411 protein-coding genes, 1 tRNA gene, 3 rRNA genes, 5 pseudogenes, 1 riboswitch and 1 other annotated feature (2 of these 422 cut by a window edge) are annotated in these 461373 nt (G+C 44.0%); of the genes and pseudogenes, 280 read left to right on the top strand and 140 right to left on the bottom strand.

The window, feature by feature from the left end; translation table 11 throughout:
- The 4 genes in view from V7R88_RS14260 to V7R88_RS14245 are tightly spaced (at most 27 nt apart) and all read left to right on the top strand, a layout consistent with a single transcriptional unit that may run on beyond the window.
- Window positions 1–444 carry the 3' portion of a transcriptional regulator GutM gene (locus tag V7R88_RS14260; RefSeq protein ID WP_054396851.1) on the top strand. Its footprint begins 63 nt before the window's first position, so 444 of the gene's 507 nt are visible here — the last part of the coding sequence; its start codon lies off the left edge, out of view; it ends in the stop codon at window positions 442–444.
- A gap of 4 nt (window positions 445–448) precedes the next feature.
- Window positions 449–1000, top strand: coding sequence for a PTS glucitol/sorbitol transporter subunit IIC (gene srlA / locus V7R88_RS14255; RefSeq protein WP_003641598.1), 552 nt, complete (start codon window positions 449–451; stop codon window positions 998–1000).
- 23 nt (window positions 1001–1023) lie between these two features.
- Window positions 1024–2043: a PTS glucitol/sorbitol transporter subunit IIB gene (srlE, locus tag V7R88_RS14250; protein ID WP_054396849.1), complete on the top strand. Its 1020-nt coding sequence runs from the start codon at window positions 1024–1026 to the stop codon at window positions 2041–2043.
- A gap of 27 nt (window positions 2044–2070) precedes the next feature.
- Window positions 2071–2448: a PTS glucitol/sorbitol transporter subunit IIA gene (locus tag V7R88_RS14245; RefSeq protein ID WP_054396847.1), complete on the top strand. Its 378-nt coding sequence runs from the start codon at window positions 2071–2073 to the stop codon at window positions 2446–2448.
- A gap of 121 nt (window positions 2449–2569) precedes the next feature.
- Here V7R88_RS14245 and V7R88_RS14240 read toward each other — a convergent pair whose 3' ends face one another.
- A complete protein-coding gene (locus tag V7R88_RS14240; RefSeq protein ID WP_054396845.1) occupies window positions 2570–4036 on the bottom strand; it encodes a catalase in 1467 nt (488 codons plus the stop codon).
- A 224-nt stretch (window positions 4037–4260) separates the two neighbouring features.
- Here V7R88_RS14240 and V7R88_RS14235 point away from each other — a divergent pair, with 224 nt between their 5' ends.
- Entirely contained in the window at window positions 4261–5463 is a 1203-nt protein-coding gene (locus tag V7R88_RS14235; protein WP_054396843.1) for an NAD(P)/FAD-dependent oxidoreductase, read from the top strand.
- 119 nt (window positions 5464–5582) lie between these two features.
- On the opposite strand, the gene V7R88_RS14230 is transcribed toward V7R88_RS14235, so the two are convergent.
- Together V7R88_RS14230 and V7R88_RS14225 are read right to left on the bottom strand one after the other, a co-directional pair.
- Window positions 5583–6269: an N-acetylmannosamine-6-phosphate 2-epimerase gene (locus tag V7R88_RS14230; protein WP_054396841.1), complete on the bottom strand. Its 687-nt coding sequence runs from the start codon at window positions 6267–6269 to the stop codon at window positions 5583–5585.
- 33 nt (window positions 6270–6302) lie between these two features.
- Window positions 6303–7181, bottom strand: coding sequence for an N-acetylneuraminate lyase (locus tag V7R88_RS14225; RefSeq protein WP_057717232.1), 879 nt, complete (start codon window positions 7179–7181; stop codon window positions 6303–6305).
- Between the two features lie 272 nt (window positions 7182–7453).
- Between V7R88_RS14225 and V7R88_RS14220 the strand changes: the two genes are divergently transcribed.
- From V7R88_RS14220 to V7R88_RS14190, 7 genes are all read left to right on the top strand, one after another.
- On the top strand, window positions 7454–8317 hold the full coding sequence (locus tag V7R88_RS14220) for an ROK family protein (protein ID WP_226319813.1): 864 nt from the start codon (window positions 7454–7456) through the stop codon (window positions 8315–8317).
- Window positions 8318–8522: 205 nt separating this feature from the next.
- Entirely contained in the window at window positions 8523–9254 is a 732-nt protein-coding gene (locus V7R88_RS14215) for a sugar phosphate isomerase/epimerase family protein (RefSeq protein WP_054396834.1), read from the top strand.
- A 14-nt stretch (window positions 9255–9268) separates the two neighbouring features.
- The gene (locus V7R88_RS14210) at window positions 9269–10465 is read left to right on the top strand and encodes a cation:proton antiporter (RefSeq protein ID WP_057717233.1); all 1197 of its coding nucleotides are present in this window, start codon (window positions 9269–9271) and stop codon (window positions 10463–10465) included.
- Window positions 10462–11970 (top strand): sodium:solute symporter, encoded by a 1509-nt coding sequence (locus V7R88_RS14205; protein WP_011102223.1) that lies wholly within the window; start codon window positions 10462–10464, stop codon window positions 11968–11970. The genes V7R88_RS14210 and V7R88_RS14205 overlap by 4 nt, the downstream gene beginning before the upstream one ends.
- Window positions 11971–12147: 177 nt before the next feature.
- On the top strand, window positions 12148–12984 hold the full coding sequence (locus tag V7R88_RS14200; protein WP_054396830.1) for an alpha/beta hydrolase: 837 nt from the start codon (window positions 12148–12150) through the stop codon (window positions 12982–12984).
- A 156-nt stretch (window positions 12985–13140) separates the two neighbouring features.
- Entirely contained in the window at window positions 13141–13833 is a 693-nt protein-coding gene (locus tag V7R88_RS14195) for an alpha/beta hydrolase (protein ID WP_228977795.1), read from the top strand.
- Between the two features lie 9 nt (window positions 13834–13842).
- Window positions 13843–14250, top strand: coding sequence for a YueI family protein (locus V7R88_RS14190; protein WP_054396828.1), 408 nt, complete (start codon window positions 13843–13845; stop codon window positions 14248–14250).
- Window positions 14251–14299: 49 nt separating this feature from the next.
- Here V7R88_RS14190 and V7R88_RS14185 read toward each other — a convergent pair whose 3' ends face one another.
- The 3 genes from V7R88_RS14185 to V7R88_RS14175 form a co-directional block, all read right to left on the bottom strand.
- Entirely contained in the window at window positions 14300–15121 is an 822-nt protein-coding gene (locus V7R88_RS14185; protein WP_054396825.1) for a MurR/RpiR family transcriptional regulator, read from the bottom strand.
- A 157-nt stretch (window positions 15122–15278) separates the two neighbouring features.
- Window positions 15279–17669, bottom strand: a complete 2391-nt coding sequence (locus V7R88_RS14180) for a phosphoketolase family protein (RefSeq protein ID WP_033609041.1) — start codon at window positions 17667–17669, stop codon at window positions 15279–15281.
- A 166-nt stretch (window positions 17670–17835) separates the two neighbouring features.
- A complete protein-coding gene (locus tag V7R88_RS14175) occupies window positions 17836–18603 on the bottom strand; it encodes a DeoR/GlpR family DNA-binding transcription regulator (protein WP_003646205.1) in 768 nt (255 codons plus the stop codon).
- A gap of 327 nt (window positions 18604–18930) precedes the next feature.
- On the opposite strand from V7R88_RS14175, the gene V7R88_RS14170 reads away from it, so the two are divergent.
- From V7R88_RS14170 to V7R88_RS14150, 5 genes are all read left to right on the top strand, one after another.
- Window positions 18931–19401, top strand: coding sequence for a PTS sugar transporter subunit IIA (locus V7R88_RS14170; protein WP_054396824.1), 471 nt, complete (start codon window positions 18931–18933; stop codon window positions 19399–19401).
- A gap of 29 nt (window positions 19402–19430) precedes the next feature.
- Window positions 19431–19727: a PTS sugar transporter subunit IIB gene (locus V7R88_RS14165; protein WP_003642909.1), complete on the top strand. Its 297-nt coding sequence runs from the start codon at window positions 19431–19433 to the stop codon at window positions 19725–19727.
- A 33-nt stretch (window positions 19728–19760) separates the two neighbouring features.
- A complete protein-coding gene (locus V7R88_RS14160) occupies window positions 19761–21032 on the top strand; it encodes a PTS galactitol transporter subunit IIC (RefSeq protein ID WP_054396822.1) in 1272 nt (423 codons plus the stop codon).
- A gap of 29 nt (window positions 21033–21061) precedes the next feature.
- Window positions 21062–22171, top strand: coding sequence for a zinc-binding dehydrogenase (locus V7R88_RS14155; protein ID WP_045353027.1), 1110 nt, complete (start codon window positions 21062–21064; stop codon window positions 22169–22171).
- A 104-nt stretch (window positions 22172–22275) separates the two neighbouring features.
- On the top strand, window positions 22276–22899 hold the full coding sequence (locus tag V7R88_RS14150; RefSeq protein ID WP_003642906.1) for an HAD family hydrolase: 624 nt from the start codon (window positions 22276–22278) through the stop codon (window positions 22897–22899).
- 139 nt (window positions 22900–23038) lie between these two features.
- Here V7R88_RS14150 and V7R88_RS14145 read toward each other — a convergent pair whose 3' ends face one another.
- Complete coding sequence (locus tag V7R88_RS14145) at window positions 23039–25090, bottom strand: BglG family transcription antiterminator (protein ID WP_054396821.1); 2052 nt, start codon at window positions 25088–25090, stop codon at window positions 23039–23041.
- 170 nt (window positions 25091–25260) lie between these two features.
- Here V7R88_RS14145 and V7R88_RS14140 point away from each other — a divergent pair, with 170 nt between their 5' ends.
- The 8 genes from V7R88_RS14140 (at window position 25261) to V7R88_RS14105 (ending at window position 32577) form a co-directional block, all read left to right on the top strand.
- Window positions 25261–25719, top strand: coding sequence for a PTS sugar transporter subunit IIA (locus tag V7R88_RS14140; RefSeq protein ID WP_054396818.1), 459 nt, complete (start codon window positions 25261–25263; stop codon window positions 25717–25719).
- A gap of 12 nt (window positions 25720–25731) precedes the next feature.
- Entirely contained in the window at window positions 25732–26028 is a 297-nt protein-coding gene (locus V7R88_RS14135) for a PTS sugar transporter subunit IIB (RefSeq protein WP_003642903.1), read from the top strand.
- A gap of 23 nt (window positions 26029–26051) precedes the next feature.
- Entirely contained in the window at window positions 26052–27422 is a 1371-nt protein-coding gene (locus tag V7R88_RS14130; protein WP_054396817.1) for a PTS ascorbate transporter subunit IIC, read from the top strand.
- 66 nt (window positions 27423–27488) lie between these two features.
- Complete coding sequence (gene fsa / locus V7R88_RS14125; protein WP_054396815.1) at window positions 27489–28142, top strand: fructose-6-phosphate aldolase; 654 nt, start codon at window positions 27489–27491, stop codon at window positions 28140–28142.
- Window positions 28143–28171: 29 nt separating this feature from the next.
- Complete coding sequence (tkt, locus tag V7R88_RS14120; RefSeq protein WP_054396813.1) at window positions 28172–30169, top strand: transketolase; 1998 nt, start codon at window positions 28172–28174, stop codon at window positions 30167–30169.
- A gap of 72 nt (window positions 30170–30241) precedes the next feature.
- A complete protein-coding gene (gene yidA / locus V7R88_RS14115; protein ID WP_072535176.1) occupies window positions 30242–31057 on the top strand; it encodes a sugar-phosphatase in 816 nt (271 codons plus the stop codon).
- 207 nt (window positions 31058–31264) lie between these two features.
- The gene (gene bsh / locus V7R88_RS14110; RefSeq protein WP_054396810.1) at window positions 31265–32239 is read left to right on the top strand and encodes a choloylglycine hydrolase; all 975 of its coding nucleotides are present in this window, start codon (window positions 31265–31267) and stop codon (window positions 32237–32239) included.
- A gap of 101 nt (window positions 32240–32340) precedes the next feature.
- Window positions 32341–32577, top strand: a complete 237-nt coding sequence (locus V7R88_RS14105; protein ID WP_054396807.1) for a hypothetical protein — start codon at window positions 32341–32343, stop codon at window positions 32575–32577.
- A 91-nt stretch (window positions 32578–32668) separates the two neighbouring features.
- On the opposite strand, the gene V7R88_RS14100 is transcribed toward V7R88_RS14105, so the two are convergent.
- Both V7R88_RS14100 and V7R88_RS14095 read right to left on the bottom strand, forming a co-directional pair.
- The gene (locus V7R88_RS14100; RefSeq protein WP_338816278.1) at window positions 32669–34969 is read right to left on the bottom strand and encodes a glycoside hydrolase family 31 protein; all 2301 of its coding nucleotides are present in this window, start codon (window positions 34967–34969) and stop codon (window positions 32669–32671) included.
- A gap of 30 nt (window positions 34970–34999) precedes the next feature.
- On the bottom strand, window positions 35000–36421 hold the full coding sequence (locus V7R88_RS14095) for an SLC45 family MFS transporter (RefSeq protein WP_054396802.1): 1422 nt from the start codon (window positions 36419–36421) through the stop codon (window positions 35000–35002).
- 169 nt (window positions 36422–36590) lie between these two features.
- Between V7R88_RS14095 and V7R88_RS14090 the strand changes: the two genes are divergently transcribed.
- From V7R88_RS14090 to V7R88_RS14030, 13 genes are all read left to right on the top strand, one after another.
- Entirely contained in the window at window positions 36591–37574 is a 984-nt protein-coding gene (locus V7R88_RS14090; RefSeq protein WP_054396800.1) for a LacI family DNA-binding transcriptional regulator, read from the top strand.
- 237 nt (window positions 37575–37811) lie between these two features.
- Window positions 37812–40028 carry a glycoside hydrolase family 65 protein gene (locus tag V7R88_RS14085; RefSeq protein ID WP_054396797.1) on the top strand — a complete coding sequence of 739 codons (2217 nt, stop codon included), beginning with the start codon at window positions 37812–37814 and terminating at the stop codon, window positions 40026–40028.
- 207 nt (window positions 40029–40235) lie between these two features.
- A complete protein-coding gene (locus V7R88_RS14080) occupies window positions 40236–41084 on the top strand; it encodes a PRD domain-containing protein (protein ID WP_003645673.1) in 849 nt (282 codons plus the stop codon).
- 170 nt (window positions 41085–41254) lie between these two features.
- Window positions 41255–43252 (top strand): beta-glucoside-specific PTS transporter subunit IIABC, encoded by a 1998-nt coding sequence (locus V7R88_RS14075; RefSeq protein WP_054396794.1) that lies wholly within the window; start codon window positions 41255–41257, stop codon window positions 43250–43252.
- A gap of 19 nt (window positions 43253–43271) precedes the next feature.
- The gene (locus V7R88_RS14070; RefSeq protein WP_054396792.1) at window positions 43272–44735 is read left to right on the top strand and encodes a glycoside hydrolase family 1 protein; all 1464 of its coding nucleotides are present in this window, start codon (window positions 43272–43274) and stop codon (window positions 44733–44735) included.
- Between the two features lie 88 nt (window positions 44736–44823).
- Complete coding sequence (locus tag V7R88_RS14065) at window positions 44824–46272, top strand: glycoside hydrolase family 1 protein (protein ID WP_054396790.1); 1449 nt, start codon at window positions 44824–44826, stop codon at window positions 46270–46272.
- Window positions 46273–46518: 246 nt separating this feature from the next.
- On the top strand, window positions 46519–47364 hold the full coding sequence (gene licT, locus V7R88_RS14060; protein WP_003643570.1) for a BglG family transcription antiterminator LicT: 846 nt from the start codon (window positions 46519–46521) through the stop codon (window positions 47362–47364).
- A 124-nt stretch (window positions 47365–47488) separates the two neighbouring features.
- Complete coding sequence (locus V7R88_RS14055; protein ID WP_003645677.1) at window positions 47489–49363, top strand: beta-glucoside-specific PTS transporter subunit IIABC; 1875 nt, start codon at window positions 47489–47491, stop codon at window positions 49361–49363.
- Complete coding sequence (locus V7R88_RS14050; RefSeq protein WP_003642875.1) at window positions 49356–50816, top strand: glycoside hydrolase family 1 protein; 1461 nt, start codon at window positions 49356–49358, stop codon at window positions 50814–50816. The genes V7R88_RS14055 and V7R88_RS14050 overlap by 8 nt, the downstream gene beginning before the upstream one ends.
- Window positions 50817–51161: 345 nt before the next feature.
- The gene (locus V7R88_RS14045; RefSeq protein ID WP_047674338.1) at window positions 51162–51896 is read left to right on the top strand and encodes a MurR/RpiR family transcriptional regulator; all 735 of its coding nucleotides are present in this window, start codon (window positions 51162–51164) and stop codon (window positions 51894–51896) included.
- Between the two features lie 112 nt (window positions 51897–52008).
- Window positions 52009–53934 carry a PTS 2-O-a-mannosyl-D-glycerate transporter subunit IIABC gene (gene mngA, locus V7R88_RS14040; protein WP_053267471.1) on the top strand — a complete coding sequence of 642 codons (1926 nt, stop codon included), beginning with the start codon at window positions 52009–52011 and terminating at the stop codon, window positions 53932–53934.
- Window positions 53935–53949: 15 nt separating this feature from the next.
- Entirely contained in the window at window positions 53950–56526 is a 2577-nt protein-coding gene (locus V7R88_RS14035; RefSeq protein WP_080392698.1) for a glycoside hydrolase family 38 C-terminal domain-containing protein, read from the top strand.
- Between the two features lie 3 nt (window positions 56527–56529).
- Window positions 56530–57660, top strand: coding sequence for a glycerate kinase (locus V7R88_RS14030; RefSeq protein WP_057717256.1), 1131 nt, complete (start codon window positions 56530–56532; stop codon window positions 57658–57660).
- A gap of 98 nt (window positions 57661–57758) precedes the next feature.
- On the opposite strand, the pseudogene V7R88_RS14025 reads toward V7R88_RS14030, so the two are convergent.
- The 3 genes and pseudogenes from V7R88_RS14025 to V7R88_RS14015 form a co-directional block, all read right to left on the bottom strand.
- A pseudogene (locus V7R88_RS14025) lies at window positions 57759–59120 on the bottom strand (FAD-dependent oxidoreductase); the annotation flags it as partial.
- Window positions 59121–59197: 77 nt separating this feature from the next.
- Complete coding sequence (locus V7R88_RS14020; RefSeq protein WP_033609918.1) at window positions 59198–60163, bottom strand: IS30 family transposase; 966 nt, start codon at window positions 60161–60163, stop codon at window positions 59198–59200.
- 56 nt (window positions 60164–60219) lie between these two features.
- The gene (locus V7R88_RS14015) at window positions 60220–60591 is read right to left on the bottom strand and encodes an FMN-binding protein (RefSeq protein ID WP_338816277.1); all 372 of its coding nucleotides are present in this window, start codon (window positions 60589–60591) and stop codon (window positions 60220–60222) included.
- Between the two features lie 168 nt (window positions 60592–60759).
- Here V7R88_RS14015 and V7R88_RS14010 point away from each other — a divergent pair, with 168 nt between their 5' ends.
- The gene (locus V7R88_RS14010; protein ID WP_054396783.1) at window positions 60760–62358 is read left to right on the top strand and encodes a sensor histidine kinase; all 1599 of its coding nucleotides are present in this window, start codon (window positions 60760–60762) and stop codon (window positions 62356–62358) included.
- The gene (locus V7R88_RS14005; protein ID WP_047674325.1) at window positions 62358–63116 is read left to right on the top strand and encodes a response regulator transcription factor; all 759 of its coding nucleotides are present in this window, start codon (window positions 62358–62360) and stop codon (window positions 63114–63116) included. Before V7R88_RS14010 ends, V7R88_RS14005 begins: the two co-directional genes overlap by 1 nt.
- 321 nt (window positions 63117–63437) lie before the next feature.
- Here the strand turns inward: V7R88_RS14005 and V7R88_RS14000 are convergent, their stop codons facing one another.
- The 4 genes from V7R88_RS14000 to V7R88_RS13985 form a co-directional block, all read right to left on the bottom strand.
- Complete coding sequence (locus V7R88_RS14000; RefSeq protein WP_057717253.1) at window positions 63438–64526, bottom strand: DUF871 domain-containing protein; 1089 nt, start codon at window positions 64524–64526, stop codon at window positions 63438–63440.
- On the bottom strand, window positions 64523–65431 hold the full coding sequence (locus tag V7R88_RS13995; protein ID WP_080392696.1) for an N-acetylglucosamine kinase: 909 nt from the start codon (window positions 65429–65431) through the stop codon (window positions 64523–64525). The genes V7R88_RS14000 and V7R88_RS13995 overlap by 4 nt, the downstream gene beginning before the upstream one ends.
- An 11-nt stretch (window positions 65432–65442) precedes the next feature.
- Window positions 65443–66345, bottom strand: coding sequence for an N-acetylmuramic acid 6-phosphate etherase (murQ, locus tag V7R88_RS13990; protein ID WP_057717258.1), 903 nt, complete (start codon window positions 66343–66345; stop codon window positions 65443–65445).
- A 204-nt stretch (window positions 66346–66549) separates the two neighbouring features.
- The gene (locus tag V7R88_RS13985; protein WP_003643568.1) at window positions 66550–67887 is read right to left on the bottom strand and encodes a PTS sugar transporter subunit IIC; all 1338 of its coding nucleotides are present in this window, start codon (window positions 67885–67887) and stop codon (window positions 66550–66552) included.
- A 220-nt stretch (window positions 67888–68107) separates the two neighbouring features.
- On the opposite strand from V7R88_RS13985, the gene V7R88_RS13980 reads away from it, so the two are divergent.
- The 3 genes from V7R88_RS13980 to V7R88_RS13970 are packed head-to-tail and all read left to right on the top strand — an operon-like array spanning window position 68108 to window position 70024.
- Entirely contained in the window at window positions 68108–68839 is a 732-nt protein-coding gene (locus V7R88_RS13980) for a GntR family transcriptional regulator (RefSeq protein ID WP_057717251.1), read from the top strand.
- Window positions 68840–68868: 29 nt separating this feature from the next.
- On the top strand, window positions 68869–69660 hold the full coding sequence (locus V7R88_RS13975) for an alpha/beta hydrolase (protein ID WP_057717250.1): 792 nt from the start codon (window positions 68869–68871) through the stop codon (window positions 69658–69660).
- Window positions 69653–70024: a hypothetical protein gene (locus V7R88_RS13970; protein ID WP_003643082.1), complete on the top strand. Its 372-nt coding sequence runs from the start codon at window positions 69653–69655 to the stop codon at window positions 70022–70024. The genes V7R88_RS13975 and V7R88_RS13970 overlap by 8 nt, the downstream gene beginning before the upstream one ends.
- A 122-nt stretch (window positions 70025–70146) precedes the next feature.
- Here the strand turns inward: V7R88_RS13970 and V7R88_RS13965 are convergent, their stop codons facing one another.
- A complete protein-coding gene (locus tag V7R88_RS13965) occupies window positions 70147–71370 on the bottom strand; it encodes an MFS transporter (RefSeq protein WP_161325477.1) in 1224 nt (407 codons plus the stop codon).
- A gap of 267 nt (window positions 71371–71637) precedes the next feature.
- Entirely contained in the window at window positions 71638–72543 is a 906-nt protein-coding gene (locus V7R88_RS13960) for a LysR family transcriptional regulator (protein WP_054396777.1), read from the bottom strand.
- A gap of 223 nt (window positions 72544–72766) precedes the next feature.
- Between V7R88_RS13960 and V7R88_RS13955 the strand changes: the two genes are divergently transcribed.
- The 5 genes from V7R88_RS13955 (at window position 72767) to V7R88_RS13935 (ending at window position 77602) form a co-directional block, all read left to right on the top strand.
- Window positions 72767–73618, top strand: a complete 852-nt coding sequence (locus tag V7R88_RS13955) for a sugar phosphate isomerase/epimerase family protein (RefSeq protein WP_054396775.1) — start codon at window positions 72767–72769, stop codon at window positions 73616–73618.
- 27 nt (window positions 73619–73645) lie between these two features.
- Window positions 73646–74485 carry an SDR family NAD(P)-dependent oxidoreductase gene (locus V7R88_RS13950; protein ID WP_226320063.1) on the top strand — a complete coding sequence of 280 codons (840 nt, stop codon included), beginning with the start codon at window positions 73646–73648 and terminating at the stop codon, window positions 74483–74485.
- An 87-nt stretch (window positions 74486–74572) separates the two neighbouring features.
- A complete protein-coding gene (locus V7R88_RS13945) occupies window positions 74573–75457 on the top strand; it encodes a shikimate dehydrogenase (protein WP_003643077.1) in 885 nt (294 codons plus the stop codon).
- A 17-nt stretch (window positions 75458–75474) separates the two neighbouring features.
- Window positions 75475–76359 (top strand): shikimate dehydrogenase, encoded by an 885-nt coding sequence (gene aroE / locus V7R88_RS13940; RefSeq protein ID WP_054396773.1) that lies wholly within the window; start codon window positions 75475–75477, stop codon window positions 76357–76359.
- 1 nt (window position 76360) lies between these two features.
- The gene (locus tag V7R88_RS13935) at window positions 76361–77602 is read left to right on the top strand and encodes an MFS transporter (RefSeq protein ID WP_003643564.1); all 1242 of its coding nucleotides are present in this window, start codon (window positions 76361–76363) and stop codon (window positions 77600–77602) included.
- 33 nt (window positions 77603–77635) lie between these two features.
- Here V7R88_RS13935 and V7R88_RS13930 read toward each other — a convergent pair whose 3' ends face one another.
- A complete protein-coding gene (locus tag V7R88_RS13930) occupies window positions 77636–78565 on the bottom strand; it encodes a LysR family transcriptional regulator (RefSeq protein ID WP_003643563.1) in 930 nt (309 codons plus the stop codon).
- A gap of 138 nt (window positions 78566–78703) precedes the next feature.
- Between V7R88_RS13930 and V7R88_RS13925 the strand changes: the two genes are divergently transcribed.
- Genes V7R88_RS13925 through V7R88_RS13910 form a run of 4 tightly spaced genes read left to right on the top strand, consistent with a single transcriptional unit; the run spans window position 78704 to window position 83644 of the window.
- Complete coding sequence (locus V7R88_RS13925; RefSeq protein ID WP_057717249.1) at window positions 78704–79588, top strand: shikimate dehydrogenase; 885 nt, start codon at window positions 78704–78706, stop codon at window positions 79586–79588.
- A 23-nt stretch (window positions 79589–79611) separates the two neighbouring features.
- Entirely contained in the window at window positions 79612–80370 is a 759-nt protein-coding gene (aroD, locus tag V7R88_RS13920; protein WP_015826115.1) for a type I 3-dehydroquinate dehydratase, read from the top strand.
- 33 nt (window positions 80371–80403) lie between these two features.
- Window positions 80404–81360 (top strand): FAD:protein FMN transferase, encoded by a 957-nt coding sequence (locus tag V7R88_RS13915; RefSeq protein WP_338816276.1) that lies wholly within the window; start codon window positions 80404–80406, stop codon window positions 81358–81360.
- Entirely contained in the window at window positions 81353–83644 is a 2292-nt protein-coding gene (locus V7R88_RS13910; RefSeq protein ID WP_057717248.1) for an FAD-dependent oxidoreductase, read from the top strand. The genes V7R88_RS13915 and V7R88_RS13910 overlap by 8 nt, the downstream gene beginning before the upstream one ends.
- Before the next feature lie 64 nt (window positions 83645–83708).
- Here V7R88_RS13910 and V7R88_RS13905 read toward each other — a convergent pair whose 3' ends face one another.
- Window positions 83709–84077, bottom strand: coding sequence for a pyridoxamine 5'-phosphate oxidase family protein (locus V7R88_RS13905; RefSeq protein ID WP_057717247.1), 369 nt, complete (start codon window positions 84075–84077; stop codon window positions 83709–83711).
- Between the two features lie 183 nt (window positions 84078–84260).
- Between V7R88_RS13905 and V7R88_RS13900 the strand changes: the two genes are divergently transcribed.
- From V7R88_RS13900 to V7R88_RS13880, 5 genes are all read left to right on the top strand, one after another.
- Window positions 84261–85283, top strand: a complete 1023-nt coding sequence (locus V7R88_RS13900; protein WP_338816275.1) for an aldo/keto reductase — start codon at window positions 84261–84263, stop codon at window positions 85281–85283.
- 326 nt (window positions 85284–85609) lie between these two features.
- On the top strand, window positions 85610–86605 hold the full coding sequence (locus tag V7R88_RS13895; RefSeq protein WP_003643067.1) for a LacI family DNA-binding transcriptional regulator: 996 nt from the start codon (window positions 85610–85612) through the stop codon (window positions 86603–86605).
- Window positions 86606–86727: 122 nt separating this feature from the next.
- On the top strand, window positions 86728–87762 hold the full coding sequence (locus V7R88_RS13890) for an aldose epimerase family protein (RefSeq protein WP_003643066.1): 1035 nt from the start codon (window positions 86728–86730) through the stop codon (window positions 87760–87762).
- A 327-nt stretch (window positions 87763–88089) separates the two neighbouring features.
- A complete protein-coding gene (locus V7R88_RS13885; RefSeq protein WP_338816274.1) occupies window positions 88090–90048 on the top strand; it encodes a glycoside-pentoside-hexuronide (GPH):cation symporter in 1959 nt (652 codons plus the stop codon).
- 96 nt (window positions 90049–90144) lie between these two features.
- The gene (locus V7R88_RS13880; RefSeq protein WP_057717245.1) at window positions 90145–92361 is read left to right on the top strand and encodes an alpha-galactosidase; all 2217 of its coding nucleotides are present in this window, start codon (window positions 90145–90147) and stop codon (window positions 92359–92361) included.
- A 99-nt stretch (window positions 92362–92460) separates the two neighbouring features.
- Here V7R88_RS13880 and V7R88_RS13875 read toward each other — a convergent pair whose 3' ends face one another.
- A complete protein-coding gene (locus tag V7R88_RS13875; RefSeq protein ID WP_338816273.1) occupies window positions 92461–93420 on the bottom strand; it encodes a beta-galactosidase small subunit in 960 nt (319 codons plus the stop codon).
- On the bottom strand, window positions 93404–95284 hold the full coding sequence (locus V7R88_RS13870; protein WP_057717243.1) for a glycoside hydrolase family 2 TIM barrel-domain containing protein: 1881 nt from the start codon (window positions 95282–95284) through the stop codon (window positions 93404–93406). Before V7R88_RS13870 ends, V7R88_RS13875 begins: the two co-directional genes overlap by 17 nt.
- Before the next feature lie 282 nt (window positions 95285–95566).
- Between V7R88_RS13870 and V7R88_RS13865 the strand changes: the two genes are divergently transcribed.
- From V7R88_RS13865 to V7R88_RS13840, 6 genes are all read left to right on the top strand, one after another.
- Complete coding sequence (locus V7R88_RS13865) at window positions 95567–96730, top strand: galactokinase (RefSeq protein ID WP_033609029.1); 1164 nt, start codon at window positions 95567–95569, stop codon at window positions 96728–96730.
- Window positions 96731–96794: 64 nt separating this feature from the next.
- On the top strand, window positions 96795–97799 hold the full coding sequence (galE, locus tag V7R88_RS13860; protein WP_013356033.1) for a UDP-glucose 4-epimerase GalE: 1005 nt from the start codon (window positions 96795–96797) through the stop codon (window positions 97797–97799).
- Window positions 97799–99262, top strand: coding sequence for a UDP-glucose--hexose-1-phosphate uridylyltransferase (locus V7R88_RS13855; RefSeq protein ID WP_054397490.1), 1464 nt, complete (start codon window positions 97799–97801; stop codon window positions 99260–99262). The genes galE and V7R88_RS13855 overlap by 1 nt, the downstream gene beginning before the upstream one ends.
- A 133-nt stretch (window positions 99263–99395) precedes the next feature.
- Complete coding sequence (locus tag V7R88_RS13850) at window positions 99396–100403, top strand: LacI family DNA-binding transcriptional regulator (protein WP_072535167.1); 1008 nt, start codon at window positions 99396–99398, stop codon at window positions 100401–100403.
- A gap of 211 nt (window positions 100404–100614) precedes the next feature.
- On the top strand, window positions 100615–101067 hold the full coding sequence (locus V7R88_RS13845) for a helix-turn-helix domain-containing protein (protein ID WP_224272157.1): 453 nt from the start codon (window positions 100615–100617) through the stop codon (window positions 101065–101067).
- The gene (locus V7R88_RS13840) at window positions 101064–101660 is read left to right on the top strand and encodes a Fic/DOC family protein (protein WP_054397487.1); all 597 of its coding nucleotides are present in this window, start codon (window positions 101064–101066) and stop codon (window positions 101658–101660) included. The genes V7R88_RS13845 and V7R88_RS13840 overlap by 4 nt, the downstream gene beginning before the upstream one ends.
- Window positions 101661–101787: 127 nt before the next feature.
- Here the strand turns inward: V7R88_RS13840 and V7R88_RS13835 are convergent, their stop codons facing one another.
- Complete coding sequence (locus V7R88_RS13835; RefSeq protein ID WP_054397484.1) at window positions 101788–102798, bottom strand: LacI family DNA-binding transcriptional regulator; 1011 nt, start codon at window positions 102796–102798, stop codon at window positions 101788–101790.
- Window positions 102799–103044: 246 nt separating this feature from the next.
- On the opposite strand from V7R88_RS13835, the gene V7R88_RS13830 reads away from it, so the two are divergent.
- Window positions 103045–105096 (top strand): beta-galactosidase, encoded by a 2052-nt coding sequence (locus tag V7R88_RS13830; protein WP_057717242.1) that lies wholly within the window; start codon window positions 103045–103047, stop codon window positions 105094–105096.
- Window positions 105097–105114: 18 nt separating this feature from the next.
- Window positions 105115–107061, top strand: a complete 1947-nt coding sequence (locus tag V7R88_RS13825; protein ID WP_057717241.1) for a PTS sugar transporter subunit IIA — start codon at window positions 105115–105117, stop codon at window positions 107059–107061.
- A 143-nt stretch (window positions 107062–107204) separates the two neighbouring features.
- Here the strand turns inward: V7R88_RS13825 and brnQ are convergent, their stop codons facing one another.
- Window positions 107205–108596, bottom strand: coding sequence for a branched-chain amino acid transport system II carrier protein (brnQ, locus tag V7R88_RS13820; RefSeq protein ID WP_226320061.1), 1392 nt, complete (start codon window positions 108594–108596; stop codon window positions 107205–107207).
- A gap of 507 nt (window positions 108597–109103) precedes the next feature.
- Here brnQ and V7R88_RS13815 point away from each other — a divergent pair.
- On the top strand, window positions 109104–110840 hold the full coding sequence (locus V7R88_RS13815) for an ABC1 kinase family protein (RefSeq protein ID WP_054398320.1): 1737 nt from the start codon (window positions 109104–109106) through the stop codon (window positions 110838–110840).
- A gap of 219 nt (window positions 110841–111059) precedes the next feature.
- Here V7R88_RS13815 and V7R88_RS13810 read toward each other — a convergent pair whose 3' ends face one another.
- Window positions 111060–111710 carry an MIP/aquaporin family protein gene (locus tag V7R88_RS13810; protein WP_054398318.1) on the bottom strand — a complete coding sequence of 217 codons (651 nt, stop codon included), beginning with the start codon at window positions 111708–111710 and terminating at the stop codon, window positions 111060–111062.
- Window positions 111711–112096: 386 nt separating this feature from the next.
- Here V7R88_RS13810 and V7R88_RS13805 point away from each other — a divergent pair, with 386 nt between their 5' ends.
- Genes V7R88_RS13805 through V7R88_RS13795 form a run of 3 tightly spaced genes read left to right on the top strand, consistent with a single transcriptional unit; the run spans window position 112097 to window position 114946 of the window.
- Window positions 112097–113290, top strand: coding sequence for an ATP-binding protein (locus tag V7R88_RS13805; protein ID WP_054398316.1), 1194 nt, complete (start codon window positions 112097–112099; stop codon window positions 113288–113290).
- 17 nt (window positions 113291–113307) lie between these two features.
- A complete protein-coding gene (locus V7R88_RS13800) occupies window positions 113308–114645 on the top strand; it encodes a DUF2201 family putative metallopeptidase (protein ID WP_054398314.1) in 1338 nt (445 codons plus the stop codon).
- 1 nt (window position 114646) lies between these two features.
- Window positions 114647–114946, top strand: coding sequence for a hypothetical protein (locus tag V7R88_RS13795; RefSeq protein ID WP_054398312.1), 300 nt, complete (start codon window positions 114647–114649; stop codon window positions 114944–114946).
- A 125-nt stretch (window positions 114947–115071) separates the two neighbouring features.
- On the opposite strand, the gene V7R88_RS13790 is transcribed toward V7R88_RS13795, so the two are convergent.
- On the bottom strand, window positions 115072–115659 hold the full coding sequence (locus tag V7R88_RS13790) for a TetR/AcrR family transcriptional regulator (protein WP_054398310.1): 588 nt from the start codon (window positions 115657–115659) through the stop codon (window positions 115072–115074).
- A gap of 661 nt (window positions 115660–116320) precedes the next feature.
- Between V7R88_RS13790 and V7R88_RS13785 the strand changes: the two genes are divergently transcribed.
- From V7R88_RS13785 to V7R88_RS13760, 6 genes are all read left to right on the top strand, one after another.
- Entirely contained in the window at window positions 116321–116599 is a 279-nt protein-coding gene (locus tag V7R88_RS13785; RefSeq protein WP_054398305.1) for a hypothetical protein, read from the top strand.
- On the top strand, window positions 116596–117168 hold the full coding sequence (locus V7R88_RS13780) for a WxL domain-containing protein (protein WP_054398303.1): 573 nt from the start codon (window positions 116596–116598) through the stop codon (window positions 117166–117168). Before V7R88_RS13785 ends, V7R88_RS13780 begins: the two co-directional genes overlap by 4 nt.
- 37 nt (window positions 117169–117205) lie before the next feature.
- Window positions 117206–117898: a WxL domain-containing protein gene (locus V7R88_RS13775; RefSeq protein WP_054398300.1), complete on the top strand. Its 693-nt coding sequence runs from the start codon at window positions 117206–117208 to the stop codon at window positions 117896–117898.
- Window positions 117899–117995: 97 nt separating this feature from the next.
- Entirely contained in the window at window positions 117996–119009 is a 1014-nt protein-coding gene (locus V7R88_RS13770) for a DUF916 and DUF3324 domain-containing protein (RefSeq protein WP_057717872.1), read from the top strand.
- A 21-nt stretch (window positions 119010–119030) separates the two neighbouring features.
- Window positions 119031–121181 carry a lectin-like domain-containing protein gene (locus V7R88_RS13765; RefSeq protein ID WP_057717873.1) on the top strand — a complete coding sequence of 717 codons (2151 nt, stop codon included), beginning with the start codon at window positions 119031–119033 and terminating at the stop codon, window positions 121179–121181.
- 316 nt (window positions 121182–121497) lie between these two features.
- Complete coding sequence (locus V7R88_RS13760) at window positions 121498–122850, top strand: FAD-dependent oxidoreductase (protein WP_003643033.1); 1353 nt, start codon at window positions 121498–121500, stop codon at window positions 122848–122850.
- A 58-nt stretch (window positions 122851–122908) separates the two neighbouring features.
- On the opposite strand, the gene V7R88_RS13755 is transcribed toward V7R88_RS13760, so the two are convergent.
- The 3 genes from V7R88_RS13755 to V7R88_RS13745 all read right to left on the bottom strand — a co-directional run bounded on the left by V7R88_RS13755 (window position 122909) and on the right by V7R88_RS13745 (window position 127429).
- Window positions 122909–123382 (bottom strand): GNAT family N-acetyltransferase, encoded by a 474-nt coding sequence (locus tag V7R88_RS13755; protein ID WP_072535164.1) that lies wholly within the window; start codon window positions 123380–123382, stop codon window positions 122909–122911.
- 1154 nt (window positions 123383–124536) lie between these two features.
- On the bottom strand, window positions 124537–126453 hold the full coding sequence (locus V7R88_RS13750; protein ID WP_338816272.1) for a M13 family metallopeptidase: 1917 nt from the start codon (window positions 126451–126453) through the stop codon (window positions 124537–124539).
- A gap of 310 nt (window positions 126454–126763) precedes the next feature.
- Window positions 126764–127429: a Crp/Fnr family transcriptional regulator gene (locus V7R88_RS13745; RefSeq protein WP_003643028.1), complete on the bottom strand. Its 666-nt coding sequence runs from the start codon at window positions 127427–127429 to the stop codon at window positions 126764–126766.
- A 200-nt stretch (window positions 127430–127629) separates the two neighbouring features.
- On the opposite strand from V7R88_RS13745, the gene V7R88_RS13740 reads away from it, so the two are divergent.
- From V7R88_RS13740 to V7R88_RS13730, 3 genes are all read left to right on the top strand, one after another.
- Window positions 127630–127851: a heavy-metal-associated domain-containing protein gene (locus tag V7R88_RS13740; protein ID WP_024272221.1), complete on the top strand. Its 222-nt coding sequence runs from the start codon at window positions 127630–127632 to the stop codon at window positions 127849–127851.
- A gap of 12 nt (window positions 127852–127863) precedes the next feature.
- Window positions 127864–128418, top strand: a complete 555-nt coding sequence (locus tag V7R88_RS13735; protein WP_054398291.1) for a Dps family protein — start codon at window positions 127864–127866, stop codon at window positions 128416–128418.
- 128 nt (window positions 128419–128546) lie between these two features.
- On the top strand, window positions 128547–128750 hold the full coding sequence (locus V7R88_RS13730) for a hypothetical protein (RefSeq protein ID WP_003645582.1): 204 nt from the start codon (window positions 128547–128549) through the stop codon (window positions 128748–128750).
- 99 nt (window positions 128751–128849) lie between these two features.
- On the opposite strand, the gene V7R88_RS13725 is transcribed toward V7R88_RS13730, so the two are convergent.
- Both V7R88_RS13725 and V7R88_RS13720 read right to left on the bottom strand, forming a co-directional pair.
- On the bottom strand, window positions 128850–129119 hold the full coding sequence (locus V7R88_RS13725) for a metal-sensitive transcriptional regulator (protein ID WP_003643024.1): 270 nt from the start codon (window positions 129117–129119) through the stop codon (window positions 128850–128852).
- 23 nt (window positions 129120–129142) lie between these two features.
- Window positions 129143–129463 (bottom strand): thioredoxin family protein, encoded by a 321-nt coding sequence (locus V7R88_RS13720; RefSeq protein WP_054398289.1) that lies wholly within the window; start codon window positions 129461–129463, stop codon window positions 129143–129145.
- 384 nt (window positions 129464–129847) lie between these two features.
- Here V7R88_RS13720 and V7R88_RS13715 point away from each other — a divergent pair, with 384 nt between their 5' ends.
- Window positions 129848–130600, top strand: coding sequence for an MIP/aquaporin family protein (locus tag V7R88_RS13715; RefSeq protein ID WP_057717876.1), 753 nt, complete (start codon window positions 129848–129850; stop codon window positions 130598–130600).
- Between the two features lie 153 nt (window positions 130601–130753).
- On the opposite strand, the gene V7R88_RS13710 is transcribed toward V7R88_RS13715, so the two are convergent.
- A complete protein-coding gene (locus V7R88_RS13710) occupies window positions 130754–132658 on the bottom strand; it encodes a heavy metal translocating P-type ATPase (RefSeq protein WP_057717877.1) in 1905 nt (634 codons plus the stop codon).
- A 961-nt stretch (window positions 132659–133619) separates the two neighbouring features.
- Here V7R88_RS13710 and V7R88_RS13705 point away from each other — a divergent pair.
- Complete coding sequence (locus V7R88_RS13705; protein ID WP_060599057.1) at window positions 133620–134591, top strand: SGNH/GDSL hydrolase family protein; 972 nt, start codon at window positions 133620–133622, stop codon at window positions 134589–134591.
- A 97-nt stretch (window positions 134592–134688) separates the two neighbouring features.
- On the opposite strand, the gene V7R88_RS13700 is transcribed toward V7R88_RS13705, so the two are convergent.
- The 3 genes from V7R88_RS13700 to V7R88_RS13690 form a co-directional block, all read right to left on the bottom strand.
- Window positions 134689–135384, bottom strand: coding sequence for a YdcF family protein (locus V7R88_RS13700; RefSeq protein ID WP_057717878.1), 696 nt, complete (start codon window positions 135382–135384; stop codon window positions 134689–134691).
- Window positions 135385–136098 (bottom strand): demethylmenaquinone methyltransferase, encoded by a 714-nt coding sequence (locus V7R88_RS13695; RefSeq protein WP_003645523.1) that lies wholly within the window; start codon window positions 136096–136098, stop codon window positions 135385–135387.
- 267 nt (window positions 136099–136365) lie between these two features.
- Window positions 136366–137319: a Dyp-type peroxidase gene (locus V7R88_RS13690; protein ID WP_057717879.1), complete on the bottom strand. Its 954-nt coding sequence runs from the start codon at window positions 137317–137319 to the stop codon at window positions 136366–136368.
- Window positions 137320–138495: 1176 nt separating this feature from the next.
- On the opposite strand from V7R88_RS13690, the gene V7R88_RS13685 reads away from it, so the two are divergent.
- Complete coding sequence (locus tag V7R88_RS13685) at window positions 138496–138591, top strand: type I toxin-antitoxin system Fst family toxin (protein ID WP_106786107.1); 96 nt, start codon at window positions 138496–138498, stop codon at window positions 138589–138591.
- Between the two features lie 1181 nt (window positions 138592–139772).
- Here the strand turns inward: V7R88_RS13685 and V7R88_RS13680 are convergent.
- Together V7R88_RS13680 and V7R88_RS13675 are read right to left on the bottom strand one after the other, a co-directional pair.
- A tRNA-Ala gene (locus tag V7R88_RS13680) sits at window positions 139773–139845 on the bottom strand.
- 53 nt (window positions 139846–139898) lie between these two features.
- Window positions 139899–140270 (bottom strand): hypothetical protein, encoded by a 372-nt coding sequence (locus V7R88_RS13675; RefSeq protein ID WP_003643010.1) that lies wholly within the window; start codon window positions 140268–140270, stop codon window positions 139899–139901.
- Window positions 140271–140385: 115 nt separating this feature from the next.
- On the opposite strand from V7R88_RS13675, the gene V7R88_RS13670 reads away from it, so the two are divergent.
- Both V7R88_RS13670 and V7R88_RS13665 read left to right on the top strand, forming a co-directional pair.
- Window positions 140386–140721 (top strand): hypothetical protein, encoded by a 336-nt coding sequence (locus tag V7R88_RS13670; protein ID WP_003643009.1) that lies wholly within the window; start codon window positions 140386–140388, stop codon window positions 140719–140721.
- Window positions 140722–141046: 325 nt separating this feature from the next.
- Window positions 141047–142072, top strand: a complete 1026-nt coding sequence (locus V7R88_RS13665; RefSeq protein ID WP_060599056.1) for a C40 family peptidase — start codon at window positions 141047–141049, stop codon at window positions 142070–142072.
- Window positions 142073–142203: 131 nt separating this feature from the next.
- On the opposite strand, the gene V7R88_RS13660 is transcribed toward V7R88_RS13665, so the two are convergent.
- The 3 genes from V7R88_RS13660 to V7R88_RS13650 all read right to left on the bottom strand — a co-directional run bounded on the left by V7R88_RS13660 (window position 142204) and on the right by V7R88_RS13650 (window position 145740).
- Window positions 142204–143607, bottom strand: a complete 1404-nt coding sequence (locus V7R88_RS13660; protein WP_060599059.1) for a glutamate decarboxylase — start codon at window positions 143605–143607, stop codon at window positions 142204–142206.
- A 172-nt stretch (window positions 143608–143779) separates the two neighbouring features.
- Window positions 143780–143977, bottom strand: a complete 198-nt coding sequence (locus V7R88_RS13655; RefSeq protein WP_003643006.1) for an LBP_cg2779 family protein — start codon at window positions 143975–143977, stop codon at window positions 143780–143782.
- A gap of 101 nt (window positions 143978–144078) precedes the next feature.
- Window positions 144079–145740 (bottom strand): phosphoenolpyruvate carboxykinase (ATP), encoded by a 1662-nt coding sequence (locus tag V7R88_RS13650; protein ID WP_057717364.1) that lies wholly within the window; start codon window positions 145738–145740, stop codon window positions 144079–144081.
- Between the two features lie 304 nt (window positions 145741–146044).
- On the opposite strand from V7R88_RS13650, the gene V7R88_RS13645 reads away from it, so the two are divergent.
- Both V7R88_RS13645 and V7R88_RS13640 read left to right on the top strand, forming a co-directional pair.
- Complete coding sequence (locus tag V7R88_RS13645; RefSeq protein WP_072535160.1) at window positions 146045–146713, top strand: TetR/AcrR family transcriptional regulator; 669 nt, start codon at window positions 146045–146047, stop codon at window positions 146711–146713.
- A gap of 161 nt (window positions 146714–146874) precedes the next feature.
- Entirely contained in the window at window positions 146875–147378 is a 504-nt protein-coding gene (locus V7R88_RS13640) for a MarR family winged helix-turn-helix transcriptional regulator (RefSeq protein WP_054396369.1), read from the top strand.
- A 582-nt stretch (window positions 147379–147960) separates the two neighbouring features.
- Here the strand turns inward: V7R88_RS13640 and V7R88_RS13635 are convergent.
- Window positions 147961–148929 (bottom strand): DUF1002 domain-containing protein, encoded by a 969-nt coding sequence (locus V7R88_RS13635; protein WP_072535159.1) that lies wholly within the window; start codon window positions 148927–148929, stop codon window positions 147961–147963.
- Between the two features lie 248 nt (window positions 148930–149177).
- Here V7R88_RS13635 and V7R88_RS13630 point away from each other — a divergent pair, with 248 nt between their 5' ends.
- The 4 genes from V7R88_RS13630 to V7R88_RS13615 all read left to right on the top strand — a co-directional run bounded on the left by V7R88_RS13630 (window position 149178) and on the right by V7R88_RS13615 (window position 151599).
- Entirely contained in the window at window positions 149178–149501 is a 324-nt protein-coding gene (locus V7R88_RS13630) for a hypothetical protein (protein ID WP_054396367.1), read from the top strand.
- 30 nt (window positions 149502–149531) lie between these two features.
- Window positions 149532–150104, top strand: coding sequence for a TetR/AcrR family transcriptional regulator (locus tag V7R88_RS13625; protein ID WP_054396366.1), 573 nt, complete (start codon window positions 149532–149534; stop codon window positions 150102–150104).
- A gap of 1 nt (window position 150105) precedes the next feature.
- On the top strand, window positions 150106–150624 hold the full coding sequence (locus V7R88_RS13620; RefSeq protein ID WP_057717366.1) for an O-acetyl-ADP-ribose deacetylase: 519 nt from the start codon (window positions 150106–150108) through the stop codon (window positions 150622–150624).
- A gap of 147 nt (window positions 150625–150771) precedes the next feature.
- Window positions 150772–151599 carry an undecaprenyl-diphosphate phosphatase gene (locus V7R88_RS13615; protein WP_003645539.1) on the top strand — a complete coding sequence of 276 codons (828 nt, stop codon included), beginning with the start codon at window positions 150772–150774 and terminating at the stop codon, window positions 151597–151599.
- A gap of 181 nt (window positions 151600–151780) precedes the next feature.
- Here the strand turns inward: V7R88_RS13615 and V7R88_RS13610 are convergent, their stop codons facing one another.
- From V7R88_RS13610 to V7R88_RS13600, 3 genes are all read right to left on the bottom strand, one after another.
- Window positions 151781–152122 (bottom strand): YxeA family protein, encoded by a 342-nt coding sequence (locus tag V7R88_RS13610; protein ID WP_054396364.1) that lies wholly within the window; start codon window positions 152120–152122, stop codon window positions 151781–151783.
- A 442-nt stretch (window positions 152123–152564) separates the two neighbouring features.
- A complete protein-coding gene (locus V7R88_RS13605) occupies window positions 152565–153026 on the bottom strand; it encodes a threonine/serine exporter family protein (RefSeq protein WP_011102150.1) in 462 nt (153 codons plus the stop codon).
- Window positions 153027–153038: 12 nt separating this feature from the next.
- Window positions 153039–153791, bottom strand: a complete 753-nt coding sequence (locus tag V7R88_RS13600; RefSeq protein WP_054396362.1) for a threonine/serine exporter family protein — start codon at window positions 153789–153791, stop codon at window positions 153039–153041.
- A gap of 140 nt (window positions 153792–153931) precedes the next feature.
- Between V7R88_RS13600 and V7R88_RS13595 the strand changes: the two genes are divergently transcribed.
- Window positions 153932–154792, top strand: a complete 861-nt coding sequence (locus tag V7R88_RS13595; RefSeq protein ID WP_011102149.1) for an aldo/keto reductase — start codon at window positions 153932–153934, stop codon at window positions 154790–154792.
- Window positions 154793–155053: 261 nt separating this feature from the next.
- Window positions 155054–155986: an AEC family transporter gene (locus V7R88_RS13590; RefSeq protein ID WP_054396360.1), complete on the top strand. Its 933-nt coding sequence runs from the start codon at window positions 155054–155056 to the stop codon at window positions 155984–155986.
- A 206-nt stretch (window positions 155987–156192) separates the two neighbouring features.
- Here the strand turns inward: V7R88_RS13590 and V7R88_RS13585 are convergent, their stop codons facing one another.
- The gene (locus tag V7R88_RS13585) at window positions 156193–157743 is read right to left on the bottom strand and encodes a bifunctional metallophosphatase/5'-nucleotidase (RefSeq protein WP_011102148.1); all 1551 of its coding nucleotides are present in this window, start codon (window positions 157741–157743) and stop codon (window positions 156193–156195) included.
- A 241-nt stretch (window positions 157744–157984) separates the two neighbouring features.
- Between V7R88_RS13585 and V7R88_RS13580 the strand changes: the two genes are divergently transcribed.
- On the top strand, window positions 157985–160597 hold the full coding sequence (locus tag V7R88_RS13580) for a cation-translocating P-type ATPase (RefSeq protein WP_057717367.1): 2613 nt from the start codon (window positions 157985–157987) through the stop codon (window positions 160595–160597).
- Between the two features lie 87 nt (window positions 160598–160684).
- Here the strand turns inward: V7R88_RS13580 and V7R88_RS13575 are convergent, their stop codons facing one another.
- Window positions 160685–161158 (bottom strand): nucleoside 2-deoxyribosyltransferase, encoded by a 474-nt coding sequence (locus V7R88_RS13575; protein ID WP_003645545.1) that lies wholly within the window; start codon window positions 161156–161158, stop codon window positions 160685–160687.
- A gap of 973 nt (window positions 161159–162131) precedes the next feature.
- Here V7R88_RS13575 and V7R88_RS13570 point away from each other — a divergent pair.
- Together V7R88_RS13570 and V7R88_RS13565 are read left to right on the top strand one after the other, a co-directional pair.
- The gene (locus V7R88_RS13570) at window positions 162132–162602 is read left to right on the top strand and encodes a DUF1836 domain-containing protein (RefSeq protein WP_057717282.1); all 471 of its coding nucleotides are present in this window, start codon (window positions 162132–162134) and stop codon (window positions 162600–162602) included.
- A 124-nt stretch (window positions 162603–162726) separates the two neighbouring features.
- Entirely contained in the window at window positions 162727–163665 is a 939-nt protein-coding gene (locus tag V7R88_RS13565; protein ID WP_057717283.1) for an alpha/beta hydrolase, read from the top strand.
- A 169-nt stretch (window positions 163666–163834) separates the two neighbouring features.
- On the opposite strand, the gene V7R88_RS13560 is transcribed toward V7R88_RS13565, so the two are convergent.
- The gene (locus V7R88_RS13560) at window positions 163835–165058 is read right to left on the bottom strand and encodes an MFS transporter (protein WP_057717284.1); all 1224 of its coding nucleotides are present in this window, start codon (window positions 165056–165058) and stop codon (window positions 163835–163837) included.
- A 144-nt stretch (window positions 165059–165202) separates the two neighbouring features.
- Here V7R88_RS13560 and V7R88_RS13555 point away from each other — a divergent pair, with 144 nt between their 5' ends.
- Window positions 165203–166576 (top strand): cytosine permease, encoded by a 1374-nt coding sequence (locus V7R88_RS13555; protein ID WP_057717285.1) that lies wholly within the window; start codon window positions 165203–165205, stop codon window positions 166574–166576.
- 48 nt (window positions 166577–166624) lie between these two features.
- Window positions 166625–167008: a DUF1398 family protein gene (locus V7R88_RS13550; RefSeq protein WP_054396347.1), complete on the top strand. Its 384-nt coding sequence runs from the start codon at window positions 166625–166627 to the stop codon at window positions 167006–167008.
- Window positions 167009–167085: 77 nt separating this feature from the next.
- Here V7R88_RS13550 and V7R88_RS13545 read toward each other — a convergent pair whose 3' ends face one another.
- The 4 genes from V7R88_RS13545 to V7R88_RS13530 form a co-directional block, all read right to left on the bottom strand.
- On the bottom strand, window positions 167086–167379 hold the full coding sequence (locus V7R88_RS13545; RefSeq protein ID WP_057717286.1) for a hypothetical protein: 294 nt from the start codon (window positions 167377–167379) through the stop codon (window positions 167086–167088).
- A 51-nt stretch (window positions 167380–167430) separates the two neighbouring features.
- Window positions 167431–167613, bottom strand: a complete 183-nt coding sequence (locus tag V7R88_RS13540; RefSeq protein WP_057717287.1) for a hypothetical protein — start codon at window positions 167611–167613, stop codon at window positions 167431–167433.
- Window positions 167614–167879: 266 nt separating this feature from the next.
- Window positions 167880–169313, bottom strand: coding sequence for a DHA2 family efflux MFS transporter permease subunit (locus V7R88_RS13535; RefSeq protein ID WP_057717288.1), 1434 nt, complete (start codon window positions 169311–169313; stop codon window positions 167880–167882).
- Between the two features lie 332 nt (window positions 169314–169645).
- On the bottom strand, window positions 169646–170062 hold the full coding sequence (locus V7R88_RS13530; RefSeq protein ID WP_033098936.1) for a Zn-Finger Containing protein: 417 nt from the start codon (window positions 170060–170062) through the stop codon (window positions 169646–169648).
- 130 nt (window positions 170063–170192) lie between these two features.
- On the opposite strand from V7R88_RS13530, the gene V7R88_RS13525 reads away from it, so the two are divergent.
- From V7R88_RS13525 to V7R88_RS13495, 7 genes are all read left to right on the top strand, one after another.
- Window positions 170193–170465, top strand: a complete 273-nt coding sequence (locus V7R88_RS13525; RefSeq protein WP_003642973.1) for a hypothetical protein — start codon at window positions 170193–170195, stop codon at window positions 170463–170465.
- A gap of 197 nt (window positions 170466–170662) precedes the next feature.
- Complete coding sequence (locus V7R88_RS13520) at window positions 170663–171091, top strand: CopY/TcrY family copper transport repressor (protein ID WP_003645550.1); 429 nt, start codon at window positions 170663–170665, stop codon at window positions 171089–171091.
- 306 nt (window positions 171092–171397) lie between these two features.
- A complete protein-coding gene (locus V7R88_RS13515; RefSeq protein WP_054396343.1) occupies window positions 171398–173437 on the top strand; it encodes a heavy metal translocating P-type ATPase in 2040 nt (679 codons plus the stop codon).
- A gap of 96 nt (window positions 173438–173533) precedes the next feature.
- Window positions 173534–174520 (top strand): choloylglycine hydrolase family protein, encoded by a 987-nt coding sequence (locus V7R88_RS13510; protein WP_003643511.1) that lies wholly within the window; start codon window positions 173534–173536, stop codon window positions 174518–174520.
- A 278-nt stretch (window positions 174521–174798) separates the two neighbouring features.
- The gene (locus V7R88_RS13505) at window positions 174799–175476 is read left to right on the top strand and encodes a VIT1/CCC1 transporter family protein (RefSeq protein WP_054396342.1); all 678 of its coding nucleotides are present in this window, start codon (window positions 174799–174801) and stop codon (window positions 175474–175476) included.
- Window positions 175477–175501: 25 nt separating this feature from the next.
- Window positions 175502–176200 carry a VIT1/CCC1 transporter family protein gene (locus tag V7R88_RS13500; RefSeq protein ID WP_003642968.1) on the top strand — a complete coding sequence of 233 codons (699 nt, stop codon included), beginning with the start codon at window positions 175502–175504 and terminating at the stop codon, window positions 176198–176200.
- A 366-nt stretch (window positions 176201–176566) separates the two neighbouring features.
- Window positions 176567–177475, top strand: coding sequence for a DMT family transporter (locus V7R88_RS13495; RefSeq protein WP_054396377.1), 909 nt, complete (start codon window positions 176567–176569; stop codon window positions 177473–177475).
- Window positions 177476–177664: 189 nt separating this feature from the next.
- Here the strand turns inward: V7R88_RS13495 and V7R88_RS13490 are convergent, their stop codons facing one another.
- Together V7R88_RS13490 and V7R88_RS13485 are read right to left on the bottom strand one after the other, a co-directional pair.
- A complete protein-coding gene (locus V7R88_RS13490) occupies window positions 177665–178123 on the bottom strand; it encodes a GNAT family N-acetyltransferase (protein WP_054396341.1) in 459 nt (152 codons plus the stop codon).
- Between the two features lie 316 nt (window positions 178124–178439).
- The gene (locus tag V7R88_RS13485; RefSeq protein ID WP_054396340.1) at window positions 178440–179078 is read right to left on the bottom strand and encodes an SDR family oxidoreductase; all 639 of its coding nucleotides are present in this window, start codon (window positions 179076–179078) and stop codon (window positions 178440–178442) included.
- Window positions 179079–179242: 164 nt separating this feature from the next.
- Between V7R88_RS13485 and V7R88_RS13480 the strand changes: the two genes are divergently transcribed.
- From V7R88_RS13480 to V7R88_RS13430, 11 genes are all read left to right on the top strand, one after another.
- On the top strand, window positions 179243–179386 hold the full coding sequence (locus V7R88_RS13480) for a hypothetical protein (protein ID WP_003642964.1): 144 nt from the start codon (window positions 179243–179245) through the stop codon (window positions 179384–179386).
- 211 nt (window positions 179387–179597) lie between these two features.
- The gene (locus tag V7R88_RS13475) at window positions 179598–179954 is read left to right on the top strand and encodes a hypothetical protein (RefSeq protein ID WP_057717290.1); all 357 of its coding nucleotides are present in this window, start codon (window positions 179598–179600) and stop codon (window positions 179952–179954) included.
- Between the two features lie 94 nt (window positions 179955–180048).
- Window positions 180049–180492, top strand: coding sequence for an Hsp20/alpha crystallin family protein (locus V7R88_RS13470; RefSeq protein WP_060599108.1), 444 nt, complete (start codon window positions 180049–180051; stop codon window positions 180490–180492).
- A 232-nt stretch (window positions 180493–180724) separates the two neighbouring features.
- Window positions 180725–181231, top strand: coding sequence for a putative immunity protein (locus tag V7R88_RS13465; protein ID WP_003642961.1), 507 nt, complete (start codon window positions 180725–180727; stop codon window positions 181229–181231).
- A gap of 34 nt (window positions 181232–181265) precedes the next feature.
- On the top strand, window positions 181266–181631 hold the full coding sequence (locus V7R88_RS13460) for a hypothetical protein (RefSeq protein ID WP_003642960.1): 366 nt from the start codon (window positions 181266–181268) through the stop codon (window positions 181629–181631).
- Between the two features lie 67 nt (window positions 181632–181698).
- Entirely contained in the window at window positions 181699–182799 is a 1101-nt protein-coding gene (gene mutY, locus V7R88_RS13455) for an A/G-specific adenine glycosylase (protein ID WP_003643506.1), read from the top strand.
- 89 nt (window positions 182800–182888) lie between these two features.
- Window positions 182889–183212, top strand: a complete 324-nt coding sequence (locus V7R88_RS13450; RefSeq protein WP_003642958.1) for a hypothetical protein — start codon at window positions 182889–182891, stop codon at window positions 183210–183212.
- Between the two features lie 269 nt (window positions 183213–183481).
- Entirely contained in the window at window positions 183482–183856 is a 375-nt protein-coding gene (locus V7R88_RS13445; RefSeq protein WP_003643505.1) for a DUF488 domain-containing protein, read from the top strand.
- 207 nt (window positions 183857–184063) lie between these two features.
- Window positions 184064–184468, top strand: coding sequence for a Spx/MgsR family RNA polymerase-binding regulatory protein (locus V7R88_RS13440; RefSeq protein ID WP_338816271.1), 405 nt, complete (start codon window positions 184064–184066; stop codon window positions 184466–184468).
- 170 nt (window positions 184469–184638) lie between these two features.
- Window positions 184639–185058, top strand: coding sequence for a MarR family winged helix-turn-helix transcriptional regulator (locus V7R88_RS13435; protein WP_033609012.1), 420 nt, complete (start codon window positions 184639–184641; stop codon window positions 185056–185058).
- Window positions 185059–185062: 4 nt separating this feature from the next.
- The gene (locus V7R88_RS13430; RefSeq protein ID WP_054396335.1) at window positions 185063–185923 is read left to right on the top strand and encodes an NmrA family NAD(P)-binding protein; all 861 of its coding nucleotides are present in this window, start codon (window positions 185063–185065) and stop codon (window positions 185921–185923) included.
- Window positions 185924–186124: 201 nt separating this feature from the next.
- Here the strand turns inward: V7R88_RS13430 and V7R88_RS13425 are convergent, their stop codons facing one another.
- On the bottom strand, window positions 186125–186625 hold the full coding sequence (locus V7R88_RS13425) for a phosphatidylglycerophosphatase A family protein (protein ID WP_003642953.1): 501 nt from the start codon (window positions 186623–186625) through the stop codon (window positions 186125–186127).
- Window positions 186626–186814: 189 nt separating this feature from the next.
- Between V7R88_RS13425 and V7R88_RS13420 the strand changes: the two genes are divergently transcribed.
- From V7R88_RS13420 to V7R88_RS13405, 4 genes are all read left to right on the top strand, one after another.
- Window positions 186815–187729 (top strand): alpha/beta hydrolase, encoded by a 915-nt coding sequence (locus V7R88_RS13420; RefSeq protein ID WP_173556614.1) that lies wholly within the window; start codon window positions 186815–186817, stop codon window positions 187727–187729.
- Window positions 187730–188016: 287 nt separating this feature from the next.
- Window positions 188017–189399: an amino acid permease gene (locus V7R88_RS13415; RefSeq protein WP_054396333.1), complete on the top strand. Its 1383-nt coding sequence runs from the start codon at window positions 188017–188019 to the stop codon at window positions 189397–189399.
- A gap of 434 nt (window positions 189400–189833) precedes the next feature.
- Window positions 189834–191258 (top strand): Na+/H+ antiporter NhaC family protein, encoded by a 1425-nt coding sequence (locus V7R88_RS13410; protein ID WP_072535156.1) that lies wholly within the window; start codon window positions 189834–189836, stop codon window positions 191256–191258.
- Between the two features lie 38 nt (window positions 191259–191296).
- Window positions 191297–191602 (top strand): hypothetical protein, encoded by a 306-nt coding sequence (locus V7R88_RS13405; RefSeq protein ID WP_054396331.1) that lies wholly within the window; start codon window positions 191297–191299, stop codon window positions 191600–191602.
- Window positions 191603–191662: 60 nt separating this feature from the next.
- Here the strand turns inward: V7R88_RS13405 and V7R88_RS13400 are convergent, their stop codons facing one another.
- Together V7R88_RS13400 and V7R88_RS13395 are read right to left on the bottom strand one after the other, a co-directional pair.
- Window positions 191663–192763 (bottom strand): SIS domain-containing protein, encoded by a 1101-nt coding sequence (locus tag V7R88_RS13400; protein WP_003642853.1) that lies wholly within the window; start codon window positions 192761–192763, stop codon window positions 191663–191665.
- Between the two features lie 289 nt (window positions 192764–193052).
- Window positions 193053–193211 carry a hypothetical protein gene (locus V7R88_RS13395; RefSeq protein ID WP_162985471.1) on the bottom strand — a complete coding sequence of 53 codons (159 nt, stop codon included), beginning with the start codon at window positions 193209–193211 and terminating at the stop codon, window positions 193053–193055.
- Between the two features lie 33 nt (window positions 193212–193244).
- A riboswitch (purine riboswitch) is annotated at window positions 193245–193343 on the top strand.
- 77 nt (window positions 193344–193420) lie between these two features.
- Here V7R88_RS13395 and ade point away from each other — a divergent pair.
- Complete coding sequence (gene ade, locus V7R88_RS13390) at window positions 193421–195139, top strand: adenine deaminase (RefSeq protein ID WP_054396329.1); 1719 nt, start codon at window positions 193421–193423, stop codon at window positions 195137–195139.
- Between the two features lie 148 nt (window positions 195140–195287).
- On the opposite strand, the gene V7R88_RS13385 is transcribed toward ade, so the two are convergent.
- Window positions 195288–196466: a DUF2325 domain-containing protein gene (locus V7R88_RS13385; RefSeq protein ID WP_054396327.1), complete on the bottom strand. Its 1179-nt coding sequence runs from the start codon at window positions 196464–196466 to the stop codon at window positions 195288–195290.
- A 486-nt stretch (window positions 196467–196952) separates the two neighbouring features.
- Between V7R88_RS13385 and V7R88_RS13380 the strand changes: the two genes are divergently transcribed.
- Entirely contained in the window at window positions 196953–197621 is a 669-nt protein-coding gene (locus tag V7R88_RS13380; protein ID WP_015826060.1) for an MmcQ/YjbR family DNA-binding protein, read from the top strand.
- Between the two features lie 142 nt (window positions 197622–197763).
- Here the strand turns inward: V7R88_RS13380 and V7R88_RS13375 are convergent, their stop codons facing one another.
- A complete protein-coding gene (locus V7R88_RS13375; protein ID WP_003642849.1) occupies window positions 197764–197943 on the bottom strand; it encodes a hypothetical protein in 180 nt (59 codons plus the stop codon).
- A 2-nt stretch (window positions 197944–197945) separates the two neighbouring features.
- Window positions 197946–199790: a heavy metal translocating P-type ATPase gene (locus V7R88_RS13370; protein ID WP_054396326.1), complete on the bottom strand. Its 1845-nt coding sequence runs from the start codon at window positions 199788–199790 to the stop codon at window positions 197946–197948.
- 769 nt (window positions 199791–200559) lie between these two features.
- On the opposite strand from V7R88_RS13370, the gene V7R88_RS13365 reads away from it, so the two are divergent.
- Window positions 200560–202227, top strand: a complete 1668-nt coding sequence (locus V7R88_RS13365) for a BCCT family transporter (RefSeq protein ID WP_054396324.1) — start codon at window positions 200560–200562, stop codon at window positions 202225–202227.
- A gap of 910 nt (window positions 202228–203137) precedes the next feature.
- Window positions 203138–203779 (top strand): SGNH/GDSL hydrolase family protein, encoded by a 642-nt coding sequence (locus V7R88_RS13360; RefSeq protein ID WP_054395945.1) that lies wholly within the window; start codon window positions 203138–203140, stop codon window positions 203777–203779.
- Window positions 203780–203874: 95 nt separating this feature from the next.
- Here the strand turns inward: V7R88_RS13360 and V7R88_RS13355 are convergent, their stop codons facing one another.
- Window positions 203875–204303: a hypothetical protein gene (locus V7R88_RS13355; RefSeq protein WP_003642842.1), complete on the bottom strand. Its 429-nt coding sequence runs from the start codon at window positions 204301–204303 to the stop codon at window positions 203875–203877.
- A gap of 172 nt (window positions 204304–204475) precedes the next feature.
- Between V7R88_RS13355 and V7R88_RS13350 the strand changes: the two genes are divergently transcribed.
- Window positions 204476–204721 (top strand): YdeI/OmpD-associated family protein, encoded by a 246-nt coding sequence (locus V7R88_RS13350; protein ID WP_054395943.1) that lies wholly within the window; start codon window positions 204476–204478, stop codon window positions 204719–204721.
- Between the two features lie 273 nt (window positions 204722–204994).
- Here the strand turns inward: V7R88_RS13350 and V7R88_RS13345 are convergent.
- A pseudogene (locus V7R88_RS13345) lies at window positions 204995–205342 on the bottom strand (HIT family protein); the annotation flags it as partial.
- A gap of 167 nt (window positions 205343–205509) precedes the next feature.
- Entirely contained in the window at window positions 205510–206430 is a 921-nt protein-coding gene (locus V7R88_RS13340; protein WP_054395940.1) for an aldo/keto reductase, read from the bottom strand.
- Between the two features lie 1051 nt (window positions 206431–207481).
- On the opposite strand from V7R88_RS13340, the gene V7R88_RS13335 reads away from it, so the two are divergent.
- The gene (locus tag V7R88_RS13335; protein WP_054395938.1) at window positions 207482–207793 is read left to right on the top strand and encodes a metal-sulfur cluster assembly factor; all 312 of its coding nucleotides are present in this window, start codon (window positions 207482–207484) and stop codon (window positions 207791–207793) included.
- Window positions 207794–207994: 201 nt separating this feature from the next.
- Here V7R88_RS13335 and pflA read toward each other — a convergent pair whose 3' ends face one another.
- Complete coding sequence (gene pflA, locus V7R88_RS13330) at window positions 207995–208816, bottom strand: pyruvate formate-lyase-activating protein (protein ID WP_003642837.1); 822 nt, start codon at window positions 208814–208816, stop codon at window positions 207995–207997.
- A gap of 36 nt (window positions 208817–208852) precedes the next feature.
- Window positions 208853–211111 carry a formate C-acetyltransferase gene (gene pflB, locus V7R88_RS13325; RefSeq protein ID WP_003642836.1) on the bottom strand — a complete coding sequence of 753 codons (2259 nt, stop codon included), beginning with the start codon at window positions 211109–211111 and terminating at the stop codon, window positions 208853–208855.
- A gap of 417 nt (window positions 211112–211528) precedes the next feature.
- On the opposite strand from pflB, the gene V7R88_RS13320 reads away from it, so the two are divergent.
- Window positions 211529–212518, top strand: a complete 990-nt coding sequence (locus V7R88_RS13320) for a serine hydrolase domain-containing protein (RefSeq protein WP_015826057.1) — start codon at window positions 211529–211531, stop codon at window positions 212516–212518.
- A 167-nt stretch (window positions 212519–212685) separates the two neighbouring features.
- Here the strand turns inward: V7R88_RS13320 and V7R88_RS13315 are convergent, their stop codons facing one another.
- Window positions 212686–213201: a VanZ family protein gene (locus tag V7R88_RS13315; RefSeq protein WP_024002413.1), complete on the bottom strand. Its 516-nt coding sequence runs from the start codon at window positions 213199–213201 to the stop codon at window positions 212686–212688.
- Window positions 213202–213672: 471 nt separating this feature from the next.
- On the opposite strand from V7R88_RS13315, the gene V7R88_RS13310 reads away from it, so the two are divergent.
- The 5 genes from V7R88_RS13310 (at window position 213673) to V7R88_RS13290 (ending at window position 221100) form a co-directional block, all read left to right on the top strand.
- Window positions 213673–215239, top strand: a 16S ribosomal RNA gene (locus V7R88_RS13310).
- Window positions 215240–215444: 205 nt separating this feature from the next.
- Window positions 215445–218365 (top strand): 23S ribosomal RNA (locus V7R88_RS13305).
- A gap of 71 nt (window positions 218366–218436) precedes the next feature.
- A 5S ribosomal RNA gene (gene rrf, locus V7R88_RS13300) occupies window positions 218437–218553 on the top strand.
- Together the 16S, 23S and 5S rRNA genes form the textbook arrangement of a ribosomal RNA operon.
- Before the next feature lie 512 nt (window positions 218554–219065).
- Complete coding sequence (locus V7R88_RS13295) at window positions 219066–219326, top strand: DUF2187 domain-containing protein (protein WP_003645462.1); 261 nt, start codon at window positions 219066–219068, stop codon at window positions 219324–219326.
- Between the two features lie 358 nt (window positions 219327–219684).
- Window positions 219685–221100 carry an MFS transporter gene (locus tag V7R88_RS13290; protein WP_054396044.1) on the top strand — a complete coding sequence of 472 codons (1416 nt, stop codon included), beginning with the start codon at window positions 219685–219687 and terminating at the stop codon, window positions 221098–221100.
- A gap of 219 nt (window positions 221101–221319) precedes the next feature.
- Here the strand turns inward: V7R88_RS13290 and V7R88_RS13285 are convergent, their stop codons facing one another.
- Entirely contained in the window at window positions 221320–222228 is a 909-nt protein-coding gene (locus V7R88_RS13285) for a metal ABC transporter solute-binding protein, Zn/Mn family (RefSeq protein WP_054396042.1), read from the bottom strand.
- A gap of 170 nt (window positions 222229–222398) precedes the next feature.
- Here V7R88_RS13285 and V7R88_RS13280 point away from each other — a divergent pair, with 170 nt between their 5' ends.
- From V7R88_RS13280 to V7R88_RS13245, 8 genes are all read left to right on the top strand, one after another.
- Window positions 222399–222932, top strand: a complete 534-nt coding sequence (locus V7R88_RS13280) for a CvpA family protein (RefSeq protein WP_054396039.1) — start codon at window positions 222399–222401, stop codon at window positions 222930–222932.
- A 224-nt stretch (window positions 222933–223156) separates the two neighbouring features.
- Entirely contained in the window at window positions 223157–223525 is a 369-nt protein-coding gene (folB, locus tag V7R88_RS13275) for a dihydroneopterin aldolase (protein WP_003643485.1), read from the top strand.
- Window positions 223515–224027 (top strand): 2-amino-4-hydroxy-6-hydroxymethyldihydropteridine diphosphokinase, encoded by a 513-nt coding sequence (gene folK / locus V7R88_RS13270; protein WP_054396037.1) that lies wholly within the window; start codon window positions 223515–223517, stop codon window positions 224025–224027. Before folB ends, folK begins: the two co-directional genes overlap by 11 nt.
- Window positions 224020–224589, top strand: a complete 570-nt coding sequence (folE, locus tag V7R88_RS13265) for a GTP cyclohydrolase I FolE (RefSeq protein WP_021730709.1) — start codon at window positions 224020–224022, stop codon at window positions 224587–224589. The genes folK and folE overlap by 8 nt, the downstream gene beginning before the upstream one ends.
- Window positions 224590–224597: 8 nt before the next feature.
- The gene (locus V7R88_RS13260) at window positions 224598–225962 is read left to right on the top strand and encodes a bifunctional folylpolyglutamate synthase/dihydrofolate synthase (RefSeq protein WP_003642514.1); all 1365 of its coding nucleotides are present in this window, start codon (window positions 224598–224600) and stop codon (window positions 225960–225962) included.
- Complete coding sequence (locus V7R88_RS13255; RefSeq protein ID WP_054396035.1) at window positions 225959–226546, top strand: non-canonical purine NTP pyrophosphatase; 588 nt, start codon at window positions 225959–225961, stop codon at window positions 226544–226546. The genes V7R88_RS13260 and V7R88_RS13255 overlap by 4 nt, the downstream gene beginning before the upstream one ends.
- Window positions 226547–226570: 24 nt before the next feature.
- Complete coding sequence (gene folP / locus V7R88_RS13250) at window positions 226571–227719, top strand: dihydropteroate synthase (protein WP_054396033.1); 1149 nt, start codon at window positions 226571–226573, stop codon at window positions 227717–227719.
- A complete protein-coding gene (locus tag V7R88_RS13245) occupies window positions 227691–228239 on the top strand; it encodes a DNA-3-methyladenine glycosylase I (protein WP_161325475.1) in 549 nt (182 codons plus the stop codon). The genes folP and V7R88_RS13245 overlap by 29 nt, the downstream gene beginning before the upstream one ends.
- Before the next feature lie 331 nt (window positions 228240–228570).
- Here V7R88_RS13245 and V7R88_RS13240 read toward each other — a convergent pair whose 3' ends face one another.
- Window positions 228571–228738 (bottom strand): hypothetical protein, encoded by a 168-nt coding sequence (locus V7R88_RS13240; RefSeq protein ID WP_072535189.1) that lies wholly within the window; start codon window positions 228736–228738, stop codon window positions 228571–228573.
- Between the two features lie 509 nt (window positions 228739–229247).
- Here V7R88_RS13240 and V7R88_RS13235 point away from each other — a divergent pair.
- Together V7R88_RS13235 and V7R88_RS13230 are read left to right on the top strand one after the other, a co-directional pair.
- Window positions 229248–229481, top strand: coding sequence for a hypothetical protein (locus V7R88_RS13235; protein ID WP_003643482.1), 234 nt, complete (start codon window positions 229248–229250; stop codon window positions 229479–229481).
- A 122-nt stretch (window positions 229482–229603) separates the two neighbouring features.
- The gene (locus V7R88_RS13230) at window positions 229604–230197 is read left to right on the top strand and encodes a helix-turn-helix domain-containing protein (protein WP_015381026.1); all 594 of its coding nucleotides are present in this window, start codon (window positions 229604–229606) and stop codon (window positions 230195–230197) included.
- A gap of 185 nt (window positions 230198–230382) precedes the next feature.
- On the opposite strand, the gene V7R88_RS13225 is transcribed toward V7R88_RS13230, so the two are convergent.
- Window positions 230383–231270, bottom strand: coding sequence for a cation diffusion facilitator family transporter (locus V7R88_RS13225; RefSeq protein ID WP_054396031.1), 888 nt, complete (start codon window positions 231268–231270; stop codon window positions 230383–230385).
- A 138-nt stretch (window positions 231271–231408) separates the two neighbouring features.
- Here V7R88_RS13225 and V7R88_RS13220 point away from each other — a divergent pair, with 138 nt between their 5' ends.
- The 4 genes from V7R88_RS13220 (at window position 231409) to V7R88_RS13205 (ending at window position 233724) form a co-directional block, all read left to right on the top strand.
- Window positions 231409–231753 (top strand): ArsR/SmtB family transcription factor, encoded by a 345-nt coding sequence (locus V7R88_RS13220; RefSeq protein WP_003643481.1) that lies wholly within the window; start codon window positions 231409–231411, stop codon window positions 231751–231753.
- A gap of 276 nt (window positions 231754–232029) precedes the next feature.
- On the top strand, window positions 232030–232668 hold the full coding sequence (trhA, locus tag V7R88_RS13215; RefSeq protein WP_003642505.1) for a PAQR family membrane homeostasis protein TrhA: 639 nt from the start codon (window positions 232030–232032) through the stop codon (window positions 232666–232668).
- A gap of 349 nt (window positions 232669–233017) precedes the next feature.
- A complete protein-coding gene (locus tag V7R88_RS13210) occupies window positions 233018–233326 on the top strand; it encodes a DMT family transporter (protein ID WP_054396030.1) in 309 nt (102 codons plus the stop codon).
- A gap of 14 nt (window positions 233327–233340) precedes the next feature.
- The gene (locus V7R88_RS13205) at window positions 233341–233724 is read left to right on the top strand and encodes a DMT family transporter (protein ID WP_003643479.1); all 384 of its coding nucleotides are present in this window, start codon (window positions 233341–233343) and stop codon (window positions 233722–233724) included.
- 87 nt (window positions 233725–233811) lie between these two features.
- Here the strand turns inward: V7R88_RS13205 and V7R88_RS13200 are convergent, their stop codons facing one another.
- Window positions 233812–234930: a vitamin B12 independent methionine synthase gene (locus tag V7R88_RS13200; protein WP_054396028.1), complete on the bottom strand. Its 1119-nt coding sequence runs from the start codon at window positions 234928–234930 to the stop codon at window positions 233812–233814.
- A gap of 461 nt (window positions 234931–235391) precedes the next feature.
- Here V7R88_RS13200 and V7R88_RS13195 point away from each other — a divergent pair, with 461 nt between their 5' ends.
- Entirely contained in the window at window positions 235392–236438 is a 1047-nt protein-coding gene (locus tag V7R88_RS13195) for an AI-2E family transporter (protein WP_054396026.1), read from the top strand.
- Between the two features lie 147 nt (window positions 236439–236585).
- Window positions 236586–237836, top strand: coding sequence for an AAA family ATPase (locus tag V7R88_RS13190; protein ID WP_054396024.1), 1251 nt, complete (start codon window positions 236586–236588; stop codon window positions 237834–237836).
- 87 nt (window positions 237837–237923) lie between these two features.
- Here the strand turns inward: V7R88_RS13190 and V7R88_RS13185 are convergent, their stop codons facing one another.
- Together V7R88_RS13185 and V7R88_RS13180 are read right to left on the bottom strand one after the other, a co-directional pair.
- The gene (locus tag V7R88_RS13185; RefSeq protein WP_226319776.1) at window positions 237924–239969 is read right to left on the bottom strand and encodes a KUP/HAK/KT family potassium transporter; all 2046 of its coding nucleotides are present in this window, start codon (window positions 239967–239969) and stop codon (window positions 237924–237926) included.
- Window positions 239970–240230: 261 nt separating this feature from the next.
- On the bottom strand, window positions 240231–241655 hold the full coding sequence (locus V7R88_RS13180) for an amino acid permease (RefSeq protein ID WP_011102103.1): 1425 nt from the start codon (window positions 241653–241655) through the stop codon (window positions 240231–240233).
- 985 nt (window positions 241656–242640) lie between these two features.
- On the opposite strand from V7R88_RS13180, the gene V7R88_RS13175 reads away from it, so the two are divergent.
- Window positions 242641–242988: a hypothetical protein gene (locus tag V7R88_RS13175; protein ID WP_227060246.1), complete on the top strand. Its 348-nt coding sequence runs from the start codon at window positions 242641–242643 to the stop codon at window positions 242986–242988.
- 312 nt (window positions 242989–243300) lie between these two features.
- On the opposite strand, the gene V7R88_RS13170 is transcribed toward V7R88_RS13175, so the two are convergent.
- Window positions 243301–243450 carry a hypothetical protein gene (locus V7R88_RS13170; protein ID WP_003642495.1) on the bottom strand — a complete coding sequence of 50 codons (150 nt, stop codon included), beginning with the start codon at window positions 243448–243450 and terminating at the stop codon, window positions 243301–243303.
- 135 nt (window positions 243451–243585) lie between these two features.
- Between V7R88_RS13170 and cls the strand changes: the two genes are divergently transcribed.
- A complete protein-coding gene (cls, locus tag V7R88_RS13165) occupies window positions 243586–245034 on the top strand; it encodes a cardiolipin synthase (protein WP_054396019.1) in 1449 nt (482 codons plus the stop codon).
- An 80-nt stretch (window positions 245035–245114) separates the two neighbouring features.
- Here cls and V7R88_RS13160 read toward each other — a convergent pair whose 3' ends face one another.
- From V7R88_RS13160 to V7R88_RS13150, 3 genes are all read right to left on the bottom strand, one after another.
- On the bottom strand, window positions 245115–245900 hold the full coding sequence (locus V7R88_RS13160) for a tyrosine-protein phosphatase (RefSeq protein WP_054396017.1): 786 nt from the start codon (window positions 245898–245900) through the stop codon (window positions 245115–245117).
- Between the two features lie 153 nt (window positions 245901–246053).
- Window positions 246054–247025, bottom strand: a complete 972-nt coding sequence (locus V7R88_RS13155) for a GMP reductase (RefSeq protein ID WP_003645478.1) — start codon at window positions 247023–247025, stop codon at window positions 246054–246056.
- 48 nt (window positions 247026–247073) lie between these two features.
- Window positions 247074–248363 carry an adenylosuccinate synthase gene (locus V7R88_RS13150; RefSeq protein WP_003643473.1) on the bottom strand — a complete coding sequence of 430 codons (1290 nt, stop codon included), beginning with the start codon at window positions 248361–248363 and terminating at the stop codon, window positions 247074–247076.
- Between the two features lie 316 nt (window positions 248364–248679).
- On the opposite strand from V7R88_RS13150, the gene purB reads away from it, so the two are divergent.
- Entirely contained in the window at window positions 248680–249978 is a 1299-nt protein-coding gene (gene purB / locus V7R88_RS13145; protein ID WP_054396015.1) for an adenylosuccinate lyase, read from the top strand.
- Window positions 249979–250095: 117 nt separating this feature from the next.
- On the opposite strand, the gene V7R88_RS13140 is transcribed toward purB, so the two are convergent.
- A complete protein-coding gene (locus tag V7R88_RS13140; RefSeq protein ID WP_033609918.1) occupies window positions 250096–251061 on the bottom strand; it encodes an IS30 family transposase in 966 nt (321 codons plus the stop codon).
- Window positions 251062–251218: 157 nt separating this feature from the next.
- On the opposite strand from V7R88_RS13140, the pseudogene V7R88_RS13135 reads away from it, so the two are divergent.
- The 5 genes and pseudogenes from V7R88_RS13135 (at window position 251219) to V7R88_RS13115 (ending at window position 253832) form a co-directional block, all read left to right on the top strand.
- Window positions 251219–252326 (top strand): annotated as a pseudogene (locus tag V7R88_RS13135) (transposase).
- A 92-nt stretch (window positions 252327–252418) separates the two neighbouring features.
- Window positions 252419–252697, top strand: a complete 279-nt coding sequence (locus V7R88_RS13130; protein WP_054399718.1) for a type II toxin-antitoxin system RelB/DinJ family antitoxin — start codon at window positions 252419–252421, stop codon at window positions 252695–252697.
- Window positions 252687–252989 (top strand): type II toxin-antitoxin system YafQ family toxin, encoded by a 303-nt coding sequence (locus V7R88_RS13125; protein WP_054399716.1) that lies wholly within the window; start codon window positions 252687–252689, stop codon window positions 252987–252989. Before V7R88_RS13130 ends, V7R88_RS13125 begins: the two co-directional genes overlap by 11 nt.
- 217 nt (window positions 252990–253206) lie before the next feature.
- A complete protein-coding gene (locus V7R88_RS13120) occupies window positions 253207–253461 on the top strand; it encodes a hypothetical protein (RefSeq protein ID WP_054399713.1) in 255 nt (84 codons plus the stop codon).
- Window positions 253462–253490: 29 nt separating this feature from the next.
- A complete protein-coding gene (locus V7R88_RS13115) occupies window positions 253491–253832 on the top strand; it encodes a type II toxin-antitoxin system PemK/MazF family toxin (RefSeq protein WP_231957301.1) in 342 nt (113 codons plus the stop codon).
- Between the two features lie 417 nt (window positions 253833–254249).
- Here V7R88_RS13115 and V7R88_RS13110 read toward each other — a convergent pair whose 3' ends face one another.
- From V7R88_RS13110 to V7R88_RS13095, 4 genes are all read right to left on the bottom strand, one after another.
- On the bottom strand, window positions 254250–254561 hold the full coding sequence (locus V7R88_RS13110) for a hypothetical protein (RefSeq protein ID WP_143142901.1): 312 nt from the start codon (window positions 254559–254561) through the stop codon (window positions 254250–254252).
- 136 nt (window positions 254562–254697) lie between these two features.
- Complete coding sequence (locus V7R88_RS13105; RefSeq protein ID WP_226319593.1) at window positions 254698–255273, bottom strand: ATP-binding cassette domain-containing protein; 576 nt, start codon at window positions 255271–255273, stop codon at window positions 254698–254700.
- Between the two features lie 72 nt (window positions 255274–255345).
- Entirely contained in the window at window positions 255346–255471 is a 126-nt protein-coding gene (locus V7R88_RS13100; RefSeq protein ID WP_260354956.1) for a hypothetical protein, read from the bottom strand.
- Window positions 255472–255656: 185 nt separating this feature from the next.
- Window positions 255657–256991: a dihydrolipoyl dehydrogenase family protein gene (locus tag V7R88_RS13095; protein WP_054399707.1), complete on the bottom strand. Its 1335-nt coding sequence runs from the start codon at window positions 256989–256991 to the stop codon at window positions 255657–255659.
- A 135-nt stretch (window positions 256992–257126) separates the two neighbouring features.
- On the opposite strand from V7R88_RS13095, the gene V7R88_RS13090 reads away from it, so the two are divergent.
- Window positions 257127–258239 (top strand): glycerate kinase, encoded by a 1113-nt coding sequence (locus V7R88_RS13090; protein WP_054399705.1) that lies wholly within the window; start codon window positions 257127–257129, stop codon window positions 258237–258239.
- Window positions 258240–258305: 66 nt separating this feature from the next.
- On the opposite strand, the gene V7R88_RS13085 is transcribed toward V7R88_RS13090, so the two are convergent.
- Entirely contained in the window at window positions 258306–259247 is a 942-nt protein-coding gene (locus tag V7R88_RS13085) for an alpha/beta hydrolase (protein ID WP_054399702.1), read from the bottom strand.
- A 1399-nt stretch (window positions 259248–260646) separates the two neighbouring features.
- Between V7R88_RS13085 and V7R88_RS13080 the strand changes: the two genes are divergently transcribed.
- The 6 genes from V7R88_RS13080 (at window position 260647) to V7R88_RS13055 (ending at window position 265909) form a co-directional block, all read left to right on the top strand.
- Window positions 260647–261405, top strand: a complete 759-nt coding sequence (locus V7R88_RS13080; RefSeq protein ID WP_054399700.1) for a ChbG/HpnK family deacetylase — start codon at window positions 260647–260649, stop codon at window positions 261403–261405.
- Window positions 261406–261547: 142 nt separating this feature from the next.
- Window positions 261548–262240, top strand: coding sequence for a GntR family transcriptional regulator (locus tag V7R88_RS13075; protein WP_225588390.1), 693 nt, complete (start codon window positions 261548–261550; stop codon window positions 262238–262240).
- Window positions 262241–262375: 135 nt separating this feature from the next.
- Window positions 262376–262681 (top strand): transcription antiterminator, encoded by a 306-nt coding sequence (locus V7R88_RS13070; protein ID WP_054399695.1) that lies wholly within the window; start codon window positions 262376–262378, stop codon window positions 262679–262681.
- Between the two features lie 2 nt (window positions 262682–262683).
- On the top strand, window positions 262684–264063 hold the full coding sequence (locus V7R88_RS13065) for a PTS sugar transporter subunit IIC (RefSeq protein WP_057717052.1): 1380 nt from the start codon (window positions 262684–262686) through the stop codon (window positions 264061–264063).
- 12 nt (window positions 264064–264075) lie between these two features.
- On the top strand, window positions 264076–264420 hold the full coding sequence (locus V7R88_RS13060; RefSeq protein WP_054399689.1) for a PTS lactose/cellobiose transporter subunit IIA: 345 nt from the start codon (window positions 264076–264078) through the stop codon (window positions 264418–264420).
- A complete protein-coding gene (locus V7R88_RS13055; RefSeq protein ID WP_160246101.1) occupies window positions 264392–265909 on the top strand; it encodes a sialate O-acetylesterase in 1518 nt (505 codons plus the stop codon). Before V7R88_RS13060 ends, V7R88_RS13055 begins: the two co-directional genes overlap by 29 nt.
- 847 nt (window positions 265910–266756) lie before the next feature.
- On the opposite strand, the gene V7R88_RS13050 is transcribed toward V7R88_RS13055, so the two are convergent.
- From V7R88_RS13050 to V7R88_RS13040, 3 genes are all read right to left on the bottom strand, one after another.
- Window positions 266757–267638, bottom strand: a complete 882-nt coding sequence (locus V7R88_RS13050; RefSeq protein ID WP_057717053.1) for a phytoene/squalene synthase family protein — start codon at window positions 267636–267638, stop codon at window positions 266757–266759.
- Window positions 267619–269115 (bottom strand): phytoene desaturase family protein, encoded by a 1497-nt coding sequence (locus V7R88_RS13045; protein ID WP_057717054.1) that lies wholly within the window; start codon window positions 269113–269115, stop codon window positions 267619–267621. The genes V7R88_RS13050 and V7R88_RS13045 overlap by 20 nt, the downstream gene beginning before the upstream one ends.
- Window positions 269116–269727: 612 nt before the next feature.
- On the bottom strand, window positions 269728–270366 hold the full coding sequence (locus V7R88_RS13040; RefSeq protein ID WP_231957285.1) for a zinc metallopeptidase: 639 nt from the start codon (window positions 270364–270366) through the stop codon (window positions 269728–269730).
- 227 nt (window positions 270367–270593) lie between these two features.
- Here V7R88_RS13040 and V7R88_RS13035 point away from each other — a divergent pair, with 227 nt between their 5' ends.
- The 4 genes from V7R88_RS13035 (at window position 270594) to V7R88_RS13020 (ending at window position 273467) form a co-directional block, all read left to right on the top strand.
- Entirely contained in the window at window positions 270594–270761 is a 168-nt protein-coding gene (locus V7R88_RS13035) for a hypothetical protein (protein ID WP_003642481.1), read from the top strand.
- A gap of 524 nt (window positions 270762–271285) precedes the next feature.
- On the top strand, window positions 271286–272125 hold the full coding sequence (locus tag V7R88_RS13030) for a DegV family protein (protein ID WP_054399680.1): 840 nt from the start codon (window positions 271286–271288) through the stop codon (window positions 272123–272125).
- Window positions 272126–272299: 174 nt separating this feature from the next.
- On the top strand, window positions 272300–273028 hold the full coding sequence (locus V7R88_RS13025) for an LrgB family protein (RefSeq protein WP_057717056.1): 729 nt from the start codon (window positions 272300–272302) through the stop codon (window positions 273026–273028).
- 19 nt (window positions 273029–273047) lie between these two features.
- On the top strand, window positions 273048–273467 hold the full coding sequence (locus V7R88_RS13020) for a CidA/LrgA family protein (protein WP_015381005.1): 420 nt from the start codon (window positions 273048–273050) through the stop codon (window positions 273465–273467).
- A 411-nt stretch (window positions 273468–273878) separates the two neighbouring features.
- Here the strand turns inward: V7R88_RS13020 and V7R88_RS13015 are convergent, their stop codons facing one another.
- Window positions 273879–274421 (bottom strand): GNAT family N-acetyltransferase, encoded by a 543-nt coding sequence (locus V7R88_RS13015; RefSeq protein WP_003642476.1) that lies wholly within the window; start codon window positions 274419–274421, stop codon window positions 273879–273881.
- 432 nt (window positions 274422–274853) lie between these two features.
- Between V7R88_RS13015 and V7R88_RS13010 the strand changes: the two genes are divergently transcribed.
- The 3 genes from V7R88_RS13010 (at window position 274854) to V7R88_RS13000 (ending at window position 276561) form a co-directional block, all read left to right on the top strand.
- The gene (locus V7R88_RS13010) at window positions 274854–275726 is read left to right on the top strand and encodes a metallophosphoesterase family protein (protein ID WP_057717444.1); all 873 of its coding nucleotides are present in this window, start codon (window positions 274854–274856) and stop codon (window positions 275724–275726) included.
- Between the two features lie 54 nt (window positions 275727–275780).
- Window positions 275781–276008, top strand: a complete 228-nt coding sequence (locus tag V7R88_RS13005) for a PLDc N-terminal domain-containing protein (protein ID WP_003643468.1) — start codon at window positions 275781–275783, stop codon at window positions 276006–276008.
- 196 nt (window positions 276009–276204) lie between these two features.
- Entirely contained in the window at window positions 276205–276561 is a 357-nt protein-coding gene (locus V7R88_RS13000) for a bacteriocin immunity protein (RefSeq protein ID WP_054399671.1), read from the top strand.
- A gap of 243 nt (window positions 276562–276804) precedes the next feature.
- On the opposite strand, the gene V7R88_RS12995 is transcribed toward V7R88_RS13000, so the two are convergent.
- A complete protein-coding gene (locus V7R88_RS12995) occupies window positions 276805–277287 on the bottom strand; it encodes a Fur family transcriptional regulator (RefSeq protein ID WP_003643467.1) in 483 nt (160 codons plus the stop codon).
- Between the two features lie 188 nt (window positions 277288–277475).
- Between V7R88_RS12995 and V7R88_RS12990 the strand changes: the two genes are divergently transcribed.
- Window positions 277476–278075: a hypothetical protein gene (locus V7R88_RS12990; RefSeq protein WP_057717443.1), complete on the top strand. Its 600-nt coding sequence runs from the start codon at window positions 277476–277478 to the stop codon at window positions 278073–278075.
- A 184-nt stretch (window positions 278076–278259) separates the two neighbouring features.
- Entirely contained in the window at window positions 278260–279939 is a 1680-nt protein-coding gene (locus tag V7R88_RS12985) for an IS1182 family transposase (RefSeq protein WP_121054802.1), read from the top strand.
- Between the two features lie 5 nt (window positions 279940–279944).
- Here the strand turns inward: V7R88_RS12985 and V7R88_RS12980 are convergent, their stop codons facing one another.
- Window positions 279945–281219 carry a hypothetical protein gene (locus V7R88_RS12980; protein ID WP_054399667.1) on the bottom strand — a complete coding sequence of 425 codons (1275 nt, stop codon included), beginning with the start codon at window positions 281217–281219 and terminating at the stop codon, window positions 279945–279947.
- Between the two features lie 388 nt (window positions 281220–281607).
- Here V7R88_RS12980 and V7R88_RS12975 point away from each other — a divergent pair, with 388 nt between their 5' ends.
- The 7 genes from V7R88_RS12975 (at window position 281608) to V7R88_RS12945 (ending at window position 288003) form a co-directional block, all read left to right on the top strand.
- On the top strand, window positions 281608–282159 hold the full coding sequence (locus V7R88_RS12975) for an NADPH-dependent FMN reductase (RefSeq protein WP_057717403.1): 552 nt from the start codon (window positions 281608–281610) through the stop codon (window positions 282157–282159).
- 34 nt (window positions 282160–282193) lie between these two features.
- Window positions 282194–282451: a hypothetical protein gene (locus V7R88_RS12970; RefSeq protein ID WP_015380998.1), complete on the top strand. Its 258-nt coding sequence runs from the start codon at window positions 282194–282196 to the stop codon at window positions 282449–282451.
- 115 nt (window positions 282452–282566) lie between these two features.
- A complete protein-coding gene (locus V7R88_RS12965; RefSeq protein ID WP_054399663.1) occupies window positions 282567–283235 on the top strand; it encodes an endonuclease III domain-containing protein in 669 nt (222 codons plus the stop codon).
- 254 nt (window positions 283236–283489) lie between these two features.
- Window positions 283490–285484, top strand: coding sequence for a glucose PTS transporter subunit IIA (locus V7R88_RS12960; protein WP_152706947.1), 1995 nt, complete (start codon window positions 283490–283492; stop codon window positions 285482–285484).
- Window positions 285485–285700: 216 nt separating this feature from the next.
- Window positions 285701–286564 (top strand): SDR family oxidoreductase, encoded by an 864-nt coding sequence (locus V7R88_RS12955; RefSeq protein WP_057717404.1) that lies wholly within the window; start codon window positions 285701–285703, stop codon window positions 286562–286564.
- Between the two features lie 93 nt (window positions 286565–286657).
- On the top strand, window positions 286658–287107 hold the full coding sequence (locus V7R88_RS12950; protein WP_054399657.1) for a MerR family transcriptional regulator: 450 nt from the start codon (window positions 286658–286660) through the stop codon (window positions 287105–287107).
- A 71-nt stretch (window positions 287108–287178) separates the two neighbouring features.
- Complete coding sequence (locus V7R88_RS12945; protein WP_057717405.1) at window positions 287179–288003, top strand: Cof-type HAD-IIB family hydrolase; 825 nt, start codon at window positions 287179–287181, stop codon at window positions 288001–288003.
- Window positions 288004–288117: 114 nt separating this feature from the next.
- Here the strand turns inward: V7R88_RS12945 and V7R88_RS12940 are convergent, their stop codons facing one another.
- The 3 genes from V7R88_RS12940 to rlmD form a co-directional block, all read right to left on the bottom strand.
- Window positions 288118–288969 (bottom strand): SDR family oxidoreductase, encoded by an 852-nt coding sequence (locus tag V7R88_RS12940; RefSeq protein WP_054399653.1) that lies wholly within the window; start codon window positions 288967–288969, stop codon window positions 288118–288120.
- Between the two features lie 312 nt (window positions 288970–289281).
- Entirely contained in the window at window positions 289282–289725 is a 444-nt protein-coding gene (locus V7R88_RS12935; RefSeq protein WP_054399651.1) for a hypothetical protein, read from the bottom strand.
- A 38-nt stretch (window positions 289726–289763) separates the two neighbouring features.
- Window positions 289764–291209: a 23S rRNA (uracil(1939)-C(5))-methyltransferase RlmD gene (gene rlmD / locus V7R88_RS12930; RefSeq protein WP_057717406.1), complete on the bottom strand. Its 1446-nt coding sequence runs from the start codon at window positions 291207–291209 to the stop codon at window positions 289764–289766.
- Between the two features lie 148 nt (window positions 291210–291357).
- On the opposite strand from rlmD, the gene V7R88_RS12925 reads away from it, so the two are divergent.
- The 4 genes from V7R88_RS12925 to V7R88_RS12910 all read left to right on the top strand — a co-directional run bounded on the left by V7R88_RS12925 (window position 291358) and on the right by V7R88_RS12910 (window position 295423).
- A complete protein-coding gene (locus V7R88_RS12925; RefSeq protein WP_057717407.1) occupies window positions 291358–292008 on the top strand; it encodes an ABC transporter ATP-binding protein in 651 nt (216 codons plus the stop codon).
- Entirely contained in the window at window positions 292005–292760 is a 756-nt protein-coding gene (locus tag V7R88_RS12920; protein WP_003642452.1) for an ABC transporter permease, read from the top strand. Before V7R88_RS12925 ends, V7R88_RS12920 begins: the two co-directional genes overlap by 4 nt.
- Window positions 292761–292835: 75 nt before the next feature.
- Window positions 292836–293921, top strand: coding sequence for a YdcF family protein (locus V7R88_RS12915; RefSeq protein ID WP_057717408.1), 1086 nt, complete (start codon window positions 292836–292838; stop codon window positions 293919–293921).
- Between the two features lie 290 nt (window positions 293922–294211).
- The gene (locus V7R88_RS12910) at window positions 294212–295423 is read left to right on the top strand and encodes an ATP-binding protein (RefSeq protein ID WP_129531800.1); all 1212 of its coding nucleotides are present in this window, start codon (window positions 294212–294214) and stop codon (window positions 295421–295423) included.
- A gap of 236 nt (window positions 295424–295659) precedes the next feature.
- Here the strand turns inward: V7R88_RS12910 and V7R88_RS12905 are convergent, their stop codons facing one another.
- Genes V7R88_RS12905 through V7R88_RS12895 form a run of 3 tightly spaced genes read right to left on the bottom strand, consistent with a single transcriptional unit; the run spans window position 295660 to window position 297531 of the window.
- Window positions 295660–296595, bottom strand: coding sequence for a DUF4097 domain-containing protein (locus tag V7R88_RS12905; RefSeq protein ID WP_057717410.1), 936 nt, complete (start codon window positions 296593–296595; stop codon window positions 295660–295662).
- Complete coding sequence (locus V7R88_RS12900) at window positions 296579–297217, bottom strand: DUF1700 domain-containing protein (RefSeq protein WP_057717411.1); 639 nt, start codon at window positions 297215–297217, stop codon at window positions 296579–296581. Before V7R88_RS12900 ends, V7R88_RS12905 begins: the two co-directional genes overlap by 17 nt.
- Window positions 297214–297531, bottom strand: a complete 318-nt coding sequence (locus V7R88_RS12895) for a PadR family transcriptional regulator (RefSeq protein ID WP_054399637.1) — start codon at window positions 297529–297531, stop codon at window positions 297214–297216. The genes V7R88_RS12900 and V7R88_RS12895 overlap by 4 nt, the downstream gene beginning before the upstream one ends.
- Before the next feature lie 544 nt (window positions 297532–298075).
- Here V7R88_RS12895 and V7R88_RS12890 point away from each other — a divergent pair.
- Window positions 298076–298258 carry a hypothetical protein gene (locus V7R88_RS12890; RefSeq protein ID WP_226319836.1) on the top strand — a complete coding sequence of 61 codons (183 nt, stop codon included), beginning with the start codon at window positions 298076–298078 and terminating at the stop codon, window positions 298256–298258.
- A 380-nt stretch (window positions 298259–298638) separates the two neighbouring features.
- Here V7R88_RS12890 and V7R88_RS12885 read toward each other — a convergent pair whose 3' ends face one another.
- The 5 genes from V7R88_RS12885 to V7R88_RS12865 form a co-directional block, all read right to left on the bottom strand.
- On the bottom strand, window positions 298639–299454 hold the full coding sequence (locus V7R88_RS12885; RefSeq protein ID WP_054399634.1) for a transporter substrate-binding domain-containing protein: 816 nt from the start codon (window positions 299452–299454) through the stop codon (window positions 298639–298641).
- Between the two features lie 55 nt (window positions 299455–299509).
- Window positions 299510–299740 (bottom strand) — a binding site (T-box leader).
- Window positions 299741–299902: 162 nt separating this feature from the next.
- A complete protein-coding gene (locus V7R88_RS12880) occupies window positions 299903–300664 on the bottom strand; it encodes an amino acid ABC transporter ATP-binding protein (protein WP_054399632.1) in 762 nt (253 codons plus the stop codon).
- An 11-nt stretch (window positions 300665–300675) separates the two neighbouring features.
- The gene (locus V7R88_RS12875) at window positions 300676–301383 is read right to left on the bottom strand and encodes an amino acid ABC transporter permease (protein ID WP_072535320.1); all 708 of its coding nucleotides are present in this window, start codon (window positions 301381–301383) and stop codon (window positions 300676–300678) included.
- A gap of 68 nt (window positions 301384–301451) precedes the next feature.
- The gene (locus tag V7R88_RS12870) at window positions 301452–302255 is read right to left on the bottom strand and encodes a transporter substrate-binding domain-containing protein (RefSeq protein WP_003643450.1); all 804 of its coding nucleotides are present in this window, start codon (window positions 302253–302255) and stop codon (window positions 301452–301454) included.
- A 367-nt stretch (window positions 302256–302622) separates the two neighbouring features.
- Entirely contained in the window at window positions 302623–303849 is a 1227-nt protein-coding gene (locus V7R88_RS12865; RefSeq protein WP_054399628.1) for a PLP-dependent aminotransferase family protein, read from the bottom strand.
- 140 nt (window positions 303850–303989) lie between these two features.
- Between V7R88_RS12865 and V7R88_RS12860 the strand changes: the two genes are divergently transcribed.
- Window positions 303990–304886 (top strand): LysR family transcriptional regulator, encoded by an 897-nt coding sequence (locus V7R88_RS12860; protein ID WP_003643448.1) that lies wholly within the window; start codon window positions 303990–303992, stop codon window positions 304884–304886.
- Between the two features lie 208 nt (window positions 304887–305094).
- On the opposite strand, the gene V7R88_RS12855 is transcribed toward V7R88_RS12860, so the two are convergent.
- Window positions 305095–305928, bottom strand: a complete 834-nt coding sequence (locus V7R88_RS12855; RefSeq protein WP_057717025.1) for an alpha/beta hydrolase — start codon at window positions 305926–305928, stop codon at window positions 305095–305097.
- A 734-nt stretch (window positions 305929–306662) separates the two neighbouring features.
- Here V7R88_RS12855 and V7R88_RS12850 point away from each other — a divergent pair.
- From V7R88_RS12850 to V7R88_RS12755, 19 genes and pseudogenes are all read left to right on the top strand, one after another.
- Window positions 306663–307946 (top strand): NupC/NupG family nucleoside CNT transporter, encoded by a 1284-nt coding sequence (locus V7R88_RS12850; protein WP_054399624.1) that lies wholly within the window; start codon window positions 306663–306665, stop codon window positions 307944–307946.
- Between the two features lie 342 nt (window positions 307947–308288).
- A complete protein-coding gene (gene rsmG / locus V7R88_RS12845; protein WP_054399622.1) occupies window positions 308289–309023 on the top strand; it encodes a 16S rRNA (guanine(527)-N(7))-methyltransferase RsmG in 735 nt (244 codons plus the stop codon).
- Between the two features lie 17 nt (window positions 309024–309040).
- Window positions 309041–309892 (top strand): nucleoid occlusion protein, encoded by an 852-nt coding sequence (gene noc, locus V7R88_RS12840; protein ID WP_338816267.1) that lies wholly within the window; start codon window positions 309041–309043, stop codon window positions 309890–309892.
- Window positions 309893–309894: 2 nt separating this feature from the next.
- Window positions 309895–310662, top strand: coding sequence for a ParA family protein (locus V7R88_RS12835; protein ID WP_003642431.1), 768 nt, complete (start codon window positions 309895–309897; stop codon window positions 310660–310662).
- Complete coding sequence (locus V7R88_RS12830; RefSeq protein WP_057717027.1) at window positions 310652–311542, top strand: ParB/RepB/Spo0J family partition protein; 891 nt, start codon at window positions 310652–310654, stop codon at window positions 311540–311542. The genes V7R88_RS12835 and V7R88_RS12830 overlap by 11 nt, the downstream gene beginning before the upstream one ends.
- Before the next feature lie 24 nt (window positions 311543–311566).
- A complete protein-coding gene (locus tag V7R88_RS12825) occupies window positions 311567–311758 on the top strand; it encodes a DUF951 domain-containing protein (RefSeq protein ID WP_003639829.1) in 192 nt (63 codons plus the stop codon).
- 30 nt (window positions 311759–311788) lie between these two features.
- Entirely contained in the window at window positions 311789–312889 is a 1101-nt protein-coding gene (gene ychF / locus V7R88_RS12820; RefSeq protein WP_003642429.1) for a redox-regulated ATPase YchF, read from the top strand.
- A 21-nt stretch (window positions 312890–312910) separates the two neighbouring features.
- Entirely contained in the window at window positions 312911–313636 is a 726-nt protein-coding gene (locus tag V7R88_RS12815; protein ID WP_054399616.1) for a DUF1129 domain-containing protein, read from the top strand.
- Window positions 313637–313921: 285 nt separating this feature from the next.
- Entirely contained in the window at window positions 313922–315073 is a 1152-nt protein-coding gene (guaB, locus tag V7R88_RS12810; RefSeq protein ID WP_054399614.1) for an IMP dehydrogenase, read from the top strand.
- 123 nt (window positions 315074–315196) lie between these two features.
- Window positions 315197–315424: a hypothetical protein gene (locus V7R88_RS12805; RefSeq protein WP_054399612.1), complete on the top strand. Its 228-nt coding sequence runs from the start codon at window positions 315197–315199 to the stop codon at window positions 315422–315424.
- A gap of 109 nt (window positions 315425–315533) precedes the next feature.
- Window positions 315534–316222 (top strand): annotated as a pseudogene (locus V7R88_RS12800) (YoaK family protein).
- Between the two features lie 90 nt (window positions 316223–316312).
- Complete coding sequence (locus V7R88_RS12790; RefSeq protein WP_054399610.1) at window positions 316313–317002, top strand: response regulator transcription factor; 690 nt, start codon at window positions 316313–316315, stop codon at window positions 317000–317002.
- A 16-nt stretch (window positions 317003–317018) separates the two neighbouring features.
- Window positions 317019–318179: a sensor histidine kinase gene (locus V7R88_RS12785; protein ID WP_054399608.1), complete on the top strand. Its 1161-nt coding sequence runs from the start codon at window positions 317019–317021 to the stop codon at window positions 318177–318179.
- A 63-nt stretch (window positions 318180–318242) separates the two neighbouring features.
- Entirely contained in the window at window positions 318243–319577 is a 1335-nt protein-coding gene (locus V7R88_RS12780) for a D-alanyl-D-alanine carboxypeptidase family protein (RefSeq protein ID WP_054399606.1), read from the top strand.
- Window positions 319578–319862: 285 nt separating this feature from the next.
- Entirely contained in the window at window positions 319863–320360 is a 498-nt protein-coding gene (locus V7R88_RS12775; RefSeq protein WP_054399604.1) for a GNAT family N-acetyltransferase, read from the top strand.
- Between the two features lie 136 nt (window positions 320361–320496).
- The gene (locus V7R88_RS12770) at window positions 320497–321282 is read left to right on the top strand and encodes an AzlC family ABC transporter permease (RefSeq protein WP_054399721.1); all 786 of its coding nucleotides are present in this window, start codon (window positions 320497–320499) and stop codon (window positions 321280–321282) included.
- A gap of 20 nt (window positions 321283–321302) precedes the next feature.
- Entirely contained in the window at window positions 321303–321653 is a 351-nt protein-coding gene (locus tag V7R88_RS12765; protein ID WP_003639819.1) for an AzlD domain-containing protein, read from the top strand.
- Between the two features lie 146 nt (window positions 321654–321799).
- Complete coding sequence (locus V7R88_RS12760; protein ID WP_338816265.1) at window positions 321800–322798, top strand: IS30 family transposase; 999 nt, start codon at window positions 321800–321802, stop codon at window positions 322796–322798.
- A gap of 30 nt (window positions 322799–322828) precedes the next feature.
- Window positions 322829–323551: a sulfite exporter TauE/SafE family protein gene (locus V7R88_RS12755; RefSeq protein ID WP_003642418.1), complete on the top strand. Its 723-nt coding sequence runs from the start codon at window positions 322829–322831 to the stop codon at window positions 323549–323551.
- A 969-nt stretch (window positions 323552–324520) separates the two neighbouring features.
- Here V7R88_RS12755 and V7R88_RS12750 read toward each other — a convergent pair.
- From V7R88_RS12750 to V7R88_RS12740, 3 genes are read right to left on the bottom strand one after another with little or no spacing between them, the layout of a single operon-like run.
- Window positions 324521–324955: a hypothetical protein gene (locus tag V7R88_RS12750; RefSeq protein WP_015826011.1), complete on the bottom strand. Its 435-nt coding sequence runs from the start codon at window positions 324953–324955 to the stop codon at window positions 324521–324523.
- A 51-nt stretch (window positions 324956–325006) separates the two neighbouring features.
- Window positions 325007–325561, bottom strand: a complete 555-nt coding sequence (locus tag V7R88_RS12745) for a DUF4352 domain-containing protein (protein WP_057717030.1) — start codon at window positions 325559–325561, stop codon at window positions 325007–325009.
- An 8-nt stretch (window positions 325562–325569) separates the two neighbouring features.
- The gene (locus V7R88_RS12740) at window positions 325570–325932 is read right to left on the bottom strand and encodes a DUF4064 domain-containing protein (protein ID WP_003643441.1); all 363 of its coding nucleotides are present in this window, start codon (window positions 325930–325932) and stop codon (window positions 325570–325572) included.
- A gap of 24 nt (window positions 325933–325956) precedes the next feature.
- Here V7R88_RS12740 and V7R88_RS12735 point away from each other — a divergent pair, with 24 nt between their 5' ends.
- Both V7R88_RS12735 and V7R88_RS12730 read left to right on the top strand, forming a co-directional pair.
- The gene (locus V7R88_RS12735; protein WP_057717031.1) at window positions 325957–327063 is read left to right on the top strand and encodes a protein kinase domain-containing protein; all 1107 of its coding nucleotides are present in this window, start codon (window positions 325957–325959) and stop codon (window positions 327061–327063) included.
- Between the two features lie 332 nt (window positions 327064–327395).
- Window positions 327396–328310, top strand: coding sequence for a hypothetical protein (locus tag V7R88_RS12730; RefSeq protein ID WP_057717032.1), 915 nt, complete (start codon window positions 327396–327398; stop codon window positions 328308–328310).
- An 81-nt stretch (window positions 328311–328391) separates the two neighbouring features.
- On the opposite strand, the gene V7R88_RS12725 is transcribed toward V7R88_RS12730, so the two are convergent.
- Entirely contained in the window at window positions 328392–329585 is a 1194-nt protein-coding gene (locus V7R88_RS12725) for an SAM-dependent methyltransferase (protein WP_003642409.1), read from the bottom strand.
- Window positions 329586–329727: 142 nt separating this feature from the next.
- Between V7R88_RS12725 and V7R88_RS12720 the strand changes: the two genes are divergently transcribed.
- From V7R88_RS12720 to V7R88_RS12675, 10 genes are all read left to right on the top strand, one after another.
- Window positions 329728–330765 (top strand): cell surface protein, encoded by a 1038-nt coding sequence (locus V7R88_RS12720; RefSeq protein ID WP_057717033.1) that lies wholly within the window; start codon window positions 329728–329730, stop codon window positions 330763–330765.
- A gap of 371 nt (window positions 330766–331136) precedes the next feature.
- A complete protein-coding gene (locus V7R88_RS12715) occupies window positions 331137–332291 on the top strand; it encodes an ROK family protein (RefSeq protein WP_129531796.1) in 1155 nt (384 codons plus the stop codon).
- 156 nt (window positions 332292–332447) lie between these two features.
- Entirely contained in the window at window positions 332448–333521 is a 1074-nt protein-coding gene (locus V7R88_RS12710) for an AI-2E family transporter (RefSeq protein ID WP_057717034.1), read from the top strand.
- A gap of 75 nt (window positions 333522–333596) precedes the next feature.
- Window positions 333597–334289, top strand: a complete 693-nt coding sequence (locus V7R88_RS12705; RefSeq protein ID WP_057137156.1) for a 2,3-diphosphoglycerate-dependent phosphoglycerate mutase — start codon at window positions 333597–333599, stop codon at window positions 334287–334289.
- Window positions 334290–334478: 189 nt separating this feature from the next.
- Window positions 334479–334682: a hypothetical protein gene (locus tag V7R88_RS12700; RefSeq protein WP_057717035.1), complete on the top strand. Its 204-nt coding sequence runs from the start codon at window positions 334479–334481 to the stop codon at window positions 334680–334682.
- Window positions 334683–334947: 265 nt separating this feature from the next.
- Complete coding sequence (locus tag V7R88_RS12695; protein ID WP_057717036.1) at window positions 334948–335685, top strand: class I SAM-dependent methyltransferase; 738 nt, start codon at window positions 334948–334950, stop codon at window positions 335683–335685.
- 33 nt (window positions 335686–335718) lie between these two features.
- The gene (locus V7R88_RS12690; RefSeq protein WP_046040567.1) at window positions 335719–335964 is read left to right on the top strand and encodes a hypothetical protein; all 246 of its coding nucleotides are present in this window, start codon (window positions 335719–335721) and stop codon (window positions 335962–335964) included.
- 181 nt (window positions 335965–336145) lie between these two features.
- A complete protein-coding gene (locus tag V7R88_RS12685; protein WP_063732442.1) occupies window positions 336146–336910 on the top strand; it encodes an HAD family hydrolase in 765 nt (254 codons plus the stop codon).
- Between the two features lie 133 nt (window positions 336911–337043).
- Window positions 337044–337175 (top strand): hypothetical protein, encoded by a 132-nt coding sequence (locus V7R88_RS12680; RefSeq protein ID WP_261764394.1) that lies wholly within the window; start codon window positions 337044–337046, stop codon window positions 337173–337175.
- 113 nt (window positions 337176–337288) lie between these two features.
- Window positions 337289–337498, top strand: a complete 210-nt coding sequence (locus tag V7R88_RS12675; protein ID WP_057717038.1) for a DUF3781 domain-containing protein — start codon at window positions 337289–337291, stop codon at window positions 337496–337498.
- Window positions 337499–337578: 80 nt separating this feature from the next.
- Here V7R88_RS12675 and V7R88_RS12670 read toward each other — a convergent pair whose 3' ends face one another.
- Both V7R88_RS12670 and V7R88_RS12665 read right to left on the bottom strand, forming a co-directional pair.
- On the bottom strand, window positions 337579–338484 hold the full coding sequence (locus tag V7R88_RS12670) for a sensor histidine kinase (protein WP_057717039.1): 906 nt from the start codon (window positions 338482–338484) through the stop codon (window positions 337579–337581).
- Window positions 338485–338497: 13 nt separating this feature from the next.
- Complete coding sequence (locus tag V7R88_RS12665; RefSeq protein WP_057717040.1) at window positions 338498–339172, bottom strand: response regulator transcription factor; 675 nt, start codon at window positions 339170–339172, stop codon at window positions 338498–338500.
- Window positions 339173–339324: 152 nt separating this feature from the next.
- On the opposite strand from V7R88_RS12665, the gene V7R88_RS12660 reads away from it, so the two are divergent.
- The 8 genes from V7R88_RS12660 to V7R88_RS12625 all read left to right on the top strand — a co-directional run bounded on the left by V7R88_RS12660 (window position 339325) and on the right by V7R88_RS12625 (window position 347053).
- Window positions 339325–340257: an ABC transporter ATP-binding protein gene (locus V7R88_RS12660; RefSeq protein WP_057717041.1), complete on the top strand. Its 933-nt coding sequence runs from the start codon at window positions 339325–339327 to the stop codon at window positions 340255–340257.
- On the top strand, window positions 340241–341011 hold the full coding sequence (locus tag V7R88_RS12655) for an ABC transporter permease (RefSeq protein WP_063732441.1): 771 nt from the start codon (window positions 340241–340243) through the stop codon (window positions 341009–341011). Before V7R88_RS12660 ends, V7R88_RS12655 begins: the two co-directional genes overlap by 17 nt.
- Before the next feature lie 614 nt (window positions 341012–341625).
- Window positions 341626–342285, top strand: a complete 660-nt coding sequence (locus V7R88_RS12650) for a hypothetical protein (protein ID WP_214334391.1) — start codon at window positions 341626–341628, stop codon at window positions 342283–342285.
- Window positions 342286–342426: 141 nt separating this feature from the next.
- Window positions 342427–342660 (top strand): hypothetical protein, encoded by a 234-nt coding sequence (locus V7R88_RS12645; RefSeq protein ID WP_057717455.1) that lies wholly within the window; start codon window positions 342427–342429, stop codon window positions 342658–342660.
- A 312-nt stretch (window positions 342661–342972) separates the two neighbouring features.
- Window positions 342973–343365, top strand: coding sequence for a Hachiman antiphage defense system protein HamA (locus V7R88_RS12640; protein WP_338816264.1), 393 nt, complete (start codon window positions 342973–342975; stop codon window positions 343363–343365).
- A 64-nt stretch (window positions 343366–343429) separates the two neighbouring features.
- Window positions 343430–344350, top strand: a complete 921-nt coding sequence (locus tag V7R88_RS12635) for an IS30-like element ISLsa1 family transposase (RefSeq protein ID WP_060599046.1) — start codon at window positions 343430–343432, stop codon at window positions 344348–344350.
- The gene (locus V7R88_RS12630) at window positions 344322–344939 is read left to right on the top strand and encodes a DUF1837 domain-containing protein (RefSeq protein WP_338816263.1); all 618 of its coding nucleotides are present in this window, start codon (window positions 344322–344324) and stop codon (window positions 344937–344939) included. Before V7R88_RS12635 ends, V7R88_RS12630 begins: the two co-directional genes overlap by 29 nt.
- Complete coding sequence (locus V7R88_RS12625) at window positions 344930–347053, top strand: DEAD/DEAH box helicase (protein WP_063732434.1); 2124 nt, start codon at window positions 344930–344932, stop codon at window positions 347051–347053. Before V7R88_RS12630 ends, V7R88_RS12625 begins: the two co-directional genes overlap by 10 nt.
- 27 nt (window positions 347054–347080) lie before the next feature.
- Here V7R88_RS12625 and V7R88_RS12620 read toward each other — a convergent pair whose 3' ends face one another.
- Both V7R88_RS12620 and V7R88_RS12615 read right to left on the bottom strand, forming a co-directional pair.
- Window positions 347081–347389: a L,D-transpeptidase family protein gene (locus V7R88_RS12620; RefSeq protein WP_231957344.1), complete on the bottom strand. Its 309-nt coding sequence runs from the start codon at window positions 347387–347389 to the stop codon at window positions 347081–347083.
- Window positions 347390–347740: 351 nt separating this feature from the next.
- Window positions 347741–348829 carry an Ldh family oxidoreductase gene (locus V7R88_RS12615; RefSeq protein WP_057717734.1) on the bottom strand — a complete coding sequence of 363 codons (1089 nt, stop codon included), beginning with the start codon at window positions 348827–348829 and terminating at the stop codon, window positions 347741–347743.
- Window positions 348830–349864: 1035 nt separating this feature from the next.
- Between V7R88_RS12615 and V7R88_RS12610 the strand changes: the two genes are divergently transcribed.
- Complete coding sequence (locus V7R88_RS12610; protein WP_054398098.1) at window positions 349865–350824, top strand: NADP-dependent oxidoreductase; 960 nt, start codon at window positions 349865–349867, stop codon at window positions 350822–350824.
- A 250-nt stretch (window positions 350825–351074) separates the two neighbouring features.
- Complete coding sequence (locus V7R88_RS12605) at window positions 351075–351410, top strand: winged helix-turn-helix transcriptional regulator (RefSeq protein WP_057717733.1); 336 nt, start codon at window positions 351075–351077, stop codon at window positions 351408–351410.
- A gap of 378 nt (window positions 351411–351788) precedes the next feature.
- Here V7R88_RS12605 and V7R88_RS12600 read toward each other — a convergent pair whose 3' ends face one another.
- Window positions 351789–352376: a type 1 glutamine amidotransferase family protein gene (locus V7R88_RS12600; protein ID WP_057717732.1), complete on the bottom strand. Its 588-nt coding sequence runs from the start codon at window positions 352374–352376 to the stop codon at window positions 351789–351791.
- 108 nt (window positions 352377–352484) lie between these two features.
- On the opposite strand from V7R88_RS12600, the gene V7R88_RS12595 reads away from it, so the two are divergent.
- Window positions 352485–352760, top strand: a complete 276-nt coding sequence (locus V7R88_RS12595) for a DUF3781 domain-containing protein (RefSeq protein WP_015825982.1) — start codon at window positions 352485–352487, stop codon at window positions 352758–352760.
- A gap of 328 nt (window positions 352761–353088) precedes the next feature.
- Here the strand turns inward: V7R88_RS12595 and V7R88_RS12590 are convergent, their stop codons facing one another.
- From V7R88_RS12590 to V7R88_RS12580, 3 genes are all read right to left on the bottom strand, one after another.
- The gene (locus V7R88_RS12590) at window positions 353089–354348 is read right to left on the bottom strand and encodes a DUF805 domain-containing protein (protein WP_057717731.1); all 1260 of its coding nucleotides are present in this window, start codon (window positions 354346–354348) and stop codon (window positions 353089–353091) included.
- A 417-nt stretch (window positions 354349–354765) separates the two neighbouring features.
- Complete coding sequence (locus V7R88_RS12585; RefSeq protein WP_057717730.1) at window positions 354766–355134, bottom strand: YxeA family protein; 369 nt, start codon at window positions 355132–355134, stop codon at window positions 354766–354768.
- A 122-nt stretch (window positions 355135–355256) separates the two neighbouring features.
- Window positions 355257–355625 carry a MerR family transcriptional regulator gene (locus V7R88_RS12580; RefSeq protein WP_057717729.1) on the bottom strand — a complete coding sequence of 123 codons (369 nt, stop codon included), beginning with the start codon at window positions 355623–355625 and terminating at the stop codon, window positions 355257–355259.
- An 89-nt stretch (window positions 355626–355714) separates the two neighbouring features.
- Here V7R88_RS12580 and V7R88_RS12575 point away from each other — a divergent pair, with 89 nt between their 5' ends.
- On the top strand, window positions 355715–356101 hold the full coding sequence (locus V7R88_RS12575; RefSeq protein WP_057717728.1) for a carboxymuconolactone decarboxylase family protein: 387 nt from the start codon (window positions 355715–355717) through the stop codon (window positions 356099–356101).
- 85 nt (window positions 356102–356186) lie between these two features.
- Here the strand turns inward: V7R88_RS12575 and V7R88_RS12570 are convergent, their stop codons facing one another.
- Window positions 356187–357077, bottom strand: coding sequence for a LysR family transcriptional regulator (locus V7R88_RS12570; RefSeq protein ID WP_129531794.1), 891 nt, complete (start codon window positions 357075–357077; stop codon window positions 356187–356189).
- A gap of 120 nt (window positions 357078–357197) precedes the next feature.
- On the opposite strand from V7R88_RS12570, the gene V7R88_RS12565 reads away from it, so the two are divergent.
- The gene (locus tag V7R88_RS12565) at window positions 357198–359012 is read left to right on the top strand and encodes an FAD-dependent oxidoreductase (RefSeq protein WP_057717726.1); all 1815 of its coding nucleotides are present in this window, start codon (window positions 357198–357200) and stop codon (window positions 359010–359012) included.
- A 498-nt stretch (window positions 359013–359510) separates the two neighbouring features.
- The gene (locus V7R88_RS12560; protein WP_057717725.1) at window positions 359511–359750 is read left to right on the top strand and encodes a hypothetical protein; all 240 of its coding nucleotides are present in this window, start codon (window positions 359511–359513) and stop codon (window positions 359748–359750) included.
- Window positions 359751–359871: 121 nt separating this feature from the next.
- Here the strand turns inward: V7R88_RS12560 and V7R88_RS12555 are convergent, their stop codons facing one another.
- The 3 genes from V7R88_RS12555 to V7R88_RS12545 all read right to left on the bottom strand — a co-directional run bounded on the left by V7R88_RS12555 (window position 359872) and on the right by V7R88_RS12545 (window position 366244).
- On the bottom strand, window positions 359872–360339 hold the full coding sequence (locus tag V7R88_RS12555) for a Dps family protein (RefSeq protein WP_003587210.1): 468 nt from the start codon (window positions 360337–360339) through the stop codon (window positions 359872–359874).
- 206 nt (window positions 360340–360545) lie between these two features.
- Window positions 360546–364298, bottom strand: coding sequence for a MucBP domain-containing protein (locus V7R88_RS12550; RefSeq protein ID WP_250546445.1), 3753 nt, complete (start codon window positions 364296–364298; stop codon window positions 360546–360548).
- 464 nt (window positions 364299–364762) lie between these two features.
- Window positions 364763–366244 carry an FAD-dependent oxidoreductase gene (locus V7R88_RS12545; protein WP_057717724.1) on the bottom strand — a complete coding sequence of 494 codons (1482 nt, stop codon included), beginning with the start codon at window positions 366242–366244 and terminating at the stop codon, window positions 364763–364765.
- 170 nt (window positions 366245–366414) lie between these two features.
- Here V7R88_RS12545 and V7R88_RS12540 point away from each other — a divergent pair, with 170 nt between their 5' ends.
- The 5 genes from V7R88_RS12540 to V7R88_RS12520 all read left to right on the top strand — a co-directional run bounded on the left by V7R88_RS12540 (window position 366415) and on the right by V7R88_RS12520 (window position 370756).
- Window positions 366415–367320: a LysR family transcriptional regulator gene (locus V7R88_RS12540; RefSeq protein WP_057717723.1), complete on the top strand. Its 906-nt coding sequence runs from the start codon at window positions 366415–366417 to the stop codon at window positions 367318–367320.
- A 144-nt stretch (window positions 367321–367464) separates the two neighbouring features.
- Window positions 367465–368289, top strand: coding sequence for an NAD(+) diphosphatase (nudC, locus tag V7R88_RS12535; protein WP_057717722.1), 825 nt, complete (start codon window positions 367465–367467; stop codon window positions 368287–368289).
- 446 nt (window positions 368290–368735) lie between these two features.
- The gene (locus tag V7R88_RS12530) at window positions 368736–369137 is read left to right on the top strand and encodes a hypothetical protein (RefSeq protein ID WP_054398782.1); all 402 of its coding nucleotides are present in this window, start codon (window positions 368736–368738) and stop codon (window positions 369135–369137) included.
- Window positions 369118–370410, top strand: coding sequence for a Y-family DNA polymerase (locus V7R88_RS12525; RefSeq protein ID WP_057717721.1), 1293 nt, complete (start codon window positions 369118–369120; stop codon window positions 370408–370410). The genes V7R88_RS12530 and V7R88_RS12525 overlap by 20 nt, the downstream gene beginning before the upstream one ends.
- Window positions 370411–370441: 31 nt before the next feature.
- Window positions 370442–370756, top strand: coding sequence for a hypothetical protein (locus tag V7R88_RS12520; protein ID WP_054398777.1), 315 nt, complete (start codon window positions 370442–370444; stop codon window positions 370754–370756).
- A gap of 230 nt (window positions 370757–370986) precedes the next feature.
- Here V7R88_RS12520 and lepA read toward each other — a convergent pair whose 3' ends face one another.
- Both lepA and V7R88_RS12510 read right to left on the bottom strand, forming a co-directional pair.
- On the bottom strand, window positions 370987–372774 hold the full coding sequence (gene lepA, locus V7R88_RS12515) for a translation elongation factor 4 (RefSeq protein ID WP_057717720.1): 1788 nt from the start codon (window positions 372772–372774) through the stop codon (window positions 370987–370989).
- Window positions 372771–373433 carry a TetR/AcrR family transcriptional regulator gene (locus V7R88_RS12510; RefSeq protein ID WP_054398772.1) on the bottom strand — a complete coding sequence of 221 codons (663 nt, stop codon included), beginning with the start codon at window positions 373431–373433 and terminating at the stop codon, window positions 372771–372773. Before V7R88_RS12510 ends, lepA begins: the two co-directional genes overlap by 4 nt.
- Window positions 373434–374551: 1118 nt before the next feature.
- On the opposite strand from V7R88_RS12510, the gene V7R88_RS12505 reads away from it, so the two are divergent.
- The 4 genes from V7R88_RS12505 (at window position 374552) to V7R88_RS12490 (ending at window position 385158) form a co-directional block, all read left to right on the top strand.
- Window positions 374552–376780, top strand: coding sequence for a BspA family leucine-rich repeat surface protein (locus V7R88_RS12505; protein ID WP_187349678.1), 2229 nt, complete (start codon window positions 374552–374554; stop codon window positions 376778–376780).
- Between the two features lie 52 nt (window positions 376781–376832).
- Window positions 376833–377405, top strand: a complete 573-nt coding sequence (locus V7R88_RS12500) for a WxL domain-containing protein (RefSeq protein WP_054398767.1) — start codon at window positions 376833–376835, stop codon at window positions 377403–377405.
- Window positions 377406–377478: 73 nt separating this feature from the next.
- On the top strand, window positions 377479–378525 hold the full coding sequence (locus tag V7R88_RS12495; RefSeq protein WP_057717718.1) for a DUF916 and DUF3324 domain-containing protein: 1047 nt from the start codon (window positions 377479–377481) through the stop codon (window positions 378523–378525).
- 474 nt (window positions 378526–378999) lie between these two features.
- Complete coding sequence (locus tag V7R88_RS12490; RefSeq protein WP_338816262.1) at window positions 379000–385158, top strand: mucin-binding protein; 6159 nt, start codon at window positions 379000–379002, stop codon at window positions 385156–385158.
- A gap of 97 nt (window positions 385159–385255) precedes the next feature.
- Here V7R88_RS12490 and V7R88_RS12485 read toward each other — a convergent pair whose 3' ends face one another.
- Window positions 385256–385636 (bottom strand): MerR family transcriptional regulator, encoded by a 381-nt coding sequence (locus tag V7R88_RS12485; protein WP_016511877.1) that lies wholly within the window; start codon window positions 385634–385636, stop codon window positions 385256–385258.
- 10 nt (window positions 385637–385646) lie between these two features.
- The gene (locus tag V7R88_RS12480) at window positions 385647–386483 is read right to left on the bottom strand and encodes an SDR family NAD(P)-dependent oxidoreductase (RefSeq protein WP_054398758.1); all 837 of its coding nucleotides are present in this window, start codon (window positions 386481–386483) and stop codon (window positions 385647–385649) included.
- A gap of 309 nt (window positions 386484–386792) precedes the next feature.
- On the opposite strand from V7R88_RS12480, the gene V7R88_RS12475 reads away from it, so the two are divergent.
- Complete coding sequence (locus V7R88_RS12475; protein ID WP_003642356.1) at window positions 386793–387248, top strand: DapH/DapD/GlmU-related protein; 456 nt, start codon at window positions 386793–386795, stop codon at window positions 387246–387248.
- Window positions 387249–387264: 16 nt separating this feature from the next.
- The gene (locus tag V7R88_RS12470; RefSeq protein ID WP_044432114.1) at window positions 387265–388011 is read left to right on the top strand and encodes an SDR family oxidoreductase; all 747 of its coding nucleotides are present in this window, start codon (window positions 387265–387267) and stop codon (window positions 388009–388011) included.
- Between the two features lie 190 nt (window positions 388012–388201).
- On the opposite strand, the gene V7R88_RS12465 is transcribed toward V7R88_RS12470, so the two are convergent.
- The 3 genes from V7R88_RS12465 to V7R88_RS12455 are packed head-to-tail and all read right to left on the bottom strand — an operon-like array spanning window position 388202 to window position 390983.
- Window positions 388202–389197: a FecCD family ABC transporter permease gene (locus V7R88_RS12465; RefSeq protein WP_057717715.1), complete on the bottom strand. Its 996-nt coding sequence runs from the start codon at window positions 389195–389197 to the stop codon at window positions 388202–388204.
- Window positions 389194–390192: a FecCD family ABC transporter permease gene (locus V7R88_RS12460; protein WP_057717714.1), complete on the bottom strand. Its 999-nt coding sequence runs from the start codon at window positions 390190–390192 to the stop codon at window positions 389194–389196. Before V7R88_RS12460 ends, V7R88_RS12465 begins: the two co-directional genes overlap by 4 nt.
- Window positions 390189–390983: an ABC transporter ATP-binding protein gene (locus V7R88_RS12455; protein WP_057717713.1), complete on the bottom strand. Its 795-nt coding sequence runs from the start codon at window positions 390981–390983 to the stop codon at window positions 390189–390191. The genes V7R88_RS12460 and V7R88_RS12455 overlap by 4 nt, the downstream gene beginning before the upstream one ends.
- 237 nt (window positions 390984–391220) lie before the next feature.
- Between V7R88_RS12455 and V7R88_RS12450 the strand changes: the two genes are divergently transcribed.
- Window positions 391221–392150, top strand: a complete 930-nt coding sequence (locus V7R88_RS12450; protein ID WP_072535361.1) for an ABC transporter substrate-binding protein — start codon at window positions 391221–391223, stop codon at window positions 392148–392150.
- 648 nt (window positions 392151–392798) lie between these two features.
- Here V7R88_RS12450 and V7R88_RS12445 read toward each other — a convergent pair.
- Complete coding sequence (locus V7R88_RS12445) at window positions 392799–393113, bottom strand: hypothetical protein (protein WP_225588343.1); 315 nt, start codon at window positions 393111–393113, stop codon at window positions 392799–392801.
- 469 nt (window positions 393114–393582) lie between these two features.
- On the opposite strand from V7R88_RS12445, the gene V7R88_RS12440 reads away from it, so the two are divergent.
- Both V7R88_RS12440 and V7R88_RS12435 read left to right on the top strand, forming a co-directional pair.
- A complete protein-coding gene (locus tag V7R88_RS12440) occupies window positions 393583–394536 on the top strand; it encodes an aldo/keto reductase (protein ID WP_057717712.1) in 954 nt (317 codons plus the stop codon).
- 219 nt (window positions 394537–394755) lie between these two features.
- The gene (locus V7R88_RS12435) at window positions 394756–395322 is read left to right on the top strand and encodes a TMEM175 family protein (RefSeq protein ID WP_015640979.1); all 567 of its coding nucleotides are present in this window, start codon (window positions 394756–394758) and stop codon (window positions 395320–395322) included.
- A gap of 148 nt (window positions 395323–395470) precedes the next feature.
- Here the strand turns inward: V7R88_RS12435 and V7R88_RS12430 are convergent, their stop codons facing one another.
- Window positions 395471–396508, bottom strand: coding sequence for an SDR family oxidoreductase (locus V7R88_RS12430; protein ID WP_057717711.1), 1038 nt, complete (start codon window positions 396506–396508; stop codon window positions 395471–395473).
- A gap of 126 nt (window positions 396509–396634) precedes the next feature.
- Here V7R88_RS12430 and V7R88_RS12425 point away from each other — a divergent pair, with 126 nt between their 5' ends.
- On the top strand, window positions 396635–397201 hold the full coding sequence (locus V7R88_RS12425) for a TetR/AcrR family transcriptional regulator (RefSeq protein ID WP_057717710.1): 567 nt from the start codon (window positions 396635–396637) through the stop codon (window positions 397199–397201).
- Between the two features lie 158 nt (window positions 397202–397359).
- Here V7R88_RS12425 and V7R88_RS12420 read toward each other — a convergent pair whose 3' ends face one another.
- Window positions 397360–398088 carry an SDR family oxidoreductase gene (locus V7R88_RS12420; RefSeq protein WP_063723955.1) on the bottom strand — a complete coding sequence of 243 codons (729 nt, stop codon included), beginning with the start codon at window positions 398086–398088 and terminating at the stop codon, window positions 397360–397362.
- Between the two features lie 132 nt (window positions 398089–398220).
- On the opposite strand from V7R88_RS12420, the gene V7R88_RS12415 reads away from it, so the two are divergent.
- On the top strand, window positions 398221–398586 hold the full coding sequence (locus V7R88_RS12415; RefSeq protein ID WP_053267558.1) for a winged helix-turn-helix transcriptional regulator: 366 nt from the start codon (window positions 398221–398223) through the stop codon (window positions 398584–398586).
- A gap of 283 nt (window positions 398587–398869) precedes the next feature.
- Here V7R88_RS12415 and V7R88_RS12410 read toward each other — a convergent pair whose 3' ends face one another.
- Complete coding sequence (locus V7R88_RS12410; protein ID WP_057717708.1) at window positions 398870–399154, bottom strand: DUF1905 domain-containing protein; 285 nt, start codon at window positions 399152–399154, stop codon at window positions 398870–398872.
- A 286-nt stretch (window positions 399155–399440) separates the two neighbouring features.
- Here V7R88_RS12410 and V7R88_RS12405 point away from each other — a divergent pair, with 286 nt between their 5' ends.
- Complete coding sequence (locus tag V7R88_RS12405) at window positions 399441–402020, top strand: SH3 domain-containing protein (protein ID WP_057717707.1); 2580 nt, start codon at window positions 399441–399443, stop codon at window positions 402018–402020.
- A gap of 233 nt (window positions 402021–402253) precedes the next feature.
- On the opposite strand, the gene V7R88_RS12400 is transcribed toward V7R88_RS12405, so the two are convergent.
- Together V7R88_RS12400 and V7R88_RS12395 are read right to left on the bottom strand one after the other, a co-directional pair.
- Window positions 402254–403666 (bottom strand): NAD-dependent succinate-semialdehyde dehydrogenase, encoded by a 1413-nt coding sequence (locus V7R88_RS12400; RefSeq protein WP_057717706.1) that lies wholly within the window; start codon window positions 403664–403666, stop codon window positions 402254–402256.
- Between the two features lie 39 nt (window positions 403667–403705).
- The gene (locus tag V7R88_RS12395) at window positions 403706–404620 is read right to left on the bottom strand and encodes an SDR family oxidoreductase (RefSeq protein ID WP_054398728.1); all 915 of its coding nucleotides are present in this window, start codon (window positions 404618–404620) and stop codon (window positions 403706–403708) included.
- A 133-nt stretch (window positions 404621–404753) separates the two neighbouring features.
- Here V7R88_RS12395 and V7R88_RS12390 point away from each other — a divergent pair, with 133 nt between their 5' ends.
- The 3 genes from V7R88_RS12390 to V7R88_RS12380 all read left to right on the top strand — a co-directional run bounded on the left by V7R88_RS12390 (window position 404754) and on the right by V7R88_RS12380 (window position 407697).
- On the top strand, window positions 404754–405335 hold the full coding sequence (locus V7R88_RS12390; RefSeq protein ID WP_054398724.1) for a TetR/AcrR family transcriptional regulator: 582 nt from the start codon (window positions 404754–404756) through the stop codon (window positions 405333–405335).
- A gap of 360 nt (window positions 405336–405695) precedes the next feature.
- Window positions 405696–406946, top strand: a complete 1251-nt coding sequence (locus V7R88_RS12385) for a GHKL domain-containing protein (RefSeq protein ID WP_054398719.1) — start codon at window positions 405696–405698, stop codon at window positions 406944–406946.
- 4 nt (window positions 406947–406950) lie between these two features.
- Entirely contained in the window at window positions 406951–407697 is a 747-nt protein-coding gene (locus V7R88_RS12380) for a LytR/AlgR family response regulator transcription factor (RefSeq protein WP_054398714.1), read from the top strand.
- A gap of 129 nt (window positions 407698–407826) precedes the next feature.
- Here the strand turns inward: V7R88_RS12380 and V7R88_RS12375 are convergent, their stop codons facing one another.
- Window positions 407827–408825, bottom strand: coding sequence for an IS30 family transposase (locus V7R88_RS12375; protein WP_016527164.1), 999 nt, complete (start codon window positions 408823–408825; stop codon window positions 407827–407829).
- Window positions 408826–409298: 473 nt separating this feature from the next.
- Between V7R88_RS12375 and asnB the strand changes: the two genes are divergently transcribed.
- Window positions 409299–411200, top strand: coding sequence for an asparagine synthase (glutamine-hydrolyzing) (asnB, locus tag V7R88_RS12370; protein WP_057717704.1), 1902 nt, complete (start codon window positions 409299–409301; stop codon window positions 411198–411200).
- A gap of 131 nt (window positions 411201–411331) precedes the next feature.
- Here asnB and V7R88_RS12365 read toward each other — a convergent pair whose 3' ends face one another.
- Both V7R88_RS12365 and V7R88_RS12360 read right to left on the bottom strand, forming a co-directional pair.
- Entirely contained in the window at window positions 411332–411961 is a 630-nt protein-coding gene (locus V7R88_RS12365) for a L,D-transpeptidase (RefSeq protein ID WP_057717703.1), read from the bottom strand.
- Between the two features lie 530 nt (window positions 411962–412491).
- Window positions 412492–413697: an MFS transporter gene (locus tag V7R88_RS12360; protein ID WP_057717702.1), complete on the bottom strand. Its 1206-nt coding sequence runs from the start codon at window positions 413695–413697 to the stop codon at window positions 412492–412494.
- 111 nt (window positions 413698–413808) lie between these two features.
- Here V7R88_RS12360 and V7R88_RS12355 point away from each other — a divergent pair, with 111 nt between their 5' ends.
- Complete coding sequence (locus tag V7R88_RS12355) at window positions 413809–414186, top strand: winged helix-turn-helix transcriptional regulator (RefSeq protein WP_003642329.1); 378 nt, start codon at window positions 413809–413811, stop codon at window positions 414184–414186.
- Window positions 414187–414259: 73 nt separating this feature from the next.
- Here V7R88_RS12355 and V7R88_RS12350 read toward each other — a convergent pair whose 3' ends face one another.
- Together V7R88_RS12350 and V7R88_RS12345 are read right to left on the bottom strand one after the other, a co-directional pair.
- Window positions 414260–414937, bottom strand: coding sequence for a hypothetical protein (locus V7R88_RS12350; protein ID WP_054398703.1), 678 nt, complete (start codon window positions 414935–414937; stop codon window positions 414260–414262).
- Window positions 414934–415263 carry a PadR family transcriptional regulator gene (locus tag V7R88_RS12345; protein ID WP_054398701.1) on the bottom strand — a complete coding sequence of 110 codons (330 nt, stop codon included), beginning with the start codon at window positions 415261–415263 and terminating at the stop codon, window positions 414934–414936. Before V7R88_RS12345 ends, V7R88_RS12350 begins: the two co-directional genes overlap by 4 nt.
- Before the next feature lie 180 nt (window positions 415264–415443).
- On the opposite strand from V7R88_RS12345, the gene V7R88_RS12340 reads away from it, so the two are divergent.
- From V7R88_RS12340 to V7R88_RS12245, 20 genes are all read left to right on the top strand, one after another.
- Complete coding sequence (locus V7R88_RS12340) at window positions 415444–416097, top strand: HAD family hydrolase (RefSeq protein WP_054398698.1); 654 nt, start codon at window positions 415444–415446, stop codon at window positions 416095–416097.
- Window positions 416098–416232: 135 nt separating this feature from the next.
- Window positions 416233–417036, top strand: coding sequence for an Ig-like domain-containing protein (locus V7R88_RS12335; RefSeq protein WP_057717701.1), 804 nt, complete (start codon window positions 416233–416235; stop codon window positions 417034–417036).
- Between the two features lie 526 nt (window positions 417037–417562).
- On the top strand, window positions 417563–420370 hold the full coding sequence (locus V7R88_RS12330; protein ID WP_161325466.1) for a BspA family leucine-rich repeat surface protein: 2808 nt from the start codon (window positions 417563–417565) through the stop codon (window positions 420368–420370).
- Between the two features lie 176 nt (window positions 420371–420546).
- Window positions 420547–420918, top strand: coding sequence for a hypothetical protein (locus V7R88_RS12325; RefSeq protein WP_054398692.1), 372 nt, complete (start codon window positions 420547–420549; stop codon window positions 420916–420918).
- Window positions 420915–421523, top strand: coding sequence for a WxL domain-containing protein (locus tag V7R88_RS12320; RefSeq protein WP_013355925.1), 609 nt, complete (start codon window positions 420915–420917; stop codon window positions 421521–421523). The genes V7R88_RS12325 and V7R88_RS12320 overlap by 4 nt, the downstream gene beginning before the upstream one ends.
- Before the next feature lie 72 nt (window positions 421524–421595).
- Window positions 421596–422639 (top strand): DUF916 and DUF3324 domain-containing protein, encoded by a 1044-nt coding sequence (locus tag V7R88_RS12315; protein WP_054398689.1) that lies wholly within the window; start codon window positions 421596–421598, stop codon window positions 422637–422639.
- Window positions 422640–422819: 180 nt separating this feature from the next.
- A complete protein-coding gene (locus V7R88_RS12310) occupies window positions 422820–423452 on the top strand; it encodes a GyrI-like domain-containing protein (RefSeq protein WP_054398686.1) in 633 nt (210 codons plus the stop codon).
- A 95-nt stretch (window positions 423453–423547) separates the two neighbouring features.
- Window positions 423548–423943: an iron-sulfur cluster biosynthesis family protein gene (locus V7R88_RS12305; RefSeq protein WP_054398683.1), complete on the top strand. Its 396-nt coding sequence runs from the start codon at window positions 423548–423550 to the stop codon at window positions 423941–423943.
- Between the two features lie 24 nt (window positions 423944–423967).
- Complete coding sequence (locus V7R88_RS12300) at window positions 423968–424936, top strand: quinone oxidoreductase family protein (protein WP_054398681.1); 969 nt, start codon at window positions 423968–423970, stop codon at window positions 424934–424936.
- Window positions 424937–425660: 724 nt separating this feature from the next.
- Window positions 425661–426365: a WxL domain-containing protein gene (locus V7R88_RS12295; RefSeq protein ID WP_003642319.1), complete on the top strand. Its 705-nt coding sequence runs from the start codon at window positions 425661–425663 to the stop codon at window positions 426363–426365.
- Between the two features lie 57 nt (window positions 426366–426422).
- Window positions 426423–427481 carry a DUF916 and DUF3324 domain-containing protein gene (locus V7R88_RS12290; protein WP_054398678.1) on the top strand — a complete coding sequence of 353 codons (1059 nt, stop codon included), beginning with the start codon at window positions 426423–426425 and terminating at the stop codon, window positions 427479–427481.
- A 90-nt stretch (window positions 427482–427571) separates the two neighbouring features.
- Window positions 427572–427934 (top strand): cell surface protein, encoded by a 363-nt coding sequence (locus V7R88_RS12285; RefSeq protein ID WP_338816261.1) that lies wholly within the window; start codon window positions 427572–427574, stop codon window positions 427932–427934.
- Window positions 427927–429414: a WxL domain-containing protein gene (locus V7R88_RS12280; RefSeq protein ID WP_054398674.1), complete on the top strand. Its 1488-nt coding sequence runs from the start codon at window positions 427927–427929 to the stop codon at window positions 429412–429414. Before V7R88_RS12285 ends, V7R88_RS12280 begins: the two co-directional genes overlap by 8 nt.
- A gap of 208 nt (window positions 429415–429622) precedes the next feature.
- A complete protein-coding gene (locus V7R88_RS12275; RefSeq protein WP_225588348.1) occupies window positions 429623–430951 on the top strand; it encodes a sensor histidine kinase in 1329 nt (442 codons plus the stop codon).
- Window positions 430952–431407: 456 nt separating this feature from the next.
- Window positions 431408–432169 carry a helix-turn-helix domain-containing protein gene (locus tag V7R88_RS12270; RefSeq protein WP_054398672.1) on the top strand — a complete coding sequence of 254 codons (762 nt, stop codon included), beginning with the start codon at window positions 431408–431410 and terminating at the stop codon, window positions 432167–432169.
- Between the two features lie 133 nt (window positions 432170–432302).
- Window positions 432303–436301: a mucin-binding protein gene (locus V7R88_RS12265; RefSeq protein ID WP_054398671.1), complete on the top strand. Its 3999-nt coding sequence runs from the start codon at window positions 432303–432305 to the stop codon at window positions 436299–436301.
- 406 nt (window positions 436302–436707) lie between these two features.
- Window positions 436708–437082 carry a cupredoxin domain-containing protein gene (locus V7R88_RS12260; protein WP_003642310.1) on the top strand — a complete coding sequence of 125 codons (375 nt, stop codon included), beginning with the start codon at window positions 436708–436710 and terminating at the stop codon, window positions 437080–437082.
- Between the two features lie 15 nt (window positions 437083–437097).
- Complete coding sequence (locus V7R88_RS12255; RefSeq protein ID WP_003642309.1) at window positions 437098–437367, top strand: cupredoxin domain-containing protein; 270 nt, start codon at window positions 437098–437100, stop codon at window positions 437365–437367.
- On the top strand, window positions 437367–439292 hold the full coding sequence (locus V7R88_RS12250; protein ID WP_054398669.1) for a copper-translocating P-type ATPase: 1926 nt from the start codon (window positions 437367–437369) through the stop codon (window positions 439290–439292). The genes V7R88_RS12255 and V7R88_RS12250 overlap by 1 nt, the downstream gene beginning before the upstream one ends.
- Before the next feature lie 362 nt (window positions 439293–439654).
- Complete coding sequence (locus V7R88_RS12245) at window positions 439655–440776, top strand: NAD(P)-dependent alcohol dehydrogenase (RefSeq protein ID WP_057717698.1); 1122 nt, start codon at window positions 439655–439657, stop codon at window positions 440774–440776.
- A gap of 940 nt (window positions 440777–441716) precedes the next feature.
- On the opposite strand, the gene V7R88_RS12240 is transcribed toward V7R88_RS12245, so the two are convergent.
- The gene (locus V7R88_RS12240) at window positions 441717–442889 is read right to left on the bottom strand and encodes an iron-containing alcohol dehydrogenase (RefSeq protein ID WP_054398019.1); all 1173 of its coding nucleotides are present in this window, start codon (window positions 442887–442889) and stop codon (window positions 441717–441719) included.
- 295 nt (window positions 442890–443184) lie between these two features.
- Window positions 443185–443580, bottom strand: a complete 396-nt coding sequence (locus V7R88_RS12235; protein WP_057717666.1) for a hypothetical protein — start codon at window positions 443578–443580, stop codon at window positions 443185–443187.
- A gap of 295 nt (window positions 443581–443875) precedes the next feature.
- On the opposite strand from V7R88_RS12235, the gene yjeM reads away from it, so the two are divergent.
- From yjeM to V7R88_RS12215, 4 genes and pseudogenes are all read left to right on the top strand, one after another.
- A complete protein-coding gene (yjeM, locus tag V7R88_RS12230; RefSeq protein ID WP_338816260.1) occupies window positions 443876–445360 on the top strand; it encodes a glutamate/gamma-aminobutyrate family transporter YjeM in 1485 nt (494 codons plus the stop codon).
- A 126-nt stretch (window positions 445361–445486) separates the two neighbouring features.
- Window positions 445487–446308 (top strand): annotated as a pseudogene (locus V7R88_RS12225) (helix-turn-helix domain-containing protein).
- Window positions 446309–446464: 156 nt separating this feature from the next.
- Window positions 446465–446890: an SRPBCC family protein gene (locus V7R88_RS12220; RefSeq protein ID WP_054398024.1), complete on the top strand. Its 426-nt coding sequence runs from the start codon at window positions 446465–446467 to the stop codon at window positions 446888–446890.
- Window positions 446891–447143: 253 nt separating this feature from the next.
- Window positions 447144–448034: an SDR family oxidoreductase gene (locus tag V7R88_RS12215; protein WP_054398026.1), complete on the top strand. Its 891-nt coding sequence runs from the start codon at window positions 447144–447146 to the stop codon at window positions 448032–448034.
- Between the two features lie 91 nt (window positions 448035–448125).
- Here the strand turns inward: V7R88_RS12215 and V7R88_RS12210 are convergent, their stop codons facing one another.
- Together V7R88_RS12210 and V7R88_RS12205 are read right to left on the bottom strand one after the other, a co-directional pair.
- Window positions 448126–449325 (bottom strand): amidohydrolase, encoded by a 1200-nt coding sequence (locus V7R88_RS12210; RefSeq protein WP_054398028.1) that lies wholly within the window; start codon window positions 449323–449325, stop codon window positions 448126–448128.
- 254 nt (window positions 449326–449579) lie between these two features.
- Complete coding sequence (locus V7R88_RS12205) at window positions 449580–450176, bottom strand: hypothetical protein (protein ID WP_226319794.1); 597 nt, start codon at window positions 450174–450176, stop codon at window positions 449580–449582.
- 430 nt (window positions 450177–450606) lie between these two features.
- Here V7R88_RS12205 and V7R88_RS12200 point away from each other — a divergent pair, with 430 nt between their 5' ends.
- The 5 genes from V7R88_RS12200 to V7R88_RS12180 all read left to right on the top strand — a co-directional run bounded on the left by V7R88_RS12200 (window position 450607) and on the right by V7R88_RS12180 (window position 457818).
- Window positions 450607–452331 (top strand): ABC transporter ATP-binding protein, encoded by a 1725-nt coding sequence (locus tag V7R88_RS12200; protein WP_054398030.1) that lies wholly within the window; start codon window positions 450607–450609, stop codon window positions 452329–452331.
- Entirely contained in the window at window positions 452324–454105 is a 1782-nt protein-coding gene (locus V7R88_RS12195; protein WP_129531777.1) for an ABC transporter ATP-binding protein, read from the top strand. Before V7R88_RS12200 ends, V7R88_RS12195 begins: the two co-directional genes overlap by 8 nt.
- A 21-nt stretch (window positions 454106–454126) precedes the next feature.
- Complete coding sequence (locus V7R88_RS12190) at window positions 454127–455317, top strand: hypothetical protein (RefSeq protein WP_057717671.1); 1191 nt, start codon at window positions 454127–454129, stop codon at window positions 455315–455317.
- Window positions 455318–455872: 555 nt separating this feature from the next.
- The gene (locus V7R88_RS12185; protein ID WP_057717672.1) at window positions 455873–457393 is read left to right on the top strand and encodes a Y-family DNA polymerase; all 1521 of its coding nucleotides are present in this window, start codon (window positions 455873–455875) and stop codon (window positions 457391–457393) included.
- Complete coding sequence (locus V7R88_RS12180; protein WP_057717673.1) at window positions 457393–457818, top strand: hypothetical protein; 426 nt, start codon at window positions 457393–457395, stop codon at window positions 457816–457818. The genes V7R88_RS12185 and V7R88_RS12180 overlap by 1 nt, the downstream gene beginning before the upstream one ends.
- Before the next feature lie 70 nt (window positions 457819–457888).
- Here V7R88_RS12180 and V7R88_RS12175 read toward each other — a convergent pair whose 3' ends face one another.
- From V7R88_RS12175 to V7R88_RS12165, 3 genes are all read right to left on the bottom strand, one after another.
- Window positions 457889–459025, bottom strand: coding sequence for a GGDEF domain-containing protein (locus tag V7R88_RS12175; protein ID WP_057717674.1), 1137 nt, complete (start codon window positions 459023–459025; stop codon window positions 457889–457891).
- Window positions 459026–459214: 189 nt separating this feature from the next.
- Complete coding sequence (locus V7R88_RS12170; RefSeq protein WP_161325465.1) at window positions 459215–459859, bottom strand: DNA-3-methyladenine glycosylase I; 645 nt, start codon at window positions 459857–459859, stop codon at window positions 459215–459217.
- 126 nt (window positions 459860–459985) lie between these two features.
- Window positions 459986–460510 carry a hypothetical protein gene (locus V7R88_RS12165; protein ID WP_057717676.1) on the bottom strand — a complete coding sequence of 175 codons (525 nt, stop codon included), beginning with the start codon at window positions 460508–460510 and terminating at the stop codon, window positions 459986–459988.
- A gap of 114 nt (window positions 460511–460624) precedes the next feature.
- Between V7R88_RS12165 and V7R88_RS12160 the strand changes: the two genes are divergently transcribed.
- Window positions 460625–461373 carry the 5' portion of a metal ABC transporter solute-binding protein gene (locus V7R88_RS12160; RefSeq protein ID WP_003643364.1) on the top strand. The gene runs 145 nt beyond the window's last position, so the window shows 749 of its 894 coding nt (coding positions 1–749); it begins with the start codon at window positions 460625–460627; the stop codon falls past the right edge of the window.

Below are 461373 nucleotides of genomic sequence, written 5' to 3'. Positions count from 1 at the left end.
AGACAAATTAAGAATTTTTCTAAAACCTTTCATCAATTACGAGTACTGGCGCCAGTTGCGATTGGCAAGAATCCCAAAAAGTTGCGGTCGGGGACACTAATTCTATTAGCGATAAAGGATGATGGCACAATCCTAGAGGCTCAAATGATGAAGGGTGTTACGATTTTTGCAAAGTTTAGGGAATTGCATCAACTGCGGCAGAAAAATATTGCGGAAATTGCTGCTTCATACCAGCAATTAAAACAATTCGATAAGCTAACGCGAGTTTGTCTATTGGATGCCTATAAGAACTATTTAAATTACAAAGCAAATCAGCTAACGCCACAAGATTTCGATGGTAGTGTCAAAATTTGGAGCCTACCAATGATTGAAAAGCTGAAATCTATTTATTATAAAGGTTTAGCAAATTTGCGAAAAAAACAAGTGAACGTAAAGGAGCATTAATACTATGAAAGTAGTTACAGATTTGGCCTCGGGCTTTATGGGGCTGTTTCAGAGCGGTGGTAAGACATTAATTGGATGGATGACATCAATTATTCCTGTTGTACTATTACTGTTAGTCTTGATGAACGCGATTATTGCCTTTGTTGGTGACAAGAAGATGGCCAAGTTGGCCAGAGCTTCGTCAAAGAATCCTGTAACCCGCTATTTAATTTTACCGTTTGTTTCGGCATTTATGCTTGGTAATCCCATGGCACACTCGATGGGACGATTCTTGCCAGAATACTATAAACCTAGCTGGTATGCCTCAATAGCGCAATTTTGCCATACTAGTAATGGGGTATTCCCACATATCAATCCTTCTGAGTACTTCATTTGGCTAGGGATTGCGCAAGGGGTTCAGAAATTAGGATTGAATACGATGGATTTGGCGATTCGATATCTATTAGTTGGTCTGGTAATGAACTTTATTGGTGGTTGGATTACCGATTTTACAACGGCCTATGTTTGCAAACAACAAGGGATTACCTTGTCCAAGAAAGTTGAATTTAACGGCTAATTGAGAGAGTGAGGAACGAGATCATGGCAAAGGAATATCATAGTATCAAAGTTGTTAAAGGCTCTGGTGGCTGGGGCGGCCCGCTAATTATTACACCAACTATCACGAAGCATAAATTTGTTTATGTCACTGGAGGTAATAAACCAGCAATTGTTGATAAGATTGCTAAGTTGACAGGAATGGAAGCTGTTGATGGCTTTAAGACGTCAATTCCTGATGAAGAAACAGCATTAGCGGTTGTAGACTGTGGTGGGACATTAAGGTGTGGAATTTATCCCAAGAAGGGTATCAAAACAATTAACGTATTACCGACTGGTAAGAGCGGTCCCTTAGCGCAATTTATGAATGAAGCTAATTATGTTTCCAATGTAGATGTTGATCAGATTATGTTGGTAACATCTGAGGGGGAGCAATTTTCTGACAGTCAAAATGAAAGCGCTAACCAATTTGAGAATGTAGATGACGATACGAAATTCGATAATACAAAGACACTAACAGCACAAACAAAAAATCCTGGGATCTTAACTAAGATTGGGATTGGTGCTGGGCGAGTCGTTTCGACGTTTAATCAGGCCGCAAAAGATGCTGTTCAAACAGTTATTAATACTATTATTCCATTTATGGCATTTGTGGCATTAATTATTGGGATTATTAATGGCTCTGGAATTGGTAAGGTTTTTGCCAGTGTCATGGAGCCGTTAGCAGGCAATGTCTGGGGCTTGATGGTTTTAGGATTTATTTGCTCATTACCATTCTTATCTCCATTGCTTGGGCCAGGCGCAGTTATCGGTCAAGTTATCGGGACCTTGATTGGCGTTGAAATCGGGAAAGGTAATATTCCACCACAGTATGCATTACCAGCATTATTCGCGATTAACACGCAAAATGGTTGTGACTTTATTCCAGTTGGCTTAGGACTAGCTGAGGCTGATTCTAAGACGGTTGAAGTTGGGGTGCCATCAGTGTTATATAGTCGGTTTATCAACGGCGTTCCGCGGGTCTTTATTGCTTGGATTGCAAGTTTTGGATTATATTCAAAATAAATTTTTAGAAGGTTTGAGGTGTATTGTATGATGACAAAAGAGAGAATTATCTTTTCAACAAAGGTCTTAGAAATAGGTGCGGAATCTGCTGATTTTAAATCGATTGGCATGGCAGTATTATTTGGTGATGAAGCTCCAGACGCATTACGGCCTTCTTGCTTTATTATTGAAGTTGTCCCAATAAGTGAGCAAATCACAGCAGGAATGAAACTTGAAGTCGACAATCAAGTCTATCAAATTACAGCAGTTGGTGGCGAAGTCCAGACTAACCTTGGAAGATTAGGCCATACGGCTATTAGTTTTACGGGTGCAAAGGAGGCTAAATTGCCTGGGACGTTATATGTTGAGCAGGGCGATTATCCTGATTTTAGAGTTGGTAGTACAATTCGAATTGTCGCTGAGTAGGCAACTAACCGTTTGCTAGGTCAGATTAGTCGAATATAGACATACAACAAGTGCGCGTCTGAAGCTTTAACTTCAGACGCGCACTTGTTGTGAAATTGATTATCATGTTTTTTTGAGATAGTTATGATTTGAGTATCGCCTCAATGTCCAGTCCTAGCGCCGTTGCCACCCGCGTTCCGAATGACGCATCGGCCGCATAGAACTGTTTGATTTCTAGCGCTTTGACTCCGGGAAGCGTTACTTGACCGAGCGATTCACTGATTGTCGTAATCAGGCGGTCCTGTTCTGCTGGCGTCATTAAGCGATAAAGATCACCAGCTTGTGAGGTGTAATCGACTTGATAGTGGTAAGGTCGGGCCCCAGTAGTTCCGTTGAATTGGTCTGGTGAAACTGTTGCGTCAGGAATTTCTTGGGGGCCACGCTGAGAGTTGGGTTCGTAGTTCACAGCTGCGCCCTGGTTGTTAGCTTTCATAAAACCGTCTCGTTCATAATTATGGACGGGGATGACGGGTTGGTTGACTGGGAGATCCTCAAAGTTGGCACCGAGGCGGTAGCGCTGGGCGTCTTTGTATGAGAATAACCGTCCTTGTAATAGTTTGTCAGGCGAGACTTCAATTCCTGGTACTAAGTTGGCCGGTGACATGGCCGCTTCTTCAATATCGGTAAAGTTGTTCGTTGGGTTTTCGTTTAGGGTCAACTTGCCGACTTTGATTAGGGGATAATCTTTGTGTGAGATGACTTTAGTGACATCAAAGATATCCCATCGATAATTGCGTCCCTCTTCATATGGCATGATTTGAACATACAATGTCCATGACGGGTAATTGTGCTTCTCAATGGCATCATATAAGTCATCTTGCAGATAATCAATGTTTTGGATCATTGCTTTCTCAGCGGCTTCCGCCGTCATATTTTTAACGCCTTGGTCTGAAATGAAGTGATATTTGACCCAGAACTGCTGGTTATCTTGGTTTACCCATTTAAAAGTATGGGAGCCGTAACCGTTCATGGTACGGTAGGAGGCTGGCAGACCACGATCTCCCATCAGGTAAGTGACTTGGTGCAACGATTCGGGTGAGTGCGCCCAGAAGTCCCATTGCATGTTTTGAGTTCGACGATTGGTTTGAGGGTCGCGTTTTTGTGAATGAATAAAATCAGGGAATTTCAAGGGATCATTAATGAAAAAGACGGGTGTGTTATTGCCGACAATATCGTAATTACCGGCTTGGGTGTAAAATTTCAAGGCAAAGCCACGAACGTCGCGAACCGTATCGGGGTAGCCCTTTTCGCCTGCAACTTGGGAGAAACGCAGAATGACGGGTGTCTGTTTACCAATGCCGTTGAAGAGGTCGGCCTTTGTATACTGATGCATGTCATTCTCAAGTTCAAAGAAGCCCTTCGCACCGGCACCTTTGGCATGGACGACTCGTTCTGGAATCCGTTCACGGTCAAAATGAGCTAATTTTTCTAAGAGATCATAGTCTTGTAAAAGGACGGGACCGCGGTCGCCTGCAGTTTGTGAATGCTGGTTGTTAGCCCATGGTTGTCCAGCGGCCGTCGTCAATTCAGGTTTCTGATTGTTTGCCATAGTAACGCACTTCCCTTTCATTAACAATATTAATTGTGTACAATTTAAACGTACCACTTTGGGCTGGGCCATTCAATAATTGTGAACGACTGTGTTCGTGGCTTGAACTAAGCGTTCTCAGAATTTAATGAAGTTATCTGGGCCCACTTAGAGCGTGCTTTTGGCGGACAGACAGTCGCTATATTATAATGATGATAAGTAAGAATACTAATGGAGGCGATACGATGAGTGCAACAAATGGTGATAATAGTTACCCATACGTCATTGTTGGTGGTGGGATGGTAGCCGGTTACGCAATTAAAGGAATTCGACAAGAAGATCCAAGTGGCGCCATTCTAGTAGTGTCACAGGAAGCAGATGTTCCGTACGAACGGCCGGCCTTAAGTAAAAAGTTATGGTTAGATGATGAATTCACTGAGGAAAACATTCGAATCGGTGCTGAAGATTACGCAAACGTCACGTTCAAGTTCAAAACAACGGTAACGAAGATTGCGCGGCAGGCAAAGACAATCACATTGGATGATGGTGAAGTGATTTATTATCAGCAATTGTTAGTTGCGACTGGTGGTGAGCCACGGAAAATTCAAGGCCCAGAAGACCCCCACGTGTTGGTGTTCAGACAGTGGTCTGATTATCGGAAGTTGCGGAAATTTAGTGGCGCTAACAAGCGCGTGGTGATTATCGGTGGTGGCTACGTGGGGACGGAATTGGCTTCCTCGTTGACACAAAATAAGACTAACGTCACGATGATCTTCCCTGAAGACTCACTTGGATCAGGGAAGTTCCCTGAAGAAATCCGGGCTGAATATGAAGAAACTTTCAAGAAGAACGGGGCGCAACTCTTAAGCGGTCAGTTAGTCGAATCTTATCAGCGCGAGGGTGACCAGTTGATGGTCTTGACGAAGGATGGTACCAAGGTGCCAGCTGACACGATTATTATCGGATTAGGTGTGACACCACGAATCAGTCTAATTGAGGAAAGCGGCTTAGACCTGGCTGATGGCGGGGTCAAAGTCAACGAATACCTTCAAACCAGTGACCCGGCGATTTGGTCTGCCGGTGATATTGCCTCTTACCCGGACCGGATTTTAGGTCGTCAACGGATCGAACACGTTGATCATGCGCGCTTATCTGGCGAATTGGTAGGTCGTAATATGGCGGGGGCACACGTAAACTATCAACATACGCCCTATTTCTATTCAATGATTTTTGATATTTCTTGGCAAGCTATTGGCAACATTGATCCGGAATTACAAACGATTTTTGATAAACGAGCTCACGGGACAATTGTCTACTTCATCGATGAGAATAAGTTGGCGGGAGTCTTGATCTGGAACGTTAAGGTGGACCTTGATGATGTCAGAGATTTATTGGCTAATCCACCAGCTACCAATGATCTAGTAGGCGCCCTGCAGGAACAATCGTAAGGTGTATACTAAAAATAAGGTTAGCACTTTGGATTGCTAACAATGATAGTGCAGCGAACAATAAAGCCAGTCGGCGGTTTAAGCAACCGTACGACTGGCTTTGTTGTTAATATATACGATTATAAGGCGCTAATGAAGCGTTGTGCGATTTCGAGTGGCCGGGTGATGGCGCCCCCGACAACGACCGCGTGACAGCCTAAGTCAAGGCAACGTTTCATCTTCTCGGGCGTATCCACCTTACCTTCAGCGATAACAGGGCGTGATGTGGCTTGGAGGACTTCCTTTAAGTAGGCGAAGTCATTATCAGCAATGTTGGCACCAGTCGTGGCTGGTGTGTAGCCGTGCATCGTGGTCCCAATAATATCAAAGCCTAACTTATCCGCTACTTTGACGTTCTCGATGGTATCAGTATCAGCCATTAAGAGGGTATCAGGGAATTCTGTTCGCATGGTGGCCACAATCTCCGCCACTTTTTCACCGTTAGGACGCGGCTGACCCGTGACATCGCAGGCAACTACGGCACAGCCCGTAGCAGCAACGGCCCGCATCTCTTTGATTGTTGGCGTGATGTAAACAGGTGAGTCGGGATAGTCGACTTTGCTTAAACCAATGAGCGGTAGATCAACTTCGTCTTGAATGGCCTGAATATCAACAACGGAATTAGCGCGAATACCCGCGGCCCCAGCTTCCTTAGCGGCAAGGGCCATTCGTGACATAATAAATGAACTATGCAGTGGTTCATTAGGTAACGCCTGACACGAGATAATTAATGAGCCCTTAACTGTATTTAAGAATGTATTTTTCATAAAAAAGACCGCTTTCTACTTGTATAAATTAGATTAGTTCTTGAAGTATTTTTCGTAAATTGCCTTAGCTCCAGCTTCCATTTCAGGGGTTGGATGGCTCATTGGTTTCTTGACGTAGCCGGCATCAACCCCCATATGTTTCATGACTAATTTAAGCGTTGGGTAGATATCGTTAGCAATTAAATCAGTAATCATATCGTTACTGATGTTTTGTAGTTGACGTGCTTTGTCAATATCGCCAGCGTCAAAGGCGTCCATTTCTTCACGAACACGTGGTGCATTTAAGTTATATGTTGAGCCAATGCAACCGTCGACATTCAGTGCAAGGGCAGGTAAGAGCATTTCGTCAAATCCAGATAAGATGAGTTTATCTGGAAAGGCATTACGTACCCGTTCAAGTAAGTAAAAGTCCGCGTTGGTGTACTTGATTCCGATGATCTTTGGATTTTCAAAGAGTTCTGCAAATTGATCGGTTGTTAAGGCAACCCCAGTTAAAGCAGGGATGGAATAGATTAATAATTTGTTATCAACATCTTTAAGGATTTCGTTGTAGTAGTCTTTGATTTGTTCAAAAGTAAAGTTGTAATAGAACGGTGTTACGGCTGATAATTTCGGATAGCCAAGATCAGTCGCAAACTTAGCGAGTTCCTTTGCTTCTTTTAGATTTAGTGAGCCAACTTGGGCAACCAAGTCAATCGCACCGTTTGCTTCGTCATAGACGGTCTTCATGACTTGTTTCTTTTCATCGGTATTCAGCATGAAGGCTTCACCAGTACTACCGCAAACATATAAGCCGTCAACTTTATTGACGTCAATGTTGTAGCGAACGAGAGCACGGATGCCATCTAAATTAATGTTACCGTCTTTGTCGAAGGCCGTCATTTGTGCTGCATATAATAGTTTTTTACTCATAAGTGTAAAACTCCTTAAAATTTATTTTTTGATGGATTTGTAATAATCATCTCAAAATTCAACCGCTTACAGGAAATACTATAGTTTCTAATAAAAATTATTACAATAGGATATTTTGGTAATTATTATCATTATGTACCGAAAACGCTTACGCGATCGTTATTTTACTGATATTAAATTTCTTTTTTAGTTGATAAAAAAATAATTATTGTGGTATTGTTAGGCCGTTCATCTTAACGATTCGACCAAATAATAAGGCAAGGATGATAATTATGACAACACAATATTTAGTATTTGATATCGGGGGAACGACCATTAAGTACGGTCTCATTGACGAAGCATTACATCTAAGTCATGAGGGTAAGTGCCTGACTGAGCATAATCATGATGGCCTGATCTTAAAGCAACTACAGCGTGTAACAAGGGACTACCAAGCAGAGTATTCGTTAGCTGGGATTGGCGTTAGTACAGCGGGAATTGTGGGTGCAGATGGTGCGATTCAATACGCAGGGCCAACGATCTCAGATTATCAGGGAACACCAATTAAAGCCGCTTTAATGGCGCAAACTAGTCTACCAGTATTTGTTGTTAACGATGTTGATGCGGCTTTGCTAGGCGAACAATTAGCAGGTGGTGCCAAGGGCGCAACTTCTGCATATTGCGTGGCACTGGGTACGGGGATTGGGGGTGCGTATGTCGAAGATGGTCGGCTTATGACGGGTGCCCATGCGACAGCCAATTCGATTGGTTATACATTGTATGACCCCCTTACCAAGACAAATTATGAACAGCGAGCATCAACATTAACGCTTGAGCATCAATTAGCAAAATATCAGATGAGTGTTAAGGATGCGTTTGAAGAAGCTAAGCGTGGTACGGTCCCGTATGTCGCCATCATTAATGATTGGGCAGCAGAAGTTGCGACGGGATTAGCATCAATCCTATTATTGTTTGATCCCGACATTCTCTTGATCGGTGGTGCAGTATCATTACAGGGGCAATATTTGGTTGATTTACTGAATAATGCGTTGAAGCTGTTATTACAGCCAGACTTAATTAAAACAAAAATTACCACGGCTGAATTAGCCGATAAAGCCCAGTTATACGGAGCGATGGCAGGGTTATTAACACGATAATTATTTTTATTTGAAAAGAAAGCGTTTACAATTATCGGATTATGTGATAAATTGATAACGTAATAATCATTCGAACAGTTCAACCGCTACTAAAAAATAGTGCAAGCAGTGCTTACTGAGTGTTAACGCCCAGTTTTCTAAGCACGTTTGCAAGATTTTAAGTAGCGGTTTTTTATTTTGAAATCAGTGAAGGGTGGACTAAATCATGAAGATCGGAATTAACACCGCAATTTATGAGTCACAAGTTCAGGCAGGAGCCACTCAACTGGAGTGCCTAAAAACATTAGTAACTCGTTCTGATGTTAGTGCAGTTGAAGTTCGCGGTGAATTCTTCAAACCCGAGACGCGATCGGCGGAACTGTTAGCAATCAGTCAGCTTTGTGAGAAACAACATTGGGATCTCTATTATTCGGTTCCAGAGGAACTGTTTAGCAGTGATGGCTATAACGCAAGTCTAGTGACAAATCTAGAACTGGCAACTAAGTATCATATCAAATCATTGAAGTATAGCTTTGGTGTGCAACCAACATTGCAAGCACATGACTTGGAAGCGCTAACTCAGCTGTTAGCAACTACCTCCATACAAGTTACGATCGAGAACCAACCTAATGCGAATGGTGATTTGGCGACATTTGAGTCAGATGTTGCTTGGGTTAAGTCACAAAAGTTGACATTAGGGTACACTTTCGATTCCGGAAACTGGTATTGGATTGATCAACAGCCTGAACCAGCCTTTGCAGCATTGAAGTCAGCAATCACCGTATTTCATTTGAAGGATATCAAGGATCAAACAACGGTGATGTTGGGACAAGGGGCAACGGATTGGCACAGTCTATTAGGTCAGTTGTCACCCGAAATCCCAGTATTTCTGGAATATAATATTGCAGCTGCAGATTTATCGGGACAGATTGATTTGGTTAAACAAGCATTAAGTTAGCGAGGTTCAATAATATGAACTATCTTTTGCAATTAGTTTTAATCTTATTACTGACAAAGTTAGGTGCGCATATTGCGGCTACCTTTAACTTGCCAAGTGTGATTGGGGAACTATTAGTCGGAATTTTAGCGGGACCCGCAGTATTTCATATCTTAACGTATAGCACTTTCATTCAGTACTTTGCCGAAATTGGAGTCATTATTTTAATGTTTATCGCTGGTCTAGAGGGCGATTTGAAATTGCTTTTTCGTTACTGGAAGCCAGCTTTAACTGTTGCGACATTGGGAGTCATTTTTCCAACGGCATCGGCCGTACTACTTTGTATGGGAATGTTCGATTTCTCGCTGACCACTTCAATTTTTCTTGGGCTTATTTTGAGTGCAACTTCTGTAAGCATTACCGTTCAAGTATTGAAAGAAATGGATTATTTAAATACACGCGAAGGTGCGATTATTCTAGGCGCGGCCGTAGCGGACGACATTATCTGTGTGGTGTTATTGGGAATCAGCACAAGCCTGTTTGGTACTGCTAGTGCGCACAACCAATCGCTTGTGGCAATGGTTGTGCCGAAAGTACTGTTCTTCGTCGTTGCAGTCGCACTTGCTAAGTGGTTTGTCCCACTCTTCCTGAGGGGATTCAATAAGGTTAATGCATCTGAGAATATTACGACAGCGGCGATGGTGCTCTGTTTTGGTTTTTCGTTCTTAGCCGTTAAGTTAGGAATGAGCGATGTCTTGGGTGCGTATATTGCAGGGTTAGCGATTTCAGAAACACGCTTTAAGGCGCAACTTGTTGCTAAGGTTGAACCAATTGGGTATGCCGTCTTTATTCCAGCATTCTTTGTCAGCATTGGTCTTGAAATTACCTTTAAGGGAATGCAAAACGATCTAGTCTTTATCGGATTGTTACTAGTGCTTGCGATTTTAGGCAAGCAAATTGGTGGTGCCATTGGTGGTAAATTGTTTGGATTGACCTGGAATGAGGCCAATATTGTGGGCGCCGGAATGGTTTCAAGAGGTGAGATGGCACTGGTTGTCGCGAATGTCGCTGTCTCGGCGGGCTTAATCGATCATAATCACTATACGGCAATGATTGTGGTGACTGTTATGGCGACACTTATTGCGCCATCAATGCTTAAAACATTTATTCAACATGGTAAACGAGCTGTATCACATATTAGTTTAAATAAAACAAGCGAGGCGAAATCATGAGTAAAGTTGGATTTGGAGTTCTGAATTGGGTTGTCTTAGGAGCATACTTATTGGCAATGCTAGGTGTCGGAGCTTATTTTACCAGAAAAGCTAGTAAAAACACGGATTCATTTTTCAAAGCAGAAGGGCATATTCCTGCTTGGGCGGCGGGGTTCAGTATTTACGCAACTACTTTAAGCGCAATTACCTTTATGTCAACTCCAGAACAAGCATTTTTGAGTGACTGGGCATACGCTATCGGAAGTTTTTCGATTCTAATTATTATTCCAATTTTAGTTAAATTCTACATTCCATTTTTCCGCAAATTGAAAGTAACGACAGCTTATGAATACTTGGAAGAACGGTTTAGCCCAGTCATGCGGGCCATTAGTAGTTTGCTGTTCGTACTTTATCATATCAGCCGGGTGGCCATTGTCATCTATTTACCGATTATTGCTATTACATCGGTTTCAAACATCAATCCAATTCTAATTGCCTGTGTTGTCGGTGGCCTTTGCATTCTCTATACATTCTTAGGGGGGATTGAAGGAGTTATTTGGAGCGATGTTATTCAAGGATTCTTGCTTCTTGGTAGTGCTCTGTTAATTTGTGTTTTAGGAATCTTTTATATCAAGGGTGGTTTCGGTACGGTGGTTAACGATGTCGTTACCAATCATAAGTTTATCTCTGGTAACGACTTTAATATTGGCGATCTATCTAAGTTTGTGCCGTTGATCTTAGCTGGTCAAATCTTTAATAGTTTGTATCAATATACTGGTAGTCAAGATGTTGTACAACGTTATCAGACGACAGCTACGATTAAAGATACTAATAAATCTATGTACACTAATGGCTGGTTAGCATTGATTACCATTCCATTATTTTTTGGAATGGGTACGATTCTTTACAGTTTCTATCAACACACAGCTGCCTTGCCAGCAGGATTCAATACGAGTGCGGTGGTACCATATTTTGTCATTACCCAAATGCCAGCTGGGGTTGCAGGATTAGTGATTGCTGGAATCTTTGCGGCCGCGCAATCAACGATTGCTTCTAGTCTCAACGCGATCTCCTCGTGTGTAATTACAGACTTTAAACAACGTTTCTTTAACGATAAGTTCAAAAATAGTAATGATGTTACCTTGGCTCGGGGAATCATTATCATTGCAGGCGTGTTAGGATTAGCCGTTGCGATTTATCTGTTGATGGGTAACGCTTCACAGATTTGGAACTTATTCTTGTCGGTCACTGGTATCTTTGGTGTGCCAATTGCCGGAATCTTCGCTGTTGGGATCTTTACGAAGCGTGCTAATACGGTTGGGGTGTTAACCGGACTAGTGTTAAGTGTCGGCTTGTCCTTCTGGGTACAATCATTAAACATCTCTTCATTATTGGTTGCTTGCGTTGCCTTCATTTCAGCTTTTGTTTTGAGCTACGTTGTTAGCCTGCTCTTCCCAGGTGGTAATCATGATGTGACTGGATTGACTGTTTCAACAATTAATGAAACATACGTGAAGAAGAATTAAAATGTCCGACGATCTTGTATTAATATCGCTTGGTTATTAGTCTAACCCATGATGTTTAGGACAAGATGTAGACGTAAATCTGAAATCTCGATTGTCTTCACATGAGGATAGTCGAGATTTTGTGCTCAATCTGTTTCAAGGCAAGTTATTGACACAGATTTTAAGGAGGTTATGGAAATGGAGATACGCACACTAGCTTTAAAAACGCCCGAAGGACAGCCATTTACGATGTGGATCTATCAACATGATCAATTCACGCTATTTCGGGATGATCGACAGTGGCCATTAGCGTTGATTTTTCCTGGCGGGGGCTTTGCGGGCTACTCTGAGCGGGAAGTTGAAGCTGTAGCACTTAAATTTATTGCAAAGGGTTACCAGGCGGCCGTAGTGAAGTATAATCTTACGTCGGATGGCCCGTTTTATCCAACAGCTGCCACGATTGGATTAGCGGCATTAAGCTACGTTAAACGGCATGCGCAGGAGTTGAATGCTGATTCTGATCATGTTGTTGTCAGTGGCTTTTCGGCGGGGGGACATTTGGTAGCCGTGATGACAGCGCTTGGCGCTCAATCAGAATTCTTAAATAATCATGGCTTTGAAGAGACAAAGCTAGTACCATTTGCGCAAATTTTAAGCTATCCGGTGATTGATCTGACAATGGGTTTTCCAACTAGTCAGCATGAGATGATGGCTGTGACTACGGATGAATCTTACTGGCATGCGCAAGAGTTAGTCACGAGTCAAACACCGCCGACTTTCATTTGGGCAACGCGGACTGATGAGCTTGTTCCAGTTGTGAATAGTCTGGTCTATTTAGCAGCGCTAGGTGAGCATAATGTTCCATTTGAGAGCCATATCTATGCAGCCGGTGTCCACGGATTGGCATTTGGTGATTTAGCTGATTCTCGCTATCATCACCCTGAAGATGTGGTCCCACGGGTTCAAAACTGGTTTCCAATGGCATTGGGCTGGTTACGTACATTATATGCTAGCAAGAATAGTACTGAAATTTAGGGGGGTGTGAAAATGAGATATGAGCAATTGAGATTAATGACGCCGCAACATTTTGAATTTAAATTAACCTGCTATTGGAAAGACCAACTTAAAATGGATTATGATCCTCGGAGATGGCCAATCCTTCTAATTTTTCCGGGCAGTGGATTTATTCAAATGACAGAGCGTGAAGCAGAACCGATTGCTTTGGCTTTTAGTGCACAGGGCTATCAGACAATGGTAGTGGAATACAATCTATTGGATCGCGGGCCAGTTTATCCCAACGCAATTGATGTCGGTTTGACTGCCTTAAAGTATGCTAAAACTCAAGGACCACCACATTATGGTGATGCGAATAAGACGATTTTGATGGGCTTCTCGGCGGGCAGTCACGTCGCAGCATTAACTAACGCGATGGGGAATAACACTGAGTACCTCAAAACTCACGGCTTTGGTGATAGCCCATTGACGTCACGCTTGCAGGTCTTAGGTTACCCGGTTATCGACTTGGCGGCAGGTTTTCCGAAAAGTCGAGAAGAGGCCTTTAAAATTAGTCCAGATGAACAATATTGGGCTAGTCAGAACCTAGTTACTGATCAGACACCGCCAACGTTTTTATGGAATACTTGTGCGGATGCGGTAGTGCCAACAATGAATAGTTTATTGTACGCAGAAGCACTAGCTAGGCATCATGTCGAGTATGATATTCATACATTTACACATGGAAAACACGGTCTGTGCTTGAGTACAGTTGAAACTAGTCGATATAATTACCCAGAAGATATTGAGCCACGTGCGGCGAACTGGGTTCCGTTAGTGCTAAGTTGGTTGAGTGAAATGTTAGATTTGACGCAAGTGGACTTTAAATAGGAGTGACGAATGCAAGATAATGAGGAAGTATTGGGTACTCGTTTGCAAAATGGAATGTTTGGTGTACCGGATCTACATCCAGATGAACAACACCGTTATTTAGGGACCTTTTACGAACGGGTTGAACTTCAGATTTCATTTAAGCAGGCTCTGAGGTATGACTTTACGTCAGTACTAGTGCCGGTATTGCGGCAACCAAGAGACTATCAGCTTTTGTTGAACGGTCAATTAGATATGGATATCATGGGGCGCTATATGCGGCTAGCGAATCAGTATAGCGTTTTGTTTACTGTCAAAAATAGTCACTTTTATCATCATAATCCAGATAGTGCAGCGATTATCCTGTGCGCTGACCATGCACTTAATCGAACTGAAGTTGACATATTGCAGCGATACCCACAAATTGCGCAGAGATAAATCGAAAAAACTACCATCAAGATTGGTTGAACTCTTGATAGTAGTTTTTTTAGCGTTTACCAAGTTTATTATCTGTGATTAAATCGATTGTATGATTCATTCGATCACGATACTTCGCATTCTCTAATAGCATGGCGGCGATAATATCAAGAGCGTAGGTAATGGCAAATTGTGAGTTCACAAAGCGCGAGTTGTTGACGAATTTACTGTTTTTTACGAGAATCGTAAGGTCACTTAGTTCCGCTAAGCGACTGCGTTCATCAGACGTAATTGCAATGACCTTGGCATCCTTTTTCTTAGCTAATGCAACTGAATCGTTGACTTCCGCTGTAGCGCCAGTAAGTGAGATAGCCAAGATGACATCACCAGGTTGCATAATGCCACCACTAATGTACATGATATGAGTGTCAGTCATTGAGAAGGCGGCGATCCCCATTCTAATCAATCGCTGCGTCATTTCCTGTGCGGTATAGCCCGAACTGCCCAACCCGTATAGATAGACCCGGCGAGCGTTAGAGATTAAACTAACAGCAGCGTGAAGATCATCAGGAGACAGACGTTCCCAAGTCCCACTCAGAATTTTTTTGTAGTAGCTATAGACTTGATCCGCAACGGTGTCTTTTTTACCAGCAGGCGTCACGGGAGTAACTGCTCCTTCAGCTAATTGAAGTTTGAAGGCGTAAAAATTTGCACAGCCCATTTTTTTAACAAAGCGGGTAATGGTCGCATTACTAACGTGAACGTTCTTAGCCAGACTAGAAATCGTCATTTTTTGGACTTCTTTCGGCTCTTGAATGACCTTTAAGGCGACTTTGCGTTCTTGTCGTGAGAGTGTCGGATACGATTCTTCGACAGTAGTTACGATACTCATAGATTTGGCTCCTATCATGATTTCCTTATGCTAACGCTACAATAGCATAGTTTTTGCCAAATAGAAATAGATCAGAAATGAAAGAAGCTATACCAACACAACTGTTGGTATAGCTTCTTTCATTTCTTATGAATACGATTTAGACATGGTTATCGTTCTACTTCAATGCAGTCCATTTCCAGTTTTCAACTTCTGGAATATCGGTACCTTCAGCACGGATATAGTCATGATGCTTGTCTAAAATGCTGTTCATCTCTTGGATGACATGAGCACCCTTTTCGGCATAAGCTGGCGTTGCTAATAAGGCAGCTTTGACTAAGTGGAAACGATCGAGTTCGTTGCGAACACGCATGTCGAATGGCGTGGTAATGTCGCCTTCTTCGCGGTAACCATGAACGTGTAAATTATGGTTATGGCGATCGAAGAAGATGGTCTTTACTAAGTCGTCGTATGCATGATAAGCAAAGATAACTGGTTTGTCCTTAGTGAAGAAAGCATCAAATTCAGCATCTGATAAACCACGAGGGTCGTCTTTCTTCAGCTTCAGAAGATCAACAACGTTAATGAAGCGAATCTTCATTTCAGGGAAGCGTGCATGCAAGATTGATACGGCAGCTAAGCTTTCAGTCGTTGGTTCAGAGCCGGCAGTTGCGAAGACAACGTCGGGTTCTTCACCATGGTCAGTACTTGCCCAATCAACAACACCAAGGCCATCACGAACTAAGCGCTTAGCTTCGTCCATTGTGAACCATTGTGGACGAGGGTGCTTGCTGGCAATGATTAAATTAATCAATTGTTTGCTTTGGATAGCCTTATCAAAGGTTGCAATCAAGGTGTTGGCATCACCTGGAAGATAGGCGCGAACATATTCGGTCTTCTTTTCAGCCAAGTGTGAAATGATACCTGGATCTTGGTGAGAGTAACCATTGTGATCTTGTTGGAAGGCCGTTGATGATGCAATCACATTCAGTGAAGGCACATCAGCCCGCCAAGGGGTTTCTTCGTGAGAATTCCGTAACCACTTGAAATGCTGGGTTAACATTGAATCCACAACACGCAGGAATGATTCATAACTTGCAAAGAAACCGTAACGTCCGGTTAAATTGTAAGCTTCCAACATTCCTTCATCCATGTGTTCTGACAACATGGAGTCAATAATCCGGCCTTGAGGTGCTAATAAAGCATCATTAGGTTCGTGGATTGGTTCCATCCACTGACGCTTGGTATCTTCAAAAGCAGCGCCTAGTTTGTTAGATAAGGTTTCGTCAGGCCCCCAGCCACGGAAGTTCTTGTTGTCTTTGTTCAACTCAATCAAATCACGGATATACTTACCAAGTTCAGTCATATCTGAACCGTCTTCTTTACCGTGATCCTTGTTGTCCAAAGCATAATCATCGATATTTGGTGTAATTAAGTCTTTAGTTAACTTACCACCGTTAGTGACGGGGTTAGCAGCCATACGAGCTTGGCCTTCAGGGATGATTGCGGCAATTTCTGGTTTTAAAGTACCATTTTCATCAAATAATTCTTCTGGTTTGTATGATTTGAGCCAGTCAACTAATTTGTCGGCGTGTTCCATGTGATTGCGATCGACAGGAATTGGAATTTGGTGAGCCCGGAATGAACCTTCAATTGGTTCGCCGTCCCAACTCTTAGGACCAGTCCAGCCCTTAGGTGCCCGGAAAACAATCATTGGCCACTTAGGACGAGATTCATCATTGTTATCCTTGGCGTTCTTACGAATTGCGTGGATTTCTTCAATGACTTTATCCAATTCTTCAGCCATGATTTTATGCATCTTGGCAGGGTCTGTACCTTCAACAAAGTGTGGATCCCAGCCTAGACCTTTAAAGTAGTCTTCAAGTTCTTCATGTGATTCACGTGAAAGAACTGTTGGGTTAGAAATCTTGAAGCCGTTTAAGTTCAAGATTGGTAAGACTGTCCCGTCTGTAATCGGGTTAAGGAACTTGTTAACTTGCCAAGAAGTTGCCAATGGGCCAGTTTCAGATTCACCATCACCAACAACGGTAGCAGCAATTAAACCTGGATTATCTAGTACCGCACCAGCACCATGCAAGATTGAGTAGCCAAGTTCGCCACCTTCATGAATCGAACCAGGCGTCTTAGGATCGGCATGGGAAGCAACCCCGCCTGGGAATGAAAATTGCTTGAATAAGCGCTTCATCCCAGCTTTGTCTTGGGTAATTTTAGGATACGTTTCCGTATAGGTGCCATCTAAGTAGGAGTTAGAAACCATTACTTGGCCACCATGACCAGGACCTTCAATGTAGAACATGTTCAAGCCATACTTATTGATTGCCCGGTTTAAATGGGCATAAATGAAGTTTTGACCAGCAATCGTGCCCCAATGGCCGATTGGATGAACTTTCACGTCGGTCGCCTTTAGTGGTTCCCGAAGTAACGGGTTGTTTAGTAGATAGAGTTGACCAACTGAGATGTAGTTAGCAGCACGCCAATATTCATCAACGCGTTTTAGATATTCATCAGAAGAGTAATCAACTGTTTTGGATTTAATTGCTTCACTCATTATTTTGCAACTCCTTTGCAAACTTTTGTTTTGTTTATCATTACGGTTATTATGATAACGGTTTCAATCGTAAAGTCAAGGTGAAATTGGCAAAATAATTTAAGAACCTGGCATTTAAAAGTAAGAAAGACGGTTAGGGGCATGGTTTTCCCCCAATCGTCTTTTTTTATTTGCCACTAATTAATGAGATGTCGGCTAAGCGAATTTGTTTGGCAATCTGAGTGTCCAATTGTTCATCGGTGATGATAACATCCACATCATTAACGTCGGCTGTCTTGTAAAGTGCATTTTTTTCGAATTTAGTGTGATCAGCTAAGATAACTTTCATTCGACAATGAGACATCATCTTTTTGGAAACTTCCACTTCTTCTATATAGTGGTTGGTGATTCCTGCTTGAAGGTTGACGCCGCCACAGCCAAAGAAACCAATGTCGGCATAGATATTATTGATATTGGCAAGTGTGATTGGCCCGGACAAAGAACCTTCACTAGTCCGCATTGTTCCGCCCAAGAGTACAATTTGAATATTTTTAACAAACTGTAGCGAGTTGAGAACGAAAGTAGAGTTGGTGATAACGGTTAGATTGGTTAGATGGCTATGTTTAATTTCTTCGGCGATTTGAAAAGCAGTTGTACCGTAATCAAGAAAAATTGACTCCCCATCATGAATTAAGCGTAGTGCATTGGTGGCAATTTCATTTTTTTCAGCAACTGCTTCGTGTCTACGCTTACCATACTTTGTCTCGTTGACACTTTGCGGGGTAGTAGCACCACCGCGAATTGCCTGCACTAGTCCTTGTTTATCAAGGTTGTAAATATCTTTACGGATAGTCTCACGAGAAACATTAATTTCCTTGCTAATTTCAGCGATTCTAATGGTACCGCGTTGGTTTAATTGATCTAAAATATACTTTTGGCGCTGCATAACTTCCATATGAGGTGGCCTCCTTGTAAAAATAAAATTTATTTTTCGGTAGTAATCATAGCACATGTTTGGCAATTGTTTGCAATCTAATTTTGTAAAGTGATTGAAATCTCTATCTAAATCCTTTACATGTAAGCGCTTAACAGAGTGTTATGTCTAACTTTGTGAGATAATTAACTTGCTTTTGCGAACGCTTATGTCGTTGCAAAGTACTCTTTGCAAACGGGTGTTAAAAACTTTTTTAAAGAAAAGTATTGCAAAAGTATTGCAAAATGATACAATTTTAATTGTTGAAAGCGATTACATTTATATAAAACATGAAAGGAGCGACTTATTTTGAGTGAGAACCTTGTCGAAGTAAGCGATTATTTAAGAGATCAGCTCATTTTTCTACACACCTCTTTTAAAACCTCGAAGGAGTTATTTACAGCAATTAATGCGAAGGCCAAGGAAGATGGGTTTGTGACTGATCAATTCTTACCAAAGATTATCAAACGAGAAGGAACTTTTCCGACTGGTTTGCAATTAGAACATCGGGGTGTGGCGATACCACATACCGATGCGGATACGATCAACCAAGAGTTCGTTGCTGTAGTTGTTAATGATGAGCCAATCAAATTTAGTCGGATGGACGATCCAGAACAAAAGGTTGATGCTAAATTAGTTTTTGTTCTTGGTCTAAATAAGCCCCATGCTCAGTTAGATATGCTTCAAGCATTAATGACTATTATTCAAGATGATTCATTAGTAAGTTCTTTGGAAAACGCTGATAACGCTAATCAAGTTCATCAGCTATTAAGCAAATAAAAATAATAGAAGAAATAGGAGAAATTATCATGAAAAAATTAAACGTATTAGTAGCTTGCGGTGCCGGAATTGCCACTTCAACGGTTGTTATGAAGAAGGTTGAAGATTTGTTTGCCGAGAACAATATTGATGCAAACTTGATTCAAATTAAGATTGCTGAAGCCGCATCTAAACAGGATGACGCAGATATGTTGATTTCAACGACTGTATTACCTACTGAATACAAGATTCCAGCAATTAAAGCAATGGGATTTTTAACGGGGCTTGGTGTGGATAAGTTGCAAGATGAAATTTTAACTAAAGCACGTGAAATTCAAGCACAATAATAAGGAGCTAGGTTTTAAGCAGGAGGATGCATCATGAAAGTATTATCTGATGTTGTACAAAGCATCATTAATGTTGGCCCCAGCGTTATGCTTCCCATTATTATCTTTATTGTTGGGTTAATCTTTAGGGTTAAACCGGGTAAGGCACTCACATCTGGGATTACTGTTGGTATCGGTATGATTGGGATTAACCTGGTCATTAATTTGTTGACAACTAGTGTTGGTCCTGCTGCGCAGGCGATGGTCAAGCGATTTGGGTTTCATTTGACGATTATTGATGCCGGATGGCCTGCCGTTTCTGCTGGGACATGGGCACAACCAATCTCAGCTATCATGATTCCAATTATTTTAGTCGTTAACGTTGGTTTAATTTTGTTAAATCTTACTAAAACACTTGATATCGATATTTGGAATTACTGGCACATGATTGCGGCCGCAGCTACGGCTTATGTGGTGACGAAAAACTGGTGGTTTGCAATTCTTTGTGGGATTATCTATGAAATCGCTGTCTTAATTATTGCTGATAAAACTGCGCCAAAAGTCGCTGAGTTTTATGGCTTGGATGGGATTAGCTTTCCAACTGGTTCTGCTGCAGCGTATGGCTTACTTGGTATTCCAATTGGATGGGTTGTCAGCAAAATCCCTGGTATCAAAAAATGGGATGTTGATCCACAAACGATTCAAAAGCGTTTTGGTGTCTTTGGCGAACCCATGGTTATGGGGATCGTGATTGGGATGTTATTAGCTGCTTTAGGTGGTTATAGTGTACCAAACATTCTAAAACTTGGTATGTCAATGGGTGGTGTTATGTTCTTAATGCCACGGATGGTCAAGATTTTAATGGAGGGCTTAATCCCAATCCAAGAAGGTGCGCAAAAATTACTTCAAGAGAAGTATGGCAATCGAAAGATTTACTTAGGGATGGATGCTGCTCTTTCAACTGGTTCACCAGCTACTTTGGCAACTGGACTACTAATGGTACCAATTACGTTATTCTTAGCCATTATTTTACCTGGTAACCGGGTATTACCATTCGGTGATTTAGCAACGATTCCATTCTTCGCTGCTTTGATTGTTCCTAGTCGTAAGGGTAATATCGTCCACTCTGTACTCTCTGCTACTATCGTGATGGTATTTGCATTGCTGATGGCAACAGACTTTGGTCCAACGTTAACTTCAATGATGCACGGGATTGTTGCCTTTCCTAAGGGTGCGTCAGAAGTTACCAACTTGGATACGGGTGGTAATGTCTTGAACTGGTTAATTTTGAAATTATCACAGTTAGTACAGCCGTTATTTAATTAAAAGATTATCCGTAGAAAGGAAAATGAATTATGGATACTGTAAAAACAACTGAAACCGATGAATTAAAGGGTGCTAAAACTATGGAGGCCGTTGTTAAGACGGAATCTGGCTATGACAATATGGAATTGAAACAAATTCCAATTCCTGAAGTAACTGGGGATAAAGTATTATTGAAGGTTGCTTATACTGGAATTTGTGGGACGGATATCCATACATTTAAAGGCCAGTATGCCAATGCAGTAACACCACTTGTTTTAGGCCATGAATTCTCAGGTAAAGTTGTTAAAGTAGGTCCTGATGTTACCACCTTAAAACCTGGTGATCGCGTTACTAGTGAAACGACATTTGCAACTGATGAGACTTGTGTCTATTGTCAAGATAAGGAATATAACTTATGTCCTAACCGTGAAGGAATTGGGACTAAAGCCAATGGTTCAATGGCCAACTATGTTTTGACTCGCGAAGAAAGCGCTCACATTTTGCCGGATAATGTTTCCTACAAAATGGCTGCAATGTCAGAACCTTTAGCATCATGTGTTCACGCTATGTATCAAAAGACGCCATTTACTTTACATGATACTTTATTAATTATGGGACCAGGACCAATGGGGTTACTCTCATTACAAATTGCCAAAGAAATTGGTGCTTTTGTCATTGTTTCTGGGATTACTAAGGATGCTGATCGTTTACAAATTGCTAAAGAATTGGGTGCCGACATCATTGTAGATACTCAAAAAGAAGACTTGGCCAAGGTCGTAATGGATGCGACAGATGGTGTTGGTGTTACCAAAGTATATGACTGTTCGGGTGCAACGCCAGCTGTTAATGCTGCCTTACCATTGATTCGTAAAGGTGGAACTTTCCAACAAGTTGGTCTTTTTGCAAAGCCAATGAATGAATTGGATGAACGCTCAATTATTCAGCATGAAATTACCTATCGGGGTTCTCGTTCACAAAATCCTTATGATTGGCCAATTGCCTTACATCTTGAAAGTAAGGGTGCTATTAATCAGGATGCGATGATTACGAAGGTCTTTGATCTTGAACATTGGCGTGACGCTTTTGATGCAATGATGGCTGGTAAAGAACTTAAAGTTATGATTGCTTCTAATCCTAATGATCCAGATTTAGCTGATTAAACCAATTGTAGTTGAATGACAGATTATTAAAATTATAACCTCCTTAACTAGAGCATCGAGATATTTATCTTGGTGCTCTTTTTTGGGAGCAGGGGGGGTTCTTTATGAAGTATCAAAATATCTTGTTCGATATTGATAATACCTTGATTAATTCAGCGGACTTAATTGCTAAGTTATTGAAGGAGGGGGCAGTTCGCGAGGGTGTTGATATGCCAATTGAAGAATATCGTAAGAGAATTGGCCAGCCCGGTGAGATGATCCTGAGAGAATTTGGTGTTCAAAATTGGCAGAATGTATTAGCCAGATATCTAATTGAATTTAACGAGAATATGAATGAACTAACGTATTTTGTGGGAGTTGAACAAATGTTAGATGATTTATTGGCAATGAATCTCACAGTGGGAGTGGTTACATCTAAGGATCGTGTTCAATTTGATAAAGAAGTCAGTCATTTTCCGATTATCGCAAAGATGCCAATTGTGACTACTGCTGATTTAACTAAAAATCCAAAGCCAAGTGGAGAGCCGATTACCTACACATTAGAGAGATTTAACTTAGCACGTGAAAGGACGTTGTATGTTGGTGATAGTATCTTTGATATGCAGGCTTCAAAGAATGCAGGCGTTGATTTTGTAGTTGCTAAATGGGGAGCATTACCGAATGTCGATTTTAATAATGCGAAATATCAAGCTAAGACCCCGAATGATATCGTTGGAATAGTTCAGTAAGTAAATGAGATTAGACTGGAAAGAGCGCATTATTTAATAATAAAAAATCCTTTTTAACTCTAAAAGCAGAGGCCAAGATAGCAACTTTCGTTTCTTGGCTTCTGCTTTTAGATACATTAATAAATGAAATGAAGACGAGCTAGTTATCTTTATACAAATATCTGAATAAGTCCCTTTTATTATTCAAATGATACAGATTAGTTAACCAATCCTTTTGTTGTAATTGTGTCATCAAGTCACTGATGAATGATAGATGCTTCTCGTAATCTATGGGGGCTAGACCAATAATTACATGGACCATTTTTTGATTTGTCATAACAGGTAGCGGCTTATCAAGTAAAAAGAAAGTAGCACCGAGATTATTAACGCCATCACGTGGAGCAGCGTGCGCCAACATAACGCCTGACCCAATAACCATGTATGGTCCGTTACTTTCAGTTAAATGAATGATCTGATCGATATAATTTTTTTCAACACTATAGTCTTCAAGTAGGGGGGATAGTGCTGTACGCACCGCCTGCTTCCAAGATTTTTGGTGATTTAGAAAACCAACATGTTCTGGCGGCAGTAGCTTGATTAATTCTGATAAATTTTCTTGGGGTGCGGCTAATAGTGGTTCCTGAGTTAGCTGGGTCAAATAGTCGTTCAGTGCGAGTTTCAGACCCATAGGATTTCTTATCATAGCGTAGTTGCCTACAATATCCAATAGTGTATCCACATTAAATAACTTGAGTGTGTCAGAAGTTGCCAACCCGGCCTTAATAATAGCATTATCGATGATCTTCCACTCCAACTCAGAAGGAAAAGCAGATACGGTAGTTATTGGTATGTTGCGCTGGGTGTTCAATTTGATTGTACTGATGACAAGCTGAACATTACTTAGATCTGAATTTTCGTATTGAAGCACATTCATTGGACTAGAAAAATGAATACCGCGGTAACGGCTTTCTAGTTGTTGAAGCAATAGACGACTGGTACCGATGCCACTAGAACAAACGACAAGTACTTCATTTTGTGTTGGGGTGCTTGTTTTTTGCTCACGAATAGCACCACCAAAGTAAATGGCAATTAATGCGATTTCATCATCAGAAAGTGTGTGATGAATATATTGTTCAAATGGTACGACGACTTTACGAGTGATTTCAAAAGTGTGGTGATAATGCTGTTGAATACTTTTTAAGTCAGGGTATTCAAATGGCATATTATATTGAGCACGATAGTAGGTTGAAAGCAAGTGAACCGTTAAACTGTCACTAATCGACTTGATTGAAACATGTGCGCCAGAGAGGTGGTTGAAACTAGAAATCATTCGAACTGAGAATGGTTTTAACTTTTGAATCAAGTCGTCATTCCAATTGACATGAGCAAATTGACTAGAATTGATCAACTTGACTAAGTAGTCAACCTCATTAGAGTTATCGATATGATAATCGTTCAAAAAACTTTTAGCCCAAATGTGATCCAGCGTTAAGTCGGTTTGTGCGGATATAACATCACTTAGTTGGTTATTACAGTCTCTAATGTTAGTTAAGTACCAATATAAAAATAGCCGAATTGTGATACTTGCATCGTCGGTTAAATATTTTCCAGTTATTCTTTCAAAGAGTTTAATCTGGTCGTTTATGGTAGTGGGCTTAATGGTAGCCTGCCTAGTTTGTTCAATGAGTGTCTTCAGTTGAGTAGCATGATCGTACACCCATTTACGAACTGCTGTCGGGGAACCCGTGATTATTTTACCGGATTCTGTATTGGTGATTTGTAAATGATATAGCGCTAGTTGTGAGTGTAGTACTTTGATATCTCTAATAACTGTGTTCTTAGAAATATTAAATTGGTAAGTTAGGTCCGCTAACGAGCAACCACTAGTGTTGAGGATACTAAATGCAATTAGTAGTTGGCGTTGCTTAGCATTGTTGGTCATGATCTTGCTAGAGGTTTCTTTTTCTGTCATTTTATGCAGAAATTTGATCGTGTCAGTTGGAAGGTAATATCCTAGTTTTTTAACATTAGTAATCGGAAATTCTGCATGCTGATCAAGCTCATCGTTTACTTTATTTATTAGATAGAATAGGCTACGACGCGAGATATGTAGATGTTGTTGTAAGAAGTTAGCTGTGGTGTAGCCCGATGACGTTAATAGAATTTCTAATAATTCATTACCATGTTTTCGTTTGCTGAAATTTACACGCAATTCAGTATCCTCCCTGTATTAAGTCTACTAAAAAATTAAAGCATTAAGGTATCAAAGTACCAAAGTTGCACTATTCTCAAAAACATTGTTGCACTTGTGGCGCTATTATTCAAGTTTATACTGGTCATTGTCAGATAGATAGCGATATCAAGAAAGGAGGATGAATAAAAATGCTGTTGGATTTATTGAATAAACAGACTGTGCAAGTATCAGAAGGAACAGGGCTAGATTGGAAGCAAGCAATTGAATTAGCTGCGGAACCATTAATTAATAATAAGACGATTGAAGATGGATACGTCCAGGAAATGCTCAATGTGGTGGAATCAGAAGGACCGTACATCAATATCGGGCCACAAATCGCGCTCGCACATTCTAGACCAGCGGGTAACGTCCATGAAATCGGATTATCTATCTTAAAAACAAATCATAGCATTAGTCTAGTCAATGATGAACACCCCATCAATTTATGGTTCGTATTGGCCGCGGTAGATAATAACAGCCATTTAGCCGTTATTAAAGAGTTAATGGAGTTGTTAACCGATGAGTCGGCGGTGACAGCTATGTTAAATGCAACTAGTGAAGTTGATATTTTAGAAGTTATTGCACATGAGCAAGAATTACAAAAATAGGAGGGTACTATTATGAAATTTTTAGCTGTTTGTCAAAGTGGTCTGGGAAGTAGTTTTATGGTTCAGATGAACATTCAGAGTATTTTAAAGGACGAGAATGTTAAAGAAGATATCCAAGTGGATCATTCTGATGTTGGGAGCGTTGGCGCTGATTCAGCAGATTACTTCTTTGTTGAATCAACGCTTCAAAGTGCATTAGGAAGTATTCCTGAGAATAAGGTTGTGTTACTAAAAAGCTTGATTGATAAGCAAGAAGTCCGGAACCATGTCAATACAATTTTGGATCAAGAAAATATTGAACATGATTAGCCGCTGAAAAGGAGGAGAATCACATGAAGACTGTTTTGAACTTATTTGTTGGTATTGTGACCCAACCGTCTATTTTAGTAGCGCTAATTGCGATGTTAGGGCTACTACTTCAAAAAAAGAAAAGTACGGAAGTTGTTCAAGGAACTATTAAGACCTTTGCCGGTTTCTTAGTCTTAACTGGTGGTGCCGGAATTCTTCAAAATGCATTGTCACCCTTTGCTTCCATGTTTAAGTTTGCGTTACATGTTCAAGGAGTTGTTCCTAGTAATGAAGCAGTTGTTGCAATTGCCCTGGTTAAATACGGCTCAACAACAGCACTAATTATGTTAGTTGGGATGATTGTTAATATTTTATTAGCTCGTTTTACTCGCTTTAAGTATATCTTCTTGACAGGGCAAGCAATGTTATATGTTTCTTGTTTAACTGCAGTTATATTGGTAAGCGCTAACATTGGCGCGGGTTGGCAAACGATTGTACTTGGTGGTCTATTTGAAGGGACATTATTAACGGTAACACCAGCATTGACACAACCATTTATGCGTAAAATCACGGGTGGCGATGATGTTGCTATGGGACACACGGGTAACATTGGCTATGCGCTCTCAGGATTGATGGGTAAATGGTTTGGTAATGCAGAAAAGTCTACAGAGGATCTAGAAATCCCTAAGAGTTTGGGCTTTCTGCGTGATTCGACAGTTTCAATTACGATTTTAATGGGTATTGTTTACATCATTTTGGCGATTGTGACAGGTCCAGCTTACATTGAATCGAAATTGAGTGGTGGGACTAATTATATTGTTTATGCATTAGTACAAGCAGGAACATTTGCTGCCGGTTTCGTGGTTGTTTTACAAGGTGTTCGGATGATTTTGGCCGAAATTGTGCCAGCTTTTCAAGGTATTGCGACCAAGTTGGTTCCTAATTCTAAGCCTGCATTAGACGTTCCGATTATTTTCCCATACGCACCAAATGCAGTTTTATTAGGATTCTTTGTCAGTTTCATTGTTGGGACGCTAAGTATGTTTATCATGATTGCGCTAGGAACTACTGTTATTATTCCAGGTGTAGTGGGGCACTTTTTCTGTGGTGCTGCTGCAGCAATTTATGGTAATTCTACTGGTGGTCGGCGTGGTGCAATCATCGGTGCTACAGTAAATAGTTTGTTGATCAGTTGGTTGCCCTTGTTTATCTTACCAGTTTTGGGAAACTTGAAATTAGCAGCTTCGACGTTTGCAGATACCGACTATTTGGTTCCAGGAATCTTGTTAGGAAAATTAGGGAGTTACGGAAGTGTAGCAGTTATTACAGGAATTATCTTGTTCACAATTATTGTGATTCTTTGCAGTGTTTTTCTTACCCGGCGTGCTAAACGGATGACTGATGGAACTAAGTAATCAGTAATTATGAGTACTACTTTCAATAATTTATGAAAACTAATAATAAAGGAGATAAATCTAATCATGAAATTTTTCTTAGATACTGCGAATACTAAAGATATTAAACATTTCGCGGAACTTGGTTTAGTAGATGGAGTAACAACAAATCCAACGTTGGTGTCACGTGAAGGTCGTGATTTTGAAACCGTTATCAAAGAAATTACGCAGATTGTATCAGGTCCAGTATCCGCTGAGGTAACGGCAACCAAGGCCGAAGAGATGATTGCCCAGGCTCGCAATGAAGTTAAGTGGGCTTCAAATATTGTGGTGAAGATTCCGATGACTGAAGAAGGACTTAAGGCGGTCAAAGTATTAAGTGGTGAGGGCATTAAAACAAATGTGACCCTTGTATTCTCAGTTTCGCAAGGCTTATTAGCGGCAAAGGCCGGTGCTACTTACATTTCACCATTTTTAGGACGTCTTGATGATATTGGTGGCAATGGAATTCAGCTAGTTAAGGATTTACGTCAAGTTTTGGATACTTATGGATTCAAGACGGAAATTATCGCTGCCAGTGTTCGGGGGCCACAACATGTTCAAGAAGCTGCGTTGGCAGGTGCTGATATTGCTACCATTCCGGCCACAGTTTTCGGTAAGTTATGGTCTCATCCATTAACGGACAAAGGTTTACAAAGCTTTGCAGCAGATTGGGTGGCATTTCAAGCAGCACAAAATTAATTGTAACAACGGCTTAGGAGGTAAGAATAATGTTTGATAAAGTTGACGAACTAGGTGTTAATACTATTCGAACGTTAAGTATCGAAGCAATTCAAAAAGCAAATTCCGGACATCCAGGGTTACCGATGGGGGCCGCACCTATGGCCTACGTGTTATGGACAAAACATCTAAAAGTCAACCCACAAACGCACATGGATTGGGTTAATCGTGATCGTTTCATTCTTTCAGCTGGACATGGTTCAGCTATGTTATACAGCCTGTTACATTTAGCTGGATATGATGTTTCGATTGATGATCTTAAGCACTTTCGGCAGTGGGACAGTCGGACCCCGGGGCATCCAGAGTATGGACATACCGATGGCGTTGAAGTAACTACTGGTCCGTTGGGACAAGGCTTCGGTATGGCCGTTGGAATGGCAATGGCGGAGGCACATCTAGCTGCCCAATATAACCGACCTAATTTTCCAATTGTTGATCATTACACTTATACAATTGTCGGTGATGGCGACTTAATGGAAGGAATTTCGCACGAGGCTGGATCATTAGCCGGACATCTTAAGCTGGGAAAGTTAATTGCACTTTACGATTCGAACGGCATTTCATTAGATGGCAAGACATCTCAGGCCTTTACGGAAAATGTTGGCGATCGCTTTAAAGCATATGGCTGGCAACATTTAGTGGTTGAAGATGGGAATGATCTTGATGCAATTGACGCGGCAATCGAACTCGCAAAGAAGACAACTGATCGTCCTTCATTGATTGAAGTGAAAACGGTGATTGGCTATGGCGCACCTAAACAAGGGACTAATGCTGTTCATGGTAACCCAATTGGTGCGGATGGCATTAAAGCAGCTGAAAAAGTATATGGCTGGAATTACTCGGATTTTGAAGTGCCATCAGCTGTCTCAGACCGGTTTAAAGCGACAATTCAGGAAAAAGGTGCACAAGCTGAGCAAAAGTGGCAACGGTTGTTTGAATCCTATGAAGCCGAATATCCAGAACGGTCACGCGAATTCAAAGCAGCTTTTAAAGGTGAAATTCCAGCCGAGCTAAATGAAGTTTTACCACACTATCAGCCAGATGATGCGCTAGCTAGTCGGGCAGCCAGCTCAAAGGCAATTAACGCATTAGCAAAGTCTATTTCCTTTATCTGGGGTGGCGCTGCGGACTTATCCGGTTCTAATAAGACCATGATTACGAGTGCCAAAGACTTTCAGCCAGAATCCTACGATGGTCGTAATATCTGGTTCGGCGTACGTGAATTTGGCATGGCGGCTGCGATGAACGGAATTGTATTACATGGCGGCACTCGGGTATTCGGGGGAACATTCTTTGTCTTCACTGATTACTTACGTGCGGCAGTCCGTTTGTCTGCACTACAACACGCACCGGTTATCTACGTCTTAACGCATGATTCAATTGCGGTCGGCGAGGATGGGCCAACCCACGAACCGATTGAACAATTGGCTAGTTTACGATGCATGCCAAACGTACAAGTGATTCGGCCAGCTGATGGTAATGAGACTTCAGCTGCGTGGGAGCAAGCACTGAAAACAACTGATAAACCGACCGTTCTGGTATTGAGTCGACAAGCCTTGAAGACTTTACCTGTATCAGTTGATACGGCCTTTGCTGGTGTTGAGAAGGGTGGTTATGTGGTCAGCGCTGCTAAAAAAGTAACACCAGATGGTTTACTAATTGCAACTGGTTCTGAAGTTAATTTAGCATTGGAGGCCAAAGCCCAGTTAGCAAGGCATAATCAAGATGTCGCGGTCGTTTCAATTCCAAGTTTTGATCGGTTTGCGCAACAATCACCGGAATATCGCGATAGTGTACTCCCAAGTGTGGTTACAAGAAGAGTGACAATCGAAGCTGGATCAACATTTGGCTGGGATCAGTATGCTGGCGATCATGGTGCTAAGATCGGTGTGGATCGCTTCGGAACTTCGGCACCTGGTGACTTGGTACTTGATAAGTATGGCTTTAATGTAACTAATGTTGTGAATACTTATCTGAAATTAAAATAATTATTGAAGAAATAGAAACGGGGCGTTGCTCGGTTTCTATTTCGTGTTCGATAAAGAATGAGGATGGCTATGATGGAAAATATTAAGATGATTGCGATTGATATCGATGGCACACTAGTTAATTCAAAAAAGCAGGTGACATTGCGAGTCAAGCAAGCGATTAAAATGGCGAAGGAAAAGAAGATTAAAGTGGTTATCTGCACGGGACGGCCATTAACAGGTGTTAAAGCATTGTTGCAGGAGTTGGAACTCGATGCTCAAGATGATCAATACGTTGTATGTTTTGGCGGTGCTGCAACCTACACAACTAGTGGCGAACTGATTGATGAACGACCGATTAGTTATGAAGATTATATTGACTTGGAAGCCCTAGCACGTAAGTTACGCTTGCATTTTCACGCGGTATCTGAGGATCGGCTGTATACGGCTGACCGTAATATTGATGATTATACACTCTATGAAGCTAATCTCGTTTCAATGGGTATCTCATATCGGACGCCAGAAGAGATGCGGAATATTAAACTGATTAAATCGATGTACGTTGATGAACCCGAAGTTTTAGACGCTGCCATTAAGCAGCAAAAACTATTTGAACCGTTGAAAAAGCAGGTTACTTTCACGAAAAGTGCACCATTTTATTACGAGGCTAACGCTAATGGTGTTAGTAAGGGCAACGCTTTGCAAGTACTCTGTGAAAAGTTAAGTTTGACTGCTGCCAACGTGATGGCAATTGGTGATGAAGCTAATGATTTGAGCATGATTAAGTTTGCAGGACATGGAGTAGCGATGGGCAACGCTATTCCTGAAGTGAAGCAAGTGGCTGATGAAATAACTGTCGATAATGAACATGATGGGGTTGCCATAGTTATTGAAGCAATCACGAGGTAAGGATAAGCAGGTATAAAAGCATTGTTATATCGGTTATAAGGGTTACAATTGATTATTGGCTCTTAAAGTGTTTGGAATAGATTAAATTATTTTAGAGATGATTTTATGAAAAAAGCTTTATTTTTTCAGCAACGATATTATACTAAAAAGATGTAAGCTTATTGACTTATCAAATCTAAATATTATTTTCGAGGAGGATTACTAGTTATGTGTACTGCCATAACTTATCAATCTTATAATAATTACTTCGGTAGAAATTTCGATTATGAAATTTCATACAATGAAATGGTTACGATTACGCCTAGAAAATATCCACTAGTATTTCGTAAGGTGGAGAACTTAGATCACCATTATGCAATAATTGGAATTACTGCTGATGTAGAAAGCTATCCACTTTACTACGATGCGATGAATGAACAAGGCTTGTGTATTGCGGGATTAAATTTTGCAGGTTATGCTGATTATAAAAAATATGATGCTGATAAAGTTAATATCACACCATTTGAATTAATTCCTTGGTTATTGGGACAATTTTCAAGTGTTAGAGAAGTGAAAAAGAACATACAAAAACTAAACTTGGTTAATATTAATTTTAGTGAACAATTACCATTATCACCGCTACATTGGTTGGTTGCTGATAAACAGGAATCGATAGTTATTGAAAGTGTTAAAGAAGGACTAAAAATTTACGACAATCCAGTAGGTGTGTTAACAAACAATCCTAATTTTGACTACCAATTATTTAATTTGAACAACTATCGTGCCTTATCAAATAGCACACCTCAAAATAGTTTTTCGGAAAAAGTGGATTTAGATAGTTATAGTAGAGGAATGGGCGGACTAGGATTACCTGGAGACTTGTCCTCAATGTCTAGATTTGTCAGAGCCGCTTTTACTAAATTAAACTCGTTGCCGATGCAGACAGAGAGTGGCAGTGTTAGTCAGTTTTTCCATATACTAGGGTCTGTAGAACAACAAAAAGGGCTATGTGAAGTTACTGACGGAGAGTACGAATATACAATCTATTCTTCTTGTTGTGATATGGACAAGGGAGTTTATTACTATAGAACTTATGACAATAGTCAAATTAACAGTGTCAATTTAAACCATGAGCACTTGGATACGACTGAATTAATTTCTTATCCATTACGATCAGAAGCACAATACTATGCAGTTAACTAAAAGCCACTACTGTAATAGTTAAAATTGGTTAAAAGAGGAAGTCAGTTTATTTATCAGTTGATTTCCTCTTTTATGTATCACTTTTTTCAGAGTAAGTTCCAATGGCTGGCATTGCTGTTAATATGACACTAGATGATATAAGTTATCATGTTAAACTCGATGGTAAGTTGGGTTTAATTGATAGAAAACATAATATTTATGAGATGCTTGAAATACCTACTAAAATACATTTTTACCAAATTTTATATGATCATGTTTTGAATAAGGGGATTAATTTGAGCGACTGGATAGACATTAAGATATTACTGACAAGTTTATTTAGGAAAAGAGCACGTTAATATATACAATAGTAATTGAAATAATAAACACCTTAGGAGTGATTGGTATCCTAAGGTGTTTATTAAAGTTAAGGATTAAAATATTAAGCTACTATTCTCGATAACAGCTACTGTCATTATCGTAAGTGAGTTTAACAATGTGATCAGACAATTCAACCGTGATCTGCTGATAAACTGGTTGATAACCGTGATGAGTGAGCTGCACATTAACCTTGTTGTGATCAACGGTAATTGTGTAATTGTTCCATTCACCCGATTGATACTTAAAGTCACGCCCATTATCTTGATAATGTTGGTAGGTCCCTTGAGTACCAAATACTCTAAACGTCATCGCTTTCAACGGCTCATCGCTAATGTGGCTAACAGCGGGTCCCCATGGCAAAATGGTGTTTTGTTTTACAAATAATGGTAGTTTGTCGAGTGGAGTATCGACTACAATATCCTGATTGCCGGCATACTCAGCACCGTTCCAAAAGTCAATCCAGTTCCCAGCTGGTAAATAAACTAACCGCTTAAATTGAGATTTTTGAACAACGGGGGCAACTAGTATGTCGTCACCAACCATGTATTCGTCATTCAAGTCGCGTACACGAGGGTCCTGATCGTAGTTTAAGACAACGGGACGCATGATTGGTAAGCCAGTTTTGGTTTCCTTAGCAAATAAATCGTATAGATAAGGAATCAGACGATAACGCAATTTGAGATACTTGCGATAAATGTTTAATGTTGGCTCGCCAAATGCCCATGGTTCTTGTTGGCGAGTCCCTAATGCTGCATGGTTCCGTAACAGTGGACTGAAAATTGCCCCTTCAATCCACCGTGTCAGTAATTCAGATGTCGTATCTGAGGCAAAGCCACCAATGTCAGTTCCAGTAAAACTAAAACCACTTAAACCTAAGTTGCAGAGTTGTGGAATCATCATTTGGATATGTGGCCACATACTGCGATTATCACCGGTCCATACAGTCGAGTATTTCTGAGTTCCGGCGTAAGCTGCCCGTGTGATAACAAATGGTCGGTTGCCAGTTTGCTCTTTTAGTCCGGTGTAGGTTGCTTTAGCCATATTATGGCCATAAACGTTATGCATCTTCTTATGTGTTGAAGGCGTGTCTTGGTCATTAAAGACCGCGTCATCTGGAATTGGACCTTCAAACGTAGCGGGTTCGTTCATATCAATCCAAATACCAGCGACACCTAAATCAGTTAAAAATTTACCGTTGTTAGCCCACCACTGACGAACTTCTGGACGACCAAAGTCTGGAAAAGCAGCGTTACCTGGCCATACTTTATTAATATAGACATCACCGTCAGCAGATTTAACGAAATAGCCTTTTTTAAGACCCTCGGCATAAATGTGATAGTCAGAATCTTGTTTAACACCGGGATCGATGATTGGAATAACCTTTAGCCCCTGTTGGTTCAACTTGGTAATAAACTTCTTGGGATTACCCTGGTATTTATCCTTGTCCCAGGTGAAGACCCGATAACCATCCATGTAATCGACGTCAAAGTGAATCGCATCGCATGGTAAGTCGTACTTTGCAAGGCTATCTGCAATTGCTTGCACTTCTTCTTGACTAGCACTGTACCCCCACCGTGATTGTTGATAACCGAGCGTCCACTTTTGAGGTAGTGGCGTTCGACCAGTTAAGTAGGTGTAATTGGTGACAATGTCTTTTAACGTGGTACCACCAATAATGTAGTAGTCGAGGTTACCTTGGACAGCTGAATAAAAGTAGTAATGGTTGCTTTCCTTACCCATATCTAAATGGCTCTGGTAGGTATTGTCGAAGAAGATACCGTAAGGATGTCCATTTTTTAGCCCCAACATCACTGGGATTGACTTGTAAATATTAGGTAGGATCTCCAGCTGGGGAGCGGGGTTATCAACGTTCCAATTATCATAGGCAAAACCACGTTTGTTTAGATATCCGGTCTTGTCACCAAGTCCATAAAGATATTCATCAGGTGCTAGCGATTTAATGATTTCGTAGTAACCTTGATCAGATTTAGTAGGTGCCTTAGTCACTGAATGGCCTTCTGCCTCAACTAATCGTTCATGGACTTTGTCGACACCTTTCAAGTGAATGCGTTCACCACGATAATCGGTAATCAAAGCATTGCCATCTTTATCAAAGGTATCAAGATGCCGTTCGGAATCGAGGTGAATCGTTAAAGCTGATGTCCGGATAATGTAATGATCACTAGCACTTTCAATAGTGAAATCAGTCGCCTGAATTTTATGACCCTCAATTGCATAGGATTCACCTTGCTCACCGCGATTAATAAAGACGCGGATGATTTCCGGCGTAACAATAGTTAATTGTAATGGTTGGGCGAAAGCAAACGTAATCGTTTGGCCGTTCTGTGTGTAACTTGGTAATGCACTCATATTAAAAAACACTCCTTAGTAAAATGACTTTTATTTAGTTGGATTCTCTGACAAATCTTCTTGAGGCTTGTCTTGCTTAATAATACTAATGGCAAGTACCGCGATGAACATTGAGATACCAGCAATAAGCATCATTCCAGGCATCGAATTACCAACGAATTTAAAGACCATGAAGCTGGCAACGGATGCGAGAATTTGTGGCAAGCAAATCGTACCGTTAAAAATTCCAATATATGAGCCTTCATTGGCACCATCTAGTGAAGAAGTAAAGATATTAAAGGGTTCGACGTGCACCGTAAAGAAGCCGATACCGATTAAACAGAATGGTGCAATTAATAGGTACTGGTTGTGAATGAAGAATACCCAAACGAGGCCAACTGCGAAGCTAGCTAAGCCAAAGCGATACCAAAACTTTCGCTTGTATGGATTAGTCCGTGAAAGAACTAAGAAACCATATAGAACGGCGGCCATTGATTGAATGAAGGTCAAGATTCCATACCAATTACCGGCAGCTTGATAGCCAGCCGAAGCAGCATTAGTTGTGTGCCAAACGTTTTCGGCGATAGCACCAGTAGTATAAGTCCACATATATTGAATACCAATCCAGGCAAATAGTTGAACGAGGGCAACTTCCCAGAAAGCTTTCGGGGCTTCTTTTACTAATTGCCAAATAGGTTTGGTGTGCTTATGTTGTTCAGGATCGATATGATGATAAAGTGCGTACGTGTCAGGATCATATTCCTTAACCGTATGAATAGTATATGCTGAGATGCCTAATAAAATAATGGCACCAATATAAAACGCAATTCTTACAGAAAGGGGAACAACGCCTTTTTGTGCCGTATTCGCAACGCCAAAGTAAGTTAGAACGAACGGTAGAATAGTAGCAAGTACGCCTCCTAAGTTACTGAAAGCTTGTTGCCAAGACCACGCTTTGTCCTTCTGATTTTCATTAACCATATCCCCAATAATCATGCGGAACGGTTGCATGCAAACATTACTTGATAAATCCATAAATAAGATAGCAATAGCACCAAATAGTAATGCAGCAGTTGAAGCGTAGCCGAAGCCGAATGAACCAGCATTTGGTAATAACACCATGACCAGCGCCGCTAATGGTGCGCTGAATAGTAAGTAGGGCATTCTACGACCGAAACGCGTCCAAGTTCGATCAGAATATTTGCCGACTAGTGGCTGGACGAATAATCCAGCCAATGGTGGCAGAATGAAGAAGAGTCCTAGTTTGGTCGGATCAGCGCCAATGGTCTGGAAAATCCGGCTCATCTGTGATGATTGTAATGAGAAGGCCATATTAACCCCACAAAAACCAAAGGTAATTGCAAAGATGGTTTTTAATGGGAGGTTGGGCAGCGAATTAGCAATAGTGGATGTCTTAGGCTTACTGGAAACATCAGCGATTGGTTTATTCGAGTGTACTGCAGGTTGGTTCATGAGAATCCATCTCCTTAAAAGTTAATCACTTTTCGACAGGGCAATACTAGCACTTAACGTAAACGTTTACAATACTGTTTTGACAATAAAGTAAACGTTTACGCTAACAACGGTGATTTTACCGGCTTTTAGCGCTATAATTAATTTAAGTCGGAGGGGAGCTGGAAAAATGAAGCCAACAATCAAAGATATTGCCGCTAAAACTGGCTTTTCAATTGCTACAGTGTCACGGGTGTTGGCGAAAAAACAAGGTACATATAGCGACAAGACTCAGGAGCGTATATTAAAAGTTGCTAAGGATCTTGGCTATCGGAAAAATACACTAGCCATGGAATTAGTTAAAAAGAAGACGGACGTAATTGCCGTTATCGTCAATGTCACGCCCACGAATTTTTCAAATGGAATTATTGATGGTATTCAACAGCGCGCGACTGAGATCGGGTTACAGGTTATTATTCTATATGCTGGTAATCGGAATACCGAGTTACAACATCAAGCAATTGTGACCGCTTTGGAACGTACTGTTTCAGGTATTTTGTTAATGGCGATTGAACCAGATAAAGCAGACTTACAATTATTAACAGAATCAAAGACATCGTTTTGCTTTGTTTCGATCAATCTTGCAGATGAACGCGTCAAATCTGTTAGCTCTGACAATTATCAGGCAGCCTATTTGGCGACAGAGTATTTAATTTCGCATGGTCATCGAACAATTGGCCTAGCCGGAATCGACCATTATCATACAGGTAGTCAACGGCTTGCTGGGTATCAAGCGGCATTAAAAGATTATTCGATTCATGGGCAAGCTGAGTGGGTGCAACCCGGAGATTATAGTTACCAGGCTGGTTACAATGTTTTTAATGCTTATCAAGAATTGGGCATTACTGGGGTTGTTGCAGCTAGTGATATGACGGCGGCCGGGTTACAGAAGGCTGCTCAGGAGAGTAATGTGAAGCTACCTGGGGCGCTTTCTGTTGTCAGCATTGATGGAACGCTCATCTGCGATATTGCGACTCCTGCGTTGACAAGTGTTACCCAGAATTTTGTCCAGATTGGTATTGAAAGTGTTAATTGTTTGGTTGGAAAATCTGCCACGCGGTTAGTCCCAGTCACATTGGTTGAACGTGAGAGTGTTGCAACTATTAAAGTGTAAGCAGTAGTTTTAGCTTCGTTAGCTTGACAATCGGGAACTTGATTGTCAGGCTAGCGAATTTTTTTAGTTACAGTGAGCTTATTCAGTTACTTTAAATTTAGCTTTATTAACGTTAGTATATTGTCGGTACTAAGCGATTGTTTCATGCGAAAAGCACCAAAGTGGTTCTTAAATCGATGAAATCGCTTTATTTCAGATGTTATACTACAGCAAATGAAGTCGAAAGTGGGGGAGACTATGCAAATTGATAAGTTAACATTAAAAGATGTGGCAACGACGAATCGGCAGTATCTGGAGACGATTTTTGCCTTGGGTGATGGTCACATGGGTGTTCGGGACTCAGTACCGTTTACAGGTAATCAACAAGCAACACTACCAGTGATGCTCATCAATGGCTATTATGCGACGAATCCAATCACATATGGAGAAAGTGCCTATGGATATGCGAAAAATCATCAAACGATTATTTCATTAACAAGCCCGCGGTACTTAGACTTTGCAACTGAGAAGACAAGTTCTGAGATTCCTGGTGACTGGGATATGACGGTCGACGATGCCGTGCTTGATTTTGATACGGGCGTATTAACGGAAAAGTTTCAGATTGTTACCTCCGACCACCATCATTTTGAACTGGTCGTTAAATCAATGATTGCGTTGGATAATTCGCATCAACTATTCTTGAACTACGAACTGACTTCGCTTGATTATACGGGGACGTTGCGGTTCACGCGGCCGATTATTCATGATGTAACTGCGACGACGGCGGACGCGGACGATCCGCGAGTGGCGCAACGACAATCTGGGTTAACCAACCAATTTATACCAGTTGATCGTCAGCAGCAAATAGAGTGGCAGACGTTGGTAGCTTCAACACACCAACAAATAACGCAACGGGATTGGTTGACCAGCTTTCCGACAGGCTTTGAAGTATATGGCGATCATGCCGGTTTTCATGGCAGTGGTACCATCGAAGTACAGACAACGCTGAGCTGGTCGTTTACGCGTCAAATCAGTGAAATTAATCAAGCGCTGCCGGATAAGATAACGGGTTGGACCAACGATATTGTGGCTCGTAATCGGCAGATTTTAACGGACTTTTGGCAACAGTCGCAAGTGCAAATTAGTGATAAAAAGTTACAAACTGGGATTCAATATAACTTGTTCCAGTTATTTCAATCAGCTGGTCGTAACGGGCTAACGAACATTGCAGCTAAAGGAATTACTGGACCGGGATATGAAGGCCATTACTTCTGGGATACTGAGATGTATATGTTACCGTTCTTCATCTATACGCAGCCACAAATCGCTAAACAACTGTTGCATTATCGGTTTAGTATCTTGCCACAAGCTCGAGAACGGGCGCGGAGCCTGGGCGTGACTCGGGGCGCGTTGTACGCATGGCGAACGATTAATGGTGAAGAAGCGAGTGCTTATTTTCCTGCTGGCACTGCGCAATATCACATCAATGCGGACATTGCGCATACGGTTAAGTTATACTTTGATGTCACTAATGATCAGGACTTCTTGCGGGAACAGGGTGCGGCGGTTGTGCTAGAAACCGCACGCTTCTGGTTGCAGTTTGGTAGCTGGCAACAGCGTGACGGTCGGTCGCAGTTCTGCTTATACAAAGTGACGGGGCCAGATGAATATACCGCCTTAGTAGATAATAATTACTACACGAATCGGATGGCTAAGGAAAATATGGCCTTTGCCGCTTGGCTACTGGAAAATCATTATATTGACGGTGATGCTGATGAGCAAGCGCAGTTCACAAAGGCAAGCACGAATATGTACTTACCGTATGATCAAGAACAGCAAGTCACCGCACAAGATGATGATTCACCGAAGATGCCGGTGTGGCCCTTTGCGACGACGGCAGCAACACAATATCCATTGTTGTTACATTATCACCCGCTCATGATCTATCGTCACCGGGTCAACAAGCAGGCAGATACGTTATTAGCGGAAATGTTGTTTCCAGAAGATCAATCACTGGAACAATTGCGGCGAGATTACGAGTACTATGAACCAATTACGACGCATGATTCCTCTTTATCACGATCGATTTTCAGTATTTTGGCGAGCCGACTAGGTGATCATGATAAGGCGTTCAGTTATTATATGGATACATCGTTAATGGATTTGGTTGATCTACAAGGTAATGCCAAAGATGGGCTTCATGAAGCAAACCTGGGCGGTAGTTGGTTGGGATTAACGTATGGATTTGCTGGGATGTATGTCGCTGATGGAACGCTACACGTTACCAATCACCTGCCAACACAAATTGCCCACCTAAGTTATCGACTACGCTTTCGTGGTCGGGTGCTAGAAGTTAAATTGGCACAAGGGTCTACTCAGGTCCAGGTCATTGATGGATCGCCATTAACAGTAACCATTGATGGAAGAACTTGTGAAGTTTCACGGGCTGACATAGCGAATGGCAAAAAAGAATAGCGAATTATATAACGGATAAGCACAAAAAAATTATTTATAAATCGTTGACACCGCTTACAAAAGTTGCTATGATAATCAACATAAATTAAAGCGTGTTACTGATTCGATCAGGCATAAACCTACTCATATCTGTATTCACAGTCTCTTCAGTGAGATGTGATACTCTTTAAGTAGGTTTTTTGTTTGAAAATCCAGGAGGCGTGAGTGGTGAAATTTCTAAAGAACTTCAATAATAATGCCGCTTTAGTGGTGGACGATCAGGATGTTGAATGGATTGTAATTGGTAATGGCGTAGGCTTTGGTAAGCATCAGGGTGATCAGATTGATGATCAGAAAATTCAGCGGCGTTTTGTGGCAACTTTGAAACAGAATGTTGATATTGACGCTTTTCAAGATTTAAAACCCCAATCGTTTGTGATTACAACAAAGGTGGTTCACCTAGTGGAGCCGCTGTTGAAGGTCAGTTTTAGTGATTATCAGTACTTTGTGCTTGCAGACCACATTGATTTTGCGTTGAAGCGAGCCAATGATGGAATCGATGTCGATAACGGCACAGTCCGTTGGGAAGTTAAAAAATTGTTTCCTAAGGAGTTTCACGCAGCCAGTCAAGCGGTCGATTTAATTAATGTGACGGCGGACGTGATCCTTCCTAAAAGTGAAGTGGTTTTTATGACTTATCATTTCATCAATGCTGGTTCAGATGGTTCCAAGTTGCAGGAAACGATTAAAATCACGAAATTGATCAGTGGCATCATTGATATCGTGCAATATCAATACCAGATGCATCTGGACCCAGAGTCCTTCAATTACAATCGTTTCATTGCGCATTTACGTGCGCTAATGGTGCAACGCGTTAGCCGCAGTAATGGAACTGGCAGTGAATTAGATCAGTCATTACTGCAGTTGATGCAAGTAAAATATGCGCATGCCTATGCAACAGTGGAACGGATCGATACATTTTTACAAAGTAAGGCTGGCTGGCGACTAGAGCCGGATGACAAAGTCTATTTGACCCTTCACATCTGGCGCGTCACCCACCGACAAAAAAGTGAATAAATAAGATTATTAACGGTGTGTTACTGGTTATGCAGGCATTAACCCAAATATCTTTTCTTGAGAGCAGCAGTCACTAGGGCCCTAGTGGCGTGGTTTGAAGAAAGGACATTTGGGTTTTTGTTTACTCAAATTGCAATTATTGATTTATAGATAAATGAGGAGGAACAATGATGGCTTATGAAGATTTAAGTAAAAAGATTATCGCCGGAGTTGGCGGTAAGGATAATGTTAAGAGCGTGGTTCACTGCACAACCCGGTTGCGGTTTAAGCTCAAAGATGAAAGCGCTACCCATACTGATGAATTAAAAGATACAGATGGTGTTATTACAGTTGTTCAGTCCGGTGGTCAGTACCAAGTAGTCATTGGAAATGAAGTTGCAGACGTTTATGAAACGCTCATTCGCGTCGGTGGTTTTGCCGATGGTGGTAGTGTACCTGATGATTATGAAGACGGGGAAAAGATGAGTATCTTTGACCGGTTCATCGATTTGATTTCTGGTATTTTTACGCCGATGTTAGGTGTTTTATGTGCGGCTGGGATGATCAAAGGGTTCGTTGCGATGTTTGTCGCGTTCAATTGGTTGTCAGAGAATTCAGGAACATACAAGATTCTCTACTCGATCGGTGATGGTTTCTTCTATTTCCTACCAATTGTTTTGGGATTGACAGCAGCCAAAAAGTTTCATGTTGATCAATTTGTCGGAATGGCGATTGGGATGGCGCTTTGCTATCCAAGTATTGTCGCTTTGAACAGCAGTAAGACAGTATTAAGCACGTTGTTCAGTGGTAGTATCTTTGAATCACAGATTCACGCGACTTTCTTAGGTATTCCGGTTGTGATGATGAGCTATACTTCTTCAGTAATTCCAATTATCTTGGCCGTTTGGTTTGCATCTAAAGTTCAGGCATTTGCAAAACGAATCGTGCCAACGGTAGTTAAGACGTTCTTAGTCCCATTTATTACGTTATTAATTGCAGTGCCGATTACCTTTTTAATTATTGGACCAGTTGCAAGTTGGTTAAGTGATGGTATTTCAACAGTGTGTGTTGCAATCTATAACTTCAGTCCGATCGTTGCTGGGCTTGTGATGGGTGCTTTCTGGCAAGTTTTCGTTATCTTTGGTGTTCACTGGGGGTTCGTAGCTGTTATGATGGCCAACCTAGCCTCACAAGGCTTTGACCCTATTTTAGGATTATCATTAGCCGCTTCGTTTGCCCAAACTGGAGTTGTATTAGGCATTCTATTACAAACGAAAAATCAAAAGACACGCGGTATTGCTTTACCAGCCTTTATCTCCGGTATTTTCGGTGTTACGGAGCCTGCCATTTATGGGTTAACATTGCCACGTAAGCGCCCATTTATTCTGAGTTGTGTGGCCGCTTCAATTGGTGGCGGTATTATTGGTTTTGCAGGTACAAAAATGTATATGATGGGCGGTATGGGATTATTCTCAATCCCAGCTGCGATTAATTCTAAAACTGGGGTAGACGGCTCTGTATATGGCTTAATTATTGCGATGGCCATTGCTGCAGTCCTTGGTTTTGCCCTACAAATGTTATTTGGTTACAAGAGTGTTGATAGTAATGACAAGCAAACTAAGGTCGTAGAAACTGCGGCAACTGCTGATCCAGTCATTGTCGGTGGTGTTTCAGTAGAAACGACACCAACTGGTGCAGCAACTAAAGTAGAACCAAACGTCACTTACAATGCGGCCACTAAGTTAAGTAGCCCCGAAACGGGCCAAATCATCCCACTAAGTGAAGTTAAGGATGAGGTCTTCTCATCAGGTGCAATGGGCAAAGGTGTTGCAATCGAACCAACTGATGGTGTCTTATACGCTCCAGCTGACGGCGAAGTAGCACTCGTGTTCCCAACTGGACATGCCGTTGGTTTAAACACAACAGATGGTGCTGAAATCTTGATGCATATTGGAATGGATACTGTCGAATTAGAGGGCAAAGGTTTTGAAACGCTAGTTCAAAAGGGCGAGACGGTCAAAGCTGGTCAGCCGCTAGTGAAGTTTGATATTGAAGCGATTAAGGCGGCAGGGTATCCCGTTACAACGCCAATGGTTGTGACTAATTCTAAGAACTATCATGACGTTAAACTGGCTTTTCCAGCTGCTACGGAAGTTAATGCAACTGAACCATTATTACAATTAAACTAATTAAAGGGAGTTTTCAATTATGTATTCAAAAACAATGCCAACTGGCTTTCCAAAGAACTTTTTGTGGGGCGGCGCGACTGCTGCCAACCAAGTTGAAGGGGGTTGGAACGTTGATGGGAAGGGCCTAACAACTGCTGAAGTTGTTCAGAAGGCTACTGACCGCAAAGTAATGTCGATGAACGAGGTTACTAAAGAGAGTGTCCAAGCTGCCATTGATGATCAAACGGATAAGCTTTATCCTAAGCGCCGTGGCGTCGACTTCTATCATCACTACAAGGAAGACATTAAGCTATTCGCGGAAATGGGCTTCAAGGTATATCGCCTATCCTTAGCATGGGCTCGGATTTTTCCTAAAGGTGATGAAACTGAACCTAATGAAGCTGGTTTGAAGTTTTATGACAATGTTTTTGCTGAATGTCACAAGTATGGTATTGAGCCCCTAGTGACCATCTCCCACTATGAAATGCCATTAAACCTAACATTAACGAATAATGGCTGGGCAAGTCGCAAGACAATTGCAGATTTCACTCGCTATACTGAAGTGCTATTCAAACGCTATAAGGGTGTTGTGAAGTACTGGCTAACTTTCAATGAAATTAACGCTTCAACTTGGGGATTTACTGGTACTGGTGCAATTGATAGTGATCTAAGCTTACATGATCAAATGCAATTACGCTACCAAGCGCTACATCATGAGTTTGTTGCAAGTGCAATTGCAGTTAAGCAGTGTCACGAGATTGATCCTGAGGCCCAAATTGGCTCAATGCTTGCGCGGATGCAAACTTATGCCAATACGCCTAATCCAGCTGATGTTCGGGCGGCCCAATTGCAAGATCAATTGAATTTGTTCTTTACTGACGTACAGGTACGTGGTGAATATCCAGAATATATGAACCGGTACTTTGCAGAAAACGGGATTGAATTAACGATGGAAGCTGGCGATGAACAATTGTTAGCTGAAGGCAAGGTCGATTACTTAAGTTTTAGTTACTATATGACGACGATTACTTCGGCGACTGATGATGTTGAACAAGCCAGTGGTAACTTATCAATGGGTGGTAAAAATCCATACTTGAAATCCAGTGCCTGGGGCTGGCAGATTGACCCAGTTGGTTTACGGATTACCTTGAACGAGTTCTGGGATCGTTATCGAGTACCATTATTCGTTGTTGAGAACGGCTTGGGTGCCGAAGATGAAATCAGCGCCGATGGTAAGATTCATGATGATTATCGGATTGACTACTTACGTCAACATATTGAACAGATGAAAGAAGCAGTCAAGGATGGTGTTGATTTGATGGGCTACACGACCTGGGGTTGCATTGATGTCATTAGTGCCGGTACCTCCGAAATGTCTAAGCGGTATGGCTTCATCTATGTCGATCAAGATGATGAAGGTAATGGTAGTTTGAAGCGGATGAAGAAAGACTCATTTGACTGGTATAAGAAAGTAATTGCTTCGAATGGGGAAGATTTGGAATAGTTATTAATAATTGATATTCAGACCAATGATTGATTATACTTGTTGTAAGGGCTATCATTATTAGCTAACTAGAAAGGGTGTTGATTAAATGTCAGAGTTCCCAGAAGGATTTCTATGGGGCGGCGCGACTGCTGCCAACCAGTTAGAGGGTGGCTACCAAGAAGGTGGTCGTGGCTTATCGATTGCGGATGCGTTACCAGGTGGCAAAGACCGATTTAAAATCGTTAGTCAACCAGATTTTGACTGGACAATCGATACAGATAAGTATACCTATCCAAACCATGAAGGTATTGATTTCTATCATCATTACAAAGAAGATATTGCACTGTTTGCCGAAATGGGTTTCAAGTGTTACCGTTTCTCAATTGCATGGTCACGAATTTTTCCAAACGGTGATGAAACGCAACCTAACGAAGCCGGATTAAAGTTTTATGATGATGTGATTGACGAATGCTTGGCTAATAATATTGAACCAGTGATTACAATCTCACATTATGAATTGCCATTGAACTTGGCCAAACGGTATGGTGGCTGGAAGAACCGGTATTTGATTGAATTCTACGAAACTTTCGCGCGGACCATCTTAACGCGTTATGCTTCAAAGGTTAAGTACTGGATGACCTTCAACGAAATCAATAGTGCAGCACATTTTCCAGTGATGGGCCAAGGATTAGTGCCATCGACGGGTGCTAATGACAAAAAGAACGTTTTTCAGGCATGGCACAATCAGTTTGTGGCCAGTGCTAAGGCAGTCAAAATCGCCCACGAATTGCGCGACGATATTCAGGTTGGCTGTATGATTCTCTATGCCACTAGTTATGCTTATAATTCGAACCCAGTTAACCAGCTGGCTAATTTGCACCATAATCAAGATTTCAACTTCTTCTGTGCGGATGTTCAAGTACGTGGAGCTTATCCGACCTATACCAAGCGACTGCTGGCTGAATATGATCTGACCTTTGATGATCTGGAGACCACGGATGGCGACTTGGCATTACTACAACAATATCCAGTTGATTATATTGGGTTTAGTTATTATATGTCGAGCGCGGTGGAAACCACTGGTAGTGTAACCGACACTGTTGCTGGTAACCTGATGGGCGGCGTCAAGAATCCATTTTTGAAGGCGAGTGACTGGGGTTGGCAGATTGACCCAACCGGGTTACGGATTGCGTTAAATGAGCTATATGATCGCTATCAGAAACCGTTGTTTGTGGTTGAAAATGGCCTAGGTGCGATTGATAAACCTGATAAGAATTTCTATGTTGAAGATGATTATCGCATTGATTATTTGAAGCAACATATTGAAGCGATGGCTGGTGCCATTGATGATGGCGTCGATTTGATGGGCTACACACCATGGGGTTGCATCGACCTTGTTAGTGCATCAACTGGCGAGATGAGTAAGCGGTATGGCTTTATTTACGTGGACCTAGATGATCAGGGCCACGGGACGTTAGCTCGCTATCCCAAGAAGTCGTTCTACTGGTATCAAGATGTGATTAAGCATAATGGGTTAGCGGAGAAATCTGAATAGTTGAAATGCAATTAGTGATATCTGACAGCAATATATCATTGCTGAGATGATAGAAATTGACATTTAACGCTTGCAATCGTTTTCCGAAACCGCTATACTAGCTAATTGTAAATAAGGATTGTTACCGCTAACATTAGCTAGTGGGCAAAACCTAATTAATCGATTGTATTCGTGATTGATAGCACGGATGCAGTGGGTTATTAGGTTTTTTTCTTTATTTAGGTATGAGAGTCGAGGAGCGTGCGCATGCGAATCAAAAAGGTTTTTAATAATAACGTCCTATTGGCTGAAAAAAATGGACGGGAAGTTGTCTTAATTGGTAAAGGAATCGGGTTCAAAAAGCATACTGGTGACGATGTTGAGCAACAACAGATTACTAAGATTTATACGCCAGAAGGAGATAATTGGATTAGTAATTTCCAAAGCTTGATGGCAGATATTGAACCGGAATATTTTGAAGTTGCTTCGCAAATTATTGAGTTGGCAGAACAACAATTGCAAACGACTTTTAATGTTTATTTGTTGATTTCATTGACTGACCATATTCACTTTGCTGTCTATCGGCACCACCATCAGATGGATATTCATAATGAAATCTTGTGGGAAACTAAGCGAATTTATCACCGTGAGTTTCAAGTCGGTATGCAAGCATTGGCACTGATTAAAAAGCATTTTGATGTGACGTTGTTGGAAGATGAAGCTGGATTTATTGCAATGAAGTTTGTTGAGAATAGTATGGCTGACTCTAACACTGATCAAACACTTGCAATGACTAAGCTGATTAATGATATTTTGAATATTGTTAAGTATCAGCTGTCATTAACGATGCCAGATGAGAGTGTTAGTTTGCAACGATTTTTAGTTCATCTACGCTTTTTTGCGGAGCGTTTAACGCTGAAACGACCTGATCAATCCCAAGGGGCAGATGATGATTTCTTATTTGAACATTTATCTAAGCAATACCCCCGAGCCTTTGCCTGTGTCCAAAAAATCGCTGTTTTTGTGAAGAAGTCGACGGAACAGACTGTTTCGGTGAATGAGCGTATTTACTTAATCATGCACATTCAGCGGATGTTGAACGAGAATCAATAATATTTTTGGGATTGTAACTATTCGATTAGGCAAAACCCAAGTAGCAACCAGTCAACCTGTGTTTTTAGTGTTGATAACGGGCCTACTTGGGTTTTTGTCGTTTTATAAAGGGAGGAAAAAGTGTATGGATTATTCAGAATTAGCACAATCAATTCTTACCAATATTGGTGGAAAAGATAATATTAGCAAAGCATGGCACTGTGCGACCAGACTACGTTTCAACTTAAAGTCAACGGACAAAGCGAATACTGAGGCGATTGAAAACTTAGATGGTGTCATTACGGTTGTTCAAAGCGCGGGCCAGTATCAAGTTGTTATTGGTAATGCTGTGGCGCAGGTCTTTGCCGTTTTAGCAGATTTAGCAGGATTAGCAAATCCTGATACGGCGGCTGATGCAGCTACTACAACGGAAGATACGGGTGAAAAGCAAAACATCATTAATCGGTTTATTGCTTTTATCTCCGGAATCTTTACGCCGTTTTTAGGTGCTTTGGCTGGTGCTGGTATTTTGAAAGGGTTGCTAGCTTTAGCGGTTGCTTTTAATTGGATGTCAACGACTAGTGGGGCTTATAAGATTTGGTATTCTGCTGGTGATGCTATTTTTTACTTTTTACCTGTTTTTCTAGCATTTACTGCTGCTAAGCAGTTGAAGGTTAACCAATTTGTAGCGGTGTCACTTGGTGCAGCTCTGCTATACCCAACTTTAGTAACTGTTATGACGAATTCAACAACACTACATTTCTTTGGTATTCCGGTGGTTCCAACAACATACACGTCAACGGTTATCCCAATTCTGCTGGCAGTTTGGGTATTGTCGTATTTAGAGCCAGTACTGGACAAGCTATTTCCAGCGGCAATTCGGAATATTTTCACGCCCCTCTTTTCATTAATTATCATGGTGCCATTGACGCTGTTAGTTGTCGGCCCAATTGGGGGACTCATTGGTAATGGATTAGCAAGTGGTGTTATGGCAATTTATAACTTCATGCCAATTGGTGCTGGTGTTATCATGGGTGCCTTCTGGCAAGTCTTTGTTATCTTTGGTGTACATTGGACGTTCGTACCGTTGATGATGAATAATATTGCTAAGATGGGTTATGACCCGTTGTTACCAATTCTTAGTGCGGCCGTATTATCACAGGCTGGTGCTGCGTTAGCTGTTTTTTTGAAGTCACGAGATCAAAAAATGAAAGCATTAGCAGGGTCTTCTTTTGTCACAGCATTGTTTGGAATTACCGAACCGACGATTTACGGGGTAACGCTTAAGTTAAAACGACCATTCTATTGTGCCGTTGTGGGTGGTGCCCTTGGTGGTGCAATTATTGGCGCCGCTGGTACGCACGCTAGCTCATTTACACTCCCTAGCTTATTAGCGGTACCAACTTTTCTAGGACATGGGTTTATGGGTGAAGTCATTGGATTGATTGTAGCATTCTTAGGTGGTGCGATCTTAACGTACTTCTTTGGATTCGCTCGTCAACAGCAGGCTGATCACTCAGTAGTAAGTGATCAAAGTGATAACACAGTAATGGCTCCGGTTGAAGGGACAATTATTCCATTGACTAGTGTTCATGACGAAGTATTTGCGTCTGAAGCAATGGGCAAAGGCTTAGCCATTGTTCCAAATAAAGGGACGGTCACAGCGCCCGTTGATGGGACAATTACGGCAGTATATCCCACTGGTCATGCGATTGGAATTACGGCCAATAGTGGTGCTGAAATTCTGATTCACATTGGTATTAATACGGTTCAATTAAATGGTCAATACTTCGAAACAATGGTTAAGCAAAACCAAGTAGTCAAACGTGGTGATTTATTAACTAAATTTGATGTGGATAAGATCAAAACGGCTGGTTACGATACAACTGTCATGGTCATTATTACGAATACGGCTGACTATCAAATGGTCAAGCCAACTGATGCGACGGAGGCTAGTGATAATTGGATTTTAGAATTACAACCTAAGGAGATCATGGAAGGAGCACCAGCTAATGTATAAACCAACTTATCCTAAAACGTTCCCTAAAGACTTTTTGTGGGGCGGAGCGACAGCAGCTAATCAAGTTGAAGGTGCCTGGAATGAAGCAGGTAAAGGCCTGACAACGGCAGAAGTAGTGAAAAAAACGACGGATCGCAAGCATATGTCAATGGATGATGTAACGATATCTTCAATTCAAACGGCGCTAGATGATCAAACTGATACAATGTATCCTAAGCGTCGAGGTGTTGATTTTTATCATCATTACAAAGAAGATATCAAACTATTTGCTGAGATGGGATTTAAAGTTTATCGTTTCTCTATTGCTTGGTCGCGATTATTTCCAAAAGGTGATGAACTCAAGCCAAATTCAGACGGACTTGCTTTCTATGATCGAGTCATTGATGAATTACGACGCTATCACATTCAACCATTAGTTACACTGTCACATTATGAAATGCCCATTGGATTAACGCTTAAGCAAAATGGGTGGGCCAGCCGGGCAACCATTGCCGATTTTAATCGGTTTACTGAAGTTGTTTTTAAACATTTTAAAGGTCGCGTTCCGTACTATTTAACTTTTAATGAAATTAATACCGGAACTTGGGGGTTTCATGCCACTGGAGCTGTTGATACTGAGAATTCGGCGCATGATCAGATGCAGTTACGTTACCAAGCGCTGCACCATCAATTTATCGCTAGTGCACTGGCTACCAAACAATTACATGCTATTGACCCGGATGCTAAGATTGGGTCAATGCTGGCAAGAATGCAAACTTACCCAGCGACACCTAATCCTGCAGATGTTCAGGCTGCTCAAGTGGAAGACGATAAGAACTTATTCTTCACGGATGTTCAAGCTCGGGGGGAATATCCAGAATTCATGAATCGTTTTTTTGCAGAGAATGATATTCAACTTCAAATGGCACCAGATGATCAGAAGATTTTAGCGAAGTATCCGGTTGACTTTATTAGTTTTAGTTACTATATGACAACGGTAACTCAAGCTGATGCGCCTGAACAAGTGAACGGTAATATGGCTACTGGTGGTCGTAATCCTTACCTTGAGGAATCCGATTGGGGTTGGCAAATTGATCCGGTGGGGTTGCGAGTGACACTGAATGAGATGTGGGATCGCTATCGTAAGCCATTATTTGTTGTTGAAAATGGGCTAGGCGCTCTAGATCAATTAACAACTGATCAACAAGTGCATGATACGTATCGAATTGACTATTTACGTAAACATATTGCGCAAATGAAAGCTGCAGTTCAGGATGGCGTACAACTAATGGGCTATACGATGTGGGGGCCAATCGATTTGATTAGTTTTTCTACCTCAGAGATGTCCAAGCGATATGGTTTTATTTATGTTGACCAGGATGATGCCGGCAAAGGAAGTCTGAAACGCTATAAGAAAGATTCATTCTACTGGTATCAGAAGGTCATTAAATCTAATGGTGAAGATCTAGCTTAATTGGTTAATGACGGTGGATTTACGTGGTATAAGAACTGACTTGCCGCTGGTGTGATCAACTGATGGGAAATGATACTGTTAGCATCCACCCAGTTTAAAATAGCATGTGAATTTCAGAGATTTGCTTTGATAAGTTGGATTAAACTAAAAGTGCTAAGACTATTTCAATTTTAAATAGTCTTAGCACTTTTTTCTAACTAACATGTTTCAAAATAGATGGGCTGAAGATCGCTTCATATTTTGAGAATAACTATCTGTATGGTAGGCTATCACTATATTTAAACTATATGATTATTATTGATATAAGTGTTTTATCTCAATAACGATCTGATTGGGGGACTAGCTATGATTACTTTTGATCAGCGGGTACTAAATGCTGAATATAAACTTAATGAAACTGAGGAAGCAATTATTAGTTACATTAAGGCCAATCAAGAGACGGTTAGTCACATGTCAATTAGTAAACTGGCGTCAAAGACATATGTTGCACCTAATGCGATTACCCGATTATGTAAGAAATTAAGTTACGACGGTTTTGTCGCGTTAAAGCTATCACTACGAGATGGTCATGCAAATGATCAGCGAGAATCTGAACAATCATTGCAGCAAGCGATAATCAACCGCAACTTTGATTTGATTGATGAACATCGTGAGGACACGGCTATTGAAGCACTAATGACGGCTAAAAAGAATCTTTTCTTTGCAGTTGGAGAAACGGCTTATGTTGCACAAAATTTTGCTGATATTTTTAATGCGGTAGACCAAAAGACCCAGTTCGTCACTTATGAAAATCAAATTATTTATGAGATTGAGAACGACTCCAATCTGGTTGTTTTCTGTATCAGTCAAAGCGGGGAAACATTACAGACTTTACGGGTTGCCCAAGCAGCACGTCGGAATCGGCAAAAAATTATTTCATTGACAGGATTGCAAGTTAATTCATTAGCCAGTTTAGCAAGTATTGCGTTATACAGTTATTCGGAACCGAAAACTTGGCGTGGATATAATTTAACTGATAAAACGCCGTTATTTATTATTATGAAGGCACTATTTGACCGATATTTTAGAAATTATGTGTAAAAATACACAAAACACCGTCTTGCGTTGCAGATGGTGTTTATTTATTTCAATAATTGAATGCGGTTACAACGCTGGTGGTACGATAACTCTGAAATAAAAGGAGGAAACTAAAATGGACTTAACCAAAGCGACATCGCTGGACTTGATCACGGTTGGTAAGGACATTACCACTAAGCAGGAAGCATTTAGCTTTTTGACTGAGAAACTCTATCAAGCAGGGAAAATCACATCCAAAGAAGCCTTTTTAAAAGCAATTTATGAACGTGAATCTGAGTCAGTCACTGGGCTTGAAAATGGTATTGCCATTCCACATGGCAAGTCAGATACAGTTAAACAAGCGGCGTTTACCGTACTTAAGACCGCTGCACCGGTTAGTGACTATGAAAGCCTGCAACCGAACAATCAGGTTCAGTTGATTTTTCTGCTGGCTATTCCAACAGCTGAGGCGGGGACTACGCATTTGGATATTCTATCGGAATTAGCCACTCGTTTAGCTGATGTTGATTATCGAAATCAATTAATGACGGCAAGCACAGCCGGTGAGCTCTTTCAATTATTAGGAGCACGAGTAGGGTTAGAAAATAATGGTGATTCAAAGGTAGTTGCAACAACGGAACAATCCTTAGTGGCAATTACAGCCTGTGCAGCTGGTATTGCACATACGTATATGGCCGCAGAATCTTTAAACAAGGCTGCAGCTGCACGTAACATTGAAATTCATGTTGAGAAGCAGGGGGCTAAAGGGGTTGAAGATCGAATCACTATGAATCAGATCAAGCGCGCGAGTGGGGTGATTCTGGCCCACGATGTACGGCTTAAGGATCTTGAACGCTTTAAAGGTTTACCGATGGTTGACGTCCCGGTTGCCGAACCGATTAAAAATGCTGATGCTGTTTTAGATAAAATTCTTAATAAGGCCCATGATTATCATCCAGAAAATCAGTCGAAAATTGACGATGAACCAATTGATGATCGGACCAGTGTTTGGACTGAGATCAAGGATTCAGTGTTAACTGGTATTTCATATATTATTCCGATTATTATTGCTGGTGGGATGATTTCTGCAATTGCTGTTATGATTGCCCAAGGTTTTGGGCTTCAAAGCATGATCAATGATCCGAAGAGTTGGCTAGCTATTCTAAAGACTCTAGGAAGTAATATGTTAGGGACACTGATGGTTCCTGTACTGTCGGCCTATATGGCATATTCAATCGCTGACAAGCCAGCACTTGGGCCAGGATTTGCAGGTGGTTTGGCGGCAAACACTATTGCGAGTGGCTTCTTAGGTGGTATGTTGGCTGGATTGCTTGCCGGCTATCTAATGAAGTGGATGAAAAAGCATATTCATAGTGACGGTGCGTTTGCTGGCGTGATTACTTTTTGGGTTTATCCGGTTATTGGAACACTGATTGTAGCAGTACTAATGCTCTTTGTTGTTGGGCAGCCGGTTGCCTGGTTAAATCAAGCCCTGATTAATTGGCTTAACGGTCTGGCCGGTGCTAATGCCTTACTACTAGGAGCTGTAATCGGTGGTATGGTCTCATTTGACTTGGGTGGTCCGGTCAATAAAGCGGCCTACGCATTTTGTCTTGGCGCAATGGCCAATGGTAATTTTGTACCTTACTGTGTATTTGCCTCAGTCAAGATGGTGAGTGCGTTCTCCATCTCAGCTGCTTGTTTATTACGAAAAGACTTGTTTACAGATGAAGAACGACAAGTGGGAAATCAAACCTGGATTTTGGGCTTAGCTGGTATTACTGAAGGGGCAATTCCGTTTGCTATGGCAGATCCAATTCGAGCAATCGGGTCGTTTATTGTCGGATCAGTGGTCACGGGAGGAATCGTTGCTTACTATGCAATCGGGCTGAATGTTCCGGGGGCTGGAATTTTCTCAATGTTCTTATTAAAAGGCGGTATTGGCGGGTTAATGAACCCCCTGATCTGGTTAGGAGCCGCATTATTGGGGGCGTTGATTTCAACAATCTTATTAATTTTGTTACGTAAGCAGAAATTAAATAAAAAAATGGCACGGGATTAAAAGGGAGTTTTTATATTGAAACCAAATAAGATTCACATTGTCCCTCACATGCACTGGGACCGGGAATGGTATTTTTCTACAGAAGAGTCACAAGTATTGCTAGTTAACAATATGGATGAGATTATGGATATGCTAGAGCAACATCCTGATTACCCTGCATATGTTTTGGACGGTCAGACTGCAATTTTAGAAGATTACTTTGCGGCTAAACCAGATAATATTGATCGCGTTAAGCGACTTGTGCAGGCTGGCCGCTTGAAGGTTGGTCCTTGGTATACCCAAACGGATGAAGCGATTATCGGTGCAGAGTCCATGACGAGAAACTTACTATATGGAATGAAAGATAGTCGTCAGTTGGGCAAGCCGATGATGATTGGATATGTTCCAGATTCATTTGGACAGAGTGCACAAACGCCGATGCTTCTTAATCAATTTGGTATTCGGCGCTCATTATTCTGGCGAGGTCTTTCGAATCGTAAAGGAACGGAAAGTTCTGAATTCAAATGGCAATCTGACGATGGTTCAGAAGTCTTAACTGCCAACTTTCCGCTGGGATATGCAGCTGGTAAGTATTTAGAAAATGATGCTGAAGCACTGAAAAAGCGGATGGATAAAATTTTAAATGTACTAGATGAGCGTGCAAATGGTCAAGATGAATTAATTCCCAATGGGCATGACCAAATGCCGATTCAGGAAAATATTAAAGAAGTTATTGAGTTATTGAATCGACTGTATCCGGACCGTCGCTTCTCATTGAGTACGTATGAAAAGTTCTTCGATGCCATTCAGAAACAGCCTGATTTACCAACTGTCAGCGGTGAAATGCTAGATGGCAAAAATGGTCGAATTCATCGTAGTATTTATTCGGTAAGAATGGATTTGAAAGCCTACAATGCCCGAATTGAAAGTAAAATCACAAATATTTTGGAACCGTTGGCAACATTGGCCTACCGATGTGGTATTCCATACCAACATGGTTTAATTGAACTTATTTGGAAAGAGTTAATGAAAAATCATGCGCATGATAGTATCGGGGGTTGTGTCTCCGATAAGGTAAACCGGGAGATCTTAGGTCGTTATTTGGTTGCTGAAGAGCGTGTTGATATGTTAATTGATTTTTATAAGCGTAAAATTACGATGGCAGTTAAGGTTAACTCAGACAAGGACAAACTGACACTCTTTAATTTGTTGCCAAACCGTGAAAGTCATTATGTTCAAGCGAAGATAGTAACTAAAGCTAGTGGTTTTCAGATTCATGATGCACAAAATCACGTAATTCCTTTTCACGTGATTAAACGTGAAAAGATTGACGCCGGGCTGATTGATCGGCAAATTGTTGCACATGGAGACTATGAGCCCTTTAACCAATTTACTATTGAATTGAATTGGTCGCAAAAACAGTGGGGATATGAAACTTTTACCATTGTACCAATGGAACAACCACTATTGGCAGATACGAAGTCAGCTAAAACGGTTGAGACTGATGCTTACCATATTATTTTTAATAATAATGGGGCAATGACAATCTTTGATAAAGCATCACAACAAACGTATGAACGAGTGTTAAACGTTGAAAATCAAGCAGATGATGGTGATGAATACGATTTTTCGCCATTGCGTGGCGATAAACCAATTTATTCAGCAGATGTAGTTGAGAACGCTAATATTCAAATTGATGAACGTCCCTTAAGTTATCAGGCAACGATTAGTTATACACTGATGTTGCCGAAGGATTTGAATAACCGTGTCGCATCGAATTCGGCAAAGAAAGCAATGACGGTGAAATTCATTGTTACCATTGCTAAAGCTAGTCGAACATTGCAGGTAGTTGCTAAAATTAATAATGGCGTTAAGGATCAGCGTACTAGAGTCTTAGTTCCCACGAATATTGTTGCCACTGAGTCAGTAGCAGACAACCAATTTGGTATGATCAAGCGTCCGGTACATGACCCGATGCTGAACGTATGGCAACAAGATCACTGGGATGAACGACCAGATGAAATCTATCCCTTCTTAACTAACGTTAGTTTGAGTGATCACCAAACAGTATCAGTATTTACAAATAGTTCGCGAGAATATGAGATCGTACAGGAATCAATTATTGCGATGACGATGTTTCGAAGTGTTAACTGGCTGGGTAAGTCCGACTTAGTTCGACGCCCTGGACGGCCATCAGGGATTCATGCTGCAACGCCTGATGGTGAGATGCTAGGGCAGATTACGTTGGATTTTGGTATCCGAATCAATCCACAACCGTTAGCTGATGCCAACGTTGCTAATATGGCAAAAGAATACTTGACTCCAACGGTGTCCTATAACCAAATTCCATTTGAGGCCATGCATTTAAATCCAGCAAAAGTATCATTAGCACAAGAATATGAACTTTCGTTACCTGTGCCAGCAGCGGCAACTGTATCCGTTATTAAGGTTAGTGAAGATAATTCTAAGGCCTTGTTAAGATGTTTTAACGCGACTGAGCAAGATATTCCATTGCCTAAGTCAATCAACCAGCTAAATTTAGCGGAACAATCTGTTAATAATCAGGCAATATTAAAACCTAACCAGGTGGTGACATTAGTGGTTGAGGTATAGTCAATGAAAGTACTTGTTGCGATTGATTCGTTTAAAGGGTCGTTTAGTAGTGCTGAAGCCGCAACGGTTGCAATACGAGTGTTTAACCACTACGGCGTTCAAAGCACTGGTGTGACATTGGCTGACGGTGGTGAAGGTACTAGTGCGGCCTTTTTAGCCAATCAAGAAGATGGTCATTGGGAAACGGTGATGGTACATGATCCTTGTGGCAAAGTAATTGACGCAAAGTATGCCTATGTCCCGACAAAACACATCGCCGTAATTGATGCTGCAATGGCTTCAGGAATACAATCGGTGAAAACTGATTTGGGCTTTGTTGACCCCGTGACTACTAGTTCTGCTGGTACTGGTGAGCTAATTATGGCTGCAATAAAACATGGTGCAACAAAAGTTATTGTGGGCCTTGGTGGTACGGGAACAACGGATGCAGGCATTGGGTTAATGGGTGTTCTAGGGGCCAAATTTTATGATAGTTATCATCAATTATTACCAGCAGTGATTGGCAGCTTAGCGTTAATTGACCATGTTGATTTATCTAACATTGCGACTGAAAATGTACAATTGATTGCTTGTACGGATGTTGATAGTTATTTGACGGGGGCTAGTGGCGCGGTGCAGATGTTCGGTCCACAAAAAGGCCTGACTGAATTAGATTTGAAGCATTTTGAACTCTGGTTTCAGTATTTTTCGCAACAAGTAGATCCAACGTATCAGGGACGGTTGGTCGGTGATGGTGCCGCTGGTGGTATTGGATTCGCTTTACGATTATTAGGTGCAACTACAATGCCAGGTTTTCAGCTGATGAGTCATGTGGCACAACTTGATGATAAAATCGCTGCCGCCGATATTGTAATTACTGGTGAAGGACAATTGGACCAACAATCATTACATGGTAAATTACCTGTTCAGGTTGCCCAAAGAGCGCAACGCTTTCATAAGCCATGTCTTTGTGTTGCTGGTAACATTAAATTAACAGTGCCAGAGCTACAGACAGCCGGTTTTACAACGGCTTTCTCTTTAGTTCAGCAAGTCACTGATTTAGAAAGTGCGATTCGCGAGGGCAAACAGAATTTAGCTTTGTTGATTGAAAGGTTGGCGCCGTTGTTACAAATAATAGGGCCAGATAGATTATGATTTTCGTGGCCTTTTGAAGCCTTTAAACAAATGGGATGGGAAACTGAATTCAGCTTTCCATCCCATTTGTTTAAAATAATACAGATTGTGGTAACAAACTAAAGCTTACCAACCGTTTTACCTGCAATGCGTCCAAAGGTGATAATATCAGCGATCGCGTTACCACCAAGGCGATTTGAACCTTGAATAACGCCAGTTAGTTCGCCAGCAGCGTATAATCCAGGGATGGTTTGACCATCAGTGTTGAGGACTTGAGTCTGTTTATTGATCACTAAGCCACCCATTGTATGATGAACAGATGGCACGGCCTTTTCAATATAGTAGGGCCCTTTAGCTAAGGATACTAGGCCAGCGCGGTGATGAAAGTCTTTATCGTTGCCTGTTTTGGCATATCTGTTGACTTTGGTAATTGTTGCTTTTAAAGCAGCAGGATCCATATTAACATCTTTTGCTAATTCATCGATTGTGTCTGCTTTATAGAGTAGGTGTTCTTTGATTAACTCATTGTATTCCGCCTTATGAGCGGCTTTTGTTTTTGAAATACCATCGATTTTGTCGTTCCAAATCTGATACGTATAGCCACCAGGTTGTTTTAGGATGGCTTTTGAGATAACGTCGCGACGTTCAAGTTCTTCGACAAAGCGTTGCCCTTTTTGATTAACTAAGATTGCACCATCGAACCGAGTATCAGCTAGTAATGAAATCATACCGGTTTTCGGACTAGCAATCGGGTAGGTCTGAATGTATTTCATATTAGTAAGCTTGGCTCCGGCTTGTTGGGCCATGATGATACCGTCTCCGGTTGTTCCGGCTGTATCGGTGGACTTATAGCGTTTATCAAACTCTTTATTGTATTTAGTACGCATCTTAACGTTTGAACCGAAACCGCCAGTTGTTAAGATAACGGCATTTTTAGCTTTAAAAGTAATGTTTCGTTTACCCTGGTACTGTGCTTTAACGCCGGTAATTCGTCCATCTTTTTTAATTAAAGATTTGGCTCTCATATTGACGTAAATTGGGATATTTAAGGATTTGGCTTTAGCGTTTAACTTGGTGACTAATTCCTGACCAGTATGTCCAACTGGAATCAGTGCTCTTTTGTAACTGTGGCCACCAAATTGAAATAGTTGATCGTTTAAAAACTTGACGTGAATATCATCACGGAGCCACTTGGCTGATCCCAAAGCGTTATTGGCGAGAATGTGAACCATTGCTGGGTCACCAAGGTTGTCTCCACCCTTCATTGTATCTTTATAGTAGCTTGCTACAGAATCACCCTTAATACCGAGCCTTTTTTGAACCCAGTTACCAGGTGCGTTCATTTCACCGCCAGATATTAAGGTATTACCACCAACTGTCGGCATCTTTTCAATAATTGCAACCTTCTTACCGGCTTGTTTTGCTTCGATTGCGGCTGCAAACCCTCCACCGCCGGAACCTACAACGACAACATCATAATTATTGGTTTTAGCAATCTTAGGTTCCGTAGTGCTCGTTTTTGCTTTTACTTTTTTGAGTCCCGAATTGTCAAATTAAGTTAGAAATTTTTTAACTGTTCATCTGTAATCTGACTGATGAATGCTTCCAGAGGTGTCTGGTAACCCAAACTTTTTCGTGGGATGTGGTTTCGTCGACTGGCAACTGCTTGAACAAATCTATCTGATAGCTGGTCCATAATAAGATTGTGACGTAAACCATCTTTACGCAGCAGACCATTGGTGTTCTCATTTAAACCACGTTGATTGGGTGCTCCGACAGCGGCAAAGTAAATATTTAAATCAAATTGGTTAGCAATGGTTCGCCAACCGGCGAACTCCTTACCATTGTCAAACGTAATTGACTTAAATAGGTGTCGTGGCAGCTTCGAAAGCCATCCTGCTAAACTACGATTGACATCGTGTGCCGACTTGGTATGCGAATTCAGCACAATTGCGACCTTAGTTTGTCGTTCAACCAGCGTGGTTACCGCACCCTGATGGTTTTTACCTTGAACCGTGTCACCTTCTAAATGGCCGAATTCTTGATTAAAATTAGGATAGTCCTGATAACGATTCTTTAAATCCCTGCCCAATTGACCCGCTTTCCCACGGCGTTCAATGTAACCATTAGGGTGCCGTTTGCCGTGCATCGGTAAATCTTTGGTCGACAACCCCAAAACACCGCGTTTGAAAAGGCGGTAAAGGGTTCGAACCCCACAGCTGAAAGCCCGTTCTTGGCGATTAATAATGGTATCTGGTTGCCAACCAGCTTGAGTTTTGGCTTGAATATAGGCCAGTTCATCAGGGCGTAGTTGAATTGGTTTACGCCCACAATGTTGTTTATGCTTTCGATAGTGGCATTGGTAATCAATAATCGTACCGCCAGCGTCAAGAAACCGATAAATACGATACACAGTTTCAGCACTCCGATGGAGCGCTGGGGCCACTAGATAAGCCTTTTTACCGAGTTTCCAAAAAGAATAAATTGTGGCAAGTTCGTCTATGGTAAGATGAGTATAGGTCATTTGTGATCAGCCTTTCTTTTGATTTTGACACTCAAAAGTCTATCACAAATGGCTTTTTAAATTTCTAACTTAATTTTACAAACCGGGAGTGAAATTCCTGCTTTTTTAACTGCATCATTGACCGCAGCAATATACCCTTTACTAGTTGCTGTGGAACCACTTACAACATCCACACCAGTTGAATTTTTTGCGACAATCGTATCTTTCAACTGGCTATATACCGGCTTAGATAACACTTTGTTTTCGTTCTGCTTGAGAACTTTGATATCTTTAATAGAGTCCCCCTTAAAGGTAACTGCTACCTTGATATTGCCGTGTTTTCCAGTGCCGGTCCCATTAACAGTTTGCGACTTATCACTTGCTGAACAAGCTGTTAAGAAGAAAATTGAGACAATTGTGAAAATGATACCCCACCATCTCTTTTTCATACTAAGACCTCCGAAATAGATATTTAATAGTGTTAGTATACGTGTTAATTGTATTTTAGACGTTGGACTTTTAGGAGATAAGGTGGACTTTTATAACTAAATAGTGAAATAATGTACAAGTGAAAGATGATAGAACCACGGAGCTTGGATAGTGATGGGGGAATTAGGATGTATTCAATTAAGAAACAAATTGTTTGGTTATTTATATTAATATCGGTAACACTTATCGGTACGATTTATGGTGCCATGCGTATGGAATTGGCTCGAAATATCATGCCGATTAATACAAAAATGACACAACAAATGGTTGACGAGCGTGGAAACCAAATTGATAGCTGGTTTGGAGAACGATTATCGGAACTGAGGTTGCTTGCTAATTTGCCGGCACAACACGATTATAATCGGCAACAATTATTCAAAGAAACTAAAGCGCTTACGAAATTTGATAAGCACAATTATGTTTCGATTCGACTCGTATCACGTGACGGAATTTCTTATTCCAATTCTCATCCAAGCTTTTCTGTCCAACAACGGTCGTACTATCGAGAAATGCAACGTTATCCTCAACGAGGATATACGGTTAGTAACTTGCTAACTTCCAAGGAAGATCATCAGTCGATTGTTATTATTTTATATCGGTTGGCACGACCACTAGCGGATCATACGGCTTATGTTGCGGCTGCAATTCCGTTAGCAAAGGTGGAGGCCCTTGCACATGAGCTATCAATCTATGACGGTACTGGGATGTTATTAGGTGGTGATACTGATTCTCCACGAATTAATCCGCAACGTGAACTACTGCTCACGACCAAGCTGGAACAGTTGCCACGGTGGAAGGTGAATTATGTTGTACAGAAGAAAGAGCTACGAGAAAATACACAACAACTCATTCGATTATTATTGATTATCGTTTTAGTCGTAATCGCCTTATTAGGATTGTTATTAGTTTTATTATTACGACAAATTGTACGACCGATTGAAAACTTAACTCGAACAATGAATCAAATTCAAATCGGCGGCCATGATATTCGAGCAGTGGTTGAAGGTCCCCAAGAGATTCAAACCTTGGCGACGACCTTTAATCAGACCTTAGATCGCGTTTATGAAAATGAGACTAAATATCGCGAGGCGACTATTCAAGTATTGCAAGCGCAGATTCAGCCACATTTTTTATATAACACATTGGATACAATTCAATGGCAGATTTTAGGTGGTGATACGGATACTGCAATTACGATGATTGAAAACTTAAGTATTTTTTTCCGGAAGGGACTTAACCATGGATGTGAGTATACAACGCTAAGAAATGAAATCACCCATGTCCAGAGTTATTTTAAGATTCAGGCGATTCGTTTTCCAAAGTTACATCAACTATCAATTGATATTGATGACGGCCTGATGGATCAACCCGTCATGCATTTTATTTTACAGCCGCTGGTTGAGAATGCCATTAATCACGGTTTACGATGTAGTCCAAATGGTAATAATGAATTGCGAATCGGCGGTGCATTAATATCGCCAACACGATTACAATTAACGGTCAGCAATAATGGGCAGCCCATGTCGGCGAAGCTGGTCCAAAAACTCAATGACGGGAGCTATCAAGCGGGAAAAAATAGTTACGGTATTTATAATATTCGACACCGATTACAGTTGATCTACAATGGTCAAGCACGACTCGATTTTAGTAGTACGAGGCGCCAGACTACTGTCAGGGTAATATTACCGTTGGTTGAAGAATCCATTGAACATGGGGGTGAACTGTGATGAAGAGATTGCTGATTATTGATGATGAAAAAGCATTACGTTGTGGCTTGGCGGGATATTTAAAGTCAATTCAATCGCCATTTGATGAGATAATAACTGCCAGTGGGGGGCATCAAGCGTTAAGTTATATAGATCAACATGCGGTTTCAGCTGCGTTAGTTGATATCAACCTTGGAGATATGAATGGATTAGATTTAATTGAACTGATTAATCGACGTTACCCTGATATGCTAATTGTCATTATAAGTGGTTTTGATGATTTTGATTTTGCACGTCGCGCTATTAAGTTGAAGGTTCTAGATTATTTATTAAAACCAATCCCACGATCTGATTTGAAAAAATTGATGATTGCGTTCCAGCAATGCTTAATAACCGATAAACGTACGGTTGTGGATGAAGGTACTTCCCGTAGTCTAGCGATGAATGTTAAAGATTATATCGAGACGCATTATTCTGAAAAGGGTCTTTCACTAAGTCAGGTTGCAAGTGCGTTATTTGTAAATGAGGGGTATTTGAGCAGGCAACTTAAACAGACATATGGCCGAACATTTTCTGAATATTTAATAGAGTATCGGATTCAAAAAGCACAAGAGTTGCTTCGTAATTTAACATTACAATACACGGTAACAGCGATTGCTAATAAAGTCGGGTATGAAGATCCACATTACTTTAGTCGGTTATTTCGTAAGAAGACAGGCTTCTCACCAGTCCAGTTTCGTGAGCATGCAGAACCATTACCGAATAGTAATCGTGAGTGATTAGGCATCAATCAGTGTTGTGATTCACTTTTGTAAATCTGTCAATTCTTTTGATTTATATTTGAGATTCAAAAGATCTTCTTGCCGATGCATATTTTATACGCATCCTTGAATTTGATTTAAATTTGAAAAATTAGTTTACAAGGGACGAGCCACATATTATCTAATTAATCAAAGCGAAGAAGCCGGTAAGTTTAGTATTTTAAAAATGATCAAATCAGTAGAGTATCAATGGCTTGATCGCACATAGACCAAAAATCTGCCCGAAGTCTTCTCCAAACTTCGAGCGGATTTTATGATTCTTTAACAGGAAACTTAATTTCAATCCACAAACCGGAATTTACTCCAAGGTTTAATAAAGTCGAGCAGTAACAGTTCCTCAGGTGCAATCTGACCAATCCGATTCTTTCGGGGTTCACAGTGGGGTTGTAAGACGATTTGCAATTCATTTTTATAAATGCCGAAGTTGTCGTTGCCTACTAATACGTCGCCACGCTGAAATTCCACATCATTATCGTGTGGACTGTTGGGCGTTTCCTTGTAGGTCACACGGGGCATGGTTGAACGGATGACATTTGGGTTAATATCGCCACGGCGAAAATGTTGTGGGGTCAAGGCAATGGTTCTTTCGATCGCATTCGTCTGAGCTTCAAATTCAATGTGAAATTGTACTTGGTACCGATTGATTGCTGATAATGCGGCCAGTTCGGCTTCACTCGCATAAGCGTTACCGATAATTACATCGTCGATTAGTCCGGAAGCGAAGAGATGCTTGGCTTGGACGGCGATTGGTAAGCGCCGATCAGCTTCTAATGTTGGCAGACCATCGTTGACGTTCCATGGCCCCATCGTACCAACCTGACTGGCTACGAAAGCAGCGGTGTGAATACCGAACTTGCGAAAACGTTCGCTACACTTAACGAAAAAGTCATAAGGTAGCGCGGTGCCAACTTGGGGATAGAAATTATGGCAGCCATAAATAAATGGGACGTTTGCTTGGTAGCTGAGAATATTATTCAGATAATCGACGTCATTACTCATATTAAGCTCGATAATCAGACCGTACGGATTATATGAGAGCAGCGCCTCGGTCGCGCCATCGAAACCCTCATCTAGTCGAATACCGGCGACGTGTAAATCAGCGAAGAACTTTAGATCTTTATAGGAAATTCCTAGTTGTTTAAAAATCCGTGGTGAAACGTCCAAAATCGTTTGGTAACCCAACTGATTTCCAACGTCAATGATTTTCTGGTACTTAGCTTTGGTTTCGGCGACCGTACCAGATACTTCCAGCATGCTCATAAAAATTCGAGTGAAGCCGTAGTGTTGGCCTAATTTGAGATAAGCGGCGTTTTCTTCAAAGTCGCTATGATCGGGATAAATGGATAAACCTAGTTGACGCATTGTCATGAATTAATTTCCTCCTGAGTCCACCGGTGCCAATAGATGACGGCGTGGGCGTTGTTAGTTGTAATATCGTTAAATGCAATTGTTGGTATTGACTGATGCACTGTCGTCGTTAACGTGTCGCGGACCAGGCGATTGTGTTGTAAAACGGAACCAGAGAGGGCGACCCGTTGTGGCCGGGACTCTGCAAACCGCTGATATAAGGTAACGACTTGTTGTGCCAGTGCTTGGGCTGACGTGACTAATACCGTGATGGCTTCAGAATTTTGTTGCTCGGCCAGTTTGGCGATTAACTGTGCTAATTGAGCGTTAGTTTGTCGATCTTGAGCGTAAAATTTCTGGACGGCGGCAGCAACATCGGTAACTTTAAGTTGTGCCAATAGGGGAGCTGTTAGTTGACTAGTTTGACCGTTATCAGTCTGGGTCAGAACCTGTTTAAGTGCCCGCTTGCTAATGTCGTAGGCACTGCCTTCGTCACCTAAAACGTAACCCCAGCCGCCAACGCGCAGAAATTTCCCGGCTTGGCGGCCGTAAACGACCGAGCCCGTACCGGCAATCACTAAGGCGCCGTCTGCTCCTGCAAGACCGTTCAGTAGGGCTAGTTTTGCATCGCTTATGACCTGGGTATTAGCGTGGTAACGTTGGGTGATGGTTTGTTGGACCTGATCAGCTCGGCCAGCAGTTTCAATGCCAGCAATTCCGATTAAAATCAACCCAAGCTGATCAGCTGGAATTGTAGCAGTGAGCTGGTCTAAGACGGTGGTTAAGTTAGTAACGGCAGCAGAGTAGTCTAGGACAACGTTACCAGGGCCACCCGTAACGCTTTGGACCAGATGCTCGGGGGCTGTCGTCCAAGTTTGACCAACGATGTGCGTGCCACCACAGTCAACGCCGATTAAATATGTCATTTTAGGCCTCCTCATTGCAGTGCGAGTGCGTCACGAACGACACCGTGTGCGCGCTGTAAACGCTGCTCGGCGTCGCTGACAGAGACGCCAACCAAGTTCATGACAATCGCTGTCTTAACGTTCTGATGAGCGGCAGTGAATAGTTCACTGGCTTCATCGGCAGAAACGCCGGTGGCCAGTTCGATCATGTGTTTCGCGCGAATCACGAGTTTTTCGTTAGTTGGTTTAACGTCCACCATCAAGTTATGGTAAACTTTGCCGATCTTGGCCATCGAAATTGTCGATAGCATGTTAAGAACCATCTTTTCTGCTGTGCCGGCTTTCAAACGGGTTGAACCAGCGAGAACTTCAGGGCCGGGGGTTACTTCGATGGCAACCTGAGCGTGTTGACTGATTAGTGCCTGATTATTGCAGGCTAGACTGATTGTTGCCGCACCGATTTTTTGTGCGTAGTCCAGTGCACCGATAACGTAAGGTGTGCGACCACTTGCTGCCAGGCCGACCACGGCATCATTAGCAGTTAAGGCCAGATCTTTCAAGTCTTGTGCGCCTAAATTAGGATTATCCTCAGCACCTTCAACGGCGACCGTCATAGCTTGATCCCCGCCAGCAATGAGTCCTTGAACCATCTCTGGTTCAGTACCAAATGTTGGGACACATTCAGCAGCGTCTAAAACGCCTAGGCGACCGCTAGTACCAGCGCCCATGTAAATTAAGCGGCCGTTAGCTTTAAAGGCAGTGACGATAAGGGCAATAGCAGCGGCAATTTGTGGTAGTTCGGGTGTGATGCTTTGACTGACTTTAGCATCTTCTTGATTCATTAACTGGGCAATTGCTAGGATCGACATTTCGTCTAAGTCGTTACTGGCAGGGTTACGACCCTCAGTAGTAAGTTGGTTAATATTAGATTTCAATCGTTTTCCCTCGTTTCTTAGAATATGTACAAAGAGGACTGCGGCCAATGCAGCAGTCCTCCCAGAATCATGATCATAATGGCTAATTACGGTTGGCGCTAAAGTCAGACCGATTGTCAGCAAATAAGCAATCATGTTCATTGAAAGTGGTCCTTAGTTCAAGCATACCGTAATGACAAATTCGTGTGATTTTTGTGCAAGCTATTATTCGGCAACGGCTGCTTGAGCTGCTTTTTCAGCATCGGCTTTAGCAGCGTCCTGTTCAGCCTTCAATTGGTTACGATCCCAAATCTTGAAGAATGGGTAATAGATAAAGGTGGCCACAATAATATTAATAATACATAGAACGGCTGCTCGCCAGTCCCAAGCAGTGGTCATCAACGCCCCAATTGGTCCTGGTAATGTCCATGGAACTAAAGCTACTGTCCGACTAACGAGATGTAGAACAGTTGCAGCCCAAGTGATAATCCCCATGGTTAACGGTGCGAGGACAAATGGGATTGCAAAGTATGGGTTCATGACAATTGGAACCCCAAAGATAACGGGTTCGTTGATGTTGAAGATCCCTGGGATAATGGTAACCCGTCCAATTGTTTTACCGTAAGCGGACTTAGAGAAAAATGCTAATAAGATACAGAGAGACAGTGTTGCCCCAGCACCACCAATGTAGACGAACCATTGGAAAAATTGTTCAGTCATGAAGTGAGGAACCGTTGCAGCAGTTGCACCTTTGGAAATGGCAGCTAAGTTATCGTTCAGGTTTGGATACCATAATGGCCAGAAGATTGGGGTGGCTAAAGCAGCACCGTGAATCCCGAATAGCCAAACAATATCAGTTAAGAGGATTGGTACGATAACTGAAAGTAAATTGTCACGACCAAAGTAGGCTAATGGGCTGAAGACCCATTGTAGGAAAGCATTAACGTCAAAGTTCAAACCAACGTGAATGACCCAAGCACCAACGATTAAGAAAGTCGCGGGAATCAAAGCTGAGAATGAGGCTGCAACAGCCGGTGGGACTCCATCTGGTAATGTAATGACGAGGTGATGGTCGCGGCAGATCCGAGTCACTTCGGCCGTTAAAATCCCAGCGAGCATTGCTGTAAATAACCCCGCAGCCCCGAAGTGTGTTAGCGGCACCACGGTGGCAGCGGCCTTTAGTCCTAACGCTTTGAAAGCTGCTGGGGTGGTCGTAATTGGTTTAACTGCCAGCAATAGAAAGACCATCACTGAGACGACCCCGGTTGAAATATGGTCGAAGTGATAATCTTCAGCTAACCGACCTGCAATGGCAAACGCGGCGTAAATAGCCATAAACCCCATTGAAAAATTAATTGGAATTGCTAAACCAGCGGCATAAGGTTTAATAAAGTTTGTCCAAGCAGTAATAGGTAGTTGCGTGACGATCGTAAAGAATGAGCCAACGATGGTAACTGGAATAATGACGGCCATTCCGTCTCGAATAGCACGTAAATAACGGTTGGCTGCGATCTTACTCATGACATCAATCGTCTTATCTTTCCACGTACGTGAATTATCCATAATTCATTCATCTCCTTAACAAATTAGTAATGACAAGTTAGTGTTGAATTAAGTCCTCCCTTTTTGATTTGAGTTAACACATTAACTTGATTTCATGAGTGAGTATAGCATAATATAACAGTATAGTTAACGCTTTCATTGTTGTTAGTTAATTGACATGGGTAAATTTTGATTAAGTATAGACATTTAATGTATTAAGTTAATAATAAGGGGGGCAGCCATGAGTCGTAAAGAACCAATTTATCAAACCATTTTAAGTGCCTTGATTCTGGAATTGAACACGAACCATTTTCGAAAGAATGATCCGTTTTATAGCGAGAGTGAGCTACGGAAGAAGTATCAAGTCAGTTCCACGACAGTCGTGCGGGTACTGAATATGTTAGCCGATCAGGGTTATATTTATCGTATTCAGGGTAAGGGCAGCTTTGTTTCCAAATTTAATCGGGGGACTGCGGTACGAATTACGGATACCCATACATACGATGTTGATGAGGAACAGGTTGCAATCTTAGTGGCCAATCAGACGACGCCACTACCAACACGGTCTAAGTTTACGGCTGAATCGACAACCTGGTATTTAGAGCGATTACGCGAAATTAGATACGCACCATTTGAATTTTCGCAGTCGTGGTATTTGGCGACGCTGATTCCTGCCACAGCAATGAAGAAGTTACGGGCCGTACATTCGATTTATGCACTAATTAGGAAACATGCGCAGCTTGATTTATCACGCCAGCCCTTTGAGCAAGAATATGCGGCGACCTGCGTTCCTAATCAACGAATTGCGGATTATTTGCACGTGAGTCTGGATACGATGGTGATTAAGATCGAACGGTGGGTATTTCAAGGGGAAGAAACGCTGGAATATACCGTTAGTTACATGTTGCCTAACTATTTTGGGCTGGCGCTAACTAGTGATTCCAAGTCGGTAGATCCTAACCGAATTCGATGATCGATGCATAAAGAGAGGAGTGGCACACAATGTCAATTCATAGCAATAACTTTTATTCCAACGTGTTACGACAGTCAGTGCAAGTCCAAGTTATCTTGCCGGAACCAGTGAACGCGGTCGGACAAATTTTACCAGACTACAGTAGTGGTGAACAGCAACTTCCAACTGTGTGGCTGTTGCATGGCTTAGGTGGGGACGCAACGTCGTGGTTACGGCGAACGGAAATCGAACTACTGGCAACGCAATACCGAGTAGCGGTCGTCATGCCGGAAACGGGGCGGGGATTTTATACGAATATGGTCCATGGTCCACGCTATTGGGATTACTTGACCCACGAGTTACCAACACGAATGCGTTATATCTTCCCGTTGTCGGCACGACCGGAAGACAATTATTTGTTGGGGAACTCCATGGGTGGCTATGGGGCATTACGTTATGCCTTTACCTATCCGAAGCGGTTTGCGGCTGTCGCGGCACTATCACCGGTGACGGCTCTCAAAAGGTTTCACGTGGAACAATCGGCAATTATGCCAGACCTTGAGCTGGCTTTCTCACCAGCACAGATGCAAGGGACGCCAGCGGATTTGTCTTATTTGGTACAACAACCGACAAACTGGGGAACGTTACGTGTGCTAATGGCGACGGGTGATCAAGATATGTTACGGTCAATGGATGAAGCCTTCAAGCCACAGTTGGCGGCTGTGTTTAAAGACCAGTTTGAATGGCAGTTACAACCGGGTCACCATGATTGGCGGCTCTGGAATCATCAATTACCATTTGCGATGCACTGGTTAATTAAGGGAGGTTGGCGCAATGTTTAATGTTAAAGATGAGCACGGCCACTATAATTTGTGGCGGCAGACGGGATTAGCGTTATTACCGCTATTATTGGCAATTATCGCATATCCACTACTACCTAATCGTGTCTACGTGCCAACCGCTGTCACCAGTCTGACGCCGTGGGGAATCAAGAGCAATATCTTCATTTATCCCGTCTTTTGCCTGATTCTGTGGTTCTTTATCTGGCTATTTATCTTCTTCAACCGGTTATATGAAAAAAATCTCAAGGTAACCCGCCAAAAATATCGGCCAATGGAGAACTACTATGTGTGGAGTAGCTGGGTGTTGGATATTCTGGCGACTTTGATGGTGGTGGTGCAGATCTTGGTGAGTGTTAGTCGGTGAGTGGTTTGTCAGGTGTGAAGTTGGCACTATGAGATTAACGATATTATTGAATAGTAAAATGGCTACAGATTGAGCAATCAAGTTCCTCAATCTATAGCCATTTTACTAATTTTTATGCTGTTTTACATAGAAAACTTGCGATTCCGAATCATTAAAATGATAACGATTACAAGACTGAGTAGCGTCACGCCCGTATCGATTTCGAAAACGTGTAGAACGCTGACAGCTGTGTCGTCGATGATGAAGCTGGAGACTAATGGACCGACAAAGAATGTCAGTGCGGTAGCAAAACTATAGTAGCCAGTCACCTTGCCTTTCTCAGCTGGAAAGTATTGGCTTAGTAGAGTTAATCCTAATTGCCAAATACCTCCGGCTGCGAAGAAGCCAATTGCAATGGCAGTTAACCGAGCACCGTCAGCACTAGGGATAACTACCATTTGGAGTAATGCTAGGAACGAAATCAGTGTGTAAACAAAGATCAACTTGATTGGCTTAATGCGGGTCACTAATGAAGAGGTAATAAAAACAGATACTAGTGAGGCCATGGCATACCATGAAATTAGTGATTTAGAGCTGTTTAGTCCCAACTTTAAGACGCTACTACCGAAGTTTGGTGCGTATTGAGAGAAAATGTAGAATGTAAATGAAAGCGTAAAACCAACAATTATTAGCAAACTACCATCAATTAACATCGAAGGTTGATTACCACTGGGCTTGATGGTTGTTTTTGGTTCGTCGCTAATTTTAGTGTGTTTTTGAGTTAATGTTTGTGGTGCGAAGCTAGCAAGTCCAATTAAGATGATATCCAAAACCATCACAACTACCATGACGACTAGTGTGATTTGGGCATTTGGCTGAGCGGCAACAATGAATGGTAGAACGAATTGTGCAAGAGACATGGCTGCTTTTACTAACGAGTTCATGCTAGCAGCTTGCTCTTGGAAAGCATCTGTGAGTGCTGGATAACTCGCTGTATCACCAAAGGAATTGGTCGCGCCCATAAAGAGTGCGGCGATACAAGCACTGATGAGGTTGGTACTAAAGAACAGGCCCATAAGGAATAGGATTTGCGCAATCATACCGATTAACATAGTTCCTTTACGCCCCAAGCGATCAGAAAGATAACCCGCAATGAGAATTGTCAATAAGCGGCCAATTCCAATCATTGCAATGACAGTTGAGAGCCCTTTAACATCAGTGTGCCATAGTGCTTGGAATTGAGTCCCGTATTGAGACACAATAATAGTAGCCATTCCTAAAATAGCATAATTTAAATAAATTCCGGCAGCTAATGGTAAATATGTCTTATGTTTCATGGTTATATCCTGCTTTTCTTTAAGTTCCATAGTATCACCCACCAATTCTTATTTTCACAAAGTGTGCATTTTTAAACGTTATAAGCAACAAAAATGGCATTTTTAATATCCAATATAAATGTTGAAAAATCAATCAAGTAAACGGTTTATAATTATTAATATTTTTAATTGATACTAAATTCACAATCGTTGATTCACTTCAAATTTTAACACGGTCTCGAGAAGTGTCTAATAACAAAATCGCATTCAATCGATAGCTAGAAGCTATTAATCGAATGCGATTTTATTGGTTCAGAGTTAAATATTGTTAACAGAGAGTGTTTTGCTTTGATCACGAACGAAGGTGATGAACTCTTCAACAGCGGGTTGAGGTGTACGGTGCTTAAGGGTACCCATGTACAAAATTCGTTGCCATGTTGGAAATGACAATGGAATAATCTTGACTGGCATGGTTTGAAGAATAGACATATTAGGTACAACGGCAATTCCAAAACCGCTGGCCACTAAACCGGCGATGGCCTGATCTTCTTCTACGGCATATGCACTAATGGGTTGACCGCCACAGTCGTTAAATAGTTTTTGCATAATTGGATGAAGTCCACTGCGTTGCGAAAAAGTGATTTGGGGATAGGCTAATGTTTCTGCCAAATTGATACTGGAGCGGTTTGCCAGTGGGTGTGTAGTTGGTGTGATGCAAACCATAGTTTGTTCAGCGACGGGAAAAAACTCGATATCGCTAAAGTGATCCATCTTTGAGCAAAAAGCAACATCATATTTGTTGTTACGTAAACCGTTCAGAATATCTGGGGACAGGCCAGTATCAGTGTTGAATTGAAATTGGACAGCGGCATGGGGGCTTAGTTGAAGAAAACGCTGGGCAATATCTGGCAACCACTTAATACTTAGTGTTCGGAGTGCGGCAATACGAATGGGGGCTTTTTGTTTATCAAAACGTTTAATATTAGTCACACTTTTGTCGAGTAGTAGGAGTGCGGATTCGACATCACTAGCGAAAACCTTACCAGCAGGAGTTAAAGTAACACTACGTCCGGCTTTTTGAAAGAGATCAATGTTCAATTCTGCTTCTAAGGAGTGTATGGCTTTAGTTAAACTTGGTTGTGTAATATGTAACAGCTTGGCAGTTTGTGTATAGTTTTCAGTTCTTGATAATGCGACGAAGTATCGTAAATGATCCAAATTCATGATAGAAATAACCTCCCGAAGTTCATTCTGACGGGTAACGATTGATACTCAAAAGTTAACAACTACGGTTAATATAACAGAATTAATAACTTTTGGCTATGGATAGCCCCAACTAAAAGCAATTGGACGAGTCGAGTGATAGCGATTACATTTAACTTGTAAAATAAATTATGTGAATCACAAAACATGCATGTGTCGAATCCACTATTTGGAGGAAATTATTATGACAAAATCACATCCAATTACAATTAGTTCCTGGACACTTGGTGATCAATGTACATTTGAAGATCGTTGCAAAGCGGCTAGTGCTGCTGGTTACGATGGCATTGGGTTACGCGCTGAAACTTACGTGGATGCCTTGAACGAAGGTTTAACGGACGATGATATTCTCGCTATTTTGGATAAGTATAATATTCGTTGCACCGAAGTCGAATATATTGTTCAGTGGTGTGAAGCAACGCGCACATACGAACAAAAATATAAGGAACAGGCTTGCTTCCATATGTGTGAATTATTTGGTGTAAAGCATATTAATACCGGATTGATGGAAGATTATGATATTGACTATACAGCAAAGAAGTTACAAGAATTAGCAGCCCGGGCGGGTGATTTAATTATTGCATTGGAACCAATGCCTTACAGTGGCTTATCTAACTTGGACAAGACTTGGAAGATTATGCAAAAAGCCAACTGTGACAATGTATATATGTTACTAGATATGTGGCATTGGGTACGAGCCAACCAACCATATGACTTGTTGACCGAGGAACAAGCAAAGCGGGTTATTTCAATTCAAATTGATGATGCATATACTCGGCCATATGCTGATTCTATCTTACGGGATGAATCAATGCATGATCGGTTGGCTCCAGGTGCTGGTGATTTGGATACCGCTGGGTTTGTCAAGATGATAAAAGATGCAGGTGTTGATCCTAAGGTGATTGGTGTCGAAGTAATCTCTGATCAATACATGGCTAAGGGTATTGATTACGTTGCGGATTACACCTATAAGCAGACTGTGTCTGTTTTAAAGGAAGCGTGGCCTGAAATTTTAAAAGACCCAGTTCAAGCTTAGATATTTGATTATAAGGAGTGATTATTAATGAATAATAATTGGTTAGGATTAACGGATAAAGTTGTTGCAATTACGGGTGCTGTTGGTGGTATGGGTACCAAGTTCTGTGAAGAGTTTGCTAAGCAGGGTGCCAAAATTGTCTTGATTGATATGATTGCGGATAAAACCGAAGCGTACGCAAAGAAATTGACAGAAAAGTATGGCGTTGAAACGTTGGCCGTTAAGTGCAATACGACTAACGAAGAGGAAGTTGATGCTGCTGTTAAGGCCGTGACTGATAAGTTTGGTGAAGTCGATGTGCTAGTTAATACGGCTGCTATTTTACGCTTCTCACCACTTGAAGACTTGCGTTTGGATGAATGGCAAGCTGCCTTGAATGTTAACTTAACGGGTTACTTCTTAATGTCACAACGGTTTAGTCGCGTCATGATTCAACAGAAACATGGTGCGATGGTACACATCTCAACCGTAGCGTCACGTTATCCTGAAACATATAGTGGGGCCTATAGTACAACTAAAGCAGCGGTTAATATGATGTCTAAGCAAATGGCTGCTGAATGGGGACAGTATGGTGTTCGGAGTAACTGTGTCTTACCTTGTCTGGTTAAGACGCCGTTATCTGAGAACTTTTACAGTGATCCTAAAGTTGAAGAGGGCCGTGAGCGGTTAGTGGCTAGTCGCCGCATTGGGACTTTGGATGATATTGCTAATACGGTCTTATTCATGGCTAGTGACCGTTCTGACTACACTAATGGTGGTGAAGTGACCGTTGATGGTGGTTTGAATATGATGATTTCTGACATGATTCCAAAGCCAGGTGGTCGTCGTCAATACGCGATTGATCATCATCAACCAGCGAAAAAATAGAAATTAATTCAGTTACATGAACTCGTGGATGAGACTGGGACGACTGTCTCGGTCTCTTTCTTTATTAATTAAGAGGAGATAACAATTATGGAAAAACGAATTTCAGGTACCACTGGTTTATTTACCTTACTCGGCTCTCCAGTAGGTCATTCAGGTTCACCGGCAATGTATAACTTTAGCTTTCAAGAGCAAGGATTAGACTATGCATATTTAGCTTTTGATGTTAAAAAAGCACAAATGCCAGAAGCGATTGATGCATTACGATTATTTAAGGTTCGCGGTAGCAACGTAACGATGCCATGTAAGGGCGTTGCAGCAACACTTGTTGATGAGTTGTCACCGGCCGCAAAGATTGTGGGGGCTATTAATGTCATTGTTAACGATAATGGTAAGTTGACAGGTCATATTACGGATGGCATTGGTTTTGTACGCAATCTGAAAGAGAACGGTGTAGATATTGCTGGTAAAAAGCTAGTCGTGATTGGTGCTGGTGGTGCTGCTACGGCGCTACAAGTTCAATGTGCATTAGATGGTGCTAAATCATTGGCTATTTTTAACCGTGAGGACGACTTTTATGCGAATGCCGAAAATACTCAAAAGAAGATTAAGGAAGCAAAGCCAGAAGTCGACGTTAACGTCTATCATCTAGAAGACCAAGACAAGTTAAAAGCTGAGATTGAGAAGGCTGATATTCTGGTTAACGCTACTATTGTTGGTATGAAGCCGCTGGACGGTCAATCATTAGTCGATCCAAGCTATTTACGTTCAGACTTGGTTGTTGCGGATACTGTTTACAACCCCCTAAAGACCAAGTTAATTGAAGACGCCGAGGCATTAGGATGCACGGTAGCGCCGGGGAAAGGCATGTTATTGTGGCAAGGTGATGCAGCATACACACTCTTTACAGGTAAGGCTATGCCAACGGCCGAATATCAAGCCTACGAGGCACGTCAAGCAGCTAAGCAGCATTAGAAAGGGGCAATAAAAAGATGGAAGCACGAATTGATGGACACACAACTATGCTAGGCCTTTTCGGCTCGCCGGTTGGCCATTCAGGCTCACCAGCAATGTATAACTACAGTTTTGAAAAGGCAGGTATTAATGATGCATACCTGGCTTTTGACATTCAGGCTGATGAAATGGCCAGTGCGTTAACTAAAATGCGCGTTTTAAATATGCGTGGTGCTAACGTAACGATGCCTTGTAAAAAGGTTGCTGCAGAATTAGTTGATGAATTGTCACCAGCTGCAGAATTAATCGGTGCTGTGAATACGATTGTCAATAATGATGGCGTGTTAGTTGGTCATAATACGGACGGTGCGGGCTATGTTGAAAATCTACGCCAGCATGGTGTTGACCCACAGGGAAAGCGCCTTACGGTGTTAGGTGCTGGTGGTGCTGCTACAGCAATTGCCGTTCAAATGGCACTAGATGGCACTCAGGCGATTCATATCTTTAATCCTAAGGACTCGTTTTATCAAAATGCTGAGTTAACGGCTCAAAAGATCATGGATAAAGTTCCCGCATGCCAAGTTACTGTAGGCGATATTAATGACCAGGAAGTCTTGACACAAGCAATTGCACAAAGTGATATTTTGGCTAACGCAACCAAGGCCGGTATGGCACCGAATGTTGAACAAACTAATATTAAGGATATGACCGTTTTTCGTTCTGATTTAGTTGTGACAGATACTGTTTATAATCCTGTTACCACAAAAATGTTAGCAGATGCAGCTGAACATGGAAGCAAAACAATTGGCGGTAAGGGGATGCTGGTTTGGCAAGGTGCCGCAGCGTTCAAATTGTACACAGGCCAAGAAATGCCCGTTGAAGAAGTAACGCAACGGTTCTTCTCAGATGATGGGGGACGTTAAGATGACAAGTAACACAAATTCAAACCGTAAATATTATGTAACAGCATTGGCATTGTACTTTGCTTACTTTATTTTAGGAATTGCCTCTTCAATAATGGGACAGTATAAAACTGAGTTTGCAAAGGCGTGGGGCGCATCCACGCTGGCTAACGGAACCATTGATGTTAGTATGGTAGTTTCTGTCATTGCTGCCTATGGTCTGGGACGGCTGATTGCTTACCCATTTGCTGGTCCAGTCTCTGATAGGATTGGGCGTCGTATCAGTGGTTTCATTGGAATTGCGTTGTACGCCGTATTCTTTTTTGGGATGATCACAGTTCACAGCATGTGGTGGGCGTATGCTATTGGTATTATTAACGGGATTGCTAATTCGTTCTTGGATACCTGTGTGTCACCAAGTGTGATGGAAATCTTTCCTAAATCGGCCTCAATTGCAAATCTATTTACAAAGTTTGCCATAACGGTTGCTCAGTTTGTATTGCCGTTCGTTATTGGTTTGGTTGCTAGTGCTCAAATGTCATATCGAGTCATTTTTATCGGGTGTGGAATTTTAATGATTGCTGATGCAATCTTAGTTCTGGTTTTACCATTTCCTAAGCAAGATAAAGCAACTGCTGAGGCTAAAACGACTACTGACAAACCGAAGCATCGTTTCACACCAGCTGCGATTGCATCAATTTTAATTGGTTTTACTAGTTCAGCGACGTTTATGATTTGGTTGAATTGCAATCAAGAGCTAGGAGCTAGTTACGGAATCAAAGACCCCAGTATCCTGCAATCATTTTATGCGGTTGGTGCAACGGTAGCGGTCTTATTAACTGCTCAGTTTATCCATATGGGGCTGAAAGAGACGACCGTATTAGTACTATATCCAAGTATTTCAATCGTCATGTTAATGTTATGTTATTTCATTAATAATCCAGTCATTCTCTATATTGGTAGTTTTGTTATTGGTTACGCTGCTGCTGGTGGGGTACTACAATTGGCGACCTCTACGACCATTGGTTTCTTTCCAGATAGTAAAGGTCTAGCGACATCCCTTGTAATGATTGCCTCAAGCGTGGCTAATTATGCTGTATTATCAGCTGCGGCATACTTGACAAAAGTTACCGGTGCTGATGCGCCACGGATGATAATTCTAATGAACATTGTGATTACGTTAATTGGGGTTGGTTTAGCATTGATTGTGAAACATGGTGGTCGGTCAACACGTACGTCGGCTGCTTCCGGTGTTGAAAGTTAATTAAAAATTGCGCCTTCAATAAAGGCGCAATTTTTAGATTGATCGTTCTTGATTAGTGTAATGTTGCCAACAATAACTGCGAATAAACTCTTGGAAACGGTGGACGGCAGGTGTAATAAAACCACTGCGACGAACGACTAAGTAAATTTGATGTTGTAATGGCTGATCAGCTAAGTGTTTGATTTGAACACGCTCGGGATTTAAAAGTGGTAAGTAGGGCATTAACGCAACACCCATATTGTAACGAACAAACCCAGCCATAGTATGATCTTCTTCTACTTCATAAGCTACCTTGGGCTGAACGTGGGCTGCTGATAGGATTTGGTCGATTAATGGTCGCAAGCCGCTATTCTGTGAAAATAAGATCATTGGATAAGGTGCTAGGTCTTCAACGTGTAGCGGATTTTTTTGTACCGCGGGATGATCATTTGGAACAACTGCAACAATTTCTTGTTGAACTAGTGGGATAAAGTCAAAGAGATGGGCAGTTAGCTGCTCACCCAGTCTATCGACGTTAGAGGCTAGAACGATGTCGTATTTTTCATCGGCTAGTGCTTGCAGGAGCACACCGGAGTTTCCTTGACCAAGCTCAAAAGTAATTGCTTGATTTTCGCTTTGATTTTTGAAATGGGACAGTAACTCAGGAACTAGTTGCTGTCCAAGGGTGTAGGTAAATCCTAATTTAACATGACCGGTATCTGGATCCATAAGTTGTTTGACGAGTTCGTTGCCTTGTGATAAATCATTTAAAGTAGCAGTGACGTATTTCAAATAAACACCGCCAATTGATGTTAACTTGATATTACGGCCATCTGCTTCAAAAAGTGGAACACCCAATTCGTGTTCGAGTTTTTTGATGGCATAACTCAACGAAGGCTGTGAGATACCTAAGTTTTCGGCAGCCTTTGCCATATGTTGTGTTCGAGCTAGCTCTTTGAAAAAAACTAAATGTCTTAAATTCATGAGGAATGCTCCTTTACTCATAGATAACTTTGATGATTTAAACAACTCATCCATATTTATTATATTAAACTAATTTGCTAACATAACAAGTGAATTGAGTAACAAACAGATAAAAATAATATTTAGGAGTGGTTTTTCATGGCAGAACGAATTGATGGGCATACTTTACTGATTGGTTTAATGGCGTATCCAATTCGTCATTCAATGTCCCCAACTATGCATAACAATGCTTTTGCTAAATTAGGACTAAATTACGCTTACTTAGCATTTGAAGTGACGAATGAAACGCTGCCAAGTGCAATTGAGTCAATCAGAACACTTGATATGCGTGGCTCCAATATTTCAATGCCAAACAAGCAAAAAGTGATTCCATTGCTTGATAAGCTTGATCCAGCAGCTAAAATGGTGGGTGCGGTTAATACAATTGTTAATGATGATGGTGTTTTAACAGGTTATACGACTGATGGCATCGGATTTATGAAAGCGCTCGCGGATGAAGGCTTGGATATTCGCGAACATAAAATGACGCTAGCTGGTGCTGGTGGTGCCGGGACTGCGATCGCAGTGCAGGCTGCATTGGATGGTGTCAAAGAAATATCTATTTTTAATATGCACGATGAAACATGGGCAAATGCCGAACGGAACGTTAAACTAATTAATGAGCAGACCGACTGTCACGCCACTTTACACTCATTAGAAGATCGTGATGATTTCAAACGGGAAATCCAAAGCTCTTATATCTATACTGATTCGACAGGTGTTGGAATGAAACCACTTGAAGATAAGACGCTTGTGGACGATCCTAGTTGGTTCAGCTCAGACCAAATTGTGTTTGATACAGTATATGCACCACGAACGACTAAATTAATGAAGGTAGCTCGTCAAGCAGGATTAAAGCATGTTTACAATGGTTTAGGTATGATGCTTGAACAAGGTGCAGCAGCCTTTAAGCTGTGGACTGGCGAAGACATGCCAGTTGATTACATTCATCAGATTCTGTTTAGTGATGATCAGGATAAATAATTGATGACAGGAGGCAAGTTAAGATGCAACCAGCGATAAAGCTACGAAATATTGAACTTGGTAGTGGTCGACCTAAGTTGGCAGTGCCTATCACAGGAACGACGATTAATGATATTTTAGCAGCGACGACACCGATTTTAGCTGCACAGCCAGATGTCGTTGAATGGCGAATTGATTTTTTCAAGGATGTAACTAATCCAGAACAGTTGAAATCGGCCGGTCAGCAACTTCGTCAGGCTTTAGGTGATATTGCCTTATTAACTACTTTCCGAACTAAAGGTGAAGGCGGCGAATTAGCACTATCAGATACTGAGTATTTTAAACTGTGTGAGACGGTCTTAGATGGTGGGTTCACGGATGCATTAGATGTTGAACGTTACCATGACGAACAAGCTGTTAAGCAAATTGTTGCAGCAGCTCATGAGCATCAAGTAGTTGTGATCATGAGTAATCATGATTTTGATAAAACGCCGGCGGTTGCTGAGATCGTTAAGCGACTGACTAGTATGGTCGATTATGGTGCTGACGTTGCTAAGATGGCTGTGATGCCACAATCGGTGGAGGATGTCTTAACATTACTGACAGCGACTAATATTGCACGCCAAACACTACCACAGCCAGTAATCACAATGTCGATGGGTGACTTAGGAAAAGTGTCACGGCTTGCTGGTGAAGTGTTCGGCTCTTGTTTATCATTTGCAACGGTCGGGGCGGCTTCGGCACCTGGGCAAATTGCACTTGAAAATTTACGGCCGGAATTGGAAGATCTGAAGTTAAATTAAGGCATAACTGAAAGAAATCGTGAGGTCAGAGTGATGATTGGGACACAAAAAAAGTATGTTTCACAATTTACGATGATGGGAACCGTCATCTCGCTGACATTATTTGAGCCGAATCAGTTAGCAGTCGAAGCGGTCTATGATTACTTGCAGCGGATGGATGGTGTCTTTTCTGTCAATCGTGCCGATTCAGAATTAGCTGCGATCAATCAATATGCCGGTATTCATCCAGTTTTGGTTAGCACTGAATGCTTTCAACTAGTGTCGGATGCCATTAAGTATACAAAGCAATATGCGGATAGTTTTAATGTGCTAATTGGACCGTTAGTTAAACTGTGGAAGATTGGGTTTGGTGGGCATCAAGTACCCGCAGCCAAGGAAATCAAGCAGCGATTGGCCTTGTTAGATACGCACGAAGTTATCCTAGATGAAGCCCAATCGAGTATCTACTTGCGTCAATCTGGCATGCAATTAGATCTTGGTGCGATTGCCAAGGGGTATTTTGCCGATCAGGTCGTTAAGCAGTTGCAGCAGTCTGGCATTACCAGCGCCATTGTTAATCTCGGTGGTAACGTTAAGCTATTAGGTGCCAATCCGCTCACCGATAATCAGCGGTGGCAAGTTGGCATTCAAGCGCCTGAAACGCCACGTGGTTATCCAGCGCTACAGGTCGAAATGCCAGCCAGAACGGTAGTGACGTCAGGTATCTTCGAACGATATTTTAAGATTGGCAATCACCGTTATCACCATATCCTTGATCCGCGAACCGGTTATCCGGTTGAAAATCAAGTTGATCAGGTGTCGATTATAACTGAACGGTCAGAATTAGCTGAAGTATTATCAACGGTGGCCTACTTTGAAGGGCCAAGCCGTGGTCGTCAACTAATCGAACAGTTACCACATACGGAAGCAATTTTTATTGATCATGAACAACAGGTAACAGTTACCAGTGGCTTAACGCCGCGACGCAAAGGAGTGTTTACTATTGAGTAAAAAACAAATTACCGGCCAAGCAATGGGCCACAACGGTATTATCAATTATGAAGTTGATGTGCAAGATAATAAGATTGAGGATTTGAAAATATTAAAGCATTCCGAAACGTCGGGGATCTTTAACCAAGTCATTGATAAATTGAAACAAAATATCATTACGGAACAATCATTCAATGTTGACACAATTAGTGGTGCAACGGTGATGACCCAAGCGTTGCTTAAGTCGGCAGATAAGGCTGTAACCGATGCTGGTGTTGATGTGCAGCCAGTTCCTAAGAAAAAAGCCCCCAAGACGCAAAACTTGCGGACCGACGTGCTCATTATTGGTGGCGGAGAAGCGGGCTTAGTCGCTGGCTGTCGGGCGTTAACAATGGGGCAGAAGGTTATCTTAGTTGAAAAGAACGGCTATCTTGGTGGTGCGACGATCCTGAATGGATCTAACGTTGTTGGCACTGGTTCAGATGTTGCTGCGCAAATTTTTGATAATAATCATGATACGCCAGAAATGTTGGCACAAGATGTTGCACGTGAAAGCTTGGAGACGAACTATCCAGCCTTGACCGACTTAATGGTGCATAACATTGGCCCAGCTATTGATTTTATTAGTAAGTTTGCAGATTTGCATTATCAAAAAGCACAGACGCAAACGCCAGAACATTCGATAAACCGGCAGATTGAATTACTTTCAGCAAGTAGCTATGAATTCATTCAAAAAGTTTCGAAGGCGTTTGCCGCTGCGGGTGGTCAAATTATGTTGGATACCCGAGTCGAGAAGCTTATGTTGGACAACGATAAGCAGTTACGCGGTGTAATCGCTGCTCAAAAGGACCAAACAGTCAACATCAAGGCGCGTTCAGTTGTGCTTGCTGCGGGTGGTCATGGTGCTAACCAAAAGATGCGTGGTGCTGAGAGTGAAGGCATTGATTATTATGGCCCAATGACTTCCACTGGGGATGCCTATCAATTTAATGGTGATTTAGATCTACAGACGCATGATTTAGGTTGGTACAAGCTGTATCCACATGGTGTTGAGGTGGAACCGGGCGTTGCAAAATTGACCACGTACGCGTCGAAACAGGCGACTGATATGGGTGCAATTTACGTTAACTCTAAGGGTGATCGAATCGTTAACGAATCAAATGTTTATACGACTTTCCGGAATGCCATCCTTAAGCAAGCAGATAAAGTTGCTTACTTAGTCATGGATGAACGGACTTGGAAGAAAGTTTACGACTTGCTGATCTTGCATGATTTCACACCAGAAGAAATTAAGAGCTTCTTCGAGAACAAGGGCAAGCGGCCAGTATTTGTTAAGGGTTCTTTGGAAAGTGCTGCTAAGCAGGCCGGAATTGCGGTTGATGAATTAGTCCAGACGGTCAAAAATTATCAAGGCTATGTTCAAGATGGTCATGATCATGATTTCGGCCGTGATCCGAAGTACTTGCACCAATTTGAAGGTGAGACATTCTACATCATTGAACAACGTGATCGCTTTGCGACGACTTTAGGTGGCTATAGTGTCGATGCTGATAACTTGCAATTGGTAACGACTAAAAATGCACCGGTAGCTAATTACTTTGGTGCTGGGGAAATTATCGGCGGCGCTAACGGACATGATTCAATGCCAAGTATGATGAATACTTGGGGGATTTCATCAGGTTACGTTGCCGGCGCCGCAGCTAGCGAAAACGCTCAGCGGCAAGCAACCGCGGGCGATGACGAAGCCAATATCGTGGCCATTGTGGGGACTAACGCTTCAAAATCATATAACCGTAAGTTGTTGTATGCCATGAAAGAATTATTTGAAACGCAAGTTAATTTTGAGATTTGTGAAATCAAAGATTTACCACTGTTCAATGAAGATGATATGGATCGGGAACCAGCAAGTGTCAAAGCGTTAGCTGCGAAGATCGAAGCCGCTGATGGTGTCGTCTTTGGCGTGCCAGAATACGATCATTCGATTCCAGCTGCTTTGAAGAGTGCCATTGAATGGTTGTCCTGTGCAGAACATCCATTCAAAGACAAACCAGTAATGATTGTTGGGACTTCGTTAGGGATTCAGGGCACGGTGCGTGCGCAGATGAACTTACGGCAGATCTTGGACTCACCAGGTGTGGATGCCAAAGTTATGCCTGGTAACGAGTTCATGTTACCGCAAGCCGGCAATAAGTTTGATGAGAACGATCATCTGAATGATGACGGTAGTGAACACTTCTTGAAGCAGTGCTTTGGGCACTTTTTAGAGGGGCTTGAATTAGCATCTAAGAAGACAGTGACGAATTAACTACTGTCTAGACTAAAAGAACGTACACAACTCGTGTACGTTCTTTTAGTCTAGATTTTAGTTGTTAAATCTTTTGTTCCACATCGTTGATTGTGACAACCAGGGTCGCGCGAATCCAATCAAACTTAGTATGCATTTGATCGAAATAAGCGCCACTAATTTCAAACTTGCCGGTACCATGAATGTGGAAACCACAGCCAGTACCAGTTGTGCCGGGAACCTTGTAACTACCGACAGCAATTGTAATGTGGTTGTCGGTAGCAAAATCGGCCTCAATTGAGTGCATGCCAGCCGATGGGATCAATAGGGTATGATCATCGATAAGTTGCATATAATGACTCCAGGTGTTGACGACGTGTGCTGGTGTGGCGTTGACTGTAACGATGGTTGCGGGGGTCGTGTCTTTGATAACTTCAATAAATTTAGGGTCCATAATAAGTACTCCTTTACGTTTATATTCTAATAATATATTGTAATTGATATATATAAATTATCAAGCGAGAGTGTTCGATATCTCAATAATCTTAGCGGAGGTAGCATGGTAAAACCAGGCGTTGCTTTTTACTAATGAAAGCGGTAACTTTAGCTAGGAACGAATAACGAGAGGGTGTTTAATATGTATCAAGCAAGCCAGAAGCGCTATGACCATATGATTTATAATCGAGTAGGCAATAGTGGTTTGAAGCTGTCAGCAATCGGACTAGGTCTTTGGAATAATTTTGGAAGCGTTGATCCGATCGCTAATCAAAAGGCAATCATTCATCAAGCTTTTGATTTGGGAATTACCTACTACGACTTAGCCAATAACTATGGCCCGGAGCCCGGCAGTGCAGAAACTAATTTTGGTCGTATTATGGCTACCGATATGCGGCCATACCGTGACGAAATGGTCATTGCTAGTAAAGCCGGCTATGTGATGTGGCCGGGACCATATGGCAATTGGGGGTCACGAAAAAGTATTATTGCCAGTGCTGATCAGTGTCTGCAGCGAACTGGTTTAGACTACTTTGATATTTTTTATAGTCACCGTCCTGATCCTGAAACACCAATGGAGGAGACGGCCACTGCGCTTGATCAGCTAGTACGGCAGGGTAAGACATTGTATGTAGGCATTTCAAATTATAATGGCAAGCAGACGGCTGCTATGACCAAGATATTTGAATCATTAGGAACCCCATACATTATTCACCAACCACGCTATAATATGTTTAATCGACAGGTGGAACAGGACTTGTTCCCCGTTCTACAAGCAACTCATAAGGCGGCGGTTGGCTTTAGCTCACTATCACAGGGGTTATTGACGGACAAGTATCTGCATGGAATCACGACAGATTCACGGGCCAATAAACAAACGATCCCATTCTTGAGTCCAGTTCAGGTGGAACAAACACTAGCGACGGTGAAACGCTTAAATGAAGTCGCACAACAACGGAAGCAAAGCTTAGCTCAAATGGCTCTGGCGTGGAACCTACGTCAACCAGCCTTAGCATGTGTTCTGATTGGCGCTAGTCGGCCAGAACAGGTGGTCAATAACGTTGCGGCGTTGGAAAAGCTGGAATTTAGCGAATCAGAATTAGCAACGATTGAACAGATTCTTACCGAACAACCGGCAATTGATTGGAATGCTGGTCGTTCATAGCGTTTGCACAATTCGCTATAGTCAATGTTATAGAGCCGCAAAAGAAAGGGCCATATCCGAGGATATGGCCCTTTCTGTACCTAATAGTTAAGTTAATAATAACATAATTTTACAGATTTGCACGCACAGTAGGGCCTTTACTAAATAAATTAGTGTTTAAATTCGCCAATTTTCACAATTAATGATAAAGTTTTACATGATAGTTATCACGATTATGCGTTGAAGTTCGGCGCAATACTTGAAAATTAAAATAATTTGCAAATAAATCATGCGATAGCGACTTTAGATGGTAGTAAGAATTAGTTTGAACTTAAGGGGGCCAATTCATGGCGGCGACGCTAAAAGATATTGCAAATAAAGTTGGCGTATCATTGGCAACGGTATCGCGCGTGTTAAACAAAGATCAGTCATTGTCTGTTAGTGATACAACGCGCCAACGAATCCTAGATGCAGCAGAAGCATTACAGTATTCAAAAAATAAACGGCATACTGTCACGACGGCGCGCAAGCGACTTGCGATTGTTCAATGGTATTCGGAATCTAAGGAACAAGATGATTTATATTATATGTCAGTCCGGATGGGGATTGAACGTCGTGGACAGGATAATCAGTTTGAAGTGACTCGGATCTTCCAAAATAATTTACAAGAATTGGGACCAGACGTAGATGCAGTGATTGCAGTTGGAAAGTTCAGCGAGCCACAAGTCAAGGACTTGGCATCAGTAACTGACAACTTAGTATTCGTAGATGATGATCAGTTTGATGCTGGTTTTGATAGTGTCATTACTGATTTTCGGTTGGCCACAGAAAAAGTTGTCGATTATTTTTGGCAACGCAACTTTCATCATATTGGCTTTATTCACGGTCAAGAAATGACAACCGACCATCAGTTAGCGGTAGTTGATCGACGCATGCTAGGTTTTCGGGCCGCGATGGAACGACGGCATGCGTTTGATCCTAAGTTCGTTTTTAAGGGCGATTATACTAGTGAATCTGGGTTTAAAATGATGCAAAAAGCCATTCGTAAGTTGGGAGATCAACTACCAGGAGCCTTTTTTGTGGCAAATGATCCGATGGCGGCAGGTGCGCTTAAAGCGTTGCAAGCTAGTGGCATCCAGGTGCCAGAACGAGTGAAGCTATTTAGCTTTAACAATACTTCGCTGGCGACATTCGTTTATCCCGAATTAAGCGCAGTTAACGTAGATACTGAGTTAATGGGGGCGACCGCAGTTAATTTGGTCATCAGTCGACTAGCAGGGCGAACAACGACACAACGGGTTGAGCTGGGTACTAATCTGGTTGAGCGAGCAAGTTCCAAGTAGTGAAGGGCGATCTGGGATAGAAACCAGATCGTTCTTTTAGTATTTTAACTAAAAGTTTTACTCAACTTCAAGAAATTCTGGTATACTTCTAAATGAAAGCGGTTTAAATAACACGGAGGTGCATGATTTTGGAAACTAAAAAAACGGTGTTTGACCAACTAGATGGTCAAGATGTAATGCGTTATACGCTGGTCAATGACCATCAAACTCGTATCTCGGTCCTTAGTTATGGTGGGACGTGGCAAGAATTCGTCGTCAATGAAGACGGCGTTGAACATCCCTTGATTTGGGGCCTTGATAACATGACTGACTATCAACGAGTGGGATACTGCCTATGTCAATCAATTGGTCGGGTTGCTGGCCGGATTGGCGGCGCTAAGTTCAAAATCGATGATCAATCCTATCAAGTTGATATGAACGAACAAACCCATTCGCTACACGGCGGGAATCATGGTTTTAACACGCTGAACTTTGAAGGTGCTTTTAGCCAAACCAATGATAGTGTCAGTGTGACTTTGAAGAAGCATATCAACGCCAGTGATGATAATTACCCGGGAAATATGGATGTCGCTATCAAGTTTACATTAGATAATCAGGATCAAGTATCCATTGCATTTACCGGTGATACTGATGCAGCAACCCTCTTTAATCCAACTAATCACGTTTATTGGAACACAACTGATGATCGGACCAGTTTGGCCCAACAAAAATTACAGATTACGAGTGCAGCTCACTTGGAATTTGATGATGAAAAAGTCCCAACTGGTAAGAAATTAGCAGTTAAAGGCACAGCGTATGACTTTAACCAGGCACAACCAGTTGAAAAGGCATTAGACCAGCTGAAGACTGAGAATGGTGGCATTGAATTTGACGATGCGTATGAAGTTGCCCCAAGTGCGGCAGAACCAATTGCTATCGTTGGGGATACTGATGATAAGCGCCAAGTAAAAATTTATTCAGATCGCAATAGTCTTATTATCTTCACGGCTAATCCGTTTGATGCTGATAAGGAAGACGCGCATCAATATAATGCGTTAGCGACGGAAGCCCAGACACTTCCTGATGCAATCAATCATCCTGATTTTGGTGATATTGTGTTACGTCCAGGAGCACCAGTGACGCATACGATTCGGTACCAATATGAACGGTTAAATTAATACTAGTTGAGGTGTCAGGCGAGTTCTGCCTGGCGCCTTTTTTGTAAACGTATGAGTAAACAATGTTTAATTTAGTTAACAAAGTCCCGAGCATCTGATTAATACCGTGATTAGTAAAACGATGATCATTGGTAAGATAATGAGTACTATACTGCTTAAGCCCTTGGAAAGCGGGCAATCAGTGTCGATAGGCGCATTAGCAGGTCCTAATCAAAAGCGGTATAGATAAAACTTTTGAACAAATTTTACTAAAAATCATTGACATTACTTCTGAAAACGATTACATTTAAACTTGTAAATTATTCAAGGAAGATGTGAGGCGAGATTATGGATGCAGAGACAAAGCAGAGTAAAGGTCGTAAAATAACATCGCGACTTGCTTATTCGTTTGGGGCGTTTGGGCACGATGCCTTCTATGCCACTTTATCAACTTATTTTATTATGTTTGTGACCTCCCACTTGTTCGATAAGAGTAGTGGGGCTCAAGGAACACAAATGATTGCTTGGATCACCATGATTATTGCAGGTTTGCGGTTCGTGGAACTAGCAATTGATCCTTTGATCGGGAATGCCATTGATAATACTAATTCTCGGTGGGGCCACTTTAAACCATGGATTGTCATTGGTGGGATTATAGGTTCCGTCGTTTTAGCACTTTTATTCACGAGTTTAGGCGGATTAAATACCTCAAACCCGATTCTATATTTAATTATTTTTGCAATTTTATACATTACAATGGATATTTTCTATTCGTTTAAAGATGTTGGTTTTTGGTCAATGATTCCAGCAATCTCATTTGACTCAGCAGAACGTGAAAAGACGGCGACATACGCCCGGGTTGGCTCTAACATTGGTGCCAACATCGTTGGGGTTATCGTTATGCCAATCGTCTTAATGTTTTCTGTTAAGTCTAACAGTGGTCAAGGTGACAACCGTGGTTGGATGGCATTTGGGATCATTATTGCCGCAATCGCTTTGATTTCTGCCTTAGTTGTTGCACTTGGAACCAAAGAAAATGATTCTGAATTGCGTAAGAACACTGAAAAGACTAGCTTCAAGGAAGTCTTCAAAGTGTTAGCCCGTAACGATCAATTGATGTGGTTATCATTGATGTATGGGATCTACACGGCAGGGATTGCCATTACGAACTCACTAGAACTTTACTACTTCACCTATATTTTGGGTGACGCCTCGAAGTTTACACTATTAGGTTCGCTAAATGCGATTATTGGGATTTTTGCCGTATTGGCCTTCCCACCATTAGCAAAGAAGGTTAGTCGTCGTAAAGTGTTCTTCTTAGCAGTTGTTATTATGATGATTTCACTGATCATGTTTGCCTTTGCTGGTCAGTCATTACCAATGATCTTAACAGCGGCCGTATTATTTTACATTCCACAACCATTAATTTTCTTAGTTGTTTTGATGGTTTTGAGTGATTCTGTTGAATATGGGCAGTTGAAGTTTGGTCATCGTGACGAATCTTTAACCTTATCCGTTCGGCCTTTACTTGATAAATTAGGCGGTGCGATTTCTAACGGTGTCGTTGGTTTAACTGCTGTTTGGGCTGGGATGACAGCTGGTGCCACTGCTGGTGATGTGACTAGCCATGGCGCTGCCATCTTCAAGTTAATGATGTTCGGTGTACCTGCTGCTATGATTTTGATTGGGACATTCATCTTCTTCAAGAAGGTTAAGTTGGATGAAAAGATGCATGCACAAATCGTTGATGAACTTGAAAAAACATGGTCAACTCACTTGGAAACCGATGAAACTCCTGCTGAAGTTGAAGCGGAAGCCGATGCCAAGACGACGGTTTATCAAGATCCTGTTGCCGGGGAACTGATCAGTTTGAAAGATGTTGCTGACGAAGCCTTCGCAAACGGTAGTATGGGTAAAGGTTTCGCCATTAAACCAACGGATGGTCGCGTTGTCGCACCATTTGATGGTGAAGTTGTTGCAACCTTCCCGACTCGCCATGCGATTGGATTACGCTCTGACACCGGTATTTTAACGCTAATTCATATTGGGATTGGTACCGTTAAGATGCGTGGGACTGGATTTGTTCAGTACGTTGAGAAGGGCGACCATGTCACACAAGGGCAAGAATTAATTGAATTCTGGCAACCAGCAATTGAAAAGGCTGGCTTGGATGATACCGTTATGGTCGTTATTACAAACTATAAAGATATGCCCGAATTTACGTATCTTAAAGATTCAGGAACCACCGTACAAGATGATGAAGATGTCTTACAATTATCGAATGTCGGCTTACCGGATCAAGCATAGTTTCTTTACGAGGAGAGCTATTAATGACGCGAGCCATTAATAGCTCTTTTTGTGAACTGAAATAGAAAAAGCTAATAGCGAAGGGAAGATTTTACTATGGCAGTAACGTTGCAGCAGACTTTAATTGACATTGATGAAGAACAACTTGTCTTTCACCTGCATAACGATCAAATCTCGTATATTCTAGGCGTGGAGACGGGAAACGTACTAGCCCACTTGTACTTTGGCCCACGGGTTCGGGGTTATCATGGCGAGCGTCAGTATCCCCGGATTGATCGGGGGTTCTCAGGAAATTTACCGAATACGACTGATCGAAGCTATTCCAAGGATGATTTGCCACAGGAATACGGTGGCAATAACACCGGTGATTATCGGCAACCCGCCGCGATTATTCGCGCGGCCAATGGTGCTCGAACAGTTGATTTTCGTTATCAAGACTGCCGGATGGAAGCCGGTAAGCCGGAACTTAAGGGCTTGCCACAAACTTATGTCGAAGATGAGGATGAAGCCCAAACTTTGATTGTGACGTTGCGAGATGCCACATTAGGCGTGACACTCGAATTAGCCTACACGATTTATCGGGATCGGCCAGTTATCACGCGTAGCGTTCGGTTGATTAATCACAGTGAGCAAGCTGTCGACTTAGAAAAAGTGGCTTCGATGCAGATGGACCTGCCAACCCAACCATTAGATGCCATTTCGTTACCTGGAAGCTATGCGCGTGAGCGCCAGCTTAGTCGTGAACGGCTCCATCGAGGTGTAACTCAGTTTGAAAGTCGCCGGGGTGCTAGTTCTCATCATATGAATCCTTTTGTGGCGCTAGCTGATCCGAATACTAATGAATTTCAAGGCAATGTCCTTGGTGCATTGCTAATTTATTCAGGTAACCACCAGATTAGTTTAGAACGGGACCCAATTGGTCAGACGCGCTTGACTATGGGAATCAATGAATATAATTTCGACTGGCGATTGGCGGCCGGTGCTAGTTTCCAAACGCCTGAGGTTGCAATGGTATACTCGACGACGGGGCTTAATGGTATGTCGCAAACCTACCATGATTTATTGCGTGATCGCGTGGCGCGCAGTCGTTACAAGCACGATCTCCGGCCGATCTTGATCAACAATTGGGAAGCTACTTACTTTGAGTTTGATGCGGACAAGATTCAATCAATCTTGGATGCTGCAGCACCACTGGGTATCGAAATGTTTGTGCTGGATGACGGTTGGTTCGGTCATCGAAATGATGATAATAGTTCGCTAGGTGACTGGTTTGTTAATCGGAACAAGTTACCAGGAGGCTTAGCGGATATTAGCAAACGGACCCATGATAAAGGGATGCGGTTCGGACTTTGGTTCGAGCCAGAAAATATTTCGGCTGATTCCGAACTCTATCGGGCCCATCCTGACTGGGTGCTAGGCGTACCGGATCGTGGTCGAACGTTATCGCGGAACGAATACGTGCTTGATTTCAGCCAACCGGATGTTGTCGACAATATTTTTGAACAAATGACCGCAGTTCTTGATAAGGTGCCCATTGATTATATCAAGTGGGATATGAACCGCAATTTAACGGAAGTCTATTCGCCACATAGCGATTCAGCTCATGAAGGTGAGACTAGCCACCGCTTTATCTTAGGTGTATATGACTTGATGGAGCGTTTAACAAAACGCTATCCACAGATCTTATTTGAAGGCTGCTCTGGCGGTGGTGGCCGCTTTGATGCTGGTTTAATGTATTATATGCCACAGAGTTGGCCATCAGATAATAATGACCCGATTGAACGGCTCAAAATTCAATATGGGACTTCACTCGTTTATCCAATTTCTGCAATTACCGCCCATGTTGGGACGAGCCCGGATGAATTGTTAGGACGGTCGACGTCGATGAAGATGCGTGGTGCTGTGGCAATGAGTGGTACCTTGGGCTATGAACTGGACGCGGCCCAACTAAGTGATGCGGACAAGCAGGCCGTTAAAGCGCAGGTCGCCTTCTATAAGCAGCACCGTGAGTTAGTTCAATACGGGACCTTCTATCGATTAGAGAGCCCGTTTGAATCTAATACGGTCGCGTGGATGTTTGTTAGTCCGGATCAGAAAGAAGCCTTGCTGTTCACCTTCGTTATTTTAGGTGCAGTTCAACCAGAACCGCATATTACGAAGTTAGCGGGATTAGACCCTCAGCAGACCTACGTTGAGACCGACACAAATAAAATGTACGGTGGCGATGAATTGATGCAACTAGGACTCTACACGACTCCCGTTCAAACTAGTGACTTTACGGCGCAGGTACATTACTTCAAGGCTAAGGACTAAGCTCAGCCGTTAAGCATATTAAAACTTGATTATCGTTAATCCAAAAGAACGCTCTGGCATATAACTTGCCGGAGCGTTCTTTTGAAATCAAATTAATTTTTAGAAATGAATGTTAAAGCTGAAGTCAATGTCTTGATCAGCGGGGATATGATATGGGGCTTCTACGTCCGTTCCCCAACTATCAATGCCACCGACCCCACGAACGGCACCGTAGATTGATAAGACCGTTCGCCGTGCTAATGGTAATTCTTCCATGTGTGTTGCGTTTTCTAGTTCAGCGGCGGTATAGGGAAGGCAGCTGAAGGCGAATGGGGCATCGGCTTGGCTAAATGTCAAACTGAATGGTGTGTTGTCGTGGTCAGCGTTATTTTGTGTTGTTGATCGCGTTACTGTCACTTGTTCAGTTTGCATGTGCATGCCGCATTCTTGTGGGACCAAGTATGGTGTGACTGGCAGACTGTCAACGTGGAATTGCCCGTGTGTTGCGCCAGCCAGCCGGTCAGGATAAGTCTCACCGGACAAACCGGTATAGTCGAAGCCGGTCGCGGTAGTTGGCATGATAAACCGCAGACCAAATGCGGGTAGCTCTGGCAAATCAGACTGACCGCTATAATGGGTGGCGATATTGATCTGACCGTCTGCTGTCACCGTATAAGTCACTGTGACGATGGTACTAGGAACGGTCGTAGTAACGAAGTGGTAAGCCAGTGAAACTTTCGTGGCAACTTCGTGATCCGTGTACTTGTTATTGAGTGGTGCAATTGGTAACGGTGTGACTGGTTGGTCGTCAACCGTCAATTCGATATCTTGACAAGTTGAGAATTTATCGGCATCGTACCACTGTGCGGATTTGACTGAAAAGCCGCTACCGTGATCATTATCGGTTGTTGCCCGCCAAAAGATGGGCGTAGGCGTGCGGTAGAGCCACTCTTTGTCGTTGACGACGAGTGATTCAAGTCCGCCACGTTCATAGCTAAAGAGGTAGTGGAAATTAGCCCCCTGTAGTCCTAAACTCCCGTCGCCGTAAATAACGTGTAATTGATTATTTGTGTAAGCCATAATAATATTTCACCTCTTGCATTGCTGGTTTTGGCGTCCGGTCGGCAAACATTAAGCCGTCACCGGAGAATTCATAATCGGAGTGGCGTTCGTCGAAATCACCGCCATACCGGAGCACGTCTTGGTCGGTAATTGGGTCATGAACAAAGAGCGCTTGATCAATAAAGTCCCAAATAAAACCACCTTGATACATCGGGTACTTGTCGATCAAATCATTATATGATTGCATACCGCCAAGAGAATTCCCCATGTCATGCATATATTCACAATCTAGGAAAGGTTTGGTTGGGTTATCTTCCAAGTAAGCTACAATATTTTGGGGCTTTTCGTACATCCGACTTTCAACATCAGAAATGCGATCTTTTAATTCTGGTGTGTGGACAACACCTTCGTAGTGGACGAGTCGTGAATCATCGTGTTCTTTATAGAAAGTCTGCATCGCCGCGATATCTTCGCCGGCATACGATTCATTGCCAAGTGACCAGAAGATGATCGATGGGTGGTTTTTAAACCATTCGTAGTTTGAACGGGCCCGGTCGATCACCGCTGCTAACCAGTGTGGATTATCGCCAGGAACATTGTAAGAAGGTTCGATAGCACCCATCTTTTGCCATGATCCATGCGATTCGAGGTTATTTTCGGCCATTAGGTAGATACCGGCCTCGTCACATAATTGATACCAAGGTAATTGATCAGGATAATGGCAGGTCCGATCGGCATTGATATTGTTAGCTAACATGGTTTGGATATCAGCGCGCATATCGGCCATACTGATAACGCGACCAGTGTGGGCGTTCCATTCGTGCCGGTTAACCCCGTTGATCACCAACCGTTTATTGTTGACGTAAATGACTTTATCATCACGCAATTCGACCGTCCGGAACCCGAATTGATACGGGACGACTTCCAAGAGTTGATGATCAGCATCGTAAACTTCAATTGTCAATTGATAGAGATACGGTGTTTCTGGTGACCACAAGTGCAGTTGGTCAAATAACATGGTATCAAAGGTTACGCTGCCGCTACCGGTTTGCGTTTGGCTCGTCAGTACTTGCCCATCATGGTCTTTAACGGTCAGCGCAAGAGTGGCTGATTCACCGGTTACTTTAGTAGTGACGTTGAGCTCGCCACTTTTAAGATTGGCATTCGGAACTGGGCGGATGTCTAAATCAGTAATGTGACTAGCAGGTTCTGCCAGTAAATTGACATCGCGGAAAATACCAGAGAAGCGGAACATATCTTGGTCTTCAATAAAGGCAGCAGTACTGCGTTTGTAGACCCGAACCGCTAAAACGTTACCTTGGTCCTGAATATACGGTGTCAAATCGAATTCTGAAGGGGTGAAACTATCTTCAGCGTAGCCAACAAAGTGGCCATTTAACCAGACGTACAGGGCTTCTTCTACCCCTTGGAACTGAATGATAATCCGTTGCCCTTTAAAAGCATCGTCGAGATCGAAGGTTTTGAGGTACGAGCCGACGGTGTTGTCCGCAGCGTCACTGAATAGGCCTGGTGTTAATTGATCTTGATTGAGGGTATACGGTGGGCGACGGTAAATTTTACCTTCCCATGGGTATAGCGTGTTAATGTATTGAATTTGACCATAGCCGGCTAGTTCAATATGACCGGGAACCTGAATCGTATCAAAGTCGGTTGCATCGAAATCGGGTTGATAAAAATCAACTGGGCGTTCAGCCGGTGTCTTGGCGAAGTTAAAACGCCAAGCGCCATTGAGACTCTTGATGAAGCGACTACCCGTTTTGAATTCTGCTGTGTCGTGATAATAATGGTGATCACTATGTGCAGGTAATTGGTTGACCCGGAAGACTTCTGGGTCATCTAACCATTGAAGATTAGCTTGCATGAGGAAGCTCCTTTCAAAGTTACATAATAAAAACGCTTACATTCATAATAAAACAAATTATTAAATTTGTATATGTCGTTTTAGTTAAAATTTAACTAAATGGCGGTGGCTATCAGAAAGGATAAAGGGCTATGCTGGAAAGCAAAGTTGAAAATATCAAAACTCTATAAAGCGTTACCAAAATTGCTATTAAAGGATTGATAGGGTGTTGACAACAACCCAAAAAAGCATTATAGTCAAACTAATAAAATTTTAGTAAAACAATTTACGGAGGGATTTTTCATGAATACTAGCGACTTAAAACAGGAGTTTACAGAAGCCTTTGACACCAAGCCAGAACGGGTCTTTTTCTCACCTGGTCGAATCAACTTGATTGGTGAACATACTGATTATAACGGGGGCCATGTTTTCCCATGTGCGATTACAATCGGGACATATGGTGTTTATGCACCCCGGACAGATACGACGGTACGGATGTACTCAGCTAACATTCCAGATGCTGGGATCGTCACGTTTGACATCAACGACCTGTCGTACGACAAAGCCGCTGGTTGGACAAATTATCCTAAGGGAATGATGGACGAAATCGCGAAGACCGGCGTTAAGTTCGATCATGGTTTTGATTTCTACGTCCATGGCAACATGCCTGATGGTGCTGGATTATCATCATCTGCATCAATCGAATTATTAACGGGTATCATGTTAAATACCGGCTTTAATCTCGGTATTAGTCAATTAGATCTTGTTAAGATCGGTCAAAAGTGTGAAAACAACTATGTTGGTGTTAACTCCGGGATCATGGATCAATTTGCTGTTGGAATGGGTAAAAAGGACCAAGCAATTTTACTTGATACCAACACCATGGACTATTCTTATGCACCCGTAAAGTTAGGCAACAACGTAATCGTTATCATGAATACGAACAAACGGCGCGAATTGGCGGATTCAAAATATAATGAACGCCGCTCTGAATGTGAAGAAGCATTACGCCGCTTACAAACTAAGTTGGACATCAAATCACTTGGCGATTTAACTAACGACCAGTTTGACGAAGCGGCCTACTTAATCAATGATGAAACCTTGATCAAACGCGCCCGCCATGCTGTTTTCGAAAATCAACGGGCCATTCGCGCAACTAAGGCCTTGGCTGACGATGATTTAACGACCTTTGGCGAATTAGTGACGGCTTCCCACGTTTCACTACACTTTGACTATGAAGTGACTGGGAAAGAACTGGATACATTAGCCGAAACAGCTTGGAAACAACCAGGCGTGCTTGGTGCGCGGATGACTGGCGCTGGCTTTGGTGGCTGTGGTATTGCCATCGTTGATAAGGACCAAGTTGATGCCTTTAAGGAAAACGTCGGTAAAGTTTATCGCGACACGATTGGTTACGACGCTGATTTCTACATTGCTGAAATCGCAGACGGCCCTAAGGAACTTTAATAAAAGAATTGATTTAAAATACAAATTAGCAGTAAGCATTGAGAAATATTGAGGAGGAATTAGAATGGCAGTTTTAGTTTTAGGTGGTGCCGGCTACATCGGTTCACACGCAGTTGATCGGTTGGTTGCAAAGGGGTATGACGTGGCGGTTGTTGATAACTTGGTCACGGGGCACCGGGCAGCGGTCAATGAACACGCGCGTTTTTATGAAGGTGATGTCCGGGATACGGCGTTCATGAATACCGTGTTTGACCAAGAAAACGTTGAAGGTGTCATTCATTTTGCAGCTTTCTCAGTTGTTCCTGAATCGATGAAGGATCCGCTCAAGTACTTTGATAACAACACGGCAGGGATGGTTAAGTTGCTTGAAGTGATGGCTAAGCACGATGTGAAGAAGATCGTCTTCTCATCGACCGCAGCAACTTACGGTGAACCTAAGCAGGTGCCAATCAAGGAATCGGATCCACAAGTGCCAACTAACCCATACGGTGAAAGCAAATTAGCGATGGAAAAGATCATGCACTGGTCAGATGTGGCTTACGGGATTAAGTTCGTGGCCTTACGTTACTTCAACGTGGCGGGGGCTAAGCCTGATGGTAGCATCGGCGAAGATCACGCACCAGAAACACATCTCGTCCCAATCATTTTACAAGTCGCTGCTGGTGAACGGGATCAATTACAGATCTTCGGTGACGACTATCCAACTCCGGATGGGACCAATGTTCGGGACTATGTTCACGTGGTCGACTTAGCCGACGCGCACATCTTAGCTTTGGAATATCTGAAGCAGGGCCACGATAGCGATGCGTTTAACTTGGGCTCTTCCACGGGCTTCTCCAACAAACAAATGCTAGACGCTGCTCGCGAAGTCACTGGTAAGCCAATCCCAGCAGTTATGGCACCACGCCGCGCTGGTGACCCAAGTACATTGGTTGCCGCTAGTGACAAGGCGCGCACCGTTTTAGGCTGGACGCCGCAGTATGATGATGTGAAAGAAATTATCAAGACGGCTTGGACTTGGAAAGAAAGTCATCCGGCTGGCTATGATGATCGGGGAGGCCAAGCATAATGACGAGTTTAGATCAATTTGTCACGGCGGTGATTGCGTCGCCTTCGCAATATACTGAATTAGACCGAATCTATGTGCATAACCGGGTTCTTGGTTTGGTCGGCGAGGGTGATCCGATCGCGGCAAGCGATGACCAATTAACGAGTTTAACCGATGCCTTGGTTAAAACGGCGATTCAAAATGGCAAGATCGAAGCGACCCAATCGGATGAAGATATCTTAGCGGATCAATTGATGGATCTTGTGACCCCGTTACCATCTGTATTAAACCAACGTTTTTGGGATAAGTATCAGGTTAGTCCGCAAACGGCAACCGACTATTTCTTTAACTTAAGCAAAGCTAATGATTATATCAAGACGCGGGCCATTGCGAAAAACGTGGTATTTCCAGCAAAAACGCCATTTGGTGACTTAGAGATTACCATCAACTTATCGAAGCCTGAAAAGGATCCTAAGGCGATTGCGGCAGCGCGCAACCAACCGCAAGATGGCTATCCACTCTGTCAACTATGTATGCAGAATGAAGGCTATCTAGGCCGGCTCGGTTACCCAGCACGGAGCAATCACCGAATTATTCGCTTAACCCTTGGCGGCAATACTTGGGGTTTCCAATATTCTCCATATGCTTACTTTAATGAACACTCGATTTTCTTGGATCAAGAGCACCGGCCAATGGTCATTAACCGGCAAACTTTTACCAACTTACTTGAAATTGTTCAGCAATTTCCACATTACTTTGTGGGCAGTAATGCGGACTTGCCAATTGTTGGTGGTTCAATGCTGTCACACGAGCATTACCAAGGTGGTCGGCACGAATTTCCAATGATGAAAGCGCCAATTGCACGCACGATTGACTTAGGTATCGCGGGTGTTAAGGCTGGGATCGTTAAATGGCCAATGTCGACGATTCGGCTGACGAGTCAGGACTTGGTTGCATTAACGGATGCCGCTGTGAAGATTCATGAGACGTGGAAGAATTATTCGGACGAGAGTGTGGATGTTCGGGCTTATACGGATGGCACACGTCATCACACAACGACACCGATTGCACGCAAAGTTGGCGATGACTACGTATTAGATATCGTTTTGCGTGATAATCAGACGTCTGCTGAATTTCCAGATGGCATCTTCCATCCACATCAGGATGTTCAACATATCAAGAAAGAAAATATTGGCTTGATTGAAGTGATGGGACGGGCCATTTTACCAGCCCGGTTGAAGACTGAATTAGCTGAAGTCGGCAAATACTTGTTGGATCAGCCTAATCAAATGGTCGCGATGCATCAAGCATGGGCTGATCAATTGAAGGCCACTAATACCATCACCGCTGACAACGTGACGACTGTTATTGATACGGCGGTCGGCAACGTCTTTGCCCGGGTTCTGGCTGACGCTGGGGTCTTTAAGTGGGATGACGCTGGTGAGACAGCCTTTGATCGTTTTGTCGCAGCAATGTACGATTAAGTTGTTAATCAAATAAAGACGTGGGGCAACGGGGTGTTGCAGACGCGATTTACCGACGATTCATGATTGGTAAATGGTGTTGCGCCCAGTTGGCCCACGTTTGTTATTCAGTGCTAATTAAGAGAAAAGAGGAATGACGATGGCCGTAACGTTAAAAGATATTGCGCAACGAGCAGATGTCTCATTAGCGACGGTATCGCGGGTCTTAAATTATGACAAGACACTATCAGTGAGCGAGCAGACACGCAAGCGCGTGTTTACGATTGCTGGCGAGCTGCGGTACAGTAAGCGTAAACGTCAGCACGTCAAGGCGCTAATGCGGAAAAATATCGCTGTGATTCAGTGGTATTCTAAGACTCAAGAACATGATGATTTATATTATTTAGCGATTCGTAAAGGAATTGAGCATCAAGCTCAAGTGTGTGGTTTTACGACGACGAGTATCTTCCAGAATAATTTAAATCAGGTCGGTGATGATATTGATGCAATCGTGGCGGTGGGGAAATTTAGCCCTGATCAAGTACAACAGTTGAGTCGTTTGTCAAACCAGCTTGTTTTTGTTGATGACGATCAGTTTGCTCAGGGATTCAGCAGTGTGGTGACTGATTTTACGTTTGCTACTAACCGCGTCGTTGATTATTTTTGGCGGCGTGGTATCCAAGATATCGGCATGATTTATGGCAAAGAGTGGTCCACTGATCAGCAGGTGGAGATTCCCAATCAACGTCAGCAAAGCTTTGAACAGGCGTTGCAGCGGCATCATGCCTATCATGCTGAGTATGTATTAGCTGGTGATTACACTAGTCAATCTGGTTATCTGATGATGAAACGGGCCATTGAAATGTTAGGTGACCGCTTACCACACGCCTTCTTTATCGCTAATGATCCGATGGCAGCCGGTGCGCTCAAAGCGTTACAACAAGCTGATATTGCTGTGCCACAGCGGGTCAAGTTGTTTAGCTTCAATAACACGACGCTGGCCGAATATGTGTATCCAGAGATTAGTTCGGTCAATGTTGAGACTGAACTGATGGGAAAGACGGCCATCGATTTGTTGGTGAGCCGATTCCAAGATGATCGTCAAGCAGCCCAGCGCATTGAACTGGGGACGACGTTGGTAGAACGTGAAAGCACTAAATGAAATCAGCGAGTGTTCGTGAAATTTGGCAGAAATATTGTAATTAATTAATGTGCCACCCGATTGTTAACAAGCGGGGCATAACTTTGATGGGGCACTAGTTGGGATTGATCGGTCATGCCACTGCTTTCTGATTAGTTGATCTGTTTTGCTAAGGTGTGAGGCCATAATAACGACAATTGTACCCTTCAAGGGTATAATTATGAGTGAGGTGATGAAGATGAAAACAACTGCCACAATCCTTAAGGAGATTCGGCAACATTACCAAATTAGTCAGGCAAAGCTGGCAAAGTTACTCAACACCTCGGTTAGAACGGTGCAGCACTGGGAACAAGCGGACTACCAACCAAGTGGCACCGCGGTACGTTTGATTCAGATTTTGGCTACGGACGATGCGGTGTATACCGCACTGACAAACCTCGAGGAGGAGAATACGATTATGTATTTAGAACACGATGATCAGAAGTTCACCATCATGGGTGTGCAGTTTCGGAATCAAGAGGAATACCGGGCGACCATGAATGCAATTATCAGCAATATGTATGAGGGTTTTGAGCCGACTAAGGAAGATGTTCAAGACGCTCGTCGTTTCTATGACGAAGGGCCGATTAGCGCACAAGAGATGCTAGCAAGAATACGTACTTCGACCAATCGTAAAGCCGAATGAGAAAGGTATGGGCGGACTACCTACAACCAAACGGTATTTTGAAAAATCGCTTAGGCATTACTGAAGCGGCTACTTTGCAGAAAATTGAGTACAAAGTGAGTACGCAACGGCAACAGCAATTATCCCGCCATCACTATCTTCTGCCAGACTCTCATCAATTGACAGGACGTCAAATTGGAGAGCTAAAATTGATCAATGGGTTTTTGCTCGGTGAAATTTACGACTGGGCCGGTCACTATCGCGAAGTTGATTTCAACAAGACTGCGAATGGCGTGGTGACGTTTTTTCACCCGGTGGCTTTATTTGGTAATGCTGAGATAGATATTCAACGCCAACTCGACAATTTTGCGCTGTTACCGGATGACCGGGAACAAGTTGCACAGGCTTTAGGGCAAGTTGTCACCGAAATCAACATGTTTCATCCGTTTCGGGAAGGTAACGGCCGCACGACACGGCTGTTTACTGAGGTCTTGGCTTGGCAACATGGTTTTGACATTCATTACACCCAGGAACAGCAGGACGCTTACATGCAAGCGTCAATTCAAGATGATGCTGAGATGATGGCACAGGTGTTCCTGGAAGTTTTGAAATAAAAGTATGAGTAATGATAATATACGATATGACAAGTTGAAATTGGTAAAAAATCAGGCAAATGACTTAGTCGTTTGCCCGATTTTTTAGTATTAAATTCACTTAAACTGTGTTTTTTAATTGGTATGATTATGATTTATTCGTCGGTTTCACAAAACTTTTCCGATAAATTAATTTAGCATCAACTAATACCATGCGCTTCTGTGGACGGTCAAAAATAATCGTATCTTTCAATGTTGTGATAGCCTGTGCGGCTAAGTCGTCTGTGTCAATGTGGAAAGTCGTCAATGGTGGTGAAACGTAGCGCGCAATGTCGATATCGTTAATACTAATAATTGCGGTATCAGTGGGGACTGTGATTTTGTTTTCATTGAAAGCCTGTAAGACACCCACGGCCAACGGATCTGAACCGACTAAGAACCCTTTGGGCAATGCTTGTTTACTCAACGATTGCACGACTTGTTGTCCCAAGCGATAGCCACTTGCAACGGAGAATTCACCACCGATGAATAGAAACCGCGAATCAAATAGTTGTAACTCGCGTAGTCGACTTTCAAAGTATTTTTGACGCGGATCTTGTTGATGGGTGACTTGTTGATCTTTATTCCAGTAGCCGCCGTTAATGAGACCAATGGGCGTGTCACCTGCGGCTATCAATTGATCGATGGCTTGTTCGGTAATTGCTTGGAGGTTAGGCTGTACCGAATTGAAGTGATGCGGGTCTGGATTGGAATCAACGAAGATTCTGTGGGGTGTTAGCTGGCGCAATTTATGGAGCGCATCAGAATCGAATTCGCCAACTGCCATCACACCGTCGATGTCGTGGGGAATGTGGTCGATATCCGGATAAAAGGTGAGCTTTAAATTAGCCTGTTTTCCGTGTTCAACGAGACTCTGACGCAAATTACTGAAATAAATATCTTCAAGTTCTTGTTTTGGTTGGACAGCGAAGATTGTAGCTATCTGATAGGCAAGGCCGTGAGTGGTGTTTGGTTGTTCGTAATTCAAGTTTTGAGCAGTTTGTAGTATTTTTTTGCGAGCATGATCCGAGATTGAAAATGACGGATCATTATTCAACAGCCGTGAGACGGTTGCCGGTGAATAGCCCGCTTTAGCGGCAATTTCACGAATAGTCGGCACAGTGGAAGACTCCTTTCAACAAACAAGTTACTAAACAGATGATTACCAGAGTTAAAAAGCTTCACTTATAATAATACGCTTTCATTATCGCTAATAAAAGCAGTAATGAATATAAACAAAACGTAAATAGTGTTTACCGATATTTAGTAATTATTTTAGTAAAACGGGTTACATTCACAAATGAAAGCGCTTATCATAAGAGCTGTTAAAGCGTAATTAAGTTGATAGAAGTGAGGGTGCGTTTGAATGTCCAATCCATTAAAGACAACAGAATTTTTGCACGGTGGTGATTATAATCCGGACCAGTGGCTCGATCAACCCGACGTGATTAAGCAGGATTTTAAAGCGTTTAAGACCGCTAAGTTAAATACGGTAACGTTGGGAATCTTTGCCTGGGACAAGTTGGAGCCTGCTGAGGGGCAGTATGATTTTAGCTGGTTAGATCAAATTTTCGATCGTGCCGAGGCTCAAGGGACTAAGATCATTTTGTCGACGCCAAGCGGGGCTCGGCCACGGTGGTTAGCTGAGAAATATCCAGAAGTATTACGTGTCAATGAACACGGACAGCGAAATCAATTTGGCGAGCGCCATAATCACTGTTACACATCGCCAGTTTACCGAGAAAAGGTTCAAATGATTAATCAGAAGTTGGCGGAACGTTACGGTCAACGCCCAAGCCTGCTGCTATGGCATATCTCTAATGAATATGGCGGTGCTTGTTACTGTGACTTGTGCCAGCAGGCCTTTCGTCAGTGGGTTCAAAAGAAGTATCAAACGTTAGCCAATTTGAACCATGCTTACTGTGGTGCTTTTTGGAGTCACGATTATACAAGTTGGGATCAGGTTCAGGCACCGTCGCCGCTGGGTGATACGAATGTAATGGGACTTAACCTGGATTGGCATCGTTTTGTAACAGACCGGACGATCGACTTTTTTGACAATGAGATCAAACCGTTACGAGCGCTGACACCTAATATCCCTGTGACAGCTAATTTTATGGGTGGCAACCCATCAGAATCACACGTCTTTTATGATTTGGATTATCAGAAGTTTGCGAAGCATGTCGATATTGTGAGTTGGGATTCATATCCTAATTGGAGTAATGGTTACGAAAGTACGGACCACTTGGCCATGAAAACAGCTTTGATGAATGACGTGATGCGGAGCCTCAAGCATGATAACTACTTGATTATGGAAAGCACACCGTCACAGGTTAATTGGCACCCATATAATCGTGCCAAACGACCAGGTATGCACGAAATGGGGAGCTTGCAACAGGTTGCCCATGGCGCCGACTCAGTTTTGTATTTCCAACTACATCAATCATTAGGAGCTTCTGAAATGTTTCATGGCGCCGTCATTGCCAACCATCGTGGCTCAAATACGCGGGCATTTAAGGACGTTCAAAAAGTTGGTCAGGACTTACAAAGCTTACAAGCCGCGCATGGAACAACCAGAACTGCAGCTAAAGTCGCGATTGTCTTTGATTATGACAACATGTGGGGGTTAGATGATGCCCGCAACTACGCTAACGAAACTAAAAAGTACTGGCGCACGATTCAAGAACATTACCAGTATTTCTGGAAACATGATATTCCAGTTGAAATTATTGCGACTACTGATGATTTGACGGCCTATGACTTGGTGATTGATCCGATGCACTTCATGATGAGCGCCCAGTTTGCAACTAAGCTTAAAGCATATGTGCAACAGGGCGGGCATCTGATTGGCACCTATATTACGGGTGTTGTCGATCGTAATTTCTTAGCCTATCAAGGTGATGGTTTGGCTGACTTAGAAGCAACTTACGGGATTAAAGTTCAGGAAACTGACACATTATATCCGCAACAACATAATGCGTTGACTGCTTATCACCAAGCGTATCAAGTGAATGATTATTGTGATGTAGTTGAGACGACAACGGCACAAGTCCTCGGCACGTATCAAAAAGACTTTTATGCTGGAACGCCGGCCGTAACGGTCAATCAATTGGGCCAGGGAGCGGCGTATTATTTGGCTGCGCGGACCGATACTGACTTCTTGGATGCTTTCTATGAACGGCTTGCCACAAGCTTGGAACTTAAACCGGCCTTGCCAGTGATCAAAGCGAATGCCAAGGTAAGTATTCAAGTTAGAGAGAATGCGACGACGCGCTATTACTTCGTGATCAATTTTAGTCATCGACCAACGACGGTGACACTTGAAGTGCCGTTACGGCAGATTTTTGAGAATCAAGTGGTCAGTGGCAAGCAAGACTTGGCCAGCTATGGTGTTCAAGTCTATATGATGAATAAATAATTAAGTGGGGTGAAATTAATGGCACAAAATGTTGAACAACAACCAGTAACCAAGAAAAAGTTATCATGGCATCAAATTAATGAAGGCGTTGCCTTTGGATTAGGTAACTTAGGACACTCGGCATTCTATGGTGCGTTGAGTACTTATTTTATCGTCTTTGTCACTAGCGGGATGTTTAGTGGCGTTGCACCGGCTATCGCCAATCGGTTGATTGGTTTAATCACAGGACTGGTGGTGGTGATTCGCTTAGCGGAAGTCGTTGTCGATCCAATCTTAGGTAATATTGTTGATAATACGGAAACACGTTGGGGTAAGTTTAAGCCTTGGCAAGTAATTGGGAGTATTATCAGTTCGGTCTTATTAGTCGTTATTTTCTCAGGAATCTTTGGATTAGCAAAGGTAAACTGGATTTTATTTGCAATTGTTTTTGTGATTTTATTTATTATCCTGGATGTCTTCTATTCGTTAACAGATGTCTCGTATTGGGGCATGGTTCCAGCGATTAGTGAAGATAGTCATGCCCGGGGGATTTTCACGGCGCTTGGCAGTTTTACTGGGACGATCGGTTGGAACGGCCTGACGATGGTCGTTGTACCGATTACCACGTACTTTACCTTTATCGCAACTGGTAAGCATACCCAAGGTCCACAAGGCTGGCTAGCGTTTGCCGTTATTGTCGGTATTGTGGCAGTCATTTCCGCACTATTTGTCGCCTTTGGAACCAGTGAGAAGCACAATGCGATTCGGGAAGCAGCCAAACAAAAGACGACGATCAAAGGTGTCTTTATGGGCATTATCAAGAATGACCAAATTATGTGGGTCAGTCTGGGTTACTTATTCTATTCATTAGCATACGTGACAACCAACGGGGTCCTATTCTATCTTTTTAAATTCGTGATTGGTAAACCTGGTGAATTTTGGATTGCTGGGGCGGTCGCAACTGTGATCGGTTTTGTGACGTCACCACTATATCCAATCTTGAACCGGTTTATTCCACGGAAAGTGCTCTTTGCACTCGGTCAATGCTCAATGATTTTAGCCTATATTATCTTTATTGTTGCGCAGACGAATTTGACCCTATTGATTATCGGATTAGTGCTTTTCAATATTAACTTTGCCCAATTAGTCACGGTCCTATCGATGACCGATGCTATTGAATACGGTCAATTGAAGAATGGCAATCGTAATGAAGCGGTGGTGCTTGCCGTTCGGCCGATGCTCGACAAAATTACGGGTGCCTTTTCTAACGGTATCGTCGGTGCCATTGCTTTGGTTGCTGGTATGACTGGTAGTGCAACGGCCGCCGATATGACTGCAAGTAATATTCATACGTTTGAACTCTTAGCGTTTTACTTGCCGTTAGCATGTGCGATCTTGTCATTGTTAGTCTTTACATTTAAAGTAACCATTACCGAAAAGAAACATGCCGAAATTGTTGAAGAGTTACAGGCCAAATTAGCAACCGGGGAAGCAGCGGATGTTGCGGTAACGCCTGCATCTGACACGCTGACCACTGAAATCTTAGCACCAGTAAGCGGTCAACCGCTCGCATTAGCGGATGTCAAAAGTGCCGCACAACCACAAGGCTTACCAGGAGTTGGTTTCGCCATTCGGCCAAGTGATGGTCGCCTCTACGCGCCATTCGATGGGACGATTCGGTTTACGTTCTCAACTAAACATACATTAGGAATCGTGTCAGCTGACGGTCTTGAAACAATTATTCACGTGGGGATCGGGACGGTTAACCTCCGTGGTGCTGGCTTTACGACTTATTATCAAGATGGGCAAGTCGTACACGCTGGTGATTTACTGATGACCTTTGATCGTGATCTGATCAAACAGAGTGGTTATGACGATGTGGTTGTGACTTTCTTTACACAACCCGGTCGCGTTACAGCACACACTGAAGCTTGGTCAACAGAAGTACAGCATGGTCAATCAGCAATGAAAGTCACATTCAAATAGCTTGTCGTTGTCGGTCATGACAACACTGACTCATTGCGATAATCGTTCGTGTTAGACTTGAGGTATCAAATAAGCACTGCTCACATAATAGTGGGCAGTGCTTATTTAGCATTCATTAAACTGTTCAAAAAGTACGGTACCGGTTAGCGTTTCATCGGTACTTCCATGCCAGCGCTGGCTTTTGCCCGCTGTAATAGCAAGTAGTGGGCCGCGCCAAAGACGGCACCAAACAGTGCAGGGACTAACCAATCCATCCCGCTGCTGGCAAGTGGTAAGAAGCTTTGGACATGCGCCATTGCTTGACCGAAAGCACTTTGGCTAACGACGGCGGGGAAAGCGGCGACCATGTCAAAGACGGCGGGGACGACGGTGAAGACGACGACCCAAACGTAGACGACACTTGACTTGTGGAAGAGTGGCGAAAGGATCGATAAGAAGATCAGTGCCATGGCTAACGGGTAGAGGAACATCAGAACGGGGGTGGACCAGGCAATGATCTGGTTTAAGCCCACATTAGCAGTTAAAAATGAGGCGAGACACGTGATTCTCAACCAGGCTTTGTAACTCAAGAAACCGAAGTGCTTATGGAAGTCCTGAGCGAAGGCGGCGACGAGCCCGATAGCAGTGGTCAAACAAGTGGTAATGATCAACACGGCTAAAATGGCTTGTCCGACACTACCCATGTAGTGGTTAACGATTTGGTCAAAGGCGACCCCGCCGTTATCGGATAATTTGAATTGACCTAACGATTGCGCGCCTAACAAGATTAAGAGTACGTAGATCAAGCCTTCAAAGGCCATTGAGAAGAAGCCAGCTCGGGCGGTCACCCACGCGGCTTTGTTCGGGTCGGTTTGGCCCATGAAGTTAACGGCAGTGACGATGGTGACGCCTAACGCCAACCCAGCTAAGGCGTCCATCGTGTTGTAGCCTTGCAAGAAACCATTGGTAAAACCCGCGGTCCGATAGGCAGCAGTTGCACTGGTGCTACCGGCATGAGCTAGCGGACTGCTGAAAGCGACGGCAAAGATGGCGACTAATAATAGCAAAAATAATGGATTTAATAATTTGCCGACCCGAGCCATGATTTTGCTCTGCTCAACGGACAGGTAGTAGGCGAGTCCGAAGAATGCGGCGGAAAAGAGCAGTAATGCGAGTGATTGATACTTTGCTGGGAAAAACGGTGCCAGACCAACGGTGAACGATACGGTGGCCGTCCGTGGTGTTCCAAAGAAGGGGCCAATCGTAAAGTGGATGAGAACCATGAAGACCACGGCAAAGGTTGCGCCTAGTGGTTTACCAATGTCATAGACCCCCTTGGACTTCGTGACGCAGACGGCTAAGACGGATAGTAAGGGTAATAGGACGGCCGTGACGAGAAAGCCGACCGCGGCAGTGCCCCAGTGACCGCCCGCTAGTTGACCCAAGTGAAGTGGGAAGATAAGGTTGCCGGCCCCAAAGAATAAGGCGAAAATCATGGAACTTAAGGTGACGTAATCACGTTTGGTCAAATTTCTCTTTTGAACTCGATTTAGCATAGAATCAGCACTCCTTTATTTAATCAAGCCGATGAAGCGTAGATCATCGGGCATGTCAAAGTTGCGATTAACTAAAAAACGTCCTGATATCTGAGTTAGACTCAGAAACCAGGACGCTTGAACACGTGTTACCACCTTAGCTTTGTGACCGCCTTACGACGAGTCACCTCAAAAAGTACGGCAAGTGGCCGGCCACCTGCGATACTTCGGCTCAATAATGGGAGCAACCAACAGCAACTAACCTTAAGCTCGTCACTGCCACTCAGAACTGATTTTCAACGATCTGGTCATGATGTCATTGCACCAAACTGACACTCTCTAGGCATTCACAGAAGGTTTACTTTGTTCATCGGCGTGTTTGTTAATCGATTTCTAATGTGGTTCTAATTTACAACCGCCATCAACATTTGTCAATCTTTTTTCAAAAAAAGTTAGTTAGCTAGTGCGGATTCGTAAATAAAGATGGATAATAGCTGTAACAAGGAAATTTGTGAGGAGGAACCGCTGATGACCAACAGCAATGAGGAAAAGCCCCAATGGCAAGTCAATCAAAATCGCCATACCCGTTTTCGGACGATTGTCAGTGTCTTGCGGCGCTATAACGTTTTGAGTAACCTTGCCCGGCAGAAAAATCCCGACCAGGTGCGCGCGGCGTTTGAAGAACTCGGGCCAACGTTTATTAAAATCGGTCAGATTCTTTCTTCACGAACGGATATCGTTAAGCCGGAATTTGCGAACGAGTTTAAAAAGTTGCAGAACAACGTCCGGGCTGATGACTTTAGCGTGGTCAAGCAGACGATCGAACAGCAGACGGGCAAACCAATCGACGAGATGTTCGCCCAGTTTGATGAGCAGCCGTTTGCGTCAGCATCGATGGGTCAGACGCACCATGCGACGCTACTCAACGGGCAGAAGGTCGTCGTGAAGGTACAACATCCGGGTATTGACGCGGAAGTCGCCCTAGATATCTCGTTATTTGAGCGGGCGTTACCGTTGTTGCGGTATATTCCAGAGTCCTCAGTCGTTGATTTGCGCGAAATGGTCGGCGAAATCAAACGGTCACTATTCAACGAATTGGATACCAGTATTGAGGTGAAAAACGGGTCGCGGTTTTACCGATTGAATAATACGGACGATATCATTCGGGTGCCCCGGGTTTATGCAAAGTACAGTACGCAAAAGGTACTGGTTAATCAATACATGCCGGGAACGACGATTCAGCATTTTATGGCGCAAATGCTTGCGGCCGATGAAGATGGAAATCACCAGTATGATGACGAGCGCCGTTATTTAGCTCACGTCTTGGTCCAAAACTTCTTGAAGCAAGTCTTTGAGGACGGTTTCTTTCACGCCGATCCCCATCCCGGGAATATCCTGTTGCGAGAATTGCAGCCGGATGATATCGGGTATCATGATACGGTTCCTAAGCATGCTGGAAAAATCGGCAAACGGCAGTTACCACCATACCGGTTAGTTTATCTGGATTTTGGCATGATGGGTGAGATCAGTCCAGCTTTGATGGCAGGAATTGCTAATGTTGTCGTGGCAGTGACAACCGAAGATACCCATCAAGTCGGCAAAGCAATCTTAGCGATTTCAAACCGAACTGGCGTGGTTGATGAAGAAGCGTTCTTTAGTGAGTTAGCACCATTTTTAAGTCAGTATTATAATTCGGGACTGGGCGACATTGATTTTCAAGGCTTGTTGTTTGAAATGGTCAAGGTTTGTCGCAGTAATAATATTCAAATGAATCCAGCGGTTACCATGTTAGGTAAGGCGTTTGGAACGATCGAAGGTATTGTGGAGACGCTCGACCCAACCTTATCAATGATGGACGTGGCGCGGCCGTTTGCGCGCAAGTACATCCGCGAGAATTTTAATTGGCGCAATGAACTGGAAGATGGCATGTTGGCTAGCCTTCAAAGCCTGCGTGATGCCCCGAAGATTCCGTCACGCTTATTATCAGCTCTAGATACGTTTGAGAATGGTCAGACGCGGGTCAACTTGGTCTTTGCACACCGCAAGATGTTTATTGATCGGATTGATTCGATGGTCAATAAGATTGTACTGTCCGTTATTCTGGCAGCGCTGATTGTTGGATCATCACTACTAGTTCAAAGCCATCCTGATAATAGCTGGATCACAAACATTGGTATTTTTGGTTATGTGTCCGCAGTTGTCGTCATTATTGGCCTCTTGATCGGAACGCTTCATTCCTGGTACACGCATTGGCGGCGCAAGTGAAAGTGACGGTGGGGCGCCAATTACTGCGCACAGGACCGTGTGTTACGAAAAGTTGCGCAATGTGGATCTGTTCAACTGATATTTCTTAAAATTTAAGCAGACGAAAAACAGCGATACGGTGATGATTCCAAGCCATAAAATCATCACAATATCGCTGTTTTAATAATTATATTCTATTATCAATTAATCGGGGTTAATAACGCAACGACTAATTGCGGACTAGTCTTCTGACCCCATGATCCGGGCACAGAATGCGGCCAAGATGGCGCCGACTTCTGGTGCTAAAATGTAGACCCAGAGATGTGATAACGCACTACCACCGGCAAAGATCGCGGGGCCGATTGAACGGGCAGGGTTCAAAGAACCACCCGTTAAGTTGAGGGCGACAATGATCAAGAACGCTAAGGTCACCCCAATGGTCAAGCCAGCAAAGTCTGCGTTACCATGGTCCTTGCTAGTAACGTTCAGGATAACCATTAAGAATAAGAACGTGACTAGTGCTTCTACAAAGAAGGCCATACCACTGCCGATTTTTGGAAAATCAGTTTGACCAAGTGACGTTGCAGATAAGCCTAGTGCACTGACAAATGACTTAACGGCTGCGGAAGCAACGATGGCCCCAATGATTTGGGCGATGATGTAGCCGATCGCATCGGCGGCATCGATTCGACGGTTGATCAACATCGCAGTCGTAACGGCGGGGTTAAAGTGACCACCAGAAATACCACCAAAGGCATAGGCAGAAACGGTGATTGCTAACCCGAAGGCTAACCCAATAGCGAGGACGTCACCTTTAGCAATCACAACGGTTGCAGTCCCTAAGAAAACTAACATAAATGTGCCGAGAAATTCGGCGAGATACTTGCGCATAGTTGCACACTCCCTTTTTGAATAATTGCTAACCTAACCTATTTTACAATACCTGCTCGTGAAAACGACGGAATTTGTTCAATTAGTGAATATTTCTGATAAGATTTTTATAATTATGTTAATGGTCATGATATCGTTTAATGGCTGGTACAACAGTGATTGATGGCATTTCTGAGCCGTTTGAATTAGGCTAAATAAAAGTTTTGTTTTTAACCGGTCATTATTAATGGCAGTCAGTATGATTGGCGAGTGACCTAACATTGCCGTGAACGCTAATTGCCGATAATGGTGGCTTCTGTTTTATAATGGTTAAGACGAGTAAGATGATATTATTTGAAAATAACTCAATTTTGTTTCACGTGGAACAGTAAAGGAAGGTTTAATTAATGGCGTTATCATATCAAGCCCTATTAACAGCGGTTCCGGTCGTTTTAAAAGCCGGGAACGTGCCGAACATTGTTGGTGAAGCCGGGATTGGAAAGTCGGCGTTGGTAGCCGAAGTTGCTAAGCGGATGGGCGCACAACTGTACACGACCGTTGTGAGTCTGTCCGAGAAGGGGGATTTAGCGATTCCCGTCCCGCCCCTAACGAGCGACTCATTTATACAAACGAAGCGCTATGGCCAGTTAGCTGATGTACAATTTGGCTATGCACACACGTTGATTGAAATTATTCAGTATGCTGAACAGCATCCGCAGCAACCGATTCTATGGTTCTTAGACGAATTCAACCGGGGCACCCAGGCCGTTCAAAGTGAATTAATGAATCTAGTCTTACAACGGACGATCAACACGTTGAAATTACCAGAACAGGTGCAATTGGTCATTGCCGAAAATCCAGATGCAAGTATGACTGGATTCGAAAGTAGTACTTATGGCGTTACTGCCGGCGATGCAGCTATCAAAGATCGAACCGTACGCCTGGTGATGCGAGCGGACGCAGCGGACTGGCTTGCTTGGGCCAACCAAATGGATGAGCGCCTGCAGCGACCAAACATTCATCCGCTCGTCCAGCAGTTTATTAGCGAAGACGTCACGCGGCTCAATCAGGCTGATGTCCAGGCTGATTTAACGGCGACTCCGCGGGCATGGGCGCGTGTTTCAGCGAACTTATATGAAATTGAAAAACTGCCTGCGGATCAACAAACGGCCGTGGCATTGGACATCTTTCAAGGAGACGTTGGCACTGAGTTGGGGCTCGTCTTCGAGCAATTCTTGGAGCAACAAGCCATTCACCTGACACCGGCGATGATTTATGACAGTCAACCGGTGGGGGCCGTGGTGCCGGCACCGATTCTTAAGCAGTTTACGGCGATGAATGAAGTTCAAAAGCGGACGGTTTTGGCAAGCTGCTTAGCTTTAACCACCACGTACCCCTTGACGGATGATCAGCATGCCGGTCGGTTCATGCAACTCCTGCAAACTCTCAGTCAAGATGGTCAGTTTGCATTGGTTCAACAAATCGGCCATGAACGCGACTTATTGAAGCAATTATATACAGTAAATGTTGCCAAGCAGAGTCCGTATGTGACCGCTTTGTATCAGTATTTGCAGCAGGTCGCTAGCTGGTCAAATCAGTAAGAAGGTAGTGAGCTATCATGATTAACAATGCCAATGAGTACACGCGCTGGCAACAAGCGATGTTAGTAACGCCAACGGTCAATACGGTCCAGGCGGGCGCAACCATGATTGATCGCGCTATCATTGAGTTACTCGCGACTGATCAATTTTATGGCGAGTTGCTGACTCGGCTCCCCAGACAGCTGAATCCCGCGTTAACGACGCCGTTTACCTTAGCTTGGCAGAATAATCAGCTGGTCTTACAATACGCGCCGGCCGCGATTGCGCAGGCTTTTCCCCAGTTTTCTTACTTACAGGCGGGTTTAAAACACGTGGCCTTGCACGTCGTCTGGCAACATCCCGTTCGGTATCGTGAGCAAGTCAAGCAGCGACCAGAGCTGGTGACGTTAGCAACTGACCTGGCCGTTAATCAGTACGTCGACGGCTTGCCTAACGACGCCGTCAGCTTGATGACTGTCCAACCATTAGTCGATGAGCAGTTACCACAACGAGCAGATTCTGGCCGTTATTTAAAATTATTGCAGCGGCAGTCACGGTCGCAATCTCAGCCCAGTGGCGCGCCAACAGCCACTTCGCAGAATAAGGATCAGCACCAGCGCGCAACAGGGTCTGGCGACCACCAGTCGCAACAGTTGATCGATGATCCCGGTGGCTGGTCAGCTCCTGGACAGTTAACGAATCCTAATCTGGCAACTGCCCGGTTACGACAGTTGGCGAAGGATGCCTGGCAACAGACGAATGAAGCAGGCCGAGGGTTAGTGGCGGGCAACGTGCGCGCTCAGCTCACTGTAATGACGCAGCCAGCCCAGCTTGATTGGCACCAATTATTGGTTCGGGGACTTGGTCAGATTCCGAGTGGTAAGAAAGCCTCGCACGCGCGCTTTAATCGACGGCAACCCGCGCGGATGGAATTACCCGGTCAAATTGGTGATACGCGCTTAGACTTGCAAGTGTATGTCGATAATTCGGGTTCAATCAGTGACCTGACGTTGCAACGATTATTGGCGCAGGTCGCCGCGTTGACCCGGTTGCTCGCAACGACGATCGCCGTTAAGTCGTTTGATGCAATCGTTCAACCTGGTCAAACGTATCAAGTAAGCCTACCACAACAGATTCGCTTTACGCGCCGTGGTGGCGGTGGGACCGTATATCAAAGCATCTTTGATGATTTACTGGCCCACCACAAGACGAATGCGACGACCTTAGCGCTGATTTTAACGGACGGCCGGGGTGAACGGCATGTTGAATCGCACCGCTTTACGAATGTGATCTGGTTGTTAGCGCGGGCTGAAGACCGGTTGTCGATTGAACCAGCAATCGGTCACGTGGTTAACTTGAACTTGGAGGATGAATAGTATGGGCACACCACTTAATCCAGATGATATGCAATCGTTGTTGACCCATGACCGGCGTTATCAGCGGGCCAGTGCCATCTTAACGGATCAATGGCAACGAATCATGGCTGATGAAGACTTGGCTTACCGACAACAGATTACGATTGACGATTTACAGTTTGCTAAGGCGTTGCTAGCTAGTGAGACGCTGACAAGTCAATTTGAATTTGACCATTACGCGGGTGTACAACGGTTGCGACAACATTATGGTAGTCAATTGACGAGTTCAGCACAGCACTGGTTAGTGCAAAAATATTTATAAGTCAATCGCTAGTTATGACCCAAAAGTATGACTGTGACTTATATAGATGAAAAAATAAAGCAAGCTTTTCCCAAAGTGTTCGGGAGAAGCTTGCTTATTTTATGCGCTGATTAACTGCTTTAGGTTCAACGACGTGCTAGAAAAGCCATCCAGGCTTGTTGCTGCGCTTGAATATCTGGCTGACTGCCTTGACGGAGTCGCGTTTGAAGGCCAATACGGGCTTCTAGCAGTGCCTGAGCTAGTGTCATACTGGACTGATTATTGATAATTTGCTCATTAGCTTGGCCTTTGAGGATGACCGCAGCCATGAGGGTCAGGTAGTCGTCGTAAAACCAACTGACGGCTTGCTGAACATCAGTATCAGTAGTACCAAATTCAGCGACGGCGTTAGCCATTAGGTCACCGGCTGGTTGTTCGGATGTCGTTAAATCGTGGCTAAAGAGCATACTCAGGATAGCTAAGGGGGCGGCGCCATCCTGCTCTAAGCGCTGCATTGCTTGGGTACAGCGCATTAAAGTTTGTTGGTGATAGCGCTGGAGTGCACGCAGGTAAAGGGTGTGCTTGTCCCCGATAGCGTTATATAAGCTTTGCTTCTTGACGCCGCTAGTTGTTACGATTTCGTCCATAGAAGTATGATAATAGCCTTGTTGCCAAAATAAGTGCATGATTTTTTCGATAACTTGGTCGTCTTGGAATGTCTTTTTAGCGGGCATGATTCGAACCGCCTTTCTGGTTAAAAATAAGTGTTTTAAGTATACCACAGCGCACTTCATTGTTTGGTTAATACATATTAACGTTGAAAATTGTTTGATTAGGGGCCTTTTACTGTTTTTAAAGCCGATTTTAATTAGTTGATTCTGTATCACTTTAAAACTGATAAAAGATTTCCACATTAAATCGATTACATAATTTTATAAATTGAAGATAATTTATGTAATAGCCCGTTGTTACAACGATATTCTAAATATATATAGGAATTTAATATTTATAATTATCAAAATTTTTAACTTATGAGCAGCCTCATTAAACTCTAACGATAATATAATGTTGACGACTTGTTTAGTTGAGGGTACCAACTAGTTGTCTCTGATTCAACAAATGAAAGCAGCGGGAAAGCTTGCGATTAAACTGATTTCAGTAGTTTATATTAAAATATTTGTAATCACCATAATATTAAAAATGGCACAGAAGTCCGTTAAAAAGGGGATTTTATTCAATAGTTAAGGGGCGTCATCAATTGACAGCGATTCCAAAACCATGATATATTTTCGTTGCTGATAGGGTTACTCACAACGATTCACTATTAGTAACAAGCATTAATAATGATGATAAATTCAAGTCGATATCTGGAAAGGATGTGATCGTATTAATTGGATGAGTAGCTTTCAAGACTTCGGTATCAGTCAGCTAATCAAGTTACCACTAGTGGCTGATACGCAATCAGGCACTTACCACGTAACGGTCACTGCTAATTCAGGTGACAATGGAGCGGCTGATAAAATTGCGGGTCCGTTACAAGGTGTATTACCGCAAATGAATGGGACCCAGCAATGGATTCTGTTCGGTATCGGCGTATGTGGACTTAGTTTGTTAATATTATTAATTCTAATCTGGTGGCGCAACCGTCAAACAATAAAGGAGCAACCAAAATGAAAAAATATCTCGGAACTCTCGTTGCAGGCATGACACTAATGGCAGGATTACCACTTGTTGGTCAAGCTGCAGATACGGAGACATCGACCAAAGCTGAAGTTGAATTAATCCAGGATGACACTAATAAAGATATTACCTTGGATCAAGCACCCGGTGTTAGCTTTGGGACCGAAAAAATCACTAATGACAGTAAAACCTATGAAGCTAGAAGTGTTACTGGCGACTTAAAGGTGACTAACCCCGGGAATACTGGCGGGTGGATAGTACATGTTAAAGGCTCGAAGTTCATGAATGCAGATGATACTCGTGAATTACGGGGCGCCGCGTTAACTTTTGCACAAGTTAATGCAACGGCGGATGATGCTAATAACATCTCTAAAGCAAAAGCTTATAAAGTGGCTATCACTGACCAAGATCAAATTATCATGGACGCAGAAGCTAATGAAGGAATCGGTAAGTTTACGAGTAAGTATGCGACCAATGAAGTTAGCCTATTGATCCCTGCTGGTAACGCGGCTGGCGCTTACACTTCAACCTTGACATGGACATTAGGTAACGCCCCTAGCTAACCAGTTAATGTGCCAGAGGAGAACTGAGGTGTGACCGATGAAAAAGGGATTGTTGGTAACAGGTCGGTTATTAATGACTGTGATAGGTTGTCTCATCATTAGTAACTGGGGCTGGTTTATCGCAACGCAAGCTGCAACGACACAGTCACAGGTGCAGGTAGAAATGACCCCTTCGGATGATGACAATGCAGTTTCTCCGGTCGACCCTGATGATCCTAGTAAACCATACCCGGGTGATCCGGTCGATGAAGGCAATGTCGCTGGTACGGGCTCACGGGGAAAGTTAACCATTGATTTCGTCAGTAATTTGAAATTCAATGCGATTACGACCGCGGGTGGGCCGATTAAGACGACTGCCAAGAATGAGCGGGCGATGATTCAAATAACTGATCGCCGCGCCACGGCTGCTGGGTGGACGTTACAGGTCACGCCAAGCTTATTGCAAAGTGGTCAGCAGACCTTAACGACGTCTTTAAAATTAGGTGCAGTTCAATTACGGCCCGGTGCCGGCAATGTTAGTACTACACCTAACGTTATTAATACTGGTGAATTAGTTGCTGGTTTAGCGAATAATGTCGTGATTGCCCCGCCTAATACTGGTCTAGGTACTTGGCTGGTCGTTCTGAATCGCGGGCAGGTACCCACGGAACTCGAAGTCCATGATCGCCAATTGCGTGCCGGCGACTACACGGGTACGCTGGCTTGGTCATTAACGAACGCACCTAGTTAATTAAATGATTTGATGTGAAGCTGCTACTTGTAACGAATGGCAGCTTCAGTCATACATAGCTCGTCACTTACCGTTGAATAAAGGAAGGGTAAAGCCTATGAAAAAAATATTTTGGCAGTTAATCGCTGTTGTGGGTCTCGTTATGGCAGGTTTGACAATGACTGCTCGAGCGGATGACCTCAATTACACGGTTCAGGCGGATTTGCCTGATAACCAAATTAATCAAAAAGTGTCCTATTTTGACTTAAAGGTCACACCAGGGCAAACACAGGATCTCAACTTAACCATTAAAAATAGTGATAGTAAAGAACATCGATACACGGTATCGCCTAATCTGGCGGTCACGAATAACAACGGTATCATCGATTATAGCCAGGCAAAAGCCAAGGCCGATGATTCCTTGAAGTTTAATATCAAGACAGCACTTTCAAAGTCACAGGTCGTGACCGTTCCCGCTAAGTCAAGCAAAAAAGTCACTATTAAATTGACGGTACCCGAGAAAAAGTTTGCGGGCGTGGCGCTGGGTGGTATCAATATCATCCAGGAACTCAGTACCAAGGCGAAGCAATCTAGTAGTGGTATGGCCATCAATAATCAATATGCGTACGTGATTGGCTTGCAGTTACGTGAAACTGATCCAAGTGCGATCAAACCCGTCATGAAGTTGCACGCGGTCAAAGCCAAGCAACGTAACTATCGTAATTACGTCACGGCTAATCTGCAAAACAACCAGCCCGTTATTATGCATGGCTTAAAGATCAAGAGCTATGTGACTAAGGCAGGTTCATCTAAGAAATTATTGACGACGACTAAGGAAAATATGTCAATGGCGCCAAATAGTAATTTTGACTTTGCAGTTGGTGACGGGACGCAACAATTGAAGGCGGGCAAGTACACTTTACATTTAACGGCAACGGCTGATAAGGGTAAGTGGCAATTTACAAAGAACTTTACCATTACTGATAAAGAAGCTCAGACTTTAAATGATACAGCTGTTACAGAAAAACAATCGAACTATTTCTGGTGGTTTGTTGCGTTGGGCGCACTGATTATTGTCCTATTAGGCGCAATTATCTGGCTACTATTGAAAAACCGCCGTCGTCAGGACTAACTAGCGAGAGGAGTTTTCAACATGTGGAAGGGACCGAAACAAATACTAGTTGCATTAACTGCATTAATGGGATTATGGGCCGGGACCGCCCAAATTCAGGCTGCTGACGAAGCGACGTTGGCAACGGCACCGTCTGGCCTGAATCAGTTGGATAAACTCTTTACGCTACCAGCAGCATTCAGTAGTGGCATTAGTAATAGTGCGAATATTGGGAATGTGACCAATGCAAGCTCGCCAAATACGCAGGCCGTTCAGGTTATTAACGGCAAGAAGCAAATGGGTGGCTTTTGGTCGAACGACGCCAATCGCCTAGATTTAAATAAAGATGCTACGTTTAAAATGTGGGTGTATTTGGGAACATCCACGAGTACTAGTAAGGCCGGCGATGGGATGGCTTTTGTCTTACAAAATGATCCAAATGGTACTGCTGCATCCGCACAAGTCAGTTCGTCCAGCATTATTGGTGAGACACTCGGTGTTTGGGGTGTTGATACGGATAATAAATTGAAGGACGGCGAAGAATTTGCGAAAACGGCCATCCAAAATAGTTGGGCCTTAGAGTTTGATACCTATACCAATACTTCAACTAGCTATAGTAATGCTGGTAAGGGTGATTCGTTTGATGATGGTATTAAGAAACAACACATTGCGACCGGGTATCCTGGGCTGGCTAGTCAGTATGAAAATCAGTCTGTCAGGAGTTTAGACGTTACCGGGATAATTTGGTCAACCCGGTACTACTTTACGCAAAAACATACCAACCTAGTGACGAATATGTCATTAGGAGATAGCAAGTGGCACCACCTGGTGATGGACTGGCATGCGGCGACTAAAACGATGACGTACACTTATAATGACATCAATCCAGATGGGTCGGCGACGGGTAGCGGCTTTACTCAGAGTGAAGTGTTAGATACTAGCCAATTCAACAGTAGTGATGGCCTGGTTCGCTGGGGATTCATGGGCGCCACTGGTAGTAATTCTGGTAACAACATGGTCGTGATCGAAAGTGCGCCGAACTTAGTTGATGTGCAGGCGGCGGTTAAGGTTACGGATAAGACCAAGAATCGCGAAATCAAGATGGGTGGCCAGCTCAAAGCCAAACATAAAGTTCAGTATGACTATCAATTGACGTACCAAGGCGGTCAAATTGACTGGGATAACATTACGGCTGAACTCAATCTACCGCAACATATTGCGTTTGACAGTGCCAAGGTAACGTATGCGGATGGTAGTGATCAGGCTTTGACGGCGCCAACGAGTAGTGATACTAAGGTTGACTATACACTAGATAAAGCAGTATCGGTGAGCCAACCGACCGCGACGATTACGCTTAATGGGACGGCCGATAACGTTGTCGTCAATGAACAGACCACGGCAACCACCGCGACATTTAAAAATAAGGTGTTTGAAACTACGGCGGAAGCACCGGATTACATGATTACGGTCGATCAGCCACTAGATCTGAGGATCCGCAATAGTCCGTATACCGTTTCTAATGGTGAAGACGTGTCGATCAGAGGGATTGTTGCGGCCGAGGATTCGGAACAATTAACTAACGGTCAAGTGACACTACACCCAACGCTTAATGGCAAGGAAATGCCAACGGTTCAAATGTCGGATGATGACGAACAAGGTTACTTCTACTACAAGGTCAAAGCAGAGGATTTACACGTCGGTGATGATAATGAGATTGAACTATGGGCATCTGACCGTTACGAGAACGTCTCACCAGTTGATAAAGCGCAGATTATTGTTACTGCAGGTGAACTTGGTTTTAAGACGGTTGCCAAAAGCAGCACGTTTAAAACCATTACTTTAGATGGTTCGGCTCAAACGACAGACCGGGAAGACGATTGGCAACTAGTTGTACGGGATAGTCGTGGTAAGGGCTCTAGTTGGCAACTACAAGCTAGTGCGACTAATTTTAAAACAACCGGTGGTCAGAATTTGGCGGGCGACGTGATTTTCCGCGACGGCGAGCAGACGACCACGCTGAATTCTGCGGGTACGGTGATTGACAGTCACACGGCTACTAGTGATAACGATGATTATGATGTCTTGGCAGACTGGACGAATAAGTCAGGCATTTTATATCAAAGCAATGCGGGAGCTACTCCGGGTTCTTACACGGGGGATATTACGTGGACGTTAACAGATGCACCTAAGTAATGATCGGGTTGGTATAAGAGAAGCAAAAGCACTCACACGCAAGATTGTGAGTGCTTTTGCTTTCTAGTTATTAGCCATAATGGTTAAAGATAATAATAATTTTAATTACCACAGTTAAGTGAATGAATAATCAGCCTGAATGACTGAGAACGTTGTAATCAAGGCATTTATTTATCGTGTGATTAGTGAAGTATTTACACTTTTTACGTGTTTTTGGTTGCGTTTTCTTTTTACTTTAGTACAATGTAATTGTTACCAAATACATGTTGCACAAGCATGATTGTGAATATAAACACATTTAAGGAGCGATTTAAAAATGAAAGTTATTGTAATTGGTTGTACCCATGCCGGCACTGCTGCCGTTAATCAGATTTTAGCATCAAATCCAGATACTGAAGTGACGATTTATGAAAGAAATGACAATGTCTCGTTCCTATCCTGTGGGATCGCACTTTACCTTGGCGGCCAAGTTGCTGATCCTCAAGGCCTATTTTATTCCAGTCCTGAACAGTTAGCTAAGTTAGGCGCAACTGTTCATATGCAACATGATGTGACGGATGTGAATACTGACAAACATGAAATCACGGTTACTGACTTAAAGACTGGTGAATCTAAGACTGATCACTATGACAAGTTAGTTGTTACTACTGGTTCATGGCCTGTTATTCCACCAATTGATGGCATCGATAGCCCTAACGTTTACTTATGCAAGAACTGGACGCATGCTCAGAACTTATGGGAAGCGGCCAAGCCAGCTAAGCGGGTCATTGTGATTGGTGGCGGCTATATCGGTACCGAATTAGTTGAAGCTTACCAGAAGCAAGGTAAGGAAGTCACACTAATTGATGGTTTACCACGGATTTTAAATAAATACTTAGACAAAGAATTCACTGACCGGGTTGAACAAGACTTTGTTGATCACGGTATCAAGATGGCTTTGAATCAAATGGTGCAAGGCTTCAGTGATGATGGTAAAGAAGTTACGGTCAAGACTGACAAGGGCAGCTACACAGCCGACATGGCGATTCTTTGTGTTGGCTTCCGGCCAAACACCGGCTTACTCAAGGGTAAGGTCGATATGAACGCCAACGGCTCAATCAAGACTAATGACTACATGCAAACTTCTGATCCAGATATTTACGGTGCTGGTGACTCAGTTGCGGTTCATTACAACCCAACCAAGAAAGATGCCTATATCCCATTAGCAACGAATGCGGTTCGCCAAGGAACCTTAGTTGGTTTGAACATCTTCAAGCCAACGCGGAAGTACATGGGGACACAATCAACTTCTGGGTTAATGTTGTTCGGCCAAACCATCGTTTCATCTGGGATGACCCTAGAACATGCACAGGCCGAAAATGTTCCGGCAGCCGCTGTCACTTTTGAAGACAACTACCGGCCAGAATTTATGCCAACCACTAAGCCTGTTTTAATGCAATTGGTTTACAATCCTGAAACTCGCGAAATTCTGGGTGCACAATTCATGAGTGAACATGACGTTTCGCAATCAGCCAATGTGATTTCAGTGATGATTCAAAATCACAATACCATTGACGACTTAGGGTTCGTAGATATGTTCTTCCAACCAATTTACGACCGGCCATTTAACTATTTGAACTTACTTGGTCAAGCAGCGATTGCCCATGCGGCCGAAGCTGTCACTGAATAATAAGTTAAAATAACGCGATGCTTACCTTGCTTCATGAAGGTAGCATCGCGTTATTTGTTTATTGGTGATAATTGAATGTTAAGTGGTCGGTGGTACTAAAGTTAAGGCCAGCCAGTATTTGTGCCATTAGGTCATCGCGCTTTGGTAAAATCAATGTGAGGCGGTTCAGCTTTAACTCAACGGTACCAAATGCCACCAACCGTTCTAAGATTTCCCTGAGCGTAGTTACTTGCTGATAAGTAGCAGTCAGGTCAACACTGAGAGTTGCTTCATGCTTAGCCGTATCGATTGGGGCAAAGCCGACCTGACCGACGAACGCGTTCGTGTCTCGATCCGTTACGCCCCAAACAAGCTGGTGGTCATGAAAAATCTCACGCATAGTGTGGTTAATTTGTGCAGCGGTTGTTTCCATAGTGGCCGTCGCATTGCTGGTCTGATACAAGTTGAAAACGTCGATAACGCGCACCTTTGTTAGCCAATCAAACGTATAGTGCGGCGTCAGAATGGGATGATACTTTTCAAATTGTGACATAGTGCCTCCTTTAAAATGTGTCATGAATATTTAGTAATTCCTATTGTACTAGTTAAACCGTTATGAATCATGATTAAAACGTGCCATTTTTTGAGTTCAAAATCAGCCGGCTTAGGTTCGCTGGAAACAGTTCGAGTTAGCGTAAACTTGCTTAGTTAGTTCGTCCTACGCCGACTTCCAGGCATTTCTGCCAATTGCTGGAACGCGGTGGACACAGATTTAAGCCGAAGACCACGTCTTAAATACTGGTCTTCCACTAACCAAGCCAAAGACGCTTGCTAAGTGGAATTTCACCGCTGAGCATTGGCAGAAACGCCTTCCAGTCGAGATAGTATTCGAATGGCGGACGGCGATGTACCCAACTTTTGATGAATTGGTTGTTGTTCTTCATAAACAGCAATTTTGTCAATCAACTGTCAGACTGAAAAAGATCTTGTGATAGCTCACTATTTTGTAATCACCATAGTAATAATCGAACGTTTCGACAAAGTGATTAATGTAACCCTAACGTCTTGTTTAAAGTTCCATTATCAAAATAGCCAACGACAAATTGTACCAAGTTAAGTGGTCGTTCATCAGCCATTCGAGCGGCTTCCCGACTGGAGGGGCTGGGTGACAATGCTCAGTAGTCAAATTATTCTTAGCTGGAAGTGATTTTCTTCCGGCTAAGAATAAGACTCGTATTTGAGACCGGGCGGTTTGTGCACGGGCTCAAATCGACGTCGGCTTACGTTCCAGCAATTGTCACCCAGCCCCGGAGGTCGGAATAGGACGCACATCGGCTGACGAACAGCAATCCACCTAACCGGCACGTTTTAATCATAGTTAATGCTAGTTGTTTTCGATGGTTACCAGTGCCCAAATATGCCGATTTAAGCGTCAAGTGGACTGGGGTTGCTTGTTGATGGGCCCCGCTGAAAATGGCGTTAGGTCGGCTAATAACACGTCTGCTGGTGTGATTTGCGGTACAGTCGTGATTGAGACTGGGTCACAGTCCAATAACGATGTAACGGTATCAGACGACAGTTCTATTGTAATATACTAACGTGTAATTTGAATGAATAAGACCCATAATGATGAAACAGATAAAAGGCCGACTAACAAGCGGTGCAATAGCTTGTTAGTCGGTCTTAGTGTTCATTGATTAAAGTTTTTTACCAGATTTTGACCCGCTTATCTGGTGCCCAATACATGGCATCGTCGGGTTGAATGTCGAAGGTTGTGTAGAAATCATCTAAGTTCTTAGGTTGTACGTTTGCTCGGAGCTTAGCTGGAGCGTGGACGTCGATTGAAAGTAAGAGTTGCATGTATTCAGTCGTGGCCTTCATACGCCAAACCATGGCCCAGTTAGTGAAGAATGCACTCAAATCAACGTCATCTTCGCCCTTAGCGGCTTCTTCCGCGCAACTTAAGCCCCCAGCGTCGGCGATGTTTTCGGATACGGTCAACGTTCCGTTAACTTTCGCGCCAGCAAAGTCTAAGCCGTCGAATTCACTGATCATGGACTTGGCAAGTTCCTTGAAGTGAGCGGAATCTTCCTCGGTCCACCAATTATGCAAGTTACCGAATTCATCGAATAGGGCACCATTGTTGTCAAAAGCGTGCGAGATTTCATGAGCGATAACCGCACCGATACCACCATAGTTAGCACTAGAAGATTGTTCTAGGCTGTAGAAAGGTGCTTGTAGGATAGCAGCTGGAAAGACAATAATGTTCATAAATGGGTGGTAGTAAGCATTGACGGTGTCCGCACTCATTTCCCAGCGGGTCCGATCAGTGGCTTTGCCCCACTTTGAGAACATGTCTTGGCGTGCCAAACGGTTAAAGTGGAGGACGTTGCTCAATACGTTGCCACCTTGTTCGGGCGTGTGCGTCTTGAATTTCGTGTAAATCGTTTCTAATTTATCAGGGTAACCGACTTGAATGCCGAGTTTATCAAGCTTGGTCACGGCTTTAGCACGCGTATCTGCGCTGAGCCAAGTGTTCGCTTGCAACCGGCGTTTGTAGACGGCAATCATCTTTTCGACCATCTGATGAACGTCCGCTTTGGCCGCTTCACCAAAATACTTGTGGCCGTAATAGAGTCCAACGACTTGATCAAAAGTTCCGGTAGCTAGATAGTAGGCACTCTTAGCCTGGTTCCGCGGTTCTTTTTGACCAGACAATGCCCGTGAATAAGTCGTGGCTAAGACCCGCATATCGTCGCTGAGGTAACCGCTGTACCGTTGAACGAGCTTGGCTTTCATCCAGTTCTTCATCAAACTGAAGTTATCGGGATTGACCACTTCGTTAAAGTGATCGAAGAAGGCGGGTTCTGGCAAGATGACGAGGTCGGGATTACCATCGATGACGGAGTAGGTGATGGCGGCTAAGTCTAAATAACGACTAGTGTTGACGAAATCGTTGAATTTGCGAGGGTTATACATCTTACTGTAATCAGCCGATTCTTCAGCAGATTTGACCCACGGAACGATCAAACGATCGAATTGCAGCGTGTCATCAACGATTTTTTGTGCTTCGTCCTTTTCGTAACCAGTTTTTTGCAACAGTTCGGTCATCATTTTAGCGTAAATTGCTAGTAACTTAGGGCCGGCCTGGTTGCCTTCGTCGTAGTATGTCTTGTCGGGCAAGATAGTCCCAGGTGCTTGGGCAAATAAGGCGTTGACCTTGGTATTTTTCATATCAGCGTCGACATCCAAGCTGAATGGTAATGGGAGGCCGTCGTAGATCCAATCGGGCATCCGTTGTTGTAAGTCAGCAAAGTCGCTTAAACTATCAATTTGCTTGAGACACGGCAGAATTGGTTCCGCACCATTGGCATTGCGTTGGTCGAAATCTTTAGCTAAGCGGTAAAACTTAATGAATTCGGTTAGCTGAGGATCGTCGGGGGTAACTGTTCCCGCCGCCATTGCATCAAAGTCATGTATTAACGTTTTTTCAATGGCATCAACTAAGTCCATAAAGCCCCCGGTTGAAGAATGGTCATCCGGAATGACGGCGGTTTTGAGCCACTCGCCGTTGACGGCATCGTAGAGATCTTGTTTTACTGCTGCTTGATTAATGGTTGCCATTAAATCCACTCCCTAATAAATTTTCTAATACTAAGTTAATTATACCTTAGATTATTCTCAGTGGTATCATCTGGTACCGACTCAGTAAAAAATGATACTAATCATCTTAATAGTCCCGAATCAGTAGCGGATGGGTTGTGAATGTTAATGTAAAGGGCGAGATTACTTCTGAATTATCGGCATGCAGGAGCTGTTAGTGCCTGTAAATCAACTTATGAGGCAGTGTGATGGTTGACGTAAAAGCCCCCGGATGACTAACGGTGATTTCGCTAGTCATCCGGGGGATTAGGGATGATTTAATTAGTAGTCATTATTCAGTTAATAATAGCTGGTCGGCATCGTTAATTTCGATGATCTTGCCAGGCTTTTGCGTAATTAGGCCTTGACGCTCGAATAAGGCGAGCTTACGGCTAATGCTTTCAGGGGTGGTGCCGAGGAACGTCGCCAGGTCCTTTTTCTTTAATGGTAGTTTAAACGTGTCGGTTTTGAGCGCTGCCGCTGTTTCAGTGATATAGTTCGCTAAACGGGCTTCGACGGATTCAGTGGCCGTGCTGGTTGTTTGACGCTCCAGTTGACTGAGACGTTTGCCAAAGACGTTTAAGACGTTGATGCTGATACTGGGATATTTTTGCATCAAGTCTTGAAAGTCTGAACGGCGAATACTGCAAACATCCGTCGGTACTAAGGCTTCACCGAATGAGGTTCGCCGTTGATTTTCAAATAAGGCAGCTTCGCCATCGATATCACCAGTTTGTAATAGATATAGTAACTGCTCGCGACCATTGGCAGCTAGCTGATAGACTTTAACCTGCCCATTGGCAACAATCATCAGTGAATCCAGTGGATCGTCAGCACCAAATAAAGTGCTGCCGGCTGGATAGTGGTGGTGACGAACGATCGATTCGATGGTATCTAATTGTTCACTACCGAGTTCGCTAAAAATTGGGACTAACTGCACACATTCATGTTCTGCCATAAGGCCCACCTCCTGAATAAATTCACCCTAACTATAACAGATTTTGCTTGGTAGATAGGGTTTGGCGTTTTAAATTTCCTACTGTTTTAATAACTATATTGTAGCGTAAAACTTTTTTGAATTTCTTGACGGCCGTCAAGTTCTGGTCAATCAAATCCGGTTATGATAGAACCATCAAATGAACGACACGGAGGTAATTGATTATGAAAATTATTATGCAATTAGGAACGTTGACTTGCCCATCATGCATGACCAAGATCGAAAAGGCCGTTGCTAACCATGACGGCGTTGAAAATGTTAAGGTGCTATTCAATGCCAGCAAGGTCAAGGCTAACTTTGATCCTGAAGTGACGAATGCCGATGATTTGGCACAAGTTGTTACCGGACTTGGTTACGAAGTTGAAAACGTCAAGGTTAAGTAGGAGGAATAAACGATGAGTGAACTAACGATCGACGAACAATACGCAGCGGAATTAAAACAGAGTGACATTGATCACCATGTCCCAACAGCGGGCGCAATGACGAATCACATTTTATCTAACTTAATGGTTGCTTACGTTAAGTTGACCCAAGTGAAGTGGTACGTTAAAGGACCACAATCATTGGCATTGCGGACAGCATATCAACGTTTGTTAGATCAGAATGTCCGTCAGTTTGCTGAATTAGGCGAATTACTCCTAGATGAAAACCAGAAGCCATCTTCCACAACGGCTGAATTAACCAAGTATTCCATGTTGGAAGAAAATGGGGCTTTCAAGTATCAATCTGCTGATGAACTCGTGGCCGCAACAATCAAGGATTTTGATACGGAAAACCTATTCGTTGACCGGGCTATCAAGCTTGCTGAAAAAGAAACCCGGCCGGCGCTGGCGGCTTGGTTAGTTGCTTATCGTGGCAGTAACAATCGCAATATTCGGGAATTACAAGCTTATCTTGGTAACGATGCTCGAACTGGTTTGGATGAAGAAGATGAGGATGACGACGATTAGGTCGTTGTCGCTGAAGAATTAAACGCTCTGGATAGCGATTGTGTGGGCAAACTATCCAGGGCGTTTTTGCTATTACAACGGGCCTGCGCTATACTAACGACAATTAAATTATATGGGAGGGCCCCGAGATGGCGATTAGCGACATTGTGATGTGGACATTTGTCTTTATTATTGCGACTGGGTTCGTAACGGTGATTTCAACGGCGGTACTGTTGAAGCGAGCAAAACGAGCGCCCAAGGATGCCGAGCAGTCCCACAGTGATGACGACGATGACTGGAAAAAAGATGATTGGAATCATGATGACTGGAAAAAGGGCGATTGGAAAGATTGACTCGATAAGTTGCCTGACAGATACGGTGCTTAACTGAGTCAACTGGCACTAAAAAGACGGTATAACCAACTGAGATTGGCGACACCGTCTTTTTTGGCGTTATTTGGTTTTTAGCAGTAGATCCAAGGAGTGTTCAAGATTCTGAACATCAGCCGTGGTCATCGCATCTACACAATTATTAATATTACGGGCGATGACGAGTTTCATGGCCTTGTCGATACTTGATTTCACTGCTGAAAGTTGAACTAAGACATCTTCGCAAGGACGATTTTCGTCCATCATACGTAAAACGCCGTCCAGTTGACCAGCCGAGCGTTTCAGCCGGGTCTTGATCTGCTTGCTAGTGACATATTCTTCAGTAGTTGCCATGATTCATGATGCCCCCTTCGTAATTAGGCAAGTACTTTTTTGAGTTCGGTTTCAAAATCAGACTTAGGACGTGCTCCGACCATGTGACTGACGACTTGGCCATCTTTCTTAATCAGGAAGGTTGGAATTCCTTGAACTTGGAATTGACTGGCCGTAGCTTGGTCATGGTCAATGTTCAATGAAACGAAGTTGACCTGGTCCTTGTAAGCGGGGTCTTCAGAAAGGGACTTAAGAATTGGGTCCATCATGCGACATGGTGGGCACCAGTCCGCGCGAAAATCAATAACGGCGATACCAGTATCTGTTTCTTTGGCAAAATCTTGATCATGTATTTCTTTAATCATTTTAGCTGACTCCTTTAGTAAGTATTTGTCACTAAATAATATACCCTCATGGGTATATACGAGCAAGTGTTCTGCTTCTGGCCGTGGAGGGATTTAAAAAGGACTGATGTATTGGGTGATTAGATAATAACGATTCGTTGTGGAAGCTAGCGTCTCCTGAGAATCCACTAGTTGTGATCGCGAGCATTAACGTTGAAGATCTCATGTTGACGCGAGCGCGTTATACTAGCGCTTCATAATTATACAACCCAGGGTATCTGGTAGAATTATGTTGAATTATTAGAAACCGCTTATTTAAGCAAAATAAAGCGTTTACATAAACAGTTTTATCTGGTATCTTCAAATTATCATAGATGCTCGGTACCTTACGAGGAGGATTTACAGATGACAGGTTCATGGGAAGCACGCTACGCCGCTGAATTTTTTGGCACGCTGATACTAGTACTACTAGGTAATGGTGCTGTCGCTAACGCGTTCCTGAAGAACACGACTGGTAACGATGATCCAGGACTCGCCAATGGAGGATGGCTCCTGGTTGCATCGGGATATGGACTGGGGGTCATGCTCCCAGCCATGATGTTTGGCTCGATTTCTGGTAACCATTTAAACCCCGCGATTACGATTGGGCAAGCCGTGATTGGAATCTTTCCCTGGGCGCACGTTGCGCCTTACTTAATCTGGCAATTTCTAGGAGCAATCGCAGGCCAATGCTTGATTTTGGCACTGTACTGGCCCTATTATCGGCAAACGACTGATAATGAGGCGGTCTTAGGGACGTTTGCAACTAGTGATCATGCGAACAGTCAGTTAAACGGTTTTGTTACGGAAATGGTAGGAACCGCAGTCCTGATTTTTGGTGCCATGGGATTATATCGCGGGATGTTTTTTCATCAAAATATCGATATCGCCAATATTGGCGTTGGACTTTTGATTGCTGCCATGGTTATTTCGTTAGGCGGTCCAACCGGTCCGGCCCTAAATCCGGCCCGTGACTTGGGACCACGGTTAGTACACGCACTATTACCAGTACCGAACAAGGGTGGTTCTCACTGGGAATATAGTTGGGTTCCCGTGGTTGCCCCAATTGTTGGTGCCGTTATTGGAATTTGGATTTATAAGATCTTTTTTGGTTTATAATCGCAATTAATTAACCGAGCGTATTTATGAAATTATTATTGGTCTATCATTTTTGATTGCAATATGATAAAACGGTCCGCCGACTAGCTGGGGAAGACTAGTCGGCGGACCGTTATTGGTTGCTAGGCCTGTAACCAAGTTGGGGAGACTTGATTAAGCTGTGGCTGCTTGAATGTTTTTAGTTGGTTGGTGTTTGTCGAACTTGGTTTGGAAATTGATTAACCGCATAGCATTGAAGATAACGACTAAGATACTAGCCTCATGGACAAACATCCCACTGGCCATGTAGATATAACCGAAGATTAGCCCAATCAGTAGGAAGGCCACGGTGGCAATGGCGATGAAGATGTTTTCACGAGTGTTCAAGACAGTTTTCTTGGCGAGACCGTGGGCGTGTACTAATGCGGGGAAGTTTGATTGCATCAAGACGACATCGGATGTGTCGATGGCAACGTCAGTCCCACTACCCATTGCGATTCCGATATCGGCGTTAGCGATTGAAGGACTGTCGTTGATGCCATCTCCAATAAAGGCGACCGTGTTACCGGCTGCTTTTAGTTTCTTAACGTATTCGACTTTTTCTTCTGGCAAGAGGTTGGCGTGAACTTCATCTAGGTTCAATTCGTTGGCAACGGCTTGAGCGGTGAGTTCATTGTCTCCAGTTAACATAACGAGTTTCTTGATTCCTTGGGCTTTTAATGCGGCGAGGGAATCCTTCACGCCTGGACGAATCGTATCGGCAATCCCGAAGATGAGTTGAACTTGTCCGTCGACTGCCATGATAACGGTTGATTGACCACCAGCTTGTAAATCATTGAGATCTTTGAGTTGAGTAGGATTTAGTTTGATATTATGAGCCGTCAACATTTTTTGATTACCAATGACAACTTCTTGTTGACCGACTTGTGCACAAATCCCTTGACCCTTAACGGTTTCAGTGTCATCTAGGACGGGAGCGACCCCCGCTGACTGCTGGTCGGCATAACTGACGATTGCTTGGCCTAACGGATGGTCGGAAACGCCCTCAATAGCGGCAGCGAGAGCTAGTTGATTATCCGCATTGTTTGTGTAAGTGTGCATGGTTGTAACGGCAGTGTTACCTTCCGTTAAAGTACCGGTCTTATCGAAGACCAGGGTATCGACTTTGGCAAAAGTATCGACGACTTCACCACCCTTGATCAGGATACCACGCTTGGCACCATTCCCGATTCCGGCAACGTTTGACACTGGGGCGCCGATAACTAAGGCACCTGGGCAACCGAGAACCAGTACCGTGATTGCTAAGCGGAAGTCACGGGAGAAGGCGAAGACTAAGACTGCTAAAACGAGGACGGCAGGCGTATAATATTGAGCAAAGCGGTCGATGAACTTTTCAGCTTTGGACTTGGTATCTTGAGCTTCTTCAACCAATTCAATAATTTTGGCAAAAGTCGTGTCGTCGCCAACCTGAGTCGCTTTGATCTTCAGATAGCCATTTTCAACCATTGTTCCGGAGTAAACCGAGTCCTTGAGTTGCTTGTTGATTTGGCGTGCTTCACCCGTAATTGAGGCTTCGTTAAGGTAGCCGTTACCTTCAACAACAATCCCGTCAACGGGAACCTGACTCCCAGTTTTAACTAGGACAACGTCACCTTCGTCCACATCATCAACGTCGACTTCTTCGGTGCCATCATCAGTAACTAAAGTTGCGGTAGTTGGTGACATGTCAGTCAAGCCTTTGATTGCGGTCCGCGTCTTCTGCAAGGTCTTGCTTTCGAGATAGGAGCCAAACAAGAAGAGGAAAGTAACGATTGCGGATTCGTTGAATTCACCAATAATGAATGCCCCAATCACTGCGATACTAACTAACAGTTCAATACTGAAAACTTTGTTCCGAAGTGCGCTCCAAGCACGAACCGCAATCGGAATGACGGCAATAATTGAAGCAACTGCTAAAATGACTTGGTAACCGAGCGTAAATTGTAAGAGATATTTACTGAGCATCCCAAGGACAATCAGAATCCCCGTAACTAATGTAATTTGATTCGTATGTTTAGTGAGAAATAATTGGAATTTCATAATTTGCAACTCCTTATTTGATTTGATGACCCTAGTATAGTGAGTTCAGCTTGATGGCAACTTGATAGGCGTCAAGTTTTGTAAAATAACAGTATTAATTCCAGATTGACTGCTGATTGCTGGCAGTGATTATGATTAAAACATGCCATTTAGTTGGCTTACTGTTCGTCAGCCGGTGAGCGTCCTATTCCGACCTCCGGGGCTGGGTGACAATTGCTGGAACGTAAGCCGACGTCGATTTGAGCTAACGCACAACCCGCGTCATCTCAAATACGAGTCTTATTCTAAGCCGGAAGAAAGGCACTTCCGACTAAGAATAATTTGGCTACTGAGCATTGTCACCCAGCCCCTACAGTCGGGAACCCGCTCGAATGGCTGATGAACGGCCACCTAACTTGGTACAATTTGTCGTTGGCTATTTTGATAATGGAATTTTAAACGAGACTTTAAGGTTACATTAACCACTTTGTCGAGACGTTCTATTATTACTATAGTGATTTCGAAATAGTGAGCTATCAAAATGTTACTTTCTACCTGACAGTTGCTCGACAAAATTACTGTTTATGAAGAACAATGATAAGTCCATCAAAAGTTGGGTACCTCACCGTCTGCCATTCGAATACTGTCCCGACTGGAAGGCGTTTCTGACAATGCCCAGTGGTGAAATTTCATTTAGCAAGCGTCTTGTGCTTGGTTAGTGAAAGGCCAGTATTTAAGACGTGGGCTTCGGCTTAAATCTGTGCCCACCACGTTCCGGCAATTGGCAGAAATGCCTGGAAGTCGGCGTAGGACGAACGAACTAAGCAGGTTTACGCTAACCCGAACTGTTTCCAGTGGGTCTAAGCTAGCTGCTTTTGAATTTAAAAAATGGCATGTTTTAATCATGTTTCATGACAAGTTAACGGAAGAATAGGTAGGATGATCAAGTTTGAGTATACAAGAGGTATAGGAGGGGAAAAACGTGGATTATCAAATAACGCAGGCCAATCAACCCTTGATGCCGGCATATTTTCAGGGGCGTTGGGCGGTCAAGCAAATTGCGGATCGAGACGTGATGTATAGCACTAATTTGGGTGCTGAAATCGATTTTCAAGTCACTGATGCTAGTTTTGTGCGGTTGACATTCTTGCCGTTGGCGTATGAGCTACCGAGTTGGGTGGCGATTCAGATTGATGGCTTGCCTTTTCAACGGCAGGCGGTGACGAATGACCCCCTATGGTTGACACTGGATGGTCGGCCTCACGTGGTACGGGTAGTTTTGAGTGGTAATACTGATGAGGACCGTGTGTGGGATGGCAATCAAGGTTTTGCAGTGAAAGCCCTGACGACAGATGGTGAGTTACAGCCAGTTCGGTTAGGCCGACACAGTGTGACGTGGATTGGGGATTCACTGACGGCCGGCTGCTGGGTCATGGGTAAGAACCCTGCCGAAGATTATCGCGCGGAAGCCAACTATGCGGCGGTTGCGAGTGACTTGTTGAATGCACGGAATGTCCGCATTGCTTATAGTGCCGTTGGTCTCAGTAAACCAGGAACTGGTGGCGTACCGGTACTGCCGGAGGTTTTAACAGCCGTGGATAGTAAAACGACGTGGCAACCAGTACCCACGGATTTAGTTGTGATTAATGTTGGTACTAATGATCGGCATACGGATGATACGACGTTCACGGTAGTTTTGCGCCGCTTTCTTAATCAGGTGCAGACGCTTTACCCGAATAGCCGGCTTGCTGTAATGATCCCGTTTAATCAGAATTTTGCAGCGATTATTCGCGCGGTCGTGGCCGAATTTATGCAATTGCAACTCATTGAAACGGCGACTTGGCAACTCAGTACCACAGACGGGGTGCATTTAGATTTAGCCGGTTCCCGGATGGCGGGCGAATTAACAGCACAAGCGTTGCGAACACAGTATCCAGATGTTTTTAAATCGTAACCAATTAATCTTATAAAAATCCCGTTTTACTGTCGCGATGTTCTGCTACAGTGAAACGGGATTTTTTGGTGGCACTACTAGATTTTAAAAATAAACGTTACCGCTGGCGGTGTAGTGATTGCGACTGTAAATACCGGGCCGCAGCGAGCACCTTTTCGGGAATATCCACGTGGGCGATGAAGCCCTGACCACGGGGGCCATAACCGGTGGGGGTATCCACTAGGCGTTGAAATTCACCGAGTAAGAGTTCAGTGAAATAAGCGGGTTGCCAGCCAGCTAATGCTGTGGTTGGCGTAAATTGCATTGGTTGTAGCTGGTTTAATTGCAAGGTCGCCGGCGCATAGCGAATAAAGTTGGCATTGGGCCAATTGGCTGAGAACGTTAGGGTAGTCCGCCGCGCGAGTAACGGGTCTTGTACGAGTAGGACGTGGCGCCAATCGGTGGGGGCTAACGCGCGGGCATGCGTGGCATTGCTACCAGTATTGGTAGAAGTCTTATCGAGGCGGATACTACCTTGATAGCCAGTCGTTCGAACAAGCGTCGCCATCAACTCAGCCTCACTAGCTTGAGATTTTGGCAGGTTTAAGTTTTGCCGCAAATACTTAGTGGCGTGGCCGATGCCGCCCGCAATAATGAGTAGTGGTAATTGATAGTCTTGGGCTAACTGGCCCGCTGCAGTGGCTGTTGCTGGGAGGCTGTTGCCACAAAGGACCAGGCCATCGAGGTGCTCAGGCAAGGCGGTGGTGTGTGTCAACCAAGCCAGACATTGATTGAAAGCGGTCAGTTCGTCCAATTACTTGGCCTCCTTAGTCCCAAAGTGAGCCGCTGCGGCCCCAAAGTTGAACCGTTGGAAGTGAACATTTTGAAAGCCTGCTTGCTGAAACATCGTTGCTAACTGTTGGTAGCTTGCAAAGTGACGAGTGGTTTCCTGTAAATAGGAATATTCCTGATATTGATGGGCGAATAAGCGCCCGAATAGTGGGACTACTTTTGTGAAATACCACTGCCAGACCGGTTTAATCAATGGCTGATCGGGTTGAGACGTCTCTAAGCAGACTAAGCGAGCCCCCGGTTTTAGTACGCGATAAATTTCAGTTAAAGCTTGGGCTTTATCAGGCAAGTTGCGGAGTCCGAAGCCAATCGTGACGAGGTCAAAGGTGTTGTCCTTAAACGGAAGATGCATCGCATTGCCGCGGCGCAACCAGACCCGATCGGCAACCTGTTGCTGGGTCACTTTTTGTTGTGCCAGTTTTAACATTGGGGCTGAAAAGTCTAATCCGATGACTTCACCGGGTGCCTGTAATTCTTTAGCCAGCGCGATCGTCCAATCACCCGTACCACAACAGAGGTCGAGAACATGGGCGTTAGGCGCTAAATGGATTTGGGCCATCGTTTGCTTGCGCCAATGACGATGCGTTCCGAGACTGATGATGTTATTCATCCGATCATAGTTCGGCGCGATGGTGTCGAACAAACCTTGGACATTATGTAAATAGCGATTTGCCATAAATGATACCTCCTGATAGTTGCTTTACTTACTACTATAGCAGATGTTGGTTGCCAGTTACCGTGAAAAGGAATGATAATCAATATAAAGCCACGAGATTGAGTTCGCTGTTGTCAATATTGTTCGTGAATAAACCGTTAAACTAAAGTTAAAACAACATAAAGGCAGTCTCAATCGGTATGTATTAAGTACCAATCAAGACTGCCTTTTTTGACAGCGTGTTCCTAGTCGAAGCCTTAACGTCAAAACGAGTACGCTAGTAATAGCTTAAAAATCATCATCTGCAATTTGAGCGAACAGGTCACGTGATGGGATGAAGAACGCTTGTCCGGATAGTAAAGTTGAGAAAGTTAGTAAAAAGTCACTTTGGTCGACCATGTTTTGCAGCATGCCTTTGGTAACCGTCCAGTGACGGGCATAACCAATGAAGTAGGTCCCTGTGTTACCAGCTGCTGGATTGGAGTACGGGACATTCATCCGAACGATTTTTTGTTCGACACCATCAATTTCCAATTTTGAAGCAACGTTGTGAGCATTCTTAAACTTGTCTTCGTCTTCTAACTCGAAGTCGCTGAATTTTTCACGGCCCACGGCTTTTTCCTGATCTTCGGTGTGCATATGTTCCCACACGGGCATATCATGTTGCCATTTCTGTGCAAAGGCGTAAGAGCCGTTGATGAACTGGGGATCTTCGTCACCAACTAAGGCATAATCAGCGGCATCTTCTACGGCCGGCGCTTCCGTACCGTCGATAAAGCCAATGATGGCCCGGCCCTCGAAGTAACGAAAGCCCTTCGTCTCATCGAGGACGGTCGTGATTGGCGCTAAGACCCGCTGGAACTGCGTTTGACATTCGTAGACGACTGCTTCGTTGCTGGCGCGAATGTGGAAAAAGAGGTCGCCAGGTGTTGCTGGCATGGTGTATTTGGGTCCACTTAAGGTGGTGTAGGTTTCTAATTCTTTAGGTTTGGGTGCGCCAGGAAACAGGTAATCCCAAGCGGCGCTACTGATGCCGATGCTAACTTTTAATTGGGTACCAGTTTCAGGTTTGGCGTCCCGGATGCGTAATGAGCGAATGATGGCTTGTGACCGATCTGCAAATTCCTGAAAGACTTCCCGGTCGTGTTGCTGATTCTGCCGATTTAATTGAAGAACGGTAAATTGAACGTGTTCACCGACATCTTTCCAGACATCTTGGGCGCGATTGGGATTGATTGGCATGGTATATTTCCTCCATAAATTGTTTGATATTGTTAGCGTACATGGTGATACGGGTAGCGTCAAATAAAGGCAAGCGGCGGGTATGAATAATGACGACATTCGCAGCATCAGGGGTAGGCGGCCAAACTAACGTGGTATTAGAACATGAGTAATAATGATTAGCAAATAAGCGCAAAGCTAGTTTTAAATTTGAAACTGTATTAGTGGGTCCTGTGAGCTATAGCTCACAGGACCCACTAATACTTTAACAAAAATGAAACTTTATCTGTCCTAATTGCAGATAATTGTAATTAAATATCTGTGTAATTACTAAGTAACTTGTAAATCATCGTTTTTAGCAAGGGATAGTTTGAGACATTTAGACGGCTATTACAAGTATATTAATACTTGAACGGATTAGTCAGTTGGAATTATCGGTGTTTGTAATGGATGGCTCACAGCCATTTGTTTAATCGTGAGGGCTTGTACTCATAACGAAAATAGGTCTTTTCAAAGGACGCGATCCGAAGTCGTTTTAAACGACCTTGGATTCAATCAAAAAAAGACGTTTTAAATGCATGAGATACAGTTAGAAAAAGACGGGGTTGGGCCGTGTATTAGGTAATAGCATGTGAATATTGTAATGCCCCGAATTTTCGGGTGATTGAAACTTATTGTGACTTTTCCACCAGTTTGAATCAGTATGCCCCTCATGGTAAGAGAAGCTACACTTTTGATTAATTTGTTAAGGCCAAGTTTGCACTAAGTGTTCGGACTATATGGTTTATAAACTATATAGCGCTGGCAGTGTATGTCAAAATGGCCTTGTAGATACCTGATAAAAAAAACGAAAGTGGATGAAAAAAGGTAGGCTATCGTTGATTGTAGCGGAGATAATTGAACTTGAGGAGTTTCATCATTCAATCTGAACAGTAAAGATGTGTTCAGTTTTGGACAGATTTTACAAAGCCATATATTTAAAGATGTGCGCAATTTTGCGCAGATGTTTTCTAGCAATATAAAATGGAATTAATCATTTTCAAAGACACCTGAAACTCTTGCCCCCATTGATGTACAGCGTGATTTAATGAATTTAGAAAGTGCGTTTTAGTCAATTTGACCAGAGAAATTTGCAATTACCCTAGCAACACTGGATAATATAGAAGTTGCCTACCTATACCGTGTAACGGATGGGAGGTGTCTCTATTGTTCAATTCGCTAATCGCCCCGCTTATTGTAGCTGTTTTAACCGCTTTGTTTTCAAAGTGGTTAGATCGTAAAGACAAGAAGTAGGCTGGCTAGGCAACATCTAATACACCCATTTAGTACATAAGCGTAAAAAATACCCTCAACTACGGCAATAGTTGGGGGTATCGGTGTCTCCAATGTTCAATTCTAATCGCAAGTACATTATAACAGCTATATAAGGCAAAATCTAATTTATCTAGCTATCATAAGGAAAAAATGTTTTTAGTCATATATAACAACGCTTTTTAAGCATGATCCATATAAAATAAAAAACCATCCGTTTAAGATAGCTCTTACATCAGCCCACCAGCATTAAAAGTGTTCTGGATCCTACTATGATAAGTGATTAAAATTCAATGCTGAGAGATTAATTAATGATTTGTATACATGTTCATATTTTATTAACGACAAACCATCCAATAATCGTTAATATGATGGTTCGAATAATTTTTAATCTGCTGTCTATGATTCGGTTTTCATCGTCTAACATCCACTTCCAAATATGTTTTACGCATAGAACGATAACTGATACCAGTACATATGATTGTAGGATTAAAACGATGTAGGTTAAGCCAAAATTATTACCGCTACTTAATAGTTTTGGCGTGACCAATATTTCTATAATTGAAAGTGTCATGATCCAAAATAGTATGTATTGAAATAGTCTCTTAAGGTCAATTTTAAATTTTTCTTCAGGAGCAAAATTGATTGCTAAGGATAATAATGATATTCCTAGAACTAATAATACTAATATAGAATGCCAAACAGAGAGCATAGGATCGGTTAGAAATATGAGGGGGTGCTCCTTTCTGTATCCCCTCCCATCGGTCCTAAAATATATCAACGCAAAGAAGAGTATGTTACTCAGGAAGAAGCTAAATGAAAATTTAACCATTAAATTGAAATGAATATTGTTATGAAATCTTTGTATTTCTTTTTTAAATAATGACGACTGTGTAAGTTTATTTATCATACAGGTACCTCTCCTAAGTTGTTTATACAAAGTTGCTGAATTATTGGTTATAATTGTTAGGCTAAGTAGTCAAGGCAAAAAATAACCGCCACCCAATCACCGGGTAACGGTAAACGCCTGTCAGTCAACGGATTATATTCTGATGTTATCTCCGATGCTTTCCATGTTATCTAATTATGGATAAATAGAGTCAATCAGGATTTATAGAAAATACTGGTTTGACAGCATTTATTAGTTCCGGAAAACACTAATATGGACCCTACCGGATTTGAACCGACGACCTCCTGCATGCGAAGCAGGCGCTCTCCCAACTGAGCTAAGGGCCCAATACACTTTTAGTATACCGCAAAATGCTAGTCGTGCAAGTCTAGTTTGGTCATCAATGGCGACTAGCACGATGATTTTGATTGCCACGAATTTTATGCACTCGTCGTTTGTACTGTGCTTTTTGGTTGCTGACAAACTTGAAGTGTTGCATTTTGCCGCCGAAGACTTGACCATTCAGCCTTAATTTTAGCCAATCTTGCATAACGGCCATCATTGAATTAATTTGGGTGATCCGTAATTTGTCATGTTGTTGTTGTGCTAGTGGTAATAAATTAGTAGCTAACTGATTAACTAATTTTTGATGGTAAGTCATTAATTCGGGTGTTAATGGGGCATCGGTATAAGTATTAAATAATTTTTGAATTGTTTGAAGTGCATCTTTGATGTCGGTTGGTTGATAATAACGATTGTCTGTATTCGTCAAGTTAATTTCCCCTTTGTCATTTTAGTATAGCAAATTTTATTTAAAAAGCATGGTTTAGCGTGGTCAAAGTCAGCGGTGGCGGTTACAATAGGGATAAATTTAGGAGGTGCGCATCATGACCACAGTAACCGCATTGGAAACTCAAGCAGGCCAAGTCTTGGATCAGTCCTACGCCCAGTTTAAACAAGCCCAGTTGGCGCTGAGCAAAGAGCAGATATTTGCTAACGCTGCTCAGATTTTTACTGTTGGTGAAATTGCTGCTGCGACACGGCAATATTTATTTGACGAAGAGATCGCACAACAAGTGATCAAGTTGCAAGACCAGGTATTACCGACCATGTATCAACAGGGACAAAGTGGCGAATTCTTGAAGTTGAACTTTACGGGTAATGATATTCGATGGCTATTAGGATTACCGCGAACGCATCATCGCCAACGAATATCTAAATAGTCCAAATTAACCGAACGTTTGGTCGTAATTAAATTGAAATTTAACCGAATTTCCAGGAATTGTCACTGGAAATTCGGCTTTTTAAAATAAAAATAACTTTTTTTCGTCAAAGTTGCTAAATGGTCTCAAATTTTAGTAATAAAACGATGCCGGTATGATAGGGTTTCAGCGCGGAAATGTTACGATGGCTAATTATTGTTACGGTTTTGTAACTTTCGTAACATATTGTTATTTTGCTGGTATTGGTATGTAACACAAATTGAGTAGTATAGACGTTGGCTTGAAGTACATACGTGACATTCTTTTTGGAGTGATCATTATTAAAGTGAAAGTAAATATTAAACAAGTGATGTTAGGAACTGCTGCTTTAGCTGGTATGTTAGTTACTAGTCAAGCAGTTGCCAATGCCGATTCAATGACAATCAAAGCAGGGGACACTGTTTGGGCATACGCACAAAAGTACAATGTTTCTGTTGACAAGATTGCTGAAGCTAATGGTTTAAGCAATCCTAATATGATTATTGCTGGTAAGACCATCAATATTCCTGGTGTTAAGACCGGTGAAAAGGTTACGGCTAAGAAGACCGCTGCTAGTGCAAGCAGTGCCAAGTCGACTAGTGCTGCAACTTCAACGAGTTCACAAGCTGCTAGTTCAACTACTAGTGCAAGTAGTACGAGCCAAGCAGTATCAAGTAGCTCAGTAGCTGCGCAATCGAGTAGTACTTCAACTGCTAGTGCAAGCAGTGTAACTTCAAGTGCTTCAACGAGTTCAGTAGTTTCACAAGCTAGTTCAAGTGCTGTAACTAGTTCAGCAACTTCACAAAGCTCTGCTAGCCAAAGTTCAGCTTCACAAGCATCACAAAGCTCAACTTCAGTAGCATCGTCTACTAGCACGCAATCAGCTGCTACTTCAACGAGTTCACAAGCTAGCTCAACTGCAAGTAACACAACAACGAACAGTTCATCAACAACGACTGCTACTGCAACAGCCTACCGTGCTTCAGCAACAACTAGTTCAACTGCATCATACAGTTCAGTAATTGCTGCTGGCAAGACTTTCATTGGCACACCTTACGAACAAATGGATTGCTCTGCATTCACGCAAGCTGCCTTTGCTAAGGTTGGTCGTTCAATTGGTCGGACTACTTATGCCCAAGCAACGATTGGTACTCACGTATCATTCAGCCAAGCACAAGCTGGCGACTTGATTTTCTGGGGTTCTGATTCAGCACCTTACCACGTTGGGATTTACTTAGGCGGTGGCCAATACATCGCTTCACCAACTTATGGTGAAACTGTTTCAATTAAGAGCACAGCTTACTACACACCAAGCTTTGCTATCCACATGTAATTAATATCCTTTAAATGGATAAATAGCATCATCCCGGTTCGTCAGAATCTGGATGATGCTATTTTTTGTATACACGAGTGATAATAATTATTTTCTGAAGTTTAACTATTTTATCAAAATCACGCGATGATTCAGTGCGTGAATCCGTATTTCTTAGGTGCCGCGTCGTGATGATAGACGATATGAGCTTGGTTTAAGTCATGGACAGCCTTGGTCAGGTCATCCATGAAATCGTGGGCCATATTCATGCCAAAGTCAGCCCGAACGACGATTCGTTGGATGACTTGTTGTTCCAGATTAGCAGGTAAAGGATACGTTGGTACTTGCCAACCGTTCATTAATAGGCGATCCGATAAATCATAAAGGGTCCATTCACGATTTTCGCGCGGGGCTAGTTGGTAACAAATCAGGGGGAGTTGGTGTCCGTTATTGATCATCTTAAACTCACCAACTTTATCCAGAGCGGCTGCCAGGTAGCGGGCAACATCATGAGTCTTTGTTTGAATCTCGCGGTAACCGTCCATACCAAAGCGAATGAAATTATAGTATTGTCCAATGAGCTGGGCTGCACTATGTGAGAAGTTGATTGCCATTGTCGGCAACTCCCCACCTAAATAACTAACTTTGAAGACTAATTCTGGCGGTAAAAACTGACGATCACGCCAAACGACCCAGCCGACCCCGGGATAAACTAAACCGTACTTGTGCCCGGAGGCGTTGATCGAAACGACGTTAGCCAACCGGAAGTCCCAGATGAGTTGCGGCTCAATAAATGGGGTATAGAAGCCACCTGACGCTGCGTCAACGTGAATGTAGACTGGTAATTTGGGATGCTGATGATTGTAGTGAGTAACGACCTTATCGAGTGCGGCTAGGTCGTCATATTGACCGGTATAAGTGATGCCCATGATACCGACGATACCAATTGTGTATTCGTCCACGTAGTCTAAGACGTGGTCAATATCCAGCGCCATATGTTGCTCATCCATTGGGACCACGTGCATGTCAACGTCCCAGTAGACACAAAACTTTTCCCAGCAAACTTGATAGCCCGCCGAAATAACAAGGTTAGGTCGATGGGCATTCAGATCTAAACCTGCCGCTTGAGCGCGTTTACGCCAGGCGAATTTCATTGCTAAACTGCCTAACATACAAGCTTCAGAGGAGCCAATCGTAGAGGTACCCGTAAAGTGTTCGTCACTAGGTGCGTGCCACAGATTGGCAATGATGTTCACACACCGATTTTCGATCTCAGCCGTGCGGGGGTACTCAGATTTGTCGATGGCATTTTTAGCCAACGTATCTTTCATTAATTCAACGGCTTCGGGTTCCATATAGGTCTGACAAAAGGTTGCTAGGTTCAGTCGTGAATTGCCTTCATCTAATAATTCATCACGAACTAAGCGATCGGCTTCTCGAGGGGATAATGAATGCTTTGGTAACCGATACTTAGGAAGATCATGTTGTTCAGAAGGCGCACCAAAGACTGGTTCCAAGTATTCTTCAGCTTCATGATTGTGTTTACCGTATAACATTGCCATGTTGGTCACCCTTATCTTTATAAGTTGTGCCGAGTATAGCACGAGGTGATAACAGGGTAAATTAAAACGCAATCCGGATGGTAGACCACAAAAAAACTGGTCGAATGGACGACCAGTTTTTAGTGAGGATCTTTGCCCCAATTAGGCTTTATCGCTGAACTAGCAGTTAAGCTTTGGCTTTGCTATTCATGAATTTCTTCAACAGTTGCAGTTCTTCTTGAGTTGGCGTTGCTTCACCAGATTTAATGTTGTGAATCCGTTCAACTGATAATTGACTGCCAAACGCAAGATCGTTATCTGTAAGATGGTGCTCGCGTTCAAAACTGATGAGCTTTTCTGATAATTGACTTAATGGTAGTTCCATGCTCCTCACCCCGATTTTTAGAATTCGTAAAAGTTCAGTGCCATATACCTGCTAGTTTTATTATAACCTTAATTGGTCTGGAGCGGGGAACGAATGCCATGCTATTTTGTAATTGGTTGTTTTAATTGATCTTGTAGGTGGACCAGAATGTCAGTAATCTCATGGGGAAGCCGATCATTGTTATTGTGTTGATATTGATCAACGAAGTTTGCCCGAATCCCCAACCGAGTCGCAACCAAGTTACGATAGTCGGCATTGGTATAATCAACTGGGAAATCAGCTAACTTTAGGTTTTGCATGTGGTCCAAACCCGCGAATGACTCCCACTCGGTCGTATCGTTGACAATGGCTTCCAGCGCGCCCAAGGTAATTTCCTTAGGAATCTTCTTGTCGCCGAAGAAGCCGGTGTTCAATAGGTAGCAATCTAAATGGCGTTCTTCAAAGAGGGCCTTGAAATCATGGTAATCTTCCGAGAGGGGATAGACCCTAAATGGATTGGCAAATGGTTCGATCACTAAGGCATTGCGGTCGACGTCACCAATAATGTTTTCGGCCGAGCTCCGTTTGGTCGCTAAAGTGGCGCCGAATGTTGCTGCTAATACGGGATCATCTACTTTGATCACGGGTGGCAAGCTATCGTCTTTCATAATCCAGAAGATTGCATTGAGGGGAGCTGCTTCCTTATCAACCCGGTTAGTTGAAGCGTACCGTGACTTGATCGTCCGGCCGTTACCGTTGCGCAGATCTTCAGTGACGAGGACCTTGCGACCCTGATCGTCTAAGGTGACGCCGACGTTTTGGATCGTCATAAAATACTTGGTCTCATCGGAGGTCATTGGATAGTCATTGGTTTTGTCAAAGTAAGAAGGCTCGAGCGCCACGGAACTACCATCCTTGCGATTGATGACAAAGGCGTCGTCGTGGAGGACGGTGATATCGTATTTATAGCCGTGTTTAGCGTGGGTCAGTGTCGATTTACCGGAACCTGATAACCCGAACATGGCGAAGACTTGATCCTGCTTGTCCTTAAAGTGGAAAGCTTTCAAGCCGCCGTGACAAGCAACGAAACCGTGGCGATGAGCAATCGACCAAGCTAAGGTCAAAGTCGATTTCTTTAGCTCACCAAAGTAAGGCATCCCCAGAATGGCGGCCGTATTATGTTGCGGATCAAAAATAGCCAGGCCGTCTGGATAATCGGGATCATGATAAGTAGGGTCGGCGTAAATGTAAATGTCGCCTTCTGGATAAGCAACGGACTGATCGAACATTTTTTGATAAGCCGCGGTGATGGGCTGGAAGTTAAGCATGTAAGAGAGCAGATTATTGGCAAACCCATCTGGAATCGCGAGGTGGGCCCGCACGATGAAGTCTTCATCTAGTCCAACCAGCACGTCCGTCTTGATGAAGTCCTTGTGCGCGCTAGCGAATAGTGCCTGGCGTAAGCGACCAGCCATGTCCGCCTCGCTAACGCCGGGGTTGCCTAGAATCCGGCGTGCTTGTGCGGTCCGGCCAACGACCTTACCCGTATTGGCAATCAACATTTTGGCATTAGCTGGTAAGCCTAAGTCTGTTGCGCGATAGATTGGGAGGTCCGTAATAACGGTTCCGGGGTCCTTGGTAGCGCGGTGGTATGCGTCAGCGACATTATCAACGTGGTGCATATTGTTACCGTAAAAGGCCGTTTCGACGGTGGAACGGATCTGTGAAAAGATTGGATTATGACGACCAATATCAGCTAATTGATAAGAATTTTTAGTGCTCATGTTGTAGCCTCCCTGCAAGTTAATAAGTTAATTTTAGCACAAACTTTTGTATAAGAAAGCGTTTTCTTTTTCGCTAATGAACGGTCAGTCCTGTTTTTAGCCACTAAAGACTGTAATTGTCCTAATTTTGGGGCAACTTGTCGCTCATGGCGCTTGGGGATTTTATTGATAAATAGTGATCATTAATATAGTTAAGGGTGTTATTGATTAACTTTCCGATTAAATTATCACTTGCGTTCAAAGCTATATTAGTATAGTTTATTAAAAGAGAATGATTTAAAATCAGTGATAGGGGGCATCTTTCTTGCCACGAAGAAGGAACACGCAACGGCGAATGGAGATTGTTAATACGGCGTTTCGCTTATTTTCCGAACAGGGTTATGCGAATGTTCAGATGAAGGACATCGCCATTGCCTGTGATATCAGCAAGTCGTTGTTACAACACTACTTCCCGAAGAAGATCGTTTTATTAAGTACGATGCTGAATGAATTGACGCTGAGTGCCTTTATCTATAGCAATGAACAGCTGACCATGCTGTCCTCATACCAGCGGACGATGATTCAGATGAGCTTTGTCTTGCGAATGTTAGATGAGAATCCAACCATGGAACACTTCATTAAAGACATTTTTGAGAGTCCGGAATTGACGACCGAAATGGTGCTTGTGACACTAGACTGGCTAGAAGCGATTGGTGTAGAAGGCGAGGCTGCCATGATTAGATACGCGCTGAACTTCGCGTTATCTGGTGGCATGGCCGTATTCTTCAAGCGTAAAATTTTAAGAGCTAGTGTGGGTATGATTGCAGAGAATATCGACCAAGCGTTTTACTTGTTATTAGGCGAGAATACTGAGAAAATTGACCAAATTTATCTGAGTACGGCTAAATATAATACGGATTATTATTATCAGGAATTCATCACCTATCTGCATAAGCACGCAACCCTCGACTTGAGTACTGAAATAAAAATTTAATATTAAAGTAATCTAAATTACTTGTATTTCGTAAAATATACTAGTACACTTTAAAGCGGGGAAATGATAAACGACGCTTACTAATTTATTTATAAAAGTATGGGGCGAATTATGATTGGGAATTTAATGATAATTCGACTAGTGAAAGGGAGACTGGAACAATGAATGAAGATATGGAATTTTTTAATCGCTTTAGCCACATGTATTTGCATGGTTTCAAGAACTTATCAGATATGTTTGCTGAACCTGCAACGGAACATGGAATTACTTTAGATGAGTTTTATATTCTATATGATATCGCTGAAGCAAAGGGCAAAATCCGTTTGATGGATATCGCTGAAAGCCACGGTGTGACGCGCTCTGCAATCTCACGCTTGATTGGTCGCTTATTACGGAAAGATTACTTATATCAGGAAGCTGAAGATCATGATCGTCGTAACAAAGTGTTGAAGTTAACACCAGAAGGCGCTCGGATCGAACATGAAGTCTTTACTGAATTGGTTCAACGCAACCGGGAATGGCGTCAAAGTTTTAGTTTAGCAAAACAGTATCAGACGCTGAACTTAGTAGAAGAATTCATGGATAAGTTTGTTAACGAAAATGCTAGCAAGCAAACCAAGAAGACGACCTATGCTGATACGGATTTGAAACGGGCCGAAGCTTAAGTAGTTTGAAGCCAATCACCCGGTGCACATAGTTGGTGCATCTTACTCGGCGCTGAGAGTCGGGTTGATATTTGATGATTGATGCTAAAAAAGTTGCTTCAAGAATGTGAATAACATTCTTGAAGCAACTTTTTTGCTAGTGTTTATGGGGTCTGAGCGGATAAAGATGAAGCGTGTGAAGGAGAAGGACTGTAACCGATTAATTGATTTTTAATAATTCGCAACCCGACTTAATCCGAGTTTGTACTGGTAAACTTGCCCGCTCAGTATATAAGCACAAAAATAATATCGCTTACATCGTTGTATAATCACCACGAACGATGGGTTAACTGGATAACTGCTATTTTGGTCATATTATCAGCGGGGTGTGCTCAGGGTGGCTTAAGTCACTGGACTGTTTGTTGGTTGTTATTGGCTGAACTAAAGATGGGTCACAGCCAGTTGAGCAGGATACTAGTGACTGCTTATCGTTGTTGCAATAGAAAAATTTGCCATCAAAAAGCCGTTGCAGGAGCTAAAGATTCCTACAACGGCTATCATGCTGTGCCTTCATGTTAGCGGCATTCATTAAGTCATTAATACTTAGCCAAAGATTGATTTAAAGATAGAACTGAAGAAGTTCACGATGGCGCTCCACATCTTTTGAAGTAAGTTCTGGTTTTCCTTGGTGTTGAGCTTACTGAAGACGCCCTTCGCATTGGACTGAATGTTCTTCATCAGTGAGTTAGCCTGGGTCTTGAAGCTTGAAGAGTCTAACGCACCAGAGTCACGGATCTTAACAAGTAAATTAATAATTTCAGTTTTTTGATTATTGGTAATGACGTTCGTTAAATTGTTATTGGTAATCTGTTGGTTCACGATGGTCGTGATTTCGTTCTTGGTAATACTGCTCCCCTTTTGAGCCATTTCCTTTTTAGCACCGGCCACGGCATTATTTAACTGGGAATCGGTATAGCCGTCCTTGCTCTTATTCGCTTGGGTGATGCCGCTGAGTGTACTCAATTCGTCCTGGGCAGCGGTCACTTGCTTCGTATTCAAGCTATTACCAGATTTAGCGTACGCCGCGTACACACCAGCTAGCGCGCCTGAACCGTCGATTGGGGTAGCCGACGTCACGTAAATATTGGCATCGGTAATTCCGGCTGTCAGTGCCGCATTTTTATATTGGTTAGCCGTAATGGTGGTGATATTATTACTGCCGTTATAATCTAGAATTTTAACATTAATTCCGGAACCAGAACTTGTCTTTTGAATCATCGCGCTGGACCACACACCCGAGGTACTTGTAAAACTTTCACCAGCCGGATTGAGGTATTTGACTAGGGTATCGCCGTTAACGGTCAGTGTTTGATAATCGGCACCGTTCAAACTGGCCGTCAATGTGTTGATTGTCCCGGTCTTTTGACTACTAGTCAGGCTACTGCCTAATGTGACAATTGGTTCGTCGCTACTACTGTCAGCGTGCGCAAGGGCTTGCCAGCCGCCAAGCCCAACGATCAGGGTGGCAACGAGGGCGACCCATTTAAATTTGAAACTCATTCGTTTCGTCATTTTCTTTTCCTCCGCATCTTAACTAATGCATCTAAATCCCAACGTGAACCGTTCGCTCCCGGGTTGTACAGTGGCAACTAACGATTGCAAGGTTAGGTTATGTCATTATTATAGCAGACCGTGATTGTAAGTTAACATTCGGGGCGTAACCTTGGGAGAGTCCTAAGTATTTTAACAATTTGTTTATTATTTGCCGAAGTACCAGACTTTCGCTATACTCGGAATAAATACCGGGGGAGGTTAGGACGATGACACAAAATCGAGTGATTAACGCATTGAGTTATTTAAGCATTTTATTCTTACCAGTTTTATTCCCACTAATTGTTTGGCTATTAACGAGTACTAATCCAGAGGCTCATCGAGTAGCGGGACGGGCCTTTTGGCTCCATTTACTGCCGACAATCTTAGGAATTACGTTGCTCGTCATTTTAGGTGTGAGCGGCATCTATATGAATAATTTAGCGAATAGTGGCTGGTTGGCGGTGGTATTACTAGCCGTATTTGGTCTGGTTGCGGTAGCAAGCTATCTATGGTCGATTATTCGCGGTATTCAATATTTAGTAGCTGATTAAGATGGCACGTCAGTTTCAGGAGGTTTTAGCATGGCTGTTAAGGATGTATCTGCAGTTGAAACGGCAATGATGATTCAGTTTTGGCAAGGTGGTTATTATCAAACGACGGTTGACGATTTGCTTACTGTTAGCCGGTTATCACGCACCCAATTCTATCGTCAGTATCATAACAAGCGCGTCGCATTACGACGATGCCTTGAGCGCTACCAAAGTACGTTGGACGAACAATTGGATCAGTTGATTCAACGCGAGCGGGCGCGGCAAACGCCATTGCCCGCTTTAATTGCGGCTTGTTTGCGACTACCGTTTCAGAGTGAACGGTGGCCCGCAGGATGTTTGATGGTGAACCTGATGGCCGAGATTGGGTCGCAGGATGCGTCCTTGATGGCCCAATTGCAAACGATCTATGCTGATTTACAGACCCGACTCGTCGGTTTACTTTCACCGCAGGCTAAAACCTTACCGACCACGGTCGCTGAGGCTGCAGCAAGTTTAATGCAGGTTCGCAGCGGCATTCAGCTATTGGCAAAACAGGATCCTAGTGGGGCACAGCTAAAACAACAGGCTCAAACGAGCGTTAATCTGATTATGGGGGCAGTTTAAGATGGTTGAGATTAAAGTCATTCACGGTGATATTACCAAAATGACCGTTGATGCAATTGTTAATGCGGCCAATACGAGTTTGCTTGGTGGTGGCGGCGTCGATGGTGCCATTCATCGGGCAGCGGGACCGGAGTTACTGGCGGCCTGTCGCCCATTACACGGTTGTGCAACTGGCGAAGGCAAGATTACGCCGGGCTTTCGACTACCGGCGAAGTATGTCATTCACACGCCAGGCCCCGTTTGGCAAGGTGGGCAACATAACGAATTACAATTGTTAGCGAATAGTTATCGCAACAGTCTGAATTTGGCCGCTGAGAATCATTGTCAAACGGTTGCTTTTCCGTCAATCAGTACCGGCGTCTATCACTTTCCGCTATCGATTGCAGCGCCGTTAGCGTTAAAAACGTTACAAGCAACCGCGCAGACAACGGCCCACACGGTTCAGACAATCACGATTGTTTGTTTTGATGACCAAACACAAAATGCATTTAGTACGGCGTTGGTAGCGCTGACAAATTAATCTTTACCAAAAAAATACACATGGACGCTACTATCTTGGATAACTGCTTGCTATAATGTTGATATGGCGGCCATCGGGGATGGTCGTAAATCTTTATGTATTGGGATTATCAAGCGATAATCGTTGCCAACAAGAAAGGAATCCATTGTGTTAGATATTTTTAAAGCGGTAATCTTGGGGATCGTTGAAGGGATTACTGAATTCTTACCAATTAGTTCAACGGGGCATTTAGTCCTAGTTGACGAATTTATCAAGATGCAACAGTCCACGCAGTTTACGGATATGTTCAACGTCGTGATTCAATTAGGGGCGATCATGGCGGTCGTTGTCCTGTATTTCCATAAACTAAACCCGTTGTCACCACGCAAGGATACCACGGAAAAGCGAAATACTTGGGTTCTCTGGAGTAAGGTGTTATTAGCGGTCATTCCATCAGTGATTGTGGGACTACCGTTAAATGATTGGATGGACGAACATTTAATGAATTGGGCGGTCGTTTCTGCCACGTTGATTATTTATGGGGTCCTATTCATTGTGATTGAAAATCATAATAAGCGCTTAACACCCCGCTTCGCTAATCTACAAACGTTACCTTATACGACGGCATTGTTCATTGGGTGTTTCCAGTTGCTTTCATTGATTCCAGGGACTTCACGTTCCGGTGCAACCATTTTGGGGGCTATCTTGATTGGAACTTCACGCTACGTCGCAACTGAGTTTTCATTCTTCATGGCAATTCCAACAATGTTTGGGGCGTCATTATTGAAGCTTGTGAAATTCTTTGCTCACGGTGGTTCTTTAGCTGGTTTGCAAGGAGCAGTCTTAGCCGTTGGGGTGATCGTGTCCTTCGTAGTCGCTTACTTGTCGATTCGTTTCTTGTTGGATTACATCAAGAAAAACGACTTCAAGGCGTTCGGTTGGTACCGAATTGTCCTGGGGGTACTTGTGATTGGCTACTTTACGTTGATTCATTAAATACTAGAAGCGTCACTTTTGGCTAAGCTTGTTGCCGCAAATATCATGAATAAATAAAGTCAGCGACTATAAATTAGTTGCTGACTTTTTAGATTATATCATTCTAGTAATGGATGGACCGTCATAACGATTGGATAAGTGATAGACCAATCGTTATGACGGCTTTTTTGAAGTAATCGTGTTACCGATGAACTAATTTATAGTTGGTTACGCCGTACCTTTGATTGAATGTGATTCTGACAATTTGTCCGCGTTTGAATGGGGCTGGATCAGCAGCAACTGTATTAAAATGAAGATACTTTTTTTCGCCCTTAGAATTAGTTGCTAGTCCTTGGTATTGATACCCAGTAGCTGGGACATTGACCGGTAGTGTAATTGGGGAAGTTCCGGTACTACTCGATATTTTCATGTAGTAGTAATGACCGCCATATCGAAAAATAAACCAACCAACATTTATCAGAATTGAGACTATTAATAATAAGGTGAGCAGCCATTCGATGAGATGATTAGACTTAGTATTCATTGTAATATTCTCCTCGTATACTACCTTTTAAGGCTTCGCAATCACATTGAAATCGCAGCTGTAGAATCGTAATTAGGCAGTATTTTAATTGAATTTACAGTTTTGAAAAATATTAATGAAGGTCATAATTTTATACCAATCGTACCAAGGGTATTTTCTTTTCCTCTAAGCTTATTTTGTCAGTATCTAAATAATAAATGGAGCTTTTCTCCCTCCAAATTAGAAAATCGCAGGTTAAATACAATTATTATTGTAAATGTTGCAGGCTTATAAGCCCACAATTTGAACTATATTAGACCTATTAACTTACTTTTATTGTAAGTACTTAGTAAAAGGCGTTATCTATTTTTTTGCTAATCATTAAGAAGTCTAGCAGCTGCAAATCAAGATAACGTGGTGTCATTTTGCTAACCGACAAAGATGCACTAGCTGATCTTCCTGATTAAACAAAGTGTAAAGTAATGCGATTGATAAATTCAGCGACGAGAAAGCCAATTGCAATCACGCCAGCAATAATGACAACTTGTACAAAGTACTGGTAGGCCAAGTCTGGTTGACCAGTGACCAAGTTACGAACGACTCGATAAGACTGGCCACCAGGAACCAGTGGGACCAGACTAGGAATATTAAAGATGATCATCGGCATTCGTTTGTAGCGTGCGGCCATACCACTAGCGACGCCAATCACGATAGCTGCGACGAGGTTACCAATCGCAAGTTTGGCGTCGATTCCTAATGGCAGGATGTGATAGAGGACCTCATACGTAAACCAGCCAGCAGCACCCACCCAACCACTGAGGTTAACGGCGCGACGCGGAATATTGAGAAGTACCCCAAAACCAGCCGTAGCTAAGTAAGCTAAGATAATTTGAAATAAACCGGTTGTTAAGAGCCAATGTAGCATGTCACGCCTCCTTTAGTAGAAAAATGAAGTCAGTGCGATACCAACACCAATCGCACACGCGGATAAAACGGCCTCTACAGCGCGGGCAGGACCACTCAGTAAGTTACCCGTCATTGTGTCACGGACAGCATTAGTAATGGCGACACCTGGCACTAATGGCATCACAGCGCCAATAATGATGGCGTCGGGATGATAATGACCGTTAGTGAGATAAAAGCCGAGTAGGGTAATTAGACCAATAATAAAAGCGCCCATAAATTCGCTGAGAAACCGAATTGATCCCAGCCGATTGATCCAATAAAAGGCAGCAAAACCAGCCAACCCAGCTAGCCCACAAGTAATCAAGTCGGCAGGGGTTGTCCGCCCGGTAAAGGCGACCATCAACGGCACACTAACGACAACGGCCGCTAGACATAACCAGCTGAATGGGAAGGTCGGTACGGCTTGGTTGACCCGTTCGAGGGCTGCGGCAAATTCAATTAAATCGATATCGTGATTAGCAAACTGCCGTGACAGGCTGTTGACCTGATCCACTTTTTCGAGGTCCATACCCCGATTATGGATTGCTCGCACTTCGCTAGTGGCATTTTCCGGCAAGGAGACGGTAATCCCTGTTAACAGTACGAAGACCTGCGCGTCAGGGTAGCCCGCGTTGGTTGCAATTCGTTGCATCGTGTCTTCAACTCGTTTGATTTCAGCCCCATTTTCTAGCAAAATGGCGCCGGCCAATAACGTGGTTTTTAACATAACTGCCGTATCGCTCATCAAAACCCCTCCCACATCAGAATGTTTATATTTTCTCACGAATTTTGCGTATCGTCATTAGTTTGGAACAGAATGTTTGCCGGAAGTGGTCGGTTATGGGTAGAATTATCTTAACAAATAAATTTTTGGAGGCATTTTCGATGACTGCATTGACTAAACTCACCGATACGTACACGTTAAATAACGGCACTAAGATTCCGATTGTTGGTTTTGGAACGTGGCAAACACCTGATGGTCAGGTTGCTTACGATTCCGTATTAGCCGCATTAAAGGCCGGTTACCGTCACATTGACACGGCGGCGGCCTATGGTAACGAGGAAAGTGTTGGTAAAGCTATTGCCGATAGTGGTGTGGCCCGTGAAGACCTATTCGTCACGACCAAATTATGGAATGCCGACCATGGCTATGACGCTGCCAAGAAGGCGCTGGATACTTCGTTGGCTAAGTTAGGTTTGGATTATGTGGACCTCTACTTGATCCACTGGCCAAACCCAGCCGCAATGCGCGACAATTGGGAACAATTGAACGCCGATACTTGGCGGGCAATGGAAGAAGCTTACACGGCACGTAAAGCACGGGCTATCGGGGTTTCTAACTTCCGTCCAAAGCATTTAGACGCGCTGCTTAAGACGGCCAAGGTTGTGCCAGCCGTTAACCAAATCTTCCTCAATCCTAGTGATATGGAAGATGAAGTCGTGGCCTACAACCGCAAACATGACATTTTATCAGAAGCGTACAGTCCATTAGGTACTGGTAAGATCTTCAGTATCCCAGAATTGAAGACGTTGGCTGATAAGTATGATAAGAGCGTTGCCCAAGTTGTGCTACGTTGGTCATTACAACACGGTTTCTTGCCATTACCAAAGTCAGTTCATGCGGATCGGATTGAACAAAACACGGAATTATTTGATTTCGAACTCAGCGATGATGATATGAAGGTCATTGATGGTTTCCACGGTGTTGCCGGGTTAGCTAATGATCCTGATCAAGTTAATTTCTAAATTTCATCGTTATTAAGGATGCAGCCACTGGCAGCATCCTTTTTATTTGGCCAATCACCTAATTGTCAAAGTCAGCTAGTTAAATTAGAAAATTCGTTGTTATCGTAAAAAGCGTGGCGCGGCCGCTTAATAATATGAGGTCGGCCCTTAATCAGACTAATGAAACGTCATAAAATGCCCGGTTATTGGCTAGTAACCTGACTATCACGGCGATGGGACTATGGTACACTCAGTTTTATTATTAAATCTGGGGGCCTGTGAATGTTACTGATATTAGCAATTTTACCAATTGTTGTGACGGTGGGATTAGGCGTATTTGCGGGGCGACGGCATCAATTTGCGCCAACGACCAGTGATATTTTGATTCAGTTAGTCATGCATTACGCTTTGCCGTTAAGTCTTTTCGGAGGAATCTTGTCATTGAAACGTGCCACCATTATTCAAAACTCCGCGGTCGCACTGTGGCTGGCGCTAGGCATGCTGGGCGGCATGGTTATTGTCATTGTGAGCCAGTGCTGTTTCCATCAGCAACTAGAAACGGGGACGTTACGAGCGCTAGTGATTGCCAGTCCTTCAATTCCGTTCATGGGTGTTTCCGTCTTACTCGTAGTTTTTGGTAAAATCAGTGTTTTATTGGTCGCGTTGGGCGGCCTGTATATGAACTTGGTACAAGTGCCGCTGAGCGTGTTACTGTTAACGCTGGCGGGTGGGGCGGCTCCTGAGCAACGTTGGCGAGCTGGTTGGCAGAAAGTGTGCAGTGCAAGTCGGCAACCAGTCGTGTGGGCGCCAATCAGTGCCTTTCTCTTAAATCTAGCCGGATTGCGCTTGCCCAGTGCTTGGCTAACGAATTTTACGGAGTTGGGACAAGCAGCTGGGGGCGTGGCGTTATTTGCGCTGGGGCTGCTGTTAACGGCCAGACCGTGGCGACTGACGCGCATGGTTGTCTTAAACGTGCTACTGAAAAATTTAGGCTTGCCGGTGCTCGTTTGGGGAATCATGGCCAGTCTGGGTGTGTCATTAGGTAACCAACAGTTAGTTGTCTTGACACTCGCAATCCCCACTGCCACCATCGCGACCATGTTGGCCGTCCAAAATCACTTGGCACCAGATGAGTATGTGGCGACGCAAATGTTAAGTACGGTCATTGCGCCGCTGACCATGGGATTCTTAATGTGGGGGTTGCAGCTGGTGTGACGGGGATAGTCTGATTGCCATACGGGGTTTGTGAGATGCTTGTAAGGAGGATACAGCTTCTGGTCAGTGCTGTTATGAGCCTAATTGACAGGGTTAACAGGCATGGTTCAACGAGGCTGGTTACGATATGATCATGTAAATAAACGCAAGTATGCAAAAATCCGCTCAAATGGTTAATGTTTGGGCGGATTTTGTCGTGTAATTCTTTAATAGTGAACTTGAAAATTAGTCGGCTGGGTAGCGTTGACGACGGGATGTTGCGCAAAGTAGTCGGCAATTAATACGGTCATATCAGTAGGTAAGCGCCGGATAATCTTAGCTGTTTGATACATTGGGTAATTCCCACCGCCACCAGCGCGGTAATGATTCAGAGTGACCGTTAATTTTTGGTCAGCGGTGACTGGGGCCCCATGATAATCGAGTTGAACGACACGTTGACCAAAAGGTTTGGTAAGGTCGAAAGTATAGTCGATGCCACTGTAAATATCATAGACATAGTGGCGCAACTTAGGATGCATGAACTCGGGATTGACCCGAACGTGACCGTCTTGGAGGAGAAAGTAACTCGCACAACGTTCAAGAGCGGCGCGTAAATCAGCACCAGTAATGGCTTCAACGGCAAGTTTGTTTGGGTAGACGTAACTGTTCATGACTTCCCGCATCGTCACGTGTTGCTTGAGGCCTGGTACGTCGTCATTAAATAATGCTGTTGCGGCAATATCGGTACCGGTTGCGGCCATTTCAACGCGATTAATAAAATCGATGTAAGGATGATTATGCAGCCGTGCTTGAAGATGATCGTGTACGAGCATATTGCCGTTAATTTGGCCAAGTGGTGTGTCTAACCAGTCTTCCATCTGGTCATTGATTGGTCCAACTAGTTGCATTACCTGGGTATTGGGGGTGGCATCTGCGACCGGATAGATTTCCGGATGACTGGTCGTCACTTGATGATTGCGGTCGAGCTCAAGGGTAATCATAGCAACATTAGTACCCTTCATACCAGGTTGTGTCACGGGAACACCGTGAACCGTAACGGCTAATTGTCGATGCTGGTGGCCAGTAATCATGGCATCAATGCCGGGTACTTCAGCTAATAGTGCGGAACCTCGGTTTTCACCATTCATGCGTTCGGTTGGACGGTCAGTTTGGGGATCGCGTTCAAGACCACCGTGGTAGGCGATGACAACGACGTCAGCCAGTTGGCGCAATTTGGGCACCCAATGTTTAGCAGTTGCAACCACGTCCTCAAAGTGCAGGCCAGCAATGTGATGTGGTTGTTCCCAGTGGGCAACGAATTGCGTCGTTAGTCCCAAAATTGCTACTTTAACTCCGGCGCGTTCCAGAATCGTATATGGTTTGGAGAATAAGGTGCGGTGCAGGTCATCATGAATATTAGCGGCCAGCATCGGATATTGGCGGCTTGATTCACACAGGTCGAGGTAGTCGAGCCCGTAGTTGAATTCATGGTTACCGAAAATACCGGCTTGAACGTGGTTGCAATTTGCAAGGCGCGAGTATAACGGTGCAGCTTCTTGGTGGTGGCGAGCAATGAAATAGGTCAACGGTGATCCCTGTACGTAGTCGCCATTATCAATCACGATTGGCCAGACATCAGCCGTATCTTCACGTGACAGTTGATGAATAACAGTAGCGGCACGACTAAGACTAAATGGTGCGATGTTATCACGACGACTGTAGTCAGTTGGCGCGAGGTAACCGTGCACATCACTAGTTGAGATTAATTTGATTTTCATAACGTGCCTCCAAGGAATATTTGTGTTCTATTATAACAATATTCATGGCTGGTAACTTGATTTTAGTCATAAATTGAACAGTTTTTTGATGATGACCTGTGGTTAATGTTTAATGGATGCTTCAATTGTACGTTCTAATCTTCACGACTTTTTCACAATTTGCACGTAAAACGACAAAATGTTTCCGCTATCATTAATAGTGACGAATGACAACGATAATCGAATTACGGAGGAATAAACGATGCAGAATTATCAGAATGCACCATTCAAACCTACCCCCGAGTCCGGTTTAACGACCGCAGCGGTGACGACCCAGCTAACTAAATTCGGCAAAAATGAATTAGTGGCTGCGCGCCCCGTACCGTTATGGCGTAAAATTTGGCAACATATGAGCGACGTTTCATCGCTAGTGTTATTATTTGCAGTTGGTTTAGCCACGTACTTGGCGCTTGCCCAGAATGGGGGCTGGACAAAGACCATTGTGATTGGCGCCATTTTAGTTATTAATGTCTGTATTGGTTTGTACCAAGAAGCGTCCGCAGAAAAGTCGTTGGCGGCACTGAAGTCAATGAGTTTACCCACAGCTAATGTTCGACGGGATGGGAAGGTACAAACGATTGCGGCACCAGAAATCGTTCCCGGTGATTTAGTGCTACTAAAAGCGGGTGATCAGGTTCCAGCCGACGCAGTCGTGTTAGAGGCCACGAACTTAGCCGTTGATGAGGCAGTCTTGACAGGTGAAAGTGAAGCCGTTGAAAAAAGTGTTTATCAAGATACCGGTGAGCTGGACGATGACTGTCAAGTGTATGCAGGAACGGCCGTTACAGCTGGTACCGCATTGATTCAGGTCTTAACGACCGGAATGGCCACAGAGTTAGGTCAAATTGCAGGTTTGTTGAACAAGACGAAGCAACGGGCCACACCATTACAGGGGCGGCTTAATCGGCTATCAAGCTGGTTAACGACATTTGCCGTCTTAGGTGGTATTACGATTTTTGCGCTGAGTGTTTGGGTGCAAAACCAAGGTTTGGCCGATAGCTTGATGATTGGGGTTTCATTAGCGGTCGCGGCCGTGCCAGAGACTCTGCCGATCATCGTGACCATCAGTCTTTCACACGGTGTTCGACGGATGGCAGACAGAAATGCTATCATGCGCCGAGTTAGCGCCGTTGAAACGATTGGGAGTGTCGATGTAATCGCGTCTGACAAGACCGGAACCTTGACGCAAAATCGAATGACAATTACAAAATATTGGACGCCGACCACGGGCATTATGACGACCGAACAGCCCTTGCCATCAGCGGGACAAACATTGATGCGTTACTTGGGCCTGGCGACGAATGCCGAGATCAACCACGTTGATGGTGAAGAACAAGCCATTGGGGACGCCACCGAACTAGCCGTTATACGATGGCTGGCTCAGCATGATTTAGACCGGCCCAGCTTGGAAGAAGCGGCCCCGCGAATTGCGGAAGACCCGTTTGATTCGACTAAGAAGATGATGACGACGGTGCATGAATTAGCGCATGGTCAACGGTTAGTTATCGTCAAAGGGGCATGGGATCGGTTACCACTGAAGCCTGACCAAGCGAGCCTAGCCGCTGGACAAGTGGCCCACGATGAATTTGGACAAGCGGCGCTGCGCGTGTTAGCTGTTGGCTATCGCATCATTCCCGCGGATGTCCAAACTACTGACTGGGACGACCTGACAGCTGACCTCCAATTGGCAGGATTGATTGGTTTGATTGATCCACCACGACCAGAAGTGATTCCGGCCATTCGAGCAGCCAAACAGGCGGGTATTTTTCCAGTTATGATCACGGGAGATCATTTGGTTACTGCGAAGGCTATCGCTGAGGAAATTGGCATTTTGACCCCTGAGCTGCAAGCAATTAGCGGTGATGAGTTACGCCAATTGAGCGATGAAGAATTGACGGCTCAGATTGAACAGATTGCAGTATACGCCCGGGTTTCGCCGAGTGACAAGATCAGAATCGTTCAGGCTTGGCAAAGTCTTGGTAAGACGGTTGCGATGACCGGTGATGGTGTCAATGATGCGCCGGCATTGAAGGCGGCGGATGTTGGGATTGCAATGGGAATTACGGGTACCGAAGTATCTAAGGAAGCCGCTGACATGGTGTTAACGGATGATAATTTTGCGACGATCATGGCAGCAGTTAAGGAAGGCCGGACAGTTTATCAGAATATCATTAAAGCCGTTGAATTCTTGGTAGGTGTCAACTTTGCACAAATCTTCTTGATGGTAGGTGCCGTCCTCTTCGGTTGGGGGGCGCCACTGTTAGCAGAACAATTGCTGATTATTAACGTACTTGCTGATGGGATCCCAGGATTCTTTATTAGCCAAGAGCCAGGTGAACCCCAAGCCATGCAACAACCACCAGTAGCCAATGACGAAAGTATTTTAGCTCGGGGCCTTGGTCAACGGTTGTTTATCCGGGCAGCGACCTTTACCGTACTAACCCTCGGAATTTACGCATTTGGCCGCTTTGGCTTAACAAATGGTCAAGCCCCAGTCGGGATGACGATGGTCTTTCTAGTATTAGCATTAGGATCAATGATCGACATCTATGCAATCAAGGATCGCCGACCACTCAGCTGGTCAAGCATGACGCGTAATCCGATGCTGAACCGAGGATTGCTGTTAGGAATTCTAGTGGTCTTGGCAATTGCAGTGATCCCACCGTTCCGTAGTTTCTTCAGCTTAGTGACACTACCCGCGTTAGGCTGGTTAACGGTGCTAGTAGCCACGCTGATTCCAACAGTCGTACTGGAACTCAACAAGCGCTGGCAGGCACGGCGACAGTCACGCTTAGTCGTGAATACCGCTGAATAAGAATAATCAATTCAAGTTAGTTAAAATGCTGCTTACAAACGTTATTCGTTTGCAAGCAGCATTTTTTCGTGTCATTAAGTTGTGTGCTTAAAATACTGGCCGGTGAGCGGGCTTAGAACGTAAGTCATCACAATTGTAGGCAGATAATTCTTTTAGACCATCTTTACTAGCATCGAAATAGGCCGTCAATCCTTGGGCAATCATTAAGTTGAGTTCTTTATTTGCATCAAACTGAACGACGATGACGGGTGTCTTTTCAGCCACGGCCGCACCGATTTCAAACATCGTGCCAGAATCTGGTTCATTGGTTGCACTAGTCATGTCGAAGTCAAGAATGGCGACAACGACATCAGCCCGATGAACTTGACGCATATCAGATGCGTAGACGTATTGTTGCCAAGCCCGACTACCAAAAGGTTCTTCTTCAAATTGATGTTCTTCTGGAATGAAGATTCCATCCGGATTGATCGTCGGGTTAGCCAATAGCGCCGACTTCACTTGTTGGATGCGTTCCTTCTGAGCCTCGTCAAAAAACGGTGCAGCTAGGTAAACGTTATTCATAATGATTTCCTTTCTGGATAACAAAATTTTGATAAGCCTATTTTAGCGGAAACATGGGGTGGCTTTCAAGCCTTGATTTGGCGTAAATCATTATTAAACGGTGCTTATTTTGGGATTGCTGTTCGTCCGCCGATGCGCGTTCTATTCCGACCTCCGGGGCTGGGTGACAATTGCTGGAACGTAAGCCGACGTCGATTTGAGCTAACGCACAACCCGCGTCATCTCAAATACGAGTCTTATTCTAAGCCGGAAGAAAATCACTTCCGACTAAGAATAATTTGGCTACTGAGCATTGTCACCCAGCCCCTCCGGTCGGTAAGCCGCTCGAATGGCAGATGAACGGCCACTTAACTTGGTGCAATTGGTCGTTGGCTATTTTGATACGGGAACTTTGAGCGAGACATTAGGGTTACCCTAACCACTTTGTTGAGGCGTTCTATTATTACTATAGTAATTCCGAATTAGCGAGCTACCCCAATATCTTTGCGACCTAACAGTTGATTAATAAAATTACTGTTTATGAAGAACAATGACAAACTCATCAAAAGTTGGGTACATCTTCGTCAGCCATTCGAATACCATCCCGACTGGAAGGCATTTCTGACAATGCCCAGTGGTGAAATTTCACTTAGCAAGCGTCTTGTGCTTGGTTAGTGAAAGGCCAGTATTTAAGACGTGGGCTTCGGCTTAAATCTGTGCCCACCACGTTCCGGCAATTGGCAGAAATGCCTGGAGGTCGGTGTAGGACGAACAAACTAAGCAGATTTACGCTAACCCGAACTGTTTCCAGCGGGCCTAAGCTGGCTGCTTTTGAGATTACAAAACAAGCACCGTTTAATAATTTTTGATGCGACTAATAATTAGCAGAACAGATATATAGATTATAATTCTATTTATAATAGGGTGATGATTAGATATTGTTGAATTAAAATCTAAATTGGGCTAAATTAAATAGGGTAGTGAGGAGGATTGGATGATGGCGGAATTTGGATTAACTAGCAATTATTTACTTTCGTGGGAAGAATTGCCTGCGGTGCCCGTTTATATGGAACAGTTGTTGCAACTTGTTAATGAAACGATTCAGCCGCTGGGGTTGCCTGCCGTAACGAAGACGATGATTAATAGTTACGTGAAACAACATTTTTTCAGTCGGCCGGTTGGACATCGGTATACCCGAAATCAGATTGTGGCGGTGTTGGTCGTTTCAATTTTGAAGACTGATTTTTCATTGCCAGTAATTAGTAAAGCGATTTTGCAGATTCGTGATTCGCGTCAGATTGAGCCACGATACCAACAGTTTCGGCAAGCATTTGAGTCTGGGCTTGCTGGACAACCGGTTGTCTTATCGACGGTTGACCCGTTGGCACGGGCAATTCAATTAGCGGCGCAAACGGTGGCGGCGCACTTATTAACGATTCGGACGCTTAATGAATTGACGGATTGAGTTGCGATAATCGCATGTTTGAGAATAGCGTTTGCTAGTATCGCTATGGCTATTTGTAGCGTATTTGAACTGAAGCGAATTAGGTTTAGGAGAAGAGCTTAGGTATGAAAGAGAGAAAGAGAATATGACAACACGCAAAAAATGGACGATTGCGCTCATTGCATTTTTGACCGTAATCGTCATCGGGGTCGCGGGCGGTAGTTTTTATTTATATCACTTTGCATTTGAACCCACCCCGAAAGTTTTGAACCACAGTTCTAGTAAGAGTAAAAGTAAGTTGAAGCAGAACCAAGCGTGGCTGAAACGGGTCAACAAGCAGACCTGGCATGAGACGTCCGCAACGGATCATTTGAAGTTAGTTGCGGACTACGTACCAGCTGCGCACCGGACCAACAAAACGATTATTGTGGCGCACGGTTACATGGGCAACAAGGAGCAGATGGCGAGCTATATTCGATTGTGGCATCGCCAAGGATATAACGTGCTGGCGCCAGATGATCGGGGCAATGGTCAGAGTCAGGGGGACTACTACGGTTTTGGTTGGCCTGACCGGTTGGACTATCTAAAGTGGACGCGACAGGTGATTCGTCGCGTCGGTCAAAATAGTCAGATTGGACTCTTTGGGGTTTCAATGGGCGGTGCGACCGTCATGATGATGAGTGGCGAGAAACTCCCGTCACAAGTTAAAGCGATTATTGAAGATTGTGGCTATACCAGTGTTGGTGATGAATTGGGATATGAGTTGAATCAACTGTATCACTTACCGAAGTTTCCGTTGCTGTATACGGCGAGCTGGGTGGCCCAGGCGAAGGCCCACTTCAACTTCATGACGGCTAGTTCAGTAAACCAGCTCAAGAAGAATAAATTGCCGATCTTCTTTATTCATGGTGCTAAGGATACTTTTGTCCCTACGAAGATGGTATATCAGAACTATCACGCTACGACGGTGAAATCCAAGCAACTATGGGTGGTTCCAGGAGCTGGGCACGCGGAATCATATACACGTTATCCGCAACTATATCAACAAAAAGTAAGTCAGTTCATGGCGAAATATTTGAAGTAAACGATAACGCAATTGCATAACTAATCAAGGCCACCAATCAACAATAGCTGATTGGTGGCCTTGATTATGGTTAAGATACGCTAGTCGGATTAGTGTTTGTCAGCCGGTCGCGGTCTAGTTCGACCGTCGGGACTAAGCTGATAGCTTTTGAACGTGATAAATAGCGCGGTTAATCAACCGAGTGTTTGGCAAATGGGTGCCGCATACTTGGAATAAAAATCAGTACGCCGATGAAGTTGAGCAGTAATGACAAGGCGGTGAAGATAAAGACACCGTTGTAATCGAACCAGCCGGAGACGGCGCCCCCAAGTAGGGAACCGAGCATGCTGCCAGCCGCTTGGAAAGATTGGTTCCAACTGAAAATAGTGCCGGTTAACTCGCGGGGGGTATTTTTGGATAATAATGTTTGCACCGTTGGAAAGAGGGCCCCGTCAGAGATCCCAATCATGAAGCGCAATAGCCCTAATGCCCACACACTGGAGACGAAGCCTTGTGGGAAGTACATCAAAATGGCGAAGACGAAGCCAAAGACGAGGATACGGTCAGCTCCCCGGTGATCACCGAGCCGGCCGAGTCGCGGTGCCGATAGTAGTGTCGAGATGCCGGGTAATGCGGCAATGATTCCCGCAACGACGGTGATTGGGCCAACGTTATGCATCAGTTCTTTGACATACAGACTAATAATGGGCGTGATGGAATTGTTCCCCATTTGAATAATCATCGTGGAGACGAGCAGGGTGATAATCAAGGTTGGATTTTTGAATTGGCTGAGTAGACTGCCATCACGTTTAGCAATCGGCGTGTCGCTGGGTTTGAAGCTTTCGTGGACGAGTGTCAGACTCAATACGAAGACGATCAGTAGCAAAATTCCGGTGATGATGAAAGTCAAACGAATCGAGAAGACCTGGGCGAGCACACCACCGAGAATCGGGCCAATCAAGTTACCAGACACGTAACCGGTCGTTAGGATACCGATTGCGGTCCCACTATTTTCCTTCGGCGTCTCGGTAGCAATCAGGGCACTGGCATTGGGAATATAGCCGGCACACAGGCCTTGTAAGAACCGAAGTAGAATAAGCATCCAGATGTTGTGGACAAACCCCATTGCACCGATAACAAAGGCCATCCCAAGCGAAGAGCGCAGCAGCATGATTTTGCGACCACGCCGGTCAGCGAGTTTACCCCATAATGGTGAGACAACAGCGACGACAAAAAAAGTCACTGCGTATGTAATACCACTATACATCGTGAGTTCGTTTTTGGAGAAATCCCCCATTTGACCAACGTATAATGATAAGAATGGCATGACTTCAGAAAATCCCATTCCGGCGATAAATGTTCCTAGCCAGAGAACAGCGAGATTCCGGCGCCAGCCTGTCAATGCGCCCTTCACAATCTGTCACTTCCTTAATTAACTTATTAAGATTATTTTAATGCGAATTTAAGTTTTGTGCAATTAACTAACTTAGTTAAATAGACTTGACCAAGCGTCACTAAAAAAACTACAATGGAAAACATTGTAGAAAGGGTGAACGATGTGCAGCAAGAGTCAAAGTATCAAATAGAAGTGGTGGCGCCTAAGCACCGACACATGTCTAATTGGGACATGTTTGCAACTTGGATTGGCGCCAATGCCAATAATGGCACGTGGTACGTTGGTGGTGTATTGGCTGCGTGTGGTTTATTGACGGCGCTTAAAGTGATTGTAGCATCGTCCACGCTATCGTATTTATGTTTATCGTTAGTCGGCTTCATGGGGTATAAGACTGGCGCGGCGACGATGAGTTTGATTCGTGGTTCCTTTGGTGTGCGGGGTAGTTACGTTCCGTCCTTTGTGAACTTGACCCAGTATATCGGCTGGACAGCGGTGAACACGTTCATTGCAGCGACTTCTGTCAGTTACTTGTTGCATGACCTAGTTAGTTGGCCAGTCTATGGTAAACCCGGTGGGGCTAAAGGCCTGATCCTCGGGATTATCGTCATGAGTGTGCTACATTTGTTGAGTGTTTCGGTCGGTCAACGGTCAGTTCAGATGATTGAACGCTTAGGTATTATTCTCGTCATCTTATTTGTTTTATGGGAGACGGTCGTCGTATTTCAGACGGTCTCAGTGCATGATTTGTTAACGTGGCGCGCCCCGACACATTTACATATGACGGCGGGGGCTGGGATGGATACGCTAGCGGCGTTCAACTTGTCATGGGTGACAGCGGGTGCTGATTTTACACGATTCACGCGTAAAAAGAGTGGCGCGACTGGCATGCCATTTTTAGGGGCCTTTACCGGCTTGTTCTGGTTCGCCTTTATCGGGCTTGCCGCGACGATCAGTATCGCGATTACTTCTGGAACTTATGATCCTAATAACTCTGACCCGAGTACCATTGCGAGTCGACTAGGCTTGGGGGTATTAGCACTACTGGTGATTGTCTTAACGAGTATGACGGCGAACGCGGTAAACTTATTGGCGGCTGGTTCGGCGCTGTCGAATATCTTCCCACGGATTCGGTTACGACCAGCACTGTGGGCCGTGACGATCATTGCCACGTTAGTCACACTGATTCCTTTAGTTATGGGGAGCTTTTTGGCTGCATTTACGGCGTTCCTAGATTATATTGGGATGGTGCTTGGACCGATGATCAGCGTGATGTTAGTCGATTACTATTGGCGGCATCGTCAGCACTATGATGTCAACGAACTGGCGAGCTCTAAGGGGCAGTATTGGTATCATCATGGGGTGAATTGGATTGCGCTATTATGTTGGGTACTCGGTGTGGTCATCTTCTTGTTATTAAAGCACGTTGCCTGGATTGCAACGGTGACCGGTGCAACCTTTATTGATATGGCGCTTATCGGCATTATTTACGTGGCTTTAATGCGAATTTTCTACCCGTTACCTGCCAAACGTGTCTAATTGGATTACAATGGATAAGTAAACGAAATTAGAACGAGGGGTGTCATGATGTTTAAATTAAATGATATTGATGACGTATTAAATAATTTAGGTGACCACGCGGACTTTGCGACGATTGCCAAAAAAGAAGCCGATTTGGGCGTTCAACATTTTCAATATGATGTTGCAACGGGTGCCACAACGTACTTTGGCGAGAACGGTTATATTGTGGAACGGCGGACGAATGGCTTAGCGGCCCGAGTCGCTCGGGAAGAGGATGCCGCGGCAGTTGAACAAACCGCAAAGCAATATATCGCCGGCCAGTTGGCTCTAGCAGACGCTGTCAAGCAGTTGGCCAAGGCCGGGTGTCAATCCTGGACCGCGAACTTAAAACGCCACATCGTTGATTTTAGCGGTGATGAGGGTAAGATCATGGCGGCTGTGACTTTCTAAATTATTAATTGAGATACTAAAAAATGCAGGCTATCCGCTTTTAACTGGGTCGCCTGCATTTTTGTGTTAGCTTAAGTTTAATAGCCAGCCTGATGATACTGTTTGCTTAATTGGCGTTCTAAGCTGAGTAAGGTCAGCGGACTTAGCCGCCGTAACTGATCAGAATGATAGCGCATGACTAATTGTTCAGGACTATTGATCGTAATACTAGTGACACCGTTTAAGCCCTGAAGCGCGCTCTGAATGGCCTGCTGGAGCTCCGGATGCTGGGGCCAGACAGGGGAGGTCAGCATAACGAGACCGTGTTCAGGATGTTGATACGTGACCTGATATTTGTTGAGATAACGCTGAAACATGTCTTCTGGGTTCATGAACGATTCCTCCTCGGATTGGTTACTAGTAACGACGAGCCACGGTTTAGTTTATAACCCAAACCAGACGACCCAAACAAAGAAGCCAGCTAGGCACAAAAAGGCAATACCAATGAGCACCCAAATCGTACCGTTCAGCTTCTTGGTGTGGCGATAGTAGTAAATACTGAGTATGCCACATAGTATGGCTAGGATGATGCTGGTGCCAATGATTAAACCAATTGTCAATTCCATAAATTACTTTCGACTCCTCGTATTATCAGTTTAATTGTGCATTAAAAAGCCGCAAAGTGCAATGATTTGTCAAGATTCCTAGTGTGGAAGTTCGCCAAGCGTTGCACCGGTGATTGACGGACTGTCGACTTGGCTGACTGGACCGGCATCAATTCGGGAACAAGTGCTGGTAAGGAATCGGCACAAATCAGTTGAATGATAATCGATCGTAAAATAAAAAAACTAGGCTGCTTATAATTAGCAGCACTAGTTTTGATTAATGACAGTTAGTTAGTCGTTTTTTTAGACAAACGGGTTGCAAGCAACAAACCGGCGAGCGCTAAAATAAACGTAAAGTAGAACCCGTAATGGGCACCGTTAACGAACGCGCTAGCAGCTTGATGACCCCCATTGGCGTAGTAAGAAGCTTGGCCAATGCCTAATAAACTCGTGGCAATTGCGGTTGAAATGGCACCAACAACTTGTTGTAGTGTGTTCATGATCGTACTACCATCGGCGGCAATCGGACCCGTCAAGGAGTTTAAACCATGCGTTTGTGAAGGGGACATCGCTAATGGTGCCCCAATCATTAAGATAACGTGAGCCAAAATAACGTACCAAGTTGCACTCTGCGTGGTTGTCAGCGCCAACATGAGGGCGCCAACCATTGAGATCAAGAAACCCAGCATTGCGGGAGTGCGGGCACCAATCGAGTCATATAAGCGACCTGAGACGGCCGACACAATTGCGTTCATCAAGCCACCGGGTAACATGATGACCCCAGTCAAGGCAACGGGAATCAACAGTCCCTTTTGAATGTACATTGGGAGTAAGTACATGGCCGATAAGATAATCCCAAAGTTGATCATAACGAGGCAAGCGCCAACCCGAAAACCAGGAATGGCGAATGTCTTAAGGTTCAGAATTGGCGAGTCCATGGTGAGTTGTCGATGGGCATACCAAGCCAGAATAACCAGTCCCAAAATTAAGGCACCTAGAACGGCGGGCGATCCCCAACCTTGATCACTAGCAAGGCTAACACCAACAACCAGGCTACCAAAGCCGACCATTGAAAGTAGGATGGATAAGAAGTCCACTTTTGGCCGGGTCACTTTTGCAATGTTTTTAAGTGAAGTGACGGCAAAGAGAAAGGCAATAATCAAGAATGGGATAAAGAGCCAAAAAATCCACCGCCATGAGGCCAATCCTAAGATGGCCCCAGCAATCGTTGGACCAACGGCCGGTGCGAACATAATGACTAAACCGACCATCCCCATAGCTGCCCCTAATTTGTAGGGTGGAAAAATCTGCATGGCCACGGTAAACATGAGTGGTAAGATTAGGCCAGTTGCGATACCTTGAACCATTCGACCGAATAATAACACGCCAAAGCCAGGCGCTGAAGCTGAAATGATTGCACCAACGGCGAAGTCAATCAAGGCAAATAAAATCACTTGGCGGGTCGTAAACCACTTAGTGATCAAGCTCGATAGCGGAAGGACGATCCCAATCATAAGCATGTAACCGGTTACCAACCACTGAACGGTTGCCGTTGACACGTGTAGCTGAGCCATCAATTGGGGGAGGGCGATGTTCAGTGATGTTTCACTAAACATCCCAACAAAACCACCAATTAACATCCCCATCATGGCTAGCATGGGATGGGCAACGGGAACGCGGGCCCGTTGTTTAGCTTGCGGGCTACTTTGTACTGAATCCATTATATTGTTCACACTCACTTTCCTGAATACAATGGGTTAGCATACCAGAAAATTATTTTTTTCGTAAGTGTTTTTTCTGAAAAAAGAGGATTGATTTACGGTAGTTTGAAAACCATCACTCAACTAGTGCGTCTGTGACTGCAATTGTCGGTAGTTTCATTGAACGAGAAAGGTAGCACGTAATGGTTGTTAAAATAGTGTTTTTGTATGTAAATAGGCCACCTCAGTGTCAAACTAAGGTGGCCTATTATAGGTGGTTGCTAAGCAAAATCAGGTCCGCAGGCGGATCAGTTATGTTCAACAATCGTTATGTTTTCATCCAAGCACGATGGTTACACTTTAGCTTCGAATTGGTGTCCACATTGGGGGCAAGTTATCCGAACGCGACCATGATGACGCGGAATCCGAATCCGTTGGTGACACTGTGAACAGCGGAAAAAGCGGTATTGCCAATGCTGCTTGACCTGGTATTTTAAACGGCTGAATGGGCGAACAATCGGTGACCAAAAGCGCTGAAAGCCGCGATTGATCGCAACTTGCTGATAAATCTTTTTAGAGAACAAACGCCAGTAACTAATACCGATGAGTATCACGGCAATTAAGAGTAGCCACCCGGTGCGAATGAAAAAACTGATGACGATCAATAGTAAAGCGAGATTGTTTAAAAAGCGGTTTAACGTATCGTTTTGACCGTACCGTCCACGCATCCATGATCGTAGTCGCTGTAATAGTTTTGAGTTTGGTTTCAAATGCTGAACCCCCGTCACTAAAATAATTAATATTTAGTAGCATAACATAGTTTTTCAACAGATAAATAATACCTGTTTGTGCCACTAACGGTGTATACTTAAGCATATTATAGTAAATAGAGGGAAAAACATGTCAACACAATCACAAATCACGCAAACGCAGGTGCTCGATGCTATCAGCCGTGCGGCACTGATGTTGGAGCGCCAAGACGCAGCGCAAAGCGGGTTACAACTGTTGCTCAATGAATTTCGGCGGAGTTTATTACAGACGAGCGGACAAGCCGCCACGACGGTATTGTATCACGGCAAAATTAAGAGCTACCTATTACAACATCCGAGCAATTATCCAGATAGCGTCGCGGCGTTATCATCATTATTAGATCATTTTGTTGCGGCTCAGTAATTAGGGCCGTTTTTTTGCGCCAATCAAGTTATTAACCTAACTAGTGATGATTTGGGTAGTGGTTAATAGCAGTCAATGTTGATATTAGAAAGAAAATTGCGCTATGCTAGATGGTGAACCATGCGAGGGTGATAGTTGCTTTTTTACGTTTACGGTTGTAAACTACAGTTAATTTAATTCGAAGGGTGGTCAAACCATTGGAAGCACAAACTAAAATTGAAATCAGTGATGCCGAATGGGAAGTCATGCGGGTTGCTTGGACGTTGGGCAATGTCACGAGTAGTCAGGTCGCTGAGATCATGGCGGATAAGATGGGATGGAAGACAGCAACGGTCAAGACACTGCTTGGACGGCTCGTCAAAAAAGGTGCGTTACGTGCTGAAAAGAATGGTCGCGCGTTCAATTATTATCCAATGGTTGAGGAACAGCCATCGATGGATGAAGCCGTGGGCACCCTCTTCGGTCATTTATGTCAGATGCGCGTTGGTCAAACGTTGGTGGACCTTGTTAACCAAACGGAATTGAGTCAAACGGATATCGCCGCTTTACAGGCAGTATTGGCTGAAAAAGCCAAGGATGCGCCAGAAATGGTGGACTGCGATTGTGTGCCGGGGACGCGGTGCTAACGTGGTTATAACTGAATATTGAAGTAACACTGAATGTCATGCTTGGATTTTTAAATCTGAACATGACTTTTTTGATGCTAATGATTTTAAAGATACTTGGCTAACTGATTATGGGAGTAATCTTGCAAGCCGTAATGTCACAGCACGTTTAACGGAAGAACTTGTTTTCAAAATAAGGTACTCAGCAAACCCATGAATGATGGCGAAACTTCAAGAAAGTGTTTTTCTTGACTTTTACCGTCTACAATTGTAAACTTTAGCCATAAATTACAGATGTAGACAGTCTGACTAGGGGAGGTCGCTATTATGAAAGACATGGATATGCAACACATGGCGCACCATGATTCAGATGACATGGGTGACATGGATATGGGTAACGGTGAGATGATGCACATGGGTAATCTGAAACTGAAATTTTGGGTTTCGTTAGTTCTGACAATTCCAATCGTCATCATGAGTCCAATGATGGGCGTCAATTTGCCGTTTCAAATCGTTTTTCGGCCGTGGTCCGATTACATCGTGGCGATTTTGGGTACGATCCTGTTTCTATACGGTGGGCAACCGTTCTTCAGCGGTGCCAAGGCCGAGGTCAAAAATCATAAGCCTGCCATGATGACGTTGATTACGATGGGGATCAGCGTGGCATACGTCTACAGTATCTATGCGGTGATTGCCAACGACTTATTAAATGCAAAACCAATGGTGACCGATTTCTTCTGGGAACTAGCGACTTTGATTGTCATCATGTTGTTAGGCCACTGGATCGAGATGAATACGGTCATGAACGCGGGCTCAGCGGTAGACAAACTCGCAAAATTGTTACCAAGTACGGCGCATAAGTTAGTTGATGGGCAGGTTCATGACGTCGCGATTGCTGACCTAGCTAATGGTGATCAAGTTCAAGTCCGGGCTGGTGAACAAATTCCAGCTGACGGCACAGTGTTAAATGGTGCGACTAGTGTGAATGAAGCGATGGTTACTGGTGAAGCTAAGTTAGTTGAAAAACGCGCTAAGGATCAAGTTGTGGGTGGTTCAGTCAATGGTGATGGGACGTTTGAGATGAAAGTCACCGGGACTGGTGAATCCGGATACTTAGCCCAAGTCATGAAGTTAGTCAGTGACGCACAGGCGGCCAAATCGTCGCAAGAAAATATGGCGGATAAAGTGGCTGGACTCTTGTTCTACGCTGCCTTGACCGTTGCAATCGTTGCCTTTATCGTCTGGTTACTCGTGGGCAATCTGGCGTTAGCACTATCAATTGCGGTGACAGTGCTCGTGATTGCTTGTCCTCACGCTTTAGGATTGGCAATTCCATTGGTAGTGGCACGGAGTACGGCGATTGCGGCCAGCCACGGGTTACTGATTCGTAATCGGGACGCGATGGAACAAGTCAAAAAGTTGAACTACGCGTTGATGGATAAGACCGGGACATTGACAGCTGGTAACTTTAAGGTCGCTGATTATCAAAGTAGCGCCGACCGGCTAACTGCGGACGCAGTCTTGGCGATGATGGCCGGTTTGGAAAATGGCTCTAGTCATCCCTTAGCTGTCGGAATTCTTGCTGCCGCTAAGGAACATCAGTTAACCCCTAAGGTTAGTCAGGATGTTCATCAGATTACTGGTGTCGGGTTAAGCGGCACGATTGATGGGCAGACGTATCAGATCGTTTCGGCTGCTTACTTGGATAAACAAAATTTAGCCTATGACCAGCAAACGTTCAATCGACTGGCAAGTGCCGGTAACTCAGTCAGTTTTTTGATTCAGGAGCAGACAGTCTTAGGTTTTGTCGCTCAGGGTGACCAGATCAAGCCGGAAGCCAAGAACTTGATCGATAGTTTGAAGGCCCAAAACATTACCCCAGTAATGCTAACCGGTGATAATCCGCAGAGCGCCCAAGTCGTTGCTAAGCAGCTCGGAATTACAGAAGTGCATGCGGGTTTATTGCCTGAAGATAAGGCTAAGCTCGTTCAACAGTATCAGGCTGATGGTAGCCACGTTATGATGATTGGCGATGGTGTTAACGATGCCCCTAGTCTGGCCCGGGCAGATATTGGCGTTGCCATTGGGTCTGGGACTGACGTTGCTATTGATTCTGCTGATATCGTTCTCGTTAAGAGTAATCCAAATGATGTGGTCGATTTCTTGGATCTGGCCCGGCGAACGACCCGGAAGATGGCGCAAAATTTATGGTGGGGTGCTGGATACAATGTCATCACAATCCCCTTGGCTGCTGGTATTCTCGCACCACTCGGCTTTATTTTGAACCCGATGTTTGGTGCGGTAGTGATGTCATTAAGCACGGTAATCGTGGCAATTAATGCGATGACGTTACGATTAAAAGACTAAGGTAAACTGATTGACGTAAATTAATTTGTGCAAATGTGTGTTTATAATGGGTTTAGATGCTAGAATAATAGTATTTAAATCAAGGATGTGAAACCCATGTGTACTAGTTTAACGATTCAAACCACGGCGGGTGATCAGTTTTTAGCACGCACCATGGACTTTGCTTTTGAACTTGGTGGTCGACCAGTGGCAATCCCACGGAATCACCACTTTGACAGTGTTACCAATGCGGACGGTTTTGATAGCCCGTATAGCTTTGTTGGAACGGGCCGTGACTTAAATGGCTATATCTTTGTCGATGGTGTCAATGAGCACGGGGTCAGTGCTGCTGCACTCTATTTCTCGGGACAAGCTCACTTTACTCAGCAGACTAAGGCTGGCAAGGTTAACTTGGCACCCCACGAAGTTTTAATGTGGATTTTAGGAAACGTGAAGAGCACCGCTGAATTAGGCGAACGGATTGCTGACTTGAACGTGATGGAAGCCGCCGCACCACTATTGAATATTGTGGTACCACTACACTGGATCATTAGTGACAAGAGTGGTTCTACTTACGTCTTAGAATTGGAAAATGACGGTGTTCACTACATGAAGAATCCGGTGGGCGTCATGACGAACACACCAGATTTTGAATGGCATCTCAAGAATTTGAGTAATTACGTCAACTTACAACCCGGCCCTCATCCTAGTCGTCAATACGGTGACATGACGGTGAATCCTTTCGGTCCTGGAACTGGGGCGTTGGGAATGCCTGGTGACTATACGTCAGTTGCACGCTTCGTTCGGACGGTCTTCATGCGTGAACATACGGATGCAGTAACGACTGATGCAGAAGCTGTCAACGCATTATCACACATGCTGAACTCAGTGGAGATTCCTAAGGGCGTTAAGATGCAAGATAACGGGACGCCAGATTATACCCAGTACCGCGCCTATATGAGCATGAATGAACCAGCATTTTACATGCAACCATACGCGGATCAGACGATTACGCGGGTCGAATTGACACCAGCTTTAATGACGGCCGCGCAACCGACTGAATTTGAATTAAAGACAACCCAACAGTTCCGGTTAGCAAACTAAGTTGGAATATATTAGGGTCAAAATATGAAAGCAGCACCGTTAGCATAAAATGCTAACGGTGCTGCTTTTTTTGATTCTAGGCAGAATAGCACTTTCAATGACCTATAATAATTATTCAAATTAACTTTAATAATTAAATGGTGGTACACTATATTATAGTTTAGGGATACGTAACTTATACTCGATAATGATTACAAATAAGCCTTGCATTTTCTTTCTGAAAGATATAATATTTACTAGGTAATAATGATTATAAAGTATCTACGGAGGCGGCAAACATGAAAAAAAGGATGTCTTTGGCACAGCGGGTTAATATTTTGCGAGCAAGTGTCATGGGAGCGAATGATGGTATTCTATCAGTTGCCGGCATTGTTGTTGGCGTTGCGGGGGCAACCACCAATAGTTTTTCGATTTTAATATCTGGACTAGCCGGGATGTTGGCTGGGACGATTTCAATGGCCATGGGTGAATACGTCTCCGTGAATACGCAAAAAGATTCACAAAAAATGGCGATTACTAAGCAGAAGGCAGCACTTGCCGATGATTATGAAGCAGAAGCGTCGCTAGTCGTACAAAAATATGTCGATCAAGGAATCAGTAAACCGTTGGCGCAACAAGCAACCCGGGAAATGATGGCGGAAGATGCGCTGACTACGACGGTGCGTGAGCGCTATGGTTTCAATCCGAACCAGTTCATCAGTCCGTATGCGGCTGGTATTGCGTCGATGATTGCCTTTCCCACTGGCTCAATTTTGCCATTAGTTTCGATCACCTTTTTCCCACCACGGGTGAAGGTGGTAGCAACGGTGTTGGCTGTCGGAATTGCATTAATGATTACGGGATACGTTGCGGCGATGCTGGGTAATGCTAATCGTCGGCGCGGAATGGTTCGTAACGTCGTTGCCGGGTTATTGACGATGATCGTAACGTACTTTATTGGTCACTTATTTGCTTAATTAAAGGGTCAAGGGGAGCGAGCTTATGCAACTGACAAGGACAAAGTCTGAGAAGACCAAACAAACGATGGATGAGAAGTTAAACTCATTACGAGCAGGTGTCTTAGGTTCTAATGATGGTATTTTAACCGTTGTGGGGGTGCTGTTTAGTGTGGCGGCCGCCACGACTAATCAGTTCACGATTTTTATTGCTGGATTATCTGATTTATTAGCCTGTGCTTTTTCGATGGCGTCAGGAGAATATGCTTCGGTCAGCACGCAGAAGGACACTGAAAAAGCCGTGGTTGAAAAGGAGCGGCAATTGCTGAAGACGGATTTTGAGGGTGAATTGCATGCTGTTCAACGCCACTATATGACTCTTGGCGTGACGGAAGAGACGGCGATGGCGATTGCACGCGATTTGTTAACTAAAAAACCATTGGCAACCGTTGTCAGCATCAAATATGATATGCAACTAGGACACTATATGAATCCTTGGGATGCAGCGTTTGCATCGCTATTCTCAGCGTCAGCAGGAGGCGTCTTCCCGTTGCTCGCGATGACGTTTGCACCGGCTCATTGGCAGTGGCCGGCAACAATTATCGCGGTGTCCGTTGCCGTGGCCTTAACAGGATATTTATCGGCCGTATTAGGTAAGGGCAATGTGAAGACGGCGGTGATTCGCAACGTGCTCGTTGGGATCGTGACGATGTTCATTCACTACTACGTTGGGACGCTCTTTTAAGTCGCTTGCTCTAAGCACGACTTGTCGGCGATTAAACACCGGTCTTATGGGGATACGGTGTGGTAAAAACGGCATCAGGATGGGCACAAATTGTTAGGAACTTAGGGACGGATTTAAATAAAACTGGGTCGGTCAACCGCTGTGGTTACCGACCCAGTTTTATTTAGTGGCGTGTGAATTCCGTGTGATTACATATAATGAGTGATGAAAGTTCGGGTTTAGCGGTGCTTTTAGCTGATAGAACGTAATTATGATAAAGATTGCTGAATCTTCCTAAAAAACAACGCACGATTTTCAGTGAGTTTTAATTAAGTCCCGGTATAATATTGCCATTAATTAAATTGAGGTAGAGCGAAATTGGAAAATATGACAACTAACCGGTATATGAAGGGCATCATGTGGGCGATGTTGGCTTCGACCCTGTGGGGTATCTCAGGGACGGTGATGCAGTTCGTATCACAAAATCAAGCTATCCCAGCTGATTGGTTCCTATCTGTAAGAACGTTATCCGCTGGAATCATTCTGCTAGCGATTGGATTTGTGCAACAGGGCACCAAAATCTTCAAGGTTTTTAAGTCGTGGGCGTCGGTTGGCCAATTAGTCGCATACGCGACAATGGGATTGATGGCGAATATGTATACTTTCTACATCAGTATTGAGCGCGGAACCGCCGCTGCCGCTACCATCTTACAATACCTAAGTCCCTTATTTATTGTGTTAGGGACACTGCTGTTCAAACGGGAACTACCCTTACGAACTGATCTGATTGCATTCGCGGTCTCTCTGCTCGGGGTGTTTCTAGCAATCACGAAGGGCAATATTCACGAACTGGCGATTCCGATGGATGCACTTGTTTGGGGCGTCCTTTCAGGGGTAACGGCGGCCCTATACGTGGTCTTACCACGAAAAATCGTTGCTGAAAATTCGCCGGTCGTGATTCTCGGCTGGGGGACATTGATCGCGGGAATCCTCTTTAATCTATATCACCCGATTTGGGTCGGGGCACCGAAAATCACGCCAACGCTCGTGACTTCAATCGGCGCCATCGTGTTGATTGGGACGATCTTTGCCTTCTTATCACTATTGCATAGTCTTCAGTACGCGCCGTCCGCGGTCGTTAGTATTGTCGATGCCGTTCAACCAGTGGTGACCTTTGTGCTAAGTATCATCTTCTTAGGTTTACAGGTGACGTGGGTCGAAATCCTTGGCTCATTGTTGGTGATCGTTGCCATCTATATCTTGCAGCAGTATCGAAGTGATCCGGCTAGTGATTAGTCACTAGCGTTTAGTAATGAGAGCAATTGGCTCGCGTTTAGTTAGCGCGGTCGTTGAAAAAATATCAGTAATTTGTAAAGTGACCAAAAATAAAAGCTGCGCGTCAGAATTGAGTATTCTGATGCGCAGCTTTAATCATAATGTGTGTGGATTAAAGTTATCTTGCATATTGATGGTTGGCAAGCCGTGCTACGCTAACACCAGTTTTCGGGCGGGGGCGTGCATCTTAATGACTTCGGCGCCTAGATCAGTATAGGGTTGACCTTCAGCAATCAACCCGAACTTCTCGTAGAACTTCTGGGCGTGTGTCTGGGCATCGATTTCGATGGTGGCGGCACTGTAATGGACCTTGAGAATCGCCATGACGTGATTCATGAGTTGTTTACCAAGGCCGGTCCCACGATAGTAACTGTCAGTCGTTATCCGGCCGAATGAAACGACGCCGGCATGCTCGTAAATCCGGGCGTAAGCGACGAGTTGTCCTTGATCGTAAGCGAATACGTGTCGCGCATCCAAGTCGGTATCATCGGGATCCTGATAAGATCGCGCTTGTTCTTTAACAAAGGTCTTGGCGCGAAGTTGATAAATATCATGCAGTTGGGTGGTGGTTAGACCATTAAATTGCTTAACATACCATTTTAAATTCAAGTGAAAGCCTCCTTGAAAACTGAAGAATATCGCCAGTTATTTTCAAATTGAGTCTATAATTTAACACTTGGATTTTTGACCGTCAACTGCAAAGACCCGCGATTTATCAGCAGTTACGAGCGCTGCTTTGGATGAAGAAAACATGAGAACGAGTTGTTAGTTATATCAGTAAATTGATCAATTGATCGGCAGCTATCGTTAGTTAACTATCTAGATATTATCATTTTTCTCATAAATTAAGGCACAACAAAAGCAGCACTGGCATTAGCTGTCGCGGTGCTGCTTGCCGGTTTACAGTTTTTTACAGGTGCAATGCTTAATACCAAGCGGGTTTGTCACCGTCAGTGTTAGGCTTGTTAACCCCTAAAGATGCGCGAACACTGTCCGTTGGATCTTGTGCTAATTTAACGACGAGTGCTGCGATGCTCTTACGAGAAACCTCAGTTCCTTTGAACGGTTCATGGCGCTGGGTCGTTTCGTAGTCGATTTCGTCTTTATTGGTCAACCACGCGGGCCGAATGATTGTGTAGTCGAGATTGGAATCTTCTAGAACTTTGGCTGCGGCATAGTAGCGCGTCAGGTAGCTCCCCAGCGTCGCGTTGTTCCATTGACCGAACTTGCCGGGAACTTCATCATAGATTCCCAAAGTCGAGATCCAAATAAGCCGCTTGAGCCCACTAGCATGCATTGCCTTTAACACTGTTTCGGCCTGCTGCTTGATATTTTGACCAGCCAGATTAGCGTAAACGATGTCTTGCCCCGTCATCGCCTGCGTTAGTTTAGCTTCATCGGTCGTGTCACCATCGATAATCGTCACCCGGTCAGATTGTTGGTCCGCGACCCGGCTACTATTACGTAAGTAAAGTGTCAGATTATCAGTCGTGTTGGCTAAAAATTGTTGTTCGGCTAAGCGAGCAATCTGGCCCGCAGCCCCTAAGATCAATACTTTTGTCATATAATCCCCTCCTGAACAACTTAACTGTAAACTTAATAATTACAGAATGCAAGTAAGCAGTTTCAAAAAAGTTAAGCAAATTTGTGCCACTTTTTGAATTTAGACTTATAATGAAGTTGTAGCGAGGTTGTACTTCGCTGTCCAAGATAAAAGAGGCGATAATCATGGCACAAAAGCTTAGCAAGGAACAAAAAAAGGCTATGATTCAAAAAGCCGAAGAAGAACGTGCAAAGCATCCAAAGAAGAAGAGTGGCGTTTCCGGTTTCGAAACGATCGATGAAGATGCTAAAAAGTTATCTAATAACTAATAATTAGCGTGATTCTTCAGTTAGGGCGAGACATTGGTCGCGCCCTTTTATTTTGTCCAAAATGAGTGTACGGGATCGCCTGGTGATGATTGACTGGTTCGAGCAAAATTGCAGTTGGCACGGAGACTGATGGTCGGTTGTTAGCAATGCTATGACAGCCATCCATTTGAATAGCTGTCACATCAGTCTTGCAGTATAATAGCGGTAATTAATGATGGGGGTGACGCAAATGGATCAATTTACAGCGTTTATGGCGCAGCTTGATAAGACGTTGGCACAAGAGCAATTATCGTCTACTGATCTGGTGTACGTGCCAGTAACCTTTAGCTTCCATAATCAGCGCTTACAGGTTGCCATTAATATGCTCCAAACTTCATTTAATCAGGGTAATAATGTATTTGGGGTGCCTGATATTCTGGATCGAATCAGAATGTTGGTCGGTTTGGAATTAGCTGATCGCCCGCAGTCTCGCTGGCCTACAAAGCGGACGACCCAAGCGTTAACGATTACACCACATAAAATGGTCCGGGTGATTCCAGTTGATATGCGGGCGTACCAAGTCGAATAATTAGCACTCGAGTGTCTAGAGTGCTAAATTGTTGCAATCTTGATGAAAGGGCCTATTATTAATGATGTAAACAAGTTGAAAGGGTGATTGCATAATGGCTAACGATATGATGAATTGGCACAATGATTTATTTGATCGGTTGAATGATTGGACTAAGATGGACGATTTGGTTAATGGACTCGGTCGGACATTCTTAAACACGGGAAGTCATGGGTCGGTCTTAAAGACTGATATTAAAGAAAATGACGATCAGTACACGATGAAAGTCGATGTTCCCGGAATCGATAAACAAGATATTGCTTTGAAGTATCGGGATGGCACATTATCGATTGCTGTAAAACGCGATAGTATTAGTGATGAAAGCGATAAAGATGGTAATATTATCGCGAGTGAACGTCAAACCGGTCGCTTTGGTCGGCAATATTCTTTACCAGACGTTGATGTCGACAAAGTAGAAGCACGGTATGAAAATGGTGTGCTGCAGTTAACTTTGCCAAAGAAGGCGGCTGCGGATACGCACCATATTGAAATTCAATAATGACTCATGCGGCGACTTACCACGATTGGTGGTGGGTCGCCGTTTCATTGTGTTTGCAACAAATGAAACGGTTACAAAAGTTTGTAAAGTTTTGATGAAATCTGGAGGCAGATACTCACATCTTTGCTGAATTTCTGGTACAATTTAATCCTATCGATATATCAATCGAACTGAATATTGGTAACGATAGGGTAAGTTTGTTGTCGGATTTGTAAGAAAGTAGGAATGCGTGATGACGGAAGGTTTTAGACCGAGTCACCCTAAGATTGAGATTGACGATGACCCTGGAATACGGGCTCAAATCGAAGCTTTGACTGGTGAACTCTCACAACAACAATTGGCTAAATGGGCGTTAATTATCGCCAAGAAAGCCTTGCAGTATGTTGATAACCAACAGAAATATGATCGACAATTGCGACTCGCAATTGATGCTAATGAATTGTGGCAAGTTAATCTTGTTAGTGGCTACCAGGTACGGCAGGCACTGACAAGATTGACTAAGTTAAGTGCAACGACGACGAGTTCCATTGGCGCGGCGGCACTGGACTGCGTTCGCTGGGCCGTAGCTTCCGCAGATGCGGATGAAAATGCGCTGCGGGCCTCGGACCAAGCAATTAAATTGGTTAATTTAACGCAACCCAATGACATGGTTGCGGTCACTGCCGAGCGTCAGTGGCAGTACGATCAGTTAGCTGGATTAGCAGCTAACATTCAGCAGGGGTTACGCCGTATGCTATAATCTTCACAGAGATTAAATTAGGTGGGGATATTTTATGGCAACGGTACATGCAGAAGCAAAGGCGGAGTTGTTACGTCAGTATCAAGAAATTGTAACGAAGTATTTAACGAATATTTCGGAAACAGTGGACGTGAAGGCGCATTTTGAATTAAAAAACGAACCAGGATTTAATTATTTTGTGGATTATTTGTTTTTAGCCAATGTTTGTTACCAAGCGAGTCTGGATATTTTGAATAATGAAGATCAAAAATATCCAGATATTAATAAGCGGCTAGCAGCGGTCATCTTAAAATACCCCGAGTATTTGACATTGGCCGTTTTCAATGCCGATTTCCAGGATGAAAGTGTGACGGATCACTACGAAAAAACACTCGTAGATTTGGCTAACACTTTGGATTAATTTGTAAATAAGGTGGTCACGAACTTCGGATAGACGAAGCCTCGTGGCCTTTTTTGGAGGGTTAGTAATGATTGAATGGGATGCGGCAACAATTAAAGATTTTCAGACGACGCTATTAGATTGGTTTGATCACGAAGGCCGCGATTTACCATGGCGACATGACCATGAGCCTTACCACGTCTGGGTCTCTGAAATTATGTTACAGCAGACGCAGGTTCAAACTGTGATTCCTTATTATCAGCGCTTTATGGCACTTTTTCCAACGGTAGCGGACCTAGCTGCCGCACCTGAGTCACAGTTGTTAAAGGCGTGGGAGGGCCTGGGTTATTATTCACGTGTCCGCAATATGCAACGGTGTGCCAAACAATTGTTAACCGATTACGATGGACAGTGGCCTCAAACTGCCGCTGAGCTGACGGAGTTGATTGGGATTGGCCCGTACACTGCAGGAGCGATTGCCAGCATTGCGTTCAATGAACCAGTTCCAGCTGTGGATGGTAATGCCTATCGCGTCTTTAGCCGGTTGCTCAAGATTGATGCGGATATTGCGAAGCCCCAGACCCGCGCTGTTTTTGAACGGGTAATCAGTCAGATTATTTCACAAGAGCGACCTGGAGATTTTAACCAGGCGATTATGGACCTCGGTTCAAGCTACATGACAGCGCGGCAACCAGATACGGCTCATTCGCCGGTCAAACGCTTTAATCAAGCTTATTTGGATGGGGATGAGTTAGCCTATCCGGTCAAGACGAAGAAACCGCGGCCCAAGCCGGTTGCTTACGTGGCGGTATTAGCTAAGATGCAGGATCAGTGGTTGATGACGAAGCGACCGAGTAACGGGATGTTGGCTAATTTATGGACGGTTCCCTTGATTCCGATTGCAGATTTAGACTTAGATGATGATTACCAACCTGAAGAACTAGTTACGGCGGTAGAAAATTATTTTAAACGTGAATATCAGCTCCAGCTAACGGCCCATTATCTGACCGGGCGGCCTGTGACCCATACGTTTACGCATCAGAAGTGGACCATTCAAGGTTTGAGTGGTCAAGTTGGGTTAAGTGACTTAGCCTACTTTGCTGGTCAGACCTTTACGTTGATTGAGCGGCAGAAACTTCCAATGCCTAAGGTTCAAGAAAAAATTTTTGCACGCTATTCAATTGATTAATTCAGTCAACATTAAATACTTTTCACCCTTCAGATGTGCTATGGTTGTGGTAGAATATAGCAAATCAATATTGTGACGGAGGGTCGCGCATGTTAAATGTATTTGATATCGTTAAGTTAACAAAGATAGACCATAAAGAAGTCGACAGTAATCAAGTGGTTGTTACAGATGGTAACGGTAAGCCCAATGCGATTTTGACAGAATTATTGAATGATGTTGTGGGAAATATGCGGATCTTTATTAACATGGAAGATGTTTATTCGGTCGATGACTTAATGCGCGCATTGGCCGCCCATACGCCATTGCCACAAGATGTCTTAGAAGAATATGAAAAGGTATTGCGGGAACCGATTTATAACATTAATTTTGTGCCGAAAAGGGGCCAAGTTGAAGTTGTGATCGGTGAAGGCTAACGTGATTGTCATAATCATGATAAGATGTTAGTCAACTCATTGTGATGAAAATCAGGGCCATTCGTGGGACCTGATTTTTTTGTGCTGAATTGATGATAGTGGCTGTCACGAGGACTGATCAATATGTGGTTGCGGGAAAGTGTTGGTTCGATTTAACGATACCGGCACCTGCGTTATAATGGAGTCAACTTATGGTCATGAAATGTGATAGGTTATTGTAAATGGTCATAGATTGTTTACCGCATCGTACGATAGGAGGAGTGCTCATTATGCAATTAAAATTAGAACGGATTTACACGAAACCAGTTGATACGGATGGTTATCGGGTGTTGGTAGATCGCTTGTGGCCCCGGGGTATTTCGAAGGTTAACGCTCAGTTGGACAATTGGGTAAAGGAAATTGGCCCGTCGACCACGTTACGTAAGTGGTTCAATCATGAACCGGCGAAATATCCCGAATTTGTCGATCGTTACCGGGCTGAATTGGATGAGAATCCCCTGACGGCCAGCTTTATTAGTCAAGTTGCTGAACAACTGACGAAGACGAATGTGATCTTATTGTTCGGTGCCAAGGACGAACAACATAATCAGGCAGTGGTACTGCGTGATTACCTGAAGGATAGTGGTCAATTACCAACCGCTTAATATAAATTGCGTAATATTGGTATAGATGAAATTGGGATTAGGCCTGCAATAAACTGCGCCCATCAAATTATTTTAATTATTTTTTGAAAACGCTAGCAATTAGCTGCGAATTTTGCTATGATTATGTTGTTAATTAATGACGTCAACTATTACAGTGCACAATAATGGGGGCTGCATTGTTAGGCAAGCAAGATTGGGGATAATTTTATGATAAACTTATGTGTGTTACCAAGTACCGCAAGTTGTCGCAAGGCCCACCGGTGGTTACTCGAACACCGGATCCCGTTTCATGAACGTAATATGAATGCACAGCCGTTAACGGAGACTGAAATCAAGCACATGCTACAGTACACGTACAATGGCATTGATGATTTAATCAGTACTAAGTCCAATGCTTATCACCAACTGAGTAAAACGACACCGATTGAAGATATGCCATTAAGCGAAGCTGTTCGGGTATTAAGCCAAACACCGCAATTATTGCGGCGGCCAATTATTTTTGACGATCACCGACTTCTGTGCGGCTTTAACCAAGATGAGATTCGGATGTTTATTCCACGTGAACAGCGCGTACTCAAGATGCAAGCAATGTCAGAACATCAGATGGCTTAAAATGATCGGCTTATGAGTTGATGCCGTGTTTTTGGGGCGAAACATTATAAAACAGTACTACTTACTTGCCAGTATAAACTGATTGGCACAGTTAAGCGGTGCTGTTTTGTGTGTAAATTGACAAATTACAGCCATTTAGTTAGTATACTAACTAAATAGTGGAGGGTAAAATGGATAATATTGGTTATTTACTAATGCAGTTTTCCAAACAGTTACGTTATCAGCTAAATCAACGGCTAATTGCTAACGGATTGACGATTCAACAATGGGCTGTGATGCAACAAATCAGTCTTTGGGTCGAAAGAACGGCGCAACAGCCGACTGCCAACCAGCTGTGCCACGTTCTCGATATGGACCGGCCGACGATGTCAGGAATTCTTCGACGCTTAGCTGCCAAGCAATTGGTTGAACAGGAAGTTAATCCAGCGGACCAGCGGGCAAAGCTACTACGCTTGACCCAAGTTGGCATACAAGAATTGCAGGCCGGCCAGCATATTAGCGATCAGGTCGTTGCGACGGGGCTTCAGAAATTGACGGCTGCTGAAAAACAGTCTTTAAGACAACTGTTAAAAAAACTAGGGAGCGATTAATAAAATGAAAATACTGGTGATTGGTGGGACGGGAAATATTGGCTTACCGTTAATTCAATATCTAGATCAACAGGTGGGAGTGCAAGTCGTTGCTGGTGCCCACAACTTACATAAAGACGAGCAACTATTGGCTGCGTATCCGGACGTCGAAATTCGACGTTTTGATTTTTTGGATGAAACGACCTTTGATGCGGCGTTACACGGTGTTCAAAAGGTCTTTTTCGTGCGGCCACCACAGCTCGCTAAACCCAAGCAAGATATGTGGCCTTTTCTCAAATGCCTGCAAGCACACCACATTGAGCAGGTCGTATTTGTTTCGTTGATGGGCGTTGAGCATAATCCAATGACGCCGCATCATCAAATCGAGCAGATGATCGAACAGCTACAGTTACCGTACACATTCATTCAACCGAGCTTCTTTATGCAGAACTTGAATACCACGCACCGCGTCGACATTCAGCAAAATCACGATTTGTTTATCCCAGCTGGGCGGGCGAAGACGAGTTTTATTGATACCCGCGATATCGGCGAGATTGCGGGTGTGGCATTATTGGACGCGCAATATTTACAACAAAAATTGACTGTGACTGGTCCAGAAGCGCTGACTTATCAGCAAATTGCGGCGCTAATGACTGAATCCTTTGGTCACCCGGTAACATATCATCGGCCGAGTCTATGGCGGTTTCGCCGCGTGATGTTGAAGCGGGGCATCAAAAAGGACTACGTTAATGTCATGGTGATGCTGTATTTGATTACCCAATTGGGCAACGCAAAACGTGTGACCGATACGGCTGAAAAGGTGCTGGGACATGCACCACGAACGATGACAACGTACTTACGGGATTATGCGGATCAATTACAGTAGTCAGGTCGAGGAGTAGGCAGAATATTTGGCAGGCGTTGGTTAATCTAGTGGTGAAGATAGCCCAAAAAACAGTTACCTCATTTTGAGGTAACTGTTTTTTAGCGGACATATCCAGTACAGACTAGCTAATTCAAGCAAACAGGCATTGAAGTAGGATGCCTGCTGATTTTTATAAGCGATAACGACTAGCAAATACAATGCTTAGGCATACTTATGTGCAATTTTAGCCGCAACGGCCGCAGCAATCGCACCAACTAGGTCATCAATAAACGTGTTAACAACACCTGACTTATCAGTATCTAACTTCTTAATGACGCCTTCTTTAACTTTATCCACGTAACCATAATTAGTGACGCCGATGGTGCCGTAAATATTCGCCATATTAAGTGCTAAGCCTTCATCAACACCGAAGACGCCGGCGTCACTGGCAATAATAGATTGGAGCGGTTCGTTCAGCTGGCCTTCTGTGGCAAGTCGGTCGAGTTCTAACGCAACCATCGCATTGTTCAATAGTTCGCGCTTGTGTAGTACTTCTTGCGTCTCCATTTCGCACTCTTCAATCGTTAAGTTAGGGACGTATTTTGTTTGTAAGTTGTAGGTGATATGCGCAATTTCATGATAAGTAATCCCTTTTGCGGCTAAGGCTTGAATGACGAACTCATACGCAGCCTTATCAGGATATTTAAACGTTGGTTTTTCCATAGTTACCCTCCAGAAATAAACAATTTGAGTAGGTTAGTTATTTAACCTAGTAAGTCCATTATAACGAGATGGGTGGCTAAAGAATATGATTTGGGTTCAATATTCGTTGGTGCGGGTTAAAAAGGCGATTGTTGAAAACGATGACTGGTTATTTTAATTGAAACGCGTAAAATAAGACTGTTAAACATAATGAAGGGTAAGATAATTTTGATGAAACGTTGGCGAACGGTGATTCAATTGTTATTGATTGTTTTTGTTATCGGTGCGGCTGTGATTTTAGTTGGGGCCCGGAATCATGATACCAAGATTACGAAAGTAACGAGTCAATTGACACCGCGTTCTGCACGAATATTAAAGAATCAATATGACCAGTCAAAGACAGCGACGGTCTTTTTACATGGCTACAATGGTGGGGCGTATTCGACGAACTATCTGATTCGTAAAGCTGAAAAAGCGGGGGCTGCGCAAAAAGCATTAGTGGTGCACGTGTATAAGGATGGCGTGATGGCTTTTAAGGGGTACTGGAAAAACTCCATCAAGAATCCGATGGTCCAGGTTGTCTTTCAAGATAATCACGCCTCACAAAAAGCCCAGATTTACTGGCTACACCAAGTCCTAGTCCAGCTAAAAACAAAGTATGGCGTCAAGGCTTATAATGCGGTCGGTCACTCCCTCGGGGCCAATGATATTGTTAATCAGGCGCTGAAGTATGGGCATGACAAGCACTTACCAACGTTGAATAAGATCGTGACGATTGGCGGACCATTCGATGGCCTGACTGGTTTCCTAAGCACCCAGACGGAAAGTACAGTTCGACAATTGGACGTTAAACCGGGTCGCTTCACGAAGCACTTTTCAGAAATGCTCAAGTATCGCCACAATTTTCCGGGCAACGTGAAACTACTCAATGTCTATGGAGATACAAACACGGGGTATAACAATGATGGTTTTGTGGGTGTCGCTTCAGCGCGCTCAATTCGGTACTTGTTGCGCGGAAAATTAGCACAGTATCAAGAAGCTTTCTATAGTGGGGAACAGGCGGCGCATTGCGCGTTGAATCAGAATCCAAGTGTCGCTCACAAGATGATTGCCTTTTTGTGGTAAGTGTTATTGTGTCAGGATGAGTGCATTAAATAAATGAGGTCGTTCGGGTAAATGCTCGGGCGGCTTTTTTCGTAGCGCCAAATTAGGCGGTCAAACGCAGCAACTACAGCTTTGGTGACGTTTTCAATAAAAAGAACAGCTTTAGAAAACAAAGTATTGCGACCTATTCGTCGTTAAAAACAGGGGTTAACAGTTAAAAATCGCAATTAAGTGAAAGCTAGAGCGTGCTATAATGACACAACATTAAGATTTAACAACAAAGTCATTAAAATTTGTGGAGGGATCTTATGAAAATAACTAATGCTGATGGCACGATCCGGGCGCTTAGTAACCGGCATGTCCAAATGATTGCAATTGGTGGCACGATTGGGACAGGATTATTTCTTGGTTCAGGGAGTACGATTTCAAAGACGGGACCGTCAGTCATGTGGGTGTACTTGGTGTTGGGCTTCTTCTTCTTTTTAATGATGCGGGCAATTGGTGAGATGTTCTATTCTGATCCTACCCAACACACATTCGTGGCGTTTATTTCCCGCTATTTGGGACCGAGTGTTGGTCATTTTACAGGGTGGACCTATTGGATCGGTTTGATTTTTGTCTGTATGGCTGAGCTGACGGCTACGGCAACGTATGTCAAATTTTGGTTACCAAATGTCCCCGCCTGGCTAATTGAGATTAGCTTCCTGTTAATTTTGGCGGGCGTTAATTTAACGGCTGCACGGTTATTTGGCGAAGCAGAGTTCTGGTTTGCGATGATTAAGATCGTCGCAATCGTTGCACTGATTATCACTGGTATTTTCATGATGGTGGGACATCACCCAACCCCATTAGGCCAGGCTTCAATCGGCAATTTGTTCCATAATTATCAGGTCTTTCCCAATGGGATAGCTAACTTTATCTCGGCATTTCCAATGGTCTTCTTTGCTTTTCAGGGCATTGAATTTGTCAGTATAACGATTGGTGAGGCCAAGAACCCTCACCGCGTTATCAAAAAGGCGGTCAATGAAACTTTGTTGCGGATCTTGTTGTTTTATATTGGTGCGTTAATTGTCATTATGGGCATTATTCCGTGGACATCACTGTCACCCGATAGCAGTCCGTTTGTGCAAGTCTTCAAGTTGGCAGGATACCCAGCAGCGGCCGCCATCATTAACTTTGTCGTCTTAACGTCGGCAGCCTCATCGCTAAATAGTTGTTTGTTCTCAGCTGGACGTCACTTCTATCAGCTAGCCACTGAAATGCCAGTTACGAGTCGCATGCACCAAATCTTTGGTCAGATTTCGAAAAGTGGTGTGCCGGCAGCAGCAATCGTGTTGTCCGCGGTACTAGTGCTAGTGACCCCCATCATGAGTTTAAGTGCTGCAACGACGGCAGTTTTTACCGTCGTGACCGGGATCTCTAGTGATATGTATCTGATTGTTTACACGCTGGCGATGCTGGCCCACCGGAAGTACCGGCTATCTAATGACTATCTGGCGGATGGGTTTAAGATGCCGGCGTACCGAATCACGAGCCCACTGACGATTGCCTTTTTTGTTCTCATTTTTGCCAGTCTATTCTTCATTCAAGCTGATATTGTCGGTGCAATCGGTGCGATTATTTGGACGTTACTATTTGGTGGCATCACTTTTGCCCACCAAGCGCGCTTGCGAGCTGTAACACGGTCGTAATCTTAAAATGAGAATTATATTATAAAATGGCTTGACGATGATAAAAGATGGTGGTATTGTTAATCACAAGTTAATAACTGTACGATAACGTTACATCAAGTAGACATAGTGGTAGGTGTCAGGAAGCCGGTGGTTGCTGCGAACCGGTCAGCTACTATGATTGAAATACGGTAACCGAGTTTCGACTGAACGGATAATAACTAGAACCGTTATCTTCTAGTGAGTGGTGGATTAAGTGTCAATAATCCGCAACCTGGGTGGTACCGCGACTAGTCTAATCGTCCCTGTTGTTCATATGAACAATGGGGACGATTTTTTTGATGAAGAGGATGAGAATAATGACAAATCAACGCTGTGGTGGGATTGCACGATATTAAAATTTTGATGATGAATATGCGTCACTGGAATTTTATCAATCGAAGGGGTAATAAATTATGAACAAAACAAAAGCACCACAAATTAGTACCTTAGAAGCAGTCATTGTCTTACTGGTCGTCCTCGGAATTATGAGTGCGGGTGTGATTGGTTGGGGATTATCGCCCCAAGTTCCCGTATTACTCGCAATGGGCGTTGTCACTGCTTGGGCGATGTTGCGCGGTTTTCCATGGTCAGCAGTTAATGCCGGGATTAAAGAGGGCATTGATAAAGGAATCGTGCCAATCTTCATCTTTATTCTCATTGGTGCGATGATTTCAACTTGGATTGCGGCGGGAACGATTCCCACACTCATGGTGATTGGATTCAAAATCATTAATATTCAGTGGTTTTTGCCATCAGTCTTTATTGTTTGTACCCTAGTCGGTGCGGCGGTCGGCAGTGCCTTTACGGTAACATCGACGGTCGGAATTGCCTTTTTCGGCATGGGCGTGACCATGAATCTGAATCCAGCCTTAGTTGCCGGTGCAATTATCAGTGGTGGAATCTTCGGCGATAAATTATCACCATTATCAGAAACCAATAATTTAGCTTCAGCCGTAGTGGATACTGATCTTTTTACGCACATTAAACATATCTTATGGAGCACGCTACCGGCCGGGCTCATTTCATTAGGCTTGTTTGCTATGCTGGGGCACAGTAATACGGAGACAAGCTTAGCCAAGATCAATCAAACAGTTGCGGTTTTAAATGGTCATTTCAGTATCTCAGCCTTGGCATTATTACCAATCGTCTTAGTCTTCATTTGTGCCGGGTTTAAAATGCCAGCCATTCCAACGATGCTTTTAAATATTTTTATTTCGGCGGGCTTGATTCTATTTGAACAGCCTGGGCTATCAATGACGAAGTTAACCGCCATTATTAACACGGGATTTGTTTCGAAGACGGGGAATACGAGTGTTGATACGTTGCTTTCACGGGGCGGAATTGTCAGCATGATGAGCATGGTTGCGTTAATTGTGGTTACGCTATCCTTAGGAGGATTGTTGGTCAAGTTTGGACTGATCAATCAAATTATGACGCCGGTTGCTAAGCACTTGAATAGCGATGGCAAGTTAGTATTGGCGGGTGTATTAACTTGTATTGGTGTCAACGTGTTTGTTGGTGAACAATTTCTTTCGATTATCTTACCAGGGCGCGCTTTTCGCCAGGCATTCAATGATGGTGGCTTATCCGGAAATGCACTGGGGCGGGTCCTTGAAGATGGCGGTACGGTAATCAATTACCTAGTCCCGTGGGGCGTTGGCGGCGTCTTCCTGACGACGACGCTGGGAGTACCGACCGTCCAATACTTACCGTTTGTTTTCTTCAGTTTACTTTGTCCAGTTATCTCGGTAATCAGTGGTTTCACTGGTGTTGGTATGGCGCACTTGAATCAGCAAACTGCAGTGAAAACTAAGCATGTGACTGCGACGGAGGTTTAATCGTTGGTCGATCAGTTCACTTTAGGGAAGGTTGACGAATGACTGTTAAAATAGTTACTTTATGTGGGTCTAGAAAATATGTGGCAGTATTTGAAACGGTTGAACTGGCTCTGGGTAAACAAGGTGTTATTGTTTTAAAGCCAGTTTTCAGTGATGAAGTATTAACACCAATTGAACTTCAGAATTTACGCCAGACACATTTGAAAAAAATCGACTTGGCAGATGAAGTAGTGGTCATTAATGTCGCTGGCTACATTGGTGAGCGGACTAGGCAAGAAATTGGCTATGCGCAGCGTCAACATAAGAGAATTCGGTACTACGCAGTTACGGAAAACGAGCATTAATTAAAATGACCAGTATCGAAGAATATCGATACTGGTCATTTTGCGTTGATTTAGTAATCTTTACTTGAGTTTAGTAGCCGCTTGAAAATCTGCGTACATGGGATGGTTCAAATTGATCCCGCGTGATTTGGCAATGAACCAAGCTAAGACTTGGAACGGAATAATCGCAAGTAGTGGGGCTTTATACGGATCTGCAACGGCTTCGAGCTGGAGGGTTTGATCATCATTGACGGTCGGCTGGTCACCAGTGAGACTGATGGTATAAATGTGGGGCGTTAATCGCGATTCGTACGTCTTGACGGCCTGTAATTGGGTCATGACAGCCGGGTCTGTATTGATTTCAAGATAGAACTGACAGTGATCTTCATGCGTCCCCATAAAGCCACCGTGGGTAAATGAGGCTAATGAGTAACCATGCGTTGGTACCCGGAGGATTTCGGTGAATTTGGCTTGCATTTCAGTTAGTGTTCCAGCTAGGACGTTAGCACCGATAGCTGTAAATTGAGGGGCGTTAGTGAAATCAATAGTGAACTTACGGTAGAAGTCGTTCGCCCGTTGAACAGTTGGATTCATGCTTTCAATCAGAAAACTGAACTCGTCTAATTCTTGATTGACTGCTAATTCGGTTAACCGTGCTTGAAGGGCAGCACTGCGGACGGCAAGCAACATTAAAGTGAGCACGATGGCTTGAAAGCTTAGTGTAATATAGGGCACTGATTCTTTGCCAGTTAGTAAGTCACAAGTTGCATCGGCCATTGCGGTCAGAGCAGTCGATTTTTGATTAGTCACGATAATGACATGAGCTTGACTGGCCGTGTGAGCTTTTTCGATTGCCGCTTGCATGGTTGGATCATCATCTTTTAGAGAAATCCCGATAACAACATCGACACTGGGATCAGCTTCCTCATAAGTGACGTAGAGGTCGGCCGCGGCAATGGTCACTTGGAGGGCGGCCGTCTTTTGCATGTATAAGCGGGCGGTGTTGGCGGCGTTGAGTCTTGAACCAGTTGCGAGGATCAACCAGTGTTGTGGATGATCAGGGGTGGCAGTCAAGGCCGCCGTAATCTGTTTGGGATAATTGGTTAACAACCGCTCTAGTACTGGCTGTTCCCGACGAATGTATGAGAGCATGGTCGGATTATTCATCATCATCAAAATTATCAGCTCCTAAAAATAGTTATGTATATTTATACTGATTTAGTTTTATTGTAAACGTAAATGAACTTATAGTCAGCAAAAGAATGTGTAAAAGTAAGTCGGTTGATAAAGCCAATGGATGCTAAGTTTAAGGTCGATCGTTTAAAAAATGTGGCCGAATACGACTGGGTGGACACTGGTTTGGTAAACGTCCCTCCGCTTGTTCCCCATTGGTACCACGGACTACTAGCACATGGTAAGCCTTGGTAGCCGCTGAAGATGACCGGTGTAATGCTTGGACTAGTCACCACTGTTAGCCAGCGTCCTCGTGCAGGTAGACTGACATGAATGGTAACCCGTATCGCCGTCGATGTTGGGGCCCAGATGATGAGCTGAGTTCACAGGCACTATGAATCCGAAAATCCCAGCCTAGGTTCATTTTACCAATCATGATCATAATTAGGGCTTGCATGTAACTGAAAAGGCTGGTAAAGTAAGGAACAATTTATCAATACAACTAATTGCCTATATAATGCCATGATATGGATGGCGAGTTTCTACCCAGTGCCGTAAACACTGGACTATAAGCGAATTGAGTCGACGGGTCTACACTGCTTAATTTGCCGTGTGGACCCGTTTGCTTTCTCCGTAGGCAGACTGACTAGTGAGGAGAAAATAACGATGACGAAGACAGTTGAAATGGTGATTACTGGTGCACAAGTGTTAAACGTTTATACCCGTGAATTTGAAGCCACCAGTTTGTGGATCGATCACGGCCGGATTATTAGTAACTTGCGTGACGAGCCGTACATAGCGGCCCAGCATGTCGATGCGACCGGTCAGTGGATCGTTCCCGGCATGATCGATGCACATGTGCATATGGAGAGTTCGATGGTGGCACCTAGCGAGTTGGGAAAAGTCTTACTACAGCACGGCGTCACGACAATTGCGACTGATCCACATGAACTTGCCAATGTTGCGGGTATTGCTGGCATTCAGTACCTAATTGATGATGCGCGCCAAACCCCACTAGATGTCTGTTTCATGCTACCGTCATCGGTTCCCTGCGTGCCTTTTGATGATAACGGCGCGACTTTACACGCTGCTGATTTACGGCCACTTTACCAACAACCAGAAGTGCGGGGGTTAGCGGAAGTAATGGATTACGGGGCCGTGGCGCGTGGTGACGCTGATATCCTGGCTAAGATTAGTGATGCCTATGCGCATGGCTATCATGCGGATGGTCACGCCGCTGGTTTGAATGCACACCAACTCAATGTGATGCGTGATGCGGGACTAGATACTGACCATGAATGTATGACAGTGACGGAAGCGCTGGATCGAATTAAAGCTGGCATGTACGTTTTCTTACGTGAAGGTACGGTTGAACGGGACATCTTACCAACGATTGGGGCGGTGACCGAAGCTAATGCGGGCCGGTTTGCCTTTTGTACGGATGACAAGACGATTAGTGACCTGATTACGGAAGGGTCGATTGACTATAACGTGCGTTTGGCGATTCAGAGTGGGATGCTCCCAGAGTTGGCCTACACATTGGCTAGCTTCAATGGGGCGACTGCCCATCGGTTAAGTGATCGCGGGAGTTTATCAGCGGGTCAGTTGGCTGATCTGGTGGTCTTAGACAATCTCGAACAAGTTAGCGTTGCACGAACGATGAAACGAGGGCAGTGGGTATTACCAAGTGCGACGAAGCCGTTGCCGTTTACTGCCACACGTGTCCAGCACCATACGCAACTGAGTGACCTTCAGTTGCCAGTTGCGACCGGATTGGCGAATGTGATTGGGGTGCAACCGAATCATATTGAGACGGATCACTTAACACAACCGATTGCTGCAACGCAGAATTTTGAAGCGGATTGTCAACGTGACGTGCTCAAAATGGTCGTTATTGAACGTCACCATAACACGGGGAAAGTGGGCGTCGGTTTAGTTCATGGATTTGCACTGAAGCACGGCGCCATTGCCGGCACAGTGGCTCACGACGCTCATAATATCGTGGCGGTCGGGACGTCAGATGCCGCTATTTTACGGGCGGTTAACCAGATTACCAAGGATAACGGGGGGATTGCGGTCGTTGACGATGAACAAGTGCTAGCGACTATGCCCCTGGCCATTGGTGGCTTATTATCGGCGGCGACCTATACGACGGCGGCGAAACAGCTGGCTGACCTTAAACGGGCGTATGCGGTCATTAGCGAGCAACCGCTGAGCTTTGATCCGTTCATTACGTTATCATTTCTGACATTACCTGTGATTCCAACGTTGAAGTTAACGGCACGAGGCTTATTTGATTACGCGACCTTTGACTTTATTCCAGTTGCGATTCAGGATAACCAACGCCAAACAGTTGAGGTACAATCGTTTGGCGGCTTAGATTAAGCGATGACGGATTTTTAACTGACCAACGATGCAGTTTAAAACGCACGTCAAAATAGGCTTAAATCAGAAAAGCCCCGCAACAGCTAACTAAAATGGTTAGCTGTTGCGGGGCTTGCTGTGATTTTAGTGGGTAAAATGGTCACTGTGACTAAGCATTGTTAACGCGGGGGTAGCTGATGGGATTGCCGCTCTCATAAGCGGGAAGATCAGCGATTCCGCGGTAAACGGCTCGTTCAATCTGTTGCAGGCCGCCGCCATCCGCAATCGTCATTTTAATCCCGTAATGTTTGACGGCTTTATTCAGCGTTTTGGAAGTGGCGTGCTTGTTCTGATTTTGAATCATGACGACGAGATCGGCCTGGCCAATCTGCCGGTAATAGAAGTTGGTGCTATTACTGTGCTTAAAAGCGTCAATCAATAACGTATGCCCGTTGTGCTCGTCAATGAGTTGCGTAATCTGTGGTCGGCGCGTACCAACGTCGCCCATGACGATGGCAACTGTTTTTTCGTGCAGATCAAAGTCTAAGGTGCGTAGCGTCACTGGTACGGTAGTTGTGTGGACAGTGGCCTTTTTAGCTGGTTTGGATGCTTTATTCGAGGTCGGTTGACTCGAGCTATGATGAACGTAACGAATAACCACCTTCTCAGGCCGCTCCTTATACCAAGCCAGGTCGACTAATTGACCATTACTGATGCGCTGATACTGCGCTTCTTGACTAGTGAACGTAACATCGTTCATTGCCGGATTGAGCGACGATAAGGTTGTGCCGTTATAATCTTGTTCGATGTGATAAGTATCATCGGTGTCTTGATAATGAACAACGAAAAATGCTGCGACAGTAATCGGATCCGCTGTAGTAGCGTGACTAACGATTTTATCAATATAAGGTTGTCGATGTTGCCGTAAATTTTGTTCTAACAGGACCTGATCATCGTGGTGAATCACCAGTTGTCGGGCCAAAATTTCATCGTAGTGGTAGCGTGGTGTGCCGGTCGGATCATTGGGGTCGACTAAATCAAACCCCTTTAAATCGCGCTTTACTTGCATGATTGTTTGCCCATTGGATTGTGCAGAAGTTGTTTTGACGGATGATGATGAATCTTCCGCGTTTGCTTGCGTAGCGTGGCCGCTGGTCTCATTGTGTGAGTTACTAGTGGCTAGTCTAGCTATGCGTGCATTATCCGAATCTACGATGGTATCAGGATCAAGCGCCAGGTTTAAGATTTCCTGAATCGCTTTGGCACCCTTGGCGAGGCCTTCATCGGTAGGTCGAATCATGGTCAATGTTCGGGCAATGGCGGTACGATAATCGCGATATTTTTTCAAATTAGGACCTCCGTTATTATTTAGTAAATTGGTCAGCGCAGACATGGTTCTGTGCTGGCTAAAAAGATATTTGGTACAGGGTCAGGTCATAACCAACGATATGTATGTGTTAATACCACGAGCCAAAATGATTGTGTTATGCTGGTTTAAAGAACCAAGTAGGTCATCAATTGCCAGTACTTATCAACTATTGTGCCATAGATTGTGGCTGGACGGGTATAAAAAAACAATAAAAACGAGTTAGTGAAGTCTTTTCAAGATTAGCTGAGCTTTAGCGCAAGTATTGGCTGATTGGAACAATGGCAATTGTTGTGAAAGGTCGGCTTACTAACACAGCAATGGTCAATTGAATTGGCCTTACGGGTGATTACTTATAAAATGATATAGCGGCTATCAGACGACAACGAGTGCGTTGACTTGTTTGTGGATTGCAATAGTCGAGCATCACATTCAGGATAAGTGGGAATGAAGTTGGAGGCGCAGCAGATGGCAAGAGTTAGATTTGAGAATAAACGGGTCAATATGAGCAAACTCAGTCAGTTTGGATTTGAACCCAATCAGAATGGTCAGTATCAGTTCCGAACTTTAATTATGCAAGGCCAATTTGAAATGATAATCGAGTTGAACACTGATGGCAGTCTGAACACGACATTAACGGATACGACGACTAGTGAAGTATATGTTTTACACCTGACATCCCAAGCCCATGGTCAGTTTGTAGGTCAAGTAGCGCAGGCTTATCAAGATGTTTTATACAACATCGAACAGCATTGTTACGATAATGACGTCTTCCAATCGACCCCGGAGCGTAAGCTGATTGCGCAAGTCAAAGCTGTTTATGGTGACGATCTTGAGTTCTTGTGGCCTAAATTTCCACAAAACGCGGTTTGGCGACGCTCAGACACGCACAAATGGTATGGCGCATTATTGACGGTAACTTCCGATAAACTGGCGTTGCCGGGCGCAACACATGTTGTGACGGTATTAGATTTGCGAGCGCGCCCAGAAGACTTATCTATGCTGATTGATGGACAACATTATTTACCGGGCTATCACATGAATAAGAAACATTGGTATTCAATTTTGCTTGATGATGTGGTACCACTTGCCACGATTATGGACGACGTAAAAGTTAGTTATATGTTGGCCAAGTAGGCTTTGAATGCGAGTGGTCGGTCTCACCCTAAACCGAAGCATTGAGCATTAACTAAAAAATCGTTCCCAAGAAGACATCTGGGAACGATTTTTTTGATTAATGATTGGTAAAACCATCGTTAGTGACTATTAGATTGAATAATTAGCGCGAGGCATGGTGCCGACTGCGGTACCAATCGAAGGCGAGCGTTAATAGCATGTAAGCAAAATCAACGAGAATTGCTTCTTTTAGTGGTACGTTGAGTAAAACGACTGAAACGAACGTTAAAACAACGACAAAAGTCAGTGCCGATTGTGCCCATCGTAAGAGCCATTCTGGCATGGTTAGCTCACATCCTTTGTTATGGGAGTTGTGGTTGTTGATGAGACTGATGATTGTGGCCGATCCCGTAATGCACGTAGCGCCCAAAGAATTGAGACCGTATCAACAACTTCTTGAAGCATAGCGCCAAAGAGTGCCGGAATGATACCAGTGCTGGCAATCAACATCAAGATCGTACAGATAGCAATCCCAATCCAAACGGCTTGTTTAGCCACTTGCATGGTATCTTTAGCAATGCGCACCGCCGTGACCACGCGACTGAGATCGTCTTTTAAGATGACGACGTCGGCCGATTCACTAGCGGCAGTTGAGCCATGGGCGCCCATGGCAATGCCGACGTCAGCAACAGCCAAGGAAGGCGCGTCATTAACACCATCACCAACCATGATAACGGGGCGTTCGGCCGCTGGTACAGCCTTTAAGTGGGCAATCTTATCTGCGGGTAGGAGGTCGGCAGCAACGGTATCGATACCGACATCGGCGGCAATATGATCAGCAATTGCCTGTTGGTCACCAGTAAGCATCATGACGTTTTGAACGCCCTCAGCGTGGAGTGCTTGAAGCGTGGCGGCTGCTTCGGGGCGGACATTGTCGATAAACGTGATGTAACCTGCGTACTGGTCATCAATGCCGACGTAGATAGCAGTGGTAGCAAGTGGCTTGGCGGTTGTAGTCGGTGCGACGAATTTAAGTTTGCCCACTTTGACCTGTTGCTGCTCAATCATTGCCGTGACCCCATTACCCGTTACTTCTGCTAATTGTGTTGCCGGGCTGAGGCTAGTGGCACTCGCATACTTGACGAGTGAGCGGGCCAGGATATGACTTGAGTTTTGTTCAGCGCTCGCTGCGAGGTGCAAGATTTGTTCGGCAGTAAAACCAGGCTGAGGAACAATTTGGTTGACTGTTAATTGACCACTGGTAATGGTCCCCGTCTTATCAAACGCGGCGGACTTAGCCGTAGATAACTTCTCCAACATGTCCCCAGTTTTGACCACGATTCCGTTCCGACTAGTTCGGCTCATCCCTGAGACGAGTGCAACGGGTGCGGCGAGAATCAGCGGGCAAGGTGAAGCCACTACGAGGACTTCTGCAAATCGGTGGGGATCACCGCTGAATGCCCAAGCTACTCCGGCAATGACGTATGCTACCAAGGTGAATGGGACTGCATAGCGATCGGCCAGCCGTACGAATTTGGCTGGTCGTGATTCGGATTCTTTAACCAATTTGACTAACTGTTGGTATTGACTATCAATGGCTAATTTATCAACAACCATTGTAACGGCACTATCGCCGTTGACCGCACCAGACATAATGTCATCGCCAACGTGCTTGTCGACTGGTTTAGATTCACCCGTCAATGAAGATTCATCAAAGAGTGCCGTTCCTTGAATAAGGTGACCGTCTACTGGAACTAGCTCACCAGGTTTGACAACTAGCTGATCACCAATTTGGACATCTTCAACGGCAATATCTGTTAATTGGCCGGCGACTGAGCGGTGGGCAATACGTGGTGAATTATCGAGCAAGGCTTTCAATTCGGTATTCGCTCGTTTGGCCGCATAATCTTCTAACGAGTCACCCCCAGTGAGCATAATTAGAACGACAAGGCTAGCCCAATATTCGCCGACAGCTAGTGTTGCCACAATCGCCGTAATTGCTAATAAATCAACCCCGTACTTACCTGAACGTAAGGTTTTGATCATCTCAACTAACATTGATAAGGCCATAAGTGACCCCATTAATGTAATGATGATTTGTGTTGCCAATTGGTAGTGCAAACCAAACTGTAAAATAACCGCAATGATACCGACGCTGACCGTTAAAATTAATTTATAGTAGTGCCGCATGCAGTTCCCCTCCTTTTAGATGATAACGTTTTTTTACTTGTTACAAGAATAACATGAAATCGGTTTAATTGAAACAAATAAGAATGATTCTAAACTGAAAACTAATTATTACGAAAACTTTTAAAAAGTTTCAGAAAAAATATGGGTGTAAAACTCGTCTAATCCTTGATGGGTTAGGCCTCGACGGCTCAAAATGGTTGATTTTACTTCTGATTTAATACTAGTATACTTATAAACGAACATCAGATATCAGAAAATACTGAAATCAGCATTTGTATAAGCCAACGTGCGCTGTGCAGGTGGTAACTCGTTACCCGGTACTAAGCGCTTTTTTGGTGCACCAAGCAATTAATCTAACAGTTGTGCGGTGAGCTTATCTGGTGATTCAAGGGGGTTATCTATTAGCAAGAGCAGTGTAACCATTAATCGTTACGTGGTGTGACGACGGTCGTGTGCTAAAGGCACGATGGTAATAGAAACACTAGCTAAACAAGATGAACACCAACGTCGATTAAGCAATTAAAAATCATTTGTCAGTATGGCGTTGTCCGGATTCAACCAACGGAAAGAAGGAAATTCTGCTACTGATTTTGAGTTAGCACAAACAGAATGCGGATGACAATGCCGGTCAAACCTGATTCAGTCAGGGTGCTGAGTGCTCCGAGGATTAACTCGGAGGGGTGTACCGATTGCTAGTCGGAAATTTACGCGTGGGGACTACCGTTGCTGGTAGGAAGAACCACGAATTTGATCTAAATATAGAGAGTATATGCTCAGTAGCAGGTTTATTATTTTAAAAAGTAAGAATATTGATTGGTGGGTCTATTTACCAACAATTGGGCTCTTTGCGGCGGCTTCCGTTGTTTTATTAATGGGGGGCCATTCGCTGGAGACGAGTTTAAGTGGCATCTTGAACTGGCTCACAAATAACATGAGCTGGCTTTATATGTCGGTATATGTGATCACTTTTATCTTTTTCATTTACTTAGGGTTTAGTAAGTTAGGGAAAACCAAACTTGGTGATCCCGATGACAAACCAGAATTTTCAACGTATCACTGGGGCAGTATGGTTTACGCGACCGGGATCGATGCCAGCATCTTAATGTTGAGCATGGTTGACCCGTTACGGTACCTCCAAAGCCCTTCATTCGGCGTCAAGCCGTTTTCAACTTCTGCATATAATTATGCGCACATGCTGGGACAATTTAATTGGGGACCAATGGCGTGGATGATGTTTGCGCCAGCCACGATTGCAATTGCCTATGCAATGTATGTTAAACACGTCAAGGTTCAGCGGCTCAGTGCCGCAATTTCAGTACTCCAAGGTCCTGGTAAGGGTAAGCAGATTGCCCGCAACACGATTGATTTTCTCGTTATTATCGGGATTATGGGTGGTGTTGGGACCTCGGTCGGGATGGAAATCCCCGTTATTTCAAAAGTTTTGAGTACCGTCACTGGTATCGCCGATACAATGACCTTAAAGTTAGGGTTGTTCGCCCTATTATTCGTAATCTTCGCCATGGCCGTTTTCAATGGCTTGAAGAAGGGGATTGGCCGCTTAAGTGCCGCCCACGTTTGGTTAGCGATTGGCTTCTTGATTGTTGTCTTAATTGTTGGCCCAACGTTGTATATCTTAAACTCAGAAACGAATAGTATTGGGTTGTTTATCAATAAATTCATTACTTTGAGTACGAATACCGCACCAAATGGTCACGCAACGGCCATGCAACGGCAGACGATCTTCTACTGGGGCTGGTGGTTATCCTTTATGCCAGTCATGGGCTTATTCATTGCCCGGATTTCCCGGGGCCGGACGATTCGTCAGGTGCTCGGTGGTATGTTGCTATGGGGCTCATTAGGTTGTGTCAGTTTCTACGCCATCTTGGGTGGTTATGCCTTATACTTGCAACGGATGGGCATCGTTAACTTAGTTCACATCTTGAACACGCAAGGGCAAGCCGCTGTGATTGCTGCCGTATTATCGACGTTACCACTGAAGATGATTATGTTGGCTTTGTACTGCCTCTCTTGCTTTATCTTCTTGGCAACGACGGTTTCTTCATTCGCCTTTATCACCTCGTCATTTACCAGCAAAAAGCTGGCCGCAGGGGAACAACCAAGTCGCTTCAATCGGATGAGCTGGGTCGTTATCTTCCTAGTCTTCTCATTGGGGCTCGTCACGGTTGGTGGCTTTGAATCGATTCAGTCCATCTGTGCGATGTCTGGCTTCCCATTAACGATTGTCGCGCTCGTCTTACTGTACTCGATCCATCACGACTTAACGACTGATCCAGTCAAGGAAGCCGCGAAAGCCAATGCCAAAGCAGCTGAATTAGCACGCCGGAAACGGTTAGCACGTGACGTTGAAATCACGACTAAAACTGACTACGCACGCGAACGGCGCACCGCACGGAAACGTGAAACAGAAGCCGATTAGCGCTACTCAGTCGAACTAAATATATCAATAAACTAGGCTCGTATTATGAATTTCCATAATGCGAGCCTTTTAAGATTGGCCCACCTGTTTGAAATAATGGTAGAAAGATGCCTTTTTAAGGTTGGTTTTCTGTTCGTCAGCCGGTGCGCGTCCTATTCCGACCTCCGGGGCTGGGTGCCAATTGCTGGAACGCAGCCGACGTCGATTTGAGCTAACGCATAACCCGCGTCATCTCAAATACGAGTCTTATTCTAAGCCGGAAGAAAATCACTTCCGACTAAGAATAATTTGGCTACTGAGCATTGTCACCCAGCCCCTACAGTCGGGAACCCGCTCGAATGGCTAATGAACGGCCACTTAACCTGGGTATAATTGGTCGTTCGCTATTTTGATACGGGAACTTTAAACGAAACGTTAGAGTTGTATTAACCACTTTGTCGAGATGGTCAATTATTACGATGTTGATTGAGGAATAGTGAGACATCCCAATATCATTTTCATCCTGACAGTTGACTGACAAAATTACTGTTTATGAAAAACAATGACAAATTCATCAAAAATTGGGTACATCTTCGTCCGCCATTCGAATACCATCCCGACTGGAAGGCGTTTCTGACAATGCCCAGTGGTGAAATTTCACTTAGCAAGCGTCCTTTGCTTGGTTAGTGAAAGGCCAGTATTTGAGACGTGCTTTTCGGCTCAAATCTGTGCCCACCACGTTCCGGCAATTGGCAGAAATGCCTGGAGGTCGGTGTAGGACGAACCAACCAAAAAAGTTTACGCTAACCCGAACTGTTTCCAGCGGTCCTAAGCTGGTGGCTGTTGACTTTAAATAAAGGCATCTTTCTACCATAATTCAGGTGGGATGGATTAGAATGATAGCGATGAGATAGTAAGGGGAGGATTGGCTATGGCGATTAGCAATAGGCATGTTAGTTTTAAGCGGCCGGCGTGGTTGGGAGATTCGATTACGGCAGATAATGAGTTGGCGACGGTGCATTATCATGATATTTTGGCGGCTGATTGGGATGTTGAGCGGAGCGATAATTTGGGGATATCCGGTTCGACGATTGGGAGTCGTTATGATGCGATGGCGGCACGCTATCAGGATATTCCGGAGGATGCTGATTTTATTGCTGTGTTTGGGGGCGTTAATGACTATGGTCGGGATCAGCCGTTAGGGCAATACGGTGATTGCGATATAACGACATTTTATGGGGCGTTGGCGGTGTTATTGACGGGACTGCAGACGAATTGGCCGACCGTGCCGAAGTTGTTTATTTCGGCGATTCATATTGGTTCGGATTTTGGGGGTAGCTTTAGTGCGGTGACGAATGGTCTCGGATATCGGCAGGCAGATTATGAGGCAGCGATTGCCCAGGTGACTGCGGATTATGGTGTTCCGCATTTGAGCTTGTATCATGATGCGGGGATGACGTTTGCCGTTCCTGCTCAGGCAGCCATTTATTCGGTGGATACTTTGCATCCGAATGATGCTGGTCATCGCGTGATTGCGCGCAAGGTGCAGGTGTTTTTGGATAGCCACTTTTAGGCTGGCCTAGTTAGTAATAGTATAGTTGATCATAACTAAAAGCAGCAGTCCGCTCTGACTAGCGCGGACTGCTGCTTTTCTAAATGTCAAAACGGCTACTTGGCTTTTTTCTTAGTCTTGGGCCCCTGTTTATGCTTTTGTTCACGAAGCAAGTCTTTGAAAGTCTCGATTTCAGTAGTGTGCTTAGCCATCCATTCTTTGTAGTTAGAATGGGAGTCGGTATCACTGATTTTAAGGCCGGTTTCTAACCAAAATAACGCTTCGGTTAAGGAACCGAAATTGTGAAACCAGAGTGTGTGGCCATTGTCAGAGTCCATGGCAACGTAGGACTTGTAGTGGGGCGTTAAAAAGGTATGTTTAACAATTTTGAATGCGGCCCGGCGCCGGGTTAGTTTGTAATCCGGTAAGATGTAGCGGCCGGGATGGGCCAGGTGCGGGACGGAATTCTTTCGTTGTTCTTTGTACTCAGTCAACATCGCTTTAGCGCGCTCAGGACTGATAAGAGTGATATCAAATTTTGGCATAGCAGGGCTCCCCTTGGTGAATTGCAGTATGGTTGATTATATTAGTCAAATAATAAAACTTATACTATAATGATAGCGCAATTTCGTGAAAATTCGAAATATAAAAGCCTGAAAATTAGGGATTTTCCCTTTCTTACAGTAAATTTAAGTAAAATAAATCGGAGGCTTGATTATGAGTACAGCACCCCTCAGTTCATTTGAAAAAGATATCCCAGCAGTAACCGAATTATTAGCGGCTGATGCTGAGTTGCAGGCGTTTTTTGTGGCCTTGACACCCGGTTATCAGCGTGAATGGGCTCGATTTATTTTCGGGGCCAAGGCTCAAGCGACTAAGGAGCGGCACGTTGAGGTCATGAAGACGGTCTTTCAGGCTGGCTACAAGTCCAAGCGGGCTTATGATAGTCGGCCGGATAAATAGGCAGTTTTCCGGCGTATACTGCGAGTTCAGACTGACTACGATTAATAATCAGGGTGCGACCACGAGAAACTAGGCGGGTTGCGTCCTGATTTGCTCTAATTACCGTCAGTTTCGCGAGTAGCGGGCCTTGTGAGTGCCTGTAACGCTTCCAATTTTGGTTTCCGAGTGTTGAGCGTGGCTTTAATTGCGATGCTGAGCGCGCGTTTTAGGCGCTCCAAACGGGGGGGTGTCCTGGCTGACGTCATCACCATAAATCGTTTCTAGTGGTGTCTACCAGACGGGGCCGGGGTTGGTCGTATCCCCGTTATGACGAGGAAACAGGTGCCAATGAACGTGAGCATCACCATTGCCAAGTAATTCAATGTTCATTTTGTCCGCGTGAAAGGCCTGTGCGCAAGCTTCCTGGACGATGCTCATCTCTTCAAGGAATCGTAACCGCTCGTGTGCCGGCAAATGATGTAATTCGGTGACGTGATGTTTGGCTAAAAAGAGCGTGTAGCCTTCAAAATACTGGCTGTCTGCAAGGACCACGTAACCAGTTGTGAGTTCGCAAACGAAATAGGGGTTCTGGTGCGCTTGGATCAACTTGATTCGTTCACAGATTGTGCAAGGAGCTGTCATTTGCTCACCTCCTGAGTCTTGATAGGATTAGTATACGCGTAAATGTGGCGAGCACGTCTAAAATGTTAAAGCTGCGCCTAAAAAAACGACGACCTGAGAACCGATACTGGTTAGGGTCGTCGTTTGGGTAGTCAAACTAATTGTCAATTCTGTTAGGTCAATCGTGATTAAGGTAAATCGTTACCGGCTGCAAAGTAGATATCGTACCATTCCTGTCGGCTAAGTGTAACGTCCGCCCCGGCAGCGTTTTGAGCGAGATGTTCCGGATTCATCGTACCAAGGATGACTTGGAAGTGAGCCGGGTGTCGAAGGATCCATGCGGTCGCAATGGCTGATTTCGTGACCTTTTTCTCATCAGCGAGTGCTTGCATGGCATTATTAAGTTCTGGAAACTTCGGATTATCTAAGAAGATCCCCGCGAAGTTGCCGTATTGATAAGGTGACCAGGCTTGAATCGTCATCTTATGGAGCCGTGAGTATTCGATTATCTCGCCGTCGTGGTTAAGACTACGTTCGTCCTGCATGTTCGTGTGTAAGCCAAAGTCGATCGCACCGGTATGCATGATACCAAATTGGAGTTGGTTGATGATGAGCCGTTGGTTTAGTGCCGCTTGGAGCATGTCAACTTGCATGGGATTGAAGTTAGAGACGCCAAAGTGGCGCACTTTGCCACTAGCCTGTAACTCGTCAAACGCGGCGGCAACTTCTTCTGGTTCCATCAAAGCGTCCGGTCGGTGGAGGAGGAAGGTGTCGAGATAATCAACCCCTAAGCGTTGAAGTTCGCCGTCAACGGCTGCCAGGATGTGTTGTTTGGAGAAGTCATAACGCTTGCCAGGAACGATGCCGCCCTTCGACTGGATATAGAGCTGATCACGCGTCACGTGAGCCTGTTTGAGCGCCTGACCGAAGATGGTCGATGATTGGCCACCACCGTAGATATCAGCTGAATCAACGTAATTGATGCCTAAATCAGCAGCAGTATCGATAACCTTGGTGGCTTGGGCGACATTCAGGGCATCCATGCGCATGATGCCGAGCGCCACGCTGGAAGCTTGAATATTACTGTGACCTAAATTAATCGTTTTCAAAACTAAAGTCCTCCTCAATGTGCAACTTGAATTAAATTCAGTATACGGTTTTCGCAAGAATATGTAAACGGTTACGAGAACGGACTAGTTCGATTTTAAGGCAAAAAAATAGAACCCAAGGCTTCTCTACTTGAGTTCTACTTATGAGGAATAATCCTGATTAGCGATGAAAAATTGTTCAGTGTTAATATGATACACCTTCATGCTATTCAATTTTACGCGTGTCCAACTTCTAACGGACTAACCCGTATTTATTGTAACTATCTGCTATAGTCGATCTAAAGTAAGTTTGTTACTTGATTGCGACTCGTTAGACGGGTTTTAACGAAAGTCAAACTCGCGTTTAAAACTTGGGAATGTCTTCGTAACAGACATGCACCTCCGTTTAAACTTTGTAATACCTGAGTCTACAAATGGAACTGGTAATGTGGAACTAACAACTGGTCATCGGAGACACCTGTTTCCAACTAAAACTTAGTTAAAACCTGTTCGTCATTCTAATGCCAATTAATTCTTTGCGGTTATCGTTTATCTAAGGGTCAACGTTCAGTCATCCAACGTAATCTCACGACACTCGCTAGACCGATAACGCTTCACGGCGCTTAAAACGGTTTCGATAACGACCCAAACTGTGATACAAGCTGCCTAACATTACAGCGACAGCCAAACTCTTTTGAGAAGCTTTGCTAATCGAGGATTAATTCCTTTCCTCACTTAGTATAATAGCATAAACGGTAAGCGCTTACAACAAAAACAACCGCAAATTTGCAATGAAAATTAACATCAGCCTTAAACGTTGATATACCGGGGATTCTTACCGATGTTTTTTTAAGGATAGTCGTATGATTTGTGGATTCTCCGACTGTTTGAAAAGTCGACTAATTAGGACTAATAATTGATTGAATATGGGCGGACATACGGTACAATAGAAGTAGGAAAGAAAGCGCTTTATGCACTAAGCGGCGCGCATTCAAACGTAGTTGCGACTGTGTGACGAGATGATTGCGCGATTAATCAGTGAATTCAAGCTGGTATGGAAGGACGAGATACGATGACAACAACGTTTAAAGACCGGGCCTTCGAGGCGCTAGGACATGTCATTGACCCTGAATTAGGAATTGATCTAGTTAACTTGGGGTTGATCTATGATGCACAATTGACGGCGGAGGGGACCGCTGAAATTACCATGACGTTGACCATTGCGGGCTGTCCTTTGACCGAATGGTTGGCTAAGGATATTCACGATGAGCTAATCAAATTACCAGAAGTTAAGAATATCGAGATTGAAATCGTGTGGGAACCTGCTTGGAATGAGAGCATGATGTCCCGTGAAGCGCGGATGGAACTAGGGATTCATAGTTAGTGGCCGACCTGTTAGCAGCCAGTTCAAGGGTTGGCTGCCATTGGATAGGGCATGATTAAGGAAAGACGTTGCTGGTTTAGACTTACGACGTCTTTTTTGCGTACCACCGTACTAACTTCCGGCCAGCAAAAAAACACCAGTGACACAACCATCCGTAGATGATCGTATCGCTGGTGTTTTCGTCATGCTAGAAATGCCGATTTAAAGTTTTGGCAATGGCATCCATGTCTTGTACCCGTTGTAATCAGCAGTGTGCAGTAGCTTTTCAGCATTTGCCACCCGATCTTGGGTTGGAGACTCGATTCCTTCAAGCCGGTACTTAATCTTCATTTCATGATATTTCTTAACGCCTAGAGTATGGTACGGCAATACTTCGACCTTTTGAACGACGTCGTTTGGAATCTTAGCAATGTAATCGCCGAGTTTCTTCAAGTCTTCATCGTAATCAGTCCGTTGGGGAACCAGGACGTGACGAATCCACATATCATCGTGGTGTTGGGCCATGTACTGAATCATATCCAAGATATTTTCGTTCCCATACTGGGTCAACTGCTTGTGTTTGGCAGAATCGATGTGCTTAATGTCGACCAACGAAATGTCCGTGACCTTCATTAGACGTTCGAACTTGTCAAAGAAAGGTTGTTCTCGGGTAAAAGGCTGTCCAGAGGTATCCAGACAAGTACTGATATTCATCGCCTTGGCTTTTTCGAACAAGTCTAAGATGAAGTCGATTTGTACCAGTGATTCACCACCACTGACTGTGATGCCACCCGTCTTGCCCCAGAAAGCCCGGTATTTAGCCGCGTCTTCTAGAATCTCGTCGGCCGTCATTTGATCGCCAACGTTGAGTTTCCAAGTATCAGGGTTGTGACAGTATTGGCAACGCATGTGGCATCCTTGGAGGAACGCCACGTAACGGATACCTGGTCCGTCAACGGAGCCAAACGTTTCGATGGAGTGAACGTAGCCTATCAAAGGCTCCTTTGCCGCCGCTTGCGTTGTTGAAACTTGTTTGTTTTCCATGAGCCTTTCGCCTTCTTAACTATTAAAGATTAAATGTTACATTGATTCGAAGAATGTCCGTGAAATAACGTCATCTTGTTGTTCCTTGGTCAAATCTGCGAAGTAGACACAGTAGCCAGAAACCCGAACCGTTAATGTTGGGTATTCTTCAGGGTGCTTCTGAGCGTCAATCAGAGTGTCTTTATTGAAGACGTTGATGTTCAAGTGCATCCCATCATTCTTCATGTAACCGTCTAACATGTTTACTAACGTGTCTTTCCGTGATTCGAGGTCATGGCCTAACGTGTTAGGGGTAACGCCGAACGTGTTGGAAATCCCGTCAGTTGCGTAACGGTATGGTAATTTGGCAGTTGAAAGAAGTGAAGCTAACGCACCGCTCTTTTCAGCGCCGTATGCTGGGTTAGCACCTGGTGAGAATGGTTCGCCTTTTTGACGGCCATTTGGTGTGGTACCAGTGTTCTTACCGTAAACAACGTTGGAGGTGATCGTCAAAACAGAAGTTGAAAGTTTGGCATTCCGATAGAGGTGATGCGTGTTCATCTTGCTGTATAATTCTTTGACTAACCATTTAGCAATGTCATCAGCTCGATCGTCATTGTTCCCATAACGTGGGTAGTCATTGTCGGCTTTGAAGTCAACGGCGATACCACGTTCGTCACGAATTACTTTAACGTGACCATACTTGATAGCTGAGATTGAATCCGCGGCATGTGATAAGCCAGAAATCCCAGTTGCAAAGGTCCGATCAAGATCAGTATTCTTCAAAGCTAATTGGGCAGCTTCATAGTAGTACTTATCATGCATATAATGAATTGCATTCAGTGAGTTAACGTAAGTGTCAGCTAACCAATCCATTTGCTTGTCTAATTTCTTCATGAATTCGTCGTAATCGATGTATTCTGAAGTAATTGGTTCGTAAGCAGGGCCAACTTGATCGCCAGCAATTTCGTCGCGGCCACCATTGATGGCATAAAGAATCGCTTTGGCTAAGTTTGCCCGGGCACCGAAGTACTGGATCCCATCAGCAATTGGTTGTGCGGAAACACAGCAAGCAATACCATAATAATCGGTACCCCATTGTACCCGCATCAAGTCATCATTTTCATACTGAATGGTTGAACTGTCGATTGAAACTTCAGTTGCGTAACGTTTGAAGTCTTCTGGTAAGCGGTCTGACCATAAAATCGTGATGTTTGGTTCTGGTGCGGCGCCCATGTTGTCCAAAGTCTTTAAGATCCGGAAAGCGGTCTTAGTCACATGGTGTTGACCGTCGACGCCTAAACCACACATTGATAAGGTTGCCCAGATTGGGTCACCAGAGAAGAGGGAATTGTATTCTTCAGTACGAATGAACCGAACCATCCGTAGTTTCATGACGAATTGATCAATTAATTCTTGAGCTTGGCTTTCGTCCAGAACACCATTGTCCAAGTCACGTTGGATGAAGATGTCCATCGTTGTATCAATCCGGCCAACGGACATTGCAGCGCCGTTTTGGGTCTTGATAGCAGCTAAGTAAGCGAAGTACATCCATTGAATAGCTTCTTGAGCATTAGTTGCAGGCTTGCTAATATCGTAGCCATAACTGGCAGCCATCTTCTTCATATCTGCTAAAGCACGGTATTGATCTTGAACTTCTTCACGGAGGCGAATAACATCATCAGTCAATTCACCATCACCAATGTGGGCAAAGTCATTAGCTTTGTCTTCCATTAAACGATCAATCCCATAAACAGCGACCCGTGGAAGATCAGGAATGAGACGGCCACGTGCGTATGCATCTGGTAGTCCGGTGATGATCTTGTAGTGACGTGCTTTCCGCATGTCAGGAGTATAAACATCGAAGACGCCTTGGTTATGAGTCTTGCGATATTCAGTGAAAATCTTGTCGTTTTCTTCATCAGGGGTATAACCGTATGATTTCAAAGCGTCATCAGCCATTCGAATACCACCAAATGGCATGAAGGCCCGCTTCAAAGGCTTGTCAGTCTGGAGACCAACAATCTTTTCGAGATCTTTTTGAATATAACCAGGGCCGTGTGAAGTAATCGTTGCAACGACTTTAGTATCAGCGTCCAACACACCACCAGCGGCACGTTCTTGTTTCTTTAATTCTAAGACTTTGTCATTCAAGGTCTTAGTAGCGGCAGTTGGTCCGGCCAGGAAGCTTTCGTCGCCATTGTATTGTGTGAAGTTATTTTGAATAAAATCACGAATGTTGATTTCTTCCTGCCAGTGCCCGCCTTTGAAACCTTTCCAAGCTGCTGGTTTTGTTGTCTTTTCTGATGTAATCATTTTCTCGCCTCCATAATTTGAATCCAATCAAATGATTGATAAAATTCTATATTTGAATCATAACATTTTTTAGCGAATTTGTAACCGCTTTCAGGTGATTTATTTCACGTTTGGGTTATTTTTTTGCAATCTATTATTGAAAAGTTGACTATTAACGTTGATATAACAGTACTTACATAGCTAGATAGGCATTGGTAATTCACTTAATTATATTTAGAAAACGGCTAAAAACAAGACTCGTTTTGATATATAAGTGGAATATTGTCCATAATGTAACAAGTGTTTAACTAGTTAATTAATAAAAAGTGCAACGAGGTGTGGAGGGTGTTAAAAGCGTTTGCCGTTGATTTTATGAGGAAGTTCGTTATCATAAAGAAGATAAGCAGAAACTAGTGAATGTAGTGAAAGGTGGGCGTAATGCGGATGCTCGAAAAAATTGAACAATATATTGACAGTTGTATTGAAGCTGGCGACATTTATGGGGCGTCGTTTAGCTTGATCACCCCTAAAGGTATCAATCAATACTATCATGGTAAGCAGGGCCGCGATGAGTTTGCCGTGGGCTTAGATCCTGCGATGATTTATGACCTAGCATCGGTAACTAAGGTTGTAGGGACCACGACGAGGATTTTTCAGTTGTTATCGGACCACACGATTCATTTAACGGACTCGGTTGCCCGGTTTTTACCTGGGTTCACTCATCCTGAAATAACGATTAAAAACTTGTTACTTCATAATAGTGGGCTACCGGCAGATATTGATAACCTGGATAAGATGCAACGTGAAGATCTGATCAAAGCGGTTTATGATGCGCCACTCGTCACGGCACCAGGGACAACGTATGTCTATTCAGACCTGGGATTTATTTTATTGGGATGGATTATTCGTGCGGTTGACGGCTCGTTGGCTCGGAGTATTCAAGACCACGTTTGCTATCCACTAGCGATGACCAATACGGGTTATAACTTAAATCGTCCGAAGATTCGGTTTGTGCCGACGGAGTTTGATCCGCGGCGGGGTCAGATTCAAGGACAGGTGCATGATTATAAAGCCTTTTTGTTGAATGGTGAGAGTGGTCACGCAGGCTTGTTCTCAACGCTGACGGATTTATCCGTATTTATTGAAATGATGTTAAACTTTGGTGAATATCAAGGCAAACGGGTGCTGGATGAAAATGTCTTTGACTGGTTAGGCGAGTATGACGAAAATGGCCGGACGTTAGGTTGGGAACGACGTGCGGGACGACATCGATATTTCCATACTGGTTTTACTGGCCCGGCAGTTGCTTTTGATTTGGATCGTCAAATTGGGCTGGTTGTGTTAACAAATCGAGTTTATCCAACTAGTGACAATCAGGTCTGGAACCAAGATCGTAAGCGAGTATTCGATCTGTTTTTTGAATCCTGATGATGGCAGCTTCATTAATAGTTAGTAGTTAAATTAAATAAGCGTCGCAGCCACTTAAGGCTGCGACGCTTATTTAATTACGATTTCATGACAGCTAGACCGCTGAAGTGTTTGGCACTTGTGGGTGCTAAGCAAACGCTATTTTGCTTTTTGCTTCTATATATACGTTATTTTTGCAACCAGCGAAGTCCGGGAACATGACGTGCAATTTTATAACCAGCGGCACCGATAATGACACCAGCCCAATTTGTGATGACATCATCGATATCAACCCAACGTTTGAGGTTAACCAACCAGTCAAGGATGAATTGTCCCAGCTCGAGTGTTAGCCCCGTAAGAAATCCCAACCAAATAAAACGACGCCAAGGCAAGTCGGGAAAATTCCATGCCAGTAAACCGCCCAATGGAACAGTGAGGAGAACGTTGAGCCAAAATTCAATGTCAAGTTGTTGGAAAGGAATCACGTTCAGCTTAACGGGTCCCCATTGAATATATTGAATAACGAGTTGGGTACCAAAATTGTAACTGGTAGGTGTATAGCAAAAAGCAGTTAAGACCCAGAGAAAGGCAATTAAACTGAGTTGCTTAAAACGCTGGATATTTGTGCGCGCTGATCGCGTACAAGCGTATAGTAGAACAATAAACATTAATGAAATCAAAAAGAATGGTAGCCAAGCTAGCATAATTTAGTCGCTCCTTTAATTAAATAGTATAGAGAAAGAAAGCTGGTTTGACTATTAATAAAAAGAAATTCAGAAAAAGTGTTGACACTTTTTACTTCAATTGGTATATTAGTAAACGTTGCTGCTACGGCAGATGCATCTCACCACCAAATAATTATTGAAATTAGTTGTTGACAATTTCTTCAGTAATTGGTAAGATAGTTTCTGTTGTCGCAACGGCAACTACGACAAATTAATCAAGTTACTTCTTAAAAAAAGTTGTTGACAAGATATTGATTAAGATGTTATAATGATTAAGTTGTGTTAAGCGATTAGCACACGGAATTAGATCTTTGAAAACTGAACAAAGTTTCGACGAATCAAATGTGTAGGGTCTCTTGATTTTGAATCAAGAGCAAAACATTTGCGAAGTCAATTCGCTAGCAAATAAATTTTAGTACAACATTAAATGAGCTTTTTAGAACTCATCATTAATTTGAGAGTTTGATCCTGGCTCAGGACGAACGCTGGCGGCGTGCCTAATACATGCAAGTCGAACGAACTCTGGTATTGATTGGTGCTTGCATCATGATTTACATTTGAGTGAGTGGCGAACTGGTGAGTAACACGTGGGAAACCTGCCCAGAAGCGGGGGATAACACCTGGAAACAGATGCTAATACCGCATAACAACTTGGACCGCATGGTCCGAGCTTGAAAGATGGCTTCGGCTATCACTTTTGGATGGTCCCGCGGCGTATTAGCTAGATGGTGGGGTAACGGCTCACCATGGCAATGATACGTAGCCGACCTGAGAGGGTAATCGGCCACATTGGGACTGAGACACGGCCCAAACTCCTACGGGAGGCAGCAGTAGGGAATCTTCCACAATGGACGAAAGTCTGATGGAGCAACGCCGCGTGAGTGAAGAAGGGTTTCGGCTCGTAAAACTCTGTTGTTAAAGAAGAACATATCTGAGAGTAACTGTTCAGGTATTGACGGTATTTAACCAGAAAGCCACGGCTAACTACGTGCCAGCAGCCGCGGTAATACGTAGGTGGCAAGCGTTGTCCGGATTTATTGGGCGTAAAGCGAGCGCAGGCGGTTTTTTAAGTCTGATGTGAAAGCCTTCGGCTCAACCGAAGAAGTGCATCGGAAACTGGGAAACTTGAGTGCAGAAGAGGACAGTGGAACTCCATGTGTAGCGGTGAAATGCGTAGATATATGGAAGAACACCAGTGGCGAAGGCGGCTGTCTGGTCTGTAACTGACGCTGAGGCTCGAAAGTATGGGTAGCAAACAGGATTAGATACCCTGGTAGTCCATACCGTAAACGATGAATGCTAAGTGTTGGAGGGTTTCCGCCCTTCAGTGCTGCAGCTAACGCATTAAGCATTCCGCCTGGGGAGTACGGCCGCAAGGCTGAAACTCAAAGGAATTGACGGGGGCCCGCACAAGCGGTGGAGCATGTGGTTTAATTCGAAGCTACGCGAAGAACCTTACCAGGTCTTGACATACTATGCAAATCTAAGAGATTAGACGTTCCCTTCGGGGACATGGATACAGGTGGTGCATGGTTGTCGTCAGCTCGTGTCGTGAGATGTTGGGTTAAGTCCCGCAACGAGCGCAACCCTTATTATCAGTTGCCAGCATTAAGTTGGGCACTCTGGTGAGACTGCCGGTGACAAACCGGAGGAAGGTGGGGATGACGTCAAATCATCATGCCCCTTATGACCTGGGCTACACACGTGCTACAATGGATGGTACAACGAGTTGCGAACTCGCGAGAGTAAGCTAATCTCTTAAAGCCATTCTCAGTTCGGATTGTAGGCTGCAACTCGCCTACATGAAGTCGGAATCGCTAGTAATCGCGGATCAGCATGCCGCGGTGAATACGTTCCCGGGCCTTGTACACACCGCCCGTCACACCATGAGAGTTTGTAACACCCAAAGTCGGTGGGGTAACCTTTTAGGAACCAGCCGCCTAAGGTGGGACAGATGATTAGGGTGAAGTCGTAACAAGGTAGCCGTAGGAGAACCTGCGGCTGGATCACCTCCTTTCTAAGGAATATTACGGAAACCTACACACGCGTCGAAACTTTGTTTAGTTTTGAGAGATTTAACTCTCAAAACTTGTTCTTTGAAAACTAGATAATATCAAATATATTTTTTCATAATGAAACCGAGAACACCGCGTTTTTTGAGTTTTTTATTGAAGTTTAATTATCGCTAAACTCATTAATCGCATTTACCGTTAGGTAAATGAGGTTAAGTTAACAAGGGCGCATGGTGAATGCCTTGGCACTAGGAGCCGATGAAGGACGGGACTAACACCGATATGCTTCGGGGAGCTGTACGTAAGCTATGATCCGGAGATTTCCGAATGGGGCAACCCAGCAGTTTTAATCAACTGTTACCACTAGATGAATTCATAGTCTAGTTGGAGGTAAACGCTGTGAACTGAAACATCTCATTAGCAGCAGGAATATAAAGAAATTTCGATTCCCTAAGTAGCGGCGAGCGAACGGGGAACAGCCCAAACCAAAGTGCTTGCACTTTGGGGTTGTAGGACTGAACATTTGAGTTACCAAAGAACTTGATAGTCGAAGGATTTGGGAAAATCCGCCATAGATGGTGATAGCCCAGTAGATTAAATCAAATTCTCTCAGTTCAGGATCCTGAGTACGGCGGAACACGTGAAATTCCGTCGGAATCCGGGAGGACCATCTCCCAAGGCTAAATACTACCTAGTGACCGATAGTGAACCAGTACCGTGAGGGAAAGGTGAAAAGCACCCCGGGAGGGGAGTGAAATAGTTCCTGAAACCATGTGCCTACAATAAGTCAGAGCGCGTTAATGCGTGATGGCGTGCCTTTTGTAGAATGAACCGGCGAGTTATGATCCCGTGCAAGGTTAAGACTAAAAAGTCGGAGCCGTAGCGAAAGCGAGTCTGAAATGGGCGATTTTAGTACGAGGTTATAGACCCGAAACCAGGTGACCTATCCATGTCCAGGTTGAAGGTGCGGTAAAACGCACTGGAGGACCGAACCCGTGTAAGTTGAAAATTGCTGGGATGAGGTGTGGATAGCGGTGAAATTCCAAACGAACTTGGAGATAGCTGGTTCTCTCCGAAATAGCTTTAGGGCTAGCCTCGGAATTAGGATCATGGAGGTAGAGCACTATTTGGACTAGGGGCCCGTCTTGGGTTACTGAATTCAGATAAACTCCGAATGCCATTGATTCATATCCGGGAGTCAGACGATGAGTGATAAGATCCACCGTCGAAAGGGGAACAGCCCAGACCATCAGTTAAGGTCCCTAAATGTATGCTAAGTGGAAAAGGATGTGGAGTTGCATAGACAACTAGGATGTTGGCTCAGAAGCAGCCACCATTTAAAGAGTGCGTAATAGCTCACTAGTCGAGTGATCCTGCGCCGAAAATGTACCGGGGCTAAGCATACTACCGAAACCATGGATGCGACCATTAGGTCGCGTGATAGGAGAGCGTTCTAAGGGCGGTGAAGCAAGATCGTGAGGACTTGTGGAGCGCTTAGAAGTGAGAATGCCGGTATGAGTAGCGAAAGATAGGTGAGAATCCTATCCACCGAATGACTAAGGTTTCCTGGGGAAGGCTCGTCCTCCCAGGGTTAGTCGGGACCTAAGTCGAGGCCGAGAGGCGTAGACGATGGATAACAGGTTGAGATTCCTGTACTAGTTAAGTGCGTTTGAGCAATGGAGGGACGCAGGAGGCTAAGATGTGCATTCTGTTGGATTAGAATGTCCAAGCAGTAAGTCTTGTGAAGAGTCAAATGCTTTTCACTTTAAGGACAAGCTGTGATGGGGAGCGAAATTTAGTAGCGAAGCGTCTGATGTCACACTGCCGAGAAAAGCTTCTAGTGAGTACTTAACTACCCGTACCGCAAACCGACACAGGTAGTCGAGGAGAGAATCCTAAGGTGAGCGAGTGAACTCTCGTTAAGGAACTCGGCAAAATGACCCCGTAACTTCGGGAGAAGGGGTGCTGATCGCAAGATCAGCCGCAGTGAATAGGCCCAGGCGACTGTTTATCAAAAACACAGGTCTCTGCAAAATCGTAAGATGACGTATAGGGGCTGACGCCTGCCCGGTGCTGGAAGGTTAAAAGGATGGGTTAGCTTCGGCGAAGCTCAGAATTGAAGCCCCAGTAAACGGCGGCCGTAACTATAACGGTCCTAAGGTAGCGAAATTCCTTGTCGGGTAAGTTCCGACCCGCACGAAAGGCGTAACGATCTGGGCACTGTCTCAACGAGAGACTCGGTGAAATTATATTGTCCGTGAAGATGCGGACTACCCGCGACAGGACGGAAAGACCCCATGGAGCTTTACTGTAGCTTGATATTGAGTGTTTGTACAGCTTGTACAGGATAGGTAGGAGCCATAGAAACCGGAACGCTAGTTTCGGTGGAGGCGTTGGTGGGATACTACCCTCGCTGTATGACCACTCTAACCCGCACCACTAATCGTGGTGGGAGACAGTGTCAGGTGGGCAGTTTGACTGGGGCGGTCGCCTCCTAAAAAGTAACGGAGGCGCCCAAAGGTTCCCTCAGAATGGTTGGAAATCATTCGCAGAGTGTAAAGGCACAAGGGAGCTTGACTGCGAGACAGACAGGTCGAGCAGGGACGAAAGTCGGGCTTAGTGATCCGGTGGTACCGTATGGAAGGGCCATCGCTCAACGGATAAAAGCTACCCTGGGGATAACAGGCTTATCTCCCCCAAGAGTCCACATCGACGGGGAGGTTTGGCACCTCGATGTCGGCTCATCGCATCCTGGGGCTGTAGTCGGTCCCAAGGGTTGGGCTGTTCGCCCATTAAAGCGGTACGCGAGCTGGGTTCAGAACGTCGTGAGACAGTTCGGTCCCTATCCGTCGCGGGCGTAGGAAATTTGAGAGGACCTGTCCTTAGTACGAGAGGACCGGGATGGACATACCTCTGGTGTACCAGTTGTGCCGCCAGGCGCATCGCTGGGTAGCTACGTATGGATGTGATAAACGCTGAAAGCATCTAAGTGTGAAACACACCTCGAGATGAGATTTCCCATTCCTTTATGGAAGTAAGACCCCTGAAAGATGATCAGGTAGATAGGTTAGAAGTGGCAGTGCGGTGACGCATGAAGCGGACTAATACTAATCGGTCGAGGACTTAACCAAGTAATTGGTGTTCCGGTTCATATGAAGATAGTTGATATTGTCTAGTTTTGAGAGCACAAGTTTCTCAATAGTGTGGTGACGATGGCGAGAAGGATACACCTGTTCCCATGTCGAACACAGAAGTTAAGCTTCTTAGCGCCGAGAGTAGTTGGGGGATCGCTCCCTGCGAGGGTAGGACGTTGCCATGCAACCTAAGGAATCGTTAATTCGATTCCTTTTTTTGTTGCCAAAAATTAGCCTACTGGGCGAACTAAGACTAAATTTTGAAATTCAAACGGCGGGTCGGATTATTAGGAATCCCGGTACTCATCAGCGCATTTGGAATTCAACCCATACTATTAATCACCGGCACGATCTACTTATTGGGGGTAGCTGGCAGTGATGGGGGAGCTGTCAAAACGAGAGACAGTAGCGTTCGGATTTTGAGAGTCAGGCGTAAATGGCGTACGTTTGGTTGGTTAGAAAAATCGATGCTAGTTTCAAGCGATAAAGTGATTCAGCTCAGTCTAAGGTACTAGGTATTGGTTTACGAACTTGGCCATTACTAACCGCTAATACGGGCTCGTGGGCCTAATGTCATTTAATTTGGACAGTATCCGTCATAACCATGTAAAAATCATGTAAATTCGGGAGCAATAATTGTTATTCTAGCAGTTACGTGCTATGTTATTATCATATTTTATGAAGTGGAGTGATAGTTATGGCTCAGATTTCTGTGGGGGATCGGGTTAAATGTCAAAAGAACGGCAATACCGATTATGATTTTTATGCTAAAGTTGAAAAAATTTACGAGAACTCCGCCTTCGTCACAATTACTCATTATGATTTGCGTGATGATATTAATGTGGCAGAACTTCAATATCGGGCAGTGATCGCCTTAAAGAAGATGAAACCCGCTAAACCGACTGCTGGTGAAGCGAAGCAGCTACAGGCAGTTAGTGCGGCCATGTTAGCTGAATAAATTAAGAATATCGATGCAACATGTAGGTAATGGGTTGTTCAAGAATTTGATTCTTGAACAACCCATTTTTAGTTTGGCTGCAAAGCTTTTCGGTGTGATGGAGTGCCCTGGTTGGGACTGATTTTATGATGATTAGAGGCCAACTGACTTAATGAATCTGTCCGTTAGAGCTTTAACAGATTGGATATTTAACAATCATTCACGCGGGTGTTGTTACAAGCTAATTGTGCACGTCTCTTTATTCGGTGTAGCAAACTTTTTTGTTGGCAATCTGACTTTTAGCCTGTACATCATTGGTTTCAATGGTACAATGGATATTAGTAGTTGATAACTGTTCTAAAGTAAGGAGGAGTTTTGAATGCAGACAGCTAATCAAAATGTAACGTTGACGGGGCGTCGACGCTTCTGGTTCATTTTTACGCTGTTGCTTGGGACTTGGACCATGTCGATCAGTCAGTCTTCCTTGTCGACGGTCTACCCAACATTTATGCGCGACTTTGGCATCTCGGCCTCAACCGTGCAATGGTTAACGACCGGCTTTATGTTGACAATGGTCGTCATGATGCCAATCAGTCCGTGGTTGTTGAATAATATTGGGTTTAAGAAATTATTCTTAGCCGTTTTGGTGCTTTTCGATATTGGTTCAATCATTATTTATTTCGCACCCAGTTTTGGTGTGATGATGGTCGGTCGCCTAATTAAAGCGGCGGCAGTTGGCGTGCTGTTTCCCTCGTATCAATCCATTTTACTGACGATTACGCCCGAGGAAAAACGGGGTAGTACGATGGGTGTCGCCGGGTTGGTCATGGGATCAGCATTAGCATCTGGCCCGATTATTTCCGGTGTGGTTTTGAAGTTTACCGATTGGCACGGATTGTTTGCCGTCTTCATCACGGTGGCAACTTTGTTGATCCTAATTAGTTTCACAACGATCAAGGACGTGATGGTCAATAAGCCTTCAAAGCTGGATTTGCTCTCAATCGTGACGTTACTGGGCTTTGCTGGGATTTTATACGTCGTGAATGAGATTGGTAAACCCAATGTGAACTGGACGTTCGGTTGGCTGTTATTAGCGGTTTCAGTACTAGCGGTGGCTTACTTTACTTATCGCCAATTTCACTTGGAGACGCCGTTATTGGAACTACGGGTCTTAAAAACATTTAATTATGACTTAGCCATTTTCCTAACAGCAATCTCGTACGTGGCGCTGATTGTCGTAACAATCATCTTCCCACTCTATTACCAGGGTGTCTTGAAGGTGTCGCCATTCGTTTCAGGCATGTCACTGGTGCCTGGTGCGGTGCTTCTAAGTATTTTGAACCCACTTACTGGGAAACTAGCAGAGAAGATTGGATACAAACAAATCATGTTACTTGGTATGAGTATGATCGTTGTTGGTTGGCTGATCTTAGCACTGATCAATTCAGAGTTGAACCTGCTCACCATGATTTTGCTGGCTGCCTTAATTGAAGGCGGGAATGCCTTTGTCATGATGCCCGCCGTCACATTGGGGGCTAATTCATTACCCGATGAACTGATCTCACACGGGACCGCTGTGATTACGACGGTTCGTCAAATTCTCGGTTCAGCAGGTGTGGCCGTGGCGACCTTGGTCTTATCCAACGTGACGCTTGCTCAGAAACAAGCGGGAGCCTCAACGTTGCGTGCGAACTTGCAAGGGTACCATACGGTCTTCTGGATGATGCTCGGGATTGAATTGGTTGGCCTCGTGCTGGCCTTACTTTTGCGTGATGGGCGCAAGCAGCCGCATTAATAATCACGGTGACTGACTACCAGGCGAGAATGACTGAAGTTAAGTGGGATATGCTTTGAACACCACTAATTAGACATTAGTGCCTGCACAATCGGTCGGTTAGTCGTAATTAGGCCAAAAGGGCCGCCATTCTTGTAATCAAGAATGGCGGCCATTTTTTCGTGGCACGACTGTGATCGTACTGAATCACAGGACTTGGCCCAACTAACCGGGGCGCTTCTACTTGGCTGTTGCTTTTTGAATCTTTGCCAATTGACGATATTGACTGAGCATCCAGCTTTGATACGTCTGGTTGGCCGGTAACGTTTCGGTGACCTTCAGTACCGGCACACCGTATTTCCTGGCGAGTTTGACCATGTTCGTGACCAAGTTACTATCGGTCTGAGTGTTTTCAACGAAAAAGGCAATCCGGTGGTGCTTGATGTCTTGTTGCATTTGCTGGATATCCTTAGGTGATGGGTCGGAACCTTCTTCAATTGCATGTGCGAAATGCGTATTGCTGATTCGGTAGCCGATTGCCTTCAATGAGTAGTCAAAGACCGGCTCACTGACAGCGACACGCTGATTATTTGCATGCTGTTTCAATTGTTTGATCATAGTGGTTATAGTCTTAGCGTTGGTCTGATACTTTTGGGCCTGCTGTTCAAAATAATGCTTGTGCTGCGGCTGAATTTTGCTGAGTTCTGTTGCGATTTTAGTTGCCAATTTGGGCATCGTTGTGGGATCGTACCAGACGTGTTCGTTGGCCCCGTCAGTTTTATGAGCCACGTCGGTTCCCACTGTGATTACCCGGGCGCCTTTGGCCTTGTTGACAGTAAGCTTTTCCATCCAGTCATCGTAGCCGAGGCCGTTGTAAATGATTAATTGGGCGCTACTAGCCTGTTTAGCCGTGTTGACGGTCGGCTCGTAGTCGTGGGGGTCAACGCTCGGTCGATCAATAATCGAGGTCACTTGACCATACTTTCCTGCCACCGCCTTAGCTGTTTGACCATAAAAGTCGAGACTAGCCATGATATTAATTTTGTCGTTAGTCGTTTTACTGGGGGTGCTCGAACTTTGACAGCCTGCTAATAGGCCGCTGAGTCCCAGTATTATTGCCAAATAAAGCCATATCCGTCGGTTGACCATGTATTGTAACCCCATTCTTTTTAAATCGTAACCATTACTGTTAACTTTACCGAAAGAAACGGTCGTCGTCAAGTCTTTAAGATAAGGTTTAGACTAGGTGAAAACACTGCACTGACTGACGAAAGCTGGTAAAATAGGCGTACCTGAAAAGCGGAAGGCGGGGCACGCAGATGATATTTACGATTGTGATTTTAATTTTACTAGCAAGCGCAATTTTTCGCGGGTTTCACCGCGGATTTGTGATTGAAATGTTGCATCTGATTGGGACGGTCGTCGTCCTATTGTTTGCACGACTACTCTATCAGCCGTTAGGGACAATGATTAGTAATCTATTGACGAATTTACATTTAATTGAAGCTTCAGTGGCGGCAACGTTGATCATTAACCTGGTCGCTTTCTTCGTGTTAATTTCGTTAGGGTGGTCCGTGATTCGGTTGTTAGGCCGTGTTTCACGTAGCATTACGTGGCTACCAGTTATTAAGCAAGTGAACAGTGTTGCGGGTGGAATCGTGTCATTTGTCGTGATGTATCTGGTTATTTTTGTCGCGTTGTCGTTGGCGAACATCGTCAATACGAGCTTTATTCAGACGCAAATGACGCAGTCACCGCTCGCCACCTATATTGTGAAGCAGACACCTGGTCTAACTAGCCATTACCTCAGTAATTTGATTAATTTTAATGATGGGACGACTACGGATTCCTAGAGTTCATGGTGGGGGTACGACTGCTTTAAACTAAGACAAAGGCGTTACTGGTTTTTTGACCAGCAACGTCTTTTTTGATGAACCGGTTTGTTAGCAACGCACTTTTTTCGGTTCCCGAACGATTGCTAGTTTTTATGGGGTTATTTGGCTGATTACTATCATATTGAGCGTCCTTCATGCTATGATTATAAGTAAAAATGAGCAAGAAAGAGGCTGGGATACTTATGGGCATGATTCGAATTAATAATTTACGCTTTCACACGTTTAACGGGGTACTTCCAGAAGAACGGCGTAATGGTCAACAACTAGGGCTAGATATTGCCATTAAATATCCTATCGAAACCAAGGTTCAACACGATGACGTTCACGAGACCATCAATTACGCGGCGGTCCGTAACGTGGTCGATGAATTTGTAACGACCCATTCATACAAGTTGATTGAATCGCTAGCTAACCACTTATTGCAGACGTTATTGACAAGTTTTCCCGCGGCGGATGCAATCAATATTAAAATTCGTAAATATAGCGTACCAATGCCTGGAATCTTTGATGATGTGGAAATTGAGGTGGAGGGGACGCCGAATGGCAAGTAGGGAAGAACGGGTTTATTTGAGTGTTGGTTCCAATATTCATCCGCGCGTCCAAAATATTCAGCAAGCCCTTAGCCGATTACGAGCCGTCAATGGGGTAACCGTGATTGACGAATCTCATTGGTATGAGACTCAACCGTGGGGAAAGCGTGATCAGGCCAATTTTTACAATGTTTCGGTATCCTTAACGACTAATTTGACACCAGAAGAACTATTGGATGAATTACATACAATTGAGCAGGCGGGCCACCGCCAACGCTTGGTTCACTGGGGACCACGTACGATTGATTTGGATATTATTTTTTGGGGCGACCGGCAAATCAACACAGCGACGCTGACGATTCCGCATGCGCAGGCAGCTAAGCGCAACTTTGTGTTGCTGCCAACCGCTGAAATCGCCAAAACTGATGTGCTAGTTGGACCACAAGTGGCCCAATTGATTGCGGCCAATCAGGATCAGAGTTGGATTAAAAAAGTAAGAAATGTGAGTGAGTTAGATGATTGATGAGAAGAACCAAGCAAAGATTGAGCATGCGGTACGAGAGATTTTAAGTGCAGTTGGTGAAGATCCTGACCGACCGGGATTAGTAGAAACCCCAGCACGGGTTGCACGAATGTATGCGGAGGTTTTCGCTACTAAGACCGCCGCACCATTTGATAATTATAAACTGTTCAAGGTTGAGAATCCGACTGAAATGGTATTACTTAAGGATATTCCATTCTATTCGATGTGTGAGCATCACCTTTTGCCGTTTTTCGGCACGGTTCAAGTTGCTTATGTGCCGCAGCATGAACAAGTGATTGGCTTGAGTAAGATTCCTCGCTTGATTGACTATTGCAGTCAACAGCCGAACGTTCAGGAGCGGTTGACAGTTTCCATTGCAACAGAATTACAACGAATTCTTGACCCGGCTGGGATTGCTGTTTCAATCACGGCGCGGCACATGTGCATGGAGATGCGGGGTGTTAGCAAACCGGGTGTGCATACGGAAAGTAGCTATTACAGTGGTCAATTCAAGACGGATTTAGACTTGAAACGAGAATTTTTACAGCGAATCGCAAAGTAGGTGATTGAGTGGATACAGGGACGATTGAACAACGTTATCAGGACTTATTAGCCCAACTAAATCAAGCCATGTTAGCCAATAATCATCAGCGTGTTCCGTTATTACGGCGAATCATGGCACATCTTGGACACCCTGACCATTATTACCATGTGATCCATATTGCTGGGACTAATGGCAAAGGCTCTACGGGAGCCATGTTAGCCAGTATCCTGCGGGCGCAAGGGTATCAAGTTGGCCGCTTCAGCAGCCCCGCGATTAATGATGCGCGTGAACAACTGCAATGCAATGGGACGTGGATCAGTCCAGCGGAATTTATCGATACGTATCGTGAAATTCTACCGGTTCTGCAAAATATGGGACTGACGGCTAGCGATGTCTCCATCTTTGAATGGTTCTTTCTCATCAGTGTCGTTTGGTTTCGGAATCAAAACGTGCAATGGGCGGTCATTGAAGCCGGTTTAGGCGGCTTGTATGATGCGACTAACGCCTTAGCCAGTCCCCAACTCACGGTATTTACTAAGATTGCCCTCGATCATACCGCCATTCTTGGGCCCACGATTACCGCGATTGCGCAAAATAAGTCAAAGATCATCAAGCCCCATACAACAGCAGTGACATTGGCTGACCAACACCCAGAAGCCCTGGCTGTTTTGCAGACCGAAGCGCTCAATCAAGGTGTTCGGCTAGTGACCGCTAAGCACGCGCAACTGACGGTGACTGGGCAAACACTCACGCAAACCGTCGTTGATGCGCACAGTCAGCTTTTTGATTGGACGCAATTAACGGTCGGACTGAGTGGCACCTATCAGCTACAAAATCTGCGGTTGGTTTTAACTGTGGTTGCAGTACTACAACAGCAACAAGTTAACTTGACGAACAGTGCGGTTCGCCGAGGCTTGCAACAAGTTTCCTTGCCAGGCCGGTTGACCGTGTTACAGGAGCAACCTGTCATTATTGCCGATGGGGCGCATAATCCGGATGGCATGGCAGCACTAGTGGCAAGTGTGAAGCAATTACTCGCTGGTCGTAAATTGATTTGGATCGTCGGGGTCTTACAAGATAAGGCCTACCCTAAAATGCTGGCTGAACTATTACCGGTAGCTGACGTCCTGATTACGAATACGCCCGCAAATCCAGAACGAGCGTTATCCGCGACTAAGCTGGCCGACACGGCGACCGCATTATTAACGCCCACCTTTATGACCACGGCTGCGATGCAACGACAGCCAGACTTATTGACTGCAACGACAATCACGGATGCGTTAACGCAAGCTCAGCAGCAAGCAACCAGTAATAGTGCGATTATTGTAACGGGGTCATTTTATGTCATTCGTGAGCTCCAACAGGCTGGTTGGCCGGGGTTAAGCCAATGACGACGACTTGGTTGATTGCATCCAACAACGCTGGTAAAAGCCGCGACTTGATCACGTGTTTGGCTTACTATGGCTTGACTGCTCGTCAGTACTTGACAGTGGCGCCGCGGCTCGAATTTCCCGTGGAAACGACGACGAGCTATGTCGATAACGCGGTTGCTAAAGCTCGTTTTGGGGCGCAACAGCTAGGGGTTCCGGTTATCGCAGATGATAGTGGCTTAGAGATTTCCGCGTTACCAGACTTGTTAGGTGTGACCACGGCGCGCGACTTAGGGGTAGCGGTCAGTGGCTTTGATCGCAATCAGGAAATTTTAACGGCCCTACGCGATATTCCTGACAACGAGCGGCAAGCGGTGATGCGCGCTACGTTAGCGGCTGCCTGGCCAGATGGGCGGACCTTGGCCGTACAAGCTTCGATCACCGGCTACATAGCGTCCTATCAATTTGGACGCTATTCTGGGGGATTTGACCGAATTTTCTGGCTACCGCGCTATGGTCGGACTTTGGCCGAATTACCAGCAACGTGGCGCATCCCGCTGACACACCGGGGACGGGCCGCCTTAAAATTAATCACAAAACTTTAAAAATTGGAAGGATCGGTGGAGTAGATGTTAGTACAAGATATCACCAGTTCATTAGCACAAGCAACGGATTTTGCGAGTCAGGCGTTGAATGCCCAAGTTCAACGACAACAACAATTAGTTTTGCGTTTTAGTGATTATAATCGAGAGCAGCAACTCCGATTAACCCAACTATGTCAGCAATTAGATGGGGTCGTGCAGGCGAGTCCTGAACAGTTGACCGTCTTGCTGAACCAGACAGCTGGTCGCCAGTTAACCCACCAATGGTCGCGAGTCTTTACGGATCAAGCAACGACTCAAATTCAATTGACTCAAATTATGAAACAATATGATGTTTTTTGGCAAGCGGGTGAGCACCGGTTTAATCTCACCAAGAAGCCGATGATTTATGGCATCATGAATATTACGCCGGATTCCTTTTTCGACGGTGGCCAGTACAAGACTAAAGATGACGTACTGAATCACGTGGATGCCATGTTACAAGCAGGAGCTGACGTAATCGAAGTTAATGGTCAAACGACACGGCCGGGCTTCACGGAAGTCACGCCGCAAGTTGAATTGGACCGGACGTTGCCGTACATTCGCGCCATCAAGGCTCGTTTCCCGGAAGCAGTCTTAGCGGTCGATACTTATAAGTATGATGTCATGCAAGCCGTCCTGGAAGAAGGTGTCAGCATTATTAACGATGTGAACGCCTTTACGGACGATCCTCGCAAGCTCAAATTGATGGCTGACAGTCGCGTCGGCTTACTGACGATGCACAGTAGTCGTGACCAAGAATATACCGATCTGACGAGCAGTATGCGTGGGTTCTTTGAACAAAATCTGTCAGCATTGACGAGTCATGGCATCGATATTGAACGAATTGCTTTAGATCAGGGGATCGGCTATTCACAAGTCGCACATGGGGAACAGGATTACGTGATGATGCGTAGCATTGATGAATTTAATTACTTGCGACGCCCAATGATGGTGGCTATTTCACGGAAAGGTTATTTAGGTCTATTGCTTGGCCTGAAGAAGGAAGACCGGTTACCAATGACGTTGGTCACTGAAGCAGCGATGATGCTTAAGGGTGGCCGGATCATCCGGGTCCACGATGTGGCTGAAACCAAGCAATTGATTACGCTGTTAGGCCGAATTGAGAATGGCTATTGGTTATCGAATAATGATTAGTCCGGATGATTTTGACGATATTACAGCGAATGGGGTTAAGGTCTACGATGCTTATTTCGGTACTCCCACGTACGATGATCACGTTTTATTTGAATTGTTAGTGGTTGGAATCTTACAAGTGGGTTTAGGCTGGCGGGTCGCGGCTAGTCAGTTACCAGTATTGCGGCAACATATGGCGGGGCTGCGGGTAGACGCCGTAGCTGCCCTGGACGAACCGGATTTTGAACGGCTGATGTTGACTCCCAAAGTGATGCACAATGGTCGTAAGTTACGTGCAATCATTCAGGATGCGCGTGCTATTCAACAATTACAGGCCGAGTATGGTAGCTTTAGCAACTACCTGTGGGCGTTTGTCGATGCGACACCAATCATTATGCCGGCGCCCGATGATGAATTACCGACGCGCTCACCCCTGGGCGCCCGCGTTGCGAAGGATTTACACCGGCATGGTTTGACCTTCGTTGGACCAGTCGTCACCCACATGTTTTTGTTGGCGGCGGGATTGATTAAATTGAATTAGGTAGAATTGGGCTGGCGGATGCTAGCCTTTTTTATTTGCTTATGCCTGCGTATTTTTGTGAGTATCAATGTGTGAATGTAAGCAAGGTGGGTGCTTTAATCCGGAGTGGTTATGGGAAGTGTGATTATTAGTTCCAACGCAATATGAAGCGCAAGTTCACAATGAGGGTAAGCGGCAAAAACATATTTGAATGGTCGGTGATGCTGGCGTGTAGAACCAGTCTAACCGTTTTCTAGGTAATAGTGAAGTTAGCAAAAACACGTCGCAAGAGCAAGTTGTAATGGCCTTGTGACGTGTTTTAGAATGAGTTGATTTTGTATCCCTCTCACGACTAGCGGTTAGCGGTCGTCGTGTCTGGCAACAGCCACATCGTTACCAAGCCAATCAGCCAGGCCACTAAGAAGAACGCCATGGCAGCTGGTAATTGATAGCCAAGCAACCATTGGCATAACAAGATAAGCGTGATAATGATACCGATAACGCGATTGATGATGCTCATGTAAGTGCCTCCTAGGTGGTTAGCTAAGAATGAAGTGAACCAGATTATCTGAATTAATAAATATTACTTAAATTATATAATGAATGACGTTATGTGTGCTGCAATGTGCGTTAATGTCTTAATTTAACGTACGAACGTCAAAAAATGCTGAATATTTGAAAAAACGATATCGCTGAGGTTGCGGTATCGTTGAACCTGTGACTGGTAATTAGCATCGTAGTGTGACTAACTCGGATACTGGTTAGTGATAACTACTTCTAGTACCATAACGTTTCAGCAAACGGTATAGCGTTTGGCGCATAGATTTTGAATGAATAAGCGTTATCCACAAAAATCATGCTCACTGCATCAGACTGATGGTTATACTGTGCTAAATGCCCAGCATGAGCGGGTTAATTGCATGTCTGGAAAATACAGACTAGTTTTTTTACTTAAGAAGGTTGTATTTATCTGATAAGACACCTATTATAAATTGCAAATATAAGTAAGACATTTAGGAGTGATTGGTTATGATTAATTTTGTTTTCTACAAATACTACAGATTCTGGGCTGCAATCGTTTTACTATTGCTAAGCGCTAACGTTTATCCAGCAATTGTTAACGGTAATGTCTTAGGTCGCGAATTTTGGCGAAATGGCACAAATCTGATTAATCTTGTTTTTGTAATTGTTGCTATTGGCTTTTTAATTCAAGTGTTGTTTTTTAAGAAAGGTGAGCCGCGTGCGAATGAACGTGCATTTTGATCAGGTCATGGTAAAAAAGCATGATTTTTAATCGCGTTATGGCAACCAAAGTATGAGGGAGTAGTCGAAAGTCTGATATGAAATTCTCTGAAAAACTAAAAGTGTGTAGGAAGCACGCACAATTGACACAATCGCAAGTGGCCGAACAATTACATGTATCGCGCAAAACAATCTCAGGCTGGGAAAATGACCACAGTTTTCCCGATGTTGGCAGTTTAGTTCAATTGAGTGATATTTATGACGTTCGGCTAGACGATTTAATGCGGGATGATCACTTACTGGCTTATTATAAGGAAGCAGAACGACTTCATCAGAAGAGCCGAAAATGGGTGGTCGTCTCGTATCGATGCAATTTCTTGTTACTGGTACTTGGCTACATTGACTATTTGCGGCCGTTTGGAATACGAACGTTTTTGGTACCGTTTTTAGTACTGGTGAACGCCATGGTATTATTGTCGTATTTTTCAGATTGGCAGCGGTTCAAGTCAGGTAAATTGCGTGTCGGTATCGTCATCACGGTGTTTATTGCATTTATTGCTGAGATTCTGATCAATACAATAGTACCGAGTTATCTGAACGAGTTAGCACATGCCGTTGATGATGGCCCCGCTGCGATAATTGGTGAAGTGGCCGGTCGCTTGCTGGTCACATCAATACTGATATTAAGTTTGGTATTAGCTATCTTTTTGAAGCCAAAACAACGAGAACGGTCGTAGTTTACCGAGCTAGTCAATATTGATGAGTTTGGAAGTGAGCCGTGGCGTCTCAAACTAACGAAAATGTGTAAGACAAAAAACGACCGCATGCTTAATAGCATGCGGTCGTTTAAGGCGGAAGAGATAGTTTATACAGAAACAGATTCGATTTGGATGCTGTGTATCATAACTTAACTCACGATGAACTAAATCGAACTATCCGTTGTTTCATAATCCACCTTGCCAAGTTCAATCTGAATCGTGATATGAGTTAGTGGAAACTGGGCGCTTAGGTCCTTGTTCAGTTGTTCCAAAAAGGCATTATTGTCAGCTAATGTTGAACGACAGAGATGGACGGTCATGGCTGTTTCAGTAGTACTCATGCCCCAAATGTGTAAATCGTGAATCTGGTTGACGGTGGGCTGGCTGGTTAAATAATCAGCGATTGCTTGGCGGTCAACATTGTTTGGTACAGCTTCTAGTGAATAATTCATCGCATCTCGTAAGAGTCCCCAAGTACCAATCAAAATCACGACGGCAATTAGCAGGGAAACAACGGGGTCTAGCCAGAACCAGCCAGTCTTCAAGATGATGAAGCCAGCAATGACCACGCCGATGGAGACGCCGGCGTCGGCGGCCATGTGGAGAAAAGCGCCCTTAATATTGAGATCGTGCTTTTGGCCCTTCATAAAGAGTAATGCGGTAAAGCCATTAATGACGACCCCAACAGCAGCAACGATAATGACATCCCATTCGGTGACGGGACCCGGATTACTAAGGCGCTGGATGGCCTCGACTGAAATGGCCCCGATAGCGACTAGTAAAAAGACGGCGTTGAAGAGGGCGGCCAAGATTGATGAGCTTTTGTACCCATATGTGTACTTATCGTTGGCGCTTTTTTGTCCAAGCCAGATTGCCAGCCAGGAGATCAGTAAGCCCAGGACGTCGCTGAGATTGTGTCCTGCATCGGCAACTAGGGCCAGTGAGCCGCTCGCAAAACCGTAGCCAGCTTCCAAGACAATGAAGGCAGTATTTAGGGCGACCCCAATCTTGAAGGCGCTGGTCTGTTGTTGTATTTGATGGCTGTGTGCCATATGAATCACCTACTTCTTAGTTGAATTTATCCTTGTTATGGCTATAATTTAAATATGAATGAGCAAACATATGAATGACTGTTCATGTGTATTGTAACACGCTTACATGACAATCTCAATTAGAAATTGGAGTTTATGATGGAAAATGAAATGGACCATGAAATGATCGTCAAACGGTTGGCTGAACTGATGCCGCCGACTGATGAGTTGAGTCGGATCACCGCAATCTTTAAGGCACTTGGTGATCCGACGCGTGCCCGGATTATCTACGCGTTGGCCGTATCTAAGCTGAGTGTGGGTGAACTGGCGACGGGATTAGCCCTGACACAGTCGAATGTGTCTCATCAGTTAACGGTCCTCAAACAATTAAAATTAGTTGTGGGAACGCGCAATGGGCGTAACGTGCACTACCAGCTGGCCGATAAACATATCATTAGTATTTTTCAGCAGGTCGCAGCTCACGCTGAAGAAGCCGATAATTAGGTTGAATAGGTGTTACCGCTGATCAGTTATGATGAGTGGTAAGCGCTGTGGGTTCGTAGTGGGCACTGGTATAGATATACATGGCCTAGAGGACCGCACGATTAGCTTGAATATAAGATTGTGCTTAGCATGACACCGCGAAATGGTTAATTTCGCAGTGTCATTTTTTGAACTAGTTATGTTTTTGTTAATTACCTAGTTTTATAAACTAGATGTATTGATATTTACACTATGTGATGGTATGCTGGTGTCAATAATAAATATGAGGTGATTAACATGGCACAGTCGGCGCGACAGTATCAAATAACAAATGAAGTCCTCAACTCAGTGACTCATGGGATTGGGATTATTTTAAGTATCGTTGCATTTGTTTTTTTGATGCTCAAGGCATATGCGGATGGTCAGCCCCTCGAATGGGCGGCGTTTATTATATATGGTTGTTCGTTGTTTGTACTATATACGTGTTCGACGTTATTTCACGGATTATACTTTACGCGCGCCCGCGAAGTTTTTCGTATCTTCGATCACAGTGGCGTGTACGTGCTGATTGCTGGGACATACACGCCGTACAGTCTACTGGCGATTAAGGGTTGGTTGGGCTGGACGATCTTATTAACGATTTGGATTTTAGCGATTGCTGGGATTACGGTTAATGCTGTTTGGCCCGGACGTTTGAAAAAGGTCGAGACGGTCATTTATGTGTTGATGGGGTGGATGTGCCTCGCCGGTGGTCGGCAGTTATGGGACCATTTAGGTGTCACTGGCTTCTGGTTATTAGTTGCCGGGGGCGTTGCGTTTACCTTAGGTGCATTACTATATAGTTTCCCACGGATTAAATATTTACACGTTATTTGGCACCTATTCGTGATGGTGGGAACCACGTTGATGTTTTTCTCAATTTATTTCTATATTTAAGGATGACTGTGGGGACCAGCTGCTGAGCTGATCCTTTTTTTTAGATGCGGGAGATTTGAATCGCGGACGACGTCTTAAATGCTGATTATTGACATTTTATTGCGAAAAGTTTTTCAACTGGACGGTATTCGAATCGTAACCATTGCGTACGCTCGTTAAGCTGAATGAGTTATCGCCACTCAGCTAACAATAATTTTGAAATTAAATGGCTAGATCGCTGTAGCATAGTCTAGAATACGATTTATTTTTGTCATCAAACTGTAATCAGCCAGGCGTATCTTTTGATTGCCTTTTTAAATAAACTTCCGTAGAATAGTAGGACAACGAAATTTTTAGTGAGGTGATTAAGATGGCATACGGGTTATTATTTGGTGGCATTTTCATGGAAGTTTTAGGGAGCTTTTTCTTAAAGCGCGCAAACGGTTTTCGGAACTTAATACCAACGATAATGGTGTTGGTTGGATATTTTAGTTCGTTAGTCCTTGTAACGCTTGCAATGCAACGCCTGCCGTTAGGGGTGACGTATGCCATGTGGGCTGGACTGGGCACGTTTGCAACCGTTATTTTAGCGGTCGTCGTTTACCGCGAACGGCTCAGTCGTTCACGGTTGAGTGGCTTAATTGCAATCGTGGTCGGGGCGATTTTACTGAACATTTAAATCAAGGGGGAATGATGATGCGTGCATGGATTCAATTAGTTATTGCGATTGGCGTTGAAATTGCGGGGACCAGCTTGTTGAAGTTATCGGCTGGATTTAAGTACCCCTTGGTTGGAATTGTGGGCATGTTACTATACGGCCTAGCGATTTTTAGTTTCTCACGGGCATTGAGCAAAATCCCACTGAGTGTTGGTTATGCAATCTGGGCCGGAGTCGGCACAGCTGCGACCGGCCTGATTGGAATTTGGGCGTTTGGCGAAATCTTGACGGGATTGAAAACGTTGGGATTCATGGCGATTATTACGGGTGTGATTCTATTGAACATGCCTGCTAAGGCGACTAAACCGGCTACTGCGACGCCGCGCTTGGCACGGTGGCGGACCCGGTTTAACCGGTAACTAAAAAGATCGAGAATCTGGCTGATGTTTTAAGCGATTACGCTTGAAATACGCCGGTTGATTCTCGATCTTTTTTAGTTGTTGTAATTAGGCTTCTGGCCAGATTTCCTTAGCCGTACCAATGACTAACGCCAACTTGGCCCACTGTTGAGCCTCAGTTAACTGGTTACCTTCTTCAGTTGAAGCAAAGCCACATTGGGTCGATAGTGCTAGATTACGCAATGGCACCTTAGTGGTCGCAGCTTGAAGGCGTTCTTTGATCACAGTGGTCTTTTCCAATTCTGGAAACTTAGAGGTAACCAGACCTAATACGATGCGTTTGTGGTCATCATGGTTCCAAATCTGGTCTAACGCTTCGAAGCCTCCCGCCCGTTCGTTATCATATTCCAAGAACAGCCCATCATAGTTAAGCTGGCCAAGGTAGGGTGCAACCACGTCGTAACTGCCCGAGAAGAGGTACGTGGATTTAAAGTTACCCCGGCAGATGTGGGTCGTGACGGTCAAGTCGCTCGGTAGGTCAGCTAATGCTGCGTTGATCACTTTAACGGCATCGGTCGCCCACTTAGTGTAGGCCGCGTGGTCAGCTTCGGGATCATTGAGTTTGCTAATTAAGAAAGCCCACGTCGTATCGTCTAACTGAATATAGCGACACCCAAGGTCATAAAAATGTTGAATGGTATCGTGATAAGCTTGAGCGAGATCATTTAAATAGGCATCCCAGCTGTCATAGAATTTGGTCCAATTGTCACTCCGATTATCACGGAATAACATAGTTGGTGATGGGATCGTTTGTTTCGCGAGTACGCCAGCGGGAACGATTGATTGTAAGTATTCAAAGGCAGCAAAGAACGGATGGTCGGGATTATACGCGACTTTGCCAATCAGTTCAGCGTTATCCGTTCGGGTATGGTCCCCCTTGAACTTATAGCTTTGATGGTAGTCGTACTTGCCAACACCAGTTAAGCCCCAAAGGAAATCTAAGTGCCACCAGCTGCGTGAAAATTCGCCATCGGTCACGGCTTTGAGCCCGAGCTTAACTTGTTCAGCGACAACTCGTTTGATTTCAGTGTGTTGGATTTCAAGTTCTTGATCACGCGTAATGGTACCGGCGGCTAATTGTTCATGGGCCTTTTTCAAACTAGCGGGGCGCAATAGGCTGCCGACGACGTCAAAACGGAATGGGGCGGTTAAAGTTGTAGTTGTCATTAAATATCAAACTCCTTAAATTTTATTGGGAACGAAAAAACGTCGTCCTGAATAATATTAATCATTATTCAGGACGACGTTGGGCCGTGGTACCACCTGAGTTCTAGGCTAGTGAACTAGTCTACTCGATACAGCTGCCAATTGATTGGCAATTGCTAACGCGGGTAACGGTTGTTAAACCGGCTTTAGTTAATGCTGGTTACTTTGTTGCTCACCAGACACTCACCAAAACGAACTAGGGAGAAGACCATCTTCATTGGTTGTGCCGATACCGTTTCACCAACCCGATACTCGCTGAACAGCGACACCAATTACTCATCTTTTAATCGTTCTTTAATTATTGACACCTATCATACTGGTAATTATTTTAAATGTCAAATTTAATTTAAGGCCGGAATCGGTGGGCGGGATTAATCCATAGTCATGCTATAATGCAAGTAACATGCGATTGGGGGCAAATTATGGATAGAATCATTCGATTTTTTAAGCGGGATGACGTTGACTTGTACTTAACGTTGGCGTTATTAATCATCATTATTTATTTAATGCGCGGGTTTGCGACAGTTGTTCTATTAACGACGATTTTTGCGTATTTGGGCATTAAGCTTAGTCGGTGGTTAAACCTCCGAACGCACTTACCTTATTGGATTGCCGTCATTGTGGTCTACGTCGGCGTGATTGCGTTGTTTATCGGTGCGCTATCGTACGCGGCGCCTACCCTGGTCGATCAGTTGAAGGTCATTCCAGATATGCTGGCTAAAGCAATCACCAATCACCCGGTATTGAATAAGAATATTGATAAATGGGTCAACCAAGCCATTCATAGTAGTGAATTGATTCAAAACGGGAAGGCGTTACTCGTCACCGGTATTAAGGGACTGAGTGAGGTTGGAACTGGCTTTACGCACGTCTTAATGGCAATCTTTTTGAGTTTTATCTTTGCAGTTTCGCGGGGACGAATGATGGTCTTTGGCCGCCAGTTCTTGCAGTCGAAGTTTAAAAAGTTCTTCACGAACGTTTACTATTTAACGCATAAATTCGTTATGATTCTGGGGCGGATTATTGAAACGCAACTGGTGATTTGTACGATCAATACGATTTTGATGACGATTGGATTCATGATTATTGGGATGCCAAGTATCATGGTGTTGTCGATCATTGTCTTTATCTTAGGCTTAGTGCCGGTGGCTGGCGTGTTGATTTCAATGATTCCGCTAACCTTACTGGGGTTTGCGTCGGGTGGCTTGATTCGGGTTGTCTGGATCATCGTGTTGGTTATTTTGATTCACGCCTTCGAGTCTTATTTCCTTCATCCACGGCTAATGGCGGACCGGACTGATTTACCAGTCTTTGTCACTTTTATTACGTTGATTATTATGGAAAGTCTATTAGGGGCCTGGGGCTTGATCATTGGGATTCCAATTGTTTCATTCTTCCTAGACATTTTGGGTGTGCAGAATTCTGAGCCGCGACGCGTGATATCGAGTAAAAAGGCAACATCAAGATAGTTTTAAAAGTGGGAACCTAATCGCTGGACTTAGGTTCTTTTTTATTGGTATTAAAGTAAATCGTCGCACACTATTAGCTCGACGACAGCTCGACTGCTAGTACGCCCTCTGTGATATAATAGGATAAAAATAAATGGAGAATCAGCTATGAAATGGAATAGTGAACAGGCTGAAGCTGAGTTGACAAAATGGTTTACGCCCAGTAAGCCGGCAACTCGTAATTATGTTGGTCGTGGTACATTGGACAGAACAATTTTTAGAGAGTTTGCACAGCAAGGACGGCAAGTGCTAGTTTTTGGCCCGACCGGTGCTGGTAAGACCAGTATGGTTTTAGATAATTTAAGCAAATTGAAGAAAACGTACGCGACTGATTATATTAGAGTTTCAATGACTAACTCAACAACGATTGAAAGCTTTATTGCAAATGTTGCCTATAAGTTAAATTTGGTTCGCTCGGTGCAGACAATCAAAACAGCGGAAGCGCATCAGAATCTAGAGGCTGGAATTAAGCAATGGATCTCGTTAGCGGCTTCAAAGCAAAGGACAACGACGCAACAAGAAGTTACCGAGCAATATATTGGGACTGATGATTTTGTCATTTTGGAAGAAATTTTATTCAAACGGAATACAGTCTTAGTAGTTGATGACATGGAAAATTTATCAGAGCAAGCGCAAAGTCTGCAAATTAGATTAGCAGAGATTGCTAAAAACATGTCTGATGATGCTGTTAATTATGAAGATTCTTATGCAAAAATTGTTTTTGTGGGAATTGCAAGAACAGCTGAGGAACTGTGGCGCGACGTTCAATCATTGAAAAGCCGGCTAGCAACTATTTCAGTACCGTATTTAAGCGATAATGAAAGTGAAAAAATTATTGAGAATGGCTGGGATAAAGCGCATTTAGTTAGTTCTGAAGGACAGGTCAAGCGGGCGGCATACATTTCCAGTGGTATTGGAAAGGTCGTCCATGAGCTGGGACAAAAAACGGGTTACGCAACTCTTGATGATAATAGCTGGACTGTTGAAGATCAATATATTGATGGCGCGATTCAGGAAACTTTTGCGGTTAATGAACTGACATTTAAATCGCTTTTCGACAAAGCTAAAAATAAAACCAGTACTAAAACGACGGTTCGAAACTATGTCTTATATGTGATGGCTAATGATGATCGAACTTCTATGACGACTCAGGGTATTTTAAAGTCAGTCAATGAACTGCGTAACAATGGTACGATGGGACTTAATTCACTTAGCCCGGCAATCACGGATCTTAAAAGACTAGGCATCTTGACTAGTGAGAATCGAAATTCATGGCATTTTACGGATCCAATGTTTAAAGCTTATGTTCGTGATCATCAAGATGACCTATTGCTTAAGGGTAATCGGGATAGTCAATAGCGGTACCGATCATTAGCTCAATTGATCCATAGTACTTATAAGTACTCAAAAAAAGCTAGGACGTTTTGTCCTAGTTTTTTTGAACGGTTACTTTTGACCTGAAGAATTCCGTTGTGGCGTGCGGGCATGATGGACCGTCAAATTCGTTAGTGTGGCGTCCGTTGCTGGTTTCGTGAACAACGGAATCGTCTCTTCCAAGACATCGCTAAACGCTAAGCCGTACCAGATAGCAGGAGATGGGGTGATGTTTTGTAGTAGGACGCGGCCACCAATTAGTAGTCGATCGAACTGGCCCATAGTTGGGTTGCTAGCAAGGTCCATGATCTGCTGATTCTGAACGACAAATTTAAAATCGCCAACTTGACGAGGTTGTGTGATTCCGTAACGGGAATATTGTGGATCGATGCTGTGATCTGCAATTAAGTTCGTGACAATTTGGCGCAAATATAAATTAATGTGCTGTGATTTACGGAAACCTAAGTTGAGTTGAACTTCCACGATATTTCGAGTGCCTAGCATGTCAATGCTGTAACTACAATCATAAGGTCGGTTGGTTTCATTAATGGTAATAAACCAGTAAACCTTAGCGCGTTTAGGCCGCTTATCTAAAATCGAGTACAGAATTGACCGTTTAACCCGGTGTTGATGGTCGACCTTAGCCAAGTAGACTAAATTCGTTGCAAATACTGGCAGGTGATCATCGTGGCTTAGCTGGATCAATTGATTACGATAATCTAGCAGACTAATCTGTTCATTTGCCTGGTTGTAACGCAAACGCCGGCGATTACCAAAGAACCAAACGACCATAATCAAGAAAATGACGAGGGTCAGCCCCAAGGTCAAATAGCCACCGTGAATAAACTTGGTCAGACTAGCCGTTAGAAAGACGGTCTCCAGTGCGCCAAAGCCGAATAATAAAGCTAGCGCCAGCGCCCGGTGGCCCTTCATGTGAATCCACTGGCTAAGCAGGATGGTCGTCATCAACATTGTTAAGGTGATGGCTAAACCATACGCCGCTTCCATGTGAGCTGAAGTTTGAAATAGCCAAACGATTCCTAAGGTGACCAGACATAACAGCCAGTTGATCGCACCAATATAAATCTGGCTCCGAACGTTACTGGGGTGCTTGATAATCATACGTGGTAAGAACTTTAAACCGACTGCTTCGTCAACTAAGGTATAAGAGCCCGTGATCAAGGCCTGTGACGCAAGGATGGCTGCGGCCGTGGCTAAGATAATCATTGCAATTTGACCGCCCGCAGGAACCATGGCATAGAAGGGATTGACATTGGTGGCATTGCGCCATGCCGCATCCTGATAATGGGTTAACATCCACGCGCCCTGACCAAGATAATTGAGAATCAAAGTCGTGTATACGAACGGCCAAGTGGCGTCGATGTTGGCTTTACCAACGTGACCCATATCAGAATACAGCGCTTCAGCCCCGGTCGTTGCAAGGAAGACACTACCAAGAATGAAAATTCCCATTTTATTAGCCGGATTGAATAAGACTTGTACGGCGTAAACGGGTGAGAAAGCTTTGAGAATGACGGGTGCCTGACTGATGTTGATCAGACCGAAGATGCCGATGACGGTGAACCAGAGCAACATCATGGGACCGAATGACCGGCCAACGACGGCAGTACCAAACCCTTGAATCATAAAGAGAACCAGTAAAATAACCGTAACGGTTAGAGGCACGAGCCACGGGTACTGGGAAAAAGCCCCCAGTTTGGGTAATCCCTTTAAGCCTTCAACTGCTGATGTGACTGTCACAGCAGGTGTTAGGGTGCCATCTGCTAACAAAGCGGCGCCACCAATCAACGCGACGAAAATTAACCATTTGGCCCGGTGACGAACCAGTGCATACAGGGCGAAAATGCCACCTTCATGATGATTATCAGCGCGTAAAGCAATCAGGACGTACTTTACCGTTGTAATGAGCATCAAAGTCCAAAAGATTAATGAAACACTGCCGATAACATAATCAGGTGTTGCATTCTTAAGTTGCCCCGCGTCATTGATCAGGGCGTTCATAACGTATAGCGGTGACGTTCCGATGTCCCCGTACACGACGCCTAATGTGATTAACATGCCAATCAATGAACGTTCCTGAATCCGTTGCTTACGCATGAATTATTGACCCCCACTTCAATTAGAACTGTGACTCATACTATACTAGCTTTTTTCAAAAGGGGTTAACCAGACAAACTAAAAATTTACTCATGTTAACAAGTTTCAACTTACGTTTTGTTAGGTGAACTTTACTTCAAGTTGAGTACAATAAGTAATCCGGTTGTTCGTATTTAGAGGATAAAAAATGGGCCGTTTCATTCCAGTTGATAACGCTGAAATGAAACGGCCCATTAGTTTTGAATTTATTAGTCTAGTCAATTATTTCTCATCAGTGGCTGTATCTGTCTTCAACTGGGAGTGTTTAACGGAATAGCCAAAGTAAACGACCATACCGATGGCTAACCATACCACGAAGCGAATCCAAGTGACAGGCTTCAGGTTGATTAGTAGGAAGACACAACAGATGATTGACATGATTGGTACAAACGGGACCCATGGCGTTTTGAAGGGACGCCGAAGATCTGGTTGTGTTTTACGTAACCGTAAGATGGAGAAGGAAACTAGGGTAAAGGCAGTCAAAGTACCGATATTCACCAGTTCAGCTAAGTCAGCTAATGGAATAAAGCCACCCATAATTGCGGCAATCGACCCAAACAAGACGGTTGATTTAAGTGGTGCACCGGTCTTGGCGCTAATATCGCTAAAGACATGGGGGAGTAATCCATCCCGCGACATGGAGAAGGAAATCCGAGTTTGACCGTAGAGACAGACTAACATTACAGTGGTCATACCAAGAATCGCGCCAAGGTCAATGATTCCGGCCATCCAATTTTGACCGGAGTAAATCAGAACGGCCGAGATCGGATGATCAATGTACTTGGCAAACGTTTCAAATGGGACCACGCCAGTCATGATGGCTGATACAGCCACGTAGAGAATGGTACAGATACCAAGAGACAGTAACATGGAACGTGGGAGTGTTTTGGATGGTTCCAATGTTTCTTCAACGCTGGATGAAATGGCGTCAAAACCGATGAAGGCGAAGAAAACGCTAGAGGCTGCGCCGAAGACCCCTTTGAAGCCAAATGGTAATAACGGACTCCAGTTTGCCGGTTTGATGAAGCGCACCGCGGTAAAGATGAATAAAAGAACAACGGCTAATTTAATCACTACCATGACGTTATTGACGCGTTTAGTTTCTTTGACCCCGAGAGACAATAAAGTGGTAATTAGGATAATAATGGTGAAGGCCGGCAGATTAAAATAGCTGGTCACACCAGGGACGGAACCTGCAGCTGCCGACAAAGCAGCGGGCAGTTTGAGGCCAAAGCCCGCCAAGAATGATTGAAAGTAGCCTGACCAGCCCGCTGAAACGGTTGAGACAGCGAAAAGGTATTCCAACATCAAGTCCCAGCCGATAATGAATGCAACAATTTCGCCGAGGGTTGTGTAGGCATAGGTGTACGCTGACCCACTTTCAGGCACCATCGCAGCGAATTCAGCATAGCAGAGTGAAGCAAACAGGCAAGCAATTGCAGCTAAGACGAATGAGATCATTAGGCCGGGACCAGCCGTCAAGGCCCCCGTACCAGTTAAAACGAAGATCCCGGTCCCGATGATGGCCCCAATTCCCAGCATCGTTAGGTCAAATGTTTTAAGTTCCTTTTTGAGCGGACTGTGATAAGTGGCTAACATGGCATTGATATCTTTTTTGCGGAGTAACCGCGTGTGTGATAAATCCATAATCATCGCCCCATTTCGATGTGATAGCTTTAGTTTAATCGGTTTTGACAAAGTTACGATGGTCAATCCGACCAAAATAAATATTCTGATGGGCTATAGTGACTAAAAGCCAAATAATTGGACGCAATCGCGCGACATCCTGCGACTTCTTATTGATTGTCTGACTAATCGTGATTAATTAGCTACGGTATTCAACGCCTACTAATAGGGTGATATAGCGAACATGGCGGGGATTGCTTTTCTGAAGGTTAACTTACCTTGTGATTGCTGAAGGACCTTAGGAAATATGGTTTGGGCTCACTAAATCGCCACTTGATTGATGCAACCTGAAGAACTGGAGAGAGTGAGCGGCTTATTGGAACCCTTTTTTATTGATATCGATTATATGAATCAAATTGGATAATTAATTTTCTTGCAGGTAAAACAGCCTACGAGAGACTGATGTAATTCGTTCCGGCCTTCCAATATCAACATTTATTGACCACATTTGCATAAATTTTATTATTCCAAATACAAACTTGATTGCAATTCTAAAATTAACAAATACGAATGATATTCATTAGTTGGTGACAATGGGTTTGACGTTTGCTATATTCAAAAGGAGAACGCAAATCAAGGCCTGACCAATATTAAAGGCCACTTGAAATTAGTAGACTACTGGGTCTGCTGATTGTTGCTGGTATCGAAGCTAGTGATTGCAATGACTGGCAGATCTTGAATCAAAAAAGGGGATAGCAAGCTGATTGGTTTGGTGTTGGTAATAAAAGTATTGATACTAGTACGTCTGCATTCATAATGTATAAAGCATTGCCAGACTATTTCCAGATAATAAAGTTGGGAGGCATTAGTCATGTCGTCATTTCTTAAAGCAAAGACCGTTACACATTACGTGCTTTTTGCAATTATCCTTATTAGTAGCTTCTGTTTATACGGGTACGTTAAAAATCGTATTGAGTTAAATCAAGCGAGGACTGTACTAACAACAATGTTAAAAAGCAGTCCTTATGACGTGCGTGTCTCGAGAAACACAATAATCAAGGAAGAATCCGGCCCTTTTAGCGGCATTATTTGGTATGAATACACATTTGCAACCAGCCAAACATTAGCGGAAAGTAAGAAATACAAAAAGTTTTTGCATCAGTCATCAAAAAATATGACCCTGAAAAATTGTCCCATCGTCTATCGCGTAATCGTCAGACCGCCGACTAAAAAAATCAAGCATTGGACGGGTGAAATCTATCTCGATACCAATCAAAAACTCAGCGCAACGGGACGTTCGAATTACGTCCAAGCCTTAAGCGCCAAGTCTTTGCGTGAACTAACGATTTCATAAAAAGCCCTTAACCAGGTGGCGCCAATGATTTAGCTTACTATCGGCCTATATTGAAAAACGGGGCAGGTAATGCGTTAGCTCAATCAGGCCATACAACAGATGTTCAGAAGAGGTTGTCGAATCGAGTTGTGTTGATTGTCTAATCAACGCAACTTTTTATTTGATGATTTAACTTGGTCAAAAATATTTGTTATGAGTTTCTCCGGTGGTAGCAAAGGTATACTGCAATGATTGAATAAGCCGATTCGTAAGATAAAGACCCACGAAAAAGCAGCTGGAAGACTTTACCAGCTGCTTCAAAGATTTGATTTATTAACGATGTCGTCGATAGTAACGGTAGACGACCGCTAATAAAATAATAATTAGTAAAATACCAACGGCCGCTCGCGGACCCGCAATGTGTTCGGTTAAGTGAAACATGCGAATGGGGCCGAGACCGTGAATTCCAAGCATTGCAAGCATTGAACGCGCCCTCCTTAAGCATAATTATTAGCTATTTAATGATTAAATGCAAAAATTATATTCGCAAAAGATTATTATCTCACTACTATCTGCGGTAAAATAAAACCATCATTAAAAATTAGGTGGGTGCCTCCATTGCAATATATTCAGCCAATTTTCTATACAATTATCGTTTTAAACGCGGCCGCGGCGTTCATTACCGTGTTCCGGGATCGCAATCGGGACATCGCGGCTACTTGGGCTTGGTTACTCGTGTTGATTTGGTTGCCGATTATTGGGTTTATCGCGTACGCCTTTGTCGGTCGTAAGTTACCGAAAAACCGGTTATTCCGGTTACGTAAAGAGACGCAAATTCGACTCGAACAGATGATTCAGCGGCAACGTGAAGCGCTGGGAACGGAATTGATGCCCGCAGATGCGGTCACTAGCTCGGTTCGTGGGATGGTCAGTTTATTCTTGAATTCCGATGGCGCGTTACTAAGCCGTAAAAACCGGGTCAAAATTTATACGGATGGACATGAGAAGTTCCATGCGATGTTTCAAGATATTGAAGCAGCTAAGAATCATATTCATATTGAATATTACACATTTTATAATGACCAGATTGGAAATGAATTATTACACCTATTAGAGCGGAAAGCGGCTCAGGGCGTCGACGTTCGTGTCTTGTATGATCCGTGGGGGTCGATGGGCACGTTCCGCAGCTTCTTTAAGCATTTAGAAGAACTTGGTGGGCATGCCCGACCGTTCTTGGGTGCTCATTCAGCGATTTTGGACTTCCGTCTCAACTTCCGTGATCACCGTAAGATCGTGGTAACGGATGGCCGGGTCGGCTACGTCGGTGGTTTTAACGTTGGTGACCAGTACCTTGGTCGTAGTAAGAAGTTTGGTTACTGGCGTGATACCCATTTGCGGATCGTCGGTTCAGGAGTTTTTGAATTGCAGGAACGTTTCATTCGTGATTGGAACGCCACCGATGCGGAACATCGAATCGTGCCAGACGTTAATATGTTCCCAGTCATTCGCGTTAAAGGGAATACTTCGTTACAGATCGTCTCCAGTGGTCCGGACAGTGATGCACAACAGATTAAATTGGGTTATATTAAAATGATTATGACAGCTCAACACCGTTTATGGATTCAGTCGCCATACCTAATTCCGGACGATTCCGTATTAGATGCGATTAAAATCGCTGCGATGTCAGGGGTTGACGTCCGCATTATGGTGCCGGACAAACCTGATCATGCCTTTGTTTACCGGGCAACTCAGTACTATGCCCGGGAGCTGGCAGATGCTGGTGTAAAAATCTATTATTATAATAATGGTTTTATTCATGCCAAGACCATCGTGATTGATGGTCAGGTGGCGTCAGTGGGCTCAGCTAATATGGACTTCCGGAGCTTTAAGCTCAACTTTGAAGTGAACGCCTTTTTATATGATGCTGATTTAGCACAAGAATTGGAACGGATTTTCTTAGAAGATCAAAAAATCAGTAGTTTGATTACCGTTCAAGACTTTAAAAATCAATCATTCTGGTTGAAGTTCAAGCAGACATTTTCACGGTTGTTATCACCAATTTTATAATTAAACAATTGAATAGATGATGCAAAAAAGACTGATTTTGGAAAGTTATTGACTTTCAAAACCAGTTTTTTTAGTGTTCCTTAGTCGTTCAAGTACAATTGGCGCAAATTATTAATATCCGCTACGGATAACCCAAGCACTTCTCGTAAATAACCAATACCATTGCCGTAGAGGTCGTCAAAGACCCGAAAGACCATCTTCACATTGTCGGCTTCAACAGCCATGGCAACGTTGAATTGGCTAGCTAGGTCACCAGCATTGGCCTTGGTAATGATCGTAGCGGTATCCATACTGTCTGCGGCCATGAAGACGGCGTTAGTGAGCAGGTAGTCCTGCATAATCGTTTCACGGGGGACGTCTAGGGCCGTCATAATGAGCGCACCCGCGACCCCCGTTCGGTCTTTACCAGCAGCACAGTGAAAGAGTACCGATTGGTCGGGCTGGTCGTTGGCGAGGAGGGTCGCAAATAAATTTTGCCAGACTTTCACGGCATGACTATCCGTAATCATTTGCGCATATGTTTGTGCGTTGAAGGAATCATCGACGACCATTCGCTTGATGAGCCGTTTTAAACGGCGATCAAAGCGACGATTATCAGTGAACGGATAGACGGACGTGTTGATATACTTAGTATTCTTGGGATAACGGTCTGGAGACATCTCAGCTTCATTGGCTTGGCGCAGATCGATATCATAACGGAGTCCATAGTTATCCAAGTAGGTGAGATCGCGGTTAGTGAGTAGTGACATGCCACCGCAACGCAGTAGCTTTTGCCACTTGATTGTCTGACCAGCGGTGTTCTCATAACCACCTAGTTCTCGGAAGTTAATACCGTGTTCTAGTCGTAAGACCCGATTGTGTTCCATAGTCTGATTACCTCGATTAGTGATTTAACTTTATTATAACCGCTTTCATTGCCGGTGTCAGGGTAAAGTGGGTGCAAAAATTAGAATTGGATACTAAAAAACTGTCAGACCAGAATTGGCTGACAAGTTTTTTTAGGTATTAGTGAGACTTAATTAGTCCCCGTTGTAAATCGAATTTTTAACTACCACATAGTCGCACTTAGTAATGGCCTTTAAATCCCGGCCACCGGCATATGAGATGGATGATTGTAAGTCTTCTTGCATCTCGTTTAAGGTGTCGACTAAGCGGCCCCGGTAAGGAACCAGCATTTGTTTACCCTCAACGTTTTTATGTTCGCCTTTTTGAGTTTCACTGGCGGAACCGTAGTATTGCTTATAAGTCTTACCATCGATTTTTAAAATGTTGCCGGGTGATTCTTGGTGTCCGGCCAACATTGAGCCAATCATGACCATCGTAGCGCCGAACCGAATCGACTTGGCGATGTCACCATTGGTCCGGACACCACCGTCTGCGATGATTGGTTTGCGAGCGGCCTTAGCACACCACCGGACAGCAGCTAATTGCCAGCCGCCAGTACCAAAGCCCGTTTTGACTTTAGTAATGCAGGCCTTACCCGGGCCAACGCCAACCTTAGTTGCATCGGCACCAGCATTTTCAAGGTCGCGAACAGCGGCTGGTGTGGCCACGTTTCCGGCAATTACAAAACTATCCGGAAGGACGTCTTTGATGTGCTTGATCATTGCAATGACACTGTCAGCATGACCATGTGCGATATCAATCGTGATATATTCTGGCACGATTTGATTAGCAGCCAGGTCGTCGATAAAGTCATACTCGCTGGACTTAACACCGACCGAAATAGATGCGTACAGTTGCGCGGCATGCATCGTTTCAATAAAAGCACGGCGGGTCTCGGGGGCGAAGCGATGCATAATGTAGAAGTAGTCGTTAGTGGCGAGCCACTTGGCAATCTCGTCGTTGATGACGGTTGCCATATTGGCAGGCACCACTGGAATCTTAAAACGACGGCCACCCAATTCTACGGTCGTATCGGCTTCCGAACGACTATTAATGACACACTTGTTCGGAATTAGTTGAATATCTTCGTAATCAAAAATCTCCATGCCCATGATGCAAAACTCCTTTAAGTTAATTCACGGTGTCGCGTTCAATTAGCCCCAAATATTGTGATCGATAACGTTAGTTTGTTCGCGATCGGGACCAACAGAGAAGGTGGCAATTTTAACGCCGACGAGTTCTTCTAATTTACGCAAGTAGTTCTGTGCATTAGTTGGCAGTTCCTCAAAGGTTTTAACGCCAGTAATGTCTTCGTCCCAGCCAGGAAGTTCTTCATAGATAGGTTTGCAAGCTTCTAATTCCTTCAGACTAGCAGGGTAGTGATAGATGGTTTCGCCGTTTAAGTCATAAGCGGTACATACCTTGATGGTCTTTAAGCCCGTCAAGACGTCTAAGCAGTTCAAACTAAGATGAGTAAACCCAGAAACTCGTTTAGCATGCCGTAATACAACGCTATCGAACCAACCAATCCGCCGAGGACGTTTAGTAACGGTCCCATATTCATGGGCCGTTTCACGAATGAAATCACCGACTTCGTCAAAGAGTTCAGTTGGGAATGGGCCGTCACCGACGCGGGAAGTGTAGGCTTTTAAGACCCCAACACAGTTATCGATTTTAGATGGGCCAACACCGCTCCCAATAGTAACACCACCGGCAACTGGGTTAGATGAAGTAACGTAAGGGTAAGTCCCTTGGTCAATATCCAGCATGACTCCCTGAGCACCTTCAAATAGGACGCGTTGACCGTTATCTAACGCATCATTAATGACAACGGAAGTATCGGTGACGAATGGTTTCAAAGTTTGACCATAAGCGTAATAGTCATCAAAAATATCTTCAAATTTCAGTGGTTCTAAGTCATAAAGCTTGGTAATAATTTGGTTCTTTTCAGCTAAGTTGCGCTTGAGTAACGCCGCAAAGGTGTCCTTATCAAGCAGGTCGGCTACGCGAATCCCGATTCGTTCAGCCTTATCCATGTAGGCTGGGCCGATTCCCTTATTAGTCGTCCCAATCTTGCCACCAGCTTTAGCTTTTTCTTGAGCGCCATCTAATGTGATGTGGTAAGGCAAGATGACGTGTGCCCGGTTAGAGATTCTAAGGTTGTCAGGATTAACGCCCTTGTCCCGCAAGTATTGTAATTCTTCAACTAATGACTTGGGATTTAAGACCACGCCGTTCCCAATGACAGCTAACTTATCATGGAAGAAAATCCCTGATGGAATCAGCCGTAATTTGAAAGTTTGCCCATTAAATACGATGGTGTGGCCGGCGTTATCGCCGCCTTGGTAACGTGATACCACATCTGCTTCCTGACTCAAAAAGTCCGTGATCTTTCCTTTACCTTCATCGCCCCACTGGCTACCTACTACTACGACTGATGCCATATTCTTCCACCTCATTAAATAGTTTAATTATGAATAATTAATCCTAAAGAGTAGTTAAACGTTCACCACTCCAACAAAAAAGAGTATAGCAACTTTAACGTCAAAACGCAACCTAAAAACCGAATGTTCTTGTTTTAGGCACAAATAATTGTTCATAATTAAGGCTAATTAGTTCGAAAAAAAGTCCTTAATATGGAAACGAGATGAAAAATAGCGTTATTTTTTCATTGTTCGTCTCTATTAATTACTCGAGGGGTATGCTATAATAATGTTCGTGTTTTGTTAGTGAATACCTATAAAGAAATGAGGATTAGCAATGATTGATCGTTATACGCGTCCCGCGATGGGCAAAGTATGGTCGTTAGAAAATCAGTACCAAGCATGGCTGGAGGTAGAGATTGCTGCCGACGAGGCCTGGGCTGAATTAGGGAAGATTCCAGCAAGTGATGTTGCTAAAATTCGAGAGAATGCCAAGTTTGATGTTGACCGGATCGCGGAGATTGAAGCCGTAACGCATCATGATGTGGTTGCTTTTACGCGCGATGTTTCCGAGTCGTTGGGTGCAGAACGTAAGTGGGTTCACTATGGGCTGACCAGTACTGACGTTGTTGACACGGCGCAAGGTTACCGGTTGAAGCAGGCTAACGCGATTATTCGCCAAGACTTACAAGATTTACGGGCGACACTAGCACAACAAGCGAAAAAATATAAATATACGGTTGAAATGGGGCGGACACACGGCGTCCACGCTGAACCAACCACGTTTGGATTGAAGATTGCCCGGTGGTATTCTGAAATTAATCGGGATATCGAGCGTTTTGAACACGCGGCCACAGGCGTTGAAGCGGGTAAAATCAGTGGGGCCGTTGGGACTTTTGCGAACATTCCACCATTTGTTGAAGAATTTGTCTGCAAACAACTTGGATTGCGCGCACAAGAAATTTCAACGCAAGTTTTACCACGGGACTTACATGCCGAATACATTGCTAGTTTGGCTTTGATTGCAACAAGCGTTGAAGTGTTTGCAACCGAAATTCGTGGTTTGCAAAAATCTGAAACTCATGAAGTTGAAGAATTCTTTAATAAAGGTCAGAAAGGCTCATCAGCAATGCCTCACAAGCGTAATCCCATCGGTTCTGAGAATGTGACGGGGTTGGCACGGGTTATTCGCGGCCACATGATGACCGCCTATGAAGATGTGCCGTTGTGGCATGAACGGGATATTTCCCACTCTTCTGCGGAGCGGATCATCTTACCAGATACCACGATTTTAGTGGATTATATCTTAACTCGAATCAATAAGATTATTAAGACGCTGACGGTGTTCCCAGAACGGATGAAGCAAAACATGGATGCGACTTACGGGTTGATCTACAGTCAACGGGTCTTGCTCAAGTTGATTGATACGGGGATGTCTCGTGAAAGTGCTTATGACCTCGTTCAACCACTGACGGCTAAGTCATGGGATGAACAGTTACAATTCAAGCCACTTGTTGAAGGTAACGCCGAGATTCGTGAACATTTGGATCAGGCTGCGATTGATGATGCGTTTGACTATCATTACCATCTTCGCCACGTTGATGATATTTTCAAACGATTGGGATTAGACGATTAAATTAAAAATGATGAAGAGGCTGTGACATAAGTCTCTAGAAACAAAGCAGGTCTGGAAAAATCTTCGAATTTTTCCAGACCTGCTTTTGATATAATAGACCCGAATTGTCAAATTAAGTTAGAAATTTTTTAACTGTTCATCTGTAATCTGACTGATGAATGCTTCCAGAGGTGTCTGGTAACCCAAACTTTTTCGTGGGATGTGGTTTCGTCGACTGGCAACTGCTTGAACAAATCTATCTGATAGCTGGTCCATAATAAGATTGTGACGTAAACCATCTTTACGCAGCAGACCATTGGTGTTCTCATTTAAACCACGTTGATTGGGTGCTCCGACAGCGGCAAAGTAAATATTTAAATCAAATTGGTTAGCAATGGTTCGCCAACCGGCGAACTCCTTACCATTGTCAAACGTAATTGACTTAAATAGGTGTCGTGGCAGCTTCGAAAGCCATCCTGCTAAACTACGATTGACATCGTGTGCCGACTTGGTATGCGAATTCAGCACAATTGCGACCTTAGTTTGTCGTTCAACCAGCGTGGTTACCGCACCCTGATGGTTTTTACCTTGAACCGTGTCACCTTCTAAATGGCCGAATTCTTGATTAAAATTAGGATAGTCCTGATAACGATTCTTTAAATCCCTGCCCAATTGACCCGCTTTCCCACGGCGTTCAATGTAACCATTAGGGTGCCGTTTGCCGTGCATCGGTAAATCTTTGGTCGACAACCCCAAAACACCGCGTTTGAAAAGGCGGTAAAGGGTTCGAACCCCACAGCTGAAAGCCCGTTCTTGGCGATTAATAATGGTATCTGGTTGCCAACCAGCTTGAGTTTTGGCTTGAATATAGGCCAGTTCATCAGGGCGTAGTTGAATTGGTTTACGCCCACAATGTTGTTTATGCTTTCGATAGTGGCATTGGTAATCAATAATCGTACCGCCAGCGTCAAGAAACCGATAAATACGATACACAGTTTCAGCACTCCGATGGAGCGCTGGGGCCACTAGATAAGCCTTTTTACCGAGTTTCCAAAAAGAATAAATTGTGGCAAGTTCGTCTATGGTAAGATGAGTATAGGTCATTTGTGATCAGCCTTTCTTTTGATTTTGACACTCAAAAGTCTATCACAAATGGCTTTTTAAATTTCTAACTTAATTTTACAAACCGGGAGAAAATAAAAAAAGAGCATCGGTCGCACCCGATACTCTACGAAATTATCCTCGAAAGGACATTCCTAATATGCAAGATTATTATAACATGAATCAAACCACTTTGAGTATCGCCTTGGATTACCAACCAGAAGAGCATCATTCTGCTCGTTACATCAACCAGCTTGTTGAGAGTTTAAAACTAAAATATGATTACCAGTTTGGCCGTCCGCGGGAATATAACCTCGGTGCCATGTTAAAACTGGTCCTTTTAGCGTACAGCTATGGCATTTTCAGCAGTCGTAAAATTGAACAGTTTGCCCATGGAAGCAACTAAGCAGGTTTCCCCGAACCCAGCCAAACAGCAACGCCGGACTGTTAAATCACAAAAACGTAAGTTGGATAAACGACGTGATAAAATGCGTGAACACCAAGCACAGCAAGCTATTTATGATCAACGTAACAGCTACTCTAAGACGGATCACGATGCCACCTTTATGCGGGTCAAGGAAGATCCGATGCAAAACGGTCAATTAAAACCTGCCTACAACGTTCAAATCGCCACGAGTAATCAGTTCATTACGGGATATCGGCTTTTCCAAAATCCAACCGACACACGAACCTTACAACCGTTTATTGAACATTTAAAGGCCAGCAATGTGTTAGGTCACACCATCGTTGCCGATGCCGGATACGGTTCCGAAAGTAATTATCGGTACTCGGAAGATGAATTCGGTCAGCATACCGTTTTGATTCCCTACGGCACAATGCTTAAAGAATACATTGCCGAAAAGTATGATGAAAATCATCAACTAATTTCCGCGGCACTAACACCAAAAGGATATCTTAAAAGGATTTCCGTGAACGAAAATTGGGAATATTTCAAATCGAAACAACGAGAATTACTTTCAGCTCCAGAAACTGGTCAGATCTACGCTCAACGTAAGATCGATGTTGAGCCAGTTTTTGGCAAGATGAAGGCTTCTTTACATTTCAATCGATTCTCGGTGCGAGGTTTCGACAAGGTCACCAAGGAAGCCGGAATCGTAATACTGGCGTTAAACATTATGAAACAGGTCACGGTAGGGACCGGCTTTAAAAATCAAAGGCGTAAACAAATGGGACGAGAAACCAAAATTCGGTTTCTCGTCCCATTTACTTATACAGAGGCTAGTTATGTCACAGCCTCTTTTTATTAGGGGAAGTTTATTTCGGCACGATGATTCATACTAGCTAATTTTGAGTCAACAGTATATAATGTAATACGATGGTAAACGAACGGAGGGATATAATGAGCACGAAATTAATTAAGGATAAAACTGTGTCAACGCGAGTAACTGCGGATATTAGTGAACGGGCCAAAAATAACTTGGCTAAACAAGGATTGACTATTTCCGAGTATATTCGTTTGTCCTTGGTCAAGGCTGCGAACAATGAAGTTCGGTTAGTTAGCTTCTTAGATTCTACAGAAGCATTAGCAGCCAAGAGGGAGGCTGAAACAGGGCAAGTGAAAACAATTGGTACATTAAGTGATTTTGACGATTGGATAGATAAGTTAGATGAAAATTAAACAAACCGCATCATTCGAACGTCAGTTGAAAAAGTTAGCTAAGAAACATTTTCCGGTTGCGGTTTTAAAATCTTGTTTAAAGGCAATCACTGAGCATGATGACGCTGTCCTAAAGCGGATTAAAGACCACGCATTAAAAGGCAAGTGGCAGGGGTATCGTGAATTTCATCCTGCAAGGTACGGTCATTACAGCAAAACATATGATGGCTGGATTGTTATTTATCGTTTAGAACAAAATGAATTAATCTTATTATTAGTCGCGACAGGTTCCCATGGAGTGCTGAATCAATAATCAAATATTTTTGATCGTAGTGAATTGACATGCAATGGAGAGCGTTCACTTGTAGTTGATGGCTTTGGTAGCGACAACTTAATCAATAGCGAAGTGCTTGGTGCTGGCGTGCCAGGCACATTTTTTATGCACGCCCTCATTGTATATACATATGTATGCACATTGGTTCTATTTTAGTATATACTATAGTCATGAATATGAGAAAGGGTGGTAACTTATGAGCAAGCTGGTGACATTGAGAAAGTCAGGCAACAGCCTTATTTTAACGGCTCCTGCTGATTTGAAAAATGAAGTTGGCCGTCAATACTCTGTTGATAAGCGATCGGATGGCTCTATTATTTATCAGCCAACAACCAAAAAGAATATTTTTGATAACCCGGATTGGCTACAGTATGACTACCAAAAGGACTTAACAGAAGACCCTGAATTACAACCATTGAATCCTGTCGGAAAGGAACGACTAGAAGAATGAGATTTCCAGAGCAGAAAGATGTTGTTGTAGTGGATGCCGAACTACATTCTGGTAAAGAATACGGCGGACATGCACCGAGTGCTGGTAATGTTAGACGCCATATGGTGGTTATGAGTTCTGACAGTTACACACGGGCTACGGGCATGATACTAGCCATGCCGATTACGACAGCACAGCGGTACATGAATAACCCCCGGTATTTTCCAATTCTACTAGCCGGAGGCCCCAAAGATGGTGTTAGGGGATTTATCGCATTATGGCAGTTACAAAACTTTGATTTTGTATCTCGTAACGGCAGGGTGGTTAATCGTATTAACGACAAGACTTACAAGGAAATCCTTCCTTATGTTAAAGACATGTTGGGGTTGTAAATTACTATAATTGAATCATCAAAGTGCTTGGTGCTGATGCACCCGGCACTTTTTTCCATGTGTTCAATTGGCGAAAGAAGGTTAACAACTCGGGATAGAATGTCTTGTAGTCAATTTTGTTGTCCCAATTGTCAACCGTCCATTCTCCGAGTTATTGCTGGAATTGTTGCGCTTGCAATTCAGCTGGTAAGGGGGAGCTGATCGGCAGTTTTCGCTGTTCGCATAAACTTTTGATAAGCTGAAAAGGTCGCCATACCTTGCTTGGTCACCATATCATGACCAAGCTTATTAGCCAGCTCTTGTTCGGCCTATGCTAAACGTTGTTTTACGGTGGGAGTGTCTAAATTCTTTGACATAATAATTGCTCCCTTGAATCACGCGTATTAACCTAAATCTTTTATAAATGGCGATTAACGGCTAGTAAAATAAACGATACTTTCCGTGAGTATAGTTAGAAACTACTACTAGATTGTGTTTTGTTTGCTCTACTTGATAATTGGTATTAGCTTTAATAATATTTGTTCCTTTGCTTAGGACATGCGTCGATGTGCCATTAATTATAGGTGTGCCAAACTGATTTGGTGTGACTGATGGCCCTTCATATAAATGCCAATTAGCTATTGATAATGAGTTGTCAGTTTTAGCTTGTATAATAACATTTGCATGGTATTCATTTTTCTTCAAATGTTGTCCCGTTACTTGCAGAGATAATTTTTTAGAGATTGGCACGAATTTGTTTTTTTAACATGTATAGTGGTGATCCGAAATCCTTGATAATCAGATTCAATATTGCTTTTGTGCCAAAAAAGAAAACATGTAACCCCGATTAGTATAACTAAACCAAACAATATTGCTTTTTTTCTATTCATTGTTGATCTTCCTCGCGAGTGACTTTACCATCATTAAAATAAAGCAATTTATTACTAACTGATTTTAGAAACATAGCATCATGACTAGACACTAAAATAGTTTTTCCTTTTGCTTTCAAATCTGTAATCAGGTTAATCATAAATTGTTGTCCGTCTTCGTCCAATGCATTAGTTGGTTCATCAAACATTAAGATAGGTTTATCGCCAATTAGAGCGGACGCAATTAGTAATCTCTGACGCATACCTAACGAATAGTCTTTTATTTTTCGGTCATCTGTTGGATTTAGACCAACATAAGCTAATAATTCAATTTCATTGTCTTCTTTAGTCTGAGGTAGTAAGGATAATAATTTAAGATTAGTCAGGCCGCTTTTATTTGGAAGTAAATTGTATTCGGAAAGTGCAAAGCCAATATCTTTAGCGAATAGACTATCTGTACGTATAACGCTAGCATTAACAAATACTTGCCCACTAGATGGTTTCACAAAGCCTAAAATCGTTTTAAAAGTAAGTGTTTTCCCAGATCCATTAGGCCCACTAAAACCATAGACTTTATTTTCATCACTACTGATATTTATGTTTTCGAAAATTGCAAGAACAAGTTAGCCACGGAAAACAGACTAGTACTTTCCAGTATCAAGATGTTATCTAAAGCTGGTGCTGAGCTTCGCCAGTAGCGCTTGGCGGTAGGAATCGGATGGTTGATTGGTAATCGGCTGATTATAAGCGGCATCTACTAAGGTAAATAATTTTTGATCATCCACATCCATTGTTAGGACCAACCTTTCAATCGTTGAGATAGGCGCAATTATAGCATGGTCAGTATGCTTGATACGCAGGCCCAACTTGGTTTCTAAAGTAATGGAACGAACATAACTAGAGCCGCCAATGAGTCCTACTCATTGGCGGCTCTAGTTACTAATAAGGGGTTAATCAAGCGGTGGTATTTGTTGCTTTAGGCCCGGTGCCAAGCTGCGTAGCCGATGGTTGGGAAAATACCGATTAAACGGTCGATTTGTTCACGGTCTAATTGATATTCGATAGCCGGCAGTAGTGCGTTGACGGCATCTTCAGCTTGATCACTGATTTCAGTCACGCCAACGAGATGGCCGTCTTGGTCATGGACCTGTTTACTAGCGGCAATCGGTTCCTTGGAGACTTGATAATACCAGTAATCTGCTAAATCGTTATCACTAACGGTTAATCCGGCCTTTTCAGCGGCCGGTATTTTCATGCCAGCTTGCGCAATTCGTGGTGAAGTAAAGACGACCGATGGAATTACCGGATAGTCAATGGGCGCACTGGTTTGACCAGAGAACAAACGCATCAAGTATTTGGATTCAAAGTAGGCTGCAGGTGTAACCTTTGGCAAGTCATTGGCAAGGACATCACCGGCTGCATAGATGTTAGGAACGCTGGTTTGCAAGTGGTCGTTGACATAAACGCCGTGGCGGTCATATTTGATGCCAATCCGGTCTAAGCCTAAGCCATCTAAGTTTGGAATTCGACCAGTCGCATCTAGGATCCAGTCGGTCGTTAATTGCTGTTGGTCGCCATAACTAACTTGGAACTGGTCATCCTGTTTGGTAAATGCTTGCACGTTGGCATTTTTGATGAAGGTTACCCCACGTTCGGTTAAGTCGTCAACCACTTGTGCAACGAATGGTTGGTAAAAATCACGGAGGGCCTGGTCGCCATGTAACATGACTGTCACTTGGGCACCGGCCGCGTTAGCGATGGTGGCAAATTCCATACCAATATAGCCTGCGCCAATGATGACGATACTTTGTGGTAACCGTTTAAGGTTCATAAAATCACTACTATCGTGGGCGAGCTTGGTCCCCGGAATATCTAAACGATGGGGCTTTAAACCAGTCGCAATAACGATTTTTTCAGCAGTAATGGTTTGCTGATCATCAACGACAACGGTGTGAGCGTCCTTGAACGTGGCATGACCATGAATGATCGTGGCGCCACCATCTTCCAAACGAGCTGTCAGGCCTGCTGGTAAGGGATCAATAATCTCTTGCTTGTGGGCCACGTTGGCCGTCCAATTAATGGTTGGTGCACTGCTCAAAATATCATTGAGGCGCGTTGCTTCCCGCGTTAATTTGACAGGTTCATCAAGGGTGATCTTGGCGTTGCAACCACGATTGGGGCAGGTGCCCCCAATCAGACCACTCTCAATCACACCGACGCGAACACCAGTCTTGGCGAGTGGTGCGGCGCCATCAAACGTGGCGTGACCCGCACCAATGTATAACACATCGTAATCGTATTTGTCTGTCATGATTTATCAGCCTCCATTAAAATTTTGGTAACTTAAGCTTAACGAGTTTTAAGAAACCTGACAACTGATATGAATTGCTCGCGCCGACTGTAATGATTATACTGAAAGTAATTATGTCAATAGGGAGACGTTAATATGCACGCTTTGATCGCAATTGATTCATTTAAAAATTCCATCACGAGCGTTCAGGCCAACCGAATAGTGGCTGAACGATTTGCGGCTCACGGAATCACCGCTACTCAAGTTGCAATTGCCGATGGTGGCGAAGGAACCGTAGCGGCGTGGTTGGCTAATCATGCTGGTGGCCAAGCTATCACGGCATCGACGGTGGATCTGGCACAACGGCCAGTGACTGCAACGTATGGCTACTTTGCCACTGAAAAAATGGCAGTAATTGAGGTTGCGGCTGCATCCGGAATCCAGTTTGTCACGACGACCTTGACGCCGTTAGCAACGAATACCTATGGGACCGGGCTACTGATTAAAGATGCGATTGAGCGTGGCGCCCGGCAGATCATTCTAGGCTTAGGCGGTAGCGGCACGGTCGACGGTGGTGCCGGAATCCTACGTGCGCTCGGTTATCGGTTTTGGGCTGCCGATGGTCAGGAGCTAGCCATGACTGGCGCTGATTTAAGTCGGGTCGCTAAGATAGACGATCGACATGTGTTGTCACAATTAGCGAAAGTCTCGTTCATCAGTGCGGCGGACGTAACGAATCCGCTAACGGGACAAAACGGCGCAGCTAAGATTTTTGGCCCACAAAAAGGATTACCGGTTGCTCAAATTCAGGCTCACGATGCCGCTTTAGCTCACTATATGACGGTCGCAGCTGGTGCGGTGAGTGCCCACGAAGGCGATGGGGCTGCCGGTGGTATTGGGTTTGCATTACGTTACTTTTTACACGCCCGCGTTCGCTCTGGTTTTCAATTGTTAGCTGAAATGAGCAATCTTAAAATGAAAGTGGCCCAAGCGGATCTAGTTATCTCTGGCGAAGGCCAAGTCGACGATCAGAGTTTTATGGGCAAGGTGCCAATTCAGCTCAGTCAGTTAGCCCAAGCGGCCGGCAAGCCTTGCTATTTATTAGTTGGTCGGCAGAAAGGTGCAAATGAAACATTTGCCAAACAGGGGGTCACGGCCGTTTTACCGATTGTCGATCAAGTCATGACCTTAGATCAAGCAATGGCGCAGGGACCAGCCAATCTGGAACGGATGGCGGACCGCTTAGCCCGGATCATTAGCCAGTCATAAAAACAGTTTAAGCAGTCAAAAAAACCGTATGCGCAGTGAATAGCGCATACGGTTTTTCGCTGAATCTTAGTTGTCAGGAACATAGTGATTCAAAAAGGCTGTAACATGTCGTTGATACTCGGCAGGATCGATCCAAAAACTCTCGGCGTGAGTGGCGTTGGGAACCTGCCACATCTGCTTGGGGCCCTTAGCGGCCTGATAATTTTCTTTGAGCATCCAACTTGGGACGTAGACATCCTTATCACCGTGAATGAAGAAAATCGGTAGATGGTTATGTTTGAGCTGTTCGACAGAACTGACGTCGCTTAAGTAATAGCCCATGCGGTGGCGGTTAATAAAACTAACGATGGGCACAAACGGATACTTTGGTAAGTGAAACTGCCGCTTTAATAAGTAAGCGAGTTCTTCTTCGATACTCGAATAACCACAATCGGCAATGATGGCCTTAACTTGTGGTGGGAGGTCTTCGCCGCTCATCATTTCAACGGTCGCACCACCCATGCTGACACCAAAAAGGATGATATCCGTGTGACGACCATTGATACGGACGACTTTATCGATCCAGCCTAAATAGTCGCGGCGATCCTGCCAGCCGAAGCTAATGTACTTGCCGGCACTTTGCCCATGGCCGCGATCGTCGGGCAAGAGGACGTTGTAGCCCATTTGATGGAACATATAAGCGTAATTTGCCATCGTTTCACCATCGCCCTTGTAGCCATGGGAAATAATAACGGTTCGGTTGCTGGTTGTTTTAGCGGGAACGTACTGTGCGACAAGGTGATTGGCCTCGTCATTAGCGTTCAGTTGCCACTGTTGTATGGGCTGGCGGTGTAGCCAATCGACGTAAGCGTAGTAGGCATCGGCGTATTTTTGCTTATCTGCCGAAGTTTCGGGCACGTAATCAACGCGCTTGAATGCAAAGTTGTAGAGCTTCTCACTCGCAAGTAGGGCGGCCGAAAAGATCGCCACGGGGGCACTAATCCCGGCCACGGCGCGTGCTTTTTTCATTAAATATCACTCCTCTAATCTCTCAACAATATGATACGCCGATTAGAAGTGAGATGTAACTATATTATTCCAGTAATATAAAAGGCCATCGCGGCGGGCGATGACCTATAGATTGCATTGGTCGCTAGGTGGCATCCCCAGCGAGCCTGTTTTTCATTAACTTTGGAGGAGTAAATGAAAAAGGTTCAAGTGGCTGAAGGAGATGTCCAGTCACTATATGTTTAGTATAGTAGTTTGATTGTTAAAAGGTAACTAAATCGCTTACTTGACTGGTGAAAAGACTAAAAATTGTTTGTGGGTGGTCAATATTTCGTCGTGGACGGATTTGCTAATAATTTAACTTACGGTATTTACTTAAGATTATGAGTCTCAGTGGATCACAGATTGACTAGACAAATATGACTGTTAAAATTAAAATTTCCAAAACCCGTCTTCCCCGGTCATAAACAATGCCTAGAAAGTATTACATAAAAATCAGTGTCATTGATAATAAAAATATGTTGATGGGTTCATATAGTTGATTACATGGCAGAATTGCTTGCAATGTATGAATCAGATTGCGTTCAAAAATCAGCAATTACTTTATTTGAAATTGTCGACAGTTCTGAAAGAGCTGTCAGTAGAATATTTAATACTAGAATTGGTTTGAAAATCTAATTAGGAGACTGCAGACTACATTACAACATGTCGTGTAGTAACTTGAGGAGACAGTCATGTATGGAACTAGTCGGTTAGCTGACGGAAATACAGGTTTGATTGTTTGTACAAATCAGCGGTCCTATTGCTAGATAAATAACTCGTTATGGAATCAAGTTCACTGAATCTCCGTAACCGTTCATACAATTGTTTATTCTACAGTAATGATGTTTGTGACAATCTCATTTATAAACAGTACTGATTATGATTGAGGTGATTATAAAGTCACGTGAACAAATAATTTTTTTGCTTATAAGAATGAGAAAGGTACCTCTTATAAATCGCAATTAGTAGGACGAGAAGAGTTACTTGATGATGGCTTCATTACACAGCCGGAGCATGAAGTAAAGGAACGGCAAGTATCGAATATATCAGTAAGATTCAGTGTTTGCTGTCAGATCTAGTAAGTGACCTCTTTAAGCTAGAAAGTTAAAATGCTGAGTTTATAGTCATGGAACAGGCGACTGAGGTGCCCTGTGTCTCTATCTACTTTGGAGGGTTTGAATACTCAAGACAGGAAATAAGAAAGGTATCTAGCAGCTTGTTAATTCTCAGGTCTAATATAGTGTGAATAATGAATCAAGGAACATCTGGTGGAAGCTAGGATTTTCTTCTTTAACTTTAAAAAAACAAGAACCTCCACTTAAGTATATAACAAATAATTAATTTGTTATATACTTAAGTGGAGAAGGTGATATGAGCCATGATAAAAGTAATTGTACGTGGTGACGACCTCGGATACTCGGAGGGAGTTAATTACGGTATTTTAAAAGCAACAAGTGAAGGAATTGTTAATAATGTTGGAATGATGGTCAATATGTTCTATGCCAGAATGGGATATCAGTTAATAAAAGATGAAGAAAAAATCTGTGTCGGACTACATGCTAACATTTCAGCAGGCAAACCCATATTACCAGTCGAGAGCATTCACACACTGGTGAGTGATAGTCATTTTAGAAGTTCTGCTAGTTATCGTGAGAGCAAAAAAGACGATGTAGATCGCGATGAGGTACGCAAAGAAATTGGGGCTCAAATTGAAGAATTTCGTAGTATTACAGGATTTCTGCCGAAATATTTAGATTTACATGCAGTTACGAGCGACAATTTTTCATTAGGTAGTCAAGATGCTGCAGCAGATTATAATATTACTTTTGTTCCGGCAGATTTTTCTGGAAAATTAGTAAAATGGAACAAGACTAATCTAAAAACAATAGTTGAGTCATCACAATCAGATTATAATCCTATGAAAACTATTAAGAAAGCTATTTTGAACCGTAAGAAAGGTGAGCTACTGCTTTTTATCTTTCATCCTGGGTATATCGATAACTATCTATATACCCATTCATCATTGTGTATTCCGCGTATTCAAGAAGCTGATTTACTATGTAGTGAAGAGATACGAAGACTTTTTAAGAACGTAAATATAGAATGTGTTCGAATTGACTGCTTACTTAATAATTAAATATAAATAAAATTGACATTAATATATCTTAATTAAGATAAGAATAATCGGACTAACGATTAAATATTTGAATATTAATTCGCTTGTGGTAGCATTGCTTAATGTTATTATCAATGAATAGGGTGGTGAGTAATTGAAAGAAATGCCAAAGTATATGGTGATTGCTAATCAGTTAAAACAGCGAATCTTGTCAGGAGAATTTTCAGACGATCAGCAGCTACCACAAGAGGTGCGGCTTACTAAAGCATATAATGTTAGTCGGATAACGATAAGAAAAGCATTGGATGTGTTAGTCTCTGATGAGCTGATATATCGAGTACAAGGTGCTGGGACATTCATCAAAGAGTCAAATACAACAAAGTCGGTTGATCAAAATCAGGCTGAGTTGTTTGATGTTGATAACTTGATAATACAAATTGTCAATTTTTCCGTGGATAAACCTACTAAAAAAATTGCTAATAAGCTTGAAATAAATCGATTTGACTTAGTTTATGTGGTCGAACGAGTTCTATCGCGTAAGGATATCCCAATTGCGTATCAACAATTGTACTTTCCGATTAAGTACATTCAAGGAATGCGCATGGATGCATTAAAAACATCTATTTCTAGGTTTTTAACTGATGAATTGGGTGTGGAATTAACAAATATTAATCGTGATTTTTCAATTGACCATTTAGATAAGAAACGTGCTGACAGACTAAACGTTACTGAAAAAGATCCTTTAATAATGGCTCAGGAGAAAATCTATTTGAGTGATGGCGCAATTGGTGTTTATGATTGCAGTTGGATCAATACAAGTAAATATAAATATAGTGTGCGTATTGCACTTGATTAAAAAGGTTAACTTCTAGAGTTAACCTTTTTTTGTGGGAAATGTCATAACAAATTATAAAATGTATTTACATATTTAAAAATATATGTTTTAATAACAAATGTAAGCGCAAACAATATTTTGTGGGAGGTATGTATTATGACAGTAAAAATTGCATTTTTTTGTAGTGGTGGTATGTCAAGTAGCTTAGCAGGAAAACGGTTACAGGAAGTGTATTCAAAAGCGGAAAAGGATATTAATGTTGAAGCGTACGATTTTGGAATGATGGATGATGTTGCAGATGACGCAGATGTTATCATCCTAGCACCGCAAATTTCATGGTCATACGATGATGTTGTAAAAAAATATCCCCAAAAAAAGATCATTAAGCTTTCAATCTCTGAATTTGGTAGTATGAATGGTCAAATTATTGCAGATCGTCTTGAGAAGGAAGGTATTAATTAATTATGAGCAAGAAAAATCCCTGGTCAAACTTTCAGCAAAATTTTACACGAATAGCTGGAAAAATTGCTGCAAATAAATTACTACTAACACTGCGTGATTCATTCGTTTTAGTTGCATCAACAACGATGATTGCAGGGTTTGCTCTACTGATTCAAAATGTTATTTTGGATCCTACGAACGGGTTGATTTTTGGTCAACAGGGACTCCATATTGGTCAATTGATTGCAGGATCAGAGAAGGCATGGGAAGCGTCTGGTTTAGCGCAGGGCCTAACGAATGTTTCAAATTTGATTGGTTTGGTATCTGAAGGTTCGTTAAGCATTTTTGCTTTGTTATTGGTTATTATTTTCTCATATGAATTTTCACGTAAGTACTTTCCGAAAAGTAAGGAGCATTTAACTTCAGTTTTATATGCCGTTGGTGCTTTCTTCATCTGTTTGCCTTGGCATTTCAGCTACACGCCAACAGGTGCAAAAAAACCAATTGATATTTTAAATTATGTTGATACTACTTATTTCGGTACCCAGGGTGTCTTCGCAGCGCTACTTATTAGTGCAGTTGCCGTCTTTATCTACAATTACTTTATGCAACGTAATATTACGATTAAGATGCCTGAATCAGTTCCACCTGCAGTTGCCCGTTCATTCGAATCATTAGTACCTGGTTTGATTACGATGGCTTTCTTTATCATTGTTACAGGTATCAGTACTAGCTTAACGACTGAAACGTTACCAGAATTATTACTTACTGTTTTGCAACAGCCGGCAATGGCCGTTGCAAAGACCGGATTATTTGCGTTTGTTGCCATGTTTACTTGGCCATTACTTCAATGGTTTGGCATTCATCCGACGTCAATTTGGGGACCAATCTTTGGCTTAACTTGGAACATTAATGATACGCAAAACATGTTAGGACAAGCGCATCACATCTTTTCAACATTATTCATGAACTTTACAGTTACGGCATCAGGTTCATTTTCACTAGCCCCGGTTTTGGCTATTCTATTCTTCTCTAACCGAATCGCTGCCAAAAAAATCGGGAAAATTGCGATTATGCCAGCATTATTTAACATCTCGGAACCAATCACTTTTGGATTACCAATAATTATGAATCCGCTCTACATTGTTCCATTTGTATGTGCAACGCCGGTCGCATTCTATATTGGGTATTTCTTTACTAAGATTGGATTTATTGCACCAATTGCAAATAATGTTCCATGGACGGTACCTACGTTGCTCTCAGGACTTCTGTATACCGGAAATATCAACGGTGTAATTGTACAAGCCGTTATTTTGATTGTGACGACGGCAATCTACATTCCATTTGTAAAGATGGATAATAAAATTAACGCTGACAATGGCGCGATGCTTGATGCGGAATAGGAGTGAACTATTTTGGACGAAGAACAGTTACAAAAAGCAATGCAATTGATTGCTTTTGCTGGTGATTCTCGATCACAGTCGATTGCCGCAATGAGTCAAGCGGAAAAAGGACAAATCGGAGATGCACATGAACAATTAAAAGCTGCTAAAAGGTCATTGCATGAAGCACATAATTTACAAACTTCGTGGATGACTGCAGAAATGAACGGAGAACAAGTTGAAAAATCAATTTTATTAATTCATTCCCAAGATCACTTTATGGCAGCTGACATTATGCTAACGGTTGCCGAAAAATTTGTAGATCTGAATGAACGAGTGGAGAAGATGGATGATGATAGGCAGACTAAAACTGAGTAGTATTTTTACAAATGATATGGTTGTGCCGTTTGATAAATCTTTCCGAATTAGTGGCTCTACTGAGGCAAATGTTAAAGTTATCGGTATTTTGAAAGACCAATGTGTTGCGACCTACTCTAATTCACAAGGATCATTCACACTTGAATTCCATGCAGTTAATGTACAGGGAGATGATTTATTAAGAGTATTAAGTAACGATACGGAATGCACCCGGACTGTGCATTTTGGACAAACCTATTTGTTCTCTGGACAGTCCAATATTGAGTTTCGTTTGAAAGATACTTTGAACTATCAGCAGATACTTAATAATTTTCCTAGATTAAAGGCCTATTATTTTGAGACTCCACAAGTTGAATATGTTTCAGCAGATGGTCACGTTAAACCGGAAAATGCTGGTCGAGGTAAATGGGAAAAAATCTCTGCAGATAACTGTGGAGATATGTCAGCTATTGCATTTTATGCGGCTGTGGAAATGCAACAAAATAATCCAAATATGATTATCGGGATTGTGGACTGTTATAAGGGCGGAACATCAGCTTCAGTTTGGATTCCACGCGAATCCCTCAGGAAGAGTTCTCAACTATCTAAAGCATATCTAAAGCCATTTAATGACGCAATTGGCGGTAAAACAAATGCTGATTTTAATCAGGAACAGATTCAATATCAAAAGAAAGTTGAAATACACAATCGTACATTAGCCAAATTTATAGCTGAAAATCCAGAGGTGTCGTTGTCTGACGCAAAGGATCACGTTGGTCATACACCATGGCCACCGCCAATGGAACCAACAAGTTATTTGAGACCGGGGGGATTATTTCATACGATGATGCCAGTTGTTTCACCGTTTACTTTTGATCAAATGATTTGGTATCAAGGAGAAAATGATTCTGACCATGCGGAATTATATGCAGAATTATTACAGCTTTTGTTAAATACATGGCGTATTCAATTAGGTGACGATACGTTGTTAGTCAATCTAATTCAATTACCGGGTTATGCAGACGAGCCCCGAGATGCGTGGGCAATGATTCGGCAGGCGCAATTACAAGTTGCGAATACGTTACAAAATGTTCGTTTAATCTCGATAATTGATACAGGTGAGAAACATAATATTCATCCGACGGACAAGGCCCCAATTGGCAAACGTATTGGTAGATTCTTAATGGATGAAAAAGCTCAATCACCCTTGCCGTCTGTATCTCAGTGGACACGAGATCGGTTGGAAATTGATATCAAGGGATCACGCCAATTGAAGTTCAAAGGTACTCCGGTATTTCAAGGGAAGACTAACGATGGAGAATGGGTAAGCATTGTACCATCATTTGAAAAAACGAAGCTTGTAATTAATGGTGATTATTGTGTAGTTAAATATCAGTATGAAAATTTTCCTAGACCAACTATATTTAATGAACTGTGCTTACCACTTGCTGCTTTCAAAATAGAACGGGAGATACAAAATTATGGCCTTAGAATTAATTTTCGGAATTGAGCATTGTAATGAAGTAACGTCTCTATTGCAAGTATGCGGCCAGAGTTAAAGAACTGTCAGTTTAAATCATAAGCAGATTTAATTAGTGCAGCGGTCAATTATTGTTTAGAGGAATGATGGATATATGATTAATTTTGAAAAAGATTTTGTTGAGGCGCAGCAAGCTCAGGACCACAAAGTAAAGGAAACTTCAGAAAAAGACATGAAAATATATTTGACACTGGTATAGGACTCAGCCAGATATGTTCCATAATGATGTAGGTCAGATGTAGTATCCAATTTCTATTTTGGCTAGCATACTGATTTAAAATTACTGAAGCAAGCCGTTATTCATGCACTCCGATTGCCAATTCAATAGTCCAGATTGATCGATGACTTTGAAAGCGCCTTAGCGAATAAAGATACCGTTGAGTTATATCGAAATATTTTAACAGATACGGGAATCAATCCTAATTAAATATATGATTAGTCTAACGAAGACTACACATCAGAGCATATGGAGTGTAGTCTTGTTAGGCTTTTTGATTTCTGAATTAAGCCCGGATTTAAATATTGTCGATGGTTAAAAGTGCTAGATTTTAAGAAAATCTGCCAAACCTTCGACAATGTTGATGAAGTACTCTTTAATTACTACTTTAATTATTCAGCACGGTTATCCAATCCTGTTAGCATGTGAAGTCGTAGGTAGAGGTTCCCATTGCAGATTGTGCCAGAGTATTAAGTATGCCGAAACATTTGGTATTCGTAGTGTAAGTGAGAATTCAGGAAAATATTAGGTTTTCAGGTGGTCAATATTCCGGTATGGACAGATTTCGTCGTGCCAAGTAGGATACCGATTCAAGTCGCATTAAGCCTCCTTAAGGGCTAGCTCATGCATTTTGGCGCTAACTTGATTAAGGACCTGTGTTTTACGTTCAGCTGTCAAAAAGACGCGCTGACTTAGAATTGGATAGTGTTGTTCACGGGCGATTGGCAATAATTCACGATAAAACAAGGTGGCGGCTAATAGCGACGGCCGGGCGACGGGATCAATTTGTGGCATCATGGTTAATGCAGCCTCGTACTTGTTCATGGCAATCTGTGCTTCATGTTCCCACAGCCGAATAAAGTTGGCGGATGGGAGGGGGCCATGCAAGTCAGTCGGCTTGAGTTGATAGTGTGCCAATAGTTTTGATGGCAGGTAGATGCGGCCACGTTGGTAGTCTTCACCAACATCTCTTAAAATATTGGTGAGTTGCATGGCGATGCCTAGTTCCACGGCTGGTTTGACAATTGATTGCGGGTTAGCTGTTAGCATTGGCAAAATCATCAGACCAACCGATCCGGCGACGTAATAGCAATAGTCTTCAAGTGCTTGCTGAGTTTGCGGTTGTTTAAAAGTCGCGTCTTGTTCTTGACCAGTAAGCATATCGAAAAAGACGTCCAGATTCATCTCATAAGTCTCAAAGACGACGGCCAGTGCGCGCCACATGGGGTGGTCTGGGACATGACCATTGGCAAAGGCGGTCAATGATTGGTGCAATGCCATTAGACCATCAATATCGTGGTCAACATCAACGAGGTCGTCGGCTGTTCGACAAAAAGCATAAACGGCGTAAATACTCCAAGCGCGTTCTAGTGGTAATTGCGAGAAGGCGGTGTAGAATGCGCTAGAGGACCTTTTAGTAATTGTTTGACAGTAATCAAAGTCAGTGCGATGTTGTTCGAATTTAGGCATTAGTTTGGTCATCTTTAATCAACTCCTTAACGGCTAACTTAGCACTTTGCATAACAATGGGAACACCGGCCCCAGGGTGGGTACTACTACCACAAAAATAAAGATGGTCGGCATAGTCGAACTTGTTATGGGGACGATAATAATTACTTTGCTTTAACGTCGGTCGTAAGCCGAAAGTAGCTCCGTTATAGGCGCCAAACTGTTCTTTGAAGTCAACCGGTGTAAACTGCTTTTCGACGACGATATGCTGTTCAATATCGCTGAAGGTAGCCGTTTGTCTTAGTTTGTTAATGATTAGTTGACGATAGTTCTTCAGTGTTGTTGGTGACCAGTCATTAAACTTTGAGAGCTCAGGAACGGGCACTAAGACATAGAGTGCCTCGCTGTTTTCGGGAGCTAAATCTGGATCCATCTTTGATGGAACATAGACATAATACGAGGGATCTTCTGGTAACTTGCCGTTGTCAAATAGATCGGCGACGTTTTGGCTGAAATCTTGTGCAAAGTGGATCGTGTGTAATGCTTCGGTTGGGTATTTTTTGTCTAGTCCTAAATACAAGACGAGACATGAGCATGAATAAGCCATTTTGGCAATTTTTTGATCTGTGTACTGACCACGATTTTGCTCATTTGGAATCAGTGTCGTCATGGCGGTTGGAAAATCAGCATTACATAGGACATAGTCACTGTGGATCGGATGATTATTGACACGAATGCCGACAGCAACTTTATCTTTGATGATAATTTCTTGAACTGGTGTGGCAAGCTTTAACGTCCCACCTTGTTCTTTGAATAACTTAACGAGACTATTGACAACCGTGTACATACCACCCTTTAAAAAATAGACCCCATAGAAGAGCTCAATCATTGGAATAATGTTGTATAGCGACGGGCCCTGGTAGGGAGAAATGCCAATATACAGTGTCTGAAAGGCTAATGAATTACGTAGATTTTCATTCTTGATAAATTTTGCAATATTCTTATAGGCATTGTTGAAGGTGCGTAGCTGTAGTCCGGCATACAGAGCGGGTAGGTTATAAAAGTCACGCCAGTCACGGAATGATCGTTCTAAAAAATTAGGTTTCGCGATGGTATACCGGTGATAAATATCCGCTAAAAAATTTAACATACCATTGACGTCATCAGGCGCAATGCGGTCAATCTCGGCAATTAATGTTGGGAGATCGCGTGACAAGTCTAGACTGGTTTTGTCACCAAAGACAAGGTGCATCAAAGGTTGAACTTCTTCGAATGGCAAATAGTTACGCGGATCGACTCCGCAAAAGCGAAAGACTTCTTCGTAGACGTCTTTCATCATGACAATCGTCGGCCCCACGTCGAATGTGAACCCTTGGCTAATGATCTGGTTCATTTTGCCACCCGGTTGCGCGTTTTGCTCATAAATCGTGACATTATAACCTAATTTTTGAAGGCGCACCGCGGCGGTTAAACCGCCAATACCAGCTCCAACAATCGATACTTGCTTCATCCGTGACGCCCCCTTTTTAACAGATAGATAACTAATAATTATGGATAATCATTAGTTATATTCTGGGGGACGGGTGCTAAAAGCACAACAAATATGATTACTACGATGCGTCGAAGTGGCCAGCGGGTGCGTCTTGTACAGGTAAAAAATGACAAAAAAACCACCGTATCGGGGAATACGGTGGAAAAAGGAGTAGGGTAAACATGTGACGGGGAATCACATGTTACTATGAATTTCATTACTTTGGAGGAGTAAATGAAAAATTTTAGGTTGTGTTATAGCTGATTGAGTTAACCTCAATTGCTATGATGTAATCATACCGAGGTTGTGTGAAGAATTTGTGACTGAACATGGCGAATGTCGTGAAAAAAAGGGAAAGGCTTTATTAAGAAGTGTGAAGAATCGTCAATGTTCTTAAGAAAGCCGTGGCGATACGCATCGGCGCAGGCATAGTTAAGTGCCCGGGCAAAAGAAAATAGTCATTTCAAAAGTGTGTATCTTTTGAAATGACTATTTTTGCCTGCAATTCGGGCTCGTCAAATAAGGTTGCGGTGATATTAAGTTGATCGTGATCTGTAGTAGTTGACCACTGACTACCGGTACGCTATGTGATTAGTTATCGTCACGATTACCACCGAATAGAATAATTAGCCGTAGTAATTGTAAGAATGTGGACAAGGCTGCCGCAACATAGGTCAACGCCGCTGCGACCAGCACTTTGCGTACCATGGGAACTTCGTCGCGCGTCAAGACTTGGCCATCAGATAAGATCTGGAGGGCGCGTCTTGAGGCGTTGAATTCAACTGGAAGCGTGACAAGTTGGAACAATAACGCCACTGAGAAGAGCAAAATCCCAATGTGAATCAGTGTTTGGTTGTAACTTAATAAAACGCCGATAATGATTAGTGGTAATGACAAGCTTGAGCCGATGTTCGTGATGGGCACGAGGGCGGTCCGCAAGCGCATTGGCCAATAGTTAACGTGATCTTGAACGGCGTGTCCACATTCGTGAGCCGCAACTCCGATGGCGGCCACGGAGGTTGAATCTGCTGTGGCTTCTGACAGGCTGAGAATCTTAGTTTGACCGTTGTAATTGTCGGTCAGATCCCCGCTGATCTTTTGGACACCAACATCATTGATGCCAGATTGGCTTAAAATAAAGCGAGCGGCATCGGTGCCGGTTGTACCAGATTGACTACGATAGGCATCATAATGCCGAAATGTCCGATTAACGTAACCCGATGCGGCCATTGAGATGATCAGTCCAATGATGACTAATAGGTAAGTCGGATCAAAAAACGAATAGAACAAGGTCGAACCCTCCTAAGTGGTTTAATGTTAATCCGATTCTATCAGATTTGGCGTGACATTCCTACTGAAGAAAGCCATTGGAAAGTGTCTTTACTATCGAGAAACGACGTCAGATTATATAATTAGCCCAGTTAATCGTAATTGGCAAAGAGCGAAGGAGTTTTCTGATGGAAAAGACGTATCGAACCAAAACGTATGGGGAAATGCCGTTAAAGTTAGATACTGGGAAAGGCTGGATTTTTCCTAAAGGTGTTGAAGTGAAGGCGCACGTTGATTTAGAAACGGGACAGGTCAGTTTTTTTATTGCACCAGAAGATCTCGATAAGATGAAATAAGTATTAGGACCACGATACGCGGTAAGGTTGAGAAGTTTGTTTCTCGCCTTGGCGCGTTTTTTTAGTGGAAATTGGATTGGCAATGATTATGGTTAATACGGTGTTCACGCGGGGGCTACAGCTGCTTGAAGGCAATAAAAAACCTCCGTATCGGGGAAATACGGAGGAAAAGGGAAGTAAATCGGTAAAATGTAATTAAGTACACACACATCATTACTTGGGGAAGTAATCATTAAAGTTAGGGGGTCGTTAAGGATTGGGATTTCCTTAATGACTATAAACATAGTATAGCGGCGACGCGTGAAGAAAGTGTGACGCGAAAAGTTTAAAAGCATGATTTTCAGACGAAAAAGTTAAGTCATGGCACGACGAAATATGACGATTTTTACAAAGTTTATAACGAAATGACGACCGTCAGAAATTGATATAGGTGAAAAAACGCTGTTATACCGGCGATTGTGGCGATTCTCGGTTTGGGAGATGCTATAATAAAGCACAAATTAAGTGAAAGGTGTTTTCCAAATATGACAATTAAAATCGTCACTGATTCCTCGGTCCAATTAACGGCAGCCGAGATTGCACAGTATAATATTAAAGTGGTTCCGTTACTCGTGGGGTTCGGTGGCGACTTGATTGCAGATACGGCAGTTAGTACCGCGGAATTTGACCAACAGATGGCAGTCAGCCCAGTCTTGCCAACGACTAGCCAGCCACCAATTGGTGATTTCGTCAGTTGCTACGATGAATTGACAGCGGATGGTAGCCAAGTATTATCACTGCATTTGACGGAGACATTGAGTGGGACGGTCAATGCTGCTCGCCAAGCAGCCAAGCTTGCTAGTGGCGATGTGACAGTTATTGATACCCAGGCGGCTGACCGTGGGATGGCCTTTCAAGTGCTGACAGCAGCACGGATGGCTCACGCGGGTGCGGATATGGCCACAATTTTGGCGAAGATAACCGTCATTCGGCAGCATACTAAGACCTACTTGTTCGTGGATACGCTCGACAATTTGGTCAAAGGTGGGCGCGTCCCTAAGTTGGCTGGCGTGGTCACGAATTTGATTAAATTAAAATTTGTCTTTGAATTAGAAGCCGGAAAATTAAAACTTTATACGCGGGGGCGCGGGAAAAAGGCACTAATCAAAGCGCAGGCTCAAATCCTAGACCAATTAGCGGATGCAACTCGAGTCGAAGCGGCTGGAATTTCTTACGTCGGCGAACCGAGCGTTGCGGAAGCGCCAGAAAAGCTTCTCCAACAAGTCGTTCCACAAGTCACGCCACTGGTTGCGCGTACTAGTCCAATTATTGCGACGCACACCGGTGTTGGCGCTTACGCGTTGATGTTTTATACAGTTGATTAAATTTGACGAACTAACCTACTATTAAAAATTACTTTGATGTGTTATAATTAATTAATGATAAATGAGAACCGTGTTGGTGCACTGTTCTGAGCCTAACCACCATTTAATGATGACTAGACCCGGATGGGGCACCTTTTTTGTCACTCTTTTCACTAAAAGAAAGTAGGAACTTATGTGAGCTATCTTCTCAATAATCCGTTTTTCGGGATCGGACTGTCGATCTTGGTGTATGGGATTGGCGAGTATTTATATCACAAAACAAATCGCTTTGTGTTATTCCAACCGTTATTTTTTGGAATGCTGCTCGGGATTGGTTTATTGGTATTGATTGCGTCGATTCTAAAGGCACCCGTGCAAAAAGTTTATGAAGCGTACCAGGTCGGCGGCGACTGGTTATTCTGGTTTGTGGCGCCCGCCACCGTCTCGTTTGCGGTGCCACTATATAAGCGTAATGATATCTTTAAGAAACATTGGGATGTCATTGTGATTGCGTTAGCGATTGGGTTAGGTCTGTCATTATTTGGTATCTATGGGATTTCACGGTTGCTTGGTCTGACGGATGCAGCGTTAGGTGCCATGTTAGTACAAGCAGCAACGACAGCAATTGCTTTACCGGTGGCTGAGTCGGTGGGTGGCGATCAAGCCATTGCGGCGTTCGCAGTCATTCTGAATTCAGTTTTGATTTACGCGTTAGGCGACCATTTTATTCGCTGGTTCAAATTGCACAAGAATCCGCTCGGTGCCGGGTTAGGATTCGGAATTGCCGGTAATGCGGTTGGTGCCACTAAAGCGATTGAAGTGAGCGAGGCTGCGGGCGCAACTGGTGCGATTGCCTTTGTGATTGCCGGTATTCTTGTTAATTTTATGGTTCCAGGATTTGCGCGGTTGATTGGTTTAGGTTAGATGGTCCGGGAGGGATTCGATGAAAAAAGGCGCGTTTATTACACAAATTGTGATTTATGGTTTGATTTTATTGGCTAGTAGTTTAATTGCTAATTTAGTTAATAAGATTTGGCCCGCATTCCCAATGCCGACACCGTTGATTGGGATGATTCTACTATACTTGCTGTTAACGTTTAAAGTGGTCAAACTTGAACAGGTAGCGGGTGTTAGCAACTTTTTCGTCCAGTTTATCAGCTTGATTTTTATTCCATCAGGGATCGCGTTAGTAACTAAGTTAGACGTGTTAAAGGCAGAAGGCGTTCAGATTGTGATCGTCATTATTGTTTCAACACTAATGTTGTTGCTTTTTACAGCGGGAATCGCGTGGGTTTTAATTCAAGTCAAGGAATGGCTCATTGCTCGTCGAACGAACAGCAATGTTGAGTTGGAAGAAGATTAAATCTTGGTGGCACATAATTTACTCGTGAGTAGATTGGGTACCAGTTGGATCTAATCGAAACAGGCAGTTGTTGAACCGCTTGTTTTGGCTATTACAAAATAATAGCAGGCCGTTGTGGGGATTGCAGACCCATGACGGCTTTTTTAGACGGCAATAAAAAAGCCACCACATCAGCGGATGTAGTGGTCAAGGAGTAGGAAACATCAAAGTGGGGGCTTTGATGAACCCCATTCATCAGACTTGGGGGAGTCTATGAATGAAAGTGATTATTAGCTGCATTATGGCAGCAACGCGCTAATAATCGAAAAAACTAAAGAATATTAAGGATTGACAGTCAGTTGGTCACTTTCTATCAATCTGCGACTATTATAATTGCAAAAGTTATTGGCTGCAACTAATTGAGCTGATTAATTAGTTTAAAGTAACCCGTGGTTGGAAATCAGCCGCAAATAAACCCATGTGATAGAGGTCGATTCGTTGTCCGTCACGCTTGATAGCACGCTTATTGGTACCTTCAAATTCAAAGCCACTATTCTGGTAAACGGCGATAGCGGCGGGGTTTGTTGCGATGACGTCCAAACAGACTTTGTAAAGATTCAATTCGTTAAAAGCGTAGTTCAAAATCAAGCTGAGTGTCTCGGTACCATAACCATGGCCCCGTTCGTCTGGATCACCGATTGCGATGGCTAATTGGGCAACCTGGTTATGCCATTCGATATTGAATAGGGTGACAAATCCTAATAAGTGGTCGTCTTCTAAACTATGAACGTGAAAGTAGTATTCGGTATTCCGATCAAGGTTACGGTAAGTTCGTTCGAGTTCTTCACCGGTTAGTGGTCGGGCAGCCGCCGTATCCATTTTACGAACAAAATCAGCGTCAGTGTACCAGTCACTGATCTCATCAAAATCTTCTGGCTGGGGAACAGCAAGGGCCACATGGGGCCCGACAAACATATTTTTCAAAATAATCCCTCATTCGTGTGATGTTATTAAAGCTTATCTTCATGGTGGCGGCAAAAGGTGGGCTTGTCAACCAGAAATTATGAGATTACGCGTTAGACTAGCTAACCCAGTATGAAACACGGGTGGCATGTGCCAAGCGCTGAGGTCAAGAACAACTAGCTCTGGGGGACGGCGGAATAGGATGCGGATATACTGAAGACTCACAGTAAAATCATTGGGCACGCGCTGCCGATAATGTGGTCTCAGTATAATGAGGGCGATACGGATAATGGTTGAACTATCGGGGGAAGATGTTGCTGCGGGGGCACTTTTTAACGGTGCGTAAAGAGAGGTTAGCACAAACTTTACAGTTACTTTATATGAAGATTGGTAAAACTTTACGTTAGCTCGCTATATTAGAGGTAACCATCTGGTGATTAAAGTATGAGAGGGAGAATCGAATTGCGTCCTTTACAAGTTATTCAGATTTCTGATCTACATTTAACCCCCCGCGGCCAAGTACCGGCACATGGTCAGCAGTACGATCCCTGGGGCAAACTTGCCAATATTATTGATGATATTCGGCGATTACCAACCATGCCAGATTTGATTGTTTTTACCGGGGACTTGATTCATGACGGTAGCGCTGACGATTATCAGCGGCTGCACGCAATCGTCCATACGATGGAAGCTGAATTTGATTGTCATGTTCGAGTTATCCTTGGAAACCATGATCGGCGAGCGGCGTTTTACGAAGGGTATTTGCCGGCTGACCCGGGACCATACTACGCGAGTCGCATGCGGATTGGCAACAACGACTTTTATTTTTTGGATTCAAAGGTTAGCGGTTATGAAGCAGGCTGGTTGGCACCACAACAGCTACAATGGTTGGGAAAACATCTACGACAGGCACCGACAAAGCGGGCTTTTCTATTTTTGCATCACCCCCTCGATGGGCCGACGATGACGAATATGCACTATGCGATTTTACAAAATACGCCAGCGCTGTTGTCGGTACTCCGGGGCCATAATCTCGGTGGCGTATTCTCTGGTCACGTTCACTTTGTTTCAAGTTATTTGATTGGAGATAATATTCTGAATGTGGTGGCCGGTTCTGCGGCCTATGCGATCGATTGCCATGATCCACATCATCATTATGTTCATGAGGGCAGTAGTTACCAAATCATTACAATCGATCGAGGACAGGTCGGTGTGACAACGCGCCAGTTACTGCATGGGAAAGCGGTTATTGATGAATTGACGATCCCAGACACTAAGTTTGTCGGCCGAGCCCCACAAGGGTATGAATCAAGATAGCGCTTTCTTGATTAACAAGGTATAATGTTGGTAATAATTAAGGGAGGCGTCAATATGGGACTATTTCGTCATCACAATCAAATGCCACCACGGATCAAACGTAAATTAAAGCAACGGTTGTTACCCGTTGCCGCCATGGAGATTACCGCAACCACAATTGTGGTTGCGGATGTCTTGACGGCGAAGTCATTTCGCCGAGGACATCGACTTGGCTGGTTGTTATTGGCCTTTGTACAACCATTTGGACCATGGCTCTATTTTGCGTTTGGACAGGAACGTTAGGGTAATTAGTAAATTAAAGTGGGGTTAAGTTCGGGTGAAAGCTCGGACTTTTTTACGTTGATGGGCGTTTTTTGAACGTTTATGAATGTTTTTTTAAATGCAATCATAAAGCGTGTATAATAAAAAGTGTATATAAAGATACCTATAATTTGAAATTATTATGGTAATCCGAATCATATAGAGGGGGACTTTATTAATGCGGCGAGAATCAGAATTACGGCAACAAGCTCAAGCGGCTATTAAGGGACTAATCGTCCGATTAAGTGGGTGGTCTGATCAGTCGGGGGACTTATTGGATATTATTGATGTATTAATGCAGGTCGATAAAAAAATCACTACGGTTAAGAACCCAGAAGCCTTAGTCAATCGCCTAGTAAACTATATTCGGAGCGTAGCCATTAAGGGACGGTTACACTTTCCAGATGAAGAAGAAAAGCTAATGATCGATTTAGGAACAATCGGGCAAAAGGCTGGATTGAACGGGGCCTATATGGCAGATTTCTCTGACAAGTCACAGTTCTATGGCATGCTGGAAGAAGTCCCACAACATTAATACCGGCCAGGGGGGTGAGGGCTACCGGTCGTGTAATTGCTGATTGGCATTCCGTAAGCGTCCTCCGATTGTGATGCTGATTAAAGCGTCAGTAAAATCAGCATATCGTATAAATTAAAAGGAACACTTCAGGCTGTGATCGTCCACTTAAGGTTGACAGGGACTAATACAGGAAAACTGAAAGTGTTCCTTTTGTTTTAGGATAACCAGCGCGCTAAATAGCCGGTTGCCATTGAACTGGTGCTATTCACTGTGCGTCAATTTCAAGCGCTTTAAATCAGCTGTTTTAGTTACATTGAGTAGTTTCTGACAGTCTGGGCATAATCCATAGACTTCCATATTGTGACCCGTAACCAAGTACCCAGAGAGTTCCGCCGCCTTGGCTTCGACGCTGCGAAGGTCGGGTTCGAAAACGTCAGTGATCTTACCACAATTCTCACAAACGACGTGATAATGCGGACGACCGAAAAAGTCATAGTGAGTGCCAGCATCGCCGTTTTGTAATTCAATCACGATGCCGAGGTCGACAAAAAGCTTCAACGTGTTGTAGACCGTTGCCAAGCTCAGGTTAGGTAATTGAGTTGCCAGTTCCTGATAAATGGTTTCAACGGATGGATGGTTATGGTGAGTAATCAAATAATTAAGGATAATTTGCCGTTGCGGCGTTACACGGATCTTATGGTCCTTTAATTGCTGCAAGGCTTGGGTCAACATATCTTCTGCCACGACGCGGTACCTCCTTTTATCATATTCACCCTTATTAAACCACACTTTTTAGAAGGATTCCAATTTAGAAACATTACCAGATAAAACTTTTGACAAAATTAATTAACGAAATGGCTGAAAAGGCTTTACTGGGGCTGAGGACGTGAGTAAACTAACGATAATTAAGTGAAGTGGATAGAGGTGGTAAAATGACGCAATTAATTGTACCAGCATTACCAGTTGAACGAGTCCAATATGAACGTGCGTACGTGCTTGGACTTGAAGCCATGGTAGCGATTATCCAGCAACTCGTGACTAGGTCGGATGGGCGGCAGGCGCCCACCGATCAGTTTCCCGTATTTGCGGCGAGTTACGATGTTCCCCAAGCAATGGCCCAAGTGACGGCTTTAAAAGCAGCGAGCGCTCAATTAAAAGTTCGACCGAGTCAAGTGACCGTGACTCGACAGTGCGTCACGCTACGATTCAAGCTACAAGCCGGTACTGAACAACCAGTCTGGGTGCCTTCAGCCGGGGCGCTATGGCGCCTGTATGATGGCTTTTTAAGTAATTTAGCGGGGAGCCCTTTCCAGCACCTAACTAGTATTCAGATCAGCTTACAGCGCGTTACTGGGCCGCTAGCGGTGACTGTGCCCATCCGACCGAGCTTTCAGAATTATGATTTTCAATCATCCATAAGTGGGCCAGCAGGGTGTACAGTGGAAGTTCGTCAGGTACCGCCAGTGTTGGCGCGTCGAGCACCGATATATCAGTTAAGTCATTACTTGAAAGTGTTGCGGTTGACTGACTAGGCATTATTATCGTAATGATGTGAAGCCATCAAGGGCCACAATAATCAGACTAATGGCGCTAGCCACAAAAAAAGGGGCTGTGACATAAGTCTCCAGACCTACTTTTGATATAATAGAAAATAAAAAAAGAGCATCGGTCGCACCCGATACTCTACGAAATTATCCTCGAAAGGACATTCCTAATATGCAAGATTATTATAACATGAATCAAACCACTTTGAGTATCGCCTTGGATTACCAACCAGAAGAGCATCATCCTGCTCGTTACATCAACCAGCTTGTTGAGAGTTTAAAACTAAAATATGATTACCAGTTTGGCCGTCCGCGGGAATATAACCTCGGTGCCATGTTAAAACTGGTCCTTTTAGCATACAGCTATGGCATTTTCAGCAGTCGTAAAATTGAACGGTTTGCCCGTGAAAACAAGCCAGCTGGGTGGTTAATTGCCGACCAAATTCCGTCCTACCGGACGATTTGTCGCTTTAGAATTTCTGATGAACTGGCCACTTTGACAACCGATAGCTTATCACAACTAACTCAATATCTTCGTCAAAATGGCATGATTGATGATGTTTCATTTATTGATGGAACTAAGATCCTAGCCGACGCCAACAAGTATAGCTTTGTTTGGAAGAAGAATACGATACGATTTGACAAGATGAATCGCGAAAAACTCGTTGACCTGTTAGGCGAGCTTCATGAAGCTAAAATTGTCGGTGAAATTCCGGCAGGATCAGAGCTGACTCCCGAACTATTGGATATCATGATTAGCAAGGTTGAGGATCACTTAGTGGTCCTTAATGAAACCGTGGAAGCAACTAAGCAGGTTTCCCCGAACCCAGCCAAACAGCAACGCCGGACTGTTAAATCACAAAAACGTAAGTTGGATAAACGACGTGATAAAATGCGTGAACACCAAGCACAGCAAGCTATTTATGATCAACGTAACAGCTACTCTAAGACGGATCACGATGCCACCTTTATGCGGGTCAAGGAAGATCCGATGCAAAACGGTCAATTAAAACCTGCCTACAACGTTCAAATCGCCACGAGTAATCAGTTCATTACGGGATATCGGCTTTTCCAAAATCCAACCGACACACGAACCTTACAACCGTTTATTGAACATTTAAAGGCCAACAATGTGTTAGGTCACACCATCGTTGCCGATGCCGGATACGGTTCCGAAAGTAATTATCGGTACTTGGAAGATGAATTCGGTCAGCATACCGTTTTAATTCCATACGGCACAATGCTTAAAGAGAATAGTCGAAAATGGCAAAGTGATGACCGTAAGGTTATGAACTGGGACTATCATGAAAAAGATGATTATTTTATCAATCCACAAAACGTCCGGTTTAATTTTAATGCTTATCGTCAACGGACTGATAAGTATGGTTTTACCCGTGACTTTAAAGAATACATTGCCGAAAAGTATGATGAAAATCATCAACTAATTTCCGCGGCACTAACACCAAAAGGATATCTTAAAAGGATTTCCGTGAACGAAAATTGGGAATATTTCAAATCGAAACAACGAGAATTACTTTCAGCTCCAGAAACTGGTCAGATCTACGCTCAACGTAAGATCGATGTTGAGCCAGTTTTTGGCAAGATGAAGGCTTCTTTACATTTCAATCGATTCTCGGTGCGAGGTTTCGACAAGGTCACCAAGGAAGCCGGAATCGTAATACTGGCGTTAAACATTATGAAACTGGTCACGGTAGGGACCAGCTTTAAAAATCAAAGGCGTAAACAAATGGGACGAGAAACCAAAATTCGGTTTCTCGTCCCATTTACTTATACAGAGGCTAGTTATGTCACAGCCTCTTTTTTGGGCCGGTATTTGAGACCGATAAATTAACTTAATTATGCTTGGTGGCGCAACGTCACACTATCAGTTGTGGCAACTTGAGTATCGGCTTGTGCCCACACTAACAGTTGGGCCTGAATGTTCTCCAGTATCTTCATGGATAATTGATAGTCACGTTCGGACCCGGTACTATTGAAGCTCAATGTACAGGTGCCGGCAAACGTACTGGCAGCAATTTCCATAATCGGTGAGCACTGAAAGGCACCGGAAAAGACACAGTTGACGACCGTCAAGTCGTGGAATTTAAGGCGTTCCTGGTCGACAACACCAAAGTTGGTATATCGTAATGCAGGTTGTGGTAACCAGCGCTTGGTCATTTTGCGCATGACCGCGATCGGCATCGTATGGTTCATCTTCTGTAAGTTGCTGAGCCGATAGAGGAATGCGACCCGGGTGCGTTCAACCGTTAACAAGTCGTGGACTTGACTGACGAGTTCGCTAAAGGGTGCATCGATATCTACCTTGATTGTCAGAAAAACATTGACGGTCAAATTGGCGACTTGGGTGACGTTGGAATCCTCAGTCGTGAAGCGGCGTAGGTCGATTGGGCACGGTAATGTCACGGTTGTATGACCAGTTAAAACTTGGAGTGCCTTAGCGTAGGCCGCCAAAATGGCCTCGCTAATACCGACGTCTTGGGCCTTGGCCACTCGTCGGACGCGCATGAATTGCGTGCTACTGAGCATCACGTGGCCACCGTGCCGCAAATTGATTCCCGGATAGTGGGGAAGCTTGACCATCCCAGTGACAATGGGTGCGTGCGCGTGTGGCCGGGCGAATTGGTGTTGCAGTTTCGTGATAACTGGGCGTAAGCGACGTTCATTATGCAAATTTGTTAGATCACCATAATTGTATGCTTGCGCCAGTAAGTATAGATATTCTTTAAACCCACGATTGTCCGTTAGTAGGTGGCTCATAAAGGCTTGTAAGACATCGTAGTCGCCGTGATGAATGACAAATAACCGTAGTTGCGGACTATTCGTAAAATCAAAATCAGTGTTTTCAGGACTATACGGGCTTTGAACTTCCTGAATAACTTGGTTGACTGGTTGATCAGTAACAACGAAACGATTACGGTCAGCTTGATAATGACCGAAAATCTCGGGTACGATTTGTGCGGAAGCGAGTACGGCAGCCTTTAAGCGCTCCACGTCGATCTGACTGGAAAAAACGATCCGTGAACGCATTAATGGCGCGGTGCCGGCAGTATGTAGCATATTCAAAAAGTCAAGTGCTTCACCACGATAATACACGATTAACCCCCCAATCATTTCTCTAATCATTAGTATAGCAGACTCTATTCAACACGCTAACAATGGACGTTTGGTTTTGAAAAAAGTTAATAAACATTTGTGAATGTTTATTAATCTTATGATGGAAATAGTAGCCTATCCTAATTATTATGCCTGGCAGTTGTTACTGTCGGCAAGAGAAAATTAGCAATCTTGTTAATTTAATGGTCTAGCAAGCAGAATTAGAATTTCGGCGATAGTGGTTGCACGGGCTTGTGCCTGGCAAACCGACTGAGTGTGACTGGACATTCAACTGTGAATTGTAAAATTTTGAGAAAAGCGGCTGGTTTCTTGTAACCGGTTCCGACTATTTACCAAAAAAGGGGTATACTAAAAGTAATTACAACTTAAAGGAGTTTTTCACACGATGAAGATTATCGCACTCGTCGGTAGCATTCGACGTTCCTCATATAATCGTAAGTTAGCAACGTTTGTTCAGAAACGGTATGCCGATCAACTGGATGTCACGATTCCTAACTTGGGCGCGTTGCCTTTTTATGATCAGGATATCGAACTAGAAGCCCCTGATGATGTGCAAGCCTTCAAACAAGCGGTTATGGACGCGGATGGCGTCATTTTTGTAACGCCAGAATACAATCACAGTGTTCCCGGTGTTTTGGAGAATGCAATCGATTGGTTGTCCCGTGTTGAGCGGCCCTTGATTGGAAAGCCCGGCATGATTTTAGGCGCGACGATGGGCCCTCTAGGAACCGTCCGGGCACAAAGTCATTTACGACAAGTACTAAACTCACCGGGTGTTAGCATGCGCGTGTTGCCCGGGGATGAGTTCTTGTTGGGGACCGTTCAGGACAAGATGAATGCCGATGGGGACCTTACGGACAATAAGGTCGTTGAGTGGTTAGACCATTGTGTGGCCGACTACCTTAAGTTTGCTCACCAGTTAGCCGCAAGCGACTAATTCGGATAAAATAATTGATAAGGGGAAGTTTCAGATGAACAAAGAACGTAAGTTGATTTATGTTATTTTGAATGACGAAGATGTGGAATATGATCTTGAAGAATTACCGGATCAATATGTGGTCTATATTCGCCAACAAGCCGGGGATTCACGCGACTTGTCGTTAGTTAATACTGAGATTCAGAACCTGTTTAAGGATGCCGAATTGGACTTTGAAGAAAAGATCAAGCCTGAAAATCGGAAGGCTGACATTGTGCTAGCTGTTAAGCGCAGTACGGTGGCAGATGACTAATAAACAAGCGTAAACAATAGTTGTAGCGGATTGGTGTTTTGCCGTTACGACTATTTTTTTGTAAGATCAAATTATTGGTCTCAACATTAACCAATTCATGTGAGGAGGGCTAACAATGACCATTGAGACACTGTATCAGCAGATGTTAGCTGCCATGGGGCCCCGGCACTGGCTCCAAGCCGGAATACCACCTGCCGAGACGCCTTGGGAGATTCTCTGGGGCGGTATTCTCGTTCAGAATACCAACTGGCGCAACGTGGATTACGCACTGGCTAATTTAAAAGCAGCCACTGACTTTGAGCCTCGGCGGTTACTAGCATTGACTGATACTGAACTGACGACTTTAGTCAAACCCGCGGGCTTCTATACGCGCAAAGTTCCAACTTTAAAAGCTTTAGCAGCGTGGTGTGGACAGTATGATTTTGACTTGACCGTGATGCGAGCCTTGCCAGCAGAACAATTGCGGCGTGAACTAATCGCTCTGCGCGGTATTGGCGATGAAACGGCTGACTACTTTAGCATGTACGTTTTTCATCAGCCAACGATCATTATTGACACGTATTTGCGGCGCCTATTCGGCTGGCTTAACCAACCGTTACCGAGCAACTACTTAAAGGCCCAACAACTGATTATGCAGGCGTGGCATTATGATTTAACGACGGCTTGGGAGTTGCACGCACTGATTGTTGATTTCGGTAAACAGGTCAAAACGACGGCTGATTTCGAACGGTCCTTTCTTGCAACGCAACGATTAACACTTGCTTCACAAAGTTTGGCAAACTAATTAAATAAGTTCTTAAATTCAAGTGAACCGCCTTAATTTAATCGGGTTTTATTGACCGACTTAATAGGGGCGGCTATTATTATGTTTATAAAGGAAAGCGCTTTTATTGTTAAGGGCGTTACTTGATTAGTTAGGAGGGCCTGACAGTTGGTCACTGGATGGATTGGCAATTATTAGTGATTTTATAACAACCAGTGTCCGAAATTAGTTTGTTAACAACGCGATTATTGATTAGTCAAAGGGGGAGAATCGCTATGAAGCAAGTGCATTTATTAACGCCAGTTGCAGGACAGTTAGTATCACTCGAGTCGGTTCACGATCCGGTGTTTTCACAAGGGATGATGGGGCAAGGATTCGGCATTGAACCGACAGACGGCCAGGTCGTTGCACCAATCAGTGGTAAAGTAACGATGGTTGCAGCGAGTCTGCACGCGATTGGCTTTACGGGGAACAATGGTCTGGAAGTGTTAGTTCATCTTGGTATCGATACGGTCGAACTAGCGGACCGGCCACCGTTTAAAGTTAACGTGCAGGTTGGTGATACGGTCGAGGCCGGCGATAAAGTGGCCATGATGGATTTAGCGGCGATCACTAGTGCGAACAAGGATACCACGGTAATCATGGCCGTAACGAATACGGCGGATATAGTTACTAAACTAACGCCCGAACTGGGTGAAGTCCGTGCCGGGGTCGTCGGTGCTGTTGTTGAACTTAAAGAACACGTTGCCGAAGCACCGGTGGTTAAGGGTAAGGGCGGCAAGTACGATGAATTGGCGACTCAAATCATTGCGCAAGTTGGTGGGCCAGTCAACGTGAAAAGTGTGATTCACTGCATTACCCGGGTTCGTTTTTACTTAAAGGACGAAGCGCAAGCTAACGACGAAGCAATCCGTAACCTTAAAGGTGTCATCGACGTTGCGAAAGCGGGCGGTCAGTACCAGGTGGTGATTGGGCCAGCGGTGACCGACGTGTATGATGCAATCGTGGGTCAACTAGGCGCAGGCTTTGGGGATGCTGACGCTTCGGCTGTTGCGATGGAGAAGGAAGCGAACCGGTTAGCGTGGCAGAAAATGACACCGTGGCAGAAGGTCAAACACGGTTTTAGCAGCTTGATTGGTGTTATTACGGGATCCATGATTCCAGTGATTGGGTTGTTGGCAGCTTCTGGGATCTTAAAGGGGATTTTGTCGTTACTAAAGAACTTCAACCTCGTCTCTGCGACAACGCCGACTTACGTGATTATTAATGCGATGGGTGATTCCGTCTTCTACTTCTTACCGATATTTGTGGGTTTCACCGCAGCCAAGAAGCTAGGGGCTGATCCGGTTATTATGGGAATTATTGGTGGGGTCTTAACATACCCAGCAATTGTTAGTATGGCAACAACCGGAAAGGTTACGGGTCACTTATTGGGCATGGCAATCAACGCGAACTTCTTTGGTATTCCGGTTCACGTTGCTTCCTATACCTACTCGATTTTCCCAATGATTGCGGGGGCGTGGTTAGCAAGTAAGTTGGAACCATGGCTCAAGCGGGTCATCCCGACAGTCTTACGGATGATCTTCGTACCGTTGTTTGAAGTTGTGATTATTTCTGGAGCCATCATTATCATCCTCGGGCCAATCATTACCGCTTTGTCTGGCGCATTGGCTGCAGGAATCGTGGCGATTTACAAACTCAGTCCAGCCATCTCTGGCTTAATTATCGGTGGCTTCTACCAAGTGCTCGTTATCTTCGGGTTACACTGGGCGATTATTCCAATTGTTGTCAACGATATTACGACAACTGGACACAGTTACTTGAATGCCATTGTTTCCGCAACGATGGTTGCCCAAGGTGGCGCGGTCTTAGCAATTGCGCTGAAGTCTAAGTTTGCTAATATTAAAGAACTCGCTTGGCCAGCAACAATCTCAGCCTTTTGTGGGGTTACTGAACCTGCAATGTACGGGATCAATCTGAAATACGGCCGGGCATTCATTACCGCAAGTATCGGTGGTGCTGTCGGTGGTTTCTTGACCGGACTGTTTAACGTTAACATGTGGGGCTTCGCCGGGTCACTGATCGGTGTGACCTCCTTCATCAATCCTAAGGGGCTTGATTTTAGTTTCTACGGTTTCTTGATTGCCTCTGCTATCGACTTGATTGTCGCCTTTACGTTAACGTGGATGTTTGGCTTTTCCGATAATGATGTCAAAAACGTTAAGAAGGCGCCTGAAAAGAAGCACCTTGGTCAACAGGTTGCAAATTAGGGCTTAACTATTTTTAGAAAAGCATTTCTTAGGGCTACGCTTGTAATGAGGGCAGCCCTTTCTGTGTATTTAATTTTAACGATGTAGCGACGAAATGTTTCCGAATTAATGGCGGCAATGGGTGACGTTAATATCATAAGCGGCCGCTTTATTTGACAAATATATCGATATTTAGTTAAATGTAACTAATAAAGTTACATGAAAGGGCGAGTTAAATTGAAATATGCGATTACAGGTGCCACTGGTCATTTAGGACAACAGATTGTTGCCGCGATGAGACCGTTAGTCGCCACCATTGAATTATATTTAGGGGTCCATACACTCAGTAAGGCCCAGGTATACCAACAACAAGGTTTGCATGTTGCGGCTATTGATTACCAGCAACCAGAGCAGTTACGCGCATTTTTCCAAGACAGTGATGTCCTGATCTATATTCCTAGTAAAAGTCATGATAGTTATTCGCGGGTCCAAGAATTTGAGAACGTCTTAGCAGCAGTCCAACAGGCGAATGTGCATCATTTCCTAGTCATGGGTTTCATTGCCGATCAGGTGAATAATCCATTTGCATTATCAGCATTTTATGGTTACGTGCCCCGGCGATTAGCTGGAAGTGATATTAACTATACGATTGTCCGGAATGCGCTTTACGCGGATCCGTTAGTGCCATATTTGCCAGAATTAATTGAACGGCACAACGTCGTTTATCCAATGGCTGATCAGGCTCTCAGCTTCATCAGTCAGGCAGATAGTGCGGCCGCTTTTGCTAAAGTCGCCACAACGCCTGATTTATTACAACGTGGTCGAATCTATACGTTAACACAGTCCCGAGCTTACACGATGCCGGAACTCGCTACTGTGCTTAGTCAGGTGAGCGGGCAACCAATCGGGTATCGACCAGTGTCCTTGCAAGCCTTCAGCGATATGTACAATCAGAATGGTGAGGGGCCAATGTTGGCCTCGATGTATGCCGGTGGCGCCCGCGGACTATTAGCCACAGTCAGTGATGATTATCAGCTGATTATGGATCGTCCCGCCCAGTCATTGCTGGATTACTTACAAACAAATTATCAGAAAAGTTAATTAATCACGGAAAATTCCAAGCGAGTTAATGGTTGCGACGAAATTCCATGCTATAATTTATATCAATAGCAACTTTGGAAAGGAGTCGCCAGTATGACTAACGGGACGCGTGCAGATTTACGTGAGCTTTTTCATAAAGGACAATTAACTATTGGCATTAGTGAACTAAGCAGAATGACTGGTGTCTCGCCACGACAACTACGGTATTGGCAAAAAAAGGGGTACATTATTCCTAAGAACGAGGATGAGCCGGGCCAGGCTCGCGTGTATACAATGAAAATGGTTATCAAGGCAGCCGCGATGAGTAATTTATTGCAGACTGGTTATACCTTGAAGGCGGCGGCCGCTCAGGTGGATGAGCGGATGCGACCAGCCCAAACAATCTATCATCTGCTTGCCGATCGTTACCAAGGATATGAAGTGGCGGATAATGGTCAGATCCTTGTCGACTTGGGACCATTTGATCCTCAGCCTGACCAGGAATTATTTGTTACACTTGTGGGGGACAAAGTTAAGTTTGAATTGAAGGATAAACAAGAGTAATTGATATGCAGGTCTGGGGATCCCCAGACCTTTTTGTGATAAACAGTCATTTTGTGAAAGCAGGAAAATCAATGATCAAATTAATCGTAAGTGACATCGACGGGACCCTAGTCGACAGTCAGGGACAGTTATTACCAGCCACGATTACGGGAGTCCAAGCGGCGGTGGCCCGGGGTGCCCAAATGGTGTTAGCGTCAGCACGTTCGCCTAAAGGGATGTTTGGAATTGCGCAACAACTAGGAATCAATTCGACCATGATTGCCTATAATGGCGCGCTAACGGCCACGACTGATGTGAATGATCGACTGACCGTGTTTGAGGAGCAAGCCGTTGATCCCAAACTAGCACAAGCTGTGCAAACGGTAGTAGCTCATGATTGGCCAGCTGCCTCAATTAGTATTTATTCGAATAATAACTGGTTGGTGGCTGCTAATGGGCCGTGGGAACAGCAGGAAGCAGCGGGAATTGGTTATGCACCCCATGTCACGGACTTGGGCGCATGGTTACAACGGATGCCGACGCCAGTGCACAAAATGATGATTATGGCCGATCCAGATATTATTCAGGCGATTGAACAACGCTTAAGCCGTGATGAATTTAGTGGTTTAGCAGTTTATCGTTCGAAAGCAACATACTTAGAAATCGTTGCGGCAGGCGTAACTAAAGCAGCCGCATTAATGAAATTATTACAGGATGATCAAGTTACCCCTGCTGAAACGATTGCGTTTGGCGATAACTTTAATGATGTTGCGATGCTTCAGACAGCGGGGATTGGTGTGGCGATGGCTAATGCGCCACAGCCCGTTAAAGAGGCAGCAAACATAGTAACAACTGATAATAATCATAATGGTATTCAGCTAACCTTAGCTCAGTATTTTGCTGATGTTACGCGCTAATTAAAAGGCCATTTACGAATCATTAAAAAATAGGAAGCCCAACGCCATGTTCGTTGAACTTCCTATTTTCGTATTGTAGAAGATATTTAAGAGAAACTTACAGCTAGCTCGTTATTAGCGCGCTAAGACTTCTTTAATGGCCGCACTTGCTGCCAATGGTTGACGTCCCAAGACATGAGCTAAGTCGGCCGACTTTTCAGCCAGTGCACCATCATTGATTGGGCCTTGAAATGAAGCAAACAAAGCAGCTGTATCATGATCTAGACCAGTCGTTTCAAGGGATTGCACGTACGCATCCTGACTGACTTGGGTAATCTTAAATTGGTTGCCAGTTGCTTCTTGGAGTGCTTGACCGAGTGCGGCATAAGTGAGGGGTGTCCCAGCAAATTCGTACACTTCTTGAGGGGCATCTGCCATCAAAACGGTTGCGGCCGCTTCGGCATATTCACGTTCCAAGGCCCAGCCAGCTGTATTATTAGCCCAGTACAAGGTTTCTTGGTTATGGGCACCACTTTGTAAGAAGCCCATTTCGTTTTCTAAATACCAGTTGTTACGAAGAAAACTGTGCGCAATATTAGTCGCTTTTATGGCATTTTCGGTGGCCCGATGATCATTGGCTAAGGCGCTGACTGCTGCCTGTGCGTTGGGAAAACTAGTGTAGGCGACAAATTTAACATGAGCGGCGTTAAGGGCAGTCACGACGTTTTTATGAGCGGTGGCCCGGTCAACGGGACCACCAGGTTGTGATGAAACGAAGAGCACGCGTTCAACGTTCTCGAAGGCTTTCGTCATTGAGTCGACATCATCGTAATTCCCGATACGAATCGGATTATCAGGAAACAGCTGAGCAGCTTTGTCCTGATTACGAGCAATTACTAAAACATTTTCTGCACCAACTTTGGCATTCAGCGTACTAACAGCGCTTTGACCAAATTTACCAGTAGCGGCAGTGACGGCATATTTCATAATTAAAACATCCTTTCAAATTGCTGTAGCAATAAAAATTACAGTTATCAGCTTATCACATGTAACTTCAAAGTCAACAAGTTTGCTTCCGATAACCAAAAGACCATCTTCTTATGCTGGAATAGAATGAATGGCTAAGAAAAAGAAAAACGAGTATTAGTGCAAGCTTCTGTGACTAATGAAGTTTCACCGATGTGCTGAAGAATGCTCTTAGCTAGTTACCGCTATTGATTTATGTCCGAAAAAATAGGATTAGACAACTTGATGTTATCTAATCCTAATTTATAAAAGTCAGCGATAAATGGTGGCGTGTTACTTATTGTTCAACGACGTCAAAATTCGCTGTGCTGCCTGTCCGTTGAAGTCATTGGTTTGTAGCCGCTCAAAGACATCCTTCATGATGTGCATTAATTGTTGATCGGACAGACCTTGGGCAGATAACGTATTGAGCATGACTTGGAGCAAATCGAGTGGTAGGACCGGTCGCTGCTCAGGATGCGCATTGAAGAACTCCTGAACGGCCTGATCGTGTAGGCGCCAGTAAACAGGGTTTTGGACGTCATCAAAAATCGTTTTTAGTTGCTCCAGGGCCGGTGATAGTGGAATGTTTTTGGCAATAATCGTCGTTAGCATCCCATCACGAGCCGGGATACGAACATCCGCCACGTAATCTTTTAATAGTAAGAAATGAGTCTTGAATGGTGGCCGTAACGTAAAGGTCATCGTTAATGCAATTTGACTATCAGTAGCTGCCATGATGATTCCCCCTCATATGATTGGCAGTGAGTGGCAAATTAATGACGCTTCGTGAAGCGGACGACGGCTTCGCAACGAGCTGTTTGTGGGAACATGTCGATCGATTGAATATAGTCGACTTGATATCCGCGGGTAAGTGCTTGTAAATCCTGAGCAAGCGTCGATGGGTTACATGAAATATAGACGAGTTTTTCCGGTGCGCTTTGCAAGATGGCATCAATTAAGACGTTATCTAAACCAGTACGGGGTGGATCAACGACCATTGCATCGGGCGCAAAACCGCTCGCTAACCATTGCGGTAACAAGACTTCCGCCTCACCAACTTCATAATGAGCATTAGTGATTTGATTGCGTTGGGCGTTGGCATTGGCATCTGCAACGGCTGCTGGAATGGTATCCATTCCCCGAACTTCCTTAGCCACGTCGGCTAGTGATAAACCAATCGTTCCGACACCCGAATAAGCGTCGACCAACGTCTCGTTAGGCGCTAAGTTCAAAGCTTCGCGTGCTAAGCGATAGAGTTTCTTGGTTTGCTGTGGGTTCAATTGAAAGAAGGCTCGAGCGGATAAATCAAAGACTAGGCCGTCTAGCTCCTCCGTAATAGTTGGTTTGCCGGCCAGTAATGTTGTTTGGTCACCCCAGATCAATGAAGTTTTACCAGCATTGATATTTTGCATGACCGACACGACCATTGGCAGTTTTTCAGCGATTTTCATCAATAATTGATGCTTTTTCGGTAACTTGGGTGTATTTGTGATGAAGACCAGCTGAATTTCACCAGTGGCGGCCGCTTCACGCACAACGATTGTCTTGACGATGCCAGAATTATGTTCTTCATCGTAAATCGGTACTTGGAGTTCCTCCAGCCAAGCCACGACTTGACGCATGACTGTCATTGTCGCCGGCATTTGCACCGAACAGGTCGGTAAGTCGACTAGGTCATGACTATTTTCTTTATATAAGCCAGCAGCGACGTGGTCATCGATTAAACGAACTTGAAATTGAGCTTTATTGCGGTATTCATAAGGATTAGTCATCCCAATAGTGGGCCGAACATCATAGTGTCGATAACCAGCTGGGCGGTATTTTTCGAGTGCTTGGCGAATTAAATCTTGCTTAAAGGCTAATTGGGCCGGGTAGTCGAGGTGTTCTAATTCAAAACCACCGACTTCGCCCGCATAGGCATCGCGGGGATCGACCCGGTCAGGACTAGGCTTGCGAATACTACGAATCTTAGCTTCTAGGTAACGTGGGTGCACGGCGGTTACTTCAGCGACAACGACTTCTTCAGGAAGGGCGCCCTTGACGAAGGTGATGACGTGTTTGTAATAGCCAATACCTTCACCGTTAATGCCTAAACGCCGAATGGTCAGTGGAAAACGCTGGCCGATGTTAACGGTCGCTTGCACTTTTTCATCCGGCTGTTGTCGGCGCCGATCATTGTGCGATCGGGATTGGTGCGAATAATGATTAGATTGTGGCATAAGTTTGATTTTGACCTCGTTTTTCTGTGAACTGTGTTAACCTCCATTATAGCATGTGGAAAGACACAGGATAACTGAGGAGGATTGTTTGAAAGTCGCCTAACAGTCAGGTTATAATGATTCTAAATTAGTAATCGGGGGTGGGCATATGAATTCATTGATTAGTTTAGAAAAAGTTAATTATCAAATCGCTGATCAACATATTTTACATGATGTTGATTGGCAGATTCCAGCTGGGGCTCATATTACATTGACGGGACCATCCGGTGGTGGGAAAAGTACGTTATTACGGATCATTGCGGCCATGATTTCTAAAACAAGTGGGACCTTGATTTTTGATGGGCAGCCGATTGAAAGCTATGACCCAATCATGTATCGGCGGCAAGTCTCATATTGTTTCCAACAACCGACGTTATTTGGTGAGACGGTGGCAGATAACTTAGCTTTCCCGTACCAAATTCGTAAGCAAGTCATGGATACGCAACGAGTGGTAACGGCGTTAAATAATGTTGGGCTGTCCGAACGAACCCTGCATCAGCCGATTACCGAGCTTTCCGGTGGTGAACGGCAGCGGGTCGCGCTGATTCGCAACATCTTATTCTTACCAAAAGTGTTGTTATTAGATGAGGTGACAGCTGGTTTGGATGAAAATAATAAGCAAATCGTGCACGCCTGGTTACGACAGTTAAATGAGCAGGATCACGTGACAACGATCATGATTACTCATGACGCGACAGAGATTGCTGCGGCAGATCAATTAGCGAAAGTGGTTGGTGGCAGATTGGAGGTACACGCATGAATTTAGCAGTTAATAATACGTCGCTATTTTTGGCGGCAATGTTAGTGCTCGTCGCGTTAGGAATTAGTTTGTGGCAGAAACTTGGCTTGGATAAGGACATCGTCATTGGTGTCGTGCGGGCTGTTGTACAACTATTTATCGTGGGTTACTTGCTAAAGTATATTTTCCGAGTCAATAATTTGTGGCTAACGCTGGCGATGATAGGCTTCATTATCTTCAATGCGGCTTGGAATGCGAAAAAACGGGGGCCGGGGATTGACCATGCATTAGCTATTTCGTTATTAGCCATTTTTGTTAGTACGGGGGTAACACTCGGCGTTCTCGTCCTATCTGGTGCGATTAAGTTTGTGCCATCGCAAATGATTCCCATCTCTGGGATGATTGCGTCGAATTCAATGGTCGCAATTGGGCTGGCTTATCGCAGCCTCAATAGTCAGTTTCATGACCAGCGGCAAGGGGTGCTTGAACGGTTGGCGTTAGGGGCTGGTCTACTCGATGCTTCGATTGCCATCGTGCGTGAGGCGATTCGTACAGGGATGTCACCAACCATTGATTCGGCAAAGACTGTGGGTCTAGTCAGTCTGCCAGGGATGATGTCCGGTTTGATCTTTGCAGGGGTCGATCCAGTACGGGCCATTAAGTATCAAATTATGGTCACGTTCATGCTCTTATCAGCGACTAGTTTGGGGTCAATCATTGCGTGCTATTTAGCTTACCGTAATTTCTATAATGAGCAAAAACAGTTGAAGTAATGACTCCTGATTGCAGTCCCGCGGGGAGTCCTTTATGATGGAAGCTGAAATAAAACTTAATGCGGGGGTGTTGATGTGAATGACGCAGCGGTTTGGGTTCCAATTCCAGTGATGTTTTACTGGGGCTGGCTAGTACCACTCACGTTTGGGGCCATTTTCGGTTGGCGTTATCATCGCGATAAGGTTCGCCTAGGTAACGGTATTTGGTTTTCGCTATTTTTCTACTCGTTTTTGCTTATGCTGGCAATCACAATTTTAGGTAGCAATATCCACTGGTTGATCATTATCAGTGGGACGTTGTTTGTGTTGCTGATCCTGTTGATTGGGCTGATTTTTACCTTACAAGCCTTCTTGCTCTTATGGAATGCGTGGATCATGTGGCGTCATGAGAGTCATACGTTGGCGAATATGCTGACTTTGTACTTGGGACTGGCCATTCTGATTTTGCCATTTTTAGGCAATCTGTTGAGTAGTCATGTGCCGCAGCCCGTGAGTTATTTTTTGACGGTATTTCCGAATCTGGTCATTTTGTACCTTGCTTTTTGGTTTTATAACTATCTGACGATGCTGACGATTTATCAATTCAACTGGCCCCGGCTGCGACAAGATTATATTATTGTGCTCGGAGCCGGCTTGTTAGACGGTGACCGAGTCTCGCCACTGCTAGGGCAACGAATCATGCGTGGACTGCGCTTTTATCAGAAGCAACAACGCAAGACGCATCATCGGGCCGTGATGATCTTCTCAGGTGGTCAGGGTGGTGACGAAACGGTTCCGGAAGGCCAAGCCATGTTGGACTATGCCATCGCACATGGCCTTCCTGAAACGGATGGCTGGGCAGAGACGCAATCGAAGACGACCTTGCAAAATATGCAGTTTAGTAAGCAATTGATTGCGCAGGGGCCTGTTAAAAAGCCACGTACGATTTTTGTCACAAATAATTACCATACCTTTAGAGCCGGGATGTTTGCCAAGCAAGCAGGTCTAAAAGCGGATGGTATTGGTGCGCGGACGGCTCGATTCTTCTTACCGGATGCGATCATTCGTGAGTATATTGCGATATTTGTCCGAAATAAATGGTGGCACGCGGTGGCGATGCTTGGTATCTTGATTGTGTCGCTATTATTGACGTGGTTTGATGTCTATCAAGCATCGTTATAGCGATTACTAAGGCTGAATCAGTAATTAGAATATTCCAAGTCAGAGGGATGCTGACTTGGAATATTTTTTGGCTAGAATGTTAAAAAGTAACTGTAAAAACCATCGTTTAAACCGGATGTTCGTGCATGGGGCGTTGCCCGTTACTAGAAAAATGGAAACATACTGCAATTTTTGATCTTTTATGACAAAAATGGAAGTATATTTCCGTTTTTAAAACAAACCAGATATAATGGAAGTATATTTCCATTAAATGCTGATTACGAGTTGTGATAATTTTGCGAGGTGCTGTAATGATTCAACGTGATGCATACCTAAATAAGCTCATTCAATTCCGTGATACTGATTTAATTAAGGTTATTACCGGTGTCCGTCGTTCTGGTAAGTCAGTATTATTAAGGTTATATCGTGATTATTTGAAATCACAAGATATTGCGGATGAACAAATCATTTACTTGAATTTTGAAGAACTAGAATTATTATCGGTTCGAACTGCTGAAGCACTAATTGCGGTATTGACGCCGAAGTTAGACAAGACACTTCATCAATATTTGATGTTTGATGAAATTCAGATGGTCGATGGGTGGCAGACGGTGATTAATGGTTTAAGGGTCAGCTATGACTGTGACATAATTGTGACTGGTTCTAATGCTAAGATGTTATCCGGTGAATTGGCGACGCTTTTGAGTGGGCGCTACGTCGAAATTCCGATTTATCCGTTTTCGTTTAAAGAGTTTCTTGCGGCTAAGAAGATCACGTCTGATTCGCGTGAAATTGATCAGGCATTCATAGAATATGAAAAATATGGTGGTTTTCCATTAGTCACGTTAAGTCAAGTGGAACTGAAAGATGCAATCCTGTCCAGTTTGTACGATACGATAACCCTTAAAGATGTTGCTGAACGCGCAAAAGTCCGTGATATCGAGTCGCTAAGAGCATTGGTCGCTTTTTTGGCGGATAATATCGGGCAATTAGTCAAACCGGCTAAGGTCGCGGGCGTTTTGAAGAGCGAGGGGATTTCAATTAGCAACCATACTGTTGAAAATTATCTGCAATTATTGGAAGATGCCTTTTTATTTTATCGTTCCCGGCAGTACGATCTTCGTGGCAAAACGTATCTCCGAACGGCTGGCAAGTATTTTGTCGTCGATCCTGGATTGCGGCGAACGGCAACTGGGAGACGTCCAGGAAATTATGCGGGTCAGTTAGAGAATATCGTTTACATGGAATTGTTGCGGCGAGGGTACACCGTTGATGTTGGTAAGATGAATACTAAGGAAATTGATTTTGTTGCACGTAAAGTGGATCGTATCTTGTATGTGCAGGTTACTTATGAAGTTCCATATAATACACACGAAACTGATAATTTATTACAATTACGCGATAATTATGATAAATTGTTGATTACGCAACGTCACTATCCCGAAATCCAAAGTATTGATGGAATCCCAGTGATTAATATCGTGGATTGGTTGTTAGAAAACGAGCCGGACACAATGGGATAAAAAGTGATGAGGGGGGCAGCATTTTTAAAATGCTAGTTGCAATTGATATCATTACTTTTTAAGCAGACGATTGTCAGATGAAATGCCCAGGTGTGACTGGATAAACAGGAAGTACTAATTTTAAATCCCAAATAATGAAAACAAGCGTTTAAAGCTGTGTGAAAATGACAGTTTTGAACGCTTGTTTTAGATTTGAAATGGTGTAGTTAATGCTGGTGCAATTAGCGTGAGTAGGGCTACTTCGCACTGACCGTAATATCACCATCAGATGTCGTCAGGCGGTATTGCACGGCTGCTGACTGGTTGACCTGGTACTCACCGCCATCGGACAGGGTGTGGTTGAAGATGCGCAAGTCACCATCGTTAGTGCTAGCTTTAATGCCGGTTGTTCGGGACGCGGTTGCTCGAATATCACCGTCACTGGCTGTAGCGGATAAACTTTCAGTGATGCGATTATTATTGAGCATAATATCACCCTCGCTACTTGTTAGTTTAAGGGCTTGGAACCGATTATTGGTTAGATGGATGTCGCTATCAGCGGTTATAATTTTTGAAGCAGTCTTGGTAAAATGACTGTCGGTGATGCTGATATCTGGATCGTTATTGATTTGTAGACTAGGCGCCGAGACACGAGTTAACCGTAAATTATCGCCGGTCAACGTCAGCGACTGATTGACTTTGACATCCGTTAAATTAATATCGCTATCCGTACTAAGACCTTTCAATTGGTCGACGGTGACGTTTTGCAGCGAAACGTTACCACTTTGACTAGCTTTGGCGGTTATTTGATGAATAGTAGTTCCTTTAGGCACCGTAATTATTGTCGTGTCAGCAAATTGTCCGACGTTATCGAACATGAAGCCCACGGTTTTGGCGTTGTGTGTCGTTGAAGTAACAGTGACGTGACCGTTGTTGGTCGTAACAGTTGGTAAGGCGCGCGTGGCGGTAACCGTGATATTAGCAGCTGTGCCTTGCTTAATAGTAATATTGTTGGCCGTTGCAATCGTGATATCTTTTAGCTGACTGACGTGGTAGCGCCGCGTCTTATGGCGAACAATGTGAAAACCCTGGTCCCAATAGACGCTTTGAATACCGTTATTGGCAATTCCAAACATGATTAGAAGCAGTCCAACAACTAATAAAATAATGCCAACTCTAATTGTCCTTCGCATGCTGCCGACCCCCTCGTTCCGCCCGGTTTTTCTTAACAAATCGGTGGTATAAGTTTTGTACGATTTTGGCAATTCCTTGCAAAATGAGACTAATCAACCAGATAAATAGTGGTAGAACTAATAATTCGGCGCCAATAATGGCAAGACCGCTACCTAGGTAGAATAGTGCGACCCATAGCGACTGGCCGAAGATACCGATGCCGGCTGTTAGCATGGCAAATGCGAGGATGGTCACGCCAACTAAGATGGCACCCGCTGCAATCACGAATGCAAAGACGGTAACGGCCAAGGCAAAGAAGACCGCTAAAATAGCTATTAATGCGGGAATTGTGATCGGTGTTGATAATAAAGCAAGCACAATTAGCCAAATCGTGCGTACGGTTGCTTGAGATTTTTGCCGTTTAGAAGTATTAGCGTTGAGATTTTCGTTAAAGCGAATCGAATAATCGGCTAACACTTTCCGAGCCAATTGTTTAGGCGTTCCCAGTTCGGCAACGCAGTCATCATAATTGGCGATTGCCGCGTCTAGTAAGTATTCGCGATAAAATTCAACGACCTCGTCGCGTTCATCATCGGTAAGTTGAACGAGTAACGCGTTAAACTTGGATAAGTAGTCGTTCATGGTTCATCCTCCCCCTGAAGTAAGTGGTTAATGGCCAAGTAATAGGTTTGCCACTCTTGTTGAATCGCACTCAGTTGTGTCAAGCCGGCGCTCGTAATTTGATAATAGCGGCGATTGCGGCCCTGAAAGGCCTGATCGTAAGTCGTGACCCAGTCATTTTTCTTGAGTCGGCGAAGCACTGGGTAGAGCGTCGATTCGGACACCGAGATGGCGGCTTGCAAGCGCTGCGTTAGTGCGTAACCATAGTAATCTTGGCCTTTAAGGCAGGCTAAAACACACCCGTCCAATAACTCGGAACTAATTTGAATGGCCATTGCTATCCCTCCTGCTATATTATACGTCGTATAGTATTGCTCAATGAGTAGTATACAGTGAAGTGAAACTAACTGTCAAACTTAAATATTAAAATAATGATAAAAGGTAAACTGCTTTTAGCCACTAGTAAACGCAAAACGTGCTTGCTAACGGTGACTGAAATAGGCCCGTACTAAAGCTTAAAATCATGATGCTCAGCGAATACCAGCTGTCCGGTACGCAAGGGTGATACTATACTGATCTGATAAGGCCTAGAAAAATGACTGATTTCGATATATAATCATTATATTGAAATATTAATACAGTTAATTGTCATGGCTGAGTTAATTATTATCGATAATATTATGACGGAGGGCAATTATGGAAACGGACATGAAGAATTGTGTGGTTTGTGGTGAACGAATTCCCTAAAGTGCCCAGTATTGTGAAAAATGCGGCAGTGGACAACCGACAGTTGCTGCCGATAAGCGGAAAGACGCGGAAACGACGACTTTAAAGCAGCCGCATCATCAAAAAAAGAGCATACGGACGTGGTGGTTTTGGTTGCCACCACTTGTCTGTGCGCTAGTCATCGTCTTTGAAATCGGGTTTAATTTGTATCAGGCTAAAGAAGCAAACGCGGTTGCGGCCAATATCCAATCAGAAATCCGTGCGAATAAAGCCGAATATGGCAAGGTTAAAGTGAGTTGGAATGGTAGTGCCATGCGCGTGCGGATATCAAAGTAAGCGCCAGTTATTGAAAGTGTCGATCAGGGCAAGACCGCTTCGTGGCAGTCACTAGCGACGACACTTCAAAGTCGTTCTGAAAAGATCGCGAAGAACCACAATCAAAAATATTCACACATTGAGGTTTTGTCGTCTAAGAATACCAAATATATGTGGTTGGAAGTCAATCATGGCAGGATGAAATTCAATATTGCAAATCAGTTGAATTAGCTGGCCGGCTCGCGACATAGGCAAGGGGTTAAATGGTCCCGGATGGTGTTTAGCAACATGATGAGTGATAAAAAGATGGTCGCTGAAAGACGCCAACATACACAAAAAGCCCGGCTTTCCGGGCTTTTTGTGTGACTATCAACGGTATGCTATCAAATCGATTGCGATGGCTATTTGTTCGTGACGTTACCACCAAAGTATTTATTAGACAGTTTCTTTAAGGTGCCATCCTGACGGAGTTCTTGAATCGCTTTGGACAGTTGCTTTTGAAGCTTGGCGTGCTTTTTAGTGACGATTGCGCCAATCTTTTGCGTTTTGATTTCTGAACCACCACTGATGAATTTCAAGCTGGCCTTTGGATTCTGCTTGAGGTAAGCATAGAACGCTTCTCGTGAGTTAATCGTTCCGGCGACGCGACCTTGGTTCACGAGGTCGATCGATTGTTGAAAGCCATCGGTCGGTGTGACGGTCGCACCTAAGCGTTTGGCATCGGTCGCATTATTACTAGTCGTTGTTTGGGCAACCTTCTTGCCTTTGATATCCGTGATCTTGTTAATCGAGGAACTCTTTTTGACCGCTAATTCAGACTTGGAGTAGATATAAGGCGTAGAGAAGAGGTATTTTTGTTTACGTTGCGCAGTTTCGGCGATATCGTTGATGACCACGTCGTATTTGTCGACATCCAGGCCAGCAATCAAGGAGTCGAATTTCGTTGGGACGAACTTTGCCTTGAGACCGAGCTTCTTAGCGACGGCCTTACCAAGGTCGACTTCAAAACCAGTCAGCTTGCCGTCTTTACGATAGCTATAAGGCTGAAAGGTGCCTTCTAGCCCGATCGTCAGCGTGCCGCTCTTTTGCAATTTGAGCTGACTACTCGTGCTAGAAGTGCTGTTTTTGGATGAGCTAGAATTACCGCAGGCCGTCAAGGTTACTGTTAATGCGAGTCCTAAAATTGTTAAACTTACTGCTTTGAGCCATTTTTTCATATCGATTACCCCCGTAGAGCTATATTTTTTTGACAAAAAAAGTCGTCCTTTATCGAAAAAGGACGACTGCTGATCGTGGTACCACCTTAGTTTCCAAGCGCGTGCACAACGCTTGGCTCAATGAGTTATTCACTCAGTACGCTAACGGGTACGACGCGTTACTGGCTTGCTAATGCTCACCAATACCATTTAGAGACCATCTTCGTGTCACTGTCCGACCGTTTTACACCAACCAACGGCTCGCTTTGCGTGGCAATCACACTACTCATCTCATCACAACGTTTAGATATTGAGGTCAGTTTACAAGACTATATAATAATTGTCAAATCAAAATCACATTTTTTGTTAATTAAAATGTCATTTTCAGAAAGCGTGGGAGGTACGCTCATCAAAAAAACGTGCGCCTGACTGGATTTTCCAGTTAGATGCACGTTAACTCAAATGAATGCTATTGGTTTGCTTTGTCCGAAATCGTGGTGAACGTCATCGCGGCTAAGAAGTCGGCGATGCGTTGCGTTGGCTGCTTAAAGAATTCAGCAGGTGTTCCGTCGAACAGAATTTTGCCATCTTCAACAAATAAGATCTTATCCGCAACTGCGCGGGCAAATTCCATGTTGTGAGTGACGATAATCATGGAGTCTTCTTCCTGAGCGAGGGCCAGTAGCACGCGGAGCACACCAGCTTCGAGTTCGGGGTCTAGCGCACTAGTTGGCTCATCTAACAAGATGAATTCGGGATCCATCGCTAACGAGCGCGCAATCGCGACCCGTTGTTGTTGCCCACCGGATAATTGTTCGGGGTAAGCGTCGGCCTTATCTTGCAAACCGACCCGGGCCAACAATTCTAACGCGGACTTTTTAGCCGTCGCGGGATCCTTCTTTAAGACTTGCACGGGGCCTTCCATGACATTTTTAACAACGCTGAGATGGGGAAACAAATTGTAACCTTGAAAGACCATCCCGGTTTTACGCCGAATGTTGAGAATCGTTTTATTAGTCAACGGTTTAGCAAAGTCGATGGTTTCGTCATTGAAGTGGTATAAACCTTGTTCGGGCCGTTCAAGCAAATTTAGTGACCGCAGTAAGGTTGATTTACCAGAACCCGATGGGCCAACGATGACGGTCGTCTGGTGTTCTTTAAATTCAGTATTGATATCGGTTAACGCCTGGTGATTGCCAAACGTCTTATTTAAGTGTTCTAATTTGATCATTCGACAACCTCCTAATTAAGTGGCCGTAAGTAACGTGACGTCCGCTTTTCCAAGTAGCCTTGTAGCCAGCTGAGAATCGTACATAGAATTGCGTATAGGGCCGCAACTAGGGAGTACATCACGAGCGGTTGATAATTTTGAGCGGCAATTTGTTGGCTGACTTCGAACATTTCAATAATCGTAATTGAAGCGGCCAAGGAGGTGTCCTTGACTAAGCTAATAAAACTATTGGATAGTGGCGGTAACGAGACTCGCGCAGCCTGCGGCAAAATAATCCGTTTGAGGACTTGTGACTTGGTCATGCCGATCGAGTAGGCTGCTTCCCACTGACCTTGAGGAATGGAGAGAATTGCGGCGCGAATCGTTTCCGCACAGTAAGCCCCGGTGTTCAGTGAAAAAGTGGCAATCCCAGCGGTCCAGGGATCGAGCTGGACCCCATTTGGGAAAATTCCTTTAATCTTAAGGTAGGGAAGCCCGAAATAGACGATAAAGAGTTGTACCAGTAGTGGGGTACTCCGAAAGAGCCAGACGTAGAAGTTAGCGATGGCTTTCAGAATTAAAAACCAACCACGACGAGTCGAAATCTTGACGAGGGCCGTAAAAATCGCCAGTATCAAACCGAGAATAAATGAAATGATGGCAATCGGAATGGTATATTTTAAGCCCGCTGCAGCAATTTGCGGCGTTGATGTGACAATGATGTGCCAGATTGAATCCATAGGGAGCCTCCTGTAACAAATTAGAATTTGGTGCTATGTATCCCGCCATAACAGCGGGCAATGGTGCTTTACTTATCAGTAACGTTACCACCAAAATACTTATTGGACAATTTCTTTAACGTACCGTCCTTACGTAATTCTTGGATTGCTTTCGAGATTTGTTTTTGCATCTTAGGGTGTTGCTTAGTGACGATGGCCCCGATTTTCTGTGAGGCAATGTGATCGCCGGAATCAATCAACTTAATGTTAGCCTTCGGATTCTGCTTGAAGTAAGCGTAGAAGGATTCACGAGAGTTAATGGTCCCAGCGACGCGGCCTTGTGAGACAAGGTCGATCGATTGTTGGAAACTATCAGTTGGGGTGATGGTTGCACCTAAACGTTTAGCATCCGTTGCGTTATTACTAGTCGTTGTCTCGGCGACTTTCTTACCCTTAATATCAGTAATCTTACTAATTGATGAGTTCTTCTTGACGGCTAATTGTGATTTAGAATAAATGTAAGGGGTCGAGAAGAGATACTTCTTCTTTCGGGCCGCCGTTTCGGACATGTTATTCATGACAACGTCGAATTTATTTGTGTCTAAACCAGCTACTAACGAATCGAACTTCGTTGGCACGAATTTAGCTTTTAATCCCATCTTCTTGGCAACAGCTTTCCCGAGGTCGACTTCAAAACCAGTTAACTTACCATCTTTACGGTAGCTATATGGTTGAAAAGTGCCTTCTAAGCCAATCGTCAACGTCCCCGATTTTTGCAATCCGAGGTCGTTAGACTTTGAACTGCTACTAGTATTGCTACCACAGGCGGTCAATGTTACTGCTAAACCTAGCCCAAGCACTGCAACGCCTAATTTTTTAACCCATGACTTCATGATTCACACTCCTAGAAATTTTTCACAACACTCCTAGTTTATCCGAAAATGAAGCTGTTAACAAAAAATAAGCATTGAGTGTCGCAAACGGACCAATGCTTATTTCATAATCGGCTAGTATAGCGTTAGTGTAGCGAATCAGAGAAGGACTGTCAAACCCTTTTTTATCAGTAAAAGTAACGCAAACGCGGACCTTGAAACTAATATAGTATAAATGGTTACAAAGCGTGCTGCTTATTCGGTATGGCTGATGAGCAACAAAACGCTAATGTTCAGTCACACGAACACTCACTACCGCGGGCGGCGGCCATCAAAAAATGCGACTAATCGTAATTACTCCGATTAGTCGCATGCTGAGTGGGTCAAGTTAGAATTGGGTTGCAAATGAGGTGGCCGGAACGATTACTGGCGCTGGTTGTAAGATGTGGCCGAGGCGTTCGATCCCTAGCGTAATGGTCTCGACATCCAGGCTGGTGAAGTTCAACCGGAACCCATTCTTGACCTTGCGACTTGCGAATTGGCAAGCGGACGGCACGTAAGCAACGTGTGCTTGTGGTAAAACCACGTCATTGAGCAAAGCTTTTGCATCAATCCCTTCTGGCAGGGTCACCCAGATGAAGAACCCCCCGTTGGGACGGGTGTAGTGGACATCCTGTGGGAAGTATTGATCGAGTGCGGCTAGCATGGCGTCACGTTTAACCCGGTATGAAGCGCTGATGGTAGCAACGTGGTCGTCGATGTCGTGCTGATCCAGGTAGCTGTTGATTGCAGCAAGTGTGACGTTAGGTGATTGAACATCGATTGCGGATTTAAGTCCGACCAATTCGTGCATGATCATGTCGTCAGCGACAATCCAGCCCGTTCGTAATGCTGGGGAAAGAATCTTCGAGAAACTTGAGATGAAGATGACGCGGCCCTCAGTATCATAGTGCTTGATGGCTGGAATGCTTTGGCCACTGTAACGGAGGTCCCGGTATGGGCTGTCTTCCAAAATGATGACGTCGTACTGATTGGCAAGGGCAACGAGCGCTTGACGACGCTTGGCGCTCATCGTCGTACCCGTTGGATTGTGGAAGTCAGGAATCGTATAAATTAATTTGATTTCAGGATGCGCCTTCAAGGTTTTGCGAAGTTGACGAATGTTCATCCCATTATCATCAACCGGAATTTCGTAGTAAGTCGGTTCGTAAGTGTCGAAGGCGGCTAAAGCCCCCATGTAAGTCGGACCTTCGACGACCATAGCATCTCCATGGTTCAACATGAGCTTTGCCACGAGGTCGATGGCTTGCTGGCCACCTTGGGTCATCATGACATTGTCGGCACTAACCTGAACGTCAGCGTGAGTTGCCATTCGATCCGAAATTTTTTGGCGTAATGCTGGTAGTCCTTGAGTTGATGAGTACTGGAAGATGCCTTGACCATCGTGTTCGATAGCATCACGATAAGCTTGCTTTAAGTCGTTGTCAGGGAATAAGTGCTGATCTGGAAAACCGCCAGCGAAGGAAATGTTTTCCGGGTTTGCACTATTCTTGAAGACTTCATCGAGGTCGGAAGTGTCATTGTTTAACACGCGATTTGCAAATAATTTTTTCATAATAAATTTCCCCCACTCAGTTTTTTGCACTTAAACTGTTTTCTTTGATTATCAATATGATAAAATAAAGCTTGTAATTAGTAAAACTCAACTTTTTCAATAATAAGTGAAATAAATTCACTTAAGGGAGGTAACTCATTATGGCAAACTTCGCATATGAGGTCTTTTCAACGGTCGTTGCGCAACACACATTCTACCAAGCGGCTGCTACGCTTAACGTTACGCCAAGTGCCGTGAGCCATTCGATCAATCAGTTAGAAAAGGAACTGGGGTTTCCGCTATTCATTCGTAACCGTTCAGGCGTTGAACTTACTAGTGATGGGCGGCAGGTTTTACCCTATGTTCAAGAAATCCTGAACACGGAAAGTAACTTGCGACAAGTCGCCGATAACATTCAAGGATTACACTCTGGATCGGTACGAATCGGCGGTTTCAGTAGTGTTTGTATCAACTGGTTGCCCCGAATTATTCGCGAATTTAATCATAAATATCCTGATATTAAGATTTCAGTCATGCAAGGTAATTTTAATGAAATAACCAACTGGGCTAAGATTGGGACCATCGATATTGGGTTTACGTCGATGCCAGTCAATGAGAACTTGCTGGTGCACTCGCTGATCAATGATCCAATCTATTGCGTGACGCCCGCTGATTTTATCCCAGAAAACGGGGAATTCATCACGACTGATGATGTTGCGGATAAGAACTTTATTCTACAACAAAGCGATTATGACCGGGACACCAAGCTAGCGCTGGATCACTACCACGTTACGAATAACTTTTTGCGTTTCTCGATTGATGACCAATCCATTATTTCAATGGTAGAATCCGGCTTAGGCATGGGCATTTTGCCCCAACTAGCACTACGGAAGCTAACTGGTGATGTCAACACGTTCTCCTTTGCCGAACCCTACAATCGTGAAATTGCCTTGGTTGCCAACAAAACGCAGGCGACTGCACCTTCGACGGCTATCATGATCCGGGCTATTAAGCAGTTTTTGACCAAGGAGTATCCGGATCAGATGTTGTGGCAGTAGCAAGTTTAGACCGCGCATTGGTGTCGCAAGCCTGGACTTCAGCTGGCTGCTATTAACGAAAGGTGTCCGACGACTAGATTGTGCCATGAGAGCTAAAAATAGCCGCTTTTCCAGTAGACCAGGTTGGTGGTCAGGAAAGGTGGCTATCGATGTTTTTAGATAAGCACGCCGAGCAAAAATGACGGCGAGGTCGATTGAGCTAGTGAAATCAGTTTATAAATGTTTGAATCGTATTGCCAATTTGGTGGTTGTTGAGTAAGCCAGATTGGGTTGGCCATGAGCGCAACACCTTTTGTCGATAGACTTTCACTACTGGCTTGAAGATAGATTGACCGGCCAGGGCACTTTGAAGTGGTAAGGGTTGGTCAGCCTTGATGGCTTTGCCGGCAATAATCAACACTTGTATCTTGGTATCGATGGTATGGCGTTGCGCAATCATTTTCGCTAGTGTAGTCGTTTGTGACTTGGTGGCAACTGGTGTCGTTTTGCGCCGACTATTATTTTTGCGGCTGGTGCCGTTAAATGGGGTGGCCATCAGCACAAGGTGTTGTGGGGATAAACTGGTTGTCGTGTGTGCGACATAGTTAGTGGCAATGATGCCGCCACGACCATAACTGACAAGGTTAAACTGGCGAAATTTGAATTGCTGCTGAGCAGCGGTCAAGAGTTGCTTTAATAATTGCGTTTGCAGGGTGGAACTAACATTTTGGGGTAGTTGTACTTGTATGTAGGGTCGGTTGTCACTGTTGAGCAATTGTCCCTTGAATGTCACGGCTCCCGTCGCAGTTATTTTGGCGGTGACCAGTGTTTGGGTGGCACTACTGTTTTGAATGTTGGTCGTTAACTGTTGGACCTGGTTGTGAGTTAAGCGGTTATCTAATAAGAGTACCATCGGAATGCGTTCCGTCGAAGTTACGGTTACGTTGGTGACCGGTTTCGCTTTATGAACTTGATGTTGCCATAGCATGATACCGCCAATCATTGCCAGCAAAATTGCGAGCCAGGCGGCACCTGTCAATACTTGTTTTGTCGTTGCTTTCATATTTCCCGTTACTCCATATCTCCAAATAAACTGCACTTTTAATGTAAGCTAGTCACGGTCAACTTGCAACTGTTTATACACTTTTAAACAGCAAAAGTCCCGACCAAGTATATTTGGTCGGGACTCCTTAAAGGTATCAGTCATGTGCTCCGAATAGGGCGGAGACTGATGCTTTAAGATTACATATGGTACTCAAAAAGCATCACCCCCTTTCATTAATTGTCCGTAGTTTAGCCCCATTTAGTGGTCAGGTCAACTAATTAGTTCGCAAACGGACTAAACGCGGTATAATAGAACTCCTTGGCAGGGGCACCCCGCAGTTGCGGGGTACTTAATAACTGAATTTTCAGTTGAATGAGGTGCATCGACGGATTAGTCGGGCGCCTTTTTTTGCATTATCGCAGTTAGGCGCCGATTCTGGGAGTGAAATTAGTCTGGAAAGTTAATAAATTAATTCTAGTCACAATAAGTTAATGGTTAATCACGATGGGCCTAAATCTTTAACTCTTGATTGGCAGAATCACTAAAATTTAGAATGAAATCGGGCAAGTATAATTAAATTTCCCACGGTTACCAGCACTATCTGGACGGGGCCTTTCAATAAATTGGTACGGCCTAATTAAGAACTTAAGCTTTTCTTTAAAAAGTGCTACCGCAAGCGCGTATTAAATGGTAAATTAATAGAAGTAGTTTTGTCATATTTCTTACATTCATAGGGAAGAGGGATTATTCACATGGTCTTTAACTTGGTAGTTAATATTATTGGGATTGTGGTTTTTATTGCCATTGCCTACTTATTCTCCAAGCAAAAGCACGCCATTAACTGGCGTTCAGTTGGTGTCATGTTAGTACTAGAAGTCTTATTGGCATGGTTCTTAACGGGTTCACAAGTCGGTGTCGACGCGGTCAAAGCGGCGGCGGATGGCTTCACTTGGCTCGTCAATGTGTCATACGATGGGATCGCCTTTGCGTTAGCTAGTTGGGTCAACGTTAAGTCGATGGACTTCGTCACTAGTTCATTATTACCAATCTTGTTGATTGTGCCATTATTCGATATTTTAACCTATATTGGCGTATTACCATGGATTATCAAATGGGTTGGCCGGGGCTTAGCTTACATTACTGGTCAACCAAAGTTCGAATCATTCTTCGTTGTTGAAATGATGTTCTTAGGTAACACGGAAGCCCTCGCTGTTTCGCAGTTACAATTGAAGCAGATGAAGGCGCAACGAAACTTGACGATTGCGATGATGTCAATGAGTTGTGTGACCGCATCAATTTTAGGGGCTTACATTAAGATGATGCCTGGTCAATTCATTTTGACGGCGGTGCCAATGAACGTCTTGAACGCGGCCATTGTGGCGGCAATCTTGAATCCGGTCGATGTTAAGCCGGAAGAAGATACCATTGCGAAAATCTCTGGTAGTGCGGCTGTTGAAGAAACTACTGCCACCACTGAAACGAGCGGTTCTGAAGAATTAGCTAACGAACAAGTTAAGGAAGCTAAACCAGCCCGCGAACCATTCTTCTCTTTCTTAGGCGATTCAATCTTAGGCGCTGGTCGCTTGATCTTGATTATTGCCGCTAACGTTATTGCTTTCGTGGCGTTAGCCAAATTAATTGATAAGTTATTAGGCTTGATCAATAGTAACTTATCCCTTGAAAACATCTTTGGGGTTATCATGTTCCCATTTGCATGGTTACTTGGCTTTAACCCGAGTGATGCTTTCCAGATGGCTTCATATATGGGGACGAAATTAGTCACAAACGAATTCGTTGTCATGGGTGAAGTTTCCAGCAAAGTAAACGATTTTGCGCCGCATTTCCGGGCAGTCTTAACGGTCTTCTTAACGTCCTTCGCGAACTTCTCAACGATTGGGATGATTATCGGGGCCTTCAAGGGAATCGTTGACCGTGAAAAGAACGATTTGATCTCACGGAACGTTGGTTACATGCTATTATCTGGGATCCTCGTCTCCTTATTATCAGCCGGTGTCGTTGGGCTGTTCGTTTGGTAGTCGACGATATAATTGAATCTTGAATTAAACCTAAGAGTGTCAGCCTTTTTAGCTGGCCTCTTTTTTTATTAACGCATAATTGAGGCGTCGGTGAGTCTGAGGATATTTTTAATGGCAAAATATTCAAGGCCGTTCATGAATTCGACTAGAAAAATTGCAAACTAGAATAGCAATCAATGATAGCTGCAAAAGCAGACTTTTCAAGGGTTATTGCGATTTTGACGGCGGGGTTGTGCATTGATTTTAAGTGCTATTTACGTTAAAGTTATGAGGTGACGTGAAACATTGAGTTGTTTCACAAAAAGAGGACGAATGTGACCCCTTTAAGGAGAGCTATTACTAATGAATCCAGAAGAATTTAAGCAAGCGTTAGCCCAACATGAGATTGCGCTGACCGATCAACAATTGGCACAATTTGCGCTGTATTTTCAGCTATTGGTCACGACTAATAAGCAGTTTAACCTGACCACGATTACGGCGGAACCGGAAGTTTATCTCAAACATTTTTACGATTCACTCACGCCAGCATTCTACGTGCCTGCGTTGCGTGATCAACCACTCACGATTTGTGATGTTGGTGCTGGAGCCGGCTTCCCGTCGATTCCACTCAAAATTGTCTTTCCGCAATTACAGGTGACAATCGTTGATTCATTGAATAAGCGGATCAATTTCTTGAATGACCTGGTACAACAATTAGGTTTAACGGGCGTGCAAACGTTCCATGATCGCGCCGAAACGTTTGCCGGGAAGAAATCTGCTCACCGGGAAAGCTATGACGTCGTAACGGCCCGCGCAGTGGCGCGCTTATCAGTATTGAGCGAACTCTGCCTGCCACTCGTTAAAGTCGGTGGCCAGATGATTGCGTTGAAAGCAGCCAATGCCCGTACGGAGACGGCCGAGGGAACATACGCCGTTCAACAATTAGGTGGCCAGATCGTTCAGGATGAGGCTTTCAGTTTGCCAGTGACCGCTGATCCACGCCATATCATTGTTATTGATAAGGAGAAGCCGTCACCGAAGCGGTATCCACGCAAGCCGGGGACACCAGCAAAACAGCCGTTAACGGCGCCAATGTAAGGTGGGAGGTAATTTCAATGGCATTTTCATTATTTGGTTCTAATCGTGATAAACATAAAGCCGAGGCGGCCACGACCCCCACGGACCAACAGATCGTCCGTATTCCGGTCACTGCCATTATCCCCAACCGGTTCCAACCCCGGCAAGTCTTCGATGAAGCTGGTATTGCTGAATTAGCGACGACGATTGCGGATCACGGCTTATTGCAACCAATTGTCTTGCGGGAGTATGAACCGCAAAAATACGAAATCATCGCTGGTGAACGGCGGTTTCGCGCCATATCTTCACTGCACTGGGCGGACGTGCCAGCCATCATTCAAAAGATGGATGATGGTGAAACCGCGTCAATGGCGCTGATTGAGAATTTACAACGGCAAGACTTGACGGCCATCGAAGAGGCTCGGGCTTATCAGGAACTGATGGAACTCAACCAGTTGACGCAATCGGCGTTGGCGAAAGAATTAGGCAAGAGTCAGTCGTTAGTTGCGAATAAGTTGCGACTGTTAAAGTTAGCACCGCCCGTTCAGACGGCGTTACTACAACGCCAGATCAGCGAACGGCACGGTCGCGCATTACTCAACCTTGCTGTTGATCAACAGGCGGCGGTTTTGAAATGGGTGCTTGCTGATCAATTGACGGTCAAAGAAACGGAACAACTCGTGGCGAAGATTCAGACGCCGCCGAAGCCCAAACGCAAACGTGCACGGGGCTTGACCGGTGATACGCGAATTGCTGTGAATACGATCAAAAAATCAATTAAGATGGTAACTGATGCTGGGTTACCCGTAAAGACCCATGAAGAGAACACGGATGACGGGTATCGGATTACGATTGAAATTCCAAAAAATCAACCAAGGGGTGATCAATAATTATGGGAACCGTAATTGCACTCGCTAACCAAAAAGGTGGCGTTGGCAAGACAACCACGAGTATTAATCTCGGGGCTAGCCTGGTCGAATTAGGCCAAAAAGTTTTATTAATTGACACGGATGCGCAAGGGAACGCGACCAGTGGTTTAGGTGTTCAAAAGTCGACCATCGAGCGTGAAATCTATGACGTTTTAATCAATGACGTTCCCATTAAAGAAACGATTATCCCAACGAGTCATAAGGGGCTAGATATCGTTCCGGCCACGATTCAACTTTCCGGGGCCGAGATCGAATTGACACCAATGATGGCGCGGGAGACTCGGCTGCGTGATGCCATCGATGACGTGAAGGATGATTATGATTATATTTTGATTGATTGTCCACCATCGTTGGGCTTGCTGACCATTAATGCGTTTACGGCATGTGATTCGATTTTGATTCCGGTTCAAAGCGAATACTATGCCTTGGAAGGACTAAGTCAGCTATTGAATACGATCAAGCTCGTACAAAAACATTTTAATAAACAGTTGCGAATTGAAGGCGTGCTTTTGACTATGTACGATGCCCGTACCAATCTCGGGGCCCAGGTCAACGAAGAGGTCCGGAAATACTTTAAGGATGCCGTCTATAAGACGATCATTCCCCGTAACGTGCGGTTATCTGAAGCACCTAGTCACGGCCTATCGATTGTCGATTACGACGCTCGCTCGAAAGGTGCACAAGTCTACTTAGCTCTAGCAAAGGAAGTGTTGGCCGCTCATGGCAAGTAAAGATAAAGATAATAAGGCGCTGGGGCGTGGTATTGGAGCCCTGTTTGCTGATGTTAACGAATCAGCTAGTGAAGAGGCCGTGGTTGATCTAGATCTTAAGGACATTCATGCCAATCCGTACCAACCACGACGGACTTTTGATCAGACGGCGCTTAAGGAACTTGCTAGCTCGATTGAAAAGTCTGGTGTTTTCCAGCCAATCATTGTCCGTCAACCGGATGCCGAGCTGAATAAATATGAAATCATTGCTGGTGAACGCCGTTTTCGGGCGTCGAAGCTCGCTCATCAAACGACCATTCCTGCCATTGTCCGTGATGTTACCGAAGAACAAATGATGGAAGTAGCGGTGCTTGAAAATCTACAACGGGAAGATTTAACTCCGCTTGAAGAAGCAGCGGCCTACGACTCATTGATGAAGAAGCTGAAGTTGACGCAGGCGGAAGTTTCTAAGCGCCTCGGTAAGAGTCGACCATATATTGCTAATTATTTGCGGTTATTGGGCTTACCAGACGGGGTCAAGCAGTATATTCAAAAGGGCCAACTGTCCATGGGTCAAGCTCGAACGCTCTTGTCTTTGAAGGATAAGTCTAAGCTAGCACCGTTAGCGAAGCGTGTGGTGAAGGACAGCATGACGGTTCGGCAGTTGGAACAAATCGTGGCGCGTTATAACGGCGAGACGAAGGAACCGGCTAAAAAAGTCGCACCCAAGAAGTCACCGTATATCCGAGCGAGTGAGGAACAGTTACAAGAGAAGTTCGGGACGGCCGTTTCGATTCAAACTAAGGCGAACAAAGCTAATCAAGGAAAGATTGAAATCCCGTACTTGTCGAATGAAGATTTGACCCGGATTTTAGAAATCCTCAGTATTGATTTAAATTAATTAATTTATAAAGGGGCGTTGCGCATGTATGATTTAGGTGATATTGTCGAGATGAAAAAGGCGCATCCGTGTGGTGTCAATCGCTGGGAAATTACCCGGATGGGCGCTGACATTAAGATTAAATGTACGGGATGTGGTCACGTGGTCATGATGCCGCGTCGTGAGTTCAATAAAAAACTCAAAAAAGTATTAGAAAGCAAAGCCGATCAAGCTTAATTATTTAAAAAGGAAGAGTGAATAACCGATATGGCACTTACAGCAGGTATCGTTGGGTTACCAAACGTTGGTAAATCCACATTGTTTAACGCAATTACGAAGGCGGGCGCCGAAATGGCCAACTATCCATTTGCGACGATTGACCCCAACGTTGGGATGGTTGAAGTTCCCGACAAACGACTAGACCGAATTCAAGAAATTATCCCCGCAAAGAAGGTCGTACCGACGACTTTTGAATTTACGGATATCGCCGGGATCGTCAAGGGTGCTAGTAAGGGTGAAGGACTTGGTAACAAGTTCCTTGAAAACATCCGCCAAGTTGATGCCATCGTGCACGTGGTCCGGGCCTTTGACGATGATAATATCACCCATGTGACGGGTAAAGTCGACCCACAAGATGATATTGAAACCATCAACCTAGAATTGAGTTTGGCAGACTTGGAAGCCGTTGATAAGCGCTTGGCTAAAGTGCAACGAGCTGCTAAGGGGAGTGACAAGGAAGCTAAGGCTGAACTTGCCGTTTTACAAAAGATCAAGCCTGCCTTGGAAGCTGGCAAACCCGTGCGTTCACTAGAATTTAACGAAGATGACCAACAAATCGTCAAGGGCTTATTCTTATTAACGTCTAAGCCAGTGCTGTACGTGGCCAATATTGCCGAAGATGACATGGCTGATCCAGAAAACTCCAAGTATTTCCAAGTAGTTGCGGACTATGCGAAGCAAGAAGGGGCCCAAGCCATCGGTGTTGCTGCTGAAACTGAAGAAGAAATCGCCGAATTGGATGATGATGACAAGGCTGACTTCTTAGCAGCTGAAGGCGTTGAGGAACCTGGTTTGAATAAGCTGATTCGGGCTTCTTACAAGCTATTAGGACTGGAAACCTTCTTCACGGCTGGTGGTAAGGAAACCCGGGCTTGGACGTTTAAACGCGGTACTAAGGCCCCTCAAGCAGCGGGAATTATTCACTCTGATTTTGAACGTGGATTTATTCGGGCTGAAGTGATGTCCTACGATGCTTTGGATGAAGCCGGTTCAGAAGCAAAGGTCAAGGAAAATGGTAAGTTGCGTTTGGAAGGTAAGGACTATGTCATGCAAGATGGTGACATCGTCGAATTCCGCTTCAACGTTTAAGCTGAAAGGAGCAATTGTATAGTGAGTGAGAGCGAAACTTCAAAGACACCTAGGAACGCCGCGGCCGGGGCCAAGCAGGCCCAAGCCGCAGAACGGCCAGTTCACGAAGCGACTGAGTTGACGAAGCGCAATGCTGAATATATGCGTCAGATGCGCAAGTCCCTTGACGCCACAGCGTTGAGTGGTGAGAAAAAGACGGCAGTTCTGAATGAAATGACGTCTACATTGTTAGCGGAACAAGGTCGGGGAACCACGGCTCGTCAATTATACGGGACCGTTCAAGAACGGACCGAAGAGATTGTGAATCCAAAAAAGACACCGGTAGAACGTCAAAAGGCGAACTATTGGGTCACGGCGCTGGATAATGGCTTGATGCTATTCATGATCTTCTGCTTAATGTACGGGATCATGGGCTTCATCGGCACGAACGCTACTAAGAATTCAGCTGGTGCCAACGGGATCACCGCTATTCTGATTACGTCCGCCATTGGTGGTTTGGGCGTTGCTAAGTTATTCGAATACTTAATGCCTGCTAAGGATGGCAAGAAAGTTTCGTTATGGAAGAAAATCGCGTGGTCAGTACTGGCTATCATCATTTGGATGCTAGTCTTTACAACCATGTCAATGATTCAAGGCCCATTGAACCCGGTCTTACCAGGAATCGCGTACTTGATCATTGCCGTCGTCGTCTTCTTCGCCCGGATGTGGTTGAAGCGGCGCTTTAATATTACGACGAGCATGTTTTAGGCTCGGATTGAAAGACAAGCTGATGGCGTGCATTGGCTTGTCTTTTTGTCGATTGCGAGTGGTCATTGCTTGTGCTTCATCTGGTTAGCTTTTAAACTGATGATACGGATGTAATGACTGAATGAAAGTTGTGTGTGAAGTACGCTCGGCCCAACCTGGAACATTCGGTTGGGCGTTACAGGCTTAAAATAAGAACTTTCTGAAAATCTGCGCAACCCCTTGCATTTATCGCGATGTTTTGTTACCTTTACAGATAAAAATAAAAACATAAGGAGCTAACGTTCAATGTCTAATTGGGATACAAAGTTTGGAAAAAAGGGTTATACGTTCGATGATGTACTATTAATTCCGGCCGAAAGTCATGTTTTACCGAATGAAGTCAATTTAGGTGTTAAACTTGCCGATAATTTACAGCTGAATATTCCAATTATTAGTGCGGGAATGGATACTGTTTCAGAATCCGCAATGGGAATCGCGATGGCCAACCAAGGTGGCTTAGCTGTTATCCATAAGAACTTAAGCATTGAAGCGCAGGCTGAAGAAGTTAAGAAGATCAAAGCGGTCGTTAAGGATGATGATCACCCACACGCTGCCGTTGATGCCAACAATCACTTGTTGGCCGTTGCGGCTGTTGGGGTCACTAGTGATACCTTTGACCGGGCTGAAGCCCTATTTGCCGCTGGTGCGGACGCCATCGTTATTGATACGGCTCATGGTCATTCCGCTGGTGTGCTTCGGAAGATCAAGGAAATTCGGGCCCACTTCCCTAAGCAGACATTGATTGCTGGTAACGTTGCGACGGCAGAAGGCACGCGTGCTTTATTTGAAGCTGGTGTTGATGTTGTTAAAGTGGGGATTGGCCCTGGTTCAATCTGTACGACCCGGATTGTCGCTGGTGTCGGGGTGCCACAATTAACAGCGGTTTATGATTCTGCCAGCGTTGCTCGCGAATACGGCAAAGCTATCATTGCTGATGGCGGGATCAAGTATTCCGGTGATATCGTTAAGGCCCTCGCTGCTGGTGGTAACGCCGTAATGCTTGGTAGTATGTTAGCCGGGACGACTGAAGCTCCTGGTGAGGTTGTCTTTGATGATGGCCGTCAGTACAAGTTCTATCGCGGTATGGGCTCCGTTGGGGCAATGTCACAAGCCCACGGTTCTTCTGACCGGTACTTCCAAGGTGGCGTCAACGAAGCCAACAAGTTAGTGCCAGAAGGTGTTGAAGGACGCGTGCCATTCAAGGGTAGCGTTAATGATATTATCTTCCAGATGTTAGGTGGCTTACGTTCCGGGATGGGTTACGTTGGTGCTAAGGACATTGATGCCTTGATTGAAAACGCCCAGTTCGTCGAAATCTCTGGTGCGGGCCTGCGGGAATCACATCCACATGAAATCCAAATTACTAAGAATGCGCCTAACTACTCAGTTAACGGCTAAATAAATACACATAAGGTATGCTGACAGCAGGTTAGCATACCTTATTTTATAAGTCCGATTACTAGGCAGCCCGGTGGCCGTATGGTAGGCTATGGGCATCTTGGACGAAGGGAAGTTTGATGAATGGATGCTGGTCAGAAACAGTTTCATGATTTCTTGATGGCCCGGGTGTTACCGGCTAAGCAAAGTGAGGCTGAAGCTCTATTGAATCGTTGTTTTGAGCAACAGGCGGCCGGAACATTTTCAACCGCTGAACTGCAACAAGTGATCCCACAATTCTTAGCCATGGTCCAGCCCGATAAGTTGGCTGAGTTACAAGCTGCCATGAAACAATTTAATCCGAACGCTTAACTAGAACGCGTATCCGAGCCGATTCAGAGCCGGATACGCGTTTTTATTAGGCCAACAGCGGTGGATGCGCTATGATGGACTTATTAATGATGCAAAAGTGGGTGAGTAGATGCGCCGTTTTCAGTCACGCCATTTGTTTCAATTGCGCGAAATTGGGCTAGGACTGACGTTCATTGGGGGCTTTATTGACGCATACACGTTCATGCAGCGAGGCGGAGTGTTAGCGGCTGGCCAGACGGGCAATCTGATCTTTCTAAGTGTTGATGTGGCCCGTCGCGATTTGCCAGGCGTCGTGACTAAGTTGGTAACGGTCATTTTCTTTATTATTGGTGTCACGCTAGTTGGGCTACTCGAACATCGATTGGGAGCCCGCTCGCATTATTGGCGGTTGCCAATTTTGATAGCGGAACTCGTCGTTTGCTTGATGGTCGGTATGTTACCAGCGACTGTCAGTAATGCGATGGTGGTCCCGCCGCTCGCGTTCGTGATGGCGATGCAGACGACTGCTTTTAGGCAATCGCTGGTCACGGCTATAATAACGTGTTCTCTACCGGCAATCTCAAAAAGGCAACGATTGCGCTGACAAACTATTGGTTGACCGGCGCGCGTACGGAATTGGCCACTGGCCTCGTATATTGGGAATTAGTGTTGAGCTTTGCTGCGGGGGCCATTGTTTCCGCCATCCTGCAACGGTGGTGGACGTTACGGACGATTTGGGTCGCAGCGGGGTTGGTGATTTTAGTAGGTGGCTATTATACCTGGCTATTAGTGCAGCGCGCCACCAATGACGGGGAATAGTTGCGTTTTCTCTAAAATCAACCGTTAACCGCCAAGCCCGGTCGTTTTTTTGGTAAAATAAAAATAGAATTATTTAAGGAGAAAAATAAAATGAAAATTTTAGTAGTCGATGACGACAAAGAAATTGCACAACTATTAGAAATTTATATTAAAAACGAAGGCTATGAACCAATTAGTGCCTATAATGGCCGCGAAGCCTTGACTAAATTAAATACGAATCCAGATATTGCGTTAATGATTTTGGATATCATGATGCCTGAAATGGATGGGATTGAAGTTATCAAAGAAGTACGGAAGGATTCCCAACTCCCAATTCTAGTCTTATCCGCCAAGACGGGTGATATGGACAAGATTCAGGGCCTAATCACGGGGGCTGATGATTATGTGACCAAGCCGTTCAACCCACTTGAAATCATGGCGCGGGTCAAATCATTACTGCGCCGTTCTGAAAATAACGTGACGACCACCGAGCCTGACATTCTGGACATCGGTCCGTTAACGATCAACAAGGATTCACACGAAGTTAAGACGTTGACTGGTAAGGCTATTCAATTAACCGCGTTAGAATTCGGAATTTTATATTTGCTGGCGAGTCATCCGAACCGGGTCTTTTCTGCCGATGATATTTTTGAACGCGTCTGGCAGCAAGAAAGTATCGTTTCAGCTAAGACCGTCATGGTACACGTGAGTCATTTGCGGGATAAGATCGAAGAAGCCACGGATGGTGAGAAAGTCATTCAGACCGTTTGGGGCGTTGGTTATAAGATCGAATCGCGTTAAGAGTGAGGGTTAGCTTTTGAAATTAACGGGACGCGAAAAAAGTGAATTGTTTTTTGAAGGGGTAGTAACGGTAATTTTGCTACTCCTTTTAAACTTGTCGATCGTGGTGCTGATTAATAGTACGATCGCGCATAATCCGGGGCTGCAGAGTGGGATTTTTCAAATCAAGCGGTCAATCACCATTGGCCCCAACAATTATCAGCTCTGGAGCTATGAAAATCTGTTTATCGGGTTGATGCTGATTGCGGACGGGTTCGTGTTGTATTGGCGACTGATTCGGCGTTACAAACAGATGCAATTACGGCATATTATCAGCGAGTTGCATTATATTGCGGCCGGCCACTTTGATCATCGAATCGACTTTAATTTGACTGGTGACACACAGCGGGTCGTCGAGAGTGTCAACGCGCTGGTGGATTCGGCGATTCATTCGATGGATGAAGAACGGGAAATCGAACGGTCTAAGGATGCCTTGATTACCAATGTGAGTCATGATATTCGGACGCCGTTGACGTCGATCATCGGGTATCTGGGCCTGATTGAGAATAAACAGTACCAATCGGAAGAAGACCTAGTCAAGTACGCACACATTGCTTATTTGAAGGCGACACAGATGAAGTCGTTGGTTGAAGACCTCTTCGAGTATACTAAGTCACGCCAAACTGAGACGCCCCTGGCTATCAATCGATTGAACCTGACGGCGATGTTGGAACAGTTAGCAGCCAGCTTTGAATTGGAAGCGAATAAAAAGCACCTGAAGATTGAAGTTGAGAGCGGCACGCAACCGATTTACATCGAGGCTGATGCGGAAAAGTTGGGCCGGGTCTTCAGCAACTTGATTACCAATGCATTCAAGTACGGGACGGGCGCGAAGAATGTTGTCTTACAAGCTGAGCAGCGGGGTGAGGAGGTCGTCATCCACGTGACTAATGACGGTCAGCGGATTCCGGCTGAATCTTTAGGTCGATTATTTGAACGTTTTTACCGGGTCGAAGAATCACGTTCCAAAGCGACCGGGGGCTCTGGCCTGGGATTAGCTATCGCGCAAAGTATTGTCGAACACCACGGTGGCTACATTTATGCGCAGAGTGACGACGAGCAAACGAGCTTCGTTATTCATTTGCCAGTAAAACATGACCACCCATTAACAAAAAAACAATCGAATATGATAAATTAACTTGTTTCCACAGTCATAATTATTTAAACTAAAACTAGCATTCAGGAAAGGGATAATTGAGAAATGAGATTTGCGGGAAAGTTAAAGAAAGTTATGATCGCCCTTGTTGCGGCGGTCACATTTACTACGGCTGGTTTAGGCATTGCGGGGGCTGACCTCCAGGCCCAAGCAGCCAGCACACCATCGATTTCTGCGAAGGCCGCCATTGCGGTTGACGCGTCGACGGGCCAGATCCTGTATGATAAGAACAGCAGTAAGCCAATGGCAATCGCATCAATGACGAAGATGTTAAGTACATATTTAGTGCTTAAGGCGATTCATGAAGGCAAGTTATCTTGGAATCAAAAGATCAGCGTCAGCAAGGCAGTCGCTAAGATGAGTCAGAACACGGAATACGCGAACGTGCCATTACTATCCACGAAGACGTACTCAGTGCGACAATTATATAATGCGACTGAAATCTATTCTGCTAACGCCGCTATCACAGCCTTAGGTGACGCGGTTGCCGGGAGCCCACATAAATTTGTTAGTTTGATGCGGAAAACGGCTAAATCATGGGGAATCACGGATGCCACCATTATTAACGCCAGTGGGTTAACCAACAAAGAAGTTGGGAGTACGATCGGTTATAGTAACGTTGCGTCCAGTGCTGAAAATGAAATGTCAGCGCAAGACGTCGCTACCGTGGCACAAAAGTTATTATCAGATTATCCCGAAGTACTAAAGACTTCTAGCATTGCGCATGCTTGGTTTGAAAAAGGCACTAGTTCAGCAACTAAGATGGATAACCGGAACTATATGCTCAAAGGGTTGGTTAAACATTACTCTGCCCTGCCAGTGGATGGCTTAAAGACCGGGACTTCCACTAAGGCTGGGAATGCCTTCACTGGGACCGTTAAGTTTAGCAATGGTAACCGGATCATTACGGTCGTCATGCATGCTGGCGCCGCTAACGATAGTGGGACGGAACGTTTCACTCAAACGGCTGAAATCATGTCATATGTTTACCACAACTACACGACTACCACAATCAACAAGAATGGCAAGATCAATGGCGTGAAAGCCGTTGACGTCCAAGATGGGAAGTCCTTAACGTCGCAACTCGTTTCCAATAGTGGTGCAACCAAGATTTACTTGCCAACCGGGACGGATGCTAGTGCCGTAACTGGTAAGGTCAGCTTGAAGAAGTCGGCAACAACCGATGGCAAATTACAAGCACCCGTTAAGAACGGTAAGACAGTCGGTACTGTTAACTTGAACCTAAGCAAGAAAGCAATCAAGGTAGTTGACGGTACGACCAGCAAGAACATGACCGTCAATGTAACGCCTAAGAAGTCCATCGACAAAGCGAATATCTTTGTACGGATGTGGCGTGGGGTTAAGAGCTGGTTCAACTAAATATAGCGGTTAGTGTATTGGATTCTGTGAGTGCATTAGCTTAGTAAACGCTACGAGATACTTTTTAAAGATATTGTCCTCTTTGAGTAGATGAGCCCTGATTACTGGCTTACCCACTCAAAGAGGATTTTTTGTTGGAAAGACAGGCTTTTCTTTGGTACTTGAATGCGTACGCTAAGCATAAATGGCGGTGCGATTTATGTCGAATTTGTTAGCATGATCCACGATTAAATGTATAATAAAGACTGATAGCAGTAGTTAAGTTGAATGGAGTGAAAGTCACCTATGAGTGTATTATTACGAACGGCAACCATGTCAGACCTGCCAATTATTGTGGATATTTATAACCAAACGATTCCGAGCCATCAAGTGACGGCTGATCTCAAGCCGGTGACTGTTGATCAGCGGCGAAACTGGTTTTTGAGCCATACGTCTGAGCATTACCCGATGTGGGTGGTGGTCAAGGACGATTTGGTGATTGGCTGGGTCAGTTTATCGCCATTCTACGGTCGGGCGGCCTATGCGAAGACGGCGGAGATTTCAATGTACTTGGATCGAAGTATTCAAGGACAAGGCGTTGGGAGTCAGGTAATGACGATGATTCCAAAAAAGTTACCTGTGCTGGGATTGACTGCGATCGTGGCGTATGTGTTTTCGAGCAATCTGCCAAGTATTAAACTGTTCAAAAAGTTTGGGTACGAACAGTGGGGGTTTCTGCCAGAAGTCGCTGAATTAGGCGGCCGGCCGAATGACTTAGTGATTCTGGGGCAACATTTCAAATAAAAAATAGCTATGATGCCGCTTACATACAGTTAAAAACTTAACAAGGTGTAGGATTGCAATAAAAAACATGTTAAAATTAAGTCCGAGTGTCTAAGTAATTTGACGTTCGCTGTTGTTGCTAGAATTCTTTACTGGTATGGTACTGGAGGCATTCTTGGTGAAAAAGAACGAGCCAAATTGGTTAGTGGTCTTACGAACAGTAATGCCACTTGGGCTTAGCTATATTCCCATTGGGTTAGCTTGTGGGGTTTTATTGCATGCGGCCGGGTTCAACCATCTACTGACGGCGTTAATTTCGGTAATGGTCTTTTCCGGTGGCGCCCAATTTTTAATTGCATCGATGCTGACAATTAATGCACCGATGACAACCATTATTTTGATGATGTTTTTCTTGGAGTTACGGTACGCCTTATTAGGTTCCAGCTTATCGCGCTATCTAAAGGGACAATCGTTACCGTTCATTTTTACGTTTGCATTTTCGATGAATGATGAAAATTACGCGGTCAACTACTTAAAGTTCGCAACGGATAAGCATTGGAAACCATCGCAAGCCTTGATGGTCGAACACTATTCGTTGTTGTTTTGGACGGTAAGTAATATTATTGGTAGCTTGATTGGTAGTGCACTGACGATTAATCTCCAAGTGGTGGATTTTGCGCTGACGGCACTATTCATTTATATGGCAATTATGCAAACTAAGAGCCGTTTGATTATCTTAGTGGCAATTTTGTCTGGCGTTCTAACGATTGGTTTCTTGGTCTTAATGAAGAGTACGCTGGGATTAGTGGTATCAACACTACTCGCGTCGTTGACCGGTTACTTTATTGAACGTTACTTGTTGGCACATAAGCCAGAAAGTCATTTACTCTATAAGGTTCACGATCCTACTGGCCAAACAGCCATGGAAGAATCTGACAAGTAGGGCACAGAGGGGTTTTTCTTATGCAATCAGTCAGCTCAATGAGTAGTATGGACCATTTTTGGTTGGTCATTTTTTGTGCGTGTGTGGCTTTCATACCACGTTTTTTCCCGCTACTGTTCTTTACGAAGCGGAAGATCCCAGAATGGTTTAATGAATGGATGCGATTCGTACCCGTCTCACTATTCACGGCGTTAGTTGTAAAAAGCGTCTTTATCGATAGTAAGTACGCAGTGATCACTTCTGGCAATCTGGGGATGATTATTTCTGCTATTCTCGTTGGATTTGTGGCTTATCGCACGCGTTCAATGACTTTATCAGTGGTGATTGGTCTAGTCTCTGTCATGGTTTTTGTGTTACTAATTCATATTTAGATTTTGTTGGAACTGGGTGACCCGGTTCTTTTTTATTACGGACGAATTTACAATTGAAGTGCAACAAATGATCAAAAAGAAGACTCACAGCCTGAGTCCTTGTAAAATATAGTCACCACAACTTACTTACAAGGAGGACTCAGACTATGAGCCTATATCATCATCTTACCTTAAATGACCGTGAATGCCTACTAGTTGGGCTAACTTTAAAACAGTCTTACCAGGCCATTGCCCAACGCATCGGTTGTTCTAAAGCGACTATTTCACGGGAAGTTAGCCGGAATGGTGGTCGTTCTAAATATTCCGCAGTTAATGCGCAACTAAATTATGAGCGTCAACGTTTGAAAAGTCGACGGCCACGGATCTTATCGCAAACTGATATCCGGGCATTTGTCATTAATTGTATCGTCCATCGTAAATGGTCCCCAGAACAAATCGCAGGACGGCTAAATTTTGAGCATAGTAACTGGAAAATCAGTTACAACACAATTTATCGTGGAATTGCTTTGAATAATCTTGGTGAAAAGCGTAAAAGTCATGGTGCCCGTGGATTCGCCCGCCAATTAAGACATCGAGGTAAAACGCGCAAAGTTAAGGGAACTATCAAGGAACGGCGTGGTCGTTTTAACGATGTACTTTCAATCCACGACCGCCCACTTTCGGCTGAAAATAGAACTCGGTTTGGTCACTGGGAAGGTGACACAGTGCGTGGTAAAACCGGACGTTCAGCGCTGGTGACGCTGGTAGACCGTAAATCACGGTATTTATTAGCGGAACGGGTAAGTAAAGTCGCAGCTAAACCCGTGGCACAAGCTATGATGGACTTATTAAATAGCGTCACACCGGAACGGGTAAAGACACTTACACCTGATCGTGGAACTGAGTTTGCCAATTATCAAGACGTCATTGACACTTTAGAAATACCGGTATTTTTTCCAGATCCACACGCACCACAACAACGTGGAACCAATGAAAATACTAACGGTTTAATTCGTGAATATTTCCCCAAAGGAACTGATTTGAACGATTTAAATGACCAAGAGATTATCGCATTCGTCACAGATTTAAATAACCGTCCACGCAAGGTCTTGGGATGGAAAAGTCCAAGTGAAGTTTTCTTCGGCAAAAAGTTGCGCTTGATTTGACAATTCGTCCGATGAAAAGAGGGTACGTTGATGGTATGGTTATTGGTTTTCTTACCCGGATTATTGGCTGGCCTGGTCCAAGGTTTAACGGGCTTTGGTGCGGCCATCGTCATGATGATCTTTTTACCACAGTTGTTTCCGATTGCTCAAAGTGCGGCCGTGGCGGGCGTTATCATGGCGGCTAGTGTCATAACATTAGTTTGGCGTTATCATCAGCATATCCACTTTCGTCAGATTATTGTGCCGTTTATCGTTTATGCCAGTGTGGCGGCCTATTCGGTACATCTTGGTCAAGTTTTAGATGTGCAATTATTGCGACGGTTATTAGGTGCGCTGTTAGTTTCGTTGGCCGGGTACTTTAGTCTGAGTAAACGTGCGGCGAATCAGACTTATCCGTGGTGGTTAGCCGGACTCTTCATGATTATTTCGGGGTTCTTCAATGGGTTATTCGGTATTGGCGGCCCGCTGATGGCCCTTTATTTTCTATCACTTGCCGATACGACTGCGGATTACCTGGGTAATTTGCAGACCTTCTTTTTGATCGACGTGGTCTATATTTCGACAGTTCGCGTATTGAACGGTATTTTGACGCCGGTCTTGCTTCCCCATATTATGATTGGTATGGTCGGTGCGGTCATTGGGACGGCGCTGGCGGCGCGAATCCTGCCGCGGCTACCCATGACGACAGTCCGGCATTTGATCTACTTGTTCATTGGACTTAGTGGCGGGTATTATTTGATTGCGCCAGTTTAGGACAAACCATTATCACCTTAATTACGAGTTGTCTTTAGCAGCCAGGTGCCATGCGTCTGGCCTTTTTTGGATGGTGTAAAGCGTCCAATTGTTAAAAAAATTTTTGAAGGTAGCGGCCTCACTTCGACGATCTACATTCGGTTATAAACGAGTTAACCCGAATGTATAAATTGAATATTATTAATTTAATAATCAAGAATTTGCCAGCTACAGCTGGAACAGTGCTTATCTGTTTTGGGAGCGGACGTGGATGCGTAAGATAGTACCGTTGAGCGTGCCTGACTGTAGCTTCTTAATTGGCCTTGCGCACGGTTCTAAAGTTGAACAACCAGGATTGAAATATTTATAGTTGAAGATTTTTTATTTTAACGATGCTTAATTACAGGTGCTACATAGCTGAAAAAAGCGTTGGCTTATTGGTTTTCTTTTAGTATAGTTTTATTTTAAGAACTGTTAAATTGGGGAGATATATGACTATCTACAGACGGATTCAACTTATTGCAGGGATTTACTTGCTGATATACATTGCGGCACTTTATTTTTCGACGGGTGTTCATATTGGATTTAAACTGGATAGTAATCAGCTCACTGGGTATGTGAGCTGTGGGCTGTTGCTGGCTGTAATTATGGGGTCAGGGTTTGGCAAACGATTAAGGGTAAAAAAGCTATTTTCAATTTTGATACTAGTTAGTTGTTTGATTATTCTAGGGATAACTAGATTCAATGTTGTGAGTTTTAACGAGGCCTTCTGGTACTTTATCTTATTTGTTCGATACATCCCGTTCATTGTATTGATTGAAACCATCATCTTTATCTTTGACCTAGATTGAGCAAACCAGGCCCTAATGAGCATTCAACTCATTAGGGCCTGTTCTTTTAGTATTCTAAAACCTGGTTATGCCGAACTTTTAGCTGGCGTGGATTGACTGAAAGGTGCATCGAACATTAGTGTGGACGCTAGCAGCTATGCTAATCTTCGTCGGTAATCGTACCTAGACCATATTGATAAAGTAGTTCATCAGTACGATTAAGATCAAAGCGCTGACTAAGTGCGAAGATGACCAGAGCATCCCATTCATCCTTGGCATACAGGACGGCGTAACCGGTTCGTTTGAGCATCGTGTTAAGCTCGGTCAGGGTCAGTTGAAAACCGAATCCGAGGGCGATGATGCGAGCCCGGTTAGGTCGGCGCTTGCCATCGAAGTACTGGTAACCAATCGAGGGCGTTAGATTAGCGCGCCGAATGACTTGGCTTTTAGTGACGTGTTTGATTTGAATAAGCTCGGCGAGGTATTCCGCCGGATTGGTACGAATAAAACTATTGGCCATATTTGTCATAAATTGGTCGGCCTCACTTGCATGTTTGATTTCGTTAAATAGTTCCTTAGTTGCGCGTTCTACCACGGTTAGTGCCCCCCTAATACTCCTTCTTAATTAGTATTAGTGTACCAGAAACTACTGTAATTTAAAGGTCAAATGCCGATCACTGAAGTAGCTGGGATTGTAGATGAGTTCAACGGACCCATCTGCTTTGGCTTGACCAGTCATGGTACCACTGACAGAGCCACCAGCGGTCAGGTCACCACTATCTAATTGGTTATTTTCATCAATGTTGATCTCATCTAGGCTAGTTTGGTTACCGGCGGCCTTGATTTTAAAGTCAAACGGGTTATAGCTGACTTTATCTCTACCGCTATTTTTCAATGTTACGGTGACCGTATAATATTGATTGCCAGTTTTAGGCTGAACATCATTGAGCGTCGTTGCGGTTTTAACATTATTAACTGTTACTTGCACGTGATCGATGGTGGCTGTCTGCCCGACTTTATAAATCGTATTTGCCGGGGTTTCCTTAGCGGTGGACTTGCTAGCACTGGCTTTTTTGGCCGTCGCTGCTTGTGAGTTTTTGCCGTCTTGCGAAGAATTGACGAGGCCGATGACAAAGAAGATGCCAAGGAGAATCAGGACCCACGCCCACCATTTTTGATACCAAGCTTTCGTTTTTTGCATGAGCTTACCTACTTTCTTAGTGCTAAGCCGCCCGCAATAACAATGAGCAGACCGCTTAGAATCCCGAAGAAGCTGACAAAGACGAAGTTAAGAATCCCACAAAGGATGATCAACCAGCCCATTAAAACGTGATTGCGATTAATCATGACACTTAAAATAATCGCGAGGACAGAGACAATAATGCAGCCAACGCCAAGATTGCTGACCCCAGCCGATCCGCTGGTTTCTAAAGCACTACCGATGCCGCCGATGGTCATCGCCAGTAAGCCGGCAATGATACCGAAGATACCGCCAATAATTCCTAAAACTAATTCGGCTGTTCGCGACTGGTGTGCGACTGGTGTGACTTCGTTATTCTGATATTTTGACATTGTAATTCCTCCAAAAGTATGGTTATGATAAAAGTTAGTAATTTTGATAAAAAGGGGGGTGTCACGGTGTTACCGATTGTTCAAGCAATGCAATTGTTAAGTGCGGCTGGTTATGAACCACTAGGACCATTAGTTGCGCAACGTGAGTTTCCCTTACTGGTCAAGAAGGAACAGGTTGTTTCGGTAGCTAAACTAGTAAATCCTGATAATGTTCCTGTTCTACAGCGCTTGAAGCAGCAGCCGATTCCCCGAATGCCCCGGATCGAAGCATTATTAACGGCGGCTGATTGCATTGTCAGTGTTGAGACCTTAATTAATGGTCAAACACTAGCGGATCGATTGGCGACACAAGGACCGTTTTCCCCTGAAATGACGGTGCGCGTCGCACAAGAATTGTTGCTAACGCTACAGGCGCTGGGGCAACAACAAATTGTGCATCGGGACCTTAAACTAAGTAACGTGATGTGTTATCGGGATCACTACTATTTGATTGACGTCAACGCAGCGCGACAATATCATGCTGAACAAGACAGTGATACTCGTTTATTAGGCACGAGTGGCTTTGCCGCACCTGAAAACTATGGCTTCGCCCAAACGGATCAACGGAGCGATCTATATTCGTTAGGGGTCGTTCTAAACTGTTTGTTGACTGGTCAAGAGCCGAGTGGGCCCTTAGATACAACGACATTGACACAGGATTCAACATGGGCCCCGATTATTATGAAGGCCACGGCCCTCGACCCACAGCAACGATATCAAAGTGCGACTGCAATGTTAGCAGCGTTACCTGGTCATGAGCATTATCGGCCGCACCATCAATCAATGATTAGGCGAATACAGGCCCGGCAATGGTGGCCGAAAGTCAAACGACCTTTACAAATCAGTTTGTGGGGCCTCTACATCTTGCTCGTAGTTGCGACCATTGGTGCTGGCTTTGATAACACGACTTGGCCCGCCCGCGTCGATTTTTGGACCGAGGGTTTTATGATTATCGGGGCACCACTGATTGCGCACTATGCCAATCAGTGGCTAAAACGGCGTTGGCCAGTATCCCGCTGGTACCGATATCGGTGGTGGTTACGAGCGGCAGAAGCTATCTTTATATTCTGGATGTTAGCCCGTAATGGCTAGCGTACGTAGGCTGGTTAACCAATTACTAGTACGATAAATAGCATAACCGTTTAGTTATCAAAAGGCTTATGCAAAATGCATAATTTTCTGACTGCGGTGTTGATAACGTCGCGACTGCGTTGGCGCGACGACTGAATTCGACTGGGTAAGACTTTACTCAGTCGAATTTTGATTTAGAGGTCAGAAAAGTGATTGAAAATAATCCTGAAAACTGTTGATGTGTTTTTAGGATTATTTGAGGAGACGATTGTATTTATGGTACAATGCTAGTCGTTGACGTTTGATAATATAAATATATCTAATTAAATATAAGAAAGGAATATTTTATCGAAATGGATTTAAAGCAAAGCGATGGTTGGCGATACTTAGCTGGGTGGAGCTTCATTCTATTAATGGTGGCGAGTGCCACATTGCAACATGATGCGGAAATCATTTTACCCGAAATCGGTGCTCTGACAGCCGGGACGTGGGTTTATCGTAAGACGGCGTGGACTCGGCAACCCTTAAAGTTATTCTTAGTACCATCTGGAACTGCAATTATTGGCTTCTTAGTCAATCGACTACCTTGGTCGTACGCCCTCAAAGTGCTTGTCGGTCTATTACTGATGCTATTATTATTGAAGGGGTTAAAATCGAATTTGGCGCCAGCCTTTGCTACTGGCTTACTGCCAATTATCATTAATGCAACGCACTGGACCTTTATCGTAGCTATCTTTTTTTGGACTATTTGCCTGATGATTGGGGCTTGGATTCAACGACCACGATCAATTTCACGGGTAACCGAAGCTTCGGCTAATCACTGGCAGATGCTCGGCTTTATCAGCCTAGTTTTTGTCTGGGTGGGTATTGTTTGGCTAGCGGGACAGCCCCAGATGGCCGCAATCCCACCCGTGATCGTCGTTTTCTTTGAAGCGGCTCAACAGTCTGAATATACGGTAACGACCGCGCTTAAGCAGTGGCTTGCATTGTCGGCCGCTGCTAGTATTGGGGTCGGCATTCACCTATTGATTGCTTCGTGGCTATTAACGACGGTCATTGCCTTACCACTTGTGTATTTGTGGTTACGGGCGCTTAACTTACAATTGCCAGCAGCGTATGCCTTTCCACTATTAGCCTTAGTGTTACCAGCCAATATGTTTAACAAGCTGCCAACATCCGCCGGTTTAGCGGCCGCTTTCTTCCTAGGATCGTTACTCATCTACCATCAGATCTTGGGTTGGGTACGCATGGCGGCGACTGAAAGCTAGTTGTCGGCCATTCTAAAAAAATAGTCAAAAAAATACCAGCTATTTCGAAATAATCGAGATAGTTGGTATTTTTGAATTTAATTAAGCTTTATTGATTCGGTTATCCGCATACATGTATTTCCGGGTCATTGGTAAGGTCCGTGATGAAGCACCTTTAGTTACGAGGTACTGCATGACGTCAATGTTACCAGACTGGAAGGAAGCGGCACAGGCTTGTAGGTAGAGATCCCACATGCGAGTGAAGCGCACGCCCATCTTTTCTTCGATGGCAGCGCGCTTAGCGTTAAAGTTTTTATCCCAGATTTCAGTCGTCCGTTGGTAATGGCGACGGAGGGTTTCAACGTCAGCGACTTGTAAGCCGGCGTCAACAATGTGTTGTAAGTTTTCGGTCATCCCAGGAACGTAGCCACCTGGGAAAATGTACTTATCTAACCAACCGTTAGTGGCGCCACCTTGTTGCCGGGTGATGCCGTGCAATAAGGCAACACCGTCAGCTTTAAGATAGTGGTTAACGCGTTCAAAGTACATTGCTAAGTTGTCCTTACCGACGTGTTCGAACATCCCAACACTGGTAATGTAGTCGAAAGTTTCGTCGCCAAGTTCACGGTAATCTTGTAACCGGACTTCGGCAACATCACTGAGGCCTTCATCCTTGATGCGTTGCGCAACGAGGTTATATTGTTCTTGTGATAACGTGACCCCGACAACTTTTAAACCGTATTCCTTAGCGGCAGTCAACATCAGCGTACCCCAACCGCAACCAATGTCTAGTAAGGTCTTGCCAGGTTGTGGGTTGAGCTTTTGAATGATGTGATGAACCTTATGAATCTGGGCTTCTTCTAATGTATCAGTGTCATGTTTGAAGTAAGCACAAGAATAGGTCATGGTTGGATCAAGCCACATCTTGTAGAAGTCGTTACCCACATCGTAATGGCTTTGGATGTCTTGTTGACTCTTCTTTTCAGAGTGAGATTGTTTAGGCATGAACTTCTTAAACTTAGAATTGTTGAAGAAACTTTCTGCCGATTCGTAGGCCGATTCAATTAATTTTTGAATACTGCCATCAATTTCAATCTTGCCATCCATATAAGCTTCACCAAGGGCAATTGAAGCGTTCTTAGTGATTTCACGCATTGGAATGGCTTCTTTAAAAGTCACCGTGACTTCTGGTGTGCCTTCACCATAAGTTTCACTACTTCCATCCCAGTAGTTGACTGTGACGGGCATATTGAATGAGTGGCTTAAAAGGGTGTGGTAAAAGGTTTTTTCTAGCATTGCAATAAGGATCCTTTCTTCGTAAAATACACTAATTATTATACGCTTATGAAAACAGTTTTGTAAGCACAACGAATCGCGACCTGATTCGTAAACATGTTATAATAAATTAATTACAAAATCAGTTGATGGGGGTGTCGTGATGAAGAGATGGATGTGGATCGTGTTTGCAGTAATTATCGCTGTGGGGGTTGGTAGTTATTCATATACGCGGTACCGTCTGCAGGAAGACTCATACACGGCTGAAATGCGAACTGGTGAGCGGGCACTGCAAGAGCGGAATTATACGTTAGCGGAGACGAGTTTTACACATGCGACCAGAACGAAAGCTAGTAGTACTGAGTCGCAACGGTATTTAACCCAGACCCAGACTTATGTGGCTGGTCAAGAAGCACTGGCTGCGCGGAAATTTGACGTGGCTAAACGTGACTTTATGACGGTTAAGACGACCAAGCACGGTGCAGTTACGTTAATTAATCAGGCCCAAGAACAACTTACCTTAATAAAAAAGGTGCAACAAAAACGCAAGACTTATCAACAACAGTATCAGAAAGCTGCTGAGCTGAATAAAGCGAATGAGTTTACGGATTCTAACGTTGTAATTGCTAAGTTATTGCAGGATAAGGCGTTTAAGCAACGTTACTATCAGGATATTCGGAAAAATGTGTTGGATTTACAGAAACAAAATAATGCGTCACTCAAGACATTGACCGGTTCAGCACCGGTGATCCCGAGTGCGGCACAAGCGGTTACGGGGATGACCGGAAGTCAGCAACAAACGCAACGCACGCCAGCCACTAAACAGCAGGCGGCTGCTTCATCATCAACTTCCTCAGCTAACCATTCGATGGGCTCGTCAGCTGCAGCTAACAACAGTTATGGTGACAGTCAAGTGCAGACGACTCGTGCTGAGTTGACTGCGCAAGGGCTCGACGGCAGTAGTTATAGTGATGCCCAAATTCGTGCTATTCTGCAACGAGCAGCGGCACAACACCTCTCACTGGCGCAAGCTGCCCAAACGATGAATTATAGCTCTGATCAGATTCAGGCAACGCGTGCGGAGCTAGCGCAAGCTGGATTTAATGCTAGTCAGTATACGGATGCCCAAATCGAGGCCATTTTACAACAAGCCAGTTTACAACATATGTCTCTGGCGCAAGCAGCGAGGTCGTTGCAGTAATATAAACAATTTAATAACAGTATGGAAGTCCACTTAACAATCATCGATAAAATACCTACTTTTAGGTGTCAATCGGTGATTTTTTTATAAAAACTGTTATAGAATGTAGGAGTAAGGACGGAAAGTTTTCGTTCTTGATATTTTGGTTCTACGGGGGCGGTCATTTTATATCGGTATTGGCCTTTTTTTAACGTTCATATGTCAAAATGGGTATAAAATTGACTATTTTGTGTACTATTTTTGTTTGATGCTATAGAATATTAACAGATTAGGGGGTTAAGGTGCTCGTTGAGGATTGAATTAATGGCAGCCCAAATTAACATGATTTGGTAAAGTAGTTCGATTGTCAATGGTGGGCATCGAAATTCAGTATGATTATTAATAAACATGTAATGCGCAGTACGAATGAAAAGCAAGTTCTGCAGCAGGTTATTAACGAAGGGCCGATTAGCCGGAGCCAGATTTCACGGAATTTGAGTTTGAATAAAGTGACGGTTTCAGATATTTATAATCAGCTACTGCGGACCCAGTTCATCAAGGAAATTGGCTGTGGTGTCAGCACGAAAAACGGCGGTCGTAAACCAGTGATGGCTGAGCTGAACGTGAACTATGGTTTTGTGGCCAGCATCGACATGTCGGCTGACGCAGTCAAACTCATGTATTCACGGTTGAACGGTAAAATTTTGCACTTTCAAAGCTTTAAGACGAGCGATATGACGTTGACGGATGTCATTGATTTGATTGAAGATCAATTACGGAACGTTGATGACTATGGTACGATTCATGGTCTGATGGGGGTCGCCATTGCGCTGGATGGGATTATTTATGAGAATAAAATCCTCAAGACACCGATCAAAGGACTAACACACTTTGATCTAGCAAAGTATTTACGTGATAAGCTACGGATTCCGGTAGTTCTGGAAAAGAAAGCTAACTTAACGGCCGTTTTTGAACGTGATTTCCATGACAATGAGATTTTCGATAACGTGGTTTCAGTAGTCGTTCGCGATCAGATTCATGCGGGAATCGTGGCTGATTCGCGACTATATTCTGGTCATGAAGGCGAAGCAGGTGAAGTGGGGACTGCTTTGTTAGAAGATCGGCACGTTGAGGACCACTTGGCATCAGTTAATGATTATGCTTCTGAAAAAGCCTTGTGGGCTCGGTTGAAAGCCATCAAGCATGTTGATCGATTAGATTTAACGACGGTCAAGCATGACTACATCAATCATGATCCGGAAGTGACAAAGGTCTTCGATGACTTTGTTTACTATCTATCTAAAGTGATTGCGAATGTTTCCACGGCGTTTGCGCCGGACGTCGTTGTCTTGAACACGACTGTTCTAGAAATCTTGCCACAACTATTGACTAATGTTCGGGAGAGTACGGCCAAATTAACTTCGCCAAGCCGGCAAGCTCCAATCATTGCGACCAAGAACGTGCAATCGGCGGCCTTGTTAGGTGGCGCCTCAATGATTATTCACCAGGCACTCGGATTAGAGAGCTTAAAGATGCAGTTCTCCTAGAAAAATAAAGTGTCAATTCAAACGAACGCGTGAAGTTTATCGAGTGATTAGTGATAAACTTTACGCATTTTTTGTTGAATCATAACAAGCTTTTGATTTTGATTAGCTCGCTTTTTCGTTAGAATAGGAGTAAGGGATAATAGAGGGGTGGATTTTGTGGAATTTTGGTCACAGTTAATACGAAATGTGCGCTGGCGGCGCGCCTGCGTATTGGCGTTGATTGTGTTAACGCTATACTTGGCATCAAGTATGATGAGTATTATTTTATTAACGTTTATTTTTACGTTCTTAGTGACGCGGTTAGTTCGGGCAGTTCGGCGGTGGGTGAAGATCCCACCGGCAATCATTGTCCTAGTGGTCTACGCACTAGTCATTCTTGGAATTTACTTTGCTGTATCGATTTATTTACCGCAGTTGATCAAACAAACTTTTTTGACGTTTGAATCAGTCTATCGGTTTTATCAGAACCCATCACATGATACTAACCAAGTGTTGACGTGGGTGACATCGTATTTTCAAGAATCGGATATACTCAAACAATTGAAGGGTGGCATTTCAGTTGTGTTCCAGTATATTACTAATATTGGTAATATGGGGCTAACCTTCTTTTTGTCATTTATTTTGAGCTTCTTCTTTACAATTGAAGATCATCAGATGCGGGTCTTCACGAAGCGCTTTTTGACCAGTACGTTTGGCTGGTTCTTTCAAGATGTCCATTTCTTTGCCAAAAAGTTTGTGAATAGCTTTGGCGTTGTTTTGGAAGCACAGTTCTTGATTGCGATTGTCAATACGGTGATTACGGTAGCCTTCATGGCAATCTTGAAGATGCCTCAACTGATTAGCTTGGGATTAATGATCTTTATTTTAAGCCTGATTCCAGTCGCTGGGGTGATTATTTCAGTCGTACCGCTGAGCTTGATTGCCTATTCGGTTGGTGGTTTGCGCTACGTGGTCTATATGCTCTTAATGATTTTGGTTGTGCACGCCCTAGAAGCCTATGTCTTGAATCCCAAGTTTATGTCGAGTCGCACGGAGCTGCCCATTTTTTATACGTTTGTCGTATTACTAGTGAGTGAGCGTCTGTTTGGTGTCTGGGGACTGATCGTCGGTGTACCGATTTTTAACTTTATTTTGGACATCATCGGCGTGAAACCGGTTCACCGGCCGCGACCTAACATTAATCTGAAAAAAACGATTACTTTCCACCCGGATTCTGAAAATAAGCGCTGATATTGTTTTGATTTTTCGCTTTTTCAGTGTAAAATAGGGTGAGTAAATAACTTAAGAAAGAGGTCATTAACTGCTATGGCAAAATTAGTATTGATTCGTCACGGTCAAAGTGAATGGAACTTATCTAACCAATTTACTGGTTGGGTTGACGTTGATTTAAGCGAAAAGGGTGTTGAAGAAGCTAAGGCTGCTGGTCAAAAAGTTAAAGAAGCAGGCTTAGAATTCGATTACGCCTTTACTTCAGTTTTGACTCGTGCCATCAAGACTTTGCACTATGTGCTTGAAGAATCCGACCAACTCTGGATTCCAGAAACCAAGACTTGGCGTTTAAACGAACGTCATTATGGTGCATTACAAGGATTGAACAAGAAGGAAACTGCTGAAAAATACGGTGACGACCAAGTTCATATCTGGCGTCGTTCTTATGATGTTTTACCTCCATTATTGAGTGCCGATGATGAAGGTTCAGCCGTTAACGATCGTCGTTACGCTGACTTAGACCCTAACATCGTCCCTGGTGGCGAAAACTTGAAGGTTACCTTGGAACGCGTTATGCCTTTCTGGGAAGACGAAATTGCGCCTAAATTATTAGACGGCAAGAACGTTATTATCGCTGCCCACGGTAACTCACTCCGGGCCCTTTCGAAGTACATCGAACGCATCTCTGATGATGACATCATGGACTTAGAAATGGCTACTGGTGAACCAGTTGTTTATGACTTCGACGAAAAATTGAACGTTTTAGGCAAAGAAAAGTTAGGCAAATAATTAATAGTTATTTACTGATTTTTAGAGCACTCCGCTGCTTTCAGGGGAGTGCTTTTTTGGGCGCCAAGTGCCGATAACGTCTGATTAGGTTGGTAATTAGTGACAAAATGGACGCTAAACGGACGCTACTTGTGATCATGAAAACTAAGCTTTAGGTTTCATGAATGGTTTCAACGGAGGACTTTTACGATGTATGATGAAGCTGAATTATTGGAAGCTAAACGCCAAATTGATTCCACCGTGCATAAGATTCAGGGAGTTATCAAGACCTTTGAAGCTAAGGAACGGCTGGAGCGCTATAAGTCCCAGCTAACTTTGGCAAAGCGACGCTTGAAGGCGTTCGGAATTGCCACGCAGTTAATTGAGGATGAATTGGGCCGACTAAAGCAGTAGACCAATCAGAATATTTTGATGAATTAAATTATAATCAAACTTGGTGAAAGATTGCTTGAAGGCTTTGGGATTCTTCGCTAATGACTGATGATAAGTTAAATTAATGAATTAGGGGTAGTGGACGCTAAATGGACACTACCGGTTAAAACAGTGATTAAGAAGTAGGAGCTAAGCGGGTAAGTTTAAAGCATGCCCCCTTAGCCCCCATTCCCCACGATTGATCGGGGGAAACGAAAATCGGGGATTTAAAAGGGGATAAAGCTGAATGAATATCAAAAGGTACGGGGTCGATGCGCCGTTTGCGCTATTGATCTACACCGCTTTTGGTGTGGGGCTAGTGTTACATGCCTACGTAAATCGGTTGAACTATCCGATTGGCATCGAAATGACGCTGGGAATTATATTATTGTTGGGTGCGTTGTTATTTTTGCACACCACGGCACAGGGGAAGTACCGACTGTTTGATGAGGCGATTCGCCACTTGAACCTGACACCTGACAGTCAGGTCTTAGACTTAGGCTGCGGTCGGGGAGCACTGTTGACCAAAATCGCCCAACAATTGGGACCAGCTGGCAAAGTAATCGGATTAGATCTGTGGTTGTCGCGGGACCAATCACATAACAAAATAACCGTAACACAAAAGAACGTGGATGATTTAGGACTAACGAATCGAGTTAATTTAGTAACGGGGGATATGACCAAGTTAGACTTTCCTGACGCAAGTTTTGACGTGGTGACGTCCAGCTTTGCCATCCATAATATCAAAAATGAACAAGCCCGAATCAATGCTGTCAAGGAAGCCATTCGGGTGCTCAAACCCGGTGGACACATCATGATCATTGATACGGGTCGCAATATCAACGAGTACGGTCAGGTTTTTCAAGACGCTGGCTTGCAAATCACCCAGTCAATGAGTTTAGGATTTAACGGTTGGTGGGCGACCCCGCTAACTGATAGTTACGTGGTCGCTGGCAATAAGCCAACAAATAAAACGGCAAAATAAGATTAAAGAAGAGAATTGGAGTTATAGTTAAATATGAGTGAAAAAGCAACAGAAGTAACACAACGTGAAATGATTCGAATTATTGGCTTGTTCCGGAAGCAAGGATTTAAAGGTAATTACCTGAGTTTCCAGCACGTCGTCGATGAAGGGGCCACATATTTCGTTGTCATGGGTGACGAGAACAATGGGAATCAAGGCTTATTTAAAGCCAACTTGTTAACGGGTGAGGTTGCTTTCCAGTATATGCTGGATGAAGATCACGTCGTAAGTTCAAAATAATAAGTTTCTGGAGACACAATGACCGAGTCTGGTTGTTGTGTCTTTTCTGTTATTAAATTGGTCTTTATTCCATCACCCAAATTAGAGCTAGCCTTTTAACAACATTATTCGTATAATTATCTTTGTCTATTCCCGCAAAAGATGAGATTATTGAGCGTTCACTTAATTTAAGGAGTTAATCATGAATTTTGTTTTTGATATCGATGGTACGTTAAGTTTTGATGGTCGGACTATCGCCCTACCCATTACACAGGCACTAACCTATTTAATTCGAGCGCACCATAAAGTTGTCTTTGCGTCTGCTCGGCCAATTCGCGACTTACTTCCCATTATTCCAGAATTTGAGCATCAGCCCTTAATTGGTGGTAATGGTGTTATGACCCGGGTTTCAGAAAAGTTATCCGTTCTCCAACCATTACCACCCGCTGCTGTTCAACAATTGAAGCAGCTCATAGAAATTCACCACTTAGATTATGTTATGGATGGCACGTGGAATTATGCCAGTCAAGTTTCTACTGACAATCCAATTTTACGTCAACTTGATCCTCAACGATTAGCCCAACGCCAATCATTAGCTTCTTTAAATGATCCGGTTAAAGTTATTTTATTAAATCTAGCTCCAGTACTACGCGCAAGAATCAAGCGATTATTAATAACACTAGATCTAGTCGTCATTGAACATAGTGGTGAAGGAAGCTTGGATATCACTGCCCAAGGAATTAATAAGGCCCACGCTTTGGCTAATATTGGTTTTGAACACTATATTGCTTTTGGCAATGATGAAAATGATCGAATCATGTTAGGTTGTGCCCGGCAAGCAGTTTGGATTACTAGTAAACCCGAATTAGCACCCGCCCCCCAAGCCATAATATGCCCCCCAGATGCTGAATCCATAGCAGCACTAATTTCAAACTTAAGTGATAGAAACGACTGCCGTGTTGAATAGATCAGTCATCCATTAAACACATATTCATGGTTTTGACTGAAAAAGCAACAGAAGTAACACAAGTGAAATGATTCGAATTACTGGCTTGTTCCGGAAATAGGGGTTTAAGAGCAACTACCTGAGCTTCCAATACGTGGTCGATGAAGGTGCCGCGTACTTCGTTGTTATGGGTGACGAGGACAGCGACAACCAGAGCTTGTTCAAGGCTAACTTGTTGACTGGTGAAGTGGCTTTCAGTACAAGTTGGATGAAGACCACGCTCTAAGGCTGAAAATACTTTAAAATTAATAACGGTAGTTTATCAATCGGATTATCAATACGCCTTTAGTTTGGTATAACGATTGAGAATGTATGTTCGAAACAGGGAGGAATATCCAAATGAACAACCAGGTATTAGAAACAATCAAAGCCAAAGTTTGCTATACGCTGTTAGTTTTTGAACGTGTGAATAAGAAATTAGGTCTAAATCAAGATGCAGCGCCTACGAAGACGATGGTTAATAATGTTTTGGCAAACCTGGACGATATTGATTGGCGGGGCAAGAACTATTACGTGCGAAGTCGTCAGCATCAGGTGGAACTAACCTAACCATCAATGTATCAAATTGCCGGCTAATTACAGTGTCTAAGTATGACTAAAGGCGGTAGTAGTAAATATTTGAAGTCTTATCAAGGTGTCGGTGTTGTAGTTCTCAAAACTAGATTAACTGTAAAGATATTGTTTGCTGATTGAATACTCATTTTGCCACCAATCGAAGTAATTAGGGATTGTACGATACTTAACCCCAAACCGACGCTTTGAGTGGTCCGGGCAGTATCAGTTGTGTAGAAACGGTTCGTTAATTGGTTAACGTCAATTTTGGGTAGCCGGGTTGTGTTTTTGAATTCTAATAAAATGTGATCATTATCCCTAGGTTTTAAGGTGATTGAAACGGAATCAGTAGCATATTTCAACCAATTACCTACTAGGTTTTGAATGATTCGGCGCATTAAAACTTCATCGGTGTTAATGGAAATATTTGGTGTAATCATTGGTGTTAACGTTAAATGCTTCTCGTTTAAATCGTCAAAAAAGTTAAAGAGTTCAATCTCTAAAAAATGCGAGAGGTTAATTGGTTTGAAAGCGACGTTGGCTGATTTTTCCTGAAGTAAGTTAAAGTCCATTAAATAATGGAGATAATAATTTACCGATGACAAGTTATGTGCAATTCGCGTTAGAGTTTGTGGAGTTGCAATCGACGGTTGATGTTGAATAAGTTGAACGTAACCAATCGCAACCGTAAGCGGTGTCTTAATATCGTGCGTCAGGTTCAACAACATTTGCTGGATCTGATGCTCTTTTTGATACTGATTTTTTTGAAGCAAACGAGTTTTATTCAAGACGGCATTCAACGCAGTGGTTAGTTGTTGGATGGCTGAAAATCTTGTATTACTAGTTACGCTAGCATTAGTTTCGTGTTGATTGATATACTGTAAATCAGCACTTATTCGGCGTAAATCTATTAATAATAAGATTAGAACTGTTGAAAGAATTGCAATAATAACGATTAAGCTGGTGATAATAAAGTTAATCATGATAGACTCCTAATTAAATTAACCGAATACCGATTCCCCAAACTGAAATCATGTATTGTGGATTGGTAGCGAGTTCGTTGATTTTAATGCGTAAATTGCTGAGATGAACGTTGAGGGTGTTTTCCGCATCAATATATGGCTCTCCCCAAACCATCTCATAAATTTGTGCTTTTTCAAAAACTTGATGTGGATGCTGAAGTAATATCTTTAAAATGTTAAATTCCTTTTTAGGCAAAATTAATGGGTGATCGTTAATGGAGATTTCATGAGTAGTTACGTTTAAATAAATTTCATTGAACGACAAAATTTTGTTGTTGAGATTATTAATCGAATTAGGTGTTCTTAATTGTACTTGTACACGAGCCAATAACTCATCAATGTCGAATGGCTTGGTTAAATAATCGTTAGCTCCAGCTTGCAGTAAGGCCACGGTTTTTGTCTTATCTTGGATAGCGGTTAACACAAGGATGGGAACGTTTGAAGTTTTACGAATCGTTTTTAAGACACTTTCGCCCGTAATGTTTGGAAGCATTAGATCTAGGATGATTAGGTCCGGCTGATGGTCAGCAAAGGATTGCAGAGCACTGATACCATCTAAAGCTGCAAATACTTGATGTTTTGGACTCAAAATGTCATGAAGTAGTGCTTGGATATCTGTATGATCTTCAATTACCAGAATTTTAGCCATTGTCCGTACTCCTTTATTGAAACCTGATAACTAAATTATAGGTGACGTTTCGATTTACGACAATTTAGGTTTTATTAAGGTTTATTTATAGCTGTAGTTTAGAAAACTTGACTAAGCTAAAGGTGGTAATTAAGAAGGAGGATCGAATCATGATGAATGATGTGATTTTAGATATTAGAGCAGTTAGTAAACGTTTTGGTAATTATCAAGCACTTGAGAACGTAAACCTAACTGTGAAACGTGGGGACGTCTACGGGTTGATTGGTGAAAACGGTGCTGGTAAGACAACGTTGATGAAATTAATTACAGGATTATCCCCCTTGACTCAAGGGCAGATCACATTGTTAGGAGAGTCTGCGCAGCATTATCATTATGCGTTACGACGCACTGGAGCAATTATCGAGACACCAGTAGCTTTTCCGAATTTAACAGTCCGCCAAAATTTAAAGGTTTGTGCCATTCAACATGGTTTACAAGATGCGCAAATTATTGATGAAACGCTAGAATTTGTGCATCTTGTAAAAAAACAGCGGACTAGAGCTAAACATCTATCTTTAGGGCAAAGACAAAGGTTAGGTTTAGCGTTGGCGATATTACCGCGACCAGATTTCTTAGTCTTGGATGAACCAATTAATGGGCTTGATCCAACCGGAATCATTGATTTTCGGCAATTAATTAAACGGCTCAGTGAAGAACGCGATACCACTATTTTAATTTCAAGTCATATTTTATCTGAACTTTATCAAGTTTCTAATCGATTTGGTATTATTCATCATGGTCAGCTGATTAAGCAAGTGACAAAGGAAGAACTCGATGAGGCTAATCAAGCCGGACTCATTTTTACGGTGGATAAAGTTCAATTGGCGAGTCAAACCTTAGATCAGAGCGGCTATGCTCCCTTCGATGTATTGGATGATCAACGCATTTTAATTAAAGACAATAATGTCACTGCTGCAAATGTTAATCAAGTTTTAGTGGAAAATGGGGTTGCAGTGAAGGCGCTTACCCACCAAGAGGGATCGTTGGAACAGTATTACACGGACTTGCTTGCTAAGGAGGATCAACGACATGCTAAATCAAATTAGAGCGGATGGCTATCGACAATTACATACACTCGGTATCTACATCGTATTACTGGTTACCGTGATTTTCAGTGCATTGATTACGTCGGGACAAAGTGTTGGTGGAATTATGATTAATGCGGACGATATCAGGATGAATGAACTTAGTAAGAGTGATTGGTCAATTCTGACTGGCTTAAAAAGCGCAACGCTGTCATCGACAGTATTATTGTATCTGTACATTGCAATCTTCATTATTGTGATTGGACATGAATTTTCACAAAAGACGTATAAAAATACATTGGTTTCAGGAATTTCAAGGTTACAATTTATTTTGTCGAAATACGTCATGATCTTGTTAGACGTGTTTGTTATGACGTTTTGCTATTATTTAACTGCCTTAATTACGGGGAAAGTTATGAATCGTTTATGGGGTGGTGAAATCGGGGAAATCAGTCGTAATCTTGGTGAAATGACGCTAGTGATTGGCTTTTTTATTAGTGTTATTTTTAGTGTTGGCGTAATCCTCTTGGTTTTATCAAATTCGATTGTAGTTTCAGCGGTATTTATTGTATTATGGCCGATACTGATTGCCTTAGTTGCAATGATGACTACTTGGAAATGGCTAAAATATTTTGATTTTATGGGTGTTGCCCAACGCATTGCGCTCGGGAGTCTCAAGATAGACCAAGTAGGACCGTACATCGTCACTAGTTTGGTTGTTTTAATAGTTGCGATAGTTGGATCCGCGTTGATAGTTAGGCGAAAGGAACTGTAAAAAACGTTAATTAATAGTATGTGCTATTTACAATCATGAAAACTAAGGATTAAGTTTTATGATTGCTTTCAAAGGAGTATTCTTACGACAGCAAGCGAAGTTATGCAACGTGCAATGATTCGGATTGATTAGTCTGTTTCGGAAGAATGGTTTTAAGGGAAGGTACACCAGTCTCTAACATATCATAGATGAAGGTGTTAGTACTTCGTTGTGATGGAAGATGATAATATAATAGGATACAGTGCTAAAGCTGATCTTCTGACTGAGACAATTGAAATTTAGTATATGGTGAATGAAAATTATACGGTAGCTAACTAAATAGATTGATCTTTAAGGAGGTAGTCTTAAGCTATCTCTTTTTTATTGAAATATTTAGCAAGTGTATACTTTATAGTAGAACAAGAAATTTGGTCTATACCTCTAGTTAGTTTAAAAATGCTTATTTTGTAGGAATGGTGATTGCAAAATAGTCTCTCGTTTTAGATTATTGGCAGAGTATTGAAATACCTGTTAAAGCTTGATATGGTAGCCTTAAGAAGGCGGTAAAGTATGATAACTGACAAATATGTCATTACAAATCATCTACAAGAAATTTTAGATAAAAAAAGATACCATTGGAAGATTTTGTTAAGTACGCTACTGCGTTTGGATTATCACGTGCTGTAGTTTATAAGATTGCAGCGGATGTCCATTACAGCATGAAGGAGACTATTTCGCATAAGTTGGGATTACTATTGGACGTTCCGCATGATGAATTAATTACATGGAGTCCAAATATGAAGATATATTTGGATGATGATTTGCGTGGATTTAGCCCAAGCCGCTTGAAAGTATTAAGTGATGAGATGTCTAGTGCTGGAGTAGATTTGCAATATCAAGTATATTCTCGAAATGGCGCAATGAATGTTACAACAAGATATGCACAAAATCGTCGTATGTATTTAGACGGTAATTTTAGAATAGATACAAATGGTTTGCCAGAATTGTGGTTGATAAGCTTTGATGTTATCAACAATCGAATTGATACAACACCAACAGAGCTTAGGAGTTTTCAATATCAGCTATTAAGAAGAGTTGTTAATTTTGCCGAAAAAGTTGGAATTTACAGGATTAACTACTTTGTAACTCGTACTGATAGTGGTCAACATAAAAATATGTGTGTGTCAGCGGAGGAAACTATGCAAATTTGTAAAGAACTTGGATTTAAGGAATCCACCAGATGTGGTTCAGATAGCTCCCAACTACACTTTGTAAAAACACTTTTAAGTTATTGAAGAAACAGCAGTACTCAGTGAATTATGTAAGTATGAATAATTAATAACGTCAGCAGATTTTAATCGAATTAAGTCAGATGATAAGCAGCTTATGTCGATAATGAACTACAAGTAAGTTAGGGAGTTTTTGTTAGGCTAGCAATGCATTATTTAGTCGGTGTAAATCGTTTAGCATTATTGATTATCTCGCAATCCGGATTACAGACTGATGAATATATCGTACTTAAATATGAAAATTTGAATTTCTTGCACAAAACGATTCGAGTTGATGGGGCTTGGGATAGTTATCATTCAATGACAAAAGAGGCCAAGACTCAAAATGCCAAACAGACACTATCAATTACAGAAAAAGCTAGAGATTGGGTCCAAATTTAGCATGCCTACTTTAACGATTGCTGATAAGAATGTCTTGTTGACTTGTATTTCATGTTATCTTGCCATACTAGCATGGCAAGATAACGTGTGGACTTGCTAACGGATCAAATGATGGTTGAAAATTAACTGAGTGAAAGAATGATCATCTGGCCAAAACCCATTCTTTTTTTGCTATAAAAGCATACGCTTGTGATGATAGTGAACGCTTTTGTCAATAATAGGAAAGCTTTATTTTCTTATGTGTTATATACTTATGAAAAAGGCTTACTACGATATATCTTATGTAGTATTGCTACCATAAGTGGAGGATATATGACCCAAGAATATATATATCATTTAAAAGAAGACGATTCAAATTTACATATATTTTATATTGACTATGATTTGAATGATGATAATCAGATTATTCCCATGGTTAGAGATTTTGAAGACGAATTATTTAACGATATTCCAGTGTTTGCTTTTGGTGAAACGCAAATAAAAAAAAGAATCAAAAATACTGGAGATATTTTGCCTATTGTTCGAGAAGCCATGAAGAAAATGTATGCAATACCAGAAATTCAAGAAGCGAGAGATTTTTATTCAAAAGCCTCAAATGAAGATAAGTATTTTAAAAGGGGCGAGTTTGGCGAGTTGCTTTTGTATCATATGCTGCATGAATATTTTGGAGCGGCAAATTCTATAATTAATCCGAACAGAAATTAAAAAGCCCAAAGCAATCACTTACAATGGTAGTAGCTAATTCCAACCAATATAGGGAGTGATTACTTTGGGTACATCTACTTTATCACGTTTTCAACGTGGCGCACTAGCACAACTGGTCAATGAGGGGAATAAATCTTACCAAGTAATGGCTGACGCCTTAGGCGTCGCCAAAGCTACGATTAGCTATGAGTTGGACCGGGTTAAACCTTATGATCCAGAATTAGCTCAGCAAGATGCAGATCGCAAAAGGCGGAATTGCGGTCGTCGTTCGATGCTGACGGCAGCATTAGCGACTTTAATTACCAATCACTTACGATTAACCTGGTCACCAGAAACCATTGCGGCTGCTTATAACTTGAGCACTGCGTCAATTTATAATTGGCTTAATCGTGGCTGGCTCCCCTTCAAATTGACTGATCTACCCAATCGGAATGTCCGCCAGCACCGAGTGAGCGAAAATCGTGGGAAATTTACAAGTGGGACTTCCATCGAACAACGGCCAACAACTGTTAATCAACGGTTAGCTTTTGGTCATTGGGAAGTAGATACGGTGCTTTCTAGTCGAAGTGAGTCACGATCATGTCTGGTTACATTCGTAGAACGTAAGACCCGACTTCTATGGGCCATCAAAGCCCCTAATAGAACGGCTAAGGCTCTAAACACCGCCTTTGGCAAGTTTATGGGGGCCTTCGGTCCCCAAGTAAAATCCATTACTGTTGATCATGGTAAAGAGTTTGCCAATTATCAGGCCTTAGAACAGGATTATCAGATCAAAGTTTATTTTTGCCATCCATATTCACCATGGGAGCGAGGTTCCAATGAGTATTTTAATAGACGGTTACGCTGGTTCTTCCCGAAAAAGACCAATTTTAGCCAAGTAACGACTGATGAGATCCTAGCAGCACTTGAACTAATTAATCAACGACCATTAAAAATACATCATCAACAGACTGCCATTGAAAGATTCCGGACTTGTTCGGATTAAACTTGTAATTTGCCGAGCTCAATCTTTAATTTCAAAAATATATTTCCGAGATAGCGGTGGACTTCCAGCACATGGATTCGATGCTGTTCATTTGAATATGGATACTAGAAAACTTTGGCTGGGTGAAGCCAAGCTATATAAAGATGGTTCAAGAGCCATCAGTGCATTGGCAAAAGACCTAACAGAACATTTCAATACTAACTTTTTTGACTCTGAATTTACTATTATTACAAATAGATATCAAGATGAGCATGAAGAAACACCGGATTTTTTAAAAAAGTTAATATCACCAAATACTAAAACACTGGATAAGTTAGTCGATATTAATATTGCATTATTAGCTGGGTTTTCTAGTGATGTAATTGCAAATGTACCAGACGATGTATCGGAAGAATATATTAAAAATAGATTGAATAATGAATTAATATTAGAAGCAGAAAAGTTAAAGAAAAAATTGGATTCTGATAAGAGTAGTCATCCATGGGAAAAGCGGTTGAATGTTTATTTATTGCTATTTCCAGTGAAGGATAAGCAAGAATTTGTACGGAAATTACATGAAAAGTTAAAGGGGGCTCAAATGTGGATATAAATAAATTTTTGAAAAAAGATAGTTTACTGGATATTTCTGATAGTTTTAGTCTTGCAAAATACACATCGTCAGTTATAGACAATGCAGAAGGAAGACAGATACTAATCCACGTGCTTGATATATGGGATAAGGTAAATAATGATACTAAAGAAATATGGGAAAATCTGATTGAAAGGGCTGGATTCTATCCATATCTTAATTCAAAAGGCTTAAAAAATATCAGCTTTCAAGCTGTAATTAGACGAGAATGGTATAAGTCAGAAAATCTGCCGGGAATATATTTTCATGCAAAGCAAAAAATTATTGAACGAAATATCAGTAGAGGGCGCAATATAGCTGTTAGTGCGCCAACAAGTTTTGGAAAAAGTTTGTTGATTGAGGAGATTGTAGCACGAAATGTATATAACAACATTTTAATAATTCAACCAACATTAGCCTTAATAGATGAGACTCGAAGAAAATTGCAAAAATATGTTGAATATAATATGGTTATGAACACAATGCAGCAGCCTTCAGAAAAGAATGTTTTTATATTGACGGCAGAAAGAGTTCTTGAATATAAAAATTTACCCAAAATAGATTTTTTGATTGTAGACGAATTTTATAAAGTAAGCCCTAGGGCTCATGATAATCGGCAAGGAACTTTAAATATTGCATTGAGTCATGTGCTAGCAGGCGATAAAGTACAGTCACTATATTTAACACCTACAATTGATGCGATATCGGAAGAGTTCTTGAAAAAGTATGATGTTTATTTTTTTAAAACTGACTATTCGTTGGTTAATACAGAGATCAATGAAATAAGATGTAACAATAGTCGTGAGAAAAAGAATATATTGTTTGACATGCTGGCTAGCAAAAAAGAACCTTCACTGGTATATGTGTCATCACCAGCACGTGCGTATAAAATGGCAGTTGAATATTTGGAGTATTTAAAAAATGATGCAACACGAGACATCTCAAAGCAATCTTTATTATTAACAGATTGGATCAGTGATAATATTTCTGAGGAGTGGAAGCTTAATAGTGTGCTCGAGTATGGTATAGGAGTCCATAACGGTGAGCTACCAAGGCATGTTGTTTCAAGTCAACTTGAATATTTTAATCAAGGAAAGTTGAAAGTAATGTTTGTGACGACCTCTTTGATTGAAGGCGTTAATACGTCTGCAAAAAATATGTTTATTTTTGATGAAACAAAAGGAAAAATTAAATTAGATTATTTTGACTTTTCCAATATCGTTGGCAGAGCGGGACGAATGAAAAAGTATTTCACTGGTAAAATTTATTTGTTCGGTGAGAAGCCTCAAAAAGATAATTTTCAAATAGATGTCCCTTTTGTAGATCAAACAAATGCTTCAGATGAAGTACTAATTAATTTACCTAATTCTGATATGAAAGTCAGTAGTCAAGAGAAAATTGAGATTCTAAAAAAGGATATTCCTTTTGAGATGATTGAGATTATCAAAAATAACTATATTTCAGTAGAAAATCAAAAAAAACTGTATCAGGAAATTGAGGATGACTATTTAAACTTGCGGGATGCACTAGTTTGGAAAAAAACAGTCCCCACATATTTAGAATTGTCTAATACATTGTGGTTAGTTTACAAGTGTTTAGAAGGTATTAAGTCCCAAGGCTATACGAATAGGTTAGCAGCTCAATCGTTGATTTGGGTGGAAAGTGATTCAATCAAAGGCATGATTTCTCGACAATATAGGTATTATGCAAGCAAAGAAATATTTAAAGATGATACTACCCGGAAAGAAAAGGCAATTAGTTTTGTTCTTTCATTTCTTAGAAAAGATGCAGGATATAAAATACCCAAGTATTTAGGAGTTATTCAATCAATACAAGAATATGTATATAAAAGTCATGGAATTACCCCAGGAGACTATAGTTTCTTTGCGGCTTTATTAGAAAATGGTCAAGCAAATGAAAATTTAAATGTGCTAGTTGATTTGGGTATACCAACATCAGCTATAAAAAAGATTTCAAAGAAAATACCGGAAAGTCTGGAGACTGATCAGCAAGTTATTCAGTATATTAAGAAAAACATGGATGATTTGAGTAGTAAACTTGATCAGTATGAGATCGATTTAATAAATAGAATATGATTCTAAAAATACGAGGTAAGTGTATTGTCACGCTTCTGGTGTGCTTCGTATTATTACTGGATATGAACGGCGTATTTTTTTGATATTCTCGTATGTCCATTTAGCATCCGAAATAGACAAGCGGATGCAACTATGTGAATTGGCTCTTTTGCTTACAATGTAATGATTTGCTGCGTCCGTTGAGACTGAGTGAAAAGGATAAACGCCGTGACCCTTAGATGAGACCCAATAGTCAGCACCTTTGTTCAAGCTGTCATTGTGAGAATGCAGGCCGCGTGTGGATTGGATTAAATGATGAAATTGTCTTCTTGGGGGACGGTTGCCCAGAGCTTTCATTAGTGGTAAGCATTTGTGTATAGGGGCTTAGCGCCAGCTTTCAGATAGACCCATTGCTTTGCAACTGAGACATCAATTATTAAGTTCGAGTAATCTTGCATATTCGGATAAGGATAGGGTTGGGTTCAGAGGGGCCATGCCAATCAACAGGGATTGCTGTTGCAACGGAAAAACGCTCAAAAACTAACCGGTAATAATTTTGGAGCACACTGTCTGTTAATGGCAAACCGTCTTCAGGGAGTCCTTACGCTATAAAGCCAGTCAAAAAATAAACCAGCAAATACCAATGTCCCTGATTATTCAGGACATCGGTATTTGCTGGTTTTTAAATTAGATGAATAACAAAACTAGTTAATCAACATATTGCGCGTAGTCGATCCCTAGTCGCTTGGCGATTCCGGTAACTTCTGCGAGTGTCTTGTCATCAATCTCGATGCCGTTAGCTGACCGGTCTTGATACGCGGCAGCTTCCTTATCGCCGGCAACGATGACTGGTTTGCCGGGAACGGATGGTAGGTCGCGAATGACTTGCAAGTAAGCTGAAAACTTAGCAATAATGGCATCCTTATCACCAAAGATTGAAGGGTCGATGGCGACAAAGCTCTGACAAGGGCCCACGGAAAGGTCGTCCGGAGTAATTTCGTTGGAGGTGTTGCCCATTGAAAGGATTGCTGTGAAAACCTCGACGATGACGCCGAGACCGAACCCTTTGTGGCTACCGGTGTCTTCGGTAACGCCACCCAATGGAGCTAAACCAACATTGGAATCTAAATCACGGAGGGCATCCAAGTCTTTGGTATCGTTATGGCTATTAACGGGCGTTTCGCCATCCTTGGCGACCCATAATGCGGGCATATCTTTACCTAATTTACGATAAACCTCAATTTTACCTTGTGGCACCGTCGTTGTGGCCGCGTCGAAGATAAATGTGTTCGGGTTGGCTGGCATGGCAAAGGCAATTGGGTTGGTGCCGACCAATGCTTTGGTAGCATGAGTGGGTAACATCGCTGAACGTGAATTGCACGACGACAGGCCAATCAGACCTTCTTCGGCAGCCATGTTGGCATAGTAACCTGCAATACCATAGTGACCGGAGTTACGAGTCGTAACGATACCGATACCGTGTTGTTTTGCTTTTTCAATGGCTAGGCGCATGCTATAGATACCGTTCAATTGGCCTAAGCCAAAGTGCGCGTCAACGACCGCATTAACATCGGTTTCTTTAACAACTTCTGGCCGATTATGTACGCGAATCTTACCGTTACGAATGAAGTCGTCATACATGATCATTCGCTGGACGCCATGGGATTCAATGCCAATCAAATCGGTGTAGATCAACATGTGGGCGACTTCTTGGCTTTCTTCTTCGGTAAAGCCGTAACCTTTGTAAATATTGTAAATCAGTTGTTCAATTTTTTTGCTATTGTATCGTTTTACCATTACATTCACCACGTTATTTGAAATAGACTTAAGTGACAGCCCTGTATATTATAATATGATAATAATAAGGACTGTGAATGTCAATTAAATTTTAATGATCCATTAATCATACACTAATTAAAAGCATCATCATATAACAGGTCAACATGAGTATTTAAAGCGCATGGAATTGAGCTCAGGCTAACTCAAAGCTAATGCCGGGTCATATGGCACGGACCAATCATAAATTAGGTATAACTAAAGGGGCCATCAATAAAGTGTGCCGTTAACTGATGGCCTGTTTAGGGTGGCCTTTATTGATAGCTGGTGATATTTCATAATGAATTGGACGAAAGAAATTGTGGCTGCGACGTTGGCTGATGCTAGCGCTGAGACTGTGAAATTGCGGTTTAGGTAGTGCTGGTCAATGTGCAGGCTAGAATGGCAAATTGAATTATTTGCGAATGGTTGCAGTTGTTGTACGCGTGCTTGTGGATAAGTTAAAGGAATTAGATGACAAATCGGTAATTAGTTGGGTCTAATGACTGTAAATGTTAATAACATGACTTATTTGTGGGTAAGTTCATGAGTATCTGGGGATAAGTAGGGGAAATGAGGATAATTGTGGTGAATTCAGTCATCCACAGTGCATAACTTTTATGATGTAGAAGTTATCAACAGATTTATTAGATATGATGCGAAATCAATTACTGGGTTAAGTGGAAAAATGAGGGTCGTAACATGCTGTGAAATGGTTTGGCATGTTAAGTTGTCCCGAGAGCAATGCTTTAAGGAAAATTACTTGAATTTTCAACAGGTCGCTGACAAAGCGTATCGTCCTTTGCTATTATATTTGCTTATTGCTCGATCGGCAACCTTGGCGTAGTAGCCGTATAAAACTGAAAACCTCTGACAAAAGAACGACTCATAAACGCTAATTTATCCCATATCTATCCCAAAAGATAGTACCTATTAATAAAAATGGTACTTACATTATGCCTTAGTATCAGCTATAGTAGCAGATACTTTAAAGCTAATGAATGGAGCGATAGTAATATGAAAAAAATTATTGTTAATGAATATGGTTCAGTTGATGTTCTGCAAGAAGTTGTCGCACCGAAGCCGGTTCCAGGAGAAAAAGATGTGTTAATTAAAGTTGCCGCGATAGGGGTCAATGATCCAGATATCGTGATGCGCAAGTACGGCCCGTTTCCAACGATGCCAGCGGAGTTTCGGCCGACGTTGCCACACATGCTAGGTGGCGATTTTTCTGGAATTGTTGAGCAAGTTGGTGCTGAAGTCACCAAGTTTCAGGTCGGTGATCATGTGATGGGCTATGCTAAACAGGGGACGTATGCGCAATACCTCGTGCTTGATCAAGATGATTCGCTATCGAAAGTCCCTGACCAGCTAGACTTGATGTCACTCGGGGGACTTTACCTAACTGCATTAACAGCTTGGAGTGCCATGATAAAGAATGGTCACTTGCAAGCCGGGCAAAAAGTGTTAATTCATGGTGGCGCTGGTGGTGTTGGTAGTATGGCAATCCAGATTGCTAAGGCCATGGGCGCAACTGTAATTACGACGGCTCGTTCGCAGCATAACGCTTATCTAAAAGACCTAGGTGCGGATCAAATCATTGATTATCAAACTGAAGATTTTACAGAATTAGTTCACGACGTTGATCTTGTGGTGAATTTGACGGGCGCACAAACCTTAGCCGCTAGTTATCAAGTGGTGAAACGGGGTGGCCGCTTGGTTTCGGTTAACGGGGTGCCAGATAAGAAACAAGCAGCCGCACTTGGAATTACGGCAGTCTATGCACTTGGCGATATTTCAGAGGAGGCTCGCAAGGCTATTCTTGACTTGTACCAGCAAGGTCAGTTGAGGGTCACTGTTTCGCAGACCTACCCATTTACGCTCGCCGCGGTCAAGCAGGCCCATCTTGATTTTGAACAGGGTGGTAATCAAGGTAAACGGGTAATTGTCTTTGACCAGGAAACGACCAATGTTTAGCTGGTTTTATCGTGAGCGGACGCGCTTACCCGAGCAGTTACCCAGATAAGACACTAGAAGTGGGCAATGACACGAATCGGCGTGCAGCCGCGCACTAATCTGTTCTAAACTAGTATTAGTAAAGAAATAAAATAGCTATCTAGACAAATACGGTATCATGAACGACGGTGGCCGGACAATCTTTAGTATAATAGTGGTTATCAGTTAACGTCGTACGATTGATTAATTATGAACAGGGATAGTAAATATTATGAATGAATCGGTATCGGATGAAAACTTTTTGGATTGTCCATTTGCCAGTGTTCAAAAAGTCGTTCGCGGAAAATGGAGCATGGTTATTCTGTATTTTCTTAGTCAGCGGGTCTTGCGCTTTGGTGAACTCAATCGTAAGATGCCCATGGTGACCCAAGCCTATTTAACTAAGGAATTGCGGTTATCTGAAGAATACGGTTTAGTAAATCGCAAGGTTTATCCACCGGCGCCGCCAAAGGTTGAATATTCACTCACCCCATTAGGAGAGAAGTTCTTGCCTGCTTTGAAGGCTTTGGAGAACTTTGCGGTAGACTATCAGGATTACCAAGCTTAATTAAGTGAAATCGGTTAAGAACGAGCATGTTCCGGTTTATTCACGGCACTAATTGTCGTCACAAAAATTAAAAAACGAGATCCAGCGACGTCTTCATACGTGCTTGGATCTCGTTTTTAGGTAGAACTAAGTGACTATCGAGCCCAGAGTTGGCTCGAATGTCGATGTCATTTGGCCTTGAACCGCATAACTAAAATGATAATTGTGCTTTTAAATTCTGAAAGCTAATGAACAACTCTTCTTTGAAACTTTTATTGGGAATATTGTTTTATTTAATACGCATGATTTATCTATCCAAGAAGGTGTCTGCATTATGCGGCAGAATTTGGCGCGAGTGTTGACGTTGTTTTAACTGACAAGATTAGTTTTTGGAAAAACTTAGCCGAACGGATTACCATATTTTTGACAGTATTGGTAAAATCCTAAGCGGTATAGATCGATAGTTCGGGTTAGTTCTTCACTAGATTGAAAATGAATTAGCTGTAAAACGGCGGCAGTAAATGCCAGTGCCGCTGTGCCATTAGCTGTGACTAGATTCTTGTCGCTAATGACTTGCTGTTCATGAAAGTCGGCTGAGTTTTGATAGTTAGGATAATTGTGCCACATCGCCAGTGAATTGCCGGTATGCTGATAACCAGTTAAAAAACCGTTTTGGGCTAAGTAATCTACTGCACCACAGATTGCGCCAACTGGTTTCGAGGCATTGAGGTGTTGCTGAACTAGTGAATATAATAATGAATTATTGATATTCCAAGAGTTACCACCAATTAGGATTAATAAGTCAATAGTTGGTAAACGATCCAGTTGATAGTCAACTTTAGTGGTGAAACCACCAATTGACGTAACCAATGGTGTTGTTGAAGCCGCTTTAACTTGCCAGTCAGTGCTTTTATTTAATTGACTAGCTAGATAAGAACCTTCCCAATCTGCGTATTGATCTAGCATTAGAAATAATGCAGTTTTCATGTTGACCTCCAGAGGAAAATATATTTTCAGAACCGAATATGTTATCCTTAATTATAAGAACGTACGTTCTAAAAAGCAAGTGCATGATTAAATGTCGGAGGGCAGTAAATGAGCAAACAATCCGTAATTCTTGAGTTAATTAGAACCCGTATTTGTTATACACCACGGGTCTTTCAACGTATTAATAAAAAATTAGCCGTTAATTTAAGTGAAGTTGAAATTAAAGATTTAGTCAATCGTATTCTGATACAACCAGATGAAATCAAAAGGTGTGGGAAAAATTATTATATCCGAAGTCGTAAAGCGCGGGTAGAACTAACAGTCAATGCTGGTAATTATCGCTTAATTACAGCCAGTAAATACACAGAAGTCGACGGCTTTTAATCAATAAAACAGCTAAAAGTAATAAAAATATTAGTGAATCCGTGTGGTGGTTGAGTATTTTGGCAATGGAAAATGGGTTTTACTTGGATGATGCAGTGAAGTGCTTCTTACGAAATAAAGCGAAATACTTAAAAAGTTAATTAATGTTAGTTGAGAATAATTACAGGAGTGTAGCACACTTTAAAAGCAATAAATCCCCCCATCAGGCTAGTATGAAAATCTAGCTGATGGGGGAATTTATTGTGTGTATATATTTGGACGTGATTTAATTACGAGCCGTCACCGATTTGACGGATTAAACAGCTTATAAACCAGTATTAATTGATAACTAGTTTAAATTAAGCGTTGTGTCAAATGTCTTATAAGCGTTATCGTCGTCATAATCGTCAGTATCATAACTAGCATCCCATTTTAGGCGAATACTAGTGATGTCTTTAACGCTGGATAATTTTGATAAAATAAAGTATACGTTACCGTCAGAATCGGTACCACTGTTTAAATCACCGTCAAAATCATCGCTATCCATGTCGGCTTCGACTTGTTGACCGTCGTTCGTGCTGAGTTTGGCCTGGGTCGGATAGGCTGAAATATCTTGCCCAGCATGGATACTCATGTGAACTTTTACGACGCCGTTAAAATCTTTCTTGTCATTACCGCTACCGCTAGTATAAGTGCCGTCCGTTTTGTAGACCGTGACTTTATCGATTTTAAATGTGGATTTCGCCCAGCTACTGTCGGTAAATGAGGTACTGTAAGCTTTTTGATCGGCGATATCGATGTCGTCGTCGCCAATAGTGATACTGTCAGAGTCTGAATCTGAGTCAGAGTCCGTGCTATCACTAGATTCTTCACTGTCGCTATCGCTGTAACTGTCGTCAGAGTTAGTTGTAGCTGACTTGGAAGTTGTCGTCAGAGCGGCGTCCATGGCAGTATCACGGGCCGTTATGTTAATGAGAGCGGCGTATCCCAATGTCAATAAGACTAGCAGGCACCAAGTCCACCATTTGTGTGTCCAAGGTTTTGGTTGGCTAGCTAAACGGTCGAAACGTTTTCCAGCTGGTTCAGAGCGTTGGCATAGGAAAACAATGATTAAAATGGGGCCGACAAGTGGAAGCAGATAGAACCATAAATAATGCGCTGACCGATTAGAGTCGTGGAGTCGCCGCGCACTGGCTGTGAATTGCATCACTGAAGTCCAAACCATGAGCGCTGAAAAAATCAATAACAGCACGGTTTGTAAAACATTAACGTGTAATGGGCTGAGGATAAAAGCTGGATAACTGTATGCTCTGATACCAAGTACGATAGTTAAAACTAGGGAAATTAGGACCAAATCTAAGTAAAGCCACCAATATTGAGGACGTGTAATCCGTTGTGACCAAGTAAAGGTTTGACGCATTCCTAGCTTTAGTGCGGTCCACATATTGACATGTTCTGGTTGATTAGGTGTGTTGTGCTGCTCGGAAGTAATGGTGTTCTGATCTTCAGTGGAAGCGACTTTGTCCTGAGTTGCGCCACAAAAAGGGCAAAAGGTCGCGTTAGTAGGAATTGCTTTTCCACAGTTAATACAATACTTTGTTTCTGACATCGATGTTCCTCCTGGAGTACTTATACTAGGCGAAACGTTATGAATATAAGTATAATTTTATTATATGGCCGAGTGAATGATTATGGCAGCCGAAAACAAGCATATCATAACTAGTTAAAAATATTAACAAAATATTAATACTAAATTCATATTTTGTTCAATAATAGACTTAAATAGTTATTTGTTTGCTTTGTTGAAAGTGGCAATTATAAGCTTAAGTAAAAAGCCGTGAGCTAGAATTGATCCTCGGATTTTGAAATACTAGATATTGGTCATGGAAGGAAGAAACCATTTACGGCAATTGTCATTATACAAATTAATTAGGTGCAGTAGTTTGTCGACATAGTAATCGATGATTAGTTATAGACTGAACACGATAAAACCCCAGCGAGCTTTTAACTTGCTGGGGTTTAACAATTAATTGATTCTATTCAGTGCTGCTTGGGGAATGTCTTTTTGATCAACTTTTTCCCAGTTAATCACTTGTTGGCGTTTGTCATTATAACCGACTTTGAGGTAAGCGTGCATCTTGAGTGAGCGTGGTAGGACGCTATCAAAAGTGAGCTCTTTCTTAACGCCATTTTCGCTGTATCCAGGTTGTGAGTAATGGTAGTAGACATAGGGCTTGCCGGAATCATCTTTCCCGGTTTTACGTTCACCTTTAGTCGTGATTTGAGTATAGTATGTTTTTGTTCCGTAATTTGAGTGGTACCAGTTGAAACCGAGACCAACTGGTACTAATACGATAATAGTGATGATTAGTCCCAAAATCCCCGCTTTTTTCATTAATAATCCCTCCAAATGATTAATTGAAATCTGATATTAATCATAAGAGATATAAGAAACGGTGGATAGCAGTTTATGCAATGCTAAACGAAAAACAAGTAGTTAAATATAATATTAATAATTTAATGGGATTCAAAGTCTGATTCTTGCATTTCATGATAAGTTGTCATCTTCTGATGAAGAAAATCCAAGTTAGCTTGTGTTGCTACCATTAGGTCATTAAGTTGTGCTTCTTGTTTTTGCAGTAATATCAAACGTTCAGGGATTGTTTGATTACCGATATAGCGCAATTGCGCGTAGCGTTGCATATTCCGAATTGACATGCCCGTTTGTTTTAAACGCTTCAAAAAATTAACCCAGTCGATATCTTTAGCCTGGTATTGACGATGATTACCGGCAGTTCGCGTGGGACGAAGCAGGCCGACTTCTTCATAATAGCGTAACGTATCGATTGTTAGGTCAGTTTGTCGTGAAAATTCACCAATTTGCATTAATTTGAAAACCTCCTGAAATAAAGCTTGATGTCGGGTACACCCGAGGTTGTAACCTAGAAATCAATCAAATGAAGGAGCTGATTGAAATGGAAAATAAGCAAAGGTTAATTAATGGAAAAGTCATGTTACAACGGGTGGATGCTGAAGCAGCTGATCATGTAATGGCTAGTTTGGATAGGGTGGCACCGGATGTGGCTAAGCTAATTCTTGAATTTGCATTTAATGATATTTATACACGTCCTGGTTTATCGTTGCAACAACGTGAACTTGTTACTATTACTAGTTTATTAACGCAAGGTGATACAGCAGACCAGTTACGTGTTCATCTCAACGGATGCCTTAACGTTGGGCTTAGTCGTACTGAAATTGTGGAAACTTGCATTCATTGTATTCCTTACGTTGGTTTTCCGAAGGTATTGAATGCGTTGACGGTGGTTAAAGAGGTTTTTGCGAAAAGGGGAAATAACAACTAAGAATGATATTAACCAAATGCCAGCAATGTCGGATTTTAGGGACATTGTTGGTGCTTTTCTATTGAGACTTCTTATATTAAGTGTCTTATATGAAATTCTTTTTAGCACAAGTGATGAATTCTTTAAGGGCTGGGTTATGGTTTGTTTTTAAAAATGCCATTCCATAAATATAAGGAGTATGGTCGGGATAAATTAAAGGAACGACTTTGAAGTTGTTAGCGTCGTTAACGCTGGCTAGGTCGACCATAATGGCAATGCCGAGTCCGCCTTTAACTAAAGTATGACTTAATAGCACCGAATCAGAATACAAATAATTTGCATCAGGACAGGCTTGTTTAATGAATTGTTGTAGTTTAAATTGTCGTGGCGGACAAATGTTTGAATTAAACAAGATTATTGTTTCATGTTTGAGATCGCTAATTGAAACAGCATGGTGACTTGCTAATTTATTATTAGTGGGAATGATACAAGCAAATTGTCCAGTAATTAATGGGATAAATTGAATATCGGCTGAGTTGATAATACTATCCTGCATTGGGAAAATAACATCACATTGTTGGCTCAAAAGATGTTGCTTGAGAACATTGTGATCAAAGTTCTCTAAATATAGACGGGAGCTAGGATACAGCTTATTAAATTCTTTAATTAGTTGAGGAAAGTGTTTGATTTCATAATAAGTACTAGTATAACCAATCAATAGTGAGGAGAAGTTTTTTTCTTCGAAAGTACGGGCGCCTTCGATAGTCAAGTCTAACTTTAGTAATAATGATTGGATATTATCATGAAGAAATTGACCACTTTTGGTCAGGAATACGTTACGTTTAGTACGATTGAAAAGTTTAAAGCCTAACTCTACCTCAAGTTTATTGATAGTGTGAGTCACTGCTGGCTGTGTTACATGTAAGTTCTTGGCAGTTTGTGAAAAACTTAATGTTTCTGATAAATTTATAAATAATTTTAAATCCTCAATATTCATTATAAAACACCTACTTATAAGTATCCTTTATTAATGATAATACTATTTCATTTCAACTTGTACAAATAACGTGATAGTCTGAACATGTTGATGAAAGCGCTTTACTTAAGGAGGATAATTATGAGTAATAAACTGACTGATGGTGTATATGATGTAGTTGCCAAGGGATATGAAGGTAATGATACTAAGCTTAAGGTTACTGTGGCTAATCATAAAATTGAACAGATTGTTCCTAAAAAAGAGATTGTACCTAATAGTCTTGAAGATGCAGTCTTTACTCAGATCCCTCGACAAATCATAAATAATCAGACTTTGGACGTTGATGCATTAACTGGTGCGTCACATTCTAGCAAAGGCTTATTGGATGCTGTCAGTGAAGTAATTAAGCAGGCTGGTGGTATTCCGGATGAATTTAAGAGCGGCAAACGTTTGTCCAAGAATATCTCGACTGCTACGGCTGAGAAAGATGAAAAGTATTCGGATTGGCTCCGAAAACCAGCACATATTGACAAAAGGATGGATACGGATTTCTTAATTATTGGGGCTGGAATTTCTGGACTGGCAGCCGCTGTGCAAGCTGGTGAGGAAGGTATAAAAACAACTGTCATTGAAAAGAATGGGTTTGTTGCAGGCAATGGTGGCGGTGTTGAAGGAATCTTCGGTATTAATACCGCTATGCAAAAGGACGCTGGAATTCACGCTGAAAAGGAAGAGATTATAGCGCGCGAGCAAGAACTAGGCCAATATCGCGCGGATGGGTCATTCTGGGTTGATTTAGTTAATAATTCTGCTGAAAATATAGATTGGCTATTAAAGCAGGGTGTACAGTTAACAAAAGTTGATGATTACCATGGAACATGTGCCTTCCCGACATTCCATTGGTTCAAAGGGGGATTTGCTTCTGAAGGATACGTACCATATATGAAGCAACGAGCTGATGAACTAGGCGTTAACTTCATTTTAAATGCTAGTGCAAAGGGAATTATTTATGATGGCAAGCGTGTAGCGGGTGCGTACGTGGAAACGCCCGATGGTAATCTGGCAATTAATGCTAAAGCAACTTTATTAGCAACTGGTGGCGTGGGACATAATCCCAAGCTAATTGCTAAGCAAGGATGGCAAACTGAGAATTTGCATTATTGTTCGATGCCAAGTAACACTGGTGATGGCTATATGATGGCAATGGCTGTGGGAGCTAAAGATATGCTGACAGAATCGGCGGAGTTTATGATGAATTATATTCAAGCTTTACCACATAAGGGCGTTCACTTATATATTGATCCAATTAACGGATTTATGGCATTACCTTCTGGAGGACCGGTTGTCTTTGTTAATCAGGATGGTGTGCGGCTAGTTAATGAGAATGTCAAGAAAGACAATTTGTTATATCAAAGGATGGCGATTAAGTCTACTAAGGTCACCTATGAAGTCTTTAATCAGAAGGTGTACGATTCAATTACTAAAGGTGTCGATGGGGCAGATCAGATTCTGGCCGATGCAGTTCAACATAATGAAGGCAATTCGTTATATAAAGCAAGTACTTTTGCCGAGCTTGCTAAATCGGTGGGATTACCAGTGAAGACTTTTGTTAAGACAATCAAACGTTATAATCTGTATGCACTTAATGGTAAGGATGAAGAATTCAATAAAGACCCGGAGATGTTAGTGGCGCTGGATGAAGGACCATACTATATTGCTCGCTTGGATCCGTCGAATCTGATTGGTATTGGTGGAGTTGCGTCTAATCGTAAATTTGAAGTCATCAATGATAATTTCGATGCTGTTCCTGGTCTATATGCTTCTGGGATGGATAGCACAATGCAATATCGAAGTGTATATACCATTACTTTAGGCGGATCGGCATGTGCTCATAATGTTAATTCTGGTCGGCATGCTGCCATAAATGCAAAAAAGTATATGGACTCATTTAATTGATAGATTATTTGTTGATTTAAGATGACTATTATCGTAAGGCTTTAATATAGACAAGCTGAAACACTATCCAGTTATTTACTAATATGAATGAATATTAGTAAATAACTGGATAGTGTTTTTGGATTGAAATCGCTGTTGAAAATGAATTGTTTGACTTGGAAAAATGTGGATTATAGTCAATTTTGTCAGTTGAATTTGATCTTGACTATAGGCAAGTACCGTGTTGTTTTGCTATGATTAAACACGCTTTTATCAATGATGTTAACTGATAAATTAGGATAAGGTGTTGGCTCATAATATTGTAGTTAGTTAGTAATACTTTCAATGTTTCAAACTAAGTATTTAAGCTAAGTTAGCTTGTTTTAAAGTGCCGTTAGTTCCAGAACTAAATTGGTTTCCAGTATAATACGCTAGTAGATATTATTTAACGGTTATTTAATATTGGTACTTCAATCTTAATAGAGCAGTTTATGCTAAATCGATATAGGAAAAATCATTATGGTAATGCAAGGGGGAATAATGATGAGGACAGATATCATTTTACGGGTTGTGTTTGGCTTTCTGTTTACTGGCTTAGGCTGTTTTCAAATTTTTGCTGTGAGACGGTATTTTCGCCAGTTAAAACTGCACGGAAACGCTGAAACGTCCGCTTTTGCACCGCTGGCTTTGTGGAGCGCCTTTGTAATTGGCTTGATTTTTATTTTCGTTGGCATAGCTGCGGGCTTTGGGTTGATTTAACTAATATTTGTTGGGACTAGTAAAAACACCATAAACAAAGTGCACTGCGGATAATCGTAGTGCACTTTGTTTATGGTGTTTTGAATTAAAAATATGATTTGATGGTTACGATAATATTATTTTATTCATCAATTTCCGGCGCCGACCCAAGCTCTGCCTGAATCATCCAGATTTTCTTTTCAATTGCGGTTTTGAGACCAATGAAAATATCTTGGGTACTGAAGTCTTTTTCAACATCGGATACTTCAATGCCGTGTTGGTAAAGGTCTTCCAAGTAACGATAGCCATCAACTAAGTGTGCGAGGCGTTCTGGGGTTGTTTTGTCCCATTCACCAGGCCAGTCTTGAATCTTAGTGTTTTCGGCCATTTCTTTTAAGGTCGAGTAAGGACTGCCGTCGAGCGCAATCAGCCGTTCAGAAATGACATCGAGTTGGCTGTCAATTTCTTCCATGAACTCATCCATCAAGGGGTGCAACTTCAAAAAGTTGGGTCCACGCATGTACCAATGCGTCTGATGGATAATCATTGACATCTGGCTCAAATCGGCAACGAGTTGATTTAATACTGCTTTGGTTTTCGTATATTTCATTAGATTGATCTCCTTTCGATATGGTTATTATAACTTAGTGGTAGCTTAATCTGAAACGTTATACACTGGCAAATTAAGTTATTTATAGCCCGTAGAATTAAGTCGTTTTGAAAAGATGGAGACGTTATATGGTGGTAATTAGTGCTAACAAAAACGGCCACCGTATGGGTAGCCGTTTTAGTATCTTAATTAGTGTCGAATTAGATTTATTCCCGTTTCTTGAACTTAGCTGCCAGTCCTAGCCAACCTAATCCAGTAAATAAAGCGGCCAGGATACCACCAAGTGTTGCGGCGTGTTCAGATTGCTCACTGGTTTGCGGTAATTGACCCGAATTGTGCGTAGCAGCTGTTGCTGGTGCTTGCTGTTTTCCTGGTTGAGCTAGAGCACTGACTGGTGCGATCGGTGTTGGCTGTGGACTAGTCGTTGGCGCCGATTGTGAAGTCGTAGTGCTTTGTGGCACGGGTGCTTTTGCCGGCGCCGAACTACTTGGCTGCGGCGCTGGGTTTGGTTGTGGTGCCGGACTCGGTTGCGGCGCCGGGTTTGGTTGTGGCGCTGGGTTTGGCTGTGGTGCCGGGCTCGGTTGCGGCGTTGGTTCAGGCTGAGGTGCTGGTGTCGGCTGTGGTTCGGGCACAGGTGCTGGCCCCGGACCCGGCGTCGGTTGTTCAGGCTCACTCGATTCCGGCGTGTAAGTGTAAACGACGTGCTGAGCGGTGGTGCCAAATGTCCCGCTGGTTGGACCGACAACTTTGTCGAAGACGTAGCCTGGAATTGACAATTGTTCGGTTTGATAGTTTTGACCAAAGTCGCCACTTAAAACAATATCCGCGCGAAGTGGTTTTCCATCCGCATCTTGATAACTAACGGTAACGGGCAGTACTGCTTGTTTTTCATAGACGTAAAGGACATGCTGCGGTTCCTTGGTAAAGCTGCCGGTCGCGTTAGTTGGTGTCTTGATGAGTTGATATCCTGGAATCTTCAGCGCTTTAGTCTCATACGCTGCGCCGATTTCACCAGTGTGGGTGATATCAGGCTGTAAGGATTTGCCAGCTTCGTCCTGATAGCTGGCAGTGACAGGCTGTGGAATCTGCTTGGTATAGATGTAGGTGACTTGCTGTGGTTCCTTAGTGAAGGTACCAGTCGCGTTGCCGATAGTCTTAACTAAGTCGTAGCCTGGAATCTCTAGCGCTTTAGTCTCATACGCTGCGCCGATTTCACCAGTGTGGGTGATGTCAGGTTGTAAGGCTTTACCATCTTCGTCTTGATAACTGGCAGTCACCGGCTGTGGAATCTGCTTGGTATAGATGTAGGTGACTTGCTGTGGTTCCTTAGTGAAGGTACCAGTTGTGTTGCCGGTAGTCTTAACTAAGTCGTAGCCCGGAATCTCCAGTGCTTTAGTCTCATACGCTGCGCCGATTTCACCAGTGTGGGTGATATCAGGTTGTAAGGATTTGCCAGCTTCGTCTTGATAGCTGGCGGTGACGGGCTGTGGCACTTGTTTTGTATAGATGTAAATGACATGCTGCGGTTCAGCCGTGAACGTGCCGGCCGCGTTATCAGGTGTCTTTGTGAGATCGTAGCCCGCGATTTCGAGCGGCTTGGTCGTGTATGGATCACCGCCCAAACCGTTGCAGGTCGTATCTGGCTGCAGGGTCTTTCCCTGTTCATCCTGATAGCTGACCGTCACAGGGGCCCCAGCTGTTTTATCATAAACGTAAGTGACCGCTTGCGGTTCCGCACTGAAAGTACCTTGTGGGGCGCCTTGGGTCTCGACGTGGGTGTAGTTCGTAATATCAGCCGGGGTGCTTTGATAATCTTCACCAACGAGGCCAGTCAATTCTTCCGAGTCGCGCAGAGCGGCACCGTTACGATCGACATGGTGAATGGTTACTGGGGCCGCTTTGGCTGCTAATACATAAGGCTGAAAGACATGGAACACCGGTGAACTGCCATCTGAGCCTTGAGCAACCAAATAAAAGTTTTTATCATTTGGGACAACGTTGATGCTGACGCCGTTAGTGACGAACTGACCGTTGGCATCACCAGTGAAGCCTGGAATCTGTGGTACTAGCTGATTGAACGTCAACCCACCTTGACCGTCGGGTACCACGTTACTCAGGTCACCATTCACGGCTTTTCCCGCGCCGTTGAAGTAGAACCGGTAGTAGAATTGGCCGTTAGGAGTTAGTTGAACTGGTTTCAAAATGGCGGCTTGCGATTTAAGGACAGCTTGCTGCCCGTTTGGTAAATAAAAGCGGTTCTTTAAGGTTGCACTGGTCGTGTCTTGATCGACATAAACGAGCGGTTCTAGAATTGTCTGCCCAAGATAAGTAGTTGTCTTGAGGTTCGGTAAGTCTTTAAAGACTGACAAATCAGCAATATGGTTGTAAGCGACGTCCAGTTCTTGTAGGTTTGTCAAATGCGCAATCGGCGATAAATCACTGACACGGTTATGCTGAATATTCAGCACAGTTAATTTGGTCAGACCAGCCAATGGTGAAATATCAGTCACGTCGCCGTTATAATAACCGCCAAGTGCGTTGAGACCGTTATTGAGCCAAATAGTTTTCAGGTTCGTCGCATATTGCAGCCCTTCCAAGGAGTATGGTGTGTGACCATCAATATAAGTGTTTTCTCCATAGAATTGGGTTAATAATTGCATATCATCTTTAGTAATATCGTTAACAGATTTAAACTGATGGTCGGGGAGTTTCAAAGCTTGTAACTCGCGTAAAACGGCTTCTTGAAGGTGCTTGTTCGGCATCCAAGTATCAATAGATTCAGTTGGCGTCGTCGCTGCGGTCGGCACAACTGTACCAACACTAGTCGCGGGCTTTTCAGCTGTCGTTGCCGCTGAAGCAGCTTCGGCGCTAGCTTGCTCGGCATATTCGGAATAGGTACTGGAAGCTAAGCTATTAATCGCACTGGTAATTTGAAAAGTAGTCGCTGCCGAAGTCGCGGTGCTAGCGGGACTAGTCGCATGCGAAGCGCTGGGTACCGCCGCACTTTCAGCACTAGCAGCACTGGCGTCGGCGGAATACGTGCTGGCGGCAATACTATTGACGGCACTGGTTATCACGCTAGCTGAGGCGGCGCTTGCCGCACTAGCTGCCATCTTAGCACCACTAGTGGAAGCAGACGAACTGCTCGAAATGGCACTCGTCATTGGATGAATAACCTCTGAACCGTTAGATGTCTGGCTTGTACTTGTAGTGCTTGCTGCGGCTGATTTTTCTGAGCTAGTCTCACTGGAAGGCGAAAGCGACGCTGACTCGGCGGTACTATCAGTTGTCGCCACACTAGTAGGCGCCGTGCTGTTAGTGACATCTGACGCAGCGGCACTAGCCGTCTTGGCGGCCGTCATACTGGCAGCTGAAGTTGGTACGGGTATACTTGCAGAGCTAGCAGGGGTCGTTAAATGAGTTACACCGTAACTGTTAATTTGCTGGCTTGTACTAAGAGCTTTATTGGGTGTACTACTTTCAGCACTAGTTGGACTGGAACTAGTATTAGGCGTTGCAGTTGTGTCTGTTGGATACTTAGTGGTCGCCGAGCTGGCGACGGCTGCCGAAGTTGGGGCTGAGTTATTGGTGCTTGATACTTCGGTCACGCTTGAACTAGGGTCGACAGCGTGACCACTTGCCGCTGGAGTGCTAGCCATTGCCGACATTGGTGCGCCACTAGCAGCCATTGATTTCGCGGGCATCGCTGCGGTACTGGTTGCTGCAGGGCTACTGGTCGTAGTACTGCCAGCTGCGCTACTACCAGTTGTCGATGTTAAAGTAACTTGACTGCCAGATAGCGGGTTAGTCGGCGCAGTGGTAGTGGGTGTTGTTGTTGAATCAGTGGCCGCAAAGGCGTCTTGATTGGTCAAAATAACGCCAGCCAAAATCGTGGCCGCAATCCCAGTAATCAAGTGCCACTTTGGTGGGTTATTAGTGATAATTTTTCGCTTGTTCAAAATAATCATACTCCTTTTGATGATTGATTTAGTCATAAGCACACTAAATTAGTTAAAGTGTAGCACCATTATTTTGGTGGGTCTAGCTAGTTTGGTGAGCGTCTTGGCACTTAGTTGTGAATGGCTGAATGACGGCACTTTCCAAAATTATGGAACAAACCGTTGTTTGACGGTACTTAACGCTGATATGGAGCTGAGTTAGAACGGATGGACATTAAGAAGTGCACGCTGGTAGCGCTGAAATGCTTGTTTTTTAAAGTTTGGTGGCTCGCAAAGGCAAGTTGGTAAACTTGCCTAAGAATGGCGCTCAAGCCAGAGCTACCGATTAACTCGTGAGGTTGCGGTGAGTAGCGTACTTATTAGTAGTCACGAAACTGTCATCAGCGTATTCACCGTGAAGACAGCGTAAAACGACCTTCCCGGATAGTTTCTGGGAAGGTCGTTATAGGTTTATAAATAAGGGGCTAATGACTACCGATTGATTGCTGGTGTGTGTATTGCGCCGCGTGCCGACCGGAATTGCGTCCAGAGTAGAAGGCGTAGCCAACACAGGTTCCAGGCATGTTGGGACCATACGTGTCGCCGGTCAATCCAGAGGCGTCGTTGCCAGCAGCGTATAGACCGGTGATCGGTTGACCAGCAGTGTCCAAAACTTCATTATTAGTGGTTACTTTGAGACCACCCATGGTACAAAAGGCACCAACATTGAGTTCAAAGCCGTAAAATGGACCTTGCGAAACTTTAACGAGATATTCAGGATTCTTGCCGAAATCATCGTCTTGACCATTATCACAATATTGGTTGTAAGTTTGAATGGAGTAGGTGACTTGATCAACAGGTAGGTGCATTTTGGTCGCCAGCGCTTCAATCGTATCGGCTTTAAAAATAAATGGTTTATTGGCGGCCACGGCTGCATCGATTTCAGCCTGGAGTTTCGTCATTTTTTCGCCCCGCCGAACGTAAACACCTAAGCCCATGAAGTTCCCGTCCTGAGCCATTTTGTTGATCACACCTTGGTCGAGAATGCTGAATACTTGGTTTTGGGTGTAGAGCGCGTTGCCGGCGTATGAGAAGTTATAAACGACAGCTTCATCGACAAATCGTTCCCCATGTTCGTTTAGCCAGAGCAACGGTTGCTGACCGGCCGCTGTTTCCATCTGGGAGGCCATGTACTTAAAGGAAGGTTCGCTCGGATCTTTGAGATAACCGCCAAAGAGCATCGCCATTCCCGTGCCATATTGTTGTGCACCGGCTTGCCACGCTAGCCGAAGACCGTCACCAGTTCCTTTACCTGAACTAACTGGAATTAAGCGGCGCGTGTCATAGTGGGTCAGTTTCTGCATCATGTCGGGGTTATTGAGGTAACCACCGGTAGCAAGAATGACTGCGGCCGTATTGATGACTTGGGTCTCATTAGTGGCGGCACTTTGAATCGTTACACCGGTAATTGCACCGTCAGTGGCTTGATGTAGCGTGGTGGCGGTCGTGGAAGTCAGTAGCTCGACCCCCAGCTTCTGTGCTTGTGGTTGTAAAGCGTCATGTAAGACGGCTTGGCCCATTCCTTTATAAATATGCCACGTGGCTTCGCCGGCACCCATTGCTTGTACGCCTTCGTATTCGACACCTTGATCTTTAAGCCATTGCACCGTGTTGGCGCTATCGTCCAAGTAACGACGCCAGATTCGAGAATCAGCGCGATATTTAGAATAGTCGACTTCTTCTTTTAAAACGTCAGTGGCGGAAACGCTGATGTTTTGGGCCTTTTGTAAGTATGAGTCGACGGCAAAGAGGCCTTCAGTGTAATTACTGCTACCGCCAGTATGGCGTCCTTTTTCGAGTAATAACACGGACGCGCCGTATTGTGCGGCTTCTAAGGCTGCTGCTGTTCCAGCTGCTCCGGTACCAACGACGACAATATCGTATGAATCATGTTTTGCTAACGTCATGTCAATTCCTCCAAACTGATTTGTTATCTAATGAGCATTTGACGGCTAAATTCACCATTACTATAATGAAGTAACCGCTATCACACCCTCATCATAACGGGGGGATGGTGGTTAGCAAACAGACAATTTGGTTCGGCAGGCGAATCAATCGTGCGGATGGAGTTGAAAAAATGGATCTTGACCGGTTACAGACGTTCTTAAAAGTTGTTCAGTATGGTAGTTTTCAGCAAGTGGCTGCCCGTGAATATCGTTCACAGCGGGCGGTATCAAAGCAAATGACCCAGTTAGAAAATGAATTGAAAGTGACGTTATTTGACCGTGGACAGAACAGGATTCGCTTGACTCCTCAGGGCCGGCTATTTTGGGCATCTGCGCAGGATATTGTGAATAACTATACGACGGCCTTGACGGAGCTACGTCAATTTAATGTTCCTACTGATCAAATCTTACGAGTCGGTTATTTCTCAGCCTTTGAGCAGCAGCTCCTATTACCAGCCTTATACGACTTAAAGCAGCATTCGGAGCTACAACTCGTTGTTCGGCAAGGGAGTAACGAGCATCTGGCGCAGCAAGTCACTGATGGTTCACTTGATTTAGCACTATCGATTAATTATGGCCGTCCCGCCGTTACACCAGAATCACAGTTAACAGCTGTCCCGATTTATCATAATCAAATGGTGATTGGGGTGAGCCGGTTAAATTCACTGAGTCGGTTGTCACAATTGCCACCGAGTGCGTTGGCGACTTTGCCCATTTTATATTACAGCCCAGAAAGCTCGACATTTTTATTAGAAAGTTTTTTGGCTAGTGCCCCATTTATCCAAAACTATGAGCAGATTCGGCGAGTGCCGAGTGCAGAACAGATGCACTTGTTGGTTGCGTTGAATCAAGCTTTGGCGTTCTATCCTGCGGGGCTAGTGCCAACTGAGCATGATGAACAAGTCGCGTATTTGCCGATTGCGGATGATGCGCAACAAGGCTATGACATCGTGGCGTTATTAAAATTAAACCGGTCTCGGCCGTTGATAGCCAAATTGGTACAGCAGTTAAAGGCGAACGCGAAGTCTGACGAGTAGAGGATTAACCTCACCGCGAGATAGTTCCGATGCGGTGAGTAAACGGACCGGCTGAGATTGCAAGCCTGTAAAAATTCGGTGACTCCGTTATAATAAAACCATTGTTCTCAAATCAATGAATTTATACAGGAAAGTGGGCCCAACATGTTTCAAGATATTCAACCACACGTTTTAAAAAATCAGAATGATCAGCAGCGGGCACCCCGGGCGGGCGATTACGTCTTAATTGGTCGTCAACAACAGGTGCTTTTAATGGATGGAACCTTGCCCAAGTACGAAGATGTCGATGCGGATTACGCGTTTAGTGCTGACCAGTATCAGTACTTGCTGGCTGTCGATCAGGCGGCCTTTTTCTGGGTCGACGTTGATGCGGTTGCGAATGATAGCTATACCGTTGGCACGACGCGGGGGTTCCGCGACCTAACACCGGCCTGGTTGGCTTTCAGTAGTGCGACGGCTGCCCACTTGGCTTGGTGGTATGACACGAAACGGTTCTGCGGGCATTGCGGCCAACCACTACATCCGGGCGCTACGGAACGGTCACTGGTGTGCGCGGCGTGTGGTCAGACCATTTATCCGACGATTATGCCTGCGATTATTGTTGGCGTGACGAATGGTGATCAAATTTTGATGACCAAGTTCTTGTCCGGCTACAATCATTTTTCACTGATTTCAGGTTATACCGAAATCGGTGAGACCTTTGAAGATACCGTTCGCCGGGAAGTCTTTGAAGAAGTCGGCCTTGAAGTTCATAATATTCGCTACTTTGGTAGCCAACCGTGGGCGCCATCGCACTCCTTACTGGCCGGCTATTTTGCGGACCTTAATAAGAACGTGGCAATTGAGCTCGAGACGGACGAACTATCGAAAGCCCAATGGTTCCAGCGTGACCAAATTCCTCATAATGATACGAACACGAGCCTGACATGGACGATGATTGAAGCATTTCGGCATCATCAGGAAAAGTAAATTAGCGTAATCAAAGTAGATTTTTTTCAATTGGTATCCGATTAGTGCTTATTCGCCAAGGTTGTTAAAATGAGGGATAGGCTTAAATGAGGGTGAGATGTGAAATAGCGTCACCCCCTTTTTGAGAGACTGGGGCTTCCTTGGGGTCAATTGTTGTACTTAACTGTTAAGTCGCCAGCAATAAGCGATTTCAACGCTGGTATTGCTGATGCTGTATTGACATGATGCGCGTTGAACCATGTCGTTTAGATTGCGAGTAATGACTAATTTAACAGGTGCGGTGGATTAGTAATCAGATTGGGTATGACTTTTAAATTGAATCGTTATTTCAAAGTAGCTGCCGTTCTAGTAACGGCAGTTTTTTTTAAATACTTAGTTAATGCCGACCAAGTTTTACTTGCCAAAAAGAACGTATGTTCGTATAATGGCATATAAAAGGACTGGTGATGAGTATGGAACGAGTCGTCCCCCGTGAGAAGTGGTTATATGATGATCGCGGCATGATGAAGTGGATGGGCTGGATTCTGGCGGGCCATAGCGCCTACATTGAAAGTGAACAGCAACAGCACCGTCAAGCCCCGGTGCAACCAGAAATGCCGGCGGATAAGATTGATCAGGTTTTGCAAATGAGCTGGCAAACGCATGCGACAGTGCTCGTTCAGCTGGATGTTTTGGACCATCATCAATACGTGGCAGAATTTAGTGGCCAAGTGCTGGGATTTAATGCTAATCAGATTTATTTGCAACTACCGTCCGCGCAATTAAAGTCGGTGTACCGTGAAGATATTCGCGCAGTTCGACTGGCCACGACTGAAAAGTGGTGGGATCATGACGACACCCTTGGATGATCCTAGTCGATTACCGGTTCGAGATATCATGTGTATTGACTGTAAGAGCTTTTTTGCGAGCACCGAAGCCATTCGGCGGGGCGAGTATCCGTTAGCAGCCAAAATCGCGGTACTGTCGCGAGAGGAATCGCAAGGCGGTTTAGTCTTGGCGGCGTCGCCGGATACTAAGCGCGATTACGATGTCAAGCTCGGCACTCGCAAGTATGAGATCAAGCCACAAATGGATATTGAATTGGCGGCACCTCATATGGCGGATTATGTGCGTTTGAATTATCGGATCAGTCAGATTATTCAACAGTTTACGGATGAAGCGCATACGTTCATTTATAGTATCGACGAGTTGTTTGCAGACGTCACGCATAGCCATAAGTTATTTGGAACGAACCGTGATATCGCGTATCAAATTCAAGAAAAAATTTTTCAAACCACTGGAATCGTAACTACGGTTGGGATGGGACCCAACCCATTGATGGCTAAGCTAGCACTGGATAATGCCGCCAAGGTCTCAGCACCCTGGTTCGCTTACTGGCGTTACGAGGATATTCCCGAAACAATCTGGCAGATTCCAAAATTGACAGATTTCTGGTCGATTGGGCATAAAACGGCGGCCAAACTTGAACGGATGGGAATTCACTCAGTATATGAGTTAGCGCATGCCAATCGTCAGCAGTTAAAACGCCAGTTTGGGGTGCTAGGTGATGCCTTGTACTTTCACAGTTGGGGCATCGATTACTCGGATTTGACGAAACGATACGTCCCGCGCGCAGACAATCGTGGTTATGGTAATAGCCAGGTTCTGATGCGTGATTACGTCACGCGAGAGGATATCGAAACGGTCTTGTTCGAAATCGCTGATCAAGTCGCGACACGATTGCGAAAGCACGCTGTTCTGGGGGAAGTAATTGGAATTTCTGTCGGCTTTGCCACCCCGGATGAACGTGGGCGGCATGGCTGGAGTGCGCAGACAAAGGTGGACCCCACCAACGCGACGAATGATTTGATTCGCGCGGTCCAATATTTATTTGAAACGCGGTGGCAGGGCAACGCCTTGCGTAACTTAGGCGTTCGTGTTAATCGAATCAGTAAGCCCAACACCTTTCAACTATCGTTATTTGAAGATGATGTCCGGCATACGGCTAATCTCCGGCTAGAGCACGCCATTGATCAAATTCGGACTCGCTATGGTTACCGGTCGATTATTCGGGGGTATAGTAAAAAGTCTGCTGGGACGGCCGTAGAACGGTCTACACTATTGGGCGGACATCAAGCGTGAGCACCGCCCAATCATTAGTGAGGTGAGTAGTATGTTGGCAGAATCAAAGCAATTATTGGCCAACTTTGACCGTTATTTTTTGCGACGGTATCAGTGGCGGTACCACTTGTTGATCGTAGATAATCATTTTTTTGATTGTTTTACGTTTTTTCTACAAGCCCAGCGCCTTCACGAGCAATTAATTCACAGTTATGACTTGCTTGAAATACCGCATCAACAAGAACTTTACCAGCAAGTGTTAACGGACCTGAAACAGCACACGGCCTTGCGAATCGAATTTCGCGACACTCACCACTTGGTTCATCCAGGGACTGATATTGTGCATGATGTCAACCATGGTCATTAAGATGGTGGATAAAATACTGATTCGCCAGCGAGTGTCATAATAAAAACCAGCCACACCGTAAGTTAATTGGCTGGTCGCATTAGATTTATCGAGAATTAGTGGGAGAATTGTTCAATTGTGGTAGCTAAGGAACTGACTTGACCCGTGTTAGGGGCGTAAATACCACGCGACTTATTGAAAGCCAGCGGTCAACGGTGGCTGCCAGGTTTTGGCGGCTGATTTTAACTTGATTAAAGGCTTAAAATCGCATTGAAAACACTTTGTGGTAGCTTAATCGTATTTTTGGACGCGCGACGTTTATTAGCGCTTTGCCGCCGTAGTAGGGCCGCTTTTTTGGAAGTGCTGTGTTGTTCGCCGTTCACCGCAGCGTTTTTACGCAATGGTGGGACATCGACGCGGGCGATAACCTTACCTTCCACACGTGCTTGGACGGGTGTGGGATATAATTGCCGTGGAACCGTCGTCTTCAGATTGGCGACCAATTGCTGCGTCATGTTGGGGGCGTCTTCACGATGGACGATGAAGGTCAACGCATCTACGGGCGCATAGTTGATATCAACTTCAACTTTGACTAGATCACTGACCTCATTAGCCATAAAGGCGGTGCTTAAACTCGCAAAGCCATGTGAGACTGATTTTAGTTCTGAGAAAAAGTGGTAGGCGATTTCTGACAAGGGTATCTTGAGACTCGCAACAATCAAGTCCCCGCTGTTTGCCAAGTCGATCAAGGTTCCTTTATGCTGTTCCGCAAGCTTTAAGACGGCATTTAGATTGTCAGCAGGCATTGTGATCTCGGCTTTCATAAAGGGTTCAGTCACTTCTTTAATGAGACTGAATGCCGGAAACTGAACGGGATTATTGACGATCACTTGCTGACCATTGGTGAGTGTAACGTGGTAAGTCACATTAGGAGCCGTTGTTAGCACGTCGACCCCGTACTCATCGTGGAGTCGTTCACGAATGATTTGGAGGTGAAAGGTCCCTAGAAATCCGCAACGGAAGCCAACGCCAAGCGCCTCAGATCGTTCTTCAACATAGGTAAATGACGGGTCATTCAAGTTCAATTTTTGAACGGCTTCCTTCAGTGCCGGATAGTCATTATTCTTGGGATATAAGCCCGCGAAGACCATTGATTTGGCTGGTTGGTAGCCGGCTAGCGGCCGCTGCGTGGAGGTGGCGACGGCCGTTAGCGTATCACCAACACGGACTTTTCGTGGATCTTTAATACCAGTGACCACGTAACCGACGTCACCAGCGCTTAGCGATTCTTGGGGGTGCATTTGAGGCGCGAAGACACCAATGGTCTTACCGTTAAAATCCTGTTGTCCTTGCATTAAGCGCAGTGCTTGTTGTGATTTGAGCTGACCATCAATCAGTCGGACATAGGCAATGACACCTTGGTATGGGTCATACAACGAATCAAAGACTAAAGCTTTCAGTGGCTGGTGTAAGTCACCTTGGGGAGCGGGTAACCGCTGCTTGATGGCTTCCAAGACAGCCGGCACGCCTTGCCGGGTTTTAGCGGAGATTTGCAAGACTTGCTCGGGTGTGAAAGCGGAGTCGAGGTCGTTCAATTGGGCCAACGCAGCGTCAATATCCGCAGAGGGCAGATCAACTTTATTGAGAACTGGTATCAAGGTTAATTGACGTTGTTTGGCAATTCGGTAATTGGCAATGGTCTGCGCTTGAACGCCCTGAGTGGCGTCTACTAATAGGATGGCACCCTCGGTAGCAGCCAAGCTTTTAGCCACTTCGTAATTGAAATCAACGTGACCAGGGGTGTCGATTAAGTTATATTCATATTCTTGACCATCATCGGCCTGATAGTAATTCCGAACTGTACGTGCTTTGACAGTCACACCATGAGCCTGTTCGACGGTCATATCGTCTAATAATTGGGCGTGTTGTTCACGCGCACTGACGGTCTGGGTCAGCGCCATGATTTGATCCGCCAACGTTGATTTACCATGATCAATGTGGGCGATGATGGCGAAGTTACGGATATGGGATTGTTTCATTTGTGCGAAAACTCCTTCAAATATTGGGTCAAGTAGTAACGAATTTGTTGTTGGGCCTCCGGTATGAGTCGAATTTCGAAGTCGGGATAATCAACGGATAATTTATGATGATTAAAGCTGGTCAAAGCCGCCATATTCATGAGCCCACTGATAATGCCACTTTGAATAATGAACAGGTGGCTAAATTGGGACTGGTCTAATAAGTGGTCTGTTTGGATAACGAGTTGTTGTCCCAAGCGTTGGCTGGCGCGATACAGGGCCTCACGTTGTGTGATGGTTTCCTGCATGTTAGCTTTGCCTTCTAGGATTGGCCCACGAATGGCATTCAATCGAATCAGAACGCGATGTTCTTCAATTAATTGGCGAGTTTGGGTGGCCATCCACGCGATAAAATCGTCAGCTGATAGTGGTGGTTGCTGGGCTAAGTCGGTCGTGAGTTGGGTAAAGTATTGCTGATAGTCTTCCAATAAGATCGTCATGAACAAGTCTTCTTTGGTCTTGAAATAGCGAAAAGTCGCCCCCTTAGAGCTACCGACGGCTTCCGCAATTTGCTGCATAGTGATTTCGGGATAGCTCCTATGGGCAAATAAATTAATGGCAGCCGTCATGATGGCTTGACGCTTGGCTGCTTTTTGACTGGGCGTATAGATATTAGCCATGTCGGATCCTCCTAATTTAAAAATGACCGGTGGTTATCTTTGAACCAGAATACGCCAAAAATAACCACGGGTCAAGATTGAAGTGGTGAATGCTGATACACAAATCAGTACAGGTGATGTTTTTTCTCAATAAAACCGTATATGCATGAATTGGGTGTCAGTAACTGTTAATGGCTCATTTATAGTAAGTAAAGGCCTAAATTGACTGGACGTGATAAAGTCGTCAGCTGATAGTGGTGAGTGCTGGGCTAAGTCGGTCTTGAGTTGTGTAAAGTACCGCTGATAGTCTTCCAATAAGAGAGTCATGAACGAGTCTTCTTTGGTCGTAAACTAACAAAAGGTCGTTCCTTTTAATATTTAATTATTAAATATATGGTATTAATTATAGTTTCTATTGGAATAAGTTCGGAGTTAAAGGGAGAGCAGAACTGCATTATTTAGTGGGATTTATTATTACAACTGGCAATGATTAGATAACTAGGCAGGTTGGGTGATTAAAAGCGCTATGTGTAGTTTGCGGATATTTTTGAAAGTGATAATCAGGCCGAATATTAACGGTGTTCATCCGGTTTATTCGGTCTAACTGTCACGTAAGCCTTCTGGATTAACAGGGGTGGCTAAATGCAATAAATACGTTAAAATTTTTAACCATTATAAAATAATAATGTTATAATTATACGGTAAACAGGGGAAACAATACTGTCTGTTATCTATTGTTGATAATAAGGGTATCAGCGCGATATTAAATTTATTTTTATAATCAAACTGTGGATGAAAGGTTAACGGCTGAGCCGTTAGTCTCTGATAAAGGGCGATAATGACTAAGAAACGGTGCAAAAAGACGCCAGTACGTATCAGAAGCCCAAAATAGCCTGCGTTATATTGTAACTACCGTGCAGGCTAATCGTTGGTAAGGCCGGTTACCAACGACTAGTGAGCAAGTGTGCCAATGGTTACTAGTTGCATTAGGTGTTCTACTACTGGGACTGTTATTGATTGCTAGTTAGGGCAACTATAAATGTGAGCGCTATCAATGACTGAAGTTAAAAGATTACGCTGTCACATAGAATTGCTGATTAAAAGGGGATGGTCGGGTGCGGCGAATATGTAAAGTATTAATGGTAATTATCAGTATTATTTTAGGAAGTAGTGCGCCATTGAATATGGCAATACCACCGTTATTGGCGCTGGCCGCGCCGGACACTAGTAGTTCTTCGACGATGAGTAGCAGCGCAATTAGCAAAGTTACTGATACCAATGTGATGGCCGTGAGTGCGGATGTGACGAGTACAACAGACACGTCTGATACGAGTAGTTCTGACAGTACGTCGGCGACTAGTACCACGACGGGTAATGATACCACTGAGACGGCAGACACGGCAGTGGAATCTGGAACTGTTGGGACGGTAGCATGGACCATTGACGACGCAGGGGTGTTAACGCTTAGTGGTGGTAGCTTTGCTGATTTAACTGGTAAACGTTCGCCTTGGTATGATTATGCTTCATCGATTACGAATATAAAGATTACGGATGAAATTACGGTCACAACGGCTTCGAATTATGGATACTTGTTTGCTAGCCTCGCTAACGTAGCAACAGTCACAGGTTTAAATAAGCTTTCGATGAGTGGTGTAACTAGTACCCAGTCTATGTTTTATCGTGATAGCAAGTTAACTTCAGTCGATTTTGGACAGACCGATTTTTCAACAGTGACTACTATGGAATCAATGTTTGAAGGGTGTAGCGTGTTAACTAAAGTAAATACTACGAACTGGAATGTCAGTCATGTAAAGAGTTTTAAGAGAACATTTTACATGTGTGGAAAACTCACTATGCTTGATGTGAGTAACTGGGATGTAACACAAGTAACTAATTTAGACAGTACATTTTTGGGCTGTTCTTCACTGCCTGAGTTAGATGTTAGTCGCTGGAATACTGCTAATGTGACAACACTAGCGTCTACATTTTATAGTTGTTCTTCAGTAAAGATAATAAACGCAAGTGGTTGGGATACGGCACGAGTAACCGATATGACTGCTACTTTTATGTACTGTACTTTGGCAACTGAACTTAATGTTAGTGGTTGGGATACAGCGAAGGTAACTAGCATGTCTCGAATGTTTTTTTATTGTGAAAATGTCATCCAACTAGACGTTTCTGGATGGATCACTTCCCAAGTAACTTCACTGGGGAGTATGTTTCAAAACTGTTCTAAAGTAGTAACGCTGGATGTTGGTACTTGGGATACTAGTAAGGTTACGGATATGTCATTTTTATTTGGAGGCTGCAGTTCTTTAACGACTTTAAATCTTGAAAAATGGGATACTGGTTCTGTAACAACTCTTTATTCCACCTTTTATAACTGTTCTGGGTTGACTAGTTTGCTGGTTGATACTTGGGATACTAGTAAAGTTACAAATTGTTTTTGGACGTTTGGCGGTTGCTCATCATTAACAACTCTCAATCTTCGTAGCTGGGATCTTCAATCTGCTACCGCCAGTTACGGGAATTTTTTTAATGGTTCAAAAAAATTGCAGCATTTGACACTAGGCCCTAATTTTACTTTTCATAATGATAAGACGATGTACTTGCCGGAGCCAAGCAAACAACTACCATACAATGGGACGTGGCAAAGGAACAATGATGATCCAACCTATACGTCGGCGGAACTAATGACTAATTATGATGGCGCAACCATGGCGGGGACCTATAACTGGGTTAAGACAAGTGGAACGGTGCTTGTCAAATACGTAGACGGCGATGGTGTTGAAATTGCGGATGAAGAGACGTCATCCGGGACATCGGGTGATGCTTACCAAACAACGGCCAAAACGATTGATGGTTATACGCTTCATGCAACGCCAACTAATGCAACTGGAACGTATGACGCTTCGACGATTACAGTAACCTATGTGTACGATGGTAACTTATTCTTCAATTCGTCACCAACAATGCTCGATTTTGGCAGTCATACAATATCGGGAACAACTGAAACTTATGCGCCTACTCTGGATAAGACACTTGCGGTTCAGAACAATGGGCAAATAAGTTCAACCTGGAATTTGACTGCAGAACTCGATAGTTCAGGCTTTGTGGGAGCGAACACTGGAAAAATGTTGTTGGCTACATTATATTACCAGACCGATGATGGAAAAATGACCTTGTCACCTGGGGTAGCCGTACAAGTCTACTCACAGACAACGACTGATCATAAAAGTGTTGATATTTCGGAACATTGGTCCAGCAACTTAGGATTGCTACTAGAAGTCCCAAATGGGGCTGCCATGGCTGACGCATACCAAGGAACGATTTCATGGCGTTTGAATAATACCGTGGCCAATAATTAATTAGTGATTCATAGTTAAAAACACAGCTTAGTTTGAAAGGAAGCGTATTGTAATGAAGAAATTCGTTTTGGGATTAATGATTTCTGCAGGACTTTTGGGAGCCACAACGGTTGTGGCTAATGCTGATACGACTGGTTCTTCGACCGGTGATGTGACATTTACTGGGGGAACGTTGTCAATGAGTGTTGACGATACTAATTTAGCTTTCGGTAGCAACACGATTAGCTCCAGTGATGCCACCTTAGCCACTTCATCGACACCAACCGTTACGGTAAGTGACTTACGTGGGACCAGTGCAGGCTGGACCTTAACGGTTGCTCAGGGGCAACAATTCAATACAGCTCTTAATGGGACTGGTTCAGCGCTGACGAATGCTGCTTTGACAGTTGCGGGTACTGAGAGTGATTCGGCAGTGACAAATGGCAGTACTACGTTAACGCCGGGGACAACTTCGACCCCAGGTGCAGCTGGGACCGTCGCTTCTGCTAAGAATGGGACTGGTAACGGGGCATCAACGGTGACATTTAGTGATTCTAAGCTGGCTGTTCCTGGGAAAACGACTAAATTAGCTAAGGGGTACACCACCACGTTAACTTGGAACTTAAGTGCCACACCAGAAAACTAATCTGGGTGAATAGTTAGCCGATGTTGGCTACGGCCAATGTCGATACATAATCTGAGAAAAGGGCGGGGTTAAAGTGCAGAAACGATTGCGATTATCTTTGGGAATGTTATTGGCGGTTGTCGCTAGTTTATTAATGATGGGACAAGTAGCCTCTGCTGATCAGGGCGTTGGTTTTGAAATCACGCCAGTCCAGTCTAGCAGTCAGGTTGATAAGCGTCTCTCTTACTTTGATCTGAAGCTAAAACCGCGACAAACACAAACAATTGCGGTCAAAATTCATAATACGGCTAGTGCGCCCATTACAATCAATATAGGTATTGCTAAGGCCACGACAAATATTAATGGGGTTGTGGAATACAAACATACGAATAATCGCAGTGCGAATTTGTCGTATGATATTAGCAAATTAGTGACAACTGATGAACCACAAGTCAAGCTGGCTAAGGGGCAAGTCAAGACGGTCAAGTTTCAAATTAAGATGCCGGCCAAAAGTTATCAAGGTATTTTAGCAGGTGGGATAACTTTCTTGAAAAAGGCCACGGCAACTGATACTAAAAAGGCCGTGGCAGTCAATAATCAATACGCTTATACTGAAGCTGTAATTTTGCATGGTAGTAAAGACCTAACGACCAATCAGCTGACGATGAATAAGATTACGGTCAAACAGCTCAATGGGCGCAATGCTATTAATTTTCCGTTAGTCAACCATACGGCGGCTTACTTGAATAAAGTACAAACTAACATCAAAATTTATCATCGGGGTGGCAGTCAAGTTGTCTACCATCAAAAGTTAGCGAACGGCCAGATGGCACCTAATTCAATCTATAAATTGCCATTGCAGACAGGAGAAAAAGCGTTAGCAGCTGGTAAATACACGGCCGTCGTGAAAGTCATTTCCAAGAAGCAACACTGGCAATTTAAGCAGAATTTTGTGATTACAAAGGGCCAGGCGGATACCTTGAATAAGACGGCGGTCTTGAAGCAAGGGCCTAACTGGTGGTTGTATATTGGGATTGGGTTATTACTGTTATTATTGATTATCCTGGTGATCTGGTATATCTGGCGCAAACAGAAGAAGATTAAAGCGTTAGAGAAACAGTTAGCAGAGAAAGATAAATAATTCTGATCAAATAAAGCAACTTCTAAAAGCTTGTACTGTTTTTAGAAGTTGTTTTATTATGCCCTAGTAACACATAATAATGACTGCTCTCGAGAATTATTACAAACTAGTATCACGCGCACAGTTAAATGTTTTCTCAATAAAGCTGTTTATAAAAATCAAATGATTGATTTTATATAAACGGCTTTTTCGTATATGTATGAATTGGGTGTCAGTAACTGTTAATGGCTCATTTATAGTGAGCAAATTCCTAACGAATAATAAATTAAGAGGATTCGTGTCAAATATGTGTAATGGCTGATGCTTTGGTTAGGCTAACAGTAAATGGATGGTGCGATTACTCACTATCAGCGCAATGATAAAAATAATATTTATGTCATGAAAAATTAATAAAAGTAGTATACTTATTGTTAATATGAAGTATATCGATGGTTAATATAAGGGTGGTAGTCGATACTTTTGGAGGGGAACAAAATGCAAAAACGTCAGTTGCAACGAGCTAAACTAACTGAAAAACGGACTTATAAAATGTATAAAAAGGGAAGGCTGTGGTTGGTGGCCGGTCTAAGTACTTTCACCATGGGAACGGGATTGGTACAACTTCAGGCAATGGCGGATACGACCAGTACGCCTGTGAGTCAGGTGGAAAAAACGACGGATCATGCTAGTAGCAGTGCGACGTTAACCACTAGAGTAGCTACCAACACAAATGACACGGCTAATGCGGACACTGAATCGAGCGATAGCAGTAGTGTGCACGCTACAACTAATAATAGTAGTGGTGCGGCTACGGCTAGCGACGATCGGACAAAATCTTCAGTAGCAGAGCATACGCTTAGTTCAGCGACTGATGGGACAAAAGCCACCAACTCGTCAACGACTGATCTGACAAATTCGACGACTAGTCATTCAAGTAGTGTGGCCACGGCAAACGTTTCGGCTACGAGTGCAGCTCAAACTGCGCGAACAGCCAACGGTGCGACTGATAGTGCCGTGAGTCCTAATAAGGTAACAGCGAGTGCTGCGGCTACTGAAATCGAATCAGATTCGGTTAAAACAAAAGAGATAACTAAGACAACTGGTACGGCTAAGGCGGTCAGTCTTGCAGCCACAGATACAAGTACGTCGCAGATCAAGTTGAGATCGGCGCGGGCGGCCGTTGCCACTGTCGCAACGATCAGTTCAACGACTAAGATGTATGATGGGGTCGCGGGGACACCAGATCGTTACACGGTTACACTAGCTGATGGGATTAAAGCGCCTACGGATTGGGCAGTTACGAAGGATCCTAACGTTTATACGGATATTGACCTAAGTGACTTTGATAAGAATCAATTTGGTCGTGGAATCGGCACGTACCCGATTGCATTTTCGGAGTTTGGGTTGTCTAAACTGGCAGAAGCCAATGATAGCTTAGATATTACAGCCGCGAATGTGGTGACGGGGACGTTAACCATTGAGCAAGCTCCGGTCCATAGTGCAGCGATTACCATTGGTTCAACAAGTATTGATTATGGTGATTCTAAGCCTAGTTCATATCAGATAACGGTCACAAACGGTTACTTTGATAAGTACAATGCGCCCAGCACATGGACACTAGTCGACTCAACTAGTAGTGGTGCGGTCAAGACGACTTACACGATTGCAAGTGATAGTGGTGACATTGCTGTCCCCACAGCAACTGAAGCTGGAACCTATGTTTTGGCTTTGTCGGCACAAGGTTTGGCTGCATTACAGCAAGCTAATCCTAATTATGAATTTACAGCAGATAGTATTGTTAATGGCCAATTGGTCATTGCTGCTCACGACATTATTACGATGGGGGCAACTACTGTTTTAGTAAATAAAACGACCAGTACTGTTCAGGTTGCTGTCAACAGTCGGGCCGTTAGCGTGCCGGGTGACTGGGAAGTTCACTATGACGACAAGCTGACTGATTCGATTGTGTATAAAGTACCAGTTTCTTATACAACGTATTCTACGGCCGTTGATACGAGTACTGTCGGTAAATATACAATCACATTAACAGACGCGGCCATGGCAACCTTAGGTCAACTGAATAGTGGCACTGTATTTAATAATACCAATGTCGGTGATGGTGTGGTACTTGTCAAAGAAAGCAATGCGGTCACTATTTCACCTAGTAATTATGGGGCTAAAGCAAGTGTTTATGTGATTGAAGCAGGTGTTGATGAGCCTGTAACAGTAGCGTCAATTCAAAGTGCGCGGGATAAAGGAATTAATTTATTGTATGGTCAGGGCCTTTATTTGGTTCTGCCACTCCTTAATGTCGCACAATCCGAAATGACGGTGGATAACCTTACAGAATATGTCATTATTCCAGCTGGTTTCAAAGTGGCGACGATCGGTAATGGGGGCACTATTCAGGTTGCAACTGATCCGGTCGGGGCGTTAACGGCTGCCATTGAGACGATGATGACAAAGAATAATGTGACTTATCAGGGATTAGCGGTGACACAGTTAACTGATTATAATGGGCGCCAAACGTTCAAGGTTCACCTCGACCAGACGGCTGCTTACAGTAATGGTCTTTTCGAGACAATGGTGTACACGCTCTTACCGACCATCGCGGTTCAAAGTAGTGGCGTGACTAGTGGCTTAATTGGCAACCAAGTCTCAAGTCCTGATTCAGCGGTTATATATGTTACCGATGATCCTAATGAAAATAATGGTAGTTATTCGTTAAAAGATCAAAACTATCCTAATATTGATAAGGTAGCTAAAGCGCTAGGAGTCGCGGATGCGGTGACTATAAGTAGCAGTTTTACTGATTACTTGTATACCTATACACTGAAGGCAGCTGAAGCCGATGATATATATATGTTGCAAGCCCCAGATGGCAAATCGTTAGGTATTATCGTAGTATCCGGCAACGTGGGGACGACTTATGTTCCTAGTCGCGAATTGCAAACGATAGCTTTTTTAGGTGACGATTATTATTACTTGAATCCGGACTCAATACCGCGTACACGAACTTACGATAGTCCTGATCAAAGGACCTATACGCTCACTTACCAGCGCTACGTCACAACGACGACTGATACTACGGCCAAGATAACGCTTGCACCAGCTTCAAAAGTCTATGATAACAACGCCACGACTGATCCAAGTCGCTATACGGTGTACTTGCCAACTGAATATACGGCCCCAAGCGATTGGACTGCTGATAGCGCGGCGACGGCTATGGATGGGACGAAGGCGTACCAAGTCAGTACCGACTACCTTAATACCACTGCAATTAATCAAAACGTGGGCACTTACGCCGTCACGCTGAACAGCGCCGGGATGGCAGCCTTAGCCGCTGCTAATCCGGACTTCTTGATTGCAGGCGATGTGAATGTTGGTGGGGCCCTGACGATTACTCAACGTCCCGTGACGATCACCTTGCCGGATACGATTCTGTGGGCCAATGGTCAGGAACAAAATATTACGCCGGTCATTACTGGTGTTGTTGCGGGGCAAAGTTTGGATTACACGTTAACGTCAGGGTTAACTGATCCGGGCACGACAACCATTACGGCCAAGCTAGCTGCCAATAGTAATTATCAATTGACGAATTCGACTAGTGGTCAGTTGACGGTGGGAGCCGTAACGGTTGTCTATCAGTATGGGTACCGCGACAAAGCGGGGACACTGTACGTGGTAACAACGGCCAACGGAACGGCGACGCACGGGACTGACGTTACCGCTAAGGACTATTTGAGCTACACCACGAGTGATACGACTGCTGGGCATGCCAAAACTGGTTATACGTTACAACCAGAAAGTACCGGTTACCAAGCCGATGGCACTCTAGCGGACGTTGGTGGGCAGGTCGTGTACACCTATTTAGCGAACACCGAAAAGATTGAGGTCGTTTACGTCGATCAAGATAAGAACAACGTGATTTTAAATCAAATTCCCCTCAGTGGGAGCTTTGGCACACCCACGAATTATACGACAGCGCAGGACATTGCGGCGTATGAAAAATTAGGCTACGTGCTAGCTTCGAATAAGGTCCCAGCGCCGCTTGATTTTGATCAGGATACTGAACAGACCTACTACGTATACCTGAAACATGGCACCATCACGGCGACGGTTGACCAGCCAGGTAACGTGGCCGTTAGTGATTTGATGAAGACCAGTCAGCGGACGATTCATTACGTTTATGCTGATAACACACCCACGGACTTAGCGGATGTGCTTCAAACGGTCTCGTATACGCGCACGGCAACGGTGGATGCGGTGGATGGAACGGTCCTTTCGTATGGCAATTGGACGACCACTGTGAATAGCTATCCGGCCATTGAGTCGCCGACCATTACTGGTTACACGGCGGATCAAACGACTATCGCGGCGGCTGTACCCGCTAGCATGGGCGAGACTACGGAAACAACGGTCCGATACAGCGTTAATTCTGAAACGATCCGGGTTCAATTTGTCGATGGGACTACGGATAACCAGGTCTTAGGTTATATTGATTTGAATGGGAAATACGGTGATGCTGCCGACTATACGGTCACTGCTGACATTGCGAAGTATGCAAAATTAGGCTATGAACCAGTTAACTCGGACTTGCCCGATCAACTGATTTATAAGCAGAATACCCAAGTTTATACGGTTACACTAGCGCATCGGCACGTGACGGTCACCGTTGATCATCCGGGCCAACCTGGTCAGGCCATCGATGCTGATTATCCAGCCGGTCCTAAATATCCGGCAGGCACTGGTCGTGATTCGTTGCAACAAACAGTGGTTCGGACGATTACGTATCAATATGCGTCAGGTGAATCAGCGGCTGAAACGGTTAACCAGTCGGTCACGTTCAATCGCACGGCAACTTTCGACATGGCAACGGGTAAGCAGCTGACTTACGGTGACTGGACAGTGGCACCTGCTCAGTCAGCACTATTGGCCGCGGTCACGTCACCAACGATTACAGGTTATCAAGCCAGTGTTACAGAAGTCGGAGCAGCGTCGGTCACTAGTCACGATAAGCCGCACTCGATTGCAATCACGTACACGGCCAAATCACAGACCGTAACCGTTGCGTTTGTGGATGTAACCAGTGGTAAAGCACTACCGACGACGGTAGTAACTGGTGCTTATGGCACTACGAATGGTTATTCGCCCGTTTCACAGATTGCTGCGTATGAAAAACTGGGCTATCGACTAGTTTCGAATAATGTTCCGACGACTGGTATCACCTTTGATCAAAATGACGTCATTAAGTCATACACGGTCAAGCTAGCACATCAAACGATGACGGTCACGCCAACTAAGCCTGGTCAACCAGGTCAACCAGTTGATCCCGCTCATCCAGAAGGGCCCAAGTACCCAGTTGGTACTGGAATTAAAGATTTAACAACTAGTGTTCAGCGAGTCATTACCTATCTTTACAATGATGGTCAAACTGCGGCGCCAACCGTCACGCAAACGGTCAGTTTTGAGCGCAAGGCGACCTTTGACCAAGTGACAAAGGTGGTGACGTATACGGATTGGCGTACACCCGAATCAGCATTGACGGGGGCATACGCAGTCGTTGAATCGCCAATGATTGCTGGCTACACCCCGGACGCAACCCGTGTGGCTGGTGTAACTGTCAGTGCCAAAGATACTGAGTCGCAACAAACGGTTACTTACCAAGCAAATCTGGAAACGGCGACGGTGACTTATGTCGATGCCACGACGGGTTACCAACTGGGCACGAGCGTGACGTTAACCGGACGATTCGGTACGCAAGCGGATTATCAACCAACGACGATGATTGCGCAGTATACCCAAGCAGGCTATGTCTTGATGGGGAGTGATTATCCGGCAACGGGTGTTACTTTTAATCAGGCGGGCGTCGTTCAGAAGTATACGGTGTACTTGGCCCATAACAAGATTGCGGTTACGGCACCAGATCAGCTCACCAAAACGATCACGCAAACGGTTCACTATCAGGATCAGGCTGGGCACACGCTTCAAGCTGATACGATCCGGACGCTGACGTTCACGCGTTCTGGGATGAAAGATGCAGTGACCGGTGTGGCAACGTATCGTGACTGGGCACCGACCAAGTTGAACTTTACAGCCGTGTCTGCGCCAACGATTGCGAAATACCATGCGTTGACGGCGACCACTCAGGCCGTGGCAATCACGGCTGCTAGTGCTGATGATGTCCAAACGCTAACATATGCGCTGGACGTCCCAACACCGACGAAACCGGCCAAACCGACTAAGCCAGCCAAACCGACTAAGCCGGCCAAACCGACGAAGCCGACAACATCAGACGATTTAATCAAGCCAACGACGAAACCAATCACGGCTGCTAAACCAACGCCGATAAAGCCGGCAACGGTTGTGAAGGCTGTTCAAGCCACAACTGGCAACCAGACGCCAGCTAAATCGACAAGGACGTTGGTATCGAGTCACATTAAGGCTGTCAAAACAGCTCCGGCATCAGCAGTCATCAAGCCGGGAAGTAAGGTAACGGAGCCGGCTCACAAGGCGCAAGCAGATACAACGAGTCGATTGCCACAGACCGGTGAAACGCGGCGGTCTGAAGCGGCTGCTGAAACACTAGGGCTAACACTAGCAACATTATTGCTAGGTTTTGGTGGTTTGAAGCGTAAGCGGCATGAAAAGTAATGAATTTATTTAACTGTGCATAATAAAAAACGCTTAACATCCTAGCATTGGCAAAAAGTCAATGGGAATAGGGTTTGTTAAGTGTTTTTTGTTGTGTTTAGGTATCAATGGATTGATGTTCAAAGTAGTCGATTTTAGTTGCCAATAACTGATCGATTGCTTCCAGATGCCGGATGCGATCCCGAATGACTTGTTGGTACTGCTTGAAAGCGACTACTTTTGCTTGACCATCTAGTGCTAGATGGGCTGGTGTCAATAGACTTAAATCGAGATCTAAGTCCCGAAATATTTTAATGAGTTGGAGTGTTTCCAAGTTTTTGTGGGAATATTGACGGTAATTGTATTGGTTTCGCTGAACATCAGGCAGAATGCCAAGGTGCTCGTAATATCGTAACGCATCTTTAGTCATTCCAGTAATCGTGGTGACTTCCTTCGTAGTGAAGTAATGCTGTTGCTCAGGAATTTTAAACGTTAACACGAGCGTCTCCTTAATATTGAGAACTGAGTCGCCATAAGTCGTTGGCCTTAGAGCGAGTGTACTGCTTAGATAACCGAACTTGACGTAGGCGGTCATCGTAGAAGTGTCCACTTGTGTGAGTGAGTTCGGGAGCAGTAGCTAACCATGCACCAATCGGGGAATTTTTGCGAGAGAAACTTTCACCCAGTATCCGACCAGCCAAACGACTCACCCAACTACCGCCAGCACCAAAGTTAGAATCTGGGACATAGCCGGGGTGGAAAATGTTGATTGTCACGTTGGTTGCTGATAAGCGTTCACCGAGAGCTAACGTGAGTAGTACGCGCGCAGCAGTGGCCTGGGCTGTGACGGTCATGGCATTGTACTTGGATGTGGCCGGGGCGTCAAAGTCTGGAAGACTCACTTTAGCATGGTTAATCACGAATGGCAGGGCACCAACCAATAGAATGCGCGCCTGATCACTGTGCTTTAGCAACGGTAACAAGGCTTGAATGGTCCAAAAATGGGTGAGGTAATTTAAAACTAGGTTCAAATCATAACCATCTGCCGATAAATGTCGCTCAGGTAGCATCACACCAATACTATTGAGTAGAATATCGATGTGATCCGTCATGGCTGCAAGCTGATGAGCAAATTGTTGAACACCAGTTTTGGTACTCAGATCGGCCAAAGCCAATTGGACAGCCTGATTGCCAGTTGCTTGACTAATATCGGCTTGAGCCTGTCGTCCTTTGTCAGCCCGACTGCCGACGATAATCACATGATAGTTTTGGTTGGCAAGGTCAATTGCGGTGTGTTTACCAACGCCAGAAGTCCCACCAATAATAACAGCTAGTTTCGATTGCATGTTAGTCGCTCCTTCAATTCGATGATTATGCGCAAGTATAAACTATGGGGTCGACCCGACAGCAAGCATTAAATTAATTATGACGTGCAGTAGCTATTGGCGATTTAGAACGTAATCAGCAGAGCTCTTCTATGCTTTAAATCTATAAATGTGTATTTAACATAAGCATTTCACATATATAGTGAACGCTCGTATACTGAATTTAACTTAACAAGGGAGGAACGCATCATCAAAGCAAAGTATTTAGATCAAGATTATCTGCAAACAATTCAGCCAATTGTCGATGCTAATCAGCGCCGCATTCAAGCGTTGAATGTAACCCGGGAACCAAGTGAAATTCGTGAACGTCTTGCGGAGATAACGGGTCAAACTATCGATATTTCAGTCGAGATTCGCGTGCCACTGTGGACAGACTATGGGCGGAACTTAAAAATCGGCAAACGTGTTTTTATTAATGATAATGTTCAGATCACTGATTTAGGCGGGATTGAATTAGCGGATGACGTGCTGATTGGTCCGGGTGCGATGTTACTATCCGTTAATCACCCGTTAGATCCTGCTAAGCGGCATGCGGTTGAAGTTCAGCCAATTCACATTGAACGAAATGCCTGGATTGGTGCTGGTGCCAAGGTATTAGCTGGCGTCACGGTTGGTGAAAATGCTGTTGTGGGTGCCGGCGCAGTTGTGACAAAATCAGTGCCAGCAAATACGGTGGTGGCCGGCGTCCCTGCTAAAGTGATTAAAACAATTGAGCAAGTAGATTAATGGAGGTTTTATAAAGATGAGTATTAAAGGTAAAGTGGTTGTTATTACGGGTGCGTCCAGCGGTATTGGTGCCGCCACGGCCAAGTTGTTAGCGGCTAAAGGCGCTAAAGTTGTACTGGGAGCGCGTCGAGAAGAGCGGTTACAGGCCTTGAGTCAAGCGATTGGTGACAACGCGGTCTATCAAGTAACTGATGTAACAGATCGGCAACAAGTTCGCGCTTTGATCGACTTGGCCGTTTCCAAGTTTGGGCGTGTCGATGTGCTATATAATAATGCCGGTACGATGCCCCAGGGGAATCTGAGTGACCGTGAATACGATAAGTGGCAGATGATGTTGAACGTGAATATTATGGGGGTTTTGAATGGAATTGGTGAAGTATTGCCAATCATGCAAAAGCAACATGATGGTTTGATTATCGCAACGGATTCAGTTGCCGGACACGTCGTTTATCCCGCATCAGCGGTGTATAACGGGACTAAGTATGCGGTCCGGGCTATTATGGAAGGCTTGCGGCAGGAAGAAAAGGGGCACGGGATTCGTTCAACCATCGTGTCGCCAGGTGCAGTTCGGACGGAGTTGGTCAATACGATCGGCAATACACAAATTCAGGCCGGTATCAGTGAGCTGATGAATGCGGACGATCGCCAAGGGTTGGCTTTAAATCCGGAAGATATTGCTAACGCGGTATTATTTGCGATTGATCAGCCTAAACACGTCGCCATTAGTGAAGTGTTAGTACGGCCAGCACAACAGGAAGTTTAATCATCAGAATGTCTTAGAAAACGATTGAATTAAAAAATCACCATTACCGTTTTATCATATTATTGATAAGGCGGTAATGGTGATTTTTGATTATACTCGCGATTAATTCAGTTATGATGGCATTGAAAATGAAATCACAACTGAATTTTTATAGATAAGTTATGGTTAACCGTACAGCCGGGGCGGCTTATTACCCCCGCACTAACAGGTAAATAAAATATGGCGCTCCAATCAATGCGACGAGCACGCCGGCTGGCAGTTCAGTGGTCGTGGTGATTAGTTTTCCTAAGGTATCGGCAGCTAGTAATAACGTACTCCCTAACAGACCAGCTAACGGAAGCTGATAGCGTTGTCGGGATCCCACGATTCGTCGTGCCAGGTTAGGGGTAATCAGGCCAATGAAACTGATACCGCCACTAATGGCGACACTGACGCCGGCTAACATGGCGGCCACGCTAATCAATCCCAATTGTTGGCGTTTCAAGTTGATTCCCAATGTTTGGGCAGTGGTCGTACCGAGTGTAAAGGCGTCGAGAACGGGTAATTGAATGAATAGAATACCACTACCGACTGCCAACCATGGAAGCGCCCAGCCGATATAAGACCAATCAGTGCCCCACAAACTACCGGCCAACCAATTCATGACAAATTGATAATTATCAGGTGATAATTTTAGTGTCATCAACACCATTAAGGCTGAAAAACAGCCGGACAAGGCGACGCCGACCAGTAACAGGCGTTTAGACGAGATTCCTCGTTGACGCTGATTCGCTAATAAAAAAATCAGGGCCGTACTTAACCACGCCCCAGCTAACGCAACGATAGGTAAACTCAGCGTTAACGAAGCGTTGGTGCCTGCACCAATAATGAGTAACATAACGGCTAGTCCAGCGCCGTTATTAATTCCGAGTAGACTAGGGTCGACCATTGGATTGTTCGTGACCGTTTGTAAGATGTTACCGGATAATGCCAGGGCCCAGCCAACCATGATGGCGAGCACGATCTGTGGTAAGCGAAAGTTGACTAAGACTAACATGTCGGTCGCATTACCGTGACCAGTTAAAATTCCCAGCAGAGCGGGCCAGCTGATGGTCATTGTACCCGTACTAAGGTTGAGAATCGCTAGTCCGAGCATGCTAGCAGTTAAGAGCAGTGACCAAATAATTAAGCGACGATTAGGGCTCATGCTTTCATCGGCTCCTTTCGTGCAAGGTAGATGAAGCACGGTACCCCGATTAAGGAGATAATGATGCCAAAGGGCGTTTCATGTGGCGGATTAACTAGCCGTGCAATCAAATCCGCACCGACCGTCAGTGTTGCACCAAGGATCAACGTTAATGGCATGCTATTGCGGTAATTAGCGCCCACTAACCAACGCGCCATGTGGGGAATCATCAGGCCAACAAAAGTAATCGTACCAACTAATGCCACCGAGATCCCGGATAAAATGACGGCACAGATGAGAGCTAGGCCTCGCAGTAATGGGAGACTTTTCCCTAAACTCTGTGCATTGTCGTCAGTAAGATAGGCTAAGTTTAGTTGCGGTGCGAGTAGTAGGGTCAGTAGCAATCCCAAGACTAGTCCTGGACCGAGAAACTTTAATTGTGTCCAGCTGACGGCACCCAGGCCACCGAAATACCAGAACGCGAGGTCCTGTTTGAGCTGCAACACAAGGGCCAGCCCTTCGCTCAGAGCTGTTAATAGGCTACTGATTGCAATCCCAGCGAGTACCAGAATCGTAGGATCGAGTTGAACGTGGCGGGCGGTGCTGATACTAAAAATCAGTCCGGCACTGGCTGCCGCGCCAATAATGGCCCAACCAGTTGTTTGTAAAGTTGATAACTTTGGAAAAAAGGCTAAACACAGCGTTAGTATTAAGCCCGCTCCCGCGTTAATCCCCAGTAAGCCTGAATCCGCTAACGGGTTACGCGTCACTGCTTGCATTAGGGCGCCGCTACCAGCAAGAGCGGCCCCAATCAACGCCGCTCCAAGGACGCGGGGCACACGAATGTGCCGGATAATTTGTTGATCAAGATTGCCGGTGTGTGTGGTCGTCAGGGCGTGCCAGACGGTGGCCGTACGCATCTGGTCAGCGCCAAATCGCAAACTGAGCCCCATGACGAGAATGAGTACGCCGGTACTAAGTGCCAGCCACCCCCAATATCCGGACGTTGACTTCATGCGGGGGCCACTTCCTGACAGCCGTTATAGGTCAAAATCAGCGGGGTACCGTGGTAGTCAACGAGGGTGGCGTCAATGTTGAAAATTGTTTTTAAATTAGCGGCCGTCATAACGGTGGACACGGGACCGTGGGCCAAAACGTGACCGTCCTTGAGCGCGATTAGTTGGTCAGAGATGCGAGCCGCGTGGTTCAAGTCGTGTAATGCCATAATGATAGTTCGGTGGGCCTGTTCGTTGAGCTTTTTGACGAGTTGCATCACTTCTAACTGGTGGGTCAAATCTAAGTAGGTGGTGGGTTCATCCAAAATAATCGTGTCAGTATCTTGAGCAACGGCCATGGCGATCCATGCTCGTTGACGTTGTCCGCCAGAAAGGGTACTTAGGGGCCGTTGGCGTAAATCTTGGAGGCTGGCCTGAGTGAGCGCCCATTCGATTTTTTGATGGTCAGTTGTGGTGAGCCCACTTAACGGCCGCCGATAAGGTAAGCGGCCAAAACTCACCAGTTCTTCTACGGTGAGATCGTTAGCCGTTTGGTTCGTCTGTGGTAAGACTGCAATCTTTTTCGCAAAAGTTTTGCTTTTGATTTGTTGAATGTTTTGATAATCCAGTAGAATAACACCGGTTGTTGGTGGCAATAGGTGGGCGATGGCCCGAATGAGGGTCGATTTACCGCTACCATTCGGGCCAATCAGCGTAGTAATCTGACCATGCGGAATCGTAATTGATAGCTGATCGACGATAACCTTGTCGCCATAGCCAATACTAATATTTTGGGCTTCAATGGTATTCACAAATAGGATTCCTTTCTTAAAGTTAAGCGTTCAAGGGAGATTCACTTGATAAGTTAACTGATTTTGTTTAGTTGTGCACAATCTTGTTTTGCTTGTTCGTTTATCGGTAAATGTTATTAAACCAACTGCTAACTAATAATTAGTGTTCAATTAATAATCTTATCTTAAATGTTTTCATTGACAATTGATAGTGTTTTCACTAATAATTTTGGTAGCGCTTGAAAGGTGGAGACAGTTGTGACAAAACGGTGGCAAATTGTAAAATTGGGATTAGTATTGGGGTTAACGGGAAGCCTACTATTAGGGGCGTGCGGTGCGAAGCAGCCGACAAGCACGACAGTTACACGAACCGATTATTTGAAGCATAAGGTCAAGGTGCCGAAGCATCCGAAACGGGTCGTGGCGAGTTATCTGGAAGATGATTTAGTGGCTTTAGGCATTAAACCGGTCGTGCAGTGGTCGGTCAAAAATGGTAGTGGGACGCAGGCTTACTTGAAAAAGCAGTTGAAAGGGGTGCCGCTAATTGATTATTCGTTACCATATGAAGCGGTGACCAAGGCCAAACCGGACTTGATTTTGATGGGGACGAGTAGTGCGGTCGCCAATGGCAAGTATGCGCAATATAATAAAATCGCCCCGACCTATGTGGTCAAAAATGGGACTACGGTAACGTGGCGCCAAACTTTCCTTGATGTGGCTAAGGTGGTTAATCGCCAGGCTAAGGCCAAAAAAGTCCTTGCTAAGTATGACAAGCAGGTCCAAACGACGCGACAAGCGTTGAAAAAGTCTGGTCAGCATAAAGTGGCGGTGTTGTGGGTCACCAATAATACCGCCTACATGGTCAATGACAATTCAGCCAGTGGAGCCTTACTGTATCAAGATTTACAATTGGGTGAACCAAGTTTAGTTAAACAAGTGTCTAAGTCGGCCACGGCGGATTGGTCGGCGGTCTCGTTAGAAAAGCTCGCTAAGTTAGATGCGGATGATATTTTCTTAGTGAATAGTCAAAAGAGTGCGTCGCTATTTAAGGACCCACTATGGAAAAATATCAAGGCCGTGAAAAACAACCATCTGTACCAGTATGGTGACAGTAGCAGTTGGCAGTATTCGGGACCAATTGCTTATTCACAAATGATTGATATGGTGAAGACGGACTTGTTGAAATAATATTGAATGTAGTGATGTGAATTAAAAGTACTGTGTTGAGTTTGATGAATGGCAGTGTTGAATTGAAACTGCGAAGGACGGTTTTGTTAATGCTTGGCAACGCGCTGACAAAAAGTTTAGGATGGAAAATGGCAATCTTAGGACAAAAAATCTGGGACTGGTGGTCAGTTGATATAATTATGAAGGGTGGTTAATTAATAAGTGATGGAGGTGCTAGCGTGAGAAAATTTTATTTTCAATATCATAAACAAATTAGTAGTTTTATTAATATCAATCGGTTTATGTTAATTTTCGAATTTATCCTACTTTTCGTGATAAAAGGTGGTATTGATTTATATAATCAGATGCCATATAACTGGCATTATTATTTATCCTTGTTAATTCATTATTTCCTGGGGACTTTGGCTTTCTTTGCATTATTGCTAATTATTGAATGTATTTGGCATAAGTTCCATTTACAATAGGTGATAATATTGATCCTACGAGTAGAATAGTGGATAGTCTTAGATATAATCGCACTTTATTTTTAACCCATTAGTCTGTTAAAAATCGGATGATAAGAATCTTTAGAGATTCTTACCATCCGATTTTGGTTTTGAAGCTTATGCTGAAATTCCTTTTAAATGTTATTTAGCATAAAACCTTAATTTATGAATCACGTGCTTTATCATCAAACACAGCTAAAGAGCGCTCTTCAGAAATAAAGCAATCAATCAGTAATTGGCAAATCGAGTGAACTGCTTTTAAGTCGGGCTTGATAGAAGAGACTATTTTTTCGAATTCTGTGCGACTTATATTAATTCGCTTGATTTGTTTCTCAGAAAGAACGTTCATTAAGTCAGCAATTTTCTCGTTTGAAAAGTCATAATTCAAAAAGACTAAGTCACTACTTTTGAAGTTGAGTTTTTCAGTTAATCCGTTTAGAACATTTAAGAAGAGTGTTTCTTTAGAGAAGATTTCCATAAATTTCCTCCTTCTCGTCTTATACTAGCCATTTTAAGGCAGTCACTACCCAGTATGCAACAGAGCGCGCCGTGGTACTTTTAACACCACTACTAATTAACGTTGATAATATAATTTCTTATCATATAAAAACAAGAATAATTTCATTTGACGGTGGATTGACTTGCAAATGCTCACTCACGAAAGTTAAGGAGTTAAGGAGCAGGTTAGAAGGTTCGAAAAGTACTAATACCATTTAAATATATATCGTAATTGGATGAAAATGATTGTGCTGTGTATGGCTATGATTCTTGAAAATTATCATTCAAGTATGATTAATTAACCAACAGAAATGAGCGCTATCCGCTTATTCTGACCACTAGCAAAAAAATAATTAAATCCGCTTGACTTATAGTCGGCTCTAACAACTATTATTAGTCTCGTTGGCAGATGTTTTTAACTATAATTCATCGAAAAGGGGATAACAATTATGAAGACAATTCAAATCGGCGCTAGTCAGCTCAAAGCGTCTGCGGTTGCGCTGGGTATTATGCGGATGGTTCGTTTAGATACCGATGCGGCAACGAACGTCTTAGAGACCGTCCATGACCGGGGTATTAACTTTATTGATTCAGCGGATATTTATGGTAACGGTGATTCGGAACGGATTTTCGGGCAGGCATTAAAACAGTCGAGTTTAAAGCGAGAAGACTTTTTTATTCAATCCAAAGGTGGCATTGTGCTTGATCCTGAGAAGAGTTCTGGTGAACTAGTCTTCGGGCAACGCTATGACTTTTCTAAGCAGCATTTGAGTGCAACGGTCGATAAAATCTTGCAACGGATGCAGCTGGACTACCTAGATTCGTTTCTATTACACCGGCCCGATCCGCTGATGGATCCCGCCGAAGTCGCCGCGGCGTTTGATGAATTGCAAGCTGCTGGTAAGGTGCGCCACTTCGGTGTTTCCAACTTTAACCCGATGCAAGTCGAGATGTTACAAGCGGCAGTCAGCCAGAAATTGATGATCAACCAATTACAATTTGGTGTCATGCACACCGGTCCAATTCAGTTTGGGTTGCACACGAATATGCAGGATACGGCTAGCCTTAATCATGATGGCGAAATTATCGAATATTCGCGGCTACACCACATGACGATCCAAGCTTGGTCACCCTATCAATACGGCATGTTTGCTGGGACCTTTATTGATAATCCGAAGTTTCCAGAATTGAATGCGAAATTACAGGAATTAGCTGATCAATATCATGTGACTAAAAATGCGATTGCGACGGCTTGGATTTTACGTCACCCGGCCAATATGCAGGTTATTTTAGGTTCAATGAATCCGCAACACCTTGATGAGAGCATTGCGGGGACCGATGTGACGTTGACACGCCAGGAATGGTATGACGTTTACTTTGCAGCGGGCAATGATTTACCTTAATTTGAATAGTCCTTGTGATGATTAATTGATCATAATAGGTTTAGGTTCTTTCGAAACGGTTACTAGTCTCGAAAGAACTTTTTTGTGTGATGCAATTGTGGTTGTTATAACTTGGTGTATTGATCAATTGCTGAATAAGGTCAGAATTGACTTTATTGGTAGTTAAGCGGTATTAATCATAAAATTGAGTAATGATAGATTATAAGGAGGAACGATTATTTGAACAAGGCAAGATTAGAGGCATTTACAGATGCGATTATCGCGATTGTTTTAACGTTATTAGTATTAGACTTACCGCGGCCTCAAACTCCTTCAGTGCGGGCACTCTTTGCGGAATGGCAAAGTATTTATGTTTATATCATTACATTTACACTATTGATTTCAATTTGGCTTAATCATCACGATTTATTCGTGCAGGTCAAAAAAATCGATCGGGTTGTTTTTTGGGCGAATAGTTTCTGGTTACTATGTCAGTCTTTTATTCCATTCATGGCCTCATGGATTACTAAATTTCCGCATTCAAAATGGCCCGCAGTATTTTATATTCTTACGGGTTTTGTTTGGATGTTGGCTTACCAGTTACTAGTAGCCGCCGTTAGAAGATTAAATCCACACATTCATCGTATGAGTAGTCCGGCATTAAGTGTCGTTTTTGGTGGCTTTTTAGTGGTTCTGACAGTCGCGTTAATTAATCCCGATGTGGGCTTGTTCCTAATCCCCGTTCACGCATTTGTTAGTGTTATTTTGGCGACTAAACGTAAGTGGCATTTACGCAAGTATTTTTAATATAAAGATGAAATTAAAAAGTAGGCTCATATCTGGTTTAGGCTAGTATCGCAATGATAACGAACGACAACGCCCGCAAGGTTGAATATTGAGTCCAATCTTGCGGGCGTTGCCGGTTAGTATTTAGTTGGTGTTAGTAGGAGTGAGCTTATGGTTTGGTGACGATTCCTAGGTCAATCATGGATTGGGCGGTTGCAATAATCGATTCCACAGCGGGACGGGGATGCCAATCCAACAATGTTTGGGCTTTATGATTGCTCGTTTCCGCGTAGGTGCCAACTAGTGAGGCGACCATTCGCAATTCTGGTCGGGCCTTAGCGGCTAGCTTAACCGCTGCATTGGGGATGGTTTTGGTTGGTAGCTGACTGGCAAAAGCTGGAAAGGCCTGTCTTAAGACATTCGCAACGTCAAGCATGGATAGTGTTTCACCCGTTGTGGCTAGAAAACGCTCGCCGTTAGCTTGCGGTGCGGTCATGGCAAGCAAGTGCAGACTAGCCACGTCACGAACATCAACATAACCGGAATCAACGTTTGGAACGGCTTTAACTTGGCCTTCTAAGAATTGTTGGATTTGAATATTGGAATGTGAATATTTGGCGGACAACACCGGACCCATGACGGCAACGGGATTGACCGTTGTTAATTCTAACCCGCGGCCCTCATGGTTAATAAAGTCCCAAGCTGCTAATTCCGCACGTGTCTTGGATTCTTGATAAGGATGGATTGCTTTCCAGTTGAGATCAGACCAGTCAGCTTCAGTGTAGGGGGTCGTACGATTTTTGTGACCAGCAAAGATGGCCCCGTACGCAGACGTTAACACGACTCGTTTAACGCCCGCATCACGACTAGCAGTTAGAACCCGCCGAACACCGTCAACGGCTGGTCGGATCATTTCAGCTTTGTTTTTGAAGTTGAGCTTTGGGGTTGGGGAAGCGACGTCGATCGCATAAGTGGCTCCGGCCATCGCTTCCGACCAGTGTTCATCATGCGCCAGGTCGGCCACAACAATTTCGAGAGCTGATAAGTCGGTGATACCACCATTGGTCAGCATTTCTTTAATAACGGGTGCTTTGGCTAATGAGCGGACCGTTGTGCGGACGGCGTAGCCTTGTTGTAATAATTGACGAATGATATGAATGGCGATAAAACCGCTACCACCAGTGACGACGACTAATTGTTTTTGCATGGGACTACCTCCAAATGAATTTATGAATTACTGTTACACTTGTAACGTCTGTGCCAGTATCTTACAATGGGGTCACGACGAATACAAGGTAATCACGAGCATCTGTGACAGAATGGAGGAATTGTTATGGCAGCGACCAATCACGCGCAAGCAATCAAAAAGGATTCACAAACTTATTTAACCACGGCCTTATTACAATTATTAAGGACTCATGATTTAGATACGATTACGGTGACGCAAGTTGTCAAACGAGCTGGGGTCAGCCGGATGGCCTTTTACCGTAACTTTACGACACTCGAAGATCTTTTAGACGCGTACTTCGCCCCAGCGATTGCAGCGCGGTTTCAGGACGTTTTGCAGCATGTACCGGCCAATCAGAAGTTATTAGCGATGGGGCAATTTTTCAGTGATTTTGCGCCGACGTTACGACTGGCTGAGCAACGTGGTTTTGAAAATATTATTCAACAACTTTTTAACACTAATATGACTAATTATTACCAAGCAACGATGGCAAATGGGACGCTCACGGCGGTGCAGCTTAAGTATTGGACAAGATTCATGAGTGCCGGGGTATACGCAATTTGGCGCGAATGGCTACTGGGCGGACAGTTGGAGTCCTTAACAACGATTCATAAATTACTAGCAACTTTGCAGACGGCAACGATGCAGGCGCTGACTCAGGCTCAAAAATGAGCAGTGGAGGAATGCTCCTAAATTAGCGATGTTAGGAGATCGGAACGCCGATTTTAGCGTGTTGATTGGGTACTTATGAGCAATTGTAAAAGCCACCTAGCCATGCACCGGCAGAGCTCGGTGCGGTTAGGTGGCTTTTTTAATCAAATGAGCTGAGGTTAAGCATCTTGGGCCGTGGCAGCAATGTCAACTTCACGGATATTGACATTTTGCGGCATGTCATACATGAACTTGACCGTGGCAGCTACGTGCTTGGGGTCCAAAGTCAGGCCACCCATGGAAGCTTTCCATGCTTCGTAATCGGACAGTGCCGACTTGCTAGTAACGTGGGTTAACAGCTCAGTTTCGGCTGCACCGGGAGCTACCAACATGACGCGCACGTTCTTCGGCGCATTTTCCTCACGGAGTGTCTCGGATAGCCCGTGGACGCCAAACTTGGATGCAACGTAAGCCGCGTGATTGACGAACGTTTTCTTGCCAGCTAATGATGACATATTGAGAATCGTCCCATGTTCCCGGTCACGCATGTCATTTAGGACGATTTGAGTGCCGTTTAAAACACCCATCACGTTCGTATTAAGCATGGTTTGCCACTCTTGTGGGTCCTGATTTTGAACATTTCCTAGTAACATTAATCCCGCATTATTAACTAGTAAGTCGGTCTTGCCATACTTGGCTTCGGCCTTACGAATGGCAGTTTCGAATTGGTGATAGTTGGTCACATCGACTGTGTCGATCATGGCGTTTTCGAAGTTTGCAGCTAAGGCGGCTAACTTTGCTTGGCGACGCCCTAATAGTAACAGTGGGTAGTTGTCAGCGGCGAATAACTTGGCGATCTCGGCACCAAAGCCAGAACTGGCTCCAGTAATGACGACTAATGGTTTCATCTTATAATTCCTCCGTAATTTTGGATAATGGTTTTCGTTTGAATTTTCAACGATTTACAGTATACTTGGCTAGATTAAACGCGACAAGTACGCACTTTTAGGTAACCACCAATTGAGAGCAGGGAGTTAATAATGTTAAAAGAACGGGTAAATGCGCAGCCACGCTACCGAAATGAATTTGATGCCACGATGCAGTTGATTCGTGGTAAGTGGAAAATCATGATTTTGTTTGAACTGGCTGAGGTTAAAGTCAGTCGTTTTGCTGACTTGCAACACCATATTCAGGCGGTATCGCATAAAACACTGGCGAGTCAATTGAAGGAATTGGAACAAGATGAGTTAATCGAACGGCATGATTTTAAGACCGCTCAGCCGCATGTCGAATACCGGTTGACCGCTAAGGGGCAGAGCTTGATTCCCATCTTAGATGCGATTTGTACCTGGGGTGATCAACATGTTGACCCAGCTTTGATTGAACGGTCATTGTGTGATGAATAGGCTAGTCTAAACGGAAGCGTGGGCTTTGGACGGCGCCATGGGAAAAGTACGTTGCCGGTCAAAAGTAACTAGCAGCGCTGTTTTGATGACTGATACTAAATAATCGCTTCAAGAATTTCTAATGACATTCTTGAAGCGATTATTTGTTATTCAATTAACTCGTGCTGTTTGAAAGCTGACAGCCAGCTATACGGGCTGCTTTATAAGATGAACCAACTATTGCCGCCGGGATGGGGGTGGGTCGCTATCATGGACAAGTACAACGCGGAATCAATGATTTGAATTAATCGATTGCCGTTACGGTGACAGCGACGACATCGCCAATGTTTTTGTGGAGCTTTGCACGAATATCCTTACGAATGCCTAAGATATAACAAATACTACCATCAGGGTTTTTAACACCCATATTAACGATAGAACCGCCGTAAGGGACCTCATCGAAAGTGGCATGGACTTTGACGCGCCCCTTACCGAAAAGGTCGCGAATATCGAAGGGACAGGCCACGTAAGCCCCACCTTTGCCAATTGTTGCGGCTTGAATCGGTGCGTCAAATTGATAAGTCTTCATTATTATTTGGCCTCCGCCTAAGCGTAATTATGGAACGGCTTCATTTTTTATAATCAGATTTCCATATTATCATAGAAAATTAGCAATTGTTGGTGAACTAAGTGGTCACGCACAACTAATTATAATTAAGGTGAACCGCTATTTTCGTGAAATATTAACCGGGTATATCGTTGGTATCAAAAATATTTATCGAAAAGTACAATTATTATACTAAATCCCCTTGCGAGGGGGGCAACCAACCGCTTATAATTAAACTGCTTAAAGTAAATTAAAAAAGGGTGTTCACATGAATTTTAAATCACAGGATCCAATTGATGCAAGTCAGTCGGAAAGATTCAAGCTTTATAAGTCGGGGAAACTTTGGCTGGTTGCTGGGTTAACCTTCTTCTCATTTTTAGGTGGCTCAGTTCTTAACAATACAAATGTACACGCTGATGTTACGGCTGCGACGACAACATCGTCTTCAGCTGCAAGCACGGCTTCTAGTGCAAGTGTTGCAACGAGTTCTGCTGCTAGCGATGCAACGACTAAAGCGACTTCAGTTTCGTCGAGTGCGGCAACTCAAGTAACGAGTGCGGCAACAACTAAGACGACCAGTCAAGCAGCGACGGCATCGTCGAGTGCGGTTACTAGCCAGTCGACCAGCACAGCATCTAGCTCGACTAGTCAAGCAACTAAGACGGCGTCGAGTGCGGCCACTAGTACTTCTACAACGGCTACTAGCCAAGCAACCAGTGTCGCTTCTAGTACGACAACCACTACTCAAGTAAGTCGTACCGCAAGCAGTACTGCTGCCAGTGCTGCTTCAAGTACTGCAACGGTCAAAGCTGTTACGCCCGCTTCAAGTACGGTAAGTAGCACGGCGACGATCGCTACTAAAGCCACAGCCAAAGTTGCTGCCGTTGCTTATACCGCAGCAACGACGTCTTCAACGGATGTTTGGACGATTGGGGATACGACTCGGCCACGCGTTGATGTTGTTGACGTGGCGTCATATCAAAGTACCATGACGCAATCTGATTTCAATAAGTTAAAGGCTGCGGGTGTTAAGACGGTCATCGTTAAGTCGACTGAAGGCACTGATTACACGAACCCAGCTGCACTGAACCAAGCAAAGATGGCTAACAAAGCTGGCTTAAACGTTGATTTCTACCACTATGCAACGTTTAGCACGGCTGATGCGGCTAAATCTGAAGCGACTAACATGGCTGGTTTCTTAGTTAAGAACAATGTTTCAACCAAAGTTCTCTTGTTCGCTGACATGGAAGATTCATCTTCATACTCAGTTAACGCAACGGCGAACTTGAACGCGTTCTGGTCAACGTTAGATTCCTTTGGTTACAAGAATCACGGCGTTTATACGTCCAACTCATACTTATATCGGGATGCTGTTGTTAAGACAGTTGGTCAATCACGCGTATGGCGGGCTCAATACCCATACACGCCTTCTGCCAATAATCTTTGGAACACCAAGGATGGTGCATGGCAATTCTCCGATACGGCACTCTTACCATCTGGCTCAGATTATACCGGTTACATTGATGTCAGCATCGATTACAATGGTTTAACTGAAGATAGTGCCGGGACCAATACATTCGTAACGACAACTAGTAGCAATGATACGACGACTAGTGAAGTAACGACTGACACGAGTGCCACGACCAATACGTCAACTAGTTCAACGACTAAGAAGGCTTCTGGTTGGTATACCTTTACCAAGAACACAGCCATCAAGAGTGCTGCCAGTGACAGTGCTAAAACCGTTGGAACTTACAGCAAGGGTAACCGCGTTTACTATAATGCTGAAGTTACAACTAATGGTGAAACTTGGTTACGTTACTTAAGTTACAGTGGTAGCGAACATTTTGTTAAGATTGCCGCAGCTAAAACGACCACGACTAAGCCTGCCGCAAGCACTAGCAAGACGGTTACCAAGAATGAAACTGGCACTTACAAGTTTACTAAAACGACCGCTATCAAGGGCTCAGTTAGTGACTCAGCTAAGACTTTAGGGACTTACTACAAGGGTGACACGGTTTATTACAACGCCAAGGTTACTAAGAATGGTGAAACTTGGCTCCGTTACCTGAGTTACAGTGGTGCGCAACACTACGTTAAGATCAGTAGTGCAGCTAAGTCAACGACTACCACTAAGCCAGCCACTAGCGCTAGCAAGACGGTCACCAAGGCTGAAACTGGGACTTACAAGTTCACTGGCACCACGGCCATCAAGGGTTCAGCTAATGGTTCAGCTAAGACTTTAGGGACTTACTACAAGGGTGACACGGTTTATTACAACGCCAAAGTTACTAAGAACGGCCAAACTTGGCTCCGTTACTTGAGTTACAGTGGTGCGCAACACTACGTTAAGATCAGTGGTGCAGCCACAACAACGACGTCAAGCAAGTCAACGGCTACGGCTAGTGCTAAGACGGTTGCGCAAACCGGGACTTACAAGTTTGCTAAGACGACTGCCATCAAGTCTTCAGCAAGTGATGCCGCTTCAACTGTTGGGACTTACTACAAAGACAATACGGTCAACTACAACGCCAAAGTAACGACTAACGGTCAAACTTGGTTACGTTACACGAGTTACAGTGGTGCGCAACACTACGTTAAGGTCAGTGGCGGTGCCGCAACGACCACGTCATCTTCAGCAAGTAAGACGACGGCGGCTGCTGGTACGTACACGTTTAAGACCACAACGAATATTCGGACCGCTGCTAGTCTAAATGCCTCAGTTGTTGGCCAATACTACGCGGGCGAATCCGTTTATTATATCGGAACGGTTTCTGCGGACGGCTATCAATGGCTGAAGTACTTATCTAACTCTGGTGCTTACCATTACGTTGCTAAGATTGGCTAACAATTAGTTACCAATTACTAGTGCAATAACAAAACAGGCTTTGAGATCACGTCAAGCGACGCGATTTCAAAGCCTGTTTTGTGTTGCGATAAAGTTGTTGGTTCAATCTGTGAAAACTGGCTACAAGTGCTAGAACGTCCCCGACGTCGTTTTGAGCTCACGTAGCAAGTCAACGAGTTATCACAAATATATCCTTATTCTAGCCGGGAGTAGGAACTTCTGACTAATAATCACTATAAAACAACTAGTCCACCAGCACCGTTGTCGTAGTCAGGTTTTTGAGCAGTAACGACTAACTTTTCGTTAACAAAGGCCATTAAGCCCAGGCTACTTAACTCGCGACCATAGCCGGAGCCCTTGACGCCACCAAATGGTAGTTCTGGTAAGGAGCTGAGGAAGGTGTTAACGAAGACCATCCCAGTTTCAATCTGTTGGGCAACCGCTTTACCATGCGCCGCAGTTCCGGCGAAAACGATGCCACCTAAGCCCAGTTCAGAGTTGTTGGCTAAATCGATAGCTGCTTGTTCAGAATCAACTTTGAAGACTTGGGCAACTGGACCAAACATTTCTTCGTAAAAGAGGGGGTTGTCTTGATCGATGTCCGTTAAGATGGTTGGCTGGAAGAATTGGCCAGGTAAGTCGATTGGTTCGTTGCCATAAGCAACGGTTGCACCACCGGCAACGGCCCGGTCAACTTGGTCTTGTAGCTTTTCCTTAGCGCGTTTGGAATTCATTGGTGCCAAGGTAGTTTGTGGGGCCATAGGATCGCCAGGGACTAATTTGGCAAAACGTTCCTTCAACTTTGCTAAGAAATCATCGTACACATCCGCAGCGACAATAAAGCGTTTTGATGAGGTGCAGACTTGCCCAGCATTGTATAACCGGACCCGCCATGCTAAGTTGACTGCTTCGTCAATATCAGCATCCGCTAAGACGACGAACGCGTCCGAACCACCTAATTCCATAGAACTCTTCTTCAAGTTCGCACCGGCCGCTTTGGCCACCGCTTGGCCACCACGCTTAGAGCCAGTGAGTGCGACGCCTTGGATGCGGGGGTCGGCAATAATATCGCTAACTTGATCATAGTTTAAGAAGAGGTTCGTTAGACTACCAGCGGGAGCACCAGCTTCTTCGACAATTTTGGCGAAGGCTGCCGCTGAGCCCGGTGTATTAGAGGCGTGCTTTAAAATCATTGGATTGCCGACCATGTAGTTCGGTGCGAAGACCCGCATGATTTGGTAGTATGGGAAGTTCCAAGGTTCGACCAGCATCAAGACACCGGTTGCTTGTTTTTCAATTTCGGCATCGCCCGTTGCTTGAGTGCTGATTGGGGTCGGTGCCAATAATTCAGCACCGTGATCAGCATAGTAATCAGCAATCATGGCGCATAGTTCGACTTCACCTTGAGATTCACTCAGTAATTTACCCATGTCGATTGTTGCAATTTTAGCTAATTCATCTTTATGTTCACGCAACAGTGCGGCAATCTTATGGAGGCTGGCTGCACGGGAACTAACGGGTTCATGACGCCATTGGTGATAAAGGGCGTCGCCGGTAGTTAAGGCCTGTTCGATTTGGTCAGCGGTCGCGTTGTCGTAAGTTTTAACAACTTCATTGGTATATGGATTAATTGTTTGATAAGCCATAGTAAACTCCTCCTATAAATGTTCAGATATTGTAAGCGGTTAATCTGCGATTGTATGGGACTGGTAACCGCCTTCACTATTGTACGCTACCACAAAAGTACGGACAAAGTCAGCTAATTTGACTTGACCAGCGCTCGTGTCAGAAGCATTTAGGTCTGCATAAAGTCCTTCAGGTTCGCGCTGATAGCGACTAGTTTGGACTAATGAAGCGGCAATTTTAACGGGAACACCGTGGTTCGTCAAGTTAGCCTGGTATTGTTCGTCTGAGATTTGTACCCATTGTAGATCGGGCATGTTTAGGGCGTAGCGCAGATCAGCGACGAATTGGTCACCGGTGAACGTATCACTGAAGGCATATTTCACGGTGATACCGGCCGGCGTGTGATCAATTAGGGGATAAACGACACTGGCAATGTCCTCGGGCGCAACGTATTTTTGTGCTGAAGCAGCAGGCGTACTGGAATAAATTTTATGTTCAGCCTTGATTGTTGCTAAGTTACCGAACAAGTTAGCATAAAATCCGGTTGGACGGACAAAAGCCAGGTTAACCCCGTCAAGTTGTCGTAATTCATGCTCAATTAAGTTGTAAGCATGTAGCGAGCCAGCCACTTCATCGGCATCTGCGCCGATGCTGCTGAGGTTGACGACGTTGGTGACGCCGGCATCTTCAATTGCCTGTTTCCAAATCTTAGCCTGAGCCACGGCCCCTTCGAAGGGATCGTCACCGATACCACCAGAAAGCATGAGGTAAACCACATCTTTGCCAGTAAAAGTGGTGGATAAGAAATCAACATCAGTCATTGTACCAATGGCGGCATGGGCGCCGACAGCTTCAATTGAAGCTTGGCGCTTAGGACTAGTTGAGATAACGGTGACGTCATGACCGGCTTGGACGAGCTTAGGAACAACGATCCGATTAATGTTTCCTAATGAACCTAACATTGCAATTTTCATAATTATATAACCTCTTTAAAATTTGATTTTTATTTTTAAAAGATAAATCTATCTTTCAACGATTACTAGCTTAAAAGATAATTCTATCTTTGTCAAGCTTGAAAAAGATATTTTTATCTTTTATACTGAAGGCATGAAGAAAAAAGATATGAACAAACAAGTTAAGATTCAAGATGCGGTTGCGGCAATCATTCTCGCTGAGGGTCCCGCTGGGGTTTCAACGACTAAGGTGGCTAAGCGCGTCGGCATTGCACAATCCAATGTTTATCTCTACTTTAAGAATAAACAGGCTCTGATCGATAGTGTCTATGCGCGTGAGACGAACCGAATTCTTAGTACTACCGACTTAGACCGATTAAGTGATTCAACAATCGATGTGACGACTCGGATTCGATTATACGTGCAGCAGGTGTACGACTATTCGTTAGCCAACCCAGATAGCTTGACGATCATTCAACAGATCAAGGCATTGAATGGACAGGGGATGACGATTTCGGCGGCGGATGCCGATCCGAATAATATTGTCGCTAACTTATTAACGGCGGCTATCGATGCTAAGGTGATTAAGCAGTTACCGGTTAGTTTGCATATGGGGGTCGTGTTTTCAACTATTCATACGCATACGACGAATATCAGTAAGGGACGGTATGCTCAGGATCAATATACATTTGATGATATTTTCCAAATGATTTGGGACGCAATGAAACAAGATTAGGAGGTTTAAAGACGCGACCTAATTGATAGACATGAGTGGTCATCAATTAGGTCGCGTCTTTTTTTGCGCTTATGTATGCGTGCATGTAGCGACTAGTCGTCTTGAAGTGACGGTTTAGTATCTTAAAGGCTGGTTGAATAATTCGGTTCATTGTGTATTCTTTTCAAGTGTTGGTGAGTGTTTTAAACTGTAGGTACTCGTTGGGACAACCAATATGTAAGGGGGACTTTGGATGGTACAGTGGGCAAAACGATTCAGTGAAACGAAGGTACCGGTTGTATTGATTAGTCATAATCAAAATAGGTGTGCCGGCAAAATGGTGGTGTTAATGATGAGTAGACTGGAGCTGTGGGGCAGCTGATGAAGATTATTTTTGTGCAAACGCTGTTCCTATTCTTGTTCGTTAAGGTGCTTTTGCGTGATTGGCGGGTACTTAGTATTTGGGACATCAGTTATGCGGTGGTCAGTAGCCTAGTCAGCGGCTGGATTTTTTCAGTGATCGGGCAATATGCAGCATTGCCATTATTGGGACTGGTGGTGCTGTTTACTTGGTGGCATACACATAGCTTCAGTGAGTCATTATTTGTTAGCCTACAGGTGATTATCTGGTCAATTGTCGTCGATCATATCAGTTCACTTTTAACGTATATGTTGAAATTAGATGACGGGTATCTTTTGATTTTTATGGGATTACAGCTGGTTGGTTTAATCACATTGAATCTGATTTTAATGAATACGCATATCCAGACGACATTCAATCGTCCCAGACTGAACCGGGTTACGGCCTTGCTGCTACTCGCCATCTATTTATACATCATTGTCAGCGAGGGACTCGACAGTGAATTGAGAATGGTCGTCAGTAACTTAGTTGTGTTGTTGGTCGTTATGGGGCTCGCGATTGCCATCTATGATGAGTATCGGGTCACGATTCGGGCCAAGTACCAGGTTCAACAACAACGCCTGCAAATCAAAAATGATACACGGTACATGCATGAAATCGAAACGCATTATAATGAATTGCGCCGGTTTCGTCATGATTATCAGAATATAATGTTGTCGATTAATGAGTATTTGAAAACGGATGATTTGGCAGGTTTACAGCAATATTATCAACAAAATATTGCCCCAGTGACCAAGCGCGTTTCGGATGAGCAGTATAATCTCGAAGATTTAAGTCGTGTTCAGGTCAAATCGGTCAAGAGTATTCTATTTAGCAAACTCAGCTATGCGCAATCACAGGGGGTTAAAGTTCAATTTGACTTGAAGCAAGTACTTAATGGGGTAACGACGAATGAATTAGATTTGGCAATTGCGCTAGGTATTATTTTAGATAACGCGATTGAAGCCACGGCCGGTCACTATCATGGTGAGCTGATGAGCGCCATTTTTGTGACGGCCCACAGTACGGTGTTCTTAGTTCAAAATAACGTTTTTGATTCCTTGCCACCTTTATGGCAGCTAAAGGAAGCGGGGTATTCGACTAAGGGACAAGAACGGGGCTTAGGTTTGAGTCAGCTCAGCGCAATTGTTAATCGAAACGAAAATATGATATTGGAAACGCGGTTATTGGCCTCAACCTTTGTCCAGCGTTTAACGGTAAAGCGGGAATGATAAAATGATCAAAGTATATATTTGTGAAGATGATACTAAACAGTTACAAACCTTGCAGCAACTGGTCAGTAAAGTGATTATTGATCGTCAATTGGATATGGGATTTGGCCTAACGAGTGCCGATCCGCATGAAGTATTAGCGCATGTCAAAAGTCAGCAACCAACTCAAGCCGTCTTTCTTTTAGATATTGCGTTGAATTCGGATATTAATGGCATTCAGCTTGCCAGTCAAATTCGTGATTTAGGCATCCGAAGTAAGATTATCTTTGTGACGACGCATACGGAGCTATCATTGACGGTGTTTCAGTATCAAGTGGAAGCCCTGGATTTTATCTTGAAGGATTTTCCGGATCGCTTATACGAGCGATTAAATACCGTCTTACGCGTGGCACAGGAGCGTTTCAAAGCTGAAGACAATGATCAAAATAGTTATATCCAGATCAAAATTGGTGAGACGATTCGATCGTTGGACGTGCAACACGTGTTATTTTTTGAAAGTTCAATGAGCCCACATAAGATTATCGTTCATTTAGATGATGGTGAACTTGAATATTACGGTTTATTAAAGGATGTGCCGGATTTGAATTCTGATTTTTATCGTTGTCATAAGTCATATGTCGTTAATCTGACCCGCATTCGGTCATTGGATAAACGGTATCGGCGACTAACGATGGCTAACGGTGAAACCGTCCTGTGTTCCGCAGCGGCCAGTCGCTACTTAGTACGGCAGATTGGCAAAAACAATCGCTGATTGAGATCTTAGTCGATTTATATTGACGGCAGTAAAATTCAGATTGGCAAGATTCGGTTTGCTAACTAGTAAAATAATCGTTTCAGCAATTTGATTTTCCTGAAACGGTTATTTTTTTACGACGAATTGTCAAATCAAGCGCAACTTTTTGCCGAAGAAAACTTCACTTGGACTTTTCCATCCCAAGACCTTGCGTGGACGGTTATTTAAATCTGTGACAAATGCGATAATCTCTTGGTCATTTAAATCGTTCAAATCAGTTCCTTTGGGGAAATATTCACGAATTAAACCGTTAGTATTTTCATTGGTTCCACGTTGTTGTGGTGCGTGTGGATCTGGAAAAAATACCGGTATTTCTAAAGTGTCAATGACGTCTTGATAATTGGCAAACTCAGTTCCACGATCAGGTGTAAGTGTCTTTACCCGTTCCGGTGTGACGCTATTTAATAAGTCCATCATAGCTTGTGCCACGGGTTTAGCTGCGACTTTACTTACCCGTTCCGCTAATAAATACCGTGATTTACGGTCTACCAGCGTCACCAGCGCTGAACGTCCGGTTTTACCACGCACTGTGTCACCTTCCCAGTGACCAAACCGAGTTCTATTTTCAGCCGAAAGTGGGCGGTCGTGGATTGAAGGTACATCGTTAAAACGACCACGCCGTTCCTTGATAGTTCCCTTAACTTTGCGCGTTTTACCTCGATGTCTTAATTGGCGGGCGAATCCACGGGCACCATGACTTTTACGCTTTTCACCAAGATTATTCAAAGCAATTCCACGATAAATTGTGTTGTAACTGATTTTCCAGTTACTATGCTCAAAATTTAGCCGTCCTGCGATTTGTTCTGGGGACCATTTACGATGGACGATACAATTAATGACAAATGCCCGGATATCAGTTTGCGATAAGATCCGTGGCCGTCGACTTTTCAAACGTTGACGCTCATAATTTAGTTGCGCATTAACTGCGGAATATTTAGAACGACCACCATTCCGGCTAACTTCCCGTGAAATAGTCGCTTTAGAACAACCGATGCGTTGGGCAATGGCCTGGTAAGACTGTTTTAAAGTTAGCCCAACTAGTAGGCATTCACGGTCATTTAAGGTAAGATGATGATATAGGCTCATAGTCTGAGTCCTCCTTGTAAGTAAGTTGTGGTGACTATATTTTACAAGGACTCAGGCTGTGAGTCTTCTTTTTGATCATTTGTTGCACTTCAATTGTAAATTCGTCACACTTTATTCAGGTGTATTGAATTATAGACCTAAGCCATTCCAATCAGTTCGCGCACATTTATTTTGAAATAATCTTCAACGGGCCAAATAAGGTCTTAATGTAGTTTAATGGTTAGTCCGCCTGTCTTAAAACGGCCGTTGCGACGGGCCACACTAAATTATAATTAGAAGCAACCAGTTTGAATCAAGTGGGTTATGTTCGCTACAAGTGCGGCTGTTAATTATGGTCAAGGTTGGCTTGCCGTTATTCCGCAAGTCAAATCGCCGTACTGGGCATTGCCTATGATTTGAGCGTGACTTGTGATTGGTCACTAACGACAATATTGGTGATTAGTCGCAATAACTTAAGTGTGGGAGTGAATAGAATGTGTGGATTGGTTGGGTGCTTAACGGATCGGCGAAAAGTTGATAATGCCGCGTATGATCAGGTTGTGCGGGAAATGACTAAAATGATTGTGCATCGGGGTCCGGATGATGAGGGGTACTTTGCGGATGATAATATCACGATGGGGTTTCGCCGATTAAGTATTATTGATTTGGCAGGTGGTCATCAACCGCTGTCATATGATAATGAACGTTATTGGCTAACGTTTAATGGTGAGATTTATAACTATGTTGAGCTACGTGAACAGTTAATTCAAGAAGGCTACACGTTTAAGACGGATTCCGATTCGGAAGTGATCTTAGGGATGTACGCCAAATACCAGGCCAAGTTGACGACCTATCTGCGGGGAATGTTTGCCTTTGTGATCTGGGATAAGCAGGAAAAAACGTTATTCGCGGCGCGTGACCAATTTGGAATCAAACCGTTTTATTATGCGATTGCCGGGAATGATTTTTACTATGCGTCTGAGAGTAAGGCGATTTATAAGATTTTAAAAGATAAGCATTTTGATCAAAAGGCGTTACAAGATTATTTGACGTTCCAATATGTGCCGGAAACTGAGACCCTGACAAAGGAAATCAAGATGCTGGCGCCGGGCTGTTCATTAACAAAACAGTTGGGACACGCGCCGCAAATCAAGCGTTATTATCATCGGGAGTTTCATCCAGTCGTCCGTTCTGAACAGGACTACGCGACACGGCTTAAGGAGACGTTGATTGATTCGGTTAAAATCCATATGCGTTCCGATGTCCCAGTTGGGGCGTTCTTATCGGGCGGGATTGATTCGTCAATTGTGGTGGCGATTGCCAAGCAGTTCAATCCAAATCTCAAGACAATCTCAGTGGGCTTTGAACGACCTGGCTATAGTGAATTAGACGTCGCGCAGGAAACGGCTGCTAAGTTGAATGTCGATAACGTTCAAATGACCATCACGCCGGAAGCATTCATGGCAGCCTTTCCACATTTTGTCTGGAGCATGGATGATCCGTTAGCTGATCCGGCTGCTGTCCCGCAGTATTTCTTGACTAAGGAAGCCGTCAAACACGTTAAAGTTTGTCTCACCGGTGAAGGGGCTGATGAACTTTTTGGCGGGTATACGATTTATCATGAGCCCGAATCCTTGAAAGCCTTTCGGTATACGAAGCCAATCAACGGGGCCCTTCAACGGATAGCCGCGATGATGCCAGCAGGAATGCGGGGTCGTTCGTTGCTTATGCGGGGGACGACCCCGTTAGAGAAGCGGTACGTTGGCAATGCGTTTATCTTCAATGAAACTGAGAAGCAACAGTTCATGAAGCACTACAATCGTGACCATTCGTTTCAACAGACAACCCGGGTCTTTTACGATGAAGCCAAGCACTATGATTTAATCTCTAAGATGCAGTTTATCGATATGCACACGTGGTTAAATGGGGATTTGTTGCATAATGCGGACCGGACGGCGTTAGCCCACAGCCTTGAATTGCGGACACCCTTTGTTGATCGGGAGGTGTTCAATCTGGCAGCGGAAATTCCAGCCAACTTGCGAATTAGCCACGGTACGACGAAGTACATTTTACGAAAAGCGGTTGAAGATATTGTACCCGCGCACGTGTTATATCGCAAAAAGCTTGGTTTTCCAGTACCGATTCGGTTGTGGCTCAAAGATGAGATGTATGATTGGGCTAAAAATATTATTGTGACGTCGCAAACCAATCAGTATTTTGATAAGACATATTTCTTGAAACTATTGGATGACCATCGAGCGGGTGTTCGTGATCATTCGCGTCAATTGTGGACCGTGCTGACCTTCATGATGTGGCATAAGCTATACGTGGAAGCTGATATGTTAATGGATAGTGTAACGGCCAATCATCTTGCTGAACAAGTCGAGATCGGCTAAGCTGTTCATATTAAAGCTAAATAAGAACTCGTTCGACGTGCCAATGATAATAAAAATCATCCAGCGACCTGATTGTCTTAATACAAATAGGTTGCTGGATGATTTATTTTGGTGGTTTTGTAGTTGTTTTGTTAGTCGATGACGACTTTAGTGCCATACTTGATGTTGTTATAGACCCACTTGGAATCTGCAACGCTCAGATGAATGCAACCGTGTGAAGACGGTCGCTTGCCAAGATCAGCAGCGTCTGATTTGATAAAGTGACCTTGGGCATCTACGGGTGTGGAGTGGAACAAGTATTCACCATGGTTGAGCCATGAGACCCAGTAATAGGCACCTTCATCAACACTAGCACTATAAAAATATTTCCCCCGTTCGGCTTGCACATGATAGGTGCCACGGGGTGTTTTGCGGTCAGCAGTTGGCACGCCACTGGATGCATACATCGTATAGAGAACGTGGTGATGGTTCATCAAGTATAGCCGTTGTTTAGCCAACGATACGTGCATCCATAAGTCCGGATAGCGGTTGACATTGGGGTACGTGACTGTTTCGGATGATTGACGCCAGTTGATTGGTGTGCGCATGACCGTTGATTTAGCCGTGGTTTTGGCTTTCGTCTTTGACACGACTTTTTTGGTGGCTACCGCTGATTGGCTAGGTCTGTGGGCATCACCAACAACTTTGACAGTGCCGACCACCAGTAAGCCGATAACTAAAGTGATGCTAGTTAATAAAATTAATGTTGATTTGCGTTGCATGTTGCGCCCCCATAGTTGGTTGGTCCTGCCTGGCTCTGGCTTGATAGTTAGTGGTAATAGTCGATACTGACCATTCAATCAGGACCTTCTCAGTAAAAGTGAAAACCAATCGTATATTACCGTTATAGCTTTCTGAAAGTGAAAATGCAACCCAGTCGAATGCTGGATAAGTCGGTTTTACGAACAAATCGGGGTCGCAATGGCGTAAAGCGGGCATATTCGGGCTTTAAGTCAATTAAGACAGCCTAAAATGGCAATAATTAGTCTTCAAATAACACTGAAAATAAACAATAAATCCCAACTAAAAGTAGGAAGGCTGCCGGTGAAAATCGGGACGATTCATTGCTAACATTCCGAGTCGCCTCCTAATGAGGTTCCTGAACTAGTGACGGTTAAGTGGATTTAAAAGATAGTGACATAAAGAAAAACACTCAGCCTAGCGATAGGACAACCGAATTGGCGGTCATTGTTAAGCCGCTAAGCTTAGTGTTTTCGATGACCGTTTAAGACGACTACGGGTCATTTAGTTATTAATTTTGAACGCAATGCCGGTCGGTGCTTTTTGCGGGCCGCGCTAACCAAATTAGACCTAACAATAGGGCTAAGCTAACAGCAACCATGATGGCACCAAAGATCGGTGTCCAGCCTAAGCCAAGGTTGGTCGTGACTTGACCACCAATACCGGAGCCGAGTGCGATACCGACGTTAAAAGCGGAAATATTTAACGCTGAGGCCATCGTAATATCGTGTGGTGTATTCTGTTCAGCTAACTGAACAATATAGAGTTGGAGCCCAGGGACGTTCATGAAGGCAAAGATTCCCATCAGTAGGACGGTCAATAGTCCTAACCAGTGACTGTACCCGGTGACACTTAGAATGAGTAAGGTGATGAGTAACCCACTGAACATCTTGAATAGTGCAATTAAGGGCCGTGCATTGGCCCAACGACCACCCAGTGTATTACCAAGGGCGACCATTAAGCCGTAAACGACTAGAATCAAAACGACAGCGCTCGCTGACCAATGCATCTGCTGTTCTAGTAGTGGTGATAGGTAGGTGTAAACTACGAAGGTACCACCGTATCCCAGCGCCGTGACGAGTAAGGCGAACAGTAGTTGTGGATTAGTGAGTACGCGGATAATCCCCCGGACCTTGGCTTTGCTGGGTAACGGCAGATTACGTGGAATCAACCAGTAATCAGCTAACAAACCAATGACACCAATCACGCTAATAAAGATAAAGGACCAGCGCCAACCGCCTAATTGACCAATCATTGTCCCCAACGGAACACCGGTAACCGTTGCGACAGTCAGTCCTGTAAACATGATGGCAATCGCCGAGGCCCGTTTGGCAGGTGCGACTACGTCAGCGGCAATTACTGAGGCGACGGTCATAAAAATACCGTGAGCCAAAGCGGCCACGACCCGGCCTGCAAGTAAGACACCAAAGGTTGGGGCACTTGCTGCGAGTAAGTTACCAATAATAAATAAAATCATAATTAACATCATCAAGCGGTGACGGTTAAGCCGACCGGTGAGTAATGTCATGACGGGCGCACCAATCATGATACCAATGGCGTAGATCGAGACGGTCAGCCCGGCTTGCGCCAAGTTGATGTGAAAGCTACTAACGAGTAGTGGCATTAAACCAACACTAATAAATTCCGTTGACCCAATGGCGAAGGCACTGATTGCGAGTGCCAAAAGTGTCCAACTGGGATTAAACTGTTTTGTCATAAGATAAGCCTCCTGCTATTGCTAAGTTGATAAATAATGATTATACTAGCGAGTGACTTTTAGACAAGTACCGACTTTAAAGTGGGATACCCACCAAAAAGTAAGTGTGAAATGGAGGGACAATTATTGGAAACCAAAACTTATCATATTGGGGTCGAGGCCACAATGGAAATTATCGGGGGTAAGTGGAAATCAATTATTTTGTGCCATCTGCGTACTCAGACGATGCGGACGAGCGAATTGGAACGGGCGATTCCACAAATCTCGCAGAAAATGTTAGTACAACAACTTAGAGAGTTGGAAGCAGCTAATATTGTGACGCGCAAAGTGTACCAACAAGTGCCACCGCGCGTGGAATATGGATTAAGTGATTATGGCCGGAGTTTGTCCGTTGTCTTACATGAGCTGTGCGTGTGGGGAGAGGATAATATTGATCGCCGCCGAGCCGCGGGTGAGGAGATTGCCTTGTTGCATCGAGACGATTTATAGACAATGAGTTTAAATTAAAAATGGTGCGTCAAGAATGAAAACATTCTGGCGTACCATTTTTGATTAGGGGGAGTTAATGTTGGGTCGGTTGACGATGATTAGACAGTAAACTGTAACCAAACCAGCTGACTGTGATGATAGCCTGGATGATTTGTAGCCCAATGCCCCAAGGATTCGGCAAAAAGATAAATACCCAAGAACCAAAACGTGGCGTAATTAAGAAGAGTCCAATCAGCATAACTAGGGTCAAAGTGGTTATTAAAACAACCGGAACGGTTTCCTGTTTAAATGGCGTACTATCAGCATAAACCGCATGATTCATAATTTTGAAAATCAGCGCTATGGCGATAATCTCGACTAGTGGGGCGGCGAAAAGAAGTAACCAGTTCAGACGAAATCCTGTTGCCGTATTAGCATTTAATATAACGAAGAACCAGCTAATCAGGACTAACACGCCAACGAAGTGAATTTGTTGCCAGCGACCATTGCGCGGTAATTCGGCTAGGAGTGTATCTGCGAGCCCGGCTGGATCGTTACCAAAAAATTGTGAGGCTGTTTCGCCATGCTGGCTGGCGTCTAGGAAGTCTTGTAGCATCGTCAAGAGTTGGCGTGTAATGGCCTTTTCGTTGCTTCTGAACAGCTCTTTGGTCAGCAAATAAAGGCGTAAGTCGTGGAAGTATTGTGCATCACTAAGGGTGAGTTGGTGTTCAAGTTGATTGAGCTGTGCCTGGTCATTATCAATTTTGGTCATGATGGGGTCCTCCTCGTTAAAATGTGATCGACATGCGCTTTTAACTGAAACCACTGGTGATTAAAAGTTGTTAGTGTTTGTAAACCTTGAGGGGTGATGGCATAGTATTTTCGCTGGGGACCATCAGGAGAAGCTTTGAATTGCCCAATAAGATCGCCACGATTTTCCAGTTTTGCAAGTAGGGGATAAAGTGTGCCACCAACGATTGAATCAAAGCCGTCTGCACGTAATGCCTGAATCAATTCATAACCGTAAATTTCATGGTCCGCAATAATGGCCAACACACAGCCGTCGAGCACACCTTTGAGCAATTGTGTTTGTTTCAACTAGTAATCTCCTTTAACTAGATAGTAATACTATCTAGTAGTATAAGTGTTAATTACCAAACCGTCAATAACCAGATTTAGTTTTGAAACTTAATATTAGTAGCAATGACTCCGCTTACATTTTTAAACAGTTATGATAAGCTTAGATTATTAACGATAAATAGACTGGAGTTGGTGAGTATGACGAAGGCAGTTATTTTTGATTTAGATGGATTATTGATTGATAGTGAGGTTATTTCATTAAAGATGTATCAACAAATCGTACAGGATTATGGGCAGACGCTTTCCATGGCGACTTATGCACAGGAATACAGTGGTAAGTCGGCGGTGACGAATATGCAACACTTGATTGAACGTTTTGACTTGCCGTTTGATGTTGATACTGGATTAAAGCGGGCGTTAGCGTTGGAAAAGACGTTTATGCAGGATGGCGTTGAGCTCAAACCGGGAGCACGGGTGTTGTTGCAGTTTTTACACCGGAATCATTATTCAGTGGCCTTAGCTTCATCTAGTATCAAGTCGCGGGCATTAGGTATTTTGACGTCCCATGATGTGGCGCAATATTTCGACCAGTTTACCTTCGGACCGGATGTCGATCGTGGTAAGCCATATCCAGATATATTTTTGATGGCATGCGCCAAACTCCAACAACAACCTGCAGATTGTTTGGTTCTGGAAGACAGTGAAGCTGGCATTCAAGCGGCGACGTCCGCGAAGATTCCGGTAATTTGTGTGCCGGATATGAAACGGCCTAACCAGCCCTATGCTGATCAGGCGACTGCGATTGTACCGTCGTTAACGGATGTGATAACGTATTTAAAATCAGTTCGATAAGATTCATTTGTAATTAAAGCATAAAGATTATTAAATTATTAATAAGGAGCGGTTGTCCGATAGAAAAACTGCTATACTACGAGGCGTAAATAAATCGCTGACAAGTAAGCCAGTGGAACGAAGGAGTCTTGATCAATGAAGAAATTGATGATTGCTGTAACTGGTTTAGCCATGGTGGCAACGCTGGGAGCAGCGGTACCCGTTACAGGGATTACAGCGAATGCGGCGACTAAGAAGACAACGGCTACGAAGAATGTCGCACCAAGTTTGAAGGTCAATGCAATTTACAATAATACGACGCAAATTACGGGTACGGCAACCAAGGGCGCTAAGATCACTGTAAAAAGTACGGCCAACGCCAAGAAAAATCTTGGAACTGCAACGGCCTCTAAAACGACGGGAAAGTACACGGTTAAATTAGCCAAGACATTGAAGGCGCAAAGCAATGTTTATGTGTACGCCACGAATCCAACGACTAAGGCTTATTTCTACCGCGTCATCCGTGTTCAGACTGCCAAAACTACTGCCTCTTCAACTAAGAAGACGACTAACAAAGTGGCAACTAAATCGACGGCGGCCACTTCGTCATCCAAGAAGACAACTAAATCGTTTAAAGTCAACGCGCCAGCGGGTACTTGGAAGTCGAATACGACTAACAAGTACTCCCAAATTTTAACGTTTAGCGCTAAGAATGGCTTTAATCAGACGCTTTATAAGAATGGCAAACAAGTTAAAAAGCTGGTCTCGTATGCGAATTATAGCATGACTGCCAAGACGCCAACGTTCTGGAAAGTCAGCTATAAGTCAGGTTCGACTACTAAGACCCTATATTTACGCTATACAGCAACCAATAAGTTTACGGTCGTTAATGCTAAAAATCAGATCGTTAAAGTTAAGGTTGGCAATGCCCCAGCAGCTGTTTGGACGTTTACCAAGTAGTGACGGGTCGTTAAATATCTTAAGCACGAACAATTCCTCGGCATTTCGGGGAATTGTTTTTTTGTTGCTTGCTGATCAATTAGATTGAACGTGGCCTACTGAATATTAAAATAATTGAAGAAAACGCAGACGGCTTATCGTCATTAGCAGGTTAGGTGAGAACATATAAATTGGCTAATTGGGGCTGTTCATAGTTGCCATGATGGAAAAGACATTACAGCGTTGGTAAGTCATCTAGTTCGTTCGAAGAATGGCTTGGGCGTGAGTCACTTTAAAAATAGCCATCGTGCAGTCGTACCCGTGAAGAGTACTGAGTAAGCAAGCAAAGAAAAATGGGTGTTCGTTAGCTGATACTTATCATTTGATTACGGCTATTAACAAAAATAATATCACAGTGATAAAAATTTAATATTCGGATATTTGTAAAATTGTAAGTCTTTTTCCGAAGGTCATGAACTGAAAATAATGTAAGATAATTAACGTCAAGAGATGTTAAAATACTATCTATGTGAAGGGAGCGATGGGCATGCAACACCGGCAATTATGGTATCGGGGCGGCCTGGGACTGGCACTAGCGCTAGTTGTGGTTGGATATCGTGGATCACGGACAGTTATTCGGGCGGTCCCCCGCGCACAATTGAGTGTTGATCAGAAAATGCCATCGACTAGCAGTGTTTTTTCTGCTTCGAAATTGACGTTGCAAGATGCGGCAAACGATTCGGCACCACAAGTGTCACCTGAGGCCCAGGAAAGTTCGGGACCTGACAAGGAGTCGAATTCAACATCAGGCAGTAGTACCAATAGCAGTGGCAATAGCAGTGGCAATAGCAGTGGCAATAGCAGTGGCAATAGCAGTGGCAATAGCAGTGGCAATAGCAGTGGCAATAGCAGTGGCAGTACAACGCTGGAAAGTGCTGAAGATAATCAAACATCAGAAACGGCAACGACCAAAGCGGCAGAAATGGTCAATGGGACGGTTAAGATGACCTTAGATACTAATGGCACATTGCATTTGAGTGGTGGGTCATTTGGTGCATTGCTAGGGTCAGCCACTGAGAGTTGGATTGTAAAAACCTTGACGGCCAATGGCTATCAACCGACCCAAGTTTCAAAGATTGTCATCGACGGTAAGATAACGGCAACTACTATTACTAATTATTCGTATCTGTTTGCTAACTTACCTAATGTTACGGCGATTGATGGGCTCGCCAACCTTAATTTAACTGGCGTAACGGATATTTCGTGGCTATTTTTGAACTGTTCACAGTTAGGTGCGTTGGACTTGAATAGTTGGGATGTCAGCAGCGTCATCAGAATGGAGGGAACGTTTCAAAATTGTGCCAAGTTAGTTACGTTGAACGTTGCCGATTGGAACACGGGTTCATTACAGTATCTAATTGACACTTTCAATGGTGCCAGTTCATTAACGTCGTTACCAGTTGGCAAGTGGAATACCAGTAAAGTGGCGACGATGATGCGGACGTTTACGGATTGTTCTTCGCTGACGTCATTAGATGTCGCTAATTGGGACACCCGTGTCGTGACGAACATGTCCGCGATTTTTCGAGGAATGTCGAAGGTTAAGAATTTACCCATTGATAAGTGGCAAACGGGCCGTGTGGTTAATATGCAGTTAGTCTTTTCAGGTGATACTAGCTTGGAAAGTATTAACGTCGCTAATTGGGACACGAGTCGGGCCGCCGCGTTGGATGGAACCTTTGCCAAGCTCCCCAATATCAAGTCCCTGCCACTCGACAATTGGAATACAAGTAACGTCCAAACGTTACGGAACACGTTTTATGGCGACACTAACCTGACCCAGCTGCCGATTGACAACTGGAATGTCGGCAAAGTCTTTGATTTTAATTCGACCTTCAGTGGCTGTGCTAGTTTAACGACTGCACCGGTTGCGAATTGGAACACCCAGAGTGCCACTAATCTTGGTTATACTTTTGAGGGTATGACTAGTCTCACCTCGTTACCAGTAGATAATTGGCAGACTGGTACTGTCACGAATATGGCCGGAACTTTTTCTAGAGTTAGTCAGTTAAAGAGTCTCCCGATTAGTAAGTGGAACACGAAAAATGTACAAAATATGGCGGGGACTTTTTCTGAAATGAGTAGTGTCACGGCATTGCCAGTAGATAATTGGCAGACTGGTAATGTGACGACAATGAGGGGTATCTTTACCAAAGTTAGCCAAGTTAAGAATCTGCCAGTTGGTAAGTGGGATACAACGAAGGTCGTTGACATGGGACAAGTGTTTTATGGCAACCCCCAGTTAACTAGTCTGCCCATTGAAAACTGGAATACAAGCTCAGCCACGGATTTTTCACAGCTATTTGCGGAGGATTCGGGTTTACAAACCTTGAGTCTAGGTGCTTGGAATACGACCAAGGTGACTAACTTTGAATCAGTTTTCCAAAATACCAGTCTAGACAAATTAGATCTGACTGGCTGGAATACCAACAGTGCGCAAACTTATACCAACGCTTTCAGTTCGAAGTTGCCGCCTAAACGTCTATTGTTGGGCCCCAGTTTTAACTTTTTTAAGAGTGAAAGTTGGCACTTGCCAAATCCTAGTAGTGAGGCACCTTATATTGGGAAATGGCGTAGTTTAAATAATAAAAAAGTTTATACGTCAGCTGATTTGATGACTAAATACGATGGTAAAACCATTGTTGGAGAATTCGAATGGGCCACTGGCAACACGATTACAGTGAAGTATGTGGACGCTGCTGGCAAGTCCTTGGCACCCGACACGAAAATCAGTGGTGCAACTGGTGATGCCTATCATATTAAACCAATTGAGATTCAAGGGTACGTGCCAGATCAACCAGATGGGGTTCAAGGGAACTTTACCGACAAAGATGAAACGATTACGTTAATGTACAATCCTGGAGGGCTAATATTTGTCTCAGCACCGCAGACCATTAATTTTGGTCAGAATCCGATTACTGGTAAATCAGAAAATTACGGTGCCTCCTATGATACTGGGCTAGTTATTCAAGATGGTCGGTCAATAGGGGCAACGTGGTCGCTCAATGCAACGCTCTCAGCATCAGGTTTCACTAGTAAGCAGTCGGCACGACCATTAGCGGCTGTGCTCAGTTATAAGGATCAACAAACGGGTAACGAGTCAATTCTTACGCCAGGTGTGGCACGGTTGATCGTCAATAACCATCAAACTGTTTCAAACCAAGGTGTCAATGTCCTCGGTCAGAAAATGGCACTTGGGGCACTATCGTTACAAGTGCCAACCGATCGTGCCTTGACGGATACGTATCAGGCGACGGTCACTTGGACGCTTAATCAAGGGGTTCCTAATCGATGATGAAAAAAATAATGATTAGGTAACATAAAATTTGTAAGACTGCTTGATTGTTGTTAGCGAGTTAGTTATGTATATTTACAACGTACCATAATAACTATTCCAGCTTAATGATTGGTTTCGGCCAGGGTTGGCTTTAGTTATGCCGCAAATAATGATATAGAGGAGGAGTGGTGTTGATGAAGCGTTTGGGGTTCATCACAATTGCCATCAGTACCCTACTTTGTTGGGGGTGGTTGTCAGCACCGATTATTGGTGTGGCTAGTACGGCTGAGAGCCCAGCAACGATTCGCTTCGACGGCCAGGCTGAGTCATCGAACCCAGACACTGGCACTAATCAGTTACATGTGACTGAAGCGTCAAAGTCGAGTCATTCGATTGTGCGTCAGCCGAATGCTAGTCAAGCTGTTCATCATCAGAGCCCGGGGTGGTTACCACAAACGAGTGAACAATGGTGGCTGAGTGCTTTCATTGGTGGTATTGGGTTACTGGTCGTTTTAATTGGTTGGCAATTGGTTAACTATCTAAAAAAAAGGAGTTCATTATCATGAAAAAAACATTATTAGGACTTTTATTCTCAGCAGCATTGATTGCAACATCAGGTTTGACCGCGAGTGCGGCCGATACGCCACAAACGTCTAATGGGACAGTTGGTTTCACTGGGGGCGACATCACTATTGATAATGGTGATACGGACTTAGCTGGTGCTAGTCTTGACTTTGGTACCAACCAAATCACCGCAGCTAACAAAGACGATAACTATGACAACACGAATAAGTCAGCGGCGGTATCCGTTGTGGACTTACGGGGAACGGCTGCTGGTTGGGATTTACGTGTGAAGCAAAATGACGTTTTTAAAAACGACAAAGCGGTTGCTAATAAAGAATTGACGGGTGCGATTCTAACATTGAATGGTGTTTTGGATTCAAATGCATCGACGACTGGTGCGGACGCAACGGCCAATACCGGTGTTGCGCTAGATACACTCAATAGTGACAAGGTTTTGATGACCGCCGCTGTGGGTAAGGGGAATGGTAAGAACGTGGCTGATATTGCTAAGTCACAACTAATGGTTCCCAAGACTACGGCACGAGCTACGGGAAGTTATAGTACAACGTTAACTTGGAGCTTGAATACTGCACCAGCGAACAGCTAATAAGTATTGATCGGAAAAATAATGGCTAGTAGGGGTTAATGTCATTTTTCCGAATCATGATTAGGGGGAGAAATGATGTTAACAAAGAGATGGTGGCAGTTAGGAATTGGTTTGCTAGTCGGATTAGTTAGTCTAAGCTGGGGACGAACGGGTTCGGCTAACACAGTCGGTTTTGAGGTCGCACCAGTGGCTTCCAAATATCAAATCGATAAGGCTGTTTCATACTATGATCTGAAACTAAAGCCTAGCCAAACAACCACTTTGGCAGTGAAAGTGACGAACACAAGTACCCAGGAAATCACCGTGCATACGGCAATTGTACCGGCGACAACTAATCCCAATGGGGTGGTTGAGTATCAGGCAACGGCTGATGGCAAGAACATTGATTTGCCAGCTGATGCTAGTCAACTGATTACGACGGCGGCGGATAAGATTATCCTTGCTAAGGGAACCAGTAAGATCGTGACTTTTAAGGTGAAAATGCCGGCTCAGAAGTATGATGGTGTTGTCGTTGGTGGACTGAGTTTCTTAAAAAAGGCCGCCAAACAACAGAGTAAGAGCGCGATGGCGATTAAGAATCAATACGCTTACTCAGTGGCGGTCGTATTGCATGGTGATCACGCGCTCACCAAGAATAAGTTGACATTGGGTAAGATTGATGCGACGCAAAATAACGGGTATAACCAAATTAGTTTACCCCTACAAAATCGAACAGCCGCTTTCTTGAATCAAGTCAAAACTGATGTCCAAGTCTATCGTCGTGGTAGTAACAAAGTGCGCTACAAGCAGGTCAATGAACACGGTCAGATGGCGCCTAATTCAGTTTATGCCTTACCGTTACGGGTTGGCCGGGATGCGTTGAAACCCGGCCAATATACCGCTAAGTTGGCCGTGACGTCCAAAAAGCAACATTGGACGTTCACCAAAGATTTTGAAATCACGCGTGATCGTGCGAACCAACTCAACAAAACCGCCGTGATTGAACATCATACTAACTGGGGGTTGTGGATCAGCCTCGGTCTGCTAGTCATCTTGTTGTTACTGATTGCTTGGTACATTCATCGCAAGCAGCTAAAGATCAAGCGATTAGAAGAACGGCTTAAAGATAAATCATAAGTTCATAGCCATTAGTACTGTTATAAACGGACTCGGTCAGGTTGGCCGAGTCTTTTTTGTGGGTTCGGTGGCAATGAATACAAATTTACCTTTGCTAACTTACTCATTATCTTTTTGCAGGCAATGCGCAGCGGCTTGTTTCTAAGTATAATGAAAGTGTAGTTAACTTAAGGGATGTGAATGAAGATGAAGTATGAATGGCGTAAACAAGAAAAAACAACCTATGCTACTAAGAAGCAACCCCAACTGTTGACGATTCCAGCCCAAACTTTTATGAGTATCCATGGAACGGGGAATCCCAATGGCCCAGAGTTTCAGACGCACCTGCAAACGTTATATCCAGCTGCTTATGGGCTCAAGCATGCGTATAAGCAGTATGCGCAAACACAGGCGTGTGAATTTGATGATTACGTTGTTTTTCCGCTTGAAGGGGTCTGGTCATTGACGACTAAGGGACAGCAACTTGACCATCTTGACAAAGATGAGTTCAGTTATGACATTATGATTCGGGTCCCAGACTTTGTTCCCACTGAACTGATTGCACCGGCTTTGGCAGCGGTTAAAGCTAAGAAACAACTGCCAACTGAACAAATTAACGTGCAGCAGTTCGACGCAATGCAAGTGGCACAGATTCTACACGTGGGTGCTTATGACAATGAACCCGCGAGTTTTGCCAAGATAGATGAACTGGTCGCCAATCAGGGTATGCATCGTACTAGCAAGATTCATCGAGAAATTTATTTATCCGATGCAAGGCGGGTGGCACCTGATAAACTGAAAACTATTCTCCGGTATCGAGTGGCATCGAATTAATGCGAAAACTTTTGATTGGCATTGGGCGTGAAACACGAATATAATTTAAATATATTTTAATTCATATAAAATTATAATTAAGGAGTGCTGATAGTATGATGCAAATAGAGATTAGTGATCGGCTGAAAGCTTTATTGGTTGCGAAGGGCTTTGATAAGAAGCAATTGGTTTTGGTGACGGATGATGGTGGTGGCAAGTACTCTTTGCACGGGGGTGCTTGCAGTATTGGAACTAAATTTACGATAATCGTACTTGACCAGCCGGACCCCGAATACAACGTAACGGTGGTGAATGATCAAGGCCTCGCGCTTTGGACCTCCACATACGATCTCATTTTCTTTAACGATGGTATTAAGATGGATTACGATCAGGGGCGGATCGCTATTAAGGACAATGCTCATATGCTGGACAATGCCGTTCAAATCGCTAAAGGAGCGGAAGTTTTAGCTGCTTTTGAACAGGGCGTCCCAGCCGATAACCTAACTTGTTAATTGCGATATGAAGAAGGCATAATAATGAAGGCAGTTATTTTTGACGATTTTGGTAGTCCCGATGTATTGCGCATTGCTGACGTGCAACGGCCGGTGGCGACAACTGCGACCGTCTTAGTGAAGGTCATGGCGGTGGCCGTTAATCATGTTGATACGTTTGTTCGGAGTGGGGCGTTTAAGACGGCCCTGGCAGCACCACACGTGGCGGGACGTGATTTAGTCGGCGAGGTCGTAGCCAGTTCGCAACCGGACTTTCAAATTGGTGACCAAGTCTGGACGAACTCAATGGGCTATGAAGGCCGAATGGGCGCAACGGCCGAGTATGTGGCGGTGCCAACTAATCGTTTGTATCACGTTCCTGATGGCGTGGCGCCCATGCCGCTCGTCGCGGCGGTCCATTCAGCTGCAACAGCCGCCATCGTACTTAACGACGTCATGGAAATTTGTAGCGGCCAGACACTCCTAATTGAAGGTGCCGCGGGCAACGTTGGCCGTAAGCTGATTCAACTTGCGCATCAAATGGGCGTGACGGTTGTGACAACCGCATCACCACGAGATTTTGCACGGTGTCAGCAGTTAGGCAGTACCGCCTGTTATGATTATCACGCGGGGTTTGCGGACCAGTTAACGACAGATCAGTGGACTTTTGACCATGTGATCGATACCTCGGGACGCGTACCACTGGCGATTAATTTAGCGTTATTACGATTAGGTGGTCAGGTGACATTGATTACGGCATCGCAGGATAACCAATTTGAGTTCCCTGTTCGCCAGTTTTACATGTCTCAACAGCGAATCACTGGTTTTGTGATTAGCCATGCAACGGTTGACCAGTTAGCACAAGCGGCCAGTCGTTTAAACCGAGCTTTTAGCGCCGGACTGCTATTGGATGATCAGGTCAGCCAGCGATATTTTAAGGATGCCGCTCAGTGTCACGCTCAATTGGAAGCAGGCACGGATCATCACCAGCGCTTTGTGTTATTACCGAGTTGATTCAGCATAACGATTGAAAGCCTGATTAATTAATCAGTAATACTATGTCAACAATAGTATTGTAATTTTGGTGATTTAAAGTGATTACTTGGCAGGAGGACTGGACAGTCGGCTCCCGCGCGTCTAAAGTTGCGACCAATATTATCTGTGAAAGGACCGGCGTGCTAACAATCCGAAAGGTGATCGATACGGCGATCTTTACTAATGTTAATGGCATTCCTCCGTGGTAATACGCAGACTTGAAAAGAATATCGATGACGAAAGTCCAACACTTGTCAGCAAGGGTTGGACTTTTTGTGGTGCAGCACCAGAAGCAATGGCAGAAAAATAATTAATTTACTACCTATACTAGATTGTTGATATGAATTTATTTATTCGGATAGCCATCGATTGTTGGTGAACGGCTTTAAAGGAAGTTCGCCTAATTATCTCAAGCAACTCACGCTTGATAACGGTTACACGAACAATCTGGGTTTGTAAATATAGTTAACGTTATACATTATTAGCGCTGTTACTGACCAACCAATATAATGAAAATGTGGTCAAAGGAGTCGGCATTTAAATTAATTAATCAATCGTACAAGGTTATTGGGGGAGGTCACAAGTGATTTAGTGCCAGTAATTTATGAATTGTTATGAGAGCAATCATTGTTGATAATGACCACCGTTCTTAGTTGATGAAAGCTAAACAAGCGCTGGTAAATGAAAAAGGGGGATTTATACCATGAAGCCAATGTTAGGACACTTATTAATGGCAGGAACTTTATTATTAGCGGGTAGTACACCGATTGTTGCCAATGCTGCAGAAAATCGTAGTGGGAATACGGATATCAAAGCGGAATTTACGAAGAGTACGTCCACGGTGACGCCAGTTGATCCATCAAATCCTGATGTGCCAAGTACTGATGGCGATGGTGACAACGGGGCGGCAGCAGGTGGCGACCTGTCGCTGATTTTTGTGTCTAAATCGTTAGGATACGGGACGCATGAGCTGGACGTTTTAAATGATCAACAATATAAGGTTGACCCAACTAGTTCATACACTTTGCTATGGCAGGATAAGATGGTCGTGGAAGTTTCTGATGTTCGGGGAACCAATGCCGGCTGGAAATTAACTGTTACCGGCTCCAATTTAACAGGAACGGATGGTACGGCTGCAAAGGGCGCAACGCTCAGTTTACCAAAAGGTGACGTGGTCAACAGCGGCTCGGAGGCCAATGGTGCGGTTGCCACGGCTTCCGAAGTTGCTTTAAATGGTACGGTGGGATCAAGTGCCGTCTTAAATGCCGATAAGGGCGGTGGTTCCGGGGTAACTGTTAGTCGCTTAGATCCAAAGGCGTTGACACTGAATATTAAGGCTAATACGGTTAAGGCGCAGGCCTATAGCGCTAACCTGAATTGGACATTGAGTGATTTACCAACAAATTAAGCGTCATCGGGGCGAACGGGCGCCCCAAGTACATATGTGAGTAATGGGGGCGAGAAGATGCAATTATTGAAGCGAATCATGGTCATTGTGGGGACGTTAATTTTAGGCCTGCAAGTTAGCAGCGTTAGTGGATTGGCAGCCAGTAACGCAAGTAGCAGTAAAACCACGCAAAGCAATGACATCGGGTTTAGCGTGGCCGCGAAGATTCCGAATAATCAGATTGATCAACATAATTCCTATTTTGATTTAAAAATGACGCGTGGCCGACAGCAACAGATTCAGACGACGATTTATAACGTCACCAACGCTGACATCAAGGTTCAAACGGCGATTCATACGGCTTATACGAACGGCAATGGCATTATCGAGTACGTGACACCAACTAAAAGTTACGATCCTTCTTTGAAGTATCGAATGGACCAAATCACCAAAATACAGGGACCAACGACCATCACGATACCCGCAAACGGGTCGAAAGTGGTAACGGCGACGGTCACAATGCCTAAGCAAGCGGTGAACGGTGTGATTTTAGGCGGCTGGTATTTTAAACGGGTCGCCAATAAAGTCACCGGAAGTGTTAAGGGTTCCATGAATATTGCCAATCAGTATTCGTATGTGATTGGACTGAAATATACTGCTGGTATAGTGCCACAACCACAATTGAAGCTCGATACGATTACGGCGGGCATGCAGAATTATCGGCGAGGGGTGTTTCCGCAATTACGCAACGTTACCGCGGTGATCGTCCCCAAACTAACGATTACGGCTAGGTTAACGAGTAAGAATAGTGGCAAGGTCATCAAGAACTTTACACAGAAGAATGTGCAATTAGCACCTAACTCAGTTTATAAAGTACCTATTTTGACAGGGACCAATCGTTTGCAGGCTGGTTCGTATCATGTCCGGCTAGTTGCTAAAAATGCCGATCATCGATGGGTGTTTGATAAAGATTTTGTCATCAGTACGGCCGCGGCAGATAAGTATAATCAGGCTTCCGTTGATAATTCGGGAATGAGCGTTGGCTGGTTTATTCTATTCGGAGCGTTAGGCATGTTAATTATTGGATTAATCGGTCTATTAATCTTTTTCTGGATCAAAAAGCGGCGGCGTGCTTAGTTCGGTCAGTGAAATGGGGGAAGGACCATGCCGAATAAATGGTGGCGATTAATATTAGGGGTAATGCTTGTGCTGAGCTGGGCAATACCAGTGCGGGCAGCAACACACGGTCGCACTGAGATCAGTGTGGGGTTTTATGAGACTAAGTATAGTGCTGACCGGATTATTCCCGCCCGTGTGATTCCTGATGGTGGTCACCCGTACGTTATTAGACCAGCTGACCCGGGTACCCAGGGTCGGAGAAATCAGTCAGAGCGCAAGCCAATCCGCCGACAACTAGTTATCGATGGCTGGTTGCGTGGGCAATCACGCAATAGTCAACAATTGCCCCAAACGAGTGAGCGGCTTGTCATTGGCAGTATCCTTGGTGGGATGGGATTGTTAGCTAGTGTTTTAGCAGGCGCGTTGTACCGAATATTAAAACGGCAAGATGGGGGTGAACGGGATGCGTAACAGACGAGTAAAATGGTTACTAATTCTTGTATTCGGTATACTCGGCTTGCTGAATTTGCTGCTCTTAGAGGGTAACGCCGCGACTTTGACGAGCAAGATGACGGACGTGAAAACTAATGCTGCTTTTCAGGCCGTACCGGCTGGTAGTTCGGTTGGTAGTAATATTGATAACGGTTTGCAAATGTATCCAGCATTAGGCAACGTGTCTGCTAACTATGCGGATAATGGTCGAATTACGAGGCAGACGACTCAAATTACAATGACGATGACGGGTTCGATTACCTTAAAATCTAGTAACTCGATGTCAAAAGCTTATTTTGATATAATGACTGGTCCGGCGAGTGGAAGCTACACCGGGGCAACACTAGTTACGGCTACGCCTACTAGTCTTGGCAGTGGCAATTCGATTATGATTAGTTCTTCAAAACAGACGCAGACGTTATCGGTCAATTTTCAAAATATTAAAAGTGAGTTGCCAATCTATATTGGCTTCCGAATCACAGTGAATGGTGAGGAAGGTACCTATCAACTGGGTCGTTTCAACGCGCAGACATTATCTCCTAAAATTACGGGGACACTTTATTCGACTGATACGACGATCAAAGGAACCGGGACACCCGGCAATACGATCAGTAGTAATGTTAATGGTGTGACGACGACGGTCGGAAGCGATGGAACGTACACGCTGAATCTTGGGACTGCACTCGGTACTTTGAGTAACGTCACCGTTACTGAGGTCGATGAGATTACCGGTGATAAGGGGACGGCGACCGCAGCGGTGACCCTCAAAAAACTAAATATTACTAGTTCAAAGACGGCAGTCGAGCTATATCCTGGTGACTTAGATTCACTGGCAAGTGATAGCGCGGTCGTCGCCTGGTTAGTTAAGCAAGCTGGCATCGTTGCGACAAATCCGGATAGTGCGACTGACACAATTACTTACGCGGCCAACGAGACTAGTTTAGCGAGCAAGTTGAGTAGTTTAGCCGTTGGTAGCAGCACCACGATCAATATTTATGGAAAAGGCAGTTCTGGACTAAAGTCGGATGCTAAGGCAATTACTGTGACGATGCGGGATGGAACGTTGAGTCTGGGCACATTACCAGCAAGTTTGACGTTTGGCACCCTGACGATTCCGTTTAAAGAAACACTATATCAGCCGACAAATGCTTGGAACATCACTGTTAATGACACACGGAAGACCGGTTCACAGTGGTACTTACGGGCGACAGCAACTGCCATGAAATCCAGTACGCGGACCATGAGTGGCAACCTGATTTATCTGAACGCGGGGAACAAACAGGTGCTGACGAATACTTCGGTAACAGTCAGTTCTGGCAAGAAAACTGCGGGTACGACGAGCACTAATGCTGCAAGTGGTTGGTCGAGCAGTCAGGGTATTTTATTGGATGTCCAACCTAGTGTGCAAATTGACAGTTACAGTGGGACGATTAATTGGACCTTACAGGATACACCTTAAAAATTAATATAAGTGGTCAAAAGATATTGCAAAAGTATGTCGATTTGCAATGTCTTTTTTATGAATAATTAATAATAAGATTGTAAGGGCTTTATTATAGTTTAATGCAAATTTATGTTTACAATATAGAGTAAAGGGTTTAATGAAGCCGTATTTCTGATATAGTAAAGTGAACTAACAAATGTATTAATATGATGAGGTGGTTGGCGTGTCAGCAGTACTTTTAGCGCTGTCGTTGATTTCTGGCGGTTATGAAATGTTGTTTTTAATGATTGGTTTTAGAGAATATGTCACTTGGCGGATTGCCATCATTTGGCTAAGTCTGGTTATCATTACGATGAGCCTGGGGGAAGTGGCTTCAAACTTATGGCCCCAAGTCCCCCTGGCTTATTTTTGGATCATCCCGATTGTTTGTGTGACCACCTTTATGAGTTCTCGGTTGTTGTACACCCAGTGGATTTTAATGTTACCGGTGGCAATCTTTTTGAATGCGCTTAAGCGATTAGTAGGGGCAATCATGGGTGTCATTGCCAAGGCCGTAGCCCAATCTGCATCGCCAATGTTATTACGGCAAGCGATAGGTCTACATTCGACAGCAGATATTAATCTCTTTTTAGCGTCGATTATGATGCTGCCGGTCATTATTATTTTAGGGATGTTAGCGCATCGCTGGTTAGTACAAGTGTCGGCCGCCGATTTCTTGCAACGGGCGCGTGTTAATATTAGCGATTACTTATTAGTTATTTTGTTTTTTGCTATTTACATTATTGCGTATGTTTTTGCGATGGAATGGTCGGTCAATGCGCAAACGTATATGGCAATTGCGGCCATCGTGACGTTTGGCATTATCGGGTCGTATTTAATTAGTAATAAAAACAGTCACTTGAATGATGCGCAGCTATTGCTACAAGTCTCAAATTACAACGAATTATTAAGCCACCATAACCGTGATTTACATTTGTTTAAACATGATTATGAGAATATTCTTTTGAGCATGTCGGCATTTATTCAGAACAATGATATGGCCGGCTTAAAGCGTTATTTTACAACGGAAGTAATGCCTGCCAGGGTAACCCTTAATCGTCAGTCGGGACTGAGTGATTTGAGTCGCTTGGATATGCCGACGGTCAGTGGTCTGATTTATGCAAAATATGAGGCAGCCAACGGTCAGAACGTTCATTTAGTGGTGACAATCTTAGAGAAAGTCACGTTAGCGGATATTCCACAGATAAAAGTAGTGCGGATTTTGGGTAATTTGCTGGATAATGCGACGGATGCTGCTGCCCGAGCGAATCATCAAGTGGCGCTAACTGTTAAAAATCGAGATGCTCACACAACGGTATTTTCGATTACAAATCAAATCCCAACGCATGAAGCGGTAGATTTATCAGTTATCAAGAAAAGTCGATTTACAACTAAACCAGGACATTTGGGTTATGGATTGAGTAGTATTGAACAATTAACTACAGATCAATTAGTTGTTAATTATTGTATTGAAGAGGGCAACTTTATTGCAGAACTCGTTATCAAACATTAAACGTTGGCTTACAAATTGAAAGAATTTGATTTTGATCGCAGTGCTAACAGCATTACCCAATATTAGTCAAGTAATGACAAGCTGTTACAATTACGAGACCTGAGCAGCCAAACTCAACCGAAGCTGTTACTGCCACCAAAGATGAGCGCTGGTCGGAGCATTTAACGATAAGCTTTTAGATAATTAAGACCATACTTTTTTCACTTTATGTGAATTGGTTAACATAAAAATGATTGCTTTAAAGCGGTTATCCCAGATTACGAGGGATAACCGCTTTTGTGTATTGATTGTTAAATAAAAAATATTTGTTAGAATCATTAGTGTACAGCAGGATTAGTTAGCATTGTAAATTGTCAGATGGAAAATGTAAATAGTATTACTGCTAGACATCTGTTAAAATAAGCATTATTTTTGGGTTAACAAATTTTGACCAATAACGTAAAGGAGTTACAGATTATGGGGACAGAACTACAATTTGTACAATATTTACATCAAATGCGTGATTATAATGATCAGCACCCAACCACCAAGGGGCTGATCTTATTAGGTTACTTAGAACGAGATTTTATTCGATTTTACCGGGCCGGTAAGATTGAAGAAGGCATTCAATTTGCTAAGAAGAATCTGACCCGTTCGCGCGATTTATTAAATAAATTATCGAGTGAGGAAAAACAGCTGCAACTCAGTGCGCTGGTTGATGTCTTAGCTTTTGAGGGAATCCAAAATCATGCTGAGATTTATGAATTTGTTAAGCTACGTAATGATTATCACCGTTGGTTAGTTAAATTACCCGTGACGACGGAACGTTACCAGCCACTAGTTGTGCAGATTATTCGTGATTTTGCGGCAATTGCCAAACCGAACGCATTAGCTTATAACGCACATTTAGAGTCAACGCTCGATGTGATGTACTATACCAATGCTCACCTGCATGATCAACTATCGGTGAAAAAGGTATTGGCCCACGTCAATGCGCGTTGCAATCCTGAGGCGGTGCGGCGGTCGTTCAGTCAAGAGATGCATATGTCGATTCGCGATTACATCAATGCTAAGAAAATTCAGGAAGCTGAGCATATGTTGTTGGCAACGGATTTAACTATTCGAGCCATTGCTGCTGAACTCTGTTTCTACGATGCCGCCGATTTTTCAAAACGATTCAAGAAGGAGATCGGTCAAACGCCCTTAGAATTTCGGCAACTTAATACACGAACTGATTAGTACTTGTATTTTTAAAGATAACCTTTTTCGCGTAAATACAAACCCCCGTTTTACTCGCATAAAAGCAGGTATACTATGTCTCAAAATTCAAAATATGTCGATATTTGACTAAAATTAACAGAGGCAAATTACTATGCGATATACACGGGGCAAATGGCGCGTAACCAATCCCAAGGTTTGGTTGTTTTCTAGTGTTTTAATTTTAGGTTGGAGAATTGTGCCGACAGTGGCTCAAGCAAGTGAAGCTGAGACGGTTACCATGTCGAGTCATTCGGTGCAGTTAGAAACGGATAGTCAAGACCAATTAACAGAAGTAGCACGGATTTCAAAAACTGCGGTAACTCGTGACCGCCACAGTGTGACCGCCCAGTCCAGCAAGTCAGCTGACAGGACTAGTTCGGAGCAATCTGCTACGACTGGCACTGTTGAGGCGGTCAGTCCAACGACTAGTGAAGCCCAACAGCGGTCAACACAGCAAGATAAAACAGCTGTTGAACAACAGGCAAGTGACTCAACAGCAGCTTCTGCGGGTGCCAGTACTAATCAGGCGTCAGCCGCAACAAGTTCTGATCAGGCGCCAGTAGCCAACTCAACTGGCACTCATCATGCGATTGATATGGCCAGTTCAGCTAGCGCACTAGGTGCTGACAGTGGGGCCCATTCTGAAAGTTTATCTGAGGCGCAACGCTCAGGTGGTCAAGGTAAGACGATCGATTCAGATTTATCGGGAACTGTTCATTCACAGTCATCAGTGAATACCGTGACGACAGCTACCCCTGTGAACTCAAATTCAAGCCTAGAAAGCGACAAGTTTGCTTCCACACGGAGCCGAGCTGTAGCGGCAACTGATCAAATGAGCAGCAGGGTTGAGAAAAGGGCATTGAATAAAACAAATGTCACTAAGTCAATAAACATACCAGTTGCAACAAAGCAGCCGAGCAAGCAACGGACAGTCACCGCTTCGTCGTTTTTGACAACAGCAAAGAACTTAGCCGATAAGAACTATCTTGATCAGTATGCCAAACAGCATGGGCAAGCGGCTTTGATTGCTTTGATCCAAGATTGGTTGTCCACGTATCGAATTATTGCACTTACAGGAATTACGATTGTGAATAGTTCATTTGATGGTAGTGTGGCTACGATTAGTGGTGGTCTGCACGTTATCAATACGGGGGCGACAATTCGTTCTGGTCAGGATGATGAATGGGAGACCATCATAAACGGTGGTTTGTCAGTGACAAACAATACAATCACGTTTACAACTACCAATGGATTGGTGGACCGTCCCATAGCTAATCAGGATATGGATTTTACAAAGCCTCGGCCAACAGGAAATGGTGCAATCAAAGGTTTACCAAGCGTTACGGTTGATTCTTCGTTAGTCAATGCGCAAGAATTTAGTCAAGCCCAGATCAATATTAGTGACTTTTATGATCAACTAGTTACTGCAGGGACTATTTTATCGGCAACTAATGGTGGCACGTTGAGTAAGATGCTGATTGGTGAGTCTGGAACTGCTGATTTGGGCTCTTATCAAGGACACCATTATTATGCCGTGAATATTGATTTGAATGACTGGCACAGTGGTATTCGGACCACTGGTTTTAATAATGATGATGTGGTTATTTATAACGTCGTCACGGCAGCACCAGCGTTAACCATTGGTGGCGGTTTTTCTAGTAGTACACCGAATCTAGTCTGGAACTTCAATCATGCCATGCGTATTCAGAATACCACGATGATAACTGGTAAAATCGTGGCACCACATGCTGTCTTTACAACTAATCAAAATGTTGATTCAGCGGCCGTTTTACAATATGGATATGGCGATGGTGACAGTGCTATTCGAGAGACGATTACGAGCCAAAACGAGCATAATTATGGTTTTGGTCAAGTGGTTACTGATGATCCGTTGGATTACTTAATTGCAGTGATTCAGTCGGATGGTACGAGCATTGATACTTTAGCTGGTTTTCGCCATCTACTAGCAACCGGGCAACTGAAGATCACGATTACAGATGCGGCTGGGACACGTTTATCAAGGTTGAATGCGGTTGATACACATATTGCGGGCCAGCATCGCTATCTAATCACTTACCAATTTGGCGATCAAACTGCGACGACTTGGTTGAACGTCCAACCATCGCATGAGCCCATAATACCTATCAGCCGGATACCGGAATATTCAGCGATAACGCGGACGATCAATTACCAAGATGAGCGAACTGGGGCGGTGCTTGCTGGCCCAGTTATACAAAATGTACGGGTCGTGCGATTTGCCATTTTTAATGCTAAAACTCATGAATTGCTCGGCTATGATACAAACGGCGACGGAATTGTTGATACTAGTGATGGGACAATTGCATGGCTGTTAGTACTGCCAACGGATCAAGATTGGGTACAGGTTGTCTCACCAGACTTATCTGCGCAGGGTTATCAAGCTCCTGATATTCCGGTAGTTGCGGGGCAAACAGTGATCATTAATGGTGGTGATAGAACGATGAATACAAATGTAATTGTCAAGTATCAGCAACAAACGCATATTGCAACGACGCAGCGAACGGTTACCCGGACGATTAACTATATCGATGGTGGAACACTGCAACCCATCGCGTCACTACATGCTGTTGTTCAAACGGTTAAGTATCAATTATTAGCTGTGGTTGCTCATGACGGAACGATACTTGGCTACGATACCAACGGGGACGGACAGATTGAGACACAATTGGCAGATGAAGCATGGTTGATTGTTGGTTCAGGGCCGTGGTTTGGCGCGGTTAAGTCGCCAGATCTGAGCCATGAGGGCTACGCAGCGCCGGACCTAAAAGTAGTGCCGGAGCAGATGGTTGCTGGGGTCGATGATAAAGATGTTACGATCAATGTTTATTACCGACTAGCAACTCAGGCCGTTACGGTGTATCAAAATAAACGGCGCGTTATCAGCTATATTGATCGACAGACCCATCAATCGATTGCCACGACCGTCCAGCAATTGGTTATTTACCAACGAACAGCAATTATTGAAAAAAAGACTGGCAAATGTTTAGGCTATGATTTAAACGGTGATGGATTAGTTGATACGAGTCAAGCTGATTATGCGTGGATTTTAGTTGGCAGTGGTCAATTTGCCGCGGTAACGTCACCAACGCTAGTCGTCCAAGGCTATACTGATCCGGACATAAGGACTGTAGCGGCTCAAACGGTCGCGATTACTGATCCGGACCTGATGACGACAATCGTGACTTATGACCATCGTATTATTACGGTAACACCAGGCAATCCTGCTCGACCAGGACAGCCAGTTGATCCTGACAATCCGAATATCTTGTTTCCAGATGAGGGTGGCGACACCGATTTAACGCACACCGTTACTAGAATCATTCACTATGTTTATGAGGATGGCACGACAGCCGCAGCCTCGGTCCTACAAACCGTCCAATTTCAACGCAATGCGATGATTGATTTAGTGACGGGCGAAGTGACATACCAAGAATGGGTACCAGTCTCGGTAACGGAAATGGCGGGCGTTATTTCACCAATTGTAGCGGGTGCCACGACCACATTAACAGAAGTGGCAGCCCAGCAGGTGAGTGTCACAACTGCCGATCAGGTTATAGTGGTTACTTACAAGAAATCGGCAATCAAACCGGAAGAACCGGGGCAACCTGAACAACCAAGTCAACCGGAAGAACCGGGGCAACCTGAACAACCAAGTCAACCGGAAGAATCGGGGCACCCTGAGCAACCAAGTCAACCAGAAGAACCGGGTCAATCCGAAAAACCAGGGGAACTGCAAAAACCGAGTCAGCCAGCTGATTCTGAGCAACCAGATGGATTAAGTGATCAAGCCAATTTGAGTCGTAATCAGGCTGAACAATCACGGACGTCACAGCCATCACAAGCAGAGTCAGATCAAAGCGTTGTGCAGACGAATCAGCAGAAAACAGCTGCGTCCGTTTCAGGTATTGGTTGGGTTAGTGCACAGGCGGTATCAAAACGTACCACTAAGCACCATCGGATGACGACCCTTCCCCAGACAGACGAGCAGAATACGCAATTATCACTCTTGGGGATGATTGGATTAGCATTGAGTTCAATTTTAGGTTGGCTGAAGATTAAGTCCCGCGATTAACAGTTGTGAGATGATACCCGTTGTGAGTTGCGGATCTTTAGGAACCGGGATTGACGGGGTTAATGTTCCTTTGAGGGACAGCTAGTTTTGAATGATTAATATAGGCAATCACTGACGTTTCTTATTAAACGGTAGTGATTGCCTTTTATGGTATCGTCGTTGGTACTTTTGATGCGGTCAGTTGACCGGTCAAAATGGCGACTAATAACTGAGCAAAGGAACACACGCGGCACTTTTCGTAGTGACACTAAATGTCAGACATATGATAGTAGCAACTGGGTGGGGCGTTTAAAAAATTAAGGGTTATGCCTAAAAATAACATTTATCGTTGACAATTGTAAACGAAGGGATTAATATACACATATAGATTACAAGTGTAAACGATAATGAGAAAGGGACGAATAAAATGATGATTAAAGTATTAGTCTTATTAATTGGTGGGTTAGCAATTGGGTTTATTCTGTGGTGGTTCTTCGGGAAGCATGCTACGACAACGGTCACCGCGAGTGCGGTTGATGATTTACAGCAGGTTGATGTGGAGGTTAAGGGTGGCTATTCGCCAGAGCAAATCGTGTTGAAAAAAGGGGTTCCGGCGGTACTTAATTTTACGCGCAAAGATGCATCTGGTTGTCTGGATCACGTGGTGTTCAGTGATTTCGGTATCAATCAGGAATTGCCACAAAATCAAGTTGAAGCAATTACGATTGATACGAGTAAGTCTGGCGAATATCAATGGGCCTGTGGGATGGACATGTTTCATGGAAAATTAATCATTAAATAGTGGGAGGAAAATCAAATGAGCGCACGACAACAAATCAATATTACAGTAGACGGCCATTATGACCCAGCAGAAGTAACGTTACAACAAGGTGTACCGGCCCAATTAACGTTTACGCGCACGAGTACGCAGGGGTGCTTAGAGCAAGTACATTCAACCGACTTGCACTTTACGACTGAGTTACCCCTTGACCAACCGCAAACGGTGACGGTACCAACTGATCGAGCCGGTGAATTTTACTTTAGTTGTGGGATGGACATGGTGAGTGGCAAGGTGGTGATTGCGTAATGAACACGACGAAACGGTTTTGGATTTCATTAATATTTTCCCTGCCACTACTGGCTAATATGATTTTGATGCCCTTTGGCTGGATGCTCCCGGGTGGTGATTGGACGCAGTTGATTCTGACGACCATTATTATGGTTGTTTCGGCTCGGCCGTTCTTGCAAAGTGCGTGGGCGTCTTTTACTAAGCACCATGCCAATATGGATACTTTGGTGGCGATTGGCACCGCGACGGCTTATTTTTACAGCTTATACGCAATGGCAACGGGGCAAGCAGTCTTCTTTGAAAGTGCCGCACTTGTGACCACTTTCGTTTTGCTCGGCCAAGTCTTTGAAGAACGAATGCGGCGCAACGCGTCCAGCGCGGTCGCAAAGCTAGTGGGCTTACAAGCCAAGGAAGCGGAAGTGTTACGCGATCAAGAATTTGTAAAAGTGCCGTTGGATCAAGTAGTGGTCGGCGACATTATTCGGGTCAAGCCAGGGGAAAAAATTCCCGTTGATGGTGTAATTACAACTGGCCGCTCAACGGTTGATGAGTCAATGGTGACGGGAGAAAGTATGCCTGTTCAAAAAACGGTGGCGGACGCTGTCATTGGTTCAACGATTAATAGTAATGGGACCTTTCAGTTCAAAGCTAGCAAGGTCGGTGACCGGACAATGCTGGCTCAAATCGTTGAGCTCGTTAAAAAAGCACAAAACAGTCACGCACCGATTCAAAAGCTGACCGATAAAGTTTCTGATATTTTTGTGCCGATTGTGCTAATTATTGCTATCGTTACCTTCTTGACCTGGTATGTTTTCTTGAATGCTAGTCTCGCGAATGCCTTGATTTTTGCGGTCGCTGTGGTCGTGATTGCCTGCCCGTGTGCGCTAGGTTTAGCTACGCCGACCGCACTAATGGTCGGTACCGGCCGTGGTGCCAAGATGGGGATCCTGATTAAAAATGGTGAGGTCTTGGAAGCTGTCAATGACGTTAAAACGGTGATCTTTGATAAGACGGGAACGATTACGGTTGGTCACCCACAAGTGACCGATGTTATCGGCGACGAAGTCCAAGTACTGCGCGTTGCCACTAGCTTAGAGGCGGCTTCGGAACATCCTTTAGCTGCGGCAATATTAAAACGCGGCACGGCCCGTGGTATTCAAGCACCAACCGCCACGAACTTCCAAGCCATCGAGGGTAAAGGTGTGACTGCTCAAGTTGAGGGCCAATTAGCGGTAGTCGGTAATCATAAATTATTAACTGATGAGCCGATTAGTGCTGAATTACAACGCCAAGCCACCGAGCTTCAGGACGCGGCGAAAACGGTCGTGTACGTGGGCTTAAATCACGAAATCATTGGATTGATTGCCATTCAAGACGTCGCCAAATCGACGTCTGAGGCAGCCATTGCGAGTTTGAAAGCACGTGGCTTGAAGACGGTCATGTTAACCGGCGATAACGAACGGGTCGCACAAGCTGTGGCGGATCAAGTCGGTATTGATGAAGTGATTGCTGATGTGCTGCCAGGTGATAAGGCTGAGCACGTTCACGCGTTCCAGAAGGCTGGCAAGGTGGCCTTTGTCGGCGATGGTATTAATGACGCCCCCGCGTTGACGACGGCGGATGTTGGGATTGCCATGGGTTCCGGAACTGATATTGCAATCGATGCTGGTGGCATCGTGCTCGTTAAGAACGATCTGCGTGATGTTGACCGGGCGTTGGCATTGAGTAAGAAGACGTTTAACCGTATCAAACTTAATCTGTTCTGGGCTTTCGTGTACAACGTGCTCGGGATCCCAGTCGCAGCGGGCCTCTTCTTTGCCATTGGGCTGACGCTTAGCCCCGAATTGGCCGGATTAGCAATGGCCTTTAGTTCATTGTCCGTAGTCACGAGTTCGGTATTGCTAAATAAAGCTAAAATCAGTTCGAACGCCCAACCTGCGTAGACGATGACAGGTAGCGTCGGATGAAATCGGGCCTGTTAAACAAGCAGAAATGTGTGTTAATGGTACAAAATATGCGGGTGTCTAACGCCAGTTCACGTTATTGAGCTGGCGGCGACACCCGCTTTTTGAGTCGACAACTTAAGGAAGAAGACTGGCTATAAGTTCCTCACAATCAGTAAAAAAAGAGTATTAGATTTACACTAATTAAGTATCATATCGTTAGTGTGAAATTAGAAGAATGCCCATTTAACGGAGATAAGTGTGGTGTTAGATGCTTTTGTAAGCGCTTGAATCAAATTGTGTATTGTGTAACAATGTTAATTGTAAGCGGTTTACATACTATTTGAAACGAGGGTTTGAACATGAAAATTAAAGCAGCAGTGGTTGATAAAGTAAACGATCCATTTGTCATTAAAGATGATATTGAATTAGCTGAAATGAAAGCAACTGATTTACAAATCAAAATGGTTGCGACTGGAATTTGTCATTCTGATGAAGCAATTCGGCGGGGTGATGCGTCGTTAGGTTATCCAGTAATTTTAGGACACGAAGGTTCTGGAATCGTCGAAAATGTCGGTTCAGAAGTAACTAATTTTGAAGTGGGCGACCATGTTATTCTATCATTTTACGCTGACGGAACATGTGATAACTGTCTGAAAGGCATGCCAACTAAATGTCGGAATTATGCCGACTATAACTTGAGTGGGACTCGTCCCGATGGTTCCGACCATTTCCAAGAAAACGGGCACCATATCAGTGATATGTTCGACCAATCTTCCTTCACGACTCATACGGTAGTTGACCAACGTAATGCGGTTAAAGTACCAAAAGAACTAGATTTACGTCGCTTGGGACCTTTAGGCTGTGGCTACGTCACCGGGAGTGGCACTGTTTTGAACAGTTTACAGCCGCGCCCAGGACAAACAATTGCAGTCTTTGGGACTGGTGCGGTTGGTTTAGCGGCAATGATGGCTGGTAAGATTTCCGGCTGTACCGAAGTGATTGCGGTCGACATTGTTGATTCACGGCTAGAACTCGCCAAAGAATTAGGTGCTACTCATGCCATTAACAGTAAGGAAGAAGATCCAGTTGAAGCAATCAAGAAGTTGACGCATGGTTACGGGGTCGACTTTGCCGTTGATACGACTGGGGTAGAACCAGTTATGGTTTCTGCAATCCACGCACTTGCTCAAGGTGGGACGGCTGCTTTGATTGCCGTTACGGCCAAAAATATCACCATTAGCTCATGGAACGATTTGTGTGTTGATGATAAGAAAGTCATTGGTGTTAACATGGGTGATGCCATCCCTGGCGTTGATATTCCACGGTTAATCGATTTCTATCAACATGGCATGTTCCCATTTGAAAAGACCGAAAAATTCTATAAATTTGAAGATATTAATCAAGCCAACGCTGATTCTGGTAGCGGTAAGACCATCAAACCAGTCTTGATCATTGATGAAGACTATCAACCTGGTAAATAGCTACCGGCTTGGTGCCACCAGTCATGCGGACTGGTTTCTAAAACGGCAATGTCAAAAGTTGATTTTGACATTGCCGTTTTTTACGTTATACACCAGCCACTTGCATGATTTGTGATTAAAACATGCTGGTTCTTAAGTTCAAGAGCAGCCAGCTTAGGCCCGCTGGAAACTGGTGCGAGTTAGCGTAAACTTGCTTAGGGTGCGCGTCCTACACCGACCTCCAGGCATTTCTGCCAATTGCCGGAACGTGGTGGGCACAGATTTAAGCCGAAGCCCACGTCTTAAATACTGGCCTTTCACTAACCAAGCAAAGAACGCTTGCTAAGTGAAATTTCACCACTGGGCATTGTCAGAAACGCCTTCCAGTCGGGACAGTGTTCGAATGGCAGACGGCGATGTACCCAACTTTTGATGAATTAGTCGTTGTTCTTCATAAAACGGTAATTTTATCAATCAACTGTCAGACTGAAAGTGATATTGAGATAGCTCACCAACTCTGAATTATAATAATAAGATTGAAACTCCTGACAAAGTGCTTTACGCATCCTAACCCTTTGTTTAAAGTTCCATTATCAAAATAATCAGCGACCAATTGTACCAAGTTAAGTGGCCGTTCATCAGCCATTCGAGCGGCTTCCCGACTGGAGGGGCTGGGTGACAATGCTCAGTAGCCAAATTATTCTTAGCTGGAAGTGGGTTGCTTCCGGCTTAGAATAAGACTCGTATTTGAGATGACGCGGGTTGTGCGTTAGCTCAAATCGACGTCGGCTTACGTTCCAGCAATTGTCACCCAGCCCCGGAGGTCGGAATAGGACGATCATTGCTGACGAACAGGAATCCACCTAACCAGCACGTTTTAATCACAAATCAGGACAAATTAATTTGCACAATGTGTGTTCTTATCTGTGCTTGTCGGTTTATTGTTGCTGTGAATGGGGGATTACTTGGCATCATATGCGGCTTGGAAAATCTTGATGATGTCTTCTTTAGTACCTTTGCGTGGGTTAGAGAAGGCGTTACCGTCTTTAAGCGCATTAGTTGCCATGTGTTCGAAGTCTTCGATTTTGGCGCCAATTTCCTTGATGGAATGCGGAATACCAACGTCTTCGCTGAGCTGTTTCATCGCTTTGATAGCTAATTCGGCAGCATCACGAGTCGATAAGCCATCAGTGTTTTCGCCCATAATTTTGGCGAGTTCGGCGAAGCGTTCGGGGCACGCGATTAGATTATATTCTTCAACGTAGGGTAAGAGCAGCGCGCAGCAGACACCGTGGGGTGCGTCATATTGGCCGCCGAGCTGGTGGGCCATGGCGTGCACGTAACCTAGATTGGCGTTGTTAAAGGCCATGCCGGCTAACATTTCAGCTTCGACCATGTGTGTCCGGGCTTCTAGGTTATGCCCATTGGCGACGGCTTCACGTAATGATGTTTCGATTAATTTGATGGCCTGGATGCACTGTGAATCGGTAATCGGATTGTGATCGACAGAAACAAAGGGTTCGATAGCCTGGACAAAGGCATCCATGCCAGTTGCGGCCGTGAGTCCCTTAGGAACATCTAGCATGAGAGTGGGATCGTTAAAGGACACGAGTGGCATGTTACGCCATGAAGCAACGACGAACTTATAATGCGTTTCTTCATTCGTAATGACACAGTGACGGGTCAATTCAGAACCAGTCCCAGCGGTAGTGTTGACCGCAATCAGTGGTGGTAGGGCGTTCTTGAGCGTTTCAATCCCCGCTAACTTAGTGATGTCGTCGCCGTTAGTCATGATGATGCCGGCACCTTTTCCGGTATCGTGGGCAGAACCGCCGCCAATGGTAATCAGGGAGTCCGCTTGATTGGCTTGATATAAGGCTTTAACAGCTTGAATGTTATGAATTTTAGGGTTGGGTTCTACTTGATTATAAATCACGTAGACAATCCCGGCAGCATCCAGTGACCGCCGCACCTGAGCAACGGCGCCGTCTGGCAGACTTTCAAGAAATTTGTCGGTGACGATGACTGGTTTGTGCATACCAAGAGTTTTGGCACGCTCGCCGATTTTACTAATGACACCAGGACCGAAAAAGTTAACGCTAGGCATTAAGAAATCAAAATTACGTTCAGTCATATTAATAACCTCTTTTTATATTGTAATCGCTATCATTACTAATTTACGAATCAAATTATAGTCGTAATAATTACAATTTGCAATACTTTTTGGCTAATTAATTATGTTTTTCACAATATCGTTTAGAAAAGGTGCGGCGATCACGGTACACCTGTTGTAACCAAGTGTTAAATGACGGTGAACTATAGTCCTCATGCTATTTGATATTACTGCCTACAAAAAGACGACTAATTACAAAGATTCACAATCTTAGTAATTAGTCGTCTTTTTAGTGTGATCCAATAGAAAAATTGGATTAGTACCAGTGATGATGTTGCCAGAATCGTTTGGCCTTGACCCAGGAGCCGTAGCGCGAGGCGACGTAGGTATTAGCACGTTTTTCCTGATTGACGGGTGACAAGTTGCCGTGTAAGTATGAGCGCAACAATTGATAGCGACCGTAGCAGCGGCCATTATGAGCCGTATAACTGTATCCAGATTCACGATAGGCGATCCAATTTTTGGCAACGCGGTTGGCTTTCGAAAGCTTGGCGTTGATCTTGGCAATTTGCTGGGCTTGGCTAAGCTTCTTGGAGGCCTGGGCGGTGATTGTGGTTTGTGGTCCAAGACTAGTAGTCACGTTAACGACGACCCCGAAGACACAACTAGCCAAAACTAATAGCAACATGGTTTTAAAGTTAAATTTTTTCATGATATGTATAACCCCGTTTTATATTTTCCTAAGCTGATAAGTGTAGAATACGCCAATTATGTGTCAGCTATGTTAAAGAAAAGTTACTATGTTATTAAATGAACGTTTCCGTTATGAAATAGTTTTTGCCAATAACTGTTGTGGCAATTGTTTAGATGAATAATTGCGCTGACTATCACATGAAAAAATCATAATATTGTTAGGAAAACTAAAGCGCTTTATTGCCTTCGTTCGGTAATCTTAAATTGGAATAGCTTTACAAAAGTATTAAAGGAGTAAGTGAGGGAGTGCAATAATGGCAACAAAAGATAATGAAAAGATTACATTGATGGCGCTAGTCATGATGATCTTTACGACCGTTTTCGGATTTGCCACTAGTACGGTGGCCTATTATTTAATGGGTTACAGCTCGATTCTATTTTACCTAGTCGCAGCCGTACTGTTCTTCATCCCGTTCGCGCTAATGATGGCGGAGTTCGGGGCAGCGGTTAAGTCTGATAGTAGCGGGATGTACAAGTGGCTGGAAGTGAGTGTGAATGCGAAATTTGCGTTCGTGGGCACGTTCATGTGGTTTGCGTCGTACATTATTTGGTTAGTCTCAACGTCAGCTAAAGTCTGGATTCCGTTTACGACCATCTTCTTTGGGAGCGATCAAACGCAGCGCTTTGCGATGCTTGGTCTGAATGCGACGCAGATGATTGGGATTTTGTCCTGTCTATGGATGGTGCTAGTGACGTTCGTTTCCATCAAAGGGATGAAAGGCATTGTGCGGGTCACGAGTTTAGGCGGCCTGGCGGTGACCAGTTTGACTGCAATCCTGTTAGTGGTTTCGGGGGTCGTTTTAGCCTTGAATCACGGACAATTCGCACAACCGTTACAACATGTGATGACGTCACCAAATCCAAGTTATCAGCATCCAGTCGGGTTACTCGGGTTTGCCGTTTTCGCCATTTTTGCTTACGGTGGGCTAGAAGTTCTCGGTGGGATGGTTGATAAGACCAAGAACCCCGAAAAGACCTTCCCACGCGGAATTATTATTTCTGCCATCGTTATTACCTTAGGCTATGGCCTGGGAATCTTCTGCTGGGGGATTAGTACGAACTGGCAAGCCGTTTTGTCGAATCCAACGACTAACCTCGGTAATATTAGTTACGTCATGATGCAAAACTTGGGCTATGTTTTAGGGCAAGCGCTTGGTTTGAGTACAGCGGCCGCTAAGACAATGGGACTGTGGTTTGCACGGTACACCGGCTTAGGGATGTTCCTCGCTTACAGTGGGGCCTTCTTCACCTTAACTTATTCACCATTGAAGACGCTTATCTTGGGAACACCTAAGGAACTGTGGCCGAAGAAATTTACGAAGCTCAACAAAGCTGGTATGCCAAGTTATGCCATGATGGTTCAATGTGCCATCGTGATTGTGATCATTTTGGTGGCGTCCTTTGCAACGGCAGACGCGTCAGCCTTTTACAATGTGTTGACCTTGATGGCGAACGTTTCGATGACGTTACCATACCTCTTCTTGCTATACGCGTTTCCGAAGTTTAAGGAAAACCAGAACATTGTTAAGCCTTTTGAAGTGTACAAGTCATTGACTTGGACGAAAATTATTAGTTGGGTCGTGTTCATTGTCGTCTTAGGCGCGAATGTCTTCACGTTGATCCAGCCAATCTTGGAAACTGGGCAGATTCAAAATACGATTTGGATGCTAGTTGGACCAATTGTCTTCGGTGTGGCCGGGATTATTTGGTATCAAGTTCGAGAACGGCATGTCAATTAAATAACCAATTTCAAAATACCATTCGATTGCTGACTGATAAAACAGCATTGAATGGTATTTTTTAAGTGCCTTAATATGGGAAATTTAGTACACTCATTAGCAAAAGCTATCTAGGGGGGAATGGTCATGACATTGGGAACTGCGTTAAAGCAGGCACGCAAAGCCAAGCAACTCAATCAAAAGCAAGCTGCCCGGGGAATTTGTGCACAATCGATGCTGTCAGCAATTGAAAATGATCGCTACGTGCCGAATGCCCGGCTATTACTGGCGCTGTGTCAGCGATTAGGGGTCGCGGTTAGTACGTTGAGCCTAGCCGACGATTTTGAGATCAGTGCCGAGTAAGCGTTTAATGACCGCGTTCGGCAGATGTGCAATGCCCATCAGTATCAGCAATTGAAGGATTGGCTATTACAGCCAACCACTTTGGAACATGTTCAAACGGATGAGCAGACTCAGGCTTACTATTATTATCTGGGTGTCGCCTGTTGGCAGGTTGATCGCACATCGGATGCTGCACAACAAAATTTACGGCTGGCAATTGGTATGGCTGCTCCCAGCTCGCCGCCGACAACGTTGACACGCTTGGCCTTGATTTCGTTAGCCGTCGTTAAGGCGCACCACCATCCTCAAGCCCCAGTCGCGGCCTTAGTCACCCGGGCACTCGCTGACATTGATGCGAGTGCATATGAAGAAAATGCCAACATTGTTTTTTACCTTGCTGGGTTGGTGGCTTATGAACAACATGATTCCCAGTTGGCGGTGGCCCATTTGACGCAGGGGTTGGCCTTTGCGACTACACACGATTCACACTACATGCTGGCTAATATTTATCAGTTGATGGCGCAACTCGCAATGGCGGCGGGGGAGACTGCCACGGCGCAGGTTGCCAGTCAACGGTCACAAGTTTTCAAAGACCTGTTTAAAGAACAAATTAACGACCGCCTGTAAATTATCAGTATTCTGATTTTATGTTGGCGTCCCCACCGTGTATTTTATAATCACCAACTAAATACATGTGCACTTGATCTAACGGTCCGTTATTGATTTGGAGTGGTTGGCCGTAATAACGATGACCGGGTCAGGATGAACATTGGGGGTTATAAAATGACAACAGCATTATTTACGAATCAAGTATTAACACAGGCAACTCCAGCAACGGTGCGAGCATTGCTAGCAGATCCGCTGAACTTACCAGCATGGGCGACTGCCATTACCACGGTCAAGCCAACCGCGACGGGGTACGTGTTACAGCGGTCCGGTTCGGCTTTTGATCAGCCGGAACAGTTGCAGGTTACAGTCGGCGCTGACCAGGTCGTTTATCACAGTGAGGGGGGCCAATTGGGGTATGAAATTGTGTTCACCATGACGCCATTGGCCGAGCAAACTGCGGTCCAGGAAGAGGTCTCCCTTACGACCACACCGCCGAGCTGGCTGCCGTTGCCACTAGTGAAGCCCGTCATGCAACGGGACTTTCAGCGGAAGTTGGGTCAATTGGCAACATTAGCGGAGGAACAGCCGAATGACGATTAATGATGGGATGACGTTAATAAAAGTGTTAGTGACGTGGTGATCTGTCAGTTGGTTATTACGGGCCACTTTGATCGGCGTTGTTGGAATAATTGCCTATCGTTTTTTGAAGCAACGTCAATTTAAGTGAGTTAAGACGATGACAGCTTTTATGCCTAATATCTAATCGTAACTATTATTATTTAGTGTGCGTTTAACTATCATCCGAAAACTAATTCCGGTATTCTATGGGTATTCTTTTGAAGGAGGAAATCTCATGAATCAACCAGAATTACGTGACCCACGCTATTTATATAAGACAGATGGCTTTGATAAGCAGGATCAGGAGACGCCCGCACTACAAGCTAAGATGCGTCCTGAACCCGATTGTGGTGAGAAGAGTTACCAAGGACATGATAAGTTGTTGAATCGACGCGTTTTGATCACGGGTGGTGATTCGGGAATTGGCCGGGCCACCGCGATTGCTTTCGCGCGGGAAGGCGCTGATGTTGCTATTCAGTATTTGCCGGGAGAGGAGAAGGATGCTGAGGCGGTTGCCGAACTAGTGCGCGCTGCGGGCCGTCAAGCGTTATTATTACCTTGTGATTTCAAGGATGTTGACGTTGTGACCGACCTCGTGGAACGGACAATCGCTGAATTTGGTGGTATCGACACCCTTATCCTCAATGCGGGGCAACAGATTTCACAACCTTCACTGGCTAAGCTGCCGATCGAACAGGTGCGTGCGACCTTCGAAGTGAATATCGTCGCGATGTTTGCGTTAGCTCAGGCGGCCTTGCCAAAGATGCCCGCTGGCGGTAGCATCGTCACCACGACTTCGATTCAAGCCTATGCGCCGAGTGGTCATCTATTAGATTATGCTGCGACTAAGGCGGCCATCAAGAACTTTACGATTAATTTAGCAGCCGAAGCGGCCGAAAAGGGGATTCGGGTCAATGGCGTTGCTCCCGGGCCAATCTGGACGCCCTTACAACTAGATCAAGGCCAGCCAATCGAGGCGCTGCCGAAATTTGGCCAAGACACCTTGCTCAAACGAGCGGGACAACCCGCAGAACTGGCACCAGTGTACGTCTTTTTAGCTTCTAACGACGCGAGCTATGTGACCGCGCAAATTTATGGCGTGACTGGTGGTGGCGTGATTAATTAGGTGCTCACTGCAAGTTAATTCCTGATTGGCTTGAATAAATCATAAGTGGCTACCTTGGATGTATGTATTCAAGGTAGCCACTTTAGTGTGTTTAATGATCTGATGAGGCGTTCATTAAGTAGTCCAGCGTTGCCGTTCCCACCGCTTTGGCTGCAATTAGTAAACAGTCTTCATTCATCATAAAATCAGGGCTGTGGTGCGGGTGGGTCTCACCCGGAGCTGGTTGACAGCCGGCATAGATAAAGGTGCTGGGTTTGGCTTGTGCAAAATAGGCGAAGTCCTCCGAGGGGTCTTGGGGGCCGCAGTCGAATATTTTAGTGATTTCTGGAATCTGAGCAGCTTGAATACTGGCGATGACGCGCTGTGTCAGGGTTGCATCATTCATGAGTACCGGATAATTATCATCGTAATCAAGCGCAACTTGGACACCGAAAGTCGCCCCGATACCGTTCGCAATTTTAGTAATCTGGTCACGGATTGTCTGGCGCGTGTTTTCGTCCATAATCCGAACATCGCCCTTGAGGGTGACTTGCGCTTTGATCGCATTGAAGGAACCGACGCCGTCGAATGAGCCGATGGTGACACTGCCGGTATCAAATGGGTCAATCCGACGGGAAATAACGGTTTGTAAGGCGGTTACAAAGTAACTTCCAGCAACGATTGCATCGTTTGAGAGGTGGGGCATCGAGGCGTGCCCACCCTTACCCGTGAAGGTGACCGTAAAATTAGCCCGCCCGGTCTGCGTCGCATTTAAGTGATAGGCAATCGAGCCCGTCGGCATGGTACTCATCACATGCACCCCAATGACGTTATCGATGCTGTCTAGGACACCAGCAGCCAACATACCCTTAGCACCACCCGGTGACACTTCTTCAGCGGGTTGGTGGATAATGCGGACGCGACCACGTAGCTGATTTTTCAGCCCGAGTAAGGTCTTCGCCAGTACCATGAGATAAGCAGTATGACCATCGTGACCACAGGCGTGCATGACATTGGCGTTTTGCGATTTAAATGATAAGTGGTTGTCTTCTTGAATCGCGAGGGCGTCAAAATCAGCGCGTAATGCTAATTGAGGTCCAGGTTGACCGCTATCGATGTCGACGACGAAGCCGTACCCATCACCATAAGCGGTGGTTGAGACGCCCAGTTCACGATAGAACGCTTTGATGTAAGCTGCAGTTTGTTCTTCATGAAATGAAATCTCGGGGTGGGCGTGTAAGTGGCGACGAATCTTGATCATTTCCGGTTCCGCCGCCGTGAGTTGTTGCATGAGTTGTGCTTGAAGGGTCATTAGAATCTTCCTTTCTGATCGTTAGTCAGGCGCTATCATTAGTGTAGCATCAAACGAGAAGCTTGGTGTTGATCATGCTATGGCAGACAGTCATTAGACATACTGTGGCATAGTGGGCAGCGTGACCATGTGTGAGATGATAGTATTAGCACGAGATGGTAAATGCGCCAACTGACGATGATGTGGATGTCAAAATGGACCGGTAGTTGATTGTATCGCTACCGGTCCATTTTTGAATTTAGTCGTCATCTGGATTAAAAATTAGTGACTTGTTTAATGTTGGCTTTTAATACGGGTAATTTAACAGCTGGGCTAGTTTTCTTATTCGGGACGCGTTGCGTAATCCGTAGCCCATGACTGCCGTGCTTTAGTTGGGCGTTCGAAAGGAAAAGGTTAGTTCTTGGGCGGGTGGTTTTAATGGTCTTGAGGTAACGACCATTTTGCGTAATCGTGAGTGTCGTGTGACTGGCATTGGCAACCGTATAATGGATGCCCCTAGCCGTTTTTTCAGCACTGATGACTATTACTCGCGGCGCCGCGTAGCGCTTGGCTGGAATGGTTGCTAGTACTTGTGAGCCGTCGACGAGCTTAAAGGTTCCGTAACCTTGAAACGGCTGAGTAATCGTGAATTTACCGGGTTTAACGGTCGAAGTTGCGACCGGTTTACCCTGATAGTTTAAGACGAGTTTGGCGTGACGACTTGTTTGACCCCGAATGATCAAAGCATGGGATTGGGAACTGTAAGTAGTCGTGACCTTCTTAGTCGCGGCCGTGGCTGTTGTCGTGAGTCCTCCTAAGCTAGCAACTGTGGTAACTGCAATAACTGAAAGCAAACCTTTGTTAACACGCATGGCGAGTACTCCTTTCTAACAAGGCGTTCGGTGTCTTGGCTGATTGGATTAGTGCTGTCGATGTGGTGGTTAAATACAATGACATGAATACGGTTAGCCCCCTATAGCTTAGTTGGATTATAGCAGGGAAGCAGTTTGCCAGTAAAAGATTGTCGATAATTAGTTGATTATCCAAATAATTAATTTAGTGATGTGGAAAAATATCACATGATGTAAATGTGGTCCTTATTCTATGGTAACGGCCGTTGTAACTGTGTGTGAGTGTTAAAGGGCCTGTTATATCTGCACATCGTATTCGTTATTTCTCCCACACATACTGAATTATTATCATCGTAATCTGTTTTTGCAAAAGATATGATATATTGATTGTCCTGACTGTTAATTTCAGGTACCCTAAACAGGAGACCACAATTATGAGGAGGAACGATTGATGAAGATTTTGATGCCATATTTTAAGCGGTATCGACTAGACGTCTGGATTGCGATGTTGTCGGTCATCGTCTTAGTGTTTGCGACGTTATGGCAACCGCGATTATTGCAAGTCATTATGGAAGCCATTATCAAGAATGATCAGGCTACGGTATTCCGTGAAGGGCTGATGTTGCTTGGTTTGGCCGTACTGGGAATCATTGGTGGGATCGTGAATACGATATACGCAGCCCGAGTGGCCCTTGGTGTGGCGACCGACTTGCGAGCTGACCTATACGCTAAGGTCCAGTCATTAGCCTACGCTGACGTGGAAAAATTTTCACCGTCCAACTTAGTGGTACGAATGACGAACGATATTAATCAAGTCCAACAGATTGTGATGGCTGGCTTTCAGCAGATTACCCGGATCCCATTACTATTCATCGGGGCACTGATTCTCGCTGTGATGACGATGCCTGAGCAGTGGTGGGTCATTGTTGTCATGATGGCGGTAATCTTAGGGGTCGCACTGATTGCAGTGCGGCGAATGACTAAATACTTTGCACAAACGCAACAAAATATTGAAAACGTCAATACGGTTGCTCGCGAAAACCTAATGGGGATTCGGGTTGTTAAATCGTTTGTTCAAGAACCAAACGAGATCAAAAAGTTTTCGGCCGCATCCGATGAATTAACCGCTGTGACCGCTAAAATCGGGTACTGGTTCGCTATTCTAATGCCGGCATTCTTTTTGACGGCCAACGTAGCGGTCGGGGTTGCCGTTTACTTGGTCGGTCAAACGATTACGACGCACCCGGCCTATTTAGCAGCTATTACGAGTTTTATTTCTTATTTAATGCAGATTTTATTTGCCGTGATCAACGGGGGCTTTCTCATGACTTTTGCGTCACGGGCCGTCATCTCACTTGGTCGAATCGGCGAAGTGATGACTACCGAACCAAGTATGACCTACGTTGATGGCGACGCGGCGCCCGTAGTTGGTGATATTCACTTTGATCACGTAACCTTCACTTATCCGGGAGATGCGCAGCCAACGCTAAAAGATGTGACCTTTACGGTAAAAGCAGGGTCCATGCTGGGAATCGTTGGGGCCACTGGATCGGGTAAGACGACGTTGGCCCAGTTGATTGCGCGCTTGTATGATCCGGATAGTGGAACGGTCTCCATCGGTGGAATTGATGTGCGGGCCTTACCAGAAAAAGCCCTTCGATCCACGGTGGCCTATGTCTTACAACGGTCCACGCTATTTTCTGGCACGATTGCGGGTAACTTACGGCAAGTTAAGCCGGACGCCCAGCCTAGTCACATGCAATGGGCGGCTAATATTGCGCAGTCTGCGGAATTCATTGAACGGTTGCCACAGACGTACGATGCCCCCGTGGAAGAACGGTCACAGAACTTTTCAGGTGGTCAGAAACAGCGACTAGCGATTACGCGTGGCGTGATTGCCAATCCAGAAATCTTGATTTTAGATGATGCGACTTCGGCACTCGATGCGCGTTCAGAAAAACTTGTTCAAGAAGCTTTGGATCGTGAGTTGAAGTCAACGACGACCGTGGTCATTGCCGAAAAAATTGCTTCAATTATTCGTGCGGATCAAATCTTAGTGTTAGATAATGGTCGCATTTCGGGCCAGGGGACTCACCACGAATTGCTTCAAGATAGTGCGATTTATCGCGCTATTTATCAAACGCAAAAAGCACGGGAGGAGGGCTTACATGAGTGATTTACGCAATGCTGGTAAATATTACTGGCACTATTTAAAACGCTACTGGTTAGGCTTCTTACTAAGTGTGATTCTGATTGCCTTTTCGACTTGGTGCATTGTGGTCGCACCGACTTATCTGGGACGAGCCGTGGAGGAGCTGACGCAGTACTTGCAGCAGTGGACGGATCAAGCGACTCGGGCACAAGCAAGCTTGCAACCGTTCAACCGGACCCTGATCATCTACGTCTTGTTGTATGTCGGTGATGCTAGCACGATTTTTATTGCGAGCTTGATCTTAGCACGCGTGACGGCCTTTTCGACCGGGACAATGCGGGTAGGCCTATTTCGGAAGATGCAACGGATGAAGGTTCAATACTTTGATACGCATAGTGACGGGGATATTCTGGCTCGGTTCACCTCTGACCTAGATAATATTTTTAATGCCATGAATCAAGCCTTGCTAGAAATTTTATTAGCCGTGGCTCAGTTTGTTGGCCTGCTAATTGTGATGTTTAATCAAAACACTACGATGGCGTGGGTGACGATGGCTTCTACGCCGGTTGCATTAATTATCGCGGCGTTTGTCATGCACAAGGCTGGCGTCGCGGTGAACCAACAACAGGATGATATCGGTCAACTGAATGGTTATATCAATGAACAAATTACTGGTCAAAAAGTCTTGATTACCAACGGCTTACAGCAGGACTCCTTGAAAGGCTTTCATCAGTATAATGGTAAGGTTCGCCAGTCAGCGTTGACGGGTCAAATCTGGTCAGGTATTTTGAATCCACTGATGCAAGGGATGTCACTGCTTAACACGGCAATTGTCATCTTCTTTGGCTCATGGTTAGCGCTGAATGGGAGTATGTCGACTGGAGCAGCTTTGGCGCTGGTCGTGGTGTTCGTTAACTACGCCCAACAGTACTACCAGCCAATTATGTCATTGACTAGTTTATATAGTATGATTCAGTTAGCGATTACTGGTGCACGGCGGGTCGATGAAGTCCGTAATCAACCGGATGAAGTGAGCCCCGCTAACGGTCAAGCGCTCGACGGGATTCATGATGAATTACTGATTGATAATGTGCGCTTTAGTTACTTACCAGGTAAAGAAATCTTGCATGGCGTGTCGATCCATGTGCGCCGCGGTGAGATGGTGGCACTCGTTGGCCCAACTGGTTCGGGGAAAACGACGGTCATGAATTTGTTGAATCGCTTCTATGATGTTGATAGTGGTGCGATTACGTTTGATGGGGTGAATATTCAAGACTTTGATCTCCAGGTGTTACGGCAAAATGTCGGGATTGTCTTACAGGAACCCCAGTTGTTTACGGGCACGATTGCGGATAATATTCGTTACGGGGACCCAACGGCTAGTATGGATCGGGTCATCGATGCGGCGAAGCAGGCTAATATTCATGACTTTGTGATGAGCCTGCCAGATGGCTATCAGACGCGCGTTTCCGACGAACAGAGTATTTTTTCTGCTGGTCAAAAGCAGTTGATGTCAATTGCCCGGACGATTTTAACAAATCCCAAGTTGCTGATTTTGGATGAAGCGACTTCGAACGTTGATACGGTGACGGAAGCCAATATTCAAGCCGCAATGGACAACGTCATCCAAGGGCGAACCAGCTTTGTCATTGCTCACCGCTTGAAAACAATCCTGAATGCCGATAAAATCGTTGTATTGAAGGATGGTCAAATTATTGAACAGGGGAACCACCATGATTTATTAGCGGCAAACGGCTTCTATGCGGAACTGTATCGTAATCAGATGGTCTTTGAGTAATGAAAGTATAAGGAGTCGGACATGGCAGGGCAAGAGCAACAAGTGCGGGTTTCAATCCCAGTCTCAGCATTAAAACGAGCCGGGATTGATCGCGATGATCAGTTACAGTTAAAGGTGCGCAATGAAGCACTAGTCTTAGAGAAGATTAAGCCACGTCAACCACAGTGGCAGCAATACTTGATAATCTGGCCGCTGTTGGTTGCAATCCTATCGGGGTTAGCCAGTTACGGGTACTGGTGGTTTCAAAAAGTGCGACCAGTTCCACTGACAGGTGTGCAATCAATCGGGAGTTTGACGATTGTGGCCGGTGTGGTTACCGGCGCAGTGCTATTTGTCGGCTTTTTCTTAAAAACGCGTAATGATCCAGAAAATCGATTTTCGCGCCATATTTATTGGCGGAACTTTCCAGTTATTACGATTGCGTTTATTATGATCTTAGCCTTTGCGCTGGTCGGGGCTTTCTGGGTATTAGAATTATTATTTCCAGATGTCATCTTCGATCGCTTTACATCTATGTTGCTACTGGTCTTGTTTACGTATTTTGCGGATGCGTTCATGATTAGCGCTGCGTTGACGATAAATGCGCGGTCGTTATCAACGATTTTAACGGTGGTGATTGTCAGTGGCTGTGTTATCTCAATGGCCGCCAATGGTCAACGGCGATGGTGGCAGCATAATTTAAGCTTTTTAGGGACGCATGCCGCTGAAAATGCCTGGCAATTCAACTTGACACTGATTTTTTCGGCGTTATTGATGGTCGTTCTGATTGACTATCTATTTGTTTCACTTAGTCGAATTTATCCGCGTACTTGGCGAACGTCAACCTTGCGGATATTGTTGACGTTGACCGCTGTCGATTTCGGGGCGGTCGGGCTATTTCCTAACAACCTGACGTTTCACTGGTTACATGACTTAGTTGCTGGTGGCTTGGTCACGTTGTTAGTCTTGTTGATTGTGGGGGTGCGGTGGCTATTACCAGCCGTGACGAAAGATTTTCTGTGGCTCTCATACGGCGTTGGCGTGGTGCTATTACTACTCAACTTTGGTTTTCGCTGGTTCGGGTACCCATCGCTGACGGCATTTGAGATTCAAGCCTTTGCGATTTCGTTTGGCTGGTTGTTGATGCTATTTTCACGTCTACAAGCGTTAGTCAATGAAGACCCGGAATTGTTGACGATTAAGTTGGAGCAGGAAAGTACGGCGGGGCAATAGGTTTTATTTCGGTAGATATTGTTTTAAATATTGATTGCTGATATGCAAAAAGAGGTTATGCCACATGCGTCAGTGTGTGGCATGACCTCTTTTGTGCAAGTTAAGAAGCGCTATTATGGCTGGTATTAAGCACCAAGTTTCCGGGTAAGAAGACGGTAGATTTTCTACATGAATTTACGAAGTTGGTCCCGACTGAAACGCAGAGCCACTCAGAAAATGACATTAAAAAGGCAACTGTTCGTGGTCACGGTACGTGCTGGTGAACGGGTGCCTTTTCGGGGCTTAAGTCTAATTTGAAGTCTGCAATTATTTGTTAACGGATACTGGCATTCAACCTGATTTTAATTTATAATTAGTTAAAAGAACATATGTTCTTTTAACGACGAATTATTGAGTCAGGTTTCATCCAAAAGTGAGTGTCATGGGGGCGAGCGACATGCGGCTATCGTTAAAATTCGAGCAGCAGCATGAGGTTTATTTTGGATTACCAGCAAAATGTTAAGGTGAACAACGACTGCGATTGTGCCGATTAATTGGAAGGGAGTCATTATATTGATGGAACAGCGAACATACATGGCAATTGATTTAAAATCATTCTATGCCTCAGTCGAATGTGTTGCTCATCAACTCGACCCATTGAATGCCAATTTGGTTGTCGCTGATACGAGTCGCACTGATAAGACGATTTGTTTGGCGGTTTCGCCAGCACTAAAGCAATTTGGTGTTCCAGGGCGGCCCCGGTTATTTCAAGTTGAACAACGGGTCGCAACTTTAAATCGCGCCCGTGGTCGTCAGACTTCCTATCAGGCGGTTCGGCGGCATCGCTCAATTTATCGTGATCAGCTCCTCAAGCATGCTAATTTGGGTATCGATTATCGGGTCGTTCCCCCACGAATGAGTTATTACATGCAGAAGAGTGCTGCGATTTATGATATCTATTTGCGCTTCATTAAGCCGGAACATATTCACGTGTACTCGATTGATGAAGTCTTCATGGACGTCACAGACTACTTAAGTACTTTTCAGGTTTCACCGCACGCACTGGCAAAGACGATGATTCACGAGATTCAGGCCGAGACCGGGATCACGGCGACGGCTGGGATTGGTGCTAATCTCTACTTAGCTAAGGTGGCGATGGATATTGTTGCCAAGAAGATTCCCGCTGACGCTGACGGTGTTCGGATTGCACAGATGGATGAGCAGCAATATCGGCAATACTTATGGGCGCACGAGCCGTTGACTGATTTTTGGCGAGTCGGTCATGGCTATGCTAAGCGGTTGGCAGCCCTGGGGCTCAATACGATGGGTGACATTGCGCGCTGTTCACTAGGAACCTTGTCGGATTCTCATAATGAAGAACAATTATATCGTGAGTTTGGTAAAAACGCGGAACTGTTAATTGATCATGCGTGGGGCTGTGAGTCGACAACAATTGCTGACATCAAAAATTACCATGCTAGCGAACATGGTATATATGCCAGTCAAGTGTTGATGCGACCGTATACTTATACTGAAGGGCAAGCCGTGTTACGCGGCATGGTGAATAATTTGACACTCGAACTGGTTGCTCGCCACGTGGTGACAGATCAGTTGGGAATTCGTATTGATTACGATGCTAATGCTTTGTCAGTTGGCACGCATCATCAGGGTGCGGTCACCGAAGACTACTATGGGCGACAAGTACCAAAGCCCGCCCATACCACGGTGACATTAGCGCAGGCGAGTGCTTCACAACACGAGCTAGGGGCTGCGTATCAACAGCTTTATCAACAAGTCGTTAATCGTCAATTGATGGTTCGACGTGTGACCGTTATGGCGAACCATTTGGTCGACGAACAGCAGGTTAGGCGCCAACCTCGGTATCAACAAACTAGCTTATTTGAAAATCCAGAAGTGGCCCAAGCGCAAGAACGAGACGCACAACGCCAACGTGAACGCGATGGGCAATTGCAACGCGCCATTTTGAAATTACAACGTCGTTCCGGGAATAAGAATGTCGTCATTCGCTTGGCAGATCTAAAACCGAGTTCAACTACGATTGAACGTAATGAGCAGATTGGGGGACATCGTGCCTAATGACAAAGGAAGCCAGTACTACTGCGTTATTTAATGATACGAGTCGCTATGCGGATATTTTAGAGTGCTCGCGACCTACTTCAAGGCATTTACCAATGCCCCAAGCAGACCGCGCTGCCCAATTTGCGCCGTTCGCGGCGTTGACTGGTTATCATGACTTGATTGAAAAACGCGCTGCAATCTATGCCCATAAACACTATCCAAATGCTCAGGATAAACGAGCTGTGGTGACCCAGTTGAAACAGATTGCAGCGTTACCAAAACTACCATTGCTCAACGTCGATTATTTTAACGATACCGTTGGCTATTATCAGACGGCAACTAGCCAGTTGGTTAAGCTCGATTGGCATCAAGCCCGGATTTATCTAACGGCACCAGCAAGTATTGCGATGGCCAATATCCGTAGCGTTTCTATAGCGAATTAATCTTAATTAAGGACGGTTCCAATGACTAAAATTAGTCGTTAGAACCGTCCTTTTAAGATTAATGATTATTTTATTTCGCGGTGATTTGCATTCGTCCGTGCTTTTTAGAATGATATAGATTGGCGTCGACGTGCTGATAAAAGGCCGTTGGTGATTGGTCATCAGCTGCTAATTCTGATAGGCCAATCGAGATCGACAGTTGGATTTGATGATCATTAACTGGTACAGCGATATGATTGATGGCCGCAAATAGTTGTTCAGCGACCGCAAGTGCTTCGGTTAAATCATAGTTGGGGAAGATAACGTTAAATTCCTCGCCACCGGTTCGATATAGTGAGATTTGCGGATTATTAGCATGAAAGACAATCGTAGCTACTTGGGCGACGTGCTGAAGAATTTTGTCGCCAGCCAAGTGACCATAGGTGTCGTTGACTTGTTTGAAGTGGTCGATGTCAAACATCAGCATGGTCAATTGTGAGCCGTTTTTCCGACTGCTTGTAACCTGATAATTAATGGCTGTTTTGTAAGCTGCAAAATTTTCGATTTTGGTCAGAGCGTCGTGATTAGCGAATGCGACCAGATTCTGTTTGAGGTGTGCATTGGCTGACAACATGCTGGCGTAGATATAGAGTAAGGAAGCAAAGACGAGTAGGTAGGTCCATTCTTGCCAATAAGTTGCCCATGATAAGTTGAACTTAAGCTTCATGAACCACCAGAGAACGGCCCCAAAACCAGCACAAGTGACTAAATAAAGTGCGACTTGTCCCTGTTTCGTTTGGAGTGGGACGTGTTTACGTAACCGGCCGAGCACCGTAAAGAAGAGAATTAATGTGACGGCGTGTCCCCACGATTCCCAGTAGTACAGAGAGTGATTAAAACCCATAAAGATAAAGACAAGCGGATACAAGTAGTAATAGCGGACACGTACATTGAGAAAGTAGCCACAAAAAGTTAGCGCGATGAGCTGGAAATTCATGAAAATCCAGGCGTCGTTCTGGCCCACAACGGCAACTTGCATCCCAAAGACAAATAACATCATGTAGATTAAGCCGTACCAGTCGGTAATAAGCGATTGGTCAACCCGCCAATGATGAGTATTGAAGAAGTTGATAATCCAATTTTGTGAGACCCAAAAAAGGGTCAGTACTCCGAGGATGAAAAAAACGCTCGTAATAAATGGGGTTATCTCCCAATGTGACCAAGTCATACGCAAACACCTTTCAAATTGCAAAATCTGCGTTGGTTCAAATTGAATGACGCAGGTATAAGTATATCCCTTTAACCGCTAAATAGCGACTATGATTATGGCTTTGGGAGCGTTGTTATAAGCAAACATCAGCGGGCCTCCCAGTTGTACGACGCCGAATGGAATTAAAGCAACGCAACCAGCCTGGGGTTAAGGTTTAAAATGCCCGAGTTGGTGCGGTGAGCGTGGGGGTAGCATCGTTGACGAAGGCCGGGGAGTCGTCGTAATAATACCCAGTTGGTCGGGACGTGCTGTAATAAAACCGGTGTTTACCAGCCAAGCATTAATCGTTACCGGACCGACAAATTTAAAACCAACTTGTTGTAAGTGCTGTGCGATGCGATCGCCAGTAATTGTTGTGCGTGGGAGTTCATCATAATACTGGGGCTGGATAATTAATTGTTGATGGCCCAATTGTTGCCAGAGATAGTCTTTAAAAGACTGTGTGGTCCGAATTTGTTGAATCAGGCGAGCGTTGTGAATCACGGCTTCGATTTTACGACGGTTTCGTATGATGGCCGAATTGCTGAGGAGACCGGTGATTTGTTCTGGGCGGTACGCTGCCACCACCTCAATTTGCCAGGCGTCAAATGCTGCGCTGAATGCTGAGCGCTTATTGAACACGACGGCCCAGTTGAGACCAGCGGCAAAACCGCCAAGACTCAGAAATTCAAATAATTGTTCATCGCGCTGAACCGGGATACCCCATTCGTGTTCAAAGTAATACCGGTAGCCGGCATCGTACGGATAGTAACGATTGAATAGTGGATCATCATTAAACCAGTTGGTAATCATTAAACAAGCCTCATTTCCAAATCAATTAGTAGACACTAACTAAATACGGTAAATGGGTCGGAAAACATGTGGATAAAAAAACTTTTCCAATCCTCCTGAGAATGGAAAAGTTAACTTAAAGCGTGTTCAACGATGATCTTTGATTACAAGGTTAGTTGGCATGTGGCGAACGGTTTTCGTCGCGTGGTCACGCTTGATCTGAGCTAGAATGGTCCTCATACTGACTGTGGCAGTCAGATCTTTTTTAAAAGTATGCACACCAAAGCTGTCATAAGTGACCTGGTCATTTTTGAGTGTGAACCAGTTCGGCTGGAGTTGCTTGGCATCGGCCTTAATGTGTTTATCAGACCAAACCAGATACTTAGTTTGCCCCTGGTCAGTGTAAATTTCGACCTGCCAACCCAAGCTGAAATCACTAACTTCTTGCCAACGCTGAATCTTTAAGTGCTTGATCGCGTAATAAATAATGCAGCTGTATTTTAAAGCAGGCTGTTTAGCAATGGTCGTTTCGGTAATCGGTTGTGGTTGTTGGATAACGCGTGATTTGTGAACCGTAGTTGTGGTGGCTCGCGGGGTGCGGTGTAGGGTGCTGAGACCAACAATGGTACCGATAATAAAAACAGTGATAATCGGAATCAGAATTTTTTTCATAAGAAACTCCTAACGAATAAAATTGTAAAACGTAAATATTACTATTTACAAAAATGACATTTATTGCTATTCTTTAAAACGTAATGATTACTATTTAAAAAGGGAGTGGCAATTGTGAAACGTTTGTGGCTATTACTAGGTGGACTTGTTATTGGTGGGGGCTTGTTAACGGGCTGTCAGTCTAAGTCAACGACTGCTGAATCGCATAAGGTCAACATTGTTGCGACGACGAATTTTTATGGTAGTGTGGCAAAAGCTGTCGGTGGCAAGCACGTCAGCGTGACGTCAATTATCAACAAACCGTCCGTTGATCCCCATGATTTTGAGCCAACACCAACCGTGGCTAAGACGGTTGGTCAGGCTGATCTCGTCATCGCTAATGGCATCGGCTATGATGGCTGGATGAACAAGGTCGTGCACTCGACGCAACGAGCCAAATTGATTCGGGTCGGCGAGGACGTGATGCATCGCAAGGAAGGGGCTAACGAGCATCTCTGGTATGACAGTGCAACGATGCCCGCCACCGCGAACTATCTCGCTAATCAGTTAGCTAAAAAGCAACCCCAGTATCGCACGTATTTTAAGGCCAACGCCCGCAAGTACATCGCCACGCTTAAACCGATTCAACAGGAACAGGCCAAGTTACGAGCGAAGGCTAACAAGTTAAAGAATCGGCAAGTGTTAGTCAGTGAGCCCGTCTTTGATTACGCATTGACCAGTTTAGGGTTTAAGGTTGCTAATCAAGACTTTGAAAATGCGATTGAGAAGGGCACTGACCCAGCACCGCAAGTTATCCACAAGATGCAGCAGGCATTAAAGAGTCGGCAAGTCGCCTTCTTTGTGAATAACAGCCAAGTTAGTGA

It is taken from the genome of Lactiplantibacillus argentoratensis, from assembly GCF_037290055.1.
GTDB classification, from domain to species: Bacteria; Bacillota; Bacilli; order Lactobacillales; family Lactobacillaceae; genus Lactiplantibacillus; species Lactiplantibacillus plantarum.
Note: the sequence above shows the minus strand (reverse complement) of the source record. Positions and strands in the feature narration are given on the sequence as shown.

What these genes read in the sequence shown, in the direction of transcription:
- srlA (WP_003641598.1), top strand. Translation starts at nt 449, where the DNA reads ATGAAAGTAGTTACAGATTTGGCCTCGGGCTTTATGGGGCTGTTTCAG.
- srlE (WP_054396849.1), top strand. Translation starts at nt 1,024, where the DNA reads ATGGCAAAGGAATATCATAGTATCAAAGTTGTTAAAGGCTCTGGTGGC.
- V7R88_RS14245 (WP_054396847.1), top strand. Translation starts at nt 2,071, where the DNA reads ATGATGACAAAAGAGAGAATTATCTTTTCAACAAAGGTCTTAGAAATA.
- V7R88_RS14240 (WP_054396845.1), bottom strand. Translation starts at nt 4,036, where the DNA reads ATGGCAAACAATCAGAAACCTGAATTGACGACGGCCGCTGGACAACCA.
- V7R88_RS14235 (WP_054396843.1), top strand. Translation starts at nt 4,261, where the DNA reads ATGAGTGCAACAAATGGTGATAATAGTTACCCATACGTCATTGTTGGT.
- V7R88_RS14230 (WP_054396841.1), bottom strand. Translation starts at nt 6,269, where the DNA reads ATGAAAAATACATTCTTAAATACAGTTAAGGGCTCATTAATTATCTCG.
- V7R88_RS14225 (WP_057717232.1), bottom strand. Translation starts at nt 7,181, where the DNA reads ATGAGTAAAAAACTATTATATGCAGCACAAATGACGGCCTTCGACAAA.
- V7R88_RS14220 (WP_226319813.1), top strand. Translation starts at nt 7,454, where the DNA reads ATGACAACACAATATTTAGTATTTGATATCGGGGGAACGACCATTAAG.
- V7R88_RS14215 (WP_054396834.1), top strand. Translation starts at nt 8,523, where the DNA reads ATGAAGATCGGAATTAACACCGCAATTTATGAGTCACAAGTTCAGGCA.
- V7R88_RS14210 (WP_057717233.1), top strand. Translation starts at nt 9,269, where the DNA reads ATGAACTATCTTTTGCAATTAGTTTTAATCTTATTACTGACAAAGTTA.
- V7R88_RS14205 (WP_011102223.1), top strand. Translation starts at nt 10,462, where the DNA reads ATGAGTAAAGTTGGATTTGGAGTTCTGAATTGGGTTGTCTTAGGAGCA.
- V7R88_RS14200 (WP_054396830.1), top strand. Translation starts at nt 12,148, where the DNA reads ATGGAGATACGCACACTAGCTTTAAAAACGCCCGAAGGACAGCCATTT.
- V7R88_RS14195 (WP_228977795.1), top strand. Translation starts at nt 13,141, where the DNA reads ATGACAGAGCGTGAAGCAGAACCGATTGCTTTGGCTTTTAGTGCACAG.
- V7R88_RS14190 (WP_054396828.1), top strand. Translation starts at nt 13,843, where the DNA reads ATGCAAGATAATGAGGAAGTATTGGGTACTCGTTTGCAAAATGGAATG.
- V7R88_RS14185 (WP_054396825.1), bottom strand. Translation starts at nt 15,121, where the DNA reads ATGAGTATCGTAACTACTGTCGAAGAATCGTATCCGACACTCTCACGA.
- V7R88_RS14180 (WP_033609041.1), bottom strand. Translation starts at nt 17,669, where the DNA reads ATGAGTGAAGCAATTAAATCCAAAACAGTTGATTACTCTTCTGATGAA.
- V7R88_RS14175 (WP_003646205.1), bottom strand. Translation starts at nt 18,603, where the DNA reads ATGGAAGTTATGCAGCGCCAAAAGTATATTTTAGATCAATTAAACCAA.
- V7R88_RS14165 (WP_003642909.1), top strand. Translation starts at nt 19,431, where the DNA reads ATGAAAAAATTAAACGTATTAGTAGCTTGCGGTGCCGGAATTGCCACT.
- V7R88_RS14160 (WP_054396822.1), top strand. Translation starts at nt 19,761, where the DNA reads ATGAAAGTATTATCTGATGTTGTACAAAGCATCATTAATGTTGGCCCC.
- V7R88_RS14155 (WP_045353027.1), top strand. Translation starts at nt 21,062, where the DNA reads ATGGATACTGTAAAAACAACTGAAACCGATGAATTAAAGGGTGCTAAA.
- V7R88_RS14150 (WP_003642906.1), top strand. Translation starts at nt 22,276, where the DNA reads ATGAAGTATCAAAATATCTTGTTCGATATTGATAATACCTTGATTAAT.
- V7R88_RS14140 (WP_054396818.1), top strand. Translation starts at nt 25,261, where the DNA reads ATGCTGTTGGATTTATTGAATAAACAGACTGTGCAAGTATCAGAAGGA.
- V7R88_RS14135 (WP_003642903.1), top strand. Translation starts at nt 25,732, where the DNA reads ATGAAATTTTTAGCTGTTTGTCAAAGTGGTCTGGGAAGTAGTTTTATG.
- V7R88_RS14130 (WP_054396817.1), top strand. Translation starts at nt 26,052, where the DNA reads ATGAAGACTGTTTTGAACTTATTTGTTGGTATTGTGACCCAACCGTCT.
- fsa (WP_054396815.1), top strand. Translation starts at nt 27,489, where the DNA reads ATGAAATTTTTCTTAGATACTGCGAATACTAAAGATATTAAACATTTC.
- tkt (WP_054396813.1), top strand. Translation starts at nt 28,172, where the DNA reads ATGTTTGATAAAGTTGACGAACTAGGTGTTAATACTATTCGAACGTTA.
- yidA (WP_072535176.1), top strand. Translation starts at nt 30,242, where the DNA reads ATGGAAAATATTAAGATGATTGCGATTGATATCGATGGCACACTAGTT.
- bsh (WP_054396810.1), top strand. Translation starts at nt 31,265, where the DNA reads ATGTGTACTGCCATAACTTATCAATCTTATAATAATTACTTCGGTAGA.
- V7R88_RS14105 (WP_054396807.1), top strand. Translation starts at nt 32,341, where the DNA reads ATGGCTGGCATTGCTGTTAATATGACACTAGATGATATAAGTTATCAT.
- V7R88_RS14100 (WP_338816278.1), bottom strand. Translation starts at nt 34,969, where the DNA reads ATGAGTGCATTACCAAGTTACACACAGAACGGCCAAACGATTACGTTT.
- V7R88_RS14095 (WP_054396802.1), bottom strand. Translation starts at nt 36,421, where the DNA reads ATGAACCAACCTGCAGTACACTCGAATAAACCAATCGCTGATGTTTCC.
- V7R88_RS14090 (WP_054396800.1), top strand. Translation starts at nt 36,591, where the DNA reads ATGAAGCCAACAATCAAAGATATTGCCGCTAAAACTGGCTTTTCAATT.
- V7R88_RS14085 (WP_054396797.1), top strand. Translation starts at nt 37,812, where the DNA reads ATGCAAATTGATAAGTTAACATTAAAAGATGTGGCAACGACGAATCGG.
- V7R88_RS14075 (WP_054396794.1), top strand. Translation starts at nt 41,255, where the DNA reads ATGGCTTATGAAGATTTAAGTAAAAAGATTATCGCCGGAGTTGGCGGT.
- V7R88_RS14070 (WP_054396792.1), top strand. Translation starts at nt 43,272, where the DNA reads ATGTATTCAAAAACAATGCCAACTGGCTTTCCAAAGAACTTTTTGTGG.
- V7R88_RS14065 (WP_054396790.1), top strand. Translation starts at nt 44,824, where the DNA reads ATGTCAGAGTTCCCAGAAGGATTTCTATGGGGCGGCGCGACTGCTGCC.
- licT (WP_003643570.1), top strand. Translation starts at nt 46,519, where the DNA reads ATGCGAATCAAAAAGGTTTTTAATAATAACGTCCTATTGGCTGAAAAA.
- V7R88_RS14055 (WP_003645677.1), top strand. Translation starts at nt 47,489, where the DNA reads ATGGATTATTCAGAATTAGCACAATCAATTCTTACCAATATTGGTGGA.
- V7R88_RS14050 (WP_003642875.1), top strand. Translation starts at nt 49,356, where the DNA reads ATGTATAAACCAACTTATCCTAAAACGTTCCCTAAAGACTTTTTGTGG.
- V7R88_RS14045 (WP_047674338.1), top strand. Translation starts at nt 51,162, where the DNA reads ATGATTACTTTTGATCAGCGGGTACTAAATGCTGAATATAAACTTAAT.
- mngA (WP_053267471.1), top strand. Translation starts at nt 52,009, where the DNA reads ATGGACTTAACCAAAGCGACATCGCTGGACTTGATCACGGTTGGTAAG.
- V7R88_RS14030 (WP_057717256.1), top strand. Translation starts at nt 56,530, where the DNA reads ATGAAAGTACTTGTTGCGATTGATTCGTTTAAAGGGTCGTTTAGTAGT.
- V7R88_RS14020 (WP_033609918.1), bottom strand. Translation starts at nt 60,163, where the DNA reads ATGACCTATACTCATCTTACCATAGACGAACTTGCCACAATTTATTCT.
- V7R88_RS14015 (WP_338816277.1), bottom strand. Translation starts at nt 60,591, where the DNA reads ATGAAAAAGAGATGGTGGGGTATCATTTTCACAATTGTCTCAATTTTC.
- V7R88_RS14010 (WP_054396783.1), top strand. Translation starts at nt 60,760, where the DNA reads ATGTATTCAATTAAGAAACAAATTGTTTGGTTATTTATATTAATATCG.
- V7R88_RS14005 (WP_047674325.1), top strand. Translation starts at nt 62,358, where the DNA reads ATGAAGAGATTGCTGATTATTGATGATGAAAAAGCATTACGTTGTGGC.
- V7R88_RS14000 (WP_057717253.1), bottom strand. Translation starts at nt 64,526, where the DNA reads ATGACAATGCGTCAACTAGGTTTATCCATTTATCCCGATCATAGCGAC.
- V7R88_RS13995 (WP_080392696.1), bottom strand. Translation starts at nt 65,431, where the DNA reads ATGACATATTTAATCGGCGTTGACTGTGGTGGCACGCACATCGTTGGT.
- V7R88_RS13985 (WP_003643568.1), bottom strand. Translation starts at nt 67,887, where the DNA reads ATGGATAATTCACGTACGTGGAAAGATAAGACGATTGATGTCATGAGT.
- V7R88_RS13980 (WP_057717251.1), top strand. Translation starts at nt 68,108, where the DNA reads ATGAGTCGTAAAGAACCAATTTATCAAACCATTTTAAGTGCCTTGATT.
- V7R88_RS13975 (WP_057717250.1), top strand. Translation starts at nt 68,869, where the DNA reads ATGTCAATTCATAGCAATAACTTTTATTCCAACGTGTTACGACAGTCA.
- V7R88_RS13970 (WP_003643082.1), top strand. Translation starts at nt 69,653, where the DNA reads ATGTTTAATGTTAAAGATGAGCACGGCCACTATAATTTGTGGCGGCAG.
- V7R88_RS13965 (WP_161325477.1), bottom strand. Translation starts at nt 71,370, where the DNA reads ATGGAACTTAAAGAAAAGCAGGATATAACCATGAAACATAAGACATAT.
- V7R88_RS13960 (WP_054396777.1), bottom strand. Translation starts at nt 72,543, where the DNA reads ATGAATTTGGATCATTTACGATACTTCGTCGCATTATCAAGAACTGAA.
- V7R88_RS13955 (WP_054396775.1), top strand. Translation starts at nt 72,767, where the DNA reads ATGACAAAATCACATCCAATTACAATTAGTTCCTGGACACTTGGTGAT.
- V7R88_RS13950 (WP_226320063.1), top strand. Translation starts at nt 73,646, where the DNA reads ATGAATAATAATTGGTTAGGATTAACGGATAAAGTTGTTGCAATTACG.
- V7R88_RS13945 (WP_003643077.1), top strand. Translation starts at nt 74,573, where the DNA reads ATGGAAAAACGAATTTCAGGTACCACTGGTTTATTTACCTTACTCGGC.
- aroE (WP_054396773.1), top strand. Translation starts at nt 75,475, where the DNA reads ATGGAAGCACGAATTGATGGACACACAACTATGCTAGGCCTTTTCGGC.
- V7R88_RS13935 (WP_003643564.1), top strand. Translation starts at nt 76,361, where the DNA reads ATGACAAGTAACACAAATTCAAACCGTAAATATTATGTAACAGCATTG.
- V7R88_RS13930 (WP_003643563.1), bottom strand. Translation starts at nt 78,565, where the DNA reads ATGAATTTAAGACATTTAGTTTTTTTCAAAGAGCTAGCTCGAACACAA.
- V7R88_RS13925 (WP_057717249.1), top strand. Translation starts at nt 78,704, where the DNA reads ATGGCAGAACGAATTGATGGGCATACTTTACTGATTGGTTTAATGGCG.
- aroD (WP_015826115.1), top strand. Translation starts at nt 79,612, where the DNA reads ATGCAACCAGCGATAAAGCTACGAAATATTGAACTTGGTAGTGGTCGA.
- V7R88_RS13915 (WP_338816276.1), top strand. Translation starts at nt 80,404, where the DNA reads ATGATTGGGACACAAAAAAAGTATGTTTCACAATTTACGATGATGGGA.
- V7R88_RS13905 (WP_057717247.1), bottom strand. Translation starts at nt 84,077, where the DNA reads ATGGACCCTAAATTTATTGAAGTTATCAAAGACACGACCCCCGCAACC.
- V7R88_RS13900 (WP_338816275.1), top strand. Translation starts at nt 84,261, where the DNA reads ATGTATCAAGCAAGCCAGAAGCGCTATGACCATATGATTTATAATCGA.
- V7R88_RS13895 (WP_003643067.1), top strand. Translation starts at nt 85,610, where the DNA reads ATGGCGGCGACGCTAAAAGATATTGCAAATAAAGTTGGCGTATCATTG.
- V7R88_RS13890 (WP_003643066.1), top strand. Translation starts at nt 86,728, where the DNA reads ATGATTTTGGAAACTAAAAAAACGGTGTTTGACCAACTAGATGGTCAA.
- V7R88_RS13885 (WP_338816274.1), top strand. Translation starts at nt 88,090, where the DNA reads ATGGATGCAGAGACAAAGCAGAGTAAAGGTCGTAAAATAACATCGCGA.
- V7R88_RS13880 (WP_057717245.1), top strand. Translation starts at nt 90,145, where the DNA reads ATGGCAGTAACGTTGCAGCAGACTTTAATTGACATTGATGAAGAACAA.
- V7R88_RS13875 (WP_338816273.1), bottom strand. Translation starts at nt 93,420, where the DNA reads ATGGCTTACACAAATAATCAATTACACGTTATTTACGGCGACGGGAGT.
- V7R88_RS13870 (WP_057717243.1), bottom strand. Translation starts at nt 95,284, where the DNA reads ATGCAAGCTAATCTTCAATGGTTAGATGACCCAGAAGTCTTCCGGGTC.
- V7R88_RS13865 (WP_033609029.1), top strand. Translation starts at nt 95,567, where the DNA reads ATGAATACTAGCGACTTAAAACAGGAGTTTACAGAAGCCTTTGACACC.
- galE (WP_013356033.1), top strand. Translation starts at nt 96,795, where the DNA reads ATGGCAGTTTTAGTTTTAGGTGGTGCCGGCTACATCGGTTCACACGCA.
- V7R88_RS13855 (WP_054397490.1), top strand. Translation starts at nt 97,799, where the DNA reads ATGACGAGTTTAGATCAATTTGTCACGGCGGTGATTGCGTCGCCTTCG.
- V7R88_RS13850 (WP_072535167.1), top strand. Translation starts at nt 99,396, where the DNA reads ATGACGATGGCCGTAACGTTAAAAGATATTGCGCAACGAGCAGATGTC.
- V7R88_RS13845 (WP_224272157.1), top strand. Translation starts at nt 100,615, where the DNA reads ATGAAGATGAAAACAACTGCCACAATCCTTAAGGAGATTCGGCAACAT.
- V7R88_RS13840 (WP_054397487.1), top strand. Translation starts at nt 101,064, where the DNA reads ATGAGAAAGGTATGGGCGGACTACCTACAACCAAACGGTATTTTGAAA.
- V7R88_RS13830 (WP_057717242.1), top strand. Translation starts at nt 103,045, where the DNA reads ATGTCCAATCCATTAAAGACAACAGAATTTTTGCACGGTGGTGATTAT.
- V7R88_RS13825 (WP_057717241.1), top strand. Translation starts at nt 105,115, where the DNA reads ATGGCACAAAATGTTGAACAACAACCAGTAACCAAGAAAAAGTTATCA.
- brnQ (WP_226320061.1), bottom strand. Translation starts at nt 108,596, where the DNA reads ATGCTAAATCGAGTTCAAAAGAGAAATTTGACCAAACGTGATTACGTC.
- V7R88_RS13815 (WP_054398320.1), top strand. Translation starts at nt 109,104, where the DNA reads ATGACCAACAGCAATGAGGAAAAGCCCCAATGGCAAGTCAATCAAAAT.
- V7R88_RS13810 (WP_054398318.1), bottom strand. Translation starts at nt 111,710, where the DNA reads ATGCGCAAGTATCTCGCCGAATTTCTCGGCACATTTATGTTAGTTTTC.
- V7R88_RS13805 (WP_054398316.1), top strand. Translation starts at nt 112,097, where the DNA reads ATGGCGTTATCATATCAAGCCCTATTAACAGCGGTTCCGGTCGTTTTA.
- V7R88_RS13800 (WP_054398314.1), top strand. Translation starts at nt 113,308, where the DNA reads ATGATTAACAATGCCAATGAGTACACGCGCTGGCAACAAGCGATGTTA.
- V7R88_RS13795 (WP_054398312.1), top strand. Translation starts at nt 114,647, where the DNA reads ATGGGCACACCACTTAATCCAGATGATATGCAATCGTTGTTGACCCAT.
- V7R88_RS13790 (WP_054398310.1), bottom strand. Translation starts at nt 115,659, where the DNA reads ATGCCCGCTAAAAAGACATTCCAAGACGACCAAGTTATCGAAAAAATC.
- V7R88_RS13785 (WP_054398305.1), top strand. Translation starts at nt 116,321, where the DNA reads ATGAGTAGCTTTCAAGACTTCGGTATCAGTCAGCTAATCAAGTTACCA.
- V7R88_RS13780 (WP_054398303.1), top strand. Translation starts at nt 116,596, where the DNA reads ATGAAAAAATATCTCGGAACTCTCGTTGCAGGCATGACACTAATGGCA.
- V7R88_RS13775 (WP_054398300.1), top strand. Translation starts at nt 117,206, where the DNA reads ATGAAAAAGGGATTGTTGGTAACAGGTCGGTTATTAATGACTGTGATA.
- V7R88_RS13770 (WP_057717872.1), top strand. Translation starts at nt 117,996, where the DNA reads ATGAAAAAAATATTTTGGCAGTTAATCGCTGTTGTGGGTCTCGTTATG.
- V7R88_RS13765 (WP_057717873.1), top strand. Translation starts at nt 119,031, where the DNA reads ATGTGGAAGGGACCGAAACAAATACTAGTTGCATTAACTGCATTAATG.
- V7R88_RS13760 (WP_003643033.1), top strand. Translation starts at nt 121,498, where the DNA reads ATGAAAGTTATTGTAATTGGTTGTACCCATGCCGGCACTGCTGCCGTT.
- V7R88_RS13755 (WP_072535164.1), bottom strand. Translation starts at nt 123,382, where the DNA reads ATGTCACAATTTGAAAAGTATCATCCCATTCTGACGCCGCACTATACG.
- V7R88_RS13750 (WP_338816272.1), bottom strand. Translation starts at nt 126,453, where the DNA reads ATGGCAACCATTAATCAAGCAGCAGTAAAACAAGATCTCTACGATGCC.
- V7R88_RS13745 (WP_003643028.1), bottom strand. Translation starts at nt 127,429, where the DNA reads ATGGCAGAACATGAATGTGTGCAGTTAGTCCCAATTTTTAGCGAACTC.
- V7R88_RS13735 (WP_054398291.1), top strand. Translation starts at nt 127,864, where the DNA reads ATGAGTGAACTAACGATCGACGAACAATACGCAGCGGAATTAAAACAG.
- V7R88_RS13730 (WP_003645582.1), top strand. Translation starts at nt 128,547, where the DNA reads ATGGCGATTAGCGACATTGTGATGTGGACATTTGTCTTTATTATTGCG.
- V7R88_RS13725 (WP_003643024.1), bottom strand. Translation starts at nt 129,119, where the DNA reads ATGGCAACTACTGAAGAATATGTCACTAGCAAGCAGATCAAGACCCGG.
- V7R88_RS13720 (WP_054398289.1), bottom strand. Translation starts at nt 129,463, where the DNA reads ATGATTAAAGAAATACATGATCAAGATTTTGCCAAAGAAACAGATACT.
- V7R88_RS13715 (WP_057717876.1), top strand. Translation starts at nt 129,848, where the DNA reads ATGACAGGTTCATGGGAAGCACGCTACGCCGCTGAATTTTTTGGCACG.
- V7R88_RS13710 (WP_057717877.1), bottom strand. Translation starts at nt 132,658, where the DNA reads ATGAAATTCCAATTATTTCTCACTAAACATACGAATCAAATTACATTA.
- V7R88_RS13695 (WP_003645523.1), bottom strand. Translation starts at nt 136,098, where the DNA reads ATGGCAAATCGCTATTTACATAATGTCCAAGGTTTGTTCGACACCATC.
- V7R88_RS13690 (WP_057717879.1), bottom strand. Translation starts at nt 137,319, where the DNA reads ATGCCAATCAATCCCAATCGCGCCCAAGATGTCTGGAAAGATGTCGGT.
- V7R88_RS13670 (WP_003643009.1), top strand. Translation starts at nt 140,386, where the DNA reads ATGACCACAGTAACCGCATTGGAAACTCAAGCAGGCCAAGTCTTGGAT.
- V7R88_RS13660 (WP_060599059.1), bottom strand. Translation starts at nt 143,607, where the DNA reads ATGTTATACGGTAAACACAATCATGAAGCTGAAGAATACTTGGAACCA.
- V7R88_RS13655 (WP_003643006.1), bottom strand. Translation starts at nt 143,977, where the DNA reads ATGGAACTACCATTAAGTCAATTATCAGAAAAGCTCATCAGTTTTGAA.
- V7R88_RS13650 (WP_057717364.1), bottom strand. Translation starts at nt 145,740, where the DNA reads ATGAGCACTAAAAATTCTTATCAATTAGCTGATATTGGTCGTCATAAT.
- V7R88_RS13640 (WP_054396369.1), top strand. Translation starts at nt 146,875, where the DNA reads ATGAATGAAGATATGGAATTTTTTAATCGCTTTAGCCACATGTATTTG.
- V7R88_RS13635 (WP_072535159.1), bottom strand. Translation starts at nt 148,929, where the DNA reads ATGACGAAACGAATGAGTTTCAAATTTAAATGGGTCGCCCTCGTTGCC.
- V7R88_RS13630 (WP_054396367.1), top strand. Translation starts at nt 149,178, where the DNA reads ATGACACAAAATCGAGTGATTAACGCATTGAGTTATTTAAGCATTTTA.
- V7R88_RS13625 (WP_054396366.1), top strand. Translation starts at nt 149,532, where the DNA reads ATGGCTGTTAAGGATGTATCTGCAGTTGAAACGGCAATGATGATTCAG.
- V7R88_RS13620 (WP_057717366.1), top strand. Translation starts at nt 150,106, where the DNA reads ATGGTTGAGATTAAAGTCATTCACGGTGATATTACCAAAATGACCGTT.
- V7R88_RS13610 (WP_054396364.1), bottom strand. Translation starts at nt 152,122, where the DNA reads ATGAATACTAAGTCTAATCATCTCATCGAATGGCTGCTCACCTTATTA.
- V7R88_RS13605 (WP_011102150.1), bottom strand. Translation starts at nt 153,026, where the DNA reads ATGCTACATTGGCTCTTAACAACCGGTTTATTTCAAATTATCTTAGCT.
- V7R88_RS13600 (WP_054396362.1), bottom strand. Translation starts at nt 153,791, where the DNA reads ATGAGCGATACGGCAGTTATGTTAAAAACCACGTTATTGGCCGGCGCC.
- V7R88_RS13595 (WP_011102149.1), top strand. Translation starts at nt 153,932, where the DNA reads ATGACTGCATTGACTAAACTCACCGATACGTACACGTTAAATAACGGC.
- V7R88_RS13590 (WP_054396360.1), top strand. Translation starts at nt 155,054, where the DNA reads ATGTTACTGATATTAGCAATTTTACCAATTGTTGTGACGGTGGGATTA.
- V7R88_RS13585 (WP_011102148.1), bottom strand. Translation starts at nt 157,743, where the DNA reads ATGAAAATCAAATTAATCTCAACTAGTGATGTGCACGGTTACCTCGCG.
- V7R88_RS13580 (WP_057717367.1), top strand. Translation starts at nt 157,985, where the DNA reads ATGCAGAATTATCAGAATGCACCATTCAAACCTACCCCCGAGTCCGGT.
- V7R88_RS13575 (WP_003645545.1), bottom strand. Translation starts at nt 161,158, where the DNA reads ATGAATAACGTTTACCTAGCTGCACCGTTTTTTGACGAGGCTCAGAAG.
- V7R88_RS13570 (WP_057717282.1), top strand. Translation starts at nt 162,132, where the DNA reads ATGATGGCGGAATTTGGATTAACTAGCAATTATTTACTTTCGTGGGAA.
- V7R88_RS13565 (WP_057717283.1), top strand. Translation starts at nt 162,727, where the DNA reads ATGACAACACGCAAAAAATGGACGATTGCGCTCATTGCATTTTTGACC.
- V7R88_RS13550 (WP_054396347.1), top strand. Translation starts at nt 166,625, where the DNA reads ATGTTTAAATTAAATGATATTGATGACGTATTAAATAATTTAGGTGAC.
- V7R88_RS13545 (WP_057717286.1), bottom strand. Translation starts at nt 167,379, where the DNA reads ATGAACCCAGAAGACATGTTTCAGCGTTATCTCAACAAATATCAGGTC.
- V7R88_RS13540 (WP_057717287.1), bottom strand. Translation starts at nt 167,613, where the DNA reads ATGGAATTGACAATTGGTTTAATCATTGGCACCAGCATCATCCTAGCC.
- V7R88_RS13535 (WP_057717288.1), bottom strand. Translation starts at nt 169,313, where the DNA reads ATGGATTCAGTACAAAGTAGCCCGCAAGCTAAACAACGGGCCCGCGTT.
- V7R88_RS13525 (WP_003642973.1), top strand. Translation starts at nt 170,193, where the DNA reads ATGTCAACACAATCACAAATCACGCAAACGCAGGTGCTCGATGCTATC.
- V7R88_RS13515 (WP_054396343.1), top strand. Translation starts at nt 171,398, where the DNA reads ATGAAAGACATGGATATGCAACACATGGCGCACCATGATTCAGATGAC.
- V7R88_RS13510 (WP_003643511.1), top strand. Translation starts at nt 173,534, where the DNA reads ATGTGTACTAGTTTAACGATTCAAACCACGGCGGGTGATCAGTTTTTA.
- V7R88_RS13505 (WP_054396342.1), top strand. Translation starts at nt 174,799, where the DNA reads ATGAAAAAAAGGATGTCTTTGGCACAGCGGGTTAATATTTTGCGAGCA.
- V7R88_RS13500 (WP_003642968.1), top strand. Translation starts at nt 175,502, where the DNA reads ATGCAACTGACAAGGACAAAGTCTGAGAAGACCAAACAAACGATGGAT.
- V7R88_RS13495 (WP_054396377.1), top strand. Translation starts at nt 176,567, where the DNA reads ATGACAACTAACCGGTATATGAAGGGCATCATGTGGGCGATGTTGGCT.
- V7R88_RS13485 (WP_054396340.1), bottom strand. Translation starts at nt 179,078, where the DNA reads ATGACAAAAGTATTGATCTTAGGGGCTGCGGGCCAGATTGCTCGCTTA.
- V7R88_RS13480 (WP_003642964.1), top strand. Translation starts at nt 179,243, where the DNA reads ATGGCACAAAAGCTTAGCAAGGAACAAAAAAAGGCTATGATTCAAAAA.
- V7R88_RS13475 (WP_057717290.1), top strand. Translation starts at nt 179,598, where the DNA reads ATGATGGGGGTGACGCAAATGGATCAATTTACAGCGTTTATGGCGCAG.
- V7R88_RS13470 (WP_060599108.1), top strand. Translation starts at nt 180,049, where the DNA reads ATGGCTAACGATATGATGAATTGGCACAATGATTTATTTGATCGGTTG.
- V7R88_RS13465 (WP_003642961.1), top strand. Translation starts at nt 180,725, where the DNA reads ATGACGGAAGGTTTTAGACCGAGTCACCCTAAGATTGAGATTGACGAT.
- V7R88_RS13460 (WP_003642960.1), top strand. Translation starts at nt 181,266, where the DNA reads ATGGCAACGGTACATGCAGAAGCAAAGGCGGAGTTGTTACGTCAGTAT.
- mutY (WP_003643506.1), top strand. Translation starts at nt 181,699, where the DNA reads ATGATTGAATGGGATGCGGCAACAATTAAAGATTTTCAGACGACGCTA.
- V7R88_RS13450 (WP_003642958.1), top strand. Translation starts at nt 182,889, where the DNA reads ATGTTAAATGTATTTGATATCGTTAAGTTAACAAAGATAGACCATAAA.
- V7R88_RS13445 (WP_003643505.1), top strand. Translation starts at nt 183,482, where the DNA reads ATGCAATTAAAATTAGAACGGATTTACACGAAACCAGTTGATACGGAT.
- V7R88_RS13440 (WP_338816271.1), top strand. Translation starts at nt 184,064, where the DNA reads ATGATAAACTTATGTGTGTTACCAAGTACCGCAAGTTGTCGCAAGGCC.
- V7R88_RS13435 (WP_033609012.1), top strand. Translation starts at nt 184,639, where the DNA reads ATGGATAATATTGGTTATTTACTAATGCAGTTTTCCAAACAGTTACGT.
- V7R88_RS13430 (WP_054396335.1), top strand. Translation starts at nt 185,063, where the DNA reads ATGAAAATACTGGTGATTGGTGGGACGGGAAATATTGGCTTACCGTTA.
- V7R88_RS13425 (WP_003642953.1), bottom strand. Translation starts at nt 186,625, where the DNA reads ATGGAAAAACCAACGTTTAAATATCCTGATAAGGCTGCGTATGAGTTC.
- V7R88_RS13420 (WP_173556614.1), top strand. Translation starts at nt 186,815, where the DNA reads ATGAAGGGTAAGATAATTTTGATGAAACGTTGGCGAACGGTGATTCAA.
- V7R88_RS13415 (WP_054396333.1), top strand. Translation starts at nt 188,017, where the DNA reads ATGAAAATAACTAATGCTGATGGCACGATCCGGGCGCTTAGTAACCGG.
- V7R88_RS13410 (WP_072535156.1), top strand. Translation starts at nt 189,834, where the DNA reads ATGAACAAAACAAAAGCACCACAAATTAGTACCTTAGAAGCAGTCATT.
- V7R88_RS13405 (WP_054396331.1), top strand. Translation starts at nt 191,297, where the DNA reads ATGACTGTTAAAATAGTTACTTTATGTGGGTCTAGAAAATATGTGGCA.
- V7R88_RS13395 (WP_162985471.1), bottom strand. Translation starts at nt 193,211, where the DNA reads ATGCAAGCCCTAATTATGATCATGATTGGTAAAATGAACCTAGGCTGG.
- ade (WP_054396329.1), top strand. Translation starts at nt 193,421, where the DNA reads ATGACGAAGACAGTTGAAATGGTGATTACTGGTGCACAAGTGTTAAAC.
- V7R88_RS13380 (WP_015826060.1), top strand. Translation starts at nt 196,953, where the DNA reads ATGGCAAGAGTTAGATTTGAGAATAAACGGGTCAATATGAGCAAACTC.
- V7R88_RS13375 (WP_003642849.1), bottom strand. Translation starts at nt 197,943, where the DNA reads ATGCCAGAATGGCTCTTACGATGGGCACAATCGGCACTGACTTTTGTC.
- V7R88_RS13370 (WP_054396326.1), bottom strand. Translation starts at nt 199,790, where the DNA reads ATGCGGCACTACTATAAATTAATTTTAACGGTCAGCGTCGGTATCATT.
- V7R88_RS13365 (WP_054396324.1), top strand. Translation starts at nt 200,560, where the DNA reads ATGCTCAGTAGCAGGTTTATTATTTTAAAAAGTAAGAATATTGATTGG.
- V7R88_RS13360 (WP_054395945.1), top strand. Translation starts at nt 203,138, where the DNA reads ATGGCGATTAGCAATAGGCATGTTAGTTTTAAGCGGCCGGCGTGGTTG.
- V7R88_RS13355 (WP_003642842.1), bottom strand. Translation starts at nt 204,303, where the DNA reads ATGCCAAAATTTGATATCACTCTTATCAGTCCTGAGCGCGCTAAAGCG.
- V7R88_RS13350 (WP_054395943.1), top strand. Translation starts at nt 204,476, where the DNA reads ATGAGTACAGCACCCCTCAGTTCATTTGAAAAAGATATCCCAGCAGTA.
- V7R88_RS13335 (WP_054395938.1), top strand. Translation starts at nt 207,482, where the DNA reads ATGACAACAACGTTTAAAGACCGGGCCTTCGAGGCGCTAGGACATGTC.
- pflA (WP_003642837.1), bottom strand. Translation starts at nt 208,816, where the DNA reads ATGGAAAACAAACAAGTTTCAACAACGCAAGCGGCGGCAAAGGAGCCT.
- pflB (WP_003642836.1), bottom strand. Translation starts at nt 211,111, where the DNA reads ATGATTACATCAGAAAAGACAACAAAACCAGCAGCTTGGAAAGGTTTC.
- V7R88_RS13320 (WP_015826057.1), top strand. Translation starts at nt 211,529, where the DNA reads ATGCGGATGCTCGAAAAAATTGAACAATATATTGACAGTTGTATTGAA.
- V7R88_RS13315 (WP_024002413.1), bottom strand. Translation starts at nt 213,201, where the DNA reads ATGCTAGCTTGGCTACCATTCTTTTTGATTTCATTAATGTTTATTGTT.
- V7R88_RS13295 (WP_003645462.1), top strand. Translation starts at nt 219,066, where the DNA reads ATGGCTCAGATTTCTGTGGGGGATCGGGTTAAATGTCAAAAGAACGGC.
- V7R88_RS13290 (WP_054396044.1), top strand. Translation starts at nt 219,685, where the DNA reads ATGCAGACAGCTAATCAAAATGTAACGTTGACGGGGCGTCGACGCTTC.
- V7R88_RS13285 (WP_054396042.1), bottom strand. Translation starts at nt 222,228, where the DNA reads ATGGTCAACCGACGGATATGGCTTTATTTGGCAATAATACTGGGACTC.
- V7R88_RS13280 (WP_054396039.1), top strand. Translation starts at nt 222,399, where the DNA reads ATGATATTTACGATTGTGATTTTAATTTTACTAGCAAGCGCAATTTTT.
- folB (WP_003643485.1), top strand. Translation starts at nt 223,157, where the DNA reads ATGGGCATGATTCGAATTAATAATTTACGCTTTCACACGTTTAACGGG.
- folK (WP_054396037.1), top strand. Translation starts at nt 223,515, where the DNA reads ATGGCAAGTAGGGAAGAACGGGTTTATTTGAGTGTTGGTTCCAATATT.
- folE (WP_021730709.1), top strand. Translation starts at nt 224,020, where the DNA reads ATGATTGATGAGAAGAACCAAGCAAAGATTGAGCATGCGGTACGAGAG.
- V7R88_RS13255 (WP_054396035.1), top strand. Translation starts at nt 225,959, where the DNA reads ATGACGACGACTTGGTTGATTGCATCCAACAACGCTGGTAAAAGCCGC.
- folP (WP_054396033.1), top strand. Translation starts at nt 226,571, where the DNA reads ATGTTAGTACAAGATATCACCAGTTCATTAGCACAAGCAACGGATTTT.
- V7R88_RS13245 (WP_161325475.1), top strand. Translation starts at nt 227,691, where the DNA reads ATGGCTATTGGTTATCGAATAATGATTAGTCCGGATGATTTTGACGAT.
- V7R88_RS13240 (WP_072535189.1), bottom strand. Translation starts at nt 228,738, where the DNA reads ATGAGCATCATCAATCGCGTTATCGGTATCATTATCACGCTTATCTTG.
- V7R88_RS13235 (WP_003643482.1), top strand. Translation starts at nt 229,248, where the DNA reads ATGATTAATTTTGTTTTCTACAAATACTACAGATTCTGGGCTGCAATC.
- V7R88_RS13225 (WP_054396031.1), bottom strand. Translation starts at nt 231,270, where the DNA reads ATGGCACACAGCCATCAAATACAACAACAGACCAGCGCCTTCAAGATT.
- V7R88_RS13220 (WP_003643481.1), top strand. Translation starts at nt 231,409, where the DNA reads ATGGAAAATGAAATGGACCATGAAATGATCGTCAAACGGTTGGCTGAA.
- trhA (WP_003642505.1), top strand. Translation starts at nt 232,030, where the DNA reads ATGGCACAGTCGGCGCGACAGTATCAAATAACAAATGAAGTCCTCAAC.
- V7R88_RS13210 (WP_054396030.1), top strand. Translation starts at nt 233,018, where the DNA reads ATGGCATACGGGTTATTATTTGGTGGCATTTTCATGGAAGTTTTAGGG.
- V7R88_RS13205 (WP_003643479.1), top strand. Translation starts at nt 233,341, where the DNA reads ATGATGCGTGCATGGATTCAATTAGTTATTGCGATTGGCGTTGAAATT.
- V7R88_RS13200 (WP_054396028.1), bottom strand. Translation starts at nt 234,930, where the DNA reads ATGACAACTACAACTTTAACCGCCCCATTCCGTTTTGACGTCGTCGGC.
- V7R88_RS13195 (WP_054396026.1), top strand. Translation starts at nt 235,392, where the DNA reads ATGGATAGAATCATTCGATTTTTTAAGCGGGATGACGTTGACTTGTAC.
- V7R88_RS13190 (WP_054396024.1), top strand. Translation starts at nt 236,586, where the DNA reads ATGAAATGGAATAGTGAACAGGCTGAAGCTGAGTTGACAAAATGGTTT.
- V7R88_RS13185 (WP_226319776.1), bottom strand. Translation starts at nt 239,969, where the DNA reads ATGCGTAAGCAACGGATTCAGGAACGTTCATTGATTGGCATGTTAATC.
- V7R88_RS13180 (WP_011102103.1), bottom strand. Translation starts at nt 241,655, where the DNA reads ATGGATTTATCACACACGCGGTTACTCCGCAAAAAAGATATCAATGCC.
- V7R88_RS13175 (WP_227060246.1), top strand. Translation starts at nt 242,641, where the DNA reads ATGTTAAAAAGCAGTCCTTATGACGTGCGTGTCTCGAGAAACACAATA.
- V7R88_RS13170 (WP_003642495.1), bottom strand. Translation starts at nt 243,450, where the DNA reads ATGCTTGCAATGCTTGGAATTCACGGTCTCGGCCCCATTCGCATGTTT.
- V7R88_RS13160 (WP_054396017.1), bottom strand. Translation starts at nt 245,900, where the DNA reads ATGGAACACAATCGGGTCTTACGACTAGAACACGGTATTAACTTCCGA.
- V7R88_RS13155 (WP_003645478.1), bottom strand. Translation starts at nt 247,025, where the DNA reads ATGGAGATTTTTGATTACGAAGATATTCAACTAATTCCGAACAAGTGT.
- V7R88_RS13150 (WP_003643473.1), bottom strand. Translation starts at nt 248,363, where the DNA reads ATGGCATCAGTCGTAGTAGTAGGTAGCCAGTGGGGCGATGAAGGTAAA.
- purB (WP_054396015.1), top strand. Translation starts at nt 248,680, where the DNA reads ATGATTGATCGTTATACGCGTCCCGCGATGGGCAAAGTATGGTCGTTA.
- V7R88_RS13140 (WP_033609918.1), bottom strand. Translation starts at nt 251,061, where the DNA reads ATGACCTATACTCATCTTACCATAGACGAACTTGCCACAATTTATTCT.
- V7R88_RS13130 (WP_054399718.1), top strand. Translation starts at nt 252,419, where the DNA reads ATGAGCACGAAATTAATTAAGGATAAAACTGTGTCAACGCGAGTAACT.
- V7R88_RS13125 (WP_054399716.1), top strand. Translation starts at nt 252,687, where the DNA reads ATGAAAATTAAACAAACCGCATCATTCGAACGTCAGTTGAAAAAGTTA.
- V7R88_RS13120 (WP_054399713.1), top strand. Translation starts at nt 253,207, where the DNA reads ATGAGCAAGCTGGTGACATTGAGAAAGTCAGGCAACAGCCTTATTTTA.
- V7R88_RS13100 (WP_260354956.1), bottom strand. Translation starts at nt 255,471, where the DNA reads ATGGATGTGGATGATCAAAAATTATTTACCTTAGTAGATGCCGCTTAT.
- V7R88_RS13095 (WP_054399707.1), bottom strand. Translation starts at nt 256,991, where the DNA reads ATGACAGACAAATACGATTACGATGTGTTATACATTGGTGCGGGTCAC.
- V7R88_RS13090 (WP_054399705.1), top strand. Translation starts at nt 257,127, where the DNA reads ATGCACGCTTTGATCGCAATTGATTCATTTAAAAATTCCATCACGAGC.
- V7R88_RS13085 (WP_054399702.1), bottom strand. Translation starts at nt 259,247, where the DNA reads ATGAAAAAAGCACGCGCCGTGGCCGGGATTAGTGCCCCCGTGGCGATC.
- V7R88_RS13080 (WP_054399700.1), top strand. Translation starts at nt 260,647, where the DNA reads ATGATAAAAGTAATTGTACGTGGTGACGACCTCGGATACTCGGAGGGA.
- V7R88_RS13075 (WP_225588390.1), top strand. Translation starts at nt 261,548, where the DNA reads ATGCCAAAGTATATGGTGATTGCTAATCAGTTAAAACAGCGAATCTTG.
- V7R88_RS13070 (WP_054399695.1), top strand. Translation starts at nt 262,376, where the DNA reads ATGACAGTAAAAATTGCATTTTTTTGTAGTGGTGGTATGTCAAGTAGC.
- V7R88_RS13065 (WP_057717052.1), top strand. Translation starts at nt 262,684, where the DNA reads ATGAGCAAGAAAAATCCCTGGTCAAACTTTCAGCAAAATTTTACACGA.
- V7R88_RS13055 (WP_160246101.1), top strand. Translation starts at nt 264,392, where the DNA reads ATGATGATAGGCAGACTAAAACTGAGTAGTATTTTTACAAATGATATG.
- V7R88_RS13050 (WP_057717053.1), bottom strand. Translation starts at nt 267,638, where the DNA reads ATGACCAAACTAATGCCTAAATTCGAACAACATCGCACTGACTTTGAT.
- V7R88_RS13045 (WP_057717054.1), bottom strand. Translation starts at nt 269,115, where the DNA reads ATGAAGCAAGTATCGATTGTTGGAGCTGGTATTGGCGGTTTAACCGCC.
- V7R88_RS13040 (WP_231957285.1), bottom strand. Translation starts at nt 270,366, where the DNA reads ATGGCCGCATCGGGTTACGTTAATCGGACATTTCGGCATTATGATGCC.
- V7R88_RS13035 (WP_003642481.1), top strand. Translation starts at nt 270,594, where the DNA reads ATGGAAAAGACGTATCGAACCAAAACGTATGGGGAAATGCCGTTAAAG.
- V7R88_RS13030 (WP_054399680.1), top strand. Translation starts at nt 271,286, where the DNA reads ATGACAATTAAAATCGTCACTGATTCCTCGGTCCAATTAACGGCAGCC.
- V7R88_RS13020 (WP_015381005.1), top strand. Translation starts at nt 273,048, where the DNA reads ATGAAAAAAGGCGCGTTTATTACACAAATTGTGATTTATGGTTTGATT.
- V7R88_RS13015 (WP_003642476.1), bottom strand. Translation starts at nt 274,421, where the DNA reads ATGTTTGTCGGGCCCCATGTGGCCCTTGCTGTTCCCCAGCCAGAAGAT.
- V7R88_RS13010 (WP_057717444.1), top strand. Translation starts at nt 274,854, where the DNA reads ATGAGAGGGAGAATCGAATTGCGTCCTTTACAAGTTATTCAGATTTCT.
- V7R88_RS13005 (WP_003643468.1), top strand. Translation starts at nt 275,781, where the DNA reads ATGGGACTATTTCGTCATCACAATCAAATGCCACCACGGATCAAACGT.
- V7R88_RS13000 (WP_054399671.1), top strand. Translation starts at nt 276,205, where the DNA reads ATGCGGCGAGAATCAGAATTACGGCAACAAGCTCAAGCGGCTATTAAG.
- V7R88_RS12990 (WP_057717443.1), top strand. Translation starts at nt 277,476, where the DNA reads ATGACGCAATTAATTGTACCAGCATTACCAGTTGAACGAGTCCAATAT.
- V7R88_RS12985 (WP_121054802.1), top strand. Translation starts at nt 278,260, where the DNA reads ATGCAAGATTATTATAACATGAATCAAACCACTTTGAGTATCGCCTTG.
- V7R88_RS12980 (WP_054399667.1), bottom strand. Translation starts at nt 281,219, where the DNA reads ATGATTGGGGGGTTAATCGTGTATTATCGTGGTGAAGCACTTGACTTT.
- V7R88_RS12975 (WP_057717403.1), top strand. Translation starts at nt 281,608, where the DNA reads ATGAAGATTATCGCACTCGTCGGTAGCATTCGACGTTCCTCATATAAT.
- V7R88_RS12970 (WP_015380998.1), top strand. Translation starts at nt 282,194, where the DNA reads ATGAACAAAGAACGTAAGTTGATTTATGTTATTTTGAATGACGAAGAT.
- V7R88_RS12965 (WP_054399663.1), top strand. Translation starts at nt 282,567, where the DNA reads ATGACCATTGAGACACTGTATCAGCAGATGTTAGCTGCCATGGGGCCC.
- V7R88_RS12960 (WP_152706947.1), top strand. Translation starts at nt 283,490, where the DNA reads ATGAAGCAAGTGCATTTATTAACGCCAGTTGCAGGACAGTTAGTATCA.
- V7R88_RS12950 (WP_054399657.1), top strand. Translation starts at nt 286,658, where the DNA reads ATGACTAACGGGACGCGTGCAGATTTACGTGAGCTTTTTCATAAAGGA.
- V7R88_RS12945 (WP_057717405.1), top strand. Translation starts at nt 287,179, where the DNA reads ATGATCAAATTAATCGTAAGTGACATCGACGGGACCCTAGTCGACAGT.
- V7R88_RS12940 (WP_054399653.1), bottom strand. Translation starts at nt 288,969, where the DNA reads ATGAAATATGCCGTCACTGCCGCTACTGGTAAATTTGGTCAAAGCGCT.
- V7R88_RS12935 (WP_054399651.1), bottom strand. Translation starts at nt 289,725, where the DNA reads ATGGCAGCTACTGATAGTCAAATTGCATTAACGATGACCTTTACGTTA.
- rlmD (WP_057717406.1), bottom strand. Translation starts at nt 291,209, where the DNA reads ATGCCACAATCTAATCATTATTCGCACCAATCCCGATCGCACAATGAT.
- V7R88_RS12925 (WP_057717407.1), top strand. Translation starts at nt 291,358, where the DNA reads ATGAATTCATTGATTAGTTTAGAAAAAGTTAATTATCAAATCGCTGAT.
- V7R88_RS12920 (WP_003642452.1), top strand. Translation starts at nt 292,005, where the DNA reads ATGAATTTAGCAGTTAATAATACGTCGCTATTTTTGGCGGCAATGTTA.
- V7R88_RS12910 (WP_129531800.1), top strand. Translation starts at nt 294,212, where the DNA reads ATGATTCAACGTGATGCATACCTAAATAAGCTCATTCAATTCCGTGAT.
- V7R88_RS12905 (WP_057717410.1), bottom strand. Translation starts at nt 296,595, where the DNA reads ATGCGAAGGACAATTAGAGTTGGCATTATTTTATTAGTTGTTGGACTG.
- V7R88_RS12900 (WP_057717411.1), bottom strand. Translation starts at nt 297,217, where the DNA reads ATGAACGACTACTTATCCAAGTTTAACGCGTTACTCGTTCAACTTACC.
- V7R88_RS12895 (WP_054399637.1), bottom strand. Translation starts at nt 297,531, where the DNA reads ATGGCCATTCAAATTAGTTCCGAGTTATTGGACGGGTGTGTTTTAGCC.
- V7R88_RS12885 (WP_054399634.1), bottom strand. Translation starts at nt 299,454, where the DNA reads ATGAAAAAATGGCTCAAAGCAGTAAGTTTAACAATTTTAGGACTCGCA.
- V7R88_RS12880 (WP_054399632.1), bottom strand. Translation starts at nt 300,664, where the DNA reads ATGATCAAATTAGAACACTTAAATAAGACGTTTGGCAATCACCAGGCG.
- V7R88_RS12875 (WP_072535320.1), bottom strand. Translation starts at nt 301,383, where the DNA reads ATGGATTCAATCTGGCACATCATTGTCACATCAACGCCGCAAATTGCT.
- V7R88_RS12870 (WP_003643450.1), bottom strand. Translation starts at nt 302,255, where the DNA reads ATGAAGTCATGGGTTAAAAAATTAGGCGTTGCAGTGCTTGGGCTAGGT.
- V7R88_RS12865 (WP_054399628.1), bottom strand. Translation starts at nt 303,849, where the DNA reads ATGAAAAAATTATTTGCAAATCGCGTGTTAAACAATGACACTTCCGAC.
- V7R88_RS12860 (WP_003643448.1), top strand. Translation starts at nt 303,990, where the DNA reads ATGGCAAACTTCGCATATGAGGTCTTTTCAACGGTCGTTGCGCAACAC.
- V7R88_RS12855 (WP_057717025.1), bottom strand. Translation starts at nt 305,928, where the DNA reads ATGAAAGCAACGACAAAACAAGTATTGACAGGTGCCGCCTGGCTCGCA.
- V7R88_RS12850 (WP_054399624.1), top strand. Translation starts at nt 306,663, where the DNA reads ATGGTCTTTAACTTGGTAGTTAATATTATTGGGATTGTGGTTTTTATT.
- rsmG (WP_054399622.1), top strand. Translation starts at nt 308,289, where the DNA reads ATGAATCCAGAAGAATTTAAGCAAGCGTTAGCCCAACATGAGATTGCG.
- noc (WP_338816267.1), top strand. Translation starts at nt 309,041, where the DNA reads ATGGCATTTTCATTATTTGGTTCTAATCGTGATAAACATAAAGCCGAG.
- V7R88_RS12835 (WP_003642431.1), top strand. Translation starts at nt 309,895, where the DNA reads ATGGGAACCGTAATTGCACTCGCTAACCAAAAAGGTGGCGTTGGCAAG.
- V7R88_RS12830 (WP_057717027.1), top strand. Translation starts at nt 310,652, where the DNA reads ATGGCAAGTAAAGATAAAGATAATAAGGCGCTGGGGCGTGGTATTGGA.
- V7R88_RS12825 (WP_003639829.1), top strand. Translation starts at nt 311,567, where the DNA reads ATGTATGATTTAGGTGATATTGTCGAGATGAAAAAGGCGCATCCGTGT.
- ychF (WP_003642429.1), top strand. Translation starts at nt 311,789, where the DNA reads ATGGCACTTACAGCAGGTATCGTTGGGTTACCAAACGTTGGTAAATCC.
- guaB (WP_054399614.1), top strand. Translation starts at nt 313,922, where the DNA reads ATGTCTAATTGGGATACAAAGTTTGGAAAAAAGGGTTATACGTTCGAT.
- V7R88_RS12805 (WP_054399612.1), top strand. Translation starts at nt 315,197, where the DNA reads ATGGATGCTGGTCAGAAACAGTTTCATGATTTCTTGATGGCCCGGGTG.
- V7R88_RS12790 (WP_054399610.1), top strand. Translation starts at nt 316,313, where the DNA reads ATGAAAATTTTAGTAGTCGATGACGACAAAGAAATTGCACAACTATTA.
- V7R88_RS12780 (WP_054399606.1), top strand. Translation starts at nt 318,243, where the DNA reads ATGAGATTTGCGGGAAAGTTAAAGAAAGTTATGATCGCCCTTGTTGCG.
- V7R88_RS12775 (WP_054399604.1), top strand. Translation starts at nt 319,863, where the DNA reads ATGAGTGTATTATTACGAACGGCAACCATGTCAGACCTGCCAATTATT.
- V7R88_RS12770 (WP_054399721.1), top strand. Translation starts at nt 320,497, where the DNA reads ATGGTACTGGAGGCATTCTTGGTGAAAAAGAACGAGCCAAATTGGTTA.
- V7R88_RS12765 (WP_003639819.1), top strand. Translation starts at nt 321,303, where the DNA reads ATGCAATCAGTCAGCTCAATGAGTAGTATGGACCATTTTTGGTTGGTC.
- V7R88_RS12760 (WP_338816265.1), top strand. Translation starts at nt 321,800, where the DNA reads ATGAGCCTATATCATCATCTTACCTTAAATGACCGTGAATGCCTACTA.
- V7R88_RS12755 (WP_003642418.1), top strand. Translation starts at nt 322,829, where the DNA reads ATGGTATGGTTATTGGTTTTCTTACCCGGATTATTGGCTGGCCTGGTC.
- V7R88_RS12745 (WP_057717030.1), bottom strand. Translation starts at nt 325,561, where the DNA reads ATGCAAAAAACGAAAGCTTGGTATCAAAAATGGTGGGCGTGGGTCCTG.
- V7R88_RS12740 (WP_003643441.1), bottom strand. Translation starts at nt 325,932, where the DNA reads ATGTCAAAATATCAGAATAACGAAGTCACACCAGTCGCACACCAGTCG.
- V7R88_RS12735 (WP_057717031.1), top strand. Translation starts at nt 325,957, where the DNA reads ATGATAAAAGTTAGTAATTTTGATAAAAAGGGGGGTGTCACGGTGTTA.
- V7R88_RS12730 (WP_057717032.1), top strand. Translation starts at nt 327,396, where the DNA reads ATGGATTTAAAGCAAAGCGATGGTTGGCGATACTTAGCTGGGTGGAGC.
- V7R88_RS12725 (WP_003642409.1), bottom strand. Translation starts at nt 329,585, where the DNA reads ATGCTAGAAAAAACCTTTTACCACACCCTTTTAAGCCACTCATTCAAT.
- V7R88_RS12720 (WP_057717033.1), top strand. Translation starts at nt 329,728, where the DNA reads ATGAAGAGATGGATGTGGATCGTGTTTGCAGTAATTATCGCTGTGGGG.
- V7R88_RS12715 (WP_129531796.1), top strand. Translation starts at nt 331,137, where the DNA reads ATGATTATTAATAAACATGTAATGCGCAGTACGAATGAAAAGCAAGTT.
- V7R88_RS12705 (WP_057137156.1), top strand. Translation starts at nt 333,597, where the DNA reads ATGGCAAAATTAGTATTGATTCGTCACGGTCAAAGTGAATGGAACTTA.
- V7R88_RS12700 (WP_057717035.1), top strand. Translation starts at nt 334,479, where the DNA reads ATGTATGATGAAGCTGAATTATTGGAAGCTAAACGCCAAATTGATTCC.
- V7R88_RS12695 (WP_057717036.1), top strand. Translation starts at nt 334,948, where the DNA reads ATGAATATCAAAAGGTACGGGGTCGATGCGCCGTTTGCGCTATTGATC.
- V7R88_RS12690 (WP_046040567.1), top strand. Translation starts at nt 335,719, where the DNA reads ATGAGTGAAAAAGCAACAGAAGTAACACAACGTGAAATGATTCGAATT.
- V7R88_RS12685 (WP_063732442.1), top strand. Translation starts at nt 336,146, where the DNA reads ATGAATTTTGTTTTTGATATCGATGGTACGTTAAGTTTTGATGGTCGG.
- V7R88_RS12675 (WP_057717038.1), top strand. Translation starts at nt 337,289, where the DNA reads ATGAACAACCAGGTATTAGAAACAATCAAAGCCAAAGTTTGCTATACG.
- V7R88_RS12670 (WP_057717039.1), bottom strand. Translation starts at nt 338,484, where the DNA reads ATGATTAACTTTATTATCACCAGCTTAATCGTTATTATTGCAATTCTT.
- V7R88_RS12665 (WP_057717040.1), bottom strand. Translation starts at nt 339,172, where the DNA reads ATGGCTAAAATTCTGGTAATTGAAGATCATACAGATATCCAAGCACTA.
- V7R88_RS12660 (WP_057717041.1), top strand. Translation starts at nt 339,325, where the DNA reads ATGAATGATGTGATTTTAGATATTAGAGCAGTTAGTAAACGTTTTGGT.
- V7R88_RS12655 (WP_063732441.1), top strand. Translation starts at nt 340,241, where the DNA reads ATGCTAAATCAAATTAGAGCGGATGGCTATCGACAATTACATACACTC.
- V7R88_RS12645 (WP_057717455.1), top strand. Translation starts at nt 342,427, where the DNA reads ATGCATTATTTAGTCGGTGTAAATCGTTTAGCATTATTGATTATCTCG.
- V7R88_RS12640 (WP_338816264.1), top strand. Translation starts at nt 342,973, where the DNA reads ATGACCCAAGAATATATATATCATTTAAAAGAAGACGATTCAAATTTA.
- V7R88_RS12620 (WP_231957344.1), bottom strand. Translation starts at nt 347,389, where the DNA reads ATGAAAGCTCTGGGCAACCGTCCCCCAAGAAGACAATTTCATCATTTA.
- V7R88_RS12615 (WP_057717734.1), bottom strand. Translation starts at nt 348,829, where the DNA reads ATGGTAAAACGATACAATAGCAAAAAAATTGAACAACTGATTTACAAT.
- V7R88_RS12610 (WP_054398098.1), top strand. Translation starts at nt 349,865, where the DNA reads ATGAAAAAAATTATTGTTAATGAATATGGTTCAGTTGATGTTCTGCAA.
- V7R88_RS12605 (WP_057717733.1), top strand. Translation starts at nt 351,075, where the DNA reads ATGAATGAATCGGTATCGGATGAAAACTTTTTGGATTGTCCATTTGCC.
- V7R88_RS12600 (WP_057717732.1), bottom strand. Translation starts at nt 352,376, where the DNA reads ATGAAAACTGCATTATTTCTAATGCTAGATCAATACGCAGATTGGGAA.
- V7R88_RS12595 (WP_015825982.1), top strand. Translation starts at nt 352,485, where the DNA reads ATGAGCAAACAATCCGTAATTCTTGAGTTAATTAGAACCCGTATTTGT.
- V7R88_RS12590 (WP_057717731.1), bottom strand. Translation starts at nt 354,348, where the DNA reads ATGTCAGAAACAAAGTATTGTATTAACTGTGGAAAAGCAATTCCTACT.
- V7R88_RS12585 (WP_057717730.1), bottom strand. Translation starts at nt 355,134, where the DNA reads ATGAAAAAAGCGGGGATTTTGGGACTAATCATCACTATTATCGTATTA.
- V7R88_RS12580 (WP_057717729.1), bottom strand. Translation starts at nt 355,625, where the DNA reads ATGCAAATTGGTGAATTTTCACGACAAACTGACCTAACAATCGATACG.
- V7R88_RS12575 (WP_057717728.1), top strand. Translation starts at nt 355,715, where the DNA reads ATGGAAAATAAGCAAAGGTTAATTAATGGAAAAGTCATGTTACAACGG.
- V7R88_RS12570 (WP_129531794.1), bottom strand. Translation starts at nt 357,077, where the DNA reads ATGAATATTGAGGATTTAAAATTATTTATAAATTTATCAGAAACATTA.
- V7R88_RS12565 (WP_057717726.1), top strand. Translation starts at nt 357,198, where the DNA reads ATGAGTAATAAACTGACTGATGGTGTATATGATGTAGTTGCCAAGGGA.
- V7R88_RS12560 (WP_057717725.1), top strand. Translation starts at nt 359,511, where the DNA reads ATGGTAATGCAAGGGGGAATAATGATGAGGACAGATATCATTTTACGG.
- V7R88_RS12555 (WP_003587210.1), bottom strand. Translation starts at nt 360,339, where the DNA reads ATGAAATATACGAAAACCAAAGCAGTATTAAATCAACTCGTTGCCGAT.
- V7R88_RS12545 (WP_057717724.1), bottom strand. Translation starts at nt 366,244, where the DNA reads ATGACGTTAGCAAAACATGATTCATACGATATTGTCGTCGTTGGTACC.
- V7R88_RS12540 (WP_057717723.1), top strand. Translation starts at nt 366,415, where the DNA reads ATGGATCTTGACCGGTTACAGACGTTCTTAAAAGTTGTTCAGTATGGT.
- nudC (WP_057717722.1), top strand. Translation starts at nt 367,465, where the DNA reads ATGTTTCAAGATATTCAACCACACGTTTTAAAAAATCAGAATGATCAG.
- V7R88_RS12530 (WP_054398782.1), top strand. Translation starts at nt 368,736, where the DNA reads ATGAGTATGGAACGAGTCGTCCCCCGTGAGAAGTGGTTATATGATGAT.
- V7R88_RS12525 (WP_057717721.1), top strand. Translation starts at nt 369,118, where the DNA reads ATGACGACACCCTTGGATGATCCTAGTCGATTACCGGTTCGAGATATC.
- V7R88_RS12520 (WP_054398777.1), top strand. Translation starts at nt 370,442, where the DNA reads ATGTTGGCAGAATCAAAGCAATTATTGGCCAACTTTGACCGTTATTTT.
- lepA (WP_057717720.1), bottom strand. Translation starts at nt 372,774, where the DNA reads ATGAAACAATCCCATATCCGTAACTTCGCCATCATCGCCCACATTGAT.
- V7R88_RS12510 (WP_054398772.1), bottom strand. Translation starts at nt 373,433, where the DNA reads ATGGCTAATATCTATACGCCCAGTCAAAAAGCAGCCAAGCGTCAAGCC.
- V7R88_RS12505 (WP_187349678.1), top strand. Translation starts at nt 374,552, where the DNA reads ATGGTAATTATCAGTATTATTTTAGGAAGTAGTGCGCCATTGAATATG.
- V7R88_RS12500 (WP_054398767.1), top strand. Translation starts at nt 376,833, where the DNA reads ATGAAGAAATTCGTTTTGGGATTAATGATTTCTGCAGGACTTTTGGGA.
- V7R88_RS12490 (WP_338816262.1), top strand. Translation starts at nt 379,000, where the DNA reads ATGCAAAAACGTCAGTTGCAACGAGCTAAACTAACTGAAAAACGGACT.
- V7R88_RS12480 (WP_054398758.1), bottom strand. Translation starts at nt 386,483, where the DNA reads ATGCAATCGAAACTAGCTGTTATTATTGGTGGGACTTCTGGCGTTGGT.
- V7R88_RS12470 (WP_044432114.1), top strand. Translation starts at nt 387,265, where the DNA reads ATGAGTATTAAAGGTAAAGTGGTTGTTATTACGGGTGCGTCCAGCGGT.
- V7R88_RS12465 (WP_057717715.1), bottom strand. Translation starts at nt 389,197, where the DNA reads ATGAGCCCTAATCGTCGCTTAATTATTTGGTCACTGCTCTTAACTGCT.
- V7R88_RS12460 (WP_057717714.1), bottom strand. Translation starts at nt 390,192, where the DNA reads ATGAAGTCAACGTCCGGATATTGGGGGTGGCTGGCACTTAGTACCGGC.
- V7R88_RS12445 (WP_225588343.1), bottom strand. Translation starts at nt 393,113, where the DNA reads ATGGAAATCTTCTCTAAAGAAACACTCTTCTTAAATGTTCTAAACGGA.
- V7R88_RS12440 (WP_057717712.1), top strand. Translation starts at nt 393,583, where the DNA reads ATGAAGACAATTCAAATCGGCGCTAGTCAGCTCAAAGCGTCTGCGGTT.
- V7R88_RS12430 (WP_057717711.1), bottom strand. Translation starts at nt 396,508, where the DNA reads ATGCAAAAACAATTAGTCGTCGTCACTGGTGGTAGCGGTTTTATCGCC.
- V7R88_RS12425 (WP_057717710.1), top strand. Translation starts at nt 396,635, where the DNA reads ATGGCAGCGACCAATCACGCGCAAGCAATCAAAAAGGATTCACAAACT.
- V7R88_RS12420 (WP_063723955.1), bottom strand. Translation starts at nt 398,088, where the DNA reads ATGAAACCATTAGTCGTCATTACTGGAGCCAGTTCTGGCTTTGGTGCC.
- V7R88_RS12415 (WP_053267558.1), top strand. Translation starts at nt 398,221, where the DNA reads ATGTTAAAAGAACGGGTAAATGCGCAGCCACGCTACCGAAATGAATTT.
- V7R88_RS12410 (WP_057717708.1), bottom strand. Translation starts at nt 399,154, where the DNA reads ATGAAGACTTATCAATTTGACGCACCGATTCAAGCCGCAACAATTGGC.
- V7R88_RS12405 (WP_057717707.1), top strand. Translation starts at nt 399,441, where the DNA reads ATGAATTTTAAATCACAGGATCCAATTGATGCAAGTCAGTCGGAAAGA.
- V7R88_RS12400 (WP_057717706.1), bottom strand. Translation starts at nt 403,666, where the DNA reads ATGGCTTATCAAACAATTAATCCATATACCAATGAAGTTGTTAAAACT.
- V7R88_RS12395 (WP_054398728.1), bottom strand. Translation starts at nt 404,620, where the DNA reads ATGAAAATTGCAATGTTAGGTTCATTAGGAAACATTAATCGGATCGTT.
- V7R88_RS12390 (WP_054398724.1), top strand. Translation starts at nt 404,754, where the DNA reads ATGAAGAAAAAAGATATGAACAAACAAGTTAAGATTCAAGATGCGGTT.
- V7R88_RS12385 (WP_054398719.1), top strand. Translation starts at nt 405,696, where the DNA reads ATGAAGATTATTTTTGTGCAAACGCTGTTCCTATTCTTGTTCGTTAAG.
- V7R88_RS12380 (WP_054398714.1), top strand. Translation starts at nt 406,951, where the DNA reads ATGATCAAAGTATATATTTGTGAAGATGATACTAAACAGTTACAAACC.
- V7R88_RS12375 (WP_016527164.1), bottom strand. Translation starts at nt 408,825, where the DNA reads ATGAGCCTATATCATCATCTTACCTTAAATGACCGTGAATGCCTACTA.
- asnB (WP_057717704.1), top strand. Translation starts at nt 409,299, where the DNA reads ATGTGTGGATTGGTTGGGTGCTTAACGGATCGGCGAAAAGTTGATAAT.
- V7R88_RS12365 (WP_057717703.1), bottom strand. Translation starts at nt 411,961, where the DNA reads ATGCAACGCAAATCAACATTAATTTTATTAACTAGCATCACTTTAGTT.
- V7R88_RS12360 (WP_057717702.1), bottom strand. Translation starts at nt 413,697, where the DNA reads ATGACAAAACAGTTTAATCCCAGTTGGACACTTTTGGCACTCGCAATC.
- V7R88_RS12355 (WP_003642329.1), top strand. Translation starts at nt 413,809, where the DNA reads ATGGAGGGACAATTATTGGAAACCAAAACTTATCATATTGGGGTCGAG.
- V7R88_RS12350 (WP_054398703.1), bottom strand. Translation starts at nt 414,937, where the DNA reads ATGACCAAAATTGATAATGACCAGGCACAGCTCAATCAACTTGAACAC.
- V7R88_RS12340 (WP_054398698.1), top strand. Translation starts at nt 415,444, where the DNA reads ATGACGAAGGCAGTTATTTTTGATTTAGATGGATTATTGATTGATAGT.
- V7R88_RS12335 (WP_057717701.1), top strand. Translation starts at nt 416,233, where the DNA reads ATGAAGAAATTGATGATTGCTGTAACTGGTTTAGCCATGGTGGCAACG.
- V7R88_RS12330 (WP_161325466.1), top strand. Translation starts at nt 417,563, where the DNA reads ATGCAACACCGGCAATTATGGTATCGGGGCGGCCTGGGACTGGCACTA.
- V7R88_RS12325 (WP_054398692.1), top strand. Translation starts at nt 420,547, where the DNA reads ATGAAGCGTTTGGGGTTCATCACAATTGCCATCAGTACCCTACTTTGT.
- V7R88_RS12320 (WP_013355925.1), top strand. Translation starts at nt 420,915, where the DNA reads ATGAAAAAAACATTATTAGGACTTTTATTCTCAGCAGCATTGATTGCA.
- V7R88_RS12315 (WP_054398689.1), top strand. Translation starts at nt 421,596, where the DNA reads ATGATGTTAACAAAGAGATGGTGGCAGTTAGGAATTGGTTTGCTAGTC.
- V7R88_RS12310 (WP_054398686.1), top strand. Translation starts at nt 422,820, where the DNA reads ATGAAGATGAAGTATGAATGGCGTAAACAAGAAAAAACAACCTATGCT.
- V7R88_RS12305 (WP_054398683.1), top strand. Translation starts at nt 423,548, where the DNA reads ATGATGCAAATAGAGATTAGTGATCGGCTGAAAGCTTTATTGGTTGCG.
- V7R88_RS12300 (WP_054398681.1), top strand. Translation starts at nt 423,968, where the DNA reads ATGAAGGCAGTTATTTTTGACGATTTTGGTAGTCCCGATGTATTGCGC.
- V7R88_RS12295 (WP_003642319.1), top strand. Translation starts at nt 425,661, where the DNA reads ATGAAGCCAATGTTAGGACACTTATTAATGGCAGGAACTTTATTATTA.
- V7R88_RS12290 (WP_054398678.1), top strand. Translation starts at nt 426,423, where the DNA reads ATGCAATTATTGAAGCGAATCATGGTCATTGTGGGGACGTTAATTTTA.
- V7R88_RS12280 (WP_054398674.1), top strand. Translation starts at nt 427,927, where the DNA reads ATGCGTAACAGACGAGTAAAATGGTTACTAATTCTTGTATTCGGTATA.
- V7R88_RS12270 (WP_054398672.1), top strand. Translation starts at nt 431,408, where the DNA reads ATGGGGACAGAACTACAATTTGTACAATATTTACATCAAATGCGTGAT.
- V7R88_RS12265 (WP_054398671.1), top strand. Translation starts at nt 432,303, where the DNA reads ATGCGATATACACGGGGCAAATGGCGCGTAACCAATCCCAAGGTTTGG.
- V7R88_RS12260 (WP_003642310.1), top strand. Translation starts at nt 436,708, where the DNA reads ATGATGATTAAAGTATTAGTCTTATTAATTGGTGGGTTAGCAATTGGG.
- V7R88_RS12255 (WP_003642309.1), top strand. Translation starts at nt 437,098, where the DNA reads ATGAGCGCACGACAACAAATCAATATTACAGTAGACGGCCATTATGAC.
- V7R88_RS12250 (WP_054398669.1), top strand. Translation starts at nt 437,367, where the DNA reads ATGAACACGACGAAACGGTTTTGGATTTCATTAATATTTTCCCTGCCA.
- V7R88_RS12245 (WP_057717698.1), top strand. Translation starts at nt 439,655, where the DNA reads ATGAAAATTAAAGCAGCAGTGGTTGATAAAGTAAACGATCCATTTGTC.
- V7R88_RS12240 (WP_054398019.1), bottom strand. Translation starts at nt 442,889, where the DNA reads ATGACTGAACGTAATTTTGATTTCTTAATGCCTAGCGTTAACTTTTTC.
- V7R88_RS12235 (WP_057717666.1), bottom strand. Translation starts at nt 443,580, where the DNA reads ATGAAAAAATTTAACTTTAAAACCATGTTGCTATTAGTTTTGGCTAGT.
- yjeM (WP_338816260.1), top strand. Translation starts at nt 443,876, where the DNA reads ATGGCAACAAAAGATAATGAAAAGATTACATTGATGGCGCTAGTCATG.
- V7R88_RS12220 (WP_054398024.1), top strand. Translation starts at nt 446,465, where the DNA reads ATGACAACAGCATTATTTACGAATCAAGTATTAACACAGGCAACTCCA.
- V7R88_RS12215 (WP_054398026.1), top strand. Translation starts at nt 447,144, where the DNA reads ATGAATCAACCAGAATTACGTGACCCACGCTATTTATATAAGACAGAT.
- V7R88_RS12210 (WP_054398028.1), bottom strand. Translation starts at nt 449,325, where the DNA reads ATGACCCTTCAAGCACAACTCATGCAACAACTCACGGCGGCGGAACCG.
- V7R88_RS12205 (WP_226319794.1), bottom strand. Translation starts at nt 450,176, where the DNA reads ATGCGTGTTAACAAAGGTTTGCTTTCAGTTATTGCAGTTACCACAGTT.
- V7R88_RS12200 (WP_054398030.1), top strand. Translation starts at nt 450,607, where the DNA reads ATGAAGATTTTGATGCCATATTTTAAGCGGTATCGACTAGACGTCTGG.
- V7R88_RS12195 (WP_129531777.1), top strand. Translation starts at nt 452,324, where the DNA reads ATGAGTGATTTACGCAATGCTGGTAAATATTACTGGCACTATTTAAAA.
- V7R88_RS12190 (WP_057717671.1), top strand. Translation starts at nt 454,127, where the DNA reads ATGGCAGGGCAAGAGCAACAAGTGCGGGTTTCAATCCCAGTCTCAGCA.
- V7R88_RS12185 (WP_057717672.1), top strand. Translation starts at nt 455,873, where the DNA reads ATGGAACAGCGAACATACATGGCAATTGATTTAAAATCATTCTATGCC.
- V7R88_RS12180 (WP_057717673.1), top strand. Translation starts at nt 457,393, where the DNA reads ATGACAAAGGAAGCCAGTACTACTGCGTTATTTAATGATACGAGTCGC.
- V7R88_RS12175 (WP_057717674.1), bottom strand. Translation starts at nt 459,025, where the DNA reads ATGACTTGGTCACATTGGGAGATAACCCCATTTATTACGAGCGTTTTT.
- V7R88_RS12170 (WP_161325465.1), bottom strand. Translation starts at nt 459,859, where the DNA reads ATGATTACCAACTGGTTTAATGATGATCCACTATTCAATCGTTACTAT.
- V7R88_RS12165 (WP_057717676.1), bottom strand. Translation starts at nt 460,510, where the DNA reads ATGAAAAAAATTCTGATTCCGATTATCACTGTTTTTATTATCGGTACC.